416 protein-coding genes, 1 tRNA gene, 39 pseudogenes and 2 riboswitches (2 of these 458 running past the window's edge) are annotated in these 454,187 nt (G+C 69.5%); of the genes and pseudogenes, 220 read left to right on the top strand and 236 right to left on the bottom strand.

Annotated elements, in window-relative coordinates:
- The 3 genes in view from OHT76_RS00340 to OHT76_RS00350 are tightly spaced (at most 2 nt apart) and all read right to left on the bottom strand, a layout consistent with a single transcriptional unit that may run on beyond the window.
- Positions 1-262: the start of an IS5 family transposase gene (locus OHT76_RS00340; protein WP_443049681.1), read on the bottom strand. The gene continues 692 nt to the left of window position 1, outside the view; 262 of the gene's 954 nt are visible here — the first part of the coding sequence; the start codon lies at positions 260-262; its stop codon lies off the left edge, out of view.
- Complete coding sequence (locus OHT76_RS00345) at positions 262-669, bottom strand: hypothetical protein (protein WP_328868679.1); 408 nt, start codon at positions 667-669, stop codon at positions 262-264. Before OHT76_RS00345 ends, OHT76_RS00340 begins: the two co-directional genes overlap by 1 nt.
- A 2-nt stretch (positions 670-671) precedes the next feature.
- On the bottom strand, positions 672-1,601 hold the full coding sequence (locus OHT76_RS00350) for a DUF6192 family protein (protein WP_328868680.1): 930 nt from the start codon (positions 1,599-1,601) through the stop codon (positions 672-674).
- Between the two features lie 605 nt (positions 1,602-2,206).
- On the opposite strand from OHT76_RS00350, the gene OHT76_RS00355 reads away from it, so the two are divergent.
- Together OHT76_RS00355 and OHT76_RS00360 are read left to right on the top strand one after the other, a co-directional pair.
- Complete coding sequence (locus OHT76_RS00355; RefSeq protein ID WP_328868681.1) at positions 2,207-2,671, top strand: hypothetical protein; 465 nt, start codon at positions 2,207-2,209, stop codon at positions 2,669-2,671.
- A gap of 130 nt (positions 2,672-2,801) precedes the next feature.
- On the top strand, positions 2,802-5,501 hold the full coding sequence (locus OHT76_RS00360; protein WP_328868682.1) for a tetratricopeptide repeat protein: 2,700 nt from the start codon (positions 2,802-2,804) through the stop codon (positions 5,499-5,501).
- Between the two features lie 1,066 nt (positions 5,502-6,567).
- Here OHT76_RS00360 and OHT76_RS00365 read toward each other — a convergent pair.
- From OHT76_RS00365 to OHT76_RS00385, 5 genes and pseudogenes are all read right to left on the bottom strand, one after another.
- Positions 6,568-6,654, bottom strand: a pseudogene (locus OHT76_RS00365) (DUF2975 domain-containing protein); the annotation flags it as partial.
- A gap of 623 nt (positions 6,655-7,277) precedes the next feature.
- Positions 7,278-7,991 (bottom strand): restriction endonuclease, encoded by a 714-nt coding sequence (locus tag OHT76_RS00370; protein WP_328868683.1) that lies wholly within the window; start codon positions 7,989-7,991, stop codon positions 7,278-7,280.
- Positions 7,988-8,254, bottom strand: a complete 267-nt coding sequence (locus OHT76_RS00375) for a hypothetical protein (protein WP_328868684.1) — start codon at positions 8,252-8,254, stop codon at positions 7,988-7,990. The genes OHT76_RS00370 and OHT76_RS00375 overlap by 4 nt, the downstream gene beginning before the upstream one ends.
- A gap of 334 nt (positions 8,255-8,588) precedes the next feature.
- The gene (locus tag OHT76_RS00380; protein ID WP_328868685.1) at positions 8,589-9,089 is read right to left on the bottom strand and encodes a hypothetical protein; all 501 of its coding nucleotides are present in this window, start codon (positions 9,087-9,089) and stop codon (positions 8,589-8,591) included.
- 596 nt (positions 9,090-9,685) lie between these two features.
- Complete coding sequence (locus tag OHT76_RS00385; RefSeq protein ID WP_328868686.1) at positions 9,686-10,924, bottom strand: tetratricopeptide repeat protein; 1,239 nt, start codon at positions 10,922-10,924, stop codon at positions 9,686-9,688.
- A gap of 260 nt (positions 10,925-11,184) precedes the next feature.
- Here OHT76_RS00385 and OHT76_RS00390 point away from each other — a divergent pair, with 260 nt between their 5' ends.
- From OHT76_RS00390 to OHT76_RS00410, 5 genes are all read left to right on the top strand, one after another.
- Complete coding sequence (locus OHT76_RS00390) at positions 11,185-11,823, top strand: hypothetical protein (RefSeq protein ID WP_328868687.1); 639 nt, start codon at positions 11,185-11,187, stop codon at positions 11,821-11,823.
- Complete coding sequence (locus tag OHT76_RS00395; RefSeq protein WP_328868688.1) at positions 11,823-12,449, top strand: hypothetical protein; 627 nt, start codon at positions 11,823-11,825, stop codon at positions 12,447-12,449. Before OHT76_RS00390 ends, OHT76_RS00395 begins: the two co-directional genes overlap by 1 nt.
- Before the next feature lie 32 nt (positions 12,450-12,481).
- The gene (locus OHT76_RS00400; protein ID WP_328868689.1) at positions 12,482-12,640 is read left to right on the top strand and encodes a hypothetical protein; all 159 of its coding nucleotides are present in this window, start codon (positions 12,482-12,484) and stop codon (positions 12,638-12,640) included.
- 94 nt (positions 12,641-12,734) lie between these two features.
- Positions 12,735-13,937, top strand: coding sequence for a YcaO-like family protein (locus OHT76_RS00405; RefSeq protein WP_328868690.1), 1,203 nt, complete (start codon positions 12,735-12,737; stop codon positions 13,935-13,937).
- The gene (locus tag OHT76_RS00410) at positions 13,934-15,328 is read left to right on the top strand and encodes a TfuA-like protein (protein WP_328868691.1); all 1,395 of its coding nucleotides are present in this window, start codon (positions 13,934-13,936) and stop codon (positions 15,326-15,328) included. The genes OHT76_RS00405 and OHT76_RS00410 overlap by 4 nt, the downstream gene beginning before the upstream one ends.
- On the opposite strand, the gene OHT76_RS00415 is transcribed toward OHT76_RS00410, so the two are convergent.
- Complete coding sequence (locus tag OHT76_RS00415; protein WP_328868692.1) at positions 15,235-16,572, bottom strand: MFS transporter; 1,338 nt, start codon at positions 16,570-16,572, stop codon at positions 15,235-15,237. The two genes, OHT76_RS00410 and OHT76_RS00415, sit on opposite strands and share 94 nt — an antisense overlap.
- 551 nt (positions 16,573-17,123) lie before the next feature.
- Between OHT76_RS00415 and OHT76_RS00420 the strand changes: the two are divergent.
- The 4 genes and pseudogenes from OHT76_RS00420 to OHT76_RS00435 form a co-directional block, all read left to right on the top strand.
- A pseudogene (locus tag OHT76_RS00420) lies at positions 17,124-17,378 on the top strand (replication-relaxation family protein); the annotation flags it as partial.
- Positions 17,379-17,663: 285 nt separating this feature from the next.
- Positions 17,664-18,569, top strand: a complete 906-nt coding sequence (locus tag OHT76_RS00425; protein WP_443049682.1) for a replication-relaxation family protein — start codon at positions 17,664-17,666, stop codon at positions 18,567-18,569.
- Positions 18,570-19,038: 469 nt separating this feature from the next.
- Complete coding sequence (locus OHT76_RS00430; protein ID WP_328868694.1) at positions 19,039-19,371, top strand: hypothetical protein; 333 nt, start codon at positions 19,039-19,041, stop codon at positions 19,369-19,371.
- A 257-nt stretch (positions 19,372-19,628) separates the two neighbouring features.
- Positions 19,629-20,315, top strand: a complete 687-nt coding sequence (locus OHT76_RS00435; RefSeq protein WP_328868695.1) for a hypothetical protein — start codon at positions 19,629-19,631, stop codon at positions 20,313-20,315.
- Between the two features lie 357 nt (positions 20,316-20,672).
- On the opposite strand, the gene OHT76_RS00440 is transcribed toward OHT76_RS00435, so the two are convergent.
- From OHT76_RS00440 to OHT76_RS00480, 9 genes and pseudogenes are all read right to left on the bottom strand, one after another.
- Positions 20,673-21,947, bottom strand: a complete 1,275-nt coding sequence (locus OHT76_RS00440; RefSeq protein WP_328868696.1) for an MFS transporter — start codon at positions 21,945-21,947, stop codon at positions 20,673-20,675.
- A gap of 17 nt (positions 21,948-21,964) precedes the next feature.
- Entirely contained in the window at positions 21,965-22,504 is a 540-nt protein-coding gene (locus tag OHT76_RS00445) for an ArsR/SmtB family transcription factor (protein ID WP_328868697.1), read from the bottom strand.
- A 266-nt stretch (positions 22,505-22,770) separates the two neighbouring features.
- Entirely contained in the window at positions 22,771-23,823 is a 1,053-nt protein-coding gene (locus OHT76_RS00450; protein WP_328868698.1) for a serine hydrolase domain-containing protein, read from the bottom strand.
- Between the two features lie 88 nt (positions 23,824-23,911).
- Positions 23,912-25,010 (bottom strand): annotated as a pseudogene (locus OHT76_RS00455) (glycosyltransferase family 4 protein).
- Complete coding sequence (locus tag OHT76_RS00460) at positions 25,007-25,543, bottom strand: dCTP deaminase (protein WP_328868699.1); 537 nt, start codon at positions 25,541-25,543, stop codon at positions 25,007-25,009. The pseudogene OHT76_RS00455 and the gene OHT76_RS00460 overlap by 4 nt, the downstream one beginning before the upstream one ends.
- Complete coding sequence (dcd, locus tag OHT76_RS00465) at positions 25,540-26,079, bottom strand: dCTP deaminase (RefSeq protein WP_328868700.1); 540 nt, start codon at positions 26,077-26,079, stop codon at positions 25,540-25,542. The genes OHT76_RS00460 and dcd overlap by 4 nt, the downstream gene beginning before the upstream one ends.
- Positions 26,076-27,305 carry a bifunctional metallophosphatase/5'-nucleotidase gene (locus OHT76_RS00470; protein ID WP_328868701.1) on the bottom strand — a complete coding sequence of 410 codons (1,230 nt, stop codon included), beginning with the start codon at positions 27,303-27,305 and terminating at the stop codon, positions 26,076-26,078. Before OHT76_RS00470 ends, dcd begins: the two co-directional genes overlap by 4 nt.
- On the bottom strand, positions 27,302-28,588 hold the full coding sequence (locus OHT76_RS00475; protein WP_328876420.1) for a UDP-N-acetylglucosamine 1-carboxyvinyltransferase: 1,287 nt from the start codon (positions 28,586-28,588) through the stop codon (positions 27,302-27,304). Before OHT76_RS00475 ends, OHT76_RS00470 begins: the two co-directional genes overlap by 4 nt.
- A 44-nt stretch (positions 28,589-28,632) precedes the next feature.
- Entirely contained in the window at positions 28,633-29,064 is a 432-nt protein-coding gene (locus OHT76_RS00480) for an ATP-binding protein (RefSeq protein WP_328868702.1), read from the bottom strand.
- Positions 29,065-29,241: 177 nt separating this feature from the next.
- Here OHT76_RS00480 and OHT76_RS00485 point away from each other — a divergent pair, with 177 nt between their 5' ends.
- The gene (locus tag OHT76_RS00485) at positions 29,242-30,513 is read left to right on the top strand and encodes a helix-turn-helix domain-containing protein (RefSeq protein WP_328868703.1); all 1,272 of its coding nucleotides are present in this window, start codon (positions 29,242-29,244) and stop codon (positions 30,511-30,513) included.
- Positions 30,510-31,058 carry a flavoprotein gene (locus OHT76_RS00490; RefSeq protein WP_328868704.1) on the top strand — a complete coding sequence of 183 codons (549 nt, stop codon included), beginning with the start codon at positions 30,510-30,512 and terminating at the stop codon, positions 31,056-31,058. The genes OHT76_RS00485 and OHT76_RS00490 overlap by 4 nt, the downstream gene beginning before the upstream one ends.
- A 617-nt stretch (positions 31,059-31,675) precedes the next feature.
- Here the strand turns inward: OHT76_RS00490 and rox are convergent.
- The 4 genes from rox to OHT76_RS00515 all read right to left on the bottom strand — a co-directional run bounded on the left by rox (position 31,676) and on the right by OHT76_RS00515 (position 36,413).
- Complete coding sequence (rox, locus tag OHT76_RS00495) at positions 31,676-33,100, bottom strand: rifampin monooxygenase (RefSeq protein WP_328868705.1); 1,425 nt, start codon at positions 33,098-33,100, stop codon at positions 31,676-31,678.
- A gap of 772 nt (positions 33,101-33,872) precedes the next feature.
- A complete protein-coding gene (locus OHT76_RS00500) occupies positions 33,873-34,736 on the bottom strand; it encodes a YhjD/YihY/BrkB family envelope integrity protein (protein ID WP_328868706.1) in 864 nt (287 codons plus the stop codon).
- A 405-nt stretch (positions 34,737-35,141) separates the two neighbouring features.
- The gene (locus OHT76_RS00510) at positions 35,142-35,690 is read right to left on the bottom strand and encodes a DUF4262 domain-containing protein (protein WP_328868707.1); all 549 of its coding nucleotides are present in this window, start codon (positions 35,688-35,690) and stop codon (positions 35,142-35,144) included.
- Positions 35,691-35,894: 204 nt separating this feature from the next.
- Positions 35,895-36,413, bottom strand: coding sequence for a HEAT repeat domain-containing protein (locus OHT76_RS00515; RefSeq protein ID WP_328868708.1), 519 nt, complete (start codon positions 36,411-36,413; stop codon positions 35,895-35,897).
- A gap of 158 nt (positions 36,414-36,571) precedes the next feature.
- Between OHT76_RS00515 and OHT76_RS00520 the strand changes: the two genes are divergently transcribed.
- Together OHT76_RS00520 and OHT76_RS00525 are read left to right on the top strand one after the other, a co-directional pair.
- Positions 36,572-37,342 (top strand): transposase family protein, encoded by a 771-nt coding sequence (locus tag OHT76_RS00520; protein WP_328868709.1) that lies wholly within the window; start codon positions 36,572-36,574, stop codon positions 37,340-37,342.
- Positions 37,343-37,447: 105 nt separating this feature from the next.
- A pseudogene (locus tag OHT76_RS00525) lies at positions 37,448-37,672 on the top strand (helix-turn-helix domain-containing protein); the annotation flags it as partial.
- A 55-nt stretch (positions 37,673-37,727) separates the two neighbouring features.
- On the opposite strand, the gene istB reads toward OHT76_RS00525, so the two are convergent.
- Together istB and istA are read right to left on the bottom strand one after the other, a co-directional pair.
- Positions 37,728-38,498 (bottom strand): IS21-like element helper ATPase IstB, encoded by a 771-nt coding sequence (istB, locus tag OHT76_RS00530; RefSeq protein WP_328868710.1) that lies wholly within the window; start codon positions 38,496-38,498, stop codon positions 37,728-37,730.
- Positions 38,495-39,913 carry an IS21 family transposase gene (gene istA, locus OHT76_RS00535; protein ID WP_328868711.1) on the bottom strand — a complete coding sequence of 473 codons (1,419 nt, stop codon included), beginning with the start codon at positions 39,911-39,913 and terminating at the stop codon, positions 38,495-38,497. Before istA ends, istB begins: the two co-directional genes overlap by 4 nt.
- Positions 39,914-40,040: 127 nt before the next feature.
- On the opposite strand from istA, the pseudogene OHT76_RS00540 reads away from it, so the two are divergent.
- Positions 40,041-40,190, top strand: a pseudogene (locus OHT76_RS00540) (IS5/IS1182 family transposase); the annotation flags it as partial.
- 33 nt (positions 40,191-40,223) lie between these two features.
- Here the strand turns inward: OHT76_RS00540 and OHT76_RS00545 are convergent.
- The gene (locus tag OHT76_RS00545; protein WP_443049903.1) at positions 40,224-41,459 is read right to left on the bottom strand and encodes an IS110 family transposase; all 1,236 of its coding nucleotides are present in this window, start codon (positions 41,457-41,459) and stop codon (positions 40,224-40,226) included.
- Positions 41,460-41,855: 396 nt separating this feature from the next.
- Between OHT76_RS00545 and OHT76_RS00550 the strand changes: the two are divergent.
- Positions 41,856-42,254 (top strand): annotated as a pseudogene (locus OHT76_RS00550) (transposase); the annotation flags it as partial.
- A gap of 82 nt (positions 42,255-42,336) precedes the next feature.
- Positions 42,337-42,756 (top strand): DUF4357 domain-containing protein, encoded by a 420-nt coding sequence (locus OHT76_RS00555; protein ID WP_328868713.1) that lies wholly within the window; start codon positions 42,337-42,339, stop codon positions 42,754-42,756.
- Positions 42,757-42,791: 35 nt separating this feature from the next.
- Here the strand turns inward: OHT76_RS00555 and OHT76_RS00560 are convergent, their stop codons facing one another.
- Positions 42,792-43,661, bottom strand: coding sequence for an IS5 family transposase (locus OHT76_RS00560; protein WP_328868714.1), 870 nt, complete (start codon positions 43,659-43,661; stop codon positions 42,792-42,794).
- Positions 43,662-44,311: 650 nt separating this feature from the next.
- Here OHT76_RS00560 and OHT76_RS00565 point away from each other — a divergent pair.
- Positions 44,312-45,688, top strand: coding sequence for an alpha/beta fold hydrolase (locus tag OHT76_RS00565; RefSeq protein ID WP_328868715.1), 1,377 nt, complete (start codon positions 44,312-44,314; stop codon positions 45,686-45,688).
- A 559-nt stretch (positions 45,689-46,247) separates the two neighbouring features.
- Here OHT76_RS00565 and OHT76_RS00570 read toward each other — a convergent pair.
- Positions 46,248-46,904 (bottom strand): maleylpyruvate isomerase family mycothiol-dependent enzyme, encoded by a 657-nt coding sequence (locus OHT76_RS00570; protein ID WP_328868716.1) that lies wholly within the window; start codon positions 46,902-46,904, stop codon positions 46,248-46,250.
- Between the two features lie 169 nt (positions 46,905-47,073).
- On the opposite strand from OHT76_RS00570, the pseudogene OHT76_RS00575 reads away from it, so the two are divergent.
- Together OHT76_RS00575 and OHT76_RS00580 are read left to right on the top strand one after the other, a co-directional pair.
- Positions 47,074-47,453: pseudogene (locus OHT76_RS00575) on the top strand (transposase); the annotation flags it as partial.
- A 232-nt stretch (positions 47,454-47,685) separates the two neighbouring features.
- Complete coding sequence (locus OHT76_RS00580) at positions 47,686-47,895, top strand: hypothetical protein (protein WP_328868717.1); 210 nt, start codon at positions 47,686-47,688, stop codon at positions 47,893-47,895.
- Positions 47,896-48,671: 776 nt separating this feature from the next.
- On the opposite strand, the gene OHT76_RS00590 is transcribed toward OHT76_RS00580, so the two are convergent.
- Together OHT76_RS00590 and OHT76_RS00595 are read right to left on the bottom strand one after the other, a co-directional pair.
- Positions 48,672-49,652: a GNAT family N-acetyltransferase gene (locus tag OHT76_RS00590; protein WP_328868718.1), complete on the bottom strand. Its 981-nt coding sequence runs from the start codon at positions 49,650-49,652 to the stop codon at positions 48,672-48,674.
- A gap of 136 nt (positions 49,653-49,788) precedes the next feature.
- A pseudogene (locus OHT76_RS00595) lies at positions 49,789-50,629 on the bottom strand (aldo/keto reductase); the annotation flags it as partial.
- 724 nt (positions 50,630-51,353) lie between these two features.
- On the opposite strand from OHT76_RS00595, the gene OHT76_RS00600 reads away from it, so the two are divergent.
- The gene (locus OHT76_RS00600; protein ID WP_328868719.1) at positions 51,354-51,998 is read left to right on the top strand and encodes a dihydrofolate reductase family protein; all 645 of its coding nucleotides are present in this window, start codon (positions 51,354-51,356) and stop codon (positions 51,996-51,998) included.
- Between the two features lie 123 nt (positions 51,999-52,121).
- On the opposite strand, the gene OHT76_RS00605 is transcribed toward OHT76_RS00600, so the two are convergent.
- The 4 genes and pseudogenes from OHT76_RS00605 to OHT76_RS00620 all read right to left on the bottom strand — a co-directional run bounded on the left by OHT76_RS00605 (position 52,122) and on the right by OHT76_RS00620 (position 53,454).
- Positions 52,122-52,325, bottom strand: a complete 204-nt coding sequence (locus OHT76_RS00605) for a hypothetical protein (protein ID WP_328876764.1) — start codon at positions 52,323-52,325, stop codon at positions 52,122-52,124.
- Positions 52,326-52,549: 224 nt separating this feature from the next.
- Positions 52,550-52,738 (bottom strand): annotated as a pseudogene (locus OHT76_RS00610) (ISAs1 family transposase); the annotation flags it as partial.
- Positions 52,739-52,741: 3 nt separating this feature from the next.
- Positions 52,742-52,963 carry a helix-turn-helix domain-containing protein gene (locus tag OHT76_RS00615; RefSeq protein ID WP_054237256.1) on the bottom strand — a complete coding sequence of 74 codons (222 nt, stop codon included), beginning with the start codon at positions 52,961-52,963 and terminating at the stop codon, positions 52,742-52,744.
- The gene (locus OHT76_RS00620) at positions 52,963-53,454 is read right to left on the bottom strand and encodes a DUF2975 domain-containing protein (RefSeq protein ID WP_328868720.1); all 492 of its coding nucleotides are present in this window, start codon (positions 53,452-53,454) and stop codon (positions 52,963-52,965) included. Before OHT76_RS00620 ends, OHT76_RS00615 begins: the two co-directional genes overlap by 1 nt.
- Before the next feature lie 1,082 nt (positions 53,455-54,536).
- Here OHT76_RS00620 and OHT76_RS00625 point away from each other — a divergent pair.
- Positions 54,537-55,589 carry an LLM class flavin-dependent oxidoreductase gene (locus OHT76_RS00625; protein WP_328868721.1) on the top strand — a complete coding sequence of 351 codons (1,053 nt, stop codon included), beginning with the start codon at positions 54,537-54,539 and terminating at the stop codon, positions 55,587-55,589.
- Between the two features lie 839 nt (positions 55,590-56,428).
- Here the strand turns inward: OHT76_RS00625 and OHT76_RS00630 are convergent.
- The 4 genes from OHT76_RS00630 to OHT76_RS00645 form a co-directional block, all read right to left on the bottom strand.
- A complete protein-coding gene (locus OHT76_RS00630) occupies positions 56,429-56,836 on the bottom strand; it encodes a hypothetical protein (RefSeq protein ID WP_328868722.1) in 408 nt (135 codons plus the stop codon).
- 156 nt (positions 56,837-56,992) lie between these two features.
- On the bottom strand, positions 56,993-57,604 hold the full coding sequence (locus OHT76_RS00635) for a hypothetical protein (RefSeq protein WP_328868723.1): 612 nt from the start codon (positions 57,602-57,604) through the stop codon (positions 56,993-56,995).
- 27 nt (positions 57,605-57,631) lie between these two features.
- Complete coding sequence (locus OHT76_RS00640; protein ID WP_328868724.1) at positions 57,632-57,868, bottom strand: hypothetical protein; 237 nt, start codon at positions 57,866-57,868, stop codon at positions 57,632-57,634.
- A gap of 269 nt (positions 57,869-58,137) precedes the next feature.
- Positions 58,138-58,485: a hypothetical protein gene (locus tag OHT76_RS00645; protein WP_328868725.1), complete on the bottom strand. Its 348-nt coding sequence runs from the start codon at positions 58,483-58,485 to the stop codon at positions 58,138-58,140.
- A gap of 516 nt (positions 58,486-59,001) precedes the next feature.
- On the opposite strand from OHT76_RS00645, the pseudogene OHT76_RS00650 reads away from it, so the two are divergent.
- Positions 59,002-59,373: pseudogene (locus OHT76_RS00650) on the top strand (transposase); the annotation flags it as partial.
- Positions 59,374-59,896: 523 nt separating this feature from the next.
- Positions 59,897-60,073, top strand: a complete 177-nt coding sequence (locus OHT76_RS00655; protein ID WP_328868726.1) for a hypothetical protein — start codon at positions 59,897-59,899, stop codon at positions 60,071-60,073.
- Positions 60,074-60,331: 258 nt separating this feature from the next.
- Here OHT76_RS00655 and OHT76_RS00660 read toward each other — a convergent pair whose 3' ends face one another.
- Together OHT76_RS00660 and OHT76_RS00665 are read right to left on the bottom strand one after the other, a co-directional pair.
- A complete protein-coding gene (locus tag OHT76_RS00660; protein WP_328868727.1) occupies positions 60,332-60,850 on the bottom strand; it encodes a DUF6415 family natural product biosynthesis protein in 519 nt (172 codons plus the stop codon).
- Positions 60,847-61,386, bottom strand: coding sequence for a hypothetical protein (locus OHT76_RS00665; RefSeq protein ID WP_328868728.1), 540 nt, complete (start codon positions 61,384-61,386; stop codon positions 60,847-60,849). Before OHT76_RS00665 ends, OHT76_RS00660 begins: the two co-directional genes overlap by 4 nt.
- Positions 61,387-61,568: 182 nt before the next feature.
- Here OHT76_RS00665 and OHT76_RS00670 point away from each other — a divergent pair, with 182 nt between their 5' ends.
- Positions 61,569-62,900 (top strand): XRE family transcriptional regulator, encoded by a 1,332-nt coding sequence (locus OHT76_RS00670; protein WP_328868729.1) that lies wholly within the window; start codon positions 61,569-61,571, stop codon positions 62,898-62,900.
- 3 nt (positions 62,901-62,903) lie between these two features.
- Here OHT76_RS00670 and cutA read toward each other — a convergent pair whose 3' ends face one another.
- The 4 genes and pseudogenes from cutA to OHT76_RS00690 form a co-directional block, all read right to left on the bottom strand.
- Positions 62,904-63,230 (bottom strand): divalent-cation tolerance protein CutA, encoded by a 327-nt coding sequence (gene cutA, locus OHT76_RS00675; protein WP_328868730.1) that lies wholly within the window; start codon positions 63,228-63,230, stop codon positions 62,904-62,906.
- A 388-nt stretch (positions 63,231-63,618) separates the two neighbouring features.
- Positions 63,619-64,686 carry a PQQ-dependent sugar dehydrogenase gene (locus OHT76_RS00680; protein WP_328868731.1) on the bottom strand — a complete coding sequence of 356 codons (1,068 nt, stop codon included), beginning with the start codon at positions 64,684-64,686 and terminating at the stop codon, positions 63,619-63,621.
- Between the two features lie 461 nt (positions 64,687-65,147).
- Positions 65,148-65,981: a PIG-L family deacetylase gene (locus tag OHT76_RS00685; RefSeq protein WP_328876421.1), complete on the bottom strand. Its 834-nt coding sequence runs from the start codon at positions 65,979-65,981 to the stop codon at positions 65,148-65,150.
- 363 nt (positions 65,982-66,344) lie between these two features.
- A pseudogene (locus tag OHT76_RS00690) lies at positions 66,345-66,954 on the bottom strand (lanthionine synthetase LanC family protein); the annotation flags it as partial.
- Between the two features lie 29 nt (positions 66,955-66,983).
- Here OHT76_RS00690 and OHT76_RS00695 point away from each other — a divergent pair.
- Complete coding sequence (locus tag OHT76_RS00695; RefSeq protein ID WP_328868732.1) at positions 66,984-67,109, top strand: hypothetical protein; 126 nt, start codon at positions 66,984-66,986, stop codon at positions 67,107-67,109.
- Between the two features lie 1,284 nt (positions 67,110-68,393).
- On the opposite strand, the gene OHT76_RS00705 is transcribed toward OHT76_RS00695, so the two are convergent.
- The 7 genes and pseudogenes from OHT76_RS00705 to OHT76_RS00735 all read right to left on the bottom strand — a co-directional run bounded on the left by OHT76_RS00705 (position 68,394) and on the right by OHT76_RS00735 (position 75,853).
- Positions 68,394-69,026 carry an isoprenylcysteine carboxyl methyltransferase family protein gene (locus OHT76_RS00705; protein ID WP_328868733.1) on the bottom strand — a complete coding sequence of 211 codons (633 nt, stop codon included), beginning with the start codon at positions 69,024-69,026 and terminating at the stop codon, positions 68,394-68,396.
- Between the two features lie 42 nt (positions 69,027-69,068).
- The gene (locus tag OHT76_RS00710; protein ID WP_328868734.1) at positions 69,069-70,001 is read right to left on the bottom strand and encodes an acyl-ACP desaturase; all 933 of its coding nucleotides are present in this window, start codon (positions 69,999-70,001) and stop codon (positions 69,069-69,071) included.
- 59 nt (positions 70,002-70,060) lie between these two features.
- Complete coding sequence (locus OHT76_RS00715; protein WP_328868735.1) at positions 70,061-71,173, bottom strand: type III polyketide synthase; 1,113 nt, start codon at positions 71,171-71,173, stop codon at positions 70,061-70,063.
- Positions 71,174-71,178: 5 nt separating this feature from the next.
- Positions 71,179-73,311, bottom strand: a complete 2,133-nt coding sequence (locus OHT76_RS00720) for an MMPL family transporter (RefSeq protein WP_328868736.1) — start codon at positions 73,309-73,311, stop codon at positions 71,179-71,181.
- Between the two features lie 49 nt (positions 73,312-73,360).
- Positions 73,361-74,584: a beta-ketoacyl-[acyl-carrier-protein] synthase family protein gene (locus OHT76_RS00725; RefSeq protein ID WP_328868737.1), complete on the bottom strand. Its 1,224-nt coding sequence runs from the start codon at positions 74,582-74,584 to the stop codon at positions 73,361-73,363.
- Positions 74,574-74,843 (bottom strand): acyl carrier protein, encoded by a 270-nt coding sequence (locus OHT76_RS00730; RefSeq protein WP_328868738.1) that lies wholly within the window; start codon positions 74,841-74,843, stop codon positions 74,574-74,576. The genes OHT76_RS00725 and OHT76_RS00730 overlap by 11 nt, the downstream gene beginning before the upstream one ends.
- A 60-nt stretch (positions 74,844-74,903) precedes the next feature.
- Positions 74,904-75,853, bottom strand: a pseudogene (locus OHT76_RS00735) (acyl-ACP desaturase).
- A gap of 1,002 nt (positions 75,854-76,855) precedes the next feature.
- On the opposite strand from OHT76_RS00735, the gene OHT76_RS00740 reads away from it, so the two are divergent.
- On the top strand, positions 76,856-77,677 hold the full coding sequence (locus OHT76_RS00740) for an IS5 family transposase (RefSeq protein WP_328868739.1): 822 nt from the start codon (positions 76,856-76,858) through the stop codon (positions 77,675-77,677).
- A 42-nt stretch (positions 77,678-77,719) separates the two neighbouring features.
- On the opposite strand, the gene OHT76_RS00745 is transcribed toward OHT76_RS00740, so the two are convergent.
- The 3 genes and pseudogenes from OHT76_RS00745 to OHT76_RS00755 form a co-directional block, all read right to left on the bottom strand.
- The gene (locus OHT76_RS00745; protein ID WP_328868740.1) at positions 77,720-78,481 is read right to left on the bottom strand and encodes a DUF6193 family natural product biosynthesis protein; all 762 of its coding nucleotides are present in this window, start codon (positions 78,479-78,481) and stop codon (positions 77,720-77,722) included.
- A 296-nt stretch (positions 78,482-78,777) separates the two neighbouring features.
- Positions 78,778-79,524: a phosphotransferase family protein gene (locus tag OHT76_RS00750; RefSeq protein ID WP_328868741.1), complete on the bottom strand. Its 747-nt coding sequence runs from the start codon at positions 79,522-79,524 to the stop codon at positions 78,778-78,780.
- 142 nt (positions 79,525-79,666) lie between these two features.
- A pseudogene (locus tag OHT76_RS00755) lies at positions 79,667-80,502 on the bottom strand (IS5 family transposase).
- 165 nt (positions 80,503-80,667) lie between these two features.
- Here OHT76_RS00755 and OHT76_RS00760 point away from each other — a divergent pair.
- Complete coding sequence (locus tag OHT76_RS00760; protein ID WP_328868742.1) at positions 80,668-81,297, top strand: LysE family translocator; 630 nt, start codon at positions 80,668-80,670, stop codon at positions 81,295-81,297.
- Positions 81,298-81,516: 219 nt separating this feature from the next.
- On the opposite strand, the gene OHT76_RS00765 is transcribed toward OHT76_RS00760, so the two are convergent.
- Positions 81,517-81,741, bottom strand: coding sequence for a hypothetical protein (locus OHT76_RS00765; RefSeq protein WP_328868743.1), 225 nt, complete (start codon positions 81,739-81,741; stop codon positions 81,517-81,519).
- A gap of 872 nt (positions 81,742-82,613) precedes the next feature.
- Between OHT76_RS00765 and OHT76_RS00770 the strand changes: the two genes are divergently transcribed.
- The 4 genes from OHT76_RS00770 (at position 82,614) to OHT76_RS00785 (ending at position 86,387) form a co-directional block, all read left to right on the top strand.
- The gene (locus OHT76_RS00770) at positions 82,614-83,528 is read left to right on the top strand and encodes a trypsin-like serine peptidase (protein ID WP_328868744.1); all 915 of its coding nucleotides are present in this window, start codon (positions 82,614-82,616) and stop codon (positions 83,526-83,528) included.
- 31 nt (positions 83,529-83,559) lie between these two features.
- Positions 83,560-83,844 carry a carboxypeptidase-like regulatory domain-containing protein gene (locus OHT76_RS00775; protein ID WP_328868745.1) on the top strand — a complete coding sequence of 95 codons (285 nt, stop codon included), beginning with the start codon at positions 83,560-83,562 and terminating at the stop codon, positions 83,842-83,844.
- Positions 83,845-83,976: 132 nt separating this feature from the next.
- Positions 83,977-85,053, top strand: coding sequence for a M12 family metallopeptidase (locus OHT76_RS00780; protein WP_328868746.1), 1,077 nt, complete (start codon positions 83,977-83,979; stop codon positions 85,051-85,053).
- Positions 85,054-85,892: 839 nt separating this feature from the next.
- Positions 85,893-86,387 (top strand): hypothetical protein, encoded by a 495-nt coding sequence (locus OHT76_RS00785; RefSeq protein ID WP_328868747.1) that lies wholly within the window; start codon positions 85,893-85,895, stop codon positions 86,385-86,387.
- 38 nt (positions 86,388-86,425) lie between these two features.
- Here OHT76_RS00785 and OHT76_RS44055 read toward each other — a convergent pair.
- Both OHT76_RS44055 and OHT76_RS00795 read right to left on the bottom strand, forming a co-directional pair.
- Positions 86,426-86,934: pseudogene (locus OHT76_RS44055) on the bottom strand (IS982 family transposase); the annotation flags it as partial.
- Positions 86,935-87,606: 672 nt separating this feature from the next.
- Positions 87,607-88,080, bottom strand: a pseudogene (locus OHT76_RS00795) (transposase); the annotation flags it as partial.
- A gap of 381 nt (positions 88,081-88,461) precedes the next feature.
- Between OHT76_RS00795 and fusA the strand changes: the two are divergent.
- The 3 genes from fusA (at position 88,462) to OHT76_RS00810 (ending at position 93,108) form a co-directional block, all read left to right on the top strand.
- The gene (fusA, locus tag OHT76_RS00800) at positions 88,462-90,537 is read left to right on the top strand and encodes an elongation factor G (RefSeq protein ID WP_328868749.1); all 2,076 of its coding nucleotides are present in this window, start codon (positions 88,462-88,464) and stop codon (positions 90,535-90,537) included.
- Positions 90,538-91,441: 904 nt separating this feature from the next.
- Positions 91,442-91,819 carry a hypothetical protein gene (locus tag OHT76_RS00805; RefSeq protein ID WP_328868750.1) on the top strand — a complete coding sequence of 126 codons (378 nt, stop codon included), beginning with the start codon at positions 91,442-91,444 and terminating at the stop codon, positions 91,817-91,819.
- A 5-nt stretch (positions 91,820-91,824) separates the two neighbouring features.
- Complete coding sequence (locus tag OHT76_RS00810; RefSeq protein ID WP_328868751.1) at positions 91,825-93,108, top strand: hypothetical protein; 1,284 nt, start codon at positions 91,825-91,827, stop codon at positions 93,106-93,108.
- An 801-nt stretch (positions 93,109-93,909) separates the two neighbouring features.
- Here the strand turns inward: OHT76_RS00810 and OHT76_RS00815 are convergent.
- The 3 genes from OHT76_RS00815 to OHT76_RS00825 form a co-directional block, all read right to left on the bottom strand.
- Positions 93,910-94,161, bottom strand: a complete 252-nt coding sequence (locus OHT76_RS00815; protein ID WP_328868752.1) for a hypothetical protein — start codon at positions 94,159-94,161, stop codon at positions 93,910-93,912.
- A gap of 265 nt (positions 94,162-94,426) precedes the next feature.
- Positions 94,427-95,089: a response regulator transcription factor gene (locus OHT76_RS00820; RefSeq protein WP_328868753.1), complete on the bottom strand. Its 663-nt coding sequence runs from the start codon at positions 95,087-95,089 to the stop codon at positions 94,427-94,429.
- Positions 95,064-96,236, bottom strand: coding sequence for a sensor histidine kinase (locus OHT76_RS00825; protein ID WP_328868754.1), 1,173 nt, complete (start codon positions 96,234-96,236; stop codon positions 95,064-95,066). The genes OHT76_RS00820 and OHT76_RS00825 overlap by 26 nt, the downstream gene beginning before the upstream one ends.
- A gap of 175 nt (positions 96,237-96,411) precedes the next feature.
- Here OHT76_RS00825 and OHT76_RS00830 point away from each other — a divergent pair, with 175 nt between their 5' ends.
- Entirely contained in the window at positions 96,412-98,682 is a 2,271-nt protein-coding gene (locus OHT76_RS00830) for an MMPL family transporter (RefSeq protein WP_328868755.1), read from the top strand.
- Between the two features lie 203 nt (positions 98,683-98,885).
- On the opposite strand, the gene OHT76_RS00835 is transcribed toward OHT76_RS00830, so the two are convergent.
- The 4 genes and pseudogenes from OHT76_RS00835 to OHT76_RS00850 all read right to left on the bottom strand — a co-directional run bounded on the left by OHT76_RS00835 (position 98,886) and on the right by OHT76_RS00850 (position 101,002).
- Positions 98,886-99,092 carry a Tn3 family transposase gene (locus OHT76_RS00835; protein ID WP_328876422.1) on the bottom strand — a complete coding sequence of 69 codons (207 nt, stop codon included), beginning with the start codon at positions 99,090-99,092 and terminating at the stop codon, positions 98,886-98,888.
- A gap of 96 nt (positions 99,093-99,188) precedes the next feature.
- A pseudogene (locus OHT76_RS00840) lies at positions 99,189-99,781 on the bottom strand (Tn3 family transposase).
- A gap of 175 nt (positions 99,782-99,956) precedes the next feature.
- Positions 99,957-100,160 (bottom strand): cold-shock protein, encoded by a 204-nt coding sequence (locus OHT76_RS00845; RefSeq protein ID WP_266963435.1) that lies wholly within the window; start codon positions 100,158-100,160, stop codon positions 99,957-99,959.
- 386 nt (positions 100,161-100,546) lie between these two features.
- Positions 100,547-101,002, bottom strand: a complete 456-nt coding sequence (locus OHT76_RS00850) for a hypothetical protein (RefSeq protein ID WP_328868756.1) — start codon at positions 101,000-101,002, stop codon at positions 100,547-100,549.
- A 307-nt stretch (positions 101,003-101,309) separates the two neighbouring features.
- Here OHT76_RS00850 and OHT76_RS00855 point away from each other — a divergent pair, with 307 nt between their 5' ends.
- Positions 101,310-101,555: a hypothetical protein gene (locus OHT76_RS00855; protein ID WP_328868757.1), complete on the top strand. Its 246-nt coding sequence runs from the start codon at positions 101,310-101,312 to the stop codon at positions 101,553-101,555.
- A 58-nt stretch (positions 101,556-101,613) separates the two neighbouring features.
- On the opposite strand, the gene OHT76_RS00860 is transcribed toward OHT76_RS00855, so the two are convergent.
- Positions 101,614-102,294, bottom strand: coding sequence for a class I SAM-dependent methyltransferase (locus OHT76_RS00860; RefSeq protein ID WP_328868758.1), 681 nt, complete (start codon positions 102,292-102,294; stop codon positions 101,614-101,616).
- Positions 102,295-102,439: 145 nt separating this feature from the next.
- Between OHT76_RS00860 and OHT76_RS00865 the strand changes: the two genes are divergently transcribed.
- Positions 102,440-102,751 (top strand): NIPSNAP family protein, encoded by a 312-nt coding sequence (locus OHT76_RS00865; RefSeq protein WP_328868759.1) that lies wholly within the window; start codon positions 102,440-102,442, stop codon positions 102,749-102,751.
- Between the two features lie 626 nt (positions 102,752-103,377).
- A pseudogene (locus tag OHT76_RS00870) lies at positions 103,378-103,807 on the top strand (IS5/IS1182 family transposase); the annotation flags it as partial.
- Positions 103,808-103,869: 62 nt separating this feature from the next.
- Here the strand turns inward: OHT76_RS00870 and OHT76_RS00875 are convergent.
- Positions 103,870-104,649: an inositol monophosphatase family protein gene (locus tag OHT76_RS00875; protein ID WP_328868760.1), complete on the bottom strand. Its 780-nt coding sequence runs from the start codon at positions 104,647-104,649 to the stop codon at positions 103,870-103,872.
- Between the two features lie 55 nt (positions 104,650-104,704).
- Here OHT76_RS00875 and OHT76_RS00880 point away from each other — a divergent pair, with 55 nt between their 5' ends.
- On the top strand, positions 104,705-105,604 hold the full coding sequence (locus OHT76_RS00880; RefSeq protein ID WP_328868761.1) for a LysR family transcriptional regulator: 900 nt from the start codon (positions 104,705-104,707) through the stop codon (positions 105,602-105,604).
- Here the strand turns inward: OHT76_RS00880 and OHT76_RS00885 are convergent, their stop codons facing one another.
- Positions 105,605-106,213, bottom strand: coding sequence for an NAD(P)-dependent oxidoreductase (locus tag OHT76_RS00885; protein ID WP_328868762.1), 609 nt, complete (start codon positions 106,211-106,213; stop codon positions 105,605-105,607).
- Positions 106,214-106,590: 377 nt separating this feature from the next.
- Between OHT76_RS00885 and OHT76_RS00890 the strand changes: the two genes are divergently transcribed.
- Complete coding sequence (locus tag OHT76_RS00890) at positions 106,591-106,863, top strand: hypothetical protein (RefSeq protein WP_328868763.1); 273 nt, start codon at positions 106,591-106,593, stop codon at positions 106,861-106,863.
- A gap of 123 nt (positions 106,864-106,986) precedes the next feature.
- Here OHT76_RS00890 and OHT76_RS00895 read toward each other — a convergent pair.
- The 4 genes and pseudogenes from OHT76_RS00895 to OHT76_RS00910 form a co-directional block, all read right to left on the bottom strand.
- Positions 106,987-107,269: pseudogene (locus tag OHT76_RS00895) on the bottom strand (acyl-CoA dehydrogenase); the annotation flags it as partial.
- The gene (locus tag OHT76_RS00900) at positions 107,191-107,790 is read right to left on the bottom strand and encodes an ATP-binding cassette domain-containing protein (RefSeq protein WP_328868764.1); all 600 of its coding nucleotides are present in this window, start codon (positions 107,788-107,790) and stop codon (positions 107,191-107,193) included. The gene OHT76_RS00900 and the pseudogene OHT76_RS00895, both read right to left, overlap by 79 nt.
- Positions 107,676-107,924: a hypothetical protein gene (locus OHT76_RS00905; protein ID WP_328876765.1), complete on the bottom strand. Its 249-nt coding sequence runs from the start codon at positions 107,922-107,924 to the stop codon at positions 107,676-107,678. Before OHT76_RS00905 ends, OHT76_RS00900 begins: the two co-directional genes overlap by 115 nt.
- A gap of 179 nt (positions 107,925-108,103) precedes the next feature.
- Complete coding sequence (locus OHT76_RS00910; RefSeq protein ID WP_328868765.1) at positions 108,104-108,667, bottom strand: DinB family protein; 564 nt, start codon at positions 108,665-108,667, stop codon at positions 108,104-108,106.
- A 62-nt stretch (positions 108,668-108,729) separates the two neighbouring features.
- On the opposite strand from OHT76_RS00910, the pseudogene OHT76_RS00915 reads away from it, so the two are divergent.
- From OHT76_RS00915 to OHT76_RS44060, 3 pseudogenes are all read left to right on the top strand, one after another.
- A pseudogene (locus tag OHT76_RS00915) lies at positions 108,730-108,915 on the top strand (hypothetical protein); the annotation flags it as partial.
- A 227-nt stretch (positions 108,916-109,142) separates the two neighbouring features.
- Positions 109,143-109,684: pseudogene (locus tag OHT76_RS00920) on the top strand (class IV adenylate cyclase).
- 195 nt (positions 109,685-109,879) lie between these two features.
- A pseudogene (locus OHT76_RS44060) lies at positions 109,880-110,426 on the top strand (ATP-binding protein); the annotation flags it as partial.
- A gap of 45 nt (positions 110,427-110,471) precedes the next feature.
- Here OHT76_RS44060 and OHT76_RS00930 read toward each other — a convergent pair.
- From OHT76_RS00930 to OHT76_RS00940, 3 genes are all read right to left on the bottom strand, one after another.
- The gene (locus tag OHT76_RS00930) at positions 110,472-110,963 is read right to left on the bottom strand and encodes a hypothetical protein (protein ID WP_328868766.1); all 492 of its coding nucleotides are present in this window, start codon (positions 110,961-110,963) and stop codon (positions 110,472-110,474) included.
- 121 nt (positions 110,964-111,084) lie between these two features.
- Positions 111,085-111,438, bottom strand: coding sequence for a hypothetical protein (locus OHT76_RS00935; protein ID WP_328868767.1), 354 nt, complete (start codon positions 111,436-111,438; stop codon positions 111,085-111,087).
- Positions 111,439-111,530: 92 nt separating this feature from the next.
- Complete coding sequence (locus OHT76_RS00940; RefSeq protein WP_328868768.1) at positions 111,531-111,812, bottom strand: hypothetical protein; 282 nt, start codon at positions 111,810-111,812, stop codon at positions 111,531-111,533.
- A gap of 164 nt (positions 111,813-111,976) precedes the next feature.
- On the opposite strand from OHT76_RS00940, the gene OHT76_RS00945 reads away from it, so the two are divergent.
- Together OHT76_RS00945 and OHT76_RS00950 are read left to right on the top strand one after the other, a co-directional pair.
- On the top strand, positions 111,977-113,593 hold the full coding sequence (locus tag OHT76_RS00945) for an IS4 family transposase (RefSeq protein ID WP_328876208.1): 1,617 nt from the start codon (positions 111,977-111,979) through the stop codon (positions 113,591-113,593).
- Between the two features lie 2,424 nt (positions 113,594-116,017).
- The gene (locus OHT76_RS00950) at positions 116,018-116,473 is read left to right on the top strand and encodes a hypothetical protein (RefSeq protein WP_328868769.1); all 456 of its coding nucleotides are present in this window, start codon (positions 116,018-116,020) and stop codon (positions 116,471-116,473) included.
- Positions 116,474-116,722: 249 nt separating this feature from the next.
- Here OHT76_RS00950 and OHT76_RS00955 read toward each other — a convergent pair whose 3' ends face one another.
- The 3 genes from OHT76_RS00955 to OHT76_RS00965 form a co-directional block, all read right to left on the bottom strand.
- Positions 116,723-118,276 carry a M28 family metallopeptidase gene (locus tag OHT76_RS00955; RefSeq protein WP_328868770.1) on the bottom strand — a complete coding sequence of 518 codons (1,554 nt, stop codon included), beginning with the start codon at positions 118,274-118,276 and terminating at the stop codon, positions 116,723-116,725.
- A gap of 709 nt (positions 118,277-118,985) precedes the next feature.
- Positions 118,986-119,822 (bottom strand): HD domain-containing protein, encoded by an 837-nt coding sequence (locus OHT76_RS00960; RefSeq protein ID WP_328868771.1) that lies wholly within the window; start codon positions 119,820-119,822, stop codon positions 118,986-118,988.
- On the bottom strand, positions 119,819-120,148 hold the full coding sequence (locus OHT76_RS00965) for a PadR family transcriptional regulator (RefSeq protein WP_328868772.1): 330 nt from the start codon (positions 120,146-120,148) through the stop codon (positions 119,819-119,821). Before OHT76_RS00965 ends, OHT76_RS00960 begins: the two co-directional genes overlap by 4 nt.
- A 407-nt stretch (positions 120,149-120,555) precedes the next feature.
- Between OHT76_RS00965 and OHT76_RS00970 the strand changes: the two genes are divergently transcribed.
- The 4 genes and pseudogenes from OHT76_RS00970 to OHT76_RS00985 form a co-directional block, all read left to right on the top strand.
- Entirely contained in the window at positions 120,556-121,758 is a 1,203-nt protein-coding gene (locus OHT76_RS00970) for a low temperature requirement protein A (protein ID WP_328868773.1), read from the top strand.
- Positions 121,759-122,351: 593 nt separating this feature from the next.
- The gene (locus OHT76_RS00975; RefSeq protein WP_328868774.1) at positions 122,352-123,149 is read left to right on the top strand and encodes an alpha/beta fold hydrolase; all 798 of its coding nucleotides are present in this window, start codon (positions 122,352-122,354) and stop codon (positions 123,147-123,149) included.
- A gap of 286 nt (positions 123,150-123,435) precedes the next feature.
- A complete protein-coding gene (locus OHT76_RS00980) occupies positions 123,436-124,065 on the top strand; it encodes a DUF4291 domain-containing protein (RefSeq protein WP_443049683.1) in 630 nt (209 codons plus the stop codon).
- Between the two features lie 58 nt (positions 124,066-124,123).
- Positions 124,124-124,204 (top strand): annotated as a pseudogene (locus OHT76_RS00985) (IS5/IS1182 family transposase); the annotation flags it as partial.
- Positions 124,205-124,214: 10 nt separating this feature from the next.
- Here OHT76_RS00985 and OHT76_RS00990 read toward each other — a convergent pair.
- Positions 124,215-124,802 (bottom strand): annotated as a pseudogene (locus tag OHT76_RS00990) (DUF4246 family protein); the annotation flags it as partial.
- Between the two features lie 133 nt (positions 124,803-124,935).
- On the bottom strand, positions 124,936-125,214 hold the full coding sequence (locus OHT76_RS00995; RefSeq protein WP_328868776.1) for a hypothetical protein: 279 nt from the start codon (positions 125,212-125,214) through the stop codon (positions 124,936-124,938).
- Between the two features lie 938 nt (positions 125,215-126,152).
- Here OHT76_RS00995 and OHT76_RS01000 point away from each other — a divergent pair.
- The gene (locus OHT76_RS01000) at positions 126,153-128,933 is read left to right on the top strand and encodes a SpoIIE family protein phosphatase (protein WP_328868777.1); all 2,781 of its coding nucleotides are present in this window, start codon (positions 126,153-126,155) and stop codon (positions 128,931-128,933) included.
- 56 nt (positions 128,934-128,989) lie between these two features.
- On the opposite strand, the gene OHT76_RS01005 is transcribed toward OHT76_RS01000, so the two are convergent.
- Both OHT76_RS01005 and OHT76_RS01010 read right to left on the bottom strand, forming a co-directional pair.
- The gene (locus OHT76_RS01005; RefSeq protein ID WP_328868778.1) at positions 128,990-129,868 is read right to left on the bottom strand and encodes an ABC transporter substrate-binding protein; all 879 of its coding nucleotides are present in this window, start codon (positions 129,866-129,868) and stop codon (positions 128,990-128,992) included.
- A gap of 306 nt (positions 129,869-130,174) precedes the next feature.
- Positions 130,175-130,360, bottom strand: a pseudogene (locus OHT76_RS01010) (hypothetical protein); the annotation flags it as partial.
- Between the two features lie 73 nt (positions 130,361-130,433).
- On the opposite strand from OHT76_RS01010, the gene OHT76_RS01015 reads away from it, so the two are divergent.
- From OHT76_RS01015 to OHT76_RS01035, 5 genes are all read left to right on the top strand, one after another.
- Positions 130,434-131,660: an MFS transporter gene (locus OHT76_RS01015; RefSeq protein ID WP_328868779.1), complete on the top strand. Its 1,227-nt coding sequence runs from the start codon at positions 130,434-130,436 to the stop codon at positions 131,658-131,660.
- Positions 131,661-131,891: 231 nt separating this feature from the next.
- Positions 131,892-132,401 carry a TetR/AcrR family transcriptional regulator C-terminal ligand-binding domain-containing protein gene (locus tag OHT76_RS01020; protein ID WP_443049904.1) on the top strand — a complete coding sequence of 170 codons (510 nt, stop codon included), beginning with the start codon at positions 131,892-131,894 and terminating at the stop codon, positions 132,399-132,401.
- Between the two features lie 78 nt (positions 132,402-132,479).
- The gene (locus OHT76_RS01025) at positions 132,480-132,899 is read left to right on the top strand and encodes a TetR-like C-terminal domain-containing protein (protein ID WP_328876425.1); all 420 of its coding nucleotides are present in this window, start codon (positions 132,480-132,482) and stop codon (positions 132,897-132,899) included.
- Between the two features lie 24 nt (positions 132,900-132,923).
- The gene (locus OHT76_RS01030) at positions 132,924-133,658 is read left to right on the top strand and encodes a siderophore-interacting protein (protein ID WP_328868780.1); all 735 of its coding nucleotides are present in this window, start codon (positions 132,924-132,926) and stop codon (positions 133,656-133,658) included.
- A gap of 272 nt (positions 133,659-133,930) precedes the next feature.
- Positions 133,931-134,674: a transposase domain-containing protein gene (locus OHT76_RS01035; RefSeq protein ID WP_443049684.1), complete on the top strand. Its 744-nt coding sequence runs from the start codon at positions 133,931-133,933 to the stop codon at positions 134,672-134,674.
- A 57-nt stretch (positions 134,675-134,731) separates the two neighbouring features.
- Here the strand turns inward: OHT76_RS01035 and OHT76_RS01040 are convergent.
- From OHT76_RS01040 to OHT76_RS01050, 3 genes and pseudogenes are all read right to left on the bottom strand, one after another.
- Positions 134,732-135,501 (bottom strand): annotated as a pseudogene (locus OHT76_RS01040) (transposase family protein).
- On the bottom strand, positions 135,486-135,758 hold the full coding sequence (locus OHT76_RS01045) for a hypothetical protein (RefSeq protein ID WP_328868782.1): 273 nt from the start codon (positions 135,756-135,758) through the stop codon (positions 135,486-135,488). The pseudogene OHT76_RS01040 and the gene OHT76_RS01045 overlap by 16 nt, the downstream one beginning before the upstream one ends.
- A 170-nt stretch (positions 135,759-135,928) precedes the next feature.
- Complete coding sequence (locus OHT76_RS01050; RefSeq protein WP_328868783.1) at positions 135,929-136,888, bottom strand: XRE family transcriptional regulator; 960 nt, start codon at positions 136,886-136,888, stop codon at positions 135,929-135,931.
- A 280-nt stretch (positions 136,889-137,168) separates the two neighbouring features.
- Between OHT76_RS01050 and OHT76_RS01055 the strand changes: the two genes are divergently transcribed.
- Positions 137,169-137,657: a hypothetical protein gene (locus OHT76_RS01055; protein WP_328868784.1), complete on the top strand. Its 489-nt coding sequence runs from the start codon at positions 137,169-137,171 to the stop codon at positions 137,655-137,657.
- A gap of 126 nt (positions 137,658-137,783) precedes the next feature.
- A pseudogene (locus OHT76_RS44065) lies at positions 137,784-138,181 on the top strand (transposase); the annotation flags it as partial.
- A gap of 194 nt (positions 138,182-138,375) precedes the next feature.
- Here the strand turns inward: OHT76_RS44065 and OHT76_RS01060 are convergent.
- The 3 genes from OHT76_RS01060 to OHT76_RS01070 form a co-directional block, all read right to left on the bottom strand.
- Positions 138,376-138,528: a transposase gene (locus OHT76_RS01060; protein WP_328868785.1), complete on the bottom strand. Its 153-nt coding sequence runs from the start codon at positions 138,526-138,528 to the stop codon at positions 138,376-138,378.
- Between the two features lie 306 nt (positions 138,529-138,834).
- Positions 138,835-139,224, bottom strand: a complete 390-nt coding sequence (locus OHT76_RS01065) for an IS110 family transposase (protein ID WP_328868786.1) — start codon at positions 139,222-139,224, stop codon at positions 138,835-138,837.
- Positions 139,225-139,404: 180 nt separating this feature from the next.
- Positions 139,405-139,929, bottom strand: a complete 525-nt coding sequence (locus OHT76_RS01070) for a MarR family winged helix-turn-helix transcriptional regulator (protein ID WP_328868787.1) — start codon at positions 139,927-139,929, stop codon at positions 139,405-139,407.
- 51 nt (positions 139,930-139,980) lie between these two features.
- Here OHT76_RS01070 and OHT76_RS01075 point away from each other — a divergent pair, with 51 nt between their 5' ends.
- Positions 139,981-140,952 (top strand): DMT family transporter, encoded by a 972-nt coding sequence (locus tag OHT76_RS01075; protein ID WP_328876426.1) that lies wholly within the window; start codon positions 139,981-139,983, stop codon positions 140,950-140,952.
- 128 nt (positions 140,953-141,080) lie between these two features.
- Here the strand turns inward: OHT76_RS01075 and OHT76_RS01080 are convergent, their stop codons facing one another.
- Positions 141,081-141,479: a transposase gene (locus tag OHT76_RS01080; RefSeq protein WP_328868788.1), complete on the bottom strand. Its 399-nt coding sequence runs from the start codon at positions 141,477-141,479 to the stop codon at positions 141,081-141,083.
- A gap of 367 nt (positions 141,480-141,846) precedes the next feature.
- Positions 141,847-142,371 carry a hypothetical protein gene (locus OHT76_RS01085; protein ID WP_328868789.1) on the bottom strand — a complete coding sequence of 175 codons (525 nt, stop codon included), beginning with the start codon at positions 142,369-142,371 and terminating at the stop codon, positions 141,847-141,849.
- Between the two features lie 253 nt (positions 142,372-142,624).
- Between OHT76_RS01085 and OHT76_RS01090 the strand changes: the two are divergent.
- A pseudogene (locus OHT76_RS01090) lies at positions 142,625-142,720 on the top strand (IS5/IS1182 family transposase); the annotation flags it as partial.
- 10 nt (positions 142,721-142,730) lie between these two features.
- On the opposite strand, the gene OHT76_RS01095 reads toward OHT76_RS01090, so the two are convergent.
- On the bottom strand, positions 142,731-144,239 hold the full coding sequence (locus OHT76_RS01095) for a DUF4246 domain-containing protein (RefSeq protein WP_328868790.1): 1,509 nt from the start codon (positions 144,237-144,239) through the stop codon (positions 142,731-142,733).
- 448 nt (positions 144,240-144,687) lie between these two features.
- Between OHT76_RS01095 and OHT76_RS01100 the strand changes: the two genes are divergently transcribed.
- Together OHT76_RS01100 and OHT76_RS01105 are read left to right on the top strand one after the other, a co-directional pair.
- Positions 144,688-146,661 carry a sensor histidine kinase gene (locus OHT76_RS01100; protein ID WP_328868791.1) on the top strand — a complete coding sequence of 658 codons (1,974 nt, stop codon included), beginning with the start codon at positions 144,688-144,690 and terminating at the stop codon, positions 146,659-146,661.
- Entirely contained in the window at positions 146,658-147,077 is a 420-nt protein-coding gene (locus OHT76_RS01105; protein ID WP_328868792.1) for a roadblock/LC7 domain-containing protein, read from the top strand. Before OHT76_RS01100 ends, OHT76_RS01105 begins: the two co-directional genes overlap by 4 nt.
- Positions 147,078-147,457: 380 nt before the next feature.
- Here OHT76_RS01105 and OHT76_RS01110 read toward each other — a convergent pair whose 3' ends face one another.
- Positions 147,458-148,279 (bottom strand): hypothetical protein, encoded by an 822-nt coding sequence (locus OHT76_RS01110; RefSeq protein ID WP_328868793.1) that lies wholly within the window; start codon positions 148,277-148,279, stop codon positions 147,458-147,460.
- Positions 148,280-149,160: 881 nt separating this feature from the next.
- On the bottom strand, positions 149,161-149,364 hold the full coding sequence (locus OHT76_RS01115) for a cold-shock protein (RefSeq protein WP_037751662.1): 204 nt from the start codon (positions 149,362-149,364) through the stop codon (positions 149,161-149,163).
- A gap of 615 nt (positions 149,365-149,979) precedes the next feature.
- On the opposite strand from OHT76_RS01115, the gene OHT76_RS01120 reads away from it, so the two are divergent.
- Both OHT76_RS01120 and OHT76_RS01125 read left to right on the top strand, forming a co-directional pair.
- Positions 149,980-150,231, top strand: a complete 252-nt coding sequence (locus OHT76_RS01120; RefSeq protein ID WP_328868794.1) for a hypothetical protein — start codon at positions 149,980-149,982, stop codon at positions 150,229-150,231.
- Between the two features lie 134 nt (positions 150,232-150,365).
- On the top strand, positions 150,366-150,734 hold the full coding sequence (locus tag OHT76_RS01125; protein WP_328868795.1) for a VOC family protein: 369 nt from the start codon (positions 150,366-150,368) through the stop codon (positions 150,732-150,734).
- Positions 150,735-150,987: 253 nt separating this feature from the next.
- Here the strand turns inward: OHT76_RS01125 and OHT76_RS01130 are convergent, their stop codons facing one another.
- Positions 150,988-151,689, bottom strand: coding sequence for an NAD(P)-dependent oxidoreductase (locus OHT76_RS01130; protein ID WP_328868796.1), 702 nt, complete (start codon positions 151,687-151,689; stop codon positions 150,988-150,990).
- A gap of 53 nt (positions 151,690-151,742) precedes the next feature.
- Here OHT76_RS01130 and OHT76_RS01135 point away from each other — a divergent pair, with 53 nt between their 5' ends.
- On the top strand, positions 151,743-152,318 hold the full coding sequence (locus OHT76_RS01135; protein WP_328868797.1) for a TetR-like C-terminal domain-containing protein: 576 nt from the start codon (positions 151,743-151,745) through the stop codon (positions 152,316-152,318).
- Positions 152,319-152,535: 217 nt separating this feature from the next.
- Here the strand turns inward: OHT76_RS01135 and OHT76_RS01140 are convergent.
- Positions 152,536-152,609: transfer RNA gene (locus OHT76_RS01140), tRNA-Met, on the bottom strand.
- A 387-nt stretch (positions 152,610-152,996) separates the two neighbouring features.
- On the opposite strand from OHT76_RS01140, the gene OHT76_RS01145 reads away from it, so the two are divergent.
- Together OHT76_RS01145 and OHT76_RS01150 are read left to right on the top strand one after the other, a co-directional pair.
- Positions 152,997-153,392 carry a hypothetical protein gene (locus tag OHT76_RS01145; protein WP_328868798.1) on the top strand — a complete coding sequence of 132 codons (396 nt, stop codon included), beginning with the start codon at positions 152,997-152,999 and terminating at the stop codon, positions 153,390-153,392.
- A gap of 182 nt (positions 153,393-153,574) precedes the next feature.
- Positions 153,575-154,033, top strand: a complete 459-nt coding sequence (locus OHT76_RS01150) for a PPOX class F420-dependent oxidoreductase (RefSeq protein ID WP_328868799.1) — start codon at positions 153,575-153,577, stop codon at positions 154,031-154,033.
- 102 nt (positions 154,034-154,135) lie between these two features.
- On the opposite strand, the gene OHT76_RS01155 is transcribed toward OHT76_RS01150, so the two are convergent.
- Positions 154,136-155,302, bottom strand: coding sequence for a serine hydrolase domain-containing protein (locus tag OHT76_RS01155; protein WP_328868800.1), 1,167 nt, complete (start codon positions 155,300-155,302; stop codon positions 154,136-154,138).
- A gap of 121 nt (positions 155,303-155,423) precedes the next feature.
- Between OHT76_RS01155 and OHT76_RS01160 the strand changes: the two genes are divergently transcribed.
- Positions 155,424-155,882 (top strand): helix-turn-helix domain-containing protein, encoded by a 459-nt coding sequence (locus tag OHT76_RS01160; protein WP_328868801.1) that lies wholly within the window; start codon positions 155,424-155,426, stop codon positions 155,880-155,882.
- Positions 155,883-155,996: 114 nt separating this feature from the next.
- Positions 155,997-156,496, top strand: a pseudogene (locus tag OHT76_RS01165) (hypothetical protein).
- Positions 156,497-156,668: 172 nt separating this feature from the next.
- On the opposite strand, the gene OHT76_RS01170 reads toward OHT76_RS01165, so the two are convergent.
- The 3 genes and pseudogenes from OHT76_RS01170 to OHT76_RS01180 all read right to left on the bottom strand — a co-directional run bounded on the left by OHT76_RS01170 (position 156,669) and on the right by OHT76_RS01180 (position 160,566).
- Positions 156,669-158,090, bottom strand: a complete 1,422-nt coding sequence (locus OHT76_RS01170; RefSeq protein WP_328876427.1) for a family 43 glycosylhydrolase — start codon at positions 158,088-158,090, stop codon at positions 156,669-156,671.
- A gap of 343 nt (positions 158,091-158,433) precedes the next feature.
- Positions 158,434-159,282: pseudogene (locus OHT76_RS01175) on the bottom strand (sterol carrier protein domain-containing protein); the annotation flags it as partial.
- A gap of 60 nt (positions 159,283-159,342) precedes the next feature.
- Positions 159,343-160,566 carry an RNA-guided endonuclease InsQ/TnpB family protein gene (locus tag OHT76_RS01180; protein ID WP_328868802.1) on the bottom strand — a complete coding sequence of 408 codons (1,224 nt, stop codon included), beginning with the start codon at positions 160,564-160,566 and terminating at the stop codon, positions 159,343-159,345.
- Positions 160,567-160,591: 25 nt separating this feature from the next.
- Here OHT76_RS01180 and tnpA (OHT76_RS01185) point away from each other — a divergent pair.
- Positions 160,592-161,007: pseudogene (tnpA, locus tag OHT76_RS01185) on the top strand (IS200/IS605 family transposase).
- Between the two features lie 275 nt (positions 161,008-161,282).
- Here the strand turns inward: tnpA (OHT76_RS01185) and abc-f are convergent.
- The gene (gene abc-f, locus OHT76_RS01190; RefSeq protein WP_328868803.1) at positions 161,283-162,935 is read right to left on the bottom strand and encodes a ribosomal protection-like ABC-F family protein; all 1,653 of its coding nucleotides are present in this window, start codon (positions 162,933-162,935) and stop codon (positions 161,283-161,285) included.
- Positions 162,936-163,793: 858 nt separating this feature from the next.
- On the opposite strand from abc-f, the gene OHT76_RS01195 reads away from it, so the two are divergent.
- The 3 genes from OHT76_RS01195 (at position 163,794) to OHT76_RS01205 (ending at position 165,858) form a co-directional block, all read left to right on the top strand.
- Complete coding sequence (locus OHT76_RS01195; protein WP_328868804.1) at positions 163,794-164,210, top strand: hypothetical protein; 417 nt, start codon at positions 163,794-163,796, stop codon at positions 164,208-164,210.
- Positions 164,211-164,330: 120 nt separating this feature from the next.
- The gene (locus OHT76_RS01200; RefSeq protein WP_328868805.1) at positions 164,331-164,981 is read left to right on the top strand and encodes a class F sortase; all 651 of its coding nucleotides are present in this window, start codon (positions 164,331-164,333) and stop codon (positions 164,979-164,981) included.
- A 409-nt stretch (positions 164,982-165,390) separates the two neighbouring features.
- Positions 165,391-165,858 carry a hypothetical protein gene (locus OHT76_RS01205; RefSeq protein ID WP_328868806.1) on the top strand — a complete coding sequence of 156 codons (468 nt, stop codon included), beginning with the start codon at positions 165,391-165,393 and terminating at the stop codon, positions 165,856-165,858.
- A gap of 182 nt (positions 165,859-166,040) precedes the next feature.
- Here OHT76_RS01205 and OHT76_RS01210 read toward each other — a convergent pair whose 3' ends face one another.
- Positions 166,041-166,703, bottom strand: coding sequence for a hypothetical protein (locus tag OHT76_RS01210; protein WP_328868807.1), 663 nt, complete (start codon positions 166,701-166,703; stop codon positions 166,041-166,043).
- Positions 166,700-167,161: a DUF2267 domain-containing protein gene (locus OHT76_RS01215; RefSeq protein WP_328868808.1), complete on the bottom strand. Its 462-nt coding sequence runs from the start codon at positions 167,159-167,161 to the stop codon at positions 166,700-166,702. Before OHT76_RS01215 ends, OHT76_RS01210 begins: the two co-directional genes overlap by 4 nt.
- A 289-nt stretch (positions 167,162-167,450) precedes the next feature.
- Here OHT76_RS01215 and OHT76_RS01220 point away from each other — a divergent pair, with 289 nt between their 5' ends.
- The gene (locus OHT76_RS01220; protein ID WP_443049685.1) at positions 167,451-167,978 is read left to right on the top strand and encodes a phosphoribosyltransferase family protein; all 528 of its coding nucleotides are present in this window, start codon (positions 167,451-167,453) and stop codon (positions 167,976-167,978) included.
- 79 nt (positions 167,979-168,057) lie between these two features.
- Entirely contained in the window at positions 168,058-169,470 is a 1,413-nt protein-coding gene (locus OHT76_RS01225; protein ID WP_328868809.1) for an RtcB family protein, read from the top strand.
- 114 nt (positions 169,471-169,584) lie between these two features.
- Here the strand turns inward: OHT76_RS01225 and OHT76_RS01230 are convergent, their stop codons facing one another.
- Entirely contained in the window at positions 169,585-170,043 is a 459-nt protein-coding gene (locus OHT76_RS01230; RefSeq protein ID WP_328868810.1) for an archease, read from the bottom strand.
- Between the two features lie 332 nt (positions 170,044-170,375).
- Here OHT76_RS01230 and OHT76_RS01235 point away from each other — a divergent pair, with 332 nt between their 5' ends.
- On the top strand, positions 170,376-170,741 hold the full coding sequence (locus OHT76_RS01235; protein ID WP_328868811.1) for a MarR family winged helix-turn-helix transcriptional regulator: 366 nt from the start codon (positions 170,376-170,378) through the stop codon (positions 170,739-170,741).
- A 115-nt stretch (positions 170,742-170,856) separates the two neighbouring features.
- Here the strand turns inward: OHT76_RS01235 and OHT76_RS01240 are convergent, their stop codons facing one another.
- From OHT76_RS01240 to OHT76_RS01260, 5 genes and pseudogenes are all read right to left on the bottom strand, one after another.
- Positions 170,857-171,543 carry a class I SAM-dependent methyltransferase gene (locus OHT76_RS01240; RefSeq protein ID WP_328868812.1) on the bottom strand — a complete coding sequence of 229 codons (687 nt, stop codon included), beginning with the start codon at positions 171,541-171,543 and terminating at the stop codon, positions 170,857-170,859.
- Between the two features lie 103 nt (positions 171,544-171,646).
- The gene (locus OHT76_RS01245; protein WP_328868813.1) at positions 171,647-172,186 is read right to left on the bottom strand and encodes a DUF6069 family protein; all 540 of its coding nucleotides are present in this window, start codon (positions 172,184-172,186) and stop codon (positions 171,647-171,649) included.
- 298 nt (positions 172,187-172,484) lie between these two features.
- Positions 172,485-173,483 carry an RNA polymerase subunit sigma-70 gene (locus OHT76_RS01250; protein ID WP_328868814.1) on the bottom strand — a complete coding sequence of 333 codons (999 nt, stop codon included), beginning with the start codon at positions 173,481-173,483 and terminating at the stop codon, positions 172,485-172,487.
- Positions 173,484-173,547: 64 nt separating this feature from the next.
- Positions 173,548-173,985 (bottom strand): annotated as a pseudogene (locus tag OHT76_RS01255) (transposase family protein); the annotation flags it as partial.
- 268 nt (positions 173,986-174,253) lie between these two features.
- Positions 174,254-174,634, bottom strand: a pseudogene (locus OHT76_RS01260) (hypothetical protein); the annotation flags it as partial.
- 322 nt (positions 174,635-174,956) lie between these two features.
- Here OHT76_RS01260 and OHT76_RS01265 point away from each other — a divergent pair.
- Complete coding sequence (locus tag OHT76_RS01265) at positions 174,957-175,580, top strand: DUF5131 family protein (protein ID WP_443049905.1); 624 nt, start codon at positions 174,957-174,959, stop codon at positions 175,578-175,580.
- A 122-nt stretch (positions 175,581-175,702) separates the two neighbouring features.
- Here the strand turns inward: OHT76_RS01265 and OHT76_RS01270 are convergent, their stop codons facing one another.
- The 3 genes from OHT76_RS01270 to OHT76_RS01280 form a co-directional block, all read right to left on the bottom strand.
- A complete protein-coding gene (locus OHT76_RS01270; RefSeq protein ID WP_328868816.1) occupies positions 175,703-176,140 on the bottom strand; it encodes a DUF2267 domain-containing protein in 438 nt (145 codons plus the stop codon).
- A gap of 56 nt (positions 176,141-176,196) precedes the next feature.
- Entirely contained in the window at positions 176,197-176,592 is a 396-nt protein-coding gene (locus OHT76_RS01275) for a DUF2267 domain-containing protein (protein ID WP_328868817.1), read from the bottom strand.
- A 101-nt stretch (positions 176,593-176,693) separates the two neighbouring features.
- The gene (locus OHT76_RS01280) at positions 176,694-177,125 is read right to left on the bottom strand and encodes an Hsp20/alpha crystallin family protein (RefSeq protein WP_093906005.1); all 432 of its coding nucleotides are present in this window, start codon (positions 177,123-177,125) and stop codon (positions 176,694-176,696) included.
- Between the two features lie 126 nt (positions 177,126-177,251).
- Here OHT76_RS01280 and OHT76_RS01285 point away from each other — a divergent pair, with 126 nt between their 5' ends.
- The 3 genes and pseudogenes from OHT76_RS01285 to OHT76_RS01295 all read left to right on the top strand — a co-directional run bounded on the left by OHT76_RS01285 (position 177,252) and on the right by OHT76_RS01295 (position 178,806).
- Positions 177,252-177,884 carry a type III effector protein gene (locus OHT76_RS01285; protein WP_328868818.1) on the top strand — a complete coding sequence of 211 codons (633 nt, stop codon included), beginning with the start codon at positions 177,252-177,254 and terminating at the stop codon, positions 177,882-177,884.
- A 561-nt stretch (positions 177,885-178,445) separates the two neighbouring features.
- Positions 178,446-178,559, top strand: a pseudogene (locus tag OHT76_RS01290) (SDR family NAD(P)-dependent oxidoreductase); the annotation flags it as partial.
- A 13-nt stretch (positions 178,560-178,572) separates the two neighbouring features.
- Positions 178,573-178,806 (top strand): short-chain dehydrogenase, encoded by a 234-nt coding sequence (locus OHT76_RS01295; protein WP_328876766.1) that lies wholly within the window; start codon positions 178,573-178,575, stop codon positions 178,804-178,806.
- Between the two features lie 185 nt (positions 178,807-178,991).
- Here the strand turns inward: OHT76_RS01295 and OHT76_RS01300 are convergent, their stop codons facing one another.
- Positions 178,992-179,732 carry a VOC family protein gene (locus OHT76_RS01300; RefSeq protein WP_328868819.1) on the bottom strand — a complete coding sequence of 247 codons (741 nt, stop codon included), beginning with the start codon at positions 179,730-179,732 and terminating at the stop codon, positions 178,992-178,994.
- A 283-nt stretch (positions 179,733-180,015) separates the two neighbouring features.
- Here OHT76_RS01300 and OHT76_RS01305 point away from each other — a divergent pair, with 283 nt between their 5' ends.
- From OHT76_RS01305 to OHT76_RS01315, 3 genes are all read left to right on the top strand, one after another.
- Entirely contained in the window at positions 180,016-181,776 is a 1,761-nt protein-coding gene (locus OHT76_RS01305; protein WP_328868820.1) for an NlpC/P60 family protein, read from the top strand.
- Positions 181,777-182,160: 384 nt separating this feature from the next.
- Positions 182,161-182,709: a GNAT family N-acetyltransferase gene (locus tag OHT76_RS01310; protein WP_328868821.1), complete on the top strand. Its 549-nt coding sequence runs from the start codon at positions 182,161-182,163 to the stop codon at positions 182,707-182,709.
- A 127-nt stretch (positions 182,710-182,836) separates the two neighbouring features.
- Positions 182,837-184,024, top strand: coding sequence for a hypothetical protein (locus tag OHT76_RS01315; protein WP_328868822.1), 1,188 nt, complete (start codon positions 182,837-182,839; stop codon positions 184,022-184,024).
- Positions 184,025-184,107: 83 nt separating this feature from the next.
- Here OHT76_RS01315 and gap read toward each other — a convergent pair whose 3' ends face one another.
- The 3 genes from gap to OHT76_RS01330 form a co-directional block, all read right to left on the bottom strand.
- Positions 184,108-185,106 (bottom strand): type I glyceraldehyde-3-phosphate dehydrogenase, encoded by a 999-nt coding sequence (gene gap, locus OHT76_RS01320; protein ID WP_328868823.1) that lies wholly within the window; start codon positions 185,104-185,106, stop codon positions 184,108-184,110.
- A gap of 107 nt (positions 185,107-185,213) precedes the next feature.
- Positions 185,214-186,170 (bottom strand): GlxA family transcriptional regulator, encoded by a 957-nt coding sequence (locus OHT76_RS01325; RefSeq protein ID WP_328868824.1) that lies wholly within the window; start codon positions 186,168-186,170, stop codon positions 185,214-185,216.
- Positions 186,171-186,239: 69 nt separating this feature from the next.
- Positions 186,240-187,844 carry an FAD-binding oxidoreductase gene (locus OHT76_RS01330; protein WP_328868825.1) on the bottom strand — a complete coding sequence of 535 codons (1,605 nt, stop codon included), beginning with the start codon at positions 187,842-187,844 and terminating at the stop codon, positions 186,240-186,242.
- 67 nt (positions 187,845-187,911) lie between these two features.
- Here OHT76_RS01330 and OHT76_RS01335 point away from each other — a divergent pair, with 67 nt between their 5' ends.
- From OHT76_RS01335 to infA, 3 genes are all read left to right on the top strand, one after another.
- Entirely contained in the window at positions 187,912-188,544 is a 633-nt protein-coding gene (locus OHT76_RS01335) for a TetR/AcrR family transcriptional regulator (protein WP_328868826.1), read from the top strand.
- A 229-nt stretch (positions 188,545-188,773) separates the two neighbouring features.
- Positions 188,774-189,565, top strand: a complete 792-nt coding sequence (locus OHT76_RS01340; protein WP_328868827.1) for a GNAT family N-acetyltransferase — start codon at positions 188,774-188,776, stop codon at positions 189,563-189,565.
- Positions 189,562-189,786, top strand: a complete 225-nt coding sequence (infA, locus tag OHT76_RS01345; protein ID WP_010981942.1) for a translation initiation factor IF-1 — start codon at positions 189,562-189,564, stop codon at positions 189,784-189,786. Before OHT76_RS01340 ends, infA begins: the two co-directional genes overlap by 4 nt.
- A 113-nt stretch (positions 189,787-189,899) precedes the next feature.
- Here infA and OHT76_RS01350 read toward each other — a convergent pair whose 3' ends face one another.
- Positions 189,900-190,655, bottom strand: a complete 756-nt coding sequence (locus OHT76_RS01350) for a hypothetical protein (RefSeq protein WP_328868828.1) — start codon at positions 190,653-190,655, stop codon at positions 189,900-189,902.
- Between the two features lie 208 nt (positions 190,656-190,863).
- Here OHT76_RS01350 and OHT76_RS01355 point away from each other — a divergent pair, with 208 nt between their 5' ends.
- Together OHT76_RS01355 and OHT76_RS01360 are read left to right on the top strand one after the other, a co-directional pair.
- Positions 190,864-191,532 (top strand): DUF4097 family beta strand repeat-containing protein, encoded by a 669-nt coding sequence (locus OHT76_RS01355; RefSeq protein WP_328868829.1) that lies wholly within the window; start codon positions 190,864-190,866, stop codon positions 191,530-191,532.
- A 43-nt stretch (positions 191,533-191,575) separates the two neighbouring features.
- Entirely contained in the window at positions 191,576-192,064 is a 489-nt protein-coding gene (locus OHT76_RS01360) for a GtrA family protein (protein WP_328868830.1), read from the top strand.
- A gap of 91 nt (positions 192,065-192,155) precedes the next feature.
- On the opposite strand, the gene OHT76_RS01365 is transcribed toward OHT76_RS01360, so the two are convergent.
- A complete protein-coding gene (locus tag OHT76_RS01365; RefSeq protein ID WP_328868831.1) occupies positions 192,156-193,034 on the bottom strand; it encodes a sigma-70 family RNA polymerase sigma factor in 879 nt (292 codons plus the stop codon).
- A gap of 83 nt (positions 193,035-193,117) precedes the next feature.
- Between OHT76_RS01365 and OHT76_RS01370 the strand changes: the two genes are divergently transcribed.
- The 3 genes from OHT76_RS01370 to OHT76_RS01380 all read left to right on the top strand — a co-directional run bounded on the left by OHT76_RS01370 (position 193,118) and on the right by OHT76_RS01380 (position 195,017).
- Positions 193,118-193,567 (top strand): carboxymuconolactone decarboxylase family protein, encoded by a 450-nt coding sequence (locus OHT76_RS01370; protein ID WP_328868832.1) that lies wholly within the window; start codon positions 193,118-193,120, stop codon positions 193,565-193,567.
- A gap of 90 nt (positions 193,568-193,657) precedes the next feature.
- The gene (locus OHT76_RS01375; RefSeq protein WP_328868833.1) at positions 193,658-194,053 is read left to right on the top strand and encodes a GNAT family N-acetyltransferase; all 396 of its coding nucleotides are present in this window, start codon (positions 193,658-193,660) and stop codon (positions 194,051-194,053) included.
- A 55-nt stretch (positions 194,054-194,108) separates the two neighbouring features.
- Entirely contained in the window at positions 194,109-195,017 is a 909-nt protein-coding gene (locus OHT76_RS01380; protein WP_328868834.1) for an aminoglycoside phosphotransferase family protein, read from the top strand.
- A gap of 29 nt (positions 195,018-195,046) precedes the next feature.
- Here the strand turns inward: OHT76_RS01380 and OHT76_RS01385 are convergent, their stop codons facing one another.
- Together OHT76_RS01385 and OHT76_RS01390 are read right to left on the bottom strand one after the other, a co-directional pair.
- Positions 195,047-195,784, bottom strand: a complete 738-nt coding sequence (locus OHT76_RS01385) for a hypothetical protein (protein WP_328868835.1) — start codon at positions 195,782-195,784, stop codon at positions 195,047-195,049.
- A gap of 159 nt (positions 195,785-195,943) precedes the next feature.
- Positions 195,944-196,819: an SDR family oxidoreductase gene (locus tag OHT76_RS01390; RefSeq protein WP_328868836.1), complete on the bottom strand. Its 876-nt coding sequence runs from the start codon at positions 196,817-196,819 to the stop codon at positions 195,944-195,946.
- A 174-nt stretch (positions 196,820-196,993) separates the two neighbouring features.
- On the opposite strand from OHT76_RS01390, the gene OHT76_RS01395 reads away from it, so the two are divergent.
- Entirely contained in the window at positions 196,994-197,656 is a 663-nt protein-coding gene (locus tag OHT76_RS01395; RefSeq protein WP_328868837.1) for a HEAT repeat domain-containing protein, read from the top strand.
- A 6-nt stretch (positions 197,657-197,662) separates the two neighbouring features.
- Positions 197,663-198,667, top strand: a complete 1,005-nt coding sequence (locus tag OHT76_RS01400; protein ID WP_328868838.1) for a HEAT repeat domain-containing protein — start codon at positions 197,663-197,665, stop codon at positions 198,665-198,667.
- A 107-nt stretch (positions 198,668-198,774) separates the two neighbouring features.
- On the opposite strand, the gene OHT76_RS01405 is transcribed toward OHT76_RS01400, so the two are convergent.
- The 8 genes from OHT76_RS01405 to OHT76_RS01440 all read right to left on the bottom strand — a co-directional run bounded on the left by OHT76_RS01405 (position 198,775) and on the right by OHT76_RS01440 (position 206,465).
- Entirely contained in the window at positions 198,775-199,113 is a 339-nt protein-coding gene (locus OHT76_RS01405) for a hypothetical protein (RefSeq protein WP_328868839.1), read from the bottom strand.
- A 158-nt stretch (positions 199,114-199,271) separates the two neighbouring features.
- Positions 199,272-199,553, bottom strand: a complete 282-nt coding sequence (locus OHT76_RS01410; protein WP_328868840.1) for a hypothetical protein — start codon at positions 199,551-199,553, stop codon at positions 199,272-199,274.
- Positions 199,554-199,791: 238 nt separating this feature from the next.
- A complete protein-coding gene (locus OHT76_RS01415) occupies positions 199,792-200,805 on the bottom strand; it encodes a BMP family ABC transporter substrate-binding protein (RefSeq protein WP_328868841.1) in 1,014 nt (337 codons plus the stop codon).
- 113 nt (positions 200,806-200,918) lie between these two features.
- Complete coding sequence (locus tag OHT76_RS01420) at positions 200,919-201,587, bottom strand: response regulator transcription factor (RefSeq protein WP_328868842.1); 669 nt, start codon at positions 201,585-201,587, stop codon at positions 200,919-200,921.
- Positions 201,578-203,356, bottom strand: a complete 1,779-nt coding sequence (locus tag OHT76_RS01425; protein WP_328868843.1) for a histidine kinase — start codon at positions 203,354-203,356, stop codon at positions 201,578-201,580. Before OHT76_RS01425 ends, OHT76_RS01420 begins: the two co-directional genes overlap by 10 nt.
- A 31-nt stretch (positions 203,357-203,387) precedes the next feature.
- On the bottom strand, positions 203,388-204,467 hold the full coding sequence (locus OHT76_RS01430) for a TRAP transporter substrate-binding protein (RefSeq protein WP_328868844.1): 1,080 nt from the start codon (positions 204,465-204,467) through the stop codon (positions 203,388-203,390).
- An 86-nt stretch (positions 204,468-204,553) separates the two neighbouring features.
- Positions 204,554-206,158 carry a sensor histidine kinase gene (locus tag OHT76_RS01435; RefSeq protein ID WP_328868845.1) on the bottom strand — a complete coding sequence of 535 codons (1,605 nt, stop codon included), beginning with the start codon at positions 206,156-206,158 and terminating at the stop codon, positions 204,554-204,556.
- The gene (locus tag OHT76_RS01440; protein WP_328868846.1) at positions 206,130-206,465 is read right to left on the bottom strand and encodes a response regulator; all 336 of its coding nucleotides are present in this window, start codon (positions 206,463-206,465) and stop codon (positions 206,130-206,132) included. Before OHT76_RS01440 ends, OHT76_RS01435 begins: the two co-directional genes overlap by 29 nt.
- A 283-nt stretch (positions 206,466-206,748) precedes the next feature.
- Between OHT76_RS01440 and OHT76_RS01445 the strand changes: the two genes are divergently transcribed.
- Together OHT76_RS01445 and OHT76_RS01450 are read left to right on the top strand one after the other, a co-directional pair.
- On the top strand, positions 206,749-207,927 hold the full coding sequence (locus OHT76_RS01445) for an NAD(P)/FAD-dependent oxidoreductase (RefSeq protein ID WP_328868847.1): 1,179 nt from the start codon (positions 206,749-206,751) through the stop codon (positions 207,925-207,927).
- 192 nt (positions 207,928-208,119) lie between these two features.
- Positions 208,120-211,635: an ALF repeat-containing protein gene (locus tag OHT76_RS01450; RefSeq protein ID WP_328868848.1), complete on the top strand. Its 3,516-nt coding sequence runs from the start codon at positions 208,120-208,122 to the stop codon at positions 211,633-211,635.
- A 146-nt stretch (positions 211,636-211,781) separates the two neighbouring features.
- Here OHT76_RS01450 and OHT76_RS01455 read toward each other — a convergent pair whose 3' ends face one another.
- The 3 genes from OHT76_RS01455 to OHT76_RS01465 all read right to left on the bottom strand — a co-directional run bounded on the left by OHT76_RS01455 (position 211,782) and on the right by OHT76_RS01465 (position 215,389).
- Positions 211,782-213,902: an FG-GAP-like repeat-containing protein gene (locus OHT76_RS01455; protein ID WP_328868849.1), complete on the bottom strand. Its 2,121-nt coding sequence runs from the start codon at positions 213,900-213,902 to the stop codon at positions 211,782-211,784.
- Positions 213,903-213,940: 38 nt separating this feature from the next.
- Positions 213,941-214,417 carry a hypothetical protein gene (locus tag OHT76_RS01460; RefSeq protein ID WP_328868850.1) on the bottom strand — a complete coding sequence of 159 codons (477 nt, stop codon included), beginning with the start codon at positions 214,415-214,417 and terminating at the stop codon, positions 213,941-213,943.
- A gap of 66 nt (positions 214,418-214,483) precedes the next feature.
- On the bottom strand, positions 214,484-215,389 hold the full coding sequence (locus OHT76_RS01465; protein ID WP_328868851.1) for an endonuclease/exonuclease/phosphatase family protein: 906 nt from the start codon (positions 215,387-215,389) through the stop codon (positions 214,484-214,486).
- Between the two features lie 205 nt (positions 215,390-215,594).
- On the opposite strand from OHT76_RS01465, the gene OHT76_RS01470 reads away from it, so the two are divergent.
- Positions 215,595-216,683 carry an amidinotransferase gene (locus tag OHT76_RS01470; protein WP_328868852.1) on the top strand — a complete coding sequence of 363 codons (1,089 nt, stop codon included), beginning with the start codon at positions 215,595-215,597 and terminating at the stop codon, positions 216,681-216,683.
- Positions 216,684-216,849: 166 nt separating this feature from the next.
- Positions 216,850-217,665: a DUF899 domain-containing protein gene (locus OHT76_RS01475; protein WP_328868853.1), complete on the top strand. Its 816-nt coding sequence runs from the start codon at positions 216,850-216,852 to the stop codon at positions 217,663-217,665.
- 132 nt (positions 217,666-217,797) lie between these two features.
- Here OHT76_RS01475 and OHT76_RS01480 read toward each other — a convergent pair whose 3' ends face one another.
- Genes OHT76_RS01480 through OHT76_RS01490 form a run of 3 tightly spaced genes read right to left on the bottom strand, consistent with a single transcriptional unit; the run spans position 217,798 to position 219,914 of the window.
- Positions 217,798-218,163, bottom strand: coding sequence for a hypothetical protein (locus OHT76_RS01480; RefSeq protein WP_328868854.1), 366 nt, complete (start codon positions 218,161-218,163; stop codon positions 217,798-217,800).
- Between the two features lie 60 nt (positions 218,164-218,223).
- Positions 218,224-218,397, bottom strand: coding sequence for a DUF6480 family protein (locus tag OHT76_RS01485; protein ID WP_328868855.1), 174 nt, complete (start codon positions 218,395-218,397; stop codon positions 218,224-218,226).
- Positions 218,394-219,914, bottom strand: coding sequence for an FAD-dependent monooxygenase (locus OHT76_RS01490; RefSeq protein WP_328868856.1), 1,521 nt, complete (start codon positions 219,912-219,914; stop codon positions 218,394-218,396). The genes OHT76_RS01485 and OHT76_RS01490 overlap by 4 nt, the downstream gene beginning before the upstream one ends.
- Positions 219,915-220,140: 226 nt before the next feature.
- Between OHT76_RS01490 and OHT76_RS01495 the strand changes: the two genes are divergently transcribed.
- On the top strand, positions 220,141-221,160 hold the full coding sequence (locus OHT76_RS01495; RefSeq protein WP_328868857.1) for a sigma-70 family RNA polymerase sigma factor: 1,020 nt from the start codon (positions 220,141-220,143) through the stop codon (positions 221,158-221,160).
- A gap of 3 nt (positions 221,161-221,163) precedes the next feature.
- Here the strand turns inward: OHT76_RS01495 and OHT76_RS01500 are convergent, their stop codons facing one another.
- Positions 221,164-221,796, bottom strand: a complete 633-nt coding sequence (locus OHT76_RS01500; protein WP_328868858.1) for a TOPRIM nucleotidyl transferase/hydrolase domain-containing protein — start codon at positions 221,794-221,796, stop codon at positions 221,164-221,166.
- Between the two features lie 76 nt (positions 221,797-221,872).
- A complete protein-coding gene (locus tag OHT76_RS01505; protein ID WP_328868859.1) occupies positions 221,873-222,490 on the bottom strand; it encodes a hypothetical protein in 618 nt (205 codons plus the stop codon).
- A 185-nt stretch (positions 222,491-222,675) separates the two neighbouring features.
- Between OHT76_RS01505 and OHT76_RS01510 the strand changes: the two genes are divergently transcribed.
- Positions 222,676-223,875, top strand: coding sequence for a sensor histidine kinase (locus OHT76_RS01510; RefSeq protein ID WP_328868860.1), 1,200 nt, complete (start codon positions 222,676-222,678; stop codon positions 223,873-223,875).
- Entirely contained in the window at positions 223,872-224,522 is a 651-nt protein-coding gene (locus OHT76_RS01515; RefSeq protein WP_328868861.1) for a response regulator transcription factor, read from the top strand. The genes OHT76_RS01510 and OHT76_RS01515 overlap by 4 nt, the downstream gene beginning before the upstream one ends.
- A gap of 66 nt (positions 224,523-224,588) precedes the next feature.
- On the opposite strand, the gene OHT76_RS01520 is transcribed toward OHT76_RS01515, so the two are convergent.
- From OHT76_RS01520 to OHT76_RS01545, 6 genes are all read right to left on the bottom strand, one after another.
- Complete coding sequence (locus tag OHT76_RS01520; protein WP_328868862.1) at positions 224,589-225,911, bottom strand: family 43 glycosylhydrolase; 1,323 nt, start codon at positions 225,909-225,911, stop codon at positions 224,589-224,591.
- 14 nt (positions 225,912-225,925) lie between these two features.
- Entirely contained in the window at positions 225,926-227,365 is a 1,440-nt protein-coding gene (locus OHT76_RS01525; protein ID WP_328868863.1) for a glycoside hydrolase family 43 protein, read from the bottom strand.
- A gap of 40 nt (positions 227,366-227,405) precedes the next feature.
- A complete protein-coding gene (locus tag OHT76_RS01530) occupies positions 227,406-228,332 on the bottom strand; it encodes a carbohydrate ABC transporter permease (protein ID WP_443049688.1) in 927 nt (308 codons plus the stop codon).
- A 1-nt stretch (position 228,333) separates the two neighbouring features.
- The gene (locus tag OHT76_RS01535; RefSeq protein ID WP_328868864.1) at positions 228,334-229,239 is read right to left on the bottom strand and encodes a carbohydrate ABC transporter permease; all 906 of its coding nucleotides are present in this window, start codon (positions 229,237-229,239) and stop codon (positions 228,334-228,336) included.
- 35 nt (positions 229,240-229,274) lie between these two features.
- The gene (locus OHT76_RS01540; protein WP_328868865.1) at positions 229,275-230,618 is read right to left on the bottom strand and encodes an ABC transporter substrate-binding protein; all 1,344 of its coding nucleotides are present in this window, start codon (positions 230,616-230,618) and stop codon (positions 229,275-229,277) included.
- 120 nt (positions 230,619-230,738) lie between these two features.
- Entirely contained in the window at positions 230,739-232,562 is a 1,824-nt protein-coding gene (locus OHT76_RS01545; protein ID WP_328868866.1) for a glycoside hydrolase family 2 protein, read from the bottom strand.
- 149 nt (positions 232,563-232,711) lie between these two features.
- Here OHT76_RS01545 and OHT76_RS01550 point away from each other — a divergent pair, with 149 nt between their 5' ends.
- From OHT76_RS01550 to OHT76_RS01565, 4 genes are all read left to right on the top strand, one after another.
- Positions 232,712-233,722: a LacI family DNA-binding transcriptional regulator gene (locus OHT76_RS01550; RefSeq protein WP_328868867.1), complete on the top strand. Its 1,011-nt coding sequence runs from the start codon at positions 232,712-232,714 to the stop codon at positions 233,720-233,722.
- Positions 233,723-234,025: 303 nt separating this feature from the next.
- On the top strand, positions 234,026-234,655 hold the full coding sequence (locus OHT76_RS01555; RefSeq protein WP_328868868.1) for a hypothetical protein: 630 nt from the start codon (positions 234,026-234,028) through the stop codon (positions 234,653-234,655).
- Positions 234,656-234,763: 108 nt separating this feature from the next.
- On the top strand, positions 234,764-235,093 hold the full coding sequence (locus OHT76_RS01560; RefSeq protein ID WP_328868869.1) for an antibiotic biosynthesis monooxygenase family protein: 330 nt from the start codon (positions 234,764-234,766) through the stop codon (positions 235,091-235,093).
- 331 nt (positions 235,094-235,424) lie between these two features.
- A complete protein-coding gene (locus OHT76_RS01565; RefSeq protein WP_328868870.1) occupies positions 235,425-236,312 on the top strand; it encodes a S1 family peptidase in 888 nt (295 codons plus the stop codon).
- Between the two features lie 110 nt (positions 236,313-236,422).
- Here OHT76_RS01565 and OHT76_RS44070 read toward each other — a convergent pair.
- Positions 236,423-236,561 (bottom strand): annotated as a pseudogene (locus tag OHT76_RS44070) (IS200/IS605 family transposase); the annotation flags it as partial.
- Between the two features lie 25 nt (positions 236,562-236,586).
- Between OHT76_RS44070 and OHT76_RS01570 the strand changes: the two are divergent.
- On the top strand, positions 236,587-237,930 hold the full coding sequence (locus tag OHT76_RS01570) for an RNA-guided endonuclease InsQ/TnpB family protein (RefSeq protein ID WP_328868871.1): 1,344 nt from the start codon (positions 236,587-236,589) through the stop codon (positions 237,928-237,930).
- 98 nt (positions 237,931-238,028) lie between these two features.
- On the opposite strand, the gene OHT76_RS01575 is transcribed toward OHT76_RS01570, so the two are convergent.
- Positions 238,029-238,694, bottom strand: coding sequence for a nitroreductase (locus OHT76_RS01575; protein ID WP_328868872.1), 666 nt, complete (start codon positions 238,692-238,694; stop codon positions 238,029-238,031).
- 122 nt (positions 238,695-238,816) lie between these two features.
- A complete protein-coding gene (locus OHT76_RS01580) occupies positions 238,817-239,881 on the bottom strand; it encodes an N-acetylmuramoyl-L-alanine amidase (RefSeq protein ID WP_328876429.1) in 1,065 nt (354 codons plus the stop codon).
- Between the two features lie 228 nt (positions 239,882-240,109).
- On the opposite strand from OHT76_RS01580, the gene OHT76_RS01585 reads away from it, so the two are divergent.
- Entirely contained in the window at positions 240,110-240,550 is a 441-nt protein-coding gene (locus OHT76_RS01585) for a GyrI-like domain-containing protein (RefSeq protein WP_328868873.1), read from the top strand.
- Positions 240,551-241,008: 458 nt separating this feature from the next.
- On the opposite strand, the pseudogene OHT76_RS01590 reads toward OHT76_RS01585, so the two are convergent.
- A pseudogene (locus OHT76_RS01590) lies at positions 241,009-241,110 on the bottom strand (IS5/IS1182 family transposase); the annotation flags it as partial.
- Between the two features lie 2 nt (positions 241,111-241,112).
- Between OHT76_RS01590 and OHT76_RS01595 the strand changes: the two are divergent.
- The 9 genes and pseudogenes from OHT76_RS01595 to OHT76_RS01635 all read left to right on the top strand — a co-directional run.
- Positions 241,113-241,689: pseudogene (locus tag OHT76_RS01595) on the top strand (IS701 family transposase); the annotation flags it as partial.
- A 466-nt stretch (positions 241,690-242,155) separates the two neighbouring features.
- Complete coding sequence (locus OHT76_RS01600; protein ID WP_328868874.1) at positions 242,156-242,860, top strand: DUF2637 domain-containing protein; 705 nt, start codon at positions 242,156-242,158, stop codon at positions 242,858-242,860.
- 48 nt (positions 242,861-242,908) lie between these two features.
- The gene (locus OHT76_RS01605; protein ID WP_328868875.1) at positions 242,909-243,421 is read left to right on the top strand and encodes a protein kinase; all 513 of its coding nucleotides are present in this window, start codon (positions 242,909-242,911) and stop codon (positions 243,419-243,421) included.
- Between the two features lie 328 nt (positions 243,422-243,749).
- Positions 243,750-246,596, top strand: a complete 2,847-nt coding sequence (locus tag OHT76_RS01610; protein WP_328868876.1) for a PQQ-dependent sugar dehydrogenase — start codon at positions 243,750-243,752, stop codon at positions 246,594-246,596.
- Between the two features lie 22 nt (positions 246,597-246,618).
- The gene (locus tag OHT76_RS01615) at positions 246,619-248,376 is read left to right on the top strand and encodes a ThuA domain-containing protein (RefSeq protein ID WP_328868877.1); all 1,758 of its coding nucleotides are present in this window, start codon (positions 246,619-246,621) and stop codon (positions 248,374-248,376) included.
- Between the two features lie 276 nt (positions 248,377-248,652).
- The gene (locus tag OHT76_RS01620) at positions 248,653-250,548 is read left to right on the top strand and encodes an ATP-binding cassette domain-containing protein (protein ID WP_328868878.1); all 1,896 of its coding nucleotides are present in this window, start codon (positions 248,653-248,655) and stop codon (positions 250,546-250,548) included.
- A 246-nt stretch (positions 250,549-250,794) separates the two neighbouring features.
- Positions 250,795-251,826: a terpene synthase family protein gene (locus tag OHT76_RS01625; RefSeq protein ID WP_328868879.1), complete on the top strand. Its 1,032-nt coding sequence runs from the start codon at positions 250,795-250,797 to the stop codon at positions 251,824-251,826.
- Positions 251,823-253,154, top strand: a complete 1,332-nt coding sequence (locus OHT76_RS01630; RefSeq protein WP_328868880.1) for a cytochrome P450 — start codon at positions 251,823-251,825, stop codon at positions 253,152-253,154. The genes OHT76_RS01625 and OHT76_RS01630 overlap by 4 nt, the downstream gene beginning before the upstream one ends.
- A 78-nt stretch (positions 253,155-253,232) precedes the next feature.
- The gene (locus tag OHT76_RS01635) at positions 253,233-254,597 is read left to right on the top strand and encodes a cytochrome P450 (RefSeq protein WP_328868881.1); all 1,365 of its coding nucleotides are present in this window, start codon (positions 253,233-253,235) and stop codon (positions 254,595-254,597) included.
- A gap of 551 nt (positions 254,598-255,148) precedes the next feature.
- Here OHT76_RS01635 and OHT76_RS01640 read toward each other — a convergent pair.
- Positions 255,149-256,696, bottom strand: a complete 1,548-nt coding sequence (locus OHT76_RS01640) for a pectate lyase family protein (protein WP_328868882.1) — start codon at positions 256,694-256,696, stop codon at positions 255,149-255,151.
- A 488-nt stretch (positions 256,697-257,184) separates the two neighbouring features.
- On the opposite strand from OHT76_RS01640, the gene OHT76_RS01645 reads away from it, so the two are divergent.
- Positions 257,185-258,387 carry a glycoside hydrolase family 64 protein gene (locus OHT76_RS01645; protein ID WP_328868883.1) on the top strand — a complete coding sequence of 401 codons (1,203 nt, stop codon included), beginning with the start codon at positions 257,185-257,187 and terminating at the stop codon, positions 258,385-258,387.
- A 241-nt stretch (positions 258,388-258,628) separates the two neighbouring features.
- Here OHT76_RS01645 and OHT76_RS01650 read toward each other — a convergent pair whose 3' ends face one another.
- On the bottom strand, positions 258,629-259,600 hold the full coding sequence (locus OHT76_RS01650; protein ID WP_328868884.1) for a LysR family transcriptional regulator: 972 nt from the start codon (positions 259,598-259,600) through the stop codon (positions 258,629-258,631).
- 122 nt (positions 259,601-259,722) lie between these two features.
- On the opposite strand from OHT76_RS01650, the gene OHT76_RS01655 reads away from it, so the two are divergent.
- Positions 259,723-260,916: an MFS transporter gene (locus OHT76_RS01655; RefSeq protein WP_328868885.1), complete on the top strand. Its 1,194-nt coding sequence runs from the start codon at positions 259,723-259,725 to the stop codon at positions 260,914-260,916.
- Positions 260,917-260,923: 7 nt separating this feature from the next.
- Here the strand turns inward: OHT76_RS01655 and OHT76_RS01660 are convergent, their stop codons facing one another.
- Both OHT76_RS01660 and OHT76_RS01665 read right to left on the bottom strand, forming a co-directional pair.
- Positions 260,924-261,988, bottom strand: coding sequence for a methyltransferase (locus OHT76_RS01660; RefSeq protein WP_443049690.1), 1,065 nt, complete (start codon positions 261,986-261,988; stop codon positions 260,924-260,926).
- Between the two features lie 73 nt (positions 261,989-262,061).
- Positions 262,062-262,892: a helix-turn-helix domain-containing protein gene (locus OHT76_RS01665; RefSeq protein WP_328868886.1), complete on the bottom strand. Its 831-nt coding sequence runs from the start codon at positions 262,890-262,892 to the stop codon at positions 262,062-262,064.
- Between the two features lie 248 nt (positions 262,893-263,140).
- Between OHT76_RS01665 and OHT76_RS01670 the strand changes: the two genes are divergently transcribed.
- Positions 263,141-263,971 carry a hypothetical protein gene (locus tag OHT76_RS01670; protein ID WP_328868887.1) on the top strand — a complete coding sequence of 277 codons (831 nt, stop codon included), beginning with the start codon at positions 263,141-263,143 and terminating at the stop codon, positions 263,969-263,971.
- Between the two features lie 88 nt (positions 263,972-264,059).
- Here OHT76_RS01670 and OHT76_RS01675 read toward each other — a convergent pair whose 3' ends face one another.
- A complete protein-coding gene (locus tag OHT76_RS01675; RefSeq protein WP_328868888.1) occupies positions 264,060-265,007 on the bottom strand; it encodes a NosD domain-containing protein in 948 nt (315 codons plus the stop codon).
- 344 nt (positions 265,008-265,351) lie between these two features.
- On the opposite strand from OHT76_RS01675, the gene OHT76_RS01680 reads away from it, so the two are divergent.
- Complete coding sequence (locus OHT76_RS01680; RefSeq protein ID WP_328868889.1) at positions 265,352-265,486, top strand: hypothetical protein; 135 nt, start codon at positions 265,352-265,354, stop codon at positions 265,484-265,486.
- Here OHT76_RS01680 and OHT76_RS01685 read toward each other — a convergent pair.
- Positions 265,458-265,904, bottom strand: a complete 447-nt coding sequence (locus OHT76_RS01685; RefSeq protein WP_328868890.1) for a GNAT family N-acetyltransferase — start codon at positions 265,902-265,904, stop codon at positions 265,458-265,460. The two genes, OHT76_RS01680 and OHT76_RS01685, sit on opposite strands and share 29 nt — an antisense overlap.
- Before the next feature lie 144 nt (positions 265,905-266,048).
- Between OHT76_RS01685 and OHT76_RS01690 the strand changes: the two genes are divergently transcribed.
- Positions 266,049-267,185, top strand: a complete 1,137-nt coding sequence (locus tag OHT76_RS01690) for a hypothetical protein (protein ID WP_328868891.1) — start codon at positions 266,049-266,051, stop codon at positions 267,183-267,185.
- 73 nt (positions 267,186-267,258) lie between these two features.
- Here OHT76_RS01690 and OHT76_RS01695 read toward each other — a convergent pair whose 3' ends face one another.
- The 8 genes from OHT76_RS01695 to OHT76_RS01730 form a co-directional block, all read right to left on the bottom strand.
- Positions 267,259-267,699: an SRPBCC family protein gene (locus OHT76_RS01695; protein WP_328868892.1), complete on the bottom strand. Its 441-nt coding sequence runs from the start codon at positions 267,697-267,699 to the stop codon at positions 267,259-267,261.
- 87 nt (positions 267,700-267,786) lie between these two features.
- The gene (locus tag OHT76_RS01700; protein ID WP_328868893.1) at positions 267,787-268,125 is read right to left on the bottom strand and encodes an ArsR/SmtB family transcription factor; all 339 of its coding nucleotides are present in this window, start codon (positions 268,123-268,125) and stop codon (positions 267,787-267,789) included.
- Positions 268,122-268,586, bottom strand: coding sequence for an SRPBCC family protein (locus OHT76_RS01705; protein ID WP_328868894.1), 465 nt, complete (start codon positions 268,584-268,586; stop codon positions 268,122-268,124). The genes OHT76_RS01700 and OHT76_RS01705 overlap by 4 nt, the downstream gene beginning before the upstream one ends.
- A gap of 101 nt (positions 268,587-268,687) precedes the next feature.
- Positions 268,688-269,752: a YihY/virulence factor BrkB family protein gene (locus OHT76_RS01710; protein WP_443049692.1), complete on the bottom strand. Its 1,065-nt coding sequence runs from the start codon at positions 269,750-269,752 to the stop codon at positions 268,688-268,690.
- A gap of 128 nt (positions 269,753-269,880) precedes the next feature.
- Positions 269,881-270,168 carry a hypothetical protein gene (locus tag OHT76_RS01715; protein ID WP_328868896.1) on the bottom strand — a complete coding sequence of 96 codons (288 nt, stop codon included), beginning with the start codon at positions 270,166-270,168 and terminating at the stop codon, positions 269,881-269,883.
- A gap of 170 nt (positions 270,169-270,338) precedes the next feature.
- Positions 270,339-270,914: a transcriptional regulator gene (locus tag OHT76_RS01720; protein WP_328868897.1), complete on the bottom strand. Its 576-nt coding sequence runs from the start codon at positions 270,912-270,914 to the stop codon at positions 270,339-270,341.
- 119 nt (positions 270,915-271,033) lie between these two features.
- The gene (locus tag OHT76_RS01725) at positions 271,034-272,539 is read right to left on the bottom strand and encodes a helix-turn-helix domain-containing protein (protein ID WP_328868898.1); all 1,506 of its coding nucleotides are present in this window, start codon (positions 272,537-272,539) and stop codon (positions 271,034-271,036) included.
- Positions 272,536-272,844, bottom strand: a complete 309-nt coding sequence (locus OHT76_RS01730) for a helix-turn-helix domain-containing protein (RefSeq protein ID WP_328876431.1) — start codon at positions 272,842-272,844, stop codon at positions 272,536-272,538. Before OHT76_RS01730 ends, OHT76_RS01725 begins: the two co-directional genes overlap by 4 nt.
- Positions 272,845-273,144: 300 nt before the next feature.
- Between OHT76_RS01730 and OHT76_RS01735 the strand changes: the two genes are divergently transcribed.
- A complete protein-coding gene (locus OHT76_RS01735; protein ID WP_443049693.1) occupies positions 273,145-274,341 on the top strand; it encodes an IS110 family transposase in 1,197 nt (398 codons plus the stop codon).
- Between the two features lie 8 nt (positions 274,342-274,349).
- Here the strand turns inward: OHT76_RS01735 and ku are convergent, their stop codons facing one another.
- A complete protein-coding gene (ku, locus tag OHT76_RS01740) occupies positions 274,350-275,348 on the bottom strand; it encodes a non-homologous end joining protein Ku (protein WP_328868900.1) in 999 nt (332 codons plus the stop codon).
- Between the two features lie 178 nt (positions 275,349-275,526).
- On the opposite strand from ku, the gene OHT76_RS01745 reads away from it, so the two are divergent.
- Both OHT76_RS01745 and OHT76_RS01750 read left to right on the top strand, forming a co-directional pair.
- Entirely contained in the window at positions 275,527-275,856 is a 330-nt protein-coding gene (locus OHT76_RS01745) for an ArsR/SmtB family transcription factor (RefSeq protein ID WP_328868901.1), read from the top strand.
- 25 nt (positions 275,857-275,881) lie between these two features.
- Complete coding sequence (locus OHT76_RS01750; protein ID WP_328868902.1) at positions 275,882-276,310, top strand: VOC family protein; 429 nt, start codon at positions 275,882-275,884, stop codon at positions 276,308-276,310.
- Positions 276,311-276,346: 36 nt separating this feature from the next.
- On the opposite strand, the gene OHT76_RS01755 is transcribed toward OHT76_RS01750, so the two are convergent.
- Positions 276,347-277,090, bottom strand: coding sequence for a class I SAM-dependent methyltransferase (locus tag OHT76_RS01755; RefSeq protein ID WP_328868903.1), 744 nt, complete (start codon positions 277,088-277,090; stop codon positions 276,347-276,349).
- Between the two features lie 178 nt (positions 277,091-277,268).
- Between OHT76_RS01755 and OHT76_RS01760 the strand changes: the two genes are divergently transcribed.
- The gene (locus tag OHT76_RS01760) at positions 277,269-277,538 is read left to right on the top strand and encodes a hypothetical protein (RefSeq protein WP_328868904.1); all 270 of its coding nucleotides are present in this window, start codon (positions 277,269-277,271) and stop codon (positions 277,536-277,538) included.
- 16 nt (positions 277,539-277,554) lie between these two features.
- On the opposite strand, the gene OHT76_RS01765 is transcribed toward OHT76_RS01760, so the two are convergent.
- From OHT76_RS01765 to OHT76_RS01785, 5 genes are all read right to left on the bottom strand, one after another.
- Positions 277,555-278,076: an SMI1/KNR4 family protein gene (locus OHT76_RS01765; protein ID WP_328868905.1), complete on the bottom strand. Its 522-nt coding sequence runs from the start codon at positions 278,074-278,076 to the stop codon at positions 277,555-277,557.
- Positions 278,077-278,078: 2 nt separating this feature from the next.
- Positions 278,079-279,323: a DUF4132 domain-containing protein gene (locus OHT76_RS01770; protein ID WP_328868906.1), complete on the bottom strand. Its 1,245-nt coding sequence runs from the start codon at positions 279,321-279,323 to the stop codon at positions 278,079-278,081.
- A 133-nt stretch (positions 279,324-279,456) separates the two neighbouring features.
- A complete protein-coding gene (locus OHT76_RS01775; RefSeq protein WP_328868907.1) occupies positions 279,457-281,319 on the bottom strand; it encodes a GMC family oxidoreductase in 1,863 nt (620 codons plus the stop codon).
- Entirely contained in the window at positions 281,316-282,704 is a 1,389-nt protein-coding gene (locus OHT76_RS01780) for a hypothetical protein (protein WP_328868908.1), read from the bottom strand. The genes OHT76_RS01775 and OHT76_RS01780 overlap by 4 nt, the downstream gene beginning before the upstream one ends.
- Complete coding sequence (locus OHT76_RS01785; RefSeq protein WP_328868909.1) at positions 282,701-283,417, bottom strand: FadR/GntR family transcriptional regulator; 717 nt, start codon at positions 283,415-283,417, stop codon at positions 282,701-282,703. The genes OHT76_RS01780 and OHT76_RS01785 overlap by 4 nt, the downstream gene beginning before the upstream one ends.
- Before the next feature lie 164 nt (positions 283,418-283,581).
- On the opposite strand from OHT76_RS01785, the gene OHT76_RS01790 reads away from it, so the two are divergent.
- Entirely contained in the window at positions 283,582-284,034 is a 453-nt protein-coding gene (locus OHT76_RS01790) for a VOC family protein (protein ID WP_328868910.1), read from the top strand.
- A gap of 183 nt (positions 284,035-284,217) precedes the next feature.
- Here the strand turns inward: OHT76_RS01790 and OHT76_RS01795 are convergent, their stop codons facing one another.
- Positions 284,218-284,643, bottom strand: a complete 426-nt coding sequence (locus OHT76_RS01795) for a RidA family protein (protein ID WP_328868911.1) — start codon at positions 284,641-284,643, stop codon at positions 284,218-284,220.
- A gap of 72 nt (positions 284,644-284,715) precedes the next feature.
- Here OHT76_RS01795 and OHT76_RS01800 point away from each other — a divergent pair, with 72 nt between their 5' ends.
- The 7 genes from OHT76_RS01800 (at position 284,716) to OHT76_RS01830 (ending at position 289,495) form a co-directional block, all read left to right on the top strand.
- Positions 284,716-285,657, top strand: a complete 942-nt coding sequence (locus tag OHT76_RS01800; RefSeq protein ID WP_328868912.1) for a LysR family transcriptional regulator — start codon at positions 284,716-284,718, stop codon at positions 285,655-285,657.
- A 63-nt stretch (positions 285,658-285,720) separates the two neighbouring features.
- On the top strand, positions 285,721-285,930 hold the full coding sequence (locus tag OHT76_RS01805) for a hypothetical protein (RefSeq protein WP_328868913.1): 210 nt from the start codon (positions 285,721-285,723) through the stop codon (positions 285,928-285,930).
- A gap of 96 nt (positions 285,931-286,026) precedes the next feature.
- Positions 286,027-286,210, top strand: a riboswitch (cobalamin riboswitch).
- 30 nt (positions 286,211-286,240) lie between these two features.
- Positions 286,241-286,948: an energy-coupling factor ABC transporter permease gene (locus OHT76_RS01810; RefSeq protein ID WP_328868914.1), complete on the top strand. Its 708-nt coding sequence runs from the start codon at positions 286,241-286,243 to the stop codon at positions 286,946-286,948.
- A complete protein-coding gene (locus OHT76_RS01815; protein WP_328868915.1) occupies positions 286,945-287,307 on the top strand; it encodes an energy-coupling factor ABC transporter substrate-binding protein in 363 nt (120 codons plus the stop codon). The genes OHT76_RS01810 and OHT76_RS01815 overlap by 4 nt, the downstream gene beginning before the upstream one ends.
- A gap of 6 nt (positions 287,308-287,313) precedes the next feature.
- Positions 287,314-288,063, top strand: coding sequence for a cobalt ECF transporter T component CbiQ (cbiQ, locus tag OHT76_RS01820; protein WP_328868916.1), 750 nt, complete (start codon positions 287,314-287,316; stop codon positions 288,061-288,063).
- Positions 288,060-288,902, top strand: coding sequence for an energy-coupling factor ABC transporter ATP-binding protein (locus OHT76_RS01825; protein ID WP_328868917.1), 843 nt, complete (start codon positions 288,060-288,062; stop codon positions 288,900-288,902). The genes cbiQ and OHT76_RS01825 overlap by 4 nt, the downstream gene beginning before the upstream one ends.
- Before the next feature lie 53 nt (positions 288,903-288,955).
- The gene (locus OHT76_RS01830; RefSeq protein ID WP_328868918.1) at positions 288,956-289,495 is read left to right on the top strand and encodes a GNAT family N-acetyltransferase; all 540 of its coding nucleotides are present in this window, start codon (positions 288,956-288,958) and stop codon (positions 289,493-289,495) included.
- A gap of 10 nt (positions 289,496-289,505) precedes the next feature.
- Here OHT76_RS01830 and OHT76_RS01835 read toward each other — a convergent pair whose 3' ends face one another.
- Entirely contained in the window at positions 289,506-290,480 is a 975-nt protein-coding gene (locus OHT76_RS01835; RefSeq protein ID WP_328868919.1) for a hypothetical protein, read from the bottom strand.
- 183 nt (positions 290,481-290,663) lie between these two features.
- On the opposite strand from OHT76_RS01835, the gene OHT76_RS01840 reads away from it, so the two are divergent.
- Positions 290,664-291,170 (top strand): cupin domain-containing protein, encoded by a 507-nt coding sequence (locus OHT76_RS01840; protein WP_328868920.1) that lies wholly within the window; start codon positions 290,664-290,666, stop codon positions 291,168-291,170.
- Between the two features lie 16 nt (positions 291,171-291,186).
- On the opposite strand, the gene OHT76_RS01845 is transcribed toward OHT76_RS01840, so the two are convergent.
- Positions 291,187-292,707 (bottom strand): carboxylesterase/lipase family protein, encoded by a 1,521-nt coding sequence (locus tag OHT76_RS01845; protein ID WP_328868921.1) that lies wholly within the window; start codon positions 292,705-292,707, stop codon positions 291,187-291,189.
- Positions 292,708-292,852: 145 nt separating this feature from the next.
- Positions 292,853-293,075, top strand: a riboswitch (cobalamin riboswitch).
- A 155-nt stretch (positions 293,076-293,230) separates the two neighbouring features.
- On the opposite strand from OHT76_RS01845, the gene metE reads away from it, so the two are divergent.
- Complete coding sequence (gene metE / locus OHT76_RS01850; RefSeq protein WP_328868922.1) at positions 293,231-295,540, top strand: 5-methyltetrahydropteroyltriglutamate--homocysteine S-methyltransferase; 2,310 nt, start codon at positions 293,231-293,233, stop codon at positions 295,538-295,540.
- Between the two features lie 46 nt (positions 295,541-295,586).
- Positions 295,587-296,129 (top strand): hypothetical protein, encoded by a 543-nt coding sequence (locus OHT76_RS01855; RefSeq protein ID WP_328868923.1) that lies wholly within the window; start codon positions 295,587-295,589, stop codon positions 296,127-296,129.
- A 241-nt stretch (positions 296,130-296,370) separates the two neighbouring features.
- Here the strand turns inward: OHT76_RS01855 and OHT76_RS01860 are convergent, their stop codons facing one another.
- Positions 296,371-297,612: an MFS transporter gene (locus tag OHT76_RS01860; protein ID WP_328868924.1), complete on the bottom strand. Its 1,242-nt coding sequence runs from the start codon at positions 297,610-297,612 to the stop codon at positions 296,371-296,373.
- A gap of 166 nt (positions 297,613-297,778) precedes the next feature.
- Here OHT76_RS01860 and OHT76_RS01865 point away from each other — a divergent pair, with 166 nt between their 5' ends.
- Positions 297,779-298,513, top strand: coding sequence for a D-Ala-D-Ala carboxypeptidase family metallohydrolase (locus tag OHT76_RS01865; RefSeq protein WP_328868925.1), 735 nt, complete (start codon positions 297,779-297,781; stop codon positions 298,511-298,513).
- A gap of 36 nt (positions 298,514-298,549) precedes the next feature.
- Complete coding sequence (locus tag OHT76_RS01870) at positions 298,550-299,077, top strand: SMI1/KNR4 family protein (protein ID WP_328868926.1); 528 nt, start codon at positions 298,550-298,552, stop codon at positions 299,075-299,077.
- 6 nt (positions 299,078-299,083) lie between these two features.
- On the opposite strand, the gene OHT76_RS01875 is transcribed toward OHT76_RS01870, so the two are convergent.
- The 4 genes from OHT76_RS01875 to OHT76_RS01890 all read right to left on the bottom strand — a co-directional run bounded on the left by OHT76_RS01875 (position 299,084) and on the right by OHT76_RS01890 (position 302,055).
- Positions 299,084-299,893: a phosphotransferase gene (locus tag OHT76_RS01875; RefSeq protein ID WP_328868927.1), complete on the bottom strand. Its 810-nt coding sequence runs from the start codon at positions 299,891-299,893 to the stop codon at positions 299,084-299,086.
- Positions 299,894-299,911: 18 nt separating this feature from the next.
- Positions 299,912-300,799 carry a hypothetical protein gene (locus OHT76_RS01880; RefSeq protein ID WP_328868928.1) on the bottom strand — a complete coding sequence of 296 codons (888 nt, stop codon included), beginning with the start codon at positions 300,797-300,799 and terminating at the stop codon, positions 299,912-299,914.
- A 43-nt stretch (positions 300,800-300,842) separates the two neighbouring features.
- Positions 300,843-301,457: a dihydrofolate reductase family protein gene (locus OHT76_RS01885; protein ID WP_328868929.1), complete on the bottom strand. Its 615-nt coding sequence runs from the start codon at positions 301,455-301,457 to the stop codon at positions 300,843-300,845.
- Positions 301,458-301,647: 190 nt separating this feature from the next.
- The gene (locus OHT76_RS01890; protein WP_328868930.1) at positions 301,648-302,055 is read right to left on the bottom strand and encodes a RidA family protein; all 408 of its coding nucleotides are present in this window, start codon (positions 302,053-302,055) and stop codon (positions 301,648-301,650) included.
- Between the two features lie 99 nt (positions 302,056-302,154).
- Here OHT76_RS01890 and OHT76_RS01895 point away from each other — a divergent pair, with 99 nt between their 5' ends.
- On the top strand, positions 302,155-302,535 hold the full coding sequence (locus OHT76_RS01895) for a winged helix-turn-helix transcriptional regulator (RefSeq protein WP_328868931.1): 381 nt from the start codon (positions 302,155-302,157) through the stop codon (positions 302,533-302,535).
- A 7-nt stretch (positions 302,536-302,542) separates the two neighbouring features.
- Here the strand turns inward: OHT76_RS01895 and OHT76_RS01900 are convergent, their stop codons facing one another.
- Positions 302,543-303,070, bottom strand: coding sequence for a DUF2269 domain-containing protein (locus OHT76_RS01900; protein ID WP_328868932.1), 528 nt, complete (start codon positions 303,068-303,070; stop codon positions 302,543-302,545).
- An 86-nt stretch (positions 303,071-303,156) separates the two neighbouring features.
- Positions 303,157-303,459 carry a hypothetical protein gene (locus OHT76_RS01905; RefSeq protein ID WP_328868933.1) on the bottom strand — a complete coding sequence of 101 codons (303 nt, stop codon included), beginning with the start codon at positions 303,457-303,459 and terminating at the stop codon, positions 303,157-303,159.
- A gap of 180 nt (positions 303,460-303,639) precedes the next feature.
- Between OHT76_RS01905 and OHT76_RS01910 the strand changes: the two genes are divergently transcribed.
- Complete coding sequence (locus OHT76_RS01910; RefSeq protein ID WP_328868934.1) at positions 303,640-304,260, top strand: NADPH-dependent F420 reductase; 621 nt, start codon at positions 303,640-303,642, stop codon at positions 304,258-304,260.
- A gap of 23 nt (positions 304,261-304,283) precedes the next feature.
- Here OHT76_RS01910 and OHT76_RS01915 read toward each other — a convergent pair whose 3' ends face one another.
- Entirely contained in the window at positions 304,284-304,877 is a 594-nt protein-coding gene (locus OHT76_RS01915; RefSeq protein WP_328868935.1) for a TetR/AcrR family transcriptional regulator, read from the bottom strand.
- A gap of 79 nt (positions 304,878-304,956) precedes the next feature.
- Between OHT76_RS01915 and OHT76_RS01920 the strand changes: the two genes are divergently transcribed.
- Positions 304,957-305,874 (top strand): oxidoreductase, encoded by a 918-nt coding sequence (locus OHT76_RS01920; RefSeq protein ID WP_328868936.1) that lies wholly within the window; start codon positions 304,957-304,959, stop codon positions 305,872-305,874.
- 124 nt (positions 305,875-305,998) lie between these two features.
- Here the strand turns inward: OHT76_RS01920 and OHT76_RS01925 are convergent, their stop codons facing one another.
- Positions 305,999-307,222 (bottom strand): RNA-guided endonuclease InsQ/TnpB family protein, encoded by a 1,224-nt coding sequence (locus OHT76_RS01925; protein ID WP_328868937.1) that lies wholly within the window; start codon positions 307,220-307,222, stop codon positions 305,999-306,001.
- Between the two features lie 25 nt (positions 307,223-307,247).
- Here OHT76_RS01925 and tnpA (OHT76_RS01930) point away from each other — a divergent pair.
- Positions 307,248-307,663 (top strand): annotated as a pseudogene (tnpA, locus tag OHT76_RS01930) (IS200/IS605 family transposase).
- A 1-nt stretch (position 307,664) separates the two neighbouring features.
- Here the strand turns inward: tnpA (OHT76_RS01930) and OHT76_RS01935 are convergent.
- The gene (locus OHT76_RS01935; RefSeq protein WP_328868938.1) at positions 307,665-308,423 is read right to left on the bottom strand and encodes a M15 family metallopeptidase; all 759 of its coding nucleotides are present in this window, start codon (positions 308,421-308,423) and stop codon (positions 307,665-307,667) included.
- A 10-nt stretch (positions 308,424-308,433) separates the two neighbouring features.
- Positions 308,434-309,282 (bottom strand): hypothetical protein, encoded by an 849-nt coding sequence (locus OHT76_RS01940; RefSeq protein ID WP_328868939.1) that lies wholly within the window; start codon positions 309,280-309,282, stop codon positions 308,434-308,436.
- Between the two features lie 251 nt (positions 309,283-309,533).
- On the opposite strand from OHT76_RS01940, the gene OHT76_RS01945 reads away from it, so the two are divergent.
- The 10 genes from OHT76_RS01945 to OHT76_RS01990 all read left to right on the top strand — a co-directional run bounded on the left by OHT76_RS01945 (position 309,534) and on the right by OHT76_RS01990 (position 318,362).
- A complete protein-coding gene (locus OHT76_RS01945; RefSeq protein WP_328868940.1) occupies positions 309,534-310,010 on the top strand; it encodes a lipocalin-like domain-containing protein in 477 nt (158 codons plus the stop codon).
- Positions 310,011-310,038: 28 nt separating this feature from the next.
- Entirely contained in the window at positions 310,039-310,545 is a 507-nt protein-coding gene (locus OHT76_RS01950) for a carboxymuconolactone decarboxylase family protein (RefSeq protein WP_328868941.1), read from the top strand.
- A 415-nt stretch (positions 310,546-310,960) separates the two neighbouring features.
- Positions 310,961-311,053 carry a putative leader peptide gene (locus tag OHT76_RS01955; protein WP_328868942.1) on the top strand — a complete coding sequence of 31 codons (93 nt, stop codon included), beginning with the start codon at positions 310,961-310,963 and terminating at the stop codon, positions 311,051-311,053.
- Positions 311,054-311,225: 172 nt separating this feature from the next.
- Complete coding sequence (locus OHT76_RS01960; RefSeq protein ID WP_328868943.1) at positions 311,226-312,260, top strand: ABC transporter substrate-binding protein; 1,035 nt, start codon at positions 311,226-311,228, stop codon at positions 312,258-312,260.
- Positions 312,261-312,265: 5 nt separating this feature from the next.
- Complete coding sequence (locus OHT76_RS01965) at positions 312,266-313,114, top strand: ABC transporter ATP-binding protein (RefSeq protein WP_328868944.1); 849 nt, start codon at positions 312,266-312,268, stop codon at positions 313,112-313,114.
- On the top strand, positions 313,111-314,049 hold the full coding sequence (locus OHT76_RS01970; RefSeq protein WP_328868945.1) for an ABC transporter permease: 939 nt from the start codon (positions 313,111-313,113) through the stop codon (positions 314,047-314,049). The genes OHT76_RS01965 and OHT76_RS01970 overlap by 4 nt, the downstream gene beginning before the upstream one ends.
- Positions 314,050-314,096: 47 nt before the next feature.
- Positions 314,097-315,452, top strand: coding sequence for an LLM class flavin-dependent oxidoreductase (locus OHT76_RS01975; RefSeq protein ID WP_328868946.1), 1,356 nt, complete (start codon positions 314,097-314,099; stop codon positions 315,450-315,452).
- The gene (locus tag OHT76_RS01980) at positions 315,449-317,041 is read left to right on the top strand and encodes an FAD-binding protein (protein ID WP_328868947.1); all 1,593 of its coding nucleotides are present in this window, start codon (positions 315,449-315,451) and stop codon (positions 317,039-317,041) included. The genes OHT76_RS01975 and OHT76_RS01980 overlap by 4 nt, the downstream gene beginning before the upstream one ends.
- Positions 317,038-317,406 (top strand): ferredoxin family protein, encoded by a 369-nt coding sequence (locus OHT76_RS01985; protein ID WP_328868948.1) that lies wholly within the window; start codon positions 317,038-317,040, stop codon positions 317,404-317,406. The genes OHT76_RS01980 and OHT76_RS01985 overlap by 4 nt, the downstream gene beginning before the upstream one ends.
- A 56-nt stretch (positions 317,407-317,462) precedes the next feature.
- Positions 317,463-318,362, top strand: a complete 900-nt coding sequence (locus tag OHT76_RS01990; protein WP_328868949.1) for a TauD/TfdA dioxygenase family protein — start codon at positions 317,463-317,465, stop codon at positions 318,360-318,362.
- Between the two features lie 49 nt (positions 318,363-318,411).
- Here OHT76_RS01990 and OHT76_RS01995 read toward each other — a convergent pair whose 3' ends face one another.
- Positions 318,412-320,313: a DUF1996 domain-containing protein gene (locus OHT76_RS01995; protein ID WP_328868950.1), complete on the bottom strand. Its 1,902-nt coding sequence runs from the start codon at positions 320,311-320,313 to the stop codon at positions 318,412-318,414.
- Positions 320,314-320,554: 241 nt separating this feature from the next.
- Between OHT76_RS01995 and OHT76_RS02000 the strand changes: the two genes are divergently transcribed.
- Entirely contained in the window at positions 320,555-322,000 is a 1,446-nt protein-coding gene (locus OHT76_RS02000) for a glyceraldehyde-3-phosphate dehydrogenase (protein WP_328868951.1), read from the top strand.
- Positions 322,001-322,006: 6 nt separating this feature from the next.
- Here OHT76_RS02000 and OHT76_RS02005 read toward each other — a convergent pair whose 3' ends face one another.
- The 4 genes from OHT76_RS02005 to OHT76_RS02020 all read right to left on the bottom strand — a co-directional run bounded on the left by OHT76_RS02005 (position 322,007) and on the right by OHT76_RS02020 (position 328,866).
- Entirely contained in the window at positions 322,007-324,694 is a 2,688-nt protein-coding gene (locus OHT76_RS02005) for a SpoIIE family protein phosphatase (protein WP_328868952.1), read from the bottom strand.
- Positions 324,695-324,703: 9 nt separating this feature from the next.
- Positions 324,704-325,897, bottom strand: coding sequence for a PP2C family protein-serine/threonine phosphatase (locus OHT76_RS02010; protein ID WP_328868953.1), 1,194 nt, complete (start codon positions 325,895-325,897; stop codon positions 324,704-324,706).
- A gap of 102 nt (positions 325,898-325,999) precedes the next feature.
- Positions 326,000-326,758 (bottom strand): IclR family transcriptional regulator, encoded by a 759-nt coding sequence (locus OHT76_RS02015; protein ID WP_328868954.1) that lies wholly within the window; start codon positions 326,756-326,758, stop codon positions 326,000-326,002.
- Between the two features lie 35 nt (positions 326,759-326,793).
- The gene (locus tag OHT76_RS02020) at positions 326,794-328,866 is read right to left on the bottom strand and encodes a SpoIIE family protein phosphatase (protein WP_328868955.1); all 2,073 of its coding nucleotides are present in this window, start codon (positions 328,864-328,866) and stop codon (positions 326,794-326,796) included.
- A gap of 197 nt (positions 328,867-329,063) precedes the next feature.
- On the opposite strand from OHT76_RS02020, the gene OHT76_RS02025 reads away from it, so the two are divergent.
- Positions 329,064-331,535 carry a SpoIIE family protein phosphatase gene (locus OHT76_RS02025; RefSeq protein ID WP_328868956.1) on the top strand — a complete coding sequence of 824 codons (2,472 nt, stop codon included), beginning with the start codon at positions 329,064-329,066 and terminating at the stop codon, positions 331,533-331,535.
- 42 nt (positions 331,536-331,577) lie between these two features.
- On the opposite strand, the gene OHT76_RS02030 is transcribed toward OHT76_RS02025, so the two are convergent.
- Positions 331,578-332,087 carry a hypothetical protein gene (locus tag OHT76_RS02030; RefSeq protein ID WP_328868957.1) on the bottom strand — a complete coding sequence of 170 codons (510 nt, stop codon included), beginning with the start codon at positions 332,085-332,087 and terminating at the stop codon, positions 331,578-331,580.
- Positions 332,088-332,146: 59 nt separating this feature from the next.
- Positions 332,147-332,599: a flavodoxin family protein gene (locus OHT76_RS02035; protein WP_328868958.1), complete on the bottom strand. Its 453-nt coding sequence runs from the start codon at positions 332,597-332,599 to the stop codon at positions 332,147-332,149.
- Positions 332,600-332,800: 201 nt separating this feature from the next.
- Between OHT76_RS02035 and OHT76_RS02040 the strand changes: the two genes are divergently transcribed.
- Together OHT76_RS02040 and OHT76_RS02045 are read left to right on the top strand one after the other, a co-directional pair.
- Positions 332,801-333,169 (top strand): hypothetical protein, encoded by a 369-nt coding sequence (locus OHT76_RS02040; protein WP_328868959.1) that lies wholly within the window; start codon positions 332,801-332,803, stop codon positions 333,167-333,169.
- Between the two features lie 150 nt (positions 333,170-333,319).
- Entirely contained in the window at positions 333,320-334,438 is a 1,119-nt protein-coding gene (locus OHT76_RS02045; RefSeq protein WP_328876432.1) for an acyltransferase family protein, read from the top strand.
- A gap of 30 nt (positions 334,439-334,468) precedes the next feature.
- On the opposite strand, the gene OHT76_RS02050 is transcribed toward OHT76_RS02045, so the two are convergent.
- Complete coding sequence (locus tag OHT76_RS02050) at positions 334,469-334,642, bottom strand: CsbD family protein (RefSeq protein ID WP_328868960.1); 174 nt, start codon at positions 334,640-334,642, stop codon at positions 334,469-334,471.
- A 76-nt stretch (positions 334,643-334,718) separates the two neighbouring features.
- Positions 334,719-335,405, bottom strand: a complete 687-nt coding sequence (locus OHT76_RS02055; protein WP_328868961.1) for an STAS domain-containing protein — start codon at positions 335,403-335,405, stop codon at positions 334,719-334,721.
- A 132-nt stretch (positions 335,406-335,537) separates the two neighbouring features.
- On the opposite strand from OHT76_RS02055, the gene OHT76_RS02060 reads away from it, so the two are divergent.
- Positions 335,538-335,894 carry a helix-turn-helix transcriptional regulator gene (locus OHT76_RS02060; protein ID WP_328868962.1) on the top strand — a complete coding sequence of 119 codons (357 nt, stop codon included), beginning with the start codon at positions 335,538-335,540 and terminating at the stop codon, positions 335,892-335,894.
- On the opposite strand, the gene OHT76_RS02065 is transcribed toward OHT76_RS02060, so the two are convergent.
- From OHT76_RS02065 to OHT76_RS02075, 3 genes are all read right to left on the bottom strand, one after another.
- A complete protein-coding gene (locus OHT76_RS02065; RefSeq protein WP_328868963.1) occupies positions 335,855-336,346 on the bottom strand; it encodes a GNAT family N-acetyltransferase in 492 nt (163 codons plus the stop codon). The genes OHT76_RS02060 and OHT76_RS02065 overlap by 40 nt on opposite strands.
- Positions 336,343-336,861 carry a hypothetical protein gene (locus OHT76_RS02070; RefSeq protein ID WP_328868964.1) on the bottom strand — a complete coding sequence of 173 codons (519 nt, stop codon included), beginning with the start codon at positions 336,859-336,861 and terminating at the stop codon, positions 336,343-336,345. Before OHT76_RS02070 ends, OHT76_RS02065 begins: the two co-directional genes overlap by 4 nt.
- A gap of 81 nt (positions 336,862-336,942) precedes the next feature.
- Positions 336,943-337,206 carry a hypothetical protein gene (locus tag OHT76_RS02075; RefSeq protein WP_328868965.1) on the bottom strand — a complete coding sequence of 88 codons (264 nt, stop codon included), beginning with the start codon at positions 337,204-337,206 and terminating at the stop codon, positions 336,943-336,945.
- A gap of 223 nt (positions 337,207-337,429) precedes the next feature.
- Between OHT76_RS02075 and OHT76_RS02080 the strand changes: the two genes are divergently transcribed.
- Together OHT76_RS02080 and OHT76_RS02085 are read left to right on the top strand one after the other, a co-directional pair.
- Positions 337,430-338,071, top strand: coding sequence for a lipoprotein (locus OHT76_RS02080; RefSeq protein WP_328868966.1), 642 nt, complete (start codon positions 337,430-337,432; stop codon positions 338,069-338,071).
- A gap of 83 nt (positions 338,072-338,154) precedes the next feature.
- A complete protein-coding gene (locus tag OHT76_RS02085) occupies positions 338,155-338,454 on the top strand; it encodes an SCO4225 family membrane protein (protein WP_328868967.1) in 300 nt (99 codons plus the stop codon).
- A 34-nt stretch (positions 338,455-338,488) separates the two neighbouring features.
- Here OHT76_RS02085 and OHT76_RS02090 read toward each other — a convergent pair whose 3' ends face one another.
- The 4 genes from OHT76_RS02090 to OHT76_RS02105 are packed head-to-tail and all read right to left on the bottom strand — an operon-like array spanning position 338,489 to position 343,041.
- Positions 338,489-339,844: a GH1 family beta-glucosidase gene (locus OHT76_RS02090; protein ID WP_328868968.1), complete on the bottom strand. Its 1,356-nt coding sequence runs from the start codon at positions 339,842-339,844 to the stop codon at positions 338,489-338,491.
- Positions 339,845-339,873: 29 nt separating this feature from the next.
- Positions 339,874-340,713 carry a carbohydrate ABC transporter permease gene (locus tag OHT76_RS02095; protein ID WP_328876433.1) on the bottom strand — a complete coding sequence of 280 codons (840 nt, stop codon included), beginning with the start codon at positions 340,711-340,713 and terminating at the stop codon, positions 339,874-339,876.
- 13 nt (positions 340,714-340,726) lie between these two features.
- Positions 340,727-341,710 carry a carbohydrate ABC transporter permease gene (locus tag OHT76_RS02100; protein WP_328868969.1) on the bottom strand — a complete coding sequence of 328 codons (984 nt, stop codon included), beginning with the start codon at positions 341,708-341,710 and terminating at the stop codon, positions 340,727-340,729.
- Positions 341,711-341,724: 14 nt separating this feature from the next.
- On the bottom strand, positions 341,725-343,041 hold the full coding sequence (locus tag OHT76_RS02105; protein WP_328868970.1) for an extracellular solute-binding protein: 1,317 nt from the start codon (positions 343,039-343,041) through the stop codon (positions 341,725-341,727).
- A 185-nt stretch (positions 343,042-343,226) separates the two neighbouring features.
- On the opposite strand from OHT76_RS02105, the gene OHT76_RS02110 reads away from it, so the two are divergent.
- Entirely contained in the window at positions 343,227-344,528 is a 1,302-nt protein-coding gene (locus OHT76_RS02110) for an ROK family protein (RefSeq protein ID WP_328868971.1), read from the top strand.
- Between the two features lie 48 nt (positions 344,529-344,576).
- Here the strand turns inward: OHT76_RS02110 and OHT76_RS02115 are convergent, their stop codons facing one another.
- Positions 344,577-346,766, bottom strand: coding sequence for a discoidin domain-containing protein (locus tag OHT76_RS02115; protein ID WP_328868972.1), 2,190 nt, complete (start codon positions 346,764-346,766; stop codon positions 344,577-344,579).
- A 318-nt stretch (positions 346,767-347,084) separates the two neighbouring features.
- Here OHT76_RS02115 and OHT76_RS02120 point away from each other — a divergent pair, with 318 nt between their 5' ends.
- Positions 347,085-347,612 carry a hypothetical protein gene (locus tag OHT76_RS02120; protein WP_328868973.1) on the top strand — a complete coding sequence of 176 codons (528 nt, stop codon included), beginning with the start codon at positions 347,085-347,087 and terminating at the stop codon, positions 347,610-347,612.
- Positions 347,613-347,644: 32 nt separating this feature from the next.
- Here the strand turns inward: OHT76_RS02120 and OHT76_RS02125 are convergent, their stop codons facing one another.
- Complete coding sequence (locus OHT76_RS02125) at positions 347,645-347,806, bottom strand: hypothetical protein (protein ID WP_328868974.1); 162 nt, start codon at positions 347,804-347,806, stop codon at positions 347,645-347,647.
- A gap of 191 nt (positions 347,807-347,997) precedes the next feature.
- On the opposite strand from OHT76_RS02125, the gene OHT76_RS02130 reads away from it, so the two are divergent.
- From OHT76_RS02130 to OHT76_RS02170, 9 genes are all read left to right on the top strand, one after another.
- A complete protein-coding gene (locus tag OHT76_RS02130; protein WP_328868975.1) occupies positions 347,998-350,100 on the top strand; it encodes a hypothetical protein in 2,103 nt (700 codons plus the stop codon).
- A gap of 85 nt (positions 350,101-350,185) precedes the next feature.
- Positions 350,186-351,676 carry a GT4 family glycosyltransferase PelF gene (gene pelF / locus OHT76_RS02135; RefSeq protein ID WP_328868976.1) on the top strand — a complete coding sequence of 497 codons (1,491 nt, stop codon included), beginning with the start codon at positions 350,186-350,188 and terminating at the stop codon, positions 351,674-351,676.
- A complete protein-coding gene (locus tag OHT76_RS02140; protein ID WP_328868977.1) occupies positions 351,673-353,028 on the top strand; it encodes a hypothetical protein in 1,356 nt (451 codons plus the stop codon). The genes pelF and OHT76_RS02140 overlap by 4 nt, the downstream gene beginning before the upstream one ends.
- 34 nt (positions 353,029-353,062) lie before the next feature.
- Positions 353,063-354,064 carry a GDP-mannose 4,6-dehydratase gene (locus OHT76_RS02145; RefSeq protein ID WP_328868978.1) on the top strand — a complete coding sequence of 334 codons (1,002 nt, stop codon included), beginning with the start codon at positions 353,063-353,065 and terminating at the stop codon, positions 354,062-354,064.
- A gap of 37 nt (positions 354,065-354,101) precedes the next feature.
- Positions 354,102-354,815 (top strand): nucleotidyltransferase family protein, encoded by a 714-nt coding sequence (locus OHT76_RS02150; RefSeq protein ID WP_328868979.1) that lies wholly within the window; start codon positions 354,102-354,104, stop codon positions 354,813-354,815.
- A gap of 7 nt (positions 354,816-354,822) precedes the next feature.
- Positions 354,823-355,704 carry an NAD-dependent epimerase/dehydratase family protein gene (locus OHT76_RS02155; protein WP_328868980.1) on the top strand — a complete coding sequence of 294 codons (882 nt, stop codon included), beginning with the start codon at positions 354,823-354,825 and terminating at the stop codon, positions 355,702-355,704.
- On the top strand, positions 355,701-356,363 hold the full coding sequence (locus tag OHT76_RS02160; protein ID WP_328868981.1) for a spherulation-specific family 4 protein: 663 nt from the start codon (positions 355,701-355,703) through the stop codon (positions 356,361-356,363). Before OHT76_RS02155 ends, OHT76_RS02160 begins: the two co-directional genes overlap by 4 nt.
- Positions 356,360-357,142, top strand: a complete 783-nt coding sequence (locus OHT76_RS02165; RefSeq protein WP_443049695.1) for an endo alpha-1,4 polygalactosaminidase — start codon at positions 356,360-356,362, stop codon at positions 357,140-357,142. The genes OHT76_RS02160 and OHT76_RS02165 overlap by 4 nt, the downstream gene beginning before the upstream one ends.
- A gap of 28 nt (positions 357,143-357,170) precedes the next feature.
- On the top strand, positions 357,171-357,647 hold the full coding sequence (locus OHT76_RS02170; RefSeq protein WP_328868982.1) for a molybdenum cofactor biosysynthesis protein: 477 nt from the start codon (positions 357,171-357,173) through the stop codon (positions 357,645-357,647).
- 9 nt (positions 357,648-357,656) lie between these two features.
- On the opposite strand, the gene OHT76_RS02175 is transcribed toward OHT76_RS02170, so the two are convergent.
- From OHT76_RS02175 to OHT76_RS02210, 8 genes are all read right to left on the bottom strand, one after another.
- Entirely contained in the window at positions 357,657-359,021 is a 1,365-nt protein-coding gene (locus tag OHT76_RS02175; RefSeq protein ID WP_328868983.1) for an endo-1,4-beta-xylanase, read from the bottom strand.
- Between the two features lie 167 nt (positions 359,022-359,188).
- Positions 359,189-359,833, bottom strand: coding sequence for an SRPBCC family protein (locus tag OHT76_RS02180; protein WP_328868984.1), 645 nt, complete (start codon positions 359,831-359,833; stop codon positions 359,189-359,191).
- Positions 359,826-360,179: an ArsR/SmtB family transcription factor gene (locus OHT76_RS02185; RefSeq protein WP_328876435.1), complete on the bottom strand. Its 354-nt coding sequence runs from the start codon at positions 360,177-360,179 to the stop codon at positions 359,826-359,828. Before OHT76_RS02185 ends, OHT76_RS02180 begins: the two co-directional genes overlap by 8 nt.
- 40 nt (positions 360,180-360,219) lie before the next feature.
- Positions 360,220-360,741, bottom strand: a complete 522-nt coding sequence (locus tag OHT76_RS02190) for an SAM-dependent methyltransferase (RefSeq protein ID WP_328868985.1) — start codon at positions 360,739-360,741, stop codon at positions 360,220-360,222.
- 11 nt (positions 360,742-360,752) lie between these two features.
- Complete coding sequence (locus OHT76_RS02195; protein ID WP_328868986.1) at positions 360,753-361,538, bottom strand: alpha/beta fold hydrolase; 786 nt, start codon at positions 361,536-361,538, stop codon at positions 360,753-360,755.
- A gap of 72 nt (positions 361,539-361,610) precedes the next feature.
- On the bottom strand, positions 361,611-362,750 hold the full coding sequence (locus OHT76_RS02200) for an RNA polymerase sigma factor (RefSeq protein ID WP_328868987.1): 1,140 nt from the start codon (positions 362,748-362,750) through the stop codon (positions 361,611-361,613).
- Positions 362,750-363,163 carry a YciI family protein gene (locus tag OHT76_RS02205; protein ID WP_328868988.1) on the bottom strand — a complete coding sequence of 138 codons (414 nt, stop codon included), beginning with the start codon at positions 363,161-363,163 and terminating at the stop codon, positions 362,750-362,752. The genes OHT76_RS02200 and OHT76_RS02205 overlap by 1 nt, the downstream gene beginning before the upstream one ends.
- 179 nt (positions 363,164-363,342) lie before the next feature.
- Positions 363,343-363,579: a hypothetical protein gene (locus tag OHT76_RS02210; RefSeq protein ID WP_328868989.1), complete on the bottom strand. Its 237-nt coding sequence runs from the start codon at positions 363,577-363,579 to the stop codon at positions 363,343-363,345.
- Positions 363,580-364,111: 532 nt separating this feature from the next.
- Between OHT76_RS02210 and OHT76_RS02215 the strand changes: the two genes are divergently transcribed.
- From OHT76_RS02215 to OHT76_RS02240, 6 genes are read left to right on the top strand one after another with little or no spacing between them, the layout of a single operon-like run.
- A complete protein-coding gene (locus tag OHT76_RS02215; protein WP_328868990.1) occupies positions 364,112-365,467 on the top strand; it encodes an ATP-binding protein in 1,356 nt (451 codons plus the stop codon).
- Positions 365,464-365,886 (top strand): roadblock/LC7 domain-containing protein, encoded by a 423-nt coding sequence (locus OHT76_RS02220; RefSeq protein ID WP_328868991.1) that lies wholly within the window; start codon positions 365,464-365,466, stop codon positions 365,884-365,886. Before OHT76_RS02215 ends, OHT76_RS02220 begins: the two co-directional genes overlap by 4 nt.
- Positions 365,883-366,248, top strand: a complete 366-nt coding sequence (locus tag OHT76_RS02225; RefSeq protein ID WP_328868992.1) for a DUF742 domain-containing protein — start codon at positions 365,883-365,885, stop codon at positions 366,246-366,248. The genes OHT76_RS02220 and OHT76_RS02225 overlap by 4 nt, the downstream gene beginning before the upstream one ends.
- A complete protein-coding gene (locus OHT76_RS02230; RefSeq protein ID WP_328868993.1) occupies positions 366,217-366,825 on the top strand; it encodes a GTP-binding protein in 609 nt (202 codons plus the stop codon). The genes OHT76_RS02225 and OHT76_RS02230 overlap by 32 nt, the downstream gene beginning before the upstream one ends.
- Positions 366,822-368,060 carry a cytochrome P450 gene (locus OHT76_RS02235; RefSeq protein ID WP_328868994.1) on the top strand — a complete coding sequence of 413 codons (1,239 nt, stop codon included), beginning with the start codon at positions 366,822-366,824 and terminating at the stop codon, positions 368,058-368,060. Before OHT76_RS02230 ends, OHT76_RS02235 begins: the two co-directional genes overlap by 4 nt.
- Entirely contained in the window at positions 368,057-369,292 is a 1,236-nt protein-coding gene (locus OHT76_RS02240) for a cytochrome P450 family protein (protein ID WP_328868995.1), read from the top strand. The genes OHT76_RS02235 and OHT76_RS02240 overlap by 4 nt, the downstream gene beginning before the upstream one ends.
- A 127-nt stretch (positions 369,293-369,419) precedes the next feature.
- Here the strand turns inward: OHT76_RS02240 and OHT76_RS02245 are convergent, their stop codons facing one another.
- The gene (locus tag OHT76_RS02245; protein ID WP_328868996.1) at positions 369,420-370,928 is read right to left on the bottom strand and encodes a PucR family transcriptional regulator; all 1,509 of its coding nucleotides are present in this window, start codon (positions 370,926-370,928) and stop codon (positions 369,420-369,422) included.
- A 270-nt stretch (positions 370,929-371,198) separates the two neighbouring features.
- Complete coding sequence (locus OHT76_RS02250; protein WP_328868997.1) at positions 371,199-372,122, bottom strand: MerR family transcriptional regulator; 924 nt, start codon at positions 372,120-372,122, stop codon at positions 371,199-371,201.
- A 99-nt stretch (positions 372,123-372,221) separates the two neighbouring features.
- Between OHT76_RS02250 and OHT76_RS02255 the strand changes: the two genes are divergently transcribed.
- The 3 genes from OHT76_RS02255 (at position 372,222) to OHT76_RS02265 (ending at position 374,532) form a co-directional block, all read left to right on the top strand.
- Complete coding sequence (locus tag OHT76_RS02255) at positions 372,222-372,842, top strand: L-threonylcarbamoyladenylate synthase (protein WP_328868998.1); 621 nt, start codon at positions 372,222-372,224, stop codon at positions 372,840-372,842.
- A 110-nt stretch (positions 372,843-372,952) separates the two neighbouring features.
- Positions 372,953-373,756, top strand: coding sequence for a dienelactone hydrolase family protein (locus OHT76_RS02260; protein ID WP_328868999.1), 804 nt, complete (start codon positions 372,953-372,955; stop codon positions 373,754-373,756).
- Positions 373,753-374,532, top strand: coding sequence for an SDR family NAD(P)-dependent oxidoreductase (locus OHT76_RS02265; protein ID WP_328869000.1), 780 nt, complete (start codon positions 373,753-373,755; stop codon positions 374,530-374,532). Before OHT76_RS02260 ends, OHT76_RS02265 begins: the two co-directional genes overlap by 4 nt.
- A 16-nt stretch (positions 374,533-374,548) precedes the next feature.
- Here OHT76_RS02265 and OHT76_RS02270 read toward each other — a convergent pair whose 3' ends face one another.
- The 3 genes from OHT76_RS02270 to OHT76_RS02280 all read right to left on the bottom strand — a co-directional run bounded on the left by OHT76_RS02270 (position 374,549) and on the right by OHT76_RS02280 (position 377,942).
- Positions 374,549-376,942, bottom strand: coding sequence for an excinuclease ABC subunit UvrA (locus tag OHT76_RS02270; RefSeq protein WP_328869001.1), 2,394 nt, complete (start codon positions 376,940-376,942; stop codon positions 374,549-374,551).
- A 96-nt stretch (positions 376,943-377,038) separates the two neighbouring features.
- Complete coding sequence (locus OHT76_RS02275) at positions 377,039-377,449, bottom strand: VOC family protein (protein WP_328869002.1); 411 nt, start codon at positions 377,447-377,449, stop codon at positions 377,039-377,041.
- 58 nt (positions 377,450-377,507) lie between these two features.
- Positions 377,508-377,942 (bottom strand): Lrp/AsnC family transcriptional regulator, encoded by a 435-nt coding sequence (locus tag OHT76_RS02280; protein ID WP_328869003.1) that lies wholly within the window; start codon positions 377,940-377,942, stop codon positions 377,508-377,510.
- A 96-nt stretch (positions 377,943-378,038) separates the two neighbouring features.
- Between OHT76_RS02280 and OHT76_RS02285 the strand changes: the two genes are divergently transcribed.
- On the top strand, positions 378,039-378,977 hold the full coding sequence (locus OHT76_RS02285; protein WP_328869004.1) for an SMP-30/gluconolactonase/LRE family protein: 939 nt from the start codon (positions 378,039-378,041) through the stop codon (positions 378,975-378,977).
- On the top strand, positions 378,974-379,786 hold the full coding sequence (gene nadE / locus OHT76_RS02290) for an ammonia-dependent NAD(+) synthetase (RefSeq protein WP_328869005.1): 813 nt from the start codon (positions 378,974-378,976) through the stop codon (positions 379,784-379,786). Before OHT76_RS02285 ends, nadE begins: the two co-directional genes overlap by 4 nt.
- Here the strand turns inward: nadE and OHT76_RS02295 are convergent, their stop codons facing one another.
- Positions 379,787-380,728, bottom strand: a complete 942-nt coding sequence (locus OHT76_RS02295; protein ID WP_328869006.1) for a DMT family transporter — start codon at positions 380,726-380,728, stop codon at positions 379,787-379,789.
- A 275-nt stretch (positions 380,729-381,003) separates the two neighbouring features.
- Between OHT76_RS02295 and OHT76_RS02300 the strand changes: the two genes are divergently transcribed.
- Both OHT76_RS02300 and OHT76_RS02305 read left to right on the top strand, forming a co-directional pair.
- The gene (locus OHT76_RS02300) at positions 381,004-381,939 is read left to right on the top strand and encodes a helix-turn-helix domain-containing protein (protein WP_328869007.1); all 936 of its coding nucleotides are present in this window, start codon (positions 381,004-381,006) and stop codon (positions 381,937-381,939) included.
- A gap of 238 nt (positions 381,940-382,177) precedes the next feature.
- A complete protein-coding gene (locus OHT76_RS02305; protein WP_443049693.1) occupies positions 382,178-383,374 on the top strand; it encodes an IS110 family transposase in 1,197 nt (398 codons plus the stop codon).
- 8 nt (positions 383,375-383,382) lie between these two features.
- Here OHT76_RS02305 and OHT76_RS02310 read toward each other — a convergent pair whose 3' ends face one another.
- Positions 383,383-384,339, bottom strand: a complete 957-nt coding sequence (locus OHT76_RS02310) for an alpha/beta hydrolase (RefSeq protein WP_328869008.1) — start codon at positions 384,337-384,339, stop codon at positions 383,383-383,385.
- 229 nt (positions 384,340-384,568) lie between these two features.
- On the opposite strand from OHT76_RS02310, the gene OHT76_RS02315 reads away from it, so the two are divergent.
- On the top strand, positions 384,569-385,408 hold the full coding sequence (locus tag OHT76_RS02315; protein ID WP_328869009.1) for a helix-turn-helix domain-containing protein: 840 nt from the start codon (positions 384,569-384,571) through the stop codon (positions 385,406-385,408).
- Positions 385,409-385,450: 42 nt separating this feature from the next.
- Here the strand turns inward: OHT76_RS02315 and OHT76_RS02320 are convergent, their stop codons facing one another.
- Positions 385,451-386,251, bottom strand: a complete 801-nt coding sequence (locus OHT76_RS02320; RefSeq protein WP_328869010.1) for a helix-turn-helix domain-containing protein — start codon at positions 386,249-386,251, stop codon at positions 385,451-385,453.
- A gap of 338 nt (positions 386,252-386,589) precedes the next feature.
- Between OHT76_RS02320 and OHT76_RS02325 the strand changes: the two genes are divergently transcribed.
- Positions 386,590-387,546, top strand: a complete 957-nt coding sequence (locus OHT76_RS02325) for an alpha/beta hydrolase (protein WP_328869011.1) — start codon at positions 386,590-386,592, stop codon at positions 387,544-387,546.
- Between the two features lie 91 nt (positions 387,547-387,637).
- Here OHT76_RS02325 and argG read toward each other — a convergent pair whose 3' ends face one another.
- Together argG and OHT76_RS02335 are read right to left on the bottom strand one after the other, a co-directional pair.
- Positions 387,638-389,068, bottom strand: a complete 1,431-nt coding sequence (gene argG / locus OHT76_RS02330; RefSeq protein ID WP_328869012.1) for an argininosuccinate synthase — start codon at positions 389,066-389,068, stop codon at positions 387,638-387,640.
- A gap of 101 nt (positions 389,069-389,169) precedes the next feature.
- Positions 389,170-389,520, bottom strand: coding sequence for a hypothetical protein (locus OHT76_RS02335; protein ID WP_328869013.1), 351 nt, complete (start codon positions 389,518-389,520; stop codon positions 389,170-389,172).
- A gap of 258 nt (positions 389,521-389,778) precedes the next feature.
- Between OHT76_RS02335 and OHT76_RS02340 the strand changes: the two genes are divergently transcribed.
- The 3 genes from OHT76_RS02340 to OHT76_RS02350 all read left to right on the top strand — a co-directional run bounded on the left by OHT76_RS02340 (position 389,779) and on the right by OHT76_RS02350 (position 393,243).
- Positions 389,779-390,600, top strand: a complete 822-nt coding sequence (locus OHT76_RS02340; RefSeq protein WP_328869014.1) for an MHYT domain-containing protein — start codon at positions 389,779-389,781, stop codon at positions 390,598-390,600.
- Between the two features lie 57 nt (positions 390,601-390,657).
- Positions 390,658-392,160 (top strand): metallophosphoesterase family protein, encoded by a 1,503-nt coding sequence (locus tag OHT76_RS02345; RefSeq protein ID WP_328869015.1) that lies wholly within the window; start codon positions 390,658-390,660, stop codon positions 392,158-392,160.
- 63 nt (positions 392,161-392,223) lie between these two features.
- Positions 392,224-393,243, top strand: coding sequence for an LLM class flavin-dependent oxidoreductase (locus tag OHT76_RS02350; protein ID WP_328869016.1), 1,020 nt, complete (start codon positions 392,224-392,226; stop codon positions 393,241-393,243).
- Positions 393,244-393,302: 59 nt separating this feature from the next.
- Here OHT76_RS02350 and OHT76_RS02355 read toward each other — a convergent pair whose 3' ends face one another.
- Together OHT76_RS02355 and OHT76_RS02360 are read right to left on the bottom strand one after the other, a co-directional pair.
- Entirely contained in the window at positions 393,303-394,640 is a 1,338-nt protein-coding gene (locus OHT76_RS02355; protein WP_328869017.1) for an MFS transporter, read from the bottom strand.
- Entirely contained in the window at positions 394,637-395,875 is a 1,239-nt protein-coding gene (locus tag OHT76_RS02360; RefSeq protein WP_328869018.1) for an aminotransferase class V-fold PLP-dependent enzyme, read from the bottom strand. The genes OHT76_RS02355 and OHT76_RS02360 overlap by 4 nt, the downstream gene beginning before the upstream one ends.
- On the opposite strand from OHT76_RS02360, the gene OHT76_RS02365 reads away from it, so the two are divergent.
- Positions 395,874-397,304 carry an aminotransferase-like domain-containing protein gene (locus tag OHT76_RS02365; RefSeq protein ID WP_328869019.1) on the top strand — a complete coding sequence of 477 codons (1,431 nt, stop codon included), beginning with the start codon at positions 395,874-395,876 and terminating at the stop codon, positions 397,302-397,304. The genes OHT76_RS02360 and OHT76_RS02365 overlap by 2 nt on opposite strands.
- Before the next feature lies 1 nt (position 397,305).
- On the opposite strand, the pseudogene OHT76_RS44075 reads toward OHT76_RS02365, so the two are convergent.
- The 6 genes and pseudogenes from OHT76_RS44075 to OHT76_RS02390 all read right to left on the bottom strand — a co-directional run.
- A pseudogene (locus OHT76_RS44075) lies at positions 397,306-397,392 on the bottom strand (NUDIX hydrolase); the annotation flags it as partial.
- Positions 397,393-397,450: 58 nt separating this feature from the next.
- Positions 397,451-397,717 (bottom strand): annotated as a pseudogene (locus tag OHT76_RS02370) (NUDIX hydrolase); the annotation flags it as partial.
- A 351-nt stretch (positions 397,718-398,068) separates the two neighbouring features.
- Complete coding sequence (locus tag OHT76_RS02375; protein ID WP_328869020.1) at positions 398,069-400,108, bottom strand: TerD family protein; 2,040 nt, start codon at positions 400,106-400,108, stop codon at positions 398,069-398,071.
- Positions 400,109-400,532: 424 nt separating this feature from the next.
- Entirely contained in the window at positions 400,533-401,282 is a 750-nt protein-coding gene (locus OHT76_RS02380; RefSeq protein ID WP_328869021.1) for a class I SAM-dependent methyltransferase, read from the bottom strand.
- The gene (locus tag OHT76_RS02385) at positions 401,279-402,751 is read right to left on the bottom strand and encodes an asparagine synthase (protein ID WP_328869022.1); all 1,473 of its coding nucleotides are present in this window, start codon (positions 402,749-402,751) and stop codon (positions 401,279-401,281) included. The genes OHT76_RS02380 and OHT76_RS02385 overlap by 4 nt, the downstream gene beginning before the upstream one ends.
- Positions 402,752-403,542: 791 nt before the next feature.
- Complete coding sequence (locus OHT76_RS02390) at positions 403,543-403,920, bottom strand: hypothetical protein (protein ID WP_328869023.1); 378 nt, start codon at positions 403,918-403,920, stop codon at positions 403,543-403,545.
- A gap of 165 nt (positions 403,921-404,085) precedes the next feature.
- Between OHT76_RS02390 and OHT76_RS02395 the strand changes: the two genes are divergently transcribed.
- Together OHT76_RS02395 and OHT76_RS02400 are read left to right on the top strand one after the other, a co-directional pair.
- Positions 404,086-405,333, top strand: a complete 1,248-nt coding sequence (locus tag OHT76_RS02395) for a helix-turn-helix transcriptional regulator (protein ID WP_328869024.1) — start codon at positions 404,086-404,088, stop codon at positions 405,331-405,333.
- Between the two features lie 23 nt (positions 405,334-405,356).
- Positions 405,357-405,722, top strand: a complete 366-nt coding sequence (locus OHT76_RS02400; RefSeq protein ID WP_328869025.1) for a hypothetical protein — start codon at positions 405,357-405,359, stop codon at positions 405,720-405,722.
- Positions 405,723-405,839: 117 nt separating this feature from the next.
- Here the strand turns inward: OHT76_RS02400 and OHT76_RS02405 are convergent, their stop codons facing one another.
- The gene (locus OHT76_RS02405; protein WP_328869026.1) at positions 405,840-407,042 is read right to left on the bottom strand and encodes an erythromycin esterase family protein; all 1,203 of its coding nucleotides are present in this window, start codon (positions 407,040-407,042) and stop codon (positions 405,840-405,842) included.
- 58 nt (positions 407,043-407,100) lie between these two features.
- On the opposite strand from OHT76_RS02405, the gene OHT76_RS02410 reads away from it, so the two are divergent.
- A complete protein-coding gene (locus tag OHT76_RS02410) occupies positions 407,101-407,832 on the top strand; it encodes a TioE family transcriptional regulator (RefSeq protein WP_328869027.1) in 732 nt (243 codons plus the stop codon).
- 115 nt (positions 407,833-407,947) lie between these two features.
- Positions 407,948-408,163 carry a hypothetical protein gene (locus OHT76_RS02415; RefSeq protein WP_328869028.1) on the top strand — a complete coding sequence of 72 codons (216 nt, stop codon included), beginning with the start codon at positions 407,948-407,950 and terminating at the stop codon, positions 408,161-408,163.
- A gap of 35 nt (positions 408,164-408,198) precedes the next feature.
- Here OHT76_RS02415 and OHT76_RS02420 read toward each other — a convergent pair whose 3' ends face one another.
- Together OHT76_RS02420 and OHT76_RS02425 are read right to left on the bottom strand one after the other, a co-directional pair.
- Positions 408,199-409,518, bottom strand: coding sequence for a phosphatase PAP2 family protein (locus OHT76_RS02420; protein WP_328869029.1), 1,320 nt, complete (start codon positions 409,516-409,518; stop codon positions 408,199-408,201).
- A 394-nt stretch (positions 409,519-409,912) separates the two neighbouring features.
- Positions 409,913-410,878 (bottom strand): TauD/TfdA dioxygenase family protein, encoded by a 966-nt coding sequence (locus tag OHT76_RS02425; RefSeq protein ID WP_328869030.1) that lies wholly within the window; start codon positions 410,876-410,878, stop codon positions 409,913-409,915.
- A gap of 123 nt (positions 410,879-411,001) precedes the next feature.
- On the opposite strand from OHT76_RS02425, the gene OHT76_RS02430 reads away from it, so the two are divergent.
- Positions 411,002-411,934, top strand: a complete 933-nt coding sequence (locus OHT76_RS02430) for an aminoglycoside phosphotransferase family protein (RefSeq protein ID WP_328869031.1) — start codon at positions 411,002-411,004, stop codon at positions 411,932-411,934.
- Here the strand turns inward: OHT76_RS02430 and OHT76_RS02435 are convergent.
- Entirely contained in the window at positions 411,924-413,471 is a 1,548-nt protein-coding gene (locus OHT76_RS02435; protein WP_328869032.1) for a glycoside hydrolase family 32 protein, read from the bottom strand. The genes OHT76_RS02430 and OHT76_RS02435 overlap by 11 nt on opposite strands.
- 160 nt (positions 413,472-413,631) lie before the next feature.
- On the opposite strand from OHT76_RS02435, the gene OHT76_RS02440 reads away from it, so the two are divergent.
- The 4 genes from OHT76_RS02440 to OHT76_RS02455 are packed head-to-tail and all read left to right on the top strand — an operon-like array spanning position 413,632 to position 418,254.
- A complete protein-coding gene (locus tag OHT76_RS02440) occupies positions 413,632-415,041 on the top strand; it encodes an extracellular solute-binding protein (protein ID WP_328869033.1) in 1,410 nt (469 codons plus the stop codon).
- A complete protein-coding gene (locus OHT76_RS02445; protein ID WP_328869034.1) occupies positions 415,038-415,988 on the top strand; it encodes a carbohydrate ABC transporter permease in 951 nt (316 codons plus the stop codon). The genes OHT76_RS02440 and OHT76_RS02445 overlap by 4 nt, the downstream gene beginning before the upstream one ends.
- Positions 415,989-416,002: 14 nt before the next feature.
- Complete coding sequence (locus OHT76_RS02450) at positions 416,003-416,857, top strand: carbohydrate ABC transporter permease (RefSeq protein WP_328869035.1); 855 nt, start codon at positions 416,003-416,005, stop codon at positions 416,855-416,857.
- Positions 416,854-418,254 carry a glycoside hydrolase family 32 protein gene (locus OHT76_RS02455; RefSeq protein WP_328869036.1) on the top strand — a complete coding sequence of 467 codons (1,401 nt, stop codon included), beginning with the start codon at positions 416,854-416,856 and terminating at the stop codon, positions 418,252-418,254. The genes OHT76_RS02450 and OHT76_RS02455 overlap by 4 nt, the downstream gene beginning before the upstream one ends.
- Here OHT76_RS02455 and OHT76_RS02460 read toward each other — a convergent pair.
- Positions 418,217-419,281, bottom strand: coding sequence for a LacI family DNA-binding transcriptional regulator (locus OHT76_RS02460; RefSeq protein WP_328869037.1), 1,065 nt, complete (start codon positions 419,279-419,281; stop codon positions 418,217-418,219). The genes OHT76_RS02455 and OHT76_RS02460 overlap by 38 nt on opposite strands.
- A gap of 96 nt (positions 419,282-419,377) precedes the next feature.
- Between OHT76_RS02460 and OHT76_RS02465 the strand changes: the two genes are divergently transcribed.
- From OHT76_RS02465 to OHT76_RS02475, 3 genes are all read left to right on the top strand, one after another.
- Positions 419,378-419,974, top strand: a complete 597-nt coding sequence (locus OHT76_RS02465; protein WP_328869038.1) for a DNA polymerase ligase N-terminal domain-containing protein — start codon at positions 419,378-419,380, stop codon at positions 419,972-419,974.
- Positions 419,975-419,977: 3 nt separating this feature from the next.
- On the top strand, positions 419,978-421,012 hold the full coding sequence (gene ligD, locus OHT76_RS02470; RefSeq protein ID WP_328869039.1) for a non-homologous end-joining DNA ligase: 1,035 nt from the start codon (positions 419,978-419,980) through the stop codon (positions 421,010-421,012).
- A gap of 99 nt (positions 421,013-421,111) precedes the next feature.
- A complete protein-coding gene (locus OHT76_RS02475) occupies positions 421,112-421,552 on the top strand; it encodes a cupin domain-containing protein (RefSeq protein WP_328869040.1) in 441 nt (146 codons plus the stop codon).
- Between the two features lie 8 nt (positions 421,553-421,560).
- Here the strand turns inward: OHT76_RS02475 and OHT76_RS02480 are convergent, their stop codons facing one another.
- The 3 genes from OHT76_RS02480 to OHT76_RS02490 all read right to left on the bottom strand — a co-directional run bounded on the left by OHT76_RS02480 (position 421,561) and on the right by OHT76_RS02490 (position 425,016).
- Positions 421,561-423,903 (bottom strand): SpoIIE family protein phosphatase, encoded by a 2,343-nt coding sequence (locus OHT76_RS02480; RefSeq protein WP_328869041.1) that lies wholly within the window; start codon positions 423,901-423,903, stop codon positions 421,561-421,563.
- 60 nt (positions 423,904-423,963) lie between these two features.
- Positions 423,964-424,431 (bottom strand): peroxiredoxin, encoded by a 468-nt coding sequence (locus OHT76_RS02485; RefSeq protein ID WP_328869042.1) that lies wholly within the window; start codon positions 424,429-424,431, stop codon positions 423,964-423,966.
- Between the two features lie 75 nt (positions 424,432-424,506).
- Positions 424,507-425,016, bottom strand: a complete 510-nt coding sequence (locus OHT76_RS02490) for a MarR family winged helix-turn-helix transcriptional regulator (RefSeq protein WP_328869043.1) — start codon at positions 425,014-425,016, stop codon at positions 424,507-424,509.
- Between the two features lie 126 nt (positions 425,017-425,142).
- On the opposite strand from OHT76_RS02490, the gene fes reads away from it, so the two are divergent.
- Complete coding sequence (fes, locus tag OHT76_RS02495; RefSeq protein ID WP_328869044.1) at positions 425,143-426,441, top strand: enterochelin esterase; 1,299 nt, start codon at positions 425,143-425,145, stop codon at positions 426,439-426,441.
- A gap of 13 nt (positions 426,442-426,454) precedes the next feature.
- On the opposite strand, the gene OHT76_RS02500 is transcribed toward fes, so the two are convergent.
- Positions 426,455-427,105, bottom strand: a complete 651-nt coding sequence (locus tag OHT76_RS02500; RefSeq protein ID WP_328869045.1) for a TetR/AcrR family transcriptional regulator — start codon at positions 427,103-427,105, stop codon at positions 426,455-426,457.
- Between the two features lie 182 nt (positions 427,106-427,287).
- Here OHT76_RS02500 and OHT76_RS02505 point away from each other — a divergent pair, with 182 nt between their 5' ends.
- The 3 genes from OHT76_RS02505 to OHT76_RS02515 all read left to right on the top strand — a co-directional run bounded on the left by OHT76_RS02505 (position 427,288) and on the right by OHT76_RS02515 (position 430,299).
- Positions 427,288-428,268: an ATP-dependent DNA ligase gene (locus tag OHT76_RS02505; protein ID WP_328869046.1), complete on the top strand. Its 981-nt coding sequence runs from the start codon at positions 427,288-427,290 to the stop codon at positions 428,266-428,268.
- A gap of 143 nt (positions 428,269-428,411) precedes the next feature.
- Entirely contained in the window at positions 428,412-429,188 is a 777-nt protein-coding gene (locus tag OHT76_RS02510) for an NPP1 family protein (protein WP_328869047.1), read from the top strand.
- A gap of 91 nt (positions 429,189-429,279) precedes the next feature.
- On the top strand, positions 429,280-430,299 hold the full coding sequence (locus OHT76_RS02515; RefSeq protein WP_328869048.1) for a questin oxidase family protein: 1,020 nt from the start codon (positions 429,280-429,282) through the stop codon (positions 430,297-430,299).
- Here OHT76_RS02515 and OHT76_RS02520 read toward each other — a convergent pair.
- Positions 430,277-431,275, bottom strand: a complete 999-nt coding sequence (locus OHT76_RS02520; RefSeq protein ID WP_328869049.1) for an ArsR/SmtB family transcription factor — start codon at positions 431,273-431,275, stop codon at positions 430,277-430,279. The two genes, OHT76_RS02515 and OHT76_RS02520, sit on opposite strands and share 23 nt — an antisense overlap.
- A 74-nt stretch (positions 431,276-431,349) precedes the next feature.
- Between OHT76_RS02520 and OHT76_RS02525 the strand changes: the two genes are divergently transcribed.
- From OHT76_RS02525 to hemC, 3 genes are read left to right on the top strand one after another with little or no spacing between them, the layout of a single operon-like run.
- The gene (locus OHT76_RS02525) at positions 431,350-432,555 is read left to right on the top strand and encodes an MFS transporter (protein WP_328869050.1); all 1,206 of its coding nucleotides are present in this window, start codon (positions 431,350-431,352) and stop codon (positions 432,553-432,555) included.
- 44 nt (positions 432,556-432,599) lie between these two features.
- Positions 432,600-433,469, top strand: a complete 870-nt coding sequence (locus tag OHT76_RS02530) for a hypothetical protein (RefSeq protein WP_328869051.1) — start codon at positions 432,600-432,602, stop codon at positions 433,467-433,469.
- Between the two features lie 58 nt (positions 433,470-433,527).
- The gene (gene hemC, locus OHT76_RS02535; protein WP_328869052.1) at positions 433,528-434,463 is read left to right on the top strand and encodes a hydroxymethylbilane synthase; all 936 of its coding nucleotides are present in this window, start codon (positions 433,528-433,530) and stop codon (positions 434,461-434,463) included.
- A gap of 9 nt (positions 434,464-434,472) precedes the next feature.
- Here hemC and OHT76_RS02540 read toward each other — a convergent pair whose 3' ends face one another.
- Positions 434,473-434,988, bottom strand: coding sequence for a hypothetical protein (locus OHT76_RS02540; protein ID WP_328869053.1), 516 nt, complete (start codon positions 434,986-434,988; stop codon positions 434,473-434,475).
- Between the two features lie 430 nt (positions 434,989-435,418).
- Here OHT76_RS02540 and OHT76_RS02545 point away from each other — a divergent pair, with 430 nt between their 5' ends.
- Entirely contained in the window at positions 435,419-436,210 is a 792-nt protein-coding gene (locus tag OHT76_RS02545) for an RNA polymerase sigma factor SigF (protein ID WP_328869054.1), read from the top strand.
- A 181-nt stretch (positions 436,211-436,391) separates the two neighbouring features.
- Here the strand turns inward: OHT76_RS02545 and OHT76_RS02550 are convergent, their stop codons facing one another.
- Entirely contained in the window at positions 436,392-436,730 is a 339-nt protein-coding gene (locus OHT76_RS02550; RefSeq protein ID WP_328869055.1) for an ANTAR domain-containing protein, read from the bottom strand.
- A gap of 170 nt (positions 436,731-436,900) precedes the next feature.
- Here OHT76_RS02550 and OHT76_RS02555 point away from each other — a divergent pair, with 170 nt between their 5' ends.
- Positions 436,901-437,698: a VOC family protein gene (locus OHT76_RS02555; protein ID WP_328869056.1), complete on the top strand. Its 798-nt coding sequence runs from the start codon at positions 436,901-436,903 to the stop codon at positions 437,696-437,698.
- Here the strand turns inward: OHT76_RS02555 and glgX are convergent.
- Positions 437,695-439,839 carry a glycogen debranching protein GlgX gene (glgX, locus tag OHT76_RS02560; protein ID WP_328869057.1) on the bottom strand — a complete coding sequence of 715 codons (2,145 nt, stop codon included), beginning with the start codon at positions 439,837-439,839 and terminating at the stop codon, positions 437,695-437,697. The two genes, OHT76_RS02555 and glgX, sit on opposite strands and share 4 nt — an antisense overlap.
- On the bottom strand, positions 439,836-440,348 hold the full coding sequence (locus OHT76_RS02565) for a pep a2 (RefSeq protein ID WP_328869058.1): 513 nt from the start codon (positions 440,346-440,348) through the stop codon (positions 439,836-439,838). The genes glgX and OHT76_RS02565 overlap by 4 nt, the downstream gene beginning before the upstream one ends.
- Positions 440,349-440,652: 304 nt before the next feature.
- On the opposite strand from OHT76_RS02565, the gene OHT76_RS02570 reads away from it, so the two are divergent.
- The 10 genes from OHT76_RS02570 to OHT76_RS02615 all read left to right on the top strand — a co-directional run.
- Positions 440,653-440,952, top strand: coding sequence for a DUF5133 domain-containing protein (locus OHT76_RS02570; protein ID WP_328869059.1), 300 nt, complete (start codon positions 440,653-440,655; stop codon positions 440,950-440,952).
- A 74-nt stretch (positions 440,953-441,026) separates the two neighbouring features.
- The gene (locus tag OHT76_RS02575) at positions 441,027-443,009 is read left to right on the top strand and encodes an alpha-1,4-glucan--maltose-1-phosphate maltosyltransferase (protein WP_328869060.1); all 1,983 of its coding nucleotides are present in this window, start codon (positions 441,027-441,029) and stop codon (positions 443,007-443,009) included.
- Entirely contained in the window at positions 443,006-444,739 is a 1,734-nt protein-coding gene (gene treS, locus OHT76_RS02580; protein WP_328869061.1) for a maltose alpha-D-glucosyltransferase, read from the top strand. Before OHT76_RS02575 ends, treS begins: the two co-directional genes overlap by 4 nt.
- A gap of 40 nt (positions 444,740-444,779) precedes the next feature.
- Entirely contained in the window at positions 444,780-446,147 is a 1,368-nt protein-coding gene (locus tag OHT76_RS02585) for a maltokinase N-terminal cap-like domain-containing protein (protein WP_328869062.1), read from the top strand.
- A gap of 4 nt (positions 446,148-446,151) precedes the next feature.
- Complete coding sequence (gene glgB, locus OHT76_RS02590) at positions 446,152-448,362, top strand: 1,4-alpha-glucan branching protein GlgB (RefSeq protein ID WP_328869063.1); 2,211 nt, start codon at positions 446,152-446,154, stop codon at positions 448,360-448,362.
- Positions 448,363-448,468: 106 nt separating this feature from the next.
- Entirely contained in the window at positions 448,469-449,560 is a 1,092-nt protein-coding gene (locus OHT76_RS02595) for a glutamate--cysteine ligase 2 (protein ID WP_328869064.1), read from the top strand.
- Between the two features lie 119 nt (positions 449,561-449,679).
- Complete coding sequence (locus OHT76_RS02600; RefSeq protein ID WP_328869065.1) at positions 449,680-451,581, top strand: AMP-dependent synthetase/ligase; 1,902 nt, start codon at positions 449,680-449,682, stop codon at positions 451,579-451,581.
- A 46-nt stretch (positions 451,582-451,627) separates the two neighbouring features.
- Positions 451,628-452,059 (top strand): ATP-binding protein, encoded by a 432-nt coding sequence (locus tag OHT76_RS02605; RefSeq protein ID WP_328869066.1) that lies wholly within the window; start codon positions 451,628-451,630, stop codon positions 452,057-452,059.
- 195 nt (positions 452,060-452,254) lie between these two features.
- Positions 452,255-453,628 carry an NAD(P)/FAD-dependent oxidoreductase gene (locus OHT76_RS02610; RefSeq protein ID WP_328869067.1) on the top strand — a complete coding sequence of 458 codons (1,374 nt, stop codon included), beginning with the start codon at positions 452,255-452,257 and terminating at the stop codon, positions 453,626-453,628.
- A gap of 11 nt (positions 453,629-453,639) precedes the next feature.
- Positions 453,640-454,187 carry the 5' portion of an FUSC family protein gene (locus OHT76_RS02615; protein ID WP_328869068.1) on the top strand. 1,654 nt of this gene lie beyond the right edge of the window, so 548 of the gene's 2,202 nt are visible here — the first part of the coding sequence; its start codon is at positions 453,640-453,642; the stop codon falls past the right edge of the window.

The raw sequence follows: 454,187 nt of genomic DNA on the forward strand, positions 1-454,187 counted from the left end.
CCCGCCATCGCTGGAAAAGCCCGTAGACCGTGCGCCAAGGGATCCCGAAGTCGACAGGAACGGCCCTCCACTTCACGCCGTTGTCGTTCACATACCGTATGGCATCCACCACGTTACGGCGCGGATGTTTCTCAGGGCGGCAGCCCGTGGGCAACGCGCAGGCCGGGACCGGTAGCAGCGGTTCGAGGACGGCCCATTCGGCATCCGTGGTGTCACTGGGGTAGTGCCGCTCGCGCACGGCCAGCGGTCGAGTCTCGTTCATCAGCGTTCCATGCGAGTGAGGACTTCCAGGGTGGCCTTGACGCCGCCGAGCTGGTCCAGGACCAGGCGGATCCATTCGTCGTCTGGGGCCTTCTTGGCGTGCGGGGCGATGATCCCGGTGATGAAGTTGGTGACCCGGTGCAGTTCCGCCTGGAAGATCGCCCGCTCGTAGGAGATCCAGACCTCGCTCTGATCCGACATCTGAAAGCCGTCCCGTCTGCTGTAGGTCACGGGCGGGAGCCCTTCCTTGACCGCGACCTTCCGCAGGAATCTCAGGCCCGCCCAGACCTGCGACGGCGTGCGCTTGGTCGCCCACAACTGCGGAAGCGTCAGCCCCGCCGGCCGCGCCTCCTGCAGAGCCTTGCGTACCGCCTGGCCGTGGACGTGGGCGGGCAGACCCGCCCCCATGGCTACTGGCCCCGCAGCAGCTGGGCGAGCTGTTCGTCGAGGTCGACCTGACCGGTTGCGGCCGCGGTCTCGATCCAGTCGGTTGTCGCGCGGATCTTCTCCAAGTGGTTTTCCAACACCTTCGTCTGGGTGTCGGTGAACTCGTGCCCGCGCAGCTTCGGGATCAGCCGGGCGGCTGCGGCGATGAACCCCTGACAGACGGCGGTCAGGTCGTTGAACTCCATCGACTTGCGCCAGCTGTGGACGATGCGGGCCGGGTCGTCGAACGGCTCGCCCTCCTCACGGAAGGCTTCCTCGTACTCCTCGTCGAACTCGTCGTCATCCAGCCCGGCCTGCTCGAACTGGGCCTCGTTCACGTTGTCCCGGGCCTCGGCATCGCGCATGGCCCTGAACGCCACCTCCGGCCGGCGCAGGAAGTCGGTGGCCACCTGCGCCGCCACCGCCTCGTCATCGCGCGCCAGTTCACGGATCGCCTCGACCTTCTCCTCGGTGGTGACGGGGACCTGGACTTCCTCGGTCTTCCAGCCCACCACCTTCTTGGCCACCTCCGCACTCCACCGGCGCCGGCCGGTGCGCTCGCTCAGCGGCGGATTCCGGATTAGCTCGAACCGGTCCGGCACGGACGCCAGAATCCGGTGCACCTCCCAGGAGACCCCCGCCTGCCGGTGCTCAGCGGGCCACTGCGCGGCCACCCACCGCTGCGTACGGACCGTGTAGAAGGACAGCCCGATCTCGTCGGCGAATAACCGGAGCGACTCCTCCACACCCTGGTCACCCTCATCCAGCGGCAGGTGACCGCCGTGCCCGCGAAGCGGCTCCAGCTCTAACGCCGCGTCCCCGAGCCCGAACTGGCAGCGGGTGTCCTCCTCCACCATGTCCAAAGACTCGGCCACCAGCTCGTCGTAACGGCTCCGCGTGACCTTCCCGACCATTTCCACCATTGGGGCCATGGCGCACAACCGGCGCGGGCCGAAGCGTCGGCGTCCCTGCGTCGGCTGCGGAACCCCGGCCCGGCGATGCGCCCAGACTCCACCCCACACCGTCAACATCACCAGACACCAAGCCAACATGGCCGATTCTGACCCCTATTGGGGCCCTCGGTGCCTGGCTTCTCCGACCTATCGGCGGGCCCGCAGTACGGGCCGGTAAGAACCTTGTCCCCCAGCCGCAAACGGCGGTGAATTTGCGGGTGGGTCACCCATGCGGGTGAGGCCGGGGTCATACGGCTGCGGTGGGTGAAGGTGCGCGAGGACGATCGTGGCCCGTACCCCGTTGGACTTGGGCACTGGACACGCTACTGACGGAGCAGAGGCTCGTGTCCGGCAAGCGCCGTGCGAACAGCTGGGCTTCGCCGTGCTGCTGAAGTTCTACATGCAGTACGGCCGGTTTCCCCGCCGAAGCCGTCGCCGCCACACTCGCCAACCACGACCCCAGCCGACGATGTGCCACTGAAGAACCCAGTGGCCTGCATTAACGCAATCACGCGTACTCGGTGACTGACCTGCCCTTACCGACGCCTTGACCCTAAGGAGGATGCATGCTGGACGAAGCACTGACGACCCTGGCCATGACGGGTGCGACAACCATAGTCGCGGCCATGGCCACCCAAGCGTGGCAGGCTACCCGCACCGGCGTGCTCCAGCTCTTCCACCACGACCAGACCCAACAGACCACCATCACAGCCCAGTTGGATGGCGACGCCGTCCTGGTAACCGAGGACGACGACGCCGACGGCGCCCGCCGGGCCCTTGTCTCGTCCTGGAAGCTGCGACTAGAAAAGCTCCTACGCCAGCACCCCGACGCCGCCGACGAACTCCGGGCTTTGATGGCCGAGGTCCAGGCCGAGCTGCCTCAATCCCAGCAGCGATGGGTCCAGAACAACACCAGCCATGATCACGGGACTGTCTTCGCGGTACAGGGCGGAAATCTGCACCTACACAAGGGACCCGGCGACCCGGATGCTGGCTTCGAACGGGGCTCGCATCGAACGACGGACCGGTAAGAGCGATCGTGACGACGGAGGTCCGACCATGACTGGGCCGGCACCGGCTGACGCGTCCGGAGGGCCAAGACGGCAAGTCCCGACGTTGTGGCAACAGAACGTTGTTCACGGCGACGGACACTTGTACGCGGTGCAAAACGGCGACCTGTCTGTGTACTTCAAGGACGGGGAATCCGCCTTCCGGGTGGCGCCGTTTCCACTGACCCCACCAGCCGTTCCGTTCGCAAGCGAACAGCCGCTATCCCATCTGCTCGCCACGCGATACGAGGTCGTAGACTTCATCGGCCGCGACGGTGAGTTACGTGATCTTACTGCCTGGCGGGACCACTCGGTCAGCGACGTGGGCGTCATGCTGATCCATGGCCCCGGTGGTCAGGGTAAGAGTCGCTTGGCTGCCGAGTTCGCTCGTGCCTGTGCGGCAGAGGGCTGGGAGATCCGGGCCGCGAGGCACCGCATTGATGTTCCCGTGAGTGTGCCCGTGGAGACCGTAGTTGTAGGTGGCCTGGCCGACCGGGCGGCGTCGGGCAACGTCGGACTGCTGCTCGTCGTCGATTACGCCGACCGCTGGCCGTACCCCGACCTGGTGGCCCTGTTGGAGGATCAGACGGCCGAATATCCCACCGGCAGGCCAGTCCGCGTGCTGCTGCTTGCGCGCTCTGCCGGGATGTGGTGGGAGACGCTGGCACACCAATTCGAGCGAGTAGGGCTCGATGCGCAGGAGTACGCACTTCATCCGGCTGCTGGAGACATGGGTGACCGGCCGGAGTTGTTCGCCCGTGCCTGTGAGCGTTTCGGTGAGCTGCTAGGCGTCGATGACGCGGAGTTGGTCTCCGTTCCTGACGACCTCGCTGCTGATGCCTATGGCTTGATCCTCAACCTGCACATGGCGGCCCTCGCCGGCGTCGACGCCCACGCACGAGGCGATACCGTTCCTCCCAGTGCGGCCGCGCTGTCGGGCTACTTCCTGCGTCGGGAGAAGGCGCACTGGCAGACGTTGTACGAGCGTGACCCGCACAGCGGGGTACCGGCCAACAGGATGGCACGGGCGGTCTACTGCGCCACCCTGTTGGGGCCGCTGTCCTACGACGCCGCCCTTGCCGTGGTCGACCGCGGTGGGCTCGGGTTACCTGCTCAGTCGCCCACGGCTCTGATCGATGTTCACGGTGAGGTCTATCCGTCGATCGGTTCCCGTACTGTGCTGGAACCCCTGTACCCAGACCGGCTCGGTGAGGACTTTCTGGCGCTGCAGACGCCCGGACACGATACCCCCGGTTACAGGGCAGACCCGTGGGCGGACGGTGCGCCGGCCCGGCTCCTGCTCGTGCAACAAGAACTGTCTGGGAACCAGGCGCTTGCCGCGCACGCCGTCACCCGGCTCATCGACGTCACCCTTCGCTGGCCGCACATGGGCCGTTTCCAGTTTTACCCGTTGCTACGCGATAACCCCCAACTCATTGCTGGTATCAGTAGCGCGGCACTGAGTCGACTGGCAGCCATCGACGACATCGACATGGGCGTACTCGAGTCCATCACGACACAGCTGCCCGAGGGCAGGAACACCGACCTTGATGTTGGTGCCGCAGCGGTAACGACGCGCCTCGTGAGGCACCACCTGGCTGGGGCAGAGCCAGAGAAGGCGGCCGTCCTGCACCGCTGGCACAGCATCCGGCTGACCAACGCCGGGCGGTACGACGAGGCCACCACGGCGGCGGCCCAGTCCGTCGAGATCTATCGGGGGCTCGTCGCAGGGGACCGCGCGCACGAAGCTGACTACGCCAAGGCCTTGGTGAACTTTACGGTCGCCCTGGAAGCGTGCGAGCGATGGGACGAGGCGTTGCAGGCCGCCCGGGAGGCGGTAGGGATCCGCAGGCGGCTAAGTGAGCGTGACCTGGGCAGTCACGAGGCAGACCTGGCAGAGGCGATGTCCAACCTCGCCGCCTTGCAGTTCCGGCGGGGTGAGGCGGACGAGGCGATCGCAGTGGCGCAAGAGGTCGTACACAGCTACGAACGGCTCAGCGTCGACGACCCAGACAAGCACGCGAATGCGTTGGCGGTCGCCAACGCCAACCTGGGCATGATGCTCTCCGAGAGCGGCCGCCCCGACGACGCGCTCAACTACACCCAGTCGGCCGTCGCCATCTTCCGCTCACTCGCACGGAAGAATCGCGCTGCATTCTCCCCGCACCTGGCTAACTCGTTGTCCAACCTAGCAGCCCAGCTCTCGCAGCTGGGACGGGTCCAGGAAGGGCTTGCGGTAGCTGACGAGGCGTTTCCCGTCTACCAGCATCTGGTAGACGTCAATCCCTCAGCCTACGAGCCAGGCTTCGCCCGGCTTCTGAGTAACGTCTCGATAGACCTTCGCGAAGAGGGCCAGTACAGCGATGCGTTCGCGGTCGCCTGTGCGGCAGCCGATATCTACCAGCGGCTACCGTCACGTAGTCCGGACGGCTTCGCGCTCGTCCTCGCGAAGTCGCTGTCATCACTCATCTCGGACCTGTCCCAGCAGGAGGAAAGAGTAGACGCAGCCACAGCAGCCGAGTTGGCTGCCATGACGTATCGGCGCCTAACCGAGACCGACGACCGGTTCACCACCCAGCTCGCGACGGCGCTGGCCAGAGTGGCGGCGGCGCAGCTCCTTGCCGGATACCTGGATGCCGCACTGGCCGCCATCCTCGAGGCCTTGAATCTCCCCACCTCATTCGATCCTGACGAGGACCCAGACGGCCGCAAACTACGCAGCATCGGCGACACCGTGGCAGACCTGTTGGAGAAGGAGGAACGATGGCAGGAGGCCGCCGTGCTCCGTCGACGGCTACGGGGAGATTCGTAGCTGCGGCTCGTTGCTGGTCGCTCCCTCACGCAGCTTTGGTATTGGCGACGTTGCCATGACCTTCCTCCCCTCGCCCAGAAATCTGCGAGTTTCGCTACCTCCAGCCTCACGAGATGAGGCCAACGAGCCAACTCAGATCGGGCTGGTCAGCTCGACCGCGTTCGATGCGAGGAGGCTACTCCTCGTACGAGATCGGCCGAGGACGTCTCCATAACCCCGCCCTGCGTGATTCAAGAATCCCACAAGCCCATCCGTTACAGAGCGTCACAGATCACCGGTTCTGAAACAGCTTCTCACCCACGCAACACACCCCGCCGGCCGCCGCCGGCCCGCCCCTCCCGGACCAGCCCGGCTCCGCCACTACCCGGTCCTCCCCCGCATCCTCCTCGCCCTCACCGCAGCCTCCCCCACCAGGCCGGCCCACCGGATCAGCGACCTGAAAGCCAGAACCATCCAGCACGCAGTTGTCGTGGGCTCCCAGGTCACTCTCGCACTGAGGTCCGGGACTCCCCCGGACCGATTCGTGGCAAGGAGCATGACCCCCGCGCCCCCTCGTGGCCGCCCTCGCCCGCGAAGTCCCCCTCGCAGCCGCCGTCCTCGAAGACATCGAAGAAAGGGGACCCACCCACCCCGTATGGACCCCACTCACCAGCGGCGAACCACGGTCCTGGACGGCGCTGTAGCCCTCATCGGGCTGCTACCGACACCCCGTGTCGACGGTCAGCCAATTCCCCATCCCGAACATCCCGAAATGGGCCACGGGGACGGTGACGCCGCGACCGTCGGGGACATGGGGACGATGACCGTGCGTCGGGATCCCCTGGGCGCCAGAGGTTCCCCGGCCGCCGATAGCCAGACCGTCGCTCAGGCTGGTCAAGGCTGTCCAGGTTGGCAGCAAGGCCAGCGCGGAGCGCCGCCGGAGGCCGCCCTTGACCGACCGGACCCCGCAGGGGATGCCGCCGGAGCCGCCGACGCCCTCACCGACCTGCTCGCGCACATGATCCGGGTGCTGGGCGAAAACGCCCCAAGACCCTCATTACCCTGCTGGCTCTGTCCATGAGAAGGCCACGCGCAGCGAGGTCAGCGGAAGCGACCCGTCCTCCGGATCACTCCCGCTGACCAACGCCCACACCATCAACGCCTGCACGAACATCGTGCCAACGAGCAAGAGGGTGCAGGACGAAGACCACCCCACACCCTGCTTACCCGGCACAACCTCGCCCACTGGCGGGGTGAGACGGGAGATGCCGCCGGAGCTGCCAACGCCCTCACCGATCTACTCCCGCACACGGTCCGGGTGCTGGGCGAACACCACCCCAACACCCTCACCACCCGGCACAGCCTGGACTACTGGCGGAGGAAGGCGGGAAACGACGGTGCAGCAGTGCCCACGTAGAGGTTTCTGGAGCTGACTGCCCCGTGGAGATCAGTGCCGACCACGACCGCCTGACCCCAACCACGGCCCCGACCACGCCTGATCAGAGCACGGATCGCCCTGCGCAGGCTGACGTCCGGCTGCGCAGCTGCGCGATGGCCGCCCACCGCCCCGCTGCGCAGTACCTGCGCGCCCGCTCGCAGCGACCCGACCAAGGCCTCCCGCAACCCCGACCATGAGCCCGACCACAGCAGGTCACAGTGTGGCGCCGGATGGCCGGGCGGGTGCGACGGAGAGGACGACCGGGGGCGCGGCCTGGGGTCTCGGCTCTGCTGTCGCGCTCAGCGCAGCGGGTCCGTCGGACGGGACGTGACGCGTGCGTGCGTGCGTGCGACAGGCGCCTACGGCAGTGAGGACGGCCGGCGGGGCGGAGGGAGTGCCGCGAGCAGTTCCCACAGCGGCCGCGAGCCTGCAGCCCAGGAAGCGAGCAGCCGGCGGTCGACGAGGTGCAGGCGTTGCTGGTGGGCGAAGGTGCGGCCGGGCTGGGTGATCCTGCCGTTGGTCACCATGACCACGACGTCCGCTTGGTGGACGGGGCGTCCTGTTCCGTTGAGCACCTGCAGGTCCGGGGTGCCCACAGGGGCGCCGCGTTCGCCGTGGCGGCGGTGCTTGCACTGAAGGACCCAGCGCCGGCCCAGCGGGTCGGTTGCCTTCACGTCCGCCCCGAGATCTCCCTGGCCGCCGACCTGAACGGCATCCGTGCAGCCGTCCCGGCGCATCAGGTCCCGCACCGCGTGTTCGAACTGCCGGTGGGACAACGCGTCCAGCTGGGCCAGCCCGTAGCGCAGGGCGCGAGCCCGGGCCCGTTCCCACTGCGCGCGTTGCGCCCGCTGCTGCCACCAGGCCATACCGCCCAGGACAGCGACGACGGCCGCGATCAGCAGCAGCCACCAGTGCGCGAGCAGCCAGTTGACCACCATCACCACCACACTCACCGCCACGACGGCGACCACGGCCAGGACAACGAACTGCGCATCCTGCTGCTGGCGTCGGCGGCCGGGACGCCGGGCGGAGCGCCGCGCGGAGCGCCGCCTGGCCGGTGGGCGGCGGGTCACCGCTCACCGCCCAGGGCGGATAAGTCGATCGGGTACGACACGCTCGGCCGGGGCGCCGGCCGCTGAAGCGCGGGCATGTCGAACTCGACCGGGTACGAGACCGTCGGGCGCGGCGTGGCAGTGCGCGGCGCGCTGTCGGTGGAGTGCTCGAAGCGGACCGGGTAGGTCACGGACAGCTCGGGCGAGGTGGTGTCGGCTCCGTTTCCCGTTGAGGAGTTGCCGATGCCGAGCACGGCCAGGCCGAAGACAGCGAAGATCGTCATTTCCCGGCGTGCGCCCGGCGCCCATCGGGAATGTCCGCGTACTGGTGTCCCGTCGGAGCGTTCGTACGGCTGGATGAATGGCATGTGGTCCTCCCCGGACGGTCGTGGATGCCCTCACCCGCCATGCTGACGCCGGGCACTGACAACCGATCACCAACGGGCACGCAACTCCCCTGATACGGCAGCGAGTTCAAGTCACACTCCCGGGATCCTTCCGGGCGACGGGACTCTGCCTGCGCCGGACCCCACGCCGCGTTCACCGGCCGCCGACGCCCCTGCCACCGGCCGCGGCGGCGGGCAGTTCACCAGGGAAACGGGGCCGGCAGCCACGCCCTCACCACGCGCGGCAAAACACCGCCCGGGTGACGACCGCCCCGCCCAGGCAGACGGTCACGGAACCGGCCATTTCCGGGTATCGCGATGACGCGGCACGAGAGACGGGGGCCGTACGACGCATGCAGGTCCGGGCGAAAGGCCCGCCGGTCACGCCCGAGGGGCGATGATCTGCCGGCCAGTGGGCGTGAGCCACCCAGGCCACGGCGGGCAAGACGCGGCCAGCTTCTCTCCCGCCCTCGACCACTACCGGGCCAAGACAGGCGAAGACGACAGCCAAGACCACGACATGGGCGAGGACTCCCACTTCGACGACGCCCAGGAAATGCGCTGTCGACTCCCCCGCCTGACCGCCCTCCACGTCAAGGATGCCCAGCAGCAAGCCCACGGCCACGGCATTCCCCTCCCGCGGCACGCCGCAGGGCCATGCGCCCGGCCGGCGCAACAGGCGCAGCACGTCGCGCAGGGGGATGCCCAAGGCTGCGGTCAGCCAACCGGCCATGGGGGGTGATCGGCACGATCGTCGCGATCATTGCCTATGTCTTCCCGCGTGGCTGACGACACTGGTGGTAGTGCTGCGTCGTGCGAGTTCGGCCCGCACCGCTCGTTGTCCGGGGCAAGGGCCTGAACGCGCTGGGCGAGCGTGCGGTTGCCGGGACGTCGGAGCCGCTGGAGCGTTCGTCGACGCCGCCGCCGGAGATTCGGCGGGCTCGTCCAAGGGAAGACCTCCAGGATGTCGTCAGCCCGGTAGGCGCTGGCCCGGGAGGGACTCGCCTCGCGCCAATCACGTGTAGGGGGCAGCGCGCCAAGCAGGACAGCATCGCCAACACCGTGGTGGAGACCGTCATGTCGGAAGACCACGACGCCGAACGCGCCCCTCTGCGCGGCCTCCCGGGCGCCGGTGGCGGTCTGCCGCATCACCTCCGCACAGAAGTCCTGGGTGCCGGGGTGACCCGCTCCGGAAACTCGGTCGGCTCGGCGGCAAGCCACGGCGTCAGCGTCAGCAGGGTGGCTGGTGTGCGGATGGTCGTTCAGGCGCAGGGGCGGGGTTCCGGCGGGAGGGCATCGATGCCACGCCCCGGGTCGGTGGGGGGTTGGTCACGTCCTCTGTGCGGCGGGGCTGAGGAGGCGCGCTCGCTCCCTTAGCGCTTGGGCGATCTTGTTCTTTGGGTGCTTGCGGACCGAGCGCCGGAGGGTGGCGAAGTGGTCGTCGCAGCGTGCTGAGCTGACGTGCGGATAGTCGTCGAGGAAGGTGTTCCACGTTACGCATGCCGCTTCGAGGTGGCCGTACTCGAACTGTCGCTCGGCGAGGAGGGCGGTCGAGCGGGCCCTCGCCCTGCGTTCGGTCTGCGGCCGGCAACGGTTGGAGTCCTCCATAGCGGCGATCGAGCCGCCGAGGTCGCCGAGCTCATGCAGCACGTGACTGACGTGGTAGTGCAGGGCGGCCGGGTGGTATCCGCCGACGGTCCCAGACCTGGACGTGGCCTTTTCGAGGGCGGTTTCGGCCTCTCGCAGGTGTTGTATGGCGTCGTACCTGGCGCCGACGGCCGCCGAGGCGTGCGCCTGCTGGCCGAGGAGGAAGGCCCGCAGGTGGGGCCCGGCGGCCGGGGCTGCCGCTGCGGCGGCGTCGGCGTACTGGAGCGCTGCGCGTCCGTGGCCGAGGCCGACGGCGTGCACGCTCATGCCGCGCAGCGCGGTGCAGTAGGTGAGGTGGTCCGAGCCTTCTCCGGCCAGCCGCAGGGCCTGCATGTAGTAGCGCTGGGCAAGGCCGTGCGCGTTGGCGTCCATGGCCATCCAGCCGGTGAGGTAGGCGAGATCCGCGGCGGCCGAGCACATGGCCTTGCGGGTCTCCTCGGAGGCGTCGCACTTGAGGTACTGGGCGACGGTGTTCCCGAGGAAGGCCGAGGCGAGCGGCCGGACGTGGCTTCCGCCGAACTCGTCGTCGAGGTCGGACAGGCGGGCGGACATGGCGGTGACGGTGGCGACCTCGTTGGGGCCGATCCGTGTTCCGGGGGTGATCTGGGCTCGCCTGGCGCGGTCGACGACGTCTGGCCACCCGGGGACGGTGAGGGTGACCGAGTAGAGGCCGACGGCGCCGAGTACCGCCCGGCGGGAGGGGTCCATATCTGCGCTCCACAGGTCGATGAGGGCGGCGACGGTGTCGGCCTGGTCGGGCGTGGGGGCGTTGGGTCCGAATCCGGCGGCCGAGCTGGTGATGGTTCGGCCCAGCCGCCGGGATAAGCATTCGAGGATCGCCGCCTGTGCGGGGGGCCGGGGGACGGTGCCGCTCAACCAGTGCGACACCGCCGTTGCGTCGTACCGGAGGCCGAGGCGCATCTCGGTTCCCACGGCGTTGACATGGCGGGCAAACGTCGCGTTCGCCCAGCCGGTTTCACGGATGAGACATAAGAGAGCTGTGTTCCGTGCGCGGTCGGGCATGGCGTCCCTTCCCCCGGAAATTCAAGGCTTTCAACCCTAGCCCTCGCACCGGGCCTAGATACCGCTCGCTACCAGCTGTTGACTCTCCGTGAGCCGCCCGGGGGTCGGGAACATGGCCCCGGGCGAAGGTCACAAACCGCTGAGACCCCGGAGGGACCATGGACACCAGCGCGCTTGCGGAACGGCTCCCGGCCCGCACCGCGTGGGAGGAGACGGGCACGGTCGTGCTGCCCTATGTGCTGCCGCCGGAACGCTTCAAGGCCTTGGAGGAGGAAGCCCTCGGCCTGCTCGACCGGGTCACGCCGCACGTGCACGACCACACCGCCGCGCACCGTGACGGTTCGTTCGCAACGCCGGTTCACTGCGGGTTCATTGCGCCGGGCCCGGTGCTCGATCAGCTCGCGTACGACAAGCCGCTGTTGAGGGCGCTGCGGGAGGCAACCGGCATTCCGCGCCTGATCCCCCGCGGCGGGGCCGTCGTCCTCTACCGGCGGGGCGACTTTCAGGGGCTGCACACGGACTCGTCGAAGAGCACGGTCACGGTCGGAATCGCGCTGACGCCGGACCTTCCGCCGATGGGATGGGCGCCGCACCTGCGCCACCCGGACGGCCGCCGACTCGCGGACGTCGTCGCCGAGTTCGGCATCTTCCCGGAGGGGGAGCCGTTCACGACGCTGGATCACCCCTACAACGACGGCTCGGTCCGGGCATTCGCCGGGTACCACTTCGCGCACTGGCGGCCCCCGCTGCCGGTGGAGGCGGGGCTCCTGGTGACCATGTCGTTCATGGACCTGTGATGAGCAGCGGAACTCTGACGCTGCGGCAAACGTGGCTTGCCCAGGGCCGCGCGAACGTGCCGGCCGACGTGATCGAGGCGGGGCTGTGGGACGAGCTCGCCGAGGAGGCCGAGCGGCTGGAGCCGCTCGCGGTCGTCCGGCACAACCAGCGGCCGGGCCTTCTGGCGATGCGGGACGGGTCGATCACGTCCCCGCAGCGCTGCACGGTCCACCCGGGTTCCGGTGCCCTGCTGGCCCTCGCACAGTCCAAGGCGCTCGCGGAGGTGGCGGCCGAGGCGACCGGCGCGCAAAGCATGACCGCAATTCGCTTCGGCTTCAAGTACTACCAACCAAGCGACTACATGCACGTCCACCGTGACGACGGGAAATGCTCGATCACGTTCAGCGCCGCTCTGACGCCCGGACTTGGGGCCATGGGGTGGCTGCCGCGCCTGCGGTGGCTGACGACCGAGGAAGTTGTCGAGCGGCTCGGCGATACGCCGTACCCGGACGGTGAGGCGTTTCCCGTGCAGTACCGGGCCCTGACCGGGTTCGACGGGGCCCGGATTCCCCACTGGCGTGCCCCGCTCGACAGCCACTCGCGCGAGGTGCTGGTCACCGTCTGCTTCACCGATCTGTCGATGTAGCAGCATCCACCTTCGAGTTCCGAGGAGACACCATGTCCGTGACCGTGACCCCCGTCGTGCCGGTGGACCCGGCCGACTTCATCGCCGAACTGCACGCGGACGGCAACATGCCGCAGAACAGCGGCGGTGACCCGGCGGTTCCCGACAGCGCGTTCCCCGACACCCACACCTACACCGTGACGGCCGCCTGACTGGCGGGCCGGTAGTCAGTAGCTGACCGGCCGGCCGCCGGACGCCTCCCGCGCGTCCGGCGGCCGGGCCTCGTCGTCCCCCGAGAGGAGAGGCATGCGAAAAGCGTTCTTCACCGGTACGCACCGCACCCGTCACCCCGGCGAAACGTGGACGGTGCTCCGGCCGCTGCTGACGGGCTACGGCATCACCCGCGTTGCCGACGTGACCGGCCTCGATGGCCTCGGCATTCCGGTCACGATGGCCGTGCGGCCCTTGGCCCGCACGCTGAGCGTTGCGCAGGGCAAGGGGGCGACGCTGGACGCCGCCCGCGTGTCCGGCGCACTGGAGGCCGTCGAGGCGTGGCACGGCGAGCGGGCCGTGCCCCCAGTGGTCGAGCGGGCCCCGGCCGAGGCCCTGCGCCTGTCGTATCCGGTGACCGCGCTGGACACCCACCCTGGCTCTCTGCTGACGTCCCGTACGGTGCTGGACTGGATCACCGCCCGCTCGGCGGTGGACGGCACTCCCGTGCTCGTGCCGGCCGCGTGTGTGCGGCTCGGCCGTCAGACGCAGGGCCGGTGGCGGCTGCATCTGCCCAGTGCCTCGACCAACGGCCTCGCCTCCGGCAACACCCTGGGGGAGGCGGTTGCGCATGCGCTGTACGAGGTGATCGAGCGCGACGCGGTCAGCGACCTGACCGGCCCCGCAGCCCCGGAGGGCTGCCCGGTGCGCATCGAGGCGGGCAGCGTGAGCGATCCGCACTGCGCGGCCCTGATCGAGCGTGTCCACCAGGCGGGCGCGTGGCTGGAGTTGTGGCATCTGCCGAGCCGCTTCGGGGTGCCGGTGATGAGCGCCTATCTGTGGCGCGAGGACCACGCCGCGTTTCTCGTCTCTGGGTCGGGGGCGCACCTTGACCCGCACGTGGCCCTGTCCCGGGCGATCACCGAGGCCGCACAGTCCCGGCTGACCGCGATTGCCGGAAGCCGCGAGGACGTCCACCCGGCCACCTACCGGGAGGCAGAACACCAGGGCCCCGCCGCCGCGGCCGACCCGGGCGCCGACTGGGGGCCGATCGCTTCCCGGTACGCCGCCGGGTTCGACACCCACGACCGCGAGGCCGCACACCTGGCCGCCCGTATCGAGAGCGTGACCGGCGTTGCCCCGCTGGTCGTCGACCTGACGCACGGCCCGTACGAGACCGGGGTGTTCTCGGTGGTCAAGGTGGTCGCGCCGGGCCTCCGATACGACGCCCGGCACGTCATCCCCCGCCCTCGACCGGACCGCACGAGTGTCCCCGCCCGTCAGGAGGCTGCCGCGTGAACCCCCCTGCCGTGCATGTCTTCTGCGGTCCGACCCTCCCGGCCGGACGCGTCCGCGAGCTCCTGTCCGCCGCGGTATGTCATCCGCCGGTCGGGCACGGGGACCTGTTACGGCTCGACACTGCGCCCGGGGATACGGTCGTGATCATTGACGGGGTGTGGCACCAGCGGGCCCCCGTGCGGCACAAAGAGATCCTGCTGTTGCTGGCCGAAGGGGTGCGGGTGGTCGGCGCGGCCAGCATGGGCGCGCTGCGGGCCGCCGAGCTCGCGCCGTACGGCATGACCGGCGTCGGGTGCGTCTTCGAAGACCTGGCGGACGGGGTGCTGGACGCCGACGACGAGGTTGCCGTTCTGCACACCCCCGAGGGACAGCCGGTGTCCGAGGCCCTGGTGAACATCCGGGCCGCGCTTATCCGTTGCGCCGCCACCGGTCAGATCAGCCAGGCCGACGCGGGCACGCTCGAGGGGCTCGCCCGCACGCTGCCCTACACCCGCCGCACATGGGCCGCGCTCGCCCGCCGGGCCCGCGAGGAGGGAGCGGGGGCCGCGTTCGCCGCGGTCGACGGATGGCGCCGCCGCAACCCCTACGACGTCAAGCGCCAGGACGCGGAGCGCGCCCTCGTCCTGGTGGCCGAGAGCCGAGCGCCAAAGTCCCCGGCCGGGGCGCGGCAGTGGGAGGCGGAACCGTGGCGGACGTCGTTCGTCAGGTACTGGACGGCGGCCCATCGCCCCGGCGGTGTGCCGTTCCTCGCGGTGCTCCAGCACCAGCAGCTCTACGACGCCCGCTTCCCGGCCCGGTGGCGCGCCCGGGTCCTGTCGGCTGTCGCCGCGGGGCAGGCCCCCGGGCCCGAGGGGGTCGAGGCCGCCGCACTGCGCGTGGCCGCGGCCGAGGGGGTCGAGGTGGCGTCCATGTCCCGCCAGCAGCTCGCCTATTGGCTCGTTCCGGCCGAGTTGCAGGCCCTGCCCCCGGGTGAGGCACTGCTGAGGATCATGGTCCGCTCGGCCCGGCTGGACGGCGCGTGGTCGGTGTGGCCGTCCGCCTGGGCTGAGGCCGGGGACCTGGTCGACGGCGCGTTGCCGACGGCCGAGGACGTCGCCGCGGCGTACGCCGTGAACGCGGCCGTCGAGGAGGCCGACCACCGGCACACCATCGCCCGCCTGTCCGCCGACCGCATCGGCCGGCACCTCGTCGAGCGGTGGAACCTCCCGGCATGCGCGGGGCGGCCGGTGCTGGATGCGGCGGCCCGCGACCGGGCCTTCCGCGATTTCGCCGGGGCCATCGAGGTGGCCCGCGCGTTCTACCTCGGCGCCCACGCGGACACTCCGGCCGCATCCGCGGAGACCGGCTCGTGTGCGGACTGTCCTGCGGCCATGGCCAGGACGCGAACCTGACGGACCAGCAACGGCACCACCGCGGCCAGCACAATCACCACGGCGCCGCCCGCGAGGGTGGCGCGGACGCCGACGGCGCGGGAGACGGGGCCCGCGATCAGGTACGCGACCGGTACGGGAACGAGCTGCCCGAGCGTCGAGTACGACAGGGCCCGGCTCAGCCGGTCGGCCGGGATGCGCTCCTGTACCAGGCCGGACCATACGGTCATGCTGACCGCGAGGCCCGCCCCGGCCGCCGCCGTCGCCGCGACAAGCACCGGCACCGGGGCGGCGGCCGCCATCGCGGCGAGCGGCAGCGCGAGCGACCCGGTACCCGCGCACACCACCCGGCCGACCAGCCGGGGCCGCCACACCAGCGCCACCGTAGCCCCGGCCACCAAACCGCCCGTGAACCCGGAGACGACCAGGCCCCACAGTCCCGCGCCGCCGAGGAACTGCGCGCCGTAGACCGGGCCGAGGAGCTGGTACCCGACCAGCCACACGGGCACGACCGCCGCGCCCTGTACGACCATCACCCACAGCCAGCGGCGGGACCTAAAGTCGCTCCAGCCGTCCCGCAGATCGGCCAGGAACCCCGTCCTCACCTTCACCGGCTCCGGCTTGAGGTCGATCCGGGCGAACAGGACGGCGGAGACGGCGAACGTGACCGCGTCCCATCCGATGGCCCAGGCCGACCCGAACGCGGCGACGAGGACACCGCCCAGGGCCGGGCCGCCGACCTTGACGAGGTTCTGCGCGATCTTCAGCAGGGCGTTCGCCGCGTGCCGCGCCTCCGGCGGCACCACTTCTTTCACGATGCCCCCCGCGGCCGGCGTGAAGAACGCCGATGCTGCGCCGCAGATCCCGGACATGAGTACCAGGTGCCACACCCGCGCCGACCCGGACCACAGCAACACCGCGGCCAGACCCTCGGCGAGCGCGCACACGACGTTGGACCACACCATGGCCCGTGCGCGCGGGAGCCGGTCGGCGACAACCCCGCCCACCAGGAGCAGCAGGATCTGCGGCGCAACGCTCGCCGCAAGGACCAGCCCGAGCGCGCCCGTGCCCCCGCCAATGTGCAACACCGCGAAAGCCAGAGCGATCGGGCTGACGGCCGAACCGGTCCACGACAGCACCCGGGCAGTGAAGTGCAGCCGGTACGGGCGGATCGCCAGGGGTGCCCCTGCCTCCCGGATGCGAGCCGCCCAACCGATCCGGGGACCAGCCTCCACCGCCCAGTGCAGCAGCCGCGCTTTCCGCAAGATCCAACTCCGCCCAGGAACAACGAATCCCGGCGGCGCACTGCCACCGGGAAGGCCGCCCCGACTCTAGGCCACATGAAAGATCGTCTGTCGCAGACGCAACAGCCCGCCCCCGAAGAACTCCCATCGGACCGAATCCCGTCCAACACACAGCGGCACCGGTCACACATGACCGATCGAAGCACCGAAGGGGACAGCATCCGTCACCGACGGGCATCCCGGCAGACAGTGTGCCCGGCCCCTGGGGGTCCGGGCACGGCTGAGCGGTTGGTCAGGATGCCCAGGGAGGGCGTCGAGGGTGCCTCGACGGCCACACCAACGCCCGGGCGACCGCGAGCCTCCCGCTGGTGTTCACGCTGAACCCGCCGCCCGCCTGCCCGACTTCGACGCCCTGCCCGCCAGCGTGGACTTCGTCGCCAGCACCGACCTCGCAGTCGAGGTGGCCGCACTGGCCTGGCGCTCGGCCGGGCAGCCGGCGGTGACGCACACCGCGTGGCTCACCCCACCGGTCAGCGCGCGGCCATCGCGCCCCGCCGGCCGCCGCCCCTCCCGGGCCGGCCTGGCTGCGCCACTACCCGCTCTTCCCCCGCGTCCTCTTCGTCCTCACCGGAGCCTCTCCCACCAGGCTGGCCAACCGGATCAGCGACCTGAAGGCCACGGTCATCCAGCACCCCCTCGTTGCCGCCCTTGCCCGGGAAGTTCCCCTCGGAGCAGCCGTTCTGGAAGACATCGAAGAGATGGGACCCACCCACCCCGTATGGACCCCACTCACCAGCGGCGAACCACGGTCCTGGACGGCGCTGTAAAAAGGCCCAGAACACACCCCGGCCCAGGAGCTCGTCCGAGACCACTGCCCCGCACGGGGACACAGCCCCGGCCGAGGTCAACGTCGAAGAAACGCCTCCTGTAGTTCAGTAGGTCCTTCTTCCTCCCCGCTGTGACCGGTAGAGCGGCGTCTGCGGATCAGCTCCCTGACGGCAGGTGCGTTTCGCGTCGGTCGTGTTCCTCACCGGCTTCTGGCGTGCCGAACGAGTCCGGCTCGGGTGAGGAAGTCGTTGACGTCTTCGGTGAGTTGCCAGTCATCCGGGAGCATGGTTCATGATCCCGGATGTACTCGACTCGGGAGAGCAGTTCGTTCAGAGGTGGTGCTTCCGGCATCCAAGCGCACGCGGGCCTGGTACCTCACCGGCAAGGGTGCCCGCCTCACCAGGGATTGGCCCGCACTCCGCGGCCGCCCCACTTATCCGATCACCTCGGCGACGGCCGCCTCCTTGAAGACGCCGCACACATTGACCGTGCTCCGTACCCATCTCGACTTCGTCGCCGACGCCCGCCGCCGCGGCGGCCACGAACACGGTCACCTCCACTGGACACCCGCGGTGTCCCATGCAATCGGCGAGGGCGACCGAGTCATCGCGGACGCAGTCATGTACTGCACCCTCATCAAGGGCGAGCAGCGTACGAAGCTGCGGGCGTTCATCGAGGTCGACCGCTCCACAATGAGCAGCGAACGGCTCGCGGCACAGCTCATCGACTGCGCCCGCCTGTGGACCTACGAGCCGCAGCCCCTCGGCCGCCAGCGCACACCCGGACACAGGACAGCAACCGGCCCCATCTGGCTGCGCTGGTATCCCGTCTTCCCGCCGGTGCTGCTCGCCCTGACCGGAGCCACCCGCCACGTCCTGGGCAACCGCATCAAGGACCTCCAGGCCATGGCCGCCCAACACCCCCTCGTCGCCGCCGTGGGACGCGAGGTTCGGCTGGCCGCCGTTCTGGAGGACCTCGAAAACCACGGGCCCGCCGCCCACGTATGGACACCCCTCGCCGGAGGCCAGCGTGGGTCACGCACCGAACTGTGCATCCCGCGGCCGTGGACCGGGGCTGCAAGGCGCCCCTACGTTGCAGTGGTCCGCTGCGGCGAGCCATCGATTCACCCGCACGGACATCTTGCTTCTTGGATTGGTGAAGCCTTCCGCCCTGTAGGAGAGTTGAGGTAGTTGCGTGGTCACCGCGGTGCGGAGCAGGGGGATGCACGGAGCACGTGCAGTGGTGTGTGCCGTGATAGCCGCGACGGCCGTGGCGCTGACCTCGTGCGCAGGGAGCGCAGCAGCGAAGCGGACACCTTCGAGGAGGCCTTACGGCCTTTACGAGAAGCCGGGTCCTTCAGGATGGTCGGGCCGTTCCGCAACTCCGTCGGAGAGACAACCGGGTTTGACGCCCGGCTCGACGGCCGCAGTCTTGCAAAGGGACGGTGGCAGGCGCCCAGAGCGTGCATGTAGGGCACCGGGGTCTGGACACGGTGGGATGACGCCGTCCTCGCCGATGCTGTGACAATGCTGAACGGCGGTCACAAGGCGACGGCAGACCCGACTGAGCCTGAGTCGGGCGACAAGGCGTGGTCGGCCGCACAGCTTCTCCGTGGCGCATACATGGTGACCAGCCTGCCGAGCGGGGTGCCGCAGGCCGATGGCATCGCACCGGTGTGCGAGGGGGGGGCTGCTCCTTGCAGGAGCAGCCGAGGACGCCGACGATGTCCTGTCCGGCCCGGCGGCCAAACACGACGGCGAGCGTCTGCGGCTGCTGTCGATGACCGAGGGACCCGTGACGATCCGGGTGTATGTGCCAGACAAGGGCCATCCCGCTGCCCGATACGCCGAGTACCAGGTGGAAGAGGGCCGGTCTTTCTCGGTTCGGTTCAGTGACCCGGGCAAGCCGGTTGAGGTCAGTCCGCCCGCAGACGACGAGCAGGTCGTATCGTCCAACGACGTGCTGGCAGTGCTTCAGCACGACACGCCCTGACTGCGAACGCACCCCTAGGCGTGTCTGATGGGTCGGTGACGGCCCGCATCGCGGATCGTTCTCGGCCTTTTGTGCGGGTGACTCATCCGGTGCGGAGTGGGTTCAACTGGAAGCGCAGTTGCCGAGGGCCGGGCGAGCCTCTCTGCGCTCCTTCGCCCCTTCGGCCCAATCCGGGGTGCCGAGGCGATCCGACACGCCACGCCTCGACCACCATGAGCGGGATGAGGCTTCCAGGCGATAGGCACGAGACCGCTCCGATGTCCGACGAGGCCCAGGCCAGGGTCGGGAAGCGGCTGGACGATGTCGCCAAGACCCTCGCCGGTGCCCTGGTCGCCGTTGCAGGCATCATGACCGCGCTCGGGCTCACGAGCGACATCGTCTTCGTCGCGCTCAACAACGAATCGTGGCCCATCTATGTGGCCTCGCTCTGCGCCATCCTCGCCATCGTGTGCAGCATCGTGGCACTGCTGATCCGCCCGACGCCCCGGGGGATTCTGTGGGAGACCGTCGTACTCATTCTCGGGGTGATCTTTTACATGGCGTCGCTGAGCGTGGCGGTCGTGGGCGCCTCGAAGGCAGCCGGGGGGAACGGGCGCCCCACTATCACCAACCTCGAGTTGAAAGGTCACCGATCGGATCTGACGCTGAGCTTCACCGTGCGCGCCGACGGCGTTGACACGTGGGCGGCCATCGAGGTCTACGCAGACGCCGTCGACCAAGACATGGATCCACTCGATGAGATCGACCTCTACAGCAGCTACCTCAGGCCCGATGACAAAGGCATGGTGGAACAGCGGGTCAGCTCACCGATTACCGTGCCGGCGGAAGCCTGGGGCATCGAAATCGGCGCCGTGGCCGCCGGCGGATCCCAGGACTGCGAGTCCCTCACAGAGCGCGGCCCGGCATGCGCGACGATCCAACTCCCTCCGACAACCCGGCGATGAACCCCCTTTGGCCCTCCGGCACGCCGATTACAGTCACCCCGCCCCACATGGCCGAGAACGGCCCGCATCGCGGACAGGGCCTTGGCCTTAAGGCCGGTCCAGTGGTGCACGGTCGCCACGCGTCACTTGCTTGCGTCAGTCATCGAAGCACGGTCCGTGCAGTGGGCGGGACGGACGTGGTACGGAAGGAGAACAGGCGGTGATGGGCCGGGAGTTGGACAGCGGCCACGCTCAAGGGGTCTCTACTCGTCGAGCCCTTTTGGACGGTCCCCGGCATGGAACTGCTTACGGAGCATCGCCAGTCAGGTTGTTTAAGGCTTCGTGCGGCTGGTGCGGGTTTCGGCCACCCGGCAGGCGTCACAGCACGTCGGGTGCACTCTCCTGGGCCAGATCCTTGGATGCCGGGTGATCTGGACCGCCGGCCGGGGCGGCGGCACGCAGCGCCGCTTCGATGCGGCGGTTGCTGGTCATGGATGCCGTGACGGCCGTCATCGCCAGGAGGAGTGCGGCGGCGGCGTAGAGCGGGGTGCGGATGTCGTAGGTGGTGGCCAGCCAGCCGCCGAGGAAGGCCCCGATGGGGGCGGCGCACATGGCGAGCATGCGGGAGGTGGAGGCGACCCGGCCCATCAGGTGGGCTGGGACGATCGCCTGTCGCAGGGAGGGCGCGAGGACCATCGTGGCGCCCATGCCGGCCCCGCAGACGGCGAGCGCCAGCCCGGCCACGTACGGGTTCGGGGCAGCGGCCAGGCCCCAGATGGCAAGTCCTTCGACTGCGGCCGTGCAGGTCAGTGCGGTGCCGGTGCCCAGTCGCCGGCCAAGGTGGGAGGCGATGCCTGCACCGAGCAGACCGCCGGTGGCCTCCGCCGTGAGGAGCAGGCCGAAGCCGTAGGTGTCGATGCCGAGACGGTCGTGCGCGAAGAGGGCCAGGACGGTCTCCACAGCGAGGAAGGCGACGTTCCCGACCGCCGGGCGCAGCGCGAGCCCGAGCAGCAACCGGTCCCTAAAGACGTAGGCGGCCCCGGCCCGCGCTTGCCGAAGCAGCGACTCGCGGGCCTCCGCCGCGGGCCGGGGCATGGTGGGCAGCGTACGGACGAGCAGTGCGCACAGCAGGAACGACACCGCGTCGGCGAGCAGCGGAACCGCCCGCCCGAGCGCGAGCAGTGCACTGCCCGCAGGTGGCCCCGCGAAGCCGGACATGGCGGTCTGGGCGCCGCGCAGGCGGGAGTTGGCGCGCTCCAGGAGTGCGGGGTCGCGGCCGAGCAGTTCCGGCAGATAGGCCGTGGCGGCCGTGTCGAAGAAGAGTCCGCCGAGGCCGAGCAGGAAGGCGACGGCCGCGAGCAGCGCAATGCTCAAGACGTCGAGCGCGGCCGCCGCCGCGGGTATCGCGAGCAGCACCGCACGCGCCGCGTCCGCGACCCACATCGTGCGCCGGCGGTCCCAGCGGTCCACCAGCGCACCGCCGAGCACCCCGAAGAGCAGCCACGGCAGCGTCCCGGCGGCCGTGACGACGGCGAGCGCCATCGGATCCCGCGTCAACGTCAACGCGATCAGCGGCAGCGCGGCATGCGTGATGCCGTCACCGAGCGAGGAGATCGTCTGCGCTGTCCACAGCCGTGCGAACCCGGTCGGCAACTTCCGAACGTCCGAGGTCACTTGGCGCCCTGCTCGGCCTGCTCGCGCGCTGCCGGGTGGAACAGTGCGAAGACGAGTGACGCGTCCGGCAGCGACGGATCGGACAGCTCCCGGTACTCGTCGGCGAGTGCCTCCAGCCGCGCCCCCAGCTCGGCGAACTGCTCGTCGGTGAGCCGCAGATGCGCCATCCGTACATACCGCTCGCCGTCCGTCGGCGCTGCCTCCAGGTCCGCCACCGCATGCCGCATCAGCACATCCGGGCCTGACTCGCCCGGATCCGGCAGCTCGATGGCTCGTGCGGCCATGGCGTAGTACCGCTCGGTGGCCCCTCGCACCTTCCGCGTCCGCACCACCTTCACCAGCCCGGCCCGTTCCAGCAGCCGCACGTGATAGCTGGAACTCCCCTTCGCAAGGCCAACCCGCTCGGCGATCTGCGTGATCGTCGCCGGCTCGAAGCGGAGCACGGCCATGATCCGGTGACGCGTGAGATTGGAGACGGCGCGCAGCTGCTCGTCCGTGGTGACGTGAAACGTCTCGGGAAGATCATCGGTGGGCATGCGAGCAATGGTCAACGATTCTTGACCATTGCGCTAGGGGTTTTCGCGCGGCCCCCCAGAACCTGCTGTCCGGCGCGCGAGACCTTCCGCCAAAGCCCTCCACCCGCAGCCGGCCCGGAGAGCTGCCAACAAACCCGCCCCCTTTCACCCCCCACCGGGCACGGCACCAATCCGCCGACCCGGGCCGCCCGCTTCCCTCTCGGCGCGGGGCGGCGCTGCCGCGATGGGGCGGCCTCTGGGCAGTTGGCTCGCGGCACTCGGACCGGTCAGGCGAAGACGAGGGAACGGAAGGCGTTGCGGATGCGGGTCAGGGGCTCACGGTCCCGGGTGTAGTAGAGCTTGTTGGTCAGCAGGACCGCCCACCGGTCTTCCTTGGGTGAGACCCAGATGCCCGTTCCCGTGAAGCCGTAGTGCACCCAGACGTCGTCGGCTGCCGGAGAGGTTCCGGGGGCCGGATGCCAGAACAGTCCACGCACCGGGGCGAGTTCGCCGGTCTGGATCTGGAGGGACTCCTTGATCCAGGTGCGGCCGAACCCCGGTTGCTCGACAGTTGTGGCTGGTTCCAGCATGTGGCGGAGGAAGGCGGCGAGGTCGTCGAGGACGGAGAACACCCCGGCGATGCCGCACACCCCGCCGAGCAGGCGGGCGGAGAAGTCGTGGGCGACTCCGGTCAGGTGGGTGTCTGTGTCGGCATCGAGTTCGGTCGGCGCGCAGTGTTGCGCGGTCTCTGCGGGGAGGGGCCCGTAGCAGGTCCGGGTCATGCCGAGGGGCTGCCATACGCGGGTGGTGGCCAGGGCGTCGAGGCTCTGGCCGCAGACGTATTCGGCGAGGTAGCCGAGGATGAGTGCCGCGCGGTCGGTGTACTGCACGGCTTGGCCGGGCGGGCGGTGGAGCGCTTCGTGGAGGACGCCGTCCCGGACGTCCTGGGCATCGGTGCCGTAGAGGTTCTTGAGGTTTGCCCGCGGCGGGACGCCGGCGGTGTGGGTGAGCAGGTGGCGTGTGGTGACCTGGGCCAGGGGGTGGCCGGCTACCTCGGGCCAGAAGTCGCCGAGTGGTGTGTCGAGTTGGAGTTTGCCGTCCTCGACCAGTGATCCGATGCTCGACCACACGGCGAGGATCTTGGTGAGGCTGGCGACGTCGAAGACGGTGTCGTGCCGCATCGGTTCGTCGGGGCGGGTGGGGTCGAGGACGCCTGCGGTGCCGCTGGCGTGGGTGTTCTGGCTGTCTCCTACGGCCCAGACGGCGCCGGGGTAGACCTTGTCGCGGACGCCGTCGTGGATGAGCTGGTGGATTCGGTCGGTGTCGAGGGCGAGGGCCATGGTCTCCCGATCGATCGTGGGCCGTGTGGTGTCCCGGTGCTCAGCGTAGTGAGGAGGTCGGTCCAAGTCCGGTTGCGGTGTGGGCGGGTCATGCGAGCTGTTTGCCGAGGTCGTTCAGGGATGCCGCCGTTGCGGTGAGGGGATAGAGAGCGGCGTTGGCGCGGCCTGCGGCCTGGAGCGCGGGCAGCAGGCCGGCGATGGAGCGGAGCCGCTTGAGGTCCTGGGCCAGGGCGGTGGGGTTGGGTGAAGTCCGTGGCCAGGGCAGTCGCGGCGAGGGATTCACTCAGGCCGGGGACGGGCTGGTAGAGGACCGGTAGTCCGCAGGCTTGGGCTTCGAGGGCGACCAGGCCCATGGCTTCGAGGGTGGTCGAGGGCATGACGAGCGCGTCGTGGTCGGCGAAGGCGTGCCACAGCTGCGGACGGCTGAGCCAGCCGAGGTAGCGGACATGGACTTTGAGGAGGCGCAGGAGCGGTGTCAGGCCGTGAAAATGGTGGTGGGGTGCCGCGATGCTCAGTTCGACGGCCTGGGCGACGGGCATGGCGCGCAGGAGGGCCTCGATGCCTTTCTCGGCGGTGAGGCGTCCGGCGTAGAGCAGCCGCAGATGTCCGGTGGGCCTGTGGGCTGGGCGTGGCGGTGGATTGGTGAGCAGGTGGTCGGGGATGCCCCAGGGGATCTTGGTGATCTTCCCACGGTCCGTGGTCGGGGCGAGTTGGAGCAGGCGGTCCGCCATGGCGCCGGCGGGGACGACGATGGCGTGGGCCGAGCGTGCGGTCTCCTGCAGGACGCGGAGTTGGTCGCGGTGCGCTTCGGCGAACAGGAGGTCGGTGCCGTGGACGAGTGCGATGCGGGGGTGGGTGGGCAGGGCGCGGATCAGGGCCGAGGTTGCGCCGAAGGCAAGATGCTGAAGGTGGAGAACGTCGATGCCGGCCGGGTCAATGCGTTGGGCCAGGTCTTTGCGCAGCGCGTCGACGTACGCCTGGAAGGCAGGCCCGGAGAGGCATTTGCCGGGGACGGTCATGAGCTCCAGCCCCGCAGGGAGGCGGGGCGGAGGTGTCTGCGGGGCGAGCATGAAGGCGCGGGCCGGGATCAGCGGGCTCTCGCCGGTGTAGAGATCGAGGAAGAGCTCGACGCTGCCTCCGGCGCTGCCGAAGGGCAGGTCGAGAGCGGTCGCCACGTAAGGGCTCATGTGGTGCCTCCGGTGAACTCTTCGTAGAGGCGCGAGATGTCGATGCCGGTTGTTGCCGTGTATTTCAGGCCGTGCAGTTGGTAGCTGGCCGGGGCGCCGAGGCAGCGGATGAAGATGAGCTTGCCGAAGGTCATCTGGGGATAGACACGGACTGGTTTGGCGGCGCGGATCTCCAGGGTCCAGTGGATGGCGTGGCCCTGGTGGCCGAGCGGGGCGGAGACATGAACCCAGACGCCGAGCGCGCCCATGGTGCGGTCGCCGTTGAGGAATTGGGCATACGCCTCCGACCCGGTCCTCTCATGGGTGACACCGAGGTAGAGGATGCCTGGCTCCAGGACCAGCCCGGAGGGAGGAATGGTCGTCTCGGCGTACGGGGTGGGCGCGGCGGCGTCGAGGCCCGCGGCGCAGATGCGCAGGGTGTCGCCGAGGCGCCAGTCGTAGGCGTTCGGCGAGAGGCGAGCCGGGTCGTACGGCTCGATGGTGATCTCGCCCGCGGCTCGGGCTGCGGCGATGGCGGGTCCGGTCAGGATCACGAGGCCACCGCCCGATGTTTTGTTGCGTCGCGCCAGTACGCGGAGGGTTGGGGACCGGCCGCCGCCTGGTACTTGCCGGCGTATGGGGTGATGGGGCCGGCGGAGGCGAAGAACATGATCTGCCCGATCCGCATGCCCGCGTACACGCGCAGGGGGCGGATCGGTGTGAGCATGAGGGTCCACTGTCCGTGGAAGCCGATGTCGCCGATGGGGGCGGTGATTTCGACGAACAGGCCGAGGCGTCCGACGGAGGAGCGGCCGAACAGCAGCGGGACGAAGGTGTCGGAGCCGACCTCTTCGAGGGTGTGACCCAGGTAGAGCTCGCCGGGTTGGAGGACGTATCCGTCCGGGCCGATCACGAGGGCCGTGGTGGGATTGGGTTGGTGAGCATCCAGGATGTCGGCGGTGTAGGTGAGCAGTACGGGGCCGAGGCGGACGTTGTAGCTGTTGGGGTTGACCTGGTCGCGTGCGAAGGGTGTGATCCGCAGGCGGCCGTCCTGGGCGGCGGCGGTGATCTCGGGACCTGTGAGGATCATCGCGCGCCTTCATGGGCGGGCGCGGTGAGGACGTGCTTGAGGGCCTGGCTGAGGAGCAGCCCTGCGGCGTGGGCGCGGCCGGCGAGGTAGGTGTCGGCGAGGTAGTCGGTGGTCAGCACAGTGGTGGTGGTGTCCGGCAGAGGGTCTGGCGCGGTGACGAGGGGGCCGGCCTGCTCGGCGAGGCGTTTCAGCAGGCTCTGAGGGTCCTGGCAGAAGCCTTCCGGGAGGTGGGCGTGGACGAGCTGATTGCCAAAGGGCTCAATGGCGAGTAGGTCGCCCAGGGTGAGGGCGTCGGCGAGTGGGACGGGACGCAGGGCGGTTTCGTTGAGGATGACCGCGTCGGCACCGAGCCCGGTGCGCAGGCAGGCGCCGAGGTCGACGAGCAGACCGTGGCGGTCCGGTACCGCGTGCCGGTACGCCTTGGCGATGGGTCCGAGCACGCCCGTCAGCTGACCGCTGATTGTGTCGATCCGTGTCTGTACGTCCGACAGGTCAGCGGGAAGGGCGGCTGGGGCGCGGTCCGGGAAGCGGGCGGTGCCTGCACCCCAGCCCGGTCCGACGGGCGTGGCGATCGCGTACCCGTCGGCGAGTTCGCGTCCTTTGACGATGAGCGTGTCACCGACCCGCATGGGCCCGTAGTGCTCGCTGTGGCAGTGTCCGGCGAAGATCACGTCGAGGAAGGGGCAGGCGGCCGCCAGTTTGAGGTCCTGGTCGAAACCGGAGTGGCTGAGCAGGATCCAGCCGTCCACTTCGTGGTGGTGGGCGAGCATCACTTCGCGCAGCGCCTGGACGGGATCCGTGACGTCCTGTTCGGGCCGCTGGCCGGCGGGGATGGAGTGGAAAGCCTGCTGCCCGATCACCGCGGTGACGCCGACGTGTTGGCCGCCGACGTCGGCGATCCGCAGACGCCGGAACAGCGGGTCGCCTGTATGGGCGTGGACGGCGTTGGCGCAGACGGTGAGCCGGTGGAGTGCGGGTTCGAAGTGGTGGGGCCAGCCGTGGTTGCCGGGGGCCAGGACGTCGTACAGCTTGAGCAGGATCGCGCGCTCGATGCTGCCGTGGGCGAGGCGGTAATAGCCGCTGCCCTCGAAGAAGTCGCCGCAGTCCACGACGAGCGAGGTCGGGCGAAGCACATGGAGGTGGTTGAGGAAGGGGGCGGCGTTGGCGAGGGTGGAGTGGACGTCGGTGGTGGCCACGATCTGGCGCAGGGTGCGAGTGGCAGTCATGGGGTGACCTCGCAGATGTCGGCGCCCAGGGCACGCAGCTTGCCGGGCAGGTCGGCGTGGCCGCGGCGGAGCTGGTCGAGTCCGCCGACGGTGGTGACGCCTCGGGCGGTGAGGCCGGCGACCATGAGGGCGGAGCCGGTGCGGATGTCGGTGGCCTCCACGCCCGCCCCGGTCAGCTCCTGGGGCCCGGTCAGGCGGCACTCGGTGGGCGAGATCTCCTCGACGTCGGCGCCGAGGCGGGCCAGTTGGGGCAACAGGTTGCCGTGGCGGCCGGGGTTGATCGCGTCGGCGAACAGGTGGGTGCCGGGCAGGCCGAGGGCGAGTGCCATCAGGGGTGGTTCGAAGTCGGCGTCCAGTCCCCCAGGGCTGAGGGAGGCGATGGCCCGCAGAGGACGGGCCGTCGGCCGCGTGTCCTGGGCACTGACGGACAGGGCGTTGGCCTCGGCGCCGGCGGGGATGCCTAGTTGCTGAAGGGCGGCCACGAGCGGGCCTACGTCCTTGCCGTGTACGCCGTCGATACGAGCCGTACCCCTGGTCGCTGCGATCGCGCATGCCAGCGTGCCTGCCTCAACCTTGTCTCCGGGCACCTGCCAGACGACAGCGTCGCCTTCCTGGCCCGCGGATGGGGGCGAGAGGGTGAGGAGGCGCTCGCCGGCCCGCGTCTGCCAGCCCACGGAGCACAGGGCGTCGAGCACGGACAGGACTTCCGGTGAGAGGTTGGGCTCGCCCAGCCGTAACGGGCGGCGGGTTGTCAGGGCGCGCAGTACGGCGGCCACAGTGGCCCCGCGGGAGCGGAACGGCAGAACCAGGGACACCGTGCCGGTGCGTGGGGTGCCGGCCTTGACGCGGTAGCCGGAGTCGTCCACGACGCTCCGGTCGCCGAACGCCTCGTACACCGTGAAGTGCAGTTCCATTCCGCGCGCGCCGATTCGGCAGCCTCCGGGCCAGGGCAGTCGTGCCTCGCCATGCTGGGCGAGCAGGGCGGGCACCAAGTAGTACGAGGCGCGGATGTGGGCGGCCTGGGCCAGCACGGGGAAGATGCAGCGGCTCTCGGCCGGCAGGATCACGGCGGTGGTCGGTTCACCGACGGGCTGCGCAATGTGCCACCCGGCCTGCTGCAACAGGGCCAGCATGATCTGGACATCCGTAGTCGCCGGGATATTACTCAGCCGGACCGGGCGCCCAACAGCTGCTGCGCAGGCCAGCAGCGGCAGGGCGGCGTTCTTGGAGCCGTCGACGGTGACCGTTCCCGCGAGCGGTGGCCCAGGTCGTACGGCGATCACCTCGGCGGCTCGTCGAGGTGAGGTTGAGGTGGTGACTGGCACGGTCAACTCCTTTGCGGAGGAAGGGAGATCTTCTGGCGCGAGCTGGTGGTCAGGGCGATCTCGGCCCAGCACTGTTTGCCCATGGATGTTGGATGGGCGCCGTGCCGGTCGGCGAGTGCGGTCACGAGGAACAGGCCGCGGCCCCTCTCGCTGTGCCCGTCCGGGAGGCCGGGCCGGGGCAGCACCGGGCTGGAGTCCGAGACCTCGATGCGCAGGACGGCCCCGGCGACACGGACGGTCACGGAGACCTGTCCGGTGTGGGTGTGCTGGACCGCGTTGGTGACCAGCTCGCTGACTACCAGCTCAGCGGTGTGCAGCACTTCGTCGTCCAGCTCCGCCTTCCAGCCCGCTATCGCGTCCACGGTCTGGTGCCGAGCAGCGGTGACCGCTGCTGGTGTGGCGGGTACGGAGAGGGTGAGCTGGTGCGCTGCCATGAGCGGCCTCCCGGAGTGAGTGCGGCCACTTCACGCAACCAGCTCGTCGCGATGGGTGGTTAGCCCGGGTGCGGGCGCTGCATCGGTAATGCAGGTGCTGCATTACGGCGAAGTACGGCTGATCTACTCTCGGTTGAGCAGGCAGGATCGGCGGCGGCGGAAAGGGGCCGGTGGCAGATGGCCGAAGCACGCAGCGAAGCCAGACGGATCGGCGAAGTGATCCGTCAGGCACGGGTGTTACAGCGGCGCTCGCAGAAGGACGTCGCCGCCGCGCTCGGCTATCACCAGTCCAAGGTGAGTCGCCTGGAGGGCGGCCGGGGCACCGAGGACATCCGTGTGCTGCGCGCCGTCGCGTGGGAACTCAAGATTCCGCCTGAGCGGTTAGGTCTCGCTGCTGCTCCCGATGCCCACGCCACCGATCCCGAAGCTGAAGATATGCACCGCCGCACCTTCCTCGCCGCGAGCGTGGCCGCTCTCGCGACCCCGGCCACGCCTGCCGCCGCTCACGACGACCTCGTCCAGGCGCTCCTGCCCGGCCCGAGCCCTGCGAGTACCGGCGCTCCGCTGGAGACGGCGGATCTCCGCGAACGGCTGGGCGCTGCCCGCCGGCTCTTCTCCACCTGCCACTACACACAACTGGAACGCGCGCTGCCCGGCCTGATTGCCGACCTCAGGCTGGCTTCCAGCAGCGCGACGGACAGTGACGTGCTGTCCGCACTGCTGGCCACGGCCTACCAGACGTCGACCAGCCTTCTCCTCAAGCAGCACGACCAGGGCAACGCATGGCTCGCCGCCGGCCGGGCGATGGCCGAGGCCGAACGCTGTGGCGACCCGGTCGTCCTCGCCTCCAGCGTCCGCGTACAGGCCCACGTCCTGGCCCGCGAGAAGCACGCCGCCCAGGCCGTCACCCTCGTGAGGCATACGGCCGGCCAGCTGACCGGCTCCTACGACCTGCGTTCCCCGAAGTACCTCGGAGCCGTAGGGCTGTTGCTGCTGCGCGGCGTGACAGCTGCCAGCGCGGGAGGCGACCGCGGAGCCACCGAGGAGTTCCTCGCCGAGGCCAAAGAGGTGGCCCGGTTCGTCTGCCTCGACCGGCCTGATGCCTGGGCGAACTTCAGCCCGACCAACGTGGCCCTCCACGAGCTGAGCTCCCTGGTGGCCTTCGGCGACTCCGGCCTGGCCCTGAAGGCAGCCCGCCCCCTCATGCGCCGCCACATCCCCGTCCCCGAGCGCCGCGCCGCCCTGTGGGTGGAAGCGGCCCGCGCCTACAGCCAGCAGGGCCGCCTCGCCGACGGCTACCAGGCCCTGCGCATCGCCGAGACCTGCGCTGCCCAGGACATCCGCCGCCCTGACGTCCGCGACCTGGTCGCCGATATGGCCGCCCGCGACCGCCGCCGTACCCTGCCACAACTGCATCGCTTCAGCCGCCAACTGGGAGCCCCCGCGTGAGTGAGCCGAACACCCCGAAGCCCTTCCTGTACGTCGTCGTCTGCGCGTGCGGCATCGCTGGCGACGTCGGCAAACTGATCACCGCAGCGCAGGAACGCCACTGGGACGTCGGGATCGTCGCCACCGCGCAGGGCCTGGGCTTCCTCGACGCAGAAGCGATCCAGGCACAGACCGGCTACCCGATCCGCTCCGCCTGGCGCACCCCCGGCGAAGCCCGCCCCCTGCCGCCCGCCGACGCCATCGCCGTCGCACCTGCCACCTTCAACACGATCAACAAATGGGCCGCCGGGATCAGCGACACCCTCGCCCTGGGCATCCTGTGCGAGGCATACGGCATGAACATCCCCACCGCCGTCCTGCCCTACCTCAACTCCGCCCAGGCCGCCCACCCCGCCTACCACCGCAGCCTCAACCACCTACGCGAAATGGGCGTACTCATCGGTTCCTACGAACCCCACCGGCCCAAAACCGGCGGCGGCGCCGACCGCTTCCACTGGCACGAAGCCCTGGATCTATTGGACCCACACCTCGCACCTCGCCCATAACGCTCCCACGCTCGAGGGAACATCCCCGCGAGCGCGGGAAGCGGCCACCCCGGCCACGGGCGCGCAGGCGAAGCCGACGCCGCCAATTCTCACAATCTCCGGAACACCCCAGTCACCACCCGCGATCACCACCATCGTCGCGGCCACAGGGAGCGGGCACGCGACAGAGTCGCCTGCTCGGTCCCCAGGTTCACCGTCAGGGATCCGGAGGAACGCTGGCTGCACCCGGAGGAGGTGGGTGTCGGGGTGGGGTTCCTCGTAGCGGTCCAAGACCTTCTGGCGGGGCGGCCGGCCTCCAGGACCTGACCAGCTCGCCCCACCAGCCGGGACTGCCGTGGCGGGTTGGACCTCCTCTGCGCCGGGTGACCAGGTGTCGCCATTCCGTGAACCGTGGCTCTGGCACAACTTCTATGACTGGGCCCCTGAGTCACGGCTGGGCGCTTCAAGGACTGTCCAGCCGATCATGGGACTTCACGCTTAGGTCGTTGGTGTGGACATGGGCTGGAGTGATCTCACGAATGCGGAGTGGGAACGGCTGCGGCCGTTCCTGCCGGCCAGTAATCGGCGTTGTGGGCAGTGGCGCGACGGTCCCGTCTCTTCCGGCCGCAACTGCGGGCTCAGCTGACGGCGGTGCCGAACCACTTGGGAAGGTAGGTGAGCAGGTCCTGCTGGTGTTCGCCCGCCCAGGCCACGTGGCCGTCCGGGCGCAGGAGTACTGCGGGTACGTCCAGTTCCTCACTGGTGTCGACGATGTGGTCGATCCGGTCTTCCCATCCTGTCACCGACAGTCGGCCGGTCTGGTCGAGGAGCAGTCCGCGGCCGGCGTGCATCTGCTCGTAGAGGCGTCCGCGCTTCAGCGCGACGTCCCGCATCCGCCGACCGAGCAGCTCGTGGCCGTTGCCGAAGTCGTAGCGGACGCCGACCGCGGAGGTCATCTCGGTCACGTACCGGTTCACCTCGTCGAAGTCCAGCAGCTTCGAGAACAGCTCCCGCAGGGCCACTGCGCCGGGGGTGTTCTCCAGCAGCGCGGTCTGCGCGCGGGTGTTGGCCACGACGCCGGCCCCCACCGGGTGGCGTTCGCTGTGGTAGGTGTCGAGCAGGCCGGCCGGTGCCCAGCCGTTGATCTCGGCGGCGAGTTTCCAGCCGAGGTTGAAGGCGTCCTGGACGCCGAGGCTGAGACCCTGGCCGCCGGTCGGCGGATGGATGTGTGCTGCGTCGCCCGCCAGTAGTACCCGGCCGACCCGGTATCGCTCGGCCTGCCGGGTGGCATCGCCCACCCTGGACAGCCAGCGCGGTGAGTGCGCGCCGAAGTCGGTGCCCGCGTGGGCCCACAGCTGCTCCTTGACCTCCTCAAGGGTCGGCTCGGTCGCCCGGTCCTCGACCACGCCGGCGGCGGGCACGATGACCCGGTACACGCCGTCCCCCAGCGGGACGGTGCCGAACCGAACGTGGGCCTTGCGGGCCTCCGCGGTGATGGCGGCCACCGTCGCCGGATCCTCCGTCATCTCCATGTCGCCCAGCAGCGTCTCGGTCCTGGCGGGCTCGCCGGGGAAGCCGACGCCGAGCAGCTTGCGTACCGTGCTGCGGCCACCGTCGCAGCCGACGAGGTAGCGCGACCGCAGCCGCGTGCCGTCGGCCAACTCTACGCTCACCCCGTCCTCGTCCTGGCTCAGCCCGACCAGTTCGCAGCCGCGCCGGATCTCGGCACCGAGCTCGGTGGCGCGCTCGGTCAGCAGCTGTTCGGTGACGGTCTGCGCAGTCGCGAGGCCGAACGGGTGCGCAGTGTCCAACAGCTGGGACCGCAGCTTGATCAGACCGCCGAAATCACTGGTCCGGTACTGCTCGCTCATCGCGAGGAACCGGTCCAACAGGCCCCGCTGGTCCAGCATCTCCACGCTGCGCACCTGAATCCCGCGCCCGCGGGACTGCCCGGCCGGCTCGGTCAGCTTCTCGAGCACGACCGTCCGCACTCCTGCCAGCCGCAGCTCAGCAGCCAGCATCAGCCCGACCGGTCCGCCCCCGGCAACAATCACGTCGATCATCAGAACTTCCCACCCGTTTCCGCAGATCCTGGCTTCGAGTGGCGATTCTGCGCCACGACCCGGGCCTTGCGGCAAGTCCCCTGCGGGCCATAAGTTGATCATGGTAAGGAACGGGCAACCTCCTTGCCATCAGCTTTCCTTGACCACCGGGGCGAACCACCTCTGGCGAAGCGGCCGATGCGCCGCGCACCGCGGCGGGGCATAGCCGCCCGCCACGACCAAACACCGCCCACGTCGTTCGGACCCGGGTGCCGTTGCCAGACAGCAGCATCCCAAAACACCAGGGGGCGGCCCCGATCGTCGGCACGCTCACCCCTCCCCGGCCCCACAGCGCCCCAAGCGTGACGCAGTCCCATGAACGGCCGGACAAGTCCCGGACGTTGCAGGAAACTGCCTGGCTTTGTCGATGACAAGGAACAGCGCATGCCGGTGAGTTTCGGGTTCTGGCACAGATCTTGGGGAGCGGTCGCAGAGGGTGACCACGGTGTTCGATTGCGATGCACCGATCGGGTGTGAGACCGCGTACGCCGCTCCGTAGAACAGCAGGTAGTGACGCTTCGTCAGGTATCTGTAGGCATCCGCTGCTTGCAGCTGTGTCCGGTGACGGTGCTGGTCATGCAGGCCGACGCGCCGTTCTGGAACTCGCTGGTGTTCGACCGGTACTGCTGCTGACCCTTGCGGCCAAGGGAACCAAGACAGGGGACTCAGATTGAGGTCCCACGCGTTCGCGCACTTGAAGTAGCGGGACATACTCACCAAGCTCCGCTTGGTGTCACCGTTCGCCTGGCACGGGGAGCCGGCGCCGCTCCAGACGCTCGTGGAAGAGCCGGCCGACCAGAGCCCCTCCGTACACCACGAAACCCACGCCGACCAGCCAGGACTGCAGAACCAGGACGGTCCCGAACGGACCGTACGTCACCGTGTTCGACGCGATCAGCGGCGAGAAGACGTGCTGGGAGAAGACCCGCAGCCCGAGGAGCCCCAGCGCCGTCGCCGCGGCCCCCGGCACGAGCGCCCGCCAGCGGATGCGGCCGCAGAGCAGCAGCCGCTGCGACCACCAGAAGAAGACGAACGCGCCGACCACATCGACCCCGGCGACCAGCACCGACTTCAGAGCGGACGCCTCCTCGGGGGTGGGCGCGGCGAAGAACAGCAGCAGGGAGCCGGTCAGTACGGCCAGCCAGACGACATGGCGCCACATCGTGTGCCAGCGCGCCGTCGGCAGGTCCCACACCCGCTCGTACCCGGTCTGTACGGCCGCGCCGAAGGTCACACCGAACGCGGCCAGCGCGGCGAGTCCGAGCGCCGTGGTGCGCTGCAGGGCCTGCCCCGGCCGGCCGAACATCCGCTCGACCTCCTCCTGCGACACCTCCGACACACCAAGGCCCTGGACCAGCCACCTGGCGAAGCCCTGACCTCTCGCGAGGTCGGCCGCCGCGACGACGACCAACAACGGCAGCAGCGTGAGGAAGCTCAGCGCCGCGAAGCCCATGGCACGGTGCATCAGCTCCATCTCGCGCCCCCGGTTCCAGACCACCCCGATCCACGAGCTGAGCACCCACCGATGGAGCCGAGCGAACCAATGGCCGTGGTGCGCGGCGTGGTCGTCTTCCGGCGCACCGAATCTGAAGCGCATGTGCCGTCGACTACCCGCCCGCCGGGCGTAACCCGACGCGCTTGCCCCCGAACGGGTGTCCCCCCGCCGATCGTCGGCGGCCGGCCCAACAGCGGGTCGATGGCGATCACCTCGGTATCTCCTCCATCGACGGCCACACTCCCCTACGTGGATCGACGCAGTCGACGCCAGCCAGCTACCCGGCCCCACCGGCTTCGCACTGCACCTGCACCGAGACTTCGACGCCGTGACAGCCGGGCTCACCCTTCACTGGAACTCGGGCAGCATCGAGGGCGCCGTCAACCGCAGCAAGAAGATCAAGAGGCAGCTCTACGGCCGAGCAGGATTCGAACTGCTCCACAAGATGATCTTGCTTCAATAGCTGTCACGACGGTGTTGGTCTGCCACTGGCCAGCACGTTAGAAGTCAGAGTTCGGTCGTCCAGATCCCGACAGGGTGCTCACTCGGCGGCTGCCACAACTGAGGCTGGGACTCCCGATGCTTCTCCTCAGCCTGCTCTTCCCAATGAAAGCGGCCATCCGCATCGGGCCAGGCGACTTGCAGCACAGAGAAAGGGGGCCGCCGGTAGAACCCGATGGCCCGCCCGAAGAAGGTCCGGTACCAGCGGAGATCGACCTGCCTGAGCGCGACTTGCTGACCATCGACAACGTCAGGTTGACGCTGGCCGTCAGCCGGTACAGCGTCGGCGGAGGACTTCGCCCCGAGTCTGTTGAGCATGCGGTGCATGGCGTGAATATCGAGTCCGAACAGGGCGAGTTCAGGTGCCCCGTGAGTGTGTGCGAGGCCGATCGTGTATGCGAAACCAGGACCGATCTCGTCCTCGGGAACCATTACGACGTGCCATCCATGCTGCTGCACATTCTCGATAATCGTCAGATCCATGCGGTCCGCTTCGTCCCGGTCACCGTATTCATGGCAGAGGACGCAGCGGCACTGGAACGGATCACGAGTCATGTGCAGAGGCTACGAGGTAAGCGTTTGATTCGGGCAGCGGGGTTTCGAACGAAACCGTCATCCTCAGTGACCGCTCCCCAAGATCTGTGCCAGAACCGAGTTTGGGCGTCACTCACGGCCCGACGGTGGTTTACGGGTGTGGGTAGTTGAGGTACAGGAAATCCTGGTGAGACTGATCTTGGCCGGACGGCTACGACTCCGCGGTCAGAGCTCGCCGCGGCGTGCGAGCTGCTTCACCGCGTTCTCACGGATGATCTCGTTCTCGGCGTCGCGCAAGCCCTCGAGGGCTTCCCGGGCCTCCGGGCCGGGAATGCCGCCGAGCGCCCAGATCGCCTTCACCGCGAGCGCCCGGCACTCGTCGAAGTCCAGATGCTCGGGAACCCAGCGAGTCGCCTCGCCCAGCGTCGGCACCGTCTTGGGCGAGCGGAGCTTGCCCAGCATGGACACGATGTCCTCGTGCTCCCTGTGCCATTCGGCAGGGAACAGCTCGATCAACGGCTCCAGGAACTCCTCGACCGAGGCGTCGGCGGCGCCATGAACGATCAACGCCATCTCGACGTCGCCGGCGTCCCGGCGCTCCATGGCCTCCCGGAGCAGCCGGAGCGCCAGGACCCCACCGTCGGACTCGCCGAAGTGGGCGAGCACCTCATCGATCGTGGTCGTCGGGGGCGAGCCCGGTGCGACTACCAGGCCCATGACCAGATCCTGCTCCTCAGGGGTCATCGCCTGACCACCTCCCATGCGGTGATGTTCACGTTGAAGAGCTTGAGCGCGTCACGGCCGCTAGGCCGATGTTCACATGTGAGGTTGTTGAACGCCCCAGGTCTTGGGTGAACCCTAAAGCGTGTTGCACAAGGCTCTGAACTGGGCATCTCCTGGGTATGGCCGGGGTGTTGAGGGCTGAGCGGGTGTGGGTGGAGACGTTCACCGGGCTGCAAGTGACTCAGTTTGCACGCCTGTTGAAGGTGGTCCGGGAGCGGGGCGGCAACGGCACGATGCAGGGCCGCCCATGGTCCCTTCCGCTGGCCGAGCGGGTGCTGGTGGTGGCGGTGTACTACCGCACGAATCTGACGATGCGGCAGCTGGGCCCGCTGTTCGGGGTGTCCTCCTCGACGGTGTGCCGGGTCATCCAGCGGCTGGGTCCGCTGCTCGCGCTCGAGCCCGTCTCCGGCCCGGCGGATGCCGCAGACCGATTGTGGATCGTGGACGGCACGCTGATCCCGGTCCGGGACCGGAGCGTGGCCGCCTCCAGCCGCAACTACCGGTTCTCCGCGAACGTGCAGGTCATCGTGGACGCAGACACCCGGCCGGTGATCGCGGCCGCGCGTCCGGTGCCGGGCACCACTGCGGACGCTCACGCCTGGCGGCGCTCCGGCCTGGCCGCGCACTGCGAGGGGGTGACGGTGCTGGGCGACGGCGCCTATCTCAACTGCGGCATGGCCGTGCCGCACCGAAAACGCCCGGGACGGGCTCTGCTCCCGGGTGAGGAGGACGACAACGCCGCGCACCGCAAGGTCCGTGCCCGGGTGGAACACGTCATCGGCCGCATGAAGAACTACAAGATCCTCCGCGACTGCCGGCAACGCGGCAGCGGCCTCCATCACGCCGTCCAGGCCGTCGCCCACATGCACAACCTCGCCCTCGCGTCATGAACAGGCCACCCCACCCACGGGCTCTGACCTGCCCGAACACAGCCTTGTGCAACACGCTTTAAGACTTGTCCCGTAACTGCTGGTCACGGGTGAGATGATCTTGTCGTGTCTGGTGTGATCACGGCGTCGGAGCCTTCCTGGATAGCCCCGTTCACCGGGCTGAGTGCGCGTCAGTTCGCGAAGCTGGTCACCGCGTTGCGGCGCGAGGGCGCAGACCCGGTGCGCAAGGGCCGGCCGTGGAGCCTGCCGCTTGAGGACCGGGTGCTGCTGGTCGCCGCCTACTGGCGGACCAACCTCACGCTGCGCCAACTGGCTCCGCTGTTCGGGGTGTTGTCCGCGTACTCTCTGTTCTGGCCGGGTCGGTACGTTTGAATGTCCCCAGCAGTCAGGCCACTTCGTTCTCTCGCTCGATGGCTTGGAGGCGGTTCTTCAGGCGGTAGCTCGGGCCGTTGATCGAGATCACTTCGCAGTGGTGGAGGAGGCGGTCGAGGATCGCGGTGGCGAGGACCTCGTCGCCGAAGACCTGGCCCCACTCGCTGAAGGTCTTGTTCGAGGTCAGGATGATCGAGCCCTTCTCGTAACGCTTGGAGATCACCTGGAAGACCAGGTTCGCCTCCGCCCGTTCCAAGGGCTGATATCCCACTTCATCGACCACGAGGACGCTCGGCCGCAGGTAGGTGCCGAGCTTGTTGACCAGCCGTCCGGCCGTCTCGGCGGCTCTGAGGTTGCGGACCATGTCGTCGAGGCTGGTGAAATAGATCGAGTAGCCAGCCCGGCAGGCTGCGACCGCCAACGCGACGGCGATATGTGTCTTGCCGACTCCGGGCGGTCCCAGCAGGGCGGCGTTCGCCTTGGCCTCGACGAACGAAAGACTGGCGAGGTCCTTGACCTTGCGCGGGTCGAGCTCGGGCTGGAACGAGAAGTCGTATTCGTCCAGCGTCTTGTGGTGCGGCAGCTTTGAGAGCCGCAGGCCCTGGCGGAAGCGGCGGTCGTCGCGGACGGCCAGTTCCTCGGACAGGACCAGGTCGAGGAAGTCGAGGTAGCCCATCTTCGCCTCGTCCGCGCGGCGGGTGTAGTCGTTGATGGTCTCCGCGAGGTGGGGCAGGCCGAGCTTGCCGGCCGTGGTGCGGATACGGTTGCCGGTCAGCTCGCTCAAGAGGACTCCTTCGTCGGGGAGTTGGTGGTGAAAGGCCGTGTGCCGGTCAGCTCGTCATAGACCGACAGCGGACGGCGGCCGACCTCGATCTGGGTGACCGCGGACCGGTTCAACAAGGCCTGCAGCGGGCCGGCCTGGCTGCTTCTTGACGGTTCACGATGTGGTGGCGGGGTCACATCGCCGGTGGTGGTGCGGCGTCCTTTGCCGGTGGGCAGGCCGTCCCAGTGCGTCTCTTCGAGGACGCGGACGCCCTTGCCGACCGCCCGTGGATGGGCGGCCAGCAGGGTCTCGCCGCTGGCATCGGGGACGGTCGAGTGCAGCACGACCTGGGCCTTTGTCGCCCTGACCTCGATCAGCTGGCGTGGGCGGACCTTGCGGGCGGGCACCGAGTAGAGGTTGCCTGCGAACGCGACCAGGCAGTCCTTGCCGACCGGTCGCAGATGTCGCTCGGCGACCAGATAGGGGGTGGGCGGCAGCGGTTTGAGGGCCGCGTGGTCGCGGGCGGCCCGGTGTCCGATGACCTCGTGGTGGGTGGCGTGGGTGCGGGCCCGCCGCTGAGGGACCCAGGCCATGAAGGCGGCGTCCATCTCCTCGATGGAGGAGAAGGCCCGCCCGGCCAGGACGTGATCGCGCACGATGAGTACCTGTCGCTCGACCCTGCCCTTGCCGGTGGGCCGGTAGGCGGCCAGGACGTCGATGTCGAAGTCGTAGTGGCCAGCAAAGCCGACTGCCTCCGGGTGCAGCGGCACCGCCTCGCCGGGAGCGACGTGACGGCGCACGACGGTCTTTGTCCGGTCGTAGACGATCGACATCGGCACCCCGCCGAAGTGGGCAAACGCACGGCGGTGGCAGTCGAAGAAGGTCTGCAGGTCCTGGCTGGTGGTGAAGCAGCAGAACGGGTCACGCGAGTACGACAGCGTCATGTGGAACGAGTAGACCTTCGGGATGCCCAAGTGGGCGAGGATCTTGCCTTCGTCACCCCAGTCGACCTGGGCCTGAGCTCCGGGAACCACCTCGAAGCGGCGATGCATGCCCGCCAACTCCCGCGGCTCGATGCCCAGTTCACCAGCCACCCTCGGCCGGGCCTCCTGCAGGTACAGCTTGACCCGCTGGTAGTTGATCGTTGAGCCGTACTCCTTCACCAGGCGCTCGTGCACCACGGCACCCTTGATGAGGATCTCCGCCCGCAGCATCGCGTCGATCAACGGGGCGACTTCGTCGACTGCCTTCCGCCGCGGCCTGCCATTCGAGATTCGCCTCGGTGGCGCCGACGGCGCTGTGCTCGACAGATACTTGCGGACCGTCTTGCGGTCCAGGCCCGTCTCCCGGGCAACCTCCGTCAGACTGACCGCCCCGGACTCCACCAGGGCACGGAACCGCCGTAGTTCCAGCCAGCGTTGCGGGTCCAAGACCACCGTGTCACCGCCCTCCGCCACCCTTCACCGGACGAGCAGCAGAGTGCCGGGACCCACCCTTCACCGCACCATCAAGCGTCCCTTTTCACTCGTACGCGACCGAGGACGTTCACGTGTACGCCGACAGGTGTCGAAGTCGGCCGCCGATCGCATCATCGATCACCTCGGACCTGCGCTGGCCCTGCAGCAGCGCAAGCGGTTCCGCAAGGACACCGTGCTGATCGCGGACGGCACCCTGGTCCCCACCCGTGACCACACCGTCGCCGAGCAGTCGAAGACATCTCATGTCGTTGAGAGGTCAAGTCAGGGCTCAGACGGCGAGGGGCAAAGGGGCTGGGAAGGCCCGGTCGGGGTCGTATGTCGTTCTGTTCTGCAGGCAGTGGTAAAGGCAGCCCAGGAGCTTGTTGAACAGGTTCCGCAATGCGGCGGTGTGGCGTTCTCCGCCAGCTCGTCGCCTGTCGTAATGGGCGCGCGTAGCGTCGACGCGGAGTGTGGCAAAGGCCCACATGTAGCCAACGCTGGCGAGTCGTTGGTTCTTGACGGTGCGGGCCACGACGACGTGGCTGCGGCCCGACGCCCGTGTCACGGGAGCGGCGCCGGCGTATGCCTTCACCGCCCGCGCATCCGCGAACCGGGAGCGGTCGTCGCCGAGCTCGGCCAGCACTCGGGCTCCGGACAACACGGACAGTCCTGGGAAGCTGGTGATGATGTCGGCGTCCGGATGCGCGAGAAATGCTTCCTCTGTCGCCGCCGCGAGGTCGATGACACTGTTGCAGGCAGCGTTGACCTGCTGGATGAGTGCCGATGTCTGGTGCCCCATGGCCTCTTCGACCAAGGGCAGCTGGCGGAGGTGCTCCGCACGGAAGATCTCCCGGAGTCGCTCAACCTCTGTTTCAATGCCGCGACGCAGGCGGCCTGCCCGCGTGAGGAGTGCGCGCAACTGGCTGCGGGTGAGTCGGGCCGCAGATGCCGGAGTGGGGGCGGCGGCGAGCACGGCGCGGGCGTGTGCGGAGCCGAGTCCCAGCTTGCCCGGTCCGTGGAAGGCGGTGAGTGCGGCTGGGTAGTACTCGCGAAGGTGGGATCGGAGTCGGTTGACCATCTGCTGTCGATCCCAGACTGAATCCTGCTGGGCGCGGGCAAGGACGGCAACGGCTTGCCCGGCTTCGCTGTCTGCGGGAAGTGGGCGATGGGAGTGCTTGTCGGTGCGGAGAATGTTGGCCAGCACCCGAGCGTCAGCGGCATCGGACTTGGCTCGGGAGACGCTTCCGCGGTCCCGGTAGCGGGCGGCGGCCAAAGGGTTGATCGCATAAACCTTGCGGCCGGTGGCTCGTAGAGCGGCGACCAGCAGCCCGCGCGGAGTCTCGATGGCGACCGGGATCAGGTTCTCGACGTTGTCGCCATGTCGGGCCAGTAGTTCCAACAGGGCGTGGAAGCCGGCACTGTCGTCGCTGATTCGCAACTTGGCCAACTGGCTGCCGTTCTGGTCGACCAGGGCTATGTCGTGATGCCCCTCCGCCCAGTCGATCCCACAGAAGATCGCGCTCAACCTGTCTACCTCCGTCTCGTCGTGCACGTCGTTTCCCAGGCGGAGCACGCGGCGCTCTAATAGAAGTGCTCGGGGCACGCCATCTCATGAGCCGTTCGTGTCTCCAGCGACCGGCAGGGACCTCGGTCTGCTGGAGAGCTCTGGGCTCGCGAACTGCTGAGAGGTTGGCCCCTGCTGGCGGGCTGGCGACATGAAACCTGACCCGTTCCTGCCGGGCGGGACCGGTCTTTGACAAGAGATCGAAGTCCCGGAACTACCGAAGGTCTCCGCCCGGCAGGACGAGCGTGAGGCATGGCCGGTCTGACCACAGGGATCTCGTCCCGGAAGTGCGGCAGGCCTCCGCCTCGCTGGGCAGCCCTTGCGCTCACACGCTCAGGCTCACCGATGAGCTATTAGAACTACCGCTACTCCACCAACCACCAGGTCGTCATCGACGCCGACACCCGGCTCGTCGTCGCCGTCGGCCGCCCGTTGCCCGGAAACCGCAACGACTGCAAGGCGTGGGAACTGTCCGGCGCGAAGGACGCCGTCGGCAAGACCACGGTCATCGCGGACGGCGGCTACCGCGGCACCGGCCTGGTCATCCCGCACCGCCGCGAGACAGGCCAGGCCGAACTTCCCGCCTGGAAAGAGGAACACAACACCTCCCACCGCAAAGTCCGCGCCCGCGTCGAGCACGCCTTCGCCCGCATGAAGACCTGGAAGATCCTCCGCGACTGCCGCCTCAAGGGCGACGGCGTCCACCACGCCATGCTCGGCATCGCCCGCCTGCACAACCTCACCCTCGCCGAGTGACGGAGAAACAGCAGGTCATCCAGCACGTCAAAGATCATTTACGGGACAACGCTTGGCCGGACCGCCGTCGACGGGAGGCCGTATGCCTACGCTCAGCATCAACTTCGATCCAGCCGTGATCGCGCATCTGATGAGCGCGAGCGGCGATGACACCGTCCATGTCACGCTCACCCTCGGCACCGAGGACCCGACGCCACCCACAGCGGCCAAGCCGGTGGTTCCTCACGGCCCGCTCGCCGATCTCATGAAGGCGGACCTGCTGAAAGCCGGCACGGTCTTGAGGTTCCATCAGCGCCGGGCCAATCGATCCGGGCGGGCCGTGGTGACGCCCGACGGCCAGCTGATCGTCGACGGCCACGCCACTCCTTTCCCCTCGCCGTCCAAGGCGGCGGAGGCCGTGACCGGCAACGTGATCAACGGGTGGACGCTGTGGCATGTGGAGGATGGCGGGCCCACGCTCGACGCCCTGCGCCGGGAACTGGAGTCCCGCAACGCGCAGTAGCCGCAGTCCTTGAGAGGTCGTTTTTTCCCTTTGTTTCATCCCGGGATACGGCTTTGATCCGGTGATGTCGGGTCACGCCAGGAGATAGTGGACTCACCGGTGAGGCGGCGGGCCATCAGGTCGGTCATGGCCAGGTGGATCATGGCCTCGGAGCGGGTCGGGAGGGCCTCGTAGTCGCGAGCCAGTCGGCGGTGGAGCATCAGCCAGCCGTACGTCCGCTCGACCGCCCAGCGTTTCGGGATCGGGGTGAAGCCCCTGGTCCCGGGGGTGCGGGCGGCGATTTCCATGTCGATGCCGAGGGTGGCGGCGTGTTCGACGAAGTGCTTGCGGTAGCCGCCGTCGACCCAGACCTTGCGGATACCGGGATGGGCGGTGGCGACCTGGTCGAGCAGGGCGGTGCCGGCCACGGAGTCCTGCACGCCGGCCGCGGTGACCAGCACCGCGAGCAGGAGACCGAGCGTGTCGGTCACGATGCTCCGCTTGCGGCCTACGATCTTCTTGGCGTTGTCCGTGCCCTGACTTGTGGCGGGGACGCTCGTGGAGGTCTTGACGCTCTGCGCGTCGATCACGCACGCCGATAGCTTCGCGTTCCGGCCCTCCTGCTGTCGTACCAACTCCCGCAGCAGGCCGTTGAGCTGGGCAAAGATGCCGTCGGACTGCCACTTGGCAAAGTAGCCATAAACCGTGTTCCAATGCGGGAAATCATGCGGCAGGTAGCGCCACTGCACCCCGGTGCGGTCCACGTACAAAATCGCATTCATGATCTCGCGCAGGTCATGCTCAGGCGGCCGGCCAAATCCCAGGGCCCGGCCATGGCGCTCGTAGCGCCAGGCGGACAGCACTGGCTCGATCAACTCCCAGCGGGCATCGGACAGATCACTCGGATACGCACGACGGTCGGTCATGACCTGGAGGTACCGCGGGTCGGGGGGTGCGCCCAGGCGTGTGTTCCGCCCGACTGAAGCACGGAACAGACACGGGCGTCTTGGAATGAGACAGGCGCAGGCTGACTCCTGCCCCACATGTCACATCACCCGTCTCCGCAAGCAACTCCAGCCCGGCCGCCCCACCTGCACCTATCCATCAGGGGGTGCAATAGCGGAGATACAACCGTACTTCAGATGAAAACGACCTCTGAGAGCGTGTTTTTGAACCAACCTCAGCGGACCCTCGTACATGGCTAGGTCGTCATTGCCTTGCGATCGCGCCAAGGCCGGCTGTTCGGGGCGCTGATCCGTTCAGCCGAGCCAGCCTGGCAAGGCGCCACGACACGCCGAAGGATGCTGCTTGACGGCTGCCCCAGACGACAGACGGGCATAGCCCAAGGGCTGCCGTACCGGACAGATACGCAGCAGCCCCGTCGGGAGATGCCATGCACACCGCCCCAGAGAGCCACGAGCGCGCGCCAGGCAGGTGTGCGAACCAAAGACGGAAGCGGTCAGGGCGCGGGCGAGGGGCGTGGTCCGGGGGACGCCGAAGGTGCGGGGTTCGGAAGAGGTGGCTCCTGCTGTGCGTCTGCCTGATCATGAGTGCCGTCGGCTCCGGCACAGTATCGATGGCCGCTGCCACCAAGCCGTCGGCCCAGCAATGCGACGAGGTGCCGACCGGCGTCGTCACCAGCAACCACTTTCTGAGGTTCAGGGTGCCGCCCGGGCTCATGCCGGACCCCCAGTTCGATGGGCGTCCGGCGAGGATCCAGGTGCATCGCGTCCGGCCGGTGTACGCGAACGGCAAATGCCCAGGGGTGACCAACAGGGCCGCGGTGCTGATCCACGGCCGCGCCCAGCCCGGCCCGGCGTTGTTTGACCTGCGCCACCCCGCCCCGGAAGGCGGCCAGCTCAGCACGCAGGAGGCGCTCGCCCGGGCGGGAATCGACACCTTCGCCCCGACTCTGCTCGGCTACGGCCGCTCAACGCGGTTCGAGAACGGCCTGGACGATCCCGGGAACGCGAGCCTCAGGCCCTTCAACGCGGACGGCAGCTGTTCCTGGCCTGAGGGGTGCGACCGCACACATACCCCAGTCTTCCCCCTCGATCAGCAGGGGACGCCGACGCTGCTCTTGACCAATCCGCTCGACGGGCAGCGGCGCCCGCACTCGAGCAACGTCCGCTTCGCGCGCGTCGACACCTTCGTACGCGACATCCGCCAGGTCATCGACGACGCCATCGCACGGGCACAACCGACGGACGGCAAGGTCACCCTGATCGGCTACTCGGCCGGGGGACAGCACATCGCCCGAACCCTGCACAAGCACCCTGACACCGTCGCGAAGGTCAACCGTGCCGTGTTCCTGTCGTCGCTCTTCGGTTTCCCGACCGAGGAGACACCGCCGCCCGGCGGCTTCGCCACCTTCCCGCTCCATGTGACCACCGCCTCGGACGCGGCCAACACCTGGCAAATGCCGCCGCAACGCGAGCCGGCCTGCACCGGACACGTCATCCCAGGCACTCCGGCTCAGCTCGGGACGCAGATGCTGGACCTGGAGACCGTGGGGCGCGAATGGGGAGGGGATGACCCCAACAACCCGACCGGCCTCATCCGCTCGCCGGTGTTCTCCAGCTACGGCTGGAACACCACAGTCGCGGGGCAGCTGACCACACCCACGCTGGTCATCCACGGCCTCGAAGACACGACCGCACCGCCGGCCAACTCCTCCGCCATCTTCAACAACCTCCCAGCATCGATGACGAACAAGGTGCTGGTGCAGGTCCAGTGCGCAAGCCACGCGATTGCGCACGAGGGTTGCTCCGACTCGCGCTGCACCCCGGAATCCGGAACACCCTACGGCGGGCGCCCCGGCGAGCCCTGGGCCGGCCCCCACGCCACGCTCAAAGCGGCACTGATCGAATGGATCAAGAGCGGGACCTTCAACGGCGCTGCGAACGGACAGTTCACCGTCAACGAAAGCGGCGTGGCCAGCCCCAGCCCGTAGGGCCACTCCGGACCCTGAGTCCGGCCTGACCCGCGGCCCAGATCGAGCTCGGGTGGTGTGGCAGAGCCTGGAGTTCGTCCGCTGACGCCCAGGAGTTCGGCGAGGGACCGGAGAGTAGCAATGACGCGGACCCGCACCGGATCGCGCTTCTTCCCGTCGGTGCCGGCATGCAGGCGGGAAAGCCAGGAACCGTCCGGCAGCCGCACCTGCACCGGCAGCACCCGGTTGGCCGACACCCGCCACAGCAGATGCGCCCCGTCCCCGGTGAACGCCCGCCACAGCGGGACGCCCAGGAACTCACGGTCGGCCAGGACGAGCATGTCCGGGCCGACGGAGCGGACCAGCCGGGCCGCGAGGGTGAGCTCGCCTGTCCGGCAGCCACCCAGCTCCGCGTCCAGCACCGCATGACTGCCGCACTTGGCCAGGGCCGCCATCCGCACCTGCAGTCCATCAAGTCCCCACGGCAAGCGCACCCAGTTCCGGAACAAAGATCAACCGCTCCCGGACTGCCGGACGCAGTACAGGGAAGCGAGTTGAAAACACCTACTCAGCTTGTTCCTCAACCTGAGCGCAGTCGGGCGCGCAGGACTGCCGCACCGTCCCCCTCAAGGTCTTCGCAGGCCGCCGCGCGGCCTGCCATCCCCATCACCAGCGAGAGGGTCGGCCCCCGGAGCAGATCCCCCGAGCCGGTGCTGAACGGTCCGTCAGTGGCCTCGACCCGCAAGCCCGCGATTGCAGTGTTGCTCGCGACGGTGAAATCGCGGCTGGCGAAGAACCGGGCCACGGCGGTCGTCGTGGCCACCGGAGGTGTCCGCACAAGACCCAATGGCCGACGGATGTCCTCGCTGTGGACGACTATTTCGCCCAGCCAGGCCGCAGTATGTCCTGTCGGTCCGGCAGGCCCGGCGACAACATCGCGAAATCGCCGCAAGGTCTCTTCAGGTGTAGCACCAAGGTACTTTGCGAGTCGTCGGTCGTTGTGCAGATCGGAGTCGAACCGAGCGGCCAGCATGCTCAGCAGCCAGCGCCACATCCTCGTGCTGGCACCTGCAGTCAGATGGGCTACGACCTCCTCCACGGTCCAGCGTTCACACAGTGATGCTTTCGCCCACTGGGCCTCGCTGAGCCGGGTGAGGTCTTGAGCGAGCGCGGACCGCTCGACGTGGATCGCCCTTTCCAGAGCTTCCCGGGTGTCCAGAACATGTGGTTCAGCCATAGGGCAGCCTCCAGAGATCGGGTGTCCTCCATCAGACTCCTATCGCCGCCCAAACTCATCGACTGCACCGCGTAGCGAGCCCAATTCGACCTTCTAGTGTCGAAACGGTTCTCGAACTAAGCCGCTCACCTGGGCATTCTCCTGCCGCTGAGGCGGCCTTCGTCTGATCATGTACTCCGACCAAAGTGCACTGAACGAGACGAAGGTCGTGAGTGTGGGTCTGGTGCCTGACGCCGCGGCAGGAGAAGCGTCCCGCTTCCGGGACGAGTTATACGCGTGTCTGACCCGACGTGGCGACGAGCTGTTCGAGCGGGCGGATGCGGTGCTGTGTGCGCCCGGTGCGGCGCACTCGGCGGTCGAGCTGACGCTCCTGCCCGAGCACCGCCGCGGGCACGGTGCGATGTACGACGGCCTCAGCCAGGACCGGATCAACTCTGACCGAATACGGTCGCTGCCGGCCAGCCTGCCGCTGCCCCGGTTCCCGGACGCGGGCGCCTGGTCCTGGCCGTCGACGTCTCTCCGTGGCTGCGGCCGGACGCGCCGTGGTCTCGATGCACTCCAGGCTCCTCCGGCACCGGGGGCGGGCGCCGTCCAGCCAGACGCGGAGGATGCGGTCGGTGACCGTCAGCCCGGCCGCTGGCTCCGTAACTGACGGGCGGGTTCTGGCACAGATCTTGGGGATCACTGGCTCAGAGACGAGCTGCGCGAGCCCTTCCGGCTCATCGAACCCAGCGACATCGCCTACGCCGAGGCGTGCTCCCGGTTCGAGTTCCTGGCGTCCATGACCGCCATGGACTCGGAGAACAAGGACTTCGCCTTCCCATGGGCAGGTGAGTTCTTCTTGGACTCCCACTGGGGCTACGACGACGCCGGTCTTGCCGCCACCATCAAACGGGAGCTCAGCGAATCATGGCCGCTCCTGCGGGCCGGCGCCTTGGCGGCGACCTCGCACGAGCAGAGGCCGCCCACGCTGCAGTCACCGACTGGCTAGCCACCAAAGCAAGACCGTGGTAACCGGCACCAGTGCCCGCCCAGGCCACCAACACCTTCAGGGCGGCCTGGGCCCGCCCAACAAAGACCCCCCGCCCCGGAGTTGACGGCCCATCCGGCCCCACACTGCGGGCGGTGCGGTATCTGCCGCGCCAGCAGCGGGTCTGCCTGCGGCACGGGCGCTGGCTGCTGGACGCAGATGCCGACGAGCCGCTGGAACACCTCGATCTGCGCCTGCTGCCGGAAGTGGTGGCCGCGCAGCGGCGGTGGCCGGGCGTGGCACGGCGTGCGGTGCGCGCAGGGGTGGAGCCGCAGCAGGCGTTCACGCTGGCGCACGCGGTGGTGGCCCGCTGGTGGGAGCAGGCCCGAACTCGCCGCCTCGGCAGGGGCGTTGGCCGATCTCTTCCACAAACCCGCCTCCAGGAACAGTTCGACCAGGTGGGCCGGCAGCTACTGCTCACCATCGGCCTCGAGCTGACACGCCACCGCACAGCCCAGGGCCCAGAGCCCAGAGCGATCCCATCCGGCACTTCGACGGCGTGCTCCCGCGTGATGTCACCGGGGAGGCGATCAGCACCGGGGAAGGTGGTGGTGTGGAATGCCCCTCCCGCTGAGCAGTGTGACCGTTACCGAGACCGCTTCCACCTGGCTCTGTCCATGAGAAGGGACAGCACTTCGACAGTGGTCCGGGAGGTGTCCGGCCGTCGGCGCCGACGCGGAATGTGCACGGGTCCGGGCAGCACCGGGCCTTCCTCGCGGGCCGCGCGCGGCGTGCTCTCAGCGCCAGTCGTCGATCACGTAGGCGTCGGGGTGGCTGTAGCCGGGTTCGTTGGGCCTGTGCATGGCCACGCCCTGCAGCCAGGTGCGGAAACCGCGGTCGGCCATGCGCCGGTAGGCATCCTGGCGGGCCAGGTTCACTCCGGCGTCCAGTTGCCCAAGGCCGCGCTCGGCGGCGAGCCGCTCGCACGCGGTGAGCAGTCGTTCGAACCGGTCGGCCGCCTGAGGGCCAGGGCGCACGGCGCCGAATTTGACGAAGCACACGTCGTCTCCGGCCTCTGACCCGGCTCCGCAGTGGCAGACGGCCAGGCCATCGAGCTCGGAGCCGGCCCCCTGAAGCAGCATGGTGTCACCGAGTCCCTGCGCGTGCGTGGCCACGATCTCGCGTTCCACGCTCAGGCCCTCGTACACGGCCCCGGTCAGTGTGCGGCCAAGGCTGAGGGCGCCGGGCCGCTCGGCGGCGGGAAGCTCGCCGTACAGTACCCGGCCGGGGACCGCGGCACCGTCTGCGACCTGCTTCTTCATGATGGCTGTGAGGAATCGGGGCCAGAAACCGTACCGGCGGTAGAGCTCAACATGCTTGGGACTCTCCGCAAAGGTGAACAGGCCCAGATGCCGGTTGTTCCAGGTCTCGAAGCAGTCCATGACCGGCTCCATCAGGCGCCTGCCGATGCCCTGGTCCCACAGGTCCGGACGCACGGTCAGCGGGCCGAAGTACCCGACGCTGCCCCAGTTGACGGCAAAGTTCGATCCGGCGACTTCACCGTCGACCGTCGCTGCGAAGGCCGCCCGTGGATCAGCCGCCCAGCGGGTGCGGACGTAGTCGGCACTGCCGAAGAATGTCTTCGGCTCGGGAGCCCCGAAGAACGTCCCGAAGGCGACCCTGAAGACCTCATCAGCCCGATCCAGGTCCGCCTCACCCAGCGGGCGGACCGACACAGCGCCCGCGCCACCCTTGCGCTCCCCTGCCGGTGGGATCATCGCTTGCTCCTTCCCGACCCCCTTGTTTCATCGCACCACGGGCATGCGCCGCAAGCGAGGCGAAACATCCACCGAGGCCCAGGGATGTCTCGGCGCTCTGCGCGATCCGAACGCCGACGAAGGTCACGAAGCCCTGTGCCGGCTCCGGCAGACGGTCGAGGCGGTCGTGATGGTCCCGGGTCAGGTGGAGGTGTTCCGCGGCGAGATTCTCCTCCAGCTGGCCGATCCGGACGGTGCCCGGGATCGGGAGGACGACCGGTGAGTGGCCCAGGAGCCAGCCGAGCGCCACCTGCGTGGGGGTGGCGCCGGCCTCGGCCGCCACAGCGGCGACCTCGGCGCTCGCCCCCGACTCCCCCCAGGCGACAGGGCGCCGCGGCCAGAACGCGATCCCGGCCGCCTCGCAGGCCGCGAGTACCAGCTCGTGCTCGCGGCCTGGCAGGCTCTACCGGTTCTGCACGCGCGCAATGCCGACGATCCGCCGTGCCCCATCGAGTTCGCCGACCGTGACCTCGGACAGCCCGATCCGGCCGATCCTGCCCTCGGCCCGCAGCTGACGCAGCGTGCCGAGCTGGTCGGCGAACGGCGTCCGCGAATCGATACGGTGCAGCTGAAGCAGCTCGATCCGCCCGACGCGCAGCCGCCGCAGCGCCTGCTCGACCTGATCGCGCACAATGGCCGGCCGCCGCCCGTCGAGCTTCCACCCACCCAAGCGGGCCCGATCGGGCAACGCCGACCTTGGTAGTGATCAGCAGTCCCTCCGGGTAGGGGTGCAGGGCCTCAGCCAGGAGCTCCTCGTTGGCTCCCCCGCCATACAGATACGCGGTATCGATCAACGTGATGCCCAGCTCGACAGCCCGCCGGGCAACCGAGACAGACCTCTCACGGGCCCAACCCGGCCCCGTCGGCACATGCATGGCCCCGAACCCGAGCCGCCGCACCCTCGGATCCCCGCCGATACGAAACGTATCCGAAGTCACGCGCCGTCTTCCCCCATCCTCAAGAGGCAACGCCAACAGCGCAGTTCGCCCGACGTCGGCCCACCACACGGGTCGGTCACTGGCCGCAACAACAGCTACCTGACCGAAGAGACAGGCCCTCACACCCCCACACACTCCACCTGGGACGCAACACACGCCAGGCTCCTCACGGCCAGAACAGGCAACCTGGAGCCGGCAGGCCCGGCATTCCTCACGCAGCACGCCGCAGGGCTGCCCTGCGCGCACCCGGCCGGCGGGGCAGGCGCAGCACGTCATGCAGGGGTGCCCAAGGCTGCCCAGTTGTCCAGGCGGTCACGGCCGACCCCGTACACCCGGTGCCGTCCGCCCCAGGCCCTGGCGTCGCGGGGAAAGGAGCTGTCCAAGACCCCCACAGCCGCCGTACCGAAACGCGTGGCCCCAGGAACAGGAAGTGAGCCCACTACGTGATCTCACAGCTACTGCTCCGAGAGGGAAGGTTCACCAGCTGGCTGCGGGAACAGCCGGATGGGCGGTGACGACCACGGCGATGTGGGGCGCCGTGGACCGCCTCGGCCACCTCGATGCCGTCCGCGTCCGCCACGGCCACACCGCCAACAAAACCGCTTCCTGACGCGCCCCGGAAAAAGGCTGCGGACCGCTGTCGATCCGGCCACGTCCCGTTCGACGTCATGATGTGCGGCACCCCCGCCACACGATGACGCGACCAAACCTGACGAGGAAACACGTGGATCAACTGCTGAGAGTCATGAACTTCAACGTCTCGAGTGACGGAATCGGTGCCGGTGACCACCAGAGTCTCGAGCGGCCGTTCGGCCATGACCATCCGGAGAGGCTGTTCGCCTGGGCCGGCGCGACGGCGAGCTGGCCCATGCGCACGGATCCCGCAGGAAGCCGGGGCCTCGATGACTACTTCACGCGAGACTTCGCACGCAACATCGGTGCCGAGATCATGGGCCGCAACAAGTTCGGGCCCCAGCGCGGGCCCTGGCCCGACCATCAGTGGCGGGGCTGGTGGGGGGCCGAGCCCCCGTTCCGCACACCGGTGTTCGTCATGACCCACCACCCCCGCCCGTCGTTCACGCTCAGCGACACCACGTTCCACTTTGTCGACGGCGACCCGGCCACCGTCCTCGAACGGGCGCGGGAAGCGGCGCAGGGCAAGGACATCCGACTCGGCGGCGGGGTCACCACCATCCGGCAGTTCCTCGACGCCGACCTCGTCGACACCATGCACGTGGCCGTCTCGCCGGTAAAGCTCGGGTCCGGACTACAACTCTGGAAATCCCCCGACGAGCTCCTCGACCGATACCACCTGGACGTCGTGCCCAGCCCGAGCGGCGTGACACACCACCTGTTCTGGCGAAGATGACATACGGCCCACCCGCGTCCAGGACCGCGACCGCGAGCAAGCGCCCCCCAGGGCTTCGGCGTCATCGCGTGACGTCCGCTTCGTGATCATGTAAGTCCGAGGAGGACAAGCGGCCGGCCGACGTCACCGGCGTTGCGCCTCAAGCCGGCGGCAATGCCGCTCTTTGGTCTCCAGCCAAGGCTGCAGGCAGGTGATCTCGTTGGTCATCTCGCCAACGTCGAGTTGAGCCAGGACCAGGCCGCAGAGATGGCCGCAGGCTGCCAGTAGATGAATCCTGCGGCCCGTGGCCCTGGCCGCTCCGCGCAGGATCTTGCCGTCGACCGCCACTGCGTGCAGCCGACCGTCGCCCACCACGCCGGTCGGCCGGCCAGCGGCCCACCACCCCATCCAACACATCGCTGTCGACGCGACCCCGGCAGCCCACGCACCCTCCCCTCCCCCGGCAGGCACCGCTTCGGGAACAGCGGATCGGGCCGTACGCCGCAACCCTCCAGGACACACGGCCGGGCGCCGGTGATCCACTCACGCACCGCCGACAGGAAGGCCGCTCGGCCCAGAACCGCGCACGCGGTCAGCGCAAGCATGACGACCCGAGCGTGCCGTACACCGCGCGGATCGCGAGTGTCGGGCACCTCGGCCAGACACTCCAGCAGGCCCGGGATCTGACCGGGTGCGACCCCGGGATGCTCGCGGAGTTGGTCAAAGGCAAGCGGGATCGGCGATGACACGTCCGCAGGCACGGTTCATTCGCCCGCGGTGTCCTCGGCCTCCCAGCGAAGCAGGTCGCCTGGCTGGCACTTGAGCACCTCGCAGAGCGCGGCGAGCGTCGCAAAGCGCACCGCCTTGGCGCGGCCGTTCTTGAGTACCGCCAGGTTGGCTGGAGTGATCCCCACGCGGTCCGCGAGTTCGCCCACGGACATCTTCCTCCTGGCCAGCATCACGTCGATGTCGACGGCGATCGGCATCAGATCACCTCGTCCAACTCGGCCTGCATCTGCGCCGCTTCGACGTCGCGGGCGACGGCCTGGGCGAGCAGCATCCGCAACACGAGCACGATGAGCGCAACCCCCAGAATGGCCACGCCAACCCCGCCCATGATGAGGGTGACGCCCGGATCCTCCCGCTGGCCCGGCGCATTGACGGCCGTGACCGCGAACCACACGAGAGCAGCCGCCACGATCGCGCCGATCATGACGTCCACGTACCGGAAGGCGGCGTGGGAGAACACGGTTCCGCATCGCACCATCGTCACCAGCCGCCATACACAGACCAGGGCGACCTGGACCGTCCCGATGCCCAGGACCGTAATCACGCGCAACGGAGTCAGCGGGAGCGACCCGTCCTCCGGATCACTCCCGCTGACCAGCGCCCACACCATCAATGCCTGCACGAACACGGTACCGACGAACACCACCACAAGCACGACACGCAGCACGCGCACTGCCAGCATTCCCATAACCCATCCCTCCATCGAAACACGATGGGAACCTATCGAATCTCGATAGGTGAAGCAAGGACTGGGACAGAGGGCGGGGCAGCGGCTTCGCATCGTGGTGGGAGGCCGCTGCCCCCATTGGCAGGGCGTGCACGCGAAGGTTCCTGACCTTGCCGAAGCCAGCCCCGCTCGGCCACAAATCGGACACCATACGGCTACGCCGAAACCTTGCTCCACCGGGCACAGCGCCAACAGGCGAAGCGCTCTGGGCGCCGCGCAGCAATCACGGACCGTCCTGGCCGGCAGCCGTCCAGTACCGCCACAGCCTCCCCAAAGTCCCGGCGAACACCTCACACGGCACCTGCGACACAGCCGCAGAGCGCCCATCCCCCACGGCTGCACCCGACCCCACAACCCAGGCGCCATCACCAAACGCTCCGCCTTCATGCCGAGCAGGCCACAAGCAGTGCGAACAGCTCGTCTCGCCGGCGCCGCACGGTGGTGGCGGACACGTCGTTTCCGTCGGCCAGGGCCGGCCAGGCGCTGACCGTGCCGCAGCACGGCCAGGACGATTCGCGGCCCTCTTCCCCGGCGGCAGCGCCCGCCACCGCGACCGCACCGCCTACAGACAGCGCCGGAGCAGGCCGGCAAGCCAGGTCAGGGTGCGCGTGGACAGTGGCAGGCGGCACTGACAGACCAGGGACACGTCCCGCCGGGCACAGACTTCAGTTTTCGTCACACCATCCCAACGGCCGCCGGGGACACTGCAGTTGTGCACCAGACAGCCTCACCAGCTGTGTCACCTCCTCTTCCCGCCGGCCGCTGAGCCATGAGGTGCGGTGGTGATACGGCGTGCCGTTCGGCACGGTACCGATGGACGGGCAACCGAACGGTGCTGGCGGGCTCAGGCCACTGCGGGTCGCCGGGGCGCGCTTCAGGGCGGCGGTGCCACCCGGTGGTCGACACCGGATGTCCGCGATCCTGCCGCTGTGCCGGTACCCCGACAACGACCCGCTCCCCCACGCCTCCGACCCCGCCGGGCTGCCACCGTCACCTGTCATGCTGAGCAGTCCGGATCGATCCCCATACCCTGGGAGGCCCTGATGCGTGCTGGCGTCGTGCTCGCCGCGCACCCCGGCGTGGAAGATCTCGCCGTGCAGGCCGAGGAGTTGGGCCTGCACAGCATCTGGGTCAACGACACCCCCATGCTCCACGGCGACCCCTTCGTCGCCCTGAGCCTGTGTGCAAAGGCCACCCGCCGCATCCGGCTCGGCATCGGCGTGACCTCACCCGCACTGCGCTCCGCCCCGGCCGCCGCGAGCGCCCTCGCCAGCCTCAACGCCCTCGCACCGGGCCGGATCATCTGCGGGATCGGCACCGGAAACACCGCCCGCCGCACGCTGGGCATGCGGCCCACCACAACGGCCACGCTGGAGAACTTCACCACCGCACTGCAGGACCTGTGCGCCGGACGGCCGACCCCCTACCGCGAAGGCAACCGGGTCCGCACCATCCAGTTCCTGCACACCGGGACACACGTCAACACCACCGACCCGATCGAGTTCGTCGTGGCCGCGCTCGGGCCGAAGGCCGCCGCCGTCGCCGGCCGCCGCAACACCGGCCTCATCTCCTTCGGCCTGCTGGACCCCACTGCCTGGCACACGCTGCACGACGCCCGCCGCCACGCCGCCCACACCACACCTTGCGACGCCGATTCCCCCACACACTCTTACGTGGTCACCTCGCTCCACCTGCTCGACGAGGACGAGGACCCTTACGGCCACTTGGCCCGGGATGCAACAGGCCACCTCGTCCTGTCGCTGCTGGCCTACGCCGCCGACGCACCAGCCTTCGCCGAGCAACTCGGCCCCGAGGAACGCCAGGCAATGCAGCAGTACCTCGACCGGCGCGCCACCACCCCCACCGCACCGGACCGGCACACCAAGCTCTACCCCAACTACCTTGGACGTATTGCACCGCGGGACCGGGACCTGGTCCTGCCCTCACTGATCGACACCCTGGCCCTGGTCGGCACCCGCGACGACCTCCACACCCGCATCACCACCCTCCAACAGGCCGGCATCGACGAACTCCTCATCCAGCCCGTCATCGACCCACCCACCGAAATGGCCCAGCTCGCCAAACTCCTCACCTGAACCGGACCTACCGACCTAACCACCGATGCCGCAGCACACCACTGCGTGTCATGAGGCTTCGACCTGCGGAAAGAACTGGGACAACAGCTCAGACAGCACCCCGCGACCACAAGCGGACGGTGAAGCCCCCGCTGGGCAGTCTGTGCAGCCAGCCACGCACGGCCAGCCTCCCCCGCAACCACGCTCCAACATGCCCCGTGCCCCGGTGCCCAGTCCCAGGACCTCACCGACCTGCCGGGACATGACCAGCCCGACAGCCCACCGCACAGCAGACAGGACGCGCTGGTACCCCCGGCACCAGCGCAGCTTCAAGACCGGCGCACGCAGCCGACTGATCTACCGGCCACGCGTCCAGGGCCATCTGCGGGGCGATCACCGTGGCTTCACCTGGCAGAACTACCGAGACCTGGTCGTGCGCGCCCATCTCCAACTCGGCGGCCCCAGCGTGGTGATCTGGGACAACTGTGAGAATCATGGGGCACCGTCCGGGCCAGGGTATGACCCGTGGGACAACTGGCCCAGGCTGCCTTGTTGAGGATCTGTCGGCCTGCGGTCCCGGGCGGTGCTTGCTGCCGCCGGACCGGCGAGCGTGTCCCGATAGGGGCCTTGCCGCACAGGGCACCGTCAGCGTTCCGACCGCTCACCTGCGGAGTGGGGCGACTGGTTCAACAACCAGCGCCTCCACACAGCGATCGGAGACATCCCGCCCCACGAGCACCCACACCAACCACTACGCACATCACCAGCCCCAACCGGCGCCTGGAGCCAACGCATAGAGCCTCCACCGATCCCGGAGCGCTTCGGTTGTGTTGAGCCGCGTCAGGGACGCGTCGGCACGATCACGTGGCCCAGCTGTTGTCTGAGCACTTGCTCGCGGTCACCCACCGGTGGGAGCTGATGGCCCCGTTCGATTCGTAGCCGCTGGTGAAGTCGTTGTCGGCGAGACTGGAGGCGTAGGCCTCGTCCCGGGAGAGGCAGATGTACCCCCCGCCCCAGTCCTGACCGGTTCCGTTGAAGAACTGCACCGCTATGCTCCCCTTGTTCAGGATGGAGGACGCCCTGTTGGTGTCCGCTCCCTGCAACGGGCCGCTGCTGTTGCCCCAGTCGGAGTCCCAGCTCGAGCTGTAGCCCATGGCGCTTCCGTGGCACTCGATGTAGTCCCAGGCGTACATGTACCCGTACGCCGCCGCCGTGTAGTCGTCGCTGCAGGTCCAGTTGTCGTTGGCTTGAGCGCTCGTGGCGGGCACGAGCGTTCCCAGGCCCGCAAGGGCAGCGCAGCAAGAGTCGCAGGTAGTTTGCGCATGGTGGGGTGGCTCCATCTTCTCTTGGGTGTGGTGGAACATCTGCGGCCGTCGGTGCCGCGGAAATCTCAGCTTCCGGCGTGTCCGGACGATCCGGTGCCGTCAGGCTTCGGAGTCGATGATGTTTTTGGCCCGGGCCAGTGCTGCCAGCCTCATACGCTGATAGGCGGTCATGTCTTCGCTGTAGCGCTGGAGCTTTGTGGCGCGGTACTCACGTTCGAGGGCGCGAGCCGTTTTGCCCAGCGAGGTCTCCACCGCACACGTGGCCTCGGTCACGGCCAGTTCCACCTCGGTGGCGTGCGCCCGCTTGGCGCTCATTCCCTGCGTGAGCGCATGACGCTCTTCTCGGATGTCGTCCGGGGAGGTGTAAGGATGGCCGGCCTCGCGCATGCACCGCGACCAGGCCGTGACCGCTTTGACAAAGCGCTGGTCCTTGACGAGATCCGGTACGTAAAGAGGCGTCAGGCTGGTGGCGATCTTGTTGACGCGGAACCAGGTCGCGGTGTCGCCGTACAGCTTTCCCTTGGCATCGGACAGGCAGCCTGTGCTGGTGGTGCTGACGGTGCCGCCGGCGGGAAGATCCACCGACAGTTCGCCCTTCGAAAGGTCGCCGTCCAGAGTCTTGAAGTAGCGGATGCGATCTGCTTCCGGGAGGGCGTTGGCGTACGCGGCATTCGGGTCGGCAAGGCGAGCCCGCTCGGCCTTCTTCTCCAACTCCCTGCCGTAGCCGTAGGTGCGCGCTCAGCTCACGTCGTCCAGGACGTAGCCGTCCCCTTGACGCTCCGCGGCGCTCGCGATCGGCCCCGCCCAGTACCGGAAGCCCCTGCCCTCCATGCACTTCTTGACCAGCAGCGACTCGGCGAGTTCGACCAGGACCTCCTCAGCGCCGGTCAGATCCCGCTCCTGCCCCTTGAGGCTCCCGAGTGTTACGTCCTGCTCCGGCTGAGCGGCCCGTGACTCGTCGCGCGTGCTGTTCATGCAGCCAACCGCGGTGAATGCCGTGAGCGCCGTGACCGTACAGGCAACAGCAATCGCTCGCCGCATCGTCATACACACTCACTCCCCCGTGCGATTCGCGTCGTCGTCGCTCACGCCGTGTCGAGCCTCATGTCGCCAGCGCGCGCGTGAGCTGTCTCTACGCAGCCTTTCGGGCTCCACGGCACCGCTGAGTTGTCGCCGTCATCGCAGACGATCACCGGCTTCGCGGCCGCCCGGGTGGCTAGGACGAGTCAAGCACCGGCCACTGCTCAGGCGGCCCACACTCCCGTCGATGCGGCCCGGGTGGCGAAGTAGAGCTTGAACTTCGTTCCGTCCTTCACGTCCGTGGCGAGCACAGCCCAGATGCCGGCCTTGGTGTCCACGTAGCCCCGCTCCGCGCAGTACGGATCGCCGCTGGTGGGGTAGAAGCAGGCCAAGACCTCACTGGCGGAGTTGGTCTTGATGTTGATGTCGGCGCAGTTGCCCGTGGTGTAGAGGTACGAGCCCTGGGCCGCCGGGTACGTGATGGGCCCTTCCGCCTTGGTGTAACTGTGGGCGCTGCCGTAGCAGGTCGCCGCACTGGCCGGGGATGCGAGACCGATCAAGCCAGTACTCACGAGCACACTGGTGACAGCGGCCACGGCAAATCGCCTGCGGATGTTCATGATTCCCCCGATTGATGGGTGCTGGCAGCACTCGGTCTCCGGCGTGCGCACAAGAGACAGCCGTCACGCTAGCCAGACGTGTGGTGCCGCGGAACCTAGAACCTTTCAGGTTGCGGACGTGAGCCCTGCCGCTCCCGTCCGTAGTGCGGGCGTAGACAAGGGTCGCGGCTCCGCCACTGCCGCCGCCCGACGTGTTCTGGACGGCGCCAGCGGTACCTCCGCGTCCGAGGCCTCAAAGGATGAGTTGGCCCCGAATGGACACGCACCGCAGCACCCGTGCGGGGCGCAGTCGTTTTCCCGCCATTGCAGACCTGTACAACCGTGCGGCCGTCGTCCCCGGGCGAACCAGCGGCGGCGTCCACTGGCCTGCGGGCTGGAGGGGCACCGACGAAAAGCGCGTGACAGGCTCTGGAACGTCCATCTTCCAGCTAGCCGTCCTGCTGCTTGCTGTACGAGGCGTGCAGGAGCGGCGGCCTGAACCACGACCGGATCGACGTCGATCGACTGCGGACGGTGCTGGCCGGGCTGCCGCTGCCGCATTTCGACGGCGGGCGCCTGGTCCTGGCGGTCGACGTGTCGCCGTGGTTGCGCTCGGACGCGCCGTGCTCGGCCGGCCCGCATTTGCGATCACCCTCCGGGCGGCGAGGCAGAATTCTCTGCCGCCCGGCTACCGCGTGTCTAACCGATCGTCAACAAACCGCCGCTAAATGGTCGAAACGCCTTCCTCGGTTCTCTTTTCGCTGGGCATCGTGGGGGCGCTGCCGCCGGAAATCGTCCGGCTCTACGGAATCCGCGAGGATCCCGCGCGCTTCATGTGGTCGTGGTTCTACCTTGTGGTGACGGTGACATTCGCGGCGCTCGGTGGGGTGCTGGCGCTGGTGATGCCCGCTACCACGTACTGGGGGGCACTGTACATCGGGCATCGACTCCCGTGCTCGTCAACTCATTGGTGCGTAAGGGCCGTCCGACTTCGCCACGACCGAAGAGCTGGGTCTGGCCGCCGCGCCGTACCGTTCCTGGCTCAAGCGCCATGAGTGGATCGCGTCCCTCCTCAAGGAGCTGGGCATCCAACGTGCCGTGCTGCTGGGTGACTTCGTGGCGAAGCGCCGCGCATCATCGCTGCGGGAGAACTCCTCGGCACTGCCAAGCTTCGTACCGATTTTCTGCTGCAAGCCGTTCTGGGACTCGCGCATCCGGGCGTACAGCACGAGTCTTCCGTACCGATGTCTCTGGCAGGCTGCTGCTGCGCAAGGGAATCGCGGCGTCGAGCGGTGGGGTCGACCCCAACTCGCTGGGCACTGCCGCCAATTCATCCGGCGGCGCGGACCACTTGTACGCCGCGTCTGGCTGGACCCGCACTGCTGTGCTCATACTCTTCGGCACCCCCGATGCCAATAATGACGCAATCCCCGACATCTGGGCCATCCGCTCCGACGGCTCCGTCGGCTTCTACGTCGGCGGCCGAACCGGACTGACCGGCAACCCCGTTCAGGTCTACGGCGCCCACGACTTCTGGCTCACGCGCATCGCCATCGGATGAGGTCAAAGTGCCCGGCCCGCCTTCCCGGGGAGGCGGGCCTGCCGAAGCTACCGAACTGCAGCCGTCGACCTTCAAGTAGTGGGCCCGCCCCGGTCGCTCGACCTGTCCAGGGTTGGGGGAACCGGGGCGGGAGTTGGCAGGCCCGTCCCACCAGGGATTGACGGGGGTACGCCGACGGGACGGGCCGCTTTGGGGGTGCGCCCCTGACCCTGCGGTCGCCGTGGGACCCCCTTCACGCCCGGGGCAGGGCGCGCCAGGTCAGCGGAGGCCGACCGTGTTGGAGCAGTGGTCGTGGATCCGGCCGGAGAAAGACGCTCCCCCGGAGGAACTGGCCTGGCCGTACGGCCGCGACACCTCGCCGCCCCTGATGGGCTGATCGCAGGCCACGCACATGCTCATGCTCATGCTCATGCTCATGCCGGTCAGCGTCTCGAAGTGGTCGCACAGCGCCAGCAGCGACCGGCCGAGTCTGCGCACGTAAGCCACAGCGTCGCACGGCAGCCGTCCGGGGCCGGCGTTCAGCTTCCCGCGGGCTTCACGGACGGAGACCAGCGCGCAATAGCGCGGGACGTCGTCGGCGGGAAGCAGCGCCGCGGACTGTTCGATCTCCGGGATGAGCAGCTGTAAGTGGCCGCGCAGCAGGCCAGTCAGCGTCTGAAGCGTGCCGCGGTCGGTCGGGGTCACCTCGGGCGGAAGCACCTCGGCCACGCTCGCGCGCATCGTGGCGACGTCCACCGGCGGCGCGCTCACACCCTCACGACTCCCGGTGGCCTTCATGACGCTGCCTCGTTGTCGTCGTCGGCCAGGCAGCCGCCGACCATCACCAGCGCCAGCACATCCGTCGGATCACAGAGCTTGCCCGGCCGGGTCATCGGCACCGCCCAGTACGACGCGAGCGTGCCCTCGTCCAGCTCCGTGAGATCGGGGCGGGGAACGCCCAGGTACGTGCCCTCTCCGAGGCACTGGGCGGCGGGCGCCCGCCAGTTCGCAGCGGTGCCGGGCGGGACCAGCGCGTAGTAGCGACGGCCCTCAGGATCGTGAACGACCGGACCGCCCTGCAGATGGCGCGCCAGCCGCCGGCTCACGACCGACGGGTCATGGCTGGCGAACGCGTAGTGGGCGACGGCCGCGGGGATGCGGACCGCCTCGAAGAGCCGCCCCAGCGGGATGAGGGCGAGCCGCGCAGCGCTGCTCCACTCCCGGTGCGGTGCCGCGGACGAGGGGTGCGCGGAGGCAAGCCACGCCTCAACCTCACCTGTCGAGGGCGGACTCGGCGGTGTGAATGCCCCACTCCGGGCCGTACTGTTCGTCATGTCGACGCTCCCTCACGGGTTCGAGCGTTGGCCACGCCCCGGGGCCGTTCGCGCGGTCGCCGGGGTCTCGAATGCGTCCACCTTCCAGCCATGCAAGGCTGCTGGCTTCCCGTCCGCGGGTATCCCCTTGATGGGTAGGCTGCTTGCTGGCAGTGAGACATCACCTGCAACGGGGCACATCGATGACCGCCTACGAACCGCCGACCGCTTTACCGCGCAGACTCCTTGATCACGCGGAAATGCGAGCCGCGCTTGCGGCGCACGACTTCGGCACGGTGTTCCGTCTCGCGCGCGCCGAAGCACAGATCAGCTACTCGAAGATCGCAGCTGAGTGCGACATGAAGCCCGAGCGAGTCGGCCTTCTGGCGCGCGGGCAGGGCAGCGTGGCCACCTTCGAGAAGATCGCGCGCATCGCCGTCGCGCTGCGGATCCCGGGGCACATGCTCGGTCTCGCCCCTCGCGAGTGGGAAGCGCCGGCGTCGCTGCGCCGCGGGCTGCTCACTCCAGTACACGCCCCCGACGCGGAGGAAGATGACTTGCGGCGCAGGGAGTTCTTCAAGGCCACGGCCGGGGCTGGACTCGTCATCGGCCTGCCGGAACTCACCCGTCCGAGCGTCGGGAGTCGAATCGGTCCTGACTTTCCTGCACGCCTGCGGGCGCGAACGGCACGCCTGCGCCGTCTCGATGACGTCCTCGGGGGCGGTGACACGTACCGGGTCTACCTCGGAGAATTCGAGGCCACGAAGGCGCTGCTGCACGATGCGACGTATACCGAGCACGCGGGGCGGGCGCTGCTGTCGGTGCTCGCTGAACAGGCACAGCAGGCTGGATGGGCCGCGTTCGACGGTGGACGCCATGAGGACGCGGCCAGCTTGTACGAGACCAGCCACAGAGCAGCGGTCGACGCTGGAGACACCGAGTTGGCGGGGAACGCACTCGCCTTCCTGGCGTACCAGGCCGTCGGCAGGAACAGACAGGCTGGGATTGAGACTGCCGCCCACGCCGTGGCGGAGGCCGGTCCAGGCGCGGCCCCGGGCGTGCGTGCACTGCTGTACGAACGGCTCGCATGGGCGTACGCGGTCGCTGGCCTCGCCACCGAGACCGAACGGGCTCTCGAGGCGGCCGGCGCCGCGCTCGCAGAGGTTGTCGACACCCCGCAGCCGGACTGGGTGGCGTGGGTGGACGAGACCGAGCTACAGATCATGACCGGCCGCTGCTGGACCGAGTTGCGCCGCCCGCTTCGGGCCGTGCCCGTGCTCGTGGACGCGCTCGCTCACTACGACGATGAGCACGCCCGGGACAAGAGCCTGTACCTGTCGTGGCTGGCCGACTCCTACCTGACCGCGGGCGAGATCGAGCAGGCAGCCGCAGTCACCGGCCGCGCGGTCAACCTCGCCTCAGGGGTCGCCTCCGTACGGCCGCGCGCGCGTCTCGCCCCGCTGCTGCTCCGGCTCGGCAACCACCAGGCGGTGCCCGCCGTGGCCGACGTCCTGGACAAGGCGCGGGCCCTCTGACCGCTACGCCTCCGCTGCGGTGTGCGCGGCGATCCAGTCGAGACAGCCCTTCGCCCCGGCCACAATCGCCACGGCGGCCACCTCCGGGTTTCGCCAGGGATGGTGCTTCAACAGGTGCGCCTCCAGCTCCGGGTAGCGAGCCAGGGTGGTCTTCAGCAGAAGCTGCCATTCCTCACCGGTGCCAAACGCTCCGTCATGCCAGAACGCCGACGTCACAGGGCCGATGATCTGCGCGCCCGCGGCCAACCTGCCCTGAACGACCGAGCGAGCCAACTCGACAGCCTGTTCCCGGGATTCCGTCGCCGTGGATACCTGCACGAAGTCAGTCATAGGCACGAGCGTATCGACCGGCTACCGGCCCGCCTGCGACCCAGTCGGCCCCAGGGGCGGCCAATCACGGTCAGCGCAAAGTAGAAGCGCCAGTCGTCCACGGCGTCACACTGCCCGCCCACAGGCGCCGTCCGGCAAGGTCGAGTTGTGCTTCACTCCGACCTACGCCTCCTAACCGAGCCGGGGCACTTCGGATCGCTGAGGCAGTTCACCATCGCCAGTTAAGCGAGCCCTCCCGTCGGCAGCCGACATGCTCTGCTGCGCCCCGCGCATGGATGTGCCGTTGACCGAGGTCCGCAGGTAGCAAGGCTCCAAATGTGCTGTTGGGGCGATCATGTAGCTGTTCCATGCCTGGCTCCGCACAAGATGCCTGCCGCCTAACAAGGCGTCACGGGGTCACCCGGAGGATCAGGTCGTAGTCGGGACCGGTGCGGCCGTTGGTCAGCACCCACAGTGAGCCGTCCGGGGCCGCCGTCACGAGCCGTAGCCGGCCGTACTGGCCGGTCAGCAACTGCTCGGGCGACGAGCCGTCGGTGGCGATGCGGTAGAGCCGCTCCCCGCGCAGGCAGGCGACCCAGATCCGGCCGTCGTGGTACGTCATCCCACTGGGTGAGGCATCGGCGGGTTTCCACGTCGCTATCGGGTCCGTGAAGTCGGGCTCCCCACCGGTGCCTTCCACCTCGGGCCAGCCGTAGTTGGCGCCGGGATCGACCCGGTTCAGCTCGTCGAGGTTGTGGTGGCCGAACTCGGAGGCATAGAGCCGGCCCTTTTCGTCCCAGGCCAGTCCCTGCGGGTCGCGGAACCCCCAGCTGTACACCGGTGAGCCCTCGATCGGGTTCCCCGGTGCGGGCTTGCCCGCCGGCGTGACGCGCAGGATCTTGCCGCCCAGGTCGCCTCGATCCTGGGCCCTGAAACGGTCGTCGGCTTCCCCCGTGGTCACGTAGAGCATGCCGTCCGGGCCGAACCTGATCCGCCCGCCATTGTGGATGTCACCGCTGGGGATACCGGTCAGGATCGGCTCGGGCGGGGCCGACGAGTCCAGCCGCAACCGGCCCACCCGGCTGTCCTGTTCGGTGGTGTAGTAGACGTAGATCCAGCCGTCCTGTTCGTATGAGGGAGACACCGCCACCCCCTGCAGCCCGGCCTGGACCACCGGCTCGGCGATCTCCTCGATCGTCCGGACCTCGGTCAGCTGCCCGTCCGGGCTGACCTTCCGCAGGCGACCGCTCTCACGCTCGGTGACCAGCGCCGACCCGTCGGGGAGGAATGCCAGGTCGAAGGGGTAGCGCAGCCCGCTCACGAGCGGCTCCACGGCCGCCGGTTTCGCCACCGGAGCGTCGCGGACGGTCGGGCGGGCCCACCAGCCATAGAAGGAACCGTAGGAATACACCCCAACGGCCGCCGCCACCACCAGCAGACCAGCCAAGCCAAAGACGAGTACCCGTCGCCATCGCACGCGGTGATCTTAGGAATCGCCCCGCCGGGGCATCCACCGCGAGACGGTGACCGTTTCCTGAAGAATTGGCTCACAGAGCACAGCTGGGCGGTCACGCGCCCAGCCACGCACGGGAGGCGTCACGTGACCGGCCGGACCCGTCCTGGTCCGGTCCTGGTCCCGGGCCCAGCCAATGCAGACCCCGGCGGCCCGTCGACACCTTCGGCGCAGCGGGCCACCCACCGGTGCGGTTGCCGGGCGGCCTGGGGACGAGCGTGGTGCCGGGCGGCCGTGCGGACACGCCTCGACGCCGCCGAACGGGGGCCCGGGCGCGGGCTGCCGGAGCGGAACCCGGGTGGACGTGGACAGGCCTTTCGAGTGTGTGACCCGCTCGATCGCGCCATGCGGCCGATGAGCATTCCCGGGCCCGAGCTCGGGCCCGGGCCCGAGCCCGAGCCCCAGGCCCCGGTCGGACGGGCGGATCAGCGCAGTCCGGCGAAGAGATCGTTCTCCGGTACGGGCGCGCCGGTGGCGTCCTGGACCCGTACGAAGGTCTCCATGCCCATCAACTCACCGAACCTCTCCCTGCCCATCTTCAGGAAGAAGATGTTCTCGCCCTGACTGGCGTGCGCGGCCAACGCGTCGAACTTCTGACCGCTGAACGCGGTGGTGTCCACCCACGTGGTGATCTCATCGTCGGGCAGGCCGATCTCGGCAAGCGCGGCGGCCTCGGCAGGATCCGGCTCCGGCATGTCCTCATGAAACTCACGCATCACCTCGCCGAACCGCTGCATCATCGAGCGAGGCACCGTCGTCCAGTACACCTTCGGTGTCAGCGCAGTCATCTGAAGCGCCGCCATCGTGATGCGGTGGGCCTGGATGTGATCGGGATGGCCGTAGAAGCCGTTCTCGTCGTAGGTGACGACCACATCAGGTCGGTAGTGCCGCATGAGTTCCGCGAGTCTGGCCGCGCCTTCCTGCACGGGGGTCTGCCAGAAGGATCCGGGGGCGTCGTTGCCCGGCCAGCCCGCCATCCCCGAGTCGGCATAGTCCAGCAACTCCAGATCGCTGACCTTCAGGACGTCACAGCTCGCCTCAAGTTCTTGACGGCGCATCAAGGCGACCGCCGCCGGATCGTGCCCCGGCTCGCCCGGCTTGACACCCCCCGGTCCGTCACCGCAACCGCCGTCAGTACACGTCACGAGAACCGTGCGGATGCCTTCCGCCGCGTACCGCGCCAGGACCCCTCCGGTTCCGGTGGCCTCGTCGTCGGGGTGGGCGTGTACTGCCATGAGCGTCAAGGGCCGGTCAGTCATGAAACAGTCCTCCTGCAGAAATACGTCTGGTCCAAGTAGCGCGGCGGGCGTACCGCGATCCTGGGGCCCGGATCCTGGTGGGGCGGACGACCTCGTGGTCTCCGTGTTCCCCGCCCGTACGTCGCCGGTCCCTCGGTCGATGCAACCGTGCCGGCCGGACCGGCTGTTCCCGGCGCGACCGCTTTGCCTTCCAGGCGTCGGCATTTCAACGCGAACGAGGTACAGGCGCGACCTGCACGTCTCAGCGCCACGTCGGATCCGACTTCGGTCCGATATCGACCGAGGGATTCCGACGCGAAACTTGACTGTTGGGGTTGCACAAGGGTGATGGCCGGCCGAAGAGCGGCGACCTTCGCCCACACGTTGTTGGGCACGGGCGAGGCCGGCAGTGCCGTAGCACCAGGACGGTCGCCGGGGAGCGGACGGGGCAAGGTCACCGGTGCCCAGCTCGCAGCGGGTGACCCAGCAGGGGCCAGGCCCGGTGGGCGGCCGGTCTGCTCCTGCCAGCGGTCCAGCCACGCCAGGATGGTGCGCAGCGCTGCCTGGTGCCCGTGACGGTGCCGTTGGGGGCGGCGAGGGCGAGAAGCGCGAACACGCCGCCGATCCCGTGCGCCATCCCGCTGTTGGCCCGCCCGCCGGACAAACGGTGGCCCGGGCCGCCCGAAGGGCCCGCACTGTGTCCACCACCCCGGCAGGGTCTTGCCGTGGTCCGTGACGGGTTCGGTACGGCGCACGCAGCAGTCGAGGACGGCCCGCACCATTGGGCTGCCGGGGTCACGGCGCAGGAAGCAGGCGCCGTACCCGGCGAGTCCCGGATGGTGTCGAACTCGGCAAGCTGCGGCAGACGCCCGGCCTCAATACAGGGGTGCGCCGCGTCGAGACGGCGCCCGGCAGCGGCCACCGCCTGTTGGTCCATTGCCTGCAGGGCACGCTGGCAGGAGCCCGGGAGGTGGTAGTCGGCGGCGCAGGCCACGGCGTGAGCCCGGGGCGGGCGCTGCGGAAGTGGAGCGTGACTCGGCCCAGGCCGGCATAGACCTCGCCCACCACGTCGCCTACAACGACACCCTCCCCGCCATCCTCACCGGACCCACCCCTCGCACCGGCCCCATGCGCGGCCGCCGCCCCTGAGCCCGCACGCCGCCCCCAGACGGGCCACCCGCCACCAACTCCAGCCGCCGCACCAGCCACTGACCGGCCACATCGGCAGCGGCAGCCCCGCAGTACTACGCAAGCCATCACCACGCCCAGCCGCAGCGGCCGCCAACACGCCCGGCCCCCAACCTCCGCCGCTGGTACGGGTCACCGACGACATGAGGGCCGCAAGACAACCAAAGCCGATCCGCAGGCCAGGTCCTCGCGAGCACGGTCTCAGGAGCCGTTGCCCTTTCGATCATGAGGGCGGTTCTGATCGAACAGGATGCCTGGTCGGGTGATCTTGGCTGGGTGGGCGCATGGGAACGGGGCCCTTGGTAGCTCGGGGTTGCGACACCTACTCGAGCATGAAGGAGACCCTGTTACTGCAGATCACTGCCGTGCCGTCCAACTCCCAGACGCGGGAGTGCGATTGCCTCGCTCACCGGTTCGGGAACGCGGCCGAGTTCCACGACCGGCTTCGCGCTCGGACCCAGGAGGCCGAGGGGCGCCACGCGGAGCCGTCGGCGGCGATCATCGACTCGCAGTCGGTCAAGGGCGCCGCCTCGGTGCCCGCCTGCTCACGCGGCTATGACGACGGGAAGAAGATCAACGGCAGGCGCCGGCACGTCATCACGGACAGCCTGGGCCTGCTGTTGAACCGGAACGTGCACCATAGCGCTCCCACCTGCGAAAACAGGCATCTAAGAGATCCGGGTCAGCACAGAATCAGCACGGGTCGAACAGGTCAGCGCCTACACGGCTTGCGCGCAGGTACCCGCGCCTGCCTCCGACGAGGGTCAACCCGCCATGTCGAGGGGCTCGGACCGCATGGCGTTCTGCAGGACCTGCTGGCAGCGATGCCAGGCGCAGGGCACAGGGTGTCCGTAGATGTCGACGGTTACCTTGATGGACCGGTGGCCGAGCTGGCGGGAGACGTCGCATATGGGAACGCCGTTCGCGAGCGCCGTCGGGGCGAAGAAGTCCCGCTGGGCACGCGATGTGCACTTCGCCCGGCCTGGCCGTCACCAGTCTCCTGAAGTGGTAGCCATACGCCAGCCTTCGGTGCCTGCCGGACGGGCTGATGAAGTCGACGCACTGGGGCCCACTGCCCTCGATCCGCGGCGGCCCCTCCCCGACTCCACGTTCCAGCTTCTTCCGCCCGAAGGATGGCCTGCTCCCCGAGACCCGTGCCCCGACTTGCGCCCCGTCCGTTCGGCCTGCGCGCAGCGGCCGACCGCATCCCGCAGGTCCACGCGCGGGGGGCTCGCCGATCGACGCTCACGACGATGTGCGGGTAGGAGACGCGCAGCGCGAACAGCAGGGGTCCGTCGACGAGGTCGGCGAACAGCTCCACGAACTGCCCCGCGCCGCTGGTCCCACCGCAGGCCATAGCACCGCGTTCTCCGTGCGGACGCGGACGACGAGCCAAGGCGTGTTGGCGATGGTGAAGAGCATGGCAGTAATCCATGCGGTGTGGACGAGGGGCAGGGCGATGCCTTCGAACAGGACGATGAGGTAGTTGGGGTGCCGCATCCAACGGTAGGGCCCGGTCGTGACCAGCGGTAGCCCGGGCACGACGATGACGCGGGTGTTCCATCGGGGGCCGACGAGCGCCCTCATGCACCAGGCGCGGCCTGCCTGCACGAGGATGAGGACGGCCAGCGCCGGCCAGCCGATCAAAGGGACGAAGGCGCGGTCGGTGAGGGCGACCTCTGCAACGGTCCCAACGAGCAGGCAGACATAAAGGGTGATCATGACGGGGTGGTGGCGTTGCCCGTACTCGATGCCGCCGCGGTCGATGGCCCATCGCGCGTTCCGACGGGCGGTTGTCAGTTCGACCAGGCGCACGACGGCAACCGCGGTCATGAGAACGAACAGACTTACGGGGATCGTCACCCAGCCCAGGGACATGTCGGATCGTCCTTCTCACTCCCGGACGGCGGAATCCTCGTCTTACGCGGTCGCGAGTCGGTTGAGGCGTTCGGCCAGGGCGCGGTATCTGCCGGCACGGTCCGCTGATTCCTCGATGTGGGCGGCGATCTCCTCCTGGGCGTGCTGTCCGACCGGTGTAAGTCCGGTGGTGTCGAGGGCGCCGAGCATGCGGACGAAGGGAAGGGCGATGTCCTTGTAGTAGATCTCCGGTGAGAGGATGCCCGACCTGGCCATGGAGCTGATCAGCTGGCCGAAGCCGGGTGCGGCGTGGCCGGGGGGGCGGAATGTCTTGAGGACTTTGGCCACAGCCTGAAGCGTTCGGTCGGGGTGCATACGCATACACGCCTGGAGGGTGGTCCGGTAGAAGAGCATGTGCCGGTTCTCGTCATGGGCGATGCGCTGCATCAGAGCCCCGCACGCCGGTTCGTCGCACAGTCGGCGAATTCCCTGGTAGCTGACGCGGGTGCCGAGCTCCTGGATGGTGACGTAGACCAGAGAGGCGATGAGGTCGCCGCGGTAGTCAATCTCGTAGCCGTGCTGCACATGCGCGGCGCGGGCGTCCTCCAAAAGCACCGGATCGGCACTGCGGGTGACCACGAGGTAGTCACGGATGGCGGTGCCGTGCCTGGACTCCTCCACGGTCCATCGATTGACCCAGACACCCCAAGGGCCGTCGAGCGACAGCATTTCCCCGATCACCCGGTGGTAACTGGGCAGGTTTTCTTCGGTGAGCAGACTGTAGAGGAGGCCGTCCCGAGCGGCCGCCTTCAGTTTCTGCTGGGAGGGGTCCCATGGCTCCCCTTCGAGGAGACCGTCGTAGTCACGGCCCTGGCTCCACGGGACGTACTGGTGCGGGTACCAGTCGACGGTAGTCCGGAAGTGCGTGTCGAGGGCGTCGGTGACCACCGGTTCGAGGTCGATCAGGATGCGTACGTCTGCGGGGATGGCGGGCACGGTCCGTGACACCTTTCTTGTCATGCGGTCGTCAGGTTTCGCTGGCGGCGGGCTGCCCCCTACCAGCGGAGGAGGACCAGTTCGATGGCGAACCCCGGCCCCATGGCGGCGACCAGGCCGGGTGCGTTCGCGGGGGGCGGTGTTTCCATGGCCGCGTGCAGGATGTCCAGTACGGAGACGGACGAGAGGTTGCCCCGCTCGGCCACGGAGCGCCGGGTGAGCTCCAAGGCGCCAGGCTGCACGTCCAGGGCCTGCTGTACAGCGGTAAAGACCTTCGGTCCGCCACCGTGAATGATCCAGCTCGCGACCTGGTCCGGCGCCAGTGCGTGCCGCGCGAGGAGCCCTTGGACGGCCGTGGGCAAGTGCTTCTCCGTGAGCGTCGGGACCTCGGGCGACAGCAGGATCCGGAAGCCGTGGGAACCGATGTCCCAGCCGAGGACGTCTTCGGTACCGGGGACCAGCAGGCTGTGGGTGTCCACCAGCTCAGGCCCGGCGGGGCAGCCGTCCCGCTGGACTCCGAAGGCCACGACGGCGGCCGCGCCGTCCCCGAAGAGGCTGCCGGCGACGATGTTCGCCACGGAGCCGTCCTTGCGCTGGTGCGCCAGTGTGCACAGTTCCACGGCGAGCAGGACGGCCACTTGGTCGGGGTGGGCCAGTAGGTAGTCATGGAGCCGGGCCAGACCTGCGGCGCCTCCGGCGCAGCCGCTGCCGAACAGCGGGATACGTTTGACGTCCGGCCGTAGCCCGACCCGGTGGGCGAGCCGAGCCTCCAGCGACGGCACGGCCAGCCCTGTGACGGTGGTGCTGATCACCGCGTCGACCTCCTCAGGCTGGACGCCTGCGGTGCGCAGCGCGCCGATCAGCGCCCGTTCCCCCAGGTCCATGGCGGTGTCGAGCCAGATGCGGTTCTGCTCGGTGAAGTCCTCCCGGCGGGCGAGATCGACGAGCTTCTCCAACGGCAGGGACAGCGAGCGGGTCTCCACACCCGAGCTGGCGCGGATCTTACGGAGTACCAGAGCGCCCATCTCGGACTCCAGCAGCGTCGTGCGGGCAAGGGCGGCCAGGATCTCTTCCTGCCGGTATTGATACGGCGGGAAGGCCGTCTGGATCGCCACCACCTGTGGGCCGGCGGCCTCTGACTGCCGGGTGCGGTGATGTGTCGCCTGACGCATCGGCATCAGCTTCCGCCTTTCTTCACAGGTGTAGTGATCAACAACGGGGACCTGATGCGGGCCGGAGCCCACCAGTTCGCCGGGCCAAGGGCCGCCATGACGGCGGGCACCAGAACTCCCCGCACCAGGACGGCGTCCACGAGCGCGCCGAGCGCGACGCCGATGCCGATGAACTTGAGCAGGGCGACGTGGGAGGTGGCCATGGCCGCGGTCGAAATCGCCACGGCTGCCGCAGCGGACGTCATCAGCCGGCCGGTGCGGGCGACGCCCTCGATGATCGAGGTGCGGTTGTCTCCGCAGCGGTCGTACTCCTCCCGGATACGGCCGAGCAGGAAGACCTCGTAGTCCACCGACAGGGCGAGCGCGATGAACAGGACGAACAGCAGCGTCGAGGCGTCCAGCGTTCCCGTCGCCGTGAAGTGGCCGAGCACTGCGCCGCCGTGGCCGTCCTGGAAGAGAACGACGAGCGCGCCGAGGCTCGCCCCGAGGCTGGCGGCGGCCACGATCAGAGCTTTCAGGGGGGCAACCAGGGTACGGGTGAAGGCGCTGAGGAGGGCCAGGAGCCCCACAGCCAGCAGAAACAAGCACCACGGGAGGGCGCCGAGGACGGCGTCCGCCGTGTCGACGACCTCCGCGGCTCGCCCGCCCACCGCCACGCTTCCCGGGGCGGGGGTTTGCCGTACCTTGCGCACCACGCTGTCCGCCTCCGGCGTGCCGGGGGCGGCCGACGTGGCCGCCAGCAGCACGAGGGCCTCACCGGACGGAGCCACACGCACCACGCGGACACCAGTGATGCCCGGGACACGGGCGAGTCGGTCGCCGTACGCCGGTGCACCGTCCGTCGCCCGCGGTCCGGTGACGACCACGGTGAGGAGCCGCTCCGGTGGCGCGGTGAACTCGGCGCGCACACGCTCGGCTGCTGCGGCAGCCGGAGCCGACGAAGGCAGCGTGCGTTCGTCCACAATGCCGAGCTGAGCGTGGGTGAAGGGCAAGGCCAGCAGGGCCAGCAGCAGCACCGCCAGGCCGCCCGCCAGGAGGGGCCGTGCGGTGACCGTGGACGTCGTGCGATGCCAGAAGCCACTCCCGTCCCCGGTACGGGCACGCCGCCACCGCGCCAGCGGGTCCCATGCCTGGGCCCGGGGGCCGAGCAGCCGCAGACAGGCGGGCAGCACGGTCAGGGCGACCAGCGCCGCCAGCACGGTGACGATCATGCCCGCCAGGGACAGTGCGCGCAGCATCGGCACCGGCACCACCAAGGCGGTGGCGAGGCATACGGTGACGGCGGCGGCGGAGAATGCGACCGAACGGCCGCTGGAGCGGCGGGCGGCCGCCAGCGCCGTGTGAAGGTCCGCGCCCCGCGAGGTCTCCTCCCGTACGCGGGCCAGCAGGAAGAGGCTGTAGTCGACGGCCAGGCCGAAACCGATCGCCGAGGCGGCGTTCACCGCGACCCGTGACACGTCGGCCACCTGCGCCAGCAGGCCCAGGACCGGGATCGTGCAGCCGATGGCCAGCGCGGCCACGACGACGGGCAGCAGCGCGGACACCACGGACCCGTAGGCGAAGACCAGGACGATGAAGAGTAGCGGCGCGGCCAGCAGTTCGGCCCGGCTCAGATCGCGCTCGATGGTTTCGTCGATCTCCCGGTTGGCCCACACCTCGCCGCTGGGCTCCACCCGCATCCCCGGGACGGCCGAGCGGGCCGCCGCCACCACACCGGGCGCCACCTGTTTACGTTCCTTGTCCGTCCCCTTCAGCCGTACGGCGACCAGCTGGGTCCGTCCGTCCTTGGAGCGCAGCCATGTGTCACCGGTGGTCTGTGCCGACCACACGGTCTTGACGTCGCGCTGCCTGGCCAGCTTCTCCGTCATCGCCGTGGTGCCGTCCTGGGCGGCGGCCCCGCGTTCACCGTCGGTGCGCCGTGAAACGCCGGTGCCCTGTGAAACGGCCAGGAGCAGATCGGGCGAGGGCACGCCGAGCCGCTCTGCCTGCCGTCTGGCGCGCGTCGCCTCCGTGTCCGTCGCAACCGCGCCGCCCGTGCTCAGCGCCGAGAAGGCAACCGGGGCCAGCACCCCCGCGCACACCGCCGCCAGCAGGGCGCTCACCACCACGAGCCAGGCCCGGCGCCGCACCGCATCCATCCGTGTGTCTCCGTCTTGCATCCGATCCGGTCGCTTCGTCTGGCTCCCACTAGGAAGTCGTGAACAGCAGGACGGCGTTCTGGCCGCCGAAGCCGAAGGAGCAACTGATCCCCGCCTCGCCGCGCGTGGAGCGGGGATGTCCGGCGACGATGTCCAGCTTGTGGTCTCCGTCCTGGCCCTCGAAGTTCGCCACCGGAGGGACGGCCGCATGGCGCAGCGCGAGAACCGTGTATGCCGCCTGGATCGCCCCGGCCGCCCCCAGCGCGTGCCCGATCACGCCCTTGGACGCGGTGACCGGCGGCCCGTCGTCTCCGAAGACGCGGACGAGGGCTCGTGCCTCGGCCGTGTCGTTCAGCGGGGTGGAGGTACCGTGCGCGTTGACGTGGCCGACGTTCCCCGGCCCGCACCCGGCGTCCGCGAGAGCGGTGTGGATGGCGCGGACCGCGCCGTCGCCCTGCGGGTGCGGGGCGATGGGATGGTGCGCGTCGGCGCCGGCACCGTAACCCCGCAGCAGCGCCAGGACGGGAGCCCGGCGGGCCCGAGCCGCGCATGCGCGTTCGAGGACGAGGATGCCGGCGCCCTCGCCCAGGACGAAGCCGTCACGTTGCGCGTCGAACGGCCGGCTGGCCAGAGCCGGTTCGGCCCTGCGCCGGGACAGTGCCCGCATCCGCGTGAAGCACGTGGCCGTCATGCGCGAGCGAGCCGACTCACTGCCGCCCGCCAGCACGATGTCACAGGTACCCGACCGCAGCAGGTCCCGGGCCACTCCGATCGCGGTGGCGCCCGACGCACAGGCGCTGGCGGTGGTGAAGTTGGGGCCGCGCACGCCCAGGTCGATGGCGACCTCGCCCGCGGCCATGCTCGGAACGCTGCGCGGGAGCGCGAGTGGCGAGACCCGCTCCGGCCGCCCGGCGCCGAGGTGACCGAATTCAGTGACGTATGTACTCAAACTGTTCGATCCCACGCCCAGCACGACACCGACTCGCTCCGCTTCCCAGGTATGCCGATCGAGGCGCGCGTCCGCGACGGCCCGCCGGGCGGCGACGAGGGCGAACTGGATGAAGCGGTCCCCGCGCCGCGCCGACGCCCGGCCGAGTTCCGTCTCGGCATCGAAGTCCGTCACCCGGCAGGAGAAGTCGACGGGCAGGCCCGCCAGGTCGGGATCCGTCGCGGCCAGCGAGCGCCCCCGGCACAAGGCCGCCCAGTTCGCCTCCGCCGTATGCCCGGCCGGAGTCACCAGCCCCAGCCCAGTGACCGCGATCTCAGCGCGCATGCTCGAATGCCCGAGCCGCCTCGCCCAGGGTCGAAGACGGGCGCAGGTCCAGGGCGTTCTCGGGCAGGACGATCCCGTACTCCTCCTCCGCCGCCACCACCAACTCGAACAGCGACAGCGAGTCCAGGCCGAGACTCTCGAACGTCGTCCTGCCGGAGAACTCACCGGCATCCGCCTTTACATCAAGGTGGCCGGTCAGCAGGGCCACCAACTCCTCGGGAAGGGCCGACTCCGCCGCGCCTTCCGCTGCCTGCCTCATGTCTGGGTCTCCTGTTTCCTGTCTGCGAGAGGCCCTGCGGCGCTGCCCGCGCTTATCCGTCTAAAGGCCACGCGCGCGGGAAGCTTGCGTCTCAAGCCACTCCACGTGCTGACCGAGCCGGTCCTGCGCCTGTCGCCCGGCCGCACCCAGCCCGGTCGTCGACATCACGCCAAGCGCACACAACAACGGCCCCATCACGTACTCGCGATGGACATCGAGGTTGAAGATGCCGGCCGCCGCGACCCGCGCCGCCCGCGCCCCGAACCCGCGGATCCCAGCCCCGGGCATCCGAAAGCCACACACCACGTCAGCCAGGGCCATCAGGGCCTCGTCCGGGAAGCCTTGGAGCGCGTCAGCGTATAGGCCCCGGTAGAACAGCATGTGCAGGTTCTCGGCCGCCGCGATCCGGGCCATCAGTTGCTCGCCCACCCGGTCACCGCACGACGCGCCGACGTTGCGGTGGGCCCGGTGGGTCGCCAGTTCCTGCACGGTGACGTACGCCAGCGCGTGCAGGACGGTCGGCAGGTCACTGCGGTACCCGGTGCTGACGTGCCGCATCCGCAGCTCCTCCAGGGCCACCGGGTCGACCGCCCGGCGGGCATGGACGTAGGCCCGAAGCGGGTCGCGATCTCGAAGTGGTAACTGGGCAGGTTGTCCTCGGTGAGGAGATTGATGATCAGCGCGTCCTGCACGGGTTGCGACAGCGTCGACTGCGCCGATTCCCAGGCCAAACCCTTCAGCGGCCCGTCGAAGTCCCGCGCCGCACTCCACGGCACGAACTGGTGCGGCAGCCAGTCACGCGCAGCCGCAAGATGCCACTCCAAGAGCCGCTCGACCGACTGCTCCAGCTCCCGCAGCACGACTTCCGCCATATTGCCGACCACGCCCGCACCTCCCCTGTCCTGCCCGTTATCTGTTTGGTTGCGCCTCGCCGTGTAAACACCAACGAGGGGTGTAGGGGACGATCTGTCACTCGTTAGTGTTCGTAAGGCCGTTCCAGCCATGGCCATCCGTGACGCCGACCTGCTGAACGCGCTGCCCTACCCGGCGCTCAACCTTGTCCACACGCTTGTCCACACGCCCGAGGACCCGGTAGGGCCGCATGCCGAGGTTGCAGGACTGACCAGCGCTTTTAGGTCGGCCGGTTCGTGGTGGAGGGGCACCTCAGCGGGACATGCACGCACACCGCGCGTTCGTCCGTCGCCGTAGACGCCGAGCAGGTCGTCGCGGAACAGGCCGGCCAGGAAGCTGTCAACACGTCGTCGCCGGCGCGCCGACCGCCTGACAGATCAGCGCGGGGCCCGCAGGACTGCGAGCATCCCGGGTGGGCCGTGCTGGTCAACTCACACCTCGCGGGGCGGGTCGGGACGGACGGGTCCGAGCGGGCCCGTCCGCGACCGGTGTCGCAGTCACGGACGCGCCCGGTTATGGTCACCGTCGTCCCCTTCTCCGTGGGCCGTCGGGGCGGGGCACGTGGCGGGCAGAGCCAGGGCATGCGGGTGTCGCGACTCGCGGATGCGGCACGTGCGCTGTGCGAAACGGTGTGGAACTGCCCGAGGTCTACGCCCTGCTGGTCGGCGCAGCGCGCGCCGCCGCCCACGCGTGCCTACACGACGAGGTGCGTTCCCGCTTGCCCGCCATCGTGTTCGCGGGGCTGGCGCCAGCCCCGAGCCAGGCATCGACAGCAGACTTCTCGTGTCGCGCTCCATGGCGGGCAGAGACTGTCAACCGCCTGCGGTCAAGAGCCGCTGTCCTTTTCGATCACGAGGGCGGTTCTGATCGAACATGATGCCTGCCCGGGTGATCTTGGGTGGGTGGGCGCATGGGAACAGGGCCCCTTGGTAGCTCGGGGTTGCGTTACCTACTCGAGCACAAAGGAGACCCTGTTGCTGCAGTCTTGCGTGATCACTGCTGTGCCGTCCAACTCCCAGACGCGGGAGTGTGATTGCCTCGCTCACCGGTTCGGGAACGCGGCCGACCGTCCGAACAGGGTTCGGAGGTATCCGTCGGACATGACGGACGCGGAGTGGGCGGTGGTGCGGGAGGCGCTGCCGGTTCCAGCTTGGCTGGAGGGCCGGCGTGGGCAGCCGGAGGGCTGCCACCGGCAGATGCTGGATGCGATCCGGTACGTCACCGACAACGGGATCAAGCGGCGCGCGATGCCGTGCGATTTCCCCGCCTGGGACCGCGTGTATGACTACTTTCGCAGGTGGCGTGAGGCGGGCCTGGCCAAGGAGTTCCACGACCGGCTTCGCGCTCGGACCCAGGAGGCCGAGGGGCGCCACGCGGAGCCGACGGCGGCGATCATCGACTCGCAGTCGGTCAAGGGCGCCGCCTCGGTGCCCGCCTGCTCACGCGGCTATGACGGCGGGAAGAAGATCAACGGCAGGCGCCGGCACGTCATTACGGACAGCCTGGGCCTGCTGTTGATGGTGCTGGTGTGTGCCGCCGACATCACCGACCGGCAGGCGGCCCCGGTCATGCCGCCCAGGCTGCCGGCGCGATTCGCCAGGATCAGCCTGGTGTGGGCCGACGGCGGCTACTACGGTCGCCTCGTCGACTGGGCGAAGGAGAAACTCCAGCCCACCCTACAGATCGTCAAACGCAGCGACGGCAACCCCCGAGCGATCACCCGGCGTTCCAACACCGCGTCCGCCTCGGCGAGTTCAGCAAGAACCCGCTCTGCTTCGGCACGAAGCTCCTCGGCCCGGGCCCGGGCAGCCCGCTCCCGCTCCTCCACCAACCCCATCACCGATGTCACCGCTCAACTCCGCATCGCCGAGACCGAACTGATCGTCCGAACCCTCCCGCAACGACACCGGAACCATGCCTGAACAGCGGAAGCTCAACGATTACAGCCGGAAAGAAACGGCTTCTCAGGCCAGACCGCCGTCGGCCGGCCACCCTCCCTCGATGGCCGGGCCACTGTCCGCAGGGACATGCGCGGCCACCAGCGCCGCGGCCTCACGAGCACTGAGGCCGCTACCGAGCAGACGTTGCGGTGTCTGCCGTGAGTACGGCGTGACCACGTTCCACAGCCCATCTACCGTCGGAACCACCCGCGGAACCTCCTCATGGAACGGATCCGCGGTACTGCTCAGCAAGCTGAACTGGCCGTGCGACGGCCACGGGAAAAACACCCGCAGGGCCGGCTGCGCATACAGAGCCTCCGCCAGTTCGGCATCACCCAGCCTGATCAGCGGCGAACGCTCCAACGTCAGCCGCCACGCAGTCGACACCACCCTCCCAGGCGGCGCCGCCTCCAAGGGGCTCGCCGCAAGCAACGACCACTTGCGCCCCAACTCAGGCAGTGACGCACCCGCACACCATTCATGCAGGATGGCGGCCACCACCGCGAGGTGATCGGTACTGCCGAAAGCACCCCACCGCCAGCCGGAAGGCCCCGAGATCTCGATACGGAACTCGCGTTCATCCACGTTGGTCGCATAGACAGCGAACCGCGCCTCCCCACGCACACAGCAAGCGGCGACCGCGGGATCGAACCCCTCAACGGGCTCCATCGGGCCGACCACGTGCCCGTGGCCAGCCGCTACGCCAGCCAACGCCTCCCCCAAACCGCCCGGCACCGCCAACTCCGGATAAATCCCACTCGCCACATCACCGAAACGTTCCTTCATGCACACACCGTAAGCCGCGACAGCTCAGCAGCCGCAGGCGCCGGGACCCCACACACCGCACCAGTGGAGAGCACCACCGGCCCACTCCGTCAACGAGGACACCATCACCGACGCCAAGCCCCCCAGCTGCCAAGCCGGCCTCGCCGACCCCTCCCACAGGCCAGGTGCACACCTCAGATTGGCGAAAGTTGATCGCCTGTCAGACCTGGATTGAGAGTAAGGGCGGGCGATCGCCCCCAGGGGACGGCCTGCTCGATGCGTCAGAACGCATACGTAGCAGTCGGGCCCGCGCAGCCTCACATCCGGGATCTCAGCACGTCGACCTCGCAGCCCGGCGCGAAGGGGTCGAAGCCGTGCTCGATCAGCCAGCGAACTGCCAGCAGGCTTCGCAACGACCACCACGCGTGGATCACGTCGAGATCGATGTCGGTGCCATAGCCGGCGATGACGTCGTCGAGGTGCTCCTCGTGCCCGAGCGTGAAGGTGGCGAGGTCGTACTGGGCATCACCCTGGCCCGCCTCGGACCAGTCGATGAAGCCGGTGACCTCCTCGCCGTCGACGAAGACGTGCGCGATCTGCAGGTCGCCGTGTGTGAACGCCGGAGTCCACGGCCGGAGCGCGGCCTCGGCGACCTGGCGGTTGCGGATGACCAGGTCAGCGGGCAGGACACCGTTCGTCACGAGCAACTCGCACTCGTCGTCGAGTTCGGCCGCCAGCGCGACGATGCTCCGGCCGGCCCGTCCCAGCCGGGGCGGCAGGGGCGCTTCGTGCAGCTTCCGGATGGCGGCGCCCGCCGCGGCCCACGCCGCCGGCGACCCGGTCGACGGTCCGCCAAGGCGCCCAAGCGTCGTCCCCGGGAGTGCGGCGATCGCGAGCACGGGCGGCTTGCGCCACAGGACCTCCGGGGTCGGGACCGGCGCGAGGGACATCGCCTCGACCTCGGCGTCGATGCGCGCCTGATCGGCGTCCACCTTCAAGAACACGTCACCGACGCGCAGAGTCGCGCGCTCGGAATGGGCGACGACGACTTTGACCTCATCCATGGGCGCCCAGTATCCCGGGGATGATCGCCGACGTCGCCAGGTTTATCGCGTGCGATTACGCGGCTGACCACGACCCGCTACCCGGCGGCCTCCTCCATGACACCGACCTCTGACCAGGTCATGCCCACCACTCTTAGAGGTCCTAACAAAGGCGTTGGACGTGGCGGTGGGTGATGAGGCAGGTGGCGAGGCCGAGGAAGGCTTCGTGGATGTCGTCGCGTCGTTCCCAGCGGATCCGCAGGCGGCGGAAACCGTGCAGCCAGGCGATCGTGCGCTCGACCACATAGCGGAACATGCCCAGGCCGCTGCCGTGTTCCTGTCCTCGTTCGGCGATGACCGGACGGATGCCGCGGGCCCAGAGCAATCGGCGGTACTTGTCGTGGTCGTAGCCGCGGTCGGCGAGGAGCGCATCGGGTCTGCGTCGGGGCCGGCCGACGACGCCGGCCACGGCCGGGACCTTGTCCAGCAGGGGCAGCAACTGCGTGACGTCGTTGCGGTTTCCGCCGGTCAGGGACACCGCGAGCGGGATGCCCTGGGCGTCGGTGAGGACGTGGTGCTTGCTGCCCGGCCGTGCGCGGTCGACCGGGCTGGGGCCGCTTTTGGGCCGCGCCGAGCGGCCCGCACGTGGGAGGAGTCGATCACCGCCCGCGACCAGTCCAGCTTCTTCGCTACCCGCAGCTTCTTCAGCAGTATCAGGTGCAGTTCGTCCCACACGCCGGCCTCGTTCCAGGCGGCCAGCCGCCGCCAGCACGTCATGCCCGAGCCGAAGCCCAACTCCTGTGGGAGGTACTCCCATTGGATGCCGGTGTGCAGCACGAACAGGATCCCGCACAAGGCCTGCCGGTCCGGTACCCGCGGCCGGCCCTCCACCAGCTTCGGCCCCGGCTCGGGCAGCAACGGCTCGATGAGCGACCACAGTTCATCCGACACGATCCAAGGCCGCGACTGTCGCTTTCCCACGACCAGACCAACGACCATCCAAGCCGAAGGTCACATGATCAACAGCTTCTGTTAGGACCTCTTATTAGGAGTCCTTACGGCTCGGTACGCGGTAGCGCGGGGTCGGCCGTTGTGACTCAGCACCCCAGTGGCCGGTCGCATTTTAGTTGGCCGGTGGCTGTTGGTTGGTGAGAAGATCGCCCGATGCCAGTCGATCCGCACGTTCTCGCCGCGTTCACAGTGAGCACGATCGTCGCCCTGGTCACCCCGGGTCCGGACATGCTGTTCGTGCTCGGGTGCGGCATGAGGGGCGGTGCCCGCGCCGGGCTGCTGGCCACGCTGGGCGTGATCACGGGGGACGCCTTGTACATCGCCGCGGCGGCCGCCGGACTCGCTGCGCTGCTGACGGCGTTCCCCGTCGTGTTCACGGTGCTTCGGATCGCGGGCGCCGCGTACCTGATCTATCTCGGTGTCCAGATGATCCGTAACCGAAAGAGCAGTCAGGCCGGCAATCCCGTCGCCGGCGGGATGTCGGGGCGGCGTGCCTTCCTCAACGGCGTGGTGTCCTCCATGGCCAACCCGCAGACGTTGGCGTTCATGGTCGCCTTCCTTCCCCAGTTCGTCGATCCCACGGCGGGGCCGGTCTGGTTGCAGTTCGCCATCCTTGGCGGCGTCCTGATCGTCCTGGAGTTCCTGGCCGACGGGACGGTCGGTGTCCTGGCAGGGCGGATCGGCGGCTGGTTGCGCGGACGTGAGGCAGTTCGCCGCCGGATGGACGCCGCGACCGGGAGCGTGTTCATCGGCCTGGGCGTCACCCTCGCTGCCGAACGCTGATCTCACCCGCGTGAGCCCACCGAGCTCAAGCCGTACCACGCCTTCGTCCAACGCATGAACAGAGGCCAGCAGACCGGCTCGGCGATGCCTGGCGTCGTCGTCGCCCTCAGGAAGCCTCTGACGGGTCCGGCCCACTCGAGTGCTCACCGGCCAACTGGAGTGCTGAGTCACAGCCGTGACATGACGACGGCCGCGCGGGTTGAGTGGATTGCGACGTCCTCATCGACCCGCGCGGCCTGGTCCCATCGTGCCTTCCGCGGCCTTGGACGTGCACATCTCGGCGATTTGATCGAGGAGTTGGCCGGCCCGTGGATGGCGCAGTGCGAGTCCGCGCTCCGGGAACGACGCGGCGGCGACCGTCAGCGCGCGACTGGTGCCGGGCCCGATCACCAGCTGGACTTCGACGACCGGGCCCTGGTCTACCTGCGGCTGCAGCTGCCGCACACGGCACTGGCCAAGCTCCACAGGAGTGAGGGGCGAGGTGCCAGGCAGGCACGAGCGAGGACGTACCCATAGCCGGAGCTGGTTCTAACGCGGCCGTGTCGGGCCACGTCACCGTCGGGCCCCGAGGATGCCGGGGGAACCGCTGCTCCAGATACGCACGGCGGGGTGCAGGCCGGGCCGACGGCCGTTGCCGCCCGCTTGCTTCTGCGCAGCCCCCGCCAGCGCCGTCCTGTCGACCGTGCCGTCAAGCGGGCCATGCGGGCGGGCCGGGACCGCCGCGATGCCCCCTACACGAGATCGCCCAGAGGGCCTGGCATGTGCCTTGATGCGGTGCTGAACCTGTCGGCGGACGGCCTGGAAGAGGGCTGCTGAAGAACCACCCGGAAAGCGCGGGGTGGCCGCCTGCCTGGCGTCGTCAATGGTGTGGCTGTTCGGGGATACGGCTTTGGCTGAAGCAGGTGATCCACGCAGGTACAGCCGGGCAGGACGGTGCAGGCCGGCCGCGGTACCCAGTTCGAAATCAGGTCGCGTGCCGAGCTGTCCGTGCAGTCGAGACTGGCATTCATCCTGATGCAGGATGACGGGAATGGCCGTACGGTGATAAGTGCAGGCATAGAGGATTGCGGCGCTTTGGGGTGCCGCTCGTGAGAATTCCCGACCGCGCAACACCCGTCGGAACGCACGGCCGCAGTCCGTTCGGCAGCACAAGGCCTGGCCGCAGGAGGCGCAGGCTCCGCGCCGCCTTCCGCTAACCGCCATCGTCAGACGTGATCGCCTCTGTGGTTAGCCATGCTCATGATCCAGCTCCGTCAGTGGACTGCGGAGTTGGTGATCGATCGGAAGGGTCCAGAGAAATGACACGGGATCAGCACATGGCAGTGTCGAACCAGCCTGAGGAGCAGGCCGCTCTCGCCGCGGAGCAGGCCCCAGTTACGGGCCCGTCGGAGGGTGTGGAAGGAAAGGCGATTCCGCCAGGTGCCGATGGCCTGGAGCACGTAGAGGGCTACCAGCGTCCGGAATACGAACGGCTGGCTGCTGAAATATGGACGGCGCCCACTGCGGACCTGCGTGACATCGGCGAGGCGTCGTTCGGTCCGTTGCCCCCAGTGGCCGAGACCGTTCACGGAGTGGACGACCGAGTCCAAATCACGAACACGGCGGATTATCCGTGGCGGGTTCACGCATCGCTGCTCATCACTGCGGCGGACAACTCCCGGTGGATCGGGACCGCGTGGTTCATCGGGCCTCACACGCTGGTGACTGCCGGCCATGTGGTCCACATCAAGAACAGCGGTGTGGCCGGACGCGACGGGTGGGTCAAGAGCATCCAGGTCATGCCCGGTCGCGACGGTACGGTAATGCCATACGGCTCCGTCACGAGTACCAACTTCCGCTCAGTCACGGGCTGGACCGGCTCCGGCGACGAGAATTACGACTACGGCGCGATCACCATCCCCACCGAACTGGGCTCAACTACCGGATGGTTCGGCTTCGGGGCATGGCCGGACGCCGATCTACTCAAGACGACTGGCAACATCTCCGGGTATCCCGGCGACAAGCCCCCTGGCACCCAGTGGTACGACGCCCGCGCCATCAGCTCGGTGAATGCGCTGAAGGTGTACTACGACATAGACACCGCCGGCGGCCAAAGCGGCAGCGCCGTGTGCCGCATCGTCGACGGCAACCGATACGGAATCGCGGTCCACGCCTACGGAGGAGCGACCGTCAACTCCGGGACCCGGATCACCCGCCCCGTCTATGACAATCTGGTGGCCTGGAGGGCGTGACTCTTGTCCGCACACCAGCCCAGTCCAGAAGGTGGTGAAGACACCGGTGCCGCACAATGACTCCCCGTTCCTGATCACCGGAGTCGTGGAGGACGTGAACGGCAGACCCGTCCCGGACGCCACTGTGTACTTCACCGCCGGGTCATCCCCCTATCCCGACGTCGCCGCGCTGTCCGCAGCCGATGGGAGCTTTACCCTCTCCGTCCCCAATGAGGGGGTCTACACCCTTGCATGCATGACACCGGACAGCAGGGTCGCCGAGACACCAGTCACAGCACGCAGCGACCAGCCGACCCGGGTGCGCCTGCGGATCTGAGCCCGCGTGCCGCCGCCATGACCTGCGCCAGCAGCGTGCCCCACGCACACGGCTTCGATGCAGAGACATCAGCACCCCCGAGGAAACTGACGACGACGTGACCCCGCCTGTCAGCCACAGAAGGGTTTAGTCATGGCACTCACCCACAACGAGACACCCACGAGCGAAGAAGCGGCAACGGCCCCCTTCTACTGCGCACAACCCCGCGTTACCGAACCGGTCCTTCGCCCGGACCTCAGCCCCGACCGGCTCAGTGCCATCATTCTGAGCCGGACCAAGTGGGTGAACGGCACGGTGCTGCGCTACTGCTTCTTCAACGATGCCGACGGTGCCTCTGCCGAGCAGCTCGACGAGGTCCGCGAAGCCTTCAAGGACTGGAAGGACATCGGTATCGGGCTGGAGTTCCGCGAGGTGGACCAGCCCTCGGAATCCGAAATCCGCATCGGCTTCGTTCAGGGCGACGGCTCCTGGTCCTATGTGGGCCGGGATGCGCTGGGCATCAGCACGCGCGAGCGCACGATGAACTTCGGCTGGGACCTGACCAGCCCGCACGGCAAGGCCACCGCCAGACACGAGATCGGGCATGCGCTCGGCTTCGCCCACGAACACCAAAACCCATTCGCAGGTATCGAGTGGGACGAGGAGAAGGTCTACGCCACACTTGCGGCTGATCCGAACAAATGGCCACGGGAGCAGACCTTCCACAACATCCTGCGCAAGCTTTCCATCAGCGAGGTCGAAGGCTCCGAATGGGACCCGGAATCCATCATGCAGTACCCCTTCTCCCCTGGCTTGATCCTCCGACCGGAGCAGTACCACCGGGACGGCATACCGGATCCCCTGGTCATCTCCGATCGGGACAGGGAGCATGTCAATCGGTGGTATCCCCCCATGGAGGACAAGCCGGCTGAGATACACCCGTTCCAGTCGGTCGAGTTGGAGCTTGCCGCCGGTGAGCAGTCAGACTTCGCCATCGTCCCGTCGGAGACGCGGATGTACGAGATCGGCACGCTCGGGGACAGCGACGTCGTCATGGTGCTGTTCGAGGAGGTCGACGGCGAACTGCGCTACTTCACCGCTGAAGACGACAGCGGCACGGACAGCAACGCCCGTTTGAAGGTCAGGTTGTTCGAAGGGCGTCGCTATGTGCTCCGCACCCGCCTCTACTCGGCCTGGGGCCCGGGAAAGGCCGCACTCATGCTCTGGTGACCCAGATGAGAGCGGGACCCGAAACCATGAGCAGCGGACGACCACCCGATGGCCGATGCCGCGTGCACAGTCCTGATGATCACGCGCGGAACGGCCCGAACCCGCAGCGCGGTTGGCGCAGGGAAAGACGCGAACTGTCCGATCGTCTCCACGCCCAGCCTCCGCAATGTGCACCCTGGACCCGCCGGAGTCAGTACAGCTCTTCCACCGGCAGGTCCCAAGGCAGTCGGCACGATCCGGTACAGACACTGCACCAGCCTCTCGTCGCTCAGATCGAGCCGCCTCAGGCCCGACCACGCCAGATGCAAAGGCAGCTCTACCATCCCCGTCGCGGGGTCGGACAGCTCATCAAGACGCGCGGGAGACGCTCGGCCACATGAGCCCAGCGAAAAGCGGCGCCACGGTGCACCGTCACGGCTACAGCATGACCCCGTTCGGCAGGGCCATCACCCGCGGTGGCCGTCACCCGCCGGCCACCGCATGCCCGGGCTGTCAGCCACAAGGCGGGCACCGGCCGCACGGCCACCGCGGACACGATCCGGTCGAACTCCCCCGACAGACCGCTGGTGATGCCGGCCACGGCCGCGCGCGGGTGCAGCCCCAGCACATCGAGGCGTTCGCCGCGGTCTTCACCAGATGCAGGCCCATATCCAACGCTCATCGCCCGCTCCCCGCCCAACCACCCCACACACCAGGGCAGTGCCGCCATAACCCCTCCCGGCCGTCACCAGCACCCGGCAGACGTCCAATGATCATCTCGTGCCGGCACATGGCCGCTCCGTCCGGGCGCCGCATCGTTATGGTGTGGTGTCTGCCGAGGCCGTGAACAGGAGGGGCTCATGACCATCGAGCATCGGTGGCTGCTGGACGAGACGCCCTGGCCCGAGCAGGCCACGCTGGTCTACGGCGAAATGGTGGAGCTGGCGACGCCACACCCACCGATTCCGAAGCTGGGCTGGCTTGGGCCGGAGATCGTGGGCAGCCGCGGTGTCATCGTCGCGTGTGTCATCGAGCAGGACGAGCGTGATGGACACGTCGGACCGCTCTACGCGGTGGAGACCGAGGACGGCAGCCCGTGGAGGCTGCGGCCGGAGTTCCTGGTCTCCCGAGGAGAACTTCACCCCGACATACCGCCCCGCTATCGCAGCGACCTGCCCGAAGGAACCCGCGTACGAATCCGCTTGGAGTCGGACACACCGGGCACGACGACGGAAGCTGTCGGGGAGGTCGCCGGGATCTGGCGGACGACGTTCTTGGAGCCGCCGAAGGGCTACATCGTGCAGGTTGGCGAGTACTCCCACTGCGTGACCCCGCAAGAGACCGACGTCCTCTGACTCGGCGGGAGCATGCCTGCGGTCACTGCCGGATGCCGTCAGTGGTCACACGCGATCAGCGAGCGGGTGACGGGTTTGCCGGTCTGGTGGTTGTGCCAGATCCCGGCAGCCACCGCCAGGGCCCGCTGGGCCACCCGGATCGCGACGCCCTCGAAGGTCCGCCCGCCGTACTGTTCCCGGTCAAGCCGGCCTTTTGAGGGTGTGGTTGACCAACTCGATGAGCGGGCGGACCTTCTTGAGCATCGGCTCGCCGTACCGCTGCTTCTCGCGCTTGAACGACGGCCGAAGCAACTCGACGCCCAGCTCAGCAAGTTCCTGCTCGAACACCTTCGAGGCCAAGTCGCCCTCGGAGATGAGCATGTTGCCCTCGCGGCGGGCGATGAGCTCCGCGTCGGCTTCGAGCATCGCTGTGAGCACTCCCGCTCGTCCAGCGCCTCGGGTTCGCCACCGCCCACACGATCGGCATGCCGATCGAGGTGCGCACCAGGTACAGACAAAGACCCCAGAAGAAGCGGGAGCGGGAGCGGGAGGCACAGTAGCCATAGCCGGGGCAAGGGAACGGCTCGGCGTGCGGGCAGGAGATGGCGGCAGCGGAGCTTTGGGGCGCTGTGCGGGGGGTCGACGCGACTGGAGTGGGAGCTCATGCCCCTGGAAAGCGTCGGCCGCTAAGTTTCGACATGCGTCTCGCTGAGGGCGCTGCAGCACTGCCGGGAATGACCGAACTGCGCCGGTTCCAGGCTGATCCCTCGTACGAGACCCTCGGGCTTGAGTTCGGCACAGGGCGTGCGGAACCTGCGGTGTACGCCTACTTCGTTGATGGCCGGCTGTTCTGCGTCGCGGTCGACGCGGTCCACGGACCCCAGGTGACGCTCTGGGGGCGGGAGCTGACCGCCTGCGCTCCGGATGATCTAGACCAGTTCCTGTGCCACGCTCACCTGTGTGGGGGGTCGATGTGTCCTACGGTCCGCGGGGAAACCCAGGAGTCATCGGACTCGGCCTGGTGGTGCGGCTGCAGGAGACTGCCCGCGGTGTGGTCACCCGGCCGGTCATGGTGGGCGGGGCATGGGCCGACCGGTGCACCGACGACGCGGAAGGCGCGATCCCGGAATGTGAATGGGTGGGGCCGCCTGTGGCCCTATCCGCAGGGAACAGAATCCTGGCCCCCGCCCGGCCACAAGGCGAACTGGGGCGACTGGCACCCTCCTTTCTCAACGGCTTTCCAGAATCTCTGTCGGTAACTGGTCGGGAACCAGGGGCTGGTCCAGGGTGCGGCGGTGGTCAGGATCCGGCCGGGTGAGCGGCTGCGGAAGAAGGCGTGGTCCTGTCGTCTGCGGGCCGGCCAGGAGACCGCGGTGTCGGCGAGGTACTGCTTGAGCACCGCCCAGCCGCGCTCGACGGGGTTGTCGTGCGGGCTGTAGCGGGCGCCGTACCACAGGCGCATCCCGGGTTGGGCGGTGATGAAGTCGCGTACCGCTCGGGCGTGGTGGATCTGATCGTTGTCGCAGATCACCACGGTCGCCGGGGCGTAGGGGAAGGCTGCAACCGGCTGTTTGAACAGGTCGGGGAAGTCGGTGGCGCGGCGTCGGCCGAGCCGGTAGCGGAAGGTGCCGGTGGTGACCTCCAGCGCACCCGGCACGGTGAGCTGCCGGTTCTTGCCCGGATTGGGGATGTGCGGTCGGCGGCCGGGCAGCATCCAGCGTCTTCACCGCCGGAAAATTGCCGCGCCCGCGCCCGCCCCGGTCCCTACACTCTCGATATGCGTCCGGCCCGAAGTGGCCGGTGCGTCCTACGTGTTCCGAGTTCAGTTTCGAGGGGAGGCCGACAGTGCGTACCGCCATCTCTGTCGTCGCCCCCTGGGCACGGTTCGACGTGATCCTCGTGTCTTCGTGAGCCTGGTGCCCGCCGCGCGGCCGGCACTGGAGATCTGGGTCGAAGACCGTCGCTGAGCCCTGCCCCGCCGCCCGGCCCCTGGTGGCCCGTCGCGCGGCCGCCGCAGGGCGCCTTCCTCGGGCTTCGTCCGCCCATCGCGCTGCCTCTTCACCACTGACGACACACGAAGAAGGGCCTCAAGGCCGTGCGTACCGACCTCACACTCCGCGCGCTCCAAGCCGTCCGCAACCTTGGCATCCTCGCCCACGTGGACGCCGGCAAGACCACCGTGACAGAGCGGATCCTGTTTCTGACCGGTGCCGTCCACAAGCGGGGCGAGGTACACGAGGGCACCACCGTCACCGACTTCGACTCCCAGGAACGCGACCGAGGCATCACCATCTTCGCAGCGGCGGTCAGCTGCGACTGGGACGGACACCGGATCAACCTCATCGACACCCCGGGACACGTGGACTTCGCCGACGAAGTCACGCGCTCGCTGCGCGTCCTCGACGGCGCGGTGGCGGTGTTCGACGCCGTCGCCGGCGTCGAACCGCAGAGCGAGGCGGTGTGGCGGGAGGCCGACCGGCACCAGGTTGCGCGCCTGGCGTTCGTCAACAAGATGGACCGCGCGGGCGCCGACCTGGACACGGCAGTCGCGTCGATTCGGGAGCGGCTGGGCACCACCCCCCTGGTGGTGCAGTTGCCGATCGGCCGCGAGGAGGGCTTCGAGGGTGTCGTCGACCTGGTCCGGATGCGGGCTGTGGTGTGGCCGCTGGACACCGGCGTGTACGAGGAAGGCCCGGTGCCCGAGGCCTTGCGCGCCGAGGCGCTGCGCCGCCGCCGGGCGCTGGACGAGGCCGTCGCCGAACTGCACCCGCGGGCGCTGGAGGAGTACTGCGCCGACGGCGCGGTCTCGGAGACGACACTGCGCACGGCGCTGCGCGAACTGACCGGCACGGGTGAGGCCGTGGTGGTGCTGTGCGGTTCGGCGTACCGCAACCGTGGCATCGAGCCGTTGCTTCAGGCAGTGGTGGCGTATCTGCCGTCGCCGGCGGACGTGCCCGCCGTGCGCGGCACGATCGACGGAACGGAACAGGAGCGTGCCGCCGATCCCGCGGCGCCGCTGGCCGCGCTGGCCTTCAAGGTGCACGCGGCGCCCACCGGCCGGATGACGTACCTGCGGATCTATTCGGGCGTACTGCGAAAGGGGGACACTGTGCTGGACATGGGCGTGGGGCGCACCGAACGGGTCGGCCGGATCCTGCGGGTGCAGGCCGACCGGCACACCGAGACGGACCTGGCCGTGGCCGGGGACATCGTCGCCGTGATCGGTCCGAAGTCCGCGCGTGCCGGTAGGACGTTGTGCGCCCCCTCGGCGCCGCTCGTGCTGGAACCGCCCGGCACGGCCGACCCGGTCGTGTCGGTGGCCGTCGAGGCCCGACTCGGCCAGGACACCGACCGGCTGGCCTCGGCGCTGGCCCGGCTGGCAGAGGAGGATCCGTCGCTGGTGGTGCGTACCGATCCGGAGACCGGCCAGACCCTGCTGTCGGGCCTGGGCGAGCTGCACCTGGAGGTGGCGGTGGAGAAACTGCGCCGCGACCGGGGCCTGGAGGTCTCGGTCGGCCGCCCGCAGGTGTCGTACCGGGAGACCGTGGTCCGCGGGGTGACGGGGCTGGTGTACCGGCACGTCAAGCAGGACGGCGGCGCCGGGCAGTTCGCCCATGTGGTGCTGGACGTCGAGCCGTTGGACGTTTTGGGGGGCGAGGCCGGCTTCGCGTTCCGTTCGACCGTGGCCGGCGGCCGCATCCCGCGGGACTTCGCCCGCGCGGTCGAGGCCGGTTGCCGGGACGCGCTGACGGAGGGTCCGCTGGGCGGTCATCCGGTGACCGGCGTGCGGGTCACGCTCACCGACGGAGCCACGCACACCAAGGACTCCTCGGAGCTCGCGTTCCGCGCGGCCGGCCGGCTCGGACTGCGGGAAGCCCTGCGGGCCTGCGTGCTGCGGCTGCTGGAGCCGGTAGCCGAGGTGACGGTGACCGTGCCGGAGGACTGTGTGGGGGCGGTCCTGGGCGATCTGGCGGCGCGCCGCGGACGAGTCTCGGCGTCGGCGACACACGGCACTACGGCGGTGGTGACCGCCACGGTGCCGCTGGCCGAACTGTTCGGATACGCCTCCCGCTTGCGCGGACGCACCCAGGGCCGGGGCACGTTCACCACCCGCCCGGCGGGCTACGCGCAGGTTCCGCTGGGCCTGACGGCCGGGGTGACGGGACAGTAGCCCGCCGCTGAGTCGGCCCCGCACTCCGAGGAGTGCGGGGCCGACTCGCCCCACTGCCGTAAGCACACACCCGGGGGGCCGGTTCGGCAGAATCAGCACCCGCCCAGCCCAAGACCCCCGCCGGCAGGGGCCCTGGCCACCCAGCCCGGTGAGGCCACCGGATGGCTGCGACCACTGCTGGCCGATGCCCTGCACGGCACCGGCCCACGCCAGGCCGACGTGCTGCTGGCTCCGCCCCCGGCGAGCGCCCGGCACCCACCGGGAATGTCCGCCAACCGGTGTGTTGTCGGAGCGCACGCACTGCTGAACCTGACCTTGCGGCGACCGGCCAAGGGATCCCGCTCGCGGTGTCTTTGACCGGCGGCAACCGCAACGACGTCACCCATCGGCGGACCGCGCTGGAATCTGTCCTCACCACCCGCCGTCCCACCGAGCCGTGGGCACTGCGTGCAAGGACCACCGACCCGGAACTTATCCCGCCAGCGTGGTGTGCTCTCCTCACGCGGAAGCAGAGGTCGTTCCTCCTGGTGAGAGAACTGGAATGACGTCAGCACCTGCAACGGTGGCGTTGCTCTCAATCCGGTGACAGGCCCGGGCCTGTGTGCTGCGGGCACCCTGGGCGAGGAGAGTGACGGGCCTTCCCGTGGGTGGGTGGCGATGGCGGTGAGCGGGCTGGCGTCAGTCATCACCGGTCCGCCTGGTCGCCGATCCGGCTCAGCCCTCGCCCTTGGGACGATCCAGCGACGGCGTCGACCACCGGGATCCGTTGCTCCGGGTGCCAGCCAGACGTTCTGAGCGGCTACAAGGCGTGCGATGACTCGTTCCTGAAGCCCAGTCATTGTTCATTACAGTAGTTTGATTGCACGTCAGAGCACAGTGGGTCTGTGGCTTTCAGGGAGTCTGTGTGGGGAACGAGGCGCAAGCACGCAGCGCGTACGAGGATGCCGTCGAGTACCTACGCCGCAATGTCGACGCGGTACGCGAGTTGATCGGCCCAAAACCATGGGAAGCCCACTTCGCGGTCGTCCGGGACAGCGACCCGTCCTCCGCTGAATGGCGCAACGCCACTCGTGAGCTGTACTACTCGGCCCGGATCCCCGGCGGGCTCGGTCCTATTTCCACGAAGGGCGTGAGCGACCGGCGGTCCGGGCCCACACAGCAATGGGTCGGCTGGGCCAGCCCCACGGACCGCTGGGCCCGGGTGGACCTCAGCGAGGGGGCATCCCCTCAAACGCCGATGCGTGACCTGGCCAGCCAGCCTATGCCCCACGTGGGCAGCTGAGGCCAGTGGGCCTGCTCGTCGAACTCCAAAGGCGCATCCCCGACCGCTGGTTCCTGCGGCGGCTACTGCCCGCCGCATTGTTCGTCGTGGTCACGGTCGTCGGCGGCGGGCAGCTGGGCCACGCCCACTGGAACGACGTCGCCCTCGCCCGTGAGCGGATCGCCGACGCGCTACGCATGGACGGCGGCCTGTCCGCTAACGCCGTCGCCTCGCTCGTGCTTTTCGCGGTGCCGGTGGTGGGGGCCGCGTTCGCGGTGCCGTATGCTGCGGCCGCGATCGAGGCGCTGGCGTCCGGGTCCTGGCCGTGGTGGCTGATGCCAGTGAGCCGGCGGGTGACGGCGTGGCGGATGGGGCACTGGGTAGAGCCGGACGAACTGGCCAGGCAATCCGTGCGGGCGCTCGCCGCGGGCCGGGCGCTACGTGCCGACCGGCTCAGCGCGCGGGCGGCCCGCGCCAGAGCTGTCGGGCGGCCCGCGTCGCCGACCTGGTCAGGCGACCGGTTCCGCCTCACCGAGGCGTACGTCAGCAGGGAGACGGGCGCCGACGTGAGCTGGCTCCTGCTCGACGCCCAGGGACCGCCCAGCTCCGCGCTGAACGACGCGCGGGACGCCTATGCCGCTGCGTGCGAGGCCCTCGCATGGAGCATCGCGTGCACGCTCCTCGGCGCCTGGTGGTGGCCCGCGGCGCCCGTCGGGATCCTCCTCTTGCTGGCTTCCTGGCAGTTGCTGCGCCGCGCGGTGCAGGCACTGTGCCGAACCACCGAAGCGGTGTTCACAGAGCTTGAGCAGCTGAGCAGCTCCTCAGCGTGGTCCGCTGACGGTAGAACCGCGGAGCAACAATGGCAGACCGATCTCAAGGCGGCCCCGGCAGAGATTCGCGAGGCGGGCACCTACCTGGTCGGGCAACGGGGGAAGGAGCAGCGTCAGGAGATAGCAACGGCCTCGGGCAGCCAGGAGTCGACGCCTAAAGCTGCAAGAAGGGCGGAAGCCTGGGCCGTGGCCGGACTCTTTGCCTTGGCGGTAGTCAGCTACACGGTTGCCGCCTTCGCCACACACAGCCTGCTGAGAACCATCCAGCAAGGCCACTTCAGCCCGTCAGACACCGCACAGGTCCTTACCGCAATTGGCGGCCTGACAACTGCCGTCGGCCTCAGCATCGCTGGCGTTCTGAAGGCCCTTGCTCTCCTTGTTCATGCACGCGCCGATATGGTGCGCGCCCGCGCCGGTCTTCCGCCCAGTCCGTCGGGAGAGGAAGTGGTGTCACCTCCCGAAGGCGAGCCGACCCAATGACCAGGGTCCAGATCACTGCATTGAGGGGGCCCACCCCTGTGTCACGGCATTGGACGCGGCTGCGAGGGATAACGCGGACCTCGGCGTCCTCGGCACCCTGGCCGCAGAGGGCGGCGTTCCCCAGCGCGAGAAGGTTGGCGGCGGTCGCGACGGTCTGGAGTCGTGCTCCCAGGAAGCGGCAGTGGCCCTGTAGGTCGGTGTACTTGTCCTTGAGTTCCTCGAAGGCATCGGCGGACTGGACGTAGGCGGCCCGTTTCGCTTCGTCCTTCGCGGCGTGTTCTGGAAGAGGTCCTTGAGGTCGGGGTACTGGTGGGTGAGGTGCCAGCGCTTGAGGCCGGCCTCGATCGCCAACTGGGTGACGGTGAGCCGCCCGTTGGACCGCTGGGGCGTGCCGGCGAAGAGCCGGTTCATCGCGGTGCTGATCGCGCGCCGGACCGGGTCGGGCTCGCTCCCGATCGGGAATCTGCGGCATTTTCACTCGACCGAGTGCAGTCTGGGATCGAGGTTGTCTCCTCCTTGCTCCCTCGTCGGGCTTTGAACCGAGGCGGCTGCCTGGAAGGGGCCAACCCCTCTCAGGCTTGCGGAGGACGCGGATATTCTGCTGGGCCGTGCTCACGGCGGTGTGGAGCTGCATTCGGGCGTTCTCCTGTTCCATGGCCTGATGCATGGCCTGCTGCACCTGCGCACCGCGGGAACTGGTGGCAGGCGCGACGACGGCCTTGGCGAGGTAGGCGTAGAAGTGCCCCACGACCATTTCCAGTTCGGGACGGATGATCTCCAGCTGGTCGGCGGATGCGTTGATCAGGTTGCGGAGCTTGCGGAGGGGGCGAAGTCTTCGGACCGGCAGGGCTTCTGCGCGAACTCGCACAGGTGGCCGACGGTCTCCTTGAGGTGCTCGGCGGCGTCGTCCAGGTCCTTGGCGATTGGTGGCCGGTGTCCCTTCTCGTCGAGCTGGGCGAGTTCGTGCTCGTAGTCGACTGTGATGGAGCCGTAATAGTTCACGGCCGAGCTGCGGGTGCGCCAGGACCGGGCGTTGACCTCGCGGCCATTCACGCAGTTGGTCGACGGCTAGGGCGCGTATCGAGTCGTGATCATCGGGTGGTCCTGGTGAGGTCTTTGATCCAGATCATCGAGGCGTGCAGGTGGAGACCGGCGAGGTAGCTGTCGGGAGTCTTGTCGTATCGGGTGTCTCACCGTCCCAGTTCCGGCCTCCTGGTACGTCACGCTCTGGGGCGGGTGAGGCACGTGGAGCCGACGTGAGCCGACCGGTGCACTGATGTCCGGGCGGGGACTCATGGGACATGGCCCGGCACCCGGCTCAGGTTCCGGGGAGGATACGGCGCGTTTCGTAGGCCCACATCGCGATCTCGACCCGGTTGCGGGCGCCGAGTTTGGCCATCAGGCTGGCCAGATGCGTCTTCACCGTGCTGAGGCTGATGTGCAGTGCATCGGCGATCTCGGTGTTGGTCAGCCCGCGAGCGACGGCGAGGAGCACCTGCTCCTCGCGGGCGGTGACGGGGGAGACCGGCTGGGCCACGGGCCGGCCGGCGGGCAGGTCCGCGAATGTCTGGAGCAGACGGACGGTGACGCTGGGGGCAATGAGCGCCTCACCGTCGGACGCCGACCGTACGGCCTGGGCCAGAAGGTCTGGTCCCGTGTCTTTGAGGAGGAATCCGCGGGCGCCGGCACGCAGTGAGCCGTAGACGTACTCGTCGAGGTCGAACGTGGTGATGACGACCACGGCCAGCGGGTCGGCGACGCCCGGGCCGGCGACCAGCCGGGTGGCCTCGAGCCCGTCGAGTACGGGCATGCGGATGTCGAACAGACAGACGTCGGGGCGCAGTTCGCGGGCCAGACGTACCGCTTCCTGTCCGTCGGCGGCCTCGCCGACCACCTCGATGCCGGGCTGGGCGTTCAGCATGATCCGCAACCCGGTGCGGATGATCGTCTGGTCGTCAGCGACGAGGACGCGAATGGACACCGCTCTCGGTCCTCGCTCTCGGCAGTTCGGCTTCGACATGCCAGCCCCGGTCGGTACCCGGGCCGACTCGTAGTGTGCCGCCGAGCAGGGTCGCGCGCTCGCGCAGTCCGGTAAGTCCGTATCCGTCGCGACCCCGGCCGGTGCGCCGCCCGTTGTCGCGCACGCTCACCCGTACCGTGTGCCGTTCCGCGGCGACCCGAACGACGAGCTCGGTCGCGTCGACCGCATGGCGCAGCGCGTTGGTCACCGACTCCTGCACGATGCGGTAGACGGCCGCGTCCACGGCCGGGGGCAGCGCGTCCAGTTCGCCGTCGAGTCCCAGGTCGACCCTGAGGCGGCCACCCGGGGTGCGCACCAGGCGTTCCAGATCCGCGACTCCGGCAGGGGGCGCCAGCTCGGCGCCGACCCCGCGGTCGCGCAGCGCGGCGACCATGGCGCGCATTTCCTCCAGCGTGCGCGCCCCTTCCTCCTCGACCTCCTCCAGCGCCTTGACGGCGGCGGACGGGTCGGCGCCCGCGAGCACCCCGCCCGCCTGGGCGATGATCACCATGGCCGACACGTGGTGGGCCACCGTGTCGTGCAGTTCCCGGGCGAGCTGCTCGCGCTCGCGGGAGCGCACCTGTTCCACCTGCCGCTCGCGAGCGGTCACCCAGAACCGCACGGCAGCCCCGAACACGCCGGGCAGCAGCAGGAAGACGAAGCCCACGACGTTTTCGACGACCGGGGTCTCGTCCGTGACGGAACACAGCGTGCTGGCCGCGAGGATCACCGCGCCGCCCAGCACGATCTCGCGTCCCGATCCCCACCGGGGCAGCGCGTACACCAGCACGAGCACGACCGCGCCGGTGTACAGGCCGACGGGCTCGCGCGGTGCGGCGACGAGCAAGGCCACCTGAAGCAGGATCACCGAGCCGAACGCCAGCGTCACCATCGCCAGCGGGCGGGTCCGGCGCCCCAGGGGCAGCAGGCACAGCCATACGGCGAACACCACCGCCACCGGCCGCCACACGACGTTCTCGCGCAGGGTGGCCTCCAGCGCCACACCGGCAAGGCCCGCGGCGAGCAGCGCCCAGTCCCGCCACACCCGGGCGGGCGCGTCGGGCGGCCGGGGTTCGGTCCACAGGGTTCGCAGGTCGTCTCGGAGCACGGTTCTCAGCCTAGGGACCGCGGCGTGCCGCGCATCGGCCGAAAGGATGGGTCGTCACTCCGCCCCGGGGCCGACGGATCCGCGGCTCGCGGGCCGATGCCGAAGAGCGCCGTGGCGGCGAGCCTCGGCATCGGCGGCCGTACAAGGACGGCCGACGAGGTGGTTGGAGGACCCGATGCTCTCGAAAGCCCTGTTGCGCCTGGGCGCAAGCGCCGCCCGCCATCCCTGGCGGGTGATCGCGGCATGGCTGATCGCCGCCACGCTCGCCGTCCTCGCCGCCGTCGCCTTCGGCGGGCGGACCGCGGACTCGATGACCGCTCCGGGACTGGACTCCCAACGGGCCGCGGAACTGATCGAGCGGGCCGGCACCGGCCAGGAGGGGATGACCGCCCAAGTGGTCGTCACCCCCCTCGACGACGGTGCGACGTTCTTCGACGACGACGGCGCGCGCACCGCTCTCACGCGGCTGCGGGCCGAGGTGAAGCGGCTGCCGCACGTGCTCGGCACGAGCGACCCGGCGGGGGCGCTCGACGCGGGCGGGGACACCGCCGTGCGCGGCGGCCTCGTTTCGGCCGACGGGCGGATCGCGGTCGTCCGGGTGCAGTACCCCGACCAGAGCCGGCTGTCGGCCGAAGACCTCGACGCCCTCGTCGAACTCGGCGACCGGCTGCGCGCCGAGCTGCCGCTGCGCATCGAGATGGGCGGGAACCTCTTCTACGTCTTCTCCGACCCCGACGGCGGCGCGAGCGAGCTGATCGGCCTCCTCGCCGCGGCCGCGATCCTGTTCCTGGCGTTCGGTTCGCTCGTCGCCGCCGCGCTGCCGATCGGCATGGCGGTCTTCGGGCTGACCGTCGGGGTCGCCACGATGACGGTACTGGCGGGGGTGACAGAGGTCCCCACCTTCGCACCGGTCCTGGGCAGCATGGTCGGGCTCGGAGTGGGCATCGACTACGCGCTGTTCGTGCTCGCCAGGCACCGGGAGTACCTCGCGTGCGGGCTCGATCCGCAGGCGGCGGCCGGACGAGCGGTGGCAACGGCGGGGCGGCCGGTGGTCTTCGCCGGCGGCACCGTCGTCGTGTCGATCCTCGGCCTGGCGGTCGCGAACGTGCCGTTCATGACGGTGGGCGGGATTGCCGTCTCGATCGTCGTCCTGACGATGGTGCTCGCGTCGGTGACGCTGCTGCCGGCCTTCCTCGGCGCGGCGGGCCCGCGCCTGGCCCGGGCCGGCCGGATCGGCCGGGCTCTGCAGACCAGGAAGCTGGGCCGACTCGCACGGCGGCGGGACCCGGCAGCAGGCGCCGCCCCCGCCGCCGGGTGGCGTCGCTGGATCGGGCACGTCAGCCGGCGCCCGGTGCCGTACGCGATCGGCACGGCGGCGCTGCTGCTGACGGCGACGCTGCCCGTGCTCGGCCTGCGCGTCGGCCTGCCCGACGACGGCTCACTGCCCCACAGCCGTACCGAGCGCCGGGCCTACGACCTCGTCGCCGAGGGATTCGGCCCGGGCACCAACGGTCCCCTCGTCATCGCCGCGGACGCCACCGGTGATCCGGGAGTGCTGGACCGACTCGTCGGGGCGGTCGCGGCGGATCCGGGCATCGCATCCGTCGCTCCGACGCACATCGATCGGGCCACCGGCATTGCGACCCTCGTGGTGTTCCCGACCACCAGCCCTCAGGACAAGGCCACGGCCGACACCATCGCCCGGCTGCGCACCGACGTGCTGCCCACGGCGATCGGGCACGGCCCGGCCAGGGCCCACGTCGGCGGCGCCGCCGCGAGCCTGTCCGATGTGGGCCAACGCACCAGCCAACGCCTGCCGGTGATCGTCGCCGCCGTGCTCTCGATGTCGTTCCTGCTGCTGATGCTGGTCTTCCGCTCGATACTCGTACCGCTGAAGGCGGTACTGCTGAATCTGCTGAGCATCGGCGCGGCCTACGGCATCATGGTCGCGGTCTTCCAGTGGGGCTGGGGAGGCGCACTCATCGGGCTGGAAGCGACGGTTCCGATCGTGTCGTTCATCCCGACGTTCCTCTTCGCCATCCTGTTCGGCCTGTCGATGGACTACGAGGTGTTCCTCCTCTCCCGCGTACGCGAGGAGTACCTGCGCACCGGCGACAACAGCACGGCGATCGTTGAGGGCGTCTCGGGCACCGCCCAGATCATCACCTCGGCCGCCCTCATCATGGTGGCGGTCTTCCTGTCCTTCGCCGTCGCCGACGACCCCTCCACCAAAATGTTCGGGCTCGGCCTGGCCACCGCGATCTTCATCGACGCCACGGTCGTACGCATGGTGCTGGTACCGGCGACCATGACACTCCTCGGCCGGACCAACTGGTGGCTGCCGAAGTGGCTGGACCGGATGCTTCCCCGCGGCCCGGTCGGCACCGACGATACCGACGCGGAATCCACGGGTGAGGCCCCGCGTCCACGGCTGGTTGACCGTTGACTCAACTCCTGCCCGCCCTTGGCGTCCGGCACCTCAGCGCGTCACCTAGGGGCATATCGAGTCGTGATCATCGGGTGGTCCTGGTGAGGTCCTGGCAGGTACGGCTCGATGAACTCCCAATCCGGATCGGTCAGTTGCACTCGCGTCACGTAAGACCGTCTATCGGACCGGACCGTGCCACGAAGGCACATCCCGCAAATTGATCACGACTCGATACGCGCCCTAGGCCCATGTACTCGGTGTGCCAGCAGATAACGGCATTCGTGACGACGGTCAGGCACCACGTCTGTTCGTTCTGCTGCTGCGTAGTGGAGGTAGGGGCGCAGGGAGTGGATGGACTCGCCCTTGTTGAGCTGCCGGGCGATCTTGCGACCGTAGCCCTCGTCCGACAGGTACTTCACGGCGTAGATCGTGCGCCCATATGACTCCGTACTCCTTCAGCGCGGCGGCCAGGGCGTTCTGCCGGGAGGCGGCGGAGAGCTTGCCGTCGAGGTTGGCCTTCTTCGTCAACAGCGGCCCGGCCTTCGGGAAGCGCTCCTCGTAGTCGGTCTTGGCGCCCATCCAGTACAGGTGATCTTGCCCAGATCGCGAATACTCGGCAAGAGCCGCTTGCCCACGAAATCAAACAGCCCGAAGTTGACCAGGGTGACGCCGTGCGTGTCCGTGGCGTGTTCGGTGATCGGCAGATCGGTGGCGTTGCCCAGGATGTCGTCCAGTACATAGTGCGCCTCGCGGTGCGTGGCCACGATCACTTTGGTGCCGAAGGTGGAGTGCTGGTCGCTCACGTGGGTGTAGGTGGAGATGCCCTCCGGAAGTACTTGTCCAGGTACCGGACAGTGATCGACTTCCCCCCCCCGGGTGGGGCACCGCTGCCCGGCCGAGGACGACAGGGTGCCGGACCGAACATCGAGGCCATGGGCAGCTGGTGTTGGTAGTTGACCAGGCAGATGTTCGCCTCGCGCAGCGTCTCATCGCGGATGCACCACACCGCCGTCCGCGCGAGCACGTCATAGGGGATGCCGCTCACGCAGTGCGGTCGTGCTCGAGCTGGAGCAGGACACGTCCAGCTCGTGAACCGGGCGGTGACGCTGCGGCACATGAATCGAGCCGGCACGGTCCTGGGCCCGGACGGCCGGGCTACCGAGTGGGTGCCGACCGACCCGTGGTTCCGCAATGGAACCCGGTCCCAGCCGCGCGCTACGGCGGAGGGATCCTCACATGGAAAGGCCCGGCCCTCCGAACCGGGAAGCCGGACCTTGCCGAGGCTTGCGGGATCAGGCGGGGCGGATGTTCTCCGCCTGCGGGCCCTTCTGGCCCTGGGTAATGTCGAACTCCACCTTCTGGCCCTCCTGCAGCTCGCGGTAGCCCTGGCTGGCGATGTTGGAGTAGTGAGCGAAGACGTCGGGGCCGCCGCCCTCCTGCTCGATGAACCCGAAGCCCTTCTCGCTGTTGAACCACTTGACTGTGCCCTTGGCCATAGCCGTCTCCTTCGAGGGAAAACGGGCTCGCACCCTGCGCGCCCGGGAGGTGATCGCCCTGGTCCGGAGAGGCGCTGAACAGCAAGAACGCCCGTGAATGCGATCACGGGCGAACGAGACTTCGGAACCACGACTGCTGAATCACAACGCTATACCGGAGTAGTGGCAGGCGCCAGCGATAACACGGCAGCATCAACGTCCGCCCAGTCGGCGCGCACGCCTGGCATCGGCTGCCGTTTCGACACCGCCCGCGCGGCCGAACAGCCGGTGCGCGAGGCCCCCCCGCGTACGACGGTCCCGGTCAAGCATTCGCCGATCCGCAGTCGAGATCGCAGTTGCTCCCCATGGTTCATCAACAGGCATCCCGCCATCCTGCCCGATCGGGTCTATGGCTGGAGATCTTCGTGGAGTCCTTCGATCCTGCGACTCGGTCCAGCGTGGGCTCCCCCTACCTCCACCAGGCTCCAGCCCGGGTGTTCCTCCGAGGCTTCGGCATCCCGGCCCTCGTCGAGGCATTCGAGTACGGCAAAGGCCGTATCGTGAACGGCGCTCTGAACCAGACCAAGCAGGTCACCCGGGTCAGCCCCAGCGGCCAGCAGCCGTTGAGCAGCAGGAATAGCAGTCAATGCACCTGCACGGGCCCACGAATCGACCGCCTGTCGGCGGATGGCCCTCAGTATGAGGAAGCGCGCGAGCTGCGGGATGTTCTCGCTGATCTCCGAACGCGTCCAGCCTTCCGGATCCTCAGCGCCCAGTTCTTCGAATCGATCTCGCAGCTCACCCGCCACGTCCTGCTTGTCCTTGGGCAGGGTGGCCAACCACTCATCCCACACACCAGTCATCACAGCAGCATGTCAGCACCGCCGAGGGCACCGGCGTCTGGGATCCCTGAGGAGGCAGGGTTCAGTAGTGCCCCCGCTGCTCGTCGGACACGGGCGCAAGCTGCCCCAACTGGGCACCTTCGACAGGCTCCACTGTCTCCAACTCCACGGCGGTACCAGTCACTTGACGTCTCTCCCGTGATCGTCGGATCCGCCGTTAGATTTCCACTCCTCGCCGCGGGGGTGGTGCCCCTATGTGTTCGGTCAAGGGCACGGGCCAGTAGGTTCGGGTGGGCGAAGTTGAGTGCCAGGGTGTTGGGGTGGGCGCATGAGCGATAGCCAGGTCACGATCAAGCTCACGAGCGATCAAGCACTGGTGTTGTCGGATTGGTTGGAGAAGCTCCAGATGACGGACCTCGGTCGCGTCATCGATGATCCGGCGGTGTGGTCACCGATCCATCGCATTGCCGGGACGTTGGACAAGACGCTTCCCGAGTTGTTCGCAGCGGACTATGGCCACAGGCTTGAGGCCGCTCGCCGGCGGCTTCGGGCAGAGAACGACTGGGCGGTTTGAACTCCTCAGCTGATCACGGGGAGGCGGGAAACGACGGGGCAGCAGTGTCCACACTGGATCACCGAGGCTTGGTGCCCTTGATGGCCAGCACGGCCGGCGTGGGGGCTCCGCTTTCGGCGAACCGGTCGAGTGTCAGACCGGCGTCGAGGAACGCGTGCAGCAGTTCAGGCAGTGGCCAATGGGTGGCGCCGACCTTGTCGCGCACCCCCTTGTCCGTCCAGGACGCCTTGGTCCAGCGGCCGTCGAGATAGCCGGGGCGGATGACCACTGCCTCACGGTGGCCGCGAGCTGCGAATCCACCGCAGAAGCAGGGATGGACACCGATGTGCACGAACACGCCACCCGGACGCAGAACCCGGACGGCCTCACGCAGCACCTCCGGGTACCGGGGCATATCCGTGTGCACCATCACCGCGATGGCCGCCGGCAGGAAACCGTCACGGACCGGTAAGTGCCCGGCGTCAGCTTGCGCGACCGGCAGCCGCTCACGCGCATAGTGCAGCATCCCGCCGGACAGGTCGACGCCGATCGGGGTCCAGCCCAGCGCCCGGAGGCGGTCTGCGTGGATGCCGGTGCCACAACCGATCTCCAGGCAGGTGCCGCTGCCTTCACCCAGAAGATCGCTCAGGAGGACGTCCAGGCTCAGGGGGTGCCCGTCTCCTGTTACGGCACGCGGGCGGTTGAGGAACTCGCTCTCGTACCAGTCAGCGATCTCGTCATAGGACGCCGTCGATGCCATCAGTTATCCCTCCTGCCCGGGCCCCCGGCCCTCCAGGGACCTCGTCCGCTCTCAAGGCGGTCACGCTCCGCACCATGCGCCAACGCCGGTGCGGTCTGCTGGTTCTGCCCACGCAATCCGCACCGTCACACGGCATCATGCAGGCATGATCACCATTCATCTGAAGTACGAGATCGACGCCGACAAACTTGAGGATTTCGAGGAGTACGGTCGCCGCTGGGTCCGGCTCGTCAACCGTTTCGGCGGGACGCACCACGGCTACTTCCTGCCCAGTGAGGGCGACAGCGACATCGCCTACGCCCTCTTCTCCTTTCCCAGCCTGGCCGCCTACGAGCAGTACCGCACGGACAGCATGTCCGACCCGGAGTGCCAAGAGGCGTTCCAGCTGGCCCGTGACACCCGCTGCATCAAGCGGTACGAGCGCCGCTTCCTCCGGCCGCTCGACGGCCCGTCCTAGACCGCGGACAGGTTCGTGGTGCGCTCCTACCGGGCGGATAGGACGACCGGTGCGCGGTCGTGGGTTTCGGCGCTGTGCTGTGCGCTCAGCGCAGCGAGTGTCCGTCGGACGGGAGCGTGACGTTTGCGTGCGACAGGCGCCTACGGCAGTGAAGGTGGGCCGCCAGGGAGGTGATGGCCCTCAACGAGAAGAGGGCGGTGGCGAGGCGCCCGGGCAAGGGCCAGTTGGGCGGCAATGTCGGCGGTGGCGTAGCGCGTCGTGGGAGTGAAGCCGGGCCTGCAGCCCCCCTCACATCGGGCGGGCGGGACGCCTGGCATTCCGCGTCCGCACCCCGCCTGCGTCCAAGGGACGATCATAGAGTCCATACATTCTGCGATGCCCGCGACCTGGCTGAACGGCGCCGCCCTGAGTGCGCTTGGTCGGCCGGGTGGGGCGGCTGGGCGTCCCGGCATCCGTAGCGCGCGGGCCGGATGCTGCCCGGGGCAGGCAACGTCTGCATCCGCGCCCGCGCACTCGCCCGGGGATCGGTCGCGTTGCGGCAGCTGTTCAGCCGGGGGAGGCGCGGGTCGCAGGAGCTGGTTCGCGTGCAGCGTGCCAGGGACCAGACGCAGGGCCGTGCGCTCGCTGACCGGCGTCGCAGGCGGTCGGCGGACGGCACTTGGGAGCGAATCCTGCGGGCCGTTCATGGCCGCTGCGGATGCTGAGGGCCGGATCGACTGGAGGATGGTGTGCTTGGACTCCACTTCCTGTCGGGCCAATCAACATGCAGCGGGAGCCCGACCCCGTTCGCCAAAGATGGCCGGCAGACGCAGTAGGCCGCCGCGCCATCGTCCCGACGAAGCTCTGGGCCGTTCACGCGGCGGCTTGACCTGCAAGATCCACCTGGTGGGTGAGGCCGGCTGCCGCCTGCTGGCATTCGTCATTACACCCGGCCAGTGGGGCGATGCCCCGCAACTGATCCCCGTGCTGGAGCAGATCAGGGTGCATCAGTCAGAAGGCGGACACCCGCGCACGCGCCCCAACCACCTCGGGGCCGACAAAGCCCGGCCGGCACGGTAGTCGTCATGCGTGATTCTCCCGTTCGTCGTGGTGATGAGAAGGGCCGGTCCGGACTTCCGTCATGCGGTGAGGAGTTCCAGCGCGGCGGCGTGCACGCCCGGCGCGGCGGCGAGGTAGCTTTCGGTGGCCAGCTCCCATGGCTTGCCCTCGATGTCGGTCACGACGCCACCGGCCTCCTGGACAAGTAGGACACCTGCCGCGTGGGACCGGACATTGTCGAACTGCCAGTGCACGTCCATCCGGCCCGCCGCGACCTGGACGAGCTGGCCGGTCACCGGTACGGAAACCTGTACGTACAGGGCGGAGTTCAGCATCGCGGTAACGGCGGAGCCCACCCGCTGGGCGAGCTCGGGGTCGTGACCCGGCTGAGCCTGGCCGGTCCCGGCCAGTGCGCCGTCCAGCGACGTCTTGGCCGATACCCGCAGCCGTACGCCGTTGAGGAACGCCCCGCCGCCCTCGGTCGCGGTGAACATCTCGTCGAGGACGGGGGCGTAGACCACCGCCAGCACCGGGCGGCCGTCGCGCACGAGGCTCACGCCGATGTTCCAGTCGGGCATGCCGTGCACGGCATTGATGTTGCCGCCGACCGGGTCGATGAGCCACCACTCGCCCCCGGCCATCGGCCCCGATCCGTGTTCGTCATTGAGCCAGCCCGCACTTGGCAGGGCCTCGGTCAACGCCGGGCGCAATATGTCGACCACGGCAGCGTCGTTGGCCTGGAGGTCCGCGAGCAGTTCGGGGAGCCCGGGCTGACGTGACTCGGTGGAATAGCGCGTCATCATCCGGGCGCCGGCGTGGCGGACGGCGGTGACGGTCGCGGCAAGCAGTTCCTGGCTCATGGCATGCTCCGTAAGTTGATCGAAGTGGATCTGCATCTGGTTAGGATTTACTTCCATGCAATTGGACTTGAATCTGCTGACCGTGCTGGACGCCCTGCTCGAGGAGGGCAGCGTGAGAGGCGCGGCCGAGCGGCTGCACCTGTCCTCGCCCGCGGTCAGCCGCACCCTCGGCCGATTGCGCGTCGTCACCGGGGACGACATCCTCGTGCGCACCGGCCACTCCATGGCCCCCACCCCGTACGCGATCTCGGTGCGGGAGGAGGTGCACCGGCTGGTCAGGCAGGCCCACGAGGTGCTTCGCCCGATCCGCGAGTTGGACTTGGCCGAACTGGAGCGCACCTTCACGATCCAGTGTCACGATGCGGTGGCCGCATCCCTGGTACCGGTACTGGTCGAAAGGATCCAGGAGCGGGCTTCCGGAGTGCAGTTGCGGGTGCTGGCGGAGAGGGCCGTCGACGCCGACGACCTGCGTCATGGCCGCGTCGATCTGGAAATAGGTGGTGGTCGACCGAGTCTGCCCGAGTTCCGGTCCGAGCCGCTCGGCGACGACCGGCTCGTCGTGGCGATGCGCGCGGACCACTCGTGCGTCGCCGGACTGGACCTGGCCTCCTATGCGGCGCACCCGCACGTGGTGGTCTCCCGGCGTGGCCGCCTCACCGCACCGATCGACGACGTGCTGGCCGCCGAAGGTCTGCGGCGCCGGGTGGTAGCGGCGGTGGCCACGGTGTCCACCGCCCTGCAGATCGCCGCCCGCGGTGACGCGCTGGTCACCTGCACAGCGACTCTCGGCCGCCCGCTCATCGAGGCGTTCGGCCTGGTCGCCCTGCCGCTGCCGATCGAGTCCCCGGCGGCGACCCTCAACTGCAACTGGCATCAGCGCTACGATTCCGACCCCGCCCATGCCTGGCTCCGCGAGCAGGTCCGGGCGTCGCTCGAGGAGATCACCGCCTGCTGACTACTCCGCCAACGGCAGAGCCACGACCCCGGGAAAATCCGGCGCCTCGGCCTCGTCGAGCATCGCCGCGGCGACGGTTTCCCGGCTGACCACCGCACCGAAGTCGAAAGCAGGCGCGGACTCCAGACCGACCGTGCGCCGACGAGGGCTCTCCGGCCCATCACCAAGCATCCCGGCATGGAAGACGGTGCCCCCGGCCGCGAGAACGGTGTCGTCGGCCGCGACCTTGTCCGCGAGCCGGTCGCCCAGCACCCTGGCCAGCACGCCCGCGCCCTCCCCCGCCGCATCGGCCGACTTGCCCGTGCCGTAGGCACCGAGCCAGATGACACGCCGTGGGCCGGCGGCGACGACAGCCCGAGCACCGGACAGGAGAACCCCGGCCCGGTCCGTACCGAGCGCGGAGAGGACCACGGAATCCCCGTCCACAACGGCGGCGATACTGGCCGCGTCGTTCACATCCCCCGCAACTTTGCGCAGGTTCACGGAGTCGGGCAGAGCGATCCGTTCGGGATCACGCGCGATGGCGGTCACGGTGTGACCACGGCGCAGCGCCTGCCGGGTGAGGGCAATTCCGGTGCGGCCGGAGGCCGCGAGGACGGTGAGGTTCATGCCGAGAACGTTAGGGAGCCCGCTAATTAACATCAAGTGCAAGCTTCTGACTTGATGAGTTACCAAGACGCAATCCCCGTCTCGGAGGGGGCTCAGCGCGCCGCGTCCTCGCGCCCTACTGAGATCTCCAGCGCCATGAAATGAGCGGAGCCCGACTTGCGCGCGGAGTGCTCGCATTTCATTGGGATCCAAGGCACACCGCTTGGGCGGAAACCCGACGCTGTGTGCCGACATCCTCGCCCTCATCGGAGCCACTCCGACCGGCTCGCCAACAGTCGGCCGCCGGCATGACCAGCCACGGCAACTTCCGCCGAGGCTGACCCTGAACGCGCTGCACGATGCTGGCCCCACGTACCTGAGCATCAGCCTGCACCGCATTGATCACGCACAGTCCACCGAGATCATGGGCGGCGGAGACCCGCGGGTATCCCGCGACGATCGACCGGGCGCTCGAACTCGACCTCAAGGTCAAGATCAACTGCGTGCTTCAACGGTCGTATCTGGACGACGCCTTCGGTGTCGCCGAACTCGCCAAACGACTCCCCATCGCCGTGCGGCCGATCAAACTGCGGCATATCAAGCCGGCGGAGGCGCTGTTCCCCACGGAGTTCGTGCCTGAGGTGGAGGTCCGCGAGCGCCTCCACACCTGAGCCGCCTACGAAGTACTGCCACCCCCTCGTCCTTCGGGCAACCGCTGCACCTCAGCGGCGAACGCCTGGGGCAGCACGGCGGTGGCCCCCCTGCGCCAAGCGTTCCGAGGCGGCGTGGGGGTCTCAGGGCATCATCTCGTAGGCCCGTGTCAGGGCTCAACGCGCTGCGAACGCGCCGCGTCGACCGCCGGGCGCGGACCGCGCCGAGCGCCCAAAGCTGCTGCTCCTCGGTCGCGCAGTCCTTCCCGTGGAGCTCGACTGGGTGCGCGGAGAAGTCCCGCACGCGGACGGCGAACAGCTCGTCGAGTACGTCCTCGTCGAGGCCCGTCAGGGCTGCCTGCTCCAGGACCAGCTGCTTGCGGACGACGAGCGCGAAAAGCTGCCCGACGGCGAGCAGCAGGTCGAGGGCTCAGGGGCTTGTCCGAGATCCCAACCCCGCAGTGGGACGCAGTTCCTGCCGGGGTCAACGCCGACGAGGGGCTTCCTGTGGTTCAGGACGTGCCGGGTGGGTGGGGCCGTGGTCTCCTGCGCTGGCTTCGGCGCAGGACTGCCGTGTAGCCCCCTGCGGTTGCCAGTTCTGCGACCGTTCCGGAATGCGATGCGTCCGCGGCTGAGAACGGTCGCGGTGGAGCATGCTTCGGTGATGTCGTCGAGCTGGTGGGTGGTGAGCACGATGCAGGCGGCCTGTCCCATGTCGCGCAGCAGGGCGTGGAATTCATCTCTGCGTTCGAGGTCGAGCCCTGCGGTCGGCTCGTCCAGGAGCAGGAGCTCGGGGTCGTTGATGATGGCTTGTGCGATGCCGACGCGCTGCTTCATCCCGCCGGACAGGGCCCGCAGTCTGCGGTCGATGCGGTCGGCGAGCCCGACCGGTCGGCGGCATCCTCCACCGCGGCGGGGATGGCGGTGCCCGGCATCTCCTTCAGCCATGCGGCATAGGAGAGGAACTCGCGCACGGTGAAGCTGCGGTAGATGCCGAACTCTTGCGGCAGGTAGCCGAGTCGGCGCCGGATCTCCAGGCGCTGGGAAGGGACGGTCGGGTGACGAACCTCGAAGGAGCCCACTGACAGATGATCTACACCCGAGACATCCGCCCAACACCAGCAGGACCACCCCGAACGACCCTCACGCCACCACCCTGACCAGCTACTTCAAGAAGGCGCAGCTTCACTGAAGCTCGCAGCCACGGAGCGTCACGGAGTCCCCGTAGGTGTCCGAAGCTCGATCGCCGGTTACCGGAATGTCATATTCGGCGCGGTACGGTTCCGTCCTGCCAGCGGTAGAGGTCGCGCAGCAGGGAAATCTCGGCGCCGTGATGGATCAGCTCCCTGTTGACGTGCAGGATCCTGTTCTCCATGGGAAACCGCTCGGGACCCACCGTGGGCGGATTCTCCAGGTCAGCGTCCGAGAGCTCGCGGACCCCCGCGTTCCATCTCCCGTATATCTCATCGAGCTGTTTCAGCGCCTCGTCAGCGGTCCCCGCGTAGGCGAATGTCTGGGAGTCGACGTCCTGGCCGCCGAAGTACCATCCGACCCGATAGCCCAGGCAGGAGACGATGATGTGCGCCAGCCGCCAGGCAATCGTGGTCACCGGCGCCGGCACCGGGGCAGGGGACGCGGAGTCCATCGTCCACTCCCCCGAACCTTCCGACATCGGTGCGGCCGACGCGCCACGTGGGCGGATGCTCCAGCAGCCGCGCACCGGCTCCCAGAAGTACTCCTCATCGGTAAGACCGTCCAGCCGCGGCCGCAGGTTTTTGTGCCAGTACCAGTCCAGCTGCTCTGCGAGTCGCTCGCTTCTTGTCATTTCCGCACACTACATACGACGGAGACCTGGCTGCGACCCTCGCGGACGCCGTCGCCGGCCGTGTCAACGCGGCCTACGTCCAGCACCGACAGTTCGAGCGCAGTGTCGCCGAGCTACGGGACATGGGCGTCCAAGTGCTGTACGGCGAAGGCGGATTCGTACCGAACCAGCCCGGCCAGGGCAAACTGAAGGAGTACCCCTGGCACCTCATCCTCGACGCGGCGGAGAGCCTGCACAGCCGCAGCTGACGTCCCGCACGGCACCCCTGGCCGCACCACACAAGAAATGCGCCTGGCGGGCCCTTCTACGCAGCACTCGCGGGTACGGCACACCGCCCCGAGAGCCGCCGTTCCCCCACGGCGCCGGGGCGGTACTGAGCCGCCGTACCGCCCGCTGTTGGCGGGGGCTTGGCCGGATGCTCGGGGCAGCCATCGCCGACGCTGAGCGTACGGTCTGACAAGAAGGGGAACGGTTCGTGATCGAGGCAGAGCTGAAGGCACGCGTCCACGCGGCGGCGGTGATGCGCGACCGCGTGCAGGCCTGCGTGGAGGTGTACCAGGACACCTACTTCGACCGGCGGGATGGCTCGCTGGTGACGGCGGACCAGGAGTTGCGCGTCCGTAGCGTCCACGGCCCCAACAGCACCCGCACCGTCCTCACTTGGAAGGCCGCTGCGGTCAACGAGGCATCCGGTTCCAAACCCGAACACGAGACACTCGTCGGGGACGCCGACGCAGCACACGCCATCCTGCAAGGCCTTGCTACATCTCGCGGATCGCGTTCCAAAAACGCTGCCGCAACTACGCCTTCGAAGCCCGCGGTCGACCGATGCTCGCCATACTCGTACGCGTCCCCTAAATCGACGGCACCTTCCTCGAAATCGAGACCCTCGTAGACGAGGACGACCTGACGGCCGCCCTCGACGACATCTGTGCCGTCCTCGACGAACTGGGCATCACCCCGCACGACGTCACACGAGACACCTACCCAAGCGCCGTCGCAGCCCAACGACACTGACCACCAGCACCCACACGGCGAGCCGCTGACCACGCCGCTCCTCCAGGCCCGGCCCGGCCGACTGCCCCGCCCGGAGCGGCGACCCGAAGGGCATAGGGCGACAGCTCGCAGCGGCCGAGCGCACCGACGACCGAACCAACGGTCGCGGGCGCGGCATCGCGGCCGGCGTTCCTGACTCTCGCCGAACTGTCCGGCATGCTGGAAACCCTCGACACCAGCCTCGCCCAGGCCCACGGCGGCGGGCTCGGCCACCTCGACTTCCTCCAGAATCCTCTGCCAGGACGAGATCACCCGCCGAGAAACCGCCGCCGCCTGCAGCGCGCGAAGTTCGAGCAGCGGGTCACCCTGGAGGAGTTCGACTTCACCGCGGCTCGCAACTGCCCGCCGCACAGGTCCGCGACCTGGGAGCCCTACGCTGGCTCACGCCGGCGAGTCGGTCATTCTCTTCGGCCCTGTCGGCGTCGGCAAGACCCACATCGCCCAGGCCGTCGGCCACCTCGCCGGCCGCCAGGGCGCCCACGTCCGCTTCGCCAAGACCAGCCGCATCCTCGCCGACCTCGCCAGCGGCCAGGCGGACCGCACCTGGGAGAAGCGGATCCGCGAACTCGTCCGCCCGGACGTCCTCATCCTCGACGACTTCGCGATGCGCCACCTGTCCGCGGCCCAGGCCGACGACCTCTACGAATTCGTCGGCGAACGTCAGGGCAGGTCTCTGTTCATCACCAGCAACCGGGCACCAGCAAAGCGCACATGTTCCGGCGAACCCGTGCCTGGTGCTGGCGAAACTTCACGGGTTCGATGGTGTCGAGGAGGCTGCCCAGTCGCCTCGACGTTCGCGCCACGCGGCCCTGAGGGCTTCGAGCTCGGCTCGGGGGAAGTGCTCACCCCACTTGCCGCGGTATGCGCTCTCGCCGTACTCCCTCACGACCTCGTCGAAGCAACGGATCACTGCTCGGGCCACGACGTCGATGTCCTGCTGGGTGGACCAGATCTCGGTCCCCGTGTTGTCGTGGGCACTACCGTTGGTCAGCTCCAGCACGCGGATCCACACGTTGGTGCCTGCACGGTAGAAGATCCATCGGAAGGCGGTGGGCTCGGCCTCGAACTGCGCTCGACATTCGGTCTCGCCGACGATCAGACGTGTTACTGCCGTCAAGAGATCTTCGGGGGCCGTGGTGACATAGGAGGCCGTGAGTTCGGCTTCCGCCTGGTGGTCGCTGACGATGCAGTCGGCCCAACCACGTCCGGACAGGACCCAGACGAGTCGCAGGAGGGCCATCCTCGTTCCCTTCTTTCGGTCGCGGGTTCCCTGCGCTGATTACCGAGGGCCCCTCGCGCCCGTCCGAGTCTGGGGTATGGCGAGACTGCTGACCAGCGGATTCTCTGGCACTGGCTGCCACTCAGAACTGCCACAGCACGGTCAGCCGCCGCTTGCGTCCCTTGGGCAGGGTGGACAGGAAAGCTTCGACGTCGTCCACGTCGACGAGGGTCCAGGCGTTCTCGTCCCGTTCGTCGACCAGGAAGACGGCCAGGTCACGCAGGGTGGCCAGGGCTGTCTCCAAGGTGTGATTGCTGCGAGGGCGGGTGCCCGCGCGGCGGGCTCGGTCCTGGGCCCGCATCCGGGAGGCGTTGAAGGCGACGACTGCTTGCCGCAGCGGTTCGGGGACGGCCTCGATGCGTCGTTGCCGTCGGCCGGCGGCGAGCCGCTCGATGAGCGACGAATTCCCCCAGCCAGGAAGGTGGATCGGCGACACGGACCTCGTCGGCGGAATCGACCGAATAAAGATCACTGCCTGTGAGGTTCACACCGAAACCCGGAGAGACTGTTCGGCACCCGTGAACTACTTCAAGTGACGATTCCCAGATGACGCTGGCGGGGGTGGTCGTTCGCCGCTTGCGCCCGTTGATCCGCTTGCCTGCGTCGAACCCCCCGTGAGGCGAGGGCGGCGGTGGCATCCGCCTTCACCGACTGCGAGTTCATGACCCCCGCGCTCGGCTCCGGACCGCGGCGTTCGTAGGCGCGGACGGCCTCCCGTAACCGTTCGTGCAGCTCGCTCACGAGCCCCGTGTCCCGCCAGCGGGCGAAGAAGGCGTAGACACGCGGCCAGGGCAGGAAATCGGACGGCATCGCCCGCCACTTGATCCCGTTGTCGACGAGGTAAGCGCAGTGCGTCGATCATCCAATGCCACGTAGTTAAGGGCGAGTTGGCAGTGTCAAGGGTGAGGTGAGAAAGAGGAGACCTCTGCTATTCAGGGGATCGACCAAGATCTACCTGAGGAAGCAGAGGCCCTGTGGCTCAGTCTGTCACGGGCGGAACCGACGTGTTCGCGCCTGGTCATATCGGTGAGTTGACGCAGGTCATCCCACTCGAGCTGGTGGATGCAGTGCTGGACGAGACCGGGGCTCGCGAGCGACGACTGCGAAGTCTCCCCTCACGCGTCGGGGTGTACTTCGTACTCGCGCTCGGGTTGTTCGGGCACCTGGGAACCGGCCTGGTGTGGGGCAAACTCGTGGCCGGACTGACCGTCATGGTGCCGCGACCATCGGAGAAGGCACTTCGCGATCTCCGTCGGCGGGTCGGCGTGGCCCCGCTCAAGCAGCTGTTCGACGTGCTGGCCGGCCCGCTGGCCCAGCCGTCCACGCCCGGAGTGCGTTACCGCTGCTGGCGCACGGTCGCCTTCGACGGCTGCGGGAGCCTGAACGTCCCCGACCACGAACGCAACTGGTCCTGGCTCGGCCGAACCCAGCGCCGTCACGGTCCAACGGGCTACCCCCGGCTGATGCTCATGACTCTGTGCGAAACCGGCACCCGCGGCCTGATCGGCGCCGTCTTCGGCCCCGCCAGCAAGGGTGAAACCGACTACGCTCACGACCTGGTCGGCCACCTGACCTCGGACATGCTTGTTCTGGCGGACCGCGCCTTCGACAGCAACAGACTGCTGGTAGACATCGCGGCTCAAGGGGCCCAGTTCCTGATTCGCGCCACCAGCGTCCGACGCCCGCCGGTGCTGGCACTGCTGCCCGACGGCTCCTACCTGACCCGGATCGGTGACCTCTCGTTGCGAGTGATCGAGGCCGAGGTCCGCTCCCGTACCGCCGACGGCGGCGTGTTCGGCGGGACCTACCGCCTGCTGACCACACTCACCGACCACTCCAGCGACCCCGCCGACCACCTGGTGCATCTCTACCACGAGCGTTGGGAGATCGAGATCGCATACCTGGCGCTCCGTCACACTCTGCTCCAGGGGCGAGTCCTGCGTTCGAAGGACCCGGTGGGGCTGACGCAGGAGATGTGGGCACTGCTCACTCTCTATCAAGCCCTGCGCTCTGTCATGGTTACCGCGGTGGAGACGGCATCCGGCTGCGATCCCGACCGAGCCGCTTTCACCGTCGCTTTGGAAGCCGCCCGCGACACGGTCATCAGCTCAGCCGGATCCACTCCCGCCGCTGAGCCGATCATCGGTTGCGACCTGGTGGGACGCATCGGTGCCCGCGTCCTCCAGACGCTGCTTCCCGGCCGTCGGATGCGGCTGTCCACCCGCATCGTGAAATGCGGAACCTCCCGCTACAACAACTGGAATCGCGATGGTCGATCTCGCGGCAGCACGTCGATCACGACCATCGAGATCAGCGTTCGTCCACCGGGCCTCACCGGCACGCATGCCCGACACAGGGCTGACTCCGGCCGCTGGGACAGGGTCTGCCAGATCTTGGCGATGAACTCCAACGAGTCCATGCACGCCCGTGAGATCGCACAACGCCTCGGCCTCACCGTTACGGGACGCATCCTCAGCGGCTTCAACGCGCAACTCTGCTACTGGGCCCGAAACGGACGGCTCATTCGTACGGCACCGAGCACCTACAAGATCACATTCCCTGATGGCTTGACACCGCCAACTCGCCCTTAACTACGTGGCATTGGTCGATCATCTGCCGATGGCAGTAGCCCTCCAGGCGGCCCCCGCGGCCTGCCAGCCAGCCCGGAACCGGCACCAGATCCCGCACCAGGGCCCACTCGGCATGACTCATGTCCGAGCCATACCGGGGCCGACGAACTGCTCGGTCAGCCGCGTTGCGGAACCTATGGGCGAGGCAGTCACACCCACGAGTGGACGAACTGGACTCAGCGACCGCGACCACGCGACACTTCGACAACAGGGCCTCTTGATTCTCGCTGGATTCGACAACCGCGAGCTACCAAGAGGCCCCTCTTCCATGCCCACACACGGGCCAACTCACCGGAACCAGGACGCTGTTCGAACCCCATCGACCACGTGAGCGGATAGAGAACAGCCCGTCCGCTTGTTCTTTAACTTCCGTCGGCAGCTGCTGCGACTAGCTTCACGAGGGGCGCCAGGCTCCGTGGCAGGTCGTTCTCTGACGTGAGTACTGGTTGGTCCTGCCAGGTGTGCTCGGTGCCGGAGTCGATGAAGAGCAGTGAAGTGGCACCCGATTCCCATAGGAACGCCATCCACGTGCGCTCGTCTGATTCCAGTGTGAGACTCACTGCCGTGGCCTTCGGCCGCCCCCGGGGCGAGGTTCCTGGGACGGGGCCGCTTCACGGCAGAGCTGATCCCACAAGAGTGAAGATCGTGTTCATGTGCGGCATGCCAGTCCTTGAGCCACTGAGCGGTCTCTGACATTGCGCCCCCACGTAGCCCTCGAACGGGCCGTCGAACTTGATGGCGATGGGCCCTCGCTTCCGGAACGCGAGCAACGCAACCTCGGTGATGGACGCGCAGAGCTCCAGGACTACGAGCGCGGGGATCGCGCGATTCTGCGGGAGGGCTGCTCCGGACCGCGCTGCACCCCGCAATCAGGAACGCCTTACGGCGGGCGCCCCGGCCGCCCCTGGGCCGGCCCCCATGCCACGGTCCAGGCGGCGGTGATCGAGTGGATCAAGGACGGCACCTTCAATTGGGCGAAGAACGGTCGCTTCACCGTCAACGAAAGCGGTGTAGTGACGCCTTCCCCCTGATGGGCAGCACGAGGCTGCATTCTCGGCCCGGGCGGTGGCATCCCAGGGCCACTGCCCCGGCCCTCGGGTGGCATCAAGACCAGCCGACGTGCTGTGGCCTGCGGGGCGGCGAGCTGCAACAGGAGCCGTTCTCGGGCGATGCAGAGTCTGAGGTTGTGGATGAAGAGGTGCTCGCGGGTGCAGCTGCCATCGTGTCGGTCACGGACTGCTCCCTTCCAGGTGGGTGGCCAAGGCGGAGGCGCACGCCGTCGCCGTCGGCATGGGCGCGCCGAGGAGTGGGGCCGGGGCAGGTTCGGCAGGGCGGCCAGCCGATGCAGGCCGGGCACAGGTCCTCGCCAGGCGCAGTGTTCTTAAGGGGCCGGTCGGCCAACGTAGGCTCATCCACTGGTGGAAAACCCGACTCTGGCTGCGACCTGAGGCTTTGCACGGCAGGCAGGTCAGTGACGACGTAGGCGGCCGCGCCGAGGGTTCCGTCGGGGCCGCGTTTGCGTTCGCGTTCGCGGACCAAGCGTGCTGACGTACCCGAAGATCCCCTTCGCTTTGAACGACAACCGGCTATCGCGGAACAGGCCGTTGGCGATCTGGGTGAACTGATCGGCCGCCATCACCCCGCGCCGGATCCCCATCCCCGAGCGGCTCACCGCCCGGCCCCCGAAACGGGCCACGCCCGGTCTCCGGAACACACCGGGCCCGCCGCAGACCGGCGGTCGGTGGTCCCAGATGCGGAGACCGGGGTGTGGTCCATGAACTCAGCTCACGCGCGGGACCCGACCCGACCACCGACCAGCAGGCCCCGACCACGGTCACGATCCGGCAACGCAGCTGCCCAGCAGTCATGGTCGGCTCTGTGGTTGGCCCCACCACAGACCCGACCACCCCACCCTCAGCCCAGTGCGCAGCAGTTACACAGAGCGGCTGCGCATCCTGAAACGGCCGGCTGCGCAGCGGGGGTGTGCAACCTGCCCTGCATCCTGCGCAGTCAGGCTGCGCAACGCTCCTACGCACAGCCCCTCGCCGGGTCTCCCCTCGCGCGTTGCACAGGCCCGGAGCACACACTGCGCAGCCGCCCGACACTGCGGCGTGACTTGCCTCAGTGCGTCGAGATGCGGGGTGGGCCGTTTCGGCGGCACTGGCCGCCGGCGGCCGTCGGTCCGGGCATCAGGTGCCGAACGTGGCCCTGCCGCCGGTCACAGCCGGGACCTGGTCCGGGCCGCGGTGGGGCCGACCACGGAGCCGACCATGACTTCGTGACCCCATCGTGACCGTGGTCGGGGTCTCGTGGTCGGTGGTCCGGTCGGGCCCGGCGGATGTCCTCGACGTCAGCAACATCCGTTTCTGACCTGGGAGATTGACCATGCCCCCTGGCAAGCAAGCCTCGAGGAGCAAGGCGACCCCACCGATGGCCGCGGGCCTCGCACTCGACGCGATGCGGCGCCGCGTACGCCTCACACACATCGCCGTGTGGACTCTCATCGCGGCCGGCCCCATCGCCCTGGGCGTCGCCGTCACCACCACCCCGGCCACCGTCCAGGCCGCTACCCCCACCGAGCCGTCCACGGTGCGCACCACTACGGTGGCCGCCGACGCGGCCGGCTATGCGCAGCTGTTCGTCCACGCGTGGCTGCGCAGCAGCGTCGCCGACGATGCCGCGAGTGCGCAGGCCCGGCTTGCGCAGTCGATGGCCCCGGACATCGAACTCCCCGACCCCGCAGCGGATGCGCAACCAGGGCCGGAATCGGTCAGTGGGGCGCGCTCGACAACACCCCGTTCCCCACTCAGCCATCCGCACCAGCGCAGAGGAACGACGTAGCCCGCTCCTACCCCATGAAGGCGTCGGCCGACCAGGCGTACTTGCTGCGCAGCGTCCCGGTCGCTGTCACAGGAAGAGACCATCTGAGGCGTCCTCGTGCTCCCGGGCGCGCTCAGCGTCCGGCACCTCCAGCTACGCCAGGAGGGGGGTAGTCGTTCGGTCGACAGAGCCGGTCACTCGGTGGGGGTGTCTGTGACGCAGCTGCGGCCCCCCAGGCGGGAGGCCGCAGCGCGTTGGGTGGTGGATCGTCTACTCGCTCACGTGCTCGTGGCCGTCGTGCAGGCCGCCGCCGCTGCCGGAGTCCCCGTCCGTCGGCGCGGACTCCACCGGCTTGGTGAGTGGTTCGAGGTCGTACGCGTAGTGGCCGACGGCATCGGCGATGACGTCGATGTTGATGTCGAACGCAAGCATGTTGATGTTGTCGATGTCGTCACCGGGGGCGTGGTAGTTCACGTCGTACGCCACACCCGCTTGGCCGCCGAACTTCGCGGCCTGCGCCTCGGTCTTGATGCCCTCCGCGCCGGTGAAGGTGCCGCCGGAGGGGATGCCGACCTCGATGAACGGGCCGTAGTCGGAACGACCGGTGAAGTCGGTGCCCTCGTGCGGGATGTCCTGGGAATCGAGGAAGTCGTTGATGCCCTGCTCCAGCTGGGCCGAGCCCTCGGGGCCCGGGCCGGCGCCGGTGCCGTCCGAGTCATCGCCGTCGTAGACGAAGTAGGCGGCATTCGGCGAGGCGATCATATCGAAATTCAGGTAGAGCTTGATCTGCTTCCTTTGCGCTTCGGTCAGCGAGGCGACGTACGCCTCCGAGCCCACCAGGCCGAACTCCTCGGCCGACCACCAGGCGAACTTCACCTTGTTCTTGACCTTGCCCTGGGACTTGGCCAGCTTCTGCGCGACCTGGAGGATGCCGGCTGAGCCAGATCCGTTGTCGTTGATGCCCGGGCCGTCGGTGACCGAGTCCAGGTGCGCTCCGAGGAAGACGGTGTTGGCCGCGTCGCCGCCGCGGGTCTCCGCAACGACGTTGAAGGTCGTGCGGTTCTCGCGCAGTTCGCGGATGTCGAGGGTGACCTTCACAGGGCCCTTGGCGGCCTCGGCGGCCAGCGTCTCGCCGTCCGCCTGGGTGATGCCGCCGGTGGGGATCTTGCCGAGGGTGGCGTCGCCGATGGTGCCGTTGAGCGTGCCCCCGGTGTTGTTGTAGACCACGGCACCGGCCGCGCCCGCTGCGTGGGCGTTGGCCTGCTTGACGGCGAAGGTGCAGCCGCCGCGCTTGATCAGGGCGATCTTGCCGGTGAAGGCGCCGGGGGCGAAGTCGGTGGGCTCGCAGCCATGGGTGTTGTCGGCGTCCACGGGGGCGACTGCCACGTCCGCGGTCACCCCGCCCTCGGGGCCGCTGGCGGTGTACGTCATCAGCTGGATAGGAACGTCGCGCGGCGTGGGCGAGACCACGGAGAGGGACTCGGCGATCTCGTCGGTGTAGACGAAGTCGAACTCGTGACGGGAGACCTCGTACCCTGCGGCCTTGAGCACCGCCTCGACGTAGGCGGCGGACTGCTCGTGGCCCCTGGAACCGGCCACGCGGGTGCCACCGTTGTGGTCGGCTATCGCCTGAAAGACCTTCAGATGGCGCAAGGCGCCCGTGGCTGTGGACTCTTTGACGAGGTTCCTCGCCAGTGCGTCACCCCGATGGGCCCAGCTCGGGTTGTCGGCACCCGCGGTGGCAGGCCCGGCGACGAGGAGGGGGGTGACCAGTGCGGCGGCGGCCAGGGTGGCGGTCACCGCCGCTCTATGACGTGCGGACATAACGGTCCTCTCACGGCAGGTCAACAGACAGATCGGCAGTTCGGGAGAACACGGTCGAGGCACGTTAACCCTGTGACTGCCCACTGCCAAGAAGCAGTTCAACTTCGACGTCAACTGGAGCATGCGCGGATGCGGGCCACAGGCTCGCCACTCGGAGCCGTGACAGCATTGCCAGTCACCCCACGACGTACACGCGTTGAGGCCATAGAACGCCCGCCTCGGCAACCTCTGATCCAGGACCTGGAGGACGCGTCAGGTCGTGGGCGCGGCCGGGCAGTGCGGGCGAGAGCCGCAGCACTTGGCCGCCGTACGGCCGAATACGGCGGCCAGGAGCGCGGCGTTTGATTTCGTCGACGCGGTCGAGGAGTTCGATTCCGCGTTCCGGACACCCCAGCGGGGTGAACAGCCGCCTGGATCTCGCGGGACGGGGACCGCTGTCATCTGCCGTCTTGGGAAGGCGGGGGTGGAGCCGGGGGAATCTGCACCGGCTCCGGCCCGATGGGAGCTTCCGTGGGGATCCGCCATGCCTGGATGAGCTGACGCAGTCGGCGGGCTGGTGTCTCGCTGGGGACGAACAGGACGACCGCGACCAGGACAAGAGCGCCTGCCGTGAATGCTCCGGTCGTCCAGGCGGGCAGGCCGCCACGAGACATGGCAATCACGAAAGCGGCCACCGCACCCAACATACCTGCGATACGGGCCGCGGTGCTCACCATCGTCGTTCCCCGGAGGCCGGGCGGCGCAGCGTCCACGACAGCCTGGGTGTGCTGAGGAGGACTCGCAGCGTGAAACGAGTGCGGGTGCGACGGGTGGAGAGAGTGCCGAGTTCGGCGTGCCATTCCTCGCGCCACCGGGCGCGCGTCGGGGTGGGAAGTAACAGGGTCAGCATGGACAGCGTGCGGGTGGTGACCGCCGCGGTGGAGGTGGGCTGGAGGACGGCCGAGGAGAGGTCGTACAGTTCACGGCTCACCTCGGTCAGGCCTGCCGTACGAGCCAACGGTGCGATGACGTCGAGGGTTTCACGGGCCACGCGATAGCGCCTGGTCGGGGCGACGAACGCGATGGTGCGCATGTTGTGCAACCGGTCGGCGAGGCGGATGGCCAGCACGGCCTCCTCGCACGTGGGTTGAAGCGCTGCCCGCGTTGCGCTGTCGAAGTTGAGGGCGCTGAGTGGGATCGTGCTGAGCTGGGCGGTGCGGACGCTTGCGATCAGATCGACGATCTCCTGCCCGAAGTGCTCGGCCACACGGCCCGGAGGGCAGGCCGTGTCGTCAATGTCGTGGAGCACGGCGGCGCAGATCACGGCCGGCGGCATGCCGATGTCGGCGACGATGGCGGCAACCGCGAGGCAGTGGGTCAGGAACGGGTCGCCGCTGCGGCGGGTTTGGCCCGCATGCCAGACGTCGGCCTCATCGTGGGCGTGCTGGATGAGCGAGGTGTCGGCGTCCGGGTGATGCGTTCGCACGACGGCCAGGACGCTGTCCAGGGACGGGGTGCCGGGGCGGCGCCTGATCGGTCGGGGCGACAACCGGCGCCGGGCCCTCATGACACTCCCCCATCGGCAGCCGGGCGGGCGGCCCACCCTGGCAGAGGCTGTTTACGGGCGCGGTAGGCGCGGGCGAGAGCGTCCCGCGCGCGTTCGGCACCGTCCTTCGTGATCCGGTAGAAGCGACGGCGCGGACGGCCGGCTTCCTCATGGACGGCCGGGTCTTCCCAGGTGCTGTCCACCCAGCCGACTTGTTCCAGGCGGGCGAGGATCGGATAGATCGTGCCCGACGGCAACCCTGCCACCTCGCACAGCTCAAGGCCGTAGCGCTCCTTGGCGGGGTCTTCCAGCAAAGCCCGCAGCACCAGCTGGGTCTGCAGGGTCATACGCAAACTCCCCATACTCGTACTCTACATAGCCTATATATAGGCTGTCTAGGGATAACGGCATGTCACAAGACACTCCCCCGACGCCCACCCCCAGAAGGCCGCAGGCGCGACCACGCGGCCCGGACCACACCCCCAACAGGCCCCTCTGCATCACCCCATGACGGGCAGCCAGTCCACCCAACCCAGCAGCTCCGCGCCCGGGCGCCCTCAGAAGTTCGGCGTGCGTACCTGGGTGTCCCACCTCGCCGATCCGGGCCGGGCTCGGCCGCCCGAAACGGAGGGCCGCTTCCCTCATCCGTACATACGCGGAAAGCGAACTCCAGTACGCAGCAACAGCCATCCTCGGCCAAAGCCAGTGGGTTATCGTTCCGCCCGTGGCCGCGGGGCGGCCCGGAGGGGGAGTTGTGGTAGCGAATAGCGAGGGGGCGCGACTGGTCGCCACCGAGGGCGGCCACCGAGTGACACCGGCCGAGCTCTTCTTCGACCTGGTGTTCGTGTATGCGATCACTCAGGTCACAGCGCTGATGGCAGCCGACCCGAGCGGGCTGCGGCTGCTCGGCGGGATGGTCGCGCTGGCGCTGCTGTGGTGGTGCTGGTGCTGTTTCGCCTGGCTGGGGAACGTCGTACGGGCCGACTCCGGCGCGATGTTCACCGTGCTGGTCTCCGTCATGGCCGTCGTCCTGATCGTGTCGCTGACCGTGCCCGAGATCTACGACGACGCGCCCGGCGGACTGCCCGCCCCCCTGGTCTTCGTCCTGTGCTACGGCGCCGTCCGCGTCCTGCACCTGGTCACGTACTGGCTCTCCGACCCCACCGATCAGGCACTGCACCGCGTCTTGCGCCGTACCGCCCTGCTCTCGGTGGCCCCGCCCTTCGCCCTGCTCCTCATAGGTGCGGCGTTCACCGGCACGACCCAGATCCTGATCTGGCTCGCCGCCGTGGTCATCGACTACCTGGGCATCTTCTTCACCGGAAAATCGGGCTGGCGGGTCGCCTCACCCGGCCACTTCGCCGAGCGCCACGGCCTGATCGTCATCATCGCCCTCGGCGAGTCGATCGTCGCCATCGGCGTCGGCGTCTCCGGCTTCGCACTGAGCACCCCGGTCGTAGCCGGTGCTGCCCTGGGACTGCTCATCTCCGCAGGGCTGTGGCGCCTGTACTTCCGTGAACTCGCCGAGGCGGTCGAGCAGCGGCTGACCACCGTGACCGGCGACGACCGCACCCGGCTGGCCCGTGACGCGTACACATTCCTCCATCTTCCACTCGTGGCCGGAATCGTGATCACTGCCCTCGGCATGAAGAAGGCCCTCACACAGATCGCCGACACCGGCCACTACGACCTGGCCGAACCGCTCCACGGTGTCGTTGCCTGGGCCCTGCCCGGCGGCGTCGGCGTGTTCCTCCTCGCCTCGGCCGCCTTGCTCATCCGCACCACGCACCATCGCTCCCCACTCCTCCTCGCCGGCGGAGCCGTCTGCCTCGTCGCCGGACCCGCTGTCACCTTCGTCCCCTCGCTCGTCGCGCTGGCCCTCCTGGCCGCACTCGTAACCGCCCTGGTCCTCGTCCAGGACACCACCGCCCGGCCCCATGTGAGCGCCACCAGCTGAGCCCCGATCCGGCCAACTCGTGCGCGCAGGCCGGGAAGGTCGCGCAAGCGCCCGCCCACGGCAGGATGGCGACGCCGCACGGCCCGCCGCTTCCGGCAATTCCGCAGGACGTGCGAGGCGGCCACCTCCCGCGCTCAACGCACACCGTGCCAACGACAGGGAACGGTCCGGGATCGAGGCAGAGTCCACGGCACGTGTCCACGCCCCGCTGGACGCCTGTGACTCACCCTCAGCGGGCACTCACCCACTACGGGCACGCGGAGGCGCGGAAGCAATCCGTGAACTCCTGGCGGACGTACACCCGCCTCCCTCGCATTGTGCTGCCCATTCCGCTGCTGGGGGCGGATCCTGACGGCGCTTCAGCAGCGCAAGCCGACGACGCCCCAACCGTCCACATCGATACTCAGCGAGCGGAGGGCTGCGTACGAGATCACGGGAGCTAGAAGATGACAAGGGACAGTCGGCGACCGCCATTTGGCCGCTCGACGCGCCCACCACAGGCGACACCGCGCGCGGCGTCCAACGCGCACAGGTAGCGAGACAGCAGGATCTCGCAGAGGCGCGAAGGCCCTCGTCCAGCTGAGGAAGTCGCTATGCCGTCGATTGCCGTGAACGGGACAGACATCTACTACGAGCTTCGGGGCAATGGTCCATCGGTGCTGTTCATCTCCGGCGCGACCGGCGATGCCGGACACTTCGACCGAGTCGCGGACTTGCTCGCCGACGAATTCACCGTGCTCACCTACGACCGGCGCGGCAACTCCCGCAGTCCCCGCCCCAGCGGGTGGGGGGCCACCTCTGTACCTGAGCAGGCCGACGACGCCGCAGCACTTCTCACCGCGCTCGCGCTCGCTCCCGCCGCCGTGTTCGGCAACAGCTATGGGGCGATCACCGCCCTCGACCTGCTCATCCGCCACCCGGGCGTCGTCCGGGGCGCCCTCCTGCACGAGATCACGCTTTTCTCAGTCTTGGAGAACCCGGGTGAAGCCCAAGCCGTCGTGGGGCCGGTCATCGAAGCGGGCATGGCCGCCGGGGGGCCTCAGACAGCCGTAGAGCACTTCATCCGATTCGCTGCGGACGACGAAAACTGGGATCGCCTGGACCCGGACCTGCGCCAGAGGATGACCTCGAACGGGCAGACTCTTTTCGGCGTCGAGATGGGGACGTTCGAGTCCTACCGCCCCGACGATGCGACGCTCGCCGACATCACCGCCCCTGCCCAGGTCTTGGTCGGCCAGGAATCACCGGACTACTTCCACGAAGCCGCCGCCTGGCTCGCCGCCCGACTCGGGGTCGAGGTCGTGCAGACCCCGGGCGCACACACGCCGCAGTGGGATCACCCCGAGGAACTCGTCCGTACGATCAGGCCCTTGCTTCGCGCATCCTCGTAGCTGCCCGTCGCAGAGCCCGGACACGTCCTCCCGCCCTTGCAGCACGTCGGCCAACCGATCGCCGTCACACGGGTCCATCGACTGACTTGCCGCTCGGCGCCCCGCGACGACTCGGCTGCCGATTGGGAATTGCGAATCATCGCTCTGTAGGGAGTTGACAGCGAGGTCGTGCGTGGGAAGAGCCAACAGCACAACCGCACGGAGGCACCCATCGCCGCTATCTGGACCGGCATCGACGCAGGCTTCCTGACCGAGGCCCTCCCCTCATCGACGACCAGGTAATTCGATGGCGCGCATCGAACAGTGTCCGCACGCTGTCACCGTGGCAGAACTCAAGCACCAGATCCGCGCCCGCTACACCGACTCCACGATCATTGTCTACCAGGCCTATGCATCAGAGATCGGCCTGCCCGCAGCCCAGGAGGGCCGCTTCCCGGCGACCTGGAAGCGAGATCGGATGACGTGGATCAAGCCGTCCTTCCTGTGGATGATGTACCGCTGTGGATGGGGGACCAAGGAGGGTCAGGAAGCAGTCCTCGCAGTCGAGATCACCCGCGAGGGCTTCGAGTGGGCGCTGCAGCACGCATGTCTGTCCCACTACGAGCGCGGGCTGCACTCCGACCGAGCCGCCTGGAAGCGGCAGTTGAAGCGGGCCCCTGCTCGAGTTCAATGGGACCCCGAGCGCGATATGCATCTGCAGCCCCTTCACTACCGCTCGCTGCAGCTCGGGCTCGTCGGCGAAGCCGCACACCGCTACGCAGACGAGTGGACGGTCTCCATCACCGACATAACCGCCCTCGCGCGCGAGATCCACGGGCATGTGCGGGACGGCGACCTCGAAGTCGCCCAGCAGCTTCTACCCCAAGAACGCCCCTACCCCATGCCCGACGGACTCTTGGATCACCTGCACCAATGAGTGCAGGTAATCAGTTGAGACGTCCTGCAAGTCGGGAGGGTGGGGTGGGGCGACATCCCGGCGGGCCAGATGCTCGACCCGCCGCATCGGCACCATCCTCCAGGCCGTATACACCCTCCTGACTTGCACGCATTCAGGACAGACTAGGTTCAGCGCTCGCAGAGGGAGAACTCTCGTTCGTAGAGCTGCTCGTTGTGTTCGTCGACGAAGAACTTGCGTTCCTGCATGAGTTGTTCACGGTAGCTCTTGGCCTGCTCCAGGGTCATGGTCGAGATTTTTGCGATATCCCGGGCGGGTGGGTTCCGTCAGGCGGAATGAGCCGACGCGGTGTTGCAGGATGTTCGGGAACGCCAGGCAGCGGCCCGCCGGCGTCGATACCGATCCCAGCACCTGGTTCAGAGCATCTTCGTCCTCGTCGAGTGCCGCCCGGAAACTCAGCCGGCTTTCGGTGATGTTGTCGCTGTCCCAGTAGTAGATGCCGGTCGAAACGATCCGCTCGTTCATCATCCCCTCGACATGCCAGGAACCCCCGGGGTACTCCGGCTTGTCCGGGGTGAGATGAATGGTGGCGAGCTTGACGATGACTTGGAGACGGCGGCCGCGAAGGTCGACTCGGGCGGAGTCATCGGGCAACTCGGGCGGGGTGAAGGCCGGGGCGTCCGGAATCACCGGTCGGCGGTTTCCCACCAATCGTCCTGAGCCTGCTCCCATGCATGAAGGGCTTCCTTGTAGGCCTCACGCATCAGCCTTGCGGCCGTCTTCCTCGCTCCTATGTGGCCGTCTGCGTGCAGCAGTTCTCCGCCGCCGAGGAGACCGTTGAGCCGAGCAGGTACCGACAAGACCGCACCAGGGTCGGGATCCTTGCACCTGCTACTCCGGCGCCTCCTCCCAGTGGAGGCATTGCGTGTAGTCAAAGTTCCACTTCAGGCAGAGCTGCATCCTGATCACGGACTCACGGTCCCGGAACTCCGTGATGATCTTTCTGCCCTCGACCCTGGAGACTCCGACCTCCTTGTCGAAATCAATCTTCATCCGATTTTCGAGGTCGAGGCTCGCCAGCGCGTACTTGCGCTGCGCCTCCGGGTACCTGAGGAACACTTCCTTGATCGCGCTGCGGAATTCAACGTCCTCATCCGGCGCATCCACCATGCCAACCTCCTGGCTACTGACTGCCACGTCGCCTGTTACGTGAAGTCTGCGAGCTAAAAGACGGCAACGCGCGATGACTCCGATGCTGTGAACCTTTCTTACGCTGGTGCCGACCGTTTGGGTGATGCGGGACGCGGGACAGGCAGGTACTGCGAGCAAGGACGATCGGTCCAGGCGTCTGATGGTGCGCCCGGACTGCCGCGGCTGCACGAGCCGGACCGGTTCACTGCCTGGCTGCTCACCATCGCCCGGCGCACGATGGCCGACCATCTGCGGGGGTGCTGACGACGGCGATCGTGAGCGGTTGCCTCGCCGACGGCGACGGCAAGCAGTGTCATGACCTCCGCCAAGAGCCGCGAGGGCACGAAGGTCGACCAGGCCGCCGCGGTACTGCCCGCTGACGACGCGCCAAGGTACTGCGTGCTCGCCTGCGTGGATGAGGCACGCCGGACGTGGGTCGCCGTCCAGGCCGTTGGTGTACGACGCCGTGGTCCACACCCGCCCGCTCGCGGTCGCTGCTGGCCCTGTGCGGCCACGACGGGACGCTGACCGGCGTCCGCATGTACGTGGCGTGCGACCACCCCATCCGGCAGGGCGAGCAGTCGCAGCCGTACGACCGGGGCAGCCACTCCGGCGGCGCGGCACGCTCCGGCCGTATCTACACCGCCTGCCCGAGCATGGTGCGCGAGAGTGTTAGCCCAGTCGACTTTGGCATGCCCACGATGCCGATGCCGCCCGCGGGCTCGCCTCGGCCCGGGTTCCCGCGGATCCCGGTTCGTTTCCCTTCGGGCCAGGGCGGGCCGTCGGGTGCGGGACCGGGATGGTGCGCCGTGTCCGCCGCCGGGTCCGCATACGGACGACTCCCCGCTTGCCGCGGCACCGGCCCGGCGGGCCCGTCCTGAGCCGCGCCCGCCGGGCCGGTCACTGATACTGAGAAAATGGGCAGACTTGGGCGATTCGTCCTGGCGAGCCGACGGGGCGACCGCGTGCCGCCGAAGGCCGGGCCGCCGGAAACCGGCCCGGAGGCCCGTCACCATGCGGCCGGCCGACGTGTGCTGTCGTTGCTGAAGCCACGCAGCGTCGCCGGTCAGGTCTTCCTGCTGCAACTGGTGGTCCTCCTGCTGCTCATCGCCACGGCCGTGGTGGTGCTCGTGATCCAGGACCGCAACCGCGCGATCCAGGAGGCCGGCGATCGGTCACTGGTGGCCGCCGAGTCGTTTGCGAACGCCCGGGGTACCGCGGAGGCGATGACGAGCGATGACCCAACGGCGGAACTCCAGCCACATGCCGAGGCGGTGCGCATGAAGACCGGCGTCGACTACGTCGTGGCGCTGAGCCCCTACGGCTTCCGGTGGACCCACCCGGACCCGGACCAGATCGGGAAGCACGTCTCCACCTCCTACGGCGAGGCGCTCGAAGGCGAGCCCCACCAGACCACGTTCGACAGCAGTCTGGGCAAGGCGGTCGACTCGACGGTGGCCGTCTTCGACGACAAGGGGACCGCCGTCGGCCTCGTCACCGTGGGGGTCACGGTGGACAAGGTGACCAGTGTGGTGCAGAACCAACTGCCGGTGATCTTCGCCGCCGGCGGTGCCGCGCTGCTCCTGTCCGCGGGCGGGTCGGCACTGGTCAGCGGGCGCTTGCGGCGCCAGACCCGGGGCCTGGGGCCGGTGGAGATGACCCGCATGTACGAGCACCACGAAGCGGTGCTGCACGCGGTCCGTGAAGGCGTGATCATTCTGGACGGAGACGGAAGACTGCTGCTCGTCAACGACGAGGCGCGCCGACTGCTCGCACTGCCGCCGAAGGCCGAGGGCAGGCCGGTGACGGGGCTCGGGCTGAACCCGGCCCTGGCCGAATTGCTGGGATCGGGCCAGGCAGCCACGGACAGGGTCTTCCTGGCCGGGGACATCCTGCTCGCGGTCAACGTGCGGCCGGTGGGCCCGAAGGGGGGCAGCGTGGCGACCCTGCGGGACACCACGGAGCTGCGCGCCCTCGCGGGCCGGGCGGACGTGGCGGGCGGGCGACTGCGACTGCTCTACGAGGCCAGTACGCGGATCGGTACCACCCTCGACATGAAGCGCACCGCCGAGGAGCTGACCGAGGTGGCGGTCCCGCGCTTCGCCGACTTCGCCACCGTCGAACTGGTGGAGCCCGTGCTTCTCGGTGATGAACCGACGGGGGCGCGTTTGGACATGCGCCGCATCGCAGCCGCGGGCATCCGGGAGGATGCGCCCCTTTACCCCGTCGGGACGCTGATGCGCTACGCGCCCGACAACCCCGTGGCCATCGGGGTGACCACCGGCCGGCCGGTGCTGGTGGCGCGCCTCGCCGCGGCCGACGGATGGCGGGCCCAGAACCCGGAGCGGGCCCAGAAAGTCATCACCTACGGTATCCACTCCATGATCTCGGTGCCGCTCCGGGCCCGAGGCCAATTGCTCGGAGTCGTGGAGTTCTGGCGTTCGGAGCAGGACCCCTTCGAGTCGGACGACCTGTCCCCCGCCGAGGAACTCGCCGCACGGACTGCCGTGTGCATCGACAATGCGCGCCGCTACACCCGCGAGCACACCACGGCCGTCACCCTCCAGCGCAGCCTGCTGCCCGGTGCACTCCCCGAGGTGTCCGCCTTGGAGGTCGGGCACCGGTACCTGCCCGCCCAGGCGGGAGTGGGCGGCGACTGGTACGACGTCATCCCGCTGCCGGGGGCCCGGGTGGCCCTCGTGGTCGGCGACGTCGTCGGACACGGTCTGCACGCCGCCGCGACGATGGGTCGCCTGAGGACCGCGGTGCACAACTTCGCCGCCCTGGACCTGCCTCCGGACGAGCTTCTCGTGCACCTGGACGACCTGATCAGCCGGATCGACCAGGACGCGGCGGCCCAGGGCAAGACCGATGCCGTCACCGGTGCCACCTGTCTGTATGCCGTCTACGACCCGGTCTCCGGGCGGTGTGTTCTCGCCCGGGCCGGTCATCCTGGTCCGGCGCTGGTCTCGCCCGACGGCTCCGTGACCTTCCCCGACATCCCCGTCGCCCCGCCACTCGGCGTGGGAGGAGGTCTGCCGGTCGAGACGGCCGAACTCCGGCTGGCCGCCGACAGCCGACTGGTCCTCTACACCGACGGACTGATCGAGGCCCGAGGCCGTGACATCGACATCGGGCTCGGCATGCTGAGGGAGGCGCTCGCCGATACGGACGGCGCCACCCCCGACGACACCTGCCGGGCGGTGCTCGACGCGATGCTGCGCACCAGGTCAAGTGACGATATCGCCCTGCTCGTCGCACGCACCCGGCTGCTCGACCCGGATCAGGTCGCGGAGTGGGGGGTGCCCGACGACCCCGCGGCCGTCCCCCGCATCCGCGCCGAGGCCACCCGCAGGCTGGATGCCTGGGGGCTCGGCGAGGCCACCTTCACGACCGAGCTGATCCTCAGCGAACTGGTGACGAACGCCATCCGGTACGGAGCGAGCCCCATCAGTCTGCGGCTGCTGCGCGACCGCGACAGCCTGATCTGCGAGGTCGCCGACGGCACCAGCACCTCCCCGCACCTGCGCCGCGCAACCCTCACCGACGAGGGGGGCCGTGGTCTGTTTCTCGTCGCGCAGCTGTCCCGCCGCTGGGGGACCCGGTACACCGACCGAGGCAAGATCATCTGGGCTGAGCAGGCACTCCATTCCGGAGCCGCCGGGGATCTGAGCGGCCTCCTGATGGCGGGCCTGTGAAGCAGGACGGAAACGGGACCGCCGCACGACCCTGGGTGCGCGCACGCCCGGAGCGTTCAGGAGCCGTCGTCGACCGTGAGGTACGGGATCTTGGCCGGGTCCTGGCCGAAAGCAGCCCCGAGATAGACGGCCGACAGTTTGGCGAGCGTCCCGTCGTCGATCAGCTGCCTGACGATCCGGTCCAGCTCGTCCTTGTCGGGTGACCCCTTCGGGTAGAGGGCGCCGTAACCCTGGTCGGTCCTGTACTGGCCCACGAGGCGCACCCCGCTGTCCTGCTTCTGGGGATACGCCAGCAGAATGGTCGTGTCGTGGACGATCGCGTCGATCCGTCGCTCCGTCAGCGCCGTGATCAGCTCCGGGTCGTTGGCGAAGGCGGTGACGGGCTTGGTCGGCTTGAGGCGGTTCGCGACGAACTCCTCGCCCGTGGTGCCCTCGGCCACTCCGATACGGACGTCACGGATGTTGTCTTCGTTGATCTTCTCGCCGTCCCTGATCAGCACTCCCAGGGTCGAGGAGAGGTAGGGCGGGGAGAAGTCGGCGACCTTGCTCCGTTCCGGGGTGATCGTGATCTGCGCCAGGGCCAGGTCGAAGTCCTTGGTCCGGCCGGACACGACCTCCGGGAAGGGGGCGTTCTTCACCTTCACCCGGTCGAGTCCGGACCGGTAGGCGATGTTGGCGGCCATGCAGTACTCGTAGCCGCTCTTGACGGAGTCCGGCGTGTCACCGTTCCACCAGCCGGGCGCGGGCAGGGTCGTTTTGACCGTGAGGGCACCCGCCGTCTCGGGTGATAGGTGAAACTCCCCGTATTGTCCCGAGACCGGGCAGTCGCCGTACTGGACGTCCGACGACTCCGACCCGTCCTGGTCACAAGCCGCTGCCGCGGCGATGAGCGCCACGCCGACAGCCAGAGAGATGATCGCTGCCGCGGCGCGCATCATTGCACCTCCGGTAGGGGCATACTCCTTGAGTCACCATAAATCACCCCGAACCATACGACTGCTGGAGCCACGTCGGAGGACTCCGGGGCGCGGGTCCGGTCGCCCGTCTTCCGGAGGTCTCGCAGTGGCCTGCCGGAAGCACGAGCCAATTCCCGGTCGCGCCGTGCCCCGGTCACGCCGCACTCCGGCGTGACCAGCCGGGCAGTGCCGTGACGTCACGAGCGGGTCGCCCACCGGACGTGGCTCCTCGGCGCTCCGGAACGAGGTCGCCGCCGACACCCTGCGCGCGAGCCCCCTCGAGGTCTTGCCGCCGACGTGGCAGCAGATGCCCCGGTCGGCTGGAACGTCGAGGATCTTCTGTTCGGTGCCGAAGTCGAGCTTGTTGCCCACGGCCTTGAACCGCGAAAGACGCGTGACGCCCTCGTACTTGGCGAAGTCCTCGGCCGTGCCGAACTGCGGTGCGCCCGCTTCGTTGACGCCCGCGGTAGACGCAACGGTAAGTCTTGCCTTATGTCTCCCTCCCGTTGCCGCTCCACATCCACACTCACGAGAGGCCACTTCAGTGGGGAACTCGACCCTCCGCGCCGTCAGCCCGGCAGGCTCCTCGACAAGGGCTCGCGGCAGCGGTCTCGCCGTATTCAGCGTGGCCTTCGCCTTCTGGATCACCATGGCGGGCACTACGGCACCCACACCGCTCTACCCGCTCTACGGAGACGCCTTCGGCTTCACCCCGTTCACCGTCACCGTGGTCTTCGCCGTCTACGCCCTCGGCGTCGTGGTCGGCCTGCTCGCCTTCGGGCGCCTCTCCGACCAGGTGGGACGGCGTCCGGTACTGATCGCCGCAACCTTGTTGTCCGTATGCGCCGCGGTCGCCTTCTTACTGGCGCAGAACGTCGCGGCGATGCTCGTCGCGCGGGTTGTCTCAGGCTTCTCAGCGGCCCTCGTCACCGGTGCGGCCACCGCCTCCCTCGCGGAACGGCTCGGCCAGAACAGCCGGGTCAAGCCCGCCACCCTCGCCCTGTTCGCGAACATGGGCGGCCTCGCATGCGGCACCCTCCTGGCCGGAATCCTGGCCAATCTCGCGCCGTCCCCGCTGCGTACACCCTGGGTCGTCATGCTCGTCCTCGCCGCCATCGGCACGCTCGGCGTCCTGCTGCACGGTGAGAGTTCAGAGCACCGTTCTGGCTTCTCGCTTCAGTTCCAGCCCCTGCACGTTCCCGCCGAGATCCGCTCGGACTTCCTGCGTTCGGCCATGGCCGGCGGCGCCGGATTCGCCGTACTCGGGGTACTGACCGCCGTGACAGGGCTGTTCCTGGGCACCGTGTTGAACGAGTCCAGCCACTCTCTGACCGGGCTGGTGGTCTTCATCGCCTTCGCCTGCACGGCCTTCGGTCAGCTCCTGGTCCGTACGCTCAAGCCCAGCACCGAGCTGCCCGTGGCCTGCCTGGGCCTGATCGGCGCCGCCGCCCTGATCGCCACGGCCATGGCCACCAGCACCCTGACCCCGTTGCTCGCCGGCGCTGCCGTGAACGGCCTCGCGACGGGCATCGCGGTCGGCCACGGCATCGGCAGCATCACCACGCGCAGCGCGCCACAGCACCGGGGCGCGTCCGTCTCCACCTTCTTCGCCATCCTGTACTCGATGCTCGCAGTGCCCGCCATCGGCGTCGGCGTCCTGATCCGCCAGACCAGTCTGCGCCCCGCAGGCGAGACGTTCAGCGCCGTGGTGGCCGCGCTCGCCCTCGGCGTCCTGCTCAGCCTGGTACGTCCCCCCAAGAAGGCCGCATGAGCCGGTTCGCACACATCACATCTCGGTGAACCCGGCCCTGCCACAATTGAGGGACCCATTCGAAGCCCGAAAGGTGAAAGAACCATCAGCGCCACGCGGAAACCCCAACCGGCCTGCGACCAGCACCCCGTCATCAGCCGAACCGGCCCTCGACGCAGCGAGAGCGTCCGGCTCGCGGTCCTCCACGCCGCGGACGACCTCCTGGTCGAGCGGGGATTCGCCGCCCTGACCATCGAAGGCATCGCCCAGCGCGCCGGCGTGGCCAAGCAGACCATCTACCGCTGGTGGAAGTCGAAGGTCGACATCCTCCTCGACACACTCACCGACGACGCCCGCGAGGCGCTGGAGTGGCGTACCGGGCAAGGCAGCCCCGAGGACGACCTCACGGACCACCTTCAGCGCGTGGCCGACTTCTTCGCAGAACCGGCCGGCCAGGTGATGCAGGCTCTGCTCGGGCATGCCCAGTTGGACAAGGAAACCGCCGCCTCGCTGCGTGGCGGTTTCCTGCGGGACCAGCGCGAGCGCGACATCGCCGGCCTGGGCGCGCTCCTCGCGCGTGCCCTTGACCCCGTCACCGTCGACGACCGGCTTGTCGACCACCTCGTGGATCTGCTGCTCGGGCCGCTGTACTACCGGGTTCTGGTGTTCGGCAAGCCGATCGACAAGAAGCTCGTGGACACCACGGCCCGGCACGTCCTCACGCTGGCGCACGAGTTCGCCTCCACTGAACCCGGAGCCTGAAGGCGTCTGTGCAGGCTTATGGAGCCGTTCCGGATCCCCGCGATGACGGCCTCCGTGCGTGAATTGGCGCCCAGCTTGATGAAAATCCCTGGGCCGTCCCAAGCCGAAAGCGCGGCGGCTGCACTGGAACAGCACGTGACCCACTGGAGCCACGTCTTCACACGGTCCTCCACGGGGCATGTTCTGTTCGCCCTCATCGGCCATGCGCTGCAGGACCCGGCGACCGCCACGCCACTGCGTGGTCGGGTGCTGGCGCGCCAGGCGCAGAACGACCGCGCACGGCTGACCGACGCCTTCGCTTCCGCCCCGGTCCCCGCTCTGAGCCGGCACGACGCCGACCAGCTCCTCGATCTGGCAGTGGGCCCCGTCTTCTACCGGCCCTTCACCACAGGGCAGCCGATGGATCTCCGATTCGTCAGACGCCTGACCGCCGCCCTGGCCGACCGGCCCGGCTCGCCGCGCGCCGACGCCCGCCCCGTATCTCGCCCATACCACTGACATCCCGCGGAAAGGCCACCTTTCATGTTCCGCGCACGCCGGACCCGCTACGCGGCCACGGTGGAGTCGGTCTCCCGGATCGCCCCGCGCATGGCGCGCATCACCTTGGGAGGGCCCGGCATGTCGGCCTTCCACTGCGACCAACCCACCCAGTGGGTGAAGCTGTTCGTGACCGACCCCCTCGATGGACAGTCCGCAGGCCGCGCCTACACGGTCCGCCACTACTCCTCGGCAAAGCCGACCATCGACATCGACTTCGTCCTGCACGGCAACGGCCCAGCGGCACGCTGGGCGGAAGCGGCCACGCCGGGTCAAGAGGTCTCTTTCGGCGGCCCCAAGGGTGCCTTCCGCCCCGACCCCGACGCCGAGTTCTATCTCCTGGCCGGTGATGAGAGCGCCCAGCCCGCGGTCCTCACCATCGCCGAGAGCCTGCCGCACGGCATGCGGGGCGCCGTCTACCTGGAAGTGGAGGGACCTGAAGCCGAAGCCGACATGTCATGGCAGGCCGACCTGGACCTCGTGTGGGTACACCGCACCGCGGGCGTCCCGAAGGGAGAAGCCCTCCGGGACGCAGTCCGCAAAGCCCCCGTCCCGCCGCACGAACGGGTCGCGGCGTGGGCGGCCGGAGAGTCCGGAGCCGTCCGGGACCTCCGCCGCCACTTCTTGGAAGGCATCGGCCTGGATCGTCACCGCGCCTACGCGAAGGGCTACTGGAAACGGGACGAGGCGGACCACCGCGACCCACTGGCCTCGGACTGACGACACCGCGGGCTCAATCGGAGCGCAGTCCGGTGTACGGCCCCGGGTGGCAGCGGGCCGCATCGGCACCCTCCTCCAGGCCGTACTCACCCTCCTGACGTGCACGCATTCAGGACAGACGAGGTTTAGTGCCAATGCCGTTGCGTTAGCTTGCGGGCGTACGCTGCTGTGTAGTGGTCCCAGGGGTGGTTCGGGTCGCTGCAAGCGTCTCTGAGTTATCGGGTTTAGGCCTGCTGACCTGGGTCTATCCGCCAGGTCTGGTGGATCGGGTGGTGGCCGCCTGTGGTCGTGTGGAGCAACGCAAACGCCTACTCCCGGCCCGGCTGGTGGTGTATTTCGTGCTGGGGCTGGCCCTGTTCTCGCCTGCTCCGTATCTGGACGTGATGCGGCATCTGGTCGAGGGGCTGCGGGGCCTGGGCCTGCTGGGCACCTGGCATGTCCCGGCGAAGTCGTCGCTGTTTGGGGCCCGGCAGCGGCTGGGCCCGGAACCACTGCGGGTGCTGTTCACCACGACCGCGAAACCGATGGGCACCGAAGCCACCCCGGGCGCCTTCTGGCGCGGACTGCGACTGCTGGCGGTGGACGGGACCTGCTGGGACGTCGCCGACAGCCCGGCCGCGGACGGCACCGGAAACCGGCGGCTCACCCCCTGGAGCCTGCGAGCGGGCGACCGCGCGGACTGGTCGCCTGACGGCGCCAGCATCCTCCTCACCACCTACCCGGATGGCCCGCGCTTCGCCCCAGGCGGCGCGATCTACACGATCCGCCCTGACGTCACCGGCCTGCACCGGCTCACGAAGGAGAGCAGCACCATCTTCTACGGTCTGGCCCGCTTCGCGCCCGACGGCAAACACATCATGTTCGCCCAGGCCCGCTCCGGCGGCAACGCCGATCTGTACATCATGAAGCGCGACGGCTCGGACATCACCCAGATCACCAAGACGCCCCAGAAGTGGGAAAGCGGGGCCACGTGGGGCCAACCTCATACACCTGATCTTTTAAGGGACAACCCTTAAAGCGTGTTGCACAAGGCTGTGTTCGGGCAGGTCAGACCCGGGTTTCTGCTGTTCTGATCATGCTGCCAAGGCGAGGTTGTGCATGTGGGCGATGGCCTGGACTGCGTGATGGAGGCCGCTGCCGCGTTGCCGGCAGTCGCGGAGGATCTTGTAGTTCTTCATGCGGCCGATGACGTGTTCCACCCGGGCACGGACCTTGCGGTGCGCGGCGTTGTCGTCCTCCTCACCCGGGAGCAGGGCCCGTCCCGGGCGTTTTCGGTGCGGCACGGCCATGCCGCAGTTGAGATAGGCGCCGTCGCCCAGCACCGTCACCCCCTCGCAGTGCGCGGCCAGGCCGGAGCGCCGCCAGGCGTGAGCGTCCGCAGTGGTGCCCGGCACCGGACGCGCGGCCGCGATCACCGGCCGGGTGTCTGCGTCCACGATGACCTGCACGTTCGCGGAGAACCGGTAGTTGCGGCTGGAGGCGGCCACGCTCCGGTCCCGGACCGGGATCAGCGTGCCGTCCACGATCCACAATCGGTCTGCGGCATCCGCCGGGCGGGAGACGGGCTCGAGCGCGAGCAGCGGACCCAGCCGCTGGATGACCCGGCACACCGTCGAGGAGGACACCCCGAACAGCGGGCCCAGCTGCCGCATCGTCAGATTCGTGCGGTAGTACACCGCCACCACCAACACCCGCTCGGCCAGCGAAGGGACCATGGTCGGCCCTGCATCGTGCCGTTGCCGCCCCGCTCCCGGACCACCTTCAACAGGCGTGCAAACTGAGCCACTTGCAGCCCGGTGAACGTCTCCACCCACACCCGCTCAGCCCTCAACACCCCGGCCATACCCAGGAGATGCCCAGTTCAGAGCCTTGTGCAACACGCTTTAGGGCGACGAGGTCGAGGGCGAGGGCGGCGAGGCCCTCAAGGCCAAGCAGAACACCCTCCATTTGTCTCCTCGATGTGGTCGATGGTGAGCCGGGAGATCGCAGCGGGCCACTGGCATAGAGGAGCAACAGCAGGCCGGCGAGGCGGTCTTCGGGCTTGAGGGTGTCGTCGTGCCGCAGGCGTCGGGCGGCGGCCCAGCGGGCGTCGTCGTCCATCGCCTGGGAGGGCCTTTCCATCGCTCGGCCGGGAAGCTGAGATCGCGGGTGATCTCAGGACCGAGTTGCCTTCGTGGAAGACCTGGTCGGATCCGAGCCGGTGGGCCATCCGGCAGTGTCTCTGCGTCACGGCCCATCTCGGAAGCCACAGCCAGCCTGGGTGAGGGTGGTCAGTCCGTTCGGATAAGGAAGCGTTGGTCGGCCGCTCCGGTACAGCGTTCGTCGATCGCTTCGGCTCCCTCGGTGGTGTCGTTGTCGACGATGCCGACGCACCCGCTGCTGTGGGCCGGGCGAAGCCGGAAAGCCCCAGCGCTGTCAGCTGCGGTGGGTTCCAGACGGAACAGGGTGCCCTGCGTGCAGTCCTTACGGGGTTCGAGCATCCCCTTGATCTGGTCCTCGCCCATGACGGTCAGGCATCCCTTTCCCATCTGGGGGTGGTGCCACTGGATGCGGTACAGGTCCTCACCGACCGGTTCGAGGTACGTGCGCGGCACGGTGGCCTGGGCGCAGGGTAGTTGGACGGCGACGGCGCTGTCGTAGGCGCCGTCGCGGTCGCGTCCGTCGGTCAGACAGAGGTCGGGCGTGCGGGCGGGGCGGATAGTGATCCAGCCGTCGGTGAGAGTCCGGGAAGCAGTGGATGAACCAGCCGGTGTGCTCGGATCGTCGGAGTCGTCGTGGAGCAGCCCCCAGGCGGCTACGGCGAGCAGCGGGAGTGCGGCCGCGAGCGCGAGCGCGAGTCCCTTGGTCCGGCGGGGCCGCGGGCCCCTGGACTCCTCGGTCTGCATGTGGGCCTCGGCCGTGACGTCGGCTTCGGGACCGGGGCTGGGCGCCGGGCCGGATACGGCAGCGATATCTGCGGCGATCCGTTCCCTGGCGTCCAGCCAGGCACCGACCCGCTGCTCGTCCCCGCAGGCGCGGACGAACGCCGCCAGCAGATCGGGGCGCGGCAGGCTTGTCCGGCTGAGTATGTCGGCCAGCGTACTGCGCGCCAGCACATCGCCGTTTCGGGCCGCCTGCTCCTCCAACTGGCGATACGTCAGCCCTGAACGCCTTTTGAGCTGCTGCATCGCCTCTACAAAGGCGGCAGCGTCCCGGGCTTCGTACGGCGACAACTCCCCCAGGTTCCCCATGAACGTCATCTTGCTGCGGCTTTGGCACGAGAGACAACAGTGGATTCTGCCACGCCCAGCTGTCCGGGACGCGATTCGGACAAGGCCCTGACCAGCCCGGACAGCCCGCATCTGTCCGGGACAGCCGGTTGTCGTTGCCTGGGCGCGTCAGCAGTCAGCAGTCTCTGTGGTGCCCGGCCGCTCAGTCGAGATCTTCCCGGCTGACGGCAGGCTCGTTCGGCACCAGCCCTCCTGCCTCAACAGCAGGAGAAGCGCCAACCCCAACCGAGAGGGACTCTTCATGCGCCTTCGGCATGCCTTCAAAACCGCCGCACTCGGCTCCGCGCTCGCGCTCGGCCTCATGGCCTTACCTGCCGCTGCGGCCGTTCCCGCTCAGGCCGCGTCGGCACAGGTGACCGCCTCGTCGACTGCCGCTACCGGCGCGGCTGCAGCAAGTGACTTCGAGGGCTGGAGCACGAACGGCCACAGCTACGGCTCCGTAACGTACTCGTACTGGGGCTGCGACAGCGGTGGGTACTGCTCCATATCCGTCGGTTCCCCTGCCGTTCAGGACTTTGTCTGGGGCAACACGTGGGGCAGCGTGCTGCAAATGCACTACACCGACCGCAGCGGCCCGCACGTATCGAACATGCTCTACGCCGATCCGAATGGTTACACCAATGGCCGCGGATTTAACGGGAGCGGCTACAAGGATGTCCGGTTCTACGTGTGCAACTGGAAGCCGGCCACGAATGAAATCTACTCGTGCGGGAGGCTGTACAAGGTCTGACCTTGGCGTTTAACAACGCAGGTCACTCAACCTGCTGAGATCCTCAGGATCCGGGGACACGTGACGCGGCCGTTCTTCACGCTTCGAGATGTCGAGTAACGAAGCATGAAAGAACGGCCGCTGCCCATGAGTCTCTCTGCCGACGCGCCCGCACGTGAGGTATTGAGAGTGTTGTCCCGCTTTTGGGTCGACTTCTACGACTGCCTGTACCGCCGTGCCGATGCGCTCTTCGAGCGCACCGACGCGATCTTGTGCGCGGACGGGCCGGTGAAGACCCTGGTCGAGCTCTGTCTGGAGGTCGAGCACCGAGGGGCACGGGGCCCTGTACGCCGCATTGGACCGGGGCGGCTGGAGCCAACGCGGTTGCGCCGCATGCTGACCGGCCTGCCGCTGCCGAGGGTGGACGACGGGCCCGGATCGTGCTGGCCGTGGATGTCAGCAACTGGCTCCGCCCGGACGCCCCGACCAGCGACGACCGGCTGTTCTGCTACGTATACGGGCGCGGAGACCGCAAGACGGATCAAGGTGTAAGGCTGCTTCAGCGACGTGGTGCCGTGGTCGCGTTTCATGATTCGGTAGACGACGTTGGACAGCCGTCGTTTCAGAACTCTGCGGGCCGCCGCGGGCGTCTCCCCTTCCGCGTTCTTGCACAGGTAGTGCTCCTGCCCGCGCCCGCTGTCGCAGATCTGGCAGACGGCGATGATGTGCAGGACCGAATTCAGCGCGCGGTTCCGCCGGTGTTGCGCCGTTGGCGGACATTGTCGCCGCTGGAGGCGTCCAGGGGTGCGCTGCCTGTGTAGCTGGCGAAGTGGTGCTTGGTGGGGAAGCGGCTGACGTCGCCGACGTGCCCGATGACCTTGGCTGCCAGCACGGTGCCCAGGCCCGGCAGGGTCGGAGCCGATGCCGGGTCACGGCGAGCGCCTCTCGCATCTCAGCCTCGTTGTCCTTGACTTGGCGGTCCAGGCGGTCCAGGCGGCGCAGGTCGGCCAGCAGGTCACGGGCGATGTCGCGGCGGCACGCGTCGGTGGCGGTCACCGGCGGACCCTCTTCATGGTGGCAGCGGCCTTGTCGGCCGACAGCCCGGCCGGGACTCCGCCGGGCAGGAGGTCGCGCAGGACGGCGTGGAGTCGGTTGAGGACGAGGGTGCGTTCGTGGACCAGGTCGTCGTGCCGTTCGGTCAGCAGCCGCAGGATCGTGGTCTGGTCCTCAGGCTCACGGGCTGCAAGTCCTGGCGGAACAGGGCGACTTGGGCAACGCGGCGGGCGTCGTTGGCGTCGGTCTTGCGATCGCCGCCGGTGGCCAGCAGCCGGGCACGGGCCGACAGGGTGGAGGGCACGTCCACCACGTTCTCGCCCGCGGCGGCCAGCTGCTGGGCGAGCGTGCGGCCCAGGCCGCGGGCGTCTTCGACGGCGAAGCGGCTCTCGGGCCACTGCTCGCACCTGCGCATCACCTGGTTGAAGGTGCCCGCGTTGACGGCGAACCGGCGCTGGGCCACCTGATGGCCCGCAGCATCGACAGCGACGGCAGTGTGGGACGACTTGTGGGGATCAACATCGATCAGGATCACAGGCTGGCCTCGCGCTCGATCGGACAGCGGACGGAGTGCGGTGGGCATCCTGACTTGAGGTCACCGTGTCACCGTCATGCCTCTGTCGAACCACACCGCGTGGGTGCCGGCCGGCGGCGGCACGCTATCAGTGAGCCAGCCCGAGGGCGGCAACGAGCACGGCGGGCCCGTGCCGGCCGGTTACTCGCGGCCGGGAGTACGCGGATGTTCCATGCGGGAGAGCCAGGTGGTGAGCAGCGTTTCGAGTGCCTCGGCCTCGGTGGGCGTCAGCAGATCCAGCAGGTGTCGTTCGTTGCGCATGTGGTCGGCGAACGCCCGGTCGATCAGTTCGCGTCCGGGTCTGGTGAGGGCGACGATCCGGCCGCGCTGGTCGTCGTCGGAACGGCGGCGGGTGACGAGCCCGGCTCGCTCCAGGCGGTCGATTCTCTTCGTCATCGCGCCGGTGGTGACCATGGTGTGCGCAGCAAGCTCGCCGGGTGCCCGCTCATAGGGCTCCCCGGCGCGGCGCAGGGCGCACAGGACGTCGAACTCTCCCTCGCTGAGGCCGTAGCGGCCGTAGACGAGGCAGAGTTCCTCGGTAAGCCGGTCGGCCAGACGGTGCAGTCGGCCGATCACTCCTTGCGGGGTGATATCGACGTCGGGACGCTCGCGGCGCCAATCGGCCTGGATGCGGGCCACGCGGTCCAGCGGTTCACCATGCTCCATGTACCCATGGTAGCTTCCCGGGAAGTTATATTGGCTTCCATGGAAGCTAATCTGCGTTGGGTGGCACTGACCGCAGTCGCGCCGGTGGCCTGGGGGACCAACTACTTCGTCACCCACGAGTTCCTGCCGGCCGACCGCCCGCTGTACGGGGCCGCCCTGCGGGCCTTGCCCGCCGGCCTCGTCCTGCTGGCCTTGCGCAGGCAGCTGCCCCGCGGCGCGTGGTGGTGGCGGTCCGCAGTGCTCGGACTGCTCAACATGAGCGTGTTCTTCGTCCTCGTCTACGCCGCCTCCCAACTGCTTCCGACGAGCGTCGCCTCGACCGTCATGGCGGTGTCGCCGCTGACGATGATGCTCATCGCCTGGCCCCTGGTGTCCGAGCGGCCCCGGATCGCCCACCTGGCCGGCGCCGCAATCGGGCTCGGCGGGGTCTGTCTCATGCTGCTCACCGGCGTGGAAGGAGCAAGCATGCCGGGAGTCCTCGCCTCGGCCGCCGCCATGCTGGTGTCATCCTTCGGACACATCCTGGCCAAACGGTGGAGCGCCGCCACCGATGTGCTCGCCGCGACCGCCTGGCAACTCACCGCCGGAGGCCTGTTCCTGCTCCCGGTCGCCGCAGCCGTGGAGGGCCCTCCGCCCGCATTCTCCACGCCGTCGCTCCTCGCGTTCGGCTACGTCTCCCTGGTCGCCACCGCGCTGGCCTTCGCCGTCTGGTTCGCCGGGCTACAGCACCTGCCCGCGGGAACAGTCGGACTGCTGGGACTGCTCAACCCCCTTACAGGCGCGCTGCTCGGCACAGCGTTCGCCAAAGAGGTGCTGACCGTTCACCAACTGTGCGGACTGTTCCTGGTCCTGGCCGGAGTCGTCCTGGGCCAACCCAAGCGCACCGGCCGACGCGATAACAGTCAGGCGCCTCTCCATCCGGTATCCGACGAGCGTCCCGCGCAAGCGCCCTCCATACGCAAACCTCGTGAGGAGCGGAGATGTGGACAGGGCGCCGGCCCGGATATGTACGAGGACGAGTGAAGTCCCGCCATCGCACCACACGCCGCTGAAATCACGGACAGTGATTTCCTCACGGAACTTGCGCCACCCCCAACCTGGTTCTGGATCACTTTCGGTCTCGGTGCCACGGAGGGTCACCACCACCGCGATCATGAACGCGCTCGGGCCGTCAGAAAGACTCGTTTGCGGAGCAGGTCGAAGTTGGTACGGCCGAGCATCTGCCGCTTCAGCATCTTGAACTTGCTGTTGTGCCCCTCGACGGCGCCGGAGCTGTAGTGCACGCTGAGCCCGGCGACGACGGCGTCGAGGTCCTGCCCGAGACCGGTGACGCAGCCGAGCAGGGCCGGCAGGTCGTCTTTTTGGACACGGTCGATCCATTGCCCGAGTTGCGCGCCCGGGCGGTTGTTCATCAACTCGGCCAAGGCCCACAGGTGTTGACTGGTCCGCTCAAGTGCGGGGCAGCGGGAGAGAATTGACTTGAGCTGTTGAACTTGGTCGTCGTCGAGGCGGTCGGGGCGGCGTGTAAGCCAGCCGGTCACCTCTCGCACGGACGGGCTTCGGCGGGGCGGACCGTCGTGGGGAAAGGCTTCGCGGAGCTGGTTGCACGTACCTGCGCACGACACCTACGCCGCCCGCGTATCCGCACTCACGCAGCTCCTCGAACAGGCGGGCAACTATGCAGCCCTCGGCCCACCGCTGGTGCGGATAGGGCTTGAACGGATCGAGGATGCTGGGCAGGCCGGTCCACCGCCCGACCAGCAGGTCGTCCGCAGTGGCCACGGCAAACAGGTCGGCACGCTCACCAGCGTCTCCTCTGCCACCTCCACCGAGGCGAGGGTCAGCGGCCCGGACCTGACGCAACCTCAACGGGACGATCGCGGCGGACAACGCCATGGACCAGTTGGGCGGGCGGCATCACGCCCGCCCTGTTGGCCGGGGCGGGCCAGGGAGAGGCTGCGTTGTCTGCAGGAAGCTGGAGCGCGCCCAGGCTGCCAGATCTTCGGTGGAATACCTTGCGGCAAGGTCATTCAGTCCTGCAACGAAGCGCGTTTGATCCACAGTGATGTGCTCGCACATCACCGCCCACCACACCGCGTGGGCGGCCAGCATGCTCCGCGTCAGCTCCCGATCGAGTAGGCCACTTCGGTCGGCTTCCGCGATCCGCTCGAACGCCCACAGGACCGAGTAGAGGTCACGCAGCGGCGTCTCCCCCGGTGATGCCTGCATGTCCTGCGGGTAGATCGAGAAGTCGGCACCGCCCCGGACGTGCATGTACTGCTCCCCCACCAGTTCCTGCCAGCACGGTTGCCATGCGACGGCCTCGCCGCCGGCTGCCTTGGCGGTGCGCCACATATGCCTGGACAGCCGGCCCCGTGCGTTGCCGATCTCGCCAGTCGTGAGTACTTCATGCAGCACGATGGTCCGCTCGATCGCGCTCATTCTGCGCTGCGCCCGAAGCTGGACCAAGCCGACTCCCACGGCTGTCGCAATAGCGGCGATCGTACCCAAAGAGCCAACCCACGCAGCCCACTCAGCACCGCTCATAGAGCCCCCCACGGGATCGCCGCGCACTGCTCGGCCTGGGATCTGCCGTCTAGTCCCTCGGCCGCATGGGGCATACCCAACTTCCCCGGGCCCGACGAGACCATCGACGGCCCGATGTGGCGCTGCGACACGATCGTCGTGGACAACTGAAACCTGGCGACCGCTCCGGGGCCAGAGCTCCAGCCGCCGCATCGGCACCATCGTCCAGGCCGTACACGCCCTCCTGACCTGCACGCATTCAGGACAGAAGAGGTTCAGTGCTCACAAAGGGAGAACTCTCGTTCGTAGAGCTGCTCGTTGTGTTCGTCGACGAAGAACTTGCGTTCCTGCATGAGTTGTTCACGGTAGTTCTTGGCCTGCTCCAGGGTCATGGTCGAGGTGTCGGACCATGGCTGTTGCGGTGGCACATCGGAGGTCGAGACGATCCTTTCCGACGGGTCGACCAGGAAGAACGCGAGAATTTTGCGATATCCCGGGCGGGTGGGTTCCGTCAGGCGGAATGAGCCGACGCGGTGTTGCAGGATGTTCGGGAACGCCAGGCAGCGGCCCGCCGGCGTCGATACCGATCCCAGCACCTGGTTCAGGGCGTCTTCGTCCTCCAGGCCGTAGACCTCACGCAGACCGTTGTCGTCGTTCTGTTCATAGCTCGGGTCGTCGAGTGCCGCCCGGAAACTCAGCCGGCTTTCGGTGATGTTGTCGCTGTCCCAGTAGTAGATGCCGGTCGAGACGATCCGCTCGTTCATCATCCCCTCGACATGCCAGGAACCGCCGGAGTACTCGGGCTTGTCCGGGGTGAGATGAATGGTGGCGAGCTTGACGATGACTTGGAGACGGCGGCCGCGAAGGTCGACTCGGGCGGAGTCATCGGGCACCTCGGGCGGGGTGAAGGCCGGGGCGTCCGGGATCACCGGGCGGCGGTTTTCCCACCAATCGTCCTGAGCCTGCTCCCATGCATGAAGGGCTTCCTTGTAGGCCTCATTGTCACTGTAGGAAGATTTGTCCGGATACTCCGGCTCCGAGTCGTACCACCCGTAAGGATCGGCCTCGATCCGCAGGGGGCGCGGATGGCGCAGATCGGTGAGCACGTTCTCCAGCAGCGGGCGCAGGCGCCCGAACAAGTCCGGTAGGACGGAGGCCAGTTCGCGATGGGTATCGGGGTGGACGTTGTTGACGTATGAGTGGAAGGCGACATCGCCGTCGTCACTGACGTCGACGTCCGTGGGCAGCCACTGGAACTTCTCCGAGAATTCGTACCGCGAATAGCGGTCCGTCGGGTTCTGCCACGCTCGCTCGGGCGCGCCGCTCACCTCGCGCACCAGGCAGAACAGTGAGGGATGAACCAGATCCAGTACCTGGCCGTCGGATCCGGGATGCCAGTCCTGTTCTGCTTCGGGGACCTGTTCCAGAACCCGAACCGCCTCGCGGAGCCGGGATCTGAGCTCGTCGTCGACCAGGGTGTCCGACTGCCACACCCCGTCGACGGCGGACACCTCGACACCGGTTTGTCCGTCCCGCAGTGCGGCGTAATGCGCGAGTTCGGCAAGCACGTAGCGAACCTGCGCTTCGGTGAGGCCCTGGGCGACCGCTTCTTGCGTCCACCTGGCGACGATGTCGGCGTCGTTCATCTTGTCGAACCACCCCGGCTTCGCCCGAATGTGTGCGCTGCACTGCATCATCTGAAGTTCCCGCAGCGTTCGGGGTGTCGCGAATGATATGGAACGGGAAGCATGAAAGGGCAGCGGGAAAGCAGACAGGCCAGTCAATTCTCTTGGTCCTCCCAGTCGATGTGCGGCGGCGGGAAGGATACTTCAGCTCACTGACAGCGCAGCCGTGGTCCCTGTCATCGCCGGTCCGGGAGCCAGAGCTTCGACGTCCTCGCGTGAGGTACGGTTCGTGCTCATCCGAGGCCGAGGAGCGCGAGGGGGTACGAGCGTTGCGGCGCAGGCCGGCCATCACAGTGTCCTGGCAGGTGATGTGAGGGCGGCGCAATTGAATTTCCCACGCGGCCTAACCGTTCGGAAACCGCCCGGCGCCGCGGTCGGACTAGCTTCGTGACGTATGAAGGTGTGGGAGCCGTTACGGCAGCTGCTCGGCAGGCCAGGCGCAATCGGCATGGGTATTTCGGGCAAGGTCAGCTCAGAGCTCCGCCGCGGTGGCCGCAGCGCTCCCGGCCGTCGGCCGATGCCTGGTTGGCGCAGCATCAAAGGCCGTGTGACGGTGGTTATTGCGATCCCGATCTGTCTGCTGCTGACTGTGGCCGGTTACGCCGTGCACGGCCGCGCCGAGGCGCTCGGCGACGCCCGGACGACTCGTGCCGAGGTTGGCCTCAGCCTGCGCGTCCAGGCCTTGGTGCATCAACTGCAACGTGAACGTGGCCTGACCAATGGCCTGTTGGGTGGTGAGGAGGAGTTCCGCGCCCCGCTCACCGCTGTGCGCAAGCGCGTTGACGCGGCACTTCACGACATGCGCCGGGAGGATGCCGTCCAGGGGGTCATCCAGCAAAAATTGCAGCGCCTCGCTGACATCCGCGCCGCTGCCGACGCGGACACAGCCGCCCCGGCCGCGACCCTCACCTACTACACCGCCGCCGTCGAGGCTCTCAACGCCGTCGATCCGGTGGCGGAGACCGCCACGGGCTCCGACCGCCAACTGCGCAACGGGCTGGCAGCGTTGCGGGAGCTGGCTGCAGCCAAGGAATCCGTCGCTCTCGAACGCGGCTACCTCAACGGCGTGTTCGCCGCAGGCGCCTTCCGCAACGGCGAGTACCTCACCTTCACCGAGGTACGCGCCACACGCGAAGCCGCCCTCGCCCGCTTCCGGCAGGTCGCCACAGAACCCCAGCGCGCGACGCTGAAGAACGCTTTCGGAACCGAGAGCGCCGAACGCGCCGCCGCCTACGAGAACCGAGCGGAAGACGCCGCCGACGGCTCCGCGCTGTCTGCCGACCCCGGCACCTGGTGGGACGCCATGACCGTGCTCGTCGATGATCTGCACGCCGCCCAGCAGTCGGTGGGGGACGACGTACGAGACCGCGCCGAACAGCTGAGGCACAACGCCGAGAAGGAACTCGCCGCCTATCTCGTCGCGGGAATGCTCATGTCCGCCCTCGTCGCCGGCCTCGCCGCCTTCGCCTCCCGATCCCTCACCCGCCCGCTCGGCGCCCTCGCCGAGGCCGCACATCACGTAGCACGACATCGGCTGCCCGCAACCGTCGCCCGTATCCAGCGCTCGCCGCAGGACCACGTGGAACTCCTCCCGTCGGCGGACGCGCCGGACCATCCCGATTCGCGACTGCTGGGCGGCGCGGCGGAGATCGCCGAGGTCGCGGCATCCCTCCACCAGGTGGAGCACACTGCCCTCCACCTGGCCGCTCAGCAGGCCGGCCTGCGGCGCAACACCACCGAATCACTCGCCAATCTCGGCCGCCGCAATCAGAACCTCGTGCGTCGTCAGCTCAGCCTCATCACCCGGCTGGAACGGCAGGAACTCGACCCGGACGCCCTCGCCGAGCTCTTCGAACTCGACCACCTCGCCACCCGTATGCGGCGCAATGCCGAAAGCCTGCTGGTCCTCGCCGGGCAGAATCCCCCGCGGCCCACGGCAGCACCGGCCAATGGCCTGGAGGTCGTCCAGTCCGCTGTCGCCGAAGTGGAGCAGTACCGGCGGGTCCTGATCGCGACCGTCGAGCCGGTACAGGTGCGCGGGCACGCAGTCGCCGATGTCGCCCACCTCCTTGCCGAGCTCATCGAGAACGGGCTGACCTTCTCGCCACCGACCGAACCGGTCGAGGTGCACGGCTGGTACGACAGTGAGGACGACATGTACTGCTTCGCTGTCGTCGACCACGGAATCGGCATGTCCGAGGCCGACCGGGCACATGCCAACGCCCGCCTCTCCGACTCCGGCGAGGAAGCCTTCCTCGCCGCGCCCACCCGGTTTCTCGGCCTCCTCGTCGTCGGCCGGCTCACCCACCGCCTCGGTGAAGGCACCCAAGTCCACCTCTTCGACACCACTGGCGGCGGCCTGTCCGCACTCCTCGCCCTCCCCAAGCGCCTCCTCGCACCCGTGGAGGACGTCTCTTCCCCATCCCCGCCCGCCAGGCCCGCTGTCGCCTCCCTGCTCAACGGGTTCCGAGCAGGTGTCGCCCGTGCGGAAGCCGGCACCACACAAGGAGCGTCATCGTGACCACCACCGTCCAGAGTTTCGGCTGGCTCATCTCGGACTTCGTACGCACCGCAGACGGTGTCACCGACGCCGTCGCCGTCTCCTCCGACGGCTTGCTCATGGCCGCCTCGGACAGCCTCGGCCGAGATCGCGCCGACCACCTCGCCGCGGTTGTCTCCGGCATCACCAGCCTCGCCCAGAACGCGGCGACGGCCCACGGGTTCCACGGCATGAAGCTCGTCATGATCGAAATGCTCGGTGGCTTCCTCATGGTCGGTCGCATCCGCGACGGCAGCTGCCTCGGCGTCCTCGCCGCCGAAGGGTGCGACGTCGGCCTGGTGGGCTACGAGATGGCCGTCCTCGCCGACCGCGCCGGCCAACTGCTCACCCCGCAGTTGGTACGCGAACTCCACTCCGCGCCGGTGGCCGCGGGATAGCCGCGAAGCGCTGCACTGACTGCATGTCAGAACCAATGCGCGTCACGCTGTGTACAGGCCTTGGCGGCACGCGCGAGGTGATCTCCTCCGGTGGCCTCGTTCAGGCCCGTTCCGTCCCCGTCCCTACGGTGAGCGCGGCACCGACCATGGTCGGCCTTCAGATGCAGCTGGGTCAGGTCGCGGGCTTGCCAGGGCTTGCCATGACCAACATCGTGCTGGCAGGCCGGCGCGGCGCTCAAAGACGCCGTCCTCAGGGCGTCGGACAGGTCGCTGGGGCAGGGGCGTACGGAGCCATGTTTCCGAAGTAGGCCGCTGTCGGCGGGCGCGGCGGCGGGCAAATGCGGCAGCCCGGTGCTTGCCGTCCGGATACGTCGTCGCGGTCAACTGCGCCGGTGGCGCCGCCAGTACCAAAGCGCGCCGACCGCGGTGGACGCCGCGGCCAGGACGATACCGAGCACCGGCCATCGGCTGTCAGCGAGGCGCAGGCCCGTCAGGAAGGTCACGGCGGTCAGGGCGAGCGGCACGAGGAGGGAGAGGAGCGCGCGGACCGCAGCCGCCGCGACACCCGGTTCGAAGCGGGAGATCCGGGGGTGGGAGGCGGCTGCGGTGTCGGCGAAGTAGTAGTCGAGGACACGCTCTGCCAGGCGGGCGTCAGCGCGCTGGTAGGCCGCCGCCATGTACGGGAGCCAGACCAGCGGGGCGACCAGTCCGACCAGGAAGACCACGACCAGGAGCAGCCACCGCCAGGCCTGGACGGCGACCCGGCGTACGCGCCGGCCCGCGGCCTGACTCTCACCCCCCGGCGTGAGCAAGCCGAGGAGGTAAGCCATGCGCACGGTGACAGCCCACACGCTCACCCATCGCCTGAATCGGGTGGGTGCGCCGGGGGTGCGTCCCCTCCGAGCGAGCGCCTCCTGCGCCTGCCGGATGTCCTCGTACACGCCCTGCAGGACAAGGAGTTCCCCGGCGCGGGCGCCCGCCGTGGGGTCGCGGCCGCTGAGGGCAGCCAGCTCCAGGATTGTGCGTACCTGACGCAGCAGCGCCGCACAGAACGCGACGGGAATGAGCACGAGGAACGGGCCGCCCACCACAGATCCCTGCGACACCACGGCCCGCCGGCCCCGAGCAACCACGAGGGCCCGCAGCTCCGCCTCGGAGGCGTTCGGATGATCCCGCCGAAGCCCGGCGACAGCCTCGGGCACGCCCGCACCGACACGGCGGACAGCGAAATCGGCGAGAACCTCGGGCAGGAACCCGGGATCCCTGACGGCCGACGCCAGCAGCGAGCGTTCCGGCGAGAGAGCCCTACCGGAACCCCCAGCATGTGGACCCTCCACGCGCGACACAGGACGTATCTATCACAAATTGTAAAAATTCATTACTCTCAATAGCATATTGTCATCCTGATCTTGGCGTGGCGGACTTCGACAGCACCAACCTGCAGCGGCAGCAGAAGCCGGTGAACAAGGGCGCGCTGGGCCGGGGCTGCGGCCTCAGGCCGGCCTCCATCAGTGCCCGACCTCGAACGGCCTGCTCCGCACGCAGCACGACCAGGACAACGCCTGCTCGCCGCTGGCCGCGCGATGGCCGCTGACGGCCCCCACGAACCGAACACGGTAAGCGTGACGGGCTCATTCGGTCAGAGCATGGACACAGTCAGCGGCGTGGTCAGCATCGCGTGCTCGCACTTCTGCATCAGCGAGCATGCCGAGCCCGTCTTCCGGAGCCCAACCCAGCAAGCGGAGTTCCGCACCGACGCCCCCTACGCGCGTACCCCGCGCGGGCATGGGGCAGGGCGCGGCCCGACGTCATCCACGCCCACATGCAGGTGCCGCCTGTCAGACGGGTCCTGGTGGCTCTCCTGCGACCAGATGGAGATGACGTGCCGCCCGTGGACGCGAAGCTGATCTCGATCTGGCCGAGCAGATCATCGACCACAGCCTCGCCAACGCCGTAGGCCCGTACCCGGTCATACGGGGGCGGTGAACCGTTGCCGGCCCGACAGTGTCCTGCCGTCGCCGCGCTGTACTGCACGGCGACTCGCAGGAGGTCGCGCCGGCCCCGGCCCCAGGGAGGCCCTGGGTCAGGCGGGCGTGATGTTCTCCGCCTGCGGACCCTTCTGGCCCTGGGTGATGTCGAAGGTCACCGCCTGGCCTTCCTGCAACTCACGGAAGCCGGAGGCGTTGATGTTGGAGTAGTGCGCGAAGACGTCCGGTCCGCCACCATCCTGGGCGATGAAACCGAAGCCCTTCTCCGCGTTGAACCACTTGACGGTTCCGCTGGCCATGCTGATGCCTCTCAGTCGACGTCAGGAACCGCACCACGCGGCCCTGGAGGTGATCGCCCTGGTCCGGCATTGCACAGCAAAGCGCCCGCGCCAAAGCGCGGGCAGGTACTGCGAACCACGACAGCTAACCGCGACGCTACACGGTGAAATCGGCCCTCACCAGAGAGCAATGGGCAACGACCCTGTTCCGCACCAGACTCCGACAGGAGTTGTCCCGATCCGGCCCATCCGCCGCCTCGGCCCCGATTTCGGCCCGCCGACCCCACACCACCATGACGCCGCGGGTGCGCGCCCCGTGACTGCGGCTCACTTCGACTGCCAAAGCCAAGCAGGGCCACCGAAACCGCGATCACGAAGCGCCTCGCACGGCGAGGAGAACACGCTCGCGCAGCAGATCCCTCGGCGCGACCAAGTACCTGCCGCCCCAACATCCTGATCTTGTCGTGGCGGCCTTCGACGGCGCCACAACTGCAGCAGCCGGGGCGGCCGAAGCCGGCGACCACGGCATCAACGTCCCGACCAAGGCACCTCAAGCAGCACGACCAGCACAACGCCTGCGCGCCGACGGCCGCGCGATGGCCGCTGACGCCCCCTCACGAACCGAACGGTCAGGGCATGGACATCGTCAGCGGCGTGGTAAGCATCGCGTCCTCGCACTTCTACATCGGCGAGAATGCCGAGTCCGTCTTCCGGAGCCCAACCCAGCAAGCACACGAAGGCTTCGAGGACGCAATAGTCCTCTTGAACGCCGGTGAATGCGTATCCATGCTCAAAGCCTCCTTCGGCACAGATGCACAGCGCGCACCCCTGAAAGGGGGTCAACTCTCCAACGCCACCTTGAAGTGGCTGGTCAGCGGGGTGGCGTGACCTCGTTTCGGGTGCTCGTGCTGGTCGTGGGCGGCAGGCTGTGCTGTAGATCGTCCGGCGGGGTGGTTTTGCCGATGAATTCACCGTCCTCGAACGGTCTACCCAGCGACACGACCGTTCTCGACAGGAGTGCCATGTCCACCATCCAGCCAGTGATCTTGACTGCCGACCAGGACGTTCTGCGCGGCTTCTATACGAAATTGTTCGGCGCTGAGGAGATCTTCCGGGTGCCGGCCGAAGGCCCTGCCTTCTACGTCGGCTTGCGCATCGGCGACACCGACCTCGGGCTGGTGGCCAAGACGGATCCGGGGACCGGGGCGGCCCCGCGGATCCTGCTCAGCATCGGTGTCGACGACGTCGACGAGACGCTCGGCCGGGTGGAGGCGCTGGGCGGCTCGGTCCGCAGTGGCCCCAACGACATGCCGTGGGGACAACGCGTCGCCCACATCCAGGACCCCGACGGCAACCCCGTGAACCTCACCCAGCCCATCCCGGCCCGGTGACGCTGTTCGGGGGCATGTCCTGATCGTGGGCTCCCCTGCTCTGCCTTGACCTGGCCCGGGAACCCCGACTTCTGGAGATCGAGACCAACGCCCGCAGACTCAGCAGGGCGACGTCGGAGAGAACGTTCTCCCAGGGGGAAGTCCATGGACTTCCCCCTGGGATCGCGAACATGTGTGCGTCCGCACCCGGCCAGTACCACCCCGGCACCGCGCTGTCAGGGCACAGCTGCCGCGTTGGTCCGCCGGCGTCGGTTCAGTAGCCGATGGTGAAGCGGCGCTGCACGAAGCGGGGCAGTTCCGCCTCGTCGACGAGGGCGACGGCGGCGTCCTCCATCGAGATGCGGCTGCGCCCGTCCGCGTCGAGTACGGGCTGATCGCCGCCGATCCGGAACCGGCCCGTACGCTCGCCGGGTGCTATGTCCTCCGCGGGGCTGAAGTAGGTCCACAACCGATTGGAGGTGCGCAGGACGTCCAGGGCGTCCCGGTGGCCGCGTACCGCGGCGATGTACTCCCTCGGCAGGCCGATCGAGTCGAGGGTTTCGTGCAATAGCTGGTCCGAGTCGGCCCGTACGAGTCCGGGTTCGATCTCCAGACTGCCGGCGCCGCCGATGACGATGAGCCGGGTCCGGGGATGGCTCTCCAGCGCCTTCAGGAGTGCTCGCGCGGCGGTGGCGTACACCGTGGGATCGGCGATCGAGCGGGCCACCGTGTCGGCGATGTCCTTGGCGGCGTTTCCGGGCTGGAACGCGCTGATCAGTACGTCGAGGCCGGGTAGGACGGCGGCGATGGCGTCGGCGTCGAGTACGTCGAGGCTCTGCCAGACGACGTTCTTCCGGTCCTCGTCGATCTGCGTGGCATCGCGGCTGAAGGCGGTCACGTGGTGCCCCCGGCCGAGCGCTTCGGTGACGACGCGACTGCCGATGCCGCCCGTGGCCCCGATGACTCCGATGTGCATGGCTCTCCCCTGGTGGTTGCCCGTGCCGTCCTCTTTTCGCTCGCGAGATGGGCATGACGGCCAACGCCATCTACGGCTACTTCGCCAACCGTGACGACTTGGTCACCACGCTGATCAACAACGTCTACACCTCGCTGGCCGACACGGTGGACGCCGCCTGGGACGCGGCCCCCGCCCAGGACCCTGCCGCCCGGATCCAGGCATGGGCCTGCGCGTTCAGGGACTGGGCGCTGGCCAACCCCGAAGGCTTCCGCCTCATCTACGGTGACCCCGTGCCCGGCTACCGGCCCCCCGAGGGCGGCGCCGCCCCGGACGCCGCCCACCGTGTCTGCACCGGCATCACGGCGTTGGCGGCCGCCGCCTGGCCGCACGCCGAACCCCGCTACGCGGACAGCGACTTCGAGTGGTCCGATTTCGACGCCGGTCTCCTCGGCAAGGTCCGCCCGGCCTTCCCCGACCTGCCCCCGGCCGCCGTGGCCCTCGCCCTGCGTATCTGGAGCCACCTGCACGGCCTGGTGTCATTGGAGATCTACGGCCACCTGCAGGCCCAGGCCCTCAGCCCGGAAAAGCTCTTCCGTGAAGAACTGGCCCAGCTCATCCGGTCCTTGAGCATCACCCCGCAGGGGTGACGGCCTACACAAGGGGCGCGCCTGCGAGCTGAGCCAGCTGTGGCAGCGTGGTCCCGACCCGGCAGAGAGCCGAGCGAGAACGGCCTGAGGTTGATCACCTCAAGTAGGCGGCGAGGCGCTCCGGCGGCCGATCTCGTTCCCGGAGGGAGCCGGACGTGGAATCCTCCCGGGAACGCGACGGGGCCCGGATCATGTGGATCCGGGCCCTGTCCAGCAGTAGCGGGGACAGGATTTGAACCTGCGACCTCTGGGTTATGAGCCCAGCGAGCTACCGAGCTGCTCCACCCCGCGTCGGTACCCCCACCGTACGCCATCACAGCAGTCACCATTGACCACTATCCGACGCAGGGCCTGCGGGGAGTCCGTGTGATGTGTCATACCGCTCAGGCTGGAGACCGGGCCGACCATGGAGCATCCGGCGGAAGGCTGCGGTGTCCTGCCGACTGGAGGGTGATACCCCGCCGTGTGGCTGGAGCTGCCGCTGGTCGGGGCCGCGGAGGCACTTCGGGGCTTTAGGGTCGACGCGCCCGAGGACATCGAGGTCGACGCGACCGCAAGCGGGGGCGACACCATGGAGACGGTCCGCCGCCAAGCGGCCGGACGCGGTGCTGCTGGACATCCGGATGCCGGACGTCAGCGGAGTCGCGTGACCAGCCACTTCAAGAGGGTGGAGCTTCTATGAACCAGCTCGGCGATGCGCAACTGCGCACCTGGACGCTGCGATATATGGCCCTCCTCGCAGCCGACGCCCAGGTCCAGCTTGCCTGGCTGGGCGAGCGTGAGCTGGAGACGGAATCCGTCGTTGAAGAGGCGGAACTCCTGTGCCGCATGCCCAAAGGACTCATGGAGCGCGGGGCCCTCACACACAAGGATGTGCAGGGTCTTCAGGCCATCGGCCGTCGTCTCGGTGAGATCGATGCCGACTGCTGCGGCGGCCTCCGGGCCAACGCCCTGGCCACCGATCGAGCATGGGACGAAGTACGTTCTCTCGCCCGCCAGTTCCTCCTCTCGGCGCTGGGCGAATGGCGTCAGCCACTGCCACGCCCCGTGCGCCCATACACCGGCGATCACTGAGCAGGTCCAGGCCGCCAGTGCCACTCCCCACAAGACACAAACCCACACAACGCGGTGAGCAGGGACCCGAACCCACCGCCGACCACAACACCGCAACACCGTCCCACACCGGCGTCACCCTCCCCCGGCCCCCGCCGTGGAGTCCCTGGAATTCCAGCGCCAGCAGGGAGGTTGATCAGGTCATGACTCAAGGTCCAGCACCTCGCGCCCTGTCCGACGAGGCCCTCGCCGACCTGCTCGGCCAGCAGCCGTTCGGCACCCTCGCCACCATCAAGCGCAGCGGCCACCCCCACCTGACCACCATGCTCTACACCTGGGACGCCGAGGCCCGCATCGTGCGGCTCTCGACGACGGCCGACCGCATCAAGGCCAAGCACCTGCGGCACGACCCGCGTGCGGCGCTGCATGTGCAGGGCGGCGACGTCTGGTCGTTCGCTGTCGCCGAGGGCGAGGCCGAGGTCTCGCAGATGACGACGGTTCCCGGCGACGCGGTCGGGCGGGAACTGCTCAGCATGATCCCGGAGGTCGCGAAGCCGCGGGACGAAGACGGCTTCCTTCAGCAGCTGGTCACCGAACGCCGGGTGGTAATCCGGCTGAAGGTCGACCGCCTGTACGGAACAGCACTCGACATCAACGGCTGAGGCATACCCGGCCCGCGCACGCCGGTCACAGCCCTTCCTTGATGGACGCTACGGGTAGTCGCCCCTGGCCTACGGTGCCGGCCTTGCGGTGCCGGCAACCAGTCAGTGCCCCTCCGCGCGCACACGATCCGCGATACCCAGTGTCAGCGCCTCCGCCCGGTCCTCGAGGTTCCATTTCCCGTCGCGGTAGGCGTGGTTGCTGATCCAGAACACGAGGACGTCGTCGCGCAGGGACCGGCTCAGGAGCCCCAGGGACCAGTCGTTGCCGCCGTCGTGCCAGGCGAGAGGGCCGTGCGGGGTGTCGCGAATGCTCGAGCCGTATCCGTACGAGTTTTCTGATCCCGGCTCTGGTACGCGAGGTTCGAAGAGCTTGTCCCTGGCCCGCGTCGGCAGGATCTCGTCGCCCAGGAGCGCATGGTGCCAACGGAGCATGTCCTGGGCGGTGGAGAGCATGCCGCCGTTGCCGCGCAGGTTCCAGTACGGTCCGTCGGCGGCCCAGGGGTGATCGAAGGGCCTGCCCTTGCTGCGCCCCTTGCTGTCGTACTCCACCGCGATCAGGTGCCGCGGCCAGCGGGGCAGCACGTATCCGGTCTGTTCCATCCCGGCCGGGGCGAACAGGTGCCGGGCGAGGAACCGTTCGTAGGTCTCCCCGGACGCCTCCTCGACGATCGCGGCGAGCAGGCTGTAGCCGGTGTTGGAGTAGTGGAACTCCTTGCCCGGCGCGGACCGCAGCTTTGACGACAGGGCTCGGCGCACCAACTCCTCCCGCGACAAGGGGTCGTAGTCATCGCCGAGCGCCTCGACCAGACCCGACGTGTGCGTGAGCAGGTGCTCGATCGTGATGCCGCGCTTGTCCTCGGGCACGGGCCGCCCGCCTCCGAGGAACCGGCTGATCGGATCGCTCACCCGGAGCCGTCCCATCACCTCCAGCTTTACGACCGCGGCCGCGGTGAACTGCTTCGTGATCGACATGACGTCGTACACGGTCAGGCAGCTCGCGGGGGTGCCGGCGGCTCGGTCCGCCGTTCCGAATCCGCCGCAGTACGCGAGCCGGTCGCCGCGGGCGGCGATCACGGTGCCACTGGGCCCGGCGAGCAGGGTACGGCGGAGGAAGTCGGCGACCGACTCTCCGTCACGGGGCTGGGACTTGGGGGCGGGCACCGCCGACTCCCCGACAGCGGGCCCTTGGGCGCATCCACCAAGCATGAGCAGAACAGCGACGGCAGGGGCGATGGTCGTACGGCGGCGCCGGGACAGAGTCGTACCCATGTGACCTCCAACATCGGGAATCCGCCCCGAGGTTGACCACCACTGTCGCCGTCCCTCAAGCCATTATGGTGTTCGAGCTTGTGCGAGCCCGTGTACGTCCAGGTCAACAGGGGGGACCACGATGACCACACCACCACCCACACCGGTCGACACGGACGCGGCCGCCTTCGTGGCTGCGCTCCGCCGCCTCAAGGCGTGGTCGGGCCTCAGCTACCGCCAACTGGAACGCCGCGCGAGGGAAGCCGGCCATACCCTGCCCTACTCCACGGCATCGACCATGCTCGGCAGGGACCGGCTGCCCCGTGAGGAGTTGGTCGCCGCGTTCGTGGCGGCCTGCGGGGTGCGCGCGGACGAGGCGGAGGCGTGGCTGGATGCACGCGTGACCATCGCGTGCGGCGGGCGGCCCGCCAAGACCACGATCACGCCACGGAACAGGAGGTTTCGGCAGCCCCGTTGGGCGCTCGCCGGGGCCGTGGCGCTCGCCCTCGCGCTCCTCGGTGGGGCGTCGGCGGCCGGCGCCTTCACCGACGACGTGGAGGTCGACGACACGCGGACGTCGCTTCATCTGCCGCGTTCCTGATCAACAGCCGCCAGCACGGCAGGTCGAGGGACTCCAATCCACCAGATCTTCGAGTCGCGACATTCAGCGAAGGTCAGTTCTCTGAACCATCAGTTGAGGCAGTACGTTGTTCCGATGACCGCTTCTGTGCCACCCGGCGGCACTGTCCTTGATGCCGACGAAGTGGATGCTCGTTGGGCGGCCTGGCGGCCGGAACAGATCGCGGAGCGGTTGGCTGGTCTCAATGCGCGGTGGGCTCGGGACGGGTCTGGGCGAATGCAGGAGCTGAGGCGCTCGCTGCCACTCACCAGACCTGGGTGCGGGATCCAGCAAGCGGACAGTTTCTCTTCGATGTCTTTCGTGAGCCGCATCAGGGCGGGACGTGGATCTGCCGGCGGGACGAGAGCCTACGGATGCCCTACGACGCGATCATCGAGAGGACCGCGGACGGCATCCCCTATCTGATGCCCGAGCTCGTGCTGCTGTTCAAAGCGAAGGCGTCGCGGCCCAAGGACCACGCGGACTTCGACGGGGTCCTGCCGCTGCTGAGCCAGGCGCGGCGCGACGTTCTTGGCGGATGGCTGACTCACATTCATCCCGGACATCCGTGGCTCGGGAAACTTGCGGGGCAGTGACGCGCGGGCCGTACCGCATCGCATCCATAGATGACGCTCCATCAAGTGCTGCCGAATCAGCCTGGACCGCCTCGTTTCTGCCGACGTCCCGGTCATGGATGAACGTGAACTCTCCTGGCAGGACGCCGCGGCGGACGGGTGCGCGCGTCCGCAGGAGGCGCTCTTCGGTGGCTCACTGAGTGTAGAAGGTGGCGTCGGCCCGGTCGTTCGCCGTGCTGAGAGCCTGGATGTGCAGCAGATAGTTGTAGTGGCGGATGTAGCGGCCCGGGAAGTTGTACGACTCGTAGGAGACCCCGGCGGGGTCCGCGAGGCCGGCGCGGGCGGTGAAGGAGGCGTCGCTGCGGAACTGGGCAGTCCCGTCGTTCTTCTCCACCCACACCTCGAAGTTCCTGTGGCGCAGGTAGTAGCCGGGGAAGTTGGCCGACTCCAGGGAGAGCGTGCCGCTGCCGGCGAGACCGGTGACCGTGCGGAACTGCGAGTCGGCCAGCGGCGAGACGTTCGCCTCGATCCTGGCGCGGTACTCCCAGTGCCGGATGAACCGGTCGGGCACGTTGTACGACGAAAGCCGGATCGGCGTGAGGCCGTCGGCGACCGGGATGCCGAAGTCGGGTGTGCCGTCGGCCTTCCAGTAGATCTTCTGGACGCGGGTGCGGCGGTTGGGGTCGTTGAGGGGGTCGCCGCTGATGTCCTTGTAGCCGCGGTCGTGGTACACGAGGATGTCCGACCTGCCGTCCTCGGAAACCGTGAACTGGTTGTGGCCGGGGCCGTACTGGCTGGTGGCGGCGTTGCTCGCGAAGACCGGGGCGGCGGTCTTGGTCCAGGACGAGGCGTTCATTAGGTCGGCGGATGCGGAGGCGGTCAGAATGCCCATGCAGTAGTTGGCGTCTGTGGCGCTGGCCGAGAAGGTCATGAAGACCTTGCCGCCCCGCTGGATCACGGCCGGGCCCTCGTTGACCCGGTGGCCGATGGTCTCCCAGGATGCGGTCGGGGTGCTGATCCGGACCGGGGTGCCCGTGATGGTCCAGGGGCTGGACATCCTCGCTATGTACAGGTTGGTACCGCTGCCGACGGCCGGGTCGTTCTGCGCCCAGCTGAGGTAGCGCGTGCCGTTCACGACGAAGGTCGTCGCGTCGAGCGAGAACGTGTCCATCGGCAGCGCGATACGGCCCTTCTCCGTCCAGGCACCCGTGATCGGGTTCGCGGCGGTGCACTCCAGGACGTAGGGCCGGATCTTCCAGATGTCGTTCGCGGCGCCCGCGGCGAAGTAGATGTACCACTTGCCGTCGATGAAGTGGATCTCCGGGGCCCAGATGTGGGCGCCCATCTCACCGCTGGAGTGCTTGGTCCAGATGGTCGTCTCGGCGGCCGACGCGAGCCCCTGGATCGTGGTGGCGCGGCGCAGCACGATGCGGTCGTACGCCGGCACCGTGGCGGTGAAGTAGTAGAAACCGTCGGTGTGTTTCCAGATGTGCGGGTCGGCCCGCTGCTCGGCGATGGTGTTGGTGTACGTGACCCCGGGCGACGCGGGTACGGCGGCGTGGGCGCTCCCGGCCCAGACACCGGAGACGGTGGCGCCGGCCGAGCCGGCGATCACGCCGAGGACCGTTCGACGGGTGAGCTCAGGTTGCACAGGATTCACTCCCTCTGGGGGGTGGAACCGGTCATGGAGCCGGAGATGGAGAGGTACGAACCCAACTGTCTTTCGGTATTTCGAACATGATTCGGATGTCCGGCCAGAAGATAAGATCCGGGCACGACCCAGTCAACGCTTCTGACAGACCCTGCTCAGGATTACCGCCTGTCCCCCGGCTGGCGCCAAGGCCATGGTGAGGGTGGTCGTCGGATTAAGGGTCTTCATTCGAGCCGCCGCAGACAGGCCAGGCTGTCCGGCCGTTCGTGACGGCGCGCCCCTTCGTACGGGGCCGGCGAGCGCGCGGTCAGAACCAGTGCAGGCAGTGCGGGGGACGGTCGGTGCGGAAGAGGGCGTCGGCGAGGGGGGCCGCGCTCGGGTGGTGGGCCCGGATGTGTCGGGCACGCACCAGCGTGCTCGGGGCGGTGCCGCCGAGATAGATCGAGCCCAGGTCGCGTATGTCCAGGGACAGGTCGGGCTCCCGGCCCGTCGGCACACAGTCGGCCTTGCCGTCCTGGACGGTCAGCAGGTAGCGGCCGTGTTCGCCGAGGAACGGGTCGTCGACGTCGAGGACGAGTTCGCCGTCCGTGAACCAGCCACGTGCGGTCAGCGCACGCGGGACGTCCAGCAGCCGTACGTAGAGCCAGTCCATGTCGCCGCCCACCTCGCCTGCGCGGAAGTCCGCAAGCTGCCAGCGCAGCGGGTGCTCGGGCGGGACGTGCTTGAACACGACCTCAGAGACCAGGTCGTGTCCGAGTACGAACCGGGCCAGGGCCGTGAAGACGGCGTCGTCGGTGGCGATGGTCTCGTCGACCGTCAAGGTGTTGGACTCGCCGATCGAGTAGCTGGCGTACCCGTCCGGGACGCCGTCGGCGTCACGGTGGACGGCGACGTAGCGCGGCGCCGGTGAGATCGGGGGCTGGCCCGCGCGCAGGGCCCACCAGCGGTGCGGCCGGGACAGCGCGCCGGGCTGGGCGCGGCGATAGCGGTCGTACACCTCTTCCAGGATCTCGCCGCACTCGGCACGCCGCAGTACCTCGACCGAGTCGTTGTCCGAGCCGGCCGCTGGGGCGCCGGCCACGGTGCGGGCCCGGGGAACGGCGAGGGCGGCCCGGTGGCGCGGCACCGTCAGCCGCTGCGTGTAGGTCGCCGGTCCTTGACTTGCTCCTCGGGCTGAAGCCCGAGGATTCTGGCCTTCTCGTCCGTTGCTGTGCCGCTACGCGGCACGGGGTTCGGGTGAGAATCCATGGCTTCCTGCTTCGTCGCGCTGTGCCGGGACGAGTCCTGGTCTTACCTGCGCTCCACAGGCTGTAACCGCCAGTCCGGCGGCCGTTTTCACGTTCTTCGCGGCGTTGTGGTCCCGGTCATGGACCGCACCGCAGGCGGCACAGGTCCACTGCCTGATGTGGAGAGGTTTGGGGCCATCCTTGACCCCGCAGGCTGAACAGGTCTGGGAGGTCGGCTCGAACCTGCCGATCTTCACCAAGTACCGCCCGTACCTGACCGCTTTGTACTCCAGCATGTGCACGAACTGTGCCCAGCCGGCGTCATGCACAATCTTGGCCAGTCTTGTGCGTGCGAGTGCTTTGACCGCCAGGTCTTCCACGCCGATCGCTTGGTTGTCGCGGATCAGCTTCGTGGAGAGCTGGTGGTGGAACTCACGGCGGGCGTCCGTGACTTGTGCGTGGGCGCGGGCGACCTTCAGGCGGGCCTTCTCGCGGTTCTTGGATCCTTTCTGTTTGCGGGACAGCTCCCGCTGGGCCTTCTTCAGCTTCTTCTCGGCGCGGCGCAGAAACCTCGGGGAGTCGATTGTCGTGCCGTCGGAGAGGACGGCGAAGTGCGTCAGCCCGAGGTCGATGCCGACCGTCTGGTCGGTGTCGGGCATGCGGGTGGCGTCGGCCGCCGGGTCGGTGTCGATGACGAAGGAGGCGAAGTACCGCCCGGCCGCGTCCTTGATCACGGTGACCGAGGTCGGGGTGGCGGGTAGGGTGCGTGACCACTTCACCTTCACCGCGCCGACCTTGGGAAGGTTCAGCCTCCCGGAGGCAGTGACCGACCAGCGGGCGTTGGCGGTGAAACGGATCGACTGCCGGGCGTCCTTGCGGGACTTGAATCGGGGCGCACCGCTCTTCGCGCCCTTCCGTTCGCCTTTGAGGGAGGCGAAGTAGTTCTTGTAGGCCGTCTCGGCATCACGCAGGGACTGCTGGAGCACGACGGCGGAGACCTCGCCCAGCCACGACCGTGCGTCGGTCTGTTTCGCCTCGGTGATCAGCTTCCTGGACAGTGCGCCGGCCGCCGGGAATGCCCCGCCCGCACGGCGGGCGTCCTCTCTGGCACGCACCGCGTCATTGAATACGACGCGGGCGCACCCGAACGCCTTGGCCAGTGCGGTGCGTTGGCCGGAGTCCGGGTACAGCCTGAAGGCGTACCGAAGCTGCATGACGGCCACGATACATACTTGGGTTATGGGCGAGATGCAGACGATCAGAACTGGCCGGCACTGTGTTTTCGTGATGCATGTGCACTTGGTCTTCGTGACCAGGTTCGGCACAAGGTGTTCACGGATGCTCACTTGAGACGCATGGTGGAGATCATGCGGTCGGTGTGCGCGGACTTCGAGTGCGAGCTGGTGGAGTTCAACGGCGAGGACAGCCACGTCCACCTCCTGGTGAACTTCCCGCCCGAGGTCGCCGTCACCAAGCTCGTCAACTCCCTCAAGGGTGTCTCCTCCCGCCGTCTGCGCCAGGAATTCCCCGACCTGGTACGCCACTACTGGCGGGCCAACAAGCTCTGGTCCGGTTCCTACTTCGCCGGCACCGTCGGTGGCGCGCCGTTCTCCGTCGTCAGGCAGTACATCGAGCAACAGAACCGGCCCGCGTGAGCATCGCCCGGCTCCGCCGGGACCGGCCATCGCGGCGCTCCGCGCCACGGATGGTGAACACACAATGTCCAGCTCCGCCGACCAAGATTCCGCGACGCTCCGCGTCGCCACGACAAGATTCGCTTCACCACCGGGCTGAAGCCCGATGCACTGCGAATGAATCTGGTAGCAGCCGTGGGAATACGTCACCCGTCAGTGCGGTGGATCAGTAGGTTTTGCCGCTGTGGGGCAGGGCGCGGCAAGGGCTGTGCGCGGCGGCGAAGGGCCCGGACAGGTCAGCTTCTGCGGCCGGCATGCAGCTCCAGCTGCTCGCCTTCGAAGCGTGAGCAAAAGCTCCGGTCGTGCGAGACCGCGACCACCGCCCCCGGGTATGCCGCGAGCGCGGTCTGAAGGTCCTCGACCAGGTCGAGTGCGATGTGGTTGGTCGGCTCGTCAAGGACGAGGAGGTCCGCGGGCCGGGTCACCAGGGTCGCGATCTGCAGTCGCCGCTGCTGTCCCGCGGACAGGGCGGCGACCGGGGTGTGCAGATCTTCCTCGCGGAACAGGCCCAGGGCCAGGAGCTGTTCGGCGTACTCGTCCGGCAGTCCCGGCCGGCCGGCAGCGAACGCGGCGAGCAGCGGGAGACGCGTGGGGTGCGCGGGCAGTTCCTGCGCGAGGTAGCCGGTCCGGGCGGGGCGGTGTGCGGTGCCCGCGTCCGGCTCCAGGTCGCCCGCCAGGACACGCAGCAGCGTGGTCTTGCCCGCGCCGTTCTCGCCCGTGACCAGCAGCCGCTGTCCGGGCGCGATCGCCAGGAGCCCGTCCAGACGCAGCCGTTCGCCGACCCGTACGTTGTCGAGCGCGGCGAGGGGGCCCTCGGCCGGGCCGTCTGCTGCTGCCAGTGCCGTCGTGAAACGGAGCGGTGCCGGCGGCTTCGGCACGGGGTTGCGCCGCAGCTGGGCCAGGCGCTCCCGGACGGAGCGCACCTGCCCGCCGAGCTTCGCCTCGCTGGAGCGGCGGTGCTTGCCGAAACCCTGCCTCGGGTCGCGGCCGGTGGTGGCGAGCCGCCTGCCTGCGGCCTGGAGGAGTTCTTCCATGCGGGCCACCTCCTCGGCCCAGTCCGCGTATCGCTGCCCTGCGCCGCGCCGGGCGGTGGCCTTCGCGGCGCGGTAGCCGGCCCAGCCGTCGCCGTATCGGCGCACGGTGCGCTCATCCCGGTCGACCTCGAGGATCGTGGTGGCGATGCGCTCCAGGAAGCCGCTGTCGTGGGTGACCGCGACGACAGTGCCGCGGTGTGCGCGCAGGTGCTCCTCCAGCCAGCGCACGGCCGCCGCGTCGAGGTGGTTGGTCGGTTCATCCAGGAGCAGCAGTTCGGGGGCGGCGGCCAGGACACAGGCGAGTGCGAGCCGCGACTGCTCGCCGCCGGACAGCGAGCCGAGCAGGCGGTCACGGGTGATCCGCGCGAGTCCGAGCCCGTGCATCGCGGCATCCACGCGGGCGTCCGCCTGGTATCCGCCGCGTTCCTCGTATGCGGTCAGCAGTTCGCCGTACGCGGCGAGTTCCTCGGCCGTCGCCTCTGCCAGGGACTCCTCTGCCGCACGGAGCCTTCGCTCCATATCGCGCAGTTCGCTCAGGGCCAGGTCGACGGCGTCCTGCACGGTACAGGCCGCATCGAGGCCGGGTGTCTGGGCGAGGTGGCCGGTGCCGCCGGGGAAGCTGACGGTGATCTCCCCGGCGTCCGGGATCTCGGCTGCGGCGAGCAGCCGCAGCACGGTGGACTTGCCGGAACCGTTCTCGCCGATGACGGCAGCCCTCTCGCCCGGCCGGACCGTGAAGCAGACCTGGTCGAGAACGGTGTGGGTGCCATAGGACTTGGTGACGTCCTTGACGGACAGCTGCGCCACGCCGTCGGAGCCGACGGCGGGCAGGGGGGTATGGGCACGGTCGCGCATATGACTTTCCTGGACATACGAAGGGTCTACGGGCGGCAGAAACGGCGGCACCGGCCGTGCCCGGACTCAGACGAAGAAAATGAAAGCCATGCCCCCACCATAACAAGACGAACCGTCTCGCCTCCAGTCGTACGTGACGCGAAGCCCGTGACCCGCACCACCCGCCCCACTCCGCCGTCCGGGCAGCGGCGGGGTCTGTGCAGGCGCACCACGGCGCCGGCATCACCGTGCATGTCAGCCGGGCACCAAATGCCTGCCCGCCGGGAAACGCCGTGGGAGAACGCCGTGACCGCTCGCCGGCTGGGCCGGCTCTTCGGGGCGGGAGCAGACCCTGTCCGTGAGACAGCAGGCACCCCAGCCAGCGTGCGACATCCCAGGAGACCAGCAGGTCACAGCAGCAGGCAAGGACACCGAAGTTGTGAACCCCCAGCACCTTCGAAGCAGACCATGGAGGCTGCGGTACGTGCCTCGCTCCGTGCAGACACACGGTGCCAGGGCGTCGGGGCGCGTCGGGGCGTCGGGGCGTCCCGGATACGCGAGAGTGCCGTGGGCACCGGGGATGAGCCGTTCGACGACGGTCCTTGAACCCCAGGCCGAGCACCTCGCCCTGCTTCACCGTCCCCCGGTGGCGCGCCTGGTGCTCAACCCAGGGATGTCGCATCGGGACCCCAGTCGGCCCTCTCACGGCGCGTCAGGCCAATGCCTGACGGTGTGGCAGGTAGCCGACGGTCCGTCACCCGGCGGGTCGCCCCAAGTGGCGGGCGGCCCGTTCCCCACCGAGCGTGGATCACGTCGGAGCGGGACCGCAACCAGCTGATACCGCGTCAGCCACCCCCCGCCGGCAGAAAAGGATCACACATGCACCCTGCACGCACCCTGCTCGCCACCGCGGCAGCCACCGCCGCCCTCCTCCTCGGCGCTCCCGCCGCCTACGCCACCGCACCCGGCAACGACCACGAAGACTCCTCCCACAGCAAGGACCACGACAGCAACCAGGACTACGGGCACGACAGCGAGGACTCCTGGAACGGCACCAAGCACGAAAAGAAGGACGAGGAGGACTGGAACGGCAAGCACGACGAGAACACCTGGAAGGACGACCACGACGAAAACTCCTGGAAGGGCGACCACGACAAGCCCAAGGGCGGCATGCACACCGGAGGCGGCGCACTGGCCACACCCACAGTGACCGCCGGCGGCCTTGCCGTCCTCGCCGTCGCCGGCACCGGCCTGTACGCGGCCCGCCGCCGCAAGAACTCCACCACCCTGGCCTGACCATGCCCCACGCCATAGCCACCGCGGCCGCCACGCACCTGCCGCGTGGCGGCCCACGGCCCCCATCGAACCGCCCCCACCCGCACCACCGCCGTACCCGCTCGAGGTGGACACACCCCCATGACGACTCCCCCCTCTGACACGGCCCGGGCCAAGTCCAGATTCCGCGCCTGGGTGCTGGTCATGACATGCGTCGCCCTCACCGTGCTGGCCATGACCGTCTTCAGCGACGACGAGCCGACCCCACCCCCCGCACGAAGCGCCACCGCATCAACACCGCCCGCAGGCCAGCCGGCCCGTCATCCCGCACCCAAGCACCTGCCCCGCTCCAAACCCGTACGGCTGCTGATCCCGAAGATCTCCGTCGACGCCCCCTTCACCGAACTCGCCATCGGCCGCACCGGGCAACTCGACCCCCCGCCCGCCGACAACACCAACCTCGTCGGCTGGTTCGCCAAAGGCCCCACCCCCGGAGAAGCAGGCACCTCGGTCGTCGCCGGGCACGTCGACACCGCCACCTCCCCCGCCGTCTTCGCCGACCTCGCCGACCTGAAAAAGGGCGAAGTCTTCCGCATCAAACGCGCCGACAGACGCACGGCAACCTTCGTCGTCGACAGCGTCGAAAGCTTCGCCAAAGACGACTTCCCCGACCAGCGCGTCTACGCCGACACACCCCAAGCCCAGATCCGCCTCATCACCTGCGCGGGCGACTACGACCGCGCCGCCAAGGACTACACCGACAACCTCGTCGTCTTCGCCCACCTCAAATAACACCCACACCCCCCAGCAAACCCACCAACCACCGCACTACGCGGGCAGCAGCCGACGAATACGACCCACCACGCCCCCGGCGGGAACACCCTCACGAGCGCCAGGACCCGCTGAAGCCGCCACGAAGGTTCCGCTCGCTTCCCAGAGGGGCGCCGCCGACAAGCCCGAGTTCCCTCCATTGACGCGCTCGCTCACAGCCCGATTACCGCGCTCCAGCCCGCCTTTGCCGGCCCGGCCGAGGCGGACTCGCGCGGGAAGTCGCTCGATCAAGGCCCAGCGGGCATCAGAGACATCACGGCGATACGGACCCTTCCGACGCCTCCTTGGCTGCACTGCCTGGTGTTTGCGTACGTCCCGTTGAGGTCACTCGTGCTGTTCGTAGCCCCCCAGTGCCTGTCCGGGGAGGCGCATGGCGATGGCGCGCATGCTCGTTGAGGGTGATGACCTGGTCGTACGGCTGGCCTGGTGGGAGAAGGCGGCCGTGCGCGGCGGTGACGTGCGTGTGCCGCTGGCGGCAGTGCAGCGGGTGACCGTTGAACCGGACTGGTGGCGGGCCCTGCGTGGCATCCATGAGCGGGGCGTCTGCGTCCCCGGCGCCCTGTGCCTCGGCAGGCGCGGCCATCAGGGCGGGAAGGACTTCGTCGCGGTGAGGCCGGGCAGACCCGTGGTGTGCGTCGAGCTGTGGCCGTCCGCACCCTTCCGCCTTCTCGCTGTCGTCACGCGGACCGATGACGAAGGCAGGGACACGGCCCAGAGGCTTCGCCGGAGTGCACCGAAGACCGACACGTCCACGCCTTGGCGGCAGCCGCTGCCGGTGCCCGTGGAATCGGGTGAAAGCTCTGCCGGGACGCCTGCTCTGGAACCGCCGAACCATTGAACGTGAGCGGCAGACACGTGCTGGCGCCGCATGCCCCTGCCCGAGCGACGGCTTGGCTCACCGCCACTCGCCCTCCGTCAGTGGTTGCATGGGGTGCTTGCCGCGCGGCATGTGCAGCCGGTGGAAGATCTCCGCGTTCTCGTGAGGCCGCCGAGCCGTACTCGGGTGCTACCGGGGCGCCGCTATGGGTGCGTCCGCGCGCCTGGCGATACCGCCCCGTTCGGCTCATGGCTGAAGGGCAGGGAGTACGTATGGCCTTGCACGCCCCATTCTCCGGCGGGCGGCTTGGCACCGGCGTCGATCGCGCGCAGGCTGGGGCGCCCGATATGGGCGTAGACCAGGCGCCGTACTCGATGGTGTGCGGCTTGTTCGGCTACGGCGCGGACGCTTGCGTGACCGCCCACGCCGCCCCGGAACCGTATGGGCCGGTCCCAGGCCGCGGCCTCGGCGAACATCAGGTCCGCCCCCGCGGCCCAGGCCGGAAATTCCCAGAACTCCGGTGCCCAGACGGCCACCGTGTCTCCGGCCTCGATGCGGTATCCGAACGCGGGGTGCGAGGTATGGACCACGGGAAGGCAGCGCACCACAACCTCCCCGATCTGCAGATCGCCGGCGAGGATATCGGCCCCGCGCGTGGCCGCCGTTCGCCGCAGTACCGACCGCAGCTCGGAGTGTTCGTCTGTGACCAGCCATGCGTCCAGCCGCCCGGGTGGCGGTTCGGCCCCGGGTCCGCCGTCGAAGGCCACCTTGTGCCCGGCACATCGCAGCAGCAGGCCCGCCGGAGCGAACCGGGGTGAGTTCATCGCTCCCACTCCGAGGAGTGTCAGCCGCAGCCACTGCTTCATCGGACCTCCCGCGTTGCGTGCCGAGGTGCGGTCGGGGAGCGTGCCCCGCGGCGGCGTGGTGCAGCAGGCCTGGGCCTGTGCGGAGATCTGCTCGCGGTCGATGCCGGTGGCGGAGGGCGTGGCGGGTGCAGCGCGGCTGGCACACCACGCGGATGGTTGACCTGCCCGCCGCAGACCGCGTCGGCGATGGTGGACGGCACGGCATTCGTGTCGCCCTCCGCGGGGCGTGGCCGGGCGTCTGTCTCCTGGGCCACCCGGCTGAGGAACCGCGCGCAGCCGGAGGAACCCGTGCGTCCCCGGTCGGGGCGCAGGGCCTCGTCCAGGGGAGCGGGCAGCTGGGCCGCCGGCAGAGTCTCCGAGAGCGTCACGGTGCCCTCCGGATGTCGGTCCCCCAAGGGTGCGCGATTCCGGCCCCGGGTGCCCGTGGGCCGTGGAGGAAAACGGCATCGGCGGGACATATCACGACACGCCGGCTGGAGACTCGGCCGCAGAGGGCAGCAAGCCCGGCGAGGACGCGGCGAACGTCGACAGCGCAGCCGTACCGCTTGCCGCGTAACCGTCTCTCCCGTGCGCAGGTGTGGTGCGGCACCTCGTCGGGTACCCGGCGACGGCAAAGAAGGATGCCGGTCGATCCGCTGCTGGAGCAGATGACGCAGACCTCGAGCAAGGTGTCGTGGCCACCGCGGGCCAGAGCCCCGGGCACGTGGCCACCGTTGATCCCATGACGATGCAAGGAGCGGTCAGCACATGCCGTTCCGAGACCGCAGGCAGGCAGGCCGGGAGCTCGCCGCGCGGCTGCGCGTCAGGCCGGAGAAGGGCGCGCTGCCGTATCCGGCCGTCCTGGCCCTGCCCCGCGGCGGCGTGGCGATGGCCCGCGCGGTGGCAGAGGCCCTCGATGCGCCGCTGGACGTGCTGGTCACCCGCTCGATCGGGGTGCCGTTCCCGGAGGAAGTGGGCGTCGACGCGCCGGGGGGCGAGGACCCTCTGCTCTTCGACCTCGTGGAGCGGGAACGGGCCGAGGCGCATCGCCGGGAGGAACGCTATCGACGGGGCTGCCCGGTTCCCGACCTGACGGGGCATACCGCGATCGTCGTCGGTGACGGCCTGGCCACCGGATCCACAGCGCGTGCCGCGGTCAGGTGCCCGCGCGCGTGGTCCTCGCGGTGCCGGTGTGTGCGCCGTATACGGCCGACCTGCTGCGCGGCAAGACCGACGACATGCTCTGCCTGCGTCGGCCAGACGCGTGCAACTCGTACGAGGACTTCGAGCAGTTGACGGACGAGGACGCGCTCGCGGCGCTGCACGGGACCGACGCGACACGCTCAACGAGCCGTCTTGGCGCGGGAGGTTCGCCATGGAGTTGGTCGAGGAACGCCCCTTCCGGTACCGCATCGATCCGCAGGCGGGCATGCGGGTGCCCGGGATCGTGTTCGCCTCCCGCGAGCTGCTCGCCGACGCCGAGCAGTCCCTGGAGCAGGTCGCCCACGTGGCCGCCCTGCCCGGCATCGTCGCCGCCTCGTACGCCATGCCGGACATCCACTGGGGTTACGGCTTCCCCATCGGCGGCGTCGCGGCCACCGACGTGGCCGACGGCGGTGTGGTCTCACCGGGCGGTGTCGGCTTCGACATCTCCTGCGGGGTGCGGCTGCTGGCCGCCGACTGCGACTACGAGACGTTCCGGTCCGCGCTGCCCGCGGTCATGGACGGCCTGGACCGGGCGATTCCGCGCGGAGCCGGCCCCGGTGGCGTGTGGCGGCCGGAGGGTGCCGGAGATCTGGAGCGGCTGCTGGCCGGGGGCTCCCGCTTCGCCGTGGACCGGGGGCATGGGGAGGAACGCGATCTACTGCGCTGCGAGGACGGCGGTGCGGTCGCAGACGCCGATGTGACGCAGGTCGGGCAGCGGGCTCGGGAGCGCGGCCTCGTCCAGGTGGGCAGCCTTGGCTCCGCCAACCACTTCCTGGAGGTGCAGCGGGTCGACGAGGTGTACGACGAGGCCACGGCGGCCGCCTTCGGAATCGCCCCGGACCAGGTGTGCGTGATGATCCACTGCGGTTCTCGCGGGCTCGGGCACCAGATCTGCACCGACCACGTACGCCTGATGGACGGCGCCATGGCCCGTTACGGCATCACGGTGCCCGACCGGCAGCTGGCCTGCACCCCGGTGCACTCCCCCGAGGGACGGGCGTATCTCGGGGCGATGGCCGCGGCCGCCAACTACGGCCGGGCGAACCGCCAGTTGCTGTCCGACGCGACCCGTGACGTCTTCCGGCGCGCGGCGGGTGCCCGGCTGTCGCTGGTGTACGACGTCTCGCACAACCTCGCCAAGATCGAGACGCATCCGGTGGACGGAGCCCGGCGGCAGCTGTGCGTGCACCGTAAGGGCGCCACCCGGGCCTTCCCGCCCGGACATCCCGAACTGCCCGAGGACATCCGGGAGTTCGGGCAGCCGGTGCTGATCCCCGGCACCCTCGGCACGGCCTCGTACGTGCTGGCGGGTGTGGCCGGGGGCGACGCCTTCTTCTCCACCTGCCACGGCGCGGGCCGCACCATGAGCCGCCATCAGGCCGCGCGCACCGTCACCGGCAGCCAACTGCGGGCGCGTCTGCGCCAGGCCGGCATCGCCGCCCGTCCGAAGTCCTGGCGCGGTCTGACCGAGGAGACCCCGGAGGCGTACAAGGACGTCGACGCCGTCGTGGCCGCGAGCGAGGGGGCGGGGTTGTGCCGCAAGATCGCCCGGCTCGTCCCGCTCGGGGTGGTCAAAGGGTGACTCGGCCCCGGCGGGCGGCAGCGGTCGGCGGGGCCGGCTTCGCGGCGCGATCCGTCCGGTGCCGGGCACGACGGGGTACGACGGGGTCCGGCTGGGGTGCGCCGACTTCGCCGGTCAGACGTCGACGATCACCGTGCAGGACCAGCCGTGCGGATCCGGTCCGATGTGCAGGCCCTGCCAGGAGACCCCTTTCGGTACGGCGCCGATGATGTCGACGTCCGTCAGGTCCGTGACCGCCAGCCGCACCTCCAGCGCGCCGTCGGCGGCGGTCTCCACTTCCACGTCCACCGGCACCCGGCCCGCCACCTCCACCCGGTAGACCACCTCGTCCAGCAACGCGATCAGCAGGTCCTCGTCGCCGCTCGGCGCCAGCCGCACCCGCTCGACAGCGGTCGGCCCTACGTCCGAGACCTCGGCGAAGCATCCCACCATCCCGCGCGCCGCCTCGGCCAGGCACTCGTCCCGGGTGGGACCCCACGCCTGTACCCGCGTGTCGGCGGTGTGCGGCATCGACCGGTGACCGCTTTCGCCCTGTCGCCGCGCCCGCAGTTCGTCGTCGAGATCGCCGACCATGCCCACCGCCTCACCCGGCTTCCGGTGTGGTCACCGGAATCGTCGTTGTGACTTCTCCGGCGCAGTAAGCCGTGGCCACCTCCGTGTGCCTTCGGGGACGAGCCCGGCTCCGAGGACCGACGAGTACCCCCTTACGGCGCCACCGACGCGCCGCAGGGGACACCGTCCGGGACCGTCGCATACGCCCACGGCCAGGTCTGCTCCGCCGGGCTTTCCGCGGGCCCCGGGTGCGGTCGAGGTAGCGGAAGGCGTGGTAGCGCTCGGCCAGGGCGCTGGGGGCGTGGTCGCAGACGCATTCGTAACCGAGGCCGGCAGACGACCCCGATCGCACAGTGACCGGGCAGACGAACAGGTCCCGCTCACGGGCAGCTCCCGGTGCAGGAGATCTCCAGGCTGCCAGTGCGCGGGCGGTAGGCCCACGAGCCGTCAACGACCTGGAGGCCGAGCAGCTGATCGAGCGGCGGCGCTCTCCCCAGGACCGCCGCCGCCATGTCGTGGAGATCACCGCGAACGGCCTCGAACTGCTCGACAAGGCCGAGTGCGCGCTCGCCGCAGCGGAGAACGAGGTGCTCGCCGCACTCGACGCAACAGAGCGCGAGACCCTGTACAGCCTGCTCCAGCAGGCCGCGAACGGTGAGGGAAGCGGAAGCTGCACCGAGGCCTGGGTAGCCAGGAAGGCGTCTCCCGGTAACGGGTAGCCGGCTGGTCCGGGGTCGAGAACCTCGCGGCTCAACGTCGAACAGCCCGCCCATCCCCGCCACGCATACGCTGATCACCCGTACGACTGATCATGAAACACAACCGGGTTGCCGGTTACTGAGACAGGCTCCTAGCCCGCGTCATCACTTCGACAGCGCCCTCAGGCCCGTCACCGCCCTTGCGAAAGACGAGCAGATAGCGCCAGAAGAGGCGCCTACGGATGCTGCATCCAGGTAGCAGGACCGCGGCCTCCCGACGGATATGCAGCAGGGGAACGGTTGGCTGCCGCACCGGTGCTTTCACTCGTTCTCGACCGGCCGCAGCGGCGGCGGGGCGAAGCTTGTCCGTGAAGGCGACGGTCAGCCTGGCGACGGCGTTGACGGGCACGGCCGCCAGGCTCCAAGCCCAGTCGAGGCGGGTCTTCTCCGGATAGCATCCCAAGATCACGAGGACGCCGCCGGGCGCGAGTGCGTCGCGCAGTGCGGCTACGGTCCCGAAGGGCATGTGATGGATGCTGGCGAGGCACGAGATGAAGTCGTAGTGCGCTTGGGGCAGTTGGACTTCGGTGACGTCCGCGTGCTGGAAGCGTGGGCTCCGGTCACCGGCCATCCGCTCCGACAGCGCACGGGCCTCCGCGATGGCCTCTTCCGACGGGTCGATCGCATCGACCTCCATGCCCAGGTGAGCGAGCCGACGAGCGAATCGGCCGGTCCCACAGCCGACGTCCAGGGCCGCACCGCAATTCCGCGGCACCTGACGCAACAGCAGACGGTGATAGTGGTCGTTGTGATCAAAGGGCACGATCCGACCCTGCCACAACGGACGCTCACGGCCCGGCGCTTCCACCATCTCGAAGGACTCAGGGCTGAGCCTGACGTCGACCCGAGAGAGGGCAGATCCCGGCTCAAGCCGCCGCGCAGGAGCCGAATCCACGTCGGAGGCGCGCTCGCGCACGCCCTTGCGCCGCCCATTGTCCCGTTGCGGGATCGTCAATCGGTCCGGATGCGGAGGCTCCGCGCCAGGTGGGGATCATCACCGTCGCAGGGACGAGGTGTAGCCCGAGGAGGGCGGTGGTGGTGGCGGTGTTTGCCCCGGAGAGGAGGGGCGGGATCAACGAGATCGCGGTCAACGACACTGCCGTCCACACGAATCGCTCGGCGGGGCGAGCGCTCCAACGAAGAAGAGCGGCGGCAATGACGATGCCCACGACCGAGAAGAAGCCGGTCACCACGGCAAACCCGGACAACGGGATCGTCTCGCCACCAGCGGGGACCTCGAAGTCGACGCCGACGGCCTGGGCAAGCGCCGCGGCGAGGGTGGTGGCCACCATCGACGCGAGCGTGGCAATGACGCCGGTGCCTGCGAGGCCGCGGAGTCGGTGGGTGCGGCTGGTCCGGCCCGGCGCCGGGCCTGCGACGACCCCGGTGTCATTCATGCTGCTCATGTCGTTCCTCCATCATTGGGTAACTGGGGTACGGGGTGTGTCGACTGGCATGTGACGGTCCTGTCCCTGGGGGTGACGATGCGCGCCCTCGCCGTACGACGGCCTGGGTTCCGCAGGGCGCGGACGCCGGTGCCGCGGAGCCAGAACCCGGCGTCGCGTCCAAGGACCGGCCCGGGCTCGCCGTCGCGCAGTTCCAGCTGCACCCGCCCGCGGGTGACGACGCCGAACGCGCCGTACTACTCCGCCGCGACCACCGCGACACGCGCGCCACCGCGCAGCGCGAGCGTCCGCACCGGGACTACTCCGTGCCGTCCGCCGGCAGGCGCTCGGGCAGCCCGAGCCGCGGGAACTGGTCGTCGTGGAACGTGACGATCTCGGTGATCGCCCCGCCGGTGACGCGCAGGACGTCGATCGTCAGCGGCAGGTACGCGCCCTCCTGCTTCCGCCAGAGGTAGAAGGCGACGGCGGGCTGCCGGTTCACGGAGGTGGGGACGGCGCGCAGGCCCTTCATGCCCTCGAAGCCGCTCTCGACCCAGTCGTTCACCACCGCGTCGCGGCCGACGTACAGGCCCGGCGTGGGCGGCATCGAGCACCGCACGTCGTCCCGCAGCATCGAGGCGAGCGCCGGGACGTCCGTGGCCACGCTGGCGTCGGTATAGCGGCGCACCAGCTCGCGCGTCCCGGCGTCCTGCTCGCCGCCGGTCCAGTCCTGCCGCTCGGCGGGCAGGTGCTCCCGCATGCCGGCGCGGGCCCGCTGCAGCGCGCTGTTCACGGAGTTGACGGAGTCCCCGAGGATCTCGGCGACGTCCTTCGCCGGCCAGCCGAGCACATCCCGGAGGATCAGCACGGCCCGCGGGCGCGGCGCGAGGTGCTGGACGCCGACCAGGTACGCCAGCTCGATCGTCTCCCGCGCGACGGCGACGGTCTCCGGCTCGTCCGCGTCGCCCGCGGGCAGCTCGTCGAGCAGCCGGTCCGGGTAGGGCTGGAGCCACAGCACCTCGCCGCCGGTCGCAGGCTCCGGGCGGCATTTGGCGAGCAGGTCCAGGCAGGCGTTGGTGGCGATCCGGTACAGCCAGGCCCGGAACGTCGACCGTCCCTCGAAGGTCTCCCGCCGACGCCAGGCACGGAGGAACGTCTCCTGCACGGTGTCCTCAGCGTCCTCGAACGACCCGAGCATCCGGTAGCAGTGCACGTGCAGCTCCCGCCGGTGCCGCTCCGCCAGCCCCGAGAACGCCGCCTCGTCGACCTCGCCCAGACCGCTCACGCCCAGCTCCTCCAGCCACGTGTCCGCACTCATCACGTCATCCTTCCGCCTCGTCGTGTCCCGTCGTAGGTGTGACGGGTGCGGGCGCGAAAACTCATCACTGGGGTCGGTCGGCATAGCTGCTGAGCGTTCTTCCTCCTTGGTGGGTCGGGTTTTCGACGTGGCGGAGAACGAGGATGGCCTGCTGCACCACGGCGGTCGTCCGGGAGGGGCTGCAGCGCAGCGCGGTCAGGATTTTCCAGGTCTTGAGGGTGGCGACGGCGAGTTCGCCGTCGCAGCGGATCCGGGCGGCCTTGTTCACGGCTTTCTGCCGGCGCGACAGCTTCGGCCGGTAGCAGTGCCGCTTGAACGGGATACGCACCAAACCGCCGGCGCCTTGACCCGCCTTGTCCGCGAAGGCCATCACGCCAGCGTTGGTCAACGCGGCGATGATGCCGTGGGTTCGCGCAGCCGTCAGGTTGTGTGCCGAGCCGGGACGTGCCGCCGACGTCCAGACGAGGCGTCCGGCCGCATCCACGATTACCTGCACGTTCAGCGGGAGCCTCGCTTGACCCGGCTACCGACCTTCACGACGCCACTGACCTGCACCATCAGGTTGGAAATGGCTCATTGTGTGACGAGCCCCTGGCCCGCGATTACCGCCGGTTCCTTTCGACCCTGTGGCAGTCCCGCTAGCGACCTCGTGCATGGTTGTCCGTCGGGATCGCGTCGAGCGCGCCCTGTCCCAGCTGAAGAACAGGAGCGACGTCCTCTTCGCGATGCAATCAACGGAACCTTCTACGAACTGCAGCCGTCGGCCTCAATTACCTGACCTGCGGGGCTGCGAGGACAACGACTCGATCAGCCTCGACATCGAAGCCGAGGACGGGATGGCCGTAGTCCCCCTCCGGGTCCATCAGCACCGGCTTGCCCAGCCGCCGCCCGATCTCCCGCAGGAAGCCGCAGAACACATCAAGTCGCTCCTGGCCCTGCAACTCCCGCAAGTCGACGTCGAAGTCGACCTCATCGTCGGCCTGGAAACGGAAGATCACCAACACACCGGCAGACGGCCAGACCCGCAGGTCCGGGCACTCGGCATCGGCCGGGCGGGACAGCACGACCTCCGCCCTGGGCACCGGAAGCACCGTCTCTCCCTCGGAGTACTGACACTTCCAGCCCCTCTCTGCGACAAGATCAAGGATCGCCCCGCTCCCCCGACCCAACGCACCCCCGTTGCCTTGACCAGACACCGGGGCCCCCACCCTGAGCCTTCTGTCGGCACGTGCCTTTCGCGGCTACGGCGCGGGGCGGGGCACAGCCGGTTGGGGCTTTCGCGTCCCACGGCAGGCGGCAGGGCTGCGACCGGTCGGTGCCACGGCCGGAGAGCCTGTCGCCTTGTGGGTGTGGCACGTGTCTTCCAGGGACGGGGGCACAGTGGTGTGCGGAGGGCTTGTGCCGTGCGGGATGCCTGGGCGGCCGCACCGGGGATGCTCGCGGTGATGAACGAGCCGCCGCCGGACAGATCGCCTGAGCGATGTCGGCCACGCCCGTGTCCCCACGGAGTTCGTGGCCAGGACCTTCGCGACGATGGCGCTGGCGCCGCAACACCAGTTCCAGGTACTCACCAAGAGGCCCCGGCGTCTGCGGCGTCTGTTGGAATCGCAGAACTTCGTGGACGCGGTCTGGAGCGAGATGGAACGGCTGTCAGAGGACGATGCTGTTGCGCTGGCCAGGCCCGTACGCGAGGACGTGCGCAAGCGCGCGGCCAATTGGAACGCCTTGAGTTCGTGGCCGCTGCCCAACGTCTGGATCGGTACGTCGATCGAGTCGGATGAGTACTGCTGGCGGGCTGATGAGCTGCGGGGTATCCCGGCTGCCGTCCGGTTCCTGTCGCTGGAGCCGCTGCTTGGGCCAGTGCCTTCGCTGGAGCTTTCGCGGATCGACTGGGTGATCGTCGGCGGCGAGAGCGGCCCGGCTCACCGAGCGCTGGACTTGGCCTGGGTTCGCGACATTCGAGACCGGTGTGTCGATCGTCGGGTGGCTCTGTTCTTCAAGCAGGTCGGTGGGCTGACCCCGAAGGCTGGCGGCCGCATGCTCGATGGCCGGACCTGGGATGAGTATCCCGCCACGGCGGACGTGGTGGGTGTGTGACCCAGATATGCGTCAAAGAGCCCCTGGGGCCGGGCCCCGGCCAGGAAGGCGACCTCGGGGACGCAGGGCGGGCAGCGATGCGCCGGTCGTCGCGCCCGCCCTCCGAGCACGTACGTCGCCGTCTACGCGGCGGGGGTGAGTTCGGCGCGGCCGAACAGCAGGGCGTAGCCGGTGGGGAGCTGGTGGAGGATACGGGTGATCAAGTCGGGGCCGGCGTAGGTGGCGACGGCGGAGAAGACGGAGCCGGTGTCCCAGCGGGTGGTGGCCAGGGAGGCGCCGGTGCGGGCGGCTAGGTCCTTGACGAAGGCCCAGCCGGTCAGCGGCTGGGTGTCGGGGATCTGCGCGGTCAGCACGCGTGCGGCTTCCACGGGCAGGCAGGCGGCCAGGTCGACGCGTTCGTCGCCGGTCACCTGGCGCCCCAGTCCGGCAAGAACCAGGCGGACGGCTTCGTCGGCTCTCTCGCGGGTGGGGTAGGCGCCCTCGTAGCGAACCTTCTCCAGCATCTGCTCGTATGCCGTCCCGTACGGCTGCTGGGACGGTGCGTGCCGGTCGGAGATCACGGGGGTGGTTGCCTTTCTTGCTGTGGCCGGTGTTCGGGCACCGGGGGACGGGATGGTCAGGTGGGCTGGGGGCGGCCGAAGAGCAGGTCGTAGCCGGCGGGGAGCTGGAGCAGGATCTGGCCCAGCAGGTCTTCGCCGGCGGCGTCGGCGACGGTCGACAGCACGGCACTGACGTCCCAGGCGGCGGTCTGGTCGGTGGCGCCTTCGATCCACGCGGCGGTTGCGCGCACGAACCGCTCCGGGGGCAGCGGCTCGGCGCTCTGCAGCGGGTTGAGCAGGATCAGGGCGAACGCCTCAGGCAGGCGCGCCGCCAGCTGGGCGCGGACGTCGCCGACCAGGTGCGCGCCGAGGAGGGCAAGTACCACACGGGCCGCGCGCTCGGCTTCCTCCGCAGAGTCGTACTCGCCGCGTTCCTTCACGTGGCCGAGGAACGCTTCGCATCGCAGAGTCATCTCGGCTGCCACCCCTTCTTCTTCGGACTGCCCGCGGGGGGTGCGGAGAGCGGGGTGAAGGGGAGATCAGGTACCCGCCCTCCGCACCCGTCCGGCTGGTGTCAGCCGGAGATCTCCTTGCGGCCGGATCCGACGCCGATGGAGATCTTGCGGGGCTTGGCGCGCTCGGCGATCGGGATGCGCAGAGTGAGCACGCCCGCGTCGTAGTCGGCCTGAATGTGCTCGGTGTCGAGGGTGTCGGCGAGCACTATCTGGCGGGAGAAGACACCCAGCGGCCGCTCGGACAGCTCCATCTGCACGTCGTCGGTCTTCGCCACCGGCCGCCGCTCGGCCTTGACGGTGAGCATGTTCCGCTCGACGTCGATGTCGATCGCGTCCGCGGTGACGCCCGGAAGGTCGAAGGCCACCACATACTCGTCGCCCTCGCGGTAGGCGTCCATCGGCATCGCCGACGGGCGGGACCAGGTCCCCGGGCCCATCAGCTGCTGCGCCAGCCGGTCCAGCTCACGGAAGGGGTCAGTGCGCATCAACATCGTGAAAACACCTCCAGCAGGTTCAGGCAGTTGCTGCCAATGCGCCTCACTGACACCGTTGTAACATGTCATCCAATGGATGACAAACACAATGTCGTCTTAATGATGACAACGAGGGAGGTGTCCGTGACCGCAGCCGACCAGCCGTCCCCGACCAGCACGACTGCCCACAGCCCGGCGTCGTTCCACGCCGCCGCGGCGGCCCTGCACGCCATAGACGACGCCCTGCGCGGCGCCAAGCGAGAGTCCCCGGACACCCGGGATGCTCCCGGCCCCGGGCCGGAGCAGGCGCTGGCCTCCCTGATGCTGCTGCGGCAGGTACGCGAGCAGCTCGCCGGATGGGAGACCGGCCTGATCGAAGCCGCCCGCGACGCGGGAGCCAGCTGGGCCGACCTTGCCCACCCCCTCGGCGTCGCCAGCCGCCAGGCCGCCGAACGCCGCTACCTGCGCGGCCGCCCCGGCCCCGCCGGAACCACCGGCGAACAACGCGTCCAGGCCACCCGCGAACGCCGCGCCGCCGAACGCACCACCGCCACCTGGGCCCGCCACAACGCAGCCGACCTGCGCCGCATCGCGGGCCAGATCACCGCCCTCACCGACCTGCCCACCCCGGCCCATCTCCCGCTCAGCCAGCTCCACGCGGCCCTCGCCCACGACGACCCCGCCGAGCTCATCCGCCCCCTCAACGCCACCCGCCCCCACCTGACCACCACCCACCCCGACCTCGCAGTACAACTCGACAGCCTCATACACCCCTGAATCCACCCGCTCCGGTTCCCTGTCCCGTTCCTGCTCGGGCCCCGGGCCGTGGTGGCATGCCCAGGTCCACACTGCCTGTGGCAGCGGCGGCACGTTGGGCCTGGGAGCGCCTACTGCGCAGGAACTTCAGGGTGAGGCCGAGTCCTTCGACCTCACCGCGCCAGCCTTCGCCGATCGCGCGTTGGCCGGGCCAGCAGGTCGGCCTCCAACTCGTCGAGCCGGGGTGACCCTCACGCCTGAGTCCCGGCATGCCACAACACCGCGCCGGGAGACTCCAATGAACCACCTCGAAGGCAAGGTCGTCGTCATCACTGGCGCCTCCTCCGCCAAGGCCCTCGCAGCCCGCGGCGCCAAGATCGTCGCCGCCGCCCGAGGCCAGGAGGACCTGGACCGGCTCGTCGCCGACTCCACCAGAGCGGCGGTACCGCCCTCGCCAAGGTCATCGATGTCGCCCAGGCCCAGGACACCCAGGCCCTGGCCGAATTCGCGGTCGACACCTACGGAACCATCGACGTCAACATCCGCGGTTATCTCAAGGCCATTCACGCCGTCCTGCCCGTGATGCTCGCGGGCGGCTCCGGTCACATCCTCAACATGGACTCCGTGGCAGGGCACCAGGTCGGCGACGGCGCCGACGTCTACAGCGCCACGAAGTTCTTCGTCCAGGCCGTCACCGAGTCCATGCGCCGTGAACTCGGCGTCCGCGAAGGCATCAAGGCACTCCACGATCAACCCGGGCGTCATCAACACCGGCTGGGCCGACAGGGTCACCGATCCTGTGGGGCGACAGGCCGCCCAGGAACTCAACAAGATCGCCGTCACTCACGAGAGCGTCGCCGATGCCGTTGTCTACGCACTCAACCAGCCCGCCGACGTCACCGCCAACGACCTGATCATCTCCCCCACCCGCCCGAACTGGTGACTCACTGCATTCGAGGAGTAGTTGTGGCACAGGCTTAGCGCCCTGGTCGGCGAGTTGAACGTTGCGGTCGGCGAGAGCGCAAGCTGGTCTCGTCCTCCATGCAAACTCCCGCCGCCCGAATCGACCGGCCGAGTCGCCGCAGCCCAACCCACCGGGTCACGGCGCATACGGCACAAGGCTCCGCATCAGGACGGGGCAAGGACGCAGAACTCGTGGCCCTCCGGGTCCGTCAGGCACGTCCACGGGACGTCGCCCTGGCCGAGGTCGAGGTCGGTGGCGCCGAGGGCGCGCAGCCGGGTCACCTCCGCTGCTTTGTCGTCACCGGGGTACGGCAGCAGGTCAAGATGGACACGGTCCGGCACGGTCTTCACGTCGGGCGTGCGGATGAACTCGAGATAGGGGCCGACGCCCTTGGCGGAGCGCAACGCCGCATGGTCGTCGGTCACCTCGTGCAGGGTCCAGTCCATCGCCTCGCCCCAGAACCGGGCCATGGCCCGCGGATCGGCGCAGTCGACCACCACGGCGGCGATCGGCCCGGTGTCCCGGTAGATCTCCCGAGGCTCCAGCACACAGAACTCGTTGCCCTCCGGGTCGGCGAGGACCGTCCACGGCACATCGCCCTGGCCCACGTCGGCGGGCGTCGCACCGAGAGACTGGAGGCGCGCGACCAACTCCGCCTGATGGGCCGTAGAAGTGGTGGCGAGATCGAGGTGCACACGGTTCTTGGCCGCCGTCTTGGGCTCCGGGACGGGAACGACGTCGACGCCGACGGCGACCGGGTGCGGCCAGACGAGGCCGCCGGCGGGGCCGACGTAGGTCGTCACGCCGGGGCTGTAAGCACTCCAGCCGAGCGCCTCCGCCCAGAACCGGCCGACCGCCGAGGCGTCAAGAGCCTTGATAATCACGTGAACAGGTCGCAGAGCCATGCCGGCGAGCCTATGCGCCCGCTCGGCAACGACATCCGCACCGTCGCCAAACAGAGATCAACGCTCACACCGACGCGATGCTCAGCGTGCCCACCTGGCCAGTCCCAGAGCCGGCAAAGCCCGCGGGACCGTCACGGCCCGCGGGCGAAGAGGTGGACCCATCGGGCTGACGCCCGCCTGTCCGTCCGCGTGTCATATCCCGCCGGATCGCCCACCTCGCGTGGCACTGGCCGAAGTTGGGGGTGCCGCCACGCGTCGGCGGGCGGCAATGGATCATCAACACATGTCTCACACATCTCGACGAAGACTCCTCGCCGCCTTCGCGGCCTCTGCCGCCGCTGCCCCGCTCGCCGGTCTGGCGGCCGCTCCGGCGCGTGCCGCCGCTGCGGCGGCGGACGTACCGGCCTTCCCGGGGCCTGGTGGCCTGTCCTCGGCCCGTTCCTGGGTGACCATGGCGCCGCTGGGCGCCTCCTACTTCACCCCGGTGGCCCTCACCACCCCGCTCACCACCATCGTGCTCTCCGGCACCCCGGCCCGCACCGAGGTGACCTCCGGCGGCAAGCGCGTCGCGCTGCTGACGCACGGCGCGCGAACCGTCGTACTGCCCGGCCCGCAGCGGACGTTCGCGGAGAACAAGCGGCCCTTCGTGGACGACTTCCAGCGGACGCTGCCGGACCTCGCCCTGGACGAGGAGGACCGCGTCTACTGGGGCACCTCGCCCGGCGGCGGCAAGTGGGTCACGTCCGAAACCTTCAAGACCGACTTCTCGGTGGTACCGGGCACCGGAATCATCGGCCTCTCGACCGCCGGGTACAGCCGGCACGCCAGCCTGCGCGACGACGAGATCACCGACGTCGACGTGCGCTGCACGGCCAGGCTCGACAAGGTCCCGACGGGCCAGGCCTGTTCGTTCGCGCTGACCTTCGGCTACACGAGCACCCAGAACCACTACCGGGCCCGGCTGTCCTTCCTCACCTCCGGGGCGGTCGAGATGCGGCTGGAGAAGGAGGTCGCCAACGACGTGACCTCGCTGGCAACGGCGGTCTCCCTGGCCACGGGTGTGCCGGCGGGGACCGACTGGACGATCCGGGTACGGCGGGAGGGCGCCCGCATCCAGGCGAAGGCCTGGCCGTCCGCGTCGGCGGAACCGTCTTCGTGGGCCTTCGACATCACCGACTCCACGCCCACGCTGACCAAGGGCCGGGTGGGCCTGCGCGCCCTGGCCAACGAGGGCTGCACCAACCTGCCGGTCCGGCTGTCCGTGAGCCGCCTCGAAGTGGACGCCGCGAACTGGGCGGTCCTGCCGACCGTCACCCACGGCGACTGGCTACGCCTGCTGCCCGAGCCGTTCGACGGCACCTGGACGGCCGAGTTGGAGCAGACGATCCGCGGCTGGGCCGGATCCACCCTCCCGGACGTACTCGCCTACGCCGCGATGTTCCTCGGCGGCGCCCCGGCGGTCACCGCCGGAGCCGGACCGGCCCAGGGCAAGCAGGTGCTGGGCGAGGCCGGGTACGGCTATCTCGACGCGCAGGGCTACCGGCTCGAGGGCGCCGACTTCCACGAGTACATGAAGGTGGGCTGGACCTTCCCTGACGGCACGTACAAGGGCCCCTCCAGCAAGCAGGTCGGCAACTTCGACTGCTCGGGCTACACCCGCATGGTCTACGGCTACCACCTGGGCGTTCCCCTCGCCGCGGAGGAGGACACCTCCGGCACCCGGATCCCGCGCAAGTCCCGGCACATCGCCGACTACGCACCCGGAGTGGTCGTCGACCGCGCCACCGGAACCACCCCGCCCACCGCGGCCCTGCTCCAGCCCGGCGACCTGGTGCTGTTCAACGCCGACTCCAGCGACGACGGGGCCAGCCTGACCATCGACCACGTCGGCATCTACCTGGGCCTCGACGAGGCCGGCAAACGCCGCTTCCTCTCCAGCCGCAAGACCGTCAACGGTCCCACCATGTCCGACCTGGGCGGCGCATCCCTGCTCGACGGCTCGGGCACCTACGCCACGACACTGCACACCGTGCGCCGCATCTGAGCCGGCCCAGGACCCACCCAGCCCAGCGGGTGCAGCCGACATACGGGCGACTGCACCTGCCGGATTTCCCCAACTCTCCGCACCCCAGGGCGGCATCCCCCGCCACCGGTCGCTCGATCGCAGGCGGTCAGCGGAGCCGGCCGCGTCCGAGCAGGACTGCTGCGCGTTCTCCGACTCACCCTGCATCTGACGCCTACCGCCCCCAACTGACCTTGCCCGCACCACAGGGCGCCGCCGGGATGCCGGCCGATCTGTTCGGAGCGACCGCACCTCGGCGATCAGGGCACTTTGGGGACCCGTCCTCGCGCCGTGCTGGCCGCGGCCGCCATCGAAAGTGCCTGGTGAGGATGGCGAAGAGCCCACTTTGTGATCCAGAATGATTGGATGGTCACGCTTGAGACTCCCCGTTTGATCCTGCGTCGCTGGCGCGAGGAAGACGTTGCGCCCATGGCTGCCGTCAATGCCGACCCCGAGGTCATGCGGTGGATCCGTGACGGCAGCGTCCGTGACGAACAGCAGACTCGCAGCGGGATCCAGGCATGGGAGAGCGAGTGGGAGTCACAGGGCTTCGGCCTGTTCGCCGTGGAGATCCGGTCCACCGGCGAGCTGGCCGGGTTCACCGGCCATTCGGTGCCCAACTTCTTGCCGGAGGTACTGCCGGCGGTTGAGGTCGGCTGGCGGCTGGGACGTTCCCACTGGGGGCAGGGCTTGGCCACCGAGGCCGCTGCGGCCGCTGTACGGTTCGGGTTCGAAGAGCGAGGGCTGGAACGGATCGTCAGCATCACTCAAGTGGGCAACGACGCCTCCGAACGGATCATGACCAAACTGGGGATGCATCCGGTCCGTGAGACCGTCAATCCCACCTCCGGTCGGCAAGTACGGGTCTTCGAGTTGTTGTCGGACCAGTACTCGACCGCGCGCCGGGCCTCGTAGGCCTAAGGGTCGAACTTGGGTGGCCGACCACGGCTGCTGCTGGAGTGGATCCGCCAGGCCGAACACGACGCACCGAAGCTCATGAAGGCTTCGCCGGCTTCCTCCGCCATCAAGGAACTGCGTGCCGATGACAGAAATACACCCCGCCGCACACGGCACTGCCTGGGCCAGGTTGGTTCAGGCCACCGAAGTCAGCCGGCGAGTGGGGCTTTCGTGGCTTTACCAGCTCGGCTTCAATCGTGCGGCACCCGTTGAGCTGCTCGTCAAGCTCCTGGACGCGGGTGAGACCGGCTTTCTGCACCGCGAAGACCTACCGGATCGTGTCATGGACGCCGCGGTTGTCCACGGAACACGGCGCGTGCGCGGCAGTGTTGCGGAAATCTGCCGTCTCTCCCCGGCTCAATGGGAACGGCTCATCGCTGCCTCGCCCGAGCCAGACCTGCGTGAGCAGTTGACGGAGCTCGCCGAGGAGCAACTGGCAGCCCGGCGGCTCTCGTACGGCGGCCGAGGCGTTGGGCGTGCACCACACCCTGACGCTGTGCTGCCAACGACACCTGACGAGATCGCCGCGATGGCCTCCGACGTTCCCGACATCGACCCGGAGGGCCTAACGATGGCACTGTGGTGGGTCGGCGCCTTGCACGGGAACGCCGACGCCATGCGCCAACTCGCAAGCTCCGCCAAGCTGCTCGTCCGCCGCAGTGTCGCGAGGGCACCGCGGCTGCCCGCGGATGTGGTGGCGACCCTCGCCCGCGACGAGGACCGCGTGGTGCGTCTCTTCCTGGCTGAGTCCTGCGACAACGCCCCACCCGAGATGCTTCTTGAGGTAGCAGGATGGTGGGACGGGAGCCTGTCGTTCCCCGGCCGGCCGCGCAGCCATCCCAACTTCCCCCGCAACGGCCTGTTGCGCTTCGCGGCGGATCCGAACCCGCGCCTGCGGGCTCTCACGCTCGACGACCCGGCCTCCACCACGGCACTCGTCGAGCAGTTCAGCCACGATCCCCACGAGATCGTCCGCAGGGCCGCCGCCGCGGACCGTCGGCTCGCGCCCGAGGACACGGTCCGATTGGCCGCCGATGCCGACTTGGGCGTGCGTCGGCGTGCCTTGATGAACCCCGTCATGCCGCCGGATGAGTTGGTGGCACGCCTGCTCGATCCGCAGAGCGCGGAGAACGCCGTTCGCAACCCCGGCATCCCGGTCCACGTTATGCACCGCATGGTCGCGATCGCCGCCCCGCTGGCTGAAGATCCCCGTGGCTTGACCGGCCGTGGCGCTCCCGCACCCTCCGGAAGCCGGGCGGACCCGCTTGTGTGACCAAGTGCTCTGATCGGCCTGACTGCTCAACCAGAGCACCCCAAAGGAAGTGCTGGCCTGCGGGGTACCACTCCGGCGTCCGGTCAGTGGGTGGCGAGGAACTCGAGCGTGTCGATCACGCGGTTCGAGAAGCCCCACTCGTTGTCGTACCAGGCGACCACCTTGACGTGGCGGCCGTCGACGCGGGTGAGTGCCGAGTCGAAGATCGACGAGGCGGGATTGCCCACGATGTCGGACGACACCAGCGGATCGTCCGAGTACTCGAGGATGCCGGCGAGCGGCCCCTGCGCCGCGGCGCGGTACGCCGCCAGCACGTCGTCGCGCGTCACGTCGCGGGCGACGGTCGTGTTGAGTTCGACGATCGAGCCCACCGGCACGGGTACGCGGATCGAGTCGCCCGACAGCTTGCCCTCGAGGTTCGGCAGCACCAGGCCGATCGCCTTGGCGGCGCCGGTCGTGGTCGGCACGATGTTGACGCCGGCGGCCCGGGCGCGACGGGCGTCGCGGTGCGGACCGTCCTGCAGGTTCTGCTCCTGCGTGTAGGCGTGCACCGTCGTCATGAACCCGTGCTCGATACCGGCGAGTTCGTCGAGGACCGCGGCCAGCGGCGCGAGCGCGTTGGTGGTGCAGGAGGCGTTCGAGACGATCGTGTGCACGGCCGGGTCGTAGGCGTCGGTGTTGACCCCAAAGGCGAGCGTGACGTCGGCGCCGTCCGACGGCGCGCTGACGAGTACCTTCTTCGCGCCCGCGTCGAGGTGGGCGCGGGCGGCCTTGGCCGAGGTGAAGCGGCCGGTGGCTTCCAGCACGATATCGACGCCGAGTTCGGCCCACGGCAGCTGCGCCGGTTCGCGCTCGGCCAGTACCGTGATCCGACGGCCGTCGACGACGAGGGCGTCCCCGTCGACGGTCACCGGGCGCCCGAGCCGGCCGGCCGTGCTGTCGTAGGCGAGGAGCCGGGCGAGAGTGGCGGGCTCCGTCAGGTCGTTGACGGCGACGATCTCGAGGGCGCTGTCGCGCTCCAGCAGGGCGCGCAGCACATTGCGTCCGATGCGGCCGAATCCGTTGATGGCGATGCGAGTCATGAGTGATGTCCCTTCCCTTCCCCACCAGCCTCGCCCGCGGCCGGCGCCGCTGACAGTGGCGGGATCGCCACGGTTCAAAAGGATCCCGCCACGCGGTGCCGGGTGGGTTACTCGCCCCGGGTGAAGGTGCGCCGGTACTCGCTGGGTGTGGTGCCGAGGATGCGCTGGAAGTGCAGGCGCAGGTTCGCGCCGGTGCCGAGCCCGATGTCGGCGGCGATCTGTTCGACGCTGCGCTGCGAGCGCTCGAGCAGTTCGCGGGCCAGGTCGATGCGGGCGCGCATCACCCACTGCATCGGCGTGTAGCCGGTCTCCTCGACGAAGCGCCGGGAGAACGTGCGCGGCGACACCCCCGCCTGCCGCGCCAGTATGTCTAGCGTGAGGGGCTCGCCGAGCCGGTGCAGTGCCCACTCGCGGGTGGCGGCGAACCGCTCGCCGAGCGGCTCGGGGACGCTGCGCGGCACGTACTGGGCCTGGCCGCCGCTGCGGTAGGGGGCGGCGACCAGACGCCGGGCCGCGTGGTTGGACGCGGCCACGCCGAGGTCGCCGCGCAGGATGTGCAGGCACAGGTCGATGCCGGAGGCGGCGCCGGCCGAGGTGAGCACGCTGCCCTCGTCGACGAACAGCACGTTCTCGTCGACCTGGACCAGCGGATGCCTGGCCACCAGTGCCCGCGTGTAGTGCCAGTGCGTCGTGGCGCGCCTGCCGTCGAGCAGGCCCGTGGCGGCGAGCGCGAAGGCGCCCGTCGAGATCGCGGCGAGCCGCTCGCCCCGGTCGTGGGCGGCGATCAGTGCCTCGACGACGGCCTGCGGCGGGTCGTCGCGGTCCGGGAACCGGTAGCCGGGGACGAAGACGATGTCGGCCCACGCAAGCGCGTCGAGGCCGTGGGCGACGTAGTACGCCAGGCCATCGCCGCCGGTCACCAGACCGGGTGCCGCCCCGCACACCCGCACCTCGTACGGCATGCTCGCGCGGGTCGTGAACACCTGCGCAGGAATTCCGACATCGAGCGGCTTCGCACCCTCGAGCACAAGGACGGCGACGCGATGCAGGGGGGAGGCTGGCACAGGAAGAGGTTACGGGGGGCGTGACTTCAATACGCCCCCTGCACGGACCGATCAGGGCCTGTCGCCTTCTCAGTCCATCAGGACGCCCGGGTTGAGGATGCCGTGGGGGTCCAGGGCGTTCTTGGCTGCGCGCAGGGCCAAGGCGAAGGGTTGCGGGCGTTGGAGGTCGTAGGCGGGGCGGTGGTCGCGGCCGACGGCGTGGTGGTGGGTGATGGTGGCGCGGTGGCGGTGCAGGACGTCGTTCGCGGCGGCCTTGATGTCGTCCCAGATCTCGACCTCGTCGCCGGGTCGGCCGGCGACGGCCACGGTGAAGTAGGGGGCGGCGCCGTCGGGGTAGACGTGGGTCAGGCGGCAGTTGATGGTGGCCGGATGTCCTGTGGCCTTCAGCGCCGCGCCGCCCACCTGGGTGCGGACGGCGTCGATCAGGGCGGGGATCGCCTCCCAGGTGGCGGCGGTCTCGAAGGTCTCGATGACGGCGCCCATACGGGCCAGGCCGTCACGCAGGTAGGGCATGCGCAGGAACGCCGAGCGCCAGGCGCTCACGGCCGCGTCGGCCGGGGCGTCGCGGTCCACGGTCCGCGCATCGCCGCGGCCGCCGTGGGCTCGGGCCAGGTCCAGGGCGGTGGCAAGGCGGTCCTCCACCCGGGTGGTGCCGGATTCGAAGCCCAGGACCAGGACGGTGGAGCCGTCGTGCGAGGCGCCGGACAGCAGTGCCTCGCCGGGGTCGAGCAGGCGGCAGTTGGCGGGGGCGAGGTCGGACTGGGCGATGGCACGCACCGCCCCCAGCGCCTGGTGGAAGTCGGTGAAGGCGACGGCCGTGGACGCCTTGTACCGCGGGCGCTCCTGCAGGCGCATCCATGCCTCGGTGATGATGCCGAGCGTGCCCTCGGACCCCAGGAACAGGCGGTCGGGTGAGGGTCCGGCGCCGGATGCGGGCAGGCGCCAGGATGTGCTCGTTCCGGCGGGCGTGATCACGTGCAGGGACTGCACGAAGTCGTCGATGTGGGTGCGGCCGGTGGCGTAGTGGCCGCCGGCCCTGGTGGCCAGCCAGCCGCCGAGGGTGGAAAACTCGAAGCTCTGCGGGAAGTGGCGCAGCGTCAGGCCATGGGGCCGCAACTGCTCTTCCAGTACGGGGCCGAGCGCGCCGGCCTGGATGCGTGCCGAGCGGCCGACGGTGTCGATCTCCAGGACGCGGTCCATCGAGGTCAAGTCGAGTGACAGCACAGCGCGGTGGGCGTCACCGCGGTACTCCACACCGCCGACCACCGAGGAGCCGCCACCGAAGGGGATGACGGCCACGCCGTGATCGCCGGCCCAGTCCAGCAGGTCGGCCACCTCCTGGTCATTGGCCGGCCGGGCCACCAGGTCGGGGATCCGGCCGGGCCGGCCGCGCAGGGCTCGGATGACGTCTCGGTAGGCCTTGCCCATGGCGTGGGCGGCGCGCGCCTCGGGATCGGCGGTGACCGAGTGCGCCAGTGCGGGCGGGGGCGTCACGGCGGGGCGCGCGATGGTCAGGTCGGCGATTCGGGGTATCGGCAGCGGGCGGGCCAGGGTGCCCGGCAACAGGGCTCCCAACGCGGCGCATTCCGTGTCGTCGGGGTGCGCGTCGGCATAGCCCCAGCCCCACCAGGAGCGGGTACGGGTGGGGCGCGGGTCGGACGGGGTGGCAGGCATGCGTGTGCTCCCAGCGAGGTCCAGGAATTGACCCAACGGTAAATTACCGTAAGGTAATATCAGTTCTATGGCAACGCTTCCCTCCAGAGCCGGCACCAAGGGCGTGCCCAGGGCCGCGCGCGAACAACAGGTCCTGGCCGCGGCCACCGAAGAGTTCGGCCGTCACGGCTACGAGGCCACCACCGTCGCCGCGATCTCCGCCCGCGTGGGCGTCACCAAGCCACTGCTGCACCACTACTTCGGCAGCAAGGAAGACCTCTACCTCGCCTGCCTCGACCCGGTCGGCGAGCGATTGCTGGAGGCCATCCGCGCCGCGATGGCCGAACCGTCCCCCGGTTCACCACCCACCCCCCTGCGCGTGCTGCACGCTCTGTTCACCGTCCTGGACGGGCAGCGCGAGGCGTGGTTCGTCCTCTACGACGCCACACTGCCGCCCGACAGCGACGCCGCCCGACGCGCGGCCCACTACCGCGGCGCCATCGACGACCTCGCCACGACCGGCACCGCCGACCTCCTGCACGCCGCCGGATCCACCGATCCGCTCGACGCCGACGCCCTCAAGTACGCCTGGCGAGGCCTGTGCACCGCCCTCGTCCGCTGGTGGGTCACCCACCCCGACCAGACGCCCGACGCCATGACACAACGCTGCGCACGACTCTTCGCCGCCGGCCCCGCCCTTCTCACTGTCGGCACGATCTGAGGGTTCGGCGGTTGTGCCGCGGCCGGCGAGTTCGACTGGACCGAAAAGGATTGGAGCGAGGCGGCGCCCCGCTGCTACTTTCGTGGCGGACCGTGAAGTCGTCGTATGGAGGTGAGCCCCGTGAACACAGTTACCCGTGGGTGCTCCCTCAACCCGTCACGGTCCGGCGGCTGACGTTCGGTGTCGCCAGGAGCGCCTGAGATCGAGGCACTCCTGGAGGGAGACTCCGATGAACACGAAGCCTTTCACATCTGGCCTGAGCGAGAACGCGGTGATGGTCACGCGCGTCGCGGACAGGCAATGGCATGCGCTGGATGACGACCTGGTGGTCGGCCGCGGGCATGCGATGCACCGGCCCGACGGACGCTTGTTCGTCAGCATCGACGCCTGGCACGACGCCGCCTTCGACCGGCTCGCCGAGGCGATGCTGGCCCAACTGCCGGCGCCGCTGTACACGGTGGTCGACGAAGCCGACGTCGAGCTGACGGCCGGCTGGCGACGGGCCGGTTTCACGATCCGGCGCCGCGAGTGGGAGTACGTCGTGCCGACCGACCCGCGGGTCACAGGGCTCGGAGGAGTCCTGCCGCCGTCGGGCGTGACGATCGTGCCCGCCGGTCAGGCGGACGAGAGTCTGCTGCGGGCGGTGGACCGCGCGATCCGGGACGAAGTCGAGGCGACCGTCGGGTGGCAGTCGATGCCCGCGGAGGTGATTCCCCGCCCCGACGGCGACACCATCGTCGACCCGTCGAAGTACGCCGTGGCCGCGACGCCGGACCGCTACCTGGGTCTGATCCGGGTGGTGACGGCGATCCGGCCACGCATCGGGCTGGTCGCGGTCCGGGCCGACGAGCAGCGCCGCGGCATCGCGCGGGCGCTGCTGGCCCACGCGCTGGGGACGCTGCACCGCTCCGGGTTCGCCGCGGCCTGGACCGAAGTCCACGAGTCCAACCAAGCGGCTTCGGCACTGTTCGAGGGCCTCGGCGCCCAGCCGATGAACAGCAACCTGGAGCTGGTGCGATGACGAAGAACAAGAACGTCATCGAAGTCGAGGGCAAGGTCGTCGAGTGCCTGCGCAGCGCCATGTTCACCGTGGAACTCGAGAACGGCCACCAGGTGCTCGCGCACATCAGCGGGAAGATCCGCAAGAACTACATCAAGATCATGCTGGAAGACCGGGTGCTGGTGGAGCTCCCGCCGTACGACCTGACGCGCGGCCGGATCGTGTTCCGGTACCGGAACTAGCGGCGGTCGGCACCTTCCGCGGTAGCTGATCCCGGGGCCCCGGTCACGGCGTCTCCGTGACCGGGGCCCCGATGATGGCTCGCGCGGCCGCGACGGCTACCCGGTTGCGAGCTCTACGGGGTGTACACCTGTCGGTGGAACTGGGGAAACCGTACGGCGTCCGGGTCGAGCAGGTTGATGAGCTCCACCAGCTCGCGCTGCAGCGATCGTAGGCGCCCTTCGGCGGGGGCCATGTCCGTGGCGATCACGTCCACATCCGCGAGCAGTTCGGAGAACCACGCGGCGAAGCGGCTGTCGGCGTCGAGGAGTTCGCAGAACTCGACGTAGTCGAGGCAGCGTCGGCGGCCCGGCTCGCCACCCGGGTGGATCATGACGCTGCCGATGGCGCGCTGCTGGATACGGAACAGCCGAAACTCGTCGTGGCGGGCGGTTGCCCTGTTGAACGTCTCGGCGATCTCGGACAGTTGCGTCATGACCTGGCGGTTTGATCGGCTGCTGCCGAGGTCGAGGAACTGCACATCGCGCCGGAGGATTTCCACCCATCCCAGATACTCGGCGATGACGAACACGGTGCTGCGCCGGGCGAGTTCTGCTTCCTTGTCCGTTCCCTGTACGAGGAACATGGTCAAGTACCTGCCGCTGAGGATGTTGAACAGGCGGCTCTGCAGGTCGAATGCCGCCCAGGCGAGCGACGCGCCGTACCGGTCCATGTAGTTGAGGCGTTCGACCGAGGCAATCCGGCGCTGTTGCCAGTACCCCAGGAGCGCGGCCGTTGACGCACTGGCCAATGCCACTGCCGCCGATATCCAGGTAAGCGTGTCCACGACAGAAACATAGCCGCTCCGGCGTGACGCGAGCACCTCGCGCATAGCCTTCACGCCCCATCCATTGCAACAGACCGAACGTGGAGCATTGCATTAGCTTCAAGACCGTTGCAACGATTCTCCGCAATCTACCTGCACTTATGGCGCTCGAGCGCAACAACTTGGTTGCTCGAATCTTGAACGCAACGTAGCTTTCCGTCATCGGAAACGACGGGCCGACGGAGCGCCCGCCACCTGAAACAAGGAGCTCACGATGCAGAAGTTCGACACCCCCGCCGGCATCTCCGCCGTCCTGAACATCCCCGCCGGACGCATCCAGTTCATCGCCACCGACCGGACCGACACCACCGTCGAGATCCGCCCCGCGGACGCCTCCAAGGGCCGCGACGTGAAGGCCGCCGAGCAGGTGAAGGTCGCCTACGCCGACGGCGTCCTGCGTATCGAGTCCCCGGAGGCGAAGAACCGGCTCCTCGGCCACTCGGGATCCGTCGAGGTGACCGTCCAGCTGCCGGCCGGCTCCCGCGTCGAGGCGAAGACCGGCGCCGCCGAACTGCGGGGCGTGGGACGCCTCGGCGACGTCGCCTTCGAGGGCGGCTACCGCTCGGTCAAGCTCGACGAGGCGGCGAGCGCCCGCCTCAGCGCCCACGACGGCACCATCACGGTCGGCCGCATCACCGGCCCCGCCGAGATCAGCACCCAGCGCGGCAACATCGAGATCGCCGAGGCCACCAAGGGCACGGTGACCCTGCGCACTCAGCAGGGCGACATCACGGTCGGCGCCGCCCGTGGCGTCTCCGCCTCGCTGGACGCCGGCACCGGCTACGGCCGGGTCCACAACGCCCTCATGAACACCGGCGGCTCCGCAGCCCTGAGCATCCACGCCACCACCACCCACGGCGACATCAGCGCCCGCAGCCTCTGATCACCGCCCGCAACGCCCAACCCCTCTCCCGAAGGACGCCACCATGAAGTCGCCGCAATCACACAACCCCCAGGCGGCGACCGTGGCCGGCCCCGGCGCCCTCGCCTCCTTCATCCGCTTCGTCATCCTCGGCGGCGGCACCGGAGTCCTCGCCAGCTTCGCCGTACCACTGCTGGCCATCAGCATCCCCTGGGCCGCCGCCAACGCGATCATCACCGTCGCCACGACTCTTCTGTGCACCGAACTCCACGCCCGCTACACCTTCACCCAACACCGCAGCGCCACATGGCGAGAACACTGGCAGTCCGCGGGCTCGGCCACCGCTGCCTACCTCACCACCAGCCTCGCCATATGGGCCTTGCACCAGATACAGCCCTCCCCCAGCCTGCTCACCGAACAGACCGTCTACCTCACCGCCTCCGCCCTCGCCGGCACCGCCCGCTTCCTGATCCTGCGCCTCTACGTCTTCACCAGCCGCCGCGCCCAGGGCACACGACCGCTGACGCAACAACAGTCGGTCCTCGCCGCATAGGGCGCACCCCACGTACCCGTCCGCCATCCGTCGCTGACAGGCCGCTTCAGCACAGCACACTCGTTCCGGCCTCGGCTTCCCGGCCGGACCGTCACACCGGATCCGGCAGGTTCATCAGCGCGAGCTTGGCCGGGTCGGTCAGGACCGTGATGGCGGTGATCCGGGCGTCGACGACGGTGAAGGCGACGACCGAGAGCGGGGTGCCGTCCTCGCGCCAGGAAATGATCCCTGGGAGGCCACCCACGAGCACCGCCCGCCCCTGCGCGGCAGCGCCGGCCGACAGTTGCGCGCCGGACGCGACCTTGGTGGCGCCCAGGGTGACGACTACGCCGGACGCGGTGTCGACGGTCAGTTTCACCTCGGGGTCGAGTACCCGCAGCAACTCCCCGAAGTCGCCGCCGCGAGCCGCCGCCAGGAAGGCCTGGACCACCGCTCGCTGCTCCCGTCCGATGACGGCCGGCCGCTGGGTCACCTGCACCTTTCTGCGGGCGCGACTGGCGAGCATCTTGGTGGCGGCGGTGGACTTGCCGAGGATCTGGCCGATCTCGTCGAACGGCACAGCGAACAGGTCGTGCAGCACGAACGCCAGCCGCTCGCTGGGCCCGAGCGACTCCAGAACGACGAGCAGCGCGAGCCCGACCGAGTCGGCGAGCACCGCGTCGTCCTCGGGAACTGGACTGTCGTCGAGCGTGATCACGAGCTCGGCCAGGCGGTCGTCGTAGGACGCCTCGGGGCGGGCCTGGCGCGATCGCAGGACATCGAGGCTGATCCGGCCGACCACCGTGGTCAGCCAGCCGGCGAGGTTGTGGATGGTCGCCGTGTCCTGGCGGGACAGGCGCAACCAGGCCTCCTGGACCACGTCCTCGGCATCGGTGTGCGATCCGAGCATGCGGTACGCGACCGCGCGTAGCCGGTCACGCTGGGCCTCGAACGCCTCGGCCATCGGATCCGCCTGCGTGGTGTCGGACATGTGGTTACCTTCCTCGGTTCTGCTCCGTCATGGGTGATGACGGGCCCGAAGGGGCGTAGGTAACCGATGAAGGAGCAACACCGATGGAAGCACGTATGAACGGCCCGGCGAACCCCGACGTGATCACAGCGATCCAGCACCTCTACAAGGCGATTCACGCCGGGGGCGTCGACCAGCGCCTGCTGTCGCTGGTCCATCTGCGGACCAGCCAGATCAACGGCTGCAGCCCATGCGTTTTCGCCTCGACAGAGTCGGCACAGAAGGCCGGTGAGACCAACGAGCGGCTGCACAACGTGGTCGCGTGGCGCGAGACGCCCTTCTACACCGATCAGGAGCGGGCGGCGCTCGCTCTGACCGAGGCCGCCACCCGGCTCCAGGACGGCGCACCTGGCGTGACCGACGACATCTGGGACGCCGCGGCCGACCACTTCAGCGAGGGGCAACTGGGCGCGATCATCCTGGAGATCGCGATGACCAACTTCTTCAACCGGATCAACCGCGCGGTCCGGGAGCAGGCCGGCAGGACCTGGTGACTGGTGAGCCAGGCGGGGCGTCATTCCCCAACGAGCCCTCCTCGCGCTGGAATACGGTCACTGACTTGGCGCGGACGTGAGGATCGAGACGTGACGATCAGGTACGAGTGGCGGGGCGACTTCGACAACGCCGCCCTCAACGCACTGCACGCTGACGGCTTCGGCCACCCCGTCGCTCAGACCGACTGGCGGGCACGACTTGAGCGCCACAGTCTCGGCTGGGTCTGCGCGTGGGAAGACGGTTCTCTGGTCGGCTTCGTGAACGTTGCCTGGGACGGTGGCGTCCATGCCTTCGTCCTGGACACGGTCGTTGCGCAGCATCGTCGTACGAGAGGTATTGGCGCCGCGCTGGTCGCAACCGCGGCCCACGGAGCCCGCGCCGCGAAGTGCCAATGGCTCCACGTCGACTTCGAGGAACATCTGCGTACGTTCTATTTCGATGCCTGCGGCTTTAAGGAGACGACAGCCGGCCTGCTTGCTCTGTAGCGTTGCGCGCCAACCTGCTCCGTCGCATGCAGTGGGGTCACCATCGGAGTCGTTCTTGGCAATCAGGACAACCACAAGTTCCCGCCCCGCGATCAATGCCGCCCTGGCCAGACGGCTGGTCGACACGCAGTTCCCGCAGTGGGCCGACCTCCCTCTCACCCTGCTGGACCCGGCCGGTTCGGACCATGTCATCTACCGGCTCGGCGAGGAGCTCTCCGTACGGCTGCCCCGCCATGCCGGAGCCAACAGGCAGGCCGTCAAGGAGTCCGAGTGGCTTCCCCGGCTCGCCCCGCACCTGCCCCTGGCCATCCCCAGACCCGTGGCAGTCGGTGAGCCCGACCTCGACTACCCCTGGCCGTGGGCGGTGTCGCGCTGGCTGGACGGCGACGTGGCAACCGTCGAGGCACTGGCCGACTCGTCCCAGGCGGCTGTCCAACTGGCCGAGTTCCTCATCGCACTCCACGCATTCGTACCCGATGACTTCGCCGCCCACCATGCTCGCGAGGACCTCACGGGACAGCCGCTGGCCGATCGCGACCGCTCAACTCGGGCTGCCATCGCGGAAGTCGACGGTACGTTCGACGCCGCGGCCATGACCGAGTTGTGGGACGCGGCGCTGGGTGCCCCCGGATGGGGCGGCCCTCCGGTCTGGTTCCACGGCGACTTCCACACCGGCAACCTGCTGACCATCGAGGGACACATCAGCGCTGTCATCGACTTCGGCGGACTCGGTATCGGGGACCCAGCCTGCGACCTGATCATGGCCTTCACCCTCATGTCCGCCAGAAGCCGGGCCGTCTTCCGCGCCACACTCGGCATCGACGACGCCACCTGGACCCGAGGCCGCGGCTGGGCCCTCGCCACCGGCCTCAACGCCTACACCACGTACGCCGCCGCCAACCCCCGCATCGCCGCACAGACCACCCGCCAGATCACCGCAGCCCTCGCTGGCCGACAGCCATGAACAGGACTGTAGGGATTCTCTCCGTCCCGCTATTGCGGTCGCATGAGTTCCAGGTCCTCGCCCCATGCGTCCAGCACGTCACCATGTCCGGCCTCTCGGGCCGCCGACTCGACAAGGAGGAAGAGGTGCCGCTGTAGGGACACGTCGCCTGTTCCCGTGATGCGGTCCACGGCGCCGAGCAATGCCTCGGTGTCCCAGCGGGGCAGTGGGTGTCGGGCGAGCTCCCAGTGCAGGTACTTGTTGTAGGGGCGGGGGCGCCGGTCGAGGGCGAAGAGCAGCTCGAGCAGGAAGCGAATGCTGTCGGCGGCGTCGAGGCGAGCGGCGAGGGCCTGGCCGTCGCGGTGGTTCTTGATGGAGCGGTAGAGCGAGTTGGCGTAGGCGTCGAGCCAGCCGCTGGCGTCCTGGAAGGCCTCAGCTGCGCCCAGGCGAGCCTTGTCGGCGAGGATCTGGGCGATGCCTCCGTCGAGGCGGTCGAGCAGGATGTGGGCGCGGGCGAGGGCGTAGCGTTCAAAACCGGGCATCCCGGCTGCACGGAACTCCGTGAGAGAGACGATGACGAGGTCGAGTGCGGGGGTGCGGTGGCCCGCGAACCGGGTGAGATCGGTCATGGCGTCATCGGCGATGACCACGTAGAGGTCGTGGTCGGAGTGGGGGGTGACCATGTCGTCGTGAGCCCGGGAACCTTTGAGGACGAGGCCGACGACGGCCGGATCAGCAGCAGCGAGTTCGACGAACGCGTCGTAGGTGAGCGGTTGTTGAGCAGTCATGGTGTGGATCTCCGGTGGGGTGATGACGGGTATGCCTGCTGGGGCGGCCCCGTTGGGGAGACGCCCCGCACCGTCTGCGGCTGCATGTGGCTGCCGCCCGGAGGATCAACGCACATCTGCACTCTATCGGGCCACTGATCACGCGCCCCCGCATGCGCATCAAGCGTGCTGTTCGCCGGCCAGCATCGGGGCCGCCCAGCGGGCGAACTCCTCGAAGGCGCGCGGTTCACGGCCCGTCACTTCCCGCACCGAGCTGGTGGTGGACTTGTTCACACCGCCGCGCAGCGCCTTGAAGACAGCCACTACCTGCTCCGCGATCCACTGCGGCAGACCGGCCTGGGCCATCCCGGTGACCGCCACCTCGTCCGGGACGTCAACGTACTCGATCGGGCGGCCCAGGGTGCTCGACAGACGCCGCGCGACCTCGGTGTAGGTGATCGCCTCCGGGCCGGTGAGGACGTGGGTGCTGCCGTCGTGCTCGGCCGTGACCAGCATCGCGGCAGCGGCGGTGGCGACGTCACGCGGATCGATCATCGCGATGCGTGCGTCACCGGCGGGGAGGAAGAAGCGGCCGGACTGCCGGATGGTCGCGGCAGAACCGACGATGTTCGACATCATGTGGCTTGAGCGCAGCACCACCGCCGGGATACCCGAGCCGCGCAGGTGCTGCTCGATGCGGCCGTGCTGGTCCAAGAAGACCGTCGGGGAACCGGCCTCTGCCCCGATCGTGGACAGCATGACCACTTGCCGGACACCCGTGGCCGCTGCCGCGTCGATCGCGTTCGTCCCGTACTCGACCTGCCTGGGGTCGTTCGCGCAGAGGAGGAACATCCGGTCGACGCCGTCGAGAGCCCGCCGGACAGACGCCGGCTCGGCGAAGTCTCCGTGTGCCAGCTCGGTCTCGCCGCCGAGGACGGCGGCCGCACGATCCGGGTCACGGACGAAGGCACGGACCGGAATGCCACGCTCACGAAGCTCCGTGACGACCTTCGAACCGACATTCCCTGCCGCGCCCGTCACCAGCACCGTCGCCATCTTCGCTCACTCTCTGGGATCGGCCTGAGCCAGCCCAAAGTATCCGAACAATGACACCGAGTCGCGGAACGGCGCCGGGACCGTATCGCGGGGCGTCTTCGCCCCGTTCGAACCATTGGCGCTTGACCTTGACACAGTGACAAGCCCTTCACTGTGGCCAAGGAGGTGCTCTCCATGTCCACAGAGAACACGAACACGCCGGCAGCGCTCCAGGGGCTGCAGAACAGCAACTCGTCAGTGCGGCTCAAGGCTGCGCTCGCGGTCGGTACGGCTCCAGATCCTCGGTGCGTCGACGGGCTCATTCAGCGTTGTGCGATTGAGCCTGAGTTTTATGTGCGGGACATGCTCACGTGGGCGCTCACCCGGCACTCAGCGAAGATCACGGTGCCGAAGCTCGTCAAGGAACTCCGTTCAGAGCGTGCGCAGGCTCGAAGTCAGGCATTGCACACCTTGTCCAAGGTCGGTGACCGGCAGGCGTGGCCGGCGATCACGCGCGGGCATCTGACCGACGCCGACGACGAGGTGGCACAGAGCGCTTGGCGAGCCGCCGTCGTACTCGTGCCCGAGGCTGAGAAGCCCGAGTTGGCCGACGTACTGGCGACCCAGCTCGGTCGTGGCGGACGGGAAACGCAATTGAGCCTGAGCCGGGCGCTGATCGCACTCGGGGAGGCGGTCGAGCCCGCGCTGCGTACCGCGAAGACGCATAGTGTCTCTCGCGTACGGCAGCACGCGATCGCCACGGAGCGGCTGTTGCTCCACCCGGATGCCGTATTTGAGTTCGCGCTCGAGGAGGCGAAGCGCATCGTGGCCCTGGGTCCCAGCAGGCAGGAGGAGTGAGCAGCGGTGTTGATCGGCGATGTGGCACGACGGTCCGGGGTCAGCGCTCGCATGCTCCGGCACTATGAATCGCTCGGCCTGGTGCGGCCAACGGGACGCACGTCGACCGGCTATCGCGAGTACTCCAGTGCGGACATCCAGAGGATCTTCCATATTGAGAGCCTGCGGTCGCTGGGGCTGTCGCTGCGCGAGGTCGGACGCGCCCTGGATGATCCCGGCTTCAGGCCCTCGGAGCTGGTCGCCGACCTCATCCGCCAGACGGGAGAACGCATCGCACGCGAGACGGAGTTGCTCCGGCAACTGCGTCGGATCGATGCCGCGGAGCCCGCCGGCTGGGAGGACGTCCTCCAGACCGTCTCCCTCCTGCAGGCCTTGGCGTCGGAGAGCGCCGGGAAGCGCCAGCGCGCGGCCTTGTCCTCTGTCGAAGAGGTTCCGGTGCCGGTGGAGGCTCTGGTCGACGCCGTGTTGAACGAGACGGAACCGAACGTCGCCGGAGCTCTTCGATGGGCTCTGGCCCAGACCGGCGATGGAGCACTGGCACTGCTGGCTCAGGGCCTGGGCTCAGCGGAGGCAGCGGTTCGCAAGCGTGCCGTCCAGGCCATCGCCGAGATTCCGAGCGCTGCAGCGACCGCCCTGCTCCAGGACGCCCTCACAAGCTCCGACCTGGTGGTCCGCCGGTGCGCGGCTCTGGTGCTGGGAGCACGTGGAGTGGCCGACTCGATCCCCACCCTCATCGACATGATCGCCGATCAGGTGAACGACGTTGACGCCGCTGACGCGCTGGGCACGCTGGCAAGTGAGCCTGCGCTGGCGGAGACGATCGCTGCCAAACTCATCGACCGCCTTTCCGGCGGCGGCGCCATGCACTCCGTACGTCAACGTCTCGCCCAGGCCCTCGCGGACATCCCCGGCACCACGGCGTCACGCGCCCTGGCAGAACTGTCGGACGATGAAGACCGTACCGTCGCGCTCACGGCGACCTACATTCTCAAGCTGCGCGACTCACGCTGACGAGGGGTTCCTGCAGGAGAGGAACCAGGGGAGCCGGAGGAAACGCGACGGTGGCGCCACACAGTGCGTGTGGCGCCACCGGACGGCGGAAGACGGTTCGCTGTACGTCAGCGCGCGCAGATCACGTAGATCGTGCCGCTGCCCGCGCGGCCGCTCGACGTCCGTACGTCTGCCTTCCAACCGATGGGCGTGTAGGCGGAGTTCCGCAGCGGCTCCGTACGCGTCACGCGCATGGTGGATGTCTCGTCTGCGCCGACGCCGCCCCCCGTGGCCTCCCAGCCGCTGGGACAGGTGATCCTGGCTTCTCCGGCCGTGAAGTACTTCGACCTGACGGTGGAGGCGGGGCCCGCGGCGTCGGCTTGGGTCGAGGTGACCACGACCAGCGCGAGGAGGGCGGATACGGCGGCCGCGAGGGCGTAAGCGGACCGTCGGACAGTTGCGTTCATGTGGGGTTCCCCTTCGACGTGTCGTCCGTCCGGTGGTCGAGCCCACCGGGCGGATGCCGGTCCCTTCACTCTTCCGATGCGGCCGCCCTCGCCGCATCGGTGCCAGCACGGCAGTCGGTGTCCGTGCCGGCACGGATACCGGGCGGTTCACTCCGCCACTACCGTTGGGGCATGTCCTCGGACCCGTCACCGCACGGCGTCGGCGGGTCCGCCGCAGGCAGCGATTTCTTGAGCGTGCGGATGCACTGGATGAACGCCTTGGTCCGGGCGTCCCGTTCGAGGTCGGTGTAGACGGGTGCCACGGCCCGTTCCAGCGCCGCGAGTTGGGCCGGGCTCGCGTGTACGACTCGGCCGCCGACGGCGGCCGCTTGGCGCAGCGTGGAGCGCTGGCCGTCCGTCAGGTCCTGCCATACGGCCGTGTTGACGGCGATGACGTTCACCTTGGGGAAGTACGTGACATTGCCCGTGGCGATCGTCGAGCCGTACAGGTTTCCGCTCGACTCGCCGTAGCGCCTGCTGGTCCCAGTCGTCGCCGGGCGGGTCCTGCGCCTCCCAGACGGTCTCGACGCGCAGCCGGTTCCTCCGGCGCCGCATCCCGCCGCCAGTGCCAGTCCGAGAACTGCCGCGGCCAGTCGTGTCGTTGCCCGCCTCGGTACGGTCCTTTCGCCCTGCGTGTGGTCAGCGGACCGGCACGGTGATCCGGCCTGCCACGATCTGTGCCTTGAGCGCTTCGAGACGCGGCACGATGTCGTCGATGCGGCCACCCGAAGTCGTATAGCCCACACCGTCGTTGGCGAGGTCGTACGAGATCTCTCCGCGTCGGAAGGTGCCGCGGTGGGCGTCGACGACGGTCTGGCGGACCGCCAGGTCCAGTCGCTTGACCATCGAGGTGAGGATGACCTCCCTCACCTCCGGCGCCGCGGTGCGGTATTGGTCGGTGTCGACCCCGACCGCGAGCCGGCCGGCTGTGCGGGCCGCGTCGAACACGCCCGCCCCGGACAGGCCGGCGGCCGGGTACACGATGTCGACACCGGTGGTGTACATCTCCTCGGCGATGCGGCGGGCCGCCTCGGGGTCGTCGAAGCCTGCCGGACCGTCGTCGATCCACGCGTTGTCCACCGTCACGTCCGGCCGCGCGGCGAGCGCTCCTGCGGTGTAGCCCGCGCGGAAGCCCTCCAGTTCCCGGCTCCGCATGCCGCCCACGAAGCCGATGCGCCCGGTCCGGGACTTCAGTGCGGCGGCCGCTCCGACGAGGAACGACCCCTCGGGTGCGGCGAAGACGAGGTTGGCGATATTGGGACCGTTGATGTCGCCGGCGTCGGCGATGGCGAACCGGACCTCCCGGAACTCGGCCGCGATGGTGGCGAGCGGACCCGCGTACTCCCCGCTCACCGCCACGACCAAGTCGCAGCCGTGCTCGGCGAGTTGCCGCAGTCGCTCCGCCTTGTGCGCGTCGGTGTCCTCGTCGCCCGGTGAGAGCTCGACGACCTGGCGTGGGCCCAGCCCCAGTTCCGTCCGCGCCTCGCTGACGCCGGCTGCGGCCAGGTCGTTCAGCCAGTTGTCGCCGCGCCCCGGCCAGCCGTAGGCCACGCCGACCTCGCAGTCACCCGCGCCCCGGCCGCCGCTGTCGCAGGCCGTGCCGCCCGCAAGCAGCACGACGAGCGACAGCGCGGCCCCCGTCCATCGGCGCACCGCTCGCACCTCCCCCGTTTTCGCGACCGGTACGACGGTGTTCCGCCGACGGATACGACGCTACGGACGGGCCGCCCGGCCGGCATCCGTGCTACCCCCGAACCTCGTGACGGTCACGGCTGCCGCAGGGTGTCCGGATGGGCGCGCAGGTAGGTGAGGACGACGAGCACCCGCCGGTGCGCGTCCGCGTGGTCGGCAAGGCCCAACTTCTGCAGTACCCGGGTCACATGGGCCTCGACCGTACGCTCGGTGATGAACAACCGGGTCGCGATGGCTTTGTTGGTCAGCCCTTCGGCGACCAGTCCGAGCACCTCGTGCTCGCGCGGCGACAACTCCTGGAGCGGATCGGGCCGGCGTCGGCGCCTCATCAGCCGGCTGACGATCGTGGGGTCGATCACCGTCTCGTCGTCCCGGATCCGGCGCAGCGCGTCGGTGAGGACGGCGACGTCGAACACCCGCTCCTTCAACAGGTATCCGACGCCTTCGGGGCGCTCCTCGATCAGCCGTAGCGCATAGCTGGGCTCGATGTACTGGGAGAGCACCAGCACACCTGTCCCTGGCTGCTCGGCCCGGATCTGCTGGGCCGCGACGAGCCCTTCGTCGGTGTGGGTGGGCGGCATGCGGATGTCGACGACCACGGCGTCCGGGCGTGCGGCACGGGTCTGGGCCAACAGTCCGTCCCCGTCCTCGGCCTGTCCCACGACGTCGTGTCCGGCGTCCTGGAGCAGCCGGGCGATTCCCTCTCGGGTGAGCATCGTGTCGTCGGCCACGACTAGTCGCATGGAAACCCCGCCCGTGTGCCGTACTCGGTGTTCTCGAGCCATCCGCCCAGCGCGCCGACCCGGTCGGCGACCCGATCGTACGGGTCGAGCCTCACGCCTTCGAGGTGTACGACCACAATCGCCGGCCCGCGTTCGACGCGGATCTCGACGCAGGGTGCCCCCTGGTGCTCCGCGGCGTCCACGGCCGCGCCGACGACGGCGTACGCCGCCCGCTCGACGGCGTGCGGCAGTCGCTCGGGCGGCACGGCGCCGATCTGCACGGGTACGGTCGCCCGGTCGGCGAGAGTCCACAGCGCGGGCTCAAGGCCCGCCTCGTACAGGACGACGGGGAAGATGCCGTGGGCGGTGTCGCGCAGCTCGGCCAGCACCGCGAGTGCCTCCTCGACGGCGTGTGCCAGCGCGGGGGCCCGTGGGTCACCGGCCGCCACCGCGGCGTTGTGCGCGAGCCGCAGTTCGTAGGTGACGGCCAGCAGCCACTGCTGGGCGCCGTCGTGCAGATCGCGCTCGAGGCGGCGCCGTGCCTCGTCGCCGGTCTCGACGATGCGGGCACGCGCGGACCGGAGTTCGGCCAGCCGGGCCAGCAGGGAGGCGCGCAGCCGCTCATTGTCGATGGCGAGCCGGGCCGCGGAGCCGATCTGCTGCTCCAGATGCCTGTCGTGCGCGTCGGCACGGTCGTGCACGACGACCGCGATCGGCTCGCCACCCCGGTGAATCGCGGTCAGCACGCGCTCGCGGCCGGGCGCCGGCTGAGCCGGGGCGCCGGTGGCGTCGACGTAACTGTCGGATGCAGGCAACCGGTACAGGACCTCCAGACGGGCGTCGCCCAGGGCGTCGGCGAGGGCCGCTTGCAGCGAGCCGGGCGGCGGGGCGGCCCCGAGTTCGTCGGCCAGCCGGGCGACCGCGATCCGGCGGCGACGCTGGCGCACGGCCAGCCGGCCAAGGGCGAGGACGACAAGCGCCAGGGCGGCCGCCCGGATGACGAACAGCCCGGCGAACGGCTGCCGGATCGGGTCCTCCGCCCGATGTGCGAGAAGCGTCGCTGCGTACGCCGCCTCGGCGAGCCCCGCGACGGCGACGGCTGTCTGGAGGTACGGCCCCTCGGTGGGCCGTACCGCTCGGTGGGCCGCCGCGTCCGCCGCCACCGCCAGAGCGAGCAGCACGCCTGCCGCGGCGACGAACACGGCGGACGCCGCCTGCACCGCCTGCGTCAGGTGGGGATCGGCATGCAGCACCGTCGGGCCGATGGCGCACACGCGCCAGCAGTGGACATCCAGGTACGGATCGTGGAACAGCACCAGGCTCACAAAGATCACGCCTGCGGTGCCATACGCGCTGATGGTCAACGCCCGTGCGTGGCGGACGGGTCGCGCGGCCACTGCCAGGTGCACGAGCGCCGCCACGGCGAAGGGCGACATGGCCAGGGCGATCACACGCAGCAACGCCGGGCCCTCTCCGGGCGCGTGCAGCAGCGAACGTACCGGCGTGTGTCCCTGCCAGCCCGCCCACAGGGGCGCGAGCCAGACCACGCCCAGCAGGAGCAGCGGCACTCTGACCCGCGCGAGCGGGGGCTGCCGTACCACCTGTCCGGCCAGGAGCAGACACAGCCCCGGCACCAGTGAGAGCGCCGCGAAGGGGGCGGACACCTGCGCGTACGAGGTCACCGAATCCGTGCCGCCGACCATGACCGTGGCGGCGCCGGCCGCGTAGGCCGACGTCGCCACGAACAGAACCGCCCGTCCGATCCCCGGGCGCAGCAGACGTACGGGCACGCTGTCCCCCTCGGTGCGGTGCCGGGTCCTGCTAGGCCAGGCAGTCGGCGGGAACGTCGAGGGCGGGCTGCCGGGGCAGCTTCGCCTTCAACTTCTCGATCTCCGCGATGAAGGACTTGGTACGCGCGTCCTGCCCGAGACGAGCGTATTCCGGCCGCAGCGCGTCCCGCAGTCCCTTCAGGTCGGTCTCGGAGGCCATGGCGAACCGAGCTCCGGCCTGGCACAACTGCACGACCAACTCGGCTTCTCTGTCCGAGAGTTGCGGTGAGCGCCGGGCCGCGTCCGCAGCTGCCTCGCGCAGCCAGCCGCGCTGCTCACCGGTCAGTCCGTCGTACAGGTCCGCGTCGGCGATCAGCGCGGCCGTCTGCGGCCACAGATGGACATTGGCCGTGATGTACGGGGCTCGCAGGGCGTAGTTGTTGAGGCGGTGGCCGATGAGGTACATCTCGAACCCGTCGATGCGGCCCTGCTCGAGGGCCGTGTCGCGGATCGGGCCCAGCCCTTCGAACGGCTCGGCGCCCAGGCTGCGCAGGGCGCGCGACTGCCCCGCGGACCGGGCCGTGCCGAAGCTGATCCCCCGCCAGTCCTCCGGTCCGAGCAGCGGCTTGCGCACGGCGACCGGCCTGCGCAGCCCATCCGCCAGGACCGCGAGTCCCGTGACACCGAGCGGCTTGAGGTCCGGCAGCATCCGCTCGGGAATGCCGCTGTCGAGCACGGCGCGCTGCAGGGCGTGGCTGTCGACGAGCAGCGGCGCCGTGAGCGCCTGGAAACCCCGCACCCCCAGCGTGTCGAAGACCCGGGTGCCCGCCCAGGCGAGGTCCGCCTTGCCCGCCGCCACATCCCGGACCACGCGCTGCTCGGCGTCGACGGCGAACTCGCCCCACTCGTGGGCCACTTCGACGCGCAGCGCACCGCCGGACACCTCTTCCACCCGCTCGACGAAGTACGCCACGGCCGGTTCGTAGTCCAGGTCGGCATAGCCGTTCGCGAGCGTGAGCACCCGCGGAGTGCCCGGCCCCCCGGCCTTGTCCCCCTGCCCGGTCGCCGTCGTGCAGCCTGCCACGACGGCGGCCGCCAACACGGCCGCGGCGATCCTGCTTCCCCTGCTCATCCGGGCCCCCCTTCAGGCATACGCCGACAGTAGGCTCCCCACGTCGACCGGGCATCGTGGCTGGCACGGATACCGGGTCTCCAAGGTCACTGGCGGGTGAGGGGGATGCGGGCCGACAGGACAGTCCCCGCCCCGCGGTCGGAGACGAGGCCGAGCGTGCCGCCGAGTGCCTCGACGCGGTCGACGAGCCCCTTCAGACCACTGCCGTGGTTCGGGTCGGCACCACCAACGCCGTCGTCCCGTACGGCGATCAGGACGATGGTGTCCGCACGGCGCACCTCGACCTCGGCCCGGGATGCCTGCGCGTGCTTCGCCACGTTCGTCAGTGCCTCCGCGACGATGTAGTAGACGGCGGCCTCCAACTCACCGGCGAAGCGCTCCTCGCACACATCGAGCCGCACCGGTAGCGCCTGGCGTGCGGCCAGGGTCTTCAGCGCGCTGCTCAACCCGGCCCCCAGTTCGCGCGGATGCAGCCCGAGTGCGAGCGTCTGCAGCTCGTCCATGGTGTGCTCGAGCCGGTCGGTGGCCCGCGCGAGCGCGGCGGCTCCCGGGCCGTCGGGGTCCGTGCCGAGCGTGTGCAGTGTCTCGCGGAGGGCGGCCAGGCGCTGCTGGGGCCCTTCGTGCAGCCGTCGTTCCAGTTGCCGCCGTTCCTCGTCGGCGGCGAACAGCAGACGCCGCTGGGAGGCCCTCACCTCGTCTATCTGGGCCCGCAGTTCGGCGTGCAGGGCGGCGTGCGCGGCCGTCAGCCGGGTCGCGGACTCCACCGCTGCCACGAGGGCCGGATCGTCGAGTACGGCCGGATCGTGCACGAGTACCGCGAAGGGGCGGCCGTCCCGCTCGATCCGCGTCACTGTACGGCGGTCCGCGGCATCCGGCAGTTCCACGGGCCGCCCGGCCGGGTCGAGGTACCGGCCGTGCTGCGCCTGCCAGTAGCCGACCGCCAGCGAGTGGTCGTCGAGGGCCCGCACCAGGGCGTCACGCAGCAACCCGGAGCGGTGCTCGCCGAGTTCCACGACGAGGTCGGTCACGGTGGTGGGCTGGGACCGCCCACGGATGCCGTGGGCCGCCCGTACGGCGACCGTGCACAGGGCGGCCTCGTAGAGCCACAGGGTGGACGCCATGGCACCGGAGGACGCGCCCACGGTCAGCCGTACCGCGGCGCCCACGACCAGCGCGGCGCACCAGGCCGCGCCGGCCCACAGGACCACGCGGCGATGCCGTGACCTGCGGCCTCCCGCGCGGAAGTGCTCGTACAGGAGCAGCCCGGCAACTGCCACGGACAGCCCGATGGTCACCGCCTCGTACCGCCACCAGCCCCCGATCGACGCGGCGTAGCCGACACCGACACCGACCAGGGCAGGGCGCGAGCGGGGCCACAGGCCGGGGTAGGCGAGGAGCAGATGGATCAGGGTCCCCCGATGCCAGAACAGCAGCGGCCCGTGGACATTGGCCGCGAACCATGCCACGGACGTCGCTGCGAGCAGTGCCGAGGCTCCGCGCGCCGTCGGCCAGACCCAGCAGGCGGCACCGGCGAACGTGGCACCGACGAGGAGATCCGGGGCCCAACGCCCGGGCTGGTCCCAGCCGAAGGCCATCGACTCCGAGACGATGCCGAAGCCGGTCATGGCCGCCATGGCGGCGATGACCAGCCAGTAGTTCGCCCTAGGCGAGCAGGAGGCGGAGTGCGGCACCGGACAGCTCACTCTTCAGCAGGAAGCCGCGCACGGGAGCATGCGCGACGCGCGGGCCGTACGTGGCGGCGGGCCGGCTGGAGACGAGGACGACCTGGGGCGGGGCGGCCAGTCGCGCGAGCCGGCCGGCCACCTCGAACCCGTCGATGTCGGGCAGCCGGACATCGAGCACGACCAGCGCCGGCCCATACCGGTCGGCGGCCCGCACCCCGTCCACGCCCGTGGCCGACTCGGCGACAACCACGAAGCCGTCCGCCTCCAGCAGCAGACGCGCCGAGGCCCGGAACGCCTCATGATCATCGATCACGAGCACCGTCTCCCTCACCGCAGCATCGTCCCACGCTGCCACGCACGCGCATCCGTGCCAGCCACATGCACGCCCTGGGTTGGCAAGGCGTGTTCGTGGGTCGGCGATCCGTCCGGCAACCTTCGGTTGGGTGGCGGGAACTGACGGTGTCCCGCGGTCGGGCCCCACACGGACACCTGGTGTGACGTGGGTCGCGTCGGTGGTCTGTCACAGCCGGTGGGGGCTGCCTCGTCCCAGGGGTGTCACCGGCACCGAAGCCGGTGCCCGACCATGGGAGGTTGAGATGAACAACGGTCACCACATCGTCGTTCTCGGCGCCGGCTACACAGGGATGTTCAGCGCCATCCGCCTGGCCCACCGCACCCGGCGGACCGGCGTGAAGATCACCCTGGTCAACCCTTCGAGCCGGTTCGTCGAGCGGCTGCGGATGCACCAGATCGCCGCCGGGCAGGAACTGGCCGTGCACCGGATCCCCCACCTGCTCGCCGGTACCGGCGTCACCTTCGTCCAGGGCACCGCCACCGCCATCGACCCGGAGAACCGGAGCATCACCGTCGACGGCTTCAGGTCCCTCGGGTACGACAGGCTCGTCTATGCGCTGGGCAGTTCGACCGACACCGGCAGCATCCCCGGTGCCGACGCCCATGCGTTCACCCTCAACAGCCCGGAGATTGCGGGCCGTTTCGCCGCCCGGCTCGCCGAGCTCTCCGAGTCCGGCGGCACGGTCACCGTCTGCGGCGGCGGCCTGACCGGCATCGAGGCGGCCACCGAGATCGCGGAGAGCCACCCCGGTCTGGATGTCACGCTGATCAGCCCGGACGAGCCCGGCGGCATGATGGGTGGCAAGGCGCGTGCCTACCTCTACCGCGCGCTGGACCGCCTCGGCGTCACCCTGGAGACCGGTGCCCGCGTCACCAAAGTGCTGCCCGACGCCGTCGAGTTGGGCGACGGCCGGATCGTCCGCTCCGATGCCTGTCTGTGGACCGCAGGCGTCAAGGTGGCGTCCCTCGCCGCCGACGCCCGGATCGCCACCGACGACCGCGGCCTGATCCTGGTCGACGCCACGCTGCGGTCGGTGTCCCACCCGGAGATCCACGCCATCGGTGACGCCGCCGCCGTCCGCCTGCCCTGGGGACAGATCCACGGCACCTGCCAGAGCGGTCTGCCCACCGCCCAGTACACCGCCGACACCATCGCTCGACTGGTGCGCGGCAAGGCCGTCAAGCCGTTCCGCTTCGGCTACTTCCACCAGCCTGTCAGCCTCGGCCGCCGCGACGCCGTCATCCAGTTCACCAAGGCCGACGAGACTCCCCGCCGCCAGTGCCTCACCGGACGCAGCGCCGTCGCGTACAAGGAGATGGTCAGCGGCAGTCCCCTCAAGACGTACCGGCTCAGCAGGCGTATGAACGTCACCACCATCGTCTCCAAGGGCGGCCGCGCCACCCGCACGGGGTCAGACTGACCTGAAGTCCGGTGAGGCGGAGTAATCAACCCGTATCACGAAACTCTCGCCACTCTTCCCTCAAATGTTCCAGGGCCTCCCACCCTGTCCTGCGAGATAATGTGCGGTTCCCAACTCTCCCTGTTTAAAGGGTAGTCAGCGCATATCGGCTGCTTGGTGCCGGTGTATGCCAGATTGGGAAGGATCTATGCCTTGTCACCTACGCTGTGGAGCAGACGTCGCATCCTCGCGTCGCTGGCCGGAGTTGCCGCAGCTCCCGCACTGCCCTCCATCTTCGCTCTGACGGCCGGCCCCGCCCACGCCGCCGAGGTCGACCCGGGCGGTACGTACAACGGCCTGCCGGATACCGATCGGGGTCGGGCCGTGTGGGCGTACAGATCGGGCGGTCGGGCTGTACGCACCGCGGCAGCCGCGGCCCTGGTGGGCAGCGCGGCGGACGTAACGACGTTCCTCGACCAGAAGTTGCCCGTGGCCCGGGCCGAGGACAACAGGTTCACGCTCATGCAGTCCCTGGTCACGGCGGGCAAAGCGACGCGCGAAGGTATCGGCGGGGCGTTGTCCGACGGAAACGCGGCGGTCGAGACCTTCCTGAAGGGCGGCTTCCAGACCGCCGTGCACGAGGATCTCAAGGTGGCCGTGGCCACGGTCATGGCCACCGGTGGTCGCGCGGTGAAACGTAAGGCGTCCGCCGCGCTGGACACCGATTCGGACTTCGCGTTGCGCGCCTTCCTGAGTGGCGGGCAGTTCACAGCTCACGAGGAGGACCAACGTGTACAGGTGATGTCGATCCTCTCGACGGCGTCACCACAGGTGCGTGAGTACGCTCAGCGGGCGCTGGACGACGGGTCGCCGAGGGCGATCCGGTGGTTCCTGGAGTCGGGTCAGTACATCGCCCGGGCGCGTGACGAAGAGTCGGCGACGATCGAGCAGCTGGTCAAGGTCGTGGAGGCGGAGGGACTCCGCGCCGGCCGGAAGACCGACGAGGCCGTCGAGCTGTCCGCCCAGGCGGTCGAGGCTGCCGAGAAGGCGAAAGAAGCGGCGCTGGAGGCCAAGGCCGAGGCCGAGGCCGCCGAGGCGGATGTCCAACGCTCGGCCAGGGCGGCGAACAAGGCGGCGGAGGCTGCCAAGGGTGCGGCCGCGGCCGCATCGACCGCGGTGTCGGCATCGCGGACGGCGCAGGCCGCCGCACAGCGTTCGGTGGCGGCCGCGCAGGCGGCTGCCGCTGCGGCGGCCTCGGCAGGGCGCGCTGCGGCAGGTGCGTATCGTGCCGCGATCGCGGCTTCCAAGGACGCATCGATGGCGTCTGTGGCCAGAGCGGCAGCAGAGGCCGCCAAGAAGATGGTCAGCTTCGTGCGCTCCGTGGCCCTGAAGGCCGACATCGCGGCGGCGGCTGCCGACCAGGCCGGTCTGGCGGGCGCGGCTGCCGCCAGCTCGGCGATCAACGCGGCCGCCGCCGCTCGCGCATCGGCCGAGGCGGCCGTGGCCGCCGGCGCCGCGAAGTCCGAGGCCGCCGCCGCACAGCAGGCCGCTGCCGCGGCAGAAACCGCCGCGGCCAGGGCGACCGAGGCTGCGAAGAGGTCGCAGACCTTGGCCGGACAGTCGGCTGCCGCTGCCCGCACGGCGCGTGACGCGGCCATCAGCGCTGCCGATCATGCCGAGAAGGCGGCCGCCGCCGCTGTGGAAGCGGCTGACCATGCCGGCGAGGCGGTCGACTACGCCAACCGGTCCACGATCGCCGCCGATGGCGCTGTCAAGGCGGCGAACAAGGCCGCCGCCGCTGTCGCCGAGGCACGTGACGTCGAACTGGCGGCCCGTGAGGCCGAATCCGCCACGCTGGCCGAGGAGACCGAAGAGGCGCTCGAGCGCGCGCGGCAGGAGGCGAGCGCGGAGACGGATCAGCTCGAACGGTTCAACCGGGAGCGGACGCAGGAAGCGCGCCTGTCCGAAGAGATCCGAGCGCACATCAGCTCCGCGGAGGCGGCGCTGAGGGACGGAAAGACCGAAGAGGCCGTGGCGGCCGGGCGCAAGGCAGCGGTCCAGCTCATCGACCGGTCGGGGACCTGGACCCGGGAGGCCGCGGAGTTCGCGCTGGCCGGATCGGACGAGGACGTCGTCCACTGGATCGACACCGACCGCGTCATCGCTCTGCAGCAGGACAACGCCGAGAACGTCGCGGCGTTGGCGGCGGTGTCGACGACGGATGTGGCCAAGGCGGCCGCAGCGGCTCTGCAGACCGAGGACGCCGCCAGGATCAAGTCGTTCCTCGAGAGCGGGGCGATCGAGGCGGCCAAGGAGAACAACCAGGTCGAGGTGTTCGCGATCCTGGCCGAGGACGGCACCGGTAGCGCGGTGCGGCGCGCGGCCGAGGCCGCGCTGGACGCGGGAACCGCCGAGGCCCTGCACACCTTCCTGCACGTCGAACGCACCGCGGCCGTCCGCGAGGACGACCGGGTGGCGGCCATGACCCTCCTGGCGAACGGGGGCCCCTACGTCAAGGCGGCAGCCAAGATCGCGCTCGAGGGCAACACGCACATGCTCCGCCAGTTCATCGGGACCACGCAGCACGAATTCGCGCGGATCGACCAAGATCACGCCACGCACATCAGCGCGATCCGTGCGGAGATCGCGCGCGCGGCCAAGATCGCCGCGGACGCACAGGAGGACGCGGCACGGGCCTCCGAGGCGGCAGCCATCGCAAACGAGGCCGCCGACAAAGCGACCGAGTGGGCCGAACTCGCCAAGGGCTACGCGGCCGACGCCGCGAAGTCCGCCGAGGAAGCACGCAAGAACGCCGAGGCCGCCGAAGCGTCCGCGGCCGAGGCCGCGCAGTCCGCCGAGACCGCACGTCAGGCAGCCGCCGCTGCTCGCCAGGCGAGCAGCGTGGCGAGACAGGCGGCGACGAGAGCCGTGCGGTCCGCCGAGGTCGCCGCGTCCTACGCCGCGGACGCCCAGTCCTCGGCAACGGCCGCCCGGAAGGCGTCGATCGAGGCGGGCAAGGACGCCGCCGCCGCTGCCCAGGCCGCGTTCGAGGCCAGGAACCTTGTCATCCAGGCCGCGATACGCGAGGCGATCCAGAACGCGCTGGACAACGCGAACGTGCCCATCGGTGACGGCGAGACCGACCTTCCACCCGGCGCCGAAAGCTGCCTGACGCCGTTCGGCGACCCCATCGAGTCCGGCAACAGCACCAACCCGTGGGAGCTGGGGTGGAGCTGGCTCACCGCGGACGGCGCCCGATCGCAATGCTTCGGCCCGGACGACGAGTTCACCACCACCTACCGTGATCACTGGTGGACGCAGAAGACCATCGACTACTTCGCCGACCGCACGCAGACCGGGAACTACGAGCTGGGCCACACCTACTACTACGACTACAGCCTCGCCGGCTTCGAGGGAGTCGGGAAGTACCTCGCGGACGTCGGAACGCTCGCCACGGCCGGGCACACCGGAAACCTGGCGTACACGTACCTGGGCTCGCACGACATCAGGATGACCCCCATCCGCGAGAATCCGGACGGCTCCGTGGTCTGGCGGTACACCGCGTACAACGAGTCCGACATCGAGTCCGGGACCCACCTGCCTGTCATCGGCTACACGGACTGGTGGAGCGACACCGTCGGTTCGCTCGTCGACCAGGTCGTCGGCGACTCCGGACCGATGTCACGCACGACCCAGGTCATCGAGTTCAACGTGACGCTGGGGCCGTGATGGGCAAGAGGGCAGGTGGACGGTGGCTCGTCGCCACCCTGCCCCCTTCCGCGAGTCCGACTCCCAGCGCTACCTGAGCGACCAGTCGACAATGGCCGGTGGCCGCGGAACATCCGTTCCGCGGCCACCGGCCGGCAACGCGCAGGCTAGTAGTTGTAGGTGTTGGCGAAGCGGGAGCGGGTGTAGTCCCAGCTGGTGGCGGGAACGGTGTAGCCGGCGAGGCCGGAGTTGAAGAGAGCGTCCGGGCGTGCGGTCCAGGTCCACATCTTCACGCTGCTGTCGGCGAGGTAATGCATGATCGAGAGGTCGTCGCGGCCGTCGCCGTTGTAGTCGCCGACGACGAGCTGGGACCGGGTGATGTCGAGGCCGCCGGGGCTGTTGAGGGTGACCTTGGCCGAGCCGAAGCGGTCGGTGCCGTCGACGTTCTCCGACATGATGGTCGAGGTCTTGTCGCTGCCGTCGGCGTAGTCGTACCAGATGGTGGCGTCGTCGCGGCCATCGCCATTGAAGTCGCCGGAGTGCGGGTAAGCGCGGTTCCAGTCGAGGGCGAGGGTCTGCCACCACACGGTGGGAGCAGCGAAGCCGCCGTTGGGCTGGGCGTTGAAGACGTAGGTCTTGATGCTGTCATCACCCTGGCCGTAGAAGACGCTCAGGTCGTCGCGGCCATCGCCATTGAAGTCGCCAGTGATGATTTTGGCGCGGGCCCGTGCCCAGGTGCCGGTGGGGGCGGACCAGGAGCTGGTGGGGGCGTTGAAGGTGCCGGAGGCGGTGGAGACGTAGGTCCAGATCTTGGTGGTGCCGTCGGGATAGGCGTACCAGACGGCGATGTCGTCGCGGCCGTCGCCGTTGAAGTCACCGGACTGGGGGGTCATGTAGGTCTTGTGGAAGGGGCCCCCGGCCGGGCTGCTCCACGCTTCGACGGGGTCGGCGAAGGTGCCGTCGGGCTTCCCGAGGAAGGTCCACAACTTGACGGTGGTGTCGCTGTAGCCGAGGAGGGCGGCGATGTCGCCGCGGCCGTCGCCGTTGAAGTCGCCAGTGACGAGCTTGTGGTTCTTGGCTTCCCAGGCGCCGGCGGGGAAGGTGAACCCGCGCTCCGGAGAGCTGATTGCTCCGTCGGTGGCGGCGAGGAAGGTGTAGATGTTGTCGGTGCCGGCCGTGAAGTCGTACCAGGCGGCCATGTCACTGCGACCGTTGCCGTCGTAGTCGTGGCGCGGAGCGCTGTTGCTGGACCACTGCGACTGGTTCTGGGCGTTGTAGACGACGAGGTCACCGCCGTCGCCCAGGCTGGCGTAGCCGCCCGCGGCGGAGGTCTTCGACTCCCACAGGGAGGCGCCGGCGGCCGACTTCACGGACAGGTTGCCGGCCGCGCTGAGGGTGGCGGTGGCGCCCGCGTTGCCGCTCGTGCCCGAGGACCACAGGGTCTTGCCGGCGTTGGAGGCAACCGTCAGGTTGCCGTCGGTGCCCATGGTGACCTTGGCGGACTTCGACAGCAGGGAGTCGCCGGAGGCCAGGGTCTGCCCGGCGGTGAGGCTCGCGCCGCCCGGCTTGCCGTCGGTGCGGGCGGCGATCGCGCCGGTACGGGTCTCGGTGGTGCCGTGGCAGCCGCCCTGCCAGGAGCGGGAGTTGACGGCGACCAGCTCGTACGAGCCCCCGCTCGTAGCGCGCAGGACCGGGCCGCCGGTGTCGCCCTTGCAGACGGAGTCGTCGGCGCTCTTGCCGGTCATGGCGAGGGTGCCGTCGGCGACCGCGTCCAGGGTGTAGTTGGCCTGGTGGAGCTTGCCGGGCACCCATTCGGTCTTGGTGCGGCCGTAGCCCAGGACGGTCAGCGCGTCACCGGCGGCGGGCGCGGTGGCGGCGAGCTTGACCGGGGTGACGGCGGTCGCCGGGGAGGCCAGCCGGGCGAAGACCAGGTCGCGGCCGGCCCGCGGCACGATCTGGGTGACCTCGGCGACATGGCCACCGGTGCCGCTCAACGTGGTGCGGCCGATCGTGGCGACCGTCTTCAGCTTCGGCTTCCCGGCCGCCGGCGCGGTACCGGACTGCGGGTCGTCGGCGAAGCAGGAAGCGGCGGTGACCAGCCACTCCGGGTCGACCAGAGCGGCCGAGCAGGAACGCGTGCCGCCGATGTCGAGGTGGGCGGTGAAGGCGTGGGTGCCGTCCGGGGCCGGGGTGCCGACCACGGCGTGCGCGGCGGGCAGCGGCACGGACAGGACCGCGCCGGCGGCGAGCAGGGCCAGGACGGGTCTGAGGCGGCGGGGCGAGAACATGGGGTATCCCTCTCAGCTGAACGAACGTGCCGGATGGCCTACTTGGTGGCGCGGAGCTCCACGAGCGTGTGGTCGCGGCCCTCCGGGTCGGCGCTCTCGCCGACCGCGGTCCAGCTGTTCGGGTCGATGTCGTAGGAGGTCTCGGTGCCGTCCACCGTCATGTCGGCGACGATCTTGTAGTCGTTGCCCTTGATGCCGTAGACCGCCGGCACCTCCATGGCGACCCGGCCGGAGGCACCCCGCACCGAGAAGCAGAACGCTTCGGTCCTGTCGCGCGCCCAGACCTCGATGAGCCCGGTGGCGCCGCAGTCGGCGAGCAGGATGTTGCCGTCGCCGGTGGTCAGCCGGATGCCGGTGTCGGCGTAGATCTGATCCGCGTTCGGATACGCGAAGTCCTCGACGGCCACCGGAGGTATGTCCTCGGCAGTGGCGGTCGAGGCGCCGTTGAACAGCAGCGCGGCAGCGGCGGCGACGGCCGCGGTGGCGGCGCCGGCCAGTGTGATCAGGGGTCTCACGGGTCCTCCGTCTTTTCGAGCGGGCGCTCGGCTATGCGTTCGGCCATGTGGGGCGCCCTACTCGTATCAGCCCGCTTGAGCCCCTCGCTCCTGAAAAGTTCCAGGGTCCTGGCCCGCCCCGGGGATGTGCTCAAGTGAGTCCAGGTCGGCGCGGAGCAAAGAGTGGTCTGAATACGGGGAGGATTGCACGCTGTGCGTGAGCGGGGCGATGCCTCGCAGGAAGATGTAGTCGAACTTGCTGAGCCATGCGGTGGTCGTCTCGCAGGTGCCGTCGACGGGCGAGGGGTGGCACTGCGGGTCGGCATCCGCAGCCAGTGCCCACATCCGGGTGAGTTCGGGAGCGTCCGGTACGGCGTTGAAGTCACCGAGAACAATTGCGCGGTCGTGCCGGGCAACTGCCGTGGCGAGTACGTCCGTTTGCTCCGCTCGGATCTCTTCTTGACGTCGTTCGGCGAGGTGTGTGTTGAAGACCCGGACGAGCCGGCCGCCCACGCGAGTGGTGACTGCCATGTACCCACGGTCTTCGGATCCACCGTCGGGGTATTCCACGTTGACGCGGTCTTTCATGGGTGCCGCCGACAGAATCGCCTGGCCGTAGGCTCCCGGACGCCACGGCACTCCCCCGCAGCGGCCCCAATTCCGCAGCACCGTCCCGTACTCGACGTGGTAGACCAGCCCGTAGAGGTCCTCCAGATAATCGCGGATCCTCGCCACGTCGCGCTCGCACGCTTCTTGCAAGCCGATGACCTGAGGCGCGTATGTGGCGATCTCCGCTGCCCGATCGACGTTGCTTTCCTCGCAGGGGTTGCAGAGGTTCCACGTCATTACCCGGTTCGGAACAACATCCTTTACGGCGCTCGCGGGCAGTTGTCTGGCGATGGGGGCACCGCTTGGTGCACTGGGGCCGACGAGCACCGCACAGACCACGATCACGGCGCCCGCGAGCAGCCGCGTGCCCCTTTCGAGCACCATCGCCTCCTGATTGTGGATTCATATGGCAACTGGCGTCGCCATTCACGAGGTTATGCGACGGGGTTGTCAGCAACCCTGCTTTTGGATCTTAACCAGGCGACTGCGCCCGGCCGTCCGACAGAGCCGTCCGAGGCCTGCCCGGCCACTCAAAGCATCGTCCCGCCACCGTGAGTGACCTCCCTATTGCCGGGTACTCGACAGCGGTGTGGAACCCCTTGCCGTACCGGTCAACTCACACAATGAGTGGGACCCCTTGGAAGAAATCGTCGTCGGGCGGCTCGACGGTGCGACCATCCCTTCCCGCCATCCGGTGGTGACCTGCAACGTTCCGCCCTGGGCCGGACGGCTGCTGGGGTTGGCGGCCGGCTTCAAGTACCCGAGCGTGCTGATCGAGCGGGCCCAGCAGGAGCTCGATGAGTTCATTGCCCTGCTGCGGTCCTTCGATGTCACGGTCAGGCAGCCGGACCCGGTCGACCACAGGCGGCGCTTCGGGACCCCGCACTGGTCGTCGCGCGGCTTCTGCAACACCTGCCCGCGGGACAGCCTGCTGGTGATCGGCGACGAGATCATCGAGACGCCGATGGTGTGGCCCTGCCGGTACTTCGAGACCCACTCCTATCGCCCGATCCTCAAGGACTACTTCCGGCGTGGCGCTCGCTGGACGTCGGCCCCGAAGCCGCAGCTCACCGACGAGCTCTTCGTGCCGGGGTTCCGTGCGGCGCGGTCCGGGGAGCCCGTGCGGCACATCCTCACCGAGTTCGAGCCGGTCTTCGACGCCGCGGATTTCGTACGCGCCGGCCGGGACCTGTTCGTCACGCGGAGCAACGTCACCAACCGGACGGGCATCGAGTGGCTGCGCCGCCACCTCGGACCCGGCTATCGGATCCACGAGATCGACAGCCGCTGCCGTACGCCCATGCACATCGACACCACCTTCGTCCTGCTGGCGCCCGGCAAGGCCCTGGTCAATCCCGAATACATCGACGTGGACCACCTGCCGGACGTCCTGAAGTCGTGGGACATCCTCATCGCCCCCGAGCCCGACCCGATCGACGACCGCCTGCTCAGGATCACGTCGATGTGCGGCAAGTGGCTCAGCATGAACGTGCTCATGCTCGACGAGAAGCGGGTGATCGCCGAGCGCCACCACACCGGCATGCTGCGCGCCCTCGAACGGTGGGGCTTCGAGCCCGTCCCGGGTGATCTGCTGCATTACGCGCCCTTCGGCGGCTCGTTCCACTGCGCGACGCTCGACATCCGACGCCGCGGAACGCTGGAGTCCTACTTCGACTGACCAGTCAGCCACGGTGAGCGTGATCCATGCCGAACATATCGTCAACAATTTTGGTGGCAATAGTGGGTCCGCGATGAGTTCCGGCCGAGTCGCGAGTCTCTTCTGGTGACCGCCGTAGGACAAGGTCGTACGACGCTGCCCGGCACGAAACACCACGGAGGACACCATGACGACCGCACCGGACGATCCGACCGCCGCGCTGCCCGGCCGCCCGCCCGTCGTTGACCTGGCGACTTGGCAGGCCGCCCGTGACGAGCTTCTGGTCCGCGAGAAGGCCCATACTCGCGAGGGCGACGCCATCGCCGCGGCCCGCCGGCGGCTGCCGATGGTGGAGTTCGACGGGACGGTCGAGGTCGTCGGACCCGACGGCCCGGTTCCGTTCCTGGACCTGTTCCAGGACCGGGACGAGCTCGTCGTCTACAAGCACATGTGGTACGACGGCGCGCCGCACCAGGGGCAGTGCGAGGGCTGTACCACCACGGCCTGGCACATGAAGGACGCCGTCTACCTCAACGCCCGCGGCGTCTCGTTCGCGGTCCTGACCACGGGCCGTTGGGACGAGGTGGCCTCGTACGTCGAGTTCATGGGCTACACCCAGCCCTGGTACTCGGTGCGGGACGTGGACGAGCCGGTCGGCGGAGACATGGGGTACATCACCTGCTTTCTGCGCGACGGCGACCGCGTGTTCCTCACCTACTCCACGACGGGCCGTGGCAACGAGCCGGTCAACGGGTCCCTCGGCCTGCTCGACATGACGCCCTACGGCCGCCGCGAGGGGTGGGAGGACAACCCCGAGGGCTGGCCCGAGGCCCCTGAGGTCGGCGCGCCGGTCGGTGGGCATGGCGCGCCGATCTGCTGGTACTGGCGCTCGGACGCGGACGGCAACGCCACCTGGGGGCCGACCAGTCGGCCCGTACCGCAGTGGACCCGGCCCGGGGCGGGCCCTGTTGAGAGCCTCGGGCGGCGCGGCCACCACCACTGAGGGACGGGGTGTTTACCCAGGATGCCCTGGGGCACTCGTGGCGTGCCTGAGTGGCCGCGGGAAGGAGGCTGCGGGCACGGTGGGACCCGTGCCCGCAGCCTCAACTTCTGTCCCAGACCTGCCTTCTGTGGCTCAATCCCCGACTTCACCTGCCGGTGGCAGCTGTTCGTCGGGCACGACGTTCACCGCGGCCTCCTCCGCACCCGTCGCCGCATCCTCGGTGGTGTCCGTCTGCGCGCCCTCGTCCGGCGCCGTCACGTCGGGTGCCTCCTGCGCCAGTCTCTCGTCGAGGGACTCGCCCTCGTGTTGCTCGGACGCCGTGGTGCCTGTCTTGGTGACACTCATCGGCTCGTCCGGCGGGGAGTAGGCCTCGTCGAGCATGTCGTCGTACGTGCGCTCGTCCGTCGCGTCCTGAAGGTCCAGCGGGGCGGCGTCCGCCTGCTCCTCATTGCTCCCCGTGGGCTGATAGACGTCGTCCGCCATGTTCTCGTCGCTCATCTTCGCCTCCAAGGGTCGGATTCGTCGGGGTCGCCAGCGGCCGGATTCCTCTCGGGCCGGTCACAACGCCAGTACCAGCGCGAAGGCGAGGAAGAACGCCGCGCACAGTACGACGACGATCATGATGATGAACAGCGGGCCCTTGGCCCAGCCCTTCGCCGGGTTGTACGTCTCTTTTCGTTCATGGTCGCCGGGTACCCGTTCAGGGGAGGCCCTACGAACAATCAGGCTCACCCCGACCGGGCCGGGTGCCGATCCGGCGCTGTGCACCAGTGGTCCAGCGCGGCAGTGAGTTCTCGTCGGCGGTGGTCGCCGTCGGGTTCGTCGGTTGCCCAGGCGACGTAAGCGTCCGGGCGTACGAGGATCAGGGGCGGTACGGCGGTGGCACGGCTGTCCGCCACGGCGTGGACGTCGACCGCGTCCGCCACCCGGCCGTCTAGTGCGGCGGCCTCGGACGGGTCCACCGTCAGCAGGACGAACCTTCCCGTCCGCAGCGCCTCGTACAGCCTGCTCGCCCCTCGCGCACCGGACAACGGCAAGTCGGGCGCCCGGGCACCGGCCGATGGATGAGCGTCCGGCCCGGACTCGTAGCGGATGCCGATTCCGGACAGCGCGCCCGCCACCTTGTCCACGACAGGTCCGACCCGGAGCACGGTCCGGCCGACGAGTCCGCGCACCGCCCGCAGGGGCGACGTGCGCAGTAGGACGAGCCGGACGAGCGCCCCGGTCATGTGCACCACCGCCTGCCCGACGGGATGACGCTCGGCTTCGTAGCTGTCCAACAGCGCGTCGTCCGCGCGGCCGCGTACGACGGCGGCCAGTTTCCAGCCGAGGTTGAAGGCGTCCTGCAGCCCGGTGTTCATGCCCTGCCCGCCGGCGGGGGAATGCGTGTGGGCCGCGTCGCCGGCCAGCAGCACCCGGCCCTGCCGATAGTGCGGGGTCTGGCGCTCGTCGTTGTGGAACCGCGACAGCCAGCGGGCGTCGTGCATGCCGTAGTCGGTGCCGAGCGCGCGGCGGGTGTCCTCGCGCACCTCCTCCAGCGTGGCGGGCGCGTCGTCGGGCAGTTGGCGGTGCCGGTACCAGGTGATGACCCGGTACCAGCCGTCGCCGAAGGGCGCGATGAAGGCGAAGCCGTCGCCGGTGCCGTTGACGGTGAGCACCTCCGCCGGGGGCTCGGCGAGTTGTACGTCGGCCAGAACCACCGAACTCATCACCGAGGAACGGCCGATGAACGGCAGTCCCACCGCACGGCGCACGGTGCTGTGCACTCCATCGGCGCCGACCAGATACGAGGTCCGCTCGGTGCGCACCCTCCCGTCCGGCCCGCGAAGTTCGGCCTCGACCCCGGCGGCGTCCTGGCGCAGCGAGATCAGCTCGGTCCCCCACCGCATCTCCACGCCCACCGCCTCGGCCCGCTCCCGGAGCACACGCTCGGTCTCGTACTGCGGAGTCACCAGAACGAACGGGAATCGGGTGGGCAACCGGGTCAGGTGAAGGTCGGCCGCGCCGAATATCCGGACGCTGTCGACCGTCACACCGCCGGCGACGAGTTCGTCGGCCATCCCCCGCGAGTCGAGGACTTCCAGGGTGCGAGCGTGGACGGCGAATGCCCGGGTCAGATTGGACTCGGTGTGCCGCCGCTCCACGAGCGTCGTCGCGACGCCGGCCTGGGCGAGCTCTGCGGCAAGCAGCAGTCCGGTGGGGCCGGCGCCCACTACCAGGACGTCCGTGTCCGGGGCCTTGTCGGTCATCTCCGGTCCTCCGCCCGGTCCGACGCACAATGCATGACGCGGCCGTCACTACGACCTCGTGGCCGCGTGCCCGTACGGCACGTCCATAAACTCGCCGCGTCGTGGATGCCGCACGCATAGAGGCGGCGTCGACCTGGCCGTTGCCCGGCCGGTTCGGCGTCGGCTCCTCGGGTACCCGGAGAGCCCGCTGACGGAGGGAACTCAGACCGGACGGAGGGCCGTAAGGATGCCTCCCCTGACGCAGACTTCCGCGCTGGAATCCCAGGTGAGCCGCGGTGCTTCCACCCGCTCCGCACGTGCGCGCGGCCGGGTCCCAGAACCCGACGAGGAGCCGGATCTACTCGGCCAGTATCTGACCCAGATCGCGGCGACCCCACTGCTCACCGCGGAGGACGAGGTACGGCTGGCCCAGCGCATCGAGGCCGGGGTACGGGCCGTCGAGGAACTGGAGGAGGCCGACGCCGGCGAGCGCGACCTGGGGCCGGAGCGGCGCCGGGAACTCGATACGGTCGCTCGCGACGGCGTGGCCGCAAAGGACCACATGATCCGGGCCAATCTCCGGCTCGTGGTGGCGATGGCCAAGCGGCACGCCCACCGGGGTGTGCCCCTGCTCGACGTCATCCAGGAGGGAAACCTGGGGCTGATCCGGGCGGTGGAGAAGTTCGACCACACCAAGGGATTCAAGTTCTCCACCTACGCAACCTGGTGGATCCGCCAGGCGATCGAGCGAGGCCTCGCCCAGCATGCCCGGACCGTACGGCTGCCGATGCATGTCGTGGAGGAGCTGCGAAAGCTCGGCAAGATCGAACGGCGTCTGCAGTTCGACCTGGGGCGTGCGCCCACCGCCGAGGAGGTTGCCCAGGACAGCGGCTTCACCGAGGACCGGATCGGCTGGCTGCGCCGTGTCGGGCGGCACGCGGTCAGCCTGGACACGCCGGTCGACGAAGCCGGTGAGACGGTGATCGGCGACCTCATCCCCGACACCGAGGTGCTGCAGGCTGCGAACGTCGCCGAGTACCAGGCACTCGCGCAGGACCTGAGGAAGGCCATCGGCACCCTCGCGCCCCGCGAGGCCATGATCCTCAGCCTCCGCTACGGCCTGCACGACGGGGAGCAGCGCACCCTGGAACAAGTGGCACGACACGTGGGCCTCACCCGCGAGCGCGTACGCCAGCTGGAGAAGCAGTCGCTGGCGAGGCTGAGGGCGCCCGAGACGGGGCAGCGCCTGCTGGCGTGGGCGAGTTGAGCATTACTGAACTTGAGCCCCGAGGCCGGCCAGCAGGCCGTCGAGTGGAGAGGGGACGCGGTCGGGGTCGAGGGCCTCGACGAGGACCCGGCCGTAGTGGATCTTGCGGCCCTTCTTCGTTCCCAGGAAGCGCTTGAACTGCTGGTGTGGGGCTCGGCCCTGCTGTGCGGGCTGGCGCAGGAAGGTCTTCAGGGCGCGTGAGTCGCCTTCCGCCCGGACGAGTTCCTCCACCCGCGGCACGCCCAGCGCGCGGATGAGCTCGTCCTCCAGGTCCGCGGCACAGACGTAGAAGTCCTGCTCTGTCGCACCGGCTTGTTCGAAGCCGCGGGCGTAGTAGGGACGTTCCGCCTCGTCGCACAGGCCCGTGAGGCGGAGGCCCAGGCCGGGTGAACCGAGGAGTCGGGCGTAGCGCCCGACGCTCATCGCACCGCCGATCGACAGGACGCAGATCCCTTGGGCCGCCAGGTCCCGGCCGCGGCTCTCGGCCAGGGCGTTGACGGCCGCGACATCGCTCAACCCTTCGAGCAGGACGGCCACCCGGACGGGCAGCCCCGCGGCCAACTCGTGCGCGGGGTCGCCGGGTCCACCCGCCGCCCACGCGGTGACCGCGTCCCGGAACGCCCCCATGTCAGTCATGGGACGAGTCTCGGGCCGTTGCGGCCACAGCGCGAGGGAATTTCCGCGGGTGGGTCGATCGGCCGAAGCTGCCGGCTCACCGAACCGCAGCAGCAGACCCGTGCACCGGAGCCTGCTCCGACCCGATCCACCCCCACAGGGACAGGGCAAGCCAGATCACCGACGCACCCGCGAGCACGTGGACGAGGCTGGTGAACACCGAGTCGGGAAGCGGCCCGAGCAGCGCGAGCGCGGCCAGCATCACCGCGTACCCCCACGACGGCACCTTGGGGAAGAGTCCCGTACGCACCATCGAGAGCCCGAACAGCACGGTACCGACGGCGAACACGACCGCGCTCCCGAGCAGCGCCACCCGGACCGTCCCGGTCAGCACCTCGTCCAACGTCGCGTCGTCGAGGCCGAACAGTGCCATGTTCAGGGTGAACGCCGCACCCCCGAACAGCCCGAGGCCGATGAGGTTCACGGCGTACCCGATCGTGCCCGCGCGACCCGCGTCGCCGTGCTGGCGCAGGTGCAAGGCGACGAGCAGCGGCGTGGCGAAGGCAGGTGAGACACCCAGGACGAAGCTGGTGGCGGTGGTCTCGCCGGTGAAGGCCTCGATGGCGCCGGGCAGGGCGATGAAGAGGCCGGACAGGATTCCGCACACGGCACCGAAGCGGAAGAACCAAGGGGAAGGGGCAGGAGGCAGCAGCATCACAACACACTCCGAGGACGACGGTTCCCGCAGCTCAGCGGGACACGGCGAATGTAGGAGCGGGCCGGCGGGGGCCGTGAGTGCCGGGTGTCCACTCCTCGTGGCCAAAGGTCATGTGACGTTCGGCAGGGTCCGCGGCGGGGCGACGGCACGTAGCCTGGGGCGGCCGGGCTCGGGGAGGGACGATGGCGATATTGGGGATGAGCGGCGGCCGTACGAGCCCTGGCACAGGCGCGGGCCCCACTCCCTCCCGTCCCGTGTTCTGGGTCGCGCCGCTTCTGTACCTCGCCGTCCTCCTCGCGGGCCTGACCGCGGCCGCCCACAACAGCTCCCTCGCCACCGCCCGTACGGCCGCCTTCGTCGTAGGACTCCTCCTGCTCCTCCTCCTGGAGCGCGGCCCGGTCCGCCCGCCCCTGGCCCTGCTTGCCGCCCGTCTCGTCCTCATCGTCGCCGTCGCCGCGCTCGACGACTCGGGCCTGTCCAGGGCGCTGCTCGTGCTGGTCCCCTTCACCGCGTACTTCGCCTTCGGCCGCACCGCCGCGCTCGCCCTCACCGGCTGCTGCGTGGCCGTGGTCCTTGCTCTCTACACGCTGTCCGAGCCCGCCTGGTACGCCGACCCGGAGTACGTCTCAGATCTCCTCATGCTGCTCATCGGCCTGGTCCTGGCCCTGTCCATGGCCGCGGTGGCGATCGGCGAGCAGCGGGGGCGGGCCCGGCTTGAGGAGTACGCGGCACGGGTCGCCGAACTGTCGGCCACTGACGAGCGCAACCGGCTGGCCCGCGACATCCACGACAGTCTCGGGCACCATCTCACCGCGATCGCCGTGCAGTTGGAGAAGGCCGCCGCCTTCCGCGGCCACGATCCGCACGCCGCCGACCAGGCCGTGGCCGACGCCCGTCGCTCGGCGGGACTCGCGCTCGACGACGTACGAACCTCGGTACGGGCGCTGCGCGATGACCGTGCCGCGCCCTTCTCGCTCCCGGCCGCGCTGGCCGAACTCGTGCGGGAGCTGGACGACGGCCGGATTCAGGCGTCCTTGCAGGTCGACGGTGAGCCGTACGACGCTCTCGGCGCCGACGGGGCGGCGCTCACCACCCTCTATCGCACCGCCCAGGAAGCGCTCACCAACGTGCGGCGGCACGCGGATGCGGGACGCGTGACCGTGTCCCTGACGTTCGGCGCGGACAGCGCGCGTCTCGTCGTCGCGGACGACGGCCGTGGGTTCCGGCCCGGCGCCGTCACGGTCTCCCAGGGGTTCGGGCTGCTCGGTATCCAGGAGCGGGCGCGGCTGCTGGGCGGCACGGCCGGGATCGACAGTGCATCAGGGGCGGGTACGCGTATCACGGTCGAGATTCCCCGCGTCGTACCGGAGACGGGCGCATGACCGACGAGTCCGCGTCCGTGTCCGTACTCGTCGTCGACGACCAGCAGTTGGTCAGAGACGGCATCGCCTCACTCCTCGGCATCCAGCCCGGCATCGTGGTCGCGGGCACTGCCGTCGACGGCGCGGACGCGGTCGAGAAGGCGCTGGCGCTCGGGCCGGACGTGGTGCTGATGGACGTACGGATGCCGGGCATGGACGGAGTCGAAGCGCTGGCGATCCTGCGGCGGCGCGGGTGCGCGGCGAAGGTCGTCATGCTGACCACGTTCGACGACGAGGAGTATGTGGTGCAGGCGCTGCGGGCGGGCGCCAGCGGCTATCTGCTCAAGAACCTGCCGGCGGCGCAACTCGCCGACGCGGTGCGGCTGGCACACGCCGGGGTCGCCCAACTCGACTCCTCGGTGACCGGTTACCTGACCCCGGCCCCTCGGCCGCCGTCTGCCGCCGGTCCCGCGGCCACCGGACTGACGTCCCGCGAGATCGACGTACTGCGCCTCCTCGCCGACGGCTCGACGAACCGCGAGATCGCCGCGCGTCTCTTCCTCAGCGAGGGAACGGTCAAGAACCACATCTCCCGCGTCCTGTCCCGCCTCGGCCTCCGCGACCGTACGCAGGCCGCGCTCTATGCCCGCGACCATGGGCTGTTGTGAGCGTCACCGCCAGCGCTGAGGGGTCGCCCCAGGTTCGCATCCTGGGGCGACCGACGTCATCCCGCCTCAGGCAACCTCGATGCTGTCCAGTTCGGCGTACCACTCCCCCTTCCCCAGACGGATCGTGTTCCAGCCTTCCCGTAGATCCACGGAGACGGACGTGTGCTGCCAGTTGTCCCAGCCCGAGTACGGGTAGCGGACCTCGCCCGATGGCGTTCCGTTGATGGTGAGGTGGTGGGTGGACGTGGAAGGGGAGCCGTTGCCATAGCGGACGGTCAGGGTGTGGGGGCCGGGGGTTGGGACGTAGACCGTGAACTCCACATAGCTGTCGGCGTGGTCGATGTAGCCGACCGCCTTGCCGTCCAGGGCGCCCGGCGCGTCGCGGACGATCGCGTGGTGCACGACCGCGTTCTCCGCCTGGTAGATCACCTTGCTGCCGTTGACGACGGGGTAGCCGTTGGCCCAGCCGAGGTCGGCGAGGTACATCGCGCGGTGGGTGCGGTCGCTGCTCCAGCCGTGGAAGGCGATGCGGTCACGGCCGTCGGGGCCCGTGACGACGTCCTGGCCACCCGGGCCGCGGACCGTTCCGGAGAAGGAGTCGGTGGTCATCAGCGGGGCGGCGGCTTTGGTGTAGGGGCCGGTGAGGTGGTCGGCGACGGCGTAGCCGGTCTTGTAGCGGTCGTCGCCGTAGTGGTCCGCGGAGTAGAACAGCACATAGTGCCCGGCGCGCTTGACGAGGGTGGGTGCCTCGATGAGGGAGCCCTCCCAGGCGCGGTCCTGGCGGATGAGGGGTACGGGGTCGCCGATGGTGCGGGTGCCGTCCCAGGTGACTTCTTGGAGGTACAGCCAGGTGTCCAGGCCGCAGCAGTTGCCGTCGTTCTTCCACAGCAGGTAGCGGTGGCCGTTCTCGGTGTACGACGCCGGGTCGATGGCGCCGCCTTGGGCGGCCGGGCAGACCAGGGGGCCGTTGCCCACCGGCCGGAAGGGGGAGTTGGGTGAGCTGGCTCGGGCGACTCCGATGCACTGCTTGTCGGTGGCCCTGTCCCGGGCGACGTAGTGCATGGTGAAGTCGCTGCCGGTGGCGAACACTTCGGGCGCCCAGACCAGGGAGCGGTCGGGTTTGGCCCAGCCGCCGACCTCGGGCAGGGCGTCGGCCTCGGCGACGGTCCAGGTCAACAGGTCGGTGGAGGTGGCGTGTTGGATGTACTTGCCGTCGGCGTTGGTGGCGTAGGCGTGGTACGTGTCGCCCACCTTCACGATGTCCGGGTCGGGGAAGTCCCGGTCGAGGACGGGGCCGGCGCTCGCCGCCGACGACGGGTGGGTGCCGAGGCCGAGGCACAGGGCGGCTGCGGCCGTCGCGACGAGCCTGCGGATACGGGTGTGCGGCATGGCGTTCCTTCCTCTCAGTTCGTGTACACCTCGGCGCGGTCCACGCTCACGAACGACGCCTGGGACTGGGCGTTGCGCTCCCCGGTCACCCGGATCCGCAGCGTGTGCGTGCCGTACGGGAGCTTGGGGCTGACGTACTGGAGGGATTCGCCGGTGCGGATCGCGCCGTAGAAGTCGACGCGTTGTTCCGTGCCGCCGTCGACGCTGATCGCGCCGATGCCGTTGCCGGTGTCGCGCACGGACAGCAGGGCGATGCGGGTGCCGGTGAAGGTGAACGTGGCGGTGTTGCCCGCCCGGTCGCTCCAGTGGTCGTCGCCCCAGAAGCACTGCGCGGCGCAGCCGGTGCCGCTGTTCCAGGTTCCGGTGTAGGCGACGGTGCCAGCGCCGCTGGAGCGGCCGTCGTCGTTGATCCAGTAGGTGCCGGAGCCGGGGTCGCCGGAGGGCAGGTCCTGGGTGGCGCCGAGGGCGAGCGGGCGGCCGAGGTTGGGGCTGCCGTCGGCGTTCCAGGTGATCTTCTGGGCGCGGGTGGTGCGGTCGGTGTAGGTGTACGTCGAGGTCGTCTTGGCGTGGTAGACCATCCAGTCCTCGGTGCCGTCGGGGGACTTGAAGAAGGCGTGGTGGCCGGGGCCGTAGACGCCGCGGTCGTCGGCGCGGGAGAACAGTGGCCCGTTGTGCTGGGTCCAGGCCGAGGGTGTGAGCGGGTTGGCGCCGTTCGGCAGGGACATCATCCACACCTGGTAGTCCGGCTTGCCCGTGTCGCAGGTCGAATACGTCATCCAGGTACGGCCGTTGCGGTTCAGGAACTCCGGGCCCTCGCGGACCTCGGGGCAGCCGCCGGCGGCGTCGAGGGCGATCGCGTCGCCGGAGACGGTGTAGGGGTTGGCCATCGGGGCGATGTTGAGGCCGTTGTGCTGGTACGCGTTGATGCCGCTGTAGGCGAGGTAGAGGCGGCCGTTGTGCTGGAAGACGGCGGGGTCGATGGCGAAGTCGGAGGCGTGGTTGGGCGGGGTGAGTTTGGCCTTGAAGTGGTAGGGGCCGGCCGGGTCGTCGCCGGCGGACTCCAGGACGTAGAGCCGGTGGTGGTCGTCGATGCCGTCGTCGGCTGTGTAGTAGAGGTACCAGCGGTCGCCGAAGCGGTAGAACTCCGGGGCCCAGATGTTGCGGTTGCGGGAGGGGTCGGTGTCCGTCCAGACGGTCACCGGGTCGGCGGTGAGCAGGGTGCTCAGCGAGGGCGAGCGCCACATGCGGATGCTGTTGCCCTGGGTGGTGGTGAGGTAGTAGTTGCCCTTGAAGTGCGTCATGTACGGGTCGGGGCCGGGGTTGAGCGGGTTGCGGAAGGTGCCCGCCGCGGCGAGCTTGGGCTTGGGTGCGGCGGTCGACGACGGGACGATCGCGAGGCCGAGCAGGAGGGCCAGCAGGACAACCAGCAGGGAGCTGCGGGGCCTTGTGTGCATGAGCGACTCCTCACTTCGATGTGAACGGGTCGGGATGTGGTCACTGGCCGCCGAGGCCGGTGGTCGCCACGGACTTCACGATGTGCCGCTGGAAGAACAGGAAGACCACGACGAGCGGCAGTGCGGCCAGGACGGCGGAGGCCATCGACTGGGCGTATTGGATGCCGTAGGCGTCCTTCACGGAGGTGATGCCGACCGGCAGGGTCATCAGGGCCGGGTCGGAGGTCGACACGAACGGCCACAGGAAGTTGTTCCACGCCCCGATGAACACGAAGATCGACACGGCGGCGAGCATCGGGCGGGACAGCGGCAGCAGTACCGACCAGAAGATCCGCCAGTGGCCGGCGCCGTCGATGCGGGCGGCCTCCTCCAGTTCGTGGGGCAGCGAGTCGAAGTGCTTCTTCAGGATGAACACCATCACGGGTGCCACGGTCTGCGGCAGGATCACCGCCGCGTAGGTGTCGAGCAGGTGCAGGCTGAGCATCTGCTGGAACCACGGCACGATGAGCAGCTGGGGCGGGACGAGGACGGCGGCCACGGTGAGCGCGAAGAGCCAGCGCCGGCCGGTGAACAGGGTGCGGGAGAAGGCGTATCCGGCCATCGCGGAGACCAGGACCGTGATCACGGTGACGGCGGCCGAGATGAGGAAGCTGTTGAGCATCCACAAAGGCAGGTCGCCGCGCTGCCACACGGTGCTGAAGCCGTCGAAGGTCAGTCCGTTCTGCGGCCAGAACCAGTGGACGGGGTCGCTGGCGTCCTGCTCGGTCTTGAAGGCGGTCAGCAGCGCCCAGGCCATGGGCAGCAGCCACACCAGGGCCATGACGGTGAGGGCGGCCAGGGCCAGCAGGCGCGAGGTTCTGCCCTCCCCCAGGCTGAGGTGAGTGCGGTGCCGGACCGTCATCTCCCGTATGGGGGCCTTCACTTGTGGGGCGGGAGCGGGTCGGACGGGCAGGTCGGTGGAGGTCATGTCACTTCTCCCGGCGGCGGAGGGCGGCGTACTGGGCGGCGGAGGCGAGGATGACGAGGGCGAAGAAGATGTAGCTGATCGCCGAGGCGTAGCCGAGCCGGTAGCCCGTGAAGCCGACGTCGTACACGTACTCGATCACCGGGCGGGTGGAGTTGTTGGGGCCGCCCTTGGTCAGCAGGTACACCTGGTCGAACACCTTCAGCGAGGCCAGGATCTGCAGGACGGTGATGACGACGGTGATACGGCTGAGCTGGGGCAGGGTGATGGACCACAGGCGCCGCCAGGCCCCGGCGCCGTCGATGGCGGCCGCCTCGTACAGATGGTCCGGGATCGACTGCAACGCGGCCAGGTAGAGCAGGAAGTTGAAGCCGACGGTCCACCACAGGGTGGTCAGGACGATGGCCCACATGGCGACCGACTCGTCGCTGAGCCAGCCCACCTGCTCCAGGCCGAGCACGTCGAGGAGGTGGTTGTACAGGCCGAGGTCGGGCTGGTACAGCCAGATCCACAGCAGGCTGACGACGCCGACGGGCAGCAGGTAGGGGGCGAAGAACGCCAGCCGCCACACCCACTGGCCTGGCAGGCCGGTGTGCACGAGCAGGGCCATGGCGAGGGCGACCGCGACGAGCGGGACGGTCGACAGGACGGTGAACCACACCGTGTGGCCGAGGGCGCGCCACATCTCCGCGTCGCCGAAGGCCTCGGTGAAGTTGTCGAGGCCGATGAAGGACGGCTCGTGGGCCGACAGGGAGGTGTCGGTCAGGCTCATCCACAGTCCCTGGCCCAGCGGCCAGAGCATGAAGACGGCGAACAGGGTGAGGAAGGGGAGGGCGAAGAGCAGGCCGGGTGACAGCAGCCGGCGTACCGACAGGGCCCCGGTGCGGGGCGAGGCGTGGGGAGAGGACATCGTTGTGCCTCCTGCGCGGGTCGTTCGCAGCCGGGTCAGGCCGGGCTGGGCTTGGAGAGGAAGGTGTTCAGGCGCCGCACCATGGCGCGCGCCGCGCGGTCGGGGGCGAGGCCGTCGAGGAGGGCCTGCTGGAGGACCTGGGACATGGCGTTCTGGAGGTCGGATCCGGCGCCGGCGAACCAGACGGCCGGGTCGAGCACGACGTGGCTCTGCGCCTGCACGTAGTGGGCCTGCGGCTTCAGACGCTCGTACTCGGCCGTGCGGGTCACGGGCCGGTAGGACGGGATGTGTCCGGCGGTGGCCCAGATCTGGCCCGCTTTGAGCAGGGCGGCGACCGCGCGGTGGGTGCGGCGGCGGCGCTCGGTGTCCGGGTCGGGGTGATGCGGGAGGACGAAGGCGTGCGCGTCGGCGTACACGGCGGGCGTGCCGAACACCGTGGGGAACGGGGCCGCTCCGACGTTCTCGTCCGCGGCGCGGAACGTGCCGAGCTCCCACTCCCCCGACAGGATCATCGCCGTCTGCCGGTTGGCGAAGGCGGCGATGGCCGCGGCGTAGTCCAGCCGGCCGGGGTTGACGGTGCCGTCGACGAGCCGGGCCATGAAGGCGATCACCTCGGCCATACGGTCCACGTCGACCTCGGCGGGTCCGCCCTCGGGCAGCCGGAAGACCCCGCCGGTCTGCCGGTACAGGCCGTAGAACAGGCGCCAGCCCTGGGCGGTGTCGGTGACGTAGCCGAAGGCGATGCCCTGCTTGCCGGATGCCTTGGCCAGTTCCTTTCCGGCGGCCAGGAAGTTCTCAGGCGAGTTGAAGGCCTCCGCGTCCAGTGCGCCGGCCTTCGTCAACAGGCCTGCCTTGGCGGCCGGTTGGGGGTGGAAGAACACGATGAAGGGGTGGGTGTCGAGGGGGATGGCGTAGGTCTTGCCGTCGAACCGGGTGCGGGACCACACCGCGTCGGCGAAGTCGTCCTGGCCGACGCCGTATTCGGCCAGGACGTCCAGGTCCCACGGGTCCAGCAGGCCGGTGGGTGCGTATCCGGCCAGGCGGGACAGGTGGGCGACGGCCACGTCGGGTCCCCGGCCGCCGGCGGAGGCCATGGCGAGCTTGGTGTAGTACGGGGTGCCCCATTCCAGGACGGTGCGTTCGATCCGGGTCCCCGGCATATCGGGGCGCGCGGTGCGCACCATGTCGTTGAGCAGGCCGCCGTCGGCCCCGCTGAACAGGTCCCACAGGCGCACGGTCGACGCGTCGGCGGCGAGTGCGGATCCGCAGCCGCTGAGCGCGCCGGCGCCGAGGGTCGCGGCCCCGGAGGCGAGGGCGGTCGTGAGCAGGCGGCGCCTGGTCGGTCCAGGGCGACCGACTGGTGCGGGCAGGCCGGTCATATGGCTCCTTCCCCGGGGGTGGCGGGAGGGGCGGGGTGTGTATCTCGCCCTCTTCCGCCGCCGTCCGGATTTACATCGATGTAATTAGCAGGCAGAATTCGCTGCTTGCGCAGTTGTTCGTTACGGCGTGCGTTCGAAGGCAGCCGGGCGCATCTGGGCGTCCCGCAGCCGTGCGGTGTCGACCTTCTCGGTGCGGTCGAAGCGGTAGACGCCGTTGCGTTCCTGGAAGACGTCGGTGAGCTGGGTGTAGCAGTAGCCGAACATGTCCGGGTCGTCGAGGAGTACGCCGGTCAGGCCGGCGAAGCGGTCGAGGAACTCCTCGGCGCTGCGCGGCCGTTCGCCGTAACCCCAGGAGGTGTCCGGTTCGTTGCCCGTCCCGGCCGCTGCCTCCGGGTCCCACCAGATGCCGCCGAACTCGCTGCAGAAGTACGGCTGTCCGCGGTAGGGCAGCGACCACGGCCGCCCGTCCGGGCCCCGGTTGATGTACGGCCGGTCCTGCGCCAGGCCGTCCATGGCCTTGGCGAAGGCGGCCGGGTCCTGCTCGTAGCAGTGGGAGTCGTACACGTCGGTCTCCGCCACCCGGTGCGCGTAGCCGGAGGCGTCGATCACCGGGCGGGTCGGGTCCGCCTGCTTGGTGGCCCAGAACATCGCCCGTGTGACGTCGTCGAGTTGGGTGATGCGGTCGTGCAGGGGCTGGTACGTCTCGTTCATCGGGCACCAGCCGACGATCGACGGGTGGGAGTAATCGCGCTCCAGGACCTCCAGCCACTGGGTGACGTAACTGGCGTCGGGGCGCTGGTTGTCGTCGCGGACGCCGACCTCGCAGCCCCAGTCGCCGAACTCGCCCCAGACCAGGTAGCCGAGGCGGTCGGCGTGGTAGAGGTAGCGCTCCTCGAAGACCTTCTGGTGCAGGCGGGCGCCGTTGAAGCCGGCGCGCAGGCCCAGTTCGATGTCGCGGACCAGGTCGGCGTCACTGGGGGCCGTCATGAGGCCGTCCGGGTAGTAGCCCTGGTCCAGGACGAGGCGCTGGAAGACGGGGGCGCCGTTGAGCAGCACTCGCTTGCCGTGGATGGCGACCGAGCGCAGTCCGGCGTAGGAGCGTGCCGTGTCGACGACCGCGCCTTCGGCGTCCAGGACCTCCAGGGTCAGGTCGTACAGGTGCGGGTCCTGTGGGGACCAGACGCGCAGCCGGTCGGCGGGGACGGGCAGGACGAGCCGGGGGCACAGGTCGAGGTCCGCGCGGGATTCGGCGGTGGTGACCTCCCCTCGGTCGTCGGTGAGCGTGGCGCGCACGCGGTGGCCGGGCGCGTTGGCGGTCAGCGGGAGTTCCAGGAAGAAGGAGCCGGAGGACAGGTCGGGGGTGATGCGCGGGCGCTTGAGGGCGATGGTGCGCGGGATTGGCTCCAGCCATACGGTCTGCCAGATGCCGGTCGTACGGGTGTAGTGGCAGTGGGAGTTGGCGTACCAGGTGGCCTGCTTGCCGCGCGCCTGGACGCCGTGGCGGCTGTCGCGGGCGCGGACGACGATCGTCAACTCCTCGCCCGCTGCGGCGACTTCGCCGAGGTCTGCGGTGAAGGGGGTGAAGCCGCCGCGGTGCCGGGCGACTTCGGTGCCGTTGGCCCAGACCGTGGTGTCGTGGTCGACGGCCCCGAAGTGCAGCAGTACGCGGGCGTCGGCCCAGTCGGCGGGCACGGTGACCGTTCTGCGGTACCAGACGGCCTCCAGGAAGTCCGTCTCGCCGACCCCGGACAGCACCGACTCCGGACAGAACGGGACGACGATCGTGTCACTGAGGTCGCGCGTGGCCAGGCCGCGCTCCAGACCGGTGTCCGAACGGTCGATCTCGAACTGCCACTCGCCGTTGAGGTTGAGCCAGGCCTCGCGGACGAACTGCGGCCTGGGGTGTTCGGGACGGGGAACGTCCGGGAGGTGCGGGACGGGCATGGGGCTCCTTGCATCGAGAGTGCCGGTCGGTGCGAGGCACATGGCACCATGGATTTACATCGATGTAAATGCGCGGGACGAGGATGGTCCGGCCCGCAGTCGATTCGTGATGGTCGGTACGATCACGGCGAGCGGAAGGAAGGGGCAGCGTGGCGGGCAGACCGAGAATCAAGGATGTGGCGGAGTACGCCGGGGTCTCCCCCAAAACCGTCTCCAACGTGATCAACGACTTCGAGCATGTCTCGGAGCAGACCCGGGCCGCCGTACGCGAGGCGATCGACGCGCTGGGCTACCGGGTCAACATCGCCGGCCGGCAGCTACGGCAGGGCCGCACCGGCATGATCACCCTGGCCGTGCCGGAACTCGACGTCGCCTACTTCTCCGAGCTCGCCAAACACGTCATGGCCGAGGCCGACCGCCGCGGCCGTACCGTCCTGCTCCACCAGACCGGCGCCGTGCGCGAGCGCGAACTGGCCGCGCTACGGGGTTTCGACACGCAGTTCTCCGACGGTGTCATCCTCAGCCCGCTGGCCCTGCTCCCCCACGACCTCGCCACCCGGGACCGCAGGCTGCCGGTGGTGCTGCTGGGTGAGCGGTCCGTCGAGGGCACCGATCACGTCGGCATCGACAACGCCGGGGCGGCCCGGGACGCCACGGAGCATTTGCTCGCCCGGGGCCGGCGCCGCATCGCCGTGATCGGCGGCGCCGTGCGCGGCCGCCAGGGGACCGACCGGCTCCGCACCGACGGCTACCGCTCGGCACTCAAGGCAGCCGGGCTGCCCTTCGACACCGAGCTGGTGGTGCCGGTGGAGGCGTACCACTGGCAGGACGGCGCCCGGGCCGCGACGACGCTCATGCAGCGGGCCACTCCCCCGGACGCGCTCCTCTGCCTCAACGACCACATGGCCCTGGGTGCGTTGCGTGCCCTGCACGAGCTGGGCCGCTCAGTGCCTGGGGAGCTCGACGTGGTCGGCTTCGACGACATCGAGGCGTCGCGCTTCAGCGTGCCCTCGCTGACGACTGTGGCTCCGGACAAGCAGGAGATCGCGCGGGCCGCGGTGTCCCTGTTGCTGGAACGGATCGATGATCCGGACGGGGGACCGTTGGAGGATCATGTGGCTGGGCATCGGGTAGTCGTGCGGGAGAGCAGCGGGGGCTGACGCCGGGGCGGGTGGCGTGGCGGCTTCCGTGGGGTGGCCGCCGGGCGGCCACTGCCGGTAGCCAGGGACGGTACTGCGCCCGCCAGCAGGCCGCGCATCCCGCTCACTGCCTGGTGCGCCCCCTGCGCGCCTCCGTGCGCCGCTTCGGATGGCCGAATTCCCGCCATCCGTAAGGCACTTGGCCGCGAAGTGGGTATCCACATCACAGTGGCATCAGGGAGGCATTGGGGGGCTGGCACTGTGGCGCGCCTGTCGTGGACGTCCGGCCCCTTCGAATCGCGTCGCGCGCAACGGCGGCAAGCCGTGCGCCTGCTGCGAGCCCGGGGGCTCTACGGGCCCAGCTTCCGCGATGTGCTGCCGGCGCTCGCGCTGGTGGTGGCGGCGGTGTGCTCCCTGGTCGCGCTGCTCGCCTGGGGATACAGGACCGCGGGGGTCGCGGTGCCGCTCGCCGGGGTCGTGGTCGTCGTGGGTGCCATCGCGTTCTGGGTGCGGCATCGGCGCCCGGGTACTCGTCGGCGCCTCGGGTATTACACGCCGGACGACCTTCTCGAACTCGACACCCAGGGCCTCGCGCTGGCCGTAGCGCGGATGCTGCGCCGGGACGGGTGGCGGGTGCGGCTGATGCCCGCGCCCGACCGGCCCCGCGTGTGCGCCCGACACACCGACGGCTGTCACCTGGACGTGTCCTTCCGGCCGGTGGCGGAGCCGCTGCCCGACGAGGAACCGCCGCATCCGCATGCGCGCCGCGGGAAGCCGGACGAGGAGATCCTCCGCTTGGTCGTGCACCGGGGCACCTTCGCGGCCCGCGACGTCCGGTGGGCACGCCGGGAGGGCAAGACGCATCTGCTCGACGGCTCCGCGCTGCGGCGGTGGGGAGCGGGCGAGAAGCTGGGCGAGTTGCTCGCCGAAGAGGGGCTCGCCGGAGAAAGGTGAGTTGCTCGCCGAAGAGGGTGTGAGCCCGAGAGGCGCCCCGTCGGCCGGCGACGCCTCCGACGCGGGGCGGCGCCCGTCGGCCCACCGCCGTGCGGCAGGATGAGCACCATGAGCGTAGTCAAGATCAATGTACTGACCGTCCCAGCAGAGCAGCGCGAGACGCTGGAGAAGCGCTTCGCCTCCCGTGCGCACGCCGTGGAGAGCTCTGACGGCTTCGAGTGGTTCGAACTCCTCCGTCCCGTCGAGGGCACCGACAGCTACCTCGTCTACACGCGCTGGCGCGACGAGGCGTCCTTCCAGGCGTGGATGGAGGGCCCGATGAAGACAGCACATCAGGGCGGCGGCGCTGAGGGCGGCGAGCGCCCCCGGCCGGCGGCCAGCGGGTCCACCCTGTGGTCCTTCGAAGTGGTGCAGCAGGCAGCGCCCAAGGGCGACTAGCGTCTACGGTCCAGCAGCACCCCCGGCGGGCCGGCGCCGCGCTGCCTGCTCGCGCGGGCGTCAGGCGTCGGCCTCGTCGGCGGCGGGGGTGCCCTGGGCCTCGGAGCGGAGCGCCGCGCCGGTGAGCAGCGCGCCGAGTCCCTCCTGTACCCCGGTTCACGGCCTGAAGCCGACCTACCCCCGCCCGCCGCGTCCCGGCACAATGGGCGCTGCCTCGTTTCCAACAGGCGGCTCAGACAGGCCGCGTGAGACGACCTATCACACCGGCATCACCGCACCAGAGTCCGGCACGCCTGGCCAATCAGCCACGGTCTTCGGGGAGTTGTGGGCGATGAGAGCACGCCGTACCGCCATGGGACGTTTCCGGTCGACCGCCGGCGTACTGAGTCTGCTCGTCGTGGCCGTCCTTGTCCTGTCCGGAACGGGTTCGGCCGCGACGGACGATGTCGTGACGAGCCGCGCGGCAGCGGCCGCCTCGTCCGTCGAGGCGCTGGGGATCGCCGGGACGGCCTGGGCCGTGGACCAGCGCACGGGGACGTTGCGGGTCCATGCCGACTCCTCGGTGACGGACGCCGATCTCGTCCGACTTCGACAGGTCGCCGCGCGTTCCGCGGGCGGTATGACCCTCGAGCGGCAGGACGGCCGGCTCCGCCCCCTCGTGTCGGGCGGCGACGGTGTCTACGCCTCCGGTCTGCGCTGCTCGGCGGGGGTCAACGTGCGCAGCGGAACCACGTACTACTTCGTCACGGCCGGGCACTGCACGGAAGCCGGGTCCACCTGGTACGCCAGTGCCGCCCAGACCACCGCGATCGGCCCCACCACCAGCAGCAGCTTCCCCGGCGACGACTTCGGCGTCGTCCGCTACGGCAACAAGGCCGTGCCGCACCCCGGCACGATCGGAACCGTCGACATCACCGGCACCGCGACCGCTTACGTCGGGCAGAGCGTCTGTCGCCGGGGCGCGACCACCGGTGTCCGCTGCGGCGTGGTCACCGCGCTGAACGCGACCGTCAACTACGGCGGCGGCGAGATCGTGTACGGCCTCATCCGGACCAACATCTGCGCCGAGCCCGGCGACAGCGGCGGCCCGCTCTACGCGGGTGACAAGGTCATCGGCATCCTCTCCGGCGGTTCCGGCAACTGCACTACTGGCGGGACCACTTACTACCAGCCCATCCAGGAAGTCCTCGCCGTCCATGGGCTGTCCGTCTACCTTTGATCGTGGCCAGTGCGCCGCCCTTCAGGGTGGTGAAGGCCGTCTCAGAACTGCTCTGACCCGCGTCGGGTGATCGGGTCCGCAGTGTTCAGCTCAGCTCACGGGGCGTTTCTGTCTTCGCAGCGCGTCAGCATCTCGTCCGTGAACGCCTTGCGCCGGTACTTGGTGACGAACAGCAAGTTCGACATGAAGGTTGTAGACGACGTGGTGGCCGGTTCTGACATCGGGATTCGGATTCCAGCGTGGTGACATAAACCAACTGAGTAGAGTGATCGTCATGAGTGAACTCGGCCTGGTGAAGCGGCAGTTCGGGCACCGTGCCCGACTGGCACTGAGCCCTGCCGAGATCCGCGTCATCAATGACCAGGCGCACGCGGCCCGCACCATGTGGAACTGCCTGCATTCCTGGTGGCAGATGATGCCCAAGGACAAGCGCACCCCGGCAGGCGCGGACGCTGCGATACGGCAGGCCCGCAAGGATCTCGATTACCTCGCCGCCCTTCCCGCCCAGGCCGCACAGGCCGTCTTGAAAACGTACCACCGGGCGTGGGTGAACTGCTGGGAGGGACGGGCCGACGAGCCCCGCTACAAGGGCCGCTTCCGCTCGCCGATGTCCGTGGACATTCCGCAGGGCCGGGACCTGAACATCGTCCGCGTCCACCGCCGGTGGGGCATGGTCAACATTCCCAAGGTCGGCCGGGTCCGCTTCCGCTGGACCAAAGACCTCCCGGTCGGCAAGCGCGCGAACAAGGAGAACCGGATCACCGGCGCCCGCCTGGTCAACGACGCGCTCGGCTGGCACATCGCCTTCCGCGTCCAGACCCTCGAACGCTCCCCCGAGCCGCACCAGGGGCCAGAGGTCGGCATCGACGCCGGGGTCAACATCCCCCTCGCCCTCTCGAACAAGGACCACCAGGACCACGGGCGCCCTGCGCGCCTGCCAGGCGGTGACTGCGACCGTGACAAGTGGCTCACCCCGAAGGAGAAGGCCAAGCTCCTCAAGCTGGAGCGGCAGGCCGCGCACCGCAAGACATTCCGCAAACGCGGGGAGAAGGCCTCCAAGCGTTTGCAGCACACCTACGACCAGATCAAGCAGCTCCGAGCAAAAGCCACGCGACGAGCCCTTAACCGGCAGCACCAGACAACCACCTACCTCGCCCAGACGTACGGCGTGCTGGTGGTCGAACAGCTCAACATCCTCGGCATGACCAAAGCCCCCAAGCCGAAGCCCGACCCCGACAACGCGGGAGCATTCCTGCCCAACGGGGCCGCCGCGAAGGCCGGCCTGAACCGCTCCATCGCCCAGGAGGCGTGGGGGCGGACCGTGACGATGCTGACGTACAAGACCGCCCGCTACGGCGGCCGACTCGTCAAGGTCCCCGCCCCGCATACCTCCCAGCGATGCTCCGCCTGCGGATTCACCGTCCCCGGCAGCCGAGAGAATCAAGAACTGTTCGTATGCAAGAACCCTGACTGCGGCTGGACGGCGAACGCCGACTGGAACGCAGCCCGCAACATCTTGCACCTGTACCGGATCGGCCACGTCATCGTGGAGGTCCCGGCCGCCGGAAGGCGCGGTCGCAGGGCGGGTAAAACCGTCAAACCCACCGCAGCAATGTAGGCGGGAATCCCCTTCCTGAGCTTACGAAGGGAGGGGAGAACTTCAATGACGGGAAGGGTTCTCAAACGGGGGCTGCGGGACGGTCCGCGCTCTAGCAGTCACGCCCCGATGAAGCTCACGGTTTCCGCCATGTCCGCCCGCCCGGTACGCAGCCGCGGCACGCCTTCCTTCTCGAAGCCCACGGAGACACCGCAGAACAGTACGAGCCCGGCGTCAGCTCCGACGATCTCACTGACGGTCTCGCGATACATCGTCCACATCACCTGGGGGCAGCTGTGCAGCCCTTCCGCCCTCAGCAGCAGCATGACCGTCTGCAAGTACATCCCCGCGTCACCCCATTGCCCGGGGCCCATCGTCCGCTCGAGGTAGCAGAACAGGACGACCGGCGCCCCGAACGCCTTCGAGTTCATGGCGGCGATCTTCATGGGTCTGTCGGGGTCGTAGCGCTCGATTCCCAGAGCCTTGTACCGCTGGGCGGCCGCGGCGGAGAAGCGGTCCAGATAGGGCGAGGCCAGACCGGCCGGGTACATCGGATACTCCCGCTCGTCCCCCGGATCCCCCGCCAGGGCCCTGGCCGTCGCGCGCCTCTTCAGTTCGGCCAAGGGCTCGCCGGTCACGACATACACATGCCACGGCTGGAGATTCCCACTCGACGGAGCCCGCGTCGCCGCAGCCAGGACTCGTTCGAGTACCTCCTTGGATACGGGCTCATCGCTGAAGGCCCGCACAGCCCGGCGACTGTCCACGGCCTCGTACACATCCACGTGTTCTCGTCTCCTCACTCAACGGCAACCGCCTCTCTGCCGGGCCGGCATGCACATGCGGCCGGGCCCTACGGTCGCGCCGGCTCCACCGAGTGCGGGGCATCGAGGAGATATGACCGGGCTCAGGCTTCCTCCCAGACGAGCACCGTGAGGACCGCGCTGGTGACGGTGATGAGCACGTCGGCCTGGTTGAGGAGGCGCACCCGCATGCTCCGGCCCGATGCCAGTCGCTTCGTGAGGGGCACGACCGCGAAGGTGTCGCCGCCGGTGCCGACGATTTCGTCGATGGGGTGGTCCGTGCGGTGTTCGGTTCCCTCGAACTCCGACATTCGCGCCTGGACCACGCATCTGTCGGGCAGGCCGTCGAGGCGCAGGCTCAAGGACCCGGTGAAGCGGGCCGGGCCGCGGACGAAGACGCTGCCGCCTGCGGCGTGGTCGCCGGGCTCGTCGGTCCACTCAGCGGTGAGCTCGATCGAGTCCCAGGCGCCGGGCGCCAGCTCGTACGGTTGTGCCAGGCCGAGGTTCACGTACTGGGGCATGGGGTCGTCGTCTCCTTCCCACACGCCGGCCGGGAGGTCCAGGCATGCGGCGAGGTCGCTGCGGAAGTCCTTCATGTCGAAGCCGCGGGGGTCGATCTTCCAGTCCGACCACTCCAGGTGGCCGATGGCGCTCTTCGCGCTCCAGCCGTGCGCACGGCAGACCCCGGCGGTGGCCTTGACGATGGCGACGTACTGGACACGCGGCCACGGATCCCGGCCGTCGCCCTTGTTCTCGCACTCCCAGCCATAGAAGCGAGCATTGCCGTCGACCGAGCCGGCGCTGCCGTCGTGCTCGTTCGTGGGCGGCGGGTAGCTGCCGTACGACTCGTTGATGACGGCGGCGAGCACGTCGGGGTCTCCGCCGCCGGCGTGGTTGGCGCGGCCGTTGCCCGTCAGGTGGACCGTGCCGTCCTTGGTGATGCAGCCGGTGGCCAGCGGACCGGGCAGGGCGCTGTGGCCGTGGTAGATGAGGCTGACGACGTCGCTCCCGGGGCCGGTGACGGTGTGGTGGATCATCACGCCGTTCACAGGGCCCCAAGGGCCTTTGTGGTTACGGTTGTTCGTGCGCCAGCCGCTGACCTCGCGGACGGCGCAGCCCTCGGAGCGCAGTGCGGCAACCAGCCGGTCGGCGGTGAGCGGATCGGCCATGGCCAGTCCTCCGATCTCCGTGGAGCCCAAGTCGTGCCAGGCGGGCATTTCTTCACCGCGAAAGTTTTGCCCTCCCTGGCGTGGCCGTACGCCACACAGGTCGTCTTGAATCGATGATTTCTCGGGGCGCATCGGGTCTATATGCCCTGAGTAGCTCGGGACCTGGATGGGAGCAGCGTGAACAGTCGCAGATCTGACAGCGAGGCCCTTGCCTCGGAGCCGGAATTGGTGAATCTGGACCCTGCGACGACAGCGGTCGTCCGTGGTGTCGTCCCGATGGCCGAACTGCGGAACTTCTTCGATGCTTCCTTCAGTGCCCTCACCCGGATCATCGATCAGCAGGGGATCACCTTGCTGAGTCCCGCCTTTGGGCTCTACCACGGGTCGCCGGGAGAAACCCTGGACCTGGAGGTCGGCTTCGTGACGGACCGGGCGGTGCGTCCGGAGGCCGGGGTCGTGGTCGGTTCACTTCCCGGAGGGCGGGTCGCCCGGCTGACGCACCGTGGGTCGTTCGACGGTCTCGGATCCTCCTGGGAACGGCTGCACTCCTGGATGCGGGCGCAGGGACTGCCGGCCGGAGAGGACAGGTGGGAGTTCTACGTCACGCGACCCTCCCCGGACATGGACCCGCGGGAGTTGCGTACTGAGCTCAACTGGCCCGTGGCGTAGACGCTGTTTCTGATGGCGGACCGTTGGCCACTGGAAACGGGTGGTCTGCCTGAAGGGCTGCTCGGTACCGTGGCTCGGTGTGCTTCTACGCCATGACCTACTACAAGCTGCACTACGCGTGCGTCTCGTGCCGTGTCAGCTTCAAGCAGCATGCCTATCCGCAGCGGGAGCACCTGTGCCCAAACTGTGCTCGGCCCCTCATCTGCGCTGGTTATGACTTCGCCCCTCCGCCCAGGCGTGATGTCCGCGGGTGGTCTGTGGTGGCTGCGGTGTTGAGGGAAGGGCTGCGCTACGAGGGGCGATCGGCCTGCGGGTGTGGCAAGGAGCCCAAGTACCGCCCGCGGACAAGAGCCGAACTGCGGGTGCGTCGGATCGTTGCCGCAAGGGACGGGCTCCCGTTGTCCGAGACATTTTCCCGACCGGACCCTCTGACTCCGTCGGCCGGCTGACCTCGCACCTCAGTGTGTCAGGCGGCGGCATTGGCTGATGAGGGCTGCTGCGACGCCGACGAAAGCCAGGAAGTGCTCGGGCTTGCGCTCGTAGCGGCGGTGCAGGCGTCGAAGTGCCGCGTTCCTGGACCGAGGACACGGCCCGCTGCCGGGCGGCCGGGATCCCCGACTCCGCCGCCTTCACCACGAAACCCGCCCTTGCCGCCCGCATGATCGGCCGCGCCCTGGACGCCGACGTCCCGGCACCCTGGGTGGCCGGCGATGAGATCTACGGAGGCAACCCGCACCTGCGAACCGAGCTGGAGACACGCGACATCGGCTACGTACTCGCCGTCGCCTGCGACCACCAGATCACCACTCGCGCGGGCACGTTCCGCGCCGACTCCCTGGCCAAGAAGCTACCGAAGCGAGCCTGGCAGAAACTCCGCCGGCGCCGGAGCCAAGGGGCACCGCTTCTACAACTGGACCCTGGCCGACATCGCCGACAACCGGCCCGGCCACCACCAACTGCTCGTCCACCGCAACCGGCGAACCCGTGAACTCGCCTTCTACCGCTGTTACTCAGCGATCCAGGTTCCGCTGTCCACCTCGGTGCGGGTCGCCGGACGCAGATGGACGGTCGAGGAGACCTTCCAGTCCGGCAAGGGCCTGGCCGGACTGGACGAACACCAGGTCAGACGCTGCACGTCCTCCCGATCTCAAGCCAGCCACTATCAACAACAAGATGAACATCGCGATCTACAACTGGAGTATTAGATCAACAAACGCCCCTGTGGCTCTAAGAACTCTTACGCAATGTGACCCCTTCGGTATTCAATCAAAGCCGGCTGGAGTGCGGCTCGGGGGTGGTGGCGATGCGGTATGAGCCCCGAAGGTTGCGGATGCCCGGTTCTCCGATCAAGCGTTTGGGTGCGGCATCGGTGCTAGCTCTTTCGTGGGTTTTGATCACCCGTTCGCCGGACAACCTCCTTCCCGATTGCGTTCGTTATGCGGACGTGACAGGGAAGTTCAGAGAAAGGATTCGATTCTCCCGCGATCGGTGATACACGCCATTTTGACCGACGGCGGGAACTGCTCAAACCTATTTGGATGATTTTCTGAACGTGATCAGGGATATGAGAACTGAATACTTGTCCCGTGCTCAAGACGGAACATCGTGAACGAGGGCGCGGAGGGCTTTCAGCCGGTGGAGAGGTACCACGACAGAGCACGCTTCTACAGCCCGCAGTACCCGCTGACATCAGAGCACGACATTCGTGACCCGTACGGCAATATCCCCATCCCCGCCCAGCAGTCCTGGGATCTGGAGGACGAGCTGGCCCGGACTCTGTCCGAGGCATCGGGCCCGAATCCGTCTCCCGACCCGATGGACGCGCCACTGAGCAGAAGCGACCGGCGGCGCATGCAGCGGAAACCCGGGATCCTTATCGGCGGTCGTCGCATCACCCAGGTTACGGTCCTGTTCGCCGCCATCGCGGTGTGTGCGGCATGTCTGTTGGGCTGGTCCATTACCTACACCTACGGCCAGCTCACCACGATCGCCCAGCTCGTACTGCCCGAGAAACTGGCGCAATGGTGGCCGCTCACGGTGTACGGCCCGTGGTTCGTCGCGGCCCTGTCGATTCTGCGGGCGGCCGTCCAGCATCAGCCCGCGGCCCGTTCGTGGGGTGTCCTCCTGGTGACCTCGGCCATGGCGGTGGCCTTGTGTGTCAGTCATTCGTCGCGCTCGCCGCTGGCGTTCGTGACGCTCGGAATCCCGCCCATCACCGCTCTGGTGTGCTTCTGGGAACTGGTCGGCCAGATCTCGTCCAAGCACCAGATGCGGAAGGGGGTGCATGCGCAGCGGAGTTCCAAGATGTGAGGAATTTCGGTACAGGCCACACATCCAGCGAGGAACACAGGAAATCCGGTGTCGCTGCCTGTCTCGAAACGGAGAAGGGAAGCGTGCCCGCGGCTGATCTGGCGGGTCGAGGCCAAGGCCTGGGCGCTTTTGGGCTACTCGTTCCTGGCCGGCCGCCACGCCGACTACCGGCCGGGCTCGCCCGACCTGCGCCTCGTGCAGGACGCCCTGAACGAGGTGCAGATCCTCACCGTTCCTGACGGCGCCCCCACACTGTCGGCGCAGCAGCGCTGGGCTTTGTGCGCTCCCACCGGCAGCCCACACCGGTTCGCCAGTGACAGGCTGCTGCACACGGACCTGGCCCCGGACAATGTGCTGGTCGGTGAGCGGGCGCACCTGGTCGACTGGGCATGGCCGACGCGAGGGGCCGCGTGGATCGATCCGGCGATCCTGGCGCTGCGGCTCATCGCCGCGGGGCACTCGCCCCGGCAGGCCGACGCCATCGCCCGCACCTTCCCCTCATGGAAGAGCGCGGACCTGGTCTCCAAGTGCGCCTTCGCCACGGCCAACGCCCGCCTGTGAAGCGACATCGCCGACAGCGACCCTGCTGTCTGGAAGTACCGGATGGCCCGCAGCAGTACGGCGTTCGCCGAATTCCTCGCGCACTCCTGACGCTGGCGCCAAGGAGCCACGGGGCAGGCACTCCGCCCACACTTTGTCCTGATCAAGGAAAAAGCCGAGAGATCCGGCGCGAAAGGGGTTACGCGCCGGAACCAAGGCCGCTAACTTCCTTGAAATGAACCGGTCATGCACATGAGGCCCGGTTCAACGGCGCGACGGCGCGCGCCGGTTCTCCCCTCCACAGGACCGATCGTGTCCTGCTCTCATCCCCACACCTCGGGAGACATCTGTGCGCACAAGACTGTTCAGACCCAGACTCGTCCGTTCGTTGGCGCTGGCGGTGGTGTGTGCCGTCGGCTGCTTCACCCCGGGAACAGCGGCTGCCGCCCCGCCGGATCCGGCCGACGGTGCCGGCGCGGCGGCTGTGGAGTTCCAGCAGGTCACGCTCGCCAAGGGCGTGGCAGAGACGGGCGAGCCGATGACCCTCGCCGTCCTGCCGGACCGTTCGGTCCTGCATACGTCACGCGACGGCACCGTCCGGCTCACGGACGCGGCCGGGACCACCAAGGTGGCAGGCAAAGTCGACGTCTACAGCCACGACGAGGAAGGCCTGCAAGGCATCGCGGTGGACCCGGCCTTCACCTCCAACCGCTTCGTCTACCTGTACTACGCCCCCAAGTTGAGCACGCCGACCGGTGACGCCCCCTCCGACGGATCAGCTTCCGACTTCGCTCCGTTCGACGGCGTCAACCGGCTCTCCCGGTTCGTCCTGAAGACCGACGGCACCCTGGACCCGGCCAGCGAGAAGGCGATCCTCGATGTTCCGGCCTCGCGCGGCCTCTGCTGTCACGTCGGCGGCGACATCGACTTCGACGCGGCGGGCAACCTCTATCTGTCGACCGGCGACGACACCAACCCGTTCGCCTCGGACGGCTATACGCCCATCGACGAGCGGGCGTCCCGCAACCCGGCCTATGACGCCCAGCGTTCCTCGGCCAACACCAACGACCTGCGCGGCAAGGTGCTGCGTATCAAGGTGAACGCCGACGGGACGTACTCCATACCGAGCGGCAACCTCTTCCCGCCCGGCACCGCCAAGACCCGGCCCGAGATCTACGCGATGGGCTTTCGCAACCCCTTCCGTATGAGCGTGGACAAGGTCACGGGCATCGTCTATCTCGGCGACTACGGCCCCGACGCCGGAACCGCGAGTCCCGGGCGAGGGCCCGAGGGCCAGGTCGAGTTCAATCGCATCACGAGCGCGGGCAACTACGGCTGGCCGTACTGCACCGGCGCGAACGACGCCTACACCGACTACGACTTCGCCACCGGGGCCTCGGGCGCCAAGTTCGACTGTTCCGCGCCCAAGAACACCTCACCGCGCAACACCGGGCTGACCGACCTGCCTCCGGCGAAGGCGGCCTGGATCCCGTACAACGGCGGCTCCGTACCGGAGTTCGGCAACGGCTCCGAATCCCCGATGGGCGGCCCGGTCTACCGCTACGACGCCGCGTCCACCTCCGAGGTCAAGTTCCCCCAGGAGTACGACGGCGACTACTTCGCCGGCGAGTTCGGCCGCCGCTGGATCAAGCGCATCGAGGCCGGCGGCGACGGCACCGTGCAGTCCATCAACGCCTTCCCCTGGAGCGGCACCCAGGTGATGGACATGGCCTTCGGCCCGGACGGCGCCCTGTATGTCCTCGACTACGGCACCGGCTACTTCAACGGCGACGAGAACTCCGCCCTGTACCGCATCGAGCATGTCACCGACGGCCTCGCCCCGATCGCGCAGGCCAAGGCGAACGTCACCTCCGGCAAGGCGCCTCTGGCGGTCTCCTTCTCCTCGTCCGGCAGCTCCGACCCCGACGGCGGCGCGCTCAGTTACGCCTGGACCTTCGGCGACGGGGCGACCTCCGCCGCCGCCAACCCGTCGCACACCTACACGACCAACGGCCAGTACACGGCCACGCTGAAGGTCACGGACCCGACCGGGAAGACCGCGACCGCCTCCGTGCAGATCACCGTCGGCAACACCGCCCCCACGGTGCGGATCGACGTTCCCGCGGACGGCCGTATCTACGACTTCGGCGCCGCGATCCCGTTCAAGGTGACGGTGACCGACCCGGAGGACGGCACCATCGACTGCGCCAAGGTGAAGGTCTCGTTCATCGTCGGACACGACAGCCACGGCCACCCGCAGACCTCGGCCACCGGCTGCACCGGCACGCTGCAGACCCTGGCCGACGGCGAACACGACCCCAACGCCAACATCTTCGGGGTCGTCGACGCCGAGTACACCGACCAGGGCGCGAGCGGCCAGCCCGCGCTGACCACCCACGACCAGCACATCACCCAGCCCTCCCATCGGCAGGCCGAGCACTACGGTGACGCGTCCGGTGTCCAGGTCGTCGCCCACGGCCCCGCCCACGGCGGCAGGACCGTCGGACACATCGACAACGGCGACTGGATCTCCTTCACGCCGTACGCCCTCGACAACGCCACCGAGTTCACCGCCCGGGTCTCCTCCGCCGGTGCGGGCGGCACCCTCGAGGTACGCGCCGGTTCCCCGACCGGTGTCCTGCTCGGCACCGCGACCGTGCCGGTGACCGGCGGCTGGGAGACCTTCCAGGACGTGACCGCCGACCTCGCCGACCAGCCCGCCGGTTCCACGCAGTTGTACCTCGTCTTCAAGGGCGGCACCGGCTCGCTCTTCGACGTGGACGAGTTCTCCTTCACCACCTCCGGCGGCGGAACCCGCTCGGGTGCGGTGAAGGGGGTCAACGGCAAGTGTTTGGACGTCGACGGCGCCAACACCGCCGACGGCACCGCGATCCAGCTGTGGACCTGCCACGGCACCGGCGCCCAGACATGGACTCTGCCCGGTGACGGCACCTTCCAGGCCCTGGGCAAGTGCCTGGACGTCTCCGGCGGCGGCAGCGCCGACGGTACGAAGATCCAGCTCTGGACCTGCAACGGCACCGGCGCCCAGAAGTGGACAGCCCAGTCCGACGGCACCGTCCGCAATCCCCAGTCCGGCAAGTGCCTCGACGCCTCCGGCGGCACCTGGAACGACGGCACCCCCGTCCACCTGTGGACCTGCCACACCGGACCGAACCAGAAATGGACCCTTCCGTAGAGTAGAAAGGAGGCGCCCGACCATGCGTACGCGACTCAAAAGGGCTCTCGGCCTGTTCACCGGCCTCGCGCTCTGCCTGACGCCGCAAGCCGCCACGGCTCTGGCCGGTCCGGCGGATCAGCCGGCCGGCACGACCCGACAGGCCGCGGCGGCCGACCCGGCGTACAAGATCCTCGTGTTCTCCCGGACCGCGGGCTTCCGGCACTCCTCGATCGACGACGGCATCGCGGCACTGCGGGACCTCGGTACGGACAACAACTTCACCGTGGACGCGACCGAGGATCCCCAGGCCTTCAGCACCGGCAATCTCGGCCAGTACAAGGCGGTCGTCTTTCTCTCCACGACCGGTGATGTGCTCGGCGACGCCCAGCAGACCGCCTTCGAGCAGTACATCAACGGGGGCGGCGGATACGTCGGTATCCACGCGGCGGCCGACACCGAGTACGACTGGCCGTTCTACGAAGGCCTGGCAGGCGCCCTGTTCCACTCCCACCCGGCCATCCAGTCCGCCACCGTCGAGGTCGAGGACCGGGCCCATGACGCCACCGCCCACCTCGGCACCACCTGGCAGCGCACCGACGAGTGGTACAACTACCGCACCAATCCCCGCACCACCGCCCATGTGCTCGCCTCCCTCGACGAGTCCAGCTACACGGGCGGGAACATGTCCGGCGACCACCCGATCGCCTGGTGCAAGGACTACCAGGGCGGCCGGGCCTTCTACACCGGCGGCGGCCACACCGACGAGTCGTACGGCGAACCCGCGTTCCGCCGCCATCTCCTGGGCGGCATCCGCTGGGCCGCCGGGATGACCGAGGCGGACTGCCGTCCCGAGACCGGGTACACATCCCTGTTCGACGGCTCGTCCACCAACGGCTGGACACAGGCGGGCCCCGGCGGCTTCACCCTCGCCGACGGCAGCCTCACCTCGTACGGCGGACTCGGCATGCTCTGGTACTCCGCCGAGGAGTTCACCGGCGACTACTCCCTCAAGCTCGACTGGAAGGCCGCCGGCGACGACAACTCCGGCGTCTTCATCGGGTTTCCCGCCTCCGACGACCCGTGGTCGGCGGTGAACAACGGCTACGAGATCCAGATCGACGCCACCGACGCGGCTGACCGCACCACGGGCGCCGTGTACGGGTTCAAGTCCGCCGACATCGCGGCCCGCGACGCCGCATTGAACCCGCCGGGCGAGTGGAACACGTACGAACTCCGCGTCACCGGCGAACGGTTGGAGATCTTCCTCAACGGCCGCAAGGTCAACGACTTCACCAACACCGACCCCGCGCGCAGCCTCCAGCAGGGCCACGTCGGCATCCAGAACCACGGCGAGGGGGACGACGTCGCGTTCCGCAACATCCGGATCAAGGCGGAGGGCGGCACGCCGCCCGGCCCCCGTTCAGGTGCGGTGAAGGGGGTCAACGGCAAGTGCCTGGACGTGTCCGGCGCCAACACCGCCGATGGCACCGCGATCCAGCTGTGGACCTGCCACGGCACCGGCGCCCAGACATGGACCCTGGCCGGTGACGGCACCGTCCAGGCCCTGGGCAAGTGCCTGGACGTCTCCGGCGGCGGCAGCGCCGACGGTACGAAGATCCAGCTCTGGACCTGCAACGGCACCGGTGCCCAGAAGTGGACGCCTCAGCCTGACGGCACGGTCCGCAATCCCCAGTCCGGCAAGTGCCTCGATGCGTCCGGCGGCACCTGGAACGACGGCACCCCGGTCCACCTGTGGACCTGCCACACCGGACCGAACCAGAAATGGACCCTTCCATGACCGGCTGAGGCCCACACCTGTCACATACGCATCGACCCCGGCGTTTCGGCCAACCCCCGGCCCGGGGTCGATCGGTGTGCCCCAAGGGTCGATGCATCATCCACCGCACGTGCGTGGCGCAATCGTGCGGAATCCGCTCCGTCTCAAACACGTGTGTTCGATATCGCGGTGCTCCTCGTTGAGCCGGATGTCGCCGATCCGAACACAACGACTTTGAGTGGGAGTGAAGTTGACTGCTGTTGATGCCAAGGACTCGCAGGTCGCCGGAGGTGACCGGTGAGCGCCGAACCAGAGACCCGGGCCGCTGCGGCTCCTCGCCGGCTGCCGCCTCCGCCGCCGGCGGAGCTGCGCTATGGCGGCCGGTACGGCAAGAACCCATTGGCGGACGCGACGTTCGGCGCGATGTGCCGACGACTGCCGTCGGTGCTGAAGCAGACCGCCAAGATGGCATGGGCCATCGACCGCCGGGCTGTGCTGCTGCTCGCCCTCTGTCAGCTGGCCATCGGGGTCAGCGCCGCCCTTCAGCTCAACGCGACGGCCGACGCGATGGGGCCGATCCTGTCCGACGAGGAGGTCGCCGACCGGGTCCATGCCGCGCTGCCCGCGCTGACGGTCATCGCGCTCGCGGCGGCGGCCGGACGAGTGGCGACCGCGCTGTCGTCGTACGCGGACGGCCGTATCACTCCGCCGCTGACGACCGAGGCGGACAGCCGCCTGGTGGAGGCCGTGTGCCGGATGGAGGCCGCCGCGCGCGCCGAGGACGGATGCGCTGACCGGGAGGAGGCCGCGGAGATGGGGGTGATCCGCAGTCGCCTGATGGTGCAGGACGCCACGCGTCTCACGGCCGCTGCCGTCCGCATGGTCACCGCGAGCGGGGTGCTGACGGTGCTGCATCCGCTGATGCTGCCGCTTCTGCTGCTCGCCGTGGTCCCGGCCGGGGTGGGCGCGGTGTTGCACGCGAAGGTCACCTACGAGACCCACTACGCCAACGTGGGCGACCGCAATGTGCGGCAGAACATGCGCGGCTGGGCGACCAGCCTGAAGTTCGCGGACGAGATCCGCGCCAACGGCATGACGCGGTATCTGGCGTTCTGGTACCGGACGATCTCCGAGCGGATCGACGCGCGCACCCTGGCCGCGGCTCCGAGGATGCTGCGGATCACGCTGACCAGCTCGGCGATCGGCGGTGTCTTCCTGGTCGGCACCTGGGCTGCGCTGGCGTGGCTGGCGGCCACCGGACGGATCGAGGCGGCGATTGCCGCGACCGCGGTCGTTGCCGTGCAGACCACTCTGGCCGCGCTCAGCCAGCTCGTCATCTACGGCGCGGCCATGTTCCACAGCGCCCTCTACCTCGCCGACATGGACAGCTTCCTCGTCTACGCCGCCGAACGCGCCCCCAGCCGCGGGACTTCGGGCCTGACCGGACGGCTGGAGGAGGTCAGCGTGGAGGAGGCGGTCTACTGCTATCCGGGCAAGGAGACGCCGGCGGTGGCCGGAGTGTCGCTGACCGTCCGCCGTGGCGAGATCCTTGCCGTGGTCGGCGAGAACGGCTCGGGGAAGTCGACCCTCACCCGGCTGCTCACCGCGATCTTCCTCGCCGACAAGGGCAAGGTCAGCTGGAACGGCCACGACGTCGCAGGCCTCGACGCGCACCGGCTGTGGGACGCCTCCGGGCTGGTGCCGCAGAACTTCGCTCAGTGGCCGCTGTCCGTGCGCGACAACGTCACCCTCGGCCAGCCCCGCGAGGAGGGAGACGACCTGGTGTGGCAGGCACTGGACGCGGTGGGTCTGCGCGAGACCATCGAGGATCTGCCGGAGGGCCTGGACACGCTGCTGGCCCGGGAGTTGTGGGGCGGGACGGAGCTGTCCGGCGGGCAGTGGCAGCGCCTGGCGTGCGCCCGCGCTCTCTATCGGGGCGCGGGCCTGCTGATCCTGGACGAGCCGACGAGCCAGATGGATGCCCGGGGTGAGCACACCATCCTCGAACGGATCAAGTCGATCGGCAGCGGCTGCATCACGGTCGTCGTCACCCACCAGCTGATCAACACGAAGATCGCCGACCGGATCCTCGTGATGGAGCAGGGCCGGATCTCCGAGCAGGGCACCTTCGACGAACTCGCCGCAGGTGGAGGTCTGTTCGCCGAGCTCCTGGCCCTGTCGAACAGCCGCTGACCACCCCGGGAACCCCACTCCTCGGCGCCGGGGTGCAGAGCCCCGGTCGCCTCAGGGACAACTCCCGTGTCTTCTGCCCGCCGAGTCCTCCACGCATCTGTCTGCGCGCTGGTGCCGGCGGCGCGCGCGTTTCCGTGCTCCCGGGGAATCCGGAGGACGTGGGGAAAGGATTGCCGCCTGATCGCCGCGCCGTAAGCATGAGGGGTCCCACGGGGCGGAAAGGGGCGTGAGGAAGTGACCGGCGTGATGAAATCGGCTCCACCCGATGTGTCACAACTCCTGGAGAGGATGGGCTCGTTCTATCTGCCGCCGCTGCCGATGCGAATACCTGTGCGCATTCATCCGGAAAAGGCACGGCTGGAGGTCATGGCCTGGCAGTGGTCGCGGGATTTCCTGTGTTTCGACGACGAGCGGGTGGGTGAGCGGTATCTGGACTCCACCATGGAGTGGAGCGAATTCATCACCCCCGACTGGGAGTTCGACACGGCCCTGCTCGCCGTCGAGTGGACGTGCACGCTCTTCTTGTACGACGACCTCTCCCGGCGATCCACCCTGGCGCGGGCCTTCGTCGAAGCGGCTCCGCCGGGGCGGTTCGTCGCGGCGGAGGGCTGGCTGGCGCGGGCCGTCGAGGACCTGTGGCGGCGCTCGACTCGTACCGCCTCGCCGTCGGCGGCGCGGCGTCTGGAAGCGGCGCTGCGGGAGTTCTTCCGCGGCTGCCTGAAGGAACTCCCGCTGCGCACCCGGGTGGGGGCGCTGCGCTGGCAGGGCTGGCAGACGTATCTGCGGATGCGCCGGGAAACGATCGGCATGCCCGTCTTCATGGCGCTGGCCCAGGTGGGCCACGGCCCCGAGGTCGCGGACGAGGCGTTCACGGCCTGCCGCGCCGCCGCGAACCTGGTCAACGATCACGTCACCCTGACGAACGACGTCTTCTCGGTCCGCAAGGAATTGTGCAGCGGCGACTGCGTCAACGGGGTCGTGGCCTGGGCGCTGCACCACGGCACGGGACTGCAGCAGGCCGTGGACGAGGCATGCACGCTGATCGATGAGAAGGAACGGGAATTCCTGGCCGAACGCGACCGAGTGAGCGCCCGTTTCCCGCATGCGGCGGAATACCTGGACCGGCTCGGCCACATCATCAGCGGAAACCAGCACTGGAACTACATAACCCCGCGCTATCACGGAGAGGGCTACATATGGAACGGCCTCAAATCCGGATTCGTGGAGCTGAGCGCGGACCGTACCGTGATGCGATCCGGCAGGGCGGAAACCCGGTGAGCGGCGCGGCGATTCCCCGGCTGCCGGGCGGAATGCCCGGGCTCGGGCACGCGCTGTCCCTGCGGCGTGACGCCTTCGGTCTGCTGTTGCGTGCCCGCGCCTGCGGGGACGTAGTGGAAATCGGCATCGGACCACGCCCCGTCTACGTGGTCAACTCCCCCAGGCTGATACGGCAGATCCTGGTCTCCGACGCCGCTCACTACGACAAGGGCTCGCTGTTCGAGAAAGCCGCCGCGGTCCTCGGCAACGGCGTGGTCACCTCCAGCGGGGACTTTCATCGCCGGCAACGGCGCCTGATCCGCCCGGCGTTCCACAGCACCCGCACGCCCCTGTACGCCGAGGTGATGACGGCACTCGCCGACGAACGCGCGCAGGCCTGGAAACCGGGTCAACAGGTGGCCATGGACACGGAAATGCACCGGCTGACCATCACCACAGCGGCCCGCACCCTGTTCGCGTCCCGCCTCGCGGACCATGCCGTCGCCGAGATCCAACGCTCACTCCCCGACTTCCTGCGGACCATCACCGCTCGCGCCCTGTCTCCCCTGCCGCTGCTGGAGAAGCTGCCGACACCGGCGAACCGGCGTTTCACCCGGGCACGGCGGCGAATGCGCGCCGCCGTCCTGGACGCCATCGACGGCTACCGAGCCGTCGGCGGAGACCAGGGGGACCTGTTGTCCGTCCTGCTGACGGCCCGAGACGCGGACAGCGGCCGGACCATGCCGCGCGAACAGGTCTACGACGAGGCCGTCACCTTCACGGTCGCCGCCTCCGAGAGCACGGCCACCGCCTTGTCGTGGGCTTTCCACCACCTGGCCGACCATCCGGAGGCCGAGGAGCGGGCCCGTCGCGAGGTGCTGTCCCGGCTCGGCGCGGGCCCCGCCCGCCACGACGACGTGGACCGGCTTCCCTATCTGCGCCGCGTCCTTAAGGAGGTGCTACGGCTGCACCCCCTCGCTCTGCTGCCCCGCCGCGCCCTGCGGGAGGTCGAGGTGGGCGGCCGCACGTACCCGCGGGGGACGCAGTTCTTCATCAGTCCGCACGCGTTGCACCGCGACCGGCGCTACTACCCCGACCCGGAGCGCTTCGATCCCGACCGCTGGGACCCCGAGCGGGCGACGCCGGTCGAGCAGGGCGCGTACCTCCCCTTCGGGGCGGGCCGCCACGGCTGCCTCGGGGAGAGCTTCGCCTGGACGAGCATGACCATCACGCTGGCCACGCTGCTCGGGCGCTTCCGTTTCGTCCCGGCCCCAGGTCACCGGGTCCGGGAGGTCATGGCCGGTACGAGCAGGCCCTGCCATCTGCCGATGATCGTCACCGCCCGGTGACCGCAGCCGAGAGCACATGTGACATCCCCGTACCCGAGAGGCCCGTGTGACATGACCGCACCCGAGAGGCCCGTGGACATGACCGCATCCGACAGCCCCGCCCGACAGCGCCCCACGACGTCGCTCGCGCAGACCCCGCAGGCGCCGGGAGCTCTGCCCGTGCTGGGACACGGGCTGCTGATCGCCCGCCGCCCACTCGACTTCATCTCCTCGCTGCCCGCCCACGGCGACCTCGTCCGGATCAAACTCGGGCCGCGTCCCGCGTACGTCGTCACCAGCCCCGAACTCACTCACCGGGTGCTCGTCACCGACGCCCGGGCCTTCGAACGCGGCTGGCTCTTCGACAAGGCGGCCCGCTTCCTGGGCTCCGGCCTGGGCACGGCCTCCGGAGCGGACCACCGCCGTCAACGCCGGCTGGTCCAGCCGTCGTTCCACCGTGACCGGCTGCCGGCCTACGCCACGGTGATGCGCGATCAGGTGCAAGCCCTCGCGGCACGCTGGCAGAGCGGGGAGACGGTGGACATGGGCCAAGCGATGGACCGGATGTCGATGTCGGTGGCCACGCACGCCCTGTTCTCGCCCGTCCTGGGCGCCCGAGTCGGCGAGGTGCTGCGCCGAGTGCTGCCGGTGCTCACCGACGGCGTCATCCGGCGCACCTCGCTGCCCGACTGGTGGGCGGCGCTGCCCACGCCGGGCAACCGCCGCTTCGAGCGCGCGGTCACCGAGCTGCGCGACGCGGTCGACGAGTCCATCGCCGCGTACCGGCGCAGCGGCGTCGACCACGGCGATGTGATGTCGATGCTCCTCGCCGGCCGGGACGAGGACGGTTCCGGACTGACCGACAGCGAGATCTACGACCAGGTCGTCACCCTCATCTCCGCGGCCGTGGAGACCGTGGGCGCCGCTTTGGCCTGGGCGTTCTTCGAGATCGCCGCCAGCGAGCAGGTACAGCGGCGGCTGCACGCCGAACTCGACCAGGTCCCGTCCGGCAAGCCACCGCAGTACACCGACCTGCCCCGACTCGACTACACCCGGCGCATCGTGAACGAAGCGCTGCGGCTCTCCGCGGCCTGGCTGTTCATGCGCCGCACCATCCGCACCGTCCGGCTGGGCGACGTCGACCTGCCACCGGGCACGGAGGTCGTCTACAGCCCCTACCTCCTCCACCACGACCCACGCTGGTACCCCGATCCCGACCGCTTCGACCCCGACCGCTGGGCACCCGGCACCGTCATCCATCCCGGCGCCTTCGTCCCCTACGCCGCCGGGCCCCACCAGTGCATGGGCAACGCCTTCGCCCAGATCGAGATGACGACGGCCATCGCCGTGATCTGCGGAACTTGGCACCTACGCGTTCCCGCCGGCGCCCGGGCGCGAGCGGTGGCCCGCATCGACGTCCACCCCGACCGGGCGCCGGTGATCGTCGAGCGCCGACGAACCTGACCGAGACCGCGCAGTGTTGAGCCCCGGGATGCATACGCGTCCCCGGCACGGTCAGCCGTCGTCGTGCCGGATCAGGTCTACGACGTGCTCCAGCTGCGCACCCATGACCCATAGCTGTACCGGGCCCTCGGACGACTCGCACTCGATCACCAAGGCGCCGATCGGGAGCCACAACCATTCGCGGCCCTCTTGCCGGCGTGCCCGGACAAAACGCAGATCCGCCGGAAGCCCACGCAGCCGTGTCCACGACCGGCGAGGCTCCCACCGAAACTCTTCAGCATCAGCCCGCACCCGGCCCAGACTCCATCGGCGACCCACATCCGGCCGCTTGGCCCCGACCGACAAGAGGACCGCCTGCCCCGCCCGGGCTCGATCCCCTGCCCGCTGCGACCGCCGTTGCAGAAACACCACCCCGAGCAGCGCGCCGAGCACGGCGCAGATCCCCGTCACCATCCGCGCAGTAAAACAGGCGGGTCACTGATCGCCAAGAGGCTGTGCCCGTACCGGCGCCGGAGGCGCGCAGGCCTCGGCGCCGGTGGACGGCGGGAACATTACGAGCCGTATGTTTCGAACTCCGCCACCTTCGGTGTGCCGGTCGAACCGGTGATCTCGAAGGTGATCTTGCTCAGGGAGGTCTGCGGGAAGGTGATGGCGCCCGCGCCGCTGCCGGAGGTCAGGACCGTTCCCGTGTCGGCGTTGAGGACACGCCAGGAGCTGATGGCGCCCTCGGAGCCGGCGGCCTCGCGGATGTTGATGCGTGAGAGCGTGGTGGCGGAACCCCACTTGATGGAGATGGATCCGGTCGAGGCGGTCGGCGACCAGTACGTGCTCATGTTGCCGTCGCGGACGTTGCCGTAGCTCGTGCCGTCGGCCTTGCTGGAGCCGTCGGAGCCTGCCCCGATGCTGAGGTTGGTGCCGCCGGGCTGGGTCGGGCTGGGCGTGGGGGTGGGAGTCGGCGTGGGTGTCGTGGTCGGGGTCGGGGTCGGCGTCTGTGCCGTGCAGTTGCCGTCCGACACCTGAAGGCCGGTGCCGGAGCCCGCCGTTCGGCTCACGATGTCGGGTACGCACGCGGCCGCGTCGAGCGGGTAGGCGTAGGGGATGCTCACCGTGGTGTTGGACTGTGGGTTCGGGCCCGCGGGGTGGTTCTCGGTCCCGGCGCTGGACCAGGTGACGTTGTCGAAGACGTTGCCGCTGACCTGCCAGTAGCCGAGTTCGTCGGTGTAGAAGGTGCCGAGGACGTCCTTGGAGTCCTCGAAGTAGTTGTTGTCCACCTTGGCCTTGGCACCGGCGCGGGAGTTGATGCCGGACTCGTTCAGGCTCACGTAGTGGTTGTTGTAGGCGTGGGCCGTGCCGCCGCGCAGCAAGGGTGCACGGGAGTCGATGTTCTCGTACAGGTTGTGGTGGAAGGTGACGTAGCCGTTGCTCAGGTCGCTCTCGCTGGAACCGATCAGGCCGCCCCGGCCGGAGTTGCGCAGGATGCTGTACGACAGCGTGACGTACTGGGTGTTGTCCTTCATGTCGAAGAGGCCGTCGTAGCCTTCCGACTCGCCGCCCGATGCCTCCAGGGTGGCGTGGTCGACCCAGACGTTGCGGACGTCGCTCTCCATGCCGATGGCGTCGCCGCCGTTGGAGGTGGGCGAGCCCGACTTCTTGACGTTCCGGACCGTCACATTCTGGATGATGATGTTGCTGGATTCACGGATGTGGATGCCGAGTTGGTCGAAGACGGCTCCGCTGCCGACTCCGATGATCGTGACGTTGCTGATCTGCTTGAGCTCGATCACCCCGGCGGCCGTGTTGCAGCTCTCGCCCGAAACCTGCGCGGTATTGCCGTGGTTGATGGTTCCCTCGACCTGGATGATGATCGGCGTGCTGCTGCTGGCCCGGCCGCACAGAGCCGCGTGGATCGCGGTGCCCGTGGTCGCCCGGACCGTCTGCCCGCCGGCGCCGCCGGTGGTTCCGCCGTTCTGGGTCGCGTAGCCGGTGGCGCTGCCGGTCGCCGCCGATGCCTCGGGCATCGACAGGGCCACACCGGCCGCGGTCGCCAGGGCCAGCGCGGCTGTTGCCGCGGACAGTCGCAGTGCGACAGGTCTTGTCATTTTCGTCTCCTGAATTCGGCGTGGTTCTTCGTGATGGCGCGCCCGAATCGCCCCGCGCCGCCTGAGGCAGGGCGCAGGACGAGAACAGGCTGTTGCCCGTGCGGAAGTCGGCGCGGCACGGAGCGGTTACGGCAGAACCGGAAGGATCGGGCGGCTCGTTGCGCACGTCGCGGCGGCCCACCACGACGGTCGGTCGACTCTCCCGGAGCGGTCCCAGCGCTCCGGGAAAGCGCTTTCTGGCCGCAGACGATAGGGGGCAGCCGAGGGGCTGACAAGACTGCTGGCGGAATTTGGTTCACATTCTCGAACGAACGCTCCGGCTAGGCGGACGCGGTCTCAAGTCCCCTCGCCATCAAGACCGTTCCTGCGCCTCCAACATGTCCCCATGCCGCCCTCGTTGACATGAACGCACCCGCGCGCAACGCTGAGAGCGCTCTCACAGTGGTCCGGACCAACCCCCCACCCGATCACCCGCAGGGAGACAAAGCATGCTCAGAAACCTCAAACGCCGTCTGCCGGCGCTCGCCGCGGCGGCCGCGCTGCTCGGCGCCGTGCTGTCGGTCACGGGACCTTCGACGGCCGACGCGGCGGTGCCCGCGACCATCCCTCTCCAGGTCACCAATAACTCCGGGCGCGGCGATGCCGTTCATGTCTACGTCCTGGGCACCTCCCTGACGACCGGTCAGCTCGGCTGGGCCGACGCGAGCGGCGCCTTCCACCCGTGGCCGGCCGGAGGCGTCCCGCCGATCCCCGCGCCCGACGCGTCCATACCGGGCCCCGCCGCCGGCCAGTCCAAGACGATCAACATCCCGAAGCTCGCGGGCGGCCGCATCTACTTCTCCTACGGCCAAAAGCTCGTGTTCAAGCTGGCGACGGGCGGCCTGGTGCAGCCGGCCGTGCAGAACCCGTCCGACCCGAACCGCAACATCCTCTTCAACTGGTCCGAGTTCACGCTCAACAACGACGGGCTCTGGATCAACAGCACCCAGGTGGACATGTTCTCCGCGCCCTACTCGGTCGGCGTCCAGCGCGGTGACGGCAGTGTCGTCAGCACCGGACGGCTCAAGTCCGGTGGCTACAACGGGGTGTTCGCCGCGCTGCGTGCCCAGCCCGGCGGATGGGGCTCTCTGATCCAGACCCGTTCGGACGGCACCGTGCTCCGGGCCCTCTCCCCCACCTACGGTCTGGAGACCGGGGCGCTTCCGGCGAACGTGCTGGACGACTACATCAACCGCGTCTGGCAGAAGTACGCCACGACCACCCTCACCGTCACCCCGTTCGCCAACCAGCCGGGCACCAAGTACTACGGCCGGGTCTCGGGCGGCGTCATGCACTTCACCAACTCCGCCGGGGCGGTCGTCACCAGCTTCCAGAAGCCCGACGCACCCAGCGTCTTCGGCTGCCACCGGCTCCTGGACGCCCCCAACGACCTGGTGCGCGGCCCGATCTCACGGACCCTGTGCGCCGGCTTCAACCGCTCCACCCTGCTGACCAATCCCAACCAGCCCGACACCTCGGCGGCCGGCTTCTACAAGGACGCCGTGACCAACCACTACTCCCGGATCATCCATGAGCGGATGGCGGACGGTAAGGCGTACGGGTTCGCGTTCGACGATGTGGGACACCACGAGTCCCTCGTCCACGACGGCAGCCCGCGCCAGGCTTACGTCACCCTCGATCCGTTCTCCTGAGAGCGGGCCGGACGGCGTAGGCGAAGCAGGTGATCAAGCTGCCAGGCTCGTCCAGCGCTCGGAGCGCCTCGTCGGCCGCCGCACGGGTCGCCGGCCGCGAGGTGCCCGAGGCGAGGGACGTGAGGCGGGCGCGCAGGCGCGCTCCCCCAACTGCGGCGCATGGACCGAGCGCTGGACAGCATGCGGGACGAGCTGTTGGGACCGCTTTCGGCCGAGGACAGACAAACTTTGACGCACCTGCTCACTCGGCTGCACACTCACCACCAACGGGCTTGGACCGGCGCGCCGTTGTGGCCCAGGACGGGAGCCAGACCGGCTCGGGAAGCGGTGCCAGGCCTCCGAAGTGGTTGATGATCGCCCTCAGTCCCGGGTGTGGATTCGCTCGGAGGAAGATGAGCGAGAGCGGGTAGGCGAGCGTCGGGTTCACGATCGGGATGCGGCGCAGGTCGTGGTGCGTCGGCCAGATGTACCGGTCGCGCGAGCCCACGAGGGTGGCCACGTCCGCGGAGTCCGCGAGGATGTCGAGGAGTACCTCGTTGCCGAAGTTGGGGCCCGCGGCGTCGATGCGGAGGTCGAAGTCGGTGGCGAGCTGGTCGTAGAACTCGGCCCATTCGCTGCGCGGCGCGATACCCGGTACCCAGATCCGGTGCCCGCGCAGCCGGGAGGGTGTCAGTGTTCGTGCGGCGGCGAGCGGGTGCCTCGGGCCGACGAGGAGTTCCAGCGGCGAGTCGAAGGCGTGGATCATTTCCACGTCGCGCGGCAGTGCGGCCGGGTCGGTGACCGAGCGGAACGTGGCGTCGATATCGCCTGCCTGGACGGCGGCGACCGCCATGTGCGGGTCGTTGACCCTGAGGGTCACCACATCGAGGTCGGTTTCGGGACGCGACCGCCAGTAGTCGTGCAGCAGGACGGCCTGAGCGGATCGCAGGCCGAGAACGTCGATCCGAAGGGCCCGCGACCCCGGCCTGATCGCGGTGATGGCGCGATCGACTCCCGTGACGATGTTCCGGGCGTGCGGGAGAAAGGCTTGGCCGTCGAGAGTGAGCTCGACCCCTCGGGCGGTGCGGGTGAACAACCGGACTTCGAGTTCGCGCTCCAGTGTCGCGATCCGCTTCGACACGGCCTGTTGCGTCACGCCGAGCTCGTCGGCCGCATGTCGCAGCTGTCCGAGCTCGGCCGCGCGAACGAACGATCGCACCGCCTCCGTATCCATTGATCCAGCATAGGCGTGCCCAACCGATGGTTGTGGCTCGCCCGGGGTCGGTTGTTTGATCCCGTGACGGTGCGGCCGGTGTGATGTGGAGACCCGATCGTCGGTTGTCGCGAGGGAGTCACGTGGGCGTGCGTTTGGGGCGCGGTTTCGGTTGGCTGTGGTCGGCCTACGCCGTCAGCACCGGTGGTACGTGGATTGCCTTCGGCGCGTTCCCGCTGATCGCGGTTGGCGTGCTGCACTCGTCGGCATTCGCCGTGTCGCTCCTGGGAGCGGCCGGGCCTGCCGTCGCGGCGGTTGTCGCGTTCTCGCTCGGACCGTGGGTCGAGCGCCGCGCCAAGCGTCCGGTGATGATCGCGATGGACCTGATCCGGTTCGTCGCGATGGCGAGTGTCCCGATCGCCTACGCCCTCGGCTTGCTCTCATACGGCCAACTGCTCGTCGTCTCGGTCGTCTCCGGGACCGCGAGCATCGCCTTCACCGCCGCGTCCGGCGCGTATCTGAAGCACCTCGTCCGCAGCGATCACCTCCTTGTGGCGAACGGAAGATTCGAGGCCACGAGCTGGGTGGCTACCGCGGCGGGCCCTCCCCTCGGTGGGGCGCTCATAGGGTTGCTCGGCCCGGTCATCACGGTCCTGGCCGACGCCCTCAGCTTCCTGCTGTCCGCGCTCGGGGTCCTTCGCATCCGCGGAGGCGATGTCGCGGCACCGCGCAACCGGTCCACCAGGTTGCGCGGAGCCGACCTACTTACCGGCTGGCGGTTCATCCTCCGCGACCGCGTACTGAAGCGCCTGTTCCTCAACTCGATCCTGGTCAGCGGCCTCATCATGGCCACCGTCCCGCTCCTGTCCGTCCTTCTGCTGGGTCAGTACCACTTCCCGGCCTGGCAGTACGGTCTCGCCTTCGGCATCCCGGCCCTCGGCGGCTTCGTGGGCGCCCGCCTCTCCGCGCGTCTCGTGAATCGCTACGGCAGGCACCGGGTCATGATCGTCTCCGGCTGGCTGCGATCGCTCTTCCCCCTCGGTCTCGCGTTCGTCCGTCCCGGCATCGCCGGACTCCTCACCGTGATCATCGTCGAGGGCCTGCTGATCACCTGCATGGGCATCTTCAATCCGATCTACGCGACAGAACGTCTGCAACGGACGCCCGCGGATCGCACGGCTCAAGTCCTCAGTACGTGGAGTGCCCTCAGCAGACTCCTGCAAGCCGCCCTGATGGTGGTCTGGGGCATGCTCGCCACACTCACCAGCCCGCTCACCGCGATCACCGTGTCGGGCGTTCTCCTGCTCGCGACCCCGCTGTTGCTGCCCAAACGGTGACGGAGCGTCAGTCCGCCGCCGCCTCCAACAGGGAGAACGGTGCAGCCTCCGCGAGGAGGGTGACCGAGGTGAGCGACAGGCCCGCGCGGTGGCAGACGTCCTCGAAATCGTGGCGGGTGCGCTCCCTGCCGCCCACGTTCACGAGCATGTTGAGGTCGCTCAGATACGTGACTCCGTCGTCGGCGGCATGGGATTCGGCGCCCGCGTCGACGATCTCGGGGAGCACCGGCTCCACAATCAGGACGCGCCCTCCCGGCGGCAGCACCTCGCGACAGTGGCTCAGGATCGTGACCGCCTGTTCGTCCGTCCAGTCGTGCAGGACGCTCTTCATCAGGTAGAGGTCCGAGCCCTTGGGGACTGCACGGAAGAAGTCCCCCGCGATCAGGGAGCAGCGTTCCGTCAGCCCGCACAGCTCAAGCGTCTTCGGCGCCTGGGCCAGGCCCTCCTCGGTGTCGAATACGGCACCGGAAAGCTGCGGATGTGCCTGCAGTACGCCGGCCAGTACGGTTCCGTCTCCCCCGCCGACGTCCGTGACCGAGGTGAACCGGCCGAAGTCGAACGCGGACGGCAGCGCCGCGGCGGTCTCCCCGGCGGCCTGGCTCATCGCCGCGTTGAACTGCGCGGACAGCTCGGGGTCTTGGGCGAGATGGCTGAAGAAGTCCGTGCCGAAGACGGTGTCGAACGCGATGTCTCCGGTGCGGATGCTGGTGTCCAGGTGCTCCCACGCCCGTACGACCACCGGCTCGGTGAACACCCGCACGAAGGACGTGAGCGAGTCGGGGCGTTGCGAGTCGAGCAGCGCGCCTGCCGGGCTCACCGAGAACGTGCCCGGTGCGTGTTCCTTCAGCAGGCCCAGTCCGGCCAGGGCACGCAGCAGCCGCGTCATGGGCTGCGGCTCCGCCCCGGCATCGGCGGCCACTTCAGCGGCACGGCGCTGCCCGTCGCCGATCAACTCCACGACCCTCAGCCGGACGGCGGCGCGCACGGTCTGCGCGGCCATGCTGCCGAAGGCGAGCCGGACGATGAGCTCGCGTTCCGTCGTGTCTGTTGCGTGGACGTCGGTGTTGGGCACAGAAGTCTCCTCATTATCGTGCATACGTTCGAATCGTGCGGCGAGTAGATGTTGTCGTCGGTGTTGGAGCGGGCTATCCCGCGGACGTCGTCCTCGTGGCCAGGGCGCCTGGCGTGCACCCGGCGAAGGCCAGCACATCGCGGTTCAGGTGGGCCTGGTCGGCGTAACCGCACGCCAGGGCTACGTCCGTGGCGGGCTCACCCGCGCAGAGTGCCCGGGCTGCGTGGTCGAAGCGGACCAGCATCGCGGCGCGCTTGGGGGTCAGGCCGATCTGGTCGCTGAACCTGGACCACAGTCGCTTGCGGCTCCATCCGCAGGATGCGGCAAGCTCATCGACCCGTACGCGGCCTCGATGCTCGACGATGTGTTTCCAGGCGGCGGCGACTTCGGGTGTCATCGACGGCGCTTGCGCGGCCCGCTTCGCGAGGAACTCGTTCACCAGCGTGAGGCGTTCCGGCCATGACGGGGTGTCGAGCAATCGCTCGCGCAGTCGGCGCTCATGCGGCCCCCACAGGTCCTCCAGGCTGGTGACCGCGCCATCCAGGTCGCGTGGGGAGACGCCCAGCACCGCGTAGGCGGCCCGGGGTGACAAGCTCATCTCGATGCACTCGACTCGGCGGGCGCGGATGTGGGCGGGGCCGGGTGACAGCGCGGCGACGAGGCTCCGCAAGGGCTTGTGTCCGCCGGTGCCCTCAAGGGTCAACGGGTCCTCCCCCAACCCGATGACGACGATCACGGCGGGCTGCGGGAGCACCTGCATGTCGATCCCCGCGGCGACACGGTCGCGGAACCCGGCCATCCGGACGCCGTCAAGGGACGTGCCGCGGACGGGGTGGGCGACTTCCCAGCCGCTGTCGGCGTCGCGGTCGATGGGGACTGGCGCCCCCGCGTCGTAGCTGCGCATGCCTCTACCGTCGCCTATGTCGGCCGTTCTTGTCTTGGACGAAAGTTCCGGCGTACCGAAGACCGATGTCCGGTGCGGTCGACAGCATTCGTGCTCATCAGACGCCCCCCGTCCCCTCCGTCACCACCGCTTGCGAGACGGAGCCGACAGCTGCGCACGCCCCTCCCCCTGGCGCATCCGGCGCCCTACCGTGGGACCGCGAGGAGAAGCCGTCGTGGGCGGTTTCTGATCGAGCAGGGGGGAATTCCATGACCATGTACGACGGGGCCACGTCCGGATATCCCAACGAGGTGAAAATCCCCGGCGATTCGCTGGCGGCGCTGACCGACGCCCGGACCGAAGAGTTCGAGCGGGAGATGAAGAAGAGGGACGACCGCGCGCACCTCAACGCGGCGCTCATCGAGGCGTCGGCATCGATGCGGGCCGACTCGTTGGACACGAAGGCTGTCTCCGCGTGGCAGGACAGGGTGCGCGCGACGATGCAGCGCGCTCCGGAATACGCACCCCCGTCCGACACGGAGGCGGCTGACCTTCAGCTGTTCGCGCGACCGTGGCCATGGCGGCGGGGCACCGCGACGCCCGGCCACACGTCGACGGTGAACCTGGACAGCGGTGAAGCGCATGTCGGGCTGGGGATCTATTTCTCGACCGGCGCCGCGGGCGGCACCGCGGAAATGGGCGGGCCGTTCCGCCTCGCGAACTTCAGCGACTTCGAGTTCCGGACCACGGTCGACTACCGCTACGACTGGTACTTCGCCACCGCGGCCGGTGGAGCGGACAGTCAGGGCTGGATCTCGATCATCGTCGATGAACTGCTGGACGCTCCTGGCGCGCAGTGGCACTCCGTGGTCAACCGCAGGCTGCAACTGTGGTCGGACTCCACCGCCAGCGGCGGCTCGGACGGGGCGACCGAACCCGGCAACCGCATCACCGTCAACGAGCGTTTCCGCGGCCGGCCGGATGCCAACTACGTTTGGTGGGTGGGCGGCAACGAGACGATCCAGACCGAATTCCAGGCCGCGTCCCAGGCCAACCTGCACGTCGACCTCCGCTATCTCGTCGCCGTCGCCCGCGTTTGAGCGGGTAGGCGGTCAGGGGCGGAGCCGACTCACGCGAACGGCCCCGGATGAGGAGTCCGGGGCCGAACTGCCCTGCGTCACTCTCCGCTCAAGGCGTCGCTACCAGCGCATAGTCGCTGGTATGCGCCCGCAGCTGCGAACTCTGCGCGCTGTAGAGGACCTTCGTGCCGGTCGAGGACGCGTCCAGGACGACCTTGACGCCGAGATTGCTGGTGATGTTGTTGGTGGCCAGGTAGTTCCGGGCGCCGCCCGCGACCAGGACGACCGTCGGGTCCGCCCCCGACGGGGTGATGTTCGCGGCCGGTACCGAGAAGGAGAACTGGTTGCCGGTCACGGCGTTGTCGTCGCCGTTGATGTGGACCAGTCCGTACAGGTCGTCGAAGCGGGTACTGGTGCCGTCGCCGTACACCCGGCGGAAGTGGTTGCCGGAGATCAGGTTGCCCTCGGCGTTCTCCGCGAAGACCGAGTAGCCGCCCCAAGAGCTGATGAGGTAGTTGTTGGTGATCTTGGCGACCTGCGAGGCTCCCGTGAGGGAGATGCAACTGCCGCATTCTGCGATGAAGTTGTTGGTGAAGCCGACGGCGTCCGCGCCCCGCACGATCATGGCGTGTTCGAGGTAGACGAAGCCCATCCCCTCGAAGCGGAAGGCGTCGTTATCGGACTGTACCGATATGCCGATCTTGGAGTTGCCCGGCGTGTACGGCTTGGACGACGACACTCCGTCGAGGCAGAAGTCCTGGAAGATGATGCCGTTGAGTCTGCCGACCGTGCCGGGCGCGCCCGAACGCTGCACCAGGAACGCCTCGTTGTGCCCGTCGGTGTTCTTGACCCGGATGTGGCTGGCACCGGGCTGGACCTCGATCCAGGAGCCGGTGGAGGACTCGTCGCGGATCGCGTTGGACATGAAGCCGTGGCCGGAGCCCTTGATCTGCAGGAAGCTGATGTCGATGACGACCCGGGTGAGCAGGTCGTAGTGGCCCGGCGGGATGTAGATGACCGCGCCGGGTCCGCCGCGTCCGTCCAGATCCAGGCCCACTCCATCACATCCAACGACCGCTACCCGCCAAGGTCACGCACTCGACGGACGAACCTCCGTTCCCCTGCGGCATCACGATCTCCGCGGACAAGGCGCCCACACGCACGCCAGAACACACTCATACACAGTCACTGAGCAGCAGCTCCCAACCCTCTCGGTGACGGCCCTTGGCGGATACGGATGGATGCCACGGGTGTCGACTCCGCCGCGTACACCGTCACGGCGTGGGATCTGACGCCGCCGGAACGGGGCTGCTCGGCGTCCTGACGGAATGAGTCCGGAGCGCGGCGGGCCAGCCTCAACAGCACCAGGGCGAAGACGGCGGCGCCGAAGATCGGGAGTACATGGGGGCGCAGGTGTCCCTGCGCGCCGACTTCTCCGTGCTGGAGAGCTACGAGTACGTGGACGAACCGCCGCTGCCGGTGTTCGCCGGCAGTGCCGACGCCCTGGTCACCCCGGCAACGGCTTGCGCACCATGAACACGTCCACCGAATCCTCGGTCTCCACCGTGAACCCGTACCGCTCGTACAGCCGTTGGGCCGCACTGCCCTGCAGCACGTTCAACCGCACGAGGACGCCGCCGCGGTCACACCGCTCGAGCAGTTCGCGCAGCACGCCCGACCCGATTCCGCTCCCCTGCAGATGCGGGGCCAGGTAGAAGTGCTCCAGCCAGTGCGCGTCCTTCGCCGGCCGCAGCGCCACGCAGCCCGCGAACGCACCACCGACCTCGATCACCCAGGTATGGGCCGGGTCGAATCCGTCCCGCAGCCGCTGCCGCACCCTTACGGCGTCGTACCGCCCGAGGCGTTCGAGATCCGCCCGCAGCACCACCGCACGCAACTCGGCCACGTCCTCCACGTCCGACGCCGATGCCTGCCGGATATCCCAGTCCCCCATGATCACCACGCTAGCGCACCGCGCTCCCGCGAGGTCCCTCGGCCGACCGCGATGGGATTGTCATGCGCGTATCTAGACCTTTGAGTTGTGCCGGTTCAGGGTGGTCCCTCCCATCCCGCCCTATCCACCTGGAAGGACCCGCCAGTGAGACGAAGGCACTTTGTGGCAGGGGCGATCGGCACCTTCGCAGGGGTCGCGCTCGGCCCGGATCCCTCCGGGGCCGCCACACCGACGCCCCGCGCACAAGGCTGGCAGGCCGTGCCCGCACCCGGCAGCATTCCCCCCGCCCAACTGCGCAGCATCGCAGCCGCGGGCCCTCAACTGGCGTGGGCCGTCGGTGAGGAGGAGCTGGGCGGGCCCACCGGGGGACGAGCGCTGGCCATGCTGTGGAACGGCAGCAACTGGGCGAAGACCGACCTGACGCATCTGCGCCACGTACGGTTACGCGATGTCGCCGGGGTCTGCGCCACCGCGGCATGGAGTGTGGGCGACCCCGTCGACCCCGTCGAAGGCGGCAGCCCGCTGCTGCGTTGGAACGGAACCACCTGGCGCGAGGCCGCGTTTCCGGGCCGGGGTGAGCCGGGCGTTCGGCTGAACTCAGTGGCGGTCACCCGCGACCGACAGGTGTGGATCTGCGGCAGCCGGGGCGGCGCCGTACGGCTGCTGCACGGCATCGGGCAACGCTGGCAGTGGCTGGATCCCCTGCCCGTCGCCAGCTCGAACCTCTACCGGGTCGTCCTGCGCTCGCCCGGTGAGGTCTGGGCGTGCGGGGACCAGTCGAACGGCGGTGGCTGGTCCGGACTCGTGGCCCGCTGGGACGGAACGTGGACGGTCCTGCCCCCGATTGCGGGCCTGCGCCTGACCATCGCGGACCTCCACGCGGCCGGTCCCGACGACGTGTGGGCGGTGGGTACCGAGGCCGGCGTCGGCGGGCCACCCGGCCGCCCCGGCAACCCGGCCTTGTGCCACTGGGACGGCACGGCCTGGACGCGGGTCGAGGCCGGTTTCACACTCGGTTCGCTGTCCGGCATCGCGGGCGACACCCAGGGCCGCGCCGCCTGGATCTCCGGCTGGAACTACCAGGATCAGAGCCGCAGTACGTATCTGCGCCGAGAGGGCAGCGGCTGGACGATCGTCCGCGGCCCCAGCGGCACCGCGCCGGCGCCGTACCTCAACGCCGTGACACCCGTACCCGGCACCTCAGGGTTCTGGTCGGCGGGCATGACGAGCCCGGTTCCGGCCCCGCCCACCGCGGCCTACACCGAACGCCTCGAAGCCTGAACGGATACGGTCCGGCACCCGCGATGATGGCGGGCGCCGGACCGGCCGGGCACCAGGACTCAGACACGACCTACTAGTGCCAGTTGCTGATCTTGACGTCCTGCGGTGCGGGTTCGCCCTTGCCCGTTTCGATCAGCTGCTTCAGGCTCATGAGGAAGGTCGCCCACTTGGTGCTGCAGTGGTACATGAACTCCACCGGCTCTTCCCAGCCTTCGTGCCGGAACAGCACGATCGTGAAGCCGTCCTCCTGCTTCAGCTCGAAGCGGATCCGTGTACCGATCCACTCCTGAGGTCCGTCGACGACCTCCCAGAGCACGCGCTCGGCCGGCTTCGCCTCCAGCACCTTCATGTCGAACCCGCCGGGCTCGAAGCGGAACCGGATCACTCCCCCGACCTCGCTGTCGCCCTCCGTGTCCTGTGTCCACCAGCCCGCCAGTCCGTCGATGGTCGTCAGGGCGGCGTAGACATCGTCGGGAGACGATACGACGCCGATCCTGTGCAGAATGTCCACCATCGCGTTGCCTCTTTCTCAGGTCTGGCACCCGTTTTCGGGCGCGGTTCATGGGTGCCGCCATGGCTGTGGCGGCGTCTTCGTGCGGGATCAGCTCTCCTGGCCGCGCTGGATCGCTTCGGCGATCCGCTTGATGCGCTGCAACCGGGCGTCCCAGGTCGCACCGACCGCAGACAACTGCGCAACCGCGCGGGCAAGTTGGGCCTCGTCCACCTCATAGCGGCGCTCGCGTCCGGACGGCGTGACGTGCACCAGCCCGACCCGGTGGAGCACACCGAGGTGTTTGGCGACCGCCTGTCGCGTCACCGGAAGCTGCCCGCTGAGCGTGGTCGCCGTGCCGCCGCCGTCGGCCAGCAGCACGTCGAGCATCCGCCGCCGGGTGGGGTCCCCCACCGCCGACCAGAGCTCGTCGTCGACGGTGACGTTCACTGCGTCGACACCAGCCGCGCGACGTACGAGACCAGCCGGGGCAGGAAGTAGTCCCAGCCGGTGACATGCTCGCGGTACGCCTCTTCGAGTACGGCCGCCTCCCAGCCCCTCTCCCGGAATCCCGTCTCGCTGAAGCGCAGCAGGGTGCCCGCACCGGACGGAACCAGCTCGAAGGTCACCAGGAGGGAATTGTCCGGCGCGGCGGTCTGCCCCTCGTCGTACACCCACCGGAACGAGAACCGGCGCGGAGGGTCGGCATCGATCACGGTGAGAGGGACGACCTTCGCCTCCGGCGTGGCCTTGTCGCCGAACGTGATGGCCCCGGTGGCGCCAGGCACCGGAGCGAGTTCCGCTTCGTCCGGCCACCACTCCCGCAGATGTTCGGGCCGACTGACGACCTCGTACACCACCTCGGGCGTGGCGGCGATATGGATCTCCCGCTCGATGCTGCCGTACTCCATGCCACTCTCCCAGCTATTCGCAACCTTTGGTTGCACATAACGGTAGAACAGCTCGACCACATGCGCAACCACTGGTTGCTCATACGGGTGCGGCCGCGGGGTCAGCCTTCGTCCAGGCGGCGCACGTCCTCCTCGTCCCACTTCCTCGTGTCCCGCGGCTGCGTGTAGGGCTCGGCGTCGGGCGGATGCCCGCCCGCGATGGCACGCTGGCGCACGGTCTCGGCGTCGAACTCCAAGCCCAGCAGAATCGCGAGATTGCTGATCCACAGCCAGACGAGGAAGACGATGACGCCGGCCATGGTGCCGTAAGTCTTGTTGTACGAGCCGAAGTTGGCGACGTAGAACGCGAAGCCGGCCGAGGCGACCAGCCAGATCACCAGGGCCAGGAGGCTGCCGGGAGTGACCCACCGGAATCCCTTGACCTTGGCGTTCGGGGTCGCCCAGTACAGGATGGCGATCATGAACGTGACCAGCACGACCAGGACTGGCCATTTCACAATCGACCACACCGTCAGCGCCGTGTCCCCGATCCCGAGCGCCTCTCCGGCCTGACTGGCCAGACCGCCGGTGAAGACCACGATCAGCGCGCAGGCCACCGCGATCACCATCAGCACCACAGTGACCGCCACGCGCACCGGCAGGATCTTCCACACCGGCCGGCCTTCCGGCATGTCGTAGACGGCGTTCGCGGCGCGGATGAAGGCCGCCACATAGCCGGAGGCCGCCCACACCGCCAGCACGATGCCGACCAGGGCCATCACCGATCCGGTGCCGCTGTTGTTCTGCAGCTGCTCCACAGCGCGGGTGATGATGTCCCGCGCGGAGCCGGGGGTGAGGTCCTGCAGATTCTCCAGCACCCTGTCCGTCGCCGACTTGCCGACGATGCCCAGCAGGGACACGAGCACCAGCAGCGCCGGGAACAGGGACAGCACGCCGTAGTAGGTCAGCGCCGCGGCCCGGTCGGCCAGCTCGTCGTCCTTGAACTCCTTCACGCTGCCCTTGAGCACCGCGCCCCAGGCCCGCCTCGGCAGCTTCGTCGGCGACTCGGGCGCCGCCTCCTCGACCTGCCGGTCCGGGCCCGCTTCCTCGGGCGACACCCCTCCATGGGCCGGGCCCTGATCAGAGCCGTGGTGTTCCATACGACCTGGAAGATGCAGCTTCGCCATACCGCGCCGAGTAACCCCATGGCGCCCGCTCAAAGCAGGATCTCCCGCCGACGCCTTACCAGGGTTCGCGGCTGTACACGGCCGCCTGCAGCCGGCGCACACCCGGCAGGGTGCCGCCCCTCAGCCCTTCATGCGGCCCTGGCTCTGTCGGTCCGGGGCACAGTGCACGCGACGCTGACCCGGTACGTCGTCTTCCCCGGATCGACGACTGGTGTGCCCAGCGTGATACGCCCCGTCGAGCGCAGTTCCTCGCACACGTCCGTCGGCAGCGCGACGTAGCAGCCGCCGGTGGATGCGGCCGGCCGCCAGTAGCCGTAGCGGAGTCGTCCGCCCGGGAGAGCGGTGACGAACACGGCGGTGTGGGGATCGGAGACGATGCGCAGCACGTCGGCCGCGGGGGCGGCGAGCGGGGTCACGGACCGACGCGGGCGAGGGTGGGTGGGCGGCATGGGCACGGCCTTTCCGGACGGAGGAATGGACACCGCTTGCCACATCCGGGCCGGGTGTTGATCATGCTGCGCCGCATTCTTGCCCACGCCACTGACAACGGGACCGAATGGCAGCTCCCCTGCCGTCCCCCAGGCAGCTACGCGGCGAACCCGATGTTGGTGACGTACTCGTACTGGCCCCACTCGGAGCCGAGGTCCACCGTGGCGTCGCTGATCCACGCCTCGTCCAGGGCCTGCTCGTCGTCGGCGGCCCACGCCTCGACGATCCGGTCCCAGTTGCGGACGTTGAGCGTGCGGAAGGACACCACGCGCTGGCGCGGCCGGTCGACCTGGGACTGATTCAGCGGGTGGAACTCGACGCGGGTGCCCCGGCCCGCGCGGTTGAGGCGGGCCACCAGATACCGGGAGACGTTGTGGCGGCGCACCGTGCGGTACGCGGTCTCGATCGTCTGCAAGTTCTTCTTCGCCGGGCTGCGCTTTCCGTCCAGCCACGCCTTCAGGGTGCGGTCGGTGACGGTGAGGCCGGCGTCGCGGGCCGCCTGGCGGGCGTGGTCGGTGCGGGTGAGGTAGTGCAGACGCGCGAGCAGGCCGCGCCGGGTCGTGATCGGGGTGGCGATGAAACCGGCCAGCGCGTTGAGTTGACGGGCCACGGCCTCGTGCCCTTTCAGACCGCGAGCGCCGTATTTGCCGAACTCGATGTTCCTCTCCGGCATCTGCGTCTCCTCGCTCTGCGGCTCACGGGCGGGCCCTCAGGTGTTTCCACTTCCAAGGCACGCCAATGCTAATGGCTTTGAGTGCCTGAGAGCCGGGCGGCATGCGCCCGGCCGGGGCCTCAGTCGGTGGTCTCCGCCCCGACGGTGTACACGTCCTTGACCTTCACTTCCGTGACCCCGCGGCCCTCGGGGAACACCGCGCGCCAGTCGCCGACGACGTGCAGTTCGTCGGTACCCATCGCACGGACGACCATCAGACCCTCGTCGTAGGCCCGGTGCGCTTTCCACCACAGGTTCGCAAAGGCCTGGGAGCGGATGAGATGCATCCAGTCGGTGCGGTACAACTCGCGGTTGTAGTTGGACTCCCCCAGCGTGGAGACGAACTTCGAGTACATCGCCTTCACGTACTCCAGCGTCACGTCGTCGCCCTCGGCGATCGCCCGGTCCCGGGCGTCCTTCAGGGCGACACGGAACTTCTCCAACAGGCCCTCGGTGGCCCCGGAGGTCCACGACTCGTGGATCTCCGGCGGGTCGCACAGCGCGTATTTCGAGCCGGCGAGACGCAGCAGCAGGCGCAGGGTCGGCTCGGTCACCCACAGGGGGCCGGGCTCGTCCCGGCTGCCGATCGGGTTGGGCAGGTAGGCGTCGTGGTCCCAGTCGGGAGGGGTGATCAGGTGGACGCCGGCGCGGCGGCGGTCGTGGTGGTCGCCGGTGGAGTGCTCCAGCTGGCCGAGCGGCAGATGCGTCTTGAGTGCGGACAGGTAGGCGCCGTTGAGGTCGAGCGCGGTCACCTCGTGCTCGCCCGGCGGCAGTTCGGGCCGGGCCCACTTGGGTCGGGCCTCCCAGATCTCGTCGGCGCCGCGGGCGGTCTGCTTGCGCAGGATGTCGGGCAGCCAGGGGTGCGCGACCACGTCGTAGCGGCCGCCCTTGCGACTGTGATCAAGCAATGCCATCGCGTCCGGGATCGCCCGCTTCACCAGCGCCTTGGTCGCCGCCTCCACGTCGCCCGAGTGCTCGGCGAGCGCTGCGGCGACGGCCGAGCCGATCAGGTCCAGGTCATCGGCGGCCTTCAGCCGACGGCCGACCGGCACGACCTTGACCCCGTGTGCGGGGGGGCTGTCCGGCCTGTCGGCGGGTGCCGGCCGACGGGGCTCAGGCTGCGGTGCGGGCGCCGTCTGCGGTTCCGGCTCCGCAGCCCGCGCGGACTCGGCGGTGCCGCACTCGGCGGGGTCCAGGTGCTGCGGGAAGCCGGCGACCTGGTGGCGGGCGGGCTCTCCGCACAGCACACAAGGTTCGGGCGCGGCCAGGGTTACGACGTCGTCGTGGCCGGGCTCCTGGTGAGCGTCCGCGGGTTCCTCCGCCGGCACTTCCTCGGCGGCAGCCGCAGCCAGCTTTTCCCGGGCGCCGCTGAGGAAATAGGCGTACTTCTCCCGCACTTCACCGCTCGGGTCCCGTCCGGACTCCCAGCCCGCGACCGTCGACGGGCTGACGTCCAGGACCTGCGCGAGCTGGGGCCGCGAGACGTTCAGTCCTTCACGCAGGGCACGCCGCTCCTCGGCAGGTGGCAGCGGGACCTCCTTCTTGGCCTCCGCCAGCAGGGCGTCGATCGCGTCGAAGTTCGTCACCGGGCTCCCCCGTCCGGTACGGCGGCGGCGCGTGCCGTGCCGACGTGGCGGCCGGGTGCGCGGCGGCGTCCCTCCGGCAGGGCCTCCGAGGCCCGGGTGGGACCGGCCAGGAGCTCCAGGACATCGATGCCGTAGTGCGCGGCGACCGAGTCGCAGTCGGCCAGACTCCATACGGCCGCGCCGGACTGACGACGGCTCACCTGCGCCTGACTCACTCCGAGAGCGGCCGCGAGCTCCGTCTGTGACTCGCCGGTGGCATGCAGGAGCGCGGCCACCGCGGACCGGACTCGATCATCGAGGCTCATACCCACGGCGGCAACTCTACCCCGCAGAGCTCATGAAGCATGCGCATTACGCATGACCGTTAGTCAGGCGGCTCTACCTTCTTGATCGGGTTGATCGAGCCATTCGTAGGGTTGGGTCACCCAGGGGTGCTGGGTGTGGCTATCAGGCGGCTGCCGTCTCGTGGCTGAGCACGCTTCGCCGCCCGGCACCCCACGACGACTCGGCCGCCGATTAGGAAATGCGAACATGTCGCTGAGTAGAGCAATGCCGGCGAGGTCGTCCGTGGTACGAACGGAACGAACGAGCACGCCAGGAGCATGATGAGCCGGATATGGGCGGGGATCGACAGCGGGAAGGGCCACCATCACGGGCTCGCGCTGGACACGGAGGGCAAGACGCTGCTGTCGCGGCGGGTCGCCAACGACGAGCCCGAGCTGCTGAAGCTGATCGGCGACGTCCTGGACCTGGCCGACGGCCGTGAGGTCACCTGGGCCATCGACATGACCGGCGGCGAGCCCGCGCTGTTCCTGGCCCTGCTGGTCAATCACGGCCAGGAGGTCCTCTACATTCCCGGCCGCCTGGTCAACCGGGCCTCGGACGGCTACCGAGGCGAGGGCAAGACCGACGCCCGCGACGCCTACGTCATCGCAGACCAGGCCAGAATGCGCCGCGATCTGCGGCCCATACGCCCCGGCGACGAAGCAGCCATCGAGCTGAAGCTGCTGACCGGACGCCGGTCCGACCTGGTCGAGGACCGCACCCGCTCGGTCAACCGCCTGCGTTCCACTCTGATGAGCATGTTCCCGGCCCTGGAACGGGCCCTGGACGTCACCAACACCGGCCCGCTCCGCCTGCTGACCGGCTACCAGACCCCGGCCGCGATCCGCCGAACCGGCGTCGCCCGGCTGACGAAGTGGCTGGCCAACCGCAAGGTCCGTAACGCAAGAAGCCTGGCCGAGACGGTGGTTGAGGCCGCCGAGCGCCAGCACACCGCGATCCCCGGGGAGAAGACCATCGCGAAGCTGGTCCACACCCTGGCCGAGGAGGTGATGGCCCTCAACGAGCAGATCTCCGAGATGGACAAGCTCATTGAGGGCCGGTTTCGCGAGCACGAGCTCGCCGACATCGTCCTGAGCGTCCCGGGCATCGGCCCCGTGCTGGGCGCCGAGTTCCTGGCTGCCGTCGGCGGCGGCCTGGACGAGTTCGACTCCCCGGACGCCCTGGCGGCCTTCGCCGGCGTCGCCCCCGCACCACGCGACTCGGGCAAGGTCAGCGGCAACCTCCACCGGCCGGTCACCTACCACCGCAGGTTGCAGCGGGTCTTCTATACCTCCGCGCTGGTCAGCGTCCGATGCGACCCGAACTCGCGGAAGTTCTACGACCGCAAACGCGCTGAGGGGAAGAAGCACGTCCAAGCCGTGCTCGCCCTGGCCCGCCGACGCGTCAACGTCCTGTGGGCCCTGATCCGCGACGGACGGCGCTACCAAGTCACACCTCCAGTGACTACAGCCGCTTGACAACAGCATTAGGAAGCGCGCTTCTTCCCCCGGCGCCCGGCCTTGGCGAGCGCCTCGATGAGTTCCTCGCGGCTCATCTTGGAGCGTCCAGAAACTCCTTGTTCAGTGGCCCTCTCGTACAGCTCCGCCTTGCTCAGCCCCTCCAACTCCCGCTTACCGCCGGCTTTTTCGGCGCGGCCCTGCTTCGAGCGGCCGGCGGTCTTCTTCTTCCCCCCAGCCCCTCCCGCGCCCCGCGCTCGCTCCAGACTGCCCTCAAGGGCTTCCATCAGGTCGATGACATTGGTCGCCTTCGGCGCCTCCTCGGCCAGGGCGACTTCCTTGCCCTCAGCCTTCGCGCGGACGAGCTCGCGGACCTTGTCGGCGTAGGTGTCGTGGTACTGCTTCGGGTCCCACGGACTGCTGAGGGCGTCGATGAGCTGAAGGGCGACGTCCATCTCCTTGCCCCGGCCCGCCCGGCCCGAAGGAAGTTCGGGCAGTTCCTGGCGCGGATCGCGGACCTCGTCGGCCCAGTGCAGGGTCTGCAGAACGAGAACCTTGTCCTCCGCGCGAAGCGCGGTCAGATACTGCCTGTTGCGCATGACGAAGGTGGCGATGCCCACCTTGTTGGTCTTGGCGAGGGCTGCCCGCAGTAGGTCGTAGATCTTCAGGTACTCCTCGCCGCGTGGGGCGAGGTAGTAGGTGCGGGCGAAGTAGACCGGCTCGATCTCGGGCAGGTCGACGAAGGCGCTGATGTCGAGCGTCCGGGAGCGGCCGGGTGCGATCTCGTCGAGCTCGTCGGGTTCGACGATCACGTACTCGCCCTCGTCGACCTCAAAACCTTTGACGATGTCGTCGGTGTCGACTTCCTTGCCGGTGCGTTCATTGACGCGCCGGTTGCGGATCCGGTCCGCGGTGCCGCGCTGGAGCTGATGGAAGTGGACGGTGTGGTCCGCGGTCGCGGTGTAGAGGCCGACGGGCACGCTGACCAGCCCGAATGTGATCACGCCAGTCCAGATTGCCCGTGCCATCGCCGTTCGCTCACCTTCCGTGACCGCCCCCCTGACAGGTGCTCCATATGGCCACGCTGGCACTACTCCGCCCCGAGCGCGCGCCGAGCCATGCACCTGGCCACGCGCCCGGGGGGGGGGAGATTCGATGGCGGTCGTACGATGGTCTGGCCGTGTCGCGTCACCCCAAGGAGTCACCGTGGCCCGCCCTCGCGCCGCCGCTCGGACAGTGGAGCATCCCGATCTGTTGGACGTCTCGCTGCAGCAGGTTCTGGAGGCGCTGGTGGATCCGGTGCGGCGGATGATCGTGTCCCAGTTGGCCCAGGCCGACGGCGAGAAGAGCTGCGGCACCTTTGACACTCCGGTGTCCACGTCGACCTTGACCCACCACTTCAACGTGCTGCGGGAGGCAGGGGTGATCCGCCAGTACTACGTGGGCACGACGAAGATGAACACGCTCCGCGCGGACGAGCTGGAAGAGCGGTTTCCTGGCCTGCTGTCGTCGGTGGTGTCCGCCAGCGCGGCCTGAGCCGATCCGCTGCTATGGTGCGCCGATGTCCTCGGTCAAGCAGTTCCAAGTCACCTTCGACTGCGCGGAACCTGAGCGCGTCGCTCGCTTTTGGTGCGAGGTGTTGGGGTACGTCGTATCGCCGCCACCGGCGGGGTTCGCCACTTGGGATGAATTCGACCGCTCGCGGCCTCCTGAGGATCAGGGTGCATGGTTCGCATGCAGTGATCCCTCAGGTGTGGGCCCGCGGCTGTTCTTTCAGCGCGTTCCCGAAGGCAAGGTCGTCAAGAATCGGCTGCATCTTGACGTGCGAGTCGGCACCGGGCTCCGGGGTGAGGAGCGCCTCGCCACACTCGAAGCCGAGTGCGCACGACTGGTCGCGCTCGGCGCGGTACGCGTGCAACTGCTGTATGACGGCAACGATTCCTGCATCGCGATGCAGGACATCGAGGGCAACGAGTTCTGTGTCGACTGAGCATCCCCCGGTGGGGCGTACGCGGAGTCCGGGCGGTCAGGCGCGGCAGCGCAGCATCTCCAGCGGTGGGCTCGCGAAGAGGTCGGCCCAGAAGTCCTTGCCGTACTCACGGATACCGGCTTCGGACACCTGCAGCGGGACCCACTCGACCGCGCTGAATCCGGCCGCCTGCAGACACTTCTCGTAGACCTCGCGGCGCGGGGCCGAGCTGACGATGCTGATCGGCTGCGGATCGAGGAGGGCGGTGACCCGGACCCGCGGACCCGTCTCGATCTCCTCACCGATGGGCTCGCAGTGGAATCCGTACCGGTCCAGGGACGCACAGTCGAATTGGTAGTCGGGCTTCTGGGCGAGCACGAAGAACTCGCCACCGGGCACCAGGCTTTGGTGGATGTTGCGGCACATGCGCTCCATCGCCGCGATGTCCTCGGCGTAGTTGAGGCACTGCACTCCCAGCGCGATGTCGAAGCGCCGGTCGAGAGGCCGCAGTTCGATCACGTCACCGACCTCATAGCCCACGCCCAGCGGGTCACGCTGCTCGATCTCCCGCGCGGCAGCGATCATCTCCACGGAGATGTCGACACCGAAGACATCCGTGGCGCCGCGCCGCTTGAACTCCCTGCTGTAGAAGCCGGTACCGCAGGCCAGGTCGAGAACAGACTTGCCGCTCACATCCCCGACCATGCCCAGGAAGCTCGGCACCTCCCCGTAACGCATCAGCGGCAGGGACTTGAACCCCTCGAAGGCCTCACCGATCTCGTCGTACTGCTGCACGCTCACGTGCCGCTCCCTTCTTCGGTCGTGGCAGAGAGTCTGCTCCGCCGCCGGCTGGCGGCCGTACAGGCAGATGACACAAAGAAGTTGACCGGTCACCCCACAATCGCCCAAGACCACGGCTGCGGCTACGTTGTGGAAAGGCAACCGAGTTGGGCTGCGCGAAGACGGGGAGGGGCCAGGGATGAAACCGCGATGGGGGCTCGGCGTGGCGGTGGCCGCCGGGGCGGCGGCGTTGCTGCTGACGGGGTGCAGCCAGCCGACGGACTACAGCGAGATCGTCACGTTCACCGACGAGCACGGCCGTGTCTGCACCGCGGCGGTGGTCGTCGATCAGGAGCAGAGCGAGGGCGACGACTACGAGATCTCCAGCATCGACTGCGACTACCCTCCGGAGGGCCGCACGCCGGGGGCCACCGGCTACTCGCCCCTGCCGGAGCGGGACGGGGACTGACCGGCCCGAGTGCATTTCACGGCAGGAATTCGTAAAACGGGCGGTCGGGCGCGAAGTTGCGAGAACACAGGGTCACGTCCCTACCTTTGAGATAGTCCAGAAACCAGTCGCTGAACGTCATCTCGTACAGAGTCCAGGCCGGACTGTCGAACTCCTGAACCACGACTCGCCAGGGCGACGAGGGCTCGTCAGGGATGCGAAGGAAAACGGCTTCCCCTGTCGTGGCCGATGCCACCGGTATCAACTCACCGGGTTGCGCCCCCACCGGACTCGGCAGGAACTCGGCCATGTCCTCATCGCGCCAGAGTTCGAGATCCCCCCTGATGTCCTTTCCCAGGCTGTGCAGAAGATGACTGGCGGGATGCTTCAGATACAACTGCCTGTTGACCTCGATCGAACCGTAGGCGTCCACGATCTCACGGAAGTCCGCAGGGAATTCGATACCGAGTTCCCGCTCCAGGTCGGTCCACGGAGCCGGATCCGACCAGTTGAACCGGGGTTCGCCCAACAGGGCTGTGATCTCTGGAAGCGTTGCCACCGCTAGGCTCCTTCCTTGAGCTGGTCGTACGGCTGTTGGATTCCGCGTTCGGTCAGGAAGGTGCGAACGGCCGTGATCTCGGCGGGTGTTGCCCGCTCGGGGTGCCACAGCCGTACGCGCGTGGTGGCCGCGATGTCGAGCGTGCCGCCGTCGAGAGCCAGGCAGCCCGTCTGGTGGGGAAGGCCCGCCGTCCAGGTGCCCTCGCCCGTCTCGTACTCCCAGACAAGGGCCCGGGCGAAGACGCCGGTGAGGGGGTGATCGCGGTAATAGCGGGCCCACTCGGCATGCGGCCATACGCGGTTCTCGTGCAGCAGCGCGCGCAGGCGGCGGCGCTCGGCGAAGAGCGTGTCCTCGATCGTGCGGGCCAGCAGCCGCGTCGCGTCGACATTGTGGGGCAGATACTTGGTCTTGAATCCGGCGGGCGAGCGGAAGGGCGGGTCGGTACGGGTGGTGGTGCCGCCTTCGTCGACGTCGATCCAGTCCACGCTGACCCGGCCCGTCTCGGAGACGGTGATGACGGCCTCGTAGGGAATGTTGAGCCAGACCGCGCCGCGGCCGATCCAGCCCAGTCGCACGGTCCCGTCCGCGCCGACACCGTGCGTGTGCACCGTCCGCTCCTCCAACTGGTGGGGCGGAACACCGAGGCGGGTGGCGGTCTTTTTGACCATCTTCGCCAGGTGCCGGTGGGAGTGGGCGCCGGGTTGGACCTCGCGGTGCAGGGTCCACAGCGCTTCCATGGCCGACAGGTCGGCGAGCGCGGTGAAGACGGCGCCGGACAGCTCATCGTCCCGCTTGTAGTAGCCGTCGAGGACGAAGGCGTTCTTGCGCGCTACCGTCACCAAGTCGTCGATCAGGTCCTCGAGTTCGGACGGCCCGGCGCCGCGGGCCAGGTAACCGGCGGCCAGGGCGAACCCGTAGGCCAGGTCGGTGGTGGGTGTCCGGTCCGACTTCGCCCAGAGTTCCTCCCAGGTGACGTTCGGGTCGGTGCAGTCGTGCAGGGAGCCGTCGGCCGCCAAGGCCCGTATCCCCTCCGCCACCAGCTCCCGTGCGCCGCTCGCCTTCAACAGGGCCTTGGCCTGCCGCTTCCAGGCGGCGTCAACCTTGTAATGCCAGTCCCAGAAGCTGCCCGCCTGCCCAAGATGCAACACCAGAGCGGTCAGCTCCGCCGGCAGCTCGGTCACCCGATCCCGGATCCGATCCGCCCATCCGTTACCGGGCACCAGCAGCTCATCCACACGTTCGCTCATATGCCGATCTTGCCAGCCACCACTGACAGTCCCTCCGACTCCCCCGATGTGACGGCGTCATGGCATGCAGCAGCCCCGACGACGGTTGTGCATCGGACCTGGTTCGAGGCCGCGGCGGAAGCGGTCAGGCTCGTCAACGCGGCCGGTGTACCAAGCGGTCCGTGATGGCCAGGGCCGCCGCCATAATGCTCAGTTGGGGATTCACCTCCGGGCAACTGGGCAGTACCGAGCCGTCGGTGATCAGGACGCCGTGGACGCCGCGCAGTTGGCCCTCCGAGTCGGTCGGTGCGTGTTCGGGGTCTGCGCCGGCGGCTGCCGTGCCCGTGGGGTGAAACGCGGAGACGTGCAGTCGGCGTGCCGTCACCGTGTCCAACAGCGCTTCCAGTTGGTCCGGTGTTCGCGCGCGTGGGGCATGTGCGACGCCGGTGAGGACCTCCTCGGCGCCGGCGGCGAACAGCAGGCGGCCCATGGCTCGTTGGGCCCGGAGAAGGCGGTCGGCGTCGCGGGGGGCGAGGTCGTAGCGGAGCAGTGTGCGCTCGCGGCCCAGGACCCGGCCCGACGGCCTGTCGGCGATCATGGCGCCAAGCGTGGCGAGGTGCTCGGTGCTCTCCAGTTCGCGTCGCAGGCTCTGTCCCACGCCCGGCAGGACGAACGAGGTCATGCCCGGTGGAGCCGCGGTCGCCTCGATGAGGACGCCGTCGGCGTGCAGTTCTTCCACCCCGACGCTCTGCAGTACGCCCTGTCCGCCGGTGACCGGGCGGCTGAAGCGGCCCGCGACGCTGATGGCCGGGTGCACACTGAGGTTACGGCCCGTGCGGGGGTGTCCGCCGAGGCCGGAGCGGCGCAGCAGCAGCGGGGTCTGCAGGGCTCCCGCGGCGACCACGACCAACGGGCTGAGAATCTCCAGTTCGCTGCCGTCCGGGCGGCTCGCCAGCACCCCGGCGGCGCGTGGGCCGCCCGGCCGGTCGGGGTCGATGAGGATCCGCCGCACGCGGGCGCCCGTCACGATCCGGGCGCCGGACGCGCAGGCGTCGGGGAGCACGGAGAGTTGGACGCTCTGTTTGGCGCCGGTGGGGCAGCCGACGACACACTGGCACGAGCCTTTGCAGCCAGGGGCGTTGCGGCGCAGGGGTGCCGCGTCCCAGCCGAGTTCCTTCGCACCGGCCAGCGCGATCCGCCCGTTGGTCCCGATCACGTCCAGGGGCTGTCGGGCCACGCGCAGGGTGCGCTCCACCTCGTCCAGGTAGGTGTCGAAGCCCTCTGCGGCGGCGAATCCGTAGCGACTGCGCCAGCGGGCCACGACGTGGTCGGGTGTGCGGTAACAGGTACCGGAGTTGACGACCGTCGTGCCGCCGACCGCGCGGCCCACCGGCAGGACCAGCGGCGGGCTGCCGAGCGCGATCGTGGCGCCGCCGTCCCGGTAGAGGTCGGTGAAGCGGTCCAGCGGTGCCCGGCGCCCGAACGAGGCGGTCGTATGGTGCTCTCCCTCCTCCAGTACGACCACACGCAGCCCCGCGCGGGCCAGTGTCCGGGCGGCCATGGCGCCGCCCGCACCCGATCCGACGACGACCGCGTCAGCGGTGGACCGGGTGGGCCAGTCGCGGGAGGGGGTGCAGTCCAGTGGCGGATCGTCGGGAGCGAGCAGCGGCGGCGCAGAGCGCTGATGCAACGTCCGTTCGGTGCCGGCCGCCAGCAGCACCGGCACCTTGACCGCGTCCAGGAGGGGCAACAGTGCCGGGTGGGAGCCGAGTTGCGCCATGAGGCGCTCGCGCTCCGCACAACCGAGCGCGGTCAGGAGCCGACCCGTACGGGCTACGGCGTAGGCCTCGACTGCCCAGGCCGCGCCCCGTATCCCGGTGCGGGCAGGAGCGGGCAGGGCATCGAGCAGCGTCTGAAGGCGCAGCGGCACATGGCGCGTCCACTCTGCCGTGCCGTCGTCGGCGAGCAACGCCGCGACCAGTGCCGCGACAGCGGAAGCAGGGGGCGGCGTACTCATCGGTCGCCGACCTCCGCATGCGCCGTCCCCGACAGCCGCCATACGGCCTCCTGCCGCCACCTGCCCCACCAGTGCTCCAGGCTGACCACCGCGTCCGCCGTCTCGCTGTTGCGGCAGACCGCAGCGGACCCGTCGGGATCTGTGTAGGTCAAAGCCAGCGTCCGCTCGGGCGGCTGCGTGACCGTCACCCGGATACGGCGTCTGCCCGCGCGGCCGGTCACCCGCCACTCGGGCAGGCCGATGTCCGCCCGGAACCGACTGCTGCCGGCCAAGCCCACGGCGGTACGTTCCGCGCGGCGAGGCCAGGTGCGTCCGTCGTGCAGCAGGCGCAGGAACACCAAGGGAGGCAGCCGACGCAGGCCGCGTCGCATGGACACCGCGGCGATGATCTCCAGCACGTCACCGCCGCCCAGGTCCGCGTGCAGCCAGGCCCAACGCCGTGCGTTGCCGTGGCCGTAGATCCGGGCGCTCGCGCCCACCGCGCCCTCCAGCCGTAGTTCGCCCGCGCCGTAGCGGATGGTGCCGTCGTACCGACAGCGGGCGGCAGGCAGCATCTGGCTGGCCGGCAGCCAGGGGCGGCGCCACGACCAGCGGGGGAACGTGTGGACCGGCGCACCCTGGGGCGTCTCGGTGAGCTCCCAGGTGAAGGAACCCGCCGAGCCCGCCAGTCGGCCGGGCAGCGCGCTGACGTCCTCGGTGAGGAAGCCCTGCGGAGGGCCTGTCCACGGTACGGGGCGGAAGCGTGCGTGCTCGACGGGACCGTCCTTGGGGAATACGGCCACCCAGCCGTGGGCGTGGGCGCCGGAGCCGTCGGTGGGCGCCACGACCTCGTGGTGCAGCCAGACTCCCGTGCCGGTGGCCGGATCGGTCAGGGTGGTGTACCAGACCTCCGTCCGCCCCGGTGTGCCGTCCCAGCGTGACGCCAGGTCCGCGGCAGGGGCGGCCTGATGGGGGAAGCGGAAGCTCGCCAGGAAGGGCAACAGGCCGGTGGCGAGGGGGAAGCGCAGGGTGCCCTCGCCGACGCGGTCGCCGTCTTCGTACAGGGTGAACGGCAGTACGGTCATCGACGTGAGCGGCCGTGCGGGCGAGATGGACTTCCAGCCGTCCAGTACCAGGCGCCGTCCCTCCAGGGCGAAGGTGATGCGGTAGCGGATCCTGCGGCGGGCCAGCGGTGAGATCTCCAACTCGCCCACGGCTTCGGCGTCGTCGGCCCGCCCGGCTATCCGTACCCGTCCCGTCAGCCGCGCCTGTGTCGTGCGGTGGGGCAGCATCACCGTCTCGGCGCGGGCCACGAGGTCCACCCGCACAGGGCGGTCGCGATCCTCGTCGCGCAGGTGCACTCGGCCCAGCATCGTCTCTTTGAACGCCGTGCCCCGGGCGGTCACCAGGCACCGTCCCGGCGTCGGCGGGAGCGCGCCAGGTCGTCGAGCATGATGCGTTCCGTCGCCGACAGATAGGCGCCCGCAGCCGCGCGCGCCGCCTCCTGGTCACCGGCGGCCACGGCCTCGACGACCGGCGCCAGACGGTCGTGAGCGGCCCCGGCATCGACGAACGGCCCCACCAGCGCCGCGCGTACCGGCAGATAGGCATTGAACAGCGTGTTGGTCAGCAGCACGTACACCCGGTTGCCCGTCGCACGGGCCAGCGCCCGGTGCACCTCGGCATCCGCCAACTGCGCGGCCTCGCCGCCCTCCGCGTCCCCGACCGCCGCCACCAGTTTGCGCAGTTCGGCAACTTGGGCCGCCGTGGCACGAGCAGCGGCTCGTTCCGCGATCAACGCGCCGATACTGCACCGTACTTCGAAGATCTCAGCGATCCAGTCCGGGCTGTGGCCCACGAGCATCGGCAGCAGATCCGCCCCGCCCAGGCGCAGGAAGTCCCGCACGCGGGTACCCACCCCATGCCTGGTCTCCAACAGCCCCGCATGCGCCAGCCGGCCGAACGCATGCTTCAGGGTGGTGCGGTTGACCCCGAACTCATCGGCCAGCTCCCGCTCGGGAGGCAGATAACTCCCGGCGGGATGACGCCCACCGAGAATGTCCTCCCGCAGCCGCCTCTCCAGAACATCGACCGTGGTCTCACGCGGCAGCGCGCCCATCCTGACTCCCCTTCAGTGGCTCAGTGGATGAGCCACTGAACCACTGGCGAGACACGGCGTCAACAAGCAGGGGATGAAGTGGCCGCCATGGGCGTTGACTTTGACGTGGTTGAACCAATCGGCCAATCAGCGGGGCCAACCGCGGCACTGCCTATGCTGACCGCATGGATCATGAGCCGGAGATCGAGGGAGAACCGCTTCGGGCGGCAGCCCACGGCGTCCTGCACCACGTCGAGCTGTGGGTACCGGACCTCGATCGCGCGCTCGCCTCGATCGGCTGGCTGCTGGAGGCACTGGGTTACGACCCCTTCCAGAGCTGGGACGGCGGACGCAGCTGGCGGCTCGGGCCGACCTATCTGGTTGTCGAGCAGTCCTCGGATCTCACCGCCGAACAGCACGACCGCTGCCGCCCGGGACTCAATCACCTCGCCTTCCACATCGAAGACGCCCCCACGGTCGACAAACTGACAGCGGACGCGGCGCGGCACGGCTGGCACCTGCTGTTCCCCGAGCGGCATCCATACGCCGGCGGCGCACAGCACTACGCCGCGTACCTGGAGAACGTCGACGGCTTCGAAGTGGAACTCGTCGCGATCAGCTCACCGGAACAGAACTGAGATCAACCGAGTTCCCAGGTCCTGACGACAACGCATCTGGCCCGCCCCGATGTTCGGGACGGGCCAGATCTGCGAGCGCCGGGCAGGCCTTGCACCTGCATCTCCCCGCAGGAAGCGGGGCGTCTTTCCTTGGACCACCAACGCAGGACCGGAGCGCCGTGAGTTCCGGCGACCAGCTCATGATCAACTATACAGCACTGCGGGTGCTTCTGATCCACCCTGCCGGTCCGCCCGCCGCGCGTAGACCTCGATCTCGATCTTCATCCGAGGGTCGGCCAGGCCGCACATCAGCATCGTGGCGGCCGGCCGGACTTCACCGAAGCAGCGGCGCAGGACCGGCCAGCAGGGCTCGAAGTCCTCGCGGTCGGGCAGCAGATAGCGCACTCGCACCACGTCGACGAAGGTGCACTTCGCCTCGGTCAGCGCGGCCTCGATATTGCGCAGGCACTGCTCGGCCTGCTCCACCACGTCGTCGGAGATCGTCATGGTGGTGTAGTCGAAGCCGGTCGTCCCGGACACATGCACCCAGTCGCCGTCCACCACGGCACGGGCGTAACCGATCTGCTCCTCGAAAGTGGAGCCGCTGAGGATCGCACGTCGCTCTGTCATGCGCCGAACGCTAGGTGACCAGCAGGAATACGTCTAATACGAGCTTCGGCGTCTGCTGATATCTCTAGGCGTATGGAGCGTCCCGAACTTCCCCTCCCCCAACTGCACGCCTTCGTCGTGCTCGCCGAGGAACTCCACTTCGGCCGTGCGGCCTCCCGACTGGGCATCGCGCAGCCGCCGTTGAGCCAGCAGATCCGTCGGTTGGAGGACAAGGTCGGCCATGCGCTGTTCCGTCGCGAACCCGGGCGGGTCACGCTCACCCCCGCCGGGCGCGAGCTGCTGCCCGCCGCTCGGCGAGCCCTCGGCGAACTCGCGGACGGACTCGCCGCCGCCCGCGCCGTCGGCAGCGGCAGCGCCGGCCGTCTGCGGATCGGCTTTGCCGCCTCCCTCGCCCTGACCGTCCTGCCCAGCCTGCTCCGCGACTTCCGTCAGCGGTTCCCCGGTGTGCACCTGGACATCCGTGAGATGACGACCGCCCCGCAACTCGCCGCGCTGCACGAGAGGGTCATCGACGTCGGCCTGCTGCGCGAGCCCCCCGACACCGAGCCGGAGCTCGACTTCAGGACGATACTCACCGAGCCCTTCGTCGCCGTGCTGCCGACCACCCATCCTCTGGCCGCCCACCGGACCGTACGGCTCTCACAGTTGGCGGACTCACCCTTCGTTCTGCTGCCCCGGGAGGCGGGGCCGCGGCTGTACGACCAGATCGTCGGCCTGTGCACCGCGGAAGGCTTCGCGCCGCAGATCGTTCAGCACGCCGTGGAGTGGCAGACCGTGTGCGCGCTCGTGGAGACCGGTCTGGGCGTCTCCCTGGCTCCGGCGAGCATCCGACGCATACGCCTCAAGGGTGTCGCGTTCCGCAGGATCGAACCCGGCACCGCGCGCACCCGGGTCGCCGTCGCCCGGCGCAAGAACGACCAAAACCCCCTGGTCACACAGCTGCTGCTGTACGCGCGGGCAGCCCACACCCACACCGCCGAACGCCCACCCCTTACAGGTGAATTGCCCGGATGAGGTGACTTTGCGGGTGGGAGGCACGGTAACCCCCGATCGACCCGATGTCGAAGGAGAGCACCCATGCGCGCACGCCTCATCCTCGCCCCCGCCGCTCTGACCGCAACGGTCCTCGCAGCCGCCGGGGACGCCGCCGCCCACGACGCTCCCGCCCTGAACGTCGCCCCCAACGCACCCGTGGTCGCACTGGTCAACACCGTCGAGATCAACGACCCCCTGGAGGACGTCCTCGAACACACCCTCAACTTCGGAGACGGCTACACCTGGGACTGACCCGCAAAGCGCCGCCGGTGCACGCCCCGGCGTATGAGCGGGCGTGCGCCGCCTTTGCGCCCCCGGGGAGCGCTTGTCAGCCGACCTGATCAGGCACTACTGTCACCACGCCTTGGTGAACGGGAAATCCGGTGTGATGCCGGTGCGGCCCTCGCCACTGTGAATCGGGAAGTCCGGCTCCGGCCCTCACGGGCAGCCACTGGGTCCTTGGACCCGGGAAGGCGGAGTACGGGCGGTGTCACCCGTCAGCCAGGAGACCGGCCAAGGCACGTCAACCATCCACGAGGTGCTGGAGAGGGTCTGCTGAGCCATGCACATAGCCGAGGGTTTTCTGCCTCCGGCGCACGCGGTCGCCTGGGGCGCCGCGTCCGCGCCATTCGTCATTCACGGAGTTCGGTCACTCACCCGTGAGGTCAGGGAGCACCCGGAGAGCACCCTGCTCCTCGGCGCCTCCGGGGCCTTCACCTTCGTACTGTCCGCTCTCAAACTGCCCTCGGTGACCGGGAGTTGCTCCCATCCCACCGGCACAGGGCTGGGCGCCATCCTGTTCCGGCCGCCGATCATGGCGGTCCTGGGCACCATCACCCTGCTCTTCCAGGCCCTGCTGCTCGCGCACGGCGGCCTGACCACGCTCGGCGCCAATGTCTTCTCCATGGCGATCGTCGGGCCCTGGGCCGGATACGCCGTCTACAAGCTGCTGCGGCGCTACGACGTGCCGCTGATGGCCGCCGTGTTCTGCGGCGCGTTCGTCGCGGACCTGTCCACCTACTGCGTCACCAGCGTCCAGCTGGCGCTCGCGTTCCCCGACCCGAGCAGCGGATTCCTCGGGGCGCTCGGCAAGTTCGGCTCCATTTTCGCCGTCACCCAGATCCCGCTCGCGGTGAGCGAGGGGCTTCTCACGGTGCTGGTGATGCGTCTGCTGGTGCAGTCCAGCAAGGGAGAGCTGACCCGGCTCGGTGTGCTGCTCACCACCAAGGCCGGCGCCCGCAAGACCGGTACCGAGGCGGTGGCCCGATGAGCCGTAACACGAAGATCAACCTTCTGCTTCTGCTGGCCGTGGCGTTTCTTGCGGTCATGCCGCTCGTCCTCGGTCTCGGTGACCACAAGGAGGAGCCGTTCACGGGCGCCGACGGCGAGGCGGAGACGGCGATCACCGAGATCGAACCGGACTACGAGCCCTGGTTCTCGCCCCTGTACGAGCCGCCCTCCGGTGAGATCGAGTCGGCGCTGTTCTCCCTCCAGGCGGCCCTCGGCGCGGGCGTGCTCGCCTACTACTTCGGGCTGCGGCGCGGCCGCAAGCAGGGTGAACAGCGGGCCCGGGAACGGGATTCCGTGAGCGTGGGTGGCGCCGGGGAGTCCGACGGCGAAGGGGTCTGAGCCCTCGTGCTGCCGATCGACGCGGCGGCGCACAGCAGTCGCTGGCGCCGCCGCCATCCCGTGGACAAGGCCGTGCTCGGGCTCGGGCTGACCGTGCTCGCGATCTCCCTGCCGCCCTGGCCGGGCGCCGCGCTGGTCCTGCTGACGGCGCTCGCCGTGCTGCTGGGTCCGGCGGGCGTGCCGGGCCGCAAGCTGTGGCGGGCTTATCGGGTGCCGCTGGGCTTCTGTGTGACCGGTGCGGCCACCTTGCTGGTCCAGGTGGGCGGGCCCGAGGGCTTCCTCTCCCTCGCCGACGACGGTGCCCTGCGCGCCGGGGAGTTGCTGCTGCGCACCTCGGCGGCCTCCCTCGGCGTGCTCCTGTTCGCGTTCACCACCCCGATGTCGGATCTGCTGCCCCGACTCGTGAAGGCCGGGGTGCCGGCGGCCGTGGTCGACGTGGCGCTGGTGACGTACCGGATGAGCTTCCTGCTGCTGGACTCCATGCGCCGGATCCGCGACGCCCAGGCCGCACGGCTCGGACACACCACGCGGGCGGCGACCTGGCGATCCCTGGGCGGGCTCGGGGCCACCGCGTTCGTGCGGGCCTTCGACCGGGCCACCCGTCTGCAGGCCGGGCTCGCCGGGCGGGGCTACGACGGCACACTGCGCGTCCTGGTACCGGAAGCCCGGATCTCCGCCCGCTTCACGGCCGCGAGCTGCGGGCTCCTCGTGGCGCTGGCCGCCCTCACCCTCGTACTGGAAGGTCCCCTGTCATGAGCGAGTTGGTCGCCCTCAGGGGCGCGTCCTACGCCTACGAAGAAGGACCGACCGTGCTCGACGGTCTGGACTTCGAGGTGTGCGAGGGGCGCGCGCTGGCCCTGCTCGGACGCAACGGCAGTGGCAAGACCACGCTGATGCGGCTGCTGAGCGGCGGGCTACGGCCGCGCGCGGGCCGGCTGACCGTCGACGGGCAGGTGGTGTCGTACGACCGCAAGGGGCTGACCCGGTTGCGTACGACCGTCCAGCTGGTGGTGCAAGACCCCGACGACCAGCTCTTCGCGGCCTCCGTCGGGCAGGATGTCTCCTTCGGACCGCTCAACCTCGGGCTCTCCGACGCCGAGGTGCGCGGGCGGGTCGAGGAGGCGCTCGCCGCCCTCGACATCACGGCGTTGGCCGATCGGCCCACGCATCTGCTCTCCTACGGCCAGCGCAAGCGGACCGCCATCGCCGGAGCGGTGGCAATGCGGCCACGGGTACTGATCCTCGACGAGCCGACCGCCGGGCTCGACCCGGACGGGCAGGAACGGCTGCTCGCCACGCTGGACGGGCTACGGGCGGGCGGTACGACGGTGGTGATGGCCACGCATGACGTCGATCTCGCGCTGCGCTGGGCCGATGACGCGGCGCTGCTCACACCGGGGGGTGTCCGTACGGGGCCCGCGCCGGAGATGCTGGCCCGTACCGATCTTCTGCGGGAGGCGGGGTTGCGGTTGCCGTGGGGGGTTGCTGCCGCTGAACTGCTGCGAGGGCAGGGGCTGTTGAACGATGGTGCCGCCGGTCCTCGTACGCCTGAGGAGCTTGCCGCCCTGGTCGCGCCGATACCGGCCGATGGCTGACGCATCCCGAAAAGAGATTGCCGCCGGCCGATGACTCGCGTTGGCTGGGCGGCATGGCTGAACTGCGTACCGATCGCCTCGTCCTGCGTCGATGGCGGGACTCCGACCTTGAACCGTGGGCGGCGATGAATGCCGACGCCGAGGTTCGCGAGCACCTGGGCGACCTGCTCACCCGCGAGCAGAGCGATGCATCCGTGGCTCATTTCCTGGCCGAGTTCGACCGGCGAGGCTACGGGTGGTGGGCGGTCGAGGTGCGCGCCACGGGTGAGTTCATCGGCTTCGCGGGCCTGGACGAGGTGGAGGACGACACACCGTTCACCGGGGTCGAGATCGGCTGGCGGCTCGCCCGCTCGGCCTGGGGGCAGGGCTACGCGACCGAGGCCGCGCTGGCAGTCCTGGCGTACGGCTTCGACACCCTGGACCTTCCCGAGATCCTCGCCATGACAACGGCCACCAACCTCCGCTCGCAGGCGGTGATGCGCCGCATCGGCATGACCCGCGTTCCGGACGGCGACTTCGACGACCTCACCGCGCCCGATGGGCCACTGCGCCCGAATGTGGTGTTCCGCGTCTCGCGCGGGGCGAAGGTCTGACAGCAGCGCGCTAGCGGTCGCCGGCATCACCCAGGAGTTCGGCGCGTCGAGCGCGCAGTGCGCTCAGCGACTTCTTGGTGATGTCCGCCAGGACGACCGGGCACAGCAGATGCTCCAACGGAGGCTGGTGCGCGCGGCGTTCGTAGAGAGCGCGCCCTCCGGAGCTGCTGAGCCTGATGCCGAGTGCGGCGGCGTTCGGGCCGCTGCGGGGCAGGGCCGGGTGCCCGTCGTGTGCGCAGGTCGCGTCGGGATAGTGGGGCAGCGTCGCCTCCAGCGCGGCGATCAGTTCATCGAGTACGGAGACGTTCCGTACGAAGTCGGAGACGGCGTACCAGGAGAGCGCCATGACGACCAGCAGGTGTCCGGGTCGGTCCGCGGGTTTGGCGGACCGCAGCTCCGCTGCCTGACCGGAGATCTCCTCGTCGACATCGGTCCCCGGTTCCGGGTAGCCGTGCAGCAGCGCGGAGAGCGTGTCGATGGTGTCCTGGGCTCCGATCGGCAGTCGGGGCGGGACGTCCGGGGCCGAGCCGGGTTCGATGATGTCCAGGGCGATGCGCGCGAGTCCGGCGACATTGCGGAGGCAGAGCCACTGTTCGCGGGGGTGGTTCTCCTCCCATTCGGCGCTCGCGTCGGAGAGGCCGCACAACTGCCTGGCCAGGTCCTCGTCGCACTCGGCCTCATGCTCCCGGTAGGGATGCGTCCCGTGCTCGCAGGCCCGGCCGCGCAGGGCGCCGTCGGCCGCCTCCAGCGCCGCTCTGGCCTCCGGCACGACGCCGTCGCCGGGCGCCCAGGCGACATAGGGGGCCATCATCAGAAGCCCGATCGTCCACACGTACGACGACTCCCCGCCGGGGTCGGCAGCGAGCCGCGCCGCGCACTCCAGGACCGTCCGGTCGTACGCGTCGTTTCGGAAGTCGTAGTAGCCCTCGCGGATCTCCTCCCAGGAGCGGGCGAGTGCATCGAGCGGGATGTCGTCGGTGATCACCACGCGAGCTTAGAGCTTGCACAACGATCTTGTTCGGCCGTGGACAGCGGGCCAGGGCCCCAGGAGGGGCGCTTAGTACTCCAGCCCTCCTTCCTCGAACCGCCAAGATCATCCGGAAGCCCGATGCCCCCATCCCGTGCCGCGAGCCATCATGCCGGTGGAGACACGCCAAAGGAGCGCATCATGTCGTACCCGGAAAACCTCCAGTACCCGGAGGCTCGCTACCACGGCAACAACGGTGAAGTGAACGCGGTCTTCCGGCCGGCCGACACCCCGCCGGACATCTCGTCGCCGGGCGGCTCAACCCACTATCTCGCCACCAGTGCGGAGACAGGGGGCGAATTCGGTTTGTACAAGGCCGAGTTGGGGCCGCGGTCCGCCGGTGCCAAGGCCCACTTCCACAAGACCATCTCGGAGTCCTTCTATGTCCTCTCGGGCGAACTGGAGCTCTACAACGGCGAGAAGTGGCTCACGGGCCGCGCGGGCGACTTCCTGTACGTGCCGGTCGGTGGCCTGCATGCCTTCAAGAATGTGACCGACGAACCGGTGTCCATGCTCATGCTCTTCTCCCCCGGCGCCCCGCGGGAGGAGTACTTCGAGCAGGTCGCTGAGATGGCACAGCGCGGTGCTGAGGAACTCATGCGGTTCCGCGTCCGGCACGACAGTTACTTCGTCGAGGACTTCGAGTAGCCCGGGGCCAGGTGCGCTACGACGTCGTCAGCGGCAGGGTCGTGAACGTGTGTCCCTCCCAGAGACGACGCGACGCTTCCTCCGGGTAGGCGGTGACCGTGGGTTCGGTGTCGAGGAGTTGGACGAGGCGCTGTTCGGTGTCGTAGGCGGGCCAGCCCGGGTCGCCCGTGGTGGCGAAAGCCGTCCAGGCGGAGCGGATGCGGGCGGAGAGGGTCTCGGTCTCCGGGGAGGGGGTCGGGCCGATCAGCATGGCGCCGAGGCCCTCGTAGACACCGAAGGTCAGCGGTACGTCCAGGCCGTGGCAGGCGCCCAGTGCGCCGCCGCCCGCCGGGGCGGACCAGGTGAGTTCGTAGAGGTGCGCCCGACCGCCACCGGCCACCTGGGCCTCGGCGAGGTGCAGGGTGGGCATGCGGAACAGCCAGTCGGACTGGACGAGTTCGAAGAGGTACTCCGCCGAGGCTTGCGGGAAGGCGGCGCGGTAGGACTGCTCGGCGTCCGGTGTGGGCCCGAACCAGTTCAGGGCCGAGGCCGCGAGGTTGTCGTCCACCCGGCCGAGCAGACCGCCGAGCAGGAGGAAGAGCCGGTATTCGTCCCGGTTGTGGCCGGCGATCAGCTCCACGTCGCGTGCGGCCCCGTCGGCCAGCGCCTCCCAGGGCGTGCGGGTCAGGACCTCGCCGTCGACGACCGGTGAGTACGGCGTCGGGGTGTGGGCGACCGGGCCCCAGCGGTGCGCGTACTCACGCATCCGCCCACCCAGCACGGCCCCCGCCTCGGGCAGCTTGCGCGGGTCCACGCCGGACAGATCGGCCACGGTGGGACGCAGCCCCAGCTGTCCGGCGATGGTTCCGGCGATGTCCACGGCGAGTTCGTCCGAGAAGAACGTGCCCGGCACACTTTGGACGATGGCCCGCCGAAACAGGCCGCGCGCCGGGTCCATCGTCAGCAGCGCGGCGATCGACCCGGCGCCGGCCGACTCCCCGAAGACGGTGACCTGGTCGGGGTCGCCGCCGAACGCGGAGACGTTCTCGCGCACCCACTCCAGGGCCGCGACCTGGTCGAGGAGGCCACGGTTGGCCGGGGCACCCTCGACCCGGGCGAACCCCTCGATGCCGACCCGGTAGTTGAAGGTGACGACGACCAGCTCACCGTCGCGTGCGAGGCGTCCAGCGTCGTAGGCGGGGTCGTCGGCGGAGCCGAACTTGTAGGCGCCGCCGTAGATCCAGACCATCACCGGTCGGCGGGCGGCCGTATCCGCGTCCGGCGTCCAGACGTTGACCGTCAGCCAGTCGTCCCCGGCGGCCGTGGTGTCAGCAGGCGGGTCCTCAGGGCCGAATGGCTCCTGCGGGGGCGGCGGACCGAAGGAGTACGCCTCCCGCACTCCGTCCCAGCGCCTCACCGGCCGCGGCGCCGCGAAGCGTGCCTCTCCCACCGGCGGCTGCGCGTACGGAATGCCACGGAAGACCACCAGGCCGTCCTCGCGGCGTCCGCGCACGGCGCCCGACACCGTCGTGACCTCTGGAAATTCGGCACGGCTCATGAAGGCTCCTCAAGCGTCGGCCCGCCTCGGCCCGGCCATCCTGCCCCGAAATCCTTGAAGTATCAATCAGTCTGCCGGGCGGTGCCTGACCTGTGCGTGTCTCACTTCACCAGCCAAATCCCGACGCCACCTTCCACGGCCCCGTACGCTGACCCGTGCAGCTGGTTCGCCCCGTCCGCCAGGCGGGATGCGTCGCAAGAGGGAACCCGGTGGAAATCCGGGACTGCCCCGCAGCGGTGAGTGGGAACGACCGCCGTCATACGCACTGGGCCCGACGTACTGGGTCCGGGAAGCGACGGCCAGTAGGTGTCCTCCCCGAGGAGGATGTGCCCGCGAGTCCGAAGACCTGCCATCTGCCCGCGCACGGACGACTCGTGCGCGGACATCCCGGTGACCTCGAGGGCGGGTCGGCGACACATACCAGGCGGCGCGACACCCCTCGCTTCCCGCCCGGTCCGTCACCCCTTCGCGCTCTCGTCCCGTCCCCGGGACCTCAGGGATTCATCTCGCGAAGGAGATCTCCGTGACCACCGAGTCCACAGCCACGGCCGCGCTGGCCACCGTCTACGGCTACCCCCGGCAGGGCCCGAACCGGGAGCTGAAGAAGGCCGTCGAGGGCTACTGGAAGGGCCGCGTCTCCGCCGACGCCCTCCGCGCCACCGGCGCCGAGCTGCGACGCGGAACCTGGCAGCAACTGGCCGAAGCCGGCATCGGCGAAGTCCCCACCGGCGACTTCTCGTTCTACGATCATGTCCTGGACGCCACCGTCATGGTGGGCGCGATCCCCGCCCGCCACCGGGCTGCCTTCGATGCCGACCCGCTCGACGGGTACTTCGCCATGGCGCGCGGCACGCAAGACATCGCCCCGCTGGAGATGACCAAGTGGTTCGACACGAACTACCACTATCTGGTCCCGGAGTTGGGCCCGGACACGGTGTTCACTGCCGACTCCAGCAAGCAGGTGAGCGAGTTGAAGGAGGCCCTCGCGCTCGGCCTGACCGCCCGGCCCGTCCTCATCGGTCCCGTCACCTACCTCCTCCTCGCCAAGCCCGCGCCCGGCGTCGCCGCCGGCTTCGACCCGCTGGTCCTTCTCGACCGGCTGCTGCCGGTGTACGCCGAGATCCTCGCCGATCTGCGCGCCGCGGGAGCCGAGTGGGTTCAGCTCGACGAGCCCGCCCTCGTCCAGGACCGCACCCCGGCCGAACTCAACGCCGCTGCACGCGCCTACCGTGGCCTCGGTGCCCTCACCGACCGGCCGAAGCTGCTGGTCGCCTCGTATTTCGGTCGTCTCGGCGAGGCGCTGCCGGTGCTGGCCAAGGCCCCGGTCGACGGACTCGCGCTCGACCTCACGGACGCCGCGTGCCTGGATGACCTCGCCGCCGTGGGTGGACTGCCCGGCAAGCGTCTGGTCGCCGGAGTCGTCAACGGCCGCAACATCTGGGTCAACGACCTGGCCACCTCCCTCACCACCCTGGGCACCCTCCTCGGCCTGGCCGACCGCGTCGACGTATCGGCGTCCTGCTCCCTCCTCCACGTCCCCCTCGACACCGCGGCCGAGCGGGACATCGAGCCGCAGATTCTGCGCTGGCTCGCCTTCGCCCGCCAGAAGACCGCCGAGGTCGTCACCCTGGCCAAGGGCCTGGCCCGCGGCACCGACACCATCGCCGCCGAACTGGCCGTGAACCGGGCCGACTTGGCCTCCCGCGCCCACTCCCCCATCACCCACGACCCGGACGTACGGGCCCGCACCGCCGCGGTCACCGAGGCCGACGCCCACCGCTCGCAGCCGTACGCCCAACGCGCGGCCGCACAGCGAGCCCTGCTCGGCCTCCCGCTGTTGCCGACGACCACCATCGGCTCCTTCCCGCAGACCGGCGAACTGCGCTCCGCACGGGCCGACCTGCGAGCGGGCCGGATCGACACAGCCGCGTACGAGGAGCGCATCCGGGCCGAAATCCGGGAAGTGATCTCCTTCCAGGAGAAGGCCGGGCTGGACGTCCTGGTCCACGGCGAACCCGAACGCAACGACATGGTCCAGTACTTCGCCGAGCAGCTCACCGGGTATCTCGCCACACAGCACGGCTGGGTGCAGTCCTACGGCACCCGCTACGTCCGCCCGCCGATCCTGGCCGGCGACATCTCGCGCCCGGAACCGATGACGGTGCGCTGGACGACGTACGCCCAATCGCTCACCGGCCGCCCGGTCAAGGGGATGCTCACCGGTCCGGTCACCATGCTCGCCTGGTCCTTCGTCCGGGACGACCAGCCGCTCGCCGAGACCGCACGGCAGGTTGCCCTCGCCCTGCGCGACGAGGTGAACGACCTGGAGGCAACGGGCAGTTCGGTGATCCAGGTCGACGAGCCCGCGCTGCGCGAGACGCTGCCGCTGCGCGCCGCCGACCGGCCGGGGTATCTGGCCTGGGCGACGGAGGCGTTCCGGCTGACCACCGGTGGGGTGCGGCCGGACACCCAGATCCACACGCACATGTGCTACGCCGAGTTCGGTGACATCGTGCGGGCCATCGACGATCTCGACGCCGATGTCATCAGCCTGGAGGCCGCCCGTTCCCATATGCAGGTGGCCCGCGAGCTGGCCGCGCACGGATATCCGCGGGAGGCGGGGCCGGGGGTGTACGACATCCACTCGCCGCGCGTTCCGAGTGTGCGGGAGGCGGCCGATCTGCTGCGGACCGGGTTGCGGGCGATTCCCGCCGAGCGGTTGTGGGTCAATCCCGACTGCGGTCTGAAGACGCGGGGTTGGCCGGAGGTCCGCGCGGCGCTGGAGAACCTCGTCGCGGCGGCGCGGGTCGTACGGGGAGAACGGGACGTCTAGGATCCTCAAGATCGTTCAGTCGTTCGGCAGATGGTGGGGCTGGGGTATGGGGGACCTTCGTCGTGCGGTAGGGGTGCCGGTCGTCGTACTCCTGGCTGCTCTGACCGGTTGCGGCACCGACAAGGCCGCCGCGGCGTGTGAGGGCATCCAGATCTACCCAGCCCACACCACCGAAACCGCCGCCGCTCTGATCGCCGACCCCGAGAGCGCGGAGCGGTTCAAGGCCGCGGTCGCTCGGTACGGAAGCCGTACCGAGCGGGCCGCGGTCAGACATGTGACGGGGCTCAGCAGTCCCGACGAGGGTGTTCAGTACGACCAGGTCTCCCTCTACGTCGAGACCGACCGCACCCCTCCTCCACCGATCGACGGCCTCTCCGACGAGCGGCACTCGGAGAAGAGCCGGGCGCATGAGCGTATGGGGGAAGAGGGCCAGGTCATCGTCCGGGCGCTCAGCAAGTGGTGGCGGGGGCGCGATGAGTCCCAGGCCGAGTATGCGGAACCTTGGGTGTGGGTGCAGTACGAGGGGGGTTCGGGGTCGATGGCGCGGGAGGCGTTCGAGCGCTCGGCGAAGTTCTGTGCGCCGGGATAGAGCCCAAGTGACCGCCCGCCCGGGGCCGGGACGAGGCGCCGCGCTGCCTGTCGCCCAGGGCCAACCCGCGTCGATGAGTGGGAAGCCGCGCAAGATCTGCTGGACGTGCAGGACGTCGCGGGGGAAGAACTCGGCGACCGTGGCGGCCACGACGTCGGATGCGCTCTGGAGGTCTCGGGCGATCCGGTTGACCTGCGCGCCGGTTTCGAACCTGGCCCAGCCGGTCCCAGGCTCCCGCGGGCTACCTCCGGTCCGCCGAGACCTCCTCCGACCCACGCGCCTCGCGCACCCGGGAAAACCCCAGCACCACCGCCTGAAGGACCGCCCCGAACAACCCCACCCACAAGGCGAACCGATAGCTGATCTGATCAGCCAACACTCCCCCGAGCGGCGCGCCCACCGCCACCATGCCCCAGTTGAACGACCGGATCGTGGCGTTCATCCGCCCGCGCAACCCCTCCGGAGTGACCGCCTGCCGGTAGCTCAGTTCCACCGGGCTCTCGATCGCGATGGCCAGGGAGACCAGGAAGAAGGCCGAAGACACCGCCGGAACAGCCCAACTCCCCGGCTCCGCAAGGACAATCGGCAGCCAGCCGACAGCCGCCAGCACCCGGAAGACGATCAGCGTGGCGCCGACGTCGAACCTTCCCCGCACCCGCCCGGACAGCGCCCCGCCGAGCACCGCCCCCACGCCCGCGCACGCGTACGTGACCCCGAGACCGAAGTCGCCGACCCGCAGCTCGCGCAGGGCGAAGACCACGAACACCGTGCTGACCATGGTGTTGAAGAGCAGCATCGCGTGCGAGGTCAGCGCGATGGGCGCCAGGGTGCGGTGGCGGTAGACCCAGGACACTCCTTCGCGCAGCTCGCTGCCCAGACCACGCCGCGCGCCCCGGTCGGGGACGGGGTCATGGGCCTTGACCGACATGAGCAGCAGGCCGGACGCGAGGTAGGTGAGGGCATCCAGCAGCACGGCGAGCGGCGCGCCCAGGTACTTGATCAGCACTCCGGCGATCAGTGGACCGGTCGAGCCCGCCACCGCACTCGCCTGCTCGGTACGGGCGTAGCCCGCGTTCAGGAGCTCCCTCGGCACGAGTTGCGGGACGTAGGACTGATTGGCCGCCTCGAACAGCAGGCTCAACAGCCCGACGGTGAAGACGAGCAGGCACAGCGTCGCGATGCTGAGCAGGTCCAACGCGTAGGCAAGGGGGATCGCGGCCAGTACGACCGCCCGTGCGAGATCCGTGCCGACCAGCATGGGCTTACGTCGGCAACGGTCCACCACAACTCCCGCAAGGAGCCCGAAGAGCAGGTACGGCAGCCAGCGGGCGGCATTCACCAGGCCCACCTCCGTCGCCGAGGCGCTCAGCGTCACCGCGGTGAGGATCTGCAGGGCGAGCCCCGAGATCTGCGAGCCGAACGCCGATACCCCGGAGGCGGTCCAGAAGAGCGGGTATCCGGGGACGTCCACCAGTCGCGGCATGATCGGACCGTAGCAACTGCCTTTCCGTACAGGGAGCCGCCCACGTTCACCACCCCGCCACCGCCGCGCCGTTGACGCGCGTAGTGCTTGGCCTCAGGCTGGGCACTGATCGCCGCCGAGAGGGCGGTTGTCACATCAACCGGAAGTCGACGACCCGGAGGTCGGGATGTTCAGACGGATGGCACGTTCCCTCACCGCGTTTGTCATGATCATGTCTGGTGCCGTGGTGGGCGTGGGCGCCACCACGGGCACCGCGCACGCCGACGCGTGCTACACCTGGAACCGCACCCTCTCCCAGGGCGCCTCCGGAAGCGATGTCACCCAGCTCCAGATCCGGGTCGCCGGCTGGGTCACCTCCGGCGAACGCCTCTCCTACGACGGCCAGTACGGCGCCCGAACCGCCGCCGCCGTCAAGAAGTTCCAGTCCGCATACGGGCTCGCCGCCGACGGAGTCGCGGGATCGGCGACCTTCAACAAGCTCTACGCCCTCCAGGACGCGGACTGCACCCCGATCCACTTCAGCTACGCCGAGCTCAACCGCTGCAACTCCGACTGGTCCGGCGGCGCCGTCTCCGCGGCCACCGCCAAGGCGAACGCCCTGAAGACCATGTGGAAGCTGGAAGCCATGCGGCACGCGCTCGGCGACGTCCCGATCACCGTCTCCAGCGGCTTCCGCTCCTACGCCTGCAACAGCGCCGTCGGCGGCTCGTCCACCAGCCGCCACCTCTACGGCGACGCCGCCGACCTCACCGGCTCCCCGACCCTGTGCCGCCTCGCCCAACAGGCCCGCACGCACGGCTTCTCGGAGATCCTCGGCCCGGGCTACCCCGGCCACAACGACCACACCCACGTCGCGCTCGACCCCTCCCCCTACTGGTCCGCGCCCACCTGCGGCATCTGAGCGACCGTTGTCAGAGCCGGCGGCTAGTCTGCGCGCGTGACAGAAACGACTGTTGACGACCGCGCACTGCCGCCGGCCCTGGCCGAAATCTCCGCCTTGGAGTTCGACTACGACGAGGGCAACGGCATCGACTTCGAGCCCTACGCCGCCTTCGACTCCCCCGAGGAGACCACCGACTGGCTGCGCAACTGGACCGGCAACCACGACCTCGACGGCGGCGCCTACCGCGTCTTCGGGCAGGACGGCACCGGCGGACTCGCCGCCCTCTGGTGCATACGTCCCCGCCCCCCCCTCGCCGAACAGCCGGTGGTCTTCATGGGCTCCGAGGGCGCCTGCGGTGTCGTCGCCGGGAATCTGTCCGACTTCCTGTGGGTCCTCGCGGACGGCATCGGACCGATGGAAGCCGTAGAATACGACGACCACACGAGCCGTCCGGACCCGACGCTCACCTCGCTCGCGCAACGCCACGCGACCACTGCGCGCCGGACCGCGCAGGCGATCATCGCCGACGCACGGGCGGAGTTCCCGACGTACGCCGAGGACATCGACGCGCTCTGTCAGTAAGGCTGGTCAGTCCAGCAATGCGGCCGTGAACGCGTCTCGCCGGGCTGCCAGCCACGCCTGAATGCGGTCCCACCGTTGCCAACCGCCGCGCTCGGCGAGCATGCGCTGGTAGACCGGGTCACCGTCGGCGACCCGGCGACCGACGAAGGCCCGGCAGGTTTCCGTGGCCTGCTCGATGACTCCGGGCAACTCGGCGCGTTCGCGCGGCGGTAGGCCGTAGGCATCGGCGAGAGTGCGCAGGCGTGTGGGTGCGTCGAGTGCGGCGGGGTAGAGGGCGGCCGCGGATTCGGGGTCGAGCATGGGCACCCAGTAGCGGGCGGCCATGGCGAGGTCCCACACCGGTCGACCCGGGGCCGCGAAGTCGAAGTCGATGAGGGCTGCGGCGCGGCCGTCGCGGAAGACGACGTTGTCCGGGCACACGTCGTTGTGGCAGACGACCGTGCCTCCGGCCGGATCGGCGAGGTCCGCCTGCCACTCGACGCCGGCCTCGACACCCACGGCCGCGCTCGCATCGTGGAATTGGCGCAGGAGGCGTCCCACCGACGCGAGGGCGGTGTCGGTCAGTGCCCAGTCAGGGAAGGGTGGCAGGGCCACCGTGCCGGGGATGAAGGTCAGTTGCTCGCGGCCGTCGTCGGTGAGGCCGATCGGGGTCGGCGCCGCGTTGAAACCGTGCTTCCTCAGTGCGAGCAAGTGGGTATGAAGGGCGCGGGCGTTGGGCGGCGCGGGGCGGTCGACCAGCCCGCCTCTACGGAAGACCGCGCCGGCGTTCGCCGAGCCCCCGGTCAGCTCCTCGCCTCCAGCCGTCATGCCGATCATGCTACGGCCGGCCGTCGGTCATGCCTCGACGGTAGGCGGGGTCGCTGACAACGCCGCCCTCAGCGCGGCCACCGCGGCCCCCGCGTCTTCGGCGTAGAAGCGGAAGGTCCGTGCCTCGGCGGGCTTGCCCAGCGCGCGTATGTAGCGGACGGGCTCGGTCAGTTCGACCGTGACGGTCGTCTGGCCCGCCACGGCCAGGTCGGAGACGCCGTTCTCGTCCACGGCCCCCAGCTTGCTCTCCGGGAACTTGCGGTCCTGGCGGACGGAGGCGATGCGGTCGGCCGGGATACGGATGTCCAGCAGGGCGCCGTAGCGCAGACGCAGCGAGCCGCCGGGGCCGATCACATGAGGGCGGACCACGCAGGAGGCGTGCAGGGCGATGACGAAGTAGCAGCCCCAGATGTCGAGGACGAGGGTGACGGCGTGGACGATCGGCCAGGGGATCAGGAAGGCGAGGGCCACGGTCTCGACGACGCAGACGAAGAAGAAGCCGTACATGACCGCCGTCTGGCCCGGGGCGTACGGGACGGTCTGGTCGCCGTCGCGTACGCCGTGCGGGCCTCGACGGGTCACCCAGCGCAGGAAGCTGGTGGAGAGGAAGACCTCGTGGGCGGTCAGTTTGCGCACGACGGCCGGGACGGAGTCGGCGATCGCGGCGAGGAGAGCCGGATGGCGGTGCAGACCCTCGCGGCGGTGGCGCCGGTAGTCGAGGGAGAGCAGGCTGCTCGCCGCGATCCCGACGGCGAGCATCGCCGACTCCATGGCCAGCCGTGCGCCTGGCGGTATGGTCACTCCCCCGGCCAGGCACAGGATGAGCACGAGCTCTCCTGGCACCAGGGCCGCGAACGACCATCGCACGGCCTTCCTCAATGCCTTCACCGCGTCGTTGGGCTCTCCGATTCGCATGGCCCCCAGTAGAAACGTTGCCGTTGCGACAAGGTCAAGCGGCTCACTTCACGAAGCGGTACTTCAGATGGGTCGCGAGGGGCGTGTCCACCACCCCGACCGCCTCGAGGTTCCGCTGCTCGGCGCCGATTCCGTCGAAGAGCCGCAGCCCCGCACCGAGGAGCGCGGGCACCACATGCAGCTGGAGTTCGTCGATAAGGCCCTCCCTGAGGTACTGCTGCACGGTGTCCGCCCCGCCCGCGATGTCCACGTTCCGGTCCCCCGCGGCGGCTTTCGCCTGGTCGAGGGCGCTGTGGATGCCGTCGGTGACGAAGGTGAAGGTGGTACCTCCTTCCTTGACGAGGGTCGGCCTGGGGCGGTGGGTGAGCACGAAGACGGGGGTCTTGAAGGGCGGGTTGTCGCCCCAGAACTCCTCGCCCAGGTCGTACATCGTCCGGCCCATGACCACCGCTCCGGTGGCGTCGAACCACTCGCGGATCAGCTCGGAGTCGCGGTTCTCCTCGCCGCCGGTCATGCCCTGGCGCTGCCGCCAGCTCGCCAGGGTGTGGATCCACTCGAAGATCGGCTCGGCGCCGTCGCCTCCGGGGTTGTCGAGGGAGACATTGGGGCCGGCGATGTAGCCGTCGAGGGTGATGGCCATGTCTGAGGTCACGGTCATGATCGGGCGCTCCTGAAAGTACTGGGTGTACTGCCTTCACCTTCACGTCGATCGGGAAAGCACCCATTCGACATGGACGTACCGGGAGCTCACCGACGCGTGGATGCGTCGTAGCCGGATCCATTTGGAGAGGCCCTTCGACCCGGACTGACCGTGGAGGCCGTCACCCGGATCACCACGCCCCGTCGCGTCAGTCGATGACCGCGGTGGCCTCGACCTCCGCCAGATGTTCGGGGACGTCGAGGGCGGCGACGCCGATCAGTGTGGCGGGCGGTACCGGGGTCACCCCGAGGGCCGTGGTCGCGCGGGCGATGCCCTCGATGAGCAGGGGCATCTTGTCGGGGGTCCAGTCGACGACGTAGACGGTCAGCTTCGCCAGGTCCGCCAGGGAGGCGCCGGCCTCGGCCAGGGCGGTGGCCACGTTGAGGTAGCAGCGCTCGACCTGGGCGGCGAGGTCGCCCTCGCCGATCGTGGCGCCCTGCTCGTCCCAGGCGACCTGCCCGGCGACGAAGACCATTTTGGAGCCGGTCGCGATCGACACCTGCCGATAGGCGTCGATCTGCGGAAGTCCGCCGGGGTTCAGGAGGGTGATGGCCATGGTGTGAGCCCTTCTCGTGCTCTCTTGTGGTTACTCAGGAACCGTAGGAGAGTGTGTGTTGACATGGAAGAACGCACTTTTCGGTGACGGGGGAACCTCATGGTGACCAAGCAGGTCAGGGGCACTGCCGAGGACGCGGACCTGGCGCGCGCGGACTCGCTGGCGCGGGAGATCTTCTCGGACGTCGCCAACAAGTGGGCGCTGCTGATCATCGAGTTCCTCGGTGACCGGACGCTGCGGTTCAGCGAGCTGCGCAAGGAGGTCGAGGGCATCAGCCACAAGATGCTCACCCAGAACCTGCGCATGCTGGAGCGCAACGGACTGGTGGAGCGGACGGTGTACCCGACCGTGCCGCCGCGCGTCGAGTACACCCTCACCGCGCCGGCCCAGCAACTGCGCGAGACGATCGACGGCCTGTGCCGCTGGACGCGCACGCACCTGGGCCACATCGAGTCCTCCCGCCACCGCTTCGACGACTGACGGGGGCTCAGGCCGTCTGGCGTACCCGCTCGGGGCGGGCGGCCGGGGTGCGCAGCCGTCGGCCGCGCCGGGTCAGGCCCCAGGGCTTGAGGACCGAGATGACCGTCATGAAGACGTAGGCGGTCAGGGACACGATCGGGCCGAACAGGACATCACCCGCATCGGGCAGCGGGCCGCCCGCGGCGACGGCGGTGACCGCGGAGTTCACCCCGGGGCGCAGCGCGAAGACCGTGGCGGTGGTGGTGGCCAGGGTCAGCCAGAACTTGGTGTAGACCCACCGGTGCCTGGCCAGCCCCCAGACCGTGCCCAGGGAGAGCAGCAGGCCGCTGAGGAGCGTCAGGAACGCCACGGGGAGCAGGAGCCAGTCCGCGAACAGCTTCATGGCCCGCACCGACGCCTCCACCGTCACCGGTGAGCCGGTGCCCGCGGCGGTGCCGCCCAGGGCGAGCAGGCCGAGTGTGAGCCCGAGCCAGGAGGCGGAGGCGACGACATGGACGACGAGGGTGGCCCGGCGGGCGGGGCGGCTGAGTTTCACGAAGAACAGCCTGCCGAGCAGCCCCGCGCGGGGCGTCTGACGGCGGGAGCAACCTCATGTACTCGCCAGGGCGTACGCCGCTGTCGTCAGGCTGCTCCGCTGACGCCCGGAGGGACGAAGCGCCGGTGCAGCGGGGCCGCTGTCACCTGGGGGTCGCCTTGTACGCCCAGTTCGCCCTTGATCACCGGTTCGATCCGGCCGGCGATGAACTGTGCGAACTGCCCCTCCGACTCCCAGATGTCGAAGGCGTGGAAACCGCCGTCGTCGAACCAGCTCCCGTGCAGCACGAGTCCGTCCGGCACGTCGGTTTCCCAGCCGACGCGGTCACGGGCGGCTTCGTACACCTCGGGGGTGATTCCGGGCCAGGCGATGTTCACTGCGATTGCCATGGGGGTCCTCTCGTGTGCCGGTGCGTGGGGTTGCTCAACCCCTGGCCAAGTCTTCGACGGACCCGCCGGGCTCACAACCGGAGTCTGCCTCCCCCGGCCCACAGGACTACGACTTTGGTGCCGTCCGACCTGGGCCCGCGGCCCGATGGGCCGAGCCGCGGCAGCGGTTAGCGTCACGGCATGCGTATAGGACTACTTGGCACCGGCAATGTCGCCCGAGCACTGGCCCACGGATGGAGCGCCGCGGGACACGATGTACTCCTTGGCTCCCGTAGGCCGGACGAGCGAAAGGAACTCGGCCTACCCGTAGCAGGACTGAGCGAGACCGCCGCCCACGCGGAGGTTCTGGTCAACGCCACACCGGGGAACGTCTCCGTCGAGCTGCTGCACTCCATCGGCGCGCCCGCGCTGGCCGGCACCCTGCTGATCGACGTCGGGGTCGGCCTCTCCGACGACTACGTCGAACTCTCACACCCCAACAGCAGCCTGGCCGAACAGATCCAGGCGGCGTTCCCCGAGACCCGCGTCGTCAAGACGCTGTGCACCATGGACTCCACCGCGATGGCCGCCCCGGCCGGTCTCAGCGGACCGAGCACCGTCTTCCTCTCCGGCGACAGCGCCGAAGCCAAGCGGACGACCGGAGAGTTGCTCACCGACCTCGGCTGGCCGCCGTCGTCCCAGCTGGACATCGGGGGCATCACCAGCGCCCGCGGGCAGGAGCACTTCGCCCTGCTGTTCATGGGGATCGCGCACGGTGTGGGGTCGCACACGTTCAACATCCAGGTGGTCACCCTGCCGTGACCTGACCCGAGTCCTGCGCGGGTCTAGTCCGGCCGGCACCCGCGCAGGATGGACGCGATGACGTCGTCCAGTCCGTGTTCGGACACCTGGGGCGGCAGCATGCCGGCCACCAGCAGGCCGACGTATCCGTGCAGAGCCGCGAAGACCGGCAGCGCGACACGCTCCAGCGGCCCCTCGCGCACCTCTCCCCTGCGCTGCCCATCGCTGATCAGTTCGAGGAGCTGCTCGGACCAGCGGTGGGCGGCCGCGCTCAGGGTCTCGGACGCCTCCGGGCTGTGCTTGACCGAGAACATCAGGTCGAGCAGGGCGGGGTTGGCCGCGACGAATCCCACGTAGGCGCGGGTCGCCGCGTCCAGCCGCTCGGCGAAGGACTCGCCCACCCCCTCCTGAGAGGCCGCGATGGCATCGGCCAGCCGCTCGAACCCCGTCGCCGCCAGCGCGTCCAGCAGGGCCTGCTTGGACTTGAAGTGGCGGCTGGGCGCGGCGGGGCTCACCCCGATGTCACGGGCAAGTTCCCGCAGCGACAGTGCGCCCGAGCCTCTCTCGCGCAGTGTCTGCTCGGCGCGGGCGAGCAGCTGGGCGGGCAGGTCTCCGTGGTGGTAGGAGCGGTTCCTCATGCCCCAACCCTAGCGGCGTGTGAGCAACGCCCACATTGTGAACGTTGCATACATTGTTATCACCGAATACATTGGGGGCATGGCAAAGAACCAGCACCCCCAGCCCTGGGCCACCACCGCCCTCCCCGACCTCACCGGCCGCACCGCTGTCATCACCGGCGCCAACAGCGGCATCGGCCTCACCACCGTCAAGGCGCTGGCCGGCGCGGGCGCCCATGTGGTCCTCGCCGTACGGGACCCCCGACGCGGCGAGAGCGCCGCCGAGCACGTGAACGGCAGCGTGGAAGTACGCCGCCTGGACCTCGCCGACCTGGCCTCGGTCCGCGAGTTCGCCGCTGACTGGCACGGCGACCTGGACCTGCTCATCAACAACGCCGGGGTCATGAACATCCCCGAGGCCCGTACCAAGGACGGCTTCGAGATGCAGTTCGGCACCAATCACCTGGGCCACTTCGCCCTGACGAACCTGCTGCTGCCGCACATAACCGACCGCGTGGTGACCCTGTCGTCCACGGCGCACAAGGTCCCGGGCAATCCCCGCATCCACTTCGACAACCTCGACCTGGCCCGCGAGTACCAGCCGATGACCGCCTACAGCCAGTCCAAGCTCGCCAACCTGCTCTTCACGCTCGAGCTCCAGCGCCGACTCGCCGAGGCGGGCTCGTCTGTACGCGCCCTGGCCGCGCACCCCGGCTGGGCGGCCACCAACCTCCAGGGACACGACGCCAGCTTCCTGCGCCGCGTCTTCATGCGTCTGGGCAACCGTCTCATCGCCCAGGACAGCGAGGCCGGCGCACTGCCGACCCTCTACGCCTGCGTCCAGGACCTGCCCGGCGCGAGCTTCGTCGGCCCGGACGGCATGTTCGAGATGCGCGGCGCCCCGACCCTGGTCAGCCGCTCGGCGGCGGCCAGCGACCCGGCAACGGCCCGCCGCCTGTGGACCGTCTCGGAGGAGCTGACCGGCGTCACCTTTCCCGAACCCGCCGCTGTGGCCTGAGGGCCCTTCAGCCCATTTCCCACGGGCCGAAGATCGCGCTGCCGACGCCCGTGCTCCATGCCCATTGACTTGCTCCTCGGGCTGAAGCCCGAGGATTCTGGCCTTCTCGTCCGTTGCTGTGCCGCTACGCGGCACGGGGTTCGGGTGAGAATCCATGGCTTCCTGCTTCGTCGCGCTGTGCCGGGACGAGTCCTGGTCTTACCTGCGCTCCACAGGCTGTAACCGCCAGTCCGGCGGCCGTTTTCACGTTCTTCGCGGCGTTGTGGTCCCGGTCATGGACCGCACCGCAGGCGGCACAGGTCCACTGCCTGATGTGGAGAGGTTTGGGGCCATCCTTGACCCCGCAGGCTGAACAGGTCTGGGAGGTCGGCTCGAACCTGCCGATCTTCACCAAGTACCGCCCGTACCTGACCGCTTTGTACTCCAGCATGTGCACGAACTGTGCCCAGCCGGCGTCATGCACACTCTTGGCCAGTCTTGTGCGTGCGAGTGCTTTGACCGCCAGGTCTTCCACGCCGATCGCTTGGTTGTCGCGGATCAGCTTAGTGGAGAGCTGGTGGTGGAACTCACGGCGGGCGTCCGTGACTTGTGCGTGGGCGCGGGCGACCTTGAGGCGGGCCTTCTCACGGTTCTTGGATCCTTTCTGTTTGCGGGACAGCTCGCGTTGGGCCTTCTTCAGCTTCTTCTCGGCGCGGTGCAGAAACCTCGGGGAGTCGATTGTCGTGCCGTCGGAGAGGACGGCGAAGTGGGTCAGGCCCAGGTCGATGCCGATGCTCTGGTCGGTGTCGGGCATGCGGGTGGCGTCGGCCGCCGGGTCGGTGTCGATGACGAAGGAGGCGAAGTACCGTCCGGCCGCGTCCTTGATCACGGTGACCGAGGTCGGGGTGGCGGGTAGGGTGCGTGACCACTTCACCTTCACCGCGCCGACCTTGGGAAGGTTCAGCCTCCCGGAGGCAGTGACCGACCAGCGGGCGTTGGCGGTGAAACGGATCGACTGCCGGGCGTCCTTACGGGACTTGAACCTCGGCGCCCCCAGTTTGGGACCCTTGCGCTCGCCCTTGAGGGAGGCGAAGAAGTTCTTGTAGGCCGTCTCGGCATCACGCAGGGACTGCTGGAGCACGACGGCGGAGACCTCGCCCAGCCACGACCGTGCGTCGGTCTGTTTCGCCTCGGTGATCAGCTTCCTGGACAGTGCGCCGGCCGCCGGGAATGCCCCGCCCGCACGGCGGGCGTCCTCTCTGGCACGCACCGCGTCATTGAATACGACGCGGGCGCACCCGAACGCCTTGGCCAGTGCGGTGCGTTGGCCGGAGTCCGGGTACAGCCTGAAGGCGTACCGAAGCTGCATGACGGCCACGATACATACTTGGGTTATGGGCGAGATGCAGACGATCAGAACTGGCCGGCACTGTGTTTTCGTGATGCATGTGCACTTGGTCTTCGTGACCAGGTTCGGCACAAGGTGTTCACGGATGCTCACTTGAGACGCATGGTGGAGATCATGCGGTCGGTGTGCGCGGACTTCGAGTGCGAGCTGGTGGAGTTCAACGGCGAGGACAGCCACGTCCACCTCCTGGTGAACTTCCCGCCCGAGGTCGCCGTCACCAAGCTCGTCAACTCCCTCAAGGGTGTCTCCTCCCGCCGTCTGCGCCAGGAATTCCCCGACCTGGTACGCCACTACTGGCGGGCCAACAAGCTCTGGTCCGGTTCCTACTTCGCCGGCACCGTCGGCGGCGCCCCGCTCTCCGTCGTCAGGCAGTACATCGAACAGCAGAACCGGCCCGCGTGAGTTACCCGGCTCCGCCGGGATCGCCCATCGCGGCGCTCCGCGCCACGGATGGTGAACACACAATGTCCAGCTCCGCCGACCAAGATTCCGCGACGCTCCGCGTCGCCACGACAAGATTCGCTTCACCACCGGGCTGAAGCCCGATGCACTGCGAATGAATCTGGTAGCGGTCGCCGTAGTACCAATGCCACCACTCCGTCGGGTAGTTCACCAAGCCCGCAGCCATCATGGCGGTGTTGAGGATCTCGCGGTTCTCACGGGCCTCGGCAGTGATGTTGTCGGCGCCGGTGTAGCAGGCGCCCTGACTCTCTTCGGGGCTGGCGTTGAGGCGGGTGCCGAGGTCGAGTTCGTGTCCGTGGGCGTCGACGAGGGTGAGGTCGACGGCGGCTCCGGCGCTGTGCGGGGCGATGTCGGGCGGGGAGACGTAGCGGCTTGCGGCCGCGTGGATTTGGGCGGTGGACCAGTCGGGGTGGGCCGTCCGCAACTCGGCCGCGTACTCCTCGAAATAGCGGCGTTGCAGGGAGAGCGGGCGGTACCTCTCGACAAACAGCAGGCGCAGTCCGTCGGGCAGCAAGTCCTGGGCGGTGACGAGCCGTTGGAGGACGCCTCGGCGCAGGTGGGCGAAGGCGCCTTCGGGGTCGGTCTTGCGCGGGTCGACCAGGAGGGCGCCGTCGCTGCGGACGTCGACGAGGGGCTCGCCGCATTCCTGGACCGGTATGGCCGCGATCCTGGGGTCCGACATCAGAGTGATCTCGTTCATGAGGAGATCATTACCCCTGGTGGCGCTCCAGTCGGGCAGTTGCCGCGTCCGCACGTCGTCTGGCCTCACGCACTCGGCGTTCGACCGCCCTCAGCTTCTCGCGCGCCTGGCGCTGTTCCTCACGTGCCTGGCGGTGGTCTCCCTCGACGCGGCTCAGCTCCTCGGTCAACTCACTGACCCGATGCTGCAGTTGGGCGGTCCTCTCCTGCACCGTCTCGTGCTCCCGCCCGGCTTCGGCCGCCTCGTCCTCCAGCGCCCGCAGGTCGCGTACGGCCGTGTCGGCGTCCCGGCGGGCCCGGTCCAGCGCCTCGTCGTCGCGGCGTTTCGCCGGGCGGGGTGTGGGCGGAGGTGGGGTGGCGGCGCGGCGTACCGCGCTCGGGCTGACATCGGGGAAGCCGACGATCGCCTCGAACGGTCTGACCAGCCGCCCCTTCGCCCATTCCTCGGCCGCCTCGGGGTCGGCCAGGACGGCATGCAGGGTCGCCTCCACCTCGCGCCCCACATCCTCGCCGACCGGATGACCGGCCTGCGCCGCGAGCTGTCCGGCCTCCCGGGAGAGCGCGCGGATCAGGGTCTTCTGCTGGCCGCTGAGCTCCCGCAATTGCCCCCCGTCCAGGTCGTGATGGGCTCGCCGCAGCCCTTCCCCGAGCCGGAGCAGCGCTTGGACCTCTTCGGGGCGTTCACGGACCAGGAGGTTGCTGACCCAGGCCGCCAGGCTGGGGCGGCGCAGCTTGCCGATCTTCTCCGCGAGGGCGCGGTCGCCGGCTGTGCGGGCGGCGGCCATGCGGGTATTGCGCGCCGCGGTGAAGTCCTCCGGCCGCAGCGCGTACAGCTCGTCGGCGACCGTGTCGATGTCCACGATGGCTCCTGTCCGTGGGCGCGCGCTCTTCGAGCCTAGGGCCTGTGGTGTGAAAGCGCTGGTCGGCGAACTGATCGCGGGCGGCCGTGGCGGGGGCGGGCCACCACATCCCCGGAGTTGAACGCGTTCAACATGTCTGCCAGGGTGTCCTCGTCATGGCCTGCCTGCCCAGGTGGGTCCATTCGGGCTGCGGCAGGGGGCTGGCGGTGGGAAAGCCGTGGGGGCGGGCACTCATCCTCGGGATTGCGGCGATGGTGCTATCCCTATTGAGTGCGTGCGCGGGCCCGTACCAGTACTACGAGGGCACGGGGCTGCACGACGCCACGGTCGGCGAGGTCGCGGGAAGCTGGAAGTGCATCGAGGGCACCCGCATGACGCTCCGTCCGGACGGTACGGCTGTTCTGCAGCGGCTCGACGGCCAGGACTTCGACTTCGACGACGGCTGGCGGGTCTCCGGCACGGGGACCTGGGAACTGACCGACGACGCCGACGGGCAGGACGTACACCTCACCCTGACGACCCGGACCGGAGTGGCGATGCGTGCGGCTGTGGCCGATGCTTCAGCCGCAGCTGAGCCGCCCACGACGTACACATGGCGCTTCTATCTGCGGCGCGATCAGCGCGAGGCGCTGGAGCTGTTCTTCTTCTACGGCGATCCCGACATCGGCAACACATACGTGATGACACGAGCGGTCACACTTCCGCGTCGGCATCCGTCAGTGCAGTGAAAGCAACGTGATGCCCGAAAGGAAGACGATGATGGCACGTTCGATCACTGCTGAGATTCCGATGCGGCCCCGCATGGCCGAAGACCCCACGAAGCTTGTTCCCGCGATGGCGGAGGTGTCGGCCTCTCTGTTCAAGGCCGTCGGCAATCAGTCGGTGCCGCGGGCCACGATCAGTCTGGTCCAGCTGCGCGCCGGGCAGATCGTGGGCAGCACCTATCTGACCGTCCTGCACACGGGTTTCCTCCGCCAGGCCGGGGAGGCCGAGGAGCGGATCACTTCGGTGTCCTCCTGGCAGGACTCGCCGTACTTCACCGGCGCGGAGCGAGCCGCGCTGGCTCTGGTGGAAGCGGTGCTCCAGCCCTCGACGGACGGCGAGCGGGTGTCGGACGAACTGTATGCCGAGGTGTCCGAGCACTACGACGACAAGGCGCTCGCCACCTTGACCATCGCCATCGGCCAGGTCAATTTCTTCACCGCCCTCGCTCTGGTCACCAAGCCGGTGCCCGGACGGTCGTTCACCGATCCGTGGGCCTGAACCCGGCCGAGTAGGCTCCAGCAGCCGGTCGGTGCCCGCGGGCGCCGACCGGCTCACTCATGTCACCCGGCCCTTCGCGTCCTGGCAGATCTTGCCGGCACCGTGCCGACGAAGACGCCCGAGCGGCCCTGGCCACGGCGACGACGGACCCGACGCGGACGTCAGGGCCTGGGCGGCCAGGGCACTGTGACATCACAGATCCGTATCCCGTCCACCGGTACGTCGGTGGCGCGGGCCAGGAGCAAACACACGCGGCGCTGCCGGGCCCGAGTCCGGCACACACGGCGGTCGCCACGCACCACTTGTCCGGAGAAATGTGAACGCGGTACTTCAGTCGCATGTCGGACCATTGCGAGTATGAGACGCAGGCCCAAGCGACATTGACCTGGCCGGAATTCGCTGCAACTCTCGTGCCGTGAGCAAGACCGAGAACCTCGCCGCGCGCCTGCACGTCGATCTGCGACGTCAGGCCAGCGCCATCTGTGCCGCCTGTTGTCACACCCGCTGACAGCCGCCGCAGTTCCCCTTTGCTCCGTTTTCACAGTCGGCTTGTGTGCCGAGCCGCTGTTCTCACAGACGTCGGACTCCTCGGAGACATTTCCGCCGAGGTCCAGAGGTCTGTTTTCCGTCGTTCGACGTCTGCCATTTCCTTGAACCAGTTTCCCGAACAGGACCTTTTCATGGCTGCCACCACGGCATCGACCCGACGTCAGTTCCTCACTCTGCTAGGTCTTTCGACGGTCGTCGTGAGCTGCGGTACGGCCGCGACCGGAGCCACGTCCGGCAAGGGCCAGACCCGAACGCTCCGGTACCAGGGCTGGGCGGGCCAGGTCACCCTGCCCGAACTGGCCGAGGACCTCGGCTATCTGCAGGACGTGAAGCTGGAGTGGGTCGGCAACACGATCAGCGGTCCGCAGGACATCCAGTCCGCGGCCACGGGCCAGGTCGACTTCGGCGGCGCGTTCAACGGCGCGGTCGTCAAACTGGCCGCGAACAAGGCGCCCGTCAAGGCGGTCATCAGCTACTACGGCTCCGACAAGCACGCCTACAGCGGCTACTACGTCCTCAAGGACAGCCCGATCCGCTCCGCCCGGGACCTGATCGGCAAGAAGGTCGGGATGAACACCCTCGGCGCTCATGCCGAGGCCATGCTCGACATCTACCTTCAGCGCGGCGGCCTGTCCCAAGGGGACATCGACAAGGTCGAGCCCCTCGTGGTGCCGCCGGTCAACACCGAGCAGTCGCTGCGGCAGAAGCAGATCGACGTGGCCGTCCTCGGCGGCGTGCTGCGCGACAAGGCCCTGGCGACCGGGGGTATCCGCCCGCTGTTCACCGACTTCGAACTGCTCGGCGCATTCAGCGCCGGCACCTATGTCATGACGGACCGCCTCCTCCAGCAGAACCCCGACACCGCGCGGACCTTCGTCACCGCCGTCGGAAAGGCCATCGAGTGGGCCCGTGCCACGCCCCGGGAAGAAGTCATCGCCCGGATGACGGACATCGTGAACAAGCGCGGCCGGAACGAGGACGCCGCGCCACTGAAGTACTGGCATTCCTATGGAGTCGCGGAAACCGCGGGCCGGATCACCGGCAAGGAACTCCAGCTGTGGATCGACTGGCTGAGCGAACGCGGCGACATCGACAAGGGCCAGGTCAAGCTCTCGGACCTCTACACCAACGAATTCAACACCGCCGCCTCCACGAGCGGGAGCTGATTCTGATGCCGGAATCCACCACGCAATCCGCCCTTCCAAAGATCGTGTTCGAGGACGTGCGGAAAGAATTCACGGTCAAGGACCGAGCGGGAGATCGGCACAGCACCCGTTTCACCGCCCTCGACAGCATCCATCTGGAGATAGCGGCGGGCGAGTTCGTCGTCCTCGTCGGTCCGAGCGGCTGCGGAAAGTCGACCCTGCTGGAGCTGCTCGGCGGACTCACCCGCCCCACCGGCGGGCGGATCCTGCTGGACGGCGAACCCGTCACAGGACCGGGCCTGGACCGGGGCATCGTCTTTCAGCAGTACGCGCTGCTGCCGTGGCGCACGGCGCAGGGCAACGTCGAGTTCGGCCTGGAGGCCACCGGCGTGCCCCGCCGTCAACGGGCCGCACGCGCCCGGGAGTTCCTCGACCTGGTCGGCCTGACCGGGTTCGAGGGCCGCCATCCGCATGAGCTGTCGGGCGGGATGCGGCAGCGCGTGGCGATTGCCCGCAGCCTCGCCTACGACCCCGATGTGCTGTTGATGGACGAGCCGTTCGCCGCCCTGGACGCCCAGACCCGGGAGTCGCTCCAGGACGAACTGCTGCGTATCTGGCAGCGCACCGGCAAGACCGTCGTCTTCATCACGCACGGCATTGACGAGGCCGTCTACCTGGGACAGCGCGTCGCTGTCATGACATCGCGGCCGGGCCGCATCAAGCAGATCGTGCCGGTCGCCTTCGACTCCCGTACGGCGACGGACGACCTGCGTTCCAGTGCCGAGTTCGTGCGCTACCGGCACGAGATCTGGTCGCTGCTGCACGACGAAGTGGCCAGGGCCCAGCAGTTGGAGAAGGAGGAGGCATCCGTATGAGCACGACGACCGGCACCGCCACCGACAAGACCACGGCACCCGGCGCGGTGGAGGCCGCCGAGCCCCTCCCGGCCCTCTCCCCCGTTCCTCCCCGCGCGTCGGAGACAGGCGGGGCAGCGCAAGCGGCCGCGCGCCGAGCGCCCTCCGTCCCTGCCCGGGTCCGCCGGTCGGCGCGCCTGTTGCTCGCCGGGGCGACGAAGTCCGCGGCCATCGTGGCCCTGCTGCTGCTCTGGGAGACCGCGCCGCGGCTCGGTCTGGTCGACCGGACGTTCCTGCCGCCCTTCAGCGAAGTCGCCCGCGCCTGGTGGGGGCTGGCGGCCGACGGCCAGCTGGCCGACAACGCGCGCGCCAGCCTGGTGCGCTCGTTCAGCGGATTCGGACTCGCCGTGGCCTTCGCCGTACCGCTCGGCCCGCTGATCGGCTGGTACCGGCCGGTCGCCGACCTCCTCGGACCACTGCTGGAGGTGTTCCGCAACACCGCCGCACTGGCCCTGCTGCCGGTGTTCGTGCTCCTGCTGGGCATCGGGGAGACCTCGAAGATCTCGATCGTGGTGTACGCGTGCACCTGGCCGATCCTGCTCAACACCATCAGCGCGGTCCGCAACGTCGACCCGACCCTGCTCAAGCTCGCGAGGTCGATGGACCTGTCCGCGCCCCGGCTGTTCCAGAAGGTCATCCTGCCGGCGTCCGTGCCGGTGATGTTCACCGGCATCCGGCTGGCGGGAGCGGTGTCCATCCTGGTGCTGGTCGCCGCCGAGATGATCGGCGCCAAGGCGGGCCTCGGCTATCTGATCAACGCCTCGCAGTACAACTTCGCGATCCCGCAGATGTACGCGGGCATCATCACGATCTCCGCCATCGGCGTCGCCTTCAACCAGCTCCTGGTGACCGTGGAACGACGGCTCAGCTCCTGGCGCGTACCCGCCGCCGGCTGACCCAGCCCCGCCGCATGCCCGACCCACTCCCCTTCCGAGGAACCCTCATGCCCTCCACCGGTCCACGCACCCTGCATCTGAACGCCTTCCTGATGAACGCCGGCCACCACGATGCCGCCTGGCGGCACCCCCGTACCCAGCCCGAGAAGGTCACGGATCTGCGCTACTTCCAGCAGCTCGCGCGGACGGCCGAGCGCGGCCTGCTCGACTCCGTGTTCCTCGCCGACGGCCTCGCCCTGTGGGGGAACGTCCGGCACAACGCGCTCGGCGGCTTCGAACCGCTGACCCTGCTCTCCGCCCTTGCGGCGGTCACCGAGCACGTCGGCCTGATCGCCACCGTCTCGACCACCTTCAACGAACCGTTCCACACCGCCCGCAAGTTCGCCTCCCTGGACCACATCAGCGGGGGCCGGGCCGGCTGGAACATCGTCACCTCCGGCACCGTGAACGAGGCCCGCAACTTCGGGCAGGACGAGCACGTGGAGCACCGGCTGCGCTACGACCGCGCGCGGGAGTTCCTGGAGGTCGCCACCAAGCTGTGGGACAGCTGGGAGGACGACGCGGTCCTGCTCGACCGGGAGCGCGGCGTCTACGCCGACACCGACAAGGTGCGGGAGATCGACCACCGTGGTGAGTACTTCGGGGTGCGCGGCCCCCTGAACGTGCCGCGCAGCCCGCAGGGATACCCGCTCCTCGTGCAGGCGGGCTCCTCGGAGGACGGCAAGGAGTTCGCCGCCCAGTACGCCGAGGCGGTCTTCACCGCCCAGCAGAGCCTCGCCGACGCCCAGGCCTTCTACAAGGACCTCAAGTCCCGGCTGGCTCGCTACCACCGCACCGAGGACCAGCTGCTGGTCCTGCCCGGCATCGCCCCCGTCATCGGCTCCACCGAGGCCGAAGCCCGCGCCCTGGAACAGGAACTGACGGATCTTCAGGTTCCGGAGTACGGGCTTGCTCAGCTGTCCGGGATGCTCGGCACTGATCTGACCGGGCTGCCCCTGGACGGGCCACTGCCGGACCTGCCCGAGGTACGGGACATCAACGGCAACAAGAGCCGCTTCACACTCGTCGCCGAACTCGCCCGTCGCGACGGCCTCACCCTGCGCGAACTCATTGCCCGGCTCGGCGCGGGCCGCGGCCACCGCGTCTTCGCCGGCACCCCCGAACAGGTCGCCGACCAGCTTGAGGAGTGGTTCACCCAGGGCGCCGCCGACGGCTTCAACATCATGCCGCCCCATCTGCCGGGCGCCCTGGAGGACTTCGTCGACCACGTCGTGCCGATCCTCCAGCGGCGCGGCCTGTTCCGTACCGAGTACACCGGCCGCACCCTGCGCGAGCACTACGGCCTGGCCCGCCCCGCCAACCGGCTGGCCACGGCGGCCTTGGCAGAGGGACGGCCGGCGTGAGCGGGCCCGAGCTCACCACCGACGTCCTGGTGGTCGGCGGCGGGCCCGCGGCCACCTGGGCCGCGCTCAAGGCCGCCCAGGACGGGGCGGACGTGGTCCTCGCCGACAAGGGCTACTGCGGCACCAGCGGCGCCAGCGCCTCCGCCGGAACCGGAGTCTGGTACGTCCCGCCGGAGCCCGCGGCGCGGGAGGCCGCCATGGCGAGCAGGGAGGCGCTCGGTGGGTACCTGGCCGACCGGCGCTGGATGGCGCGCGTGCTGGACCAGACGTACGCCGGGATGAACGAGCTGGCGGCGGCAGGGCGTTACCCCTTCCCCACGGGGCCGGACGGCAGGCAGCTCAGGAACGGTCTGCAGGGACCGGAGTACATGCGCAGGATGCGGATCCGCGTCCAGCGGGCAGGGGCACGCGTTCTCGACCACAGCCCGGTCACCGAACTGCTCACCGACCCTTCGGGGGCGGTCGCCGGGGCCAGGGGGTACCAGCGCCAGGCAGGGCAGCCGTACCGGGTGCGTGCCGGGGCCGTCGTCCTGGCCACCGGCGGCTGCGCTTTCCTGAGCGGCGCCCTGGGCTGCAACGTCAACACCGGTGATGGCGCGCTGTTCGCCGCCGAGGTGGGCGCGGAGCTTTCGGGGATGGAGTTCTCCAACGCCTACGGCATTGCGCCCGAGGGCACCTCGGTCACCAAGACCGCGTTCTACTCCTTCGCGACGTTCTACCGCGAGGACGGCACGGTCCTGGAGGGGGCGGCCAGCCAGGGCGGCCGGTCCGTGATCGCGCGTGCGCTGCTCAGCGAGAAGGTGTACTGCCGCCTGGACCGGGCCGACGCCGCGGCCCGCAAAGCAATGCGGCTGGCCCAGCCCAACTTCTTCCTCACCTTCGACCGGCTCGGCATCGACCCCTTCACCCAGCGTTTCGCCATCACGCTGCTCGCCGAGGGCACCGTGCGCGGCACCGGCGGCATCCGCGTCACCGGCGACGACTGCTCCACCACCGTCCCCGGGCTGTACGCGGCCGGGGACGCGGCGACCCGGGAGCTGATCTGCGGCGGCTTCACCGGCGGCGGCAGCCACAACGCCGCGTGGGCCATCTCCTCCGGCACCTGGGCGGGCCTGGGCGCGGCTCGGCACGCCCGTTCGCTCGGCGTCCGGGTCGGTACCCGGCATCTGGTGGCGGCGGGCGGCGCCGGGCTGCGGCCCACGGGGACGCCCGGGCCGGCCAACGGTTTCCGTGAGGTCGTCGCCGCGGTCCAGGGCGAAGTGCTGCCGTACGAGAAGAACTACCTGCGCCACGGGGACCGGCTCACCGCCTCGTTGAAGGTGCTCGACGCGCTGTGGGCGCGGTGCCGCGCCGGCCTGCACGCCGGGGGCGAGGACACGGTGCGGGCCCGGCAGGCGGTGGCGATGACCGCGCATGCCCGCTGGATGTACGCCGCCGCGCTCGCCCGTACCGAGACCCGCGGCATGGCCAAGCGGCTCGACTTCCCTGAACAGGACCCCGGGCAGCACCACCGCATCGTCACCGGCGGCCTGGACCGGGTGTGGACGCGCACCGAAACCCTGCGGACAGCGCTGGAGGTGGCTTCATGATCGAGCTGGTCTCGGCGGAGCGCTGCATCGCCTGCGACAAGTGCGTCAAGGTCTGCCCGACCGACGTCTTCGACCGGGGCGCGGACGGCATCCCGGTGCTCGCCCGCCGTGACGACTGCCAGACCTGCTTCCAGTGCGAGGCGAACTGCCCCGTCGACGCCCTGTACGTGGCGCCCCTGACCCGCCCGCTGCCCGACGACTCCCCCGCCCGGAACGAGGAGCACCTGGACCGGACCGGCCTGCTCGGCAGTTACCGCCGGGACATCGGCTGGGGACGAGGCCGCACGCCCGGCGCGCTGCGGGGCGTAGGCCCTCCGCTCGGGCCGCCGGGGTCCACCGGCCCCTCCGCGCCCATCACCTCCTGACCGCCCGCGACCGCTCACCGATCACCGATCACCCACACCGGAAGGACACCCGCGCCATGACCACCAGCACCGACTTCGACATCATCAGGATCGGCGGCCGTATCGGCGCCGAGATCCTCGGAGTCGACCTCTCCGCCGACCTCGCCCCCGCCATCGTCACCGAGATCAACTCCGCGCTTCTGGAACACAAGGCGCTGGTCTTCCGCGGCCAGCACCTCGACGACGCCGGCCAGCTCCGCTTCGCCTCCCTGTTCGGCGAGCTCACCACCGCGCACCCCACCGTCCCGTCCGTCGACGGCCAGCCCCACATCCTGCCCGTCGACGGCGAAGAGGGCATCCGCGCCAACCAGTGGCACACCGACGTCACCTTCGTACGCACCCCGCCGAAGGCGTCCACACTGCGCGGCATCGTGATCCCGCCCTACGGCGGCAACACCCTCATCGCCAACTCGGCGGCCGCGTACCGGGACCTTCCCGTGCCGCTGCGCGAGCTCGCAGACAAGCTGTGGGCGGTGCACACCAACGACTACGACTACGCGGCGCCGAGGAACGAAAAGGCGGCCGAGCACCGCAAGCGGTTCGTCTCCCGGAAGTACCGCACCGCCCACCCGGTGGTCCGCGTCCATCCCGAGACCGGGGAACGCGGACTGTTCATCGGCGGGTTCGCGCAGAGCATCGTCGGGCTCGGCCCGTCCGAGTCGCGGGATCTGCTGCGCCTGTTCCAGTCGTACGTCACCCGCCCGGAGAACATCGTGCGGGTGGCCTGGCAGCCCGGCGACCTCGTGCTGTTCGACAACCGCATCACCCAGCACTACGCCCCCGACGACTACGGCGACCTGCCGCGTCTGCTGCACCGCGTGACCGTCGCCGGGGACATCCCGGCCGGCATCGACGGCACGCTCAGCCATGTCATCGAGGGCGACGACGCCACCCACTACACACCCGCCTCGGCATGAGCCCCGGCCGCTGGGAGCGTCGACGATCGGCACCCCCAGCGGCCCTCACTCACGCCCGGCGCCCGATGCGGCGCAGCAGCACAATGCCTGCGATGACCAGGACGGATCCGGCTGCGGCAGGCCACAGTTTCGCGCCCGTGTCGGCGAGTGAGCCGCCGGCCGTCTGCGGTTCGGTTCCGTCCGACTGCGACTGGTCGGCTCCGACGGGGGCCGGGGCCTGGGTCGGCGTGGCCGTCGCCGATCCGATCGCCTCGGCCGGTTCGGTCTCGGCCGGGTCTTCAGCGGTCGGGGTCGGTGATGGGGTGGCGTAGGTCTTCGGCTTGTCGGCGGTGGCGGACGGGGTTGCGTCAGCCGGGGGCTCGTTGCTCGGCGTGGCGGCCGGGGGCGCCTGCGTCGCGGGCTCGGTCTGACCGTCGTCGCCGGTCGGGGTCGGGTCAGCAGGCTCCTGCGGCTCCTCGGGCTGCTCGGTCTCCTGCGGCTGCTCCGGCTGCTGGGTCTCCTGCGGCTCCTCCGGTTCCTGCGGCTCTTCCGGCTGCTGCGGTTCCTCCGGCAGCGCCCCGCCGTCGCACTGCCGGCCCTCATTGATGCAGTCGACCATCTCGCGCATCAGGTCCTCGTCGAAGACGTTGATGAAGTCGCCGTGGTCCGTGACGGGCTTGTGCAGCTGCTCGGGGAAGGCGTCGACCGCGAAGAGCGGGGTCGTACGGCCGCCGTCGTCGAGGCTCGGGGCGTCGACGTCGTAGACGATGCGCTGGACCAGTTGCGGGATGGCCTGGAAGCCGGCCGGGCAGGTGCCGTCGGCCGCGGCGAAGGCCACGTGGGTGCGGTGGTTGGCGCTGTCGATGTTGCGGCCGTCCCAGCAGCTCTGGAACTTGAACGTGCGGACCACGTCGCTGCCTTCGGGGCAGAGCGGGTACTTGTCCTTCAACTGCCGGTCCTCGAACCCGGTACAGCTCCAGGACGCGTTGGCGTTGGCCGTGCCGTTGACGAAGGCCTTGGCGTCGCCGGTGATGATGCGCAGCAGACGGGGCATGCCGGTCACTTCGCCGGTCGGGCTGCCCTGGAAGGTCAGCGTGACCTCCTGGGGGGTGACGATCTCACCGGCGTTGCCCTCGATGCCGCCGCCCGGGGCGTTGGCGTCCTGCTCCTGGGTGCCGTTCTGCAGACGCAGGACGGGCCAGTAGTACGAGGACTTGTCGCCCTGGTTCTCGCAGCTGGTGTCGGCTGCGGCCAGGTCCTCGTCGCTGGCGAAGGCGTCGTTGGCCTGGTTGCCGATGTAGTCGTGGAAGTGGTGGGCGCCGTTGGAGACGCCCGGCGCGACGATGACGTTGTCGGAGTTGAAGATGCCGTTCTCGTTGACCCCGCAGCTGGTGGTGAAGGTGCCGCGGGAGGCGCCGTCTTGGGCGGCCGGGGGCTGGACGTTCGGCTGGACCGTGGTGATGTCGGTGAAGTCCGCGGCGACGGGGCCGTTTCCGGCCTGGCCGCCCTCCGGCTGCTCTTCGGGGACGGTCAGTTCGCAACCCGCCAGCGCTTCGAGCCCCTCGGGGCGCTCGCCGGCATTGCCGATCGCGACGGCGATCCGTTCGATCGTCGCGCCCCGCTTCTCCTCCAGCGGGTTCATGATCGAGCCGTCGGTGAAGCCGGTGTCCTGCCGCTGTTCCGCTGTCGCCGCCCGCAGTTGCTGGTAGGCCTCGGCTATCTGGCCGTCCAGGGCGGCGAGTTCGTTGTCGACGTCCGTCCTGGCCGCGTCCGGGATCTCGGTCAACTCGCTGCCCACGTCAGGGCAGTCGATCGTGGCCTCGCCGCTCTGGGCCGAGGTGCCGTCACCGCCCTCGGTCGCCGAGGCGTAGATGTTGGTCGCCACCAGCCCGCCGCCGCCCAGGATCAACGCGACCGCGGCGAAGGTCGCGCGTCGTGGGCCGGTCGGGCGCCTGCGCGTATTGCGTCTCAAGGCAGTACTCCTACGTTCGGGGCCAGCGAGCGGGCATACAAATCCCTCGCCCCCATACGGACGCAGGGCCCACCGTGTTCAACCGCCTCACGGATTCATACGAAGCTCTCAGAGAACCCCACGTCACGCCGGACGCCGGATACATTTAGCCCGCGCATGCAACTATCTCCGGGACCCCGATCATGACCCTTCGAACAGGCGGGTTAGCATATGAGCACCGCCTAGCTCGAAAGAGACTTCTGTGACTGTCAACGACGACTCGTTCACCAACTGGAAGAACCGCGAGGAGATCGCGGAGTCGATGATCCCGATCATCGGGAAGCTGCACCGCGAGCGGGATGTGACGGTCCTGCTGCACAGCCGCTCCTTGGTGAACAAGTCGGTGGTCAGCATCCTGAAGACCCACCGGTTCGCGCGGCAGATCGCGGGCGAGGAACTGTCGGTCACCGAGACGCTGCCCTTCCTGCAGGCACTCACCGCTCTTGACCTCGGCCCGTCCCAGATCGACATCGGCATGCTCGCCGCGACGTACAAGTCCGACGACCGCGGCCTGTCGGTGGCGGAGTTCACCGCGGAGGCCGTCGCCGGCGCCACGGGCGCCAACAAGATCGAGGGCGGCGCGGGCCGTGACGTCGTGCTCTACGGCTTCGGGCGCATCGGCCGCCTCGTCGCCCGGCTGCTGATCGAGAAGGCAGGCTCCGGCAACGGTCTGCGGCTGCGTGCCATCGTCGTGCGTGGCGGCGGTGAGCAGGATCTGGTCAAGCGTGCCTCGCTGCTGCGCCGGGACTCCATCCACGGCCAGTTCCAGGGCACGATCACCGTCGACGAGGCGACCGGCACGATCTTCGCCAACGGCAACGCGATCAAGGTGATCTACGCCAACGACCCGTCCGAGGTCGACTACACGGCGTACGGCATCAAGGACGCCATCCTGATCGACAACACCGGCAAGTGGCGTGACCGCGAGGGCCTCTCGCAGCATCTGCGTCCCGGTATCGACAAGGTCGTCCTGACCGCGCCCGGCAAGGGCGACGTCCCGAACATCGTGCACGGTGTCAACCACGACACGATCAAGCCGGACGAGCAGATCCTGTCCTGCGCCTCCTGCACCACCAACGCGATCGTCCCGCCGCTGAAGGCGATGGCCGACGAGTACGGCGTCGTCCGCGGCCATGTGGAGACCGTCCACTCGTTCACCAACGACCAGAACCTGCTGGACAATTACCACAAGGCCGACCGTCGTGGCCGTTCCGCGCCGCTGAACATGGTGATCACCGAGACCGGTGCCGCCTCCGCCGTCGCCAAGGCGCTGCCCGACCTCAAGGCGCCCATCACCGGCAGCTCGATCCGCGTCCCCGTGCCGGACGTCTCGATCGCGATCCTCAGCCTGCGCCTGGGCCGGGAGACCACCCGCGAGGAGGTCCTGGAGTACCTCCGGGACGTCTCGCTGAACTCGCCGCTGAAGCGCCAGATCGACTTCACCACGGCCCCCGACGCCGTCTCGATGGACTTCGTCGGCTCGCGCCACGCGTCGATCGTCGACGCCGGCGCGACCAAGGTCGACGGCGACAACGCGATCCTCTACCTCTGGTACGACAACGAGTTCGGCTACTCCTGCCAGGTCATCCGGGTCGTCCAGCACGTCTCCGGAGTGGAGTACCCGACGTTCCCGTCCCCGGCGGTCTGATCCACGTCACGGCGACCCCGGCGCATCGCCCGCCAGCGGCTGTTCCGTCCAGATCACCTTGCCGTTCGGTGTGTACCGCGTACCCCACCGCTCGGCGAACTGGGCCACCAGGAACAGGCCCCGGCCGCCCTCGTCCGTCGTGGCCGCGCTGCGCAGGTGCGGGGCGGTGCTGCTGCCGTCGGAGACCTCGCAGATCAGGGTGCGGTCGCGGATCAGGCGGACGTGGATGGGGGCGGCGGCGTGGCGGAGGGCGTTCGTGACCAGCTCGCTGAGGATCAGCTCGGTCGTGAACGCCTCTTCCGTCAGCCCCCAGTCGTCCAGCGTGCGGGTGGCCGCCGCCCGGACCCGGGCCACGGCAGCGGGGTCGTCCGGGACGTCCCAGGCCGCGATGCGGTCGGCGGCGAGCATCCGCGTCCGGGCGACCACGAGGGCGACGTCGTCGTGCGGCCGCTCGGGCAGCAGGGCCTCCAGTACCGCCTTGCAGGTCTCCTCGGGCGTACGGCCGTGCGTCGGCGGCGCCGTGGCGAGCGCCCTGCGCAGCAGCTCAAGGCCCTCGTCGATGTCGCGGCCCCGGTCCTCGACCAGTCCGTCCGTGTACAGGACTAGGCCGCTGCCCTCGGACAGCCGCAGCTCGGTCGCCTCGAAGGGCAGGCTGCCGCCCAGGCCCAGCGGGGGGCCGCCCGGGATCGTGGGGAACTCGACGTCGCCGTCGGGGTGGACGAGGGCCGGTTCGAGATGGCCGGCGCGGGAGAGGGTGCACAGCCCGCGGGACGGGTCGTACACGGCGTACAGGCAGGTCGCTCCGGTGACCGGCGCGCTCCGGTCGTCGCCCTCGTCCTGATCGATGCGGGCGACCAACTCGTCCAGATGGCCGAGGAGTTCGTCGGGCGCGAGGTCCAGGGCGGAGAAGTTGTGGACCGCTGTACGGAGCCGTCCCATCGTGGCCGCCGCGTGCAGTCCATGTCCCACGATGTCCCCGACGACCAGCGCCACGCGCGCGCCCGGCAGCGGGATGACGTCGAACCAGTCGCCGCCGACCCCTCCCTGCGCCGCGTGCGCGGGCAGATAGCGGTAGGCGACGTCGAGGGCGCTCTGGAGGGGCAGCGCCCGGGGCAGCAGGCTGCGCTGGAGCGTGACCGACAGGGTGTGCTCGCGGGTGTAGCGGCGGGCGTTGTCGATGCTGACGGCGGCCCGCGCCACCAGCTCCTCGGCGAGGGAGACATCGTCCGGTTCGAAGGGCTCGGGCTTGTCGGCGCGCCAGAAGGTGGCCATGCCCATGATGACGCCGCGGGCGCGCAGCGGGACCGTGAGCATCGCGTGGATCCCGAAGTCCACGAGTCTGCGGGCGTTCTCGGGATCCTGCTCCTGCCAGCCGGAGAACGCGGGCATGTCCGCCTCCAGCACGGTCCGGCCCGTGCCGAAGCCGAAGGCCTGCGGGGTGGCCGGGGCGAAGTGGATCAGCTTGCCGATCGGATAGAGCGGGCTGCCCTCCCGCATGCCCTGGAACGCCACCCGTCGCATGTCCGTGCGGCCCACCTTGGGCTCCTCGCCCCGCAGCACCGGATCGGCGAGATCGACGCTGACGAAGTCGGCGAACCGCGGCACCGCGAAGTCGGCCAGCTCCTGGGAGGTGCGGGTGACGTCGAGGGTGGTGCCGATCTCAAGACCCGCGTCGTACAGCAGCTTCAGCCGCTCCTGCGCCACGTCCGCCCGGCCGGTCATCGTCCGCAGCTCGGTGGTGTCCCGCAGCGTAGCCACGCTGCCGGGCGGCCCGCCGTCCCGGTCGGTCGCCCGCTGGCTGACGGCGAGCAGGCGGCCCCGGGCCAAGTGCACCTCGTCGGTGGCGTCCCGCCGGGAGGTGAACAGCTGGGCGAGGTCGCGGCCGATGCCCAGGTCGCGGCAGGGCCGCCCCTCCGCGTCCCCGGCCAGCCCGAGCAGCCGACGCGCCTCGTCGTTCGCCAGTGCCAGACGCGACCGGCCGTCCAGGATCAGCACACCCTCCCGTACCGAGTGCAGGACGGCGTCGTGATGCTCGTACATCCGCGTCATCTCGGCGGGTCCCAGCCCATGTGTCTGGCGCAGCAGCCGTCGGCTGACCAGCGCGGTGCCGCCGGTGGCGAGGGCGAGCGCGGCCGCCGCCGAGCCGAGCAGCATCGGCAGCTGGTGGTCCACGATCCCGCCCACGCTGGCCAGCGTCACTCCGGCGGCCACCAGACCGACGATCCGGCCGTCGCCGTCGGCCACGGGGACCACGGCCCGCACGGACGGCCCGAGGGTTCCGGTGTACGTCTCGCGTACGACTCCGCCCGCCGCGGCCGGGGCGATGGTGCCGATGAAGTGCTTGCCGATCCGGTCGGGGTTGGGGTGGGTGTATCGGATCCCGTCCCGGGTCATCACGACGATGAAGTCCACGTCGGTCGCCTCGCGCGCCGCCTCGGCACGCGGCTGGAGCAGCGCGGTGGGATCCGGATCCGCCAGGGCTTCGACGACGCCCGGCGCGTGCGCGAAGGCCTGAGCCACGGCGAGTGACCGGTTGCGGGCTTCCCGCTCGGTGTCGGCGCGGACCTGTAGCACCAGGGCCACCACCGCGGCGACGACGAGGAGCACGACGATCGCCGCCTGGAGCAGGAAGACCTGCTGGGCGACGGTACGCGCGCTCACCAGCGAGCGCAGGCGGCCGAGGAATCCGGCCATGTCTCTGTTCTAACACGGGGCGCTGCGCTGGGGCCCTCCACTGGGAGTGCCGTGCGGAAAGTGCCGCGCGGTGCCGTCGTTCGTCTGCTGCGCCATGGTGGCTGGTCGCGCAGTTCCCCGCGCCCCTGGGGACACTGGCGAACCCGGCATGTGGAGCAGGAGCAGGGCCGCGTCGTCGTGCAGGCGGCCGCCGACGTGGGCCAGCAGTTCGTCGTGGAGTGCGGTGACGGTGCGGGCCGGTTCATGGCAGGTGTGCCGGGCCAGGCCCTCGGCGAGCGGGTAGAACTCGCGGTGGTGGTTGCGGGCCTCCGTGACACCGTCGGTGTACAGCAGCAGCTGGTCCCCGTCGGCGAAGGGCAGCACTTGCAGTGCGGGGCTCTCACCCGAGAGGGCGCGCAGTCCGAGGGGCGGGGCCGGACGGTCCGGGTCGACCGGTACGACGCTGCGGTCGCGCACCAGCAGCGGCGGCGCATGGCCGCAGTTGACCACCTCCAGCTGCCCGGCCCGCGGGTATCCGGCGACCACGGCAGTGACGAAGTCGTCGGCGCCCAGATTGCGCGCCAGGCTCCGCTCGATCCGCGCGACGACGTCGAGAAGGTCCGGCTCGTCGTAGGCGGCCTCACGGAAGACACCGAGCACCAGAGCGGCGGTTCCCACGGCCGGCAGCCCCTTGCCGCGCACATCGCCGACGATCAGCCTGACCCCGTACGGCGTGGACACGAGAGCGTAGAGGTCGCCGCCGATCCGGGCCTCCGCCGCGGCGGCGCTGTAGCGGACGGCCACCTGGAACGGGCCGACCGTCGCCGGTATGGGCTGCAGCAGCGCGTGTTGGGCGGCTTCGGCGACGGAGCGGACCGCGGCCAGCACGCGCTCACGCCGTCCGCGCAGCGCGCTGGCCAGGCCGCCCGCCAGGGTGACGGCCATCAGGGCGGCCAGGACGACCGCGAGCTCGCTGCCAGGAGCATCCGCGTGGATGCCGAGGGCCACGCCCGCGGTGGCGGCCAGCAACCCCGCACAGACGACCCCGCGCGGCCCGTTGGCCGTCGCGGCGAGCGCCGGCCCCGCGGCGAGCAGCGGCAACCACGTCGTCCCGGACCCAGTGACGAAGTGGACGAGCACGACGGCGGAGACGATCAGCAGGGGCAGCGCGGCGACCAGTCGCCTCGGCCAGTGATCATGACCATGGTGTGGGGCCTGGCTCATGTCTGTCCGCTGTCCTCACCTGTGTCCGGGGGCACACGCCCGTGAAATGTCCGTTTCGTATAAGGAAATCGGTTCGATCCGGACCGGACAAGGAGCGGATTTTCAGATACTGAGCGAGAGCCCTCTGGTCACGCGGCTCGCGGTCGGGAGCAGCCGCGCTCTGATCTCCTCCAGGCGGGAGATCCGGTCGGCCCTCAGCGAGACGCCGAGTGAGCCGAGGGTGTTCCCGCTGTAGACGGGTACCGCGACGCAGACCGTGCCGAGGGTGTACTCCTCCATGTCCGTGATGGCCGGGGCCATGGGAGAGGAGTCGAGCCGCCGGAGCAGCTCCGCGGGACGGGTGATCGTCCTGGGCGTGAGGTCGGCGAGCTGATGCCGGGACAGGTAGTCCTTGCGCGCTTCGTCGTCCAGCTCGCTCAGCACCGACTTGCCCAGCGCCGTCGCGTGCCCGGCGTCCTCGAACCCCACCCAGAGGTCGACCCGGGGAGCGTGCGGCCCGTCGACGATCTCGGCGACCCGGATCTCCCCCTCCTCGTAGAAGGTGAGGTAGGCGGCGGTCGACAGCTCGTCCCGCAGGGCGGCGAGCGTGGGGCGAATCCGGGTGAGCAGCGCCTGGGTCCGGCCCGCCGTGTGCAGCGTCTGGAGTCGCTCGCCCAGGATGAACCCACCATCGTCGAGCTTGCGCAGATATCCGTCGTGCACCAGCGTCCGCAGCAGGTGGTACGCCGTGGCCAGGGGCAGGCCCGTCTCCCGTGCCAGTTGCTTCGCCGGCGCGCCGTTCTCGTGCGCGCTCACCGCCTCCAGCAGCCGGAAGGCCCGCTGTACGGAGCCGATGAGCGTGGGGCCCGCGCTCGCACCCATACGAACAGCGTGCGCCGGGCGCACGACACGGGCAACTACAGGACCCGCGCGACGAGAAGGGCCACGTCGTCGTGGTCGTCGGGATGGCGCAGGCCGTACAGCAGGAGGTCGCAGGTCTCCTCGAGCGGTCGCTGGGGTTCGTCGAGGAAGTCGAGGAGAACGTTCAGGCGGTCGTCGATGGGGTGGAGGCGGGTCTCGACCAGGCCGTCGGTGTAGAGGACCAGCAGATCGCCGGGGTCCAGGGTGACGGTGGTGGCCTCGAAGGGGATGCCGCCGACGCCGAGTGGCGCTCCGGCGGGCAGTTCGAGCAGCTCGGGCGGCCGGCCGGAGTGGGCCAGCGCGGGCGGCATGTGTCCGGCGTTGGCGATGTGGCACTGTCTCGTGCGGGGGTCGTACACCGCGTACAGGCAGGTGACGATGTAGTGCTCCAAATCGCAGGTGATCTTGTCGAGGTGCTGCAGAACGGCGCCGGGTTCGAGGTCGAGGTCCGCGTAGGCGCAGGTGGCGGTGCGCAGCCTCCCCATGGTGGCGGCGGCGTCGATGCCGTTGCCCATGACGTCGCCGACGACCAGGGCGGTCCTCTCGTCGTCCAGCGGGATGACGTCGTACCAGTCGCCGCCGACCTCGCTGGTGGCCTGGGCGGGCTGGTAGCGGGAGGCCAGCTCCAGGCCGGTGTGGTGCGGCGCGTGGTCGGGCAGCAGGCTGCGCTGGAGGGTGAGAGCGGTGTTGCGCACGCTCTGGAACCAGCGGGCGTTGTCGATGGCCACGGCGGCCCGGGTGGCCAGCTCGCTCGCCAGGACGACATCGTCGTCGTCGAACGGCACCGGGTTGCGGGTGCGTTTGAGGTCGAGCGCGCCGAGCACCTCGCCGTGCGCGATCAACGGCACCGCGAGATAGGAGTGGACGCCGGCGCGGGCCAGCAGGGAGGTGGCCTCCGCGTCCCGGGCGATGCGTGGCAGATCGTGCTCGCCGACATGGCGCACCAGCACCGGACGGGCGGTGTGGACGCACAGGGTGACCAGGCGGTCGCCCTCGTAGGCGGCGAGGTCTCCGGGCGGGTCGGCGGCTCGCAGGGCCATGCTGGGGTAGGCCGCCTTGAGGGCGAGGGCACGGAACAGCTCGGGGCCGTTGTCCGGTCGGCGCATACGGCGGCAGGCGAGGGCGGAGTCCAGGACGTCCACGGCAACCACATCGGCCAGTTCGGGAGTGGCGATGTCGGCGAGTTCGCGGGCGGTCTGCTCCACCTCCAGCGTGGTGCCCACGCGCGTGGAGGCGTCCGCGACGAGGGCGAGGCGCCGCCGGGCCCGGTCGGCCTCGGCGGCCGCGCGATGCCGCTCGGTGACGTCGACGAAGGAGATGGCCGCGCCCAGGACCCGCCCGGCGGGGTCCTCCAGCCGGTAGAAGGACAGGGACCAGGCGTGCTCGTGCTCCGGGTCGGCCGGCGGGCGGCCCACGTGGTACTGGTCGAGCAGCGGAGTGCCGGTGGTGAGCACCTGACGTAGGCAGGACTCGATGGTGTCGATGTCCGGGAGCGGCAGTGTCTCCCTCAGCCGACGGCCGATGTGGTCCTCGGCCGGGGTGGCGTCGATGCGCTCCAGTGCCGGGTTGACCAGCAGATAGTGCAGGTCGGGGTCGAGGAGGGCGAGGCCGATCGGGGACTGGTTGATCAGCCGCTCGCACAGCGCCAGGTCGGTCTCGACACGCTGGAGCAGGGAGTGGTCGGCCGCGATGCCCAAGGCGTAGGCATCCCCGAGATCGTCCAGCAGCCGCATGTTGCGGAACTCGGTCAGCCGGGTGCTGCCGTCCTTGTGCCGTATGGGGAAGGTGCCGGCCCAGCTCCGGCCGGTCTCCAGCACCTCGGCGAACAGCTTCGTCACGGACGGCAGGTGCTCGGGGTGGACGAACAGCCGCGCCGCGTACGTGCCGAGGGCCTCCTCGGAGGTGTAGCCGAAGAGGTCCTCGGCCTGCGGGGTCCAGAAGACGATGCGCCCGTCGGCGTCGAGGACCACCGCGGCCACGCTCAGCATGTCCAGCAGGCCGGTCGGGCGAGGCGGCTCGGGGCCGTACCCGCCACCGTCGGGCTCGAAGGATTCGGATTCTGCTGTCATCCCAGCTCCTCCGCCACCGGCCGGCAGGGCATGCCGACCTCGGACATACACCCCCGGGTACCACGGTTGCGACGACCGGCACCTCCATGCTCCCCCTGCTCCGGCCCCTGCGCCCGGCTCGGCCCGTGCGCATCGGGCGGACAAGCAGGAACATGGTCGTGTAGAGGATGGGACCCATGGACACTGCGTGAGGACCCATGAACGCACCGCGAGAGGAACCGGACGCGCCCACGTCCGCAGGACCGCGCGCACTTTTCGACGCGTCCTCCGACGCGGCGGCGGTGGTGTCCGGACAAGGTGTGGTGCTCGGCTGGACCCGGGCCGCGGAGGAACTCCTCGGCCACCCGGCGTCGCAGATCGTCGGCGGCTCGGCCGCGCGTCTGCTGGCAATGCCCGGTGATCCGGTACGAATGGCCGGTGTCGCGGAGCGCTGCCGGGCCGGTATGGGATGGAGCGGGCTCATCCCCCTACGGCACCGCGACGGCCGCCGTATCGACGCGGACCTGCGGGTCTCCGCGTCGTTCCGGATCGGCGCGGACGAGTGCTTTCTGATCTCGGCGCGGGAGCAGCGCCCGCAGTGGACGGTGGGCCAGTCGGTCCTCGACGGTTTCCTGACCCGTTCGCCGGTCGGCATGGCCGTGATGGACACGCAGCTGCGCTACGTCTGGCTGAACGACACCCTGGAGCGCTTCGGCGGGGTGCCCCGTGAGCAGCGGCTGGGGCGGCGGCTGAGCGAACTGCTGCCCGGGCTGCAGGCGGAGACGATCGAAGGCCTGATGCGCAAGGTCCTCGACACCGGCCTTCCGGTCACCGACTACGAGTACGTCGGATGGAGTTGGGCCGATCCGCACCGCCAACACGCCTACTCCACCTCCTTCTTCCCGCTCGTGGACCCCGACAACTCGATCACCGGGGTCTGCTACATGGTCTCGGACGTCACCGAGCGGTGGAACGCCCGCCAGCTGCTGGCGCTGGTCAACGAGGCCGGAACACGGATCGGCACGACCCTGGACGTGCTGCGGACGGCCCAGGAACTCGCCGACTTCGCCGTGCCCCGCTTCGCGGACTTCGTCGTCGTAGATCTGCTGGAGCCCGTTCTCAGCACCGAGGGGCACGGAGCGTGGCTCACCGACGCGGGGCCGGCACCCGCCAAGCCGGTGATGCGCCGGGCCGGAATGAGCTCGGTGCGCGAGGGCTGCCCGGAGGCCGTGGCGCGGATCGGGGACCGCGTGGACTTCGTGCCCCCGCCGCACGACGCGCATCTGATCGTCGACGGCGAGCCGGTCCTTGTTCCGGTCCTTGATCCGTCCGACGAACTGTGGGTCACCGAACAGCCCGCGCGAGCGGAGAGCATGCGCGAGTTCGGCCTGCACTCCCTCATCTCCGTGCCGATGCGGGCACGCAACACCGCCCTGGGCCTCACCACGTTCCTACGGTCGCTCAATCCCGTCTCCTTCCAGCCCGACGACGTCCTGGTCGCCCAGGAGCTGGTGGCCCGCGCGGCGCTGTGCGTCGACAACGCCCGTCGCTACACCCGGGAACACACGGCCGCGGTCACCCTGCAACGCAGCCTGCTGCCCCAGGCCCTGACGGGCGGTACGGCGCTGGAGGTGGCCTCCTCCTATCTGCCGGCGGATCCGACGGGCGGGGTCGGCGGTGACTGGTTCGACGTGATCCCGCTCTCCGGCGCCCGCGTGGGCCTGGTCGTCGGTGACGTCGTCGGCCACGGCATCACCGCGGCGGCGGCGATGGGCCGGCTGCGCACCGCCGTGCAGACCCTCGCCGACATGGAGCTGCCGCCCGACGAACTGCTGGCCCATCTGGACGACCTGGTGCTCCGGCTCAGCGAGGAGCATCCCGATGGCGAGGGGGCCGAGGCGGCCCACCGGAACACCACCGCCTTCCTCGGCGCGACCTGCCTGTACGCCGTCTACGATCCGGTCACCCGGCGCTGCACGATGGCCCGCGCCGGACACCCGCCGCCGGTCGTCGTCGCGCCCGACGGGCAGGTCTCCTTCCCGGAGCCCCCGGCCGGGCCGCCGCTCGGTCTTGGCGGGATGGCGTTCGAGGCCGGTGAGATCGAGCTCGCCGAGAACAGCCTGCTCGGCCTCTACACCGACGGCCTCGTCGAGGCGGCCGACGGCGACATCGAGCGGGGCATGGCCCGGCTCGGCGACCTGCTGTCCCGGCGCGAGTTCGACCTCGGCACCCTGTGCTCGTCGGCGGTCCGGCAGCTCGTGCCCGTACCGCAGCCCGACGACATCGCCCTGCTCCTGGCGCGCACCCACGCCCTGGGCGCCGAGCACGTCGTCTCGTGGGACGTACCCGCGGACCCGGCCGCCGTCGCAGACATCCGGGCCCGGGCGACCCGCCAGGTGGAGGCCTGGGGCCTCGAGGAACTGGCCATGACGACGGAGCTGATCGTGAGCGAGCTGGTCACCAACGCGATCCGCTACGCCGAACCACCCATCCGCCTACGGCTCCTCCGCGACACCCGCCTGACCTGCGAGGTCTCCGACGCCAGCAGCACCGCCCCGCGGCTGCGCCACGCCCGGAGCATGGACGAGGGCGGCCGCGGCCTGTTCCTGGTGGCCCAGCTCTCCCAACGCTGGGGCGCCCGCTACACGGCCGACGGGAAGATCATCTGGGCCGAACGGGAGATCCCGTGAGCGCAGAGCCCGGCTCGATGGGGGTGTGCAGCCCCACGACCCTCAGGCGGCACGCGGCTGTCCGGCCTCGAGCAGGTCCGTGAGCTCGGCGCGATGCAGGTCGGCGACCGGTGCCAGCAAGTCGGGGTGGCGCAGCAGCGCCGCTGCCCGCCGATCGTTCTCGTCGGGGGCGGTCAGGCGCCGGAAGTCGACCGGTGCCCCGTCGGTGTGGGTGCCGTCGTCCACCGCGGTCGCCGCGAGCTCGGCCAGCCGCGGGTCGGCGAGCAGACAGGCCGCCCAGCTCGCCACCACCTCGTCCACCCAGGTGCGCCAGGCTTCGGGCTCCCCGTCCGCGTCGGTGATCCAGTCGAGCCGGGCCGAGCCTCCGGAGCCGGCGATGCCCGCGAGTACGGCATCCGTGGGCGTCGGGTAGCGCAGCCATGCCGCGATCGTCACGGCCTGGCGTGCCTGGACGTCGCAGAGGGCGGCGGCGAGCGCACCGCCGTTGGGCGGGAAGGCGCTCGTCAGCCAGCGGGCGGTCGCCGCGATGAGTGAGGAGAAGTCCGAGAGCACGGGCAGACCGTCCGAGGAGAGTGCGAGGGGTACCGCTCACACGGTAGCTTCCCGCTCCGTCAGCCCATCAGTCCGGCGGCTAGCGTGGCCCCCAGCTCCCAGCAGGCCTCGATGTCCGCTTTGGCCGGTTCGCCGGTCACCGTCACGGCTTCGGCCGCGCGCCGCCAGCCGAGCCCTGTCGTGACCGACTCGATGGAGCGCACCGCGCCCGTGACGTCGTTCCCGCCGTGCACGTAGTAGCCGAAGGGCCGCCCGCGCGTGGCGTCCAGGCACGGGTAATACACCTGGTCGAAGAAGTGCTTCAGGGCGCCGGACATGTACCCGAGGTTCGCCGGGGTGCCCAAGAGGTAGGCGTCGGCGTCCAGTACGTCGGAGGCCGTGGCCGACAGGGCTGCCCGTCGTACCACTTGGACGTTCTCGATCTCGGGTGCGGTCGCCCCGGAGATGGCGGCCTCCAGCATCGCCTGGCAGTTGGGCGAGGGCGTGTGGTGCACGATCAGCAGAGTTGCCACACGACCGCACCCTGCCGTGCCACCGCACGCCCCCGCAAGTTCGGAGGCCGTACGTCCGGTTATGCCCGGCATGGCGCAGTTCTCAGGCAATTCCCATCCGCCGCCCATGGAAATAGCGGGGTTCAGCAGCGGTATCGTCACGGAAATCAAGGGGAGGCAAACTGCCGCACGCGTGGTGAGCGGGGAGGCGTGAGTCACCAGGTGAGCGATCCGAGATGCCGGTGTACCTGTCCCGGCGCGACGGTCTGGGTCACCGGCAGGCCGCTGGCCGACCGGCTGGCCGCCGCCTACGCGCTGGCCGAGCGGCTGCTCGCGCAGGCCCGGCGCGTGACGGTGCTCGACCGGTACGACGACCTGTGCGCCGACGCGGCGCGCCTCGGGGTGGTCGCGGAGGTGCTGGCCCGCAATGGCCTCGTGGTGATCGTCCCGTGTGCCGCGGAGGGCCTGGACGCGGTGCGTTCACGGCACGAGGCCAGTGGTACCCGCTATGTCGAGGTGTCCGTCACCGGGCGGACGAGTCCCGAGGAGTCCGCGTCGGCGGTCCTGGGGCGGCTCGTCGCACACGACTGAGGCCGCAAAAGATAACGGCGGTCACATCATGACCGTCCGGGTTTACGCGGCTGTGGTGGCGTGACTACGGTGTCCCGGTGTCGGCACAAGGGCCACACAGTTAACTCTTGTAAGAGGTGTTCTGCTCTGTCTGGGTTCCGTCGGGATGGGATCGCGCAGCAAACGCTGCCCACGCGCAGCCTCGGACAGGCCCAGGCGCCACCGGATACCGCGCCGGCCGCGCAGACCGGACGGACTGCACGGTCGGTCAAGGAGCGGGACGCGTTCTTCGACAACGCCAAGTACCTGGCCATCGTGCTGGTGGCGATGGGGCACGCGTGGGAGCCGCTGCGGGACGGCAGCCGGACGGTGACCGCGCTGTACATGGTCGTCTACGCCTTCCACATGCCGGCGTTCATCATCATCTCCGGCTACTTCTCACGGAACTTCGACGCGAGCCCGGGGCGTATCAAGCGGCTGGTGACGGGCGTTGCCGTGCCGTACGTCGTCTTCGAGGTGGCGTACACCTTCTTCACCAGGTGGACGGACAACGAGCCGGACCGCAAGATCAGTCTGCTGGATCCGCTGTATCTCACCTGGTTCCTGGCCGCGTTGTTCATCTGGCGGCTGACGACGCCGTTCTGGCGGACCGTGCGGTGGCCGCTGCCGGTGGCTCTCGGGGTCGCGATGCTGGCGACGTTGTCGCCGTCGATCGGCAACGACCTGGATCTGCAGCGTGCGTTGCAGTTCCTGCCGTACTTCGTGCTGGGCCTCGTGCTGAAGCCGGAGCACTTCGCGCTGGTGCGCCGGCGTGAGGTGCGGATGCTGGCGGTGCCGGTGTTCCTCTGTGCGGTCGTCGTGGCCTACTGGGCGGTCCCGCGGATGAACTACGCGTGGTTCTTCCACCGCACCAGTGCCGAGGAGCTGGCCGCGCCCGCCTGGTACGGGCCGGTGATGACGCTGGTGCTGTTCGGCTGCTCGACAGTCCTGGTCACCTGCTTCCTGGCGCTGGTGCCGAGGCGCGGGATGTGGTTCACCGCGCTGGGCGCGGGCACGCTGTACGGCTATCTGCTGCACGGATTTGTGATCCAGGCCGCCAACCACTGGCACTGGTCCCACAACGACTGGGCGCGCGAGCCGCTCGGGAAGATCGCCGCGACGCTGGTCGCCGGTGCGGTCGTGACGCTGCTGTGCACGCCGCCGGTGCAGCGGATGTTCCGGTTCGCGATGGAGCCGAAGATGGACTGGGCGTTCCGGCGTGATCCCGTGGCGGCCGCCCGGTCCCGCTGAGACCGGGCGGCCCGTCGGTCGCTGTGCGGGTCAGTGGCGGGTGGCGTCCTTGGCCTTCTCCTTGGCCTGGCGGACGTCGCCCTTGGCCTGTTCCGCCCGGCCCTCGGCCGTCATGCGCTCATTACCCACCGCGCGACCTGCTGCTTCCTTGGCCTTGCCCTTGGCCTGCTCCATCTTGGCCTTGGCCTTCTCCTGTCGCGCCATGACACTTCACCCCACACCCTGCTCGGGATCGGCTGCTCCTCCCCGTGTGAACCGGCGCGCGCAACGTAAACGGTGGTCACGGCGGAGGCGGTTCCGCGCGCTCGCAGGTGACCTTGGCGACCGCGGCGGACACCTGTTTCTGCACCGGTTCGCTCAGTGCCTCACCCTCGACGGTCGCCACCAGGCCACGGGCGAGGTGGTGGAGCTTGGTGTTGGTGTTCTGGGAGGCCATGACCAGGACCGTCCAGGCGTCCTCGGCCTTCAGGCCGAAGGAGGCCATCAGGATGCCCCGGGCCAGGTCGATCGTGGGGCGGGTCTGCATCGCCCGCCGCAGCTGGACGACCTCGATCCGCAGATCTTGCAGCATGCTCTCGTCCTCGGTCTCGTCCGACGAGGAGGGGTGGATGTCGTCGGCGTCCTCGTCCACGGCGGCGAACAGCGAGAGGGTGCCGGTCAGGGTGAGGAGCCGTTCGGCCATGGGTCCGGCGGAGCGGACGACGAGGGTCTTCCCCTCGCGCAGGGCGCGGTGGCGCAGGCCGAGCATGATGTTCAGCGCGGAGCAGTCACAGAACTCGACTCCGCTCAGGTCCAGATCGACACCTCCGACGGACCGGCCGAGAGCCTCGCGCAGCGCGCGCTCCAGCTCCGGGGCCCCTTCGAGGTCGAGCTCTCCTCGGACGACCACGGTCATACGATCGCCGTCGGGCCAGACACCGATCTCTGGCGCGTACGGCGACTGCAGCGCCGACATCGTCTCCGACATGACCGCCTCCCCCGGTCATCAGTGCCTGTCTGTCGGTTCCAGCGTCACCGCTCGGCCGTTAACACGTCAAGAGATACATGAAAACTTCTTCGTGTTTTTGAATGCACGAATGTCCAACCGTAGAATCGCCTCATGGAGGGAGTACCTGAATCACACACCGGATGGACGTTCCTGACCAACCACGCCCGCGTCCTTGCCGTCATTGCCGACAACCACAACGCCCGCATCCGCGATATCGCCGTGCGCTGCCGGCTCACCGAGCGGGCGGTGCAGAAGATCATCGCTGATCTGGAGGAGGCTGGCTACCTCTCGCACACCCGGGAGGGCCGCAGCAACGCCTACCGGATCGATCCCAGCAAGGTGCTGCGACATCCGGCGGAGGCGGGGCTTACCGTGGCGTCCCTGCTCTCGCTGCTCGCCCAGGACGAGGCCGACCGCACGGGACAGTCTCAGTCGGCGTCGGCGTCGGCGTCCACGGGCAGGGAGTAGCGCCGCTTCTCCTTCGCCCGGGCGCCCAGTCGGTCGTAGAACCGGATCGCGTCGGTGTTCCACGGCGGTGTCTGCCACTGGACCTGGTCGAGTCCCCGGGCGCGTGCGTCGCCGACCACGGCGTCCATGAGCAACGGGCCGACGCCCAGGCCCCGGTGGCCGTCGCGGAGGAACAGACAGTCCATGTGCAGGTACTCGCTGCCGTCCCAGGTGGAGACTTCGGGGGCGCATGACGCGTAGCCGATGAGTGGTCCGTCGTCGAGTTCCGCGACGAACACGGACAGGCGCGGCGGGGTCGCCCCGCCGAACAACAGCTTCTCCAGCCTCTGGGGCAGATCGGCGGGTGGCGGCAACGCCTTCTCGTACGCGGCGTGTTCGGCCGCCAGCTCGGCGACGTACGGCAGATCGGCGGGGCGCGCATGCCGCACCCGCGCGGCTCCGGTCCCGGTCAACGGACCTCGCCCTCCAGCACATCGGCGCGCCAGGCCGCCAGCCGGGCCTCGACAGCCCCCGCTCCGTCCAGCACATGGCGGCTGAACGCGTCCCGTTCATGGGCCAGTACGGCCGCTTCCCACACGCAGGGCGCGAGGCCCGTACGGCCGGGCCGCAGCGCGTCGATATTGCCGACCGGGCCGGTGAAGACCGCGAGGTCGGACATGTAGCCCTCGATCCAGGTGTGTACGAGGACGTAGTCACCGTCGCCACCGGCGTGCACCAGGAGCACCGACAGGCCGAGGGAGCCCCGCAGATGCGCCGATGCCAGATGATCGGCCGCGATCCGCAGCGCGTCCCGCGCGTCCCGCTCCGACACGGATCGCCCGGGCGCCTCGATCGCGTACACCTTCACCGAGTGCCCGGCGATCTCGTGTCCGCCCAGGGAGCGCACGGCGCGTGCGTGGTGGCCGTCGGACAGGGCCAGCAACTCGGCCGCGCCGCTGGAAGATTGCACTTCGTCGATGTCCGTCACAAGGTCATCATGCCTTGCCTTGGCCCTGGTCCCACCAGAGGTATGAGGGGCCGGAGACCGGCCCCTCGGTGGGTCACGGGGTCACTGGATCGTCCAGCCGACGCTGCCGACGCCCGAGCTGTAGATCGCGCAGACGCCCGAGGACTCGCTGTACTGGCCCGGCGCCAGGGTCACCCACTGGCCGGAGACGTCCGGGGCCCAGCCGCAGACGATTTCGGCGCGGAAGGTGACGGTGCGGTCGGTGTTGTTCTTGCAGCCGGCGATGCCGTGGTCGGGGTTGTTGTTGTGGACCCAGCCGTCGCAGTCGACGCCCGCCTGGGCAGCGGCCTGGGCCGGGGCGGCCATGCCGATGGCGAGGGCGCAGGCCGAGACGGTGGCCGCCAGGCCCGCTGCGAGGATGTTCTTCCTGCGGTTTATGAGCTCCCCCGGGAGGTTGTGGTCACGTAGTCGCTGTGATCAGTGAAGGGCACCGGCGCGCGGGCGTGAACCTCGGACATGTGAGGGTCGGTGAGGGGGGCCTTCCGGCCTCGGTTACTCTGTGCCGCCGGGTTGGCGAGGGGAGATCGAAGTGACGGGGCGTCGTGCGGCTTGTGCTGCGGTGCTGGTCGTGCTGTTGACGGGGTGTGGGTCGGGGGCGCAGGACAATGACGACGCGAAGGCGTCGGCGACCGCGGAAGACTCCTCGGTCGCTCACCGTGGTGGCTCCCTCGGGGCCGAGGGTTCCGCCTGCGAGCTGCCGGTCACCTTCGACATCGCCAAGGAGTGGAAGGCGGAGGCCGTCGACGGCTCCGTGGACGGCGAGGTGTCGCAGGACATCGCCGACGCCTTGCTGCGCCAGGGTCCGGTCGCCCTGGTGTGCGAGGTCGACGCCAAGCCGGCGGGCAACATCGGCTTCCTGCGGGCGTGGACCGGTGAACCCGGTGGCGACGATGCCCGTACCGTCCTGGAGGCCTTCGTGGCGGCCCAGGACGGGGTGAGCAAGGAGCAGTACGACACCTTCACCGCGGGCGACCTCACCGGCGCCGAGGTGACGTACCTGTACAGCGACGAGTTCCTGGACGAGAGCAAGGAGGAGAGCGCCCTTGCCGTCAGCACTGCGCAGGGGCCGGTCGTCCTGCACCTCGGCGGACTGGACACCGAGGAGCACCGGGCGATGCTCCCCGCCTTCGAGCTCGCGAAGAAGACACTGCGCACCGGCGGGAATGAGTAGGAGTACTCAGGCCGCCGCCCTTCTGGCGCGCGATGGTGGAAAGAGTGGTTCAGCTTCGCCATCGCGTATCCAGGGGGTCGGACATGACCACATTCCGCCGCTGCTTCCTCAACCCGGCCGCGCTGGGCTATCTCGCGGTGGTGGTCGCCGTCTGGGTGTGGGTCGCTGTCGACCTGCTGTTCGTCGAGCACCCGGACGCCAGTCTTGCCGGGGTCTGGGCGTTTCTGGTGACGGCTCCGACCTCGCTGTTCTTCGTGTGGCTGCCCGGCCCGCTGCCGTGGATCGGGCTCGTCGTCGGAGCCGTGGCCCAGGCGGGGGTGCTCGGCGCGCTCTACCGGGCGCTCTTCGACGGGTCGCGGCGCACCGGGACCAGTAACGCGTGAGGCCGTGCCGTGACCGGCACGGCCTCATCGACCGTCAGGCGTGTGTCCGGCGATGTTCGCGGATGATGTCCGCGTAGCGCAGGCCGCTCGACTTCATGGTGCGCTTCTGGGTGGCGTAGTCGACGTGGACCAGGCCGAAGCGCTTGTCGTAGCCGTAGGCCCATTCGAAGTTGTCGAGCAGGGACCAGGCGTAGTAGCCGGCCAGCGGGGCTCCCTTGCGCACGGCGCGGGCGCAGGCGGCCACGTGTTGCTCCAGGTAGCGCGTGCGGCCGGGGTCGTGGACCGTGCCGTCGGGTGCGACGGTGTCGGGGAAGGCCGAGCCGTTCTCGGTGACGTACAGCTTGCCGACGCCGTAGTCGTCGGTCAGGCGCAGCAGCAGGGCTTCCAGGCCGTCGGCGTCGATCTGCCAGTCCATGCCGGTGCGCGGGACGTCGGGCAGCCGGACCTCGCGGGCGTAGGGGACGGGGCCTGCGGGGTCGTCGGTGACGGTCGCCGGGAAGTAGTAGTTCAGGCCGTGCCAGTCGAGCGGTGCGGCGATCGTGGCCAAGTCACCGGGGCGTTCGGGGAGTTCGACGCCGTACAGCTCGCGCATGTCGGCGGGGAAGCCGCGGCCGTACACGGGGTCGAGCCACCAGCGGTTGGTGTGGCCGTCCATGCGCGCGGCGGCCGCGATGTCCTGCGGGCTCGTCGAGGCGGCCTCGATGGTGGAGTGGTTGGTGACCAGGCCGATCTGGGCGCCGGGGGCGGCCGCGCGGATCGCCTGGGTGGCGAGGCCGTGGCCGAGCAGCAGGTGGTACGACGCCTGCACCGCCGCGGTGAGGTCGGTGAGGCCGGGGGCCATGCGGCCCTCCAGGTGGCCGATCCAGGCCGAGCAGAGGGGCTCATTGAGGGTGGCCCACTGGGTGACGCGGTCGCCGAGGCGGCCGGCCACGGCGGAGGCGTAGGCGGCGAGGTGTTCGGCGGTGTCGCGGACGGTCCAGCCGCCGCGGTCCTGGAGGACTTGGGGCAGGTCCCAGTGGTAGAGGGTGATGTTGGGGGTGATGCCCGCCGCGAGGAGGGCGTCGACGAGCCGGTCGTAGAAGTCGAGGCCGGCCGGGTTGACCGGGCCGTCGCCGCCGGGGACCACGCGGGGCCAGGCGAGGGACATGCGGTACGAGTCGACGCCGAGGCGCTGCATCAGCGCCACGTCCTCGGGCCAGCGGTGGTAGTGGTCGCAGGCCTCGTCGCCGTGGTCGTCGTTGTCGACCTTCCCCGGGGTGTGGGAGAAGGTGTCCCAGATGGAGGGCGTCCGGCCGTCTTCGGCGACGGCGCCCTCGATCTGGTAGGCGGATGTGGCCGTGCCCCAGGTGAAGTCGTCGGGGAAGGCGGCGAGGTCTATCGGTTCGGGCACAGAGAACCTCTCTGGGTCGGGGCAGGCGGTTACTTGACGGCTCCGGCCGTCAGGCCGGTGACGAGGTAGCGCTGCAGGAGCAGGAAGCCGGCGACGACGGGCAGGCTGACGACGAGCGAGGCGGCCATGATCTGGTTCCAGTACACGTCGTTCTGGGTGGAGTAGCCCTGGAGCCCGACCGCGAGGGTGCGGGTGGTGTCGTTGGTCATGACGGAGGCGAAGAGGACCTCGCCCCAGGCGGTCATGAACGCGTAGACGGCGACGGCGACGATGCCGGGGATCGCGGCCGGCACGACGACCCGGAACAGGGCGCCGAGGGGCCCGCAGCCGTCGACCTTCGCCGCCTCGTCGAGGTCCTTCGGCACCGAGTCGAAGTAGCCGATCAGCATCCAGATGGAGAACGGCAGCGAGAAGGTCAGATAGGTGAGGATGAGGCCGCCGCGGGAGCCGAACAGGGCGATGCCGGTGGCGTTGCCGATGTTGACGTAGATGAGGAAGAGCGGCAGCAGGAAGAGGATGCCGGGGAACATCTGGGTGGAGAGCACCGTGACCGTGAAGACGCGCTTGCCGCGGAAGTTGTAGCGGCTGACCGCGTAGGCCGCGAAGACGGCGATGGTGACGGAGCAGACGGTCGCCGCGCCCGCCACGATCAGCGAGTTGATGAAGTAGTCGGCGAGCGGGACGGTCTCCCAGATGTCGAAGTACGGGCGGACGGTGAGGTCGGTGGGCAGCCACTGGAACTTCCCGGACACGTCCTGGAGCGGTTTGAGCGAGCTGGAGACCATCACGTACACCGGCAGCAGTACGAAGACGGTGAGCAGGGTGAGGAAGATCCGGCGGCTCCACAGGAAGGACTGCGGGGCGGCCATCGGGGAGCGGGTTTTAGGCATCGGCCTTCCTTCCGCGGGAGGTGAGCACGAGGTACACGCCGGTCACCAGGAGCAGGAACAGGAGCAGCAGGACGGACATCGCGGAGCCGGTGCCGAAGTTCCAGGTCTGGAACGACGACTGGTAGATGTGCAGCGAGATGAGGTCCGCGGCCTCCGGTGCCGCCCGGCCGAACAGGACGAAGGGGGTGTTGAAGTCGTTGAACGTCCACAGGAACAGCACCAGGACGAGGACCTGGTTGACCGGGCGCAGGGACGGCATGGTGATGCGGCGGATCTGCTGCCACACTCCGGCGCCGTCGAGGGCGGCGGCCTCGTACATCTCCCGTGGGATGTTCTGGAGTCCGGCCATGATGATGAGGAAGGCGAACGGCCAGCCCTTCCAGACCGAGACGACGAGCAGGGTGAAGAAGCTGTTGTCGCCGATGAGCCAGAAGGGGGGTGAGTCGGTGAGCCCGAGCTGGTCGTGGATCACATGGTTCACCAGGCCGTTGTCCCGCTGGAACATGAACGCCCAGGTGATGACGGCGGCGTAGACCGGCAGTGCGTACGGGACGAGGAAGATCGCGCGCAGCAGGCCCCGGCCGCGGAAGGACTCCTGGAGGTAGATCGCGGCGGCCGCGCCGAGCAGCCAGCACAGGCCGACGGAAAGCACGGTGAACAGGCAGGTCGTGAAGAACGACTTGAGCAGGGCCTCGCCGACGGGGGCGTCGAAGTCGACCGAGATCCGGTAGTTGTCCAGGCCCGCCCAGGGAGCCGTGCCCCAGTCCCGGATGTAGAACTGGGTGAGCTCCTTGAAGCTGACCACGATGCCGATGACCATCGGCACCAGGTGGACCAGGAGTTCCAGGAGCAGGGCGGGCAGCAGGAGCAGATACGGCAGGGACACTCGGCGCAGCCGCCCGGAGCGGCGCTTGCGGGGCGCCGCTCCGGGGGCCTGCTTCGGTGCCGTTCGTTCCTTCACCGCGGTGGTGGTCATGGAGGTGTCCGTGGTCACGAGTTGGGCATCTGCTGCTGGGCCTTGTCGAGCTTGGCGCGCACCGATTCGGTGGTGACCGCCCGGCCGGCGGCGGCGTCGGCGAACAGCTCCTTGACGGCGGTGCCCACGAGGGTCTCGAACTGCGACTCGTCGGGGACCTGGGGCAGCGCGGTGGCGCTGGTGGCGAGGGTGTCGCGCAGGACGGCGAGCGCCGGGGAGTTGAACGCGGGGTCGTCCTGGGCGGACTTGACCGGCGGGATGGAGCCGTAGGCGCCGTTGAGGATCTTCTGTTCCTCGTCGCTGGTCATGAAGTTCACGAACTTCTTGGCGCCGTCGATGTTCTTGGTGTTCTTGAAGACGGCGAGGTTGATGCCCGCGACCATGGAGTTGGTGTTGGTGCCCTGGCCGGGGGTGCCGGACTGGACGGGGGCGGGGGCGACGCCCCACTCGTCGTCCTTCATACCCTGGGACTTGAAGGTCGCGGAGGCGGTCTGCCACAGCACCATGGCCGTCTTGTCCTTGGCGAAGTCGCTCAGGGACTGGTTCTGCGCGTACTCGGCGTTCCCCGGCGCGATGATCTTGTCCTTGGCCATGAAGTCGACGTACTGCTTCACGGCGGCGACGGCGCCGTCGGAGGTGAAGTCGGCCTTGCCGTCGGGGGTGAAGAAGTCCGCGCCGTGCTGCTGACCGAGGACGAACACCTGGTGGATGATGTTGGCGAGGTTCGAACCCTCGGCGCCGAGCGCCCACTTGCCGTCCTTGGACAGCTTCTTGCCGACCTCGACCATCTCGTCCCAGGTGGCGGGCGGCTTCTCGATGCCCGCGTCGGCGAACATCTTCTTGTTGTAGTAGAGCGCGTAGGCCATGGAGTACAGCGGTACGGCCGCGGGGTCCTGGCCCTGGGCGCCGGTGGAGCCGAGCGCGGAGGTGACGAAGCGGTCCTTGCCGCCGATCGCCTCGAAGTTCTTCGCGTCCCAGGGCAGCAGGGCGCCGGTGGCCTGGAGGGAGGCGCTCCAGGTGTTGCCGATGTTCAGGACGTCGGGGCCCTGGCCCGAGGTGGTGGCGGTGAGGATCCGGTTGAGCAGGTCCGACCAGGGCACCACCTCCAGCTTCACCTTGATGCCGGTCTCCTTCTCGAACTTGTCGAGTTCGGGCTGGAGGACCTTCTTGTCCACCTCCAGGTTGGCGCCCTGGTTGGAGGCCCAGTAGGTGAGGGTCTTGGGCTGCTCGTTGGATCCTTCCGAGCCGGACGACCCCCCGCCGCAGGCAGCCGACGTGAGGACGAGCGAGAGGGTGACGGCGCCGATGGCTGCGACTCTGCGTATGCGCATGACTTCAGTAGGCCTTCCGAGAAGGAGCGACTGTCGCCTGCGGAGGATCCGGAGCAGCGCCCCGTGTGCGGACCCGCACCCCCCACGGCTTAATTTAGGACGTGAGTTAAGCGTCAAGCTAAGATCGCGTCAAGAGCCCCGGCGCAGGTGGATTGCGGCGAGGACGTCGAGACGAGGGAGCGGGAGTGACAGTGCGCAGCGGTCGTACGGTGCGTGACCTGCGGCGGGAGAATCGTACGGCCGTGCTGCAACGGCTGTACTTCGACGGACCGCTGAGCCGGTTCGCGCTCGGGCCCACCACCGGACTGAGCTCCGGCTCGGTGAGCAACGTGGTCTCCGAACTGATGGCCGAGGGCCTGGTCGAGGAGGCCGGCAGCGTCGACTCCGTCGGCGGCCGTCCGCGCACCCTGTTGCGGGTCAGCCCGCAGAGCGGCCACATGATCGGCATCGACGTGGGCGAGACCCGGGTCCGCATCGAGCTGTTCGACCTCGCACTGACCGAACTGGCCCGCGTCGAGAGGCCCCTGGCGACCGCGGGACGCCGCATCGACCGCTACGACGTCGACGTCGTCGTCCGTCATCTGCGCGAGGGCATCGCCGAGGTGCTGGAGCAGACCGGGACGACGGTCGAGCGGCTGCTGGGCGTCGGGATCGGCGTGCCCGGCATCGTCGCGCGTACCCCGCAGGACGGGGCCATCGTGCACGGCCAGACGATCGGCTGGGACGCGGTCCCGCTGGAGCGGTATCTGCGGGAGTCGGAGCTGCTGCCCGAGACGGTGCCGTACTACGTCGACAACGGCGCCAAGACGCTCGGGCAGGCGGAGATGTGGTTCGGTGCCGGGCGCGGCGCGCAGAGCGCGGCGGTGGTGCTGTTCGGCTCGGGTGTCGGTGCCTGTGTCGTCTCCGGTGACATGGGTCCGGGCCGGGCCGTGGAGTGGGGGCATCTGACCGTACGGGTCCGGGGGCGGCGCTGCCGCTGCGGCGCCCAGGGCTGCCTGGAGGCGTACGCCGGGGCCGAGGCGCTGCTGGAGCGCTGGGCGGAGGCGGGCGGCCGGCCGCCGGCCGGGGTGGACGAGGAGACCGCGCTGACCGCCATGCTCGCGGCCGCCTATCCGGCGGAGGGCCCCGCCGACGAAACCGCCCTGACCGTCCTGGAGGAGACGGCCGAGTATCTGGGCGCGGGCTTCTCCGACCTGATCAACCTCTTCCAGCCGGAGCGCATCCTGGTCGGCGGCTGGGCAGGGCTCCAACTGGGGCGCCGTTTCCTGGATTCCGTACGGGCCCACGCCACCGCCTACTCCCTGCGGTACCCCGCCTCGCACGTCCGCATCGACCTCGGCACCCTCGGCCCGGACGCGGTCACGGTCGGCGCGGCGATCCTGCCGCTCGCCGACTTCTTCGCCCGAGGCGGGCGGCCACTGGAGTCCGAGCCGAAGGAGCCGAACCCGGCCTGGCAGACCAATCTCCAGGACCGCGCGGCGCAGTAATGAGCCCTCCGGGCCGGGAGCGGGGAGCTCCCGGCCCGGAGGAACCGGTCACGGGAAGGACGTGACGGTGGACGGCACGGTCGATGTGCCCGCGGGGACGGTCGAGGGCCCCGTGTCGTTGATGACGTGCTCGTAGTGCCCGTTGCCGCCGAGCGAGACCACCAGGAGGCTGTGGAACTTCACCCCCGGCTTCACCGGCGCCTTGAAGCCGTGATCCTGACGGATGCTCGGATCGACGTTGTAGTAGCAGTAACTGCCCAGGCCCCACCCCTCGTGCGTGGTCACCGAGTCGTCGACGCGATAGGCGGCGTAGCCCTTGGTGGAGCCGTTCTGGATGGCGGTCTGGTTCGGCGCGTCGTAGGCCTTCTCGTTCTGGAAAAAAATCGTCCGGCCGCGCTCGCCGTACCACTCGACGTCGTACTTGTTGAAGTGCTCGACGAACAGTCCGGTCGCGAGCACGTCGTCGCCGTTGACGCGGACGCCGTAGTCGGCGCGGTTGGTCTCCCAGCCGACGCCGTCGCCGTGGTCGGCGCGCCATACCCAGGTGTGGTCGATGATCGTGTCGTCGCTGTTGACGACCATGCTGGTGGTGGCCTTGCCGGGGCCCGCGCCGCCGATGCGGATGTATACGTCCTGGACGGTGGTCGGGTTGGTGGCGTGGTCGGCGCTCGCGTTTTGCGGGCCGATCTCCAGCAGGGTGGTGGAGTTGACCGTGCCGGCGTCGATCAGGAAGCCGGCCAGCCGGACGCCATCGACGTCACCGACGCGCATCGCCGTGACGCCGTTGTCCGGGATGATCGTGGCCAGGCCCAGGCCGAGCACGATGGTGTTGGCCCGGTTGATCTGGATCGTCTGGTCGACGTGGTAAACGCCCGGCGTGAACAGCAGGTGCAGGCCCTGGCTCACGGCCTGGTTGATGGTCGCCGCGCTGGCGCCGGGCTTGACCACGTAGAAGTCACTGAGCGGGATGGACTGGCCCTGCGGGGTGCCGCTCTCCCACGTCGTGCCGCGCGCGTTGGTGCGCAGCGCGGGCGCGAACACCTTGTAGTCGTTGCCGTCCAGGTAGAGGAACGGCTTCTCGCGCGAGAGGGGCGTGTTCTCCAGCGTGGTGTACTTCGGCTCGGGGAAGCCGGTCGCCGGGGCGCCGACGGTGCCGGAGAAGACCTGGTTCCACACCGAGTTGGACCAGCCGCCGATGGAGCTGTCCCGGGTGTACCACTGCTGCTGCGAGTAGTTGCCGACCTGACCGTCGACCTTGGAGTCGGCGATATAGCCGCCACTGGCCCAGCCGTAGCCGTCGGGGGCGAGGTTGAGTCCGCCCTTGACGTGCATCCGGCGGAACGAGGACGCCTGGGAAACGGCCCAACGGTTCGTGCCGTTCACCGGGTTGACCGCGAGGTTCTCCGCCGAACGCCAGAAGTTCTGCGTGGCGTTGCCGTTGAACCAGCCCGCGTCGACGGTGATGTCGCCGTTGATCAGGGTGTCGTCGGGCTTGAGGCCGAGGCCGGCGATCTGGGTGTAGAAGCCGATCTGGGCGTTGAGGCCGCTGTAAGTGCCCGGCTTGAAGAGGAACGCGTGCCGGCCGCTGCCGAACTGGGCCGACTCCTGCTGCTGGAACACCTCGTCCAGCTTGGCCTGGATGCCGGGCGTGGAGGGGTCGAAGACATGGACGTTCGGGCCGAGGTCACCGCCCCCGGGGATGGTGGGGTCGCCGTCGGGGGTGCCGTAGACCTTGAACTCCCAGAGTGAGTAGCCCCATCCGGTGGCGCGGGCGGTGCCGAGGACTCGGACGTAGCGGGCCGTGCCGGAGACGTTCAGGGTCTCGGTGCCGCCCGTGGCGGTGGTGGTGGAGTAGGCGGTCGACCAGTCGGTGCCGTTCTGCGAGGTCTCGATGCGGTAGGCGGTCGCGTAGGCGGTCTCCCAGCGCAGTTCGACCTGGCTGAGTGCGGCGGGGGCGCCGAGGTCGACGCGGATCCACTGCGGGTCGGCGAAGGCGCTGGACCAGCGGGTGCCGTTGTCGCCGTCGACTGCGGCGGTGGCGGGGGTGCCGGCGCTCTCCTGGCTGGAGGCGGTGACCGGCTTACCCTGGGACAGCAGGGTGGGGGCGGCTGCGGCCTGGGTCGCGGGGACGACGGCGAGCAGGGCCGCGGCAAGGGCGAGGACGAGGGTGGCGACGAGGCCGCGGCGCGGGGCTCTGTGGGGTGAGGCGGTCGCTGGTGGTGGACCGGCTGCGGGCATGGCAGGGCTCCTCGAAACGTGACGGAAACGGGCGAGCGCTCTCGGGAACCCTGCCGGTGGTTCTCCGGTCGGGTCAATAACTCCGTCACGACTTTTCTTTCACCTTTCATTAAGTAGGGAGTGGGGTGATGTACGGCCTGAGTGGCATCCCATACGCGCCAATGGCGAGCGGAGCGACTGAGTCCGCGTGACGCGTGTATGCACCCTTCAACCTGCTTCACACCGCCACCACAGATCCTTCACTTCACGATCGCTTCCGGTCGATCCGCCTCCGGTGGTGCAGACGCGGTGAGCGAGGCGCGCCTAGCCTCCCCGGCCATGCGATCACCACTGATGAGACACCTCGGCCTCACCACCGCTCTCGGCCTTCTCCTCGCCGTGTTCGGCCTGGCCCCCAGCGCGGGCGCCGCCGAACCCGCCCCCGCCACCCTCACGTTCAGCTCCGACAGCGCGACCACCACGCCCGGCGGCACGGTGAACCTGTCGATGACGCTCACCAACAACGCCGGCTACGACATCTGGTTCGTCCACCAGACGATCGACCCGACCTGGCTGACCACCCAGCGCCCCGACCTGAAGTACAGCTTCACGTCGTGCGCCCTGACCACGGCCACGGGAGCGACCCCCTGCTCCGGCACCGGCCCCGCCGACCTCGGCGCGAACTACGGCACCACCGTCCCGCCCGGCCAGAGCCGCACCGTCACCCTCACCCTCGAGGTCGCCGCCGACTCCGGCTGCAATGGCAACATCGGCTTCTACTCCTACTTCTACGCCGAGTTCAGCGACCTTACGAGCATCAGTGGCGGCCCGGCCTACACACCCGAGACGCGCGTCCTGTGCGCCTGACAATCCACGAGTGACCTGAAACCGGTCTGCGATCAGCGTCCCCGCGTGGTCCAGACCTCCGGAAGAAGCACCGGCGGGCTCGGGTGGCCCGCCGGTGTGCCGTACAGGCCCCCGGCCAGCACTCCAGGCACTTCGCGCCCCGGCCGTACCGCCCCCTCGGCCCGGCCCCGGCGCGTCATGTCCCGCTCGGTCATGACCAGTTGGACACCTGCACTTTTCCGTCATGTTTCGCAAGATGACCACGAAAGCTACACACAGACACCACCATGTGACGCGACGGATGCGTCGACGACCGGCTACTGAGGGGGGCACGGCGTCACGCAAGGGGGTGTGTCCGCTCTGCGCGAGCAGGTGCTCACCCCTGCCCGGGAGGGGACAAACCCGCATGAAGCGGATTTTATGCACCACCGCGCTGACGGTGGGCGCGCTCATCGCCGCGATCGGCCTGCCGGCCGGAGCGGCCCACGCCGACACCGCGCCCCGTATCGATCTGCGGGTGCTGGTCGTCAGCGACGGCGGACCGTCGACGGACGCGATCGCCGCCGAACTCGACGTGGCGGGAACGCCGTACACCGAGATCGACCTGACCGAGGCGGACCGCCCGGTCATCGACGCGGAGCTGCTCGCGGACACCGTCGACGGGCGGCCGCGGGCCAAGTACCAGGCGGTCGTGCTGCCCAGCGACAACCCGTTCGCGGCGGGCTCCGCCGAGATGGCGGCCCTGGTGGCCTATGAGCAGACGTACGGCATTCCGCAGGTCGACGCCTACACCTACGCGCGTCCGGAGGCCGGGCTGAACTACCCGGTCGAGGGCGGCTACGCCGGAAGCCTCGACGGGGTGCGGGCCGAGGTCACCGACGCCGGGCTCGCGGGACCCTTCGGCTACCTCGACGGCGCGGTGCCCTTCGAGGACAACTCCCCCACGGTCGGCGAGAGTTACGCCTATCTCTCCACGCCCGTCGCGGGCGCCGACTTCACTCCGTACGTCGATGCCGCGATCCCGGGGACCTCTCAACGCGGCTCCCTGGTGGGCGAGTACCGGCACGACGGGCGGCGCGAGCTCGTCGTCACCTTCGTCTACAACCAGTACCAGCAGCAGTTCCGGCTGCTGGCCCGCGGGATCGTGGAGTGGATGACGGGCGGGGTGCACCTGGGGGCGTCCCGGAACTACTTCGCCGTCCATGTGGACGACGTGTTCGCGGCCGACGACCGCTGGAACACCGAGCTCAACTGCACGCCCGGAGACGTCGACTGTCCCGACGGGGCGGGCACTCCCGACCCGATCCGGATGACCCCCGGGGATGTCACCTACGCCACCGACTGGCAGGACAGCCGCGGCTTCACCCTGGACCTGGCCTACAACGGCGCCGGGAGCGTCGAGCACCGCGCGGACAACGGCGGCGCCGATCCGCTCGCCGACCGGTTCGTCGACGAGCGTGCCGAGTTCCGCTGGATCAACCACACCTACACGCACGCCTTCCTCGGCTGTGAGCAGGACACCACGGTCGTGCCGTGGCGCTGCGCCACCGAGGCCGACGGCAGCACCCGGTGGGTCTCCCGGACGACGATCGGCGACGAGATCGCCATCAACCGGGCCTGGGGCGAGAGCGCCGGACTGCCGCTGGAGAACGACGAGTTGGTCACCGGCGAACACTCGGGCATGAAGGTGCTGCCGCAGCAGACCGACGACAACCCGAACCTGGCGCTCGCCCTCGAGGACACCGACATCGCCTGGCTCGGCTCGGACAACTCCCGCGAGCCGCAGCAGCGGCAGGTCGGCCCGTCGACCACCGTGCCCCGCTACCCGATGAACGTCTTCTACAACGCGGGCCGGGCGGCCGAGCAGGTCGACGAGTACAACTGGATCTACACCGGCCGCGCCCAGGGCGGCAGCGGCATCTGCGAGGACAACCCGGCGACCTCCACCTGCCTCACCGAGCCGCTGGACACCGCCACCGGATACGCGGACTACATCGTGCCGCTGGAGACCAACACCGCCCTTGGCCATGTGCTGGCCAACGACCCCAAGCCGCACTTCATCCACCAGTCGAACCTCGCCGAGGACCGCATCGCCTACCCGGTGCTGAACGGCGTACTCGACGGCTACGACGCGCTGTACGCCGATGACACTCCCGTGGTGAACCTGCGGATGAAGGACATCGGCACCGAGCTCCAGCGGCGCGCCTCCTGGCAGGCCGCGCTGGACGGGGTGACCGCCTACCGCATCGGCGACGCGGTGACCGTCGAGGCCCCGGACGGAGTCGCGGTCACCGCGACCATGCCGACCGGGACCACGCTGGCCGGCGCCGCCTTCGGCGAGGCCTATGCGGGAGAGCGGTCCGGCTGGACTCCCTCCGCCGGAATCCCGCTCACTCTTGACCTGCCGTCGTCGGCGCCCCCGTCGACGGCCGCGGGCGCGGCGGCGGTGACGGATCCGGCGCCCGACACCTATGTCCCGCAGGGGACGAGAGAGCCCGCGGCGGACTGAGCGGCGCACCGACCGCCGGTCCCGGCCGCCCACGCGCGGCCGGGACCGGCGCGACCACCTCACACCTCGGCCGTGGAGCACATCGATGCACGATCCCCACGGCGCGCGACGCTCGGACGCGACGCGCGTCACCCTGCTCACCGAAGGCACCTATCCGCACAGCCACGGAGGCGTGAGCGTCTGGTGCGACCAGCTCGTCACCGGCATGCCCGATGTGGCGTTCGACGTCATCGCCGTCACCGGCACCGGACACGAACCGCTCGTGTGGGAGCTGCCCTCCCACGTCTTGCAGGTCTGGTCCGTCCCGATGTGGGGCGCACCGCCGGAGGGCGCCCCGCCCAAAGGACGCGCTCGCCGTCGCCTCGCCCAGGCCTACGAGCGGTTCCTGACGGCGCTGCTCGACCCCTGTGCCGAGGACGGCTTCGCCCCGGCGCTGTACACGCTGGCGCGGGCCGCGGCGGACGGCACGCTCAGCCCCTTTCTCCGCGGCGACCGGGCGGTTGCCGTGCTGGCCTCCGTGTGGAACCGGCCCGGGCTCGTGGTGCGGGAGGCCCGGCCCTCGCTGCACGACGCGCTGACCGCCACCGCACTGCTGGAGCACGCCCTGCGCCCGCTGACCGCTCCGGTGCCCAAAGACGGGGTCACCCACGCGGTGAGCGGAGGCGTCGCCGTGCTGCCCGGGCTGGCCGCGCTGGAACGTTACGGCGTTCCGCTGCTGCTGACCGAGCACGGCGTCTATCTGCGCGAGCGCTACCTCGGCTACCGCACCGCCCCCTACCGCTGGCCGGTGAAGGCCGTCGTGCTGGGCTTCTTCCGGCTGCTGGCGGAGGAGACGTACCGCAGGGCCGCGCTGATCACGCCGGGCAACCGCTACAACCGGCTGTGGGAGGAGCAGGGCGGTGCCGCGCCGGAATCGATCCGGACGGTTTACAACGGCGTGGACCCGACGGCCTTCCCGCCTGCCGGGCCCGAACCGGAGGGGCTCACCCTCAGCTGGGCCGGCCGGGTCGACCCCATCAAGGACCTGGAGACCCTCATCCGGGCCTTCTCCCTCGTACGCGAGCAACTGCCCGACGTACGGCTGCGGTTGTTCGGCGGCACGCCGCGCGGTGGTGAGGCGTACCGGGAGCGGTGCGAGGCGCTGGCCGCCGAGTTGGGGCACGCGGACGCCGTGACCTTCGAGGGGCGGGTCGACGACATCAAGGACGCCTACGCGGCCGGGACCGTGGTGATGCTGTCCAGCATCAGCGAGGGCTTCCCGTTCACGCTGATCGAGGCGATGTCGTGCGGACGGGCCACCGTCTCCACCGATGTGGGCGGGGTCCGCGAGGCCGTCGGCGACACGGGGTTGGTGGTGCCGCCGAGGGATCCGGCCGCGATGGCCGCCGCCGCGCTGGAGTTGCTGGGCGATCCCGAACGGCGGGCGGCGATGGGAGAGGCGGCCCGGCTGCGGGTGATCGAGCAGTTCACTCTGCGGCGGACCATCGACACCTTCCGGTCCATCTATCAGGAACTCCCCTACATGGAACGGGTGTTGATACCGGAGCCGGACTTGGCAAGGAGCCTCGCCCTATGAGCGGGCCCATGGCACTCGAACCGGGCGGCACGGAGCAGGACACGCTCGCGCTCCGCCTCGCCGACGACACCACCGTCGCCCTACGGCTCCCGGACAGTGGCACGCACCGCGCCGAGGTCGACGGGCTCGCCGCCGAGCTCGCCGACCGCATCGGGCCCGCCGTCCATCCGTACGAGGTGGCCGCGCTGCTGGAGTCGGAGGGTCTGACCGCCGCGGTGGTCAGGGACCGGTACGGGCATCCCGACATCTTCTCGCTCGCCTCCGCCCTGTACGAGCGGGTCCCGAGGGTCTTTCCCGAGCCCGCGCCGCTGCCCGACCCCTGGCGCCCCGACCATGTGCGCTGCCTGCTGCGCGGAGTGCTGTTCGCGCTGCCGGGGCTCGCCTATCTCCTCGCCGCGCCCCTGTGGCACGCCACCGCTCACGCCACCGCGCTGATCGTGGCCGGGCTCGCCTCCTGGGCGTGGGGACAGGCACTGGGCCACCGCGCCCATCTGCGGATGGCGAGGGGCAGGCACGAGGCGGCCCGGACGCTACTCCTCGGCGCCCCCATCGGCGCGGCTCTGGCAACGGCCTGCGCGGCTGTTCCCGCACACGGCAGTCCGGTCACCCTGGTGGCGGCCGCGCAGTCCGTCTATCTGGCCGCGGCGGGCGTGCTGCTGGTGCTCGGCGCGGAGTGGCTGCTGCTGGCCGCGCTCACCCCGCTGATCGCGGGCTCCGCGGTCCTGCCCTGGTGGGACCCGGGCCCCCTGCTGCGCGCCGGGCTGCCCCTGCTGGCCCTCCTCGCCACACTCGCCGTCACCGCCCACACCCTGCGCACCGCCCTCGCCGCCCCGCCCGCACCCGCCGCTCCCCCTCCACCGGCGCACCGGTCCCTGCCGTACGGCCTGTTCGGACTCGCCGCCGGAATCCTGGTGCTGCTGGAGGGACGACAGCACCCGTACGCGGTGATCGCGCTGACCGTGTCCATGGGCCCCGCCGAGTGGCTGCTGTACCGCTACCGCGGACTGTCCGTCGGCGCACTGCGGGCCGCCGCCACACCCGCCGCGTTCCTGTGGCGCGCGGCCGGTGTCCTCGGCCTGTGTCTGCTCGCCTATCTGCTGCCCCTGCTGCCGACCGCCCTGCTCACCGACAGCGATCCGCCGGCGCTGCTGGCGCTCGCGGCCACCTTGTGGACGGCCCTGCTGCTCCAGGCGTTCGGCATCGCCTGGGCGCCGGCGGCGATCTGTCTGACCGCCGCTGCCTGCGCCGCCGCGGCTCCCACGACCTACCTCGCCTTCACCTACGGGTCGGCGGCCCTGTGTCTCACGGTCTGCGTCCTGTGGACGCTCGGCCGACCGGCCCCGCACCTCTGAGCCTTCACCTCAACCCATCGGAAGGACCCCCGAGTTGACCTCCGCACCGCTTGCCGCCGTCACCGGCGCCGAAGGCTTCATCGGCTCGCACCTCACCGAGGCGCTCGTCGCCTCCGGACACCGCGTCAGGGCGATGGCCCAGTACAACTCCTTCTCCTCCTACGGCTGGCTGGAGACCCTGCCGGCGGACGTCCTGGAGCACGTCGAGATCGTCCTCGGCGACGTCCGCGACCCCGGCTCGGTCCGCGGTCTCCTGGAGGGCGCGGACTGCGTCTACCATCTGGCCGCCCTCATCGCGATCCCGTACTCCTACCAGGCACCGCACAGTTACGTGGACACCAATGTGACCGGCACCCTCAACATCCTGGAGGCCGCGCGCTCCCTGGGCACGCCCCGGCTGGTGCACACCTCCACCAGCGAGACCTACGGCACCGCGCAGACCGTGCCGATCACCGAGGACCACCCCATCAACACCCAGTCGCCGTACGCCGCTTCGAAGGCGGGCGGGGACCGACTGGCCGACAGCTACCACGCCAGCTTCGGCACCCCGGTGGTGACACTGCGGCCGTTCAACACCTTCGGGCCGCGGCAGTCGATGCGGGCGGTGATCCCCACGGTGATCGGTCAAGTGGCCGCCGGGGAACGGACGATCACGCTCGGCGATCTGCGTCCCACCCGGGACTTCACCTACGTCAAGGACACCGCGCAGGCCTTCCTCACGGTGGGTACCGCGCCCGCCGAGCAGGTGGTGGGCCACACCTTCAACGCCGGTACCGGCGGCGAGATCTCGGTCGGCGACCTCGTCGCGCTGATCGGCAAGGTGATGGACACCGCCCTCGACGTACGCGAGGACCCCGAGCGGCTGCGGCCCGCCGCCTCCGAGGTGATGCGGCTGGTGGCCGACGCGTCCCGGCTCACCGCGGCCACCGGCTGGCAGCCCGCGCACACGCTGGAGGAAGGGCTCGCCCACACCGTGGAGTTCTTCCGCGATCCGGCCAATCTGGCCCGCTACAAGACCGGCATCTACAACATCTGAACCCCCCACCACGACGTTCCATGAAGGAGCAGTCACCATGCACGCAGTGATCCTGGCGGGCGGCAAGGGTGTCCGGCTGCGGCCCTACACCACGGCCCTGCCCAAGCCCCTCGTCCCCATCGGCGACCAGCACGCCATCCTGGAGATCGTGCTGCGCCAGCTCTCATCGGCCGGTTTCACCCACTGCACGCTCGCCATCGGCCATCTCGGCGAGATCATCCGCGCCTATGTCGGCGACGGTTCCCAGTGGGGCCTGAAGGTCACCTACGCCACCGAGGAGAGCCCCCTGGGCACGATGGGCCCGCTGCTGGCGTTGCGCGAGCAGCTGCCGGAGACCTTCCTGGTGATGAATGGCGACATCCTCACCGACCTCGACTACGCCGATGTGCTGCACCGGCACAGGGAGTCGGCCGCGCCGCTGACGATCGCCACCTACGCGCGCCAGGTGCACATCGACTTCGGGGTGCTGACGACCGACGCCAGCAAGGTGGTCGCGTTCACCGAGAAGCCGAGCATGGACTACCGCGTCTCCATGGGCGTCTACGGACTCACCCGCGGCACGCTCGACGCCTACACCCCGGGGCTGCCGCTCGGCTTCGACGAGCTGGTCCTGGATCTGCTGGCCGCCGGGCGCCCGCCGCACGCCTACGACTTCGACGGGTACTGGCTGGACATCGGCCGCCCCGACGACTACGACCAGGCGAACGCGGAGTTCACCAGCCGTAAGTCGCTTCTGCTCAAGGGAGCCTGAGCACCGTATGCGCATTCTCGTTCTGGGCTTCACCGGTTACCTCGGTGGCCATGTCGTCGAGCGGCTGCGTGCCCTGCCGGGCACGCGGGTGCTCGGCGGCGGCCGCTCGTCCGACGCCGACCACCGCATCGACCTCGCCTCGGCCGACCCCGAACGGCTGGCGAAGACCCTGGCGGCGGCGGCACCGGACGCCGTGGTCAACTGCGCCGGCGCCATCGGCGGCGACACCGTCACGCTCGCCGAGGTCAACACCCGCGGTCCGGCTGTCCTGTGCGCGGCACTGCGGGCGGCGGCACCGGCCGCGCGCCTGGTCCATCTGGGCTCGGCCGCCGAGTACGGCCCCGGCACCCCCGACGTGCCGGTCACGGAATCGGCGCCGACCAGCCCGGTCGGCCCCTACGGCGCAACCAAGCTCGCGGGCACCGCAGCCATCGCCGCCTCCGGCCTGGACGCGGTGGTGCTCCGGGTGGGCAATCCGGTGGGGCCCGGGGCGCCGCCGACCGGGTTGCCGGGCCGTGTCGCCGCCCTGCTGCGGGAGGCGGGCCCGGTCCTGCGGCTCGGCGATCTGTCGGCCTACCGCGACTTCGTCGACGTACGGGATGTGGCACGGGCCGTCGAGCTGGCGGTGGCTGCCGGCGGGCCCTTGCCCTCGGTGCTGAACATCGGCGGCGGGGCGGCGGTCCAGGTGCGCGAAGTCGTGGGCCGACTGGCCGAGTTGGCGGGCTTCCGGGGCCGTATCGAGGAGTCCGCGTCCAGTTCGGCCCGTTCGGCGCAGGTGTCGTGGCAGTGCTCGGACATCACCGCCGCGCACGACGCGCTCGGCTGGCGGCCGACCCGCACCCTGGAGGAGTCACTGAGCGCACTGTGGGAGGGCGGCCGAGCACCATGAGCCTGCTGATTCCGCTGTACGTCCATCCGGCCGAGGATCCCGGTGCCTGGCACCGCCTGATCTCGGGCGCCGACCGCACCTACGCGGTGGTCCTGAACCCGGCGAGCGGACCGGGCCGGGAGCCGGACCCGGCATTCTCGGCGGCGGCCGGTGCGCTGCGTACGGCGGGTGCCCGGCTGCTCGGGTACGCGGACACGGCGTACGGGCACCGCGATCCGGCCGAGGTCGTCGACGACATGCGCCGCCACCGAGAGTGGTACGCGGCCGACGGCTGCTTCCTCGACCGGGTGCCGGCGGAACGGGCGGGTCTTTCGGAGTGCCGCAAGCTGGTCCGGTCCGTGCGCCGGGCCGGCGCCGACACCGTGGTCCTCAATCCGGGCGTCCACCCGGCACCTGGCTACGCCCGCCTCGCCGACCTCACGGTCACCTTCGAGGGCCACTGGTCGACGTACGTCTCGGCGTTCAGCCGCCCGGCGTGGACCGAGCGGCATCCGGCCGAACGGTTCTGTCATCTGGTGTACGGGGTGCCCGAGGCGCTGGTGCCGCTGGCCGTGCGGACCGCGCACGACCGGGGGGCGGCGGTGTCGGGGCCGGTCACAGGGGAACAGCCCAATCCCTGGGCCGACTTGACGCCCGCGCTGTGGGGAGCGGAGCGATGAGGAAGGCGGCTCTGGTCGCTCTGGCGGCTCTGATGACCGCGTGCTCCGGGACCGACGACGGCGGCTCTTCCTCCTCCGGAGCCCGTTGGCAGCCGCGCCCCGGTCTGACCTGGCAGTGGCAGCTCGACGGCCGGGTGAATCCGTCGGTCGACGTGCCGGTCTACGACATCGACGGCTTCGAGAACTCCGCGACGGACGTGGCCCGGCTGCACCGCGACGGACGCAAGGTCATCTGCTACATCAACGTCGGCGCCTGGGAGGACTTCCGCCCCGACAAGGACGCGTTCCCCGCCTCGGTCCTCGGCCGGCCCAACGGCTGGAAGGGCGAGCGCTGGCTGGACATCCGCCGACTGTCCGTGCTGCGGCCGATCATGGAGCGCCGCGTCGACATGTGCCGCGACAAGGGCTTCGACGCCGTCGAGCCCGATCTGATGGAGGGCTACGGCAACGACACCGGCTTCCCGCTGACCGCGCGGGACCAGCTCCGCTACAACCGCATGATCGCGGACATCGCCCACCGGCGCGGCCTGTCCGTCGGGCTCAAGAACGACCTGCCCCAGATCCCCCAGCTGGTCCGCCACTTCGACTTCGCGGTGAACGAGGAGTGCGCCCAGTACGACGAGTGCGGCGAGCTGAAGCCGTTCATCGCGGCGGGCAAGGCGGTCTTCCACGTGGAGTACGCCGAACCGACCGCCGCCTTCTGCCCCGACTCGCGGCGGCTGAAGCTGTCGTCGATGCGGAAGGAGCCGGCACTGGGGGTGTGGCGGGCGCCGTGCTGACCAGGGCGGCCGTCCGTAGGGTGAGGGCATGCATATAGAGGTGGTGCAGTTGCTGGTCTCGCCCCTGCACCGGCTCGCGGGACGGCCCGCCGACGGGCTGCCGCCGGAGCCGGACGGGGAGCTCGTGGAGCGGGCCGAGGTGCGCGAGGGGCTCGGTCTGGTCGGCGACCGGTACTTCGGGCAGCGGGCGCATCGGGACGCGTCGGTGACGTTGATGAGCGCGGAGAACCTGCCCACCGCCTCTGTGGACCTACGGGAGACCCGGCGCAATGTCCTGCTGCGGGGCGTCGACGTCGACTCCCTCGTCGGGTCGGTCATCAGTCTGGACTGCGGTGAGGGGCCGGTGACATTGGCGGTGAACCGTCCGGCCCGGCCCTGTGCCTGGATGGACGTAACCATCGGGCCGGGAGCTCAGCGCGCGCTGCGCGGGAAGGGCGGTGTGCGATGCACCCCGCTGTCGGACGGGGTGCTCGCAGTCGGACCGGCGACGTTCCAGGTGCAGTGACGCGGGCCGTCAGGACGCGGTGCAGGAACCCAGTACGGGCGCCGCGCTGTTGCCGTTCTTCATGACGGTGAAGCCGAAGCTCGTGGACGCCCCGGCGGCGAGGCTGCCGTTGCCGTTCGGGCGCATCGTCATGACGTTGCCGGAGCTGTCCCAGGTGGGCGAGCCGTTCCAGGTCGCGGAGATCTTCTGCGGTGAGGTGAGTGTGACGGTCGTCGTCCAGCCGGTGATCGCCGAACTGCCCGCGGTGACGGTCACCTTGCCGTTGAAGCGGTCGCTCCACTCTTCTTGCTTGCTGTACGTCACGGAACAGGCCGCGGACCCGCCGCCGCCGGATCCGGATCCGCCGAGCGCGGTCAGTACGGCCGTGTAGGCGGGCTTCTTGTTGTAGTTGCCGTCGAAGAGCAGGGGCGTTCCGGAGGCGCGCCAGGAGTACTTGTCGGTGACGCCCCAGACGGTGATGCCGGTGCAGCGGCTGACGGCGAGACAGGCCCGCACGACATTGCTGTAGCTGTTCGCCTGGGCCGTGCCCGAGCCCTCGATGTCGAGTTCCGTGATCTGGACGTCGACGCCGAGGTCGGCGAAGCGCTGCAGGTTCGCCTGGTAGTCGGACGGTACCGGCGAGGCGCTGTTGAAGTGGGACTGGAAGCCGACGCAGTCGATCGGCACGCCGCGTGCCTTGAAGTCGCGGACCATGTTGTAGACGGCATTGCTCTTCGCGTTGACGCCGTCGGTGTTGTAGTCGTTGTAGCAGAGCTTGGCGGCCGGGTCGGCGGCGCGGGCGGTGCGGAACGCCTCCTCTATGAAGCCGTTGCCGAGCTTGTCCTGGAAGGGCGAGCTGCGCCGGGCTCCGCTGGAGCCGTCCTGGTAGGCCTCGTTGACGACGTCCCAGGAGTGGATCTTGCCCTTCCAGTGGGTCATCACCTGGGTAATGTGGTTGTTCATCGCCGTTCTGAGGTCGGCGGTGGCCAACGAGCCGACCCAGCTGGGCAGTTGGGAGTGCCAGACCAGGGTGTGGCCGCGGACCTTCATGCCCCGGCTCTGGGCGTGCTTGACGATCTGGTCGGCGGAGCCGTAGGTGAAGTTGCCGCGGCTGGGCTCCACCGCGTCCCACTTCATCTCGTTCTCGGGGGTGACCGAGTTGAACTCGGTGTTGAGCGTCGAGGCGTACGCGGACTCGCCGAGGTGGTTCGCGGCGACGGCGGTGCCGAAGTAGCGGCCCTTCTCGGCCGCCGCGGCGCCGAGGGTGCTCGCCGCCTGCGCCGGGCCCGAGAGGGCCGTGACGCCGCCAGCGGCGAGCAGGCCGGCGAGGCCGAGGACCAAGGCGCTGCGAGCGGTGCGTTCGGGGGCCTTGCGGATGGACGTGCGGGTAACCATCTCGTCCCCTTCTTCAGGTCCGAAAGTTTCTGACACATTTCCGAATGGCGTCGCAGACCATAGGGGCAACCTGATGCACCGTCAACGGCTCGCGCGGCATCCAGCGCCCAGCAGCGCCTCCCCTGTCCCCTCGGCAGTCATTTTCGGCATCGAAAGTTTCGGAACTCTCAGGAGGGAGATTCGGTCCCGGTGTAGAAGGCGATCGTCGCCGCAGTGGTGGACTCCACGGCCCCCGCATCCGCGCCCGAGGCGGCGTACGCGGCACCCCACAGCTCGCCCGCGCGGGTGTGAGACGCCTTGCCCTCGTCGGACATCGCCCACTCCTGCGCCTGCTCCGGGCTGAGCCCGCTGCCCCCGAGATACAGACCGAGCCCGAGGAGCACCATGTCCCAGCCGACGCCGGTGGCGCCGGGACCGTACTGCCCCCAGAACTCCTCCGGGACGACCGCCACATGCTCCAGTTCGAGGACGGTGCGCTCCTCACCTTCCGGCGTCAGGCGCACCACGACCTCGCTGAACCCCGGGTCGGGGCCGAACAGCCAGCTCACCCGCAGCAGGTTCGGCTCGTCGCACTGGAGGATCTCGCCCCCGGCCTGGCCTTGCAGCTGGTAGCGTCCACCGACCTTGAACTCGCCGCTGACCGGCAAGAACCAGCGCGCGATGCGCTCGGGGGAGGTCACCGCGTCCCACACATCGGCGACCTCGGCGTCGTACGACCGCCGCAGCAGCACCGTACGGGCCTCTCCCGCCTCGACCCGCCGGGTGCCGACCTCGCGGTGCAGCCGATTGATCTCGTCGATGATCTCAGTCATCCTCGCTCACTTCCTCATGTCGTCTGCGCTCGCGCTTGCCGCGCGCGAGCTCCGTCCCGAGCGCGTCGAGCCGCTGCTCCCAGAAGCCCCGGAACCGCTCCAGCCAGTCGTCCACCTGTCGCAACGGCGCGGCGTCCACGGCGTACAGCCGCCGGGTGCCTTCCGCCCGCACGGACGCGAAGCCGTTGTCCCGCAGCACTTTCAGGTGCTGGGACACGGCCGGCTGCGAGATCCCGAACTCCTCCTGGATGGCGGCACTGATCACACCCGACGCCTGCTCACCCGAGGCGAGCAGCTCCAATATCCGGCGCCTGACCGGATCCCCCAGAACATCGAAGGCGTGCACAAAGCCGACTATGCCACTCACGACTTATATAAGGCAACTCTTAAATAAGAAGCCCGCCCACGATGCCCACGACGGGTGCCGCGTAGCTGACCTCGGCTGTGAAGCCGGCCGCCTCGAAGGCCGCGGTGACCTTCGTGGCGACCTCGTCCAGGCGTTGCCCGGGGGGTTCGTAGAACGCGTACAGGGCGCCGCCGGGCGCCAGGAGCGACGCGGCGAGCGCCAGTTCGGCGCGGGCGGGGCCGGTCCAGAAGAGGTTGACGTTGATCGCGAAGATCTTGTCGAAGCGCCGGTCGGACAGGCCCGCGGCCGCCAGCTCCGGGGCGGTGAAGGAGGCCTGGGCGATGGTGGCCCGGCCCTCCCGAACCGGGCCTGCGTTGCGGCGCACGGCCCGTTCCACGGCCGTCGCCGATCGGTCGACGGCCGTGATCGTACCGGTCTCCAGCAGCGGGCAGACGAGCTGGACGGCGACTCCGCCGCCGCAGCCGATCTCCAGAAGGCGGTCGGTGGGGTGTACGTCGAGGACGGCGACCGCCTGCCTGATGCGTTCCGGAACCGCTGCCATGGATGGGCCTTTCAGGCAGGCGAGGACACCGTCACGAAGGAGTCGATCGCCTCGGTCAGCTCCTTGGGCTTCTCCACCGGGAGTTCGTGGCCTGCGTCGATGATGCGCACCAGGGCGCCGGGGCAGGCCTTGGCCATGCGGAGCATCTGGGTGAGCGGGAGTTGGATGTCGTGGTAGCCGTGCACCAGCAGGGTGGGCGTGCGGATCTCGCCGAGGCGGTCCAGGACGTCGAACGCGCGCATGGCGCCGTAGAGCGTCATGACCACCTCCCGGGGGGTGGCCGCGGAGGCGCGGATGTACTCGCGGATCTCCGCCCGGGGGTAACCGGGGGCGAAGGCACGCTGGATGTTGGTGGCCACGAACAGCTTGAAGGGGACGAGGGTCGAGGCGGCCATCAGCAGGCCGCGGCCGCGGCTGTACGTCATCCGGCTGATGGAGTTCACCAGCACCAGGCGCTCGACCCGCTCGGGACGGTCCAGGGTGATCGTCTGCGCGATCATGCCGCCCATCGAGTGGCCGACCAGGACGCACCGTTCGATCTCCAGATGGTCCAGGAGGGCCAGGACGTCGGCGGCCAGTTCCTCGATGGTGCCTACGCCCGCCCCACTGCTCTCCCCGTGTCCGCGCAGGTCGAGCCGGACCACACGCCGCCGCTCGGCGAAGTGGGCGATCTGGTGGTCCCAGCGGTGCCGGTTCGCCGTCCAGCCGTGGATGAAGACCAGGGGCACGTCGGCGCTGTCGCGGGGGCCCTCGTCGTCGTACATCAGAGCTGCGCCGTCGACTGCGAGCTGCGGCATGGGGCCTCCTGCGTGCGGTCCGGTTACTGGCCGGTACGGTAGCCGGTCGCGTGGCCCTGCGTCACCGTTCTGTCAGCGGCGGGCGTTGAGCCGGGCCGCCTGGCGCGTCAGATGGTCGCGCTCGGCCAGATTGGGCGCCTTCTGGGCCGCCTCCGCGTACAGCCGTGCCGCCGTGGCCAGGTCGCCGTCGCGTTCGTGGAGGTAGGCCGCGACCGCGGTGTGGCGGGGCAGGGAGTCGTCCAGCTCGGCGAGCGCCGCGAGCCCGGCGCGCGGTCCGTCCGCCTCCCCGACGGCCACCGCGCGGTTGAGGCGGACGACGGGGCTGTCGGTCAGGCCCATGAGCTCGTCGTACCACTCGACGATCTGCACCCAGTCGGTCTCCTCGGCGCGGGGCGCGTCGGCATGGAGTGCCGCGATGGCGGCCTGGGCCTGGAACTCGCCCAGCCGGTCGCGGGCGAGGGCAGCCTGGAGGATCTCGACGCCCTCAGCGATGGCCTTGGTGTCCCACCGGCTCCGGTCCTGTTCGGCGAGCGGGACCAGGCTGCCGTCGGGCGCGGTGCGGGCTTCGCGGCGGGCGTGGTGGAGCAGCATGAGGGCCAGCAGCCCCGCCACCTCGGGGTGGTCGATCACGGCCGCGAGCTGCCGGGTCAGCCGGATGGCCTCGGCGGCGAGGTCGATGTCACCGGAGTAGCCCTCGTTGAAGACCAGGTACAGGACGCGCAGCACCGTGGCGACGTCGCCGGGCTGGTCGAACCGTACGCCCGAGACGGTGCGCTTGGCCCGGCTGATGCGCTGCGCCATGGTCGCCTCGGGCACCAGGTAGGCCTGGGCGATCTGGCGGGTGGTCAGACCGCCGACGGCGCGCAGCGTGAGCGCGACGGCGGACGAGGGCGTCAGTGAGGGGTGCGCGCAGAGGAAGTACAGCTGGAGCGTGTCGTCCACCGCGGGCGCGGGGCCGGGCACCGGCTCCTCCTCCACCAGGTCCTCACGCCGGCGCCGGGCGGTGTCCGCCCGGGTCGCGTCGAGGAACTTGCGCCAGGCCACGGTGACCAGCCAGCCCTTCGCATCCCGCGGCGGGTCGGCCGGCCAGACGCGGACCGCCTCGACGAGCGCGTCCTGGACGGCGTCTTCGGCCGCCGCGAAGTCTGCTCCGCGGCGGACGAGGATCCCGAGCACGCTCGGCGTGAGGCTTCTGAGCAGTGCCTCGTCCATCAATGGCAGTCCGCGACGTTGGACGGCGCGGCCAGGAACGGGCGCACCTCCAGCCACTCGTGGATCGGCTTGCCGCCCGCCCCGGGGGCGGCCGACAGCTCCCCGGCCAGCTCGACGGCGCGCTCATAGGTGTCGACGTCGATCACCATCCAGCCGGCGATGAGGTCCTTGGTCTCGGCGAAGGGGCCGTCGGTGACCGGCGGGCGCCCCTCGCCGTCGTAACGGACCCAGGCCCCCTCCGGGGCCAGCGCCTGCCCGTCGACGAACTCGCCGGTCTTCTCCAGCCGGTCCGCGAAGTCCCGCATGTACTGCACGTGGGCCGAGATCTCCTCCGGCGTCCACTGGTCCATCGGTACGTCGTTCACCGCAGCCGGGGCGCCGCGGTAGTGCTTCAGAAGCAGGTACTTGGCCATGGTGTGTCTCCTGGGTGCTGGTGCGACCCATTGTGGTCGCGTTCACCACGGGGACGGAGCCACTCACGGGTTCTCGACATTACCGGCGGAATTTTTTTCGGTCTCTTCGCCGGAGACGGCACAAGGCCCGGACACCGCGTGCCGGTGCGATGTCCGGGCGGGCCTGCGGGAGGTTGGCGTCAGCCGCCGCTGAGGCGGGAGCGCAACAGTTCCTTTCCCAGTTCCGCGCCCTTGCGGCTGTCCGCCTGGGCCTTGCGGAACAGGTCCGCGACCTCGGTGTCCTTGCCGCGTTCCGCGTCCTGGATGTACGTCTCCAGGCGCAGCGCGTTGTTGAGGCACGCCTCCACGTACCAGATCAGGTTGTAGTCCTTGTCCGCCGTACCGGTCACGCCGCCGGTCTCGGCACTGGTGGCCATGCGGGCCCCCTTCCTCGGTCGGGCCGGGGCCCGATCGGCCCCGTCTGTCGTTGCGCGCCGGGTACCCGCCCTGACCGCGACCAGTCAGCCCGGGGGTCATGTCCCATGGGGACATCACAGGTGGACCGTGGAGTACGTGTGGCCCCTCGGCGGACCGCCGGCAGTGCAAGCCACGCCAGACCCGCGACGCGCTCGCCACGGCCGCCCTGGACGTGATCCTTGAGCGGGGCCTGGGAGAGATCACCGAGCGCGAGAACGGTGACCGCATCAACGCCCTGAGAACCCGGCCTGGCATCTGCGCCCGGCTGTCGTGGTCGACGGCGCCTACGCAGCCGTCTGAACCATCGTCAACTCACCGATGCAGTACGGCAATTCAGACAGTTAACGCAGAAGTGAACAGAGAGCGGGCAGATTCGGAGCGAAGTACCCGTCGACCGTGCGAGAGCGGTCGATGACGGTGTGTACTGTGCTGCGAGCGCCTCACGAGGGGTCCTCGCACCCACCCCTACCCACTCCTCTGGATAGCGATTCGATGATCGAACTACCGGACCTGGCCGTCGGCGGTCTGGCCGTCGGCACACTGTCCGCGCTCGCCCTCGGCGGCGGGCTGCTGCGGTCGCGGCGGCAACGGGCCGTGCAGCGCGACGAGATCGCCGCACTGCGTGCCCATCTCGACGGCGTGGTGCAGACGTTCGCGGCCGAGGTCGAGCATCTCGCGGCGAAGCGTGTTCCCGCCGCCGCCCGCCAGCTGGCGCATCCGCATGTCGCGGTGCCGGGTCCGCTCCAGCTCCGGGCGGCCGGTTCCTCGCTCGGCGTCGCGATGGAGAACGTCCTGAGCCAGCTGCGCGTCGAGCTGACGGCGCAGCACCTGCGCGTCGACGCCGCCGCCCAGGCCGGGATGCGCGGGGCGACCCGGGAGATCCAGGCCGCGCTGTACCGGCTCCAGGACGCGCTGCGCGGTCTGCAACAGCAGTACGACGACCCAGAGTTGGCGCAGACGCTGTTCGAACTGGACCACGAGAACGAGCAGTCGCTGCGGCGCGCGCAGGTCGCCGCGGTGGTTTGCGGGGCCTGGGTGGGGCTGGCCCGTGAGGAGTCCCACTTGGTGGACGCGGTGACCGGCGGCCAGGCCCGGCTCGCGGGCTACCACCGGGTCCGGGTCCACAACCACCTCGAGACCGGCACCGCCCTGGTCTCGCACGCCGTCGAACCGGTCGCGATCATCGTCGCCGAGCTGCTGGACAACGCGCTCAGGCACTCCGCGCCGGACACGGACGTCGTCGTCAACCTGGAAAACGTGCACCACGGCGTCTGCGTCACCGTCGACGACGCGGGCCTCGGTATGACGCAGGACGAACGGGCCCGCGCCCAGCGCATGGTGGCCGGTTCCGAGCCGATCCTGCTCACCGACCTCGGCGATCCGCCGCGCATGGGCCTCGCCGCGATCGGCCAGCTGACCCGGCAGTTCGACCTGACCGTGGACCTGTCCTCGCCCTCCCCCTACGGCGGCGTCCGAGCGGTCCTGCGCGTCGACAGCCACCTGCTGACCCGGATCGACCCCGCCGAACAGCCCCCGGCCGCCAGCGCCCCGCGCCCCACGCGCCGGACGCAGGACGACGAGCGGGCGCCCAGCACCTCACACGACTACGTACCCGAACCGGAGACCCACGGCCCGCAGCCCACCGCCGACGGTCTGCCCCAGCGCCGCCGCCGCACCAGAGCGGCCGCCGCCGAGACCGCCGTACCCGAAGAGCCGCCGCCCGCGCGGCGTCCCGAAGAGGCCGCCGCCGCGCTCGGCGCGCTCCAGGCCGCCACCGCCGCCGCACGCTCCGAGAGCGCCGAGCACGACACCGAACGCGACGACCACCAAGGGGGAACGGACCGATGACCGGCCGCGAAGCAGGAGACACGGCGTGGGTACTGGAACCGATCCTTGAGGTGCCGCATGTCGTGGCCGCCGTGCTGCTCACCCGGGACGGGCTTGTCACCGGGTACACGGACGCGCTCTCCCAGCCGTCGGCCGAGCGGGTGGCCGCCATCACCAGCACCGTGCAGGGGGCCTGCCGTACCGCCGCGGCGGCGTTCGCCGACCGGGAGCGGGCCGAGGTGCGGCAGGTCGTCATCGAGTCCGACCACGGGTACGTGCTGATCGTGCCGACCGACCACGGCACCTGTGTGGCCGCCTACGGCAACGGCGAGGTACGCCTTGACCTGCTCGCCCACCGGGTGCACTCCCAGGTGGCGCGGCTCGGCGAGAAGGCGATGGCCGCCGCGGCCCGAGGAACCGACGGCGACGCTCCGGCATGACCGCCCGCCCGGGCGGCCGTCCCCTGGTCCCCGCGTATCTGTCGACCGGCGGCGTGGCCCGGCCCAGCCGCCCCCACCTGGAGCGGCTCTCGGTCCTCACCGGCAGCGGCGAACCCGCACCGGCCGGCCTGCCCGCCGCCGAACTCGCCCTGCTGGACGCCCTGCACGACGGCTCGCTGACGGTGGTGGAGGCCGCAGCCCTGCTGCGGCTGCCGGTCTCCGCCGTACGAGTCCTGGCCGGGGCGCTCCTCGACCGGAACCTGATCCTCGCCCGCGCCCCGATCCCACCCGCCGAACGCTTCGACCCCGACCTGCTGAAGAGAGTGGCCGATGGCCTTCGCGCCCTCAAGCACGACCAGTGACATCCACCTGCCCGACACCGCCCGCGACCTGGTGAAGATCCTGGTCACGGGCCCCTTCGGGGTGGGCAAGACCACGCTGATCGACTCCGTCTCCGAGATCCGGCCGCTGCACACCGAGGAGCGGCTCAGCGAGGCGTCCGCCCCGGTGGACGACCTGGCCGGGGTCCGGGACAAGTCGACGACCACCGTCGCCATCGACTTCGGCCGGATCAGCCTGAACGACGGAATCGTGCTCTACCTCTTCGGCACACCCGGCCAGGAACGGTTCCGTTCCCTGTGGGACGACATCGCCTACGGGGCGCTCGGCGCGCTGGTGCTGGTCGACAGCCGCCGGATCGACGCCTCCTTCGACGTGCTCGGCCTGGTCGAGGAGAGCGGGCTGCCGTACGCCGTCGCCTTCAACGCCTTCCCGGACGCGCCGAGCCACTACACCGAAGCGCAGTTGCGCGCCGCGCTGGACCTGGAGGCGGGCACGCCGATGGTGACCTGCGACGCGCGCGACCCGCGCTCCTCCATCGACGCGCTGCTCGCGCTGGTCCAGCATCTGATCGACCGCCACCCTCCGGAGACCCGGTGACCACCTACCCCGCCGCCCAGCAGACCTTCTCCCGCTCCGCGCCCGTGCGGCTGTGGGAGGACGGCTTCGCGCTGGACCCCTATCGCTACTACGAGGATCTGCGCGCCCAAGGCCCGGTCGGCTGGGCCGAGTTGGCGCCGGGCGTGCCCGCGTACGTCGTCACCGACCGGCGGGCCGCGCTGGATCTGCTGCACGACACGGAGACCTTCTCGCACGACCCGCGGCCGTGGGAGACGACGGTCGCCGACGACTCGCCGGTGCTCGGCATGATGCGCTGGCGGCCCAACACCCTGTTCGCAGACGGCGCTGATCACGTCCGCTACCGGACCACCCTGATCGACACCTTCGACCGGGTCGAACCGCACGATCTGCGGGCCCGGGTGCACCGCTCGGTACGGCTGTTGGTCGGGCGGATCGGGCCGAAGGGCGAGGCGGATCTGGTGGGCGACTTCGCCCGGCCGCTGATGGCGCTGGTGTTCAACAACCTGTTCGGGCTGCCCGACAGCCAGAGCGACCGGCTGAACGCGGCGCTGGGCAAGATGATGGAGGGCGGCGCCGAAGCGGCCGAGGGCGAGGCGGAGTTCGGCGGCTATGTGCTGGAGCTGATCGCCGCCAAGGCCGAGCGGCGCGGCGAGGACCTGCCTAGCTGGCTGCTCGACCATCCAGCGGGGCTCACCCCGGAGGAGGTCACCTGGCAGGTCTTCCTCACGCTCGGCGCGGGACACGAACCGACCGCGAACCTCGTCTCCAACGCGCTCTCCCGCATCCTCGGCAACCCCTCTTACTACTCGACCCTCACCAGCGGCGCCCGCCCGGTGATGGACGCGGTGGTGGAGGTGCTGCACCACGAGACGCCGCTGGCGAACTACGGCATCCACTACGCCCGCCGGCCCGTGACCTTCCACGGGGCGTGGATCAGGGCCGCGGTCCCGGTCGTCATCTCCTACGGCGCCCTCGCGCACGCCGCCGAGCAGGACCACGGAGGCCACCGGCACCCCGGTGACGCCTCGCACCTGTCCTGGTCAGCGGGCCCGCACGCCTGCCCGGTCAAGCAGCACACGCTGCTCATCGCGACCGAGGCGATCGAGCGGCTCACCCAGTGGCTGCCCGATCTCGAACCCGTCCTGCCGCGCGAGCGTCTGACCTGGCGGCCGGGCCCGTTCCACCGCTCACTGACCTCCCTGCCCGTGCGATTCAGCCCCCGCTCCCCCGATCTGCCTGGAGGCCCGTCGTGACCGTGACCGACCGCACCGAACGCTTCGCCCTCGACCCGTTCGGTTCCGACATCGCCGCCGAGTCCGCCCGGCTGCGCGCCCTCGGCCCGATCGTCCCCGTCGACCTGCCCGGCGGGATCCCGGCCTGGGCACCCACCGGCTACGACACCCTCAAAGGACTGATCCTCGATCCGCGGGTCAGCAAGGACCCCCGCAAACACTGGAGGCTGTGGCCGGAGATCGGCGAACACCCCTCCTGGGGCTGGATCCTGGGCTGGGTCGGCGTGGTCAACATGCTCTCCACCTACGGCCCCGACCACACGAGGCTGCGCAAGCTGGTGGCGCCCAGCTTCACCCAGCGGCGCACGGAGGCGATGCGGACTCGGGTGGAGGCGATCACCAGTGAGCTGCTGGACAAGGTGGCCGCGGCCGACGACGGTGTCGTGGACATCAAGGCGGCCCTCGCCCACCCCCTCCCCCTGCGCTTCATCTGCGAACTGTTCGGCGTGCCTGATGAGTTGGTGGCCGACACCACCCGGCTGATCGCGGCCATCATGGACACCTCGGACCCCTCACCCGAGCACGCGGCGTTCGTGCAGCAGCAGATCGGCACGGTGCTGCCTGCGCTGATCGCTCACCGCAGCGAGCACCCCGGGGACGATTTGACGACCGAGCTGATCCGGGTGCGCGACTCGGACGGCGACCGGCTCAGCGACGAGGAGCTGCTGTACACGCTGCTGCTGGTGATCGGCGCCGGGTTCGAGACGACGGTGAACCTCATCGGCAACGCGGTCGTCGCGCTGCTCGGCCACCCCGAGCAGCTGGCCGCCGTGCGCTCCGGGGAAATCGGCTGGGACGCGGTCGTCGACGAGACCCTGCGGGTCCACCCCTCGATCGCCTCGCTGCCGCTGCGGTTCGCGGTGACCGACATCGAGGTCGGGGGCGTCACGATCCCGGCCGGGGACGCCATCATCACGACGTACGCCGCCGCGGGCCTGGATCCTGCGCACTACGGCCCGGACGCGGACGCCTTCGACGCGGCGCGTGGAGCGGACGACCACATGGCGTTCGGCATCGGCGTGCACCGCTGCATCGGCGCCCCGCTGGCCCGTGTGGAGGCGATGACGGCCCTGCCGGCCCTGTTCGACCGGTTCCCCGGCATGCGGCTCGCGGTCGACGCGGACGAACTGCGGCAGGTGCCGTCGTTCATCGCCTTCGGCTGGCAGGAGATCCCGGTGCTGCTGGGCGACTGACCCGGAGACAGTCGCGCGAGGGCCGACCGGTCCCCCGTTCCGGTCGCGCCCCCGCGGCTCGTCGAACTTACGTCTCCGGCAGGGTGCTTGTGAACCGTGTCGATGCCCGCTGCACGGGGCGCGGGGCTCACCTGTGCACAAGTGAGTCCGGTTCGCCCCGCTTCACCCCGTGCAGGGTGGGCGGATCGAGGTCGCCGGCCGCCAGATGAGCGAGCACGACCTCGTACAGGTCGCCGCCGCCGACGAGGAGCTGGCGTTCGAGGACCGGTTCCGCGGCGCGGACGTGCTCGCGCACGGTCTGCGCGTGCACGCCCAGCGTCTGCGCGGCCCGCTCGGCATTGCCCCCGGCCGCGATCCAGGTGCGCAAAGTGCGGCGCAGATCGCGGGCGTCGGCGTCCAGGCGGGCCAGCAGGTCGTGCGCCCAGACGCGCATCGCGGGTCCGGTGAGCAGGTCGGCGGGTACGGGGGCCTGAACGTCCGGGCTGTGCTCCAGGCTCTCCTGGGTGTTGAGCGCGAGATGGACGACGGCACGGGCGGTGAGGTCCGAGAAATCGATCCCCAGCAGAGCCTCCGCGCGTTCCATCCGGGCGCGGACGGTGTTGCGGCTGACGCCGAGGACCTTGGCGGCGCTGACAGCGGTGAACTCCAGGCCCAGCCGGGTGGTGGCGAGCAGTTCGGCGCGGGTGTGGTGGGGCAGGCCGTCGAGGGGGCGCAGCACCCGGGCCGTCCAGCCGTGCAGCGCGGCGGGGTCCATCAGGCGCTCTGGGTGGGTGCGTTCGGCGTACACCGCCGCCTGGTCGGGGCGGAAGTGCGCCACGGCTAGGGCGCTGACGGCCTGCCCGTAGGCGGTGGCGGTGCGGGCCAGGCTGTGCCGGGCGCTGCCGCCGAGGAAGACGCGGGGGCGGCGGCCGATCAGCGAGCGCAGGACGCCGGCCTCGGTCTCCCGGGGCGTCACGACGATCACGTGCCCGTCCATGGCGGGGCAGCGCACGACCAGGGCCTGCTCCCGCGTCGCGTCCAGGCACTCCTCGGCGAGCCGGTCGCGTTCCTCGGGGTGGCTCTCGACGACGTAGACGCAGGCGGTGTCCGTGTCGAGCAGCCCGGGCCACAGTCCCGCGGCGACGCGGCGTGCGGCGACGGTGTCCTCCACCATCAGCAGTTGCAGGATCGCCAGTCTCAGGTCGGACGTGGCGCGTTCGAGGCGGCGTACGGACGCGGTCGACTCTCGGGCCTTGAGCAGCAGTTCGAGGATCTGGACGGTGTGCGAGACGATGTCGGAGGCGCGTCGGTCGAACGGTTGCGCACGGGACACGGTCAGGACGCCCGCCGCCGACGCCACGCGGACGAGCCGCAGATGGCGGCCCTGCCCCTCCCAGGCGGCGGAGGCGATCCGGCCGGCCACGATGTCCCCGAGCAGGTCTTCGAAGGGCCCGTTGTCCAGGGAGGTTCCCGCGAGGACGGTGCCGGTGTCGTCGAGCAGACAGGCCGTACCGGCCACCGCGTTCGCGAGCCAGGCGACGACCTGCCGGACTTTCTGCCCGCCCGGCCTCAGCAGATCGAGCAACTCCCGCTCCCAGGCCCGCTCGTCGGCAGCCCTCACCTCCGCACGACGGATCCCGTCCTCTCGGCCAGCCACGTTCGGCCTTCCCTCACCCTTCGTCCCGTTCTCGACGTACCGGTTCGGGACGTTACCTCACACTCGCCCGACCGGCCGCCGGCGTTCACAGCGAGGACGGGTTCCCCTGCCGGAGCGGTTCAGGCGCCTCGGGTACGCAGGTGCAGGTGGCCGTCGGCGGGGGACGCGGGTGGCGCCGCCGGGAGCAGGTCGGTCAGGGCCGGGCGGGCAGAGCCCACGGCGCCGCGCCCCGGCCACGCGCCGCGGTCTTCAGGTGTACGGCGGGCCCCATCAGGCGGCCCGCGCTCGCAGAGCCGCCACGGACCAGTGGATCACGGGGGTGTGGGGCACCGGCGGCGGCCAGTCGTTGATCACCGCGAGCAGCTCGAAGTACCGGTCGCGGCGCGGGTCGTCGGCGCGCTCCAGGTGGTGGAGCAGCAGGCGGTGCAGCTCGTGGTCGTCGGGGCGGGCGAGGGTGCGGGCGCTGTGGGCGGCGAGAGCCGCGACGGCGGGGTCGGCTTCCGGGGAGCCGGGATCGATCCCGGCCGCGAGGGCCGCTCCCACGTGGATGTGCGCGAGCGCGACGACGTCCGGGAGCGGTGGGGAGGACGCTCGGCGGGCGTGCTCCTCGGCCAGGCGCCGTACCGCGTCCCGGAAGTCGGGGTCGAGGGAGAGTTCCGCCAGTCCGACCCAGGCGTCTGCCTGGGCCTGCGTGGGGTCGTCGGGGAGTTCGGGGGTCATCGAACGCCGGATCGCGGAGGGGACCGGGCCCTCGTCGAGGTCCGCGAAGACGGAGTCGAGGAACTCGTCGACCAAGCGACGGCGTTCGGCCGTGGTGAGGCGGGCGAGCTGGTGCATCCGTCGGATCTCCTCGGGGGTGGTGGGGGTGCGTGCGGCCACATTCGTCAGGACCGCGCGTCTCAGACGCAGCACGCCGATCTGTACGTCCAGGGCGGCTGCGTGCCGGGCGGCGACTTCCTCCAGGGGCAGCTCCCGGTCGAGGATCCGCCGGATCGTGTCGAGGCCGAGGCCGAGTTCGCGCAGGGTGCGCACGAAGGAGAGGCGGGCCACGGCGTCGGGGGCGTAGCGGCGGTAGCCGGCGGGTGTGCGTTCGGCGGGGGTGATGACCCCGCGGTCGGAGTAGAGCCGGACCGTCTTGACGGTCAGGCCGGTGCGGCGGGCCAGTTCGCCGATCGGGAGGGTGTCGCCGTTCATGCCGTCAGTCTCGGGTCTCCCCCGGCGGGAGACTCAAGTCGGGGCCGTGGACGGCCTGCCCTGCGCGTGCGAAGCCGGTGCAGGGCATACGCTCGGCGAATGGCGAAGTACTTCGATGTGCACCCCGACAATCCCCAGCCGCGTGTCGTCTCCCAGGTCGCCGACAGCGTCCGTGCCGATGCGCTCATCGCGTATCCGACGGACTCCTGTTATGCCCTGGGCTGCCGGCTGGGCAGCCGTGACGGGGTGGAACGGATCCGGTCCATCCGCCGTCTCGACGACCGGCACCACTTCACCCTGGTGTGCCAGGACTTCGCGCAGCTCGGACAGTTCGTCCAGATCGACAACAACGTCTTCCGCGCGATCAAGGCCTCCACGCCGGGCAGTTACACCTTCATCCTGCCCGCGACGCGCGAGGTGCCCCGCATGCTCCAGCACCCGAAGAAGAAGACGGTCGGTGTGCGCATCCCCGACCATGTCGTGACCCAGGCGCTCCTCGCCGAGCTGGGCGAGCCGCTGCTGTCCAGCACGCTGCTGCTGCCCGACGAGGACGAACCGATGACGCAGGGCTGGGAGATCAAGGACCGCCTGGACCATGTGCTGGACGCCGTGGTCGACTCCGGGGAGTGCGGTACCGAGCCCACGACGGTGATCGACTTCTCCGGCGGCGAGGCCGAGATCGTGCGGCACGGAGCCGGGGACACCTCGCGCTTCGAGTAGGGCGGGGGCGGCGCGGGGGCTTGCGGCGGCGCGTGTCACGATGACCGTGACCTGGCCTTCCCAGGGTCAGGCCGTCGCCGACTCCCCCAGCAGAGAGGCACGACCCCTACATGACCGTCGTACAGGGAACCGCCGTCGACATCGTCACTGAGGACGGCACCGCCGACGCCTATCTGGCCCACCCCGGTGACGGAGCGGCCCATCCCGCGGTCCTGCTCTACATGGACGCCTTCGGGCTGCGGCCGCGGCTGCGGGCCATGGCCGACCGGATCGCCGAGGCCGGGCACACGGTCCTGGTGCCGAACGTGTTCTACCGTCACGGGCGCACGCCGGTGGTCGAGTTGCCCGAGTTCATCGATCCGTCGGCCCGTCCGGAGATCTTCGAGCAGCTCGGGCCGATCATGCAGTCCCTCACGCCCGAGTTGGCGATGCGGGACGCCGATGCATATCTGCGCTGGCTGGACGGCAGTTCGCTGGTCGCCGACGGTCCGGTCGCGCTGACCGGCTACTGCATGGGCGCCCGGCTGGCCCTGCTGACCGCGGGCACCTATCCGGAGCGGGTCGCGGCGGTGGCCGGGTTCCACGGTGGGCGGCTGGCCACCGAGGACCCGGACAGCCCGCACCTGGTGGCCGAACACATCACCGCCGAGCTGTACTTCGGCCACGCCGACCAGGACCCCGCGCTGCCCGTGGAGCAGATCGAGCGGCTGGAGCACGCGCTGACGGCGGCGGGCGTCCGCCACCGCTGCGAGGTCTACCCGGGAGCCCACCACGGCTTCACCCAGGCCGACACCGCCGCCTATAACCAAGAGGCGGACGAACGGCACTGGGCGGAGCTGCTGGATCTGTTGAAGCGCACGTTCCGCCCCCTGTTCGGCGCCCGGCGGCCACGGCCTTCTAGGGTGCGGCCATGACATCGCAGGCCTACCTCTCCGAACTGTTCTCCCTCGACGGCCGTGTCGCCCTGGTGACCGGCGGCAGCTCCGGCATCGGGCGCGCCATCGCCGGGGCCCTCGCCCGGGCGGGCGCGAGCGTGGTGGTCGTCGCCCGCAAGGAGGGGGAACTGGCCGAGACGGTCGAGGAGTTGACGGCCGACGGCTGCCGGGCCGCCTGGGTGAGCGCCGATCTGGGTACGCGCGACGGGGTGCGCGCGGGGGCGGAGGCGGCGGCCGCGGTGTTCGGGGAGCCCGACATCCTCGTCAACTCCGCCGGGATCAATCTGCGGCCCCCGATGGCCGAGTTGGACGAGGACGTGTGGGACACGACGATGGCCGTGAACCTGGAGGCGCCCTATCTGCTGGGCCGGCGGTTCGGGCCCGGGATGGCCGAGCGCGGCTTCGGGCGGATCATCCACATCACGTCCCAGCAGGCGCACCGGGCCTTCGTGCAGAGCGGCGCCTACGGCGTCTCCAAGGGGGCGCTGGAGTCGCTGGCCCGGTCACAGGCCGAGGCCTGGTCGCCGTACGGCGTCACCTGCAACACGCTGGTGCCGGGGTTCGTGATGACGCCGCTCAACCAACGGCTGTCGTCCGACCCCGAGAAGGTGGCGGCGCTCGCCGCCCGCACGATGGTCGGGCGCAACGGCCTGGCCGAGGACTTCGCGGGGGCGGCGGTCTTCCTCGCGAGCCGCGCCTCCGCGTATGTCACCGGCCAGGCCCTGTTCGTGGACGGAGGCTTCTCCGTCCACTGAGCCGTTCACCGGCCGGTCAGGCGCCGACGTACTCCGCCAGGTGCTCACCGGTGAGCGTCGGGCGGGCGTCGACCAGGTCGGCGGGCGTGCCCTCGAAGACGATCTTGCCGCCGTCGTGTCCGGCGCCGGGGCCCAGGTCGATGATCCAGTCGGCGTGGGCCATGACGGCCTGGTGGTGCTCGATGACGATGACCGACTTGCCGGAGTCCACCAGCCGGTCGAGCAGGCCGAGGAGTTGCTCGACGTCGGCGAGGTGCAGGCCCGTGGTCGGCTCGTCCAGGATGTAGACGCCGCCCTTGTCGGCCATGTGCGTGGCGAGCTTGAGCCGCTGCCGCTCACCGCCGGACAGCGTGGTGAGCGGCTGGCCGAGGGTGAGGTAGCCGAGGCCGACATCGGCGAGGCGGCTGAGGATGGCGTGCGCGGCCGGCGTGCGGGCGTCGCCGGAGCCGAAGAACTCCTCCGCCTCGGCCACCGACATCCCGAGCACCTCGCTGATGTCTCGGCCGCCGAGGTGGTACTCCAGCACAGAGGCCTGGAACCGCTTGCCCTCGCAGTCCTCACAGGGGGTCGCGACGCTCTGCATGATCGCCAGGTCGGTGTAGATGACCCCGGCGCCGTTGCAGGTGGGACAGGCGCCCTCGGAGTTGGCGCTGAACAGGGCGGGCTTGACGCCATTGGCCTTGGCGAAGGCCTTGCGGATCGGCTCGAGCAGTCCGGTGTAGGTCGCCGGGTTGCTGCGCCGGGAGCCGCGGATCGGGCTCTGGTCGACTGACACCACGCCCTCGGCTGCGGGGATGGAACCGTGCAGCAGCGAGCTCTTGCCGGAGCCCGCGACGCCGGTGACGACGGTCAGCACGCCGAGCGGGATGTCGACGTCGACGTCCTGGAGGTTGTTCGCCGTCGCGCCGCGGATCTCCAGGGCCCCGGTGGACTTGCGGACCGTGTCCTTCAGGACGGCCCGGTCGTCGAGGTGGCGGCCGGTGACGGTGCCGGAGGCGCGCAGGTCGTCGAGGGTGCCCTCGAAGCAGACGGTGCCGCCCGCCGTACCGGCGCCGGGGCCGAGGTCGACGACGTGGTCGGCGATCGCGATGGCCTCGGGCTTGTGCTCCACGACAAGGACGGTGTTGCCCTTGTCCCGCAGCCGGATCAGCAGGTTGTTCATCCGCTGGATGTCATGGGGGTGCAGACCGATGGTGGGCTCGTCGAAGACGTAGGTGACATCGGTGAGCGAGGAGCCGAGGTGGCGAATCATCTTGACGCGCTGGGCCTCACCGCCGGACAGGGTGCCCGAGGGCCGGTCGAGGGCGAGATAGCCGAGGCCGATCTCCACGAACGAGTCGAGGGTCTGCTGCAGGGCGGCGAGCAGCGGCGCGACCGACGGCTCCTTGAGGGTGCGGACCCATTCGGCGAGGTCGCGGATCTCCATGGCGCAGGCGTCGGCGATGCTGATCTTATTGATCTTCGAGGACCTGGCGCCCTCGCTGAGCCGGGTGCCGTCGCACTCGGGGCAGACGGTGAAGGTGACGGCCCGTTCCACGAAGGCGCGGATGTGCGGCTGCATCGCCTCCTTGTCCTTGGACAGGAAGGACTTCTGGATCTTCGGGATGAGGCCTTCGTACGTGAGGTTGATGCCGTTGACCTTCACCTTGGTCGGCTCGCCGTAGAGGAAGTCGTGCATCTCCTTCTTGGTGAACCGGCGGATCGGCTTGTGCGGGTCGAGGAAGCCGGACTGGGCGTAGAGCCCCACGGTCCACTGGCTGTCCGACTTCCAGCCGGGGATGGTGAAGGCGCCCTCGGCAAGTGACTTGGAGTCGTCGTAGAGCTGGGTGAGGTCGATGTCGGAGACCTTGCCCCGGCCCTCGCAGCGGGTGCACATGCCGCCGGTGCGCTCGAAGGTCGCCTTCTCGGCCTTGGTCTTGTCGCCGCGCTGCACGGTGATCGCGCCGCTCGCCTTCACGGAGGCGGTGTTGAAGGAGTAGGCGCTGGGCGGGCCGATGTGCGGCTTGCCGAGGCGGCTGAAGAGGATGCGCAGCATGGCGTTGGCGTCGGTGGCGGTGCCGACCGTGGAGCGCGGGTCGGCGCCCATGCGCTGCTGGTCGACGCTGATCACGGTGGTCAGACCGTCGAGTACGTCGACCTCGGGGCGTGCCAGGTTCGCCATGAAGCCCTGCACGAAGGCGGGGTAGGTCTCGTTGATCAGCCGCTGCGACTCGGCGGCGATCGTGTCGAACACCAGGGAGCTCTTGCCCGAGCCGGACACTCCGGTGAACACCGTCAGCCGGCGCTTGGGGATCTCGATGCTGACGTCCTTGAGGTTGTTCTCGCGGGCGCCGTGCACACGGATCATGTCGTGGCTGTCGGCAATGTGCGGCGCAGGCGACTGCGTGTGCGTCCTGGTGGCCCTGCTCATCGTTTCTCCCCGTCTCATCGGCTGTCGCCCGGCTGGATCTGACCGGCTTCGAACAGTACGTGAGGTTCTACTTGATCACCTCGGTTACCGGCCGGATCAGCGCTTCTCCTGGATCCGGATCAGATTCCCGGAAGGGTCGCGGAAGGCGCAGTCGCGGACGCCGTAGGGCTGGTCGGTCGGTTCCTGGACGACCTCGGCGTCGGTGGCCTGGAGCCGGTCGAAGGTGGCGTCCAGATCGGGGGTGGCCAACAGGACGAAGCCGTAGGTGCCCTGGTCCATCATGTCGAGGATGGTGCGGCGCTCCTCGTCGGTGACGGCGGGGTCGGCGGCGGGCGGCGTCAGCACGATCGAGGTGTCGGGCTGGCCGACGGGGCCGACGGTGATCCAGCGCATCTCGCCGTATCCGACGTCCCCCCGGACCTCGAAGCCGAGGATGTCGCGGTAGAAGGCCAGGGAGGCCTCCGGGTCGTTGTGCGCAAGGAAGCCGGCGTTGATGGTGATGTCCATGCCCGTCACGCTAGCCACGGGCCGGGAGGGCGCGCTTCTCCGATCCTGACCGGTCCGGTCACGGCGTGACGGGGCGCTCGAAGAAGGTCTGCAGGACGACGGTTGCCTGGGTGCCGCTGACGCCGTCGATCGCGTAGAGACGGCGCAGCACGTCCTGGAGTTGCTCGGTGGTCGCGGTCCTGACCTTCACCAGGACCGAGGCGCTGCCCGCGATGACATGCGCTTCCTGGATCTCCGGGATGGCCGCGAACCGGTCGCCGGAGTCGCCGACCCACTTCGCCGATTCCACCATCACGAAGGCGAGCACACCCTGCCCGATCGCCGCCGGATCGACCTCGACGGCGGTCCTGCGGATGACGCCCCGCTCGCGCAGCTTGCGCACGCGTTCATGGGTGGCTCCCGCGGACAGTCCGACGGCCTGCCCCAGTGCCGCGTACGACTGCGCCGCGTCCTGCTGGAGGAGGACGAGCAACTGACGATCGACATCGTCCACCGACTCTCCTTCGGGGAATTGCTTGAACTACCGAATGTCATTCTGCATAGTTTGGATTCTGCACACCAGTATTCGACAAGAAGTGAGGGCGGCGGCATGGTCGGCGAGCGACCGCAGTTGTACGAGATCTTCGATGAACGCTTCCGCACGGGCCGCTGCCACGCGGGCGATTCGAAACTGGAGACCCTCTATGAGGGCTGCCGCTGGGCCGAGGGTCCCCTCTATGTCCCGGCCGGCCGGTATCTGCTGTGGAGCGACATCCCCAACGACCGGCTGCTGCGCTGGGACGAGACCACCGGGAAGGTCGGCGTCTTCCGCTCCCCCGCCGGTTACCCGAACGGCAACACCCTGGACAACGAGGGCCGCCTGATCACCTGCGAGCAGGGCAACCGCCGCGTGACCCGCACCGAGCACGACGGCACGGTCACCGTGCTCGCCGACCGCTTCCAGGGCAAGCGGTTCAACAGCCCCAACGACGCCGCCGTACGCTCCGACGGCTCGATCTGGTTCTCCGACCCCGACTTCGGGATCACCAGCGACTACGAGGGCAATCGCGCCGAGAGCGAGATCGGCGCCCGCAACGTCTACCGCCTGGACCCCGCGAGCGGCGAAGTCCGGCTGGTCGCCGACGGTTTCGTCGGCCCCAACGGACTGGTCTTCTCCCTCGACGAGCGGCGGCTGTTCGTCTCGGACAGCCGGGCCAACCACATCCGCGTCTTCGACGTCCACGACGACGGCACCCTCTCCGGCGGCGACATCTTCGCCGAGTGCAAGATCGGCAACTTCGACAACATCCGCTTCGACGACACCGGCCGGCTCTGGGCCGCGGCCATGGACGGCGGCGTGCACTGCTACGACCCGGACGGCACCCTGCTCGGCCGGCTGCTGATCCCCGACGTCGTCGCCAACATCCGCTTCGGCGGCGCCCGCCGCAACCGTATGTTCATCGCCGCCGACACCGCCCTGTACTCCCTCGTCATGTCGGTCACCGGCACCCCCGCACTGCCGACCGCGCTCCGGAAGGACCAGCCGTGACCGTGCAGCAGGACATAGCCCGGGACCTCCAGGTGACCGCGTCCTTCGACGTGACGCGGGAGATCGAGCGCCGAGTGGCCTTCCTCGCCGACCGGTTGACGTCCACGGGCCTGCGCTCGCTGGTGCTCGGCATCAGCGGCGGCGTGGACTCCCTGACGGCGGGGCGGCTGTGTCAGCTCGCGGTGGAGCGGGTGCGTGCGTCCGGCCGGGAGGCGACGTTCTTCGCGATGCGACTGCCGTACGGCGTCCAGGCCGACGAGAAGGACGCGCGGCTGGCGTTGGAGTTCATCCGCCCCGACCAGGTGCTGACCGTCGATGTGCGGCCCGCGAGCGACGCCGCCCTGGAGGCGCTGCTGGTCGGCGGCACCGTCTTCGCCGACGCGCACAGCCAGGACTTCGCCCTGGGCAACATCAAGGCCCGCCAGCGCATGATCGCCCAGTACGCGGTGGCCGGCGCACACGGCGGCCTGGTCGTCGGCACCGACCATGCCGCCGAGGCGGTCTCCGGGTTCTTCACCAAGTTCGGCGACGGCGCGGCGGACGTGGTCCCGCTGACCGGTCTCACCAAACGGCGGGTACGGGCCGTGGCGGAGGCCCTCGGCGCACCCTCCGAACTGGTCTGGAAGACCCCGACGGCGGACCTGGAGTCCCTCGCCCCGGGCCGGCCGGACGAGGAGGCCCTCGGTGTCGCCTACGACGACATCGACGACCTCCTCGAAGGCAAGCCGGTCGACGAGGCGGCCCTGGCCACCATCGTCCACCGCTACCGGCTCACCGAACACAAGCGGCAACTGCCGATCGCGCCCTGATCAGGCAGGCAGCGTCAGCAGGACCAGTCCCATCCCGAGGATGACCAACCCGCCCCAGGACGCCACCGGAAGCCGCTCACCGAGAACGGCGACGCCAAGGACCGCCGCCACCGCGGGCTCGCCCAGGGTCAGCGACGTGGCCACCGACGCGGAGGTGCGGCGCAGTCCGTACCCGAACATGCGGTACGCCAAGTAGACGGTGAACAAGGCGAGATACCCGGCCACCGCCGCACCCCGGGCGGTGGCGAGCCAGTGCATGTCGACGGAGAGCAGGAGCGGCAGCACGAGCAGTCCGGCGGCGCCGAACAGCACGCCCATCACCGCGTCCGAGGAGTGTCCTCGGCCGATGAGCCGGCCGCCGATCAGCGCGTAGACGGCGTACGACAGTCCGGCCGCCAAGGCGAGCAGGACACCCGTGGCATCGATCGGCGTGGAGTGTCCGGTGAGCCCGGGGCCCATCACCAGGAGGGTGCAGCCCAGGACGGTGGCCGCGGTGGCGCCGGTCCAGCGTGCGGTCGGCCGGGCCTGTCCGGTGATCCAGGCGAGCAGCCCGGCGAGGACCGGGGCACTGCCCAGCGCGATCACCGTGGCGACGGCCACACCGGTGCGCGCCACCGCCGGATAGAAGGTCACCGGGTACCCGGCCACCGCCAGCGCGCCGAGGACCAGCAGCCACCGCTCACGGCGCGTGCAGGCGGCCGGCAGCGAGCGGGCGTTGCGGGAGGTGAGGAACAGCAGGATGCCGCCGAGGGTGAGCCCGGCGCAGCCGATGGCGGCCGCCGGGGCACCGGCCGGCGCCAGGGAGCTCGCGGTTCCGGTCGTGCCCCACAGCACGGCCGAGGTCAGGATGGGCGCGGGCCCGCCGAGGAAACCGGAACGGGAGGCGCGCTGGCCTTGGGCGGCCGGGCGCGCAGAAGTCAGGGGAGAAGTACGGTTCGGCACTGTCGTGGTCTTCCGTCGTCGAATGCGTCTGGGACTCGATTCGAAACGGGCGCACGACACGAACCCCTGACCGCCCTGAGGGCCGGTCGGGGCCGGAGATCAAAAAGCCGTCGCTGTCTGCGCCCGTCAGGCGCAGAGCGGCGGAAGAACGACGTGCCAGTAGGTGTTCACCCGGCGATCATATACGACCGGATGACAAGCACCCGCGCTCATGCACAATGGCCTCCGGAGACAGCTCTGTTGGGGGCTTCGTGCTGCTGCTGGATCTTGCGACCGTGCCGCCTCGTGACCGGCCGGAGGCGTTTCGCCACGCGTTGACGGACTCACTGGTCCCCAATGACGTCTTCCACGAGGAGCCCGAGACGGGCATGCACGCCCGCCTGGAACTGTGGCGGGTGGGCGGCCTCGACATGATCGCCACCCGCAATTCGGGCTTCGAGGTACGGCGCACGCAGCGGCATGTGCACCACCACCGCAGTCGTCCCGTGGTGTCCGTCTCGCTCCAACCCGAGGGCGTGCACCGCGCCGAGGTCGCGGGGCGGCGACGGCTCCTGGGCCCCGACGACATCTGCGTCTTCCACGAGCTGTCGGTCCGCAACTACGGCTGGTCCGGCGACGGGGCCTCGCAGTCGATGATGTTCGACATGCACCGGCTCGGCGTACCCGTCGACACCGTCGTACGGGCCTCGCTGCAACTGCGCGCCAGCCCGATGCACGATCTCGTCCTGAACCATCTGCGAGCGGTGTTCCGCGACCCGGGCCGTCTGGAGGGCGACCCCGGCGCCGAGGCCCTCGCCAACGCCACCACCGAGCTCGTCCGAGCCCTGCTGCTCTCCGCCGCGCACACCGAGGACAGCGAGCCGGTCCGCTCGGTCATGGACGACACCCTCCTCACCCGGGTCATGGCCTACGCCCGCCGCCACCTCGCGGACCGCGCCCTGACGCCCGAGCGGATCGCGGCCGAGCACGCCGTCTCGGTGCGCAGGCTCTACCTGCTGCTCAGCGAGGCCGGCATCAGCCTGGAGCAGTGGCTGATCACCGAACGGCTCGCCAAGGCACGGCAGATGCTGGCCTCGGCTCGCTACGACCGGCTCACCGTCGCCGCGGTGGCCGCGCGCTGCGGGTTCAGCAGCCCGAGCCATTTCAGCCGCCGCTTCCAGGCGGCGTACGGGGTGACGCCGAGCGAGTGGCGGCGGCACCACAGCGCCTGACTCAGGCGGCTCTACCTTCTTGATCGGGTTGATCGAGCCATTCGTAGGGTTGGGTCACCCAGGGGTGCTGGGTGTGGCTATCAGGCGGCTGCCGTCTCGTGGCTGAGCACGCTTCGCCGCCCGGCACCCCACGACGACTCGGCCGCCGATTAGGAAATGCGAACATGTCGCTGAGTAGAGCAATGCCGGCGAGGTCGTCCGTGGTACGAACGGAACGAACGAGCACGCCAGGAGCATGATGAGCCGGATATGGGCGGGGATCGACAGCGGGAAGGGCCACCATCACGGGCTCGCGCTGGACACGGAGGGCAAGACGCTGCTGTCGCGGCGGGTCGCCAACGACGAGCCCGAGCTGCTGAAGCTGATCGGCGACGTCCTGGACCTGGCCGACGGCCGTGAGGTCACCTGGGCCATCGACATGACCGGCGGCGAGCCCGCGCTGTTCCTGGCCCTGCTGGTCAATCACGGCCAGGAGGTCCTCTACATTCCCGGCCGCCTGGTCAACCGGGCCTCGGACGGCTACCGAGGCGAGGGCAAGACCGACGCCCGCGACGCCTACGTCATCGCAGACCAGGCCAGAATGCGCCGCGATCTGCGGCCCATACGCCCCGGCGACGAAGCAGCCATCGAGCTGAAGCTGCTGACCGGACGCCGGTCCGACCTGGTCGAGGACCGCACCCGCTCGGTCAACCGCCTGCGTTCCACTCTGATGAGCATGTTCCCGGCCCTGGAACGGGCCCTGGACGTCACCAACACCGGCCCGCTCCGCCTGCTGACCGGCTACCAGACCCCGGCCGCGATCCGCCGAACCGGCGTCGCCCGGCTGACGAAGTGGCTGGCCAACCGCAAGGTCCGTAACGCAAGAAGCCTGGCCGAGACGGTGGTTGAGGCCGCCGAGCGCCAGCACACCGCGATCCCCGGGGAGAAGACCATCGCGAAGCTGGTCCACACCCTGGCCGAGGAGGTGATGGCCCTCAACGAGCAGATCTCCGAGATGGACAAGCTCATTGAGGGCCGGTTTCGCGAGCACGAGCTCGCCGACATCGTCCTGAGCGTCCCGGGCATCGGCCCCGTGCTGGGCGCCGAGTTCCTGGCTGCCGTCGGCGGCGGCCTGGACGAGTTCGACTCCCCGGACGCCCTGGCGGCCTTCGCCGGCGTCGCCCCCGCACCACGCGACTCGGGCAAGGTCAGCGGCAACCTCCACCGGCCGGTCACCTACCACCGCAGGTTGCAGCGGGTCTTCTATACCTCCGCGCTGGTCAGCGTCCGATGCGACCCGAACTCGCGGAAGTTCTACGACCGCAAACGCGCTGAGGGGAAGAAGCACGTCCAAGCCGTGCTCGCCCTGGCCCGCCGACGCGTCAACGTCCTGTGGGCCCTGATCCGCGACGGACGGCGCTACCAAGTCACACCTCCAGTGACTACAGCCGCTTGACAACAGCATTAGGAAGCGTGCAGGGCGGCGTGCAGCGTGTCGGTCAGCTGGATGCGGGCCGCCCGGGACGCGTAGGTGTCGCGCAGCAGGTCGAACAGTACGAAGGCGTGGATCGTGCCGTGGTACCGGACCGACACGACCGGGACGTCCGCCGCGCGCAGTCGTGCCGCGTACGCCTCGCCCTCGTCGCGCAGCACATCGGCCTCGGCGGTGAGGACGAGCGCGGGCGGCAGGTCGCACAGCCGGTCGAGGGGCGCGCGCAGCGGTGAGACGGTGTCGTGTGTCCGGGTCTGCGGGTCCGGCGCGTACTGCCGCCAGTAGCCGGACATGGCCGCGCCGCTCAGGAAGTACCCGCTGGCGAACTGGCGGTGGGACGGCGTGTCCATCGCCGCGTCGGTGACCGGACAGACCAGCACCTGGTGGCGGAAGTCAGGACCGCCGCGCTCGCGGGCCACCAGAGTGAGCGCCGCCGCCTGGTGACCGCCCGCGCTGGCGCCCACGACCGCCATCCTGGTGCCGTCCAGCCGCCACTCCCCGCCGTGGCGGGCGATCCAGCGGGCGACGGCGTAGGCCCGCTCGACGGCCCCCGGGTGGCGCGCGTCCTCCGGCAGGTCGTACTCGGGCAGGACCACGGCGGCGTCCGCGCCGAGGACCAGGTCGGCCAGGAGTCGCGGGTGCGCACAGGCGTCGGTCAACATCCAGCCGAGGCCGTGCAGATAGAGCACCACCGGCAGGTCTTCGCCGCTGCCCGCCGGGCGCAGGATCCGCACCCGGATACGCCGGCCGCCGTCGCCGCCCGGCAGCGCCAGCCACTCCTCCTCGATGTCGGACTCGTCACTGCCGTCGCCGTTCCACAGCGCGGCCATGTGCGCGCGGGAGTCGGGCCAGGGGTGCTGCTGGAGGAAGTCCCGCGCCGGCCGTTCCAGGACAGGTTCCCGCTGGGTGGCGCGAACGTCGTCTTCCACCGGAGCTCCTGGGCGTGGGGGGCGGTCAGGGGCCGTGCAAGGGAAGCGGCTCCTTCGACTCGGGCACCAAACTAGGCGTACCTGATGGGCAGAAGCGCCGGGTCCCCGCATGGATCCGTGCCGCTGAGTGCACACCTTCGGTGCTCGCACGCGGGGACGTGCAGTCATGTGACCTAATGCCTGCGTACGTGGCCGCCGCAGACCCCTGCACGGGCTGAAAGGAGCCCAGGTGAGCGAACTGTCCGCGACGGACGACCCCGTCGAAGGGTTCGTGACACTGCATCACTTCGGATACGTCCGCATGACCACCTGCGCGGCCGGGCCACTGCGCTTCGGGCGAGGCCACGCAGCCGACGACGCGGTGGCCCTGCTCCTCCCGCGCGAGGGGAGCGTCCACCTGTCCCAGGACGGACGCACCGTGTCCGTGGAGAGCGAGCAGGTGGCGCTGGTCGACCTGCGCCGGGACTTCTCCGTCGAGGTGCAGGGCCGCATCCTCGACTTCCGACTGCCCAGCCACGCGCTGCACGTCCCGGCGGCCTCGCTACGGTCCGCGACCGCCCGCGTCCCCACCTCATCAACAGCCCCCTTGACGCTCGTACTCCGACACCTGGAAGAGTCGGCCTCCCACCTGCCCGCCCAGGTCGGTGAACGGCTCGGAGGCATGGTCACCGACCTGGTGGCGGGGCTGGTCCACGAGCTCGCCGAGGAAGCGGACGGACTCCCGCAGCCGGGCCGGCGGCACCTGGTCCTTGCGGTACGGCAGTACATCGAGCGGCATCTGGACGATCCGGAGCTGTCCGCGGAGCGCATCGCGCGGGCGCATCTGATCTCGGTGCGGTATCTGCACCGGCTGTTCGAGGGCGAGGGGATCACCGTGGGGCGGCTGATCCAGCGGCTGCGGGTCGAGCATTGCGCCCGGGAGCTGGCGCGGCGCGGGCGGGTGAGTCCGTCGATCGCGGTGGTGGCGGCCCGTTGGGGCTTTCGCAGCGCGGCGCACTTCAGCCGGGCGTTCAAGGCGGTGCACGGTTGCTCGCCGCAGCAGTGGCGCCGCGCGGCGGGCACGGGATGACTCCGACCGGCGGCTCCGGCTCGCCGCGCGGCAGGCACGGGGTCAGCCTGACGGGCGGGTCCGGCCGTCGCGCCAGTCGCTCGGCGAGATCCCGTACGCGGCGCGGAAGCTGCGGCTGAAGTGGGTGGCGCTGGCGAAGCCCCAGCGCCGGGCGACCGCCGACACCGTGATGTCGTTCCGGCCCGCGCGGGCGAGTTCCCGCCGGGCCTCCTCCAGTCGGCGGTGCTGGATCCACCGGCCGATCGTGCTGTCCTGGCCCTCGAAGAGCTTGTGCAGATAGCGGACCGAGATGTGCTGCGCCGCGGCCACACTGGCGGGCGTCAGCCGCCGGTCCCACAGATGCGCGTCGACGTGCGCCCGTACCCGGCGCACCAGGGCCTCGCGGTCCTCCCCGTGGTCCTGGGGTCCAGGGTCGGTGTCGACCAGCAGACCCACCAACTCGGCGACGCTGCTTGCCAGATGGCGGGCGGCCCGCTCGCTCCGCCCTGCGGCGAGCTCCCGCAGGAGGGCGCCGAGCAGCGGCGCCACGGGGCCGTCGGCGGACGGTGCCCGGCCGGTCAGGGCCTGTACCTGGCGGTCGGTGAGGGCGAGGGCGCGTCGGGGCAGCCGTACGAGATGGAGGGTGAAGTCCTCGGACTCGTGCAGGAGGAACGGGCCTGCGCAGACGAAGAGGTCGCCGGGGCGGCAGGGCTCCGCGTTCCCCTCACGGACGAGGGTCGCCCGGCCCTCGCTGTGGAGGCCGAGCACGAGGTGGTCGTGGTCGGGGGCGAGGGTCTGTGCCTGTCCCCGCACCGTGGTCACCCTCAGGAAGCCGAGAGTGCGGTCCTGGGCTTTCGGGCTCATACGACTCCCTGATCGACGGCGCTCGTTCCCTTCAGCTTGCGGCTGCTCCGTCGCAGGTGAGAGGGGGTCCAGTCGCTTCTGCGGGCAGGGGCAACAGGCGTGCACGGTCAGGCAAGGCAGCGGTTTCGGCTGCGCTCGCTGCCCGCGCAGGCGGCACGCGCCCCCCGTCTCGGTCAGCGCCGGCGAGACGCCCAGCGGTGGCTGACCGTCCCCGGTCCATGCACTGTGGGAAGGGTGCCGGTGCACTGAGGGACAACCGCCGCCGTCCTGGCGTCCTTAGCGTGGTGGAGCCCCGCCGGAGAGACCGGCATACCCATGCGAGACCCCGGGAGAGTCACATGTCCGATGCCGTCGAGCCGGTCCAGCCGGTCCTGGAGCCCGCGGCCGCCGCCTTCGCCGAGGCGACCGCGAACCCGCCGTATCTCTTCGAGCTGCCGCCCGCCGAGGGCCGCAAGGCCGTGGACGAGGTGCAGTCAGGGCAGATCGACAAGCCCGCGATCGACGAGGAGTGGGTCACTGTCGGGACGGTTCGGGCCCGTATCGTCAGGCCCGCCGGGGCCGAGGGCACGCTGCCGGTGATCCTCTACATCCATGGCGCGGGCTGGGTGTTCGGCAACGCGCACACCCATGACCGGCTGGTGCGCGAGCTCGCGGTGGGCGTGAACGCCGCCGTGGTGTTCCCGGAGTACGACCTCTCCCCCGAGGCCCGTTACCCGGTGGCGATCGAGCAGAACTACGCGGTGGCGAAGTGGGTCGTGGACGAGGGCGCGTCCCGTGGCCTGGACGCGTCGCGGCTGGCCGTGGCCGGTGACTCGGTCGGCGGCAACATGACCGCCGCGCTGACGCTGATGGCCAAGGAGCGCGGGGATGTGCCGCTGGTCCAGCAGGTGCTGTTCTACCCGGTGACCGACGCCGCCTTCGACACCCCGTCGTACCACCAGTTCGCCGAGGGCTACTTCCTGCGCCGTGACGGCATGCAGTGGTTCTGGGACCAGTACACGACCGACGAGGCCGAGCGCGACCGGATCACCGCGTCCCCGCTGCGGGCCACCACCGAGCAGCTCACCGGGCTGCCCCCGGCGCTGGTCATCACCGGTGAGGCCGATGTCCTGCGTGACGAGGGCGAGGCGTACGCCAACAAGCTGCGTGCGGCCGGGGTCGCCGTCACCGCCGTGCGTTTCCAGGGCATCATCCACGACTTCGTGATGCTCAATGCCCTGCGCGAGACACACGCCGCCGAGGCCGCGATCACGCTGGCGATCGGCACGCTGCGCACCGCCCTGCGTGCCGGCTGACCTGACGACCGGTGCCTGAGGGCACACAGCCGCGTGGGCGGGCTCCCGTTGTCGGTACGGGAGCCCGCCCACGTCTGTCCGCGCGCACCGCTCAGTCGGTGCCGAACTCCATCGCCGCGCTGTCGAGCAGCTCGTCGCCCTCGGGGCCCTTGCCGCCGGAGGCGATGGCCTCGGCGCCGCCCTCGGTCAGCGCGCCGATCAGGCTGGTCGCCCCGGCCTCGACCGACGGAGCGCCAACCATGCCGAGACCGGCGTACAGCTCCAGCTTGGTGCGCGAGTCGGCGATGTCGAGGTTGCGCATGGTGAGCTGGCCGATCCGGTCCACCGGACCGAACGCCGCGTCCTCGGTGCGCTCCATGGACAGCTTGTCCGGGTGGTAGCTGAACGTCGGGCCCGTGGTGTCGAGGATCGAGTAGTCCTCGCCGCGCCGCAGCCGCAGCGTCACCTCGCCGGTGACGGCCTGGCCGACCCAGCGCTGCAGCGACTCGCGGATCATCAGCGCCTGCGGGTCCAGCCAGCGGCCCTCGTACATGAGCCGACCGAGGCGACGGCCCTCGTTGTGGTACTGGGCGAGGGTGTCCTCGTTGTGGATCGCGTTCACGAGACGCTCGTACGCCGCGTGCAGCAGGGCCATGCCGGGCGCCTCGTAGATGCCGCGGCTCTTGGCCTCGATGATCCGGTTCTCGATCTGGTCCGACATGCCGAGGCCGTGCCGGCCGCCGATGGCGTTGGCCTCCATCACCAGATCGACGGCGGAGGCGAACTCCTTGCCGTTGATCGTGACCGGGCGGCCCTGCTCGAAGCCGATCGTCACGTCCTCGGTCGCGATCTCCACCTCGGGGTCCCAGAACCGCACGCCCATGATCGGCTGCACGGTCTCCAGGCTGGTGTCCAGGTGCTCCAGGGTCTTGGCCTCGTGCGTGGCGCCCCAGATGTTGGCGTCCGTGGAGTACGCCTTCTCCGTGCTGTCCCGGTAGGGCAGCTCGTGGGCGAGCAGCCACTCCGACATTTCCTTACGGCCGCCCAGCTCGGTCACGAAGTCCGCGTCGAGCCAGGGCTTGTAGATCCGCAGGTGCGGGTTGGCGAGCAGGCCGTAGCGGTAGAACCGCTCGATGTCGTTGCCCTTGAAGGTCGAGCCGTCGCCCCAGATCTGGACGTCGTCCTCGAGCATCGCCCGGACCAGCAGGGTGCCGGTGACCGCGCGGCCGAGCGGCGTGGTGTTGAAGTACGCCCGTCCGCCCGAGCGGATGTGGAACGCACCGCAGGTCAGTGCGGCAAGCCCCTCCTCGACCAGCGCCGCGCGGCAGTCGACCAGGCGCGCGATCTCGGCGCCGTAGGTCTTCGCGCGACCGGGCACCGACGCGATGTCGGGCTCGTCGTACTGGCCGATGTCGGCGGTGTACGTGCAGGGCACGGCACCCTTGTCGCGCATCCAGGCGACCGCTACCGAGGTGTCGAGGCCCCCGGAGAAGGCGATCCCGACGCGCGAGCCGACGGGGAGGGAGGTAAGCACTTTGGACATAGCAGAAGTATGCACGACAGCGCATGAACATGCAACGCCGACCTCAGGAGCCGGCGAGGGAGGCGCAGGAGGTGCGCCCTGGCCTCCCGTCGGGAATTCGATCAGGCCCGATTGAGCCGCGCGGCAATACCGTGCCCGAGCGCCGCGTACACGACCGCCGGAAGGCCGTAATTGAGGACCACTCGCAGCCCTTCCGTGTCCATCGTGAAAATGTCCTGTGCCCATCCGGACAGCCAGTCGGCCGATCCGTGCACAAACTCGACGAACGCATTCCCCTGATTCGCGTCGAGCAGGTAAAGCAAGATCCACAGAACCAGCAGACCTGCGGCGATGTCGGCGATCGTGCTGATCGTCAGAGCCGCTCTGCGCGTCGCGGCCTGATTCCGCGCGGAGCGGTCGGGACGGGTGGGCTGGTCATAGGTCTGGTATCCGGAAACCGGGTCGGTGTTCACGAGAAATCCGATCTGAGGGGTTGTTTTTCGTGAGCGGTCGATCCGCTCCTTCCTGCCTCTGCGTCCGGCAAACGCAATTGCGTTACACCGCCGTCGGCAACCCCGAAATGTGCCGGACTATTAGGGCACTTGCGCAAATGTTCAGGCACCGAGGCACATGTACGTACGCGACAGACCGCCGTGAAGGCTTGCTTCACAGGGCTCTCACCCCTTACACCTTGCACGACAACCATCCATGACTCTGGGGGGAGTTGGCTCATGGAAGGCACGGTCGACGGGTTCCGCTACGGTGCGGTGACCCCGGTGGCGGCTTACTTAATGGCCTGTCTGGGAGGGGCGCTGGGACTGCGCTGCATCGTCCGGTCCCTGATCAACGAACAGTCCTGGAAGCCCGGCTGGCTGGCGCTGGGCGCCACGTCGATCGGCTGCGGCATCTGGACCATGCACTTCATCGCGATGATCGGTTTCCAGGTCGAGGAGACCCGGATCCGCTACGACACGGCACTGACCGTGCTGAGTCTGATCGTGGCGATCCTGGTGGTCGGCATCGGCGTGTTCATCGTGGGCTATCGCGGCGCGGGGGCGGCCTCGCTGACCCTCGCGGGGGTCATCACCGGGCTCGGTGTGGCAGCCATGCACTACCTCGGCATGGCGGCGATGCGGATGAACGGTGACGTCCAGTACGACGCGTCCACCGTAGGCCTCTCGATACTGATCGCCATCGCGGCCGCGACCGCGGCGCTGTGGGCGGCGGTGTCGGTGCGCGGCTTCCTGATGAGCCTCGGGGCGAGCCTGGTGATGGGGGTGGCCGTGTCGGGGATGCACTACACCGCGATGGCGGCCGTTGACGTACACCTGCACAGCTCTGCCGGGGCATGGTCCGGTGACTCACCCACCTCGCTGTTGCTGCCGATGCTGCTGGGGCCGATTGTGTTCCTGTTGTTGGCGGGGGTGGTGGTGATGTTCGATCCGCTGCTGGTGCTCGGGGACGGCGAGTGGAACCGGCCGGTCGGGCAGGGGCCGAAGCCGCAGTCGGCGTCGAGAAGGGGCAACAGCGGCTCGCGCACCGGCCGTTGGTGAGGGCTCTCGCGGGAGTCCGCCGTAAGCCCGTCCGTAGATCATTGTTACGGTGCACCGGTGTCTGACTCTTCACGCGATACCGCCGAAGGCGCCGGCTGGGGAACCGCGGAACGCGGCGAGTACCAACGGCTCATGCCCACCGACGTCGAGAAGATCTCCTGGCTGGACCCGAAGATGCTGTGGGCGGCCCGCAATGGCGTGCTGGCCTCCTGGTTCGGGGATCCCACGGGCCGGACCCGCAGCCGTTGGGTGGCCCAGCGGGCCGCGGCCGGTGCACCGGCCGACAAGGTGATCGAGCGAGCGGACCCGGACCGCTTCTCGTTCCTGGTCATCGGGGACACCGGCGAGGGCGACGACCCTCAATACGCCGTAGTACCAGGCCTTTTGAAGGCGGGGCAGGACACCAGCTTCGCGGTGCTGGCCAGTGATGTGATCTACCCGGTGGGCAGCGCCGACGACTACGGTACGAAGTTCTTCCGCCCGTACCAGGACTACCGGGCGCCGATCTACGCGATACCCGGCAACCACGACTGGTACGAAGACCTGGGCGCCTTCATGCGCGTCTTCTGCGGCGACGCCCCACCGCTCGAACCCGAGCCCAAGCCCCGTGCGCTGACCCGGGCCTGGCTCCGCGCGCTGCTGTGGCACCGGCCCCGCTCCACGGACGGCCAACACCTGGACGAGGCCCGCAAGTTGCGCTCGGACCCGGCCCAACAGGCGGTCCAGCCGGGCCCGTACTGGGCCGTCGACGCCGGACCGATACGGATCATCGGCATCGACACCGGACTGCTGGGCACGCTCGACGCCGAGCAGGGCGCCTGGCTGCGCGAGGTCTCCCGCGACCCACGGCCGAAGATCCTGATCACGGGCTCACCGCTGTACGTGGACGGCGAGTACCACCCCTGCGAGATCGAGGGCGGCGGAACCGTGGACGACATCGTCCGCGACCCGGCGCATCGCTATGTGGCGGCGATAGGCGGCGACATCCACAACTACCAGCGCTACCCGGTGGAGGTGGAGGGGCGGACGATCCAGTACGTCGTCTCGGGCGGCGGAGGCGCCTTCATGCACGCCACCCACACCATCCCCCGGGTCGACGTGGCGAACGTGACCGAGCAGGACTTCCGCTGCTACCCCCTGCGCGGCGACTCCCTCGCCTTCTACAGCAAGCTCTACGGCCGTCGCCTCCGCCTGCGCCGCTTCTTCACGCTCACCGAGGCGGAGGCGGCGGCAGTGGTCGCGGAGCGTCTGGGCATCCCGCTGACGCGAACCCAGCAGGCGACCGCGGGCCTGACGCGTCGCACGCGCCTGGTGGCAAGCCTGCTGGGCGCAGGCCGCCGCCCCGACCGCACCGCCCGCTTCCGGCTCCCCGTCCGCAAGATCTACACCTCGCTCTTCTCCCCCAGCTCGGCGACGTACAGCCCGCCGTTCTTCAAGTGCTTCCTGCGCGTGGATGTCTCGCCGGAGTCGATCCGCCTGCGCTGTTACGCGGCGACGGGAAACCGGGCCCAGGAGATCGACCCGCCGGTGGAGGACGAGGTGACGATCCCGCTGAAGTGAACGGAACACCCCTGGCCCTCTGACGGTTGGCACCCACAACACACTTGAACGTTGGAGGAATCCATGCCGCCGACCTCACGACCGCTGCGCAAGCTGGGCTTCCTGACCATCGGCCTGTTCGACGAGCAGAACCCACGCGCCGGCCATGAGTCGACGCTGGACCTCATAGAACTGGGCGAGCAACTCGGCTTCGACAGCGCGTGGGTCCGCCACCGCCACCTCCAATACGGCATCTCGTCCCCGATCGCACTTCTGGCGGCGGCCACGCAGCGCACCCACCGCATCGAACTGGGCACAGCGGTCATCCCGCTCGGCTGGGAGAACCCGCTCCGGCTGGCCGAGGACCTGGCAACAGTTGACCTCCTGTCCGGCGGCCGCCTGAACCCGGGCGTGAGCGTGGGCCCGCCGAGGCGCTACGACCGGGTGAAGGAGGCGCTGTACCCGAACACGGCCGAGTCCGAGGACTTCAGCTACGAACGGGTGCGCCGCCTACTGGACTTCGTACGCGGCGAACGGGCCACGGATTTCTCCGGGTTGGAGGGCTTCGAGGTCTTCTCGGACCGGGTGCAGCCACACTCCCCCGGCTTGGGCAGCCGCATGTGGTACGGGGGCGGCAGCCTGAACTCGGCCCAGTGGGCGGGCGAGCAGGGGATGAACCTCCTGATCAGCAGCGTGGTGAAGGCGGAGGAGTCGGAGGACTTCGCGCAGATCCAGCTCTCCCACGTCCACGCTTTCCGTTCCACCCACCCGAACGGCGACCGAGCCCGCGTCTCGCAGGGCCTGGTGGTCATCCCCACGGACTCGGCAACGCCGTCACAACGGGCCAAGTACGAGAGCTACGCGGCAAGCCGCACCCCCCGCACAACCTCACCCCAGGGCCCGGCCCGCTTGATGTTCGCCCCGGACATAGTCGGCACCAGCACGGAAATCGCCGAACGCCTCCACGCCCACGCCGCGTTCCAAGAGATCGACGAGGTCGCGTTCGCCCTGCCGTTCACCTTCGAGCACGAGGACTATCTGCAGATCCTCACGGACATGGCGACGAAGTTGGGGCCGGAGCTGGGTTGGCGGCCGGCTGCCTGACGGAGGTCGGCTAACACTGTGCTGCGATGCACAGGGGCGGTGAACAGCGGTCAGCGAGGCTACCCCGAGCCCACGGAACGTGCCTCCACAGCCTCCCCGTCCGCTGCCGCCGTGACGGGTTGTTCCGGTGCCGTCGGCAGGTCGCGCAGTCGGCTCACCGGGGACAGGAAAAGCGGGACCAGTACGGCGGCGGATCCGATCGCCGCCACGGTCAATGCCCCGTGCGCGCCGATCCGGCCGGACAGCACCCCCGCGAACAGGCCGCCGAGTGCGCCGCCGCCGAACAGCAGGGTGCGGAAGACCGCCGTCATCCGGCCCATCATCGATTGCGGGGTACTGGCCTGGCGCAGGCTGACGATGATGACGCCTGCGACGCCGAGTCCGAGGTAGGTGGTGAAGAAGGAGAGGACGAACATCCCCACCATCACTGGCCGGGGGCCGGTGGCCAGGACGATCAGCGTCGGGCCGAGGAGAAGGGCCGACTGCGCGACCAGGTAGACGAGGCCGAGCCTGAAGCGCCGGATGACCTTGCGGGAAATCGCGGCGCCGATCAGACCGCCCACGGAGGCAGTGGCGAAGATGGCGCCGAGGGTCGTCGAATCCAGGTGCAGGTCGCGTGTTCCGTACAACAGGAACATCGTCCATACGGTGATCATGGAGAAGTTGCAGCAGAAGCCGATGAGCGCGAGAGACCGCAGAACCGGGTTCTTCAGGACCCAGCGCAGGCCGTCCCGCAGTTCGGTCGGCAGGTGCCGCCGTGCGGAGGGCGGCTCGGGACGGGGCTCGGGTGTGCGGATGAGCAACAGCGAGATCAGGGACACCAGATAGGAGAAGGCGTCGACGATCAGCGCCACGGGCGCGGTGAGGGCACCGACCAGCACACCCGCGAGTCCGGGCCCTGCCACATCGGCCGCCGATGAGCTCATCCCCATCTTGGCGCCGGCTTCGGCGTAGTGCTTGGGGTCGCGTACGAGCGTGGGGACGTACGACATCCAGCTCACGTCGAACAGCACCGAGGCGATGCCGACGGCGCAGGCGATCACGAGTAGTGAGGTGAGGTCGAGCGCTTCCGTCCAGTACAGGACGGGGACCAGGGCCAGCAGGGACATCCGGGCCAGGTTGGCGCCCAGCATGATCCGTCGCCGTCGGGCCCGGTCCACCCACACCCCGAAGACCAGGGCCAGCCCGAGGTAGGGGACGAGTTGCAGGAACCGCAGGATGCCGACCTGCTCGTCGGTGGCGTCGAAGGCGATGATGGCGGTGAGGGGCAGGGCGAGGTTCGTGACCTGGGTGCCGAGGAGCGAGAGGGTCTCGCCGAGCCAGAACCTGAGGAAGTCGCCGTTGCGCCAGAGGCTCTCCGTGGCCGGCTCCTCGGTGCGTGTCTGCGTGGCGGTCATCGCCGTCCCTGGCCGGCGAGGTCCGCGACCGCGTCCGCGACATGGTCCACTTCCTCCTCGGTGTTGTAGTAGTGCGGCGACAGGCGCAGGCACCAGTCGACGTCCTTGTCCCCGAAGTCGAACTGTGCGAACTCACGGAAGCTGAGCGCCGAGTTGATGCCGCGGGCGTCCATGGCCGCCTGGAACGGCTGCGGCTGCCAGCCCGCCACCTCGAAGGTGACGAGCGCGGCGAGACGCGGGCCGCGGTCGAGCACGCGCACCCCCGGGATCGGTGCGAGCCGATCGCGCAGCCGGGCCGCGAGCGCCGGGGTCCGCTGCTCGATCGCCTCGATACCGACCTTGCGGGCATAGCGTGTCGCGGCGGCGCTGCCGAGCACCGTGGCGTACGGGAACTCCCACTCCTCGAACCGGGCCGCCGTCGCCACGGGCTCGTAGCCGCCCGGCTCGGTCCAGCGGGCGCCGTGCATGTCGATGAACAGCGGTTCGTAACCCGCGCGCAGGACGCGATCGGATACGTACAGGAATCCGGAGCCGCGCGGGCCGCGGAGGAACTTGCGGCAGGTGGCGGTGAGGAAGTCGCAGCCGATCTCCTCCACGTCGATGACGAACTGGCCCACCGACTGGCAGGCGTCGACCAGGTAGACGAGGTCCAACTCCCGGCAGTGGCGGCCGATTTCGGCGACCGGCGAGACGAGGCCCGAGTTGGTGGGGACATGGGTGGCGGACACCAGGCGGGGACGGTGGGTCCGCATCAGCGCGGCCATCGCGTCCACATCGACCCCACCCTCCGGGGTGTTGGGCGCGTGGACGATCCGTACGCCGAAGCGCTTGCGTAGGGAGAGGAAGGCGATCTGGTTGGAGACGAAGTCGTCGCGGGTGGTGAGGATGACGTCGTCGGCCTCGAACGGGATCGAGGACAGGGCGTTGGCGTAGGCGTGGGTGGCGCTGCCCGCGAAGGCGATGTTGTCGGGCGTGGCGTTGATGAGGGCGGCGATCTCCGTATAGAACGCGCGGACTTCGGCGGCTTGGGCGGCCGACGCCTCGTAACCACCGATCCGCGCCTCGAGGTTCAGATGGCCGACCATCGCGTCGAGGACCGGGGCTGCCAGCAGTCCGCAGCCCGCGTTGTTGAAGTGGATGACCTGTCGGCACCCCGGGGTGTCGGCCCGCAGAGCGGCGACGTCGAGCTGAAGTGCTTCCCGACCCGGACCAGAAGCGCTACTGTTATCTCTCATGAATGACAGTAGCACTTCTGTCGAGTTGGCCGACAGTCTCCGTGCGCTGGTCTCCCGGCTGTCGCCCGGCGACCGGCTGCCGAGCAGCCGGGAGCTGATCAAGGAATACCGGGTCGGCCCGGCGACCGTGGCGCGGGCCATCGCCGCACTGGCCGCCGAGGGCGCGGTGGTGACCCGTCCGGGCAGCGGAACGTACGCGGCGCAGCGCACCCGGCTCCACGACGAGACCACTGCCATCGACACGGCCTGGCAGACGGTCGCCCTCACGGACCGCGCCGTCGACACCCACTTGATCGCCGCCCCGCTCGGACCGGCACCGGCCGGGACGATCACGATGGACGGCGGTTATGTGCACCGCTCGCTCCAGCCCACCCGGGCCCTGAGCGCGGCGCTGGCACGGGCCGCGCGCCGTCCCGACGCCTGGGACCGTGCGCCGGCCGACGGTCTGATGGCGCTGCGCACCGTGTTCGGCCGCATCATCGGCGGCGGCGTGGCGCCGGAGGACGTGCTCATCACAGCGGGCGGGCAGAGTGCGCTGTCGATCGCGTTCCGGGCCATCGCCGGGCCCGGCAGCCCGGTCCTGGTGGAGTCACCCACCTATCCCCAGGCCATGGCCGCGGCCCGCGCCGCGGGGTTGCGGCCGGTGCCGGTGCCGCTCGACGCCGACGGCATCCGGCCCGACCTGCTGGCCGACGCGTTCGCGATGACCGGCGCACGGCTGCTGTACTGCCAGCCGACCTACCAGAATCCCACCGGCACTGTGCTGGCGCCCGAACGGCGCCGCCAGATCCTCGATGTGGCGCGCGCCTCGGGCGCGTTCGTGATCGAGGACGACTTCGCACGGCATCTGGGACACGGCGGCACGGTGCCGCGGCCGCTGGTCGCCGACGACCGCGACGGCACGGTCATCTACGTGACCTCACTGACCAAGCCCGCCGCACCGAGCCTGCGGATCGGGGCGCTGGTGGCCCGCGGACCGGTCATGGAGCGCATGCGGGCGGTGCGCCTGGTCGACGACTTCTTCATCGCCCGCCCGCTGCAGGAGGCCGCACTGGAGGTACTCAGCTCCCCGTCCTGGGACCGGCACGTCCGCTCTCTCGGCACGGCGCTCCGGGAGCGGTGCGCCGTACTGGCCGCCGCGATCACCCAGGAAATCCCCGGCGCGGCCTTGCCCGCACTACCAACGGGCGGCCTCCACCTGTGGGTCCGCCTGCCGTCAGGCATGGACGACACCGTCCTCACCAGCGCCGCCCGCCAACACGGCGTCGCCGTGAGCGCCGGCAGCCGCTACTTCGCCACCGAGCCACCGGCGGCCCACCTACGCATCGGCTTCGCCGCGACCGCCGACCACACCGAGCTGACCGAGGGCGCGGGCCGGCTGGGAGCCGCACTTGCGGAGCTCGACCCCGGGCAGGAGCGAGGCGCATGACGATCATCGGCTCCATGAGCAGGTACAACAGGCCGACGAGCGATGCGCCGCTCACGACCTCCCGGCGGTCGATCATGCCCCGGCTCATGGACGGCGCGACCTACACCGGACCGCCCACGGAAAGAACGAGTCCGACCGCATCGAGTGGAGTCCGTGATGCCGTTGTCCGGCTCGGCGTAGACCAGGGGCTTGATGAGGCCAGGACGCCAGCCCGTCTCCTCCAGGACTTCGCGGGCGCCAGCCTCTTCGGGGGTCTCCAGTTCCTCGACCAGGCCCATGGGCAACTCCCAGGCCCACGAGTCAGCAATGAAGCGGTGCCGCCACATCATCAGGACCTCTTGGCGGTCATTGACCACGGCGGCCACGGCCAGGTGCCGGAGGCGAACGACGTGGTACTCCCACCTGCGCCCGTCAATTCGGCCCTTTTCCCGTCCCCTTGACGAGATGCCCGCCTGTGTCTCGGACTCGCCCTGGACGTACTCGCCACGCCGGCATCCACGACCGACCCGGATGCCGCCGGCACCGTGCTGCCGACGGCGGTTACACCGGCCACTCGCCGGCTCGCCCGCCCAATCCCTCGGTCTCATCCTCGACTTCGTCCAGGGCAGCGACGACGCCAGCGGCTTTCAAGTCCTGCCCCGCCGCCGGGTATTCAAGAGAGCCTTCGCCTGGCTGCTGCCCAATCCGGCGCCTGGCCGTGGTTGCAGACGACGCATGGCCCGTGAGTGGGACGTAGCCGCCGGCGAACTGGCCAGGGCCGGGTGTCATCCCGTTCCGGCACGTTCCTTCGCCGCTGCTTGCCGGGGCGTCGGGCGGTCCAGATGGACTACTACGGTCGTGTAGAAGCGGTGCACAGCGTCGTCGACGCTACGGATGAAGCCGGATTCGGCGTTACCTCGGCTGCTCCCCATGCCTTTGAGCAGGGACAGGCGGAAGCCCGTGATCTGGGTGTCGTTGTTCTTCGGGAGCATGTCCGCAGGCTCCGGGCGGAGCCGCTCAAGTGTGCCGCGTGGCCCGCCCGCCACTCCTTCGATCAGGGTTTCGATGTGAAGGTCTGCCGGTGCCTCGGCCAAGCGTCGGATGAGGCGTTTGGCCCAGGTCAACGGGTAACCCTGCTCGGGTGCGGGGATCTCGATGGAGGTGCGGAGCTTGGCAGTGCGCAGGTCGGCGCTGATCGCCAGAATTCCGGGTGCGCCCTCGATCCGGAGCTCTGCTTGAAGTCTGCCGTCGAGGCAGAGTTGATCGGCCAGGCGGCTGCGCCGGGCTGTCGGATCGGCTCCACGCTTGGCGCGCTGGACGGGCAGTACCTTCTGTCCGAGTTCGCCGCCGAGGCTGAGGCAGATCTGGCGAATGAGCCGTTCCCAGCTCTCGACCACGTCCAGGGCGCGCCGGTCGCCCTGGCACAGGGTTTCGTCGTCGATACCGTTGCGTACGGGGACCCAGGCCGATCCCATGTTCTGGAAACCGTGGCAGCCGGAGTTTTCATGCCTCAGGTAGTGCAGCAGTTCCTGGAGCAGCCAGGCGTGCGCCTTGTCTCCGACACCCTCATGTCGGATCAACATCTGTGCCTGGTAGGCGACTTCGGCCCAGGACAGGTGCCGGAGAGCCACCTTGTGTTTGCGCCGACCGTCGATCTTGACGTCGACGAGTGGGCTGCCTTCCAGAGCAACATCGTTCGAAAGCGTGATCACGGCCTCGTAGCCACGGCGTGCGGCGATGTCTACGTATGCCTGCACCTGATCGGGCTTGAGGTCGTTGCCGTTGGTCTTACTCTCCACCAGCGCGGTCCACAGTTTGCCGGCCCGCTCGACGCGGATCACCCCGTCCGGGCGTCGCGGCGTATCGCCGTGCGGCAGGGAGACCTCGGTGAAGGTCTCCATGCGGCCCGCCGGTGCTCCGAACGCCGCCGTGAGTCTCCGGCCGAACTCCGGCACCTGCGCCATGACCGACAGCAGTACAGAGGTGGCGCGCATTTCCCGGTCCCGGTCGCTCTTGAGCGCCGAAACTGGAAAGAGTCTGGCCTCCTTCCAGGACTCATTGTCCGCCAGAGACTTCCTGGCCACCTTGGGCACAGTGACCTTCTTCTTCGCGGTGCGAGGTCGTGCCGCCTTCTTCGGCCCAGCCTCGTCGACAGGCGGGCGTGGAGTTGGAACAAGGCCTGGCATCACTTGCGGTTGCGGCTCAGCGGGAGGAGCCGGGACCGCCGTATCAGCGTGCTCGCCGTTGCCTGTGCCATCCGATGCTTCCTCTGTTCCCGCGTCGTCCTCGATGTCCACGCCGAAGTCAGTCGCCAGGCCGGCCAGACCAGTGTCGTATCCCTGTCCGACGGCACGGAACTTCCACTCTTCCCCGCGCCGGTACAACTCGCCGAAGATGATCGCGCTCACCGTGCCGGCGTCATCGATGGCGAACCTGAGCAGGCTCTCCCCACCGCCGTCGGCCAGTGTCACCCTCAGGTCTTCCAGTTCCCCGAATCCGGCTCCTTCGTAGCGGCTTGCCGCCACGACGATCTGGTCGATGCCGGACGGGACCGCGGTCAGGTCGAAGCTGATCCGGTCCTCGTCGCCGCTCTCCGTTGGCGTCTTACCCAGCAGTTGCACGCTCCCGTCAGCGGCAACCGGGTTGTTGTAGAAGCAGAAGTCGCCGTCACTGCGCACTTTGCCGTTCGCATCCAGCAGCAGGACGGACACGTCCGCGTCGCCTTCACCGGTCGGGCTGACCCAGCTCAAACTGACGATTACCGAGCCGGCGTTCTCGCTCAGGTCCGCCAGCGCCACGTTCGAGCCCTTGACCATCTCACGCATGAAGCCCCCCAAATCTCGCAACTCGGCCCTTGACTACCCCACCCAGGCCGCCCACCCTGCACCGCCATGTGACGTACGGCACAACGAAAGACTGTAGTGCCCCACAACAAGACGGTGGGGCTGTCCGGTAACAACAAGGCGGGAGAGCGAGGGCCGACAGAGCCTCTCCACCAGTCCCATCAGCCTCGACCGAGGGACCACACACCGGACTGGAATGAAGGGGCGTTGCTCACGAGCTCGCCGACGCAGTCCTGCCGTCTCACGTTCCGTCTCAGTCAGCCCCGTTCACCGCGATTGCACCCAATGGGCCATGCGCAGCAAAGTAACCACTGGAGGTGGCGGCGGAGCTCCGGGAGCAGGAAGCACAGTCGCTGAGCCAGCACACGGAGCCACGGCAAGCCAGCAGGACATGGCAGCCGGTGCCTCACTGGTGGTAGTGGGCCACGGTATAGGCACCTGGGCCCGAGACGGGCAGCGCGCCTGCTTCGTTGACGATCTCCAGTACTTCGAAGCCGGCGAAGCGCGCGTACAGCTCCAGTTCACGCGGGCCGAGAACACGCCGCCGGATCGTGTCTCGGCACTCCTCGCCCGAGTCGAACGCCCAGTGCCGACGCATGGTGTTGACCTGCGTCCGTAGATCCCACTCGTAGGTGATCGTCACGGTGGCAGCCCCGAGGCGGGTCTCGACGTGGGCCTGTTGAGGGCTCAGGGACTCAATCGGGGCGACGGGAGAGCACAGGACGAGCAGGGTGCCTGGGCGCGCGTGCGCGGCGAAGGTCTGGAACGTTGCCTGGACGTCAGTGTTGTCATACACGTAGGCAAGCGAGTTGCCCAGGCACACGAGGACGTCCGCGGTGCAGCCGAGCCGGACGGTGCGCATGTCCCCTACCCGGACATCGAGTTCGGAACGGGTTCGGCGCGCGTAGTCGACCAGGCCCGGTTGCAGATCAACGCCGGTGCAGTCGAAGTGCTGTGCCAGCTGCTCCAGGTCCCGGCCGGTGCCGCAGCCGAAGTCCAGGAGGGTACGAGCGTCCGGACGGTGCCGGTCGATGAGCACCCGGCAGATGCGCGCGCTGTCGCTGTCGGCCTGCACGCTGTCGTACAGCCCGGGGTCCCGGTAGAAGAGGTTGGACGCTTCGAGGTGTGCTGCTTCTACGATGTCCAGGCTGCTCATACAAGGCTCCGGAGTCCGGCTTCCAGGGCGAGTGTGTCGCACAGCAGGTCGGGCACCACGGCGGCATGCTCAGCTTGGTCGCGGGCCCGGGCCAGGGCGTCGGGGTCAACGTAGCCGAGATCGACCAGGAGGGATTCGCGGAGCATGTCGTCGAGGAGCGGGAGTCCGTAAGTGCGCAGGCCCTCCTCCATGACCGCGAGGAAGTTCTCGGGTTCGGTCGGGGCCGCGACGGATTCCGGCAGGCCCGCCTGCCGTAGGCGGTCGCGGAACATCGCCTTGCCGCGCTTGTGCTCGTGCGGCAGCTGTTCCATGAAGCGGACCATCCGGGGGTGGACGAGGGGAGCGACCGGCCAGATACCGAGTTTCAGGTAGGCCGGGTTGTGCAGGCCGAAGGCCATGAGCGTGGGCACCGGGAGCACGGGGATGGGCGCGAGGTTCTCGTCCACCTGCTCCAGCGCCTCCGTGGCCTTCTCACCCAGCCACGGCACCGGGGCAGCCGCGGGGAACACGGCGTTCGTACGGGAGTGGTGGGCGTTGACCTCGTCCCCACCGCCGCCCGTAAAGATCACTTCGCAGCCGCGGGCGGCCACTTCCTGTCGTACGACGTCGAATGCCTCCTGGTAGAAGGCGCCAGCCGGATCGTGCGGCACCCTGCGCTCCCGCACTCCGCCCAGCACGAACGGTGGGTGCTGCATGGCAGGCACAGCAGTGTCCCGCAGGCCCAAGCGATCCACCAACGCGCGGCGCCGCGCCTGCTGAAGTCGGCCGATCCGCCCTCCCATGAGCAACCCGAAGGTGTGGACGGAGCCGAAGCCGACCGCAGTTGTGGAGAGCGCTACGTTGCCTGAGTCCGCCCCACCGGACACTTCGACCCCGACACAGCTCGCCGCAGAGCGCCACTCGGCCACGACCTCGGTCAGCAGCGCATCGAACATGCCCACGGGGTCGGCGCCGGCGCGCAGGGTCCGGGGTTCCAGCACGTGCTGGGCGGGCTCGGGGTAGAGGATCGTGAGGTCGGCGGTCGTGAAGGCGGCCGTCGCCCGTTCCGTGAGCCGGTACACCCCGTCGAAGAGAGTGTCAGCGCTGTAGCGGTGCTGTCTGCCCAGGGTGCGTGCCACGGCCCGTGGAGTTAGCTGGTGAGGTCGCAGGTGCGGCCGGAGGTCGGTCAAGTCCCAGGAGCCGTAGAGGTCCTCTGCGACCGATATGAGATACAGCGGCGCGGTCCCGAACACGCCGGCCGAGACCTGGATCTCTCCCGGGCGTACGAGCAGCGACGTGTAGTCCGCTTCCCCGTCCTTGTCCTCCCGCACGAGCACGCATGCGCTGGGTCCCTGCCCCGGCTCAAGTTCTGCGTTCAGTACGGCCGCGTGTGCGGGCCTGATCCAGCTCTCGCCCAGCATCCAACGATCCGTGTCCCACCGCCAACCAGAGCTGTGGGTGTCCGACAGCCGCAGGCGAAACGAGAGCACACCGCACCTCCCTTCCTTCATGGGGCGGCGGAGCCGGGCACTTGACCCTGCTCCCCCGCGCTCACGGGTAGATCAGCTGCAGTGGTCGCCGTTGTTGTCGCCACCGCCCGGCATCTTGTCGAGCAGCGCCGCGTCCATGCTGGGGACGCCGGTGACCAGGTCGCCGGTGAACAGTTCGTCGATGTCCATGGCTTCTCCTCCTACGGAGTGGTTGGACGAGCCCCGCGGGGTGCAGGGCCCTTGGACCCGTCCCGGCCGCCGACAACCAGGCGACCGGGACGGGGGCTCATCGGTGGTACGACTGCCACGGCACCAGCAGGCCGGCCTCGTGGCGGGGATCCCGCTCCGGCCGAATGGGAGTTTGTGAGCCCCGCCCCAGTGCGGCACTGGGTCTTCGTCGGGGCTCACACGGCCAGAGCGGGAGTCAGTAGGTGCCCGTCGAGCGGGCTGGGAGGGGTCAGTCGGGGGCGAAGTACCAGAAGGCCCAGCCGGACCGGCGTCGTGGAGGCGATGATCAGGGCTGACAGCAGCCACTGCCGCCAGCCGTAGCGCTCACCACGCTTGTTCCGCCAGCGGTTCGCGATCCCCGCGACACCGCCAACCCGATCGCGCTGCCGACCGCGCGGACCGAGACGACGTACATGACCTGGGCGGTGATCTGGTTCTTCCCTGCTCACTCGGCTTCGTCTCAGGCTGCCGGACAATGGCCGCGAGGCCAGGGGGCGCCGTGCTCGCTTCTGGTCGGGCAGAGTTGCTGCGGGCCGACGCACGGGCAGATCGGTGGGGCTTCGCTAGCCATCGGCCTCGTCCTCCTTCCCTTGCCTCTCGCGGTAGAGGCCAGCGAAGCGCCTGGTGAGCAGGCCGAGTTCGCGCATGTACTGGTAGGCGCCGCAGTGGGTGGACTCCGCCGTCGGCCGGCGCATTAGGTGAAGAACGCGGTAGCCCTCCTGGAACAGCGCCTGCACGGCCGGGCCCTCCTTGAAGTCGAGGTCTTCGCCCATCAGCACCCTCAGGTGACCGATCAGGTCCCGGGTCGTCGCGTCGATCACCGAACGCTCGGGCATCACCAGCCTCACGGCGAGCGCCGTCTCCACGGATTCGTCGACCCCGTCCAGGAGGATCGGGAATTGCGCCGAGTCGGACGGTGTCGTGGCGCTCTGTGTGCCCATGACCGCACCTCTTCTCCAGTGTCACCGTTGTCCCTTGCTGTCCACGTCCAGAAAACCGGCTCGCGTTGGCGCAGACCACGGCGTCCGCAGGGCACTCCTGGGACACTTCTGAGGCAGACAGGCGCCGCCGGGATGACACGGGTCGAAGCGTGGAAAGGGGGCGGTATGGGGTTAGCGGAGCGACGCAGGGCGCAGGGCTACAGTCAGGAGGGGCTTGCGCACGCCCTCGGCGTGGATCGACGTACGGTCGGGCGCTGGGACACCGGCAAGACCACGCCGCAGCCGTCACTTCGGCCGCGACTGGCCGAACTGCTGGGCCTCGACCTTGATGAACTCGACGCCCTGGTGGGACCGCCACAAGCAGCCCTCTCGGAGTCGGCAGGGTTGCCGCCTCGCGACCACCATGGCTCAGGGGACCTCGACGACATGATCCGACGCCAGTTTCTGCGTGCTATAGCCGTCACCAGCGCCATGGTGGCGCTGCCCGCCGACGAGAGCGAATCACTCACGGTGGGCACACTTCGCGGGACCGCCGAAGACTTCCTGCGCATGAACGGCCACCTGTGGCACGTCTACCAACTCGCCCGCGCCAAAAGCTCCGTGTACCCGATCGTCCGCGACCAGCTCACCACGCTCAACAACACCCTCAGCGGCCAGCAAGAGACGGAGACACGAGCCCTGTGCGGCGCCGCCGGCGACCTCTTCCAGCTCGCCGGCGAGCTGGCCTTCGACGGCAACCGCTACACCGACGCCGCCGCCTCGTACACCCTCGCCGCCTCGGCCAGCAAGGAAGCCAAGTCGTACGACCTGTGGGCATGCGCTCTGGTCCGTCACGCCTACCTCGACCTGTACGAGCGCCGCTACGCCGACGCCGCCGGCACCCTCTCAGCCGCTGAGAGGGTGGCCCGGCACGGGGACAGCTCCCTGACGACCCGCTACTGGGTCGCTTCCGTCCAGGCGGAGGCATATGCCGGTCTCGGGAACCTCTCCGCCTGCGAGCGGGCCCTCGATACGGCGGAGAAGGTGACGGACCTGAGCGGCCCAGCCCACAACGGCGGCTGGCTGCGCTTCGACGGCTCCCGCCTGGCCGAGGAACGCGGCGCCCGCTACCTCCAGCTCGGGCGCTTGGACCTCGCCGAGAAGGCCCTCACCGCCGCCCTCGGGCAGGACGTCCTCGCCTCCGGCCAGTCATTCCGGCGCCGCGGCGCCGTCCTGACCGACCTCGCATCCATCGGCGCCAAGCGCCACGACCCGGACCAAGTCCTCACCTACGGTCGCGAGGCACTGCACCTCGCCCGGAAAACCTCCTCTGGCTATGTCGCCCGTAGACTCCAGAGGCTGCAGACGGACCTCGGCCCCCTCGCACGCGACGCTCGCATGGTCGAACTGGGCGCCGAGATCGACGCACTGTGAACGACGTGACGAGAGGGGAAAGCATGTCGCAGGTCGAGGGAGCACGACTGTTCCGCGAGGCTTGGATCACCGGGGTGCGCAAGCACTTCCCCGGCGAACCCAAGCCCGGCTACGTCACCCCCTGGGAAGAGACCCCGGAGTGGGAGCGGCAGGCCGCCAGTTCCGTCCATGACCAGGTGCGACAGTTCCTCGACCTCAGCGACGGTCACGCCGCCCGCCTCACCCGCGAGCAGAAGAGCCGCTTCGTCGCCACGTGCTGGACTGCCCAGATGTACCGGCACTTCGAAAACCCTAAGCCCGGATACGTCGCGGACTGGCCCGACCTGCCCGACTGGCAGAAGGAGACGGACGCCGACATCTTCGAGGCCATTGAAGACGCCTTGAAATAGGCGTTCATCGCTGTTCCCCCGTAGCCGTAATTCGGAGTGCATCATCCACAAGCGGACGCGGTTGTCCTCCTCAGACGACAGAGGCTGCCGAAGGCGTTCGCCGGTGTTGGGGCGGCACTAGCGCTGCGCGACGTCCTTGATGAACACGAGCCCGTCGATGGACGCCAAGTGGGCCGGGTCGAGCGGGGCGTAGCCGAACCAGGGGGATGTGCGGAGGTTCGGGTGCGTGTCGCCGAGGGTTGTGGTCAGGCGAGTGGCGTCGACGATGTACTGGCTCTCCGGGAGCTCGTACAGGAGTCCTTCGACGGTGTTCGGCGGTGGGGTATGCACTCCCTGGTGATGGATCGTGCCGAGGGCCGTCGCCACGAAGGCGTACTCCTCGCCGAGGTGGGCGCTCGCCAGTGCGCCGGCGCTCCACCACTCCACCGGCCCCTCCCACATCTGCATCGTGCTCTTCTCCCGCTGGAGATGGGAGTTGTGGGCGTACACGAGTGCCGGGCCGCCGGCGGCGAGGGCGAGGAGGTTGGCGGACATCATCGAATCCCGCACGCCCAGCAGCCGGGGCATGCGGGCCGGTGAGGTGTCGGCCATCCAGTAGTGGTAGCGCAGGAGGCCCGTTGCGGTACGGCCGTACAGGCGTGCACGGTTCCAGTCGTCCCGCGAAGTCGTCGTGATCAGGTGGGGTGTCTGTTCGTCGAGGAGTGCCATCAAGTCGTCGGCCAGCAGCCGTAGTTCCGCGGCCTCGGCCGAACGTCCCACCGACTGGGTCGGGTCCATCATCACGGCGGGATTGGTCCACGGGTCGTCGGCGCCGAGCAAGCGGTCGAGTGTTTCCGCGGTGCAGGGGAGCAGGGCCGCGTCCACCTGCGCCGAGAGGTAGCCGTGGAGTGCGGTGAGGGCCTGGCGGGGACTCGCCGCGCCGGTGATCTCCAGAGGGCCGTCGAAGCCGGCGAAGTGGAGGCGCTCGGGCGCGGGTCGGCCGTCGTTGTAGGTGCGCATCCAGCGCACCAGCTCGCGGTTGGCCGTGGAGGCGCCGAGCCCGTGGCTGAATCCGTGCTCCATGACCTCGTCGAGGGTGCCCGTGCCCGAGGTGACGTAGTCGTCGACTACCAGGCCCATCATGCAGTCGCTCTCGATCGTGATCGTCCGGTAGCCCTCCTGCTCGACGAGTTGCCGGAAGAGCTCGTTGCGCAGGTCGAGCAGGGTGTCCTCGCCATGGGTGGGCTCGCCCAGCGCGAGCAGTCGGGGCCGGGTCGGGAGCAGCTTCATGAGGGCGGCAGCCTCGACGGCGTGCGTGGTTGCCTTGATGTCCGTTGCCATGCATTCAACGGTATCGTTGAACCTTCGGTTGAAACTTTCGCGCGGAATCGTGGATGTCATGGGGCGAAACCTTCAAAACGGGGAGCGGCTGAGGCCCGTTGACCTGGCGCGCGGGCACGGTCTGTCCACGCAGGCAGTCAGGAACTACGAGGAGGCCGGCATCCTTCCGGCCGCCGCTCGCACCGCCCATGGCTACCGCACCTACACCTCGCTGCACGCGGCAGCCCTGCGCGCGTTCCTCGCCCTCGTGCCCGGCCACGGCCACCAGACGGCGATGTCGATCATGCGGGCGGTGAACGAGGACGCGGCCGAGGAGGCGTTCCGCCTCATCGACGAGAGCCACGCCCAGCTCCTCGAGGACCGGCGGACCCTCCAGGCCGTGGAGAGCGCCCTTCGCGACCTGGAGCCCCTCACGGGGTCGGAGTCGGCCGCGGCGTCCTCGCCCGGTGGCATGTTCATCGGGCCACTGGCAGGCACGCTCGGGATCCGGCCCGCGACGCTGCGCAAATGGGAGCGGGCCGGGCTGGTGAGCCCGCGCCGCGACCCGCTGACCGGGTATCGCGTCTACGACGAAGCCGACGTACGGGATGCCCGGCTGGCCCACCAACTCCGGCGGGGCGGCTACCTGCTGGAGCAGATCGCGCCGCTCATCGCCCAGGTGCGGGCGGCCGGAGGTCTTGAGCCCCTGGAGGCCGCCCTGCGCGACTGGCACGGCCGACTGTCCGCCCGCGGGCGGGCGATGCTGACCGGCGCCGCGGAGCTGGAGGCGTACCTCCGCAAGCGGGGATGAGACGCCGCCGCGAAGAGGCCAACGGGGTGTTCCCAGCGGTGTCGGGGCGCCGACGAGGGACCGTTCAGCCATGCTGGAACAGGGCGGATCCCCTTCTTGCGACAAGGAGCACCGTATGCCCACCAACACGGTCGAACGATTCCTGGCAGCCCTGGACCCGGGGCACAAAGAGGCCGTCGGCGCCAAGCCGCGCGAGGAGCAGGAACGCCTCGCGGCAGCCTGGGAACGGGAACTGGAAGCGGACGACGAGCTCGACACCCTCGACGAACTGTCACCGCCGGCAGCGGAGGCCGAGGCGGCTCGCCGCGTCCTGGACCGCGAGACCGACTAGCGGCCGCCCCACTTCGCGGTGATCACTCACACGGTTCAGACCAGTTCGAGTTGCCGTTGCGGTTCTCGCGCTGGTGCGGCCGTCGCTTCCCACCGTGCGACGGTCCGTACGTAGCCGTAGATCACCGAGGTCATCGCCAGCAGGAGCAGGGGTCCGGCCAGCCACGGATGCTTGGCCATGTCCAACGGCACGTAGCGGTACGACACCAAGAGCGCGGCGAAGACCGTCGCGCCGTAGGCGACCAGCCGGACCCCCGATCGATCCCAGCCCCGGTCGAATGTCCGCAGACCCGCCTCGATCGTGAGCGTGAACACCACGCCGGCGATGAGGTCCGCGCCGTAGTGGTAGCCGAATCCCAGCGTCGCGGCGAGCGTGGCGATCAGCCAGAACGTTCCTGCATAGCGCAGAAGTCGTGGGCCCTTGCGGGAATGGATGAAGATCGCGACCGCCCACGCCGTGTGCAGGCTGGGCATGCAGTTCCGGGGGGTGACCCCGTCGAACGGCATGTGCTGCGGGGGGCTGATCGGCGGCAGAGTCTGCGGCCACAGGTTGGCCGCCGCCCACTGCACGCTGGGTGCCGATTCGGGCGCCCACAGGCTGACCGACGCCCATTGCTCGGTGCCGGTGCCGTAGGCGAAGACCGGTCCGACCACCGGGTAGATCATGTAGAAGGCCGGTCCGATGAGGCCTATCACCAGGAAGGTGCGCACCAGGTGGTGGCGGGGGAAACGGCGCTCCGCCGCCACGCCACGGAATTGATACAGCGCGACGACGACCGCGGCCACCGGGAGTTGGCCGTAGACGAAGTCGAGGACATTGAAGCCGATGGGGCCGGAGGCCTCGACGATCCGGCCTACCAGCCAGGACGGGTCGCCCAGGGCGTGATCGGCGGTCGCCACGTACTGGTCGAGCACCGACGGTCGGGTCTTCGAGGTGATGAACAGCCAGGTGTCGCCGGTCTTGCGGCCGGCCATCAGCAGCAGGGCCAGCCCTACGCCCTTGAGCAGCAGGACGCGTTCGCTGCCGGTGCGGCGCGTGACGGCGATGACCCCACAGCCCAGAATCACCCACAATGCGCCATTACCGAAGGGGTGGCCTTCCGTCACCTTGACGTCGAGCGCCCAACGGACCGCCGAGAAAGCGACATCGATACCGATCGCGCCGCCCAGCGCGATGAATCGTTGCCGCCAAGTGAGTACCACCATCATCAACGCCATGGAGGCGTACAGCAGGCCACCCGATTTGGGGGCGAATATCACCTCTCGCGTCTGGGTGGTGATCGGCCCCGGCAGGCCGTAGCGACGCGCGGCGAACTCCAGCGCTATGAGGAATCCGAGGGCCACGACAGCCGCCACGGCCCAGAGTCTCGCCCGTGGTTGACGCCACAGCGGGAGCGGGATTCCGTCACTTATTCGCGGAGATATGCGTGATGGTCTGTATCTCAATTTTCGGCCGATTTACTCGATTTTGATCAAAGGGCAGGGTGATTTCGCTCGTCCGACGAGGGAAGACGGAAAGATCGCGGTCCGGGTTCCAGCCCGGCCGACGAATGCGGCCGTAGGCAGCACGAAGTCCCCGTTTGTGCACGAACGTGAGCCCCCGAGACCCCCGACCCCCCAGGTCAGAGCCCCCGCATCATACGGGTTTCCCCACCGTTGGCCCTAGAGCAAGGTGAAGTGCCTTTTGCGTTCACCGCGAGGGGCCCGGCATCCCGGAGCGGGGTAGGGCAACGCCCGTTTCCCCGCCCCCTCACCACCGCCCCGCCTCACTCCCCACGATCGCCTCCGACGCCTTCCCGTCCACGCCCACCGGCACCTCACCGGCCACCATCACGCGGTGCATGATCCGAGGATGATCAAGGTGGGCGCTGTCGCTCGGGGCCAGATGGATCGTCGCGCGGTTGTCCCAGAAGGCCACGCTCCCCGGTTCCCAGCGGAAACGGACCGTGTACTCGGGCCGGACCGCCTGGTCCAGGAGGAGGTCCAGGAGCGCCTGGCTCTCGGCTCGGGAGAGGTCGGCGATCTGTTCCACGTAGTAGCCGTTGATGTAGAGGATGCGCTCCCCCGTCTCCGGGTGGACCCGGACCAGCGGGTGGAGCGTCGCCACCTGGTGGTCCAGGAGGTGGCGGAGGTACGCGTCGTCCCCGGGCCGCGGCTGATACCCGACGCCCAGGCGGTGTTCCGCCCTCAGGCCGGACACGAACTCCCGCACGGGGGCCGAAAGTCCGGCGTACGCGGCCGCCAGGTTCGACCACGTCGTGTCGCCTCCGTACGGCGGGACCGTCTCCGCGCGGAGGATCGTCGCGGCGGGTGGGTCGACGCGGGCGCCGTGGTCGCAGTGCCAGCCGCGCAGCAGGGTGTGCCGGCGGCGGCGCAGCCACTCGTCGTGCTCCATGCCGAAGCGGCCGCCCAACTCCAGCCGGTCCGCAGTGGTTTCCACCTCCGGGAAGTCCGGCGGGGACGCCTTCCCGCGGCGCGGCAGGACGACCGGCTCGCCGAAGCGGCGCGCGAACGCCACGTGTCCGGCGTGGTCCAGCGGCTGGTCGCGGAAGAACACCACCTTCCAGCGCAGCACCGCGGCCCTGATCACGGCGACCACGGCGTCGTCGAGGTCGCTCGACAGGTCCACGCCCGTGATCTCCGCCCCGATGTGCCCGGCGGCCGGTTTCACCTCGATCGCCGCGGGCGGCTGCGCCGCGCCCCTGTCCGTCGTCATGTGTTCTCCGTGGGTCGTCAGCCGGTTCACCGAAGATCGTGACAGCGATCGGCGCCGGAGGCGACAGGGCCCTGCCCCAAATTCCGTTGCGCGCCCCGCGACCGGCCGCATACCGTCCCGATCATGCTGCCCGTCGTGGAAACGGACGAGGAATGGGACGCGGTCGTCCCGGACGAAACGGTGATGCGCCCGGGAGCGGAGGACCTGTGCGCCCGCCTCGGCCTCGCCGGAGAGCCGCTCACCCGCTTCCCGGACGGTTCACAGCCGGTCTACGCCGTGGGCGACGAGCATGTGCTCAAGCTCTTCCCCGGGGCCGCCGCCGAGGACGGGATCGCCGAGGGGCGGGTGCTGTCCTTCCTCCAGGGGCGGCTGCCCGTACCGACGCCGCAGGTGCGGGAGTTCGGTGCGTACGAGAACGGCTGGCAGTACGTCCTGATGTCCCGCCTGCGCGGGGAGAACCTGGCCCGGTCCTGGGACCGGGTGCCGAGGGCCGACCGGGAGCGGCTCGTCGCCGAGGTCGGCCACGCCCTCGCGGTACTGCATTCCCTCACCCCCGACCCCCTTCAGGACGTCCTCGGCCCCGGCGACTGGGGCGCCTTCGTGGACCGGCAGCGCGCCGGGGCCGTGGAGCAGCAGCGTGCACACGGGCTGCCGGAGGTGTGGCTGGAGCAGATCCCGGACTTCCTCGACTCCGTCTCCCTGCCCCGCACACCGCAGCCGTCCCTGCTGCACACCGAGGTGATGCAGCAGCACTTCCTCGTCGATCCGGGCGGCCGACGCCTGACGGGGCTGTTCGACTTCGAGCCCGCCATGATCGGGGACCGCGCCTACGACTTCGTGGGCGTCGGCCTGTTCGTCACGCGCGGGGATCCGGGACTGATGGCCCTGCTCGCCAGGTCGTACGGCCGCACCTTCGAGCCGGCCGTCCTGCTCGCGTACACGCTGCTGCACGTCTACAGCAAACTTCCTTGGTATCTGCGGGAGTTGGGCGAACCGGGCGAGAAGAAGCTGCCCGCTCTCGCCGAGGCCTGGTTCGGTACCGGACTCACACCGTGAACTCCCGTATCACCGTGTTCCGGAAGACCGCCGTACCGTCGATCGAGAACAGCGCGACCCCGGTGTCGATCAGGTACGGGAAGACCTCCGAGGTGTGCACGTACCGGCCGTCGTCGATGAACATCTCCACCGAGGTACGGTCCACCAGGATGCGCAGCCGAACCCGGCCCGCTCCCCGGTCGAAGGGGCTGTGGCTCTCCTGCCAGCGGCCGGAGGCGTCGGGGTTGACGGTGGGGCGGCGGTTGAGGAAGGCGTAGTCGCCGTAAATCCCGGCGTCGATGTGCCGGACTCCGTCGGGTGAGCGGCGCAACTGGACGCCCGCTCCGGTGAGTTGGTCCCATGCGATCTCACAGGTCAGCTCGTAGGCGGTGCCCGTGTAGTCCAGTTCGTGGGTGCCGTTGACCTCCACATCACCCAGGCTCACCGTTCGCGAGACGTACGAGTCCAGTGCGGCGACCGGCCGCGAGGCCAGGTAGTACGCACCCGAGGAGCCGCGCTTCAGCCGGACCTCGCGGACGATCGAGTCGGTGCCGTTGAAGCCGTCGGAGTCGATCGTGGGCGTGGTGTTGGCGTAGTCCCAGTTGTTCAGCCAGCCGATCGCGTAGCGGGTGTGCGCGTCCACTTCACCGTTCCCGCCCCGCTTTTCGAAGGTGACGGCGCCGTACCAGTCCCAGCCGTGGTCCAGCCACTGCGGGTCACTCGCGTCGGCGGTGAAGGTGGTGCCGTCGAAGGAGCCGGTCCAGTACGCGTAGGTGTTGGGCAGCCCGGAGGCCTTGGCGTTGGCGCTCACGCCCAGCACCCACCTCGCCGTGCCGTCGTCGGCGGTGATGCGGAACAGGTCGGGGCACTCCAGGACGCCGATGCCGTCCTTGACGAAGCCGCTGACGTACGTCCAGGACTTCAGGTCCGCGGAGTGGTAGAAGCCGACCTTGTTGTTCTCGGCGAGGGTCATCACCCAGCGGCCGCGTTCCTCGTCCCGGACGACCTTGGGGTCGCGGAAGTCGCGCACGCCGGGGTTGGCGAGGACCGGGCCGGTGCCGTGCGGGCGGAAGGTGCGTCCGCCGTCGGTGGAGTAGTACAGGTACTGGGCCTGGGTGACCTCGTCGGGCGCCATGGTGGCCAGGACGATGACCGCGCCCGCGCCGAAGTCGGCGGTGTTGTCGGTGTCCACGACGGCCGAGCCGGACCAGACGTCGCCGTTGGGGGTGGTGTCCTTCGGCACGGCGATCCCGCGGTCGGTGAAGGACACGAGGTCGGTGCTGGTGGCCAGGCGCCAGGCGGTGCCCGTGGTCGTGCCGCCGGTCGTGTAGTCCGGGTTGTACAGGTAGTAGTAGTGGTACTCGCCGTCGATCCACACCGGTCGCTGCGGGTCGTTCTTCCACTGGTCGGGGACCGTGAAGTGGTAGGTGGCGCGGTAACTGGCGCATGTGGCGGCGGACTTGGTCCTCGCGGCGGCGGGGGGCGCGGCGGGCAGCAGGACGGCTGCCGCGCCCGCCGTGGATCCGGCGAAGAGCGCTCTCCTGGACATCCCACGCATCACACATCGTTCCTCTCGTCGGAAACGGCGGCTCATGTGGACCAGGACTCTGCGACCTAACTCGTTAAAGGTCAAGCTGTCACGACTCTTGACAGCGCCGTAACGCGCTTCACATCATCTGGGGCATCAACCCTGATCTAACACGAGTTAGGCCCGTTAGATGACCGACTCGCACCTCACCCGCCGCACCCTGTTGCGGTACGGCGCCTACGGCGCGGGAGCCGCCGCCCTGGCCGGCACCGCCGCCTCCTGGGACCGGCTCACCGGAGCCGACATTCCCGGCCGCGACGACGACTCACTCGTCGTCGCCACCCTCGGGCCCGCCTACGGCCCCGAGGCCATCCGCACGCTCACCGACGGCTTCAAGCAGCTCCACCCCGACATCAAGCTGCGGATCAACGCGGTGCAGGCCGTCGACTGGTCGGACTTCTTCGCCAAGATCCTCACCCAGATCGCCGCGGGCACCGCTCCCGACCTGGTCTACGTCGCCACGGAGGGCGTCCAGCTCTTCGCCCAGCGCCTCGGGGTGGCCCTGGACAAGTGGGTGAAGCGGGACGCGGCCGAGCTGCGCGAGTACTTCGCCGACGTCCACCCCTCGCTGGTGGAGTCGATGATGTACGAGGGGAGCCTGTACCAGCTGCCGGTCGAGTTCAACGCGGCCGACATGTACCTCAACCACCAGGTCCTCCAGCGCGCGGGCGCGAGCTTCCCGGCCCCCGACTGGACCCGCGACGACTTCACCGCGCTGCTGCGGGACATGAAGAAGTCCAGCGGTTCGCAGTTCACGCCGTACTTCTGGACCAACCGGCTGTGGGGCGGTGTCGTCCCCTGGCTGTTCGCCAATGGCACCAATCTCCTCGCCGAGTCCAAGGCACCGGGCGGCGCCTGGCTGTGGGACGGCTTCTACCCGGCCGCCGAACGGCAGGGCCGCGGGGGCGGCTTCCGCTGGACGACCCCGCAGGCCACCGACGCCCGCGTGGAGGAGGCATACGACTATCTCGCCTCCCTCATCCAGGAGGACCTGTGCACCCGCCCCGAGGGCGGCAACGGCCAGAACCTCGTCGGCGTGTTCTCGACCGGCCGGGTCGGCGTGACCCCCGCGGGCGGCTTCTGGGCGGGCGGTCTGAACCTGGCCGGCATGAAGGCCACCGACTACGACGTCCAGTACTTCCCGCGCTGGCGCACCCAGCGCATGCAGTTCGGCGCCGCCGGCTACGCCCTGCTGCGCACCTCGAAGCGCCAGGAAGAAGCCTGGGAGTTCATCAAGTACGCCGCCCGCAAGGACACCCTGGACCGGCTCTTCGTGACCAACCAGACCACCCCGGCACGCCGTTCGATGCTGACCGCCGCCCGCTACCGGGAGACCGGCCCGAACCACTGGCAGGTCTTCTACGACACCCTCGACAAGTTCCCGGACACCGGGCCGATCCCCGCGCCGCCCCAGGTCGCCGAGGTGGAGCAGGTGCTGCTCAAGCACACCGGCACGGCCCTGGCCTCCCGGCGCTCGGTGGGACCCGCGCTGCGCCGGATGCAGAGCGACCTGGAGAAGGCCATGGAGCGTGACGTATGACGAACACCCAGATCCAGGCCGTACGACCGCAACCGGCAGCGCCCGCCCCGGTCGCCCCGAAGCCCTCCGCCCGCGACCGGGGCAGCCGGCTGCTGGCCGCACTGTTCCTGGCCCCGACGATCGTCGGCATCGTGGTCTTCACCGTCGTACCGATCGCCGGATCCATCGTCCTGAGCCTGTTCCACTGGAACGTCATCGACGATCCGAGCTTCGCGGGGGCCGCCAACTACCGTGAGGTGTTCGGCGATTCGACCGTGCTGGTCTCCTTCCGCAACACCCTGGTGTTCATGGTGTTCGCGGTCGCGCTGCAACTGCTGATCGCGCTGGTGTTGGCGCTGGCGGTGAACGGGCGGATGCCGGTGTGGCTGCGCTCGGTGTTCCGGTCGGCGTTCTTCTTCCCGCTGGTGCTGTCCGCTGCGTCGATCTCGGTGGTGATGAAGTACCTGTTCAATCAGGACTTCGGGGTCGTGAACTGGCTGCTCGGGCTGGTCGGGATCGCGCCGGTGCCCTGGCTGACGTCTGAGAACGGCGCGATGACGGCGGTCGTGCTGGTCTATGTCTGGCAGCAGTTCGGGTTCTCGTTCCTGCTGTTCGTCGGCGGCCTCAACAACATCCCCAAGGAGATCCACGAGGCGGCATCCCTGGACGGCGCGACGGGCCTGCGCAAGCACCTCACCGTCACGCTGCCGCTGCTCTCGCCCACGCTGCTGGTCGCCTCCGTGGTCGGCATCATCAACGCGCTCCAGGTCTTCGAGCAGCCGTACGTCCTCACCAACGGCGGCCCCGGCGACTCCACCCGCACCGTCGTGATGGTCATCTACGAGAACGCCTTCGAACAGCTCCGCTTCGGCGAGGCGTCCGCAGTGGGCGTGCTGCTGTTCGTGCTGATCATGGCGGTGACCGCCCTCCAGTTCCGGCTCAGCCGGCGTTTCGTCCACTACCAGTGAGCCGGGTGAGTCCCATGAGCCAAGCGACAATGAACCTCAGCCGTACCCGGCACACCCTCGCGCCCTGGGCGCGGATCGCCGGTCTCACGGTGTGCGCGCTGCTGACCCTCGGACCGGTCATCTGGACCGTCTCCACCTCGCTGCGCACCCCGGCCGAGTCCTTCGACCTGCCCCCGAAGATCATCCCGACGAACCCGACCACCGAGGCGTACTCCGGGGTCTTCGACCAGATCGACGTGTGGCTGCTCGCACTGAACTCGACGCTGGTGACCGCGCTGATCGCGGTCGGCCAGATGATCACCGCTGGGCTTGCCGGCTACGCCTTCGCGCGCCTCGAATTCCGGTTCAAGAAGCCGCTGTTCGGGCTGGTGCTGGCGACGATGATGGTGCCGCTCCAGGTCACCATCGTGCCGGTGTTCCTGGTGCTGAAGTCGATGGGTCTGACCGACACCCTGCTCGGTCTGATCATCCCGGCCTTCCCGACGGCCTTCGGCACCTTCCTGATGCGCCAGTACTTCCTCGGTATGCCCAAGGACCTCGGCGAGGCGGCGATGCTGGACGGCTGCGGACCCTGGCGGACCTTCCGGTCGGTCTACGCCCCACTCGCCACGCCCGGCCTCGCGATCGTCGGCGTGCTGGCCTTCAACTACCACTGGAACGAGTTCTTCCGCCCACTGATCCTCGAGACGTCCGGCCAGAACTACACCCTGCCGCTGGGCCTGGTCTCCCTCCAGGGCAACCTCGGCACCGGCTCGATCTCGGTCGTGCTCGCCGGTGTCGTCCTGTCCATGATCCCCGCCGTCGCCGTCTTCGTCATCGGCCAGCGCCCTCTTCGCGAGGGCATCACGTCCGCAGGAGTCAACCGTTGAGCCACGCCCCCGCGTCCTTGGACCCCAACGCCCCCCGCTTCCGGGTCCGTCCACCCGCCAACTGGGTCAACGACCCCAACGGCCCCTTCCGTTGGCGTGGCCGCCACCACCTCTTCTACCAGCACAACCCCGACGCTCCCGTGCACACGAACGTCCACTGGGGCCATGTCTCCAGCGCCGACCTGGTCACCTGGGAGCACCATCCGATCGCGCTCACCCCGACTCCGGGCGGGCCGGACGAGGCGGGCTGCTGGTCCGGGTGCGTGGTCGACGACGGCGGAGTGCCTACGGCGGTGTACACGGGGGTCGACCGGCAGCACATCGGCCTCGGCACGGTCTGTCTCGCCCGCGCTGCCGACCCCGACGACCCCGCGCTCGCGGAGTGGAAGCCGCTGCCCACGCCCGTGGTCCTGGGCCCGCCCGCCGATCTGGACGTGGTGATGTTCCGCGACCCGTTCGTCTTCCGCAGCGGCGGCCGACGCTGGGCGCTGCTCGGCGCGGGGCACGCCGACGGGACGCCGTCGGTCCTGCTGTACGACTGCGACGACCTGACCGACTGGCGCTTCGCGGGCGTCCTGCTCGACGGCAACGACCCGGTTGCAGCGGAGGCGTTCGGCGACCGGGCGGTGGGCTGGGAGTGCCCGCAGATGTACGCGACGGCGAGTGGGGACTGGGTCCTGGTGGTCTCACTCTGGGACGGCGACCCATGGGCGACCGGATACCTGACGGGCAGTCTGGTCACCAACGACACCGGCGAGTTGCGCTTCGCGGCACGCAAAGGCGGGCGGCTCGACCAAGGGCGGGACTTCTACGCCCCCGCCGTGCTGCAAGAGGACGGCCGCGCCCTGATGTGGGGCTGGTCCTGGGAGGCGCGCGAGCAGAGCGAGGTGGACCGCGCGGGGTGGGCCGGGGTGCTCAGCGCGCCAAGGGTGGTCGACGTGCACGCGGACGGCGCGCTGAGGGTCGTACCGGCGCCGGAGCTGGAACTGCTGCGCGCGGACGAGCCGTTCGTGACGGCACCGGGTACCGGAGCTCTGCCGGAGGCCTACGACCTGACGGTCACGGCGGAGGGCCCGGCGACGGTGACTCTGCTGCGGTCCGCCGCGGGCGCGGAGCTGACGGTGCGGCTGGATCCCGCCGAGGGCGTGGTGACGCTGGACCGCACCGGCTGGCCCCGGGCGCGGCAGGACGGCTCCGCGCCGATCGAGGTGCGGGTGCCCGGCGGGCCGCGGCTGGACGTGCGGGTGCTGGTGGACGGCTCCCTGCTGGAGCTGTTCGTGGGTGACTGGGCGACGGTCACCGAGCGGGTCTACCGGCGCCCGGACGACGTGCCCGAACTGCGCGTGTCCGGGGCGGCTGTCACCGGCTGGGAGCTGGTCCCACCGACGCACGTGTGACCACCTCGCAGGCCAGCCGCCGGGTGGTGGCGGGCGGGGTGCGGCCCGTCTCGATGGCGTCGAGGAGCAGCCGCGCGGCCGCCTCGCCCATCGCCCGGTGCGGCAGCGAGACCGTCGTCAGGGGCGGTGCGAGGAACGCGGCCATGTGCTCCTGGTCGTCGTAGCCGACGATCGACAGGTCGCCGGGAATGGTGATGCCGAGCCGGGTCGCGGCGTGCAGGACGCCCGCCGCGACCCGGTCGTTGTAGCAGAAGACACCGGTCGGGCGACGGTCGGTGGGGGCGTCCTCGAGGATGCGCAGCGCGCCCTCGTACCCGCCGGAGATCTCGCCGCCGGTCCGTACGACCCACTCCTTGGGCACGGTGATCCCCTCCGCCCGCAGAGCGTCCCTGAAGCCGCGCAGCCGCTCGACGGACGCGATGTCGTCGAGGCCGCCGATGTGCGCGACCCGGCGGTGCCCCTGTTCCAGCAGCAGCCGGGCCGCCGTACGGCCTCCTGCGCGCTCGGCCGGGACGACGGCGGGCAGGGAGTCGTCCTCGGGCAGGCAGTTGGCGAGGACGGAGTGGGTGCGGTGCAGTCCCTCGGGGACGCGGACGCGGCGCAGGGACATGGCCGCGTAGATGATGCCGTCGACGCGCCGGTCGAGGAGTTCGGCGACCGCCGCGTCCTCCTTGGCCGGGTCGCCCCCGGAGTCCACGGTCAGCACGAGGTGGTCGCTGTCCCAGGCGGTCTCCATGGCACCGCGCAGCAGCCGGCCGGCGAAGGGCGAGGAGGCGATCTCGTCGGTGACCAGGCCGATCACGGCCGTACGGCGGCGGCGCAGCCCGCGGGCGACGGGGTCGGGCCGGTAGCCGAGCTGGGCGGCGGCCTGCCGGATGCGTTCCTGGGTGGCGGGTGAGAGGTTGCCCTCGGCACGCCCGTTGAAGACGAAGGACACGGCGGTGTGCGAGACCCCGGCGAGCCGCGCGACATCCCGTGACGTGGGCCGCGCGGATCCCGTCAGCTGCTTCTCCTCGCCTGTGCCCATGCCGTCCGCCGCCCTTGTCCCACCCCACCGGTTGATCACTCTCACCCTATCCGCGAGCCGCGTTGTCTACCGAGCCGACCGGGGTACCCGGGGCTCGTGAGTGAGCGACTGGGGAAGTATCGCGGCAAGCGCGATTTCACACGGACCGGAGAACCGCGCGGCAAGAACCGCACGCCCGGCGACGAAGAGCATCACTTCGTCGTCCAGATCCATGACGCGAGCACCCTGCATTTCGACTTCCGGCTGCAGGTCGACGACGTACTGAAGTCCTGGTCGATCCCCAAGGGGCCGTCCGACGACCCCCAGGACAAGCGGCTGGCTCTGCCGACCGAGGACCATCCGCTGGAGTACGAGGAGTTCGAGGGCGTCATTCCGGCGGGCGAGTACGGCGGCGGGACCGTGATCGTGTGGGATCAGGGGACGTACGAGCCGCTCAGCCACGACCGGAAGGGGCGGCCGGTCGACTTCGGGGAGTCGATCGAGCACGGGCACGCGACCTTCCGACTGAGCGGCTCGAAGCTGCACGGGGAGTACGCGCTGACCCGGATCCGTGATGACGGGGCCTGGCTGCTGGTGAAGGCGAAGGGCGGCCGGGCGCGGCGGCACGGCACCCCCGACCCGCGCCGCGCCAGGTCGGTGACGTCCGGCCGTACGCTCGCGCAGGTCGCCGCCGAAGACGGCGGGGAGGAGTGAGCGGTGACGGCCGGCCTGCTCGACTCCCTGCCGGACGAGCAGCGGGCGCTGCTGCGCACGGCCCGCCCGGGCGCGGAGCTGGCCGCACGACCCATGCTGGCCACCCTGAGCGACCGGCGGGACTTCTCCGATCCGTCGGAGGACTGGCTCTTCGAGCGGAAGCTGGACGGCATCCGGGTGCTGGCCGTCCGTGAGGGCGGTCAGGTGGCGCTGCTGTCCCGCTCGGGGCGGCGGCTGAACGCCACCTATCCGGAGATCGTCGACGCCCTGGCCGGGCAGGCGTGCACGGACTTCACCGTCGACGGCGAGATCGTCGCGTTCTCACGCGGCCGCACCGACTTCTCCCGGCTCCAGCAGCGCATGGGGCTGACCCGGCGCCAGGACGTCGAGGCGAGCGGTGTCGCCGTGACGTACTACGTGTTCGACCTGCTCAGGCTGGAAGGGCAGGACACCGCACGGTTGCCGTTGCGCGGCCGCAAATCACTGCTGCGGCGCGCCCTGGCCTACCGTGCCCCGCTCCGGCTGACGCCCCATCGCAACGAGGGCGGTGCCGAGTTGCTGGCCGACTCCTGTGGACGCGGCTGGGAGGGGTTGATCGCCAAGCGTGCCGACGGCGACTATCAGGCGCGCCGGTCGACGGACTGGCTGAAGCTCAAGTGCTCCCAGGGGCAGGAGTTCGTGGTGGGCGGCTTCACCGAGCCGGCCGGGAGCCGGGTCGGGCTCGGTGCGTTGCTGCTGGGCTATCACCAGGACGGGCGGCTGCGGTATGCGGGCAAGGTCGGCACCGGTTTCGACCGGGCCACGCTGCTGGATCTGCGCGAGCGGTTGGACGGGCTGCGCTGCTCCGGCTCGCCGTTCGACGGTCCGGTGCGTGAGGCGGGTGCGCGGTGGGTGGAGCCGCGGCTGGTCGCGCAGATCGCCTTCACCGAGTGGACGCGCGACGGCATGCTGCGTCATCCCCGGTATCTGGGGCTGCGGGACGACAAGGAGCCGGGCGATGTGGTGCGGGAGCGGCCCGCGGGCCGGGTGGCCGCCTGAGTGGACGCGGATCTTTGGGTTCCGGCCCCAACGCGCCCGCCGCGCCTTTATGTTCACGGCGAAGTCGACGCTGTCCGCTCTCGGCCGGGAGGCCCTCGTATGCGCTTCGCCCTCCGCTCCGCCGTCACCGCAACGGTGGCCGCCGCCACCCTCTTCCTGTCCGGAACCGGTACCGCCCAGGCCACTCCCCCGGGCCCCGGAGTCTCCGGACGGGTCATCAGCCAGAAGACGGTCGGCGGCACCGACTACATCCTGCGGGAGATAACCATTCCGCCCGGCCAGGCCACCGGATGGCACTACCACGACGGCCCCTTGTACGCCTGGGTGCAGCAGGGCACGCTGAGCCACTTCGACTCGACGTGCGCCTCCGACGGCGTCTACCCGAAGGGGAGTTTCATCGAGGAGCCGGCCGGGCCGGGCAATGTCCACATCGGGCGCAATCTCGGTGACACGGCGATCGTCCTCGATGTGCTGTACGTCCTGCCGCACGGGGCGCCGTTCTCGCAGGACGCGCCGAACCCGGGCTGTCCCTTCCAGTGATCAGCTGATCAGCCCGGTGGGAGCGGCTGTTCCGCCCAGATGGTCTTGCCGCGGCCGGTCTGTCGACTGCCCCAGCGCTGGGTGAGCTGGGCGACCAGGAGGAGTCCGCGGCCGCCCTCGTCGTAGGCGTGGGCCCGGCGCAGATGGGGTGAGGTGGAACTGCCGTCGGAGACCTCGCAGATGAGGCTGTGGTCGCGGATCAGCCGGAGCTGGATGGGGGGTTCGCCGTAGCGGATGGCGTTGGTGACGAGTTCGCTGACGACCAGTTCGGTGACGAAGGCGGTCTCCTCCAGGCCCCAGGCGGCGAGTTGCTCGGTCGCGGCCTGCCGGGTGGGGGCCACCTGGGCCGGGTCCGGGGTGACGTCCCAGGTGGCGACGCGGTCCGCGCCCAGCGCCCGGGTGCGGGCCAGCAGCAGGGCCACGTCGTCGCTGGGCTCCTCCGGCATGACGGCCTTCAGCACGGTGTCGCACAGGGCGTCGAGCGAGTCGGCGGGCGTGGCCAGCGCCCGGCACAGTTCGGCGCCGGCGTGGTCGAGGTCGCGGTCGCGTTCCTCGATCAGTCCGTCCGTGTACAGGGCGACGACCGCGCCCTCGGGAAGCTCCAACTCGACGGCCTCGAAGGGCAGTCCGCCGACGCCGAGCGGGGGTCCGGCGGACAGCGGGACCAGGCGTGCGGTGCCGTCGGGCAGCAGGACGGCCGGGGGCGGATGGCCGGCGGCGGCCATGGTGAGGCGGCGCGAGACGGGGTCGTAGACGGAGTAGAGGCAGGTGGCGCCGAGTTCCGCGACCTCGTCGTCGAAGCCGTCCGAGGCGAGGTGGATGACCAGGTCGTCGAGGTGGGTGAGCAGTTCGTCGGGCGGCAGGTCCACGTCCGCGAGGGTGCGTACGGCGGTGCAGAGCCGTCCCATGGTCGCCGAGGACGGGATGCCGTGGCCGACCACATCGCCGACGACCAGGCCGACCCGGTTGCCGGAGAGCGGGATGACGTCGAACCAGTCGCCGCCGATCCCGGCCGGTGAACCGGACGGCAGATAGCGGTGGGCGACCTCCACCGCCACCTGCCCGGGCAGCCCGCGGGGCAGCAGGCTGCGCTGGAGGGCGAGCGCGGTGTTGCGTTCGCGGGCGAAGCGGCGGGCGTTGTCGATGCAGACGGCGGCCCGGCTGGCCAGTTCCTCCGCGAGGACGGCGTCATCGGGGCCGTAGTCCTCGGCATCCCTGATGCGTACGCCCACCGCGACGCCGAGTGTGGTGCCGCGGGCCCGCAGCGGCACCGCCAGCATCGAGTGGACGCCTTTGCGGTACGGCCGTCCGGCAGGGGCGCGGGCGTTGCGTTCGGCGACCCAGCGGACGAAGTCGGGCTCGCCCGCTTGGCTGAGGACGGCCCGCCCGGTGTGCAAGGACCGCGCCGGCGGGGAGAACGCCGGGTAGACGTCGGCCTCGCCGAGGCGGACGGCGGCCTCCGGGGTGCCCTCGTGGCCGGAGCCGTGGGCGACGCGCCGCAGGACGATGTCGCCGTCGGCCACGGTCGGCAGTTCGTCGGCGCCGAGGACCCAGTCCAGCAGGTCGACGCTGGCGAAGTCGGCGTACCGCGGCACCAGAAGCTCCACCAGTTCCTCGGCGGTGCGCACCACGTCCAGGGTGGTGCCGATGGAGGCGGCGGCCTCGTTGAGCAGGGCGAGGCGCTGCCGGGCCCAGTACTGGGGGCTGCTGTCGAGGGCCGCCAGCGCGACCGCGGACACCTCTCCGTCGTCGTTGCGTACCGGCCACATCTCGATGCTCCAGGCGTGCTCCCGGTTGAGGGCGGGTGCGCCGGTGAAGCTCTCGTACTGGACGGGCCGGCCTGTCTGTGCGACCTGGCGCAGGTTGTTGTGGAAGCCGCGGCTGTGCACGGCGTCCTCGACGGTCTCCAGGAAGGGTCGGCCGAGCAGGACCTCCTCGGGAACGCCCATCACCCGGCAGGCGGCCTCGTTCAGCCGCAGATAGCGCTGCTGGGTGTCGAAGACGGACATCGACATCGAGGCCTGCTCGAAGGCGCGCGCCGCCAGCGTGGCCTCCGGGCCCTCACGGGGCCGCTCGGTGGTGATCACATAGCCCTCTTCGGAGCCGTCGGGGCCGAGCAGCGGGCACGCCGACACGGTGAGGGTGACGGTGCCCTCGGCGCGGTGGCGCAGGACGATCCGCCCGGCCCGCGCGACGAGCACCGCAGTGGGCACGTCCTCGGCGAGCAGGTCGGCGGCCGGTCGTCCCACGACCTCCTCGGCCAGGTACCCGGTCAGCATCCGGGCACCTTCGCTCCACCCCGTCACCCTGCCGCGGGCGTCGATGGTCGCCGCCGCGGCGACTTGCTCCATAGTGTCCAGAATGGTCCCCCGGACGCGGCGCATCAACCGCGCCCGGCGAAACCGCCGGTCTCAGCCCTTGCGGCCGCGCAGCGCCTCCAGCGCCCGGTCGGCGTGGGTGTTCATCCGCAGTTCGCTGCGGACGATCTCCAGCACCTTGCGGTCCTGCCCTATGACGAAGGTGGTGCGCTTGGTCGGGGCCAGCGAGAGACCGCGCTTGACGCCGAACCGCTCACGGACCGTGCCGTCGGCGTCGGAGAGCAGCGGCATGCCGAGCGTGTGCCGTCCGGCGAACTCCTGCTGGCGCTCGACGGGGTCACCGCTGACGCCGACGGGCCGGGCGCCGACGGCGGCGAACTCGGCGGCCAGGTCGCGGAAGTGGCAGGCCTGCGCGGTGCAGCCGGGGGTCATGGCGGCGGGGTAGAAGAAGAGCACCACCGGCCCCTCGGCGAGCAGCTCGGACAGCTTGCGGGGGGTGCCGGTCTCGTCGGGGAGGGCGAAGTCCTCGACCGTGTCCCCGATCTCCACACGTGCGCTCACTTCTGTCCCTCCGGTCCGGGCCCGAACGGCCGTCTGCCGCGCGATGTTACCGGAGGGTACCGCGAGGGCTTCCGGTCAGGTACCGGGCGTGTGGTGGGCCGGTTCCTCGTCGATGGAGTATGCGAGGAAGTCGTCCACCATGCGGTGGAACAGGGTGGCGAGCTGCCGCAGCTCCTCCGGCTTCCAGTCGGCCAGCGCCAGTTGCATCCCGCGGGCGCCGGCCTTGCGGACGTCGGCGATGGCGCGGCGGCCGGTCTCGGTGAGCTCGACGCGCTGGGCGCGGCGGTCGGCCGGGTCGGGGACACGGGAGACGTAGCCGGACTTCTCCAGCTGCTGCACGGTACGGGTGACGTGCGAGGCCTCCACTCCGAGGCGGGTGGCCAGCTCCCCCGGGCGCAGCGGCTCGGTGTCGGCGACCTGACGCAGCAGGGCCACGGCGGCGCGGTCCAGCGGCACGCCGGCCACGGCCATCAGGCGTTCGTGCTGACGGGCGCGCGTGCTCAGGTAGGTGATGCGGCTGAGGGCGCGCTCGATCTCGATCACTTCGGGGGAGGCGGGGACGTCCGGGAGCGGTGGGGTGGGCATACCTGCCACTTTACCATCTCATTGCCTAACTCAATCAAATGGCCCGCACCCTCCCCAGATGTGATTAGGCTAGCCTCACCTAAGTATCCCTGTTGGCGTTCTCGTCGACGGGAGGAGGAGCGAGTCATGACCGTCGCACCCGCTGCGCCCAGACACGGTGACACCGACCCCGTCCGGATCACCGGACCGCGCGTCGCACGTCTCATGGACCGGCTGGCCACCGCCGACGAGGCCCGGCGCGCGGCGCTGACCGCCGAGTTCTGGGCCGAGGCGGAGCGCCTCGGCACCCCGCTCGTCGAGGAACTGGAGGGCGAAGCGGGCCACCGGGCGGTCACCTTCCTGTGGCGGGGGCACCGCGCGACCCGGCAGGTCCTGCTGTACGCCGACCCCCTCGTCGACCCCGACCACCTCGCCGGTTCCCTGCTGGACCAGGTCCCCGGCACCGACGTATGGCACCTCGGTCTCCGCCTGCGCGCCGATCACCGCGGCTCCTACCGGCTGGCCGCGGACATCTCCCCCAAGGCGCCGCCCACCGACCCGGATGCCCTCCAGGACCGGCTCCGGGCGCTGTCCACGCACGCCGCGCCCGATCCCCTCAACCGGCGTACAGTCCCAGCCCGTTGGCAGGAGGCGCCCGCGTCCGTCCTCGCGCTGCCGGACGCCCCGCCCCAGCCGTGGGCCGGTCGGCGGGGCACGGTTCCGGCGGGACGGGTGGAGCGGCACCGGGTGGCCGCCAAGGCGCTCGGCGGCCAGCGTGACACCTGGGTGTATCTGCCGCCGCTCGTGTACCGTTCGCCGCTGCCGGTCGCGGTGTTGAGCGACGGCGACCTGTGGTTCGGCCGGCTCGGTCTCGGTGACACCCTCGACGCGCTGATCGCCGACGGGACGCTGCCGCCGCTCGCCGTGCTGGCACCGGAGGCGGTGGACCGCGACACCCGGTGGCGCGAACTGGGCGCCCGCGACGCCTTCGTGACCTTCCTGGCGGACCAGTTGCTTCCCTGGGCGGCGAACCGCTGGCCGCTCACCGACGACCCACGCCGGACCGTCGTCGCGGGACAGGGCCTCGGCGCGGTGACCGCGCTGCACGCCGGTCATCTGCGCCCCGAACGGTTCGGCAGGGTTCTCGCCCAGTCCGCCTCCCTGTGGTGGCGGCCCGGGCTCTCCCCGCGCGGCGGTACCGAGCCCGTGGTCTTCGGCAGACCCTGGCTGGTGGGCCGGTTCGCCGCCACCGCACCACGGCCCCTGACAGTCCATCTGGACGTCGGGGTGCACGAGGGCGCCGTCCTCGACCAGAACCGCGCCCTGTACGAGGCACTGCGCACGTCCGGCTACGAGATCACCCACGCCGAGTTCAACGGCGGCCACGACCACGCCTGTTGGCACGGCGCCCTGGCCGACGGGCTGGTCCGCCTGCTGACTCGGTGACCCGTGCGGAGCGTCAGCCCTTCGCGGTCACCGGCGCCTGCCACATGCCGACGAGCGCGTCGATCAGCCCCGTGGCGGCGTCCGCCCAGTCGGTCCGGGGCGTGGCGGTGCCCTCGGCGAGCGCGCGTTCCCGCTCGGAGGTCATGTGGACGATCAGATGGCGTGCCATGTCGCCGCGTTCCGCCCGGACGTCGTCGGGCAGGTCGGGCAGACACCGGCGCAGTCCGTCGACGATCTCCCGCAGAGCGGGGGACCCCATGGCCTCCTCGACCATGATCCGGTGCAGGGCGGGGTCGGTGATGACCTGGGCGCAGAAGCGGGCGTACCAGGTGGGACTGCCGAGGTCGGCCAGGTGCTGGAAGACGGGCCGGACCAGGCAGTCCACCCAGTCGCGCAGCTCGGTGGAGCCGGTGACCCGCTCGACCAGGCGGGTCCTGATCTCCTCGATGGGCGCCGCGTGTTTGCGGACGATCGCGCGGACCAGGTCGGTCTTGGTGCCGAAGTGGTAGCCGACGGCGGTGTTGTTGCCCTGTCCCGCGGCCTCGCCGACCTGGCGGTTGGAGACCGCGTACACCCCGCGCTCGGCGTACAGCCGCTCGGCCGCGGTCAGGATCAGCTCCCGGGTCGCGCTGACCTGCTCCGCCCGGACCGCCCTGCCTGCCATGCTCATCACCACACCGGGACTGCTCGATTCCGCCCGCGCCAGCCGGTCCCTTCGGCCACCGCGGATCCGCCGCGCGGCGGCTGTTCACGGAACGAAAGCCTACGGGGCGAGGTGTCCCGCCGTTCAGGCGAAACCCGAGGCCGAGGGGCGTGCCGGGGCGCTCGCGCGTCGACAACTCACCCGTGAGCCTGCCGCTGATCCCCCCGATGCTCGCCACGCCCGGCATTCTCCCGCCCGCCACACAGGACGCGCGCTGGGCCTACGAGACCAAGCAGGACGGCCAACGGGTGGTGATCTACCTCGCGGGGGACGGCAGCCTGGTCCTGCGCGCCCGTTCCGGCGAGGAGGTCACCGCCGCCTATCCCGAACTGCGCCCGCTGGGCGGCGCGCTCGGCGCCACGCCCGCGGTGCTGGACGGGGAGGTGCTGGCCCTCGACGAGCAGGGACGCGCCGACTTCCAGTTGCTCCAGTCCCGGATGGGCCTTGCCCACGCACCGGGCCGGGCGGCACGTCGGGCCGCGCAGACGCCCGTACACCTGGTGCTCTTCGACGTCATGCACCTCGCCGACCGCTCCCTGGTCCCGCTCTCCTATGTGCGGCGCCGCCAGCAGTTGGAGCGGCTCGGCCTCGACGGACCGCACTGGTCGACGCCCGCGGCCCTCGTCGGCCACGGCGAAGAGGCGCTGCGGGCCACCCAGGAACACGGACTCGAGGGCCTGGTCTGCAAGCGTCTTGACTCCGTGTACGAGCCCGGGGTGCGCTCCCGGGCCTGGATCAAGATCCGCAACATGCACAGCGAGGACGTCGTGGTGGGCGGCTGGCTGCCCGGCAAGGGACGGATCACGGGCCTGCCGGGCGCACTGCTGGTGGGCCAGCGGGCCGAAGGGCGCCTGCGGTACGTCGGCGGAGTGGGCACCGGCTGGAGTCAACAGGAACGCGAGCAGCTCGGCGCGTTGCTCAGGGCCGCCGAAACGGACGTATGCCCCTTCGATCCCGTGCCTGTGGTGCCGGGTGCGCACTGGGTCGTTCCGCGGCTGGTCGGAGAGGTGCGGTTCAGCACCCGTACCCGGGCCGGGCTGCTGCGTCAGCCGTCCTGGCTGCGGCTGCGGCCCGATCTCACGCCGGAGGAGTCGGCGGCCGAGCTGCCGGACGACGTCGACTGACTCTTCCTCAAGATCCAACTGTTGGGGCAGCCGTAACCGGAGGGATGCCTGTCCCCTCTTGGCGCGGACATGAAAAGTCGGGAAGCTGAACTTCCCTTTCCCCCACAGCCGTTGGGCTGCGCCCGCATCATGAGGAGGACGCAGTGTCGTCACCGTCGTTGAAGAAGCACCGCAGGAGATGGCTCACCGGTCTCGCCGGTGCCGCCGCGCTCGTCATCGCCTTCCCCTCCGTCGCCTTCGCGGCCCCGCCGCCGGCGCTGCCCGCCAATGCCGAGTCCGCCGAGTTCACCTACCAGCCGGCCTTCGACTACGACACGGACGGCTGCTACTCCACGCCCGCGATCGGCGCCGACGGGACCGTCAACGGCGGTCTCAACCCGACCGGCGCGCTCAACGGCAGCTGCCGTGACGCCTCGGACCTCGACAACACCAACAGCTACTCGCGCTACAAGTGCAACAACGGCTGGTGCGCCTACATGTACGGCCTGTACTTCGAGAAGGACCAGGCAGTCGCGGGCAGCAGCATCGGCGGGCACCGGCACGACTGGGAGCATGTCGTGATCTGGGTGCAGAGCGGCGCCGTCAAGTACGTCTCGACGTCCAACCACGGCTCGTTCACGGTGAGCGCGGCCTCGTCCGTCCGCTTCGACGGCACGCACGCGAAGATCGTGTATCACAAGGACGGCATCAGCACGCACTGCTTCCGGCTCGCGGGCTCCAATGACGAGCCGCCGGAGAACCACAAGGGCACCTGGCAGTACCCGCCGCTGGTCGGCTGGAACGGCTACCCGTCGGGCGTGCGCGACAAGCTGGTCGCGTACAACTTCGGCAGCGCCAACTTCGGCCTGAAGGACGCCAGTTTCGGCAACCACCTCTCGTCCGCCAAGCCGTCGGGCATCACCTTCGACCCGTACGCGTGAGCCTCGGGCCCGGGGCGTAGGACCAGCGGCGCTTCCCGCCTCCGCCCCGGGCCCGATCCGCTTCCCCGAGCGGCTGTCTAGCGTCGTCGGCATGGACACCACCGACACGAGCGGACAGCTCGAAGAAGCCCTGGAACGCCTGCACGCCGCCGGTCCGGAACGCGAGGGCTGGCTGTCCAACCACGCCCCCATGGTCGTCGAGGCGCTCGCCGCGCACGGCCACGCGGGGGCGGCGCACCGCTGGGTGGACCAGTACCGGCACAAGCTGGAGGACTTCCCCGACCGGCTGGCCCCCGTCACGGACGACAACTGGCCCTCGGCGCTGGGGGATCCGCGCCGGATCACGGACTGGACCGACCACTTCTCCCGCACGCTCGCCGACCGGCCCTGGCGGGACGTCCTCGCCGAGTGGTGGCCGCGGCTGCTGCCCGGGATGTACGGCGGCGCGACGCATGTGATCATCCGGGTCGGCCATGCCGTACGCGCCCTCGAAGCCGGTGAGACCGCGCCCAGGCGCACCGAACTCGCCCACGCGCTGGGCTACTGGGCCGCCCGGCACCAGCCGGTGACCGGCTTCGCCGTGCTGCCGGGTGCGCCGACCGCCAGGGAGTCCCTGGATGCCGTACCCGTGATCGCGAAGGGCCACTTGGGGTTCCTGGACCGCCTGGCCGCCGTGCACCGACTGCCCGTATGGGCGGACGACATCACCGACCCGGACCTCGCGCGGGAGCGGCTCACGGAGCTCGTGCGCGCTACGACGCACCGCTATGCCACCCACGCCCACGGCGAGCCGACCATGCTCGTGCACGCGGCGACCGCCCCCAACGCCGTGCTGCGCACGCTGGATTCGCTGCCGCGCGACCAATGGGCGCCGAGCCTGCGCGCGGCCTGGACCGCGTCCGCCGCCGTCACCGCCATGTACGCCCCCGACGAGCCGGTCGCCTACCGGCCGACCGCCCGGCTCACCGCCGAGGAGGTCATGGAGCGGGCCCTCGCACACGGCGACGAGCACGTGATCAAGCTGACCGACACGGCCCTGGACGTCGGCGACGATCTCGCGCTCGCCGCGGCCCAGCGGGCGATCGAACTCAGCGAGCCTCTGGTCTCCTGACCAGGGCGTCACCCAACTCGGTCCGCCCGTACAGGACATAGTGCCCCTCGCGCCGTGAGCTCAGCAGGCCCGCCTCCCGCAGTACCGACAGATGGGCCGAGACCGTCGACACGGCGAGGCCGTGCCGGGCGGCGAGTTCGGTGGTCGAGGCGGGAGCGGTCAAACCCGTGAGGACCGCGGCACGCTGGTGGCCCAGGAGCCGGGCGAGTGCCTGCGGCGGGCTCGGCGGGCCTGGGTCGTGGAGGCTGCCCATTCCCCGGGCCGGGTAGATGACGGTCGGCTGCCAGGGCCGGGCGAAGCCGCTGACGACGTCCGGCCACACGAACACGCTCGGCATCAGCAACACGCCCCGCCCGTCGGCGCGTTGGGCGTCGGCGAGGTCGCCGTACATCCGCAGGGTGAGGGTGTGCCCGGCCCAGCCGATGCCGGGGTGCAGGCCGGTGAGCAGCGCGTCGAGTCCACCGTCCGCCGCCTGCCGGGAGCGGTGGGCGATATCGGCCTCCAGGACGGCCCGGTGGCGTGGCCAGTCCGGGGCCAGCAGCGCGTGCCAGGCCCGCTCCGTGAGGTCGGCGAGGCGCCGGACAGTGGCGGCGGGGTCGTCGAGCGCCGCGCGCCCCTGGGGTGACGCGGCCAGTCCGGGCGTACAGGCGAGGGAGCGGGCCATCTCGGCGCGGGCGAGGGCCGGGTCGGTGGCCCGCATCCGCGCCAGTTCGTCCTCGATGGCGGGGTACGGCTCGTCCGGCGGCGGGCCGAGGAAGTCGGGGGTGTAGCCGCCGGCGGGCGGGATGAACAGCCACAGCGGGGACAGGTCGAGTCCGGCGACGGTACGGCGGACTCGGCGCAGCCAGCCCCGGTGGTAGCCGTGCCGGGCGGGGCGCCGCAACAGCCGTAGCGCCTCGTGGGTTTGACACAGCGGTGAGATCGCGAACCGGCAGCGCGTCAGGTCGTCGGTGCCCAGGGCGAGGGTCAGGGGCAAGGCGGCCTCCGTCGGTGATTCGGCCTGGGACGAAAGAGTAGAGCCGCCTTCCCGGGCCCAGCACGCTGGCCCCGATGACCGACTACCGCTCGGCAACCGCCGAGAACACCGCCCAAGGCCCCGCCTGGCGCCGAGGCGCCGTCGTCGCTGCGCTGATGCTCGCGGCGTTCACCTTCAACACCACCGAGAACCTCCCCGTGGGCCTGCTCCCCCTCATGGCGGACGACCTCGGGGTCTCACTCCCGACGGTGGGCCTGCTGGTCACCGGCTACGCGCTCACCGTCGTCGTGGTGTCCCTGCCCCTCGCCCACGCCACCCGCGCGATCCCCCGCCGCCACCTGCTGACCGTCCTGCTCGGCCTGCTCGCCGCGGCGAGCTGGGCCTCGACGCTCGGCATCGTCTCCTACGGCCCGCTGCTCGCGACACGCGCGACGACGGCGCTCGCACAGGCGCTGTACTGGTCGGTGATGGGCCCGGTCGCGGTCGGCCTGTACCCGCCCGAGCGGCGCGGGCGGGTCATCGGTCTGCTGTCGGTCGGGGGCTCGCTGGCCACGGTGCTCGGAGTGCCGGCCGGAACCTGGCTGGGCGCGCACGCCGGATGGCGGACCCCGTTCGCGGTGCTCGGCGCGCTCGCGCTGGTGTCGCTCGTCGCGGTCGCCGTCCTGTTGCCGACGTCCCGCCCGCAGGAGAGTCACTCGGCCTACGGTGTCGCCCCGGACCGGCGCCGCTTCCTGGTTGTCGTCGCCACCACCGCCCTGTCGGTGACGGGCGTGTTCACGGCGTTCACGTATGTCGTGACGTTCCTGAACGAGGTCAGCGGGTTCGAGGACGACGCGGTGAGCGCCGTACTGCTGGCGTTCGGGATGGCCGGCCTGGCGGGGGTCACGGTGACCGGTCCGCTCCTCGACCGGTTCCCGCGCGCCACGCTCGCCGTGCCGGTGACGACCCAGACCATCGCCCTGCTCGGCCTGTACGCGGGCGGGCACAGCAAGGTGGTGTGCGTCGCGCTGCTGATGCTGCTGGGGGCGTCGGTCGGGCCGGCGTTCATGGCCTCGCAGAGCCGGGTGCTCCATGTCGCCCCCGGCCGCACCGAATCGGCCCTCGCCGCCAACTCGGTCGCCTTCAACGCGGGCGTGGCCGTCGGCGCCCTCCTCGGCGGCGCCCTGTTCACGGCGGTCGGGGTGCGCGGAACGTTTCTCGTCGGGGGGCTGGTCACGGCCGGGGCGCTCGCGGTGCTCTCCTGGGAACAGCGGGAACAGCGGGCACAGGGACCGTCGTAAATCACCTGGCTCCTGCGCGCTTGCCGCGATTACCGTGTGCGCGCATGGAAACGGACAACACGTGGGTCCACGCGCGGGAGCTGTTCCACGCGCTGGCGGACCACGAAGGCCCCGGCGCGTTCACCGCGGTGGTGGAGCCGTGGCTGCGGCGGGCCGAAGCGGGGTACGTCGGGGTCCTCGGCGAGGGCGTCGGGATGCTGCCCCGCTCCTCGGGCGAGGACCTGGACGAGCGGTGCGGTGATCTGCTGTGGGAGCTGTACGCGCTCAGCCGTGTCAGTGACGTACTGCTGCTGTCGTTCCAGCCGCGCCCCGACCAGGGGCCCGACCCGCTCGACGGGTGGCCGTCGGTGACGCCGGCTCAGTACCGGGAGCTGTTCTCCCGGCTGGGCATGACGCCCTTCGAGGAGGCCGCCGTCTTCGATCCGTTCCTGCACGAGATCGTCGAGGTCGAGCAGGCCGAGGATCCCGACGAGCCGATCAGCGTCACCGAGGTCGTGTGGCCCAGGCTGCGGCACGGGGACGTCCTGTTCAGCCGGGCCGGGGTGCGGGTTCGCGCGGGTGTCCGGCACGCCGAACGCGGCGTGGCCGACCGCTCACCGCTGTACTGGACCTATCTGCGCCGCCATCGCCCGACCGTCGATCTGTCCCAGGGCTGGGGGCACAACTCGCAATGGCGCACGGACTTCCGGGTGGATGTGCGCACGCCGGAGGGCGACCACGTCAACGTGTGCGAACGCGGCGACATCGACGCCGTGAGCGAGGACAGCGTCGACGCGCTGCTCACCCACGCGGAGCGGCGTGAACTGCTGCGCCATCGCTGCCTGGTGCGCATGCCCGACAACGCCGCCGCGCTGGCGGACATGGCAGAGCGCTGGCCGGAGTACCACTTCCCCTTCGAGTGGCGGCTGCCCTGAGTGACGGAATCGAGCGGTATGGCACGGTCCCTGTGATCCGAAGGTCTATCGTGTCGGCATGTCCGTCCCCGAACTGATCCGTATCGTCTCCCGCGACTCGCCCATGGCGCTCGCCCAAGTGGAGCGCGTCCGTGCCGAGTTGACTGCCCTGCATCCCGGGGTGCGGACCGAGGTCGTGCCGGTGAAGACGACCGGTGACAAGTGGCTGGGAGACCTGTCGAAGGTCGAGGGCAAGGGGGCATTCACCAAGGAGGTGGACGCCGCCCTGCTGGCCGGTGAGGCCGATCTGGCGGTGCACTGCGTCAAGGACGTGCCCGCCGACCGGCCGCTTCCGGCGGGCACCGTCTTCGCCGCCTTCCTCAAGCGGGACGACATCCGCGACGCCCTGATCCACCCGGGCGGCCTCACCCTGGACGAGCTGCCGGACGGCACCCGGATCGGCACCTCGTCGGTGCGCCGGATCGCCCAACTCGCCGCCACCCACCCGCATCTGGAGTGCGTGCCCTTCCGCGGCAACGCCAACCGGCGGCTGGCGAAGCTGCAGGCCGGCGAGGCGGACGCGCTGCTGCTCGCGGTGTCCGGCCTGGAGCGGATCGACCGGTGTGACGTGATCAGCGAGGTCCTCTCCCCCGAGACGATGATGCCGCCGATCGGCGCGGGCATCCTCGCCCTGCAGTGCCGGGAGGACGACGACGAGCTCATCGACGCCGTCAGCGGCCTCGGTGATCCGGACACCCATCGGGAGGCCACCGCCGAGCGGATGTTCCTGCATGTGCTCCAGGGGCACTGCAACAGCCCGATCGCGGGGTACGCGCGTGTGGACCACGGCGGGGAACTGTCCCTGCGGGCCTGCGTGTTCACCCCGGACGGCAAGACCCGGCTGAACGCTCACGAGTGGGCCGGCCGACTGGATCCGGCCACCCTCGGCACCTCGGTCGCCGTGGCACTGCTGCGGCAGGGCGCCCGCGAGATCATCGACGGCATCCCGCACTGAGAGCCGGTGTCAGGCGGTGCCCTCTTCGGCCTGGTCGCGCAGGAAATTGCTGACCTGGTGGGCGATGCACTCCCGCCCCGCACCGGTGTGGGCCGAACCCTCGCTCAGGCCGATGCCGCCCGCCCAGAGCCGGCGTTCGGTCCACTCCTCGTCGACCCGCAGCTGGATCTGGACGTCGACCTGGGTCAGGCTCGCCTCGGGACCGGCCGCGTACAGCACGGCGGTGGCCCGGCGCAGCGGGTAGACGTCGAAGCCCTCGATGAACTGGGAGTTGCGCCAGTCGATGAAGGCGCTCTCCCCGTCCGGGCCGATCCGCACATCGATCTGGCCGTCCTCCAGATGAATGCCGTAGTGCCGCTCACCGCGGTTCTCGACCGTCACGCGCAGGCTGAAGTACGTCAGCCCCTCGGCGGCGTCGTCACGTCCGCGCGGAGGCTCGGTCTGCTCCAGACGGTGGACGCGGACGCGCAGACCGGCATGCTCGTCGTACTCCTGCCAGTCCCCGACCACGTTCGGCTCGCACACACTGCACCTCTTCGACCTCAGAGAGCTGCTTCCTATCTGTGCGCTCAGCGCACTGTCAAATGAGCGGAATGCGCTGTGGCCAGCGCATTCACCCCCTTTGATCGCTGATCAAGCGCTGCCCAGGCACTATCGGTCACCCGGCCCGGCGGGCGGGTGGGCGAGCGTGCCGCACATCACGTCCGCCGTCTTGATCAGTGGGCACCCTCACGCACCGAATTCGGTCGATTTCAGAATGTGCACCATATTCGGGGATATCGGGGCAATTGTTTTGGGGTCCGGATGGCTGGGAATTCTTTCTGCAGTGCTTCGGACAGGAGGCACGTCCGTGGGAGTCCGGCCGCCGGTGCCCCGGATGTCCCTCCGCGAGCGTCGAGGCCGCGTCTCCCACGGTGTCTGTCCCCAACAGCACCTGCTGAGGGAGGCGCGCTTCATGCCTGTCACCGGCAGAACGAAGCAGCACCCGCACGACGACGCCCCCGACACCGCCGCCGATTTCGAACGGCTCGCGCGGCTGCCCGCAGGGCCCGAGCGCAAGGCGCTCCGCGACTCACTGGTCCAGGCCTGGCTGCCCATGGCGGAGCGCATCGCGGTCCGCTTCAAAGGCCGCGGCGAGGCCCTGGAAGACCTCTATCAGGTGGCCGCGCTCGGCCTGGTCAAGGCCGTCGACCACTACGACCCGGCCCGCGGCTGCGCCTTCGAGGCGTACGCGGTGCCGACCGTCACCGGCGAGATCAAGCGGCATTTCCGCGACCACATGTGGACCCTGCATGTGCCACGCCGGGTGCAGGACCTGCGCAACCGGGTGCGGCAGGCGACCAAGGAGCTGTCGCAGACGACCCCGGGCCGCGCCCCCACCGTGGCCGAGATCGCCGACCGCACCGAGCTGAGCGAGTCCGAGGTGCGCGCCGGCATGGAGGCCCTGGACTGCTTCTCCGCGCTGTCGCTGGAGGCGGAGATGCCCGGCACCGACGGGTACGCCCTCGGCGACTCGCTGGGCGGGCCCGATCCGGGCTTCGACATCGTCGTCGACCGGGTGGCCGTACGACCCTGTCTGGAGAAACTGCCCGAGCGTGAACGCACCATCCTCTATCTGCGGTTCTTCCGAGGCATGACCCAAAGCTGCATCGCCCAGCAGCTGGGAATCTCCCAGATGCATGTCTCCCGGCTGCTCAACGGCTGCTTCGCACAACTGCGGGACGAACTGATGGCCCAGGCCCGCTAGGGCCTGTCCGGCGGATCAGGCCGGCTGCGAGAACGGTGCATGTCAGCGGGCCCGAGCGGGGTCTGGTGCGTGCAGCTGCAAGGCGGAGGAGGGAGTCGACGCGGAGCGTCGGCGACTGACGACAACGCCGCAGATGCGCGTGCCAGACCCCGCGACGCCGGCATGATCCGCCGGTCAGGCCCTAGGGCCCCTCCTCCGGCACCCCCGGGATCTGTGTCGGGCCGTAGCGGTCGAGGGCGTCCTCCAGCTCGGCGCGGATCTCCGGGGGCATTTCTCCGTCGCGGCCCCAGATCAGGATCAGGTCCGCGACGTGGCGGAGCTTGATGTTGGTGTGCTGGGAGACGTCCTTCAGCACCGCCCAGCCCTGGGCCGGGGAGACCCTGCCCAGGGCCACGATCATCCCGATCGCCTGGTCCACGACGGCGTGCGAGGCGACAGCCTCCTTGAGCTGCTCGACCTCCTCCTGGAGCTCGGAGATACGGCCGGTCTCGTCGGCAGGCTCCTGGGGTACGCGGGTCACGCATCCATCCTCGTCACTCGGGCGGCGGTATGCCACCGGGTGGAGGGTGGAATCATCATTGTTTCGGCGCGGCGGCCGGGGTACTCGGCAGGCGCCGTCAGAGGTATCGGCCGGACACTGGGAAGAGACGCCGGTGGCCGCCGGCCCGGCGAGACCAGGACGCGACAGCCATGAACCACGACACAAAGCTCCCCACGCGGGACGTCGTCTCCACGCACTCCGTGTTCGGCGCACCCTGCTGGGTGAGCCTGACCAGCCGGGATCTGGAGACCACCGAAGAGTTCTACAGTGCCCTGTTCGGCTGGCGCTGGCGCACCGGCAGGCTCGGCGAGCGCTTCCGGATCGCCCTGGCCGACGGCGTGCCCGTCGCCGGGATCGCCGCCGTCGCGACGATGTGGCAGATGGCCGTCGCGTGGACGCCGTACTTCGCCGTGCCGAGCGCGGACGAGGCCGTGGCGAGGGTGCAGGAGCGCGGCGGTACGGCCGCGGTCGGGCCGATCTCCTTCCCACCCGGGCGGGCGGCGCTGCTGGCCGACCGGGACGGCGCGACCTTCGGCATCTGGGAGGGCGAGCTCGTCGGCGACTGGGAGACCTGGCGCCGCTCCACCCCGGCCTTCATCCGCCTGCACACCCGCGACGCCTTCGACGCCGCCATCTTCTACGGCGAGGTCCTGGACTGGGCCTCGGAGCGCCCCGGCTGCTGCGAGGTGCACTACGAGGGCGGCGAGGTCGTGCTGCGCAGCGGCGGCGACGTGGTGGCGCGGATCGTGTCGGGGGCGCTCGGTGCCGCCCCCGACCCCACCATCCGGCCGCACTGGCAGGTCCACTTCGCGGTCCCGGACGTGGCGGCCTGCGCCCGGATCGCGGAACAGCACGGCGGCAGCGTCCTGTTGAAGACCGACAACGAGGCCGTGCTGCGGGATTCCGACGGCGCCCAGTTCACGGTGACGTCGCGCCGGGAGCGCTAGGGGGCGGCTGTCCGGGATGGGCGGGACAGGAGGACGAGGCTGCGGGCCGTGACCGTCATGGTCGTGGCCGCCTTGTGTTCGGTCTCGTCGGGGGCTTGCGGCTCGGCGGTGTCGATCATGGTGGTCCAGCGCTCGCCGTAGGTGGCGTTCGGGAGCTGGAAGTCCACCGGCTCCCAGTAGCTGTTGAGCAGCAGCAGGAAGGAGTCGTCCACGACCGGCCGGCCGGTCCGGTCGGGCTCGGCGATGGCGTCGCCGTTGAGGAACACGCCGACGCAGTGGGCGTCGGAGCGCTGCCAGTCCTCCTCCGTCATCTCGCGGGCGTCCGGCAGCAGCCAGACCAGGTCGGGCAGCGGCTGGCCCGCGTGCGTCACGGTCTCGCCGCGGAAGAAGCGGCGGCGGCGCAGCACGGGGTGGGCGGTGCGCAGGCCGATGACGTACCGGGTGAAGTCGGCGAGGGCCTGCTGCTCCTCGGTCAGCCGCCAGTCGATCCAGGAGACCTCGTTGTCCTGGCAGTAGGCGTTGTTGTTGCCGCGCTGGGTGCGGCCGAGTTCATCGCCGTGGCAGAGCATCGGGATGCCTTGCGACAGCAGCAGTGTGGCGAGGAAGTTGCGCTGCTGGCGGGCGCGCAGCTCGAGGACGGCCGGGTCACGGGTCGCGCCCTCCGCCCCGCAGTTCCAGGACCGGTTGACGCTCTCGCCGTCCCGGTTGCCCTCGCCGTTGGCCTCGTTGTGCTTGTCGTTGTACGAGACCAGATCGCGCAGGGTGAAACCGTCGTGCGCGGTGACGAAGTTGACGCTGGCGCGCGGTCGGCGCCTGCTGTGCTCGTACAGGTCGGAGGAGCCGGTCAGCCGGGAGGCGAAGTCGCCCAGGGTGTGTTCGCCGCCGCGCCAGAAGTCGCGCACCGTGTCGCGGTACTTACCGTTCCACTCCGACCACAGCGGCGGGAAGTTGCCCACCTGGTAGCCGCCCTCGCCGACGTCCCAGGGCTCGGCGATCAGTTTGACGCGGCTGATCACCGGGTCCTGCTGGATCAGGTCGAAGAACGCCGAGAGCCGGTCCACCTCGTGGAACTGGCGGGCCAGGGTGGCCGCGAGGTCGAAGCGGAAGCCGTCGACATGCATCTCGGTGACCCAGTACCGCAGCGAGTCCATGATCAGCTGCAGTACGTAAGGGTGCCGCATCAGCAGGCTGTTCCCGGTGCCGGTGGTGTCGTAGTAGTGCGACCAGTCGCCGTCCACCAGTCGGTAGTACGAGGCGTTGTCGATACCGCGGAAGGAGAGGGTGGGGCCCTTCTCGTTGCCCTCGGCGGTGTGGTTGTAGACGACGTCCAGGATGACTTCGAGACCGGCCTCGTGGAGCGCCTTCACCATCGCCTTGAACTCGGTGACCTGCTGGCCCCGGGTGCCGTGGGCGGCGTAGGCGTTGTGCGGTGCGAAGAAGCCGATCGTGTTGTAGCCCCAGTAGTTCGAAAGGCCCCGGTCGGTCAGCACACCGTCCTGGACGAACTGGTGCACGGGCATCAGCTCGACGGCCGTGACCCCCAGCGAGGTCAGATGCTCGACGACCGCGGGGTGGGCGAGCCCGGCGTAGGTGCCGCGCAGCTCGGCGGGGACGCCCGGGTGGGTGCGGCTCAGACCGCGTACGTGGGCCTCGTAGATGACGGTGTCCGCGTACGGCCGCCGGGGCGGGCGGTCGTCGCCCCAGTCGAAGTAGGGGTCGGTCACCACGCCGAGCATGGTGTGGCCTGCGCTGTCGGCCGGGGCGGGTCCGTCGGGGGCGCGTTCGAAGAGGGAGGCGTGGTTGTCCATCTGCCCGTCGACCGCCTGGGTGTACGGGTCGAGGAGCAGCTTCGCCGGATTGCAGCGGTGGCCGAGGGCCGGGGCCCAGGGGCCGTGCACCCGGTAGCCGTAGCGCTGGCCGGGGCCGACGCCGGGCAGGTAGCCGTGCCAGACGAATCCGTCGACCTCGGTCAGCTCCACGCCGCGGTGCTTGCCGGCGTCGTCGACCAGGACCAGCTCGACCCGCTCGGCGACCTCGCTGAACAGGGCGAAGTTGGTGCCCTGTCCGTCGTAGGCGGCGCCCAACGGGTAGGGGTGCCCGCTCCAGGCGGGCACCCCTGCACGGTGCTTGCGCGCGGTCACCGCGCCTCCTCCAGCACCCGGTCCGGGGTGCTCGCCGGGCCGGCCAGCGCGGCGGCCGGGACCTCGCGGGGCACCTGAAGGACCTCGCGCAGGCTGGGCGCCGGGGCCGTCGGGACCAGCGGGACGCGCTCGCCGGCGCGAGCCCGCTGCGAGAACCAGATGACCTTGCTGCCGGTGTCCGTGGCGCAGCACCCCCAGCCGTCGCTGATCGCGGCGATCTGCTCGAGGCAGCCGCGCAGATCCTGGTCCGGGCGCAGATCACGGTCGTTGTCCCCGATGGCCGTGATGAGGTGCTGGCCGTTCCACCACATCTCGATCGACGTGTTCTTGTCCGTCGCGTGCTCATCGATGGCGGTCAGCAGCAGTTCGGCACCGCCGCACACGGGCTCCACGAGGTTCTCCAGGTCCCAGAACCGGAGGTGAGCGGCCAGGATGCGCCTGACCTGTCCGACCCGTTCCGGGCTGACTTCCACGTCGAGGTGGTAGTAGCAGGGCACTGCGGTCTTCATCTCGTTGGCTCCTCACCGGCGAGGCTCGGCACTTCCCCGTCCCCGCGGGACGGGCCCCGAACGCGAAGCGTGAGCGTTGATCGCTTCTGAGTCACCTCAAGGGTGGGAGTGCTACGCCATTCGTGCAACACGAGGAGTCAACCGGGGGATCATCCGGGATAGTTGAAGCTCTAACAAGACGCTGAGTCGTCACACGTGCACCATGAGTGAAGACCTCCATGCCCGTAAGGCATCCGTGTGTGCGCGCACGACCACCCCCGACCGTGTGGTGACGTGCCATGAAACCCGAGAGGTGAACGGCGTCATGTTGCTACCGGCCAAAGCCGAAGTCGCCCGCCAGCTTGGGCGCTATCGGGCCTGGGAACGCGTCATGCTCGCGTCCCCGAACGACCAGGCCGTGCGGGCCACTTTCGAGGACTCGGGCTACACGCTGTGCGTGCTGATGGGCAAGCGCTGCGCGCGCGAGGCCGCGGACGCGGCCGAGCGCTATCTGCGCACCAACCTCGGCACCTACCTGCGCGAGCAGAACGAACGCCCCCGTCCGGGCGGCGCCAAGAGACGGGGTCCACCGACCGCCAAGCGGCGTTCCCGGGCCGGCAGGTAGACCCTTCCGGCGCAGCTTGAATCCCCGGCCGGGCCCTTGAGGGGCCCGGCCATGAGCACGGCGGAGGCGAGACCATGAAGGCAACCGCGGCCATCGGCCGTATCCCGGTACGGAATGTCCAGCCGGCCGTGGAGTGCGGCAGGCGCCCGGCGAAGGCGGTCGTGGGCGAGACGTTCGACGTCTCGGCGACCGTGTTCCGCGAGGGGCACGACGCCGTGGCCGCCAATGTCGTGCTGCGGGATCCCGAGGGCCGCCCGGGCCCGTGGACGCCGATGCGTGAACTGGCGCCGGGTACCGACCGCTGGGGCGCCGAGGTCACGCCCACCGCCGCGGGACACTGGACGTTCCATGTGGAGGCCTGGAGCGACCCGGTGGCCACCTGGCGCCACACCGCCCGCATCAAGGTGCCCGCCGGGATCGACACCGGGGTGGTCCTGGAGGAGGGCGCGGATCTCCTCGAGCGTGCGGCGGCCGGGGTTCCCGCCGATCGGCGCGAGGTCCTCCTGCGTGCGGTGGTCGCCCTCAGGGACGACTCCCTGCCGGTCGTGACCCGCCTCGCCGCCGCTTTCCGGCCCGAGGTCCACGCGGTGCTGTCCCGGTATCCGCTGCGGGAGTTCGTGACCGCTTCCGAGCCGCTGCCGCTGCTGGTGGAGCGGGAACGGGCGCTGTACGGCTCGTGGTACGAGTTCTTCCCCCGCTCCGAGGGCACCGCCCAGGTGCCGCACGGCACCTTCCGGACGGCCGCGCGCCGGCTGCCCGCGATCGCCGCGATGGGCTTCGACGTCGTGTACCTGCCGCCGATCCATCCGATCGGCACCACGTTCCGCAAGGGCCGCAACAACACCCTCGACCCCACCCCCGACGATGTCGGCGTGCCCTGGGCGATCGGCTCCCCCGAGGGCGGGCATGACGCCGTCCACCCGGCCCTGGGCACCCTGGAGGACTTCACCTGGTTCGTCGAGCAGGCCCGCGCGCAGGGCCTGGAGGTGGCCCTCGACTTCGCCCTGCAGTGCTCCCCCGATCATCCCTGGGTGGCCAAGCATCCGGAGTGGTTCCACCACCGCCCCGACGGCACCATCGCCTACGCCGAGAACCCGCCGAAGAAGTACCAGGACATCTACCCCATCGCCTTCGACGCGGACCTGGACGGGCTCATCGCGGAGACGCTGCGGGTGCTGCGGCACTGGATGGCCTGCGGGGTGCGGATCTTCCGGGTGGACAATCCGCACACCAAGCCGGTGCTGTTCTGGGAGCGGGTGATCGCGGAGATCAACCGCACCGACCCGGATGTGATCTTCCTGGCCGAGGCGTTCACCCGCCCGGCGATGATGCACACCCTGGCGCAGATCGGTTTCCAGCAGTCGTACACGTACTTCACCTGGCGCAACACCAAGCAGGAGCTGACCGAGTACCTGAGCGAGCTGTCCGGTGAGGCGGCGGCCTATATGCGGCCGAACTTCTTCGCCAACACCCCCGACATCCTGCACGCCTTCCTCCAGCAGGGCGGGCGCCCCGCCTTCGAACTGCGCGCCGTGCTGGCCGCGACGCTGTCTCCGACCTGGGGGATCTACAGCGGCTACGAGCTGTGCGAGAACACCCCGGTGCGGGAGGGCAGCGAAGAGTACCTGGACTCGGAGAAGTACCAGTTGCGTCCGCGTGACTGGGAAACGGCGGAAACCATCGCTCCACTCATCACCAAGCTGAACGCCGTCCGGCGCGACCACCCCGCGCTGCACCACCTCAGGAATCTCCGCTTCCACCACACCGACAACGACGCCGTGATCGCCTACAGCAAGCGCGCGGGCCAGGACACGGTTCTGGTGGTCGTCAACCTCGATCCGCACCACACCCAGGAAGCGACGATCTCGTTGGACATGCCGCAACTCGGCCGGGACCGGGACGAACCCCTGTCCGTGCACGACGAACTGACGGGTGAGACCTATCTGTGGGGCAGGACCAACTATGTGCGCCTCGAGCCCGGCAGGGCACCCGCGCATGTGCTCCACGTCCAGGCCTCGCCCGCCTCGCCGCAGATCGGAGGGTCTACCGCGTCATGACTGTCAACGAGCCCGTCCATGACACCTTCGAGGACACCCCGGCCAAGGACCGACATCCCGACTGGTTCAAGAGCGCCGTCTTCTACGAGGTGCTCGTCCGGTCCTATCAGGACAGCAACGGCGACGGCGTCGGTGACCTCAAAGGCCTGACCGCCAAGCTCGACTATCTCCAGTGGCTCGGCGTGGACTGCCTGTGGCTGCCCCCGTTCTTCAAGTCCCCGCTGCGGGACGGCGGCTACGACGTCTCCGACTACACCGCCGTACTCCCCGAATTCGGTGACCTCGCCGACTTCGTGGAGTTCGTCGACGCCGCCCACCAGCGCGGTATGCGGGTCATCATCGACTTCGTCATGAACCACACCAGCGACCAGCACCCGTGGTTCCAGGAGTCCCGCAAGAATCCGGACGGCCCCTACGGCGACTATTACATGTGGGCCGACGACGACAAGCAGTACGCCGACGCGCGGATCATCTTCGTCGACACGGAAGCGTCCAACTGGACCTTCGACCCGGTGCGGGAGCAGTACTTCTTCCACCGGTTCTTCTCCCACCAACCGGACCTCAACTACGAGAACCCGGCCGTGCAGGAGGAGATCCTGGGCGCCCTCCGCTTCTGGCTCGACCTCGGTATCGACGGGTTCCGGCTGGACGCCGTGCCGTATCTGTACGCCGAAGAGGACACGAACTGCGAGAACCTGCCGGCCACGCACGACTTCCTCAAGCGCGTCCGGCGCGAGATCGACGCGATGTACCCGGACACGGTGCTGCTGGCGGAGGCCAACCAGTGGCCGGAGGACGTCGTCGACTACTTCGGCGACTACCGCAACGGCGGCGACGAATGCCACATGGCCTTCCACTTCCCCGTCATGCCGCGGATCTTCATGGCCGTGCGCAGGGAGTCCCGCTACCCCGTCTCGGAAATCCTCGCCAAGACCCCGGCCATCCCGTCCGGCTGCCAGTGGGGCATCTTCCTGCGCAACCACGACGAGCTGACCCTGGAAATGGTCACCGACGAGGAACGCGACTACATGTGGGCGGAGTACGCCAAGGACCCCCGCATGCGCGCCAACATCGGCATCCGGCGTCGACTGGCACCCCTGCTGGACAACGACCGCAACCAGATCGAACTCTTCACCGCCCTGCTGCTCGCCCTCCCGGGCTCGCCGATCCTCTACTACGGCGACGAGATCGGCATGGGCGACAACATCTGGCTCGGCGACCGCGACGCCGTCCGCACCCCCATGCAGTGGACGCCGGACCGCAACGCCGGCTTCTCGACCGCCGACCCCGGCCGGCTCTATCTGCCCACGATCATGGACCCGGTCTACGGTCACCAGGTCATCAACGTCGAGGCGGCCATGGCGTCGCCCTCCTCGCTGCTGCACTGGACACGCCGGATGATCGAGATCCGTAAGCAGAACCCCGCCTTCGGACTCGGCTCCTTCACCGAACTCCAGTCGTCCAACCCGGCGGTGCTGGCCTTTCTGCGGGAGTACGAGGACGATCTCGTCCTGTGCGTGAACAATTTCTCCCGGTTCGCCCAGCCGACCGAGCTCGATCTGCGCGAGTTCGACGGGCGGCACCCGGTCGAACTGTTCGGCGGGGTCCGCTTCCCGGCCATCGGCGAACTGCCGTACCTGCTCACCCTGGGCGGTCACGGCTTCTACTGGTTCCGGCTCTCCCGAGTCGCCTCCCGCATCGGCCGCCGACACCGAGCGTCTGCCCCTTGAGCGTGTGCCCTTGAGCGTGCCGACGAAAGGACGCGTCACCATGCCGAAGACCGCATCCCTCAGACCGAGCCCTCCGGCCGTCGCCGACATCATGGTCTCGCTCGGCGGTCTGCTGCGTCAGTGGCTGCCGCGGCAGCGGTGGTTCGCGGGCAAGGACCGGCCGGTCACGGATCTGGCCCTGTTGTCCATGACCGAGCTGTTCCCGGGCTGTCTGCACCTGCTGGTCCACGCCGGCCATGTCCCGGTGCCCGCCCCCGGCGGCACCACCGCGCCCCCGGCCGGCGACTGCTACCAGCTGCTGCTCGGGGTGCGCGAGCACCCCTCCCCGCGGCTGGGCCGCAGCCTGATCGGGCGGGCGGACGAGGGCCCGCTGGCGGGTCTCACGGTGTACGACGCCCTGCAGGACCTGCGGTCGGCGCAGATGCTGCTGGACCGGCTGCGGCACCCCGGCACGGCGGGCCCGCTGCGCTTCGAGTCCTGCTCGTCGGTGCCGGTCCCCTCCGGTCTGGCGCCGCGTCTGATGGACGCGGAGCAGTCCAACTCCTCGCTGGTGTACGGCGACGCCTTTGTGCTGAAGGTGTTCCGGCGCATCCAGCCGGGCGTCAACCCGGACCTGGAGGTGCCGGGCGCGCTGGCCCGGCAGGGCTGCCGACGGGTTCCCGCGCCGGTCGCCTGGTTCCGGACGACTCGTCCGTGGGAGGCCACCCTCGGGGTGCTCCAGCCGTTCCTGCGGGACGCCACCGACGGCTGGACGCTGGCGCTCCAGGCGCTCGCCCACGGTGACGACTTCACGGCGGAGGCCCACCAGTTGGGCCGGGCCACCGCGGAGGTCCACCTCGCCCTCGCTTCGGCGTTCGCGTTCGAGACCCGCCACGAGAATGCCGCTACGGCGGCTGCGATGACCGAGCGGCTGGACTCCGCGGCGCACTGCGTACCGGCCCTCCAGCAGTTCGTACCGGGCCTGCGGACCGCCTTCGGGGCGCTCACCACCTGCGATCCCGGCCCGCCCGCCCAGCGCATCCACGGCGATCTGCACCTGGGGCAGGTGCTGCGGGCCGGACGCGAGTGGTTCGTGATCGACTTCGAGGGCGAACCGTCCCGCCCGCTCGCCGAGCGACGCAGCCTCCACTCCCCCGTGCGGGACATCGCCGGGATGCTGCGCTCCTTCGACTACGCGGCACGCCAGCGCCGGCCCTGGCGGCCGGAGTGGGCCCGCCGCTGCCGGGAGGCCTTCTGCGCGGGCTACGCCACCGCCGCCGGATGGGACCCACGCAAGAAACACGGCCTGCTGCGCGCCTACGAGACCGACCGGGCCGTGTACGAAGTGCTCTACGAAGCCAGGCACCGCCCGGACTGGCTACCCGTACCGATGGCGGCGATCGAACGTCTCGCCGTACGAGGAGGCTGACCCCATGGCGCTGCGTGACACCTCGCTGCCCGAGCCGTCCGGCCGCGCCCGGTGCGGGACGGCTCCGCCGCTGGACCCCACCGACCGCGGACGCCTGCTGGCCGGCGCCCACCACGACCCGCACGCGCTGCTCGGCGCCCATGTGGTCCCGGGCGGGGTCGCGTTCCGGGCGCTGCGCCCGTTCGCCCGCGCGGTGAGCGTAGTGATCGAAGGCGAGCGCAGAGAGCTCGTCTCCGAGGGCGACGGCCTCTTCTCCGGCGTACTGCCGCGGAGGAAGAAGATCCCGGCGTACACGCTGTTGGTGTCGTACGAGGACGGGGAGCAGGAGGTCGACGACCCGTACCGCTTTCTGCCCGCCCTCGGGGAGCTGGATCTCCATCTGATCCGGGAGGGGCGGCACGAGCAGCTGTGGAAGGCGCTCGGGGCCGAGCCGATGACCCACGAGGGGGTGACCGGCACCCGGTTCACCGTGTGGGCGCCGAACGCCCAGGGGGTGCGGGTCGCCGCGGACTTCACCTACTGGGACGGCACCGCGTTCCCGATGCGGTCCCTCGGCGCGTCCGGGGTGTGGGAGCTGTTCCTGCCCGGGGTCGGCGAGGGCACCCGGTACAAGTTCGAGATCCACTCCCGCCACGGCCACCGCTTCCTCAAGGCCGACCCGATGGCGCGGTACGCGGAGATCCCGCCGGACACGGCGTCCATCGTGCACGCCTCCCGCTACGAGTGGGGCGACGCCCAGTGGATGGCGCACCGTGGGGACACCCCGGTGCACGTGGCGCCGTTCTCGGTCTACGAGGTGCACCTGCCGTCCTGGCGGCCGGGGCTGACCTACCGTGAGCTGGCCGAGGTGCTCCCGGCCTACGTCAACGACCTCGGCTTCACGCATGTGGAGTTCATGCCGGTCGCCCACCACCCGTTCTCGGGCTCCTGGGGTTACCAGATCACCGGCTTCTACGCGACCATGGCGCGGCTGGGCACGCCCGACGACTTCAAGTTCCTGATCGACGCGCTCCACCGGGCGGGCATCGGCGTGATCATGGACTGGGTGCCCGCGCACTTCCCGAAGGACGACTGGGCGCTGGCCCGGTTCGACGGGGAGCCGCTCTACGAGCCCGGGGACGACCGGCGGGCCGAGCATCCGGACTGGGGCACCTACGAGTTCGACTTCGGACGGGTCGAGGTGCGCAACTTCCTCGTCGCCAACGCCGTGTACTGGTGCGAGGAGTTCCACATCGACGGGCTGCGGGTGGACGCGGTCGCCTCGATGCTCTACCTCGACTACTCGCGGGACTCCGGGCAGTGGACGCCCAATGTGTTCGGCGGGCGGGAGGACCTGGACGCGGTGGCCTTCCTGCGCGAGATGAACGCCACCGTGTACCGGCGGGCGCCCGGCGTGGTGACGATCGCCGAGGAGTCCACCGCCTGGGACGGGGTGACCCGGCCCACCGACAGCGGCGGGCTCGGTTTCGGCCTGAAGTGGAACATGGGCTGGATGCACGACTCGCTCGGCTACATCAGCCACGAGCCGATCCACCGCAAGTACCACCACAACGAGATGACCTTCTCGATGGTGTACGCCTACAGCGAGAACTACGTCCTGCCGATCTCCCACGACGAAGTCGTCCACGGCAAGCAGGCGCTGGTGTCGAAGATGCCCGGCGACTGGTGGCAACAACGCGCCAATCACCGCGCTTACCTGGGCTTTATGTGGGCACACCCGGGCAAACAGCTCCTCTTCATGGGGCAGGAGTTCGCCCAGGGAGCGGAGTGGTCCGAGCCGCACGGGCCGGACTGGTGGCTGCTGGACCCCGGGTACAGCGCCGAGCCCGATCACCGGGGCGTCCGCGATCTCGTCCGTGATCTCAATACCGCCTACCTCGCCACGCCGGCGCTGTGGCAGCGGGACACCGACCCGGGTGGCTTCCAGTGGGCTCTCGGCGACGCGGCCGACGACAACGTCTTCGCCTTCCTGCGGTACGCCACCGACGGCACTCCCCTGCTCGCGGTGTCGAACTTCTCCCCGGCCGTGCGGGAGGACTACCGGATCTGGGTCCCCGAGGGCGGTCTCGTCTGGGGGGAGACCCTGAACACGGACGCGGCGCAGTACGGGGGCAGCGACGTCACGAACCCCGGGCCGATCAAGCCGGAAGAGGACGGGATCCGGATCACCCTGCCTCCGCTGGCGACGGTGTGGCTGACGCCGTACCCCTTCTGAGGCCCGCAAGGCGGTACGAGGTGTCCGAATGCCCTGAAACGGGCAGTCGGGGCGTACGACGAAATCCTCGTCGTGCTCGCATCGGGCCACAGAAGGGGTGCCTCAGGTGCGCACCGTCGGAGTGGAGGAGGAACTCCTCCTGGTCGACCCGGAGACAGGTGAACCGCGGGCCCTGTCGGCCGCGATCGTCGCCCGGGCCGCGCTGGACAGCGTGGACGGCAAGGACGTGTTCGAGAAGGAACTGCACGACCAGATGCTGGAGTACGCCACCCAGCCGCAGTCCGGCATGGACGCCCTGGGCAGGGAGATCGTCCGGTGCCGCAAGGAGGCGGCGCGGCACGCAGGCGAGCTGGGCTGCGCCGTGGCGGCCCTGGCCACGTCCCCGCTGCCGGTCAGCCCGTGCATCGGGGAGCACCAGCGCTACCAGTGGATGGCGGAGCACTACGGCATCGCCACCCGGGAGCAGCTCGTCCTCGGCTGCCATGTCCATGTGGCCGTGGACTCCGACGACGAGGGCGTCGCCGTCATCGACCGGATGCGGCCGTGGCTGTCGGTGCTGTGCGCACTGAGCGCCAACTCGCCGTTCTGGCAGGGCAAGGACACCGGGTACAGCAGCTACCGCAGCCGGGTGTGGCAGCGCTGGCCGTCGGCCGGTCCCACCGAGATCTTCGGGTCGGCCGCGCGGTACCGGGAGGTGGTCGCCGAGATGCTCGACACCGGGGTGATCCTCGACAAGGCGATGGTCTACTTCGACGCCCGGCTGTCCCGGAACTATCCGACGGTGGAGATACGGGTGGCGGACGTGTGTCTGCACGCGGACACCGCCGTCCTGCTCGCCACCCTCGCCCGCGGACTGGTGGAGACCTCCGCACGGCAGTGGCGGGCGGGTCTCGAACCGGCGACGCACAGTGTGAGCGTGCTGCGTCTTGCGGCCTGGCAGGCGGCCCGGGCCGGGCTCACCGATGAGCTGCTGCACCCCGTGACCATGCGGCCCATGCCGGCACGGGCCGTGGTGCGGACCCTGCTGGACCATGTCGGGGAGGCGCTGGAGGACAGCGGCGACCTCGACCACGCACGCGACCGCGTCGCCGAGCTGCTGGGGCGCGGCAACGGCGCCCGGGTGCAGCGCGAGCTGATGCGGCGCGGCAGCAGTCTGCGGGACGTGGTCACGGAGTGCGTGCGGCGCACCCAGGGGTAAGACCCGAAGTCGACTTGTCGGATTCCGGCACCATTCGCTCGTACCTCGGCTAGATTCGAGCACCGCCGATAACTCTGCTCGTCGGTGGCGTCACACCGCGTACACCACAGGAGCTGCGCATGCGCGACTTCGCCCTGGCTCCCTCCGTCTCCGCGCCGCCGGCGGGCGGCCTCGCCGACAGCATCTTCGAACGGGCCCTGCTCGAACCCACCCTGCCGGTCCTCGCCCGCCGCCTCGGGGGCTCATCGGACTGGACCGAGATCACCGCGGTGGAGCTGCGGGACACGGTGGTGGATCTGGCCAAGGGTCTGGTCGCCTCCGGGATCACGCCGGGCCACCGCGTCGCGATCATGGCGCGGACCCGGTACGAGTGGACGGTGTTCAGCTACGCCCTGTGGGCGGTGGGCGCCGAGGTCGTGCCCGTGTATCCGACGTCCTCGCGCGAGCAGGTGGAGTGGATCCTCAGGGACGCCGGGTGTGTGGGCGTGGTGGTCGAGGACGAGCAGTCGGTCATGACGGTCGGCTCCGTGTGCGCCTCGCTGCCCCTGCTGCGGCATGTGTGGCAGCTGGACGCGGGAGCGCTGGACCAGCTGGTCGAGCGGGGCACCTTCGTGCCGCTCGCCGCGGTCGACTCACTGCGCCGGATCGTGCTGCCGGACTCCACGGCCCTGATCGCCTACACCTCCGGCTCCACGGGCCGCCCGCTGGGGTGCGCGCTGAGCCATCGGAACCTGGCGAGCGGATGCGACACGCTGCTGCAGGGCTGGGGGCAACTGGTGGTGCCGCCGGGCGGACAGGCCTCGGTGCTCGCCTTCCTGCCGTTCTCCCACGTGTACGGGCTCATGGTGCAGGGCCTGTGCGTGCGCGGCGGAATGCTGATGGGCCACGAGTCCGACCCGAGCGGAGGCTCCCTGGAGGCGGCGCTGCGCTCGTTCCGTCCGACGTACTTCTGCGCCGTCCCCTCGGTCTTCGAGAAGATCTACAAGAACTTTCTGCGCTCCGCCCGGCAGTCGGGCCGTGGCGCGCTGTTCGAGCGGGCCGCCGACACGGCACGGGACTTCGCCGCGGCCGTGGAACGGCATCGGCTCGGCGAGGGGCCGGGGCCCGGCTTCGATCTACGGCTGCAGCACGCGCTGTACGAGCGGACGGTGTACCGCGGGCTGCGCGGCGCGCTGGGCGGCCGGGTGCTGCGGGCGTCGTCCGGCGGCTCGCCGCTGGACCGGGAGTTCTCCCTGTTCTACGAGGGCATCGGCATCTACCTCAATGACGGGTACGGGCTCACCGAGACCGCCGGCGGGGTCACCGCGCAGCCGCCGGGCGGGGGACGGTCGGGGACGGTCGGCAAAGTGCTGCCCGGCATGGACGTCCGGGTGGCCGACGACGGGGAGATCCTGGTGCGCGGTCCTTCGGTGTTCCAGGGCTATGTGGGCGACGAGGCGGCGACCCGGGCCGCGCTGCGCGGCGGCTGGCTGGCCACCGGGGACCTCGGGATCCTCGACCCCGACGGCTATCTGACGATCACCGGCCGCAAGAAGGACGTCATCATCACCAGCAGCGGCAAGAGCGTCGCGCCGACCGCTCTGGAGCAGCGGCTCAGGATGCACCCGCTGATCCATCAGGCGGTGGTGGTCGGCGACAACCGGCCCTGTGTCGGGGCGCTGCTCACACTGGACCCGGAGTTCCTGGCGTACTGGCGCGGCACGCTGGAGCCCCGTCCCGACCCGCGCAGCCGGGACGCCCGCGAGGAGAACGCGCTGCGGGAGGAGATCACGCGGGCGGTGGCGGCCGCCAACAGCGCGGTGTCGCGGTGGGAGTCGATCCGGGTGTTCCGGGTGCTGCCGGAGCCGTTCAACCTCACCAATGGCCTGCTGACGCCGTCGATGAAGCTGCGCAGGGACGTGATCGTGCGGCACTACGCGATGGAGATCGACGCGATGTACCAGGCGCGGGCGAACACCCGGCGGCAGCCGGTGCCGGACGAGTCCGCGGTGTGGGACGACTCCGACAACGTCTTCAGGTGACCGTGCGTAGGTCGCGGCGAGCGGGGAAGCCGGACAGCGCAGGTGCATGGGGGGAGAGACGGACGATGACGCCTTGGCTGGACAGGAGATCGCGGACCGTCTCGTCCGCTTCTCGGGTGCGCACGAAGATGTGAGCGAGGCGCGCCTGGCCGCGGAGGCGTACCTCCACGACCTCGCGCGGGTCTCCCCGCCCGCCGAGCCCGACCGCCGCGACGACATCCTGCTGGTGGTCACGGAGCTGGCGGCGAACACCGTGGAGTACGCCCCGGGCCCGTTCGAGCTGCGCCTGAGCCGGGCCTTCGACGGAGTGCACGTGGTGCTGCGCGACACCAGTCCCGAGCCGCCCGCACCGCGTGCCTTCGATCCGCGCCGGGGCGGCCGCGGAGTTGGCTGGTATCTGGTGCAGACCCTGAGCCATCAGGTCGGTGTCATCACCCATGAGCGCGGCAAGGACGTGCATGTCTTCCTGCCGTGGTGATTGCGGGGCCGATCTCGGGGAACCCCGTGTGCCCACGGGCTCGGTGGGGCAGTGTGGCTCGAACAAGTCGTTCATCTGCCTGCCGCACCCGACTGGCGGAGCGGCCGGGAGCGCGGTGGGATCGATGAGGTGCGAGGCAGCGATCCAGGGGCAGGCGAACGACGTCGTGGCAGACCGCCTGGAGCCGCAGAAGGGATGTACACCGTGACACGACCCAGGATCCTGGTGGTTGGCGCAGGCTTCGCCGGAGTGGGGTGCGTACGCCGTCTGGAGCGCAAGCTCGCCGCCGACGAGGCCGACGTCACCCTGGTGACGCCGTTCGCCTACCAGCTCTATCTGCCGCTGCTGCCCCAGGTCGCCTCCGGCGTGCTGACGCCCCAGTCGATCGCCCTGTCCCTGCGCCGCAGCCGCAAGTACCGCACCCGGATCATCCCGGGCGGTGCCATCGGCGTGGACCTCGCCTCCAAGGTGTGCGTCATCCGCACGATCACCGACGAGATCGTCAACGAGCCGTACGACTACATCGTGCTGGCCCCCGGGAGCATCACCCGCACCTTCGACATCCCGGGTCTGACGGACCACGCCTTCGGGATGAAGTCGCTCGCCGAGGCCGCCTACATCCGCGACCACGTCATCTCGCAGCTCGACCTCGCCGACGCCAGCCACGATCCGGCCGAGCGGGCCGCCCGGCTGCAGTTCGTGGTGGTCGGCGGCGGATACGCGGGCACCGAGACCGCGGCATGTCTGCAGCAGCTGACGCACAACGCGGTCAAGCGCTATCCGCGGCTCGACCCGGCGCTGATCCGGTGGCATCTGATCGACATCGCGCCGAAGCTGATGCCCGAGCTGGGCGAGAAGCTGGGCCGGGACGCTCAGGAGATCCTGCGCCGACGCGGCATCGAGATCTCCCTGGGTGTCTCCATCGCCAAGGCCGGCCCGGAGGAGGTCACCTTCACCGACGGCCGGGTGATTCCGACCCGCACCCTGATCTGGACGGCCGGTGTCGTCGCCAGCCCGCTGATCGGGACGCTCGGCGAGAAGACGGTCCGCGGACGGCTGGAGGTCAGCCCGGAGCTGAGCCTGCCGGGCCACGACGGTGTGTTCGCGCTCGGCGACGCGGCGGCCGTGCCCGACCTGGCCAAGAAGGAGGAGGGCGCGGTCTGCCCGCCCACCGCCCAGCACGCCATGCGGCAGGGCAAGGTGGCCGCCGACAACGTCATGGCCACCCTGCGCAACCAGCCGCTGCGGCCCTACGAGCACAAGGACCTCGGCCTGGTCGTCGACCTCGGGGGCAAGGACGCGTTGTCCAAGCCGCTCGGCGTCGAACTGCGCGGCCTGCCCGCCCAGGTGGTGGCCCGCGGCTACCACTGGTCGGCGCTGCGCACCAATGTCGCCAAGACGCGGGTGCTGACGAACTGGGTGCTCAACGCCGTCGCCGGCGACGACTTCGTGCGCACCGGCTTCCAGGCCCGCAAGCCCGCCAAGCTGAAGGACTTCGAGTACACGGACGCGTATCTGACGCCGGAGCAGCTGCGCGAGCACGTGACGGGGTCGGAGGGGCAGGCATAGGCACAGGGCCGGTGTGGGCGCGGCTGCGAGACCGGGTCGCGGCCTCCGATCCGGGGCTGCTGCGGCTGGCTGCGGGGCTGCGGACGGTGGCCTCGATCGCGCTCACCCTGGTCGTGCTCGCCCTGTTCGGGGCGGACGTGCCGCATCTGGTCGCGGGCGCCATGGCGGCGATGGTGTCCACCTTCGCCGTACGGGAGAAGCAGCGCGGCCCGCAAGCCGTCACGCTCGCCCTCGGTCTGCCGGTCGCGCTTGCCTCCGTCACGCTGGCCGCGCTGCTGCACTCCCATGTCGTCGCCGGTGACCTGTTCTTCATCGCGCTGATCTTCAGTGCGGTCTATGGCCGCCGGTTCGGCGACCGCGGCACCGCGCTCGGGCTGATCGGCTTCCAGCTGTACTTCGTGTCCCTGTTCGTCGGCGCCACCGTCTCGGATCTGCCGGAGCTGTGCGCCGCGGTCGTCACGGCCGTGGTGTGCAGTGCCGTGGTGCGGTTCGCGCTGGTGCCCGAGACTCCGGCCGGGACGCTGGAGCGGCTGCGCGACGCCTTCCGGGCCCGGTTCGC

The sequence above is a fragment of the Streptomyces sp. NBC_00287 genome, from assembly GCF_036173105.1.
Taxonomy (GTDB): Bacteria; Actinomycetota; Actinomycetes; order Streptomycetales; family Streptomycetaceae; genus Streptomyces.

Coding starts and splice junctions, on each gene's coding strand:
- OHT76_RS00345 (WP_328868679.1), bottom strand. CDS start 669: ATGGGGGCGGGTCTGCCCGCCCACGTCCACGGCCAGGCGGTACGCAAG.
- OHT76_RS00350 (WP_328868680.1), bottom strand. CDS start 1,601: ATGGTCGGGAAGGTCACGCGGAGCCGTTACGACGAGCTGGTGGCCGAG.
- OHT76_RS00355 (WP_328868681.1), top strand. CDS start 2,207: ATGCTGGACGAAGCACTGACGACCCTGGCCATGACGGGTGCGACAACC.
- OHT76_RS00375 (WP_328868684.1), bottom strand. CDS start 8,254: ATGACGATCTTCGCTGTCTTCGGCCTGGCCGTGCTCGGCATCGGCAAC.
- OHT76_RS00380 (WP_328868685.1), bottom strand. CDS start 9,089: ATGGCCGGTTGGCTGACCGCAGCCTTGGGCATCCCCCTGCGCGACGTG.
- OHT76_RS00385 (WP_328868686.1), bottom strand. CDS start 10,924: ATGCGCCTCGGCCTCCGGTACGACGCAACGGCGGTGTCGCACTGGTTG.
- OHT76_RS00390 (WP_328868687.1), top strand. CDS start 11,185: ATGGACACCAGCGCGCTTGCGGAACGGCTCCCGGCCCGCACCGCGTGG.
- OHT76_RS00395 (WP_328868688.1), top strand. CDS start 11,823: ATGAGCAGCGGAACTCTGACGCTGCGGCAAACGTGGCTTGCCCAGGGC.
- OHT76_RS00400 (WP_328868689.1), top strand. CDS start 12,482: ATGTCCGTGACCGTGACCCCCGTCGTGCCGGTGGACCCGGCCGACTTC.
- OHT76_RS00405 (WP_328868690.1), top strand. CDS start 12,735: ATGCGAAAAGCGTTCTTCACCGGTACGCACCGCACCCGTCACCCCGGC.
- OHT76_RS00425 (WP_443049682.1), top strand. CDS start 17,664: ATGGTTCATGATCCCGGATGTACTCGACTCGGGAGAGCAGTTCGTTCA.
- OHT76_RS00430 (WP_328868694.1), top strand. CDS start 19,039: ATGGCATCGCACCGGTGTGCGAGGGGGGGGCTGCTCCTTGCAGGAGCA.
- OHT76_RS00435 (WP_328868695.1), top strand. CDS start 19,629: ATGTCCGACGAGGCCCAGGCCAGGGTCGGGAAGCGGCTGGACGATGTC.
- OHT76_RS00445 (WP_328868697.1), bottom strand. CDS start 22,504: ATGCCCACCGATGATCTTCCCGAGACGTTTCACGTCACCACGGACGAG.
- OHT76_RS00450 (WP_328868698.1), bottom strand. CDS start 23,823: ATGGCCCTCGCCCTCGACACCGACCGAATCCACCAGCTCATCCACGAC.
- dcd (WP_328868700.1), bottom strand. CDS start 26,079: ATGATCCTCACAGGTCCCGAGATCACCGCCGCCGCCCAGGACGGCCGC.
- OHT76_RS00470 (WP_328868701.1), bottom strand. CDS start 27,305: ATGACTGCCACTCGCACCCTGCGCCAGATCGTGGCCACCACCGACGTC.
- OHT76_RS00480 (WP_328868702.1), bottom strand. CDS start 29,064: ATGGCAGCGCACCAGCTCACCCTCTCCGTACCCGCCACACCAGCAGCG.
- OHT76_RS00485 (WP_328868703.1), top strand. CDS start 29,242: ATGGCCGAAGCACGCAGCGAAGCCAGACGGATCGGCGAAGTGATCCGT.
- rox (WP_328868705.1), bottom strand. CDS start 33,100: ATGATCGACGTGATTGTTGCCGGGGGCGGACCGGTCGGGCTGATGCTG.
- OHT76_RS00500 (WP_328868706.1), bottom strand. CDS start 34,736: ATGCGCTTCAGATTCGGTGCGCCGGAAGACGACCACGCCGCGCACCAC.
- OHT76_RS00510 (WP_328868707.1), bottom strand. CDS start 35,690: ATGACTCGTGATCCGTTCCAGTGCCGCTGCGTCCTCTGCCATGAATAC.
- OHT76_RS00515 (WP_328868708.1), bottom strand. CDS start 36,413: ATGACCCCTGAGGAGCAGGATCTGGTCATGGGCCTGGTAGTCGCACCG.
- OHT76_RS00520 (WP_328868709.1), top strand. CDS start 36,572: ATGGCCGGGGTGTTGAGGGCTGAGCGGGTGTGGGTGGAGACGTTCACC.
- OHT76_RS00555 (WP_328868713.1), top strand. CDS start 42,337: ATGCCTACGCTCAGCATCAACTTCGATCCAGCCGTGATCGCGCATCTG.
- OHT76_RS00560 (WP_328868714.1), bottom strand. CDS start 43,661: ATGACCGACCGTCGTGCGTATCCGAGTGATCTGTCCGATGCCCGCTGG.
- OHT76_RS00565 (WP_328868715.1), top strand. CDS start 44,312: ATGGCCGCTGCCACCAAGCCGTCGGCCCAGCAATGCGACGAGGTGCCG.
- OHT76_RS00570 (WP_328868716.1), bottom strand. CDS start 46,904: ATGGCTGAACCACATGTTCTGGACACCCGGGAAGCTCTGGAAAGGGCG.
- OHT76_RS00580 (WP_328868717.1), top strand. CDS start 47,686: ATGACCGCCATGGACTCGGAGAACAAGGACTTCGCCTTCCCATGGGCA.
- OHT76_RS00590 (WP_328868718.1), bottom strand. CDS start 49,652: ATGATCCCACCGGCAGGGGAGCGCAAGGGTGGCGCGGGCGCTGTGTCG.
- OHT76_RS00615 (WP_054237256.1), bottom strand. CDS start 52,963: ATGCCGATCGCCGTCGACATCGACGTGATGCTGGCCAGGAGGAAGATG.
- OHT76_RS00620 (WP_328868720.1), bottom strand. CDS start 53,454: ATGGGAATGCTGGCAGTGCGCGTGCTGCGTGTCGTGCTTGTGGTGGTG.
- OHT76_RS00625 (WP_328868721.1), top strand. CDS start 54,537: ATGCGTGCTGGCGTCGTGCTCGCCGCGCACCCCGGCGTGGAAGATCTC.
- OHT76_RS00640 (WP_328868724.1), bottom strand. CDS start 57,868: ATGAACAGCACGCGCGACGAGTCACGGGCCGCTCAGCCGGAGCAGGAC.
- OHT76_RS00660 (WP_328868727.1), bottom strand. CDS start 60,850: ATGAAGGCCACCGGGAGTCGTGAGGGTGTGAGCGCGCCGCCGGTGGAC.
- OHT76_RS00665 (WP_328868728.1), bottom strand. CDS start 61,386: ATGACGAACAGTACGGCCCGGAGTGGGGCATTCACACCGCCGAGTCCG.
- OHT76_RS00670 (WP_328868729.1), top strand. CDS start 61,569: ATGACCGCCTACGAACCGCCGACCGCTTTACCGCGCAGACTCCTTGAT.
- cutA (WP_328868730.1), bottom strand. CDS start 63,230: ATGACTGACTTCGTGCAGGTATCCACGGCGACGGAATCCCGGGAACAG.
- OHT76_RS00685 (WP_328876421.1), bottom strand. CDS start 65,981: ATGACTGACCGGCCCTTGACGCTCATGGCAGTACACGCCCACCCCGAC.
- OHT76_RS00705 (WP_328868733.1), bottom strand. CDS start 69,026: ATGTCCCTGGGCTGGGTGACGATCCCCGTAAGTCTGTTCGTTCTCATG.
- OHT76_RS00715 (WP_328868735.1), bottom strand. CDS start 71,173: ATGCGTCAGGCGACACATCACCGCACCCGGCAGTCAGAGGCCGCCGGC.
- OHT76_RS00720 (WP_328868736.1), bottom strand. CDS start 73,311: ATGGATGCGGTGCGGCGCCGGGCCTGGCTCGTGGTGGTGAGCGCCCTG.
- OHT76_RS00725 (WP_328868737.1), bottom strand. CDS start 74,584: ATGCGCGCTGAGATCGCGGTCACTGGGCTGGGGCTGGTGACTCCGGCC.
- OHT76_RS00730 (WP_328868738.1), bottom strand. CDS start 74,843: ATGAGGCAGGCAGCGGAAGGCGCGGCGGAGTCGGCCCTTCCCGAGGAG.
- OHT76_RS00740 (WP_328868739.1), top strand. CDS start 76,856: ATGACGGACGCGGAGTGGGCGGTGGTGCGGGAGGCGCTGCCGGTTCCA.
- OHT76_RS00745 (WP_328868740.1), bottom strand. CDS start 78,481: ATGAAGGAACGTTTCGGTGATGTGGCGAGTGGGATTTATCCGGAGTTG.
- OHT76_RS00750 (WP_328868741.1), bottom strand. CDS start 79,524: ATGGATGAGGTCAAAGTCGTCGTCGCCCATTCCGAGCGCGCGACTCTG.
- OHT76_RS00760 (WP_328868742.1), top strand. CDS start 80,668: ATGCCAGTCGATCCGCACGTTCTCGCCGCGTTCACAGTGAGCACGATC.
- OHT76_RS00770 (WP_328868744.1), top strand. CDS start 82,614: ATGGCAGTGTCGAACCAGCCTGAGGAGCAGGCCGCTCTCGCCGCGGAG.
- OHT76_RS00780 (WP_328868746.1), top strand. CDS start 83,977: ATGGCACTCACCCACAACGAGACACCCACGAGCGAAGAAGCGGCAACG.
- OHT76_RS00785 (WP_328868747.1), top strand. CDS start 85,893: ATGACCATCGAGCATCGGTGGCTGCTGGACGAGACGCCCTGGCCCGAG.
- OHT76_RS00830 (WP_328868755.1), top strand. CDS start 96,412: ATGCTCTCGAAAGCCCTGTTGCGCCTGGGCGCAAGCGCCGCCCGCCAT.
- OHT76_RS00845 (WP_266963435.1), bottom strand. CDS start 100,160: ATGGCCAAGGGCACAGTCAAGTGGTTCAACAGCGAGAAGGGCTTCGGG.
- OHT76_RS00850 (WP_328868756.1), bottom strand. CDS start 101,002: ATGACTGGTGTGTGGGATGAGTGGTTGGCCACCCTGCCCAAGGACAAG.
- OHT76_RS00855 (WP_328868757.1), top strand. CDS start 101,310: ATGAGCGATAGCCAGGTCACGATCAAGCTCACGAGCGATCAAGCACTG.
- OHT76_RS00860 (WP_328868758.1), bottom strand. CDS start 102,294: ATGGCATCGACGGCGTCCTATGACGAGATCGCTGACTGGTACGAGAGC.
- OHT76_RS00865 (WP_328868759.1), top strand. CDS start 102,440: ATGATCACCATTCATCTGAAGTACGAGATCGACGCCGACAAACTTGAG.
- OHT76_RS00875 (WP_328868760.1), bottom strand. CDS start 104,649: ATGAGCCAGGAACTGCTTGCCGCGACCGTCACCGCCGTCCGCCACGCC.
- OHT76_RS00880 (WP_328868761.1), top strand. CDS start 104,705: ATGCAATTGGACTTGAATCTGCTGACCGTGCTGGACGCCCTGCTCGAG.
- OHT76_RS00885 (WP_328868762.1), bottom strand. CDS start 106,213: ATGAACCTCACCGTCCTCGCGGCCTCCGGCCGCACCGGAATTGCCCTC.
- OHT76_RS00900 (WP_328868764.1), bottom strand. CDS start 107,790: ATGGCTGAAGGAGATGCCGGGCACCGCCATCCCCGCCGCGGTGGAGGA.
- OHT76_RS00910 (WP_328868765.1), bottom strand. CDS start 108,667: ATGACAAGAAGCGAGCGACTCGCAGAGCAGCTGGACTGGTACTGGCAC.
- OHT76_RS00930 (WP_328868766.1), bottom strand. CDS start 110,963: ATGGCCCTCCTGCGACTCGTCTGGGTCCTGTCCGGACGTGGTTGGGCC.
- OHT76_RS00940 (WP_328868768.1), bottom strand. CDS start 111,812: ATGCCGTCCGATTTCCTGCCCTGGCCGCGTGTCTACGCCTTCTTCGCC.
- OHT76_RS00950 (WP_328868769.1), top strand. CDS start 116,018: ATGCCCCCTGGCAAGCAAGCCTCGAGGAGCAAGGCGACCCCACCGATG.
- OHT76_RS00955 (WP_328868770.1), bottom strand. CDS start 118,276: ATGTCCGCACGTCATAGAGCGGCGGTGACCGCCACCCTGGCCGCCGCC.
- OHT76_RS00960 (WP_328868771.1), bottom strand. CDS start 119,822: ATGAGGGCCCGGCGCCGGTTGTCGCCCCGACCGATCAGGCGCCGCCCC.
- OHT76_RS00965 (WP_328868772.1), bottom strand. CDS start 120,148: ATGACCCTGCAGACCCAGCTGGTGCTGCGGGCTTTGCTGGAAGACCCC.
- OHT76_RS00975 (WP_328868774.1), top strand. CDS start 122,352: ATGCCGTCGATTGCCGTGAACGGGACAGACATCTACTACGAGCTTCGG.
- OHT76_RS00980 (WP_443049683.1), top strand. CDS start 123,436: ATGGCGCGCATCGAACAGTGTCCGCACGCTGTCACCGTGGCAGAACTC.
- OHT76_RS00995 (WP_328868776.1), bottom strand. CDS start 125,214: ATGGTGGATGCGCCGGATGAGGACGTTGAATTCCGCAGCGCGATCAAG.
- OHT76_RS01000 (WP_328868777.1), top strand. CDS start 126,153: ATGGGCAGACTTGGGCGATTCGTCCTGGCGAGCCGACGGGGCGACCGC.
- OHT76_RS01005 (WP_328868778.1), bottom strand. CDS start 129,868: ATGCGCGCCGCGGCAGCGATCATCTCTCTGGCTGTCGGCGTGGCGCTC.
- OHT76_RS01025 (WP_328876425.1), top strand. CDS start 132,480: ATGAAAATCCCTGGGCCGTCCCAAGCCGAAAGCGCGGCGGCTGCACTG.
- OHT76_RS01030 (WP_328868780.1), top strand. CDS start 132,924: ATGTTCCGCGCACGCCGGACCCGCTACGCGGCCACGGTGGAGTCGGTC.
- OHT76_RS01045 (WP_328868782.1), bottom strand. CDS start 135,758: ATGGACGACGACGCCCGCTGGGCCGCCGCCCGACGCCTGCGGCACGAC.
- OHT76_RS01050 (WP_328868783.1), bottom strand. CDS start 136,888: ATGGGGAACCTGGGGGAGTTGTCGCCGTACGAAGCCCGGGACGCTGCC.
- OHT76_RS01055 (WP_328868784.1), top strand. CDS start 137,169: ATGCGCCTTCGGCATGCCTTCAAAACCGCCGCACTCGGCTCCGCGCTC.
- OHT76_RS01070 (WP_328868787.1), bottom strand. CDS start 139,929: ATGGAGCATGGTGAACCGCTGGACCGCGTGGCCCGCATCCAGGCCGAT.
- OHT76_RS01085 (WP_328868789.1), bottom strand. CDS start 142,371: ATGAGCGCGATCGAGCGGACCATCGTGCTGCATGAAGTACTCACGACT.
- OHT76_RS01115 (WP_037751662.1), bottom strand. CDS start 149,364: ATGGCCAGCGGAACCGTCAAGTGGTTCAACGCGGAGAAGGGCTTCGGT.
- OHT76_RS01120 (WP_328868794.1), top strand. CDS start 149,980: ATGGACATCGTCAGCGGCGTGGTAAGCATCGCGTCCTCGCACTTCTAC.
- OHT76_RS01125 (WP_328868795.1), top strand. CDS start 150,366: ATGTCCACCATCCAGCCAGTGATCTTGACTGCCGACCAGGACGTTCTG.
- OHT76_RS01130 (WP_328868796.1), bottom strand. CDS start 151,689: ATGCACATCGGAGTCATCGGGGCCACGGGCGGCATCGGCAGTCGCGTC.
- OHT76_RS01135 (WP_328868797.1), top strand. CDS start 151,743: ATGACGGCCAACGCCATCTACGGCTACTTCGCCAACCGTGACGACTTG.
- OHT76_RS01145 (WP_328868798.1), top strand. CDS start 152,997: ATGAACCAGCTCGGCGATGCGCAACTGCGCACCTGGACGCTGCGATAT.
- OHT76_RS01150 (WP_328868799.1), top strand. CDS start 153,575: ATGACTCAAGGTCCAGCACCTCGCGCCCTGTCCGACGAGGCCCTCGCC.
- OHT76_RS01155 (WP_328868800.1), bottom strand. CDS start 155,302: ATGGGTACGACTCTGTCCCGGCGCCGCCGTACGACCATCGCCCCTGCC.
- OHT76_RS01160 (WP_328868801.1), top strand. CDS start 155,424: ATGACCACACCACCACCCACACCGGTCGACACGGACGCGGCCGCCTTC.
- OHT76_RS01180 (WP_328868802.1), bottom strand. CDS start 160,566: ATGCAGCTTCGGTACGCCTTCAGGCTGTACCCGGACTCCGGCCAACGC.
- abc-f (WP_328868803.1), bottom strand. CDS start 162,935: ATGCGCGACCGTGCCCATACCCCCCTGCCCGCCGTCGGCTCCGACGGC.
- OHT76_RS01195 (WP_328868804.1), top strand. CDS start 163,794: ATGCACCCTGCACGCACCCTGCTCGCCACCGCGGCAGCCACCGCCGCC.
- OHT76_RS01200 (WP_328868805.1), top strand. CDS start 164,331: ATGACGACTCCCCCCTCTGACACGGCCCGGGCCAAGTCCAGATTCCGC.
- OHT76_RS01205 (WP_328868806.1), top strand. CDS start 165,391: ATGGCGATGGCGCGCATGCTCGTTGAGGGTGATGACCTGGTCGTACGG.
- OHT76_RS01210 (WP_328868807.1), bottom strand. CDS start 166,703: ATGAAGCAGTGGCTGCGGCTGACACTCCTCGGAGTGGGAGCGATGAAC.
- OHT76_RS01215 (WP_328868808.1), bottom strand. CDS start 167,161: ATGTCCCGCCGATGCCGTTTTCCTCCACGGCCCACGGGCACCCGGGGC.
- OHT76_RS01220 (WP_443049685.1), top strand. CDS start 167,451: ATGCCGTTCCGAGACCGCAGGCAGGCAGGCCGGGAGCTCGCCGCGCGG.
- OHT76_RS01225 (WP_328868809.1), top strand. CDS start 168,058: ATGGAGTTGGTCGAGGAACGCCCCTTCCGGTACCGCATCGATCCGCAG.
- OHT76_RS01230 (WP_328868810.1), bottom strand. CDS start 170,043: ATGGTCGGCGATCTCGACGACGAACTGCGGGCGCGGCGACAGGGCGAA.
- OHT76_RS01245 (WP_328868813.1), bottom strand. CDS start 172,186: ATGAGCAGCATGAATGACACCGGGGTCGTCGCAGGCCCGGCGCCGGGC.
- OHT76_RS01250 (WP_328868814.1), bottom strand. CDS start 173,483: ATGAGTGCGGACACGTGGCTGGAGGAGCTGGGCGTGAGCGGTCTGGGC.
- OHT76_RS01275 (WP_328868817.1), bottom strand. CDS start 176,592: ATGACTCTGCGATGCGAAGCGTTCCTCGGCCACGTGAAGGAACGCGGC.
- OHT76_RS01280 (WP_093906005.1), bottom strand. CDS start 177,125: ATGTTGATGCGCACTGACCCCTTCCGTGAGCTGGACCGGCTGGCGCAG.
- OHT76_RS01300 (WP_328868819.1), bottom strand. CDS start 179,732: ATGGCTCTGCGACCTGTTCACGTGATTATCAAGGCTCTTGACGCCTCG.
- OHT76_RS01305 (WP_328868820.1), top strand. CDS start 180,016: ATGTCTCACACATCTCGACGAAGACTCCTCGCCGCCTTCGCGGCCTCT.
- OHT76_RS01310 (WP_328868821.1), top strand. CDS start 182,161: ATGGTCACGCTTGAGACTCCCCGTTTGATCCTGCGTCGCTGGCGCGAG.
- OHT76_RS01315 (WP_328868822.1), top strand. CDS start 182,837: ATGACAGAAATACACCCCGCCGCACACGGCACTGCCTGGGCCAGGTTG.
- gap (WP_328868823.1), bottom strand. CDS start 185,106: ATGACTCGCATCGCCATCAACGGATTCGGCCGCATCGGACGCAATGTG.
- OHT76_RS01330 (WP_328868825.1), bottom strand. CDS start 187,844: ATGCCTGCCACCCCGTCCGACCCGCGCCCCACCCGTACCCGCTCCTGG.
- OHT76_RS01335 (WP_328868826.1), top strand. CDS start 187,912: ATGGCAACGCTTCCCTCCAGAGCCGGCACCAAGGGCGTGCCCAGGGCC.
- OHT76_RS01340 (WP_328868827.1), top strand. CDS start 188,774: ATGAACACGAAGCCTTTCACATCTGGCCTGAGCGAGAACGCGGTGATG.
- infA (WP_010981942.1), top strand. CDS start 189,562: ATGACGAAGAACAAGAACGTCATCGAAGTCGAGGGCAAGGTCGTCGAG.
- OHT76_RS01350 (WP_328868828.1), bottom strand. CDS start 190,655: ATGCGCGAGGTGCTCGCGTCACGCCGGAGCGGCTATGTTTCTGTCGTG.
- OHT76_RS01355 (WP_328868829.1), top strand. CDS start 190,864: ATGCAGAAGTTCGACACCCCCGCCGGCATCTCCGCCGTCCTGAACATC.
- OHT76_RS01360 (WP_328868830.1), top strand. CDS start 191,576: ATGAAGTCGCCGCAATCACACAACCCCCAGGCGGCGACCGTGGCCGGC.
- OHT76_RS01365 (WP_328868831.1), bottom strand. CDS start 193,034: ATGTCCGACACCACGCAGGCGGATCCGATGGCCGAGGCGTTCGAGGCC.
- OHT76_RS01370 (WP_328868832.1), top strand. CDS start 193,118: ATGGAAGCACGTATGAACGGCCCGGCGAACCCCGACGTGATCACAGCG.
- OHT76_RS01385 (WP_328868835.1), bottom strand. CDS start 195,784: ATGACTGCTCAACAACCGCTCACCTACGACGCGTTCGTCGAACTCGCT.
- OHT76_RS01390 (WP_328868836.1), bottom strand. CDS start 196,819: ATGGCGACGGTGCTGGTGACGGGCGCGGCAGGGAATGTCGGTTCGAAG.
- OHT76_RS01395 (WP_328868837.1), top strand. CDS start 196,994: ATGTCCACAGAGAACACGAACACGCCGGCAGCGCTCCAGGGGCTGCAG.
- OHT76_RS01405 (WP_328868839.1), bottom strand. CDS start 199,113: ATGAACGCAACTGTCCGACGGTCCGCTTACGCCCTCGCGGCCGCCGTA.
- OHT76_RS01420 (WP_328868842.1), bottom strand. CDS start 201,587: ATGCGACTAGTCGTGGCCGACGACACGATGCTCACCCGAGAGGGAATC.
- OHT76_RS01430 (WP_328868844.1), bottom strand. CDS start 204,467: ATGAGCAGGGGAAGCAGGATCGCCGCGGCCGTGTTGGCGGCCGCCGTC.
- OHT76_RS01445 (WP_328868847.1), top strand. CDS start 206,749: ATGAACAACGGTCACCACATCGTCGTTCTCGGCGCCGGCTACACAGGG.
- OHT76_RS01455 (WP_328868849.1), bottom strand. CDS start 213,902: ATGTTCTCGCCCCGCCGCCTCAGACCCGTCCTGGCCCTGCTCGCCGCC.
- OHT76_RS01465 (WP_328868851.1), bottom strand. CDS start 215,389: ATGGTGCTCGAAAGGGGCACGCGGCTGCTCGCGGGCGCCGTGATCGTG.
- OHT76_RS01475 (WP_328868853.1), top strand. CDS start 216,850: ATGACGACCGCACCGGACGATCCGACCGCCGCGCTGCCCGGCCGCCCG.
- OHT76_RS01480 (WP_328868854.1), bottom strand. CDS start 218,163: ATGAGCGACGAGAACATGGCGGACGACGTCTATCAGCCCACGGGGAGC.
- OHT76_RS01490 (WP_328868856.1), bottom strand. CDS start 219,914: ATGACCGACAAGGCCCCGGACACGGACGTCCTGGTAGTGGGCGCCGGC.
- OHT76_RS01495 (WP_328868857.1), top strand. CDS start 220,141: ATGCCTCCCCTGACGCAGACTTCCGCGCTGGAATCCCAGGTGAGCCGC.
- OHT76_RS01500 (WP_328868858.1), bottom strand. CDS start 221,796: ATGACTGACATGGGGGCGTTCCGGGACGCGGTCACCGCGTGGGCGGCG.
- OHT76_RS01505 (WP_328868859.1), bottom strand. CDS start 222,490: ATGCTGCTGCCTCCTGCCCCTTCCCCTTGGTTCTTCCGCTTCGGTGCC.
- OHT76_RS01510 (WP_328868860.1), top strand. CDS start 222,676: ATGGCGATATTGGGGATGAGCGGCGGCCGTACGAGCCCTGGCACAGGC.
- OHT76_RS01515 (WP_328868861.1), top strand. CDS start 223,872: ATGACCGACGAGTCCGCGTCCGTGTCCGTACTCGTCGTCGACGACCAG.
- OHT76_RS01520 (WP_328868862.1), bottom strand. CDS start 225,911: ATGCCGCACACCCGTATCCGCAGGCTCGTCGCGACGGCCGCAGCCGCC.
- OHT76_RS01525 (WP_328868863.1), bottom strand. CDS start 227,365: ATGCACACAAGGCCCCGCAGCTCCCTGCTGGTTGTCCTGCTGGCCCTC.
- OHT76_RS01530 (WP_443049688.1), bottom strand. CDS start 228,332: ATGACCTCCACCGACCTGCCCGTCCGACCCGCTCCCGCCCCACAAGTG.
- OHT76_RS01535 (WP_328868864.1), bottom strand. CDS start 229,239: ATGTCCTCTCCCCACGCCTCGCCCCGCACCGGGGCCCTGTCGGTACGC.
- OHT76_RS01540 (WP_328868865.1), bottom strand. CDS start 230,618: ATGACCGGCCTGCCCGCACCAGTCGGTCGCCCTGGACCGACCAGGCGC.
- OHT76_RS01545 (WP_328868866.1), bottom strand. CDS start 232,562: ATGCCCGTCCCGCACCTCCCGGACGTTCCCCGTCCCGAACACCCCAGG.
- OHT76_RS01560 (WP_328868869.1), top strand. CDS start 234,764: ATGAGCGTAGTCAAGATCAATGTACTGACCGTCCCAGCAGAGCAGCGC.
- OHT76_RS01565 (WP_328868870.1), top strand. CDS start 235,425: ATGAGAGCACGCCGTACCGCCATGGGACGTTTCCGGTCGACCGCCGGC.
- OHT76_RS01570 (WP_328868871.1), top strand. CDS start 236,587: ATGAGTGAACTCGGCCTGGTGAAGCGGCAGTTCGGGCACCGTGCCCGA.
- OHT76_RS01580 (WP_328876429.1), bottom strand. CDS start 239,881: ATGGCCGATCCGCTCACCGCCGACCGGCTGGTTGCCGCACTGCGCTCC.
- OHT76_RS01615 (WP_328868877.1), top strand. CDS start 246,619: ATGCGTACGCGACTCAAAAGGGCTCTCGGCCTGTTCACCGGCCTCGCG.
- OHT76_RS01625 (WP_328868879.1), top strand. CDS start 250,795: ATGAAATCGGCTCCACCCGATGTGTCACAACTCCTGGAGAGGATGGGC.
- OHT76_RS01635 (WP_328868881.1), top strand. CDS start 253,233: ATGACCGCATCCGACAGCCCCGCCCGACAGCGCCCCACGACGTCGCTC.
- OHT76_RS01640 (WP_328868882.1), bottom strand. CDS start 256,696: ATGACAAGACCTGTCGCACTGCGACTGTCCGCGGCAACAGCCGCGCTG.
- OHT76_RS01645 (WP_328868883.1), top strand. CDS start 257,185: ATGCTCAGAAACCTCAAACGCCGTCTGCCGGCGCTCGCCGCGGCGGCC.
- OHT76_RS01650 (WP_328868884.1), bottom strand. CDS start 259,600: ATGGATACGGAGGCGGTGCGATCGTTCGTTCGCGCGGCCGAGCTCGGA.
- OHT76_RS01665 (WP_328868886.1), bottom strand. CDS start 262,892: ATGCGCAGCTACGACGCGGGGGCGCCAGTCCCCATCGACCGCGACGCC.
- OHT76_RS01670 (WP_328868887.1), top strand. CDS start 263,141: ATGACCATGTACGACGGGGCCACGTCCGGATATCCCAACGAGGTGAAA.
- OHT76_RS01680 (WP_328868889.1), top strand. CDS start 265,352: ATGGGGGCGCAGGTGTCCCTGCGCGCCGACTTCTCCGTGCTGGAGAGC.
- OHT76_RS01685 (WP_328868890.1), bottom strand. CDS start 265,904: ATGGGGGACTGGGATATCCGGCAGGCATCGGCGTCGGACGTGGAGGAC.
- OHT76_RS01695 (WP_328868892.1), bottom strand. CDS start 267,699: ATGGTGGACATTCTGCACAGGATCGGCGTCGTATCGTCTCCCGACGAT.
- OHT76_RS01705 (WP_328868894.1), bottom strand. CDS start 268,586: ATGGAGTACGGCAGCATCGAGCGGGAGATCCATATCGCCGCCACGCCC.
- OHT76_RS01710 (WP_443049692.1), bottom strand. CDS start 269,752: ATGGCGAAGCTGCATCTTCCAGGTCGTATGGAACACCACGGCTCTGAT.
- OHT76_RS01720 (WP_328868897.1), bottom strand. CDS start 270,914: ATGCCGGAGAGGAACATCGAGTTCGGCAAATACGGCGCTCGCGGTCTG.
- OHT76_RS01730 (WP_328876431.1), bottom strand. CDS start 272,844: ATGAGCCTCGATGATCGAGTCCGGTCCGCGGTGGCCGCGCTCCTGCAT.
- OHT76_RS01735 (WP_443049693.1), top strand. CDS start 273,145: ATGAGCCGGATATGGGCGGGGATCGACAGCGGGAAGGGCCACCATCAC.
- ku (WP_328868900.1), bottom strand. CDS start 275,348: ATGGCACGGGCAATCTGGACTGGCGTGATCACATTCGGGCTGGTCAGC.
- OHT76_RS01750 (WP_328868902.1), top strand. CDS start 275,882: ATGTCCTCGGTCAAGCAGTTCCAAGTCACCTTCGACTGCGCGGAACCT.
- OHT76_RS01760 (WP_328868904.1), top strand. CDS start 277,269: ATGAAACCGCGATGGGGGCTCGGCGTGGCGGTGGCCGCCGGGGCGGCG.
- OHT76_RS01770 (WP_328868906.1), bottom strand. CDS start 279,323: ATGAGCGAACGTGTGGATGAGCTGCTGGTGCCCGGTAACGGATGGGCG.
- OHT76_RS01775 (WP_328868907.1), bottom strand. CDS start 281,319: ATGAGTACGCCGCCCCCTGCTTCCGCTGTCGCGGCACTGGTCGCGGCG.
- OHT76_RS01785 (WP_328868909.1), bottom strand. CDS start 283,417: ATGGGCGCGCTGCCGCGTGAGACCACGGTCGATGTTCTGGAGAGGCGG.
- OHT76_RS01790 (WP_328868910.1), top strand. CDS start 283,582: ATGGATCATGAGCCGGAGATCGAGGGAGAACCGCTTCGGGCGGCAGCC.
- OHT76_RS01795 (WP_328868911.1), bottom strand. CDS start 284,643: ATGACAGAGCGACGTGCGATCCTCAGCGGCTCCACTTTCGAGGAGCAG.
- OHT76_RS01800 (WP_328868912.1), top strand. CDS start 284,716: ATGGAGCGTCCCGAACTTCCCCTCCCCCAACTGCACGCCTTCGTCGTG.
- OHT76_RS01805 (WP_328868913.1), top strand. CDS start 285,721: ATGCGCGCACGCCTCATCCTCGCCCCCGCCGCTCTGACCGCAACGGTC.
- OHT76_RS01810 (WP_328868914.1), top strand. CDS start 286,241: ATGCACATAGCCGAGGGTTTTCTGCCTCCGGCGCACGCGGTCGCCTGG.
- OHT76_RS01815 (WP_328868915.1), top strand. CDS start 286,945: ATGAGCCGTAACACGAAGATCAACCTTCTGCTTCTGCTGGCCGTGGCG.
- OHT76_RS01825 (WP_328868917.1), top strand. CDS start 288,060: ATGAGCGAGTTGGTCGCCCTCAGGGGCGCGTCCTACGCCTACGAAGAA.
- OHT76_RS01830 (WP_328868918.1), top strand. CDS start 288,956: ATGGCTGAACTGCGTACCGATCGCCTCGTCCTGCGTCGATGGCGGGAC.
- OHT76_RS01840 (WP_328868920.1), top strand. CDS start 290,664: ATGTCGTACCCGGAAAACCTCCAGTACCCGGAGGCTCGCTACCACGGC.
- OHT76_RS01845 (WP_328868921.1), bottom strand. CDS start 292,707: ATGAGCCGTGCCGAATTTCCAGAGGTCACGACGGTGTCGGGCGCCGTG.
- OHT76_RS01855 (WP_328868923.1), top strand. CDS start 295,587: ATGGGGGACCTTCGTCGTGCGGTAGGGGTGCCGGTCGTCGTACTCCTG.
- OHT76_RS01860 (WP_328868924.1), bottom strand. CDS start 297,612: ATGCCGCGACTGGTGGACGTCCCCGGATACCCGCTCTTCTGGACCGCC.
- OHT76_RS01865 (WP_328868925.1), top strand. CDS start 297,779: ATGTTCAGACGGATGGCACGTTCCCTCACCGCGTTTGTCATGATCATG.
- OHT76_RS01875 (WP_328868927.1), bottom strand. CDS start 299,893: ATGATCGGCATGACGGCTGGAGGCGAGGAGCTGACCGGGGGCTCGGCG.
- OHT76_RS01880 (WP_328868928.1), bottom strand. CDS start 300,799: ATGCGAATCGGAGAGCCCAACGACGCGGTGAAGGCATTGAGGAAGGCC.
- OHT76_RS01885 (WP_328868929.1), bottom strand. CDS start 301,457: ATGACCGTGACCTCAGACATGGCCATCACCCTCGACGGCTACATCGCC.
- OHT76_RS01890 (WP_328868930.1), bottom strand. CDS start 302,055: ATGGCCATCACCCTCCTGAACCCCGGCGGACTTCCGCAGATCGACGCC.
- OHT76_RS01895 (WP_328868931.1), top strand. CDS start 302,155: ATGGTGACCAAGCAGGTCAGGGGCACTGCCGAGGACGCGGACCTGGCG.
- OHT76_RS01905 (WP_328868933.1), bottom strand. CDS start 303,459: ATGGCAATCGCAGTGAACATCGCCTGGCCCGGAATCACCCCCGAGGTG.
- OHT76_RS01910 (WP_328868934.1), top strand. CDS start 303,640: ATGCGTATAGGACTACTTGGCACCGGCAATGTCGCCCGAGCACTGGCC.
- OHT76_RS01915 (WP_328868935.1), bottom strand. CDS start 304,877: ATGAGGAACCGCTCCTACCACCACGGAGACCTGCCCGCCCAGCTGCTC.
- OHT76_RS01920 (WP_328868936.1), top strand. CDS start 304,957: ATGGCAAAGAACCAGCACCCCCAGCCCTGGGCCACCACCGCCCTCCCC.
- OHT76_RS01925 (WP_328868937.1), bottom strand. CDS start 307,222: ATGCAGCTTCGGTACGCCTTCAGGCTGTACCCGGACTCCGGCCAACGC.
- OHT76_RS01935 (WP_328868938.1), bottom strand. CDS start 308,423: ATGAACGAGATCACTCTGATGTCGGACCCCAGGATCGCGGCCATACCG.
- OHT76_RS01945 (WP_328868940.1), top strand. CDS start 309,534: ATGGTGCTATCCCTATTGAGTGCGTGCGCGGGCCCGTACCAGTACTAC.
- OHT76_RS01950 (WP_328868941.1), top strand. CDS start 310,039: ATGATGGCACGTTCGATCACTGCTGAGATTCCGATGCGGCCCCGCATG.
- OHT76_RS01960 (WP_328868943.1), top strand. CDS start 311,226: ATGGCTGCCACCACGGCATCGACCCGACGTCAGTTCCTCACTCTGCTA.
- OHT76_RS01965 (WP_328868944.1), top strand. CDS start 312,266: ATGCCGGAATCCACCACGCAATCCGCCCTTCCAAAGATCGTGTTCGAG.
- OHT76_RS01970 (WP_328868945.1), top strand. CDS start 313,111: ATGAGCACGACGACCGGCACCGCCACCGACAAGACCACGGCACCCGGC.
- OHT76_RS01975 (WP_328868946.1), top strand. CDS start 314,097: ATGCCCTCCACCGGTCCACGCACCCTGCATCTGAACGCCTTCCTGATG.
- OHT76_RS01985 (WP_328868948.1), top strand. CDS start 317,038: ATGATCGAGCTGGTCTCGGCGGAGCGCTGCATCGCCTGCGACAAGTGC.
- OHT76_RS01990 (WP_328868949.1), top strand. CDS start 317,463: ATGACCACCAGCACCGACTTCGACATCATCAGGATCGGCGGCCGTATC.
- OHT76_RS02005 (WP_328868952.1), bottom strand. CDS start 324,694: ATGGCCGGATTCCTCGGCCGCCTGCGCTCGCTGGTGAGCGCGCGTACC.
- OHT76_RS02010 (WP_328868953.1), bottom strand. CDS start 325,897: ATGAGCCAGGCCCCACACCATGGTCATGATCACTGGCCGAGGCGACTG.
- OHT76_RS02015 (WP_328868954.1), bottom strand. CDS start 326,758: ATGGGTGCGAGCGCGGGCCCCACGCTCATCGGCTCCGTACAGCGGGCC.
- OHT76_RS02020 (WP_328868955.1), bottom strand. CDS start 328,866: ATGACAGCAGAATCCGAATCCTTCGAGCCCGACGGTGGCGGGTACGGC.
- OHT76_RS02025 (WP_328868956.1), top strand. CDS start 329,064: ATGAACGCACCGCGAGAGGAACCGGACGCGCCCACGTCCGCAGGACCG.
- OHT76_RS02050 (WP_328868960.1), bottom strand. CDS start 334,642: ATGGCGCGACAGGAGAAGGCCAAGGCCAAGATGGAGCAGGCCAAGGGC.
- OHT76_RS02055 (WP_328868961.1), bottom strand. CDS start 335,405: ATGTCGGAGACGATGTCGGCGCTGCAGTCGCCGTACGCGCCAGAGATC.
- OHT76_RS02060 (WP_328868962.1), top strand. CDS start 335,538: ATGGAGGGAGTACCTGAATCACACACCGGATGGACGTTCCTGACCAAC.
- OHT76_RS02075 (WP_328868965.1), bottom strand. CDS start 337,206: ATGGCCGCCCCGGCCCAGGCCGCTGCCCAGGCGGGCGTCGACTGCGAC.
- OHT76_RS02085 (WP_328868967.1), top strand. CDS start 338,155: ATGACCACATTCCGCCGCTGCTTCCTCAACCCGGCCGCGCTGGGCTAT.
- OHT76_RS02095 (WP_328876433.1), bottom strand. CDS start 340,713: ATGGCCGCCCCGCAGTCCTTCCTGTGGAGCCGCCGGATCTTCCTCACC.
- OHT76_RS02100 (WP_328868969.1), bottom strand. CDS start 341,710: ATGACCACCACCGCGGTGAAGGAACGAACGGCACCGAAGCAGGCCCCC.
- OHT76_RS02105 (WP_328868970.1), bottom strand. CDS start 343,041: ATGCGCATACGCAGAGTCGCAGCCATCGGCGCCGTCACCCTCTCGCTC.
- OHT76_RS02115 (WP_328868972.1), bottom strand. CDS start 346,766: ATGCCCGCAGCCGGTCCACCACCAGCGACCGCCTCACCCCACAGAGCC.
- OHT76_RS02120 (WP_328868973.1), top strand. CDS start 347,085: ATGCGATCACCACTGATGAGACACCTCGGCCTCACCACCGCTCTCGGC.
- OHT76_RS02125 (WP_328868974.1), bottom strand. CDS start 347,806: ATGACCGAGCGGGACATGACGCGCCGGGGCCGGGCCGAGGGGGCGGTA.
- OHT76_RS02130 (WP_328868975.1), top strand. CDS start 347,998: ATGAAGCGGATTTTATGCACCACCGCGCTGACGGTGGGCGCGCTCATC.
- pelF (WP_328868976.1), top strand. CDS start 350,186: ATGCACGATCCCCACGGCGCGCGACGCTCGGACGCGACGCGCGTCACC.
- OHT76_RS02140 (WP_328868977.1), top strand. CDS start 351,673: ATGAGCGGGCCCATGGCACTCGAACCGGGCGGCACGGAGCAGGACACG.
- OHT76_RS02150 (WP_328868979.1), top strand. CDS start 354,102: ATGCACGCAGTGATCCTGGCGGGCGGCAAGGGTGTCCGGCTGCGGCCC.
- OHT76_RS02155 (WP_328868980.1), top strand. CDS start 354,823: ATGCGCATTCTCGTTCTGGGCTTCACCGGTTACCTCGGTGGCCATGTC.
- OHT76_RS02160 (WP_328868981.1), top strand. CDS start 355,701: ATGAGCCTGCTGATTCCGCTGTACGTCCATCCGGCCGAGGATCCCGGT.
- OHT76_RS02165 (WP_443049695.1), top strand. CDS start 356,360: ATGAGGAAGGCGGCTCTGGTCGCTCTGGCGGCTCTGATGACCGCGTGC.
- OHT76_RS02170 (WP_328868982.1), top strand. CDS start 357,171: ATGCATATAGAGGTGGTGCAGTTGCTGGTCTCGCCCCTGCACCGGCTC.
- OHT76_RS02175 (WP_328868983.1), bottom strand. CDS start 359,021: ATGGTTACCCGCACGTCCATCCGCAAGGCCCCCGAACGCACCGCTCGC.
- OHT76_RS02180 (WP_328868984.1), bottom strand. CDS start 359,833: ATGACTGAGATCATCGACGAGATCAATCGGCTGCACCGCGAGGTCGGC.
- OHT76_RS02190 (WP_328868985.1), bottom strand. CDS start 360,741: ATGGCAGCGGTTCCGGAACGCATCAGGCAGGCGGTCGCCGTCCTCGAC.
- OHT76_RS02195 (WP_328868986.1), bottom strand. CDS start 361,538: ATGCCGCAGCTCGCAGTCGACGGCGCAGCTCTGATGTACGACGACGAG.
- OHT76_RS02200 (WP_328868987.1), bottom strand. CDS start 362,750: ATGGACGAGGCACTGCTCAGAAGCCTCACGCCGAGCGTGCTCGGGATC.
- OHT76_RS02205 (WP_328868988.1), bottom strand. CDS start 363,163: ATGGCCAAGTACCTGCTTCTGAAGCACTACCGCGGCGCCCCGGCTGCG.
- OHT76_RS02210 (WP_328868989.1), bottom strand. CDS start 363,579: ATGGCCACCAGTGCCGAGACCGGCGGCGTGACCGGTACGGCGGACAAG.
- OHT76_RS02215 (WP_328868990.1), top strand. CDS start 364,112: ATGATCGAACTACCGGACCTGGCCGTCGGCGGTCTGGCCGTCGGCACA.
- OHT76_RS02220 (WP_328868991.1), top strand. CDS start 365,464: ATGACCGGCCGCGAAGCAGGAGACACGGCGTGGGTACTGGAACCGATC.
- OHT76_RS02225 (WP_328868992.1), top strand. CDS start 365,883: ATGACCGCCCGCCCGGGCGGCCGTCCCCTGGTCCCCGCGTATCTGTCG.
- OHT76_RS02230 (WP_328868993.1), top strand. CDS start 366,217: ATGGCCTTCGCGCCCTCAAGCACGACCAGTGACATCCACCTGCCCGAC.
- OHT76_RS02250 (WP_328868997.1), bottom strand. CDS start 372,122: ATGAACGGCGACACCCTCCCGATCGGCGAACTGGCCCGCCGCACCGGC.
- OHT76_RS02255 (WP_328868998.1), top strand. CDS start 372,222: ATGGCGAAGTACTTCGATGTGCACCCCGACAATCCCCAGCCGCGTGTC.
- OHT76_RS02260 (WP_328868999.1), top strand. CDS start 372,953: ATGACCGTCGTACAGGGAACCGCCGTCGACATCGTCACTGAGGACGGC.
- OHT76_RS02265 (WP_328869000.1), top strand. CDS start 373,753: ATGACATCGCAGGCCTACCTCTCCGAACTGTTCTCCCTCGACGGCCGT.
- OHT76_RS02270 (WP_328869001.1), bottom strand. CDS start 376,942: ATGAGCAGGGCCACCAGGACGCACACGCAGTCGCCTGCGCCGCACATT.
- OHT76_RS02275 (WP_328869002.1), bottom strand. CDS start 377,449: ATGGACATCACCATCAACGCCGGCTTCCTTGCGCACAACGACCCGGAG.
- OHT76_RS02285 (WP_328869004.1), top strand. CDS start 378,039: ATGGTCGGCGAGCGACCGCAGTTGTACGAGATCTTCGATGAACGCTTC.
- OHT76_RS02305 (WP_443049693.1), top strand. CDS start 382,178: ATGAGCCGGATATGGGCGGGGATCGACAGCGGGAAGGGCCACCATCAC.
- OHT76_RS02320 (WP_328869010.1), bottom strand. CDS start 386,251: ATGAGCCCGAAAGCCCAGGACCGCACTCTCGGCTTCCTGAGGGTGACC.
- OHT76_RS02325 (WP_328869011.1), top strand. CDS start 386,590: ATGTCCGATGCCGTCGAGCCGGTCCAGCCGGTCCTGGAGCCCGCGGCC.
- argG (WP_328869012.1), bottom strand. CDS start 389,068: ATGTCCAAAGTGCTTACCTCCCTCCCCGTCGGCTCGCGCGTCGGGATC.
- OHT76_RS02340 (WP_328869014.1), top strand. CDS start 389,779: ATGGAAGGCACGGTCGACGGGTTCCGCTACGGTGCGGTGACCCCGGTG.
- OHT76_RS02350 (WP_328869016.1), top strand. CDS start 392,224: ATGCCGCCGACCTCACGACCGCTGCGCAAGCTGGGCTTCCTGACCATC.
- OHT76_RS02355 (WP_328869017.1), bottom strand. CDS start 394,640: ATGACCGCCACGCAGACACGCACCGAGGAGCCGGCCACGGAGAGCCTC.
- OHT76_RS02365 (WP_328869019.1), top strand. CDS start 395,874: ATGAATGACAGTAGCACTTCTGTCGAGTTGGCCGACAGTCTCCGTGCG.
- OHT76_RS02360 (WP_328869018.1), bottom strand. CDS start 395,875: ATGAGAGATAACAGTAGCGCTTCTGGTCCGGGTCGGGAAGCACTTCAG.
- OHT76_RS02375 (WP_328869020.1), bottom strand. CDS start 400,108: ATGCGTGAGATGGTCAAGGGCTCGAACGTGGCGCTGGCGGACCTGAGC.
- OHT76_RS02380 (WP_328869021.1), bottom strand. CDS start 401,282: ATGAGCAGCCTGGACATCGTAGAAGCAGCACACCTCGAAGCGTCCAAC.
- OHT76_RS02390 (WP_328869023.1), bottom strand. CDS start 403,920: ATGGGCACACAGAGCGCCACGACACCGTCCGACTCGGCGCAATTCCCG.
- OHT76_RS02395 (WP_328869024.1), top strand. CDS start 404,086: ATGGGGTTAGCGGAGCGACGCAGGGCGCAGGGCTACAGTCAGGAGGGG.
- OHT76_RS02400 (WP_328869025.1), top strand. CDS start 405,357: ATGTCGCAGGTCGAGGGAGCACGACTGTTCCGCGAGGCTTGGATCACC.
- OHT76_RS02405 (WP_328869026.1), bottom strand. CDS start 407,042: ATGGCAACGGACATCAAGGCAACCACGCACGCCGTCGAGGCTGCCGCC.
- OHT76_RS02410 (WP_328869027.1), top strand. CDS start 407,101: ATGGGGCGAAACCTTCAAAACGGGGAGCGGCTGAGGCCCGTTGACCTG.
- OHT76_RS02415 (WP_328869028.1), top strand. CDS start 407,948: ATGCCCACCAACACGGTCGAACGATTCCTGGCAGCCCTGGACCCGGGG.
- OHT76_RS02425 (WP_328869030.1), bottom strand. CDS start 410,878: ATGACGACGGACAGGGGCGCGGCGCAGCCGCCCGCGGCGATCGAGGTG.
- OHT76_RS02430 (WP_328869031.1), top strand. CDS start 411,002: ATGCTGCCCGTCGTGGAAACGGACGAGGAATGGGACGCGGTCGTCCCG.
- OHT76_RS02435 (WP_328869032.1), bottom strand. CDS start 413,471: ATGCGTGGGATGTCCAGGAGAGCGCTCTTCGCCGGATCCACGGCGGGC.
- OHT76_RS02440 (WP_328869033.1), top strand. CDS start 413,632: ATGACCGACTCGCACCTCACCCGCCGCACCCTGTTGCGGTACGGCGCC.
- OHT76_RS02445 (WP_328869034.1), top strand. CDS start 415,038: ATGACGAACACCCAGATCCAGGCCGTACGACCGCAACCGGCAGCGCCC.
- OHT76_RS02450 (WP_328869035.1), top strand. CDS start 416,003: ATGAGCCAAGCGACAATGAACCTCAGCCGTACCCGGCACACCCTCGCG.
- OHT76_RS02460 (WP_328869037.1), bottom strand. CDS start 419,281: ATGGGCACAGGCGAGGAGAAGCAGCTGACGGGATCCGCGCGGCCCACG.
- OHT76_RS02475 (WP_328869040.1), top strand. CDS start 421,112: ATGCGCTTCGCCCTCCGCTCCGCCGTCACCGCAACGGTGGCCGCCGCC.
- OHT76_RS02480 (WP_328869041.1), bottom strand. CDS start 423,903: ATGGAGCAAGTCGCCGCGGCGGCGACCATCGACGCCCGCGGCAGGGTG.
- OHT76_RS02490 (WP_328869043.1), bottom strand. CDS start 425,016: ATGCCCACCCCACCGCTCCCGGACGTCCCCGCCTCCCCCGAAGTGATC.
- fes (WP_328869044.1), top strand. CDS start 425,143: ATGACCGTCGCACCCGCTGCGCCCAGACACGGTGACACCGACCCCGTC.
- OHT76_RS02500 (WP_328869045.1), bottom strand. CDS start 427,105: ATGGCAGGCAGGGCGGTCCGGGCGGAGCAGGTCAGCGCGACCCGGGAG.
- OHT76_RS02515 (WP_328869048.1), top strand. CDS start 429,280: ATGGACACCACCGACACGAGCGGACAGCTCGAAGAAGCCCTGGAACGC.
- OHT76_RS02525 (WP_328869050.1), top strand. CDS start 431,350: ATGACCGACTACCGCTCGGCAACCGCCGAGAACACCGCCCAAGGCCCC.
- OHT76_RS02530 (WP_328869051.1), top strand. CDS start 432,600: ATGGAAACGGACAACACGTGGGTCCACGCGCGGGAGCTGTTCCACGCG.
- hemC (WP_328869052.1), top strand. CDS start 433,528: ATGTCCGTCCCCGAACTGATCCGTATCGTCTCCCGCGACTCGCCCATG.
- OHT76_RS02545 (WP_328869054.1), top strand. CDS start 435,419: ATGCCTGTCACCGGCAGAACGAAGCAGCACCCGCACGACGACGCCCCC.
- OHT76_RS02555 (WP_328869056.1), top strand. CDS start 436,901: ATGAACCACGACACAAAGCTCCCCACGCGGGACGTCGTCTCCACGCAC.
- OHT76_RS02565 (WP_328869058.1), bottom strand. CDS start 440,348: ATGAAGACCGCAGTGCCCTGCTACTACCACCTCGACGTGGAAGTCAGC.
- OHT76_RS02570 (WP_328869059.1), top strand. CDS start 440,653: ATGTTGCTACCGGCCAAAGCCGAAGTCGCCCGCCAGCTTGGGCGCTAT.
- OHT76_RS02575 (WP_328869060.1), top strand. CDS start 441,027: ATGAAGGCAACCGCGGCCATCGGCCGTATCCCGGTACGGAATGTCCAG.
- treS (WP_328869061.1), top strand. CDS start 443,006: ATGACTGTCAACGAGCCCGTCCATGACACCTTCGAGGACACCCCGGCC.
- OHT76_RS02585 (WP_328869062.1), top strand. CDS start 444,780: ATGCCGAAGACCGCATCCCTCAGACCGAGCCCTCCGGCCGTCGCCGAC.
- glgB (WP_328869063.1), top strand. CDS start 446,152: ATGGCGCTGCGTGACACCTCGCTGCCCGAGCCGTCCGGCCGCGCCCGG.
- OHT76_RS02600 (WP_328869065.1), top strand. CDS start 449,680: ATGCGCGACTTCGCCCTGGCTCCCTCCGTCTCCGCGCCGCCGGCGGGC.
- OHT76_RS02605 (WP_328869066.1), top strand. CDS start 451,628: ATGGGGGGAGAGACGGACGATGACGCCTTGGCTGGACAGGAGATCGCG.
- OHT76_RS02610 (WP_328869067.1), top strand. CDS start 452,255: ATGTACACCGTGACACGACCCAGGATCCTGGTGGTTGGCGCAGGCTTC.